At 39.6% G+C, this 461,373-nt stretch carries 414 protein-coding genes, 5 tRNA genes, 1 other RNA gene and 2 riboswitches (2 of these 422 cut by a window edge); of the genes, 188 read left to right on the top strand and 232 right to left on the bottom strand.

Annotated elements, in window-relative coordinates; translation table 11 throughout:
• The 3 genes from queF to xni form a co-directional block, all read left to right on the top strand.
• Positions 1-336 carry the end of an NADPH-dependent 7-cyano-7-deazaguanine reductase QueF gene (gene queF / locus AAZR93_RS12360; RefSeq protein WP_294106871.1) on the top strand. The gene continues 510 nt to the left of window position 1, outside the view, so only the last 336 of its 846 coding nucleotides appear in the window; its start codon lies beyond the left edge, outside the window; its stop codon occupies positions 334-336.
• Between the two features lie 128 nt (positions 337-464).
• Positions 465-1,832: a nucleotide 5'-monophosphate nucleosidase PpnN gene (ppnN, locus tag AAZR93_RS12355; protein ID WP_294106966.1), complete on the top strand. Its 1,368-nt coding sequence runs from the start codon at positions 465-467 to the stop codon at positions 1,830-1,832.
• 30 nt (positions 1,833-1,862) lie between these two features.
• On the top strand, positions 1,863-2,618 hold the full coding sequence (xni, locus tag AAZR93_RS12350; RefSeq protein WP_294106869.1) for a flap endonuclease Xni: 756 nt from the start codon (positions 1,863-1,865) through the stop codon (positions 2,616-2,618).
• A gap of 65 nt (positions 2,619-2,683) precedes the next feature.
• Here xni and rlmM read toward each other — a convergent pair whose 3' ends face one another.
• From rlmM to AAZR93_RS12335, 3 genes are read right to left on the bottom strand one after another with little or no spacing between them, the layout of a single operon-like run.
• Positions 2,684-3,787, bottom strand: a complete 1,104-nt coding sequence (gene rlmM / locus AAZR93_RS12345; RefSeq protein WP_294106867.1) for a 23S rRNA (cytidine(2498)-2'-O)-methyltransferase RlmM — start codon at positions 3,785-3,787, stop codon at positions 2,684-2,686.
• Positions 3,780-4,175 carry a DUF423 domain-containing protein gene (locus tag AAZR93_RS12340; RefSeq protein ID WP_434719960.1) on the bottom strand — a complete coding sequence of 132 codons (396 nt, stop codon included), beginning with the start codon at positions 4,173-4,175 and terminating at the stop codon, positions 3,780-3,782. The genes rlmM and AAZR93_RS12340 overlap by 8 nt, the downstream gene beginning before the upstream one ends.
• A gap of 27 nt (positions 4,176-4,202) precedes the next feature.
• On the bottom strand, positions 4,203-5,144 hold the full coding sequence (locus AAZR93_RS12335) for a transcriptional regulator GcvA (protein ID WP_294106863.1): 942 nt from the start codon (positions 5,142-5,144) through the stop codon (positions 4,203-4,205).
• A 667-nt stretch (positions 5,145-5,811) separates the two neighbouring features.
• Here AAZR93_RS12335 and csdA point away from each other — a divergent pair.
• A complete protein-coding gene (gene csdA, locus AAZR93_RS12330; protein ID WP_434719959.1) occupies positions 5,812-7,017 on the top strand; it encodes a cysteine desulfurase CsdA in 1,206 nt (401 codons plus the stop codon).
• 31 nt (positions 7,018-7,048) lie between these two features.
• Complete coding sequence (csdE, locus tag AAZR93_RS12325) at positions 7,049-7,507, top strand: cysteine desulfurase sulfur acceptor subunit CsdE (protein WP_294106859.1); 459 nt, start codon at positions 7,049-7,051, stop codon at positions 7,505-7,507.
• 47 nt (positions 7,508-7,554) lie between these two features.
• On the opposite strand, the gene tcdA is transcribed toward csdE, so the two are convergent.
• Positions 7,555-8,364: a tRNA cyclic N6-threonylcarbamoyladenosine(37) synthase TcdA gene (gene tcdA / locus AAZR93_RS12320; RefSeq protein ID WP_434719958.1), complete on the bottom strand. Its 810-nt coding sequence runs from the start codon at positions 8,362-8,364 to the stop codon at positions 7,555-7,557.
• Between the two features lie 30 nt (positions 8,365-8,394).
• A complete protein-coding gene (gene mltA / locus AAZR93_RS12315; RefSeq protein WP_434719957.1) occupies positions 8,395-9,489 on the bottom strand; it encodes a murein transglycosylase A in 1,095 nt (364 codons plus the stop codon).
• A 250-nt stretch (positions 9,490-9,739) separates the two neighbouring features.
• Here mltA and AAZR93_RS12310 point away from each other — a divergent pair.
• The 3 genes from AAZR93_RS12310 (at position 9,740) to AAZR93_RS12300 (ending at position 10,066) form a co-directional block, all read left to right on the top strand.
• A tRNA-Met gene (locus AAZR93_RS12310) sits at positions 9,740-9,816 on the top strand.
• Between the two features lie 67 nt (positions 9,817-9,883).
• Positions 9,884-9,960, top strand: a tRNA-Met gene (locus tag AAZR93_RS12305).
• A 29-nt stretch (positions 9,961-9,989) separates the two neighbouring features.
• Positions 9,990-10,066 (top strand) — tRNA-Met (locus tag AAZR93_RS12300).
• Positions 10,067-10,214: 148 nt separating this feature from the next.
• Here AAZR93_RS12300 and amiC read toward each other — a convergent pair.
• Positions 10,215-11,468, bottom strand: a complete 1,254-nt coding sequence (gene amiC, locus AAZR93_RS12295; RefSeq protein ID WP_294106852.1) for an N-acetylmuramoyl-L-alanine amidase AmiC — start codon at positions 11,466-11,468, stop codon at positions 10,215-10,217.
• Between the two features lie 248 nt (positions 11,469-11,716).
• On the opposite strand from amiC, the gene argA reads away from it, so the two are divergent.
• Positions 11,717-13,060 carry an amino-acid N-acetyltransferase gene (gene argA / locus AAZR93_RS12290; protein ID WP_294106850.1) on the top strand — a complete coding sequence of 448 codons (1,344 nt, stop codon included), beginning with the start codon at positions 11,717-11,719 and terminating at the stop codon, positions 13,058-13,060.
• Between the two features lie 109 nt (positions 13,061-13,169).
• On the opposite strand, the gene AAZR93_RS12285 is transcribed toward argA, so the two are convergent.
• The 13 genes from AAZR93_RS12285 to rppH all read right to left on the bottom strand — a co-directional run bounded on the left by AAZR93_RS12285 (position 13,170) and on the right by rppH (position 32,678).
• Complete coding sequence (locus AAZR93_RS12285) at positions 13,170-13,739, bottom strand: hypothetical protein (protein WP_294349767.1); 570 nt, start codon at positions 13,737-13,739, stop codon at positions 13,170-13,172.
• A gap of 162 nt (positions 13,740-13,901) precedes the next feature.
• Entirely contained in the window at positions 13,902-15,803 is a 1,902-nt protein-coding gene (gene recD, locus AAZR93_RS12280) for an exodeoxyribonuclease V subunit alpha (protein WP_434719995.1), read from the bottom strand.
• Between the two features lie 2 nt (positions 15,804-15,805).
• The gene (gene recB / locus AAZR93_RS12275) at positions 15,806-19,414 is read right to left on the bottom strand and encodes an exodeoxyribonuclease V subunit beta (protein WP_434719956.1); all 3,609 of its coding nucleotides are present in this window, start codon (positions 19,412-19,414) and stop codon (positions 15,806-15,808) included.
• A complete protein-coding gene (ptrA, locus tag AAZR93_RS12270) occupies positions 19,411-22,308 on the bottom strand; it encodes a pitrilysin (protein ID WP_434719955.1) in 2,898 nt (965 codons plus the stop codon). Before ptrA ends, recB begins: the two co-directional genes overlap by 4 nt.
• A 17-nt stretch (positions 22,309-22,325) precedes the next feature.
• Positions 22,326-25,700, bottom strand: coding sequence for an exodeoxyribonuclease V subunit gamma (gene recC, locus AAZR93_RS12265; RefSeq protein WP_434719954.1), 3,375 nt, complete (start codon positions 25,698-25,700; stop codon positions 22,326-22,328).
• 18 nt (positions 25,701-25,718) lie between these two features.
• Positions 25,719-26,063, bottom strand: coding sequence for a type IV pilus modification PilV family protein (locus AAZR93_RS12260; protein WP_336430505.1), 345 nt, complete (start codon positions 26,061-26,063; stop codon positions 25,719-25,721).
• Positions 26,060-26,503, bottom strand: coding sequence for a YgdB family protein (locus AAZR93_RS12255; protein ID WP_336430503.1), 444 nt, complete (start codon positions 26,501-26,503; stop codon positions 26,060-26,062). Before AAZR93_RS12255 ends, AAZR93_RS12260 begins: the two co-directional genes overlap by 4 nt.
• A complete protein-coding gene (locus tag AAZR93_RS12250; protein WP_434719953.1) occupies positions 26,500-27,108 on the bottom strand; it encodes a prepilin peptidase-dependent protein in 609 nt (202 codons plus the stop codon). The genes AAZR93_RS12255 and AAZR93_RS12250 overlap by 4 nt, the downstream gene beginning before the upstream one ends.
• The gene (locus tag AAZR93_RS12245; protein ID WP_434719952.1) at positions 27,102-27,587 is read right to left on the bottom strand and encodes a prepilin-type N-terminal cleavage/methylation domain-containing protein; all 486 of its coding nucleotides are present in this window, start codon (positions 27,585-27,587) and stop codon (positions 27,102-27,104) included. Before AAZR93_RS12245 ends, AAZR93_RS12250 begins: the two co-directional genes overlap by 7 nt.
• A gap of 409 nt (positions 27,588-27,996) precedes the next feature.
• The gene (locus AAZR93_RS12240) at positions 27,997-28,848 is read right to left on the bottom strand and encodes a thymidylate synthase (protein ID WP_434719951.1); all 852 of its coding nucleotides are present in this window, start codon (positions 28,846-28,848) and stop codon (positions 27,997-27,999) included.
• Positions 28,849-28,909: 61 nt separating this feature from the next.
• On the bottom strand, positions 28,910-29,809 hold the full coding sequence (gene lgt / locus AAZR93_RS12235; RefSeq protein WP_434719950.1) for a prolipoprotein diacylglyceryl transferase: 900 nt from the start codon (positions 29,807-29,809) through the stop codon (positions 28,910-28,912).
• Between the two features lie 84 nt (positions 29,810-29,893).
• Complete coding sequence (ptsP, locus tag AAZR93_RS12230; protein ID WP_434719949.1) at positions 29,894-32,140, bottom strand: phosphoenolpyruvate--protein phosphotransferase; 2,247 nt, start codon at positions 32,138-32,140, stop codon at positions 29,894-29,896.
• 4 nt (positions 32,141-32,144) lie between these two features.
• Positions 32,145-32,678 carry an RNA pyrophosphohydrolase gene (rppH, locus tag AAZR93_RS12225; RefSeq protein WP_294106815.1) on the bottom strand — a complete coding sequence of 178 codons (534 nt, stop codon included), beginning with the start codon at positions 32,676-32,678 and terminating at the stop codon, positions 32,145-32,147.
• A 114-nt stretch (positions 32,679-32,792) separates the two neighbouring features.
• Positions 32,793-32,890: riboswitch (TPP riboswitch) on the top strand.
• 59 nt (positions 32,891-32,949) lie between these two features.
• Between rppH and thiB the strand changes: the two genes are divergently transcribed.
• The 6 genes from thiB (at position 32,950) to rluA (ending at position 42,833) form a co-directional block, all read left to right on the top strand.
• A complete protein-coding gene (gene thiB, locus AAZR93_RS12220) occupies positions 32,950-33,954 on the top strand; it encodes a thiamine ABC transporter substrate binding subunit (protein WP_434719948.1) in 1,005 nt (334 codons plus the stop codon).
• Positions 33,930-35,534 carry a thiamine/thiamine pyrophosphate ABC transporter permease ThiP gene (thiP, locus tag AAZR93_RS12215; RefSeq protein WP_434719947.1) on the top strand — a complete coding sequence of 535 codons (1,605 nt, stop codon included), beginning with the start codon at positions 33,930-33,932 and terminating at the stop codon, positions 35,532-35,534. The genes thiB and thiP overlap by 25 nt, the downstream gene beginning before the upstream one ends.
• Positions 35,527-36,225 carry a thiamine ABC transporter ATP-binding protein ThiQ gene (gene thiQ, locus AAZR93_RS12210; RefSeq protein ID WP_434719946.1) on the top strand — a complete coding sequence of 233 codons (699 nt, stop codon included), beginning with the start codon at positions 35,527-35,529 and terminating at the stop codon, positions 36,223-36,225. The genes thiP and thiQ overlap by 8 nt, the downstream gene beginning before the upstream one ends.
• 75 nt (positions 36,226-36,300) lie before the next feature.
• On the top strand, positions 36,301-38,652 hold the full coding sequence (locus AAZR93_RS12205) for a DNA polymerase II (RefSeq protein WP_434719945.1): 2,352 nt from the start codon (positions 36,301-36,303) through the stop codon (positions 38,650-38,652).
• Positions 38,653-39,042: 390 nt separating this feature from the next.
• The gene (gene rapA, locus AAZR93_RS12200) at positions 39,043-41,949 is read left to right on the top strand and encodes an RNA polymerase-associated protein RapA (RefSeq protein WP_434719944.1); all 2,907 of its coding nucleotides are present in this window, start codon (positions 39,043-39,045) and stop codon (positions 41,947-41,949) included.
• 230 nt (positions 41,950-42,179) lie between these two features.
• Positions 42,180-42,833: a bifunctional tRNA pseudouridine(32) synthase/23S rRNA pseudouridine(746) synthase RluA gene (rluA, locus tag AAZR93_RS12195; protein ID WP_294106804.1), complete on the top strand. Its 654-nt coding sequence runs from the start codon at positions 42,180-42,182 to the stop codon at positions 42,831-42,833.
• 216 nt (positions 42,834-43,049) lie between these two features.
• Here the strand turns inward: rluA and djlA are convergent, their stop codons facing one another.
• On the bottom strand, positions 43,050-43,865 hold the full coding sequence (gene djlA / locus AAZR93_RS12190; RefSeq protein WP_294106802.1) for a co-chaperone DjlA: 816 nt from the start codon (positions 43,863-43,865) through the stop codon (positions 43,050-43,052).
• 222 nt (positions 43,866-44,087) lie between these two features.
• On the opposite strand from djlA, the gene lptD reads away from it, so the two are divergent.
• The 6 genes from lptD to apaH all read left to right on the top strand — a co-directional run bounded on the left by lptD (position 44,088) and on the right by apaH (position 50,830).
• Complete coding sequence (gene lptD, locus AAZR93_RS12185) at positions 44,088-46,436, top strand: LPS assembly protein LptD (RefSeq protein WP_336430539.1); 2,349 nt, start codon at positions 44,088-44,090, stop codon at positions 46,434-46,436.
• Positions 46,437-46,504: 68 nt separating this feature from the next.
• Positions 46,505-47,821 (top strand): peptidylprolyl isomerase SurA, encoded by a 1,317-nt coding sequence (gene surA / locus AAZR93_RS12180; RefSeq protein WP_434719943.1) that lies wholly within the window; start codon positions 46,505-46,507, stop codon positions 47,819-47,821.
• Positions 47,805-48,797, top strand: a complete 993-nt coding sequence (gene pdxA, locus AAZR93_RS12175; protein WP_336430492.1) for a 4-hydroxythreonine-4-phosphate dehydrogenase PdxA — start codon at positions 47,805-47,807, stop codon at positions 48,795-48,797. Before surA ends, pdxA begins: the two co-directional genes overlap by 17 nt.
• Positions 48,794-49,603 (top strand): 16S rRNA (adenine(1518)-N(6)/adenine(1519)-N(6))-dimethyltransferase RsmA, encoded by an 810-nt coding sequence (gene rsmA, locus AAZR93_RS12170; protein WP_294106796.1) that lies wholly within the window; start codon positions 48,794-48,796, stop codon positions 49,601-49,603. The genes pdxA and rsmA overlap by 4 nt, the downstream gene beginning before the upstream one ends.
• A 19-nt stretch (positions 49,604-49,622) precedes the next feature.
• Positions 49,623-50,000, top strand: a complete 378-nt coding sequence (gene apaG / locus AAZR93_RS12165) for a Co2+/Mg2+ efflux protein ApaG (RefSeq protein WP_294106794.1) — start codon at positions 49,623-49,625, stop codon at positions 49,998-50,000.
• A gap of 2 nt (positions 50,001-50,002) precedes the next feature.
• Positions 50,003-50,830 (top strand): bis(5'-nucleosyl)-tetraphosphatase (symmetrical) ApaH, encoded by an 828-nt coding sequence (gene apaH, locus AAZR93_RS12160; protein ID WP_294106793.1) that lies wholly within the window; start codon positions 50,003-50,005, stop codon positions 50,828-50,830.
• A gap of 111 nt (positions 50,831-50,941) precedes the next feature.
• On the opposite strand, the gene folA is transcribed toward apaH, so the two are convergent.
• The gene (folA, locus tag AAZR93_RS12155; RefSeq protein ID WP_294106791.1) at positions 50,942-51,436 is read right to left on the bottom strand and encodes a type 3 dihydrofolate reductase; all 495 of its coding nucleotides are present in this window, start codon (positions 51,434-51,436) and stop codon (positions 50,942-50,944) included.
• Positions 51,437-51,608: 172 nt separating this feature from the next.
• Here folA and AAZR93_RS12150 point away from each other — a divergent pair, with 172 nt between their 5' ends.
• Positions 51,609-52,223 (top strand): LysE family translocator, encoded by a 615-nt coding sequence (locus tag AAZR93_RS12150; protein WP_434719942.1) that lies wholly within the window; start codon positions 51,609-51,611, stop codon positions 52,221-52,223.
• 134 nt (positions 52,224-52,357) lie between these two features.
• Here the strand turns inward: AAZR93_RS12150 and ftsP are convergent, their stop codons facing one another.
• The 7 genes from ftsP to nudF all read right to left on the bottom strand — a co-directional run bounded on the left by ftsP (position 52,358) and on the right by nudF (position 61,732).
• Positions 52,358-53,764, bottom strand: coding sequence for a cell division protein FtsP (ftsP, locus tag AAZR93_RS12145; RefSeq protein WP_294106787.1), 1,407 nt, complete (start codon positions 53,762-53,764; stop codon positions 52,358-52,360).
• Positions 53,765-54,193: 429 nt separating this feature from the next.
• Positions 54,194-54,922 (bottom strand): 1-acylglycerol-3-phosphate O-acyltransferase, encoded by a 729-nt coding sequence (locus tag AAZR93_RS12140; protein WP_294106785.1) that lies wholly within the window; start codon positions 54,920-54,922, stop codon positions 54,194-54,196.
• Between the two features lie 159 nt (positions 54,923-55,081).
• Complete coding sequence (parC, locus tag AAZR93_RS12135) at positions 55,082-57,331, bottom strand: DNA topoisomerase IV subunit A (RefSeq protein WP_434719941.1); 2,250 nt, start codon at positions 57,329-57,331, stop codon at positions 55,082-55,084.
• 39 nt (positions 57,332-57,370) lie between these two features.
• Positions 57,371-59,266: a DNA topoisomerase IV subunit B gene (parE, locus tag AAZR93_RS12130; RefSeq protein ID WP_294106781.1), complete on the bottom strand. Its 1,896-nt coding sequence runs from the start codon at positions 59,264-59,266 to the stop codon at positions 57,371-57,373.
• 147 nt (positions 59,267-59,413) lie between these two features.
• Positions 59,414-59,995: an esterase YqiA gene (gene yqiA / locus AAZR93_RS12125; RefSeq protein WP_434719940.1), complete on the bottom strand. Its 582-nt coding sequence runs from the start codon at positions 59,993-59,995 to the stop codon at positions 59,414-59,416.
• A 7-nt stretch (positions 59,996-60,002) separates the two neighbouring features.
• Positions 60,003-60,842, bottom strand: coding sequence for a 3',5'-cyclic-AMP phosphodiesterase (gene cpdA, locus AAZR93_RS12120; protein ID WP_294106777.1), 840 nt, complete (start codon positions 60,840-60,842; stop codon positions 60,003-60,005).
• Positions 60,843-61,093: 251 nt separating this feature from the next.
• Positions 61,094-61,732 (bottom strand): ADP-ribose diphosphatase, encoded by a 639-nt coding sequence (nudF, locus tag AAZR93_RS12115; RefSeq protein WP_434719939.1) that lies wholly within the window; start codon positions 61,730-61,732, stop codon positions 61,094-61,096.
• Between the two features lie 330 nt (positions 61,733-62,062).
• Here nudF and tolC point away from each other — a divergent pair, with 330 nt between their 5' ends.
• From tolC to AAZR93_RS12100, 3 genes are all read left to right on the top strand, one after another.
• Positions 62,063-63,448, top strand: coding sequence for an outer membrane channel protein TolC (gene tolC / locus AAZR93_RS12110; protein ID WP_294106774.1), 1,386 nt, complete (start codon positions 62,063-62,065; stop codon positions 63,446-63,448).
• A 403-nt stretch (positions 63,449-63,851) separates the two neighbouring features.
• Positions 63,852-64,553 (top strand): DUF1190 family protein, encoded by a 702-nt coding sequence (locus tag AAZR93_RS12105; RefSeq protein WP_336430461.1) that lies wholly within the window; start codon positions 63,852-63,854, stop codon positions 64,551-64,553.
• A gap of 6 nt (positions 64,554-64,559) precedes the next feature.
• Complete coding sequence (locus AAZR93_RS12100) at positions 64,560-65,720, top strand: glutathionylspermidine synthase family protein (RefSeq protein WP_434719938.1); 1,161 nt, start codon at positions 64,560-64,562, stop codon at positions 65,718-65,720.
• 437 nt (positions 65,721-66,157) lie between these two features.
• On the opposite strand, the gene ygiD is transcribed toward AAZR93_RS12100, so the two are convergent.
• Positions 66,158-66,961: a 4,5-DOPA dioxygenase extradiol gene (gene ygiD / locus AAZR93_RS12095; protein ID WP_294106768.1), complete on the bottom strand. Its 804-nt coding sequence runs from the start codon at positions 66,959-66,961 to the stop codon at positions 66,158-66,160.
• Positions 66,962-67,126: 165 nt separating this feature from the next.
• Positions 67,127-67,780 carry a 3,4-dihydroxy-2-butanone-4-phosphate synthase gene (ribB, locus tag AAZR93_RS12090; RefSeq protein WP_294106766.1) on the bottom strand — a complete coding sequence of 218 codons (654 nt, stop codon included), beginning with the start codon at positions 67,778-67,780 and terminating at the stop codon, positions 67,127-67,129.
• A 156-nt stretch (positions 67,781-67,936) separates the two neighbouring features.
• Positions 67,937-68,088: riboswitch (FMN riboswitch) on the bottom strand.
• 226 nt (positions 68,089-68,314) lie between these two features.
• Between ribB and ubiK the strand changes: the two genes are divergently transcribed.
• A complete protein-coding gene (gene ubiK / locus AAZR93_RS12085; protein ID WP_294106764.1) occupies positions 68,315-68,584 on the top strand; it encodes a ubiquinone biosynthesis accessory factor UbiK in 270 nt (89 codons plus the stop codon).
• Between the two features lie 478 nt (positions 68,585-69,062).
• Positions 69,063-70,466 (top strand): cytochrome-c peroxidase, encoded by a 1,404-nt coding sequence (locus AAZR93_RS12080; protein ID WP_294106762.1) that lies wholly within the window; start codon positions 69,063-69,065, stop codon positions 70,464-70,466.
• A gap of 189 nt (positions 70,467-70,655) precedes the next feature.
• Here the strand turns inward: AAZR93_RS12080 and hldE are convergent, their stop codons facing one another.
• The 3 genes from hldE to AAZR93_RS12065 all read right to left on the bottom strand — a co-directional run bounded on the left by hldE (position 70,656) and on the right by AAZR93_RS12065 (position 76,019).
• Positions 70,656-72,083 (bottom strand): bifunctional D-glycero-beta-D-manno-heptose-7-phosphate kinase/D-glycero-beta-D-manno-heptose 1-phosphate adenylyltransferase HldE, encoded by a 1,428-nt coding sequence (hldE, locus tag AAZR93_RS12075; RefSeq protein ID WP_294106760.1) that lies wholly within the window; start codon positions 72,081-72,083, stop codon positions 70,656-70,658.
• 108 nt (positions 72,084-72,191) lie between these two features.
• On the bottom strand, positions 72,192-75,044 hold the full coding sequence (gene glnE, locus AAZR93_RS12070) for a bifunctional [glutamate--ammonia ligase]-adenylyl-L-tyrosine phosphorylase/[glutamate--ammonia-ligase] adenylyltransferase (protein WP_434719937.1): 2,853 nt from the start codon (positions 75,042-75,044) through the stop codon (positions 72,192-72,194).
• A 12-nt stretch (positions 75,045-75,056) separates the two neighbouring features.
• On the bottom strand, positions 75,057-76,019 hold the full coding sequence (locus AAZR93_RS12065) for an inorganic triphosphatase (protein ID WP_434719936.1): 963 nt from the start codon (positions 76,017-76,019) through the stop codon (positions 75,057-75,059).
• Positions 76,020-76,291: 272 nt separating this feature from the next.
• Here AAZR93_RS12065 and AAZR93_RS12060 point away from each other — a divergent pair, with 272 nt between their 5' ends.
• Both AAZR93_RS12060 and AAZR93_RS12055 read left to right on the top strand, forming a co-directional pair.
• Positions 76,292-76,909 (top strand): TIGR04211 family SH3 domain-containing protein, encoded by a 618-nt coding sequence (locus tag AAZR93_RS12060; RefSeq protein ID WP_294106754.1) that lies wholly within the window; start codon positions 76,292-76,294, stop codon positions 76,907-76,909.
• A 4-nt stretch (positions 76,910-76,913) separates the two neighbouring features.
• Positions 76,914-78,158, top strand: a complete 1,245-nt coding sequence (locus AAZR93_RS12055) for a multifunctional CCA addition/repair protein (RefSeq protein ID WP_294106752.1) — start codon at positions 76,914-76,916, stop codon at positions 78,156-78,158.
• Between the two features lie 40 nt (positions 78,159-78,198).
• Here AAZR93_RS12055 and folB read toward each other — a convergent pair whose 3' ends face one another.
• Positions 78,199-78,558 (bottom strand): bifunctional dihydroneopterin aldolase/7,8-dihydroneopterin epimerase, encoded by a 360-nt coding sequence (folB, locus tag AAZR93_RS12050; RefSeq protein WP_294106748.1) that lies wholly within the window; start codon positions 78,556-78,558, stop codon positions 78,199-78,201.
• A gap of 107 nt (positions 78,559-78,665) precedes the next feature.
• On the opposite strand from folB, the gene plsY reads away from it, so the two are divergent.
• Both plsY and AAZR93_RS12040 read left to right on the top strand, forming a co-directional pair.
• A complete protein-coding gene (gene plsY, locus AAZR93_RS12045) occupies positions 78,666-79,322 on the top strand; it encodes a glycerol-3-phosphate 1-O-acyltransferase PlsY (RefSeq protein WP_294106745.1) in 657 nt (218 codons plus the stop codon).
• Between the two features lie 415 nt (positions 79,323-79,737).
• Positions 79,738-81,270, top strand: a complete 1,533-nt coding sequence (locus AAZR93_RS12040; protein ID WP_434719935.1) for a methyl-accepting chemotaxis protein — start codon at positions 79,738-79,740, stop codon at positions 81,268-81,270.
• 83 nt (positions 81,271-81,353) lie between these two features.
• Here the strand turns inward: AAZR93_RS12040 and tsaD are convergent, their stop codons facing one another.
• The gene (gene tsaD, locus AAZR93_RS12035) at positions 81,354-82,373 is read right to left on the bottom strand and encodes a tRNA (adenosine(37)-N6)-threonylcarbamoyltransferase complex transferase subunit TsaD (RefSeq protein WP_294106741.1); all 1,020 of its coding nucleotides are present in this window, start codon (positions 82,371-82,373) and stop codon (positions 81,354-81,356) included.
• Positions 82,374-82,703: 330 nt separating this feature from the next.
• Between tsaD and rpsU the strand changes: the two genes are divergently transcribed.
• From rpsU to rpoD, 3 genes are all read left to right on the top strand, one after another.
• Positions 82,704-82,919, top strand: a complete 216-nt coding sequence (gene rpsU / locus AAZR93_RS12030) for a 30S ribosomal protein S21 (RefSeq protein ID WP_001144069.1) — start codon at positions 82,704-82,706, stop codon at positions 82,917-82,919.
• Positions 82,920-83,041: 122 nt separating this feature from the next.
• Positions 83,042-84,787 (top strand): DNA primase, encoded by a 1,746-nt coding sequence (gene dnaG, locus AAZR93_RS12025; RefSeq protein WP_434719934.1) that lies wholly within the window; start codon positions 83,042-83,044, stop codon positions 84,785-84,787.
• Between the two features lie 128 nt (positions 84,788-84,915).
• Positions 84,916-86,817, top strand: a complete 1,902-nt coding sequence (gene rpoD / locus AAZR93_RS12020; RefSeq protein ID WP_294349817.1) for an RNA polymerase sigma factor RpoD — start codon at positions 84,916-84,918, stop codon at positions 86,815-86,817.
• Between the two features lie 88 nt (positions 86,818-86,905).
• Here rpoD and AAZR93_RS12015 read toward each other — a convergent pair whose 3' ends face one another.
• From AAZR93_RS12015 to AAZR93_RS12005, 3 genes are all read right to left on the bottom strand, one after another.
• The gene (locus AAZR93_RS12015) at positions 86,906-88,366 is read right to left on the bottom strand and encodes an MFS transporter (RefSeq protein WP_434719933.1); all 1,461 of its coding nucleotides are present in this window, start codon (positions 88,364-88,366) and stop codon (positions 86,906-86,908) included.
• Between the two features lie 152 nt (positions 88,367-88,518).
• Complete coding sequence (locus AAZR93_RS12010; protein ID WP_434719932.1) at positions 88,519-88,917, bottom strand: hypothetical protein; 399 nt, start codon at positions 88,915-88,917, stop codon at positions 88,519-88,521.
• Positions 88,907-90,250 carry an MFS transporter gene (locus AAZR93_RS12005; protein WP_434719931.1) on the bottom strand — a complete coding sequence of 448 codons (1,344 nt, stop codon included), beginning with the start codon at positions 90,248-90,250 and terminating at the stop codon, positions 88,907-88,909. Before AAZR93_RS12005 ends, AAZR93_RS12010 begins: the two co-directional genes overlap by 11 nt.
• A gap of 97 nt (positions 90,251-90,347) precedes the next feature.
• On the opposite strand from AAZR93_RS12005, the gene AAZR93_RS12000 reads away from it, so the two are divergent.
• A complete protein-coding gene (locus tag AAZR93_RS12000; RefSeq protein ID WP_434719930.1) occupies positions 90,348-91,244 on the top strand; it encodes a LysR family transcriptional regulator in 897 nt (298 codons plus the stop codon).
• 50 nt (positions 91,245-91,294) lie between these two features.
• On the opposite strand, the gene AAZR93_RS11995 is transcribed toward AAZR93_RS12000, so the two are convergent.
• From AAZR93_RS11995 to hypF, 24 genes are all read right to left on the bottom strand, one after another.
• Positions 91,295-92,590, bottom strand: a complete 1,296-nt coding sequence (locus AAZR93_RS11995) for an MFS transporter (RefSeq protein ID WP_294106714.1) — start codon at positions 92,588-92,590, stop codon at positions 91,295-91,297.
• Positions 92,591-92,674: 84 nt separating this feature from the next.
• Positions 92,675-93,139, bottom strand: coding sequence for a RidA family protein (locus AAZR93_RS11990; RefSeq protein WP_434719929.1), 465 nt, complete (start codon positions 93,137-93,139; stop codon positions 92,675-92,677).
• Between the two features lie 9 nt (positions 93,140-93,148).
• Positions 93,149-94,309: a M20 family metallopeptidase gene (locus AAZR93_RS11985; RefSeq protein WP_294106711.1), complete on the bottom strand. Its 1,161-nt coding sequence runs from the start codon at positions 94,307-94,309 to the stop codon at positions 93,149-93,151.
• A gap of 15 nt (positions 94,310-94,324) precedes the next feature.
• A complete protein-coding gene (locus AAZR93_RS11980; RefSeq protein ID WP_434719928.1) occupies positions 94,325-95,392 on the bottom strand; it encodes an alanine racemase in 1,068 nt (355 codons plus the stop codon).
• A gap of 11 nt (positions 95,393-95,403) precedes the next feature.
• Positions 95,404-96,063 carry a helix-turn-helix transcriptional regulator gene (locus AAZR93_RS11975; RefSeq protein ID WP_294106707.1) on the bottom strand — a complete coding sequence of 220 codons (660 nt, stop codon included), beginning with the start codon at positions 96,061-96,063 and terminating at the stop codon, positions 95,404-95,406.
• Positions 96,064-96,605: 542 nt separating this feature from the next.
• Entirely contained in the window at positions 96,606-96,905 is a 300-nt protein-coding gene (locus tag AAZR93_RS11970; protein WP_434719927.1) for an HdeA/HdeB family chaperone, read from the bottom strand.
• A 182-nt stretch (positions 96,906-97,087) separates the two neighbouring features.
• Entirely contained in the window at positions 97,088-97,309 is a 222-nt protein-coding gene (locus AAZR93_RS11965) for a HEAT repeat domain-containing protein (protein ID WP_294106703.1), read from the bottom strand.
• Positions 97,310-97,515: 206 nt separating this feature from the next.
• Complete coding sequence (locus tag AAZR93_RS11960) at positions 97,516-98,106, bottom strand: ATP-binding cassette domain-containing protein (RefSeq protein ID WP_434719994.1); 591 nt, start codon at positions 98,104-98,106, stop codon at positions 97,516-97,518.
• Between the two features lie 14 nt (positions 98,107-98,120).
• Positions 98,121-98,897 carry an ATP-binding cassette domain-containing protein gene (locus AAZR93_RS11955; protein ID WP_294106701.1) on the bottom strand — a complete coding sequence of 259 codons (777 nt, stop codon included), beginning with the start codon at positions 98,895-98,897 and terminating at the stop codon, positions 98,121-98,123.
• On the bottom strand, positions 98,891-99,703 hold the full coding sequence (locus AAZR93_RS11950) for an ABC transporter permease (RefSeq protein ID WP_336430380.1): 813 nt from the start codon (positions 99,701-99,703) through the stop codon (positions 98,891-98,893). The genes AAZR93_RS11955 and AAZR93_RS11950 overlap by 7 nt, the downstream gene beginning before the upstream one ends.
• Positions 99,700-100,668: an ABC transporter permease gene (locus tag AAZR93_RS11945; protein ID WP_434719926.1), complete on the bottom strand. Its 969-nt coding sequence runs from the start codon at positions 100,666-100,668 to the stop codon at positions 99,700-99,702. Before AAZR93_RS11945 ends, AAZR93_RS11950 begins: the two co-directional genes overlap by 4 nt.
• Complete coding sequence (locus tag AAZR93_RS11940; RefSeq protein WP_434719925.1) at positions 100,668-102,254, bottom strand: ABC transporter substrate-binding protein; 1,587 nt, start codon at positions 102,252-102,254, stop codon at positions 100,668-100,670. Before AAZR93_RS11940 ends, AAZR93_RS11945 begins: the two co-directional genes overlap by 1 nt.
• A 39-nt stretch (positions 102,255-102,293) precedes the next feature.
• Positions 102,294-103,319 carry a hydrogenase expression/formation protein HypE gene (gene hypE / locus AAZR93_RS11935; RefSeq protein ID WP_434719993.1) on the bottom strand — a complete coding sequence of 342 codons (1,026 nt, stop codon included), beginning with the start codon at positions 103,317-103,319 and terminating at the stop codon, positions 102,294-102,296.
• Between the two features lie 8 nt (positions 103,320-103,327).
• Positions 103,328-104,446, bottom strand: coding sequence for a hydrogenase formation protein HypD (hypD, locus tag AAZR93_RS11930; protein ID WP_434719924.1), 1,119 nt, complete (start codon positions 104,444-104,446; stop codon positions 103,328-103,330).
• Positions 104,430-104,726 (bottom strand): hydrogenase maturation factor HybG, encoded by a 297-nt coding sequence (hybG, locus tag AAZR93_RS11925; RefSeq protein WP_336431506.1) that lies wholly within the window; start codon positions 104,724-104,726, stop codon positions 104,430-104,432. The genes hypD and hybG overlap by 17 nt, the downstream gene beginning before the upstream one ends.
• On the bottom strand, positions 104,717-105,799 hold the full coding sequence (gene hypB / locus AAZR93_RS11920) for a hydrogenase nickel incorporation protein HypB (RefSeq protein ID WP_434719923.1): 1,083 nt from the start codon (positions 105,797-105,799) through the stop codon (positions 104,717-104,719). Before hypB ends, hybG begins: the two co-directional genes overlap by 10 nt.
• Before the next feature lie 126 nt (positions 105,800-105,925).
• Positions 105,926-106,267: a hydrogenase maturation nickel metallochaperone HypA gene (gene hypA / locus AAZR93_RS11915; protein WP_294106693.1), complete on the bottom strand. Its 342-nt coding sequence runs from the start codon at positions 106,265-106,267 to the stop codon at positions 105,926-105,928.
• Positions 106,260-106,766, bottom strand: a complete 507-nt coding sequence (hybE, locus tag AAZR93_RS11910; protein WP_336430372.1) for a hydrogenase-2 assembly chaperone — start codon at positions 106,764-106,766, stop codon at positions 106,260-106,262. The genes hypA and hybE overlap by 8 nt, the downstream gene beginning before the upstream one ends.
• Positions 106,759-107,253, bottom strand: a complete 495-nt coding sequence (locus AAZR93_RS11905; RefSeq protein WP_336430369.1) for a HyaD/HybD family hydrogenase maturation endopeptidase — start codon at positions 107,251-107,253, stop codon at positions 106,759-106,761. Before AAZR93_RS11905 ends, hybE begins: the two co-directional genes overlap by 8 nt.
• A complete protein-coding gene (gene hybC, locus AAZR93_RS11900) occupies positions 107,253-108,956 on the bottom strand; it encodes a hydrogenase 2 large subunit (RefSeq protein ID WP_294106689.1) in 1,704 nt (567 codons plus the stop codon). The genes AAZR93_RS11905 and hybC overlap by 1 nt, the downstream gene beginning before the upstream one ends.
• Positions 108,953-110,140: a Ni/Fe-hydrogenase cytochrome b subunit gene (gene hybB, locus AAZR93_RS11895; RefSeq protein WP_336430366.1), complete on the bottom strand. Its 1,188-nt coding sequence runs from the start codon at positions 110,138-110,140 to the stop codon at positions 108,953-108,955. Before hybB ends, hybC begins: the two co-directional genes overlap by 4 nt.
• Complete coding sequence (gene hybA, locus AAZR93_RS11890) at positions 110,124-111,113, bottom strand: hydrogenase 2 operon protein HybA (protein WP_294106686.1); 990 nt, start codon at positions 111,111-111,113, stop codon at positions 110,124-110,126. The genes hybB and hybA overlap by 17 nt, the downstream gene beginning before the upstream one ends.
• 2 nt (positions 111,114-111,115) lie before the next feature.
• A complete protein-coding gene (hybO, locus tag AAZR93_RS11885; RefSeq protein WP_294106684.1) occupies positions 111,116-112,234 on the bottom strand; it encodes a hydrogenase 2 small subunit in 1,119 nt (372 codons plus the stop codon).
• A gap of 488 nt (positions 112,235-112,722) precedes the next feature.
• Complete coding sequence (gene hypF, locus AAZR93_RS11880) at positions 112,723-115,002, bottom strand: carbamoyltransferase HypF (protein WP_434719922.1); 2,280 nt, start codon at positions 115,000-115,002, stop codon at positions 112,723-112,725.
• Positions 115,003-115,216: 214 nt separating this feature from the next.
• Here hypF and AAZR93_RS11875 point away from each other — a divergent pair, with 214 nt between their 5' ends.
• Both AAZR93_RS11875 and AAZR93_RS11870 read left to right on the top strand, forming a co-directional pair.
• Positions 115,217-115,378, top strand: a complete 162-nt coding sequence (locus AAZR93_RS11875) for a hypothetical protein (RefSeq protein WP_434719921.1) — start codon at positions 115,217-115,219, stop codon at positions 115,376-115,378.
• Positions 115,379-115,431: 53 nt separating this feature from the next.
• Entirely contained in the window at positions 115,432-115,683 is a 252-nt protein-coding gene (locus AAZR93_RS11870) for a substrate-binding domain-containing protein (RefSeq protein ID WP_434719920.1), read from the top strand.
• A 157-nt stretch (positions 115,684-115,840) separates the two neighbouring features.
• On the opposite strand, the gene AAZR93_RS11865 is transcribed toward AAZR93_RS11870, so the two are convergent.
• From AAZR93_RS11865 to AAZR93_RS11840, 6 genes are all read right to left on the bottom strand, one after another.
• On the bottom strand, positions 115,841-116,386 hold the full coding sequence (locus tag AAZR93_RS11865) for a fimbrial protein (protein WP_336430359.1): 546 nt from the start codon (positions 116,384-116,386) through the stop codon (positions 115,841-115,843).
• 17 nt (positions 116,387-116,403) lie between these two features.
• Positions 116,404-117,438 carry a fimbrial protein gene (locus AAZR93_RS11860; protein WP_434719919.1) on the bottom strand — a complete coding sequence of 345 codons (1,035 nt, stop codon included), beginning with the start codon at positions 117,436-117,438 and terminating at the stop codon, positions 116,404-116,406.
• Positions 117,439-117,457: 19 nt separating this feature from the next.
• Positions 117,458-119,968, bottom strand: a complete 2,511-nt coding sequence (locus tag AAZR93_RS11855) for a fimbria/pilus outer membrane usher protein (protein ID WP_434719918.1) — start codon at positions 119,966-119,968, stop codon at positions 117,458-117,460.
• Positions 119,969-120,001: 33 nt separating this feature from the next.
• Positions 120,002-120,691: a fimbrial biogenesis chaperone gene (locus AAZR93_RS11850; RefSeq protein WP_434719917.1), complete on the bottom strand. Its 690-nt coding sequence runs from the start codon at positions 120,689-120,691 to the stop codon at positions 120,002-120,004.
• A gap of 57 nt (positions 120,692-120,748) precedes the next feature.
• On the bottom strand, positions 120,749-121,300 hold the full coding sequence (locus tag AAZR93_RS11845; protein WP_434719916.1) for a fimbrial protein: 552 nt from the start codon (positions 121,298-121,300) through the stop codon (positions 120,749-120,751).
• 1,373 nt (positions 121,301-122,673) lie between these two features.
• Positions 122,674-122,750, bottom strand: a tRNA-Ile gene (locus AAZR93_RS11840).
• 493 nt (positions 122,751-123,243) lie between these two features.
• Between AAZR93_RS11840 and AAZR93_RS11835 the strand changes: the two genes are divergently transcribed.
• Entirely contained in the window at positions 123,244-124,314 is a 1,071-nt protein-coding gene (locus tag AAZR93_RS11835) for an NAD(P)H-dependent amine dehydrogenase family protein (RefSeq protein ID WP_434719915.1), read from the top strand.
• Between the two features lie 60 nt (positions 124,315-124,374).
• On the opposite strand, the gene AAZR93_RS11830 is transcribed toward AAZR93_RS11835, so the two are convergent.
• Positions 124,375-124,971 carry a GNAT family N-acetyltransferase gene (locus tag AAZR93_RS11830; RefSeq protein ID WP_434719914.1) on the bottom strand — a complete coding sequence of 199 codons (597 nt, stop codon included), beginning with the start codon at positions 124,969-124,971 and terminating at the stop codon, positions 124,375-124,377.
• A 247-nt stretch (positions 124,972-125,218) separates the two neighbouring features.
• Between AAZR93_RS11830 and AAZR93_RS11825 the strand changes: the two genes are divergently transcribed.
• Positions 125,219-127,240 carry an FAD-dependent oxidoreductase gene (locus AAZR93_RS11825; RefSeq protein ID WP_434719913.1) on the top strand — a complete coding sequence of 674 codons (2,022 nt, stop codon included), beginning with the start codon at positions 125,219-125,221 and terminating at the stop codon, positions 127,238-127,240.
• A gap of 231 nt (positions 127,241-127,471) precedes the next feature.
• The gene (locus AAZR93_RS11820) at positions 127,472-127,921 is read left to right on the top strand and encodes a GNAT family N-acetyltransferase (protein ID WP_434719912.1); all 450 of its coding nucleotides are present in this window, start codon (positions 127,472-127,474) and stop codon (positions 127,919-127,921) included.
• Positions 127,922-128,035: 114 nt separating this feature from the next.
• On the opposite strand, the gene sstT is transcribed toward AAZR93_RS11820, so the two are convergent.
• Entirely contained in the window at positions 128,036-129,289 is a 1,254-nt protein-coding gene (gene sstT, locus AAZR93_RS11815; RefSeq protein WP_434719911.1) for a serine/threonine transporter SstT, read from the bottom strand.
• A 466-nt stretch (positions 129,290-129,755) separates the two neighbouring features.
• On the bottom strand, positions 129,756-130,715 hold the full coding sequence (locus AAZR93_RS11810) for a TerC family protein (RefSeq protein ID WP_294106621.1): 960 nt from the start codon (positions 130,713-130,715) through the stop codon (positions 129,756-129,758).
• A gap of 616 nt (positions 130,716-131,331) precedes the next feature.
• Between AAZR93_RS11810 and AAZR93_RS11805 the strand changes: the two genes are divergently transcribed.
• The 5 genes from AAZR93_RS11805 (at position 131,332) to AAZR93_RS11785 (ending at position 133,915) form a co-directional block, all read left to right on the top strand.
• On the top strand, positions 131,332-132,000 hold the full coding sequence (locus AAZR93_RS11805; RefSeq protein ID WP_434719910.1) for a DedA family protein: 669 nt from the start codon (positions 131,332-131,334) through the stop codon (positions 131,998-132,000).
• Positions 132,001-132,256: 256 nt separating this feature from the next.
• Positions 132,257-132,562, top strand: coding sequence for a DUF883 family protein (locus AAZR93_RS11800; RefSeq protein WP_294106616.1), 306 nt, complete (start codon positions 132,257-132,259; stop codon positions 132,560-132,562).
• Positions 132,563-132,574: 12 nt separating this feature from the next.
• Positions 132,575-132,991: a phage holin family protein gene (locus AAZR93_RS11795; RefSeq protein ID WP_434719909.1), complete on the top strand. Its 417-nt coding sequence runs from the start codon at positions 132,575-132,577 to the stop codon at positions 132,989-132,991.
• The gene (locus tag AAZR93_RS11790) at positions 132,978-133,277 is read left to right on the top strand and encodes a YqjK-like family protein (RefSeq protein WP_434719908.1); all 300 of its coding nucleotides are present in this window, start codon (positions 132,978-132,980) and stop codon (positions 133,275-133,277) included. The genes AAZR93_RS11795 and AAZR93_RS11790 overlap by 14 nt, the downstream gene beginning before the upstream one ends.
• Before the next feature lie 242 nt (positions 133,278-133,519).
• Positions 133,520-133,915 carry a DoxX family protein gene (locus tag AAZR93_RS11785; RefSeq protein ID WP_434719907.1) on the top strand — a complete coding sequence of 132 codons (396 nt, stop codon included), beginning with the start codon at positions 133,520-133,522 and terminating at the stop codon, positions 133,913-133,915.
• A gap of 93 nt (positions 133,916-134,008) precedes the next feature.
• Here the strand turns inward: AAZR93_RS11785 and AAZR93_RS11780 are convergent, their stop codons facing one another.
• The 7 genes from AAZR93_RS11780 to AAZR93_RS11750 form a co-directional block, all read right to left on the bottom strand.
• Positions 134,009-135,253, bottom strand: a complete 1,245-nt coding sequence (locus AAZR93_RS11780; RefSeq protein ID WP_434719906.1) for an MFS transporter — start codon at positions 135,251-135,253, stop codon at positions 134,009-134,011.
• 29 nt (positions 135,254-135,282) lie between these two features.
• A complete protein-coding gene (locus tag AAZR93_RS11775; RefSeq protein WP_434719905.1) occupies positions 135,283-138,381 on the bottom strand; it encodes a beta-galactosidase in 3,099 nt (1,032 codons plus the stop codon).
• A 169-nt stretch (positions 138,382-138,550) separates the two neighbouring features.
• On the bottom strand, positions 138,551-139,633 hold the full coding sequence (locus AAZR93_RS11770; RefSeq protein WP_434719904.1) for a LacI family DNA-binding transcriptional regulator: 1,083 nt from the start codon (positions 139,631-139,633) through the stop codon (positions 138,551-138,553).
• Between the two features lie 230 nt (positions 139,634-139,863).
• Positions 139,864-141,129, bottom strand: coding sequence for an MFS transporter (locus AAZR93_RS11765; RefSeq protein ID WP_434719903.1), 1,266 nt, complete (start codon positions 141,127-141,129; stop codon positions 139,864-139,866).
• A gap of 43 nt (positions 141,130-141,172) precedes the next feature.
• Complete coding sequence (locus AAZR93_RS11760) at positions 141,173-143,296, bottom strand: alpha-galactosidase (protein ID WP_434719902.1); 2,124 nt, start codon at positions 143,294-143,296, stop codon at positions 141,173-141,175.
• Between the two features lie 116 nt (positions 143,297-143,412).
• Entirely contained in the window at positions 143,413-144,408 is a 996-nt protein-coding gene (locus tag AAZR93_RS11755) for a substrate-binding domain-containing protein (RefSeq protein WP_294106597.1), read from the bottom strand.
• A 202-nt stretch (positions 144,409-144,610) separates the two neighbouring features.
• Complete coding sequence (locus AAZR93_RS11750) at positions 144,611-145,501, bottom strand: LysR family transcriptional regulator (protein ID WP_294106595.1); 891 nt, start codon at positions 145,499-145,501, stop codon at positions 144,611-144,613.
• 122 nt (positions 145,502-145,623) lie between these two features.
• On the opposite strand from AAZR93_RS11750, the gene AAZR93_RS11745 reads away from it, so the two are divergent.
• From AAZR93_RS11745 to dagF, 10 genes are all read left to right on the top strand, one after another.
• Entirely contained in the window at positions 145,624-146,325 is a 702-nt protein-coding gene (locus tag AAZR93_RS11745; RefSeq protein WP_434719901.1) for a pirin family protein, read from the top strand.
• Positions 146,326-146,527: 202 nt separating this feature from the next.
• A complete protein-coding gene (locus tag AAZR93_RS11740) occupies positions 146,528-148,465 on the top strand; it encodes a BglG family transcription antiterminator (RefSeq protein WP_434719900.1) in 1,938 nt (645 codons plus the stop codon).
• 484 nt (positions 148,466-148,949) lie between these two features.
• On the top strand, positions 148,950-149,288 hold the full coding sequence (locus AAZR93_RS11735; protein WP_294106590.1) for a transcriptional antiterminator: 339 nt from the start codon (positions 148,950-148,952) through the stop codon (positions 149,286-149,288).
• 18 nt (positions 149,289-149,306) lie between these two features.
• Positions 149,307-149,672, top strand: coding sequence for an SFCGS family glycine-rich protein (locus AAZR93_RS11730; RefSeq protein ID WP_294106588.1), 366 nt, complete (start codon positions 149,307-149,309; stop codon positions 149,670-149,672).
• Positions 149,672-149,968 carry a DUF4312 family protein gene (locus AAZR93_RS11725; protein ID WP_294106586.1) on the top strand — a complete coding sequence of 99 codons (297 nt, stop codon included), beginning with the start codon at positions 149,672-149,674 and terminating at the stop codon, positions 149,966-149,968. The genes AAZR93_RS11730 and AAZR93_RS11725 overlap by 1 nt, the downstream gene beginning before the upstream one ends.
• Positions 149,969-149,994: 26 nt before the next feature.
• Entirely contained in the window at positions 149,995-150,786 is a 792-nt protein-coding gene (locus AAZR93_RS11720) for a DUF4311 domain-containing protein (RefSeq protein WP_294106583.1), read from the top strand.
• Positions 150,787-150,788: 2 nt separating this feature from the next.
• Entirely contained in the window at positions 150,789-151,439 is a 651-nt protein-coding gene (locus AAZR93_RS11715) for a DUF4310 family protein (RefSeq protein ID WP_294106581.1), read from the top strand.
• Between the two features lie 371 nt (positions 151,440-151,810).
• On the top strand, positions 151,811-152,950 hold the full coding sequence (locus AAZR93_RS11710; protein ID WP_336430274.1) for an amidohydrolase/deacetylase family metallohydrolase: 1,140 nt from the start codon (positions 151,811-151,813) through the stop codon (positions 152,948-152,950).
• Complete coding sequence (locus AAZR93_RS11705; RefSeq protein WP_434719899.1) at positions 152,934-154,046, top strand: DgaE family pyridoxal phosphate-dependent ammonia lyase; 1,113 nt, start codon at positions 152,934-152,936, stop codon at positions 154,044-154,046. Before AAZR93_RS11710 ends, AAZR93_RS11705 begins: the two co-directional genes overlap by 17 nt.
• A 1-nt stretch (position 154,047) precedes the next feature.
• Positions 154,048-154,788, top strand: a complete 741-nt coding sequence (gene dagF / locus AAZR93_RS11700; protein ID WP_294106574.1) for a 2-dehydro-3-deoxy-phosphogluconate aldolase — start codon at positions 154,048-154,050, stop codon at positions 154,786-154,788.
• 472 nt (positions 154,789-155,260) lie between these two features.
• Here the strand turns inward: dagF and rnpB are convergent.
• An RNA gene (gene rnpB / locus AAZR93_RS11695) (RNase P RNA component class A) lies at positions 155,261-155,636 on the bottom strand.
• A gap of 94 nt (positions 155,637-155,730) precedes the next feature.
• Positions 155,731-156,603: a 16S rRNA (cytidine(1402)-2'-O)-methyltransferase gene (rsmI, locus tag AAZR93_RS11690; protein WP_294106572.1), complete on the bottom strand. Its 873-nt coding sequence runs from the start codon at positions 156,601-156,603 to the stop codon at positions 155,731-155,733.
• A 61-nt stretch (positions 156,604-156,664) separates the two neighbouring features.
• On the opposite strand from rsmI, the gene AAZR93_RS11685 reads away from it, so the two are divergent.
• From AAZR93_RS11685 to dolP, 4 genes are read left to right on the top strand one after another with little or no spacing between them, the layout of a single operon-like run.
• Positions 156,665-158,371 (top strand): penicillin-binding protein activator, encoded by a 1,707-nt coding sequence (locus AAZR93_RS11685; RefSeq protein WP_434719898.1) that lies wholly within the window; start codon positions 156,665-156,667, stop codon positions 158,369-158,371.
• A 48-nt stretch (positions 158,372-158,419) separates the two neighbouring features.
• Positions 158,420-158,800, top strand: coding sequence for a YraN family protein (locus AAZR93_RS11680; RefSeq protein ID WP_294106957.1), 381 nt, complete (start codon positions 158,420-158,422; stop codon positions 158,798-158,800).
• A 38-nt stretch (positions 158,801-158,838) separates the two neighbouring features.
• Entirely contained in the window at positions 158,839-159,429 is a 591-nt protein-coding gene (gene diaA / locus AAZR93_RS11675) for a DnaA initiator-associating protein DiaA (RefSeq protein ID WP_294106568.1), read from the top strand.
• Between the two features lie 9 nt (positions 159,430-159,438).
• On the top strand, positions 159,439-160,014 hold the full coding sequence (gene dolP / locus AAZR93_RS11670; RefSeq protein WP_294106565.1) for a division/outer membrane stress-associated lipid-binding lipoprotein: 576 nt from the start codon (positions 159,439-159,441) through the stop codon (positions 160,012-160,014).
• A gap of 63 nt (positions 160,015-160,077) precedes the next feature.
• Here the strand turns inward: dolP and mtgA are convergent, their stop codons facing one another.
• The 3 genes from mtgA to arcB form a co-directional block, all read right to left on the bottom strand.
• Complete coding sequence (mtgA, locus tag AAZR93_RS11665) at positions 160,078-160,800, bottom strand: monofunctional biosynthetic peptidoglycan transglycosylase (RefSeq protein WP_336430260.1); 723 nt, start codon at positions 160,798-160,800, stop codon at positions 160,078-160,080.
• 7 nt (positions 160,801-160,807) lie between these two features.
• Positions 160,808-161,458: an isoprenoid biosynthesis glyoxalase ElbB gene (gene elbB, locus AAZR93_RS11660; protein WP_434719897.1), complete on the bottom strand. Its 651-nt coding sequence runs from the start codon at positions 161,456-161,458 to the stop codon at positions 160,808-160,810.
• A gap of 233 nt (positions 161,459-161,691) precedes the next feature.
• Complete coding sequence (arcB, locus tag AAZR93_RS11655; RefSeq protein ID WP_294106562.1) at positions 161,692-164,037, bottom strand: aerobic respiration two-component sensor histidine kinase ArcB; 2,346 nt, start codon at positions 164,035-164,037, stop codon at positions 161,692-161,694.
• A 199-nt stretch (positions 164,038-164,236) separates the two neighbouring features.
• Here arcB and AAZR93_RS11650 point away from each other — a divergent pair, with 199 nt between their 5' ends.
• The gene (locus AAZR93_RS11650) at positions 164,237-165,643 is read left to right on the top strand and encodes an FAD-dependent oxidoreductase (protein ID WP_434719896.1); all 1,407 of its coding nucleotides are present in this window, start codon (positions 164,237-164,239) and stop codon (positions 165,641-165,643) included.
• A gap of 125 nt (positions 165,644-165,768) precedes the next feature.
• Here AAZR93_RS11650 and sspB read toward each other — a convergent pair whose 3' ends face one another.
• The 5 genes from sspB to zapE all read right to left on the bottom strand — a co-directional run bounded on the left by sspB (position 165,769) and on the right by zapE (position 169,767).
• Positions 165,769-166,275: a ClpXP protease specificity-enhancing factor gene (gene sspB, locus AAZR93_RS11645; RefSeq protein ID WP_294106556.1), complete on the bottom strand. Its 507-nt coding sequence runs from the start codon at positions 166,273-166,275 to the stop codon at positions 165,769-165,771.
• Between the two features lie 15 nt (positions 166,276-166,290).
• Positions 166,291-166,932 (bottom strand): stringent starvation protein SspA, encoded by a 642-nt coding sequence (gene sspA / locus AAZR93_RS11640; protein WP_294106551.1) that lies wholly within the window; start codon positions 166,930-166,932, stop codon positions 166,291-166,293.
• 585 nt (positions 166,933-167,517) lie between these two features.
• Positions 167,518-167,910 (bottom strand): 30S ribosomal protein S9, encoded by a 393-nt coding sequence (gene rpsI / locus AAZR93_RS11635; protein ID WP_294106548.1) that lies wholly within the window; start codon positions 167,908-167,910, stop codon positions 167,518-167,520.
• A 15-nt stretch (positions 167,911-167,925) separates the two neighbouring features.
• Entirely contained in the window at positions 167,926-168,354 is a 429-nt protein-coding gene (rplM, locus tag AAZR93_RS11630) for a 50S ribosomal protein L13 (RefSeq protein ID WP_294106545.1), read from the bottom strand.
• Between the two features lie 279 nt (positions 168,355-168,633).
• Positions 168,634-169,767, bottom strand: a complete 1,134-nt coding sequence (zapE, locus tag AAZR93_RS11625; protein WP_434719895.1) for a cell division protein ZapE — start codon at positions 169,765-169,767, stop codon at positions 168,634-168,636.
• Positions 169,768-170,167: 400 nt separating this feature from the next.
• Here zapE and zapG point away from each other — a divergent pair, with 400 nt between their 5' ends.
• The 3 genes from zapG to degS all read left to right on the top strand — a co-directional run bounded on the left by zapG (position 170,168) and on the right by degS (position 173,579).
• Positions 170,168-170,572, top strand: a complete 405-nt coding sequence (gene zapG / locus AAZR93_RS11620) for a Z-ring associated protein ZapG (protein ID WP_294106538.1) — start codon at positions 170,168-170,170, stop codon at positions 170,570-170,572.
• A gap of 383 nt (positions 170,573-170,955) precedes the next feature.
• Positions 170,956-172,350: a Do family serine endopeptidase gene (locus AAZR93_RS11615; RefSeq protein ID WP_294106955.1), complete on the top strand. Its 1,395-nt coding sequence runs from the start codon at positions 170,956-170,958 to the stop codon at positions 172,348-172,350.
• A gap of 164 nt (positions 172,351-172,514) precedes the next feature.
• Entirely contained in the window at positions 172,515-173,579 is a 1,065-nt protein-coding gene (degS, locus tag AAZR93_RS11610; protein ID WP_294106535.1) for an outer membrane-stress sensor serine endopeptidase DegS, read from the top strand.
• Positions 173,580-173,711: 132 nt separating this feature from the next.
• On the opposite strand, the gene murA is transcribed toward degS, so the two are convergent.
• The 7 genes from murA to mlaF all read right to left on the bottom strand — a co-directional run bounded on the left by murA (position 173,712) and on the right by mlaF (position 178,470).
• Positions 173,712-174,974 (bottom strand): UDP-N-acetylglucosamine 1-carboxyvinyltransferase, encoded by a 1,263-nt coding sequence (gene murA, locus AAZR93_RS11605; RefSeq protein WP_294106533.1) that lies wholly within the window; start codon positions 174,972-174,974, stop codon positions 173,712-173,714.
• A gap of 52 nt (positions 174,975-175,026) precedes the next feature.
• Positions 175,027-175,281: a BolA family iron metabolism protein IbaG gene (ibaG, locus tag AAZR93_RS11600; protein WP_336430241.1), complete on the bottom strand. Its 255-nt coding sequence runs from the start codon at positions 175,279-175,281 to the stop codon at positions 175,027-175,029.
• 138 nt (positions 175,282-175,419) lie between these two features.
• Positions 175,420-175,710 carry a lipid asymmetry maintenance protein MlaB gene (gene mlaB / locus AAZR93_RS11595; RefSeq protein ID WP_434719894.1) on the bottom strand — a complete coding sequence of 97 codons (291 nt, stop codon included), beginning with the start codon at positions 175,708-175,710 and terminating at the stop codon, positions 175,420-175,422.
• 1 nt (position 175,711) lies between these two features.
• Positions 175,712-176,341, bottom strand: coding sequence for a phospholipid-binding protein MlaC (mlaC, locus tag AAZR93_RS11590; RefSeq protein WP_294106524.1), 630 nt, complete (start codon positions 176,339-176,341; stop codon positions 175,712-175,714).
• Positions 176,342-176,376: 35 nt separating this feature from the next.
• Positions 176,377-176,874, bottom strand: a complete 498-nt coding sequence (gene mlaD / locus AAZR93_RS11585; protein WP_336430234.1) for an outer membrane lipid asymmetry maintenance protein MlaD — start codon at positions 176,872-176,874, stop codon at positions 176,377-176,379.
• Between the two features lie 3 nt (positions 176,875-176,877).
• Positions 176,878-177,660 carry a lipid asymmetry maintenance ABC transporter permease subunit MlaE gene (mlaE, locus tag AAZR93_RS11580; RefSeq protein ID WP_434719893.1) on the bottom strand — a complete coding sequence of 261 codons (783 nt, stop codon included), beginning with the start codon at positions 177,658-177,660 and terminating at the stop codon, positions 176,878-176,880.
• A 6-nt stretch (positions 177,661-177,666) separates the two neighbouring features.
• Positions 177,667-178,470 carry a phospholipid ABC transporter ATP-binding protein MlaF gene (gene mlaF / locus AAZR93_RS11575; protein ID WP_434719892.1) on the bottom strand — a complete coding sequence of 268 codons (804 nt, stop codon included), beginning with the start codon at positions 178,468-178,470 and terminating at the stop codon, positions 177,667-177,669.
• 547 nt (positions 178,471-179,017) lie between these two features.
• Here mlaF and kdsD point away from each other — a divergent pair.
• From kdsD to rnk, 11 genes are all read left to right on the top strand, one after another.
• Complete coding sequence (gene kdsD / locus AAZR93_RS11570; protein ID WP_434719891.1) at positions 179,018-179,986, top strand: arabinose-5-phosphate isomerase KdsD; 969 nt, start codon at positions 179,018-179,020, stop codon at positions 179,984-179,986.
• Between the two features lie 362 nt (positions 179,987-180,348).
• Positions 180,349-180,897: a 3-deoxy-manno-octulosonate-8-phosphatase KdsC gene (kdsC, locus tag AAZR93_RS11565; protein ID WP_434719890.1), complete on the top strand. Its 549-nt coding sequence runs from the start codon at positions 180,349-180,351 to the stop codon at positions 180,895-180,897.
• 16 nt (positions 180,898-180,913) lie between these two features.
• Positions 180,914-181,507 (top strand): LPS export ABC transporter periplasmic protein LptC, encoded by a 594-nt coding sequence (gene lptC, locus AAZR93_RS11560; RefSeq protein ID WP_434719889.1) that lies wholly within the window; start codon positions 180,914-180,916, stop codon positions 181,505-181,507.
• Complete coding sequence (gene lptA / locus AAZR93_RS11555; RefSeq protein WP_294106506.1) at positions 181,491-182,054, top strand: lipopolysaccharide ABC transporter substrate-binding protein LptA; 564 nt, start codon at positions 181,491-181,493, stop codon at positions 182,052-182,054. Before lptC ends, lptA begins: the two co-directional genes overlap by 17 nt.
• Positions 182,055-182,059: 5 nt before the next feature.
• Positions 182,060-182,785: an LPS export ABC transporter ATP-binding protein gene (lptB, locus tag AAZR93_RS11550; RefSeq protein WP_434719888.1), complete on the top strand. Its 726-nt coding sequence runs from the start codon at positions 182,060-182,062 to the stop codon at positions 182,783-182,785.
• A 95-nt stretch (positions 182,786-182,880) separates the two neighbouring features.
• Positions 182,881-184,323: an RNA polymerase factor sigma-54 gene (gene rpoN, locus AAZR93_RS11545; protein WP_434719887.1), complete on the top strand. Its 1,443-nt coding sequence runs from the start codon at positions 182,881-182,883 to the stop codon at positions 184,321-184,323.
• A 22-nt stretch (positions 184,324-184,345) separates the two neighbouring features.
• On the top strand, positions 184,346-184,633 hold the full coding sequence (hpf, locus tag AAZR93_RS11540) for a ribosome hibernation promoting factor (RefSeq protein ID WP_294106498.1): 288 nt from the start codon (positions 184,346-184,348) through the stop codon (positions 184,631-184,633).
• 104 nt (positions 184,634-184,737) lie between these two features.
• Positions 184,738-185,205, top strand: a complete 468-nt coding sequence (gene ptsN, locus AAZR93_RS11535; protein WP_294106495.1) for a PTS IIA-like nitrogen regulatory protein PtsN — start codon at positions 184,738-184,740, stop codon at positions 185,203-185,205.
• Positions 185,206-185,395: 190 nt separating this feature from the next.
• Positions 185,396-186,247: an RNase adapter RapZ gene (rapZ, locus tag AAZR93_RS11530; RefSeq protein ID WP_294106490.1), complete on the top strand. Its 852-nt coding sequence runs from the start codon at positions 185,396-185,398 to the stop codon at positions 186,245-186,247.
• On the top strand, positions 186,247-186,519 hold the full coding sequence (gene npr, locus AAZR93_RS11525; RefSeq protein ID WP_294106487.1) for a PTS phosphocarrier protein NPr: 273 nt from the start codon (positions 186,247-186,249) through the stop codon (positions 186,517-186,519). Before rapZ ends, npr begins: the two co-directional genes overlap by 1 nt.
• A gap of 190 nt (positions 186,520-186,709) precedes the next feature.
• On the top strand, positions 186,710-187,120 hold the full coding sequence (gene rnk, locus AAZR93_RS11520) for a nucleoside diphosphate kinase regulator (protein ID WP_294106482.1): 411 nt from the start codon (positions 186,710-186,712) through the stop codon (positions 187,118-187,120).
• Between the two features lie 154 nt (positions 187,121-187,274).
• On the opposite strand, the gene pmbA is transcribed toward rnk, so the two are convergent.
• Positions 187,275-188,615, bottom strand: coding sequence for a metalloprotease PmbA (gene pmbA / locus AAZR93_RS11515; RefSeq protein WP_294106479.1), 1,341 nt, complete (start codon positions 188,613-188,615; stop codon positions 187,275-187,277).
• A gap of 322 nt (positions 188,616-188,937) precedes the next feature.
• Between pmbA and yjgA the strand changes: the two genes are divergently transcribed.
• Positions 188,938-189,483 carry a ribosome biogenesis factor YjgA gene (yjgA, locus tag AAZR93_RS11510; RefSeq protein WP_294106477.1) on the top strand — a complete coding sequence of 182 codons (546 nt, stop codon included), beginning with the start codon at positions 188,938-188,940 and terminating at the stop codon, positions 189,481-189,483.
• A gap of 48 nt (positions 189,484-189,531) precedes the next feature.
• On the opposite strand, the gene AAZR93_RS11505 is transcribed toward yjgA, so the two are convergent.
• The 11 genes from AAZR93_RS11505 to AAZR93_RS11455 form a co-directional block, all read right to left on the bottom strand.
• Complete coding sequence (locus AAZR93_RS11505) at positions 189,532-190,125, bottom strand: RBBP9/YdeN family alpha/beta hydrolase (protein ID WP_434719886.1); 594 nt, start codon at positions 190,123-190,125, stop codon at positions 189,532-189,534.
• A 42-nt stretch (positions 190,126-190,167) separates the two neighbouring features.
• On the bottom strand, positions 190,168-190,473 hold the full coding sequence (locus tag AAZR93_RS11500) for a barstar family protein (RefSeq protein WP_336430209.1): 306 nt from the start codon (positions 190,471-190,473) through the stop codon (positions 190,168-190,170).
• 13 nt (positions 190,474-190,486) lie between these two features.
• A complete protein-coding gene (locus AAZR93_RS11495; RefSeq protein ID WP_294106470.1) occupies positions 190,487-190,969 on the bottom strand; it encodes a ribonuclease domain-containing protein in 483 nt (160 codons plus the stop codon).
• A gap of 360 nt (positions 190,970-191,329) precedes the next feature.
• A complete protein-coding gene (gene tldD / locus AAZR93_RS11490) occupies positions 191,330-192,775 on the bottom strand; it encodes a metalloprotease TldD (RefSeq protein WP_434719885.1) in 1,446 nt (481 codons plus the stop codon).
• Positions 192,776-192,780: 5 nt separating this feature from the next.
• Positions 192,781-193,641 carry a deaminated glutathione amidase gene (nit1, locus tag AAZR93_RS11485; RefSeq protein ID WP_294106467.1) on the bottom strand — a complete coding sequence of 287 codons (861 nt, stop codon included), beginning with the start codon at positions 193,639-193,641 and terminating at the stop codon, positions 192,781-192,783.
• Positions 193,641-197,432: an AsmA2 domain-containing protein YhdP gene (gene yhdP, locus AAZR93_RS11480; RefSeq protein ID WP_434719884.1), complete on the bottom strand. Its 3,792-nt coding sequence runs from the start codon at positions 197,430-197,432 to the stop codon at positions 193,641-193,643. The genes nit1 and yhdP overlap by 1 nt, the downstream gene beginning before the upstream one ends.
• 24 nt (positions 197,433-197,456) lie before the next feature.
• Positions 197,457-198,926, bottom strand: coding sequence for a ribonuclease G (rng, locus tag AAZR93_RS11475; protein WP_294106462.1), 1,470 nt, complete (start codon positions 198,924-198,926; stop codon positions 197,457-197,459).
• Between the two features lie 21 nt (positions 198,927-198,947).
• Complete coding sequence (locus AAZR93_RS11470; protein ID WP_294106460.1) at positions 198,948-199,511, bottom strand: Maf family protein; 564 nt, start codon at positions 199,509-199,511, stop codon at positions 198,948-198,950.
• 36 nt (positions 199,512-199,547) lie between these two features.
• A complete protein-coding gene (gene mreD / locus AAZR93_RS11465; RefSeq protein ID WP_294106459.1) occupies positions 199,548-200,036 on the bottom strand; it encodes a rod shape-determining protein MreD in 489 nt (162 codons plus the stop codon).
• A gap of 41 nt (positions 200,037-200,077) precedes the next feature.
• Positions 200,078-201,040: a rod shape-determining protein MreC gene (mreC, locus tag AAZR93_RS11460; protein ID WP_434719883.1), complete on the bottom strand. Its 963-nt coding sequence runs from the start codon at positions 201,038-201,040 to the stop codon at positions 200,078-200,080.
• Positions 201,041-201,127: 87 nt separating this feature from the next.
• Positions 201,128-202,171, bottom strand: coding sequence for a rod shape-determining protein (locus AAZR93_RS11455; protein WP_294106454.1), 1,044 nt, complete (start codon positions 202,169-202,171; stop codon positions 201,128-201,130).
• A gap of 622 nt (positions 202,172-202,793) precedes the next feature.
• Between AAZR93_RS11455 and acuI the strand changes: the two genes are divergently transcribed.
• The 4 genes from acuI (at position 202,794) to accC (ending at position 206,335) form a co-directional block, all read left to right on the top strand.
• Complete coding sequence (gene acuI, locus AAZR93_RS11450) at positions 202,794-203,777, top strand: acrylyl-CoA reductase (NADPH) (RefSeq protein ID WP_434719882.1); 984 nt, start codon at positions 202,794-202,796, stop codon at positions 203,775-203,777.
• 248 nt (positions 203,778-204,025) lie between these two features.
• Positions 204,026-204,490, top strand: a complete 465-nt coding sequence (aroQ, locus tag AAZR93_RS11445) for a type II 3-dehydroquinate dehydratase (RefSeq protein WP_294106953.1) — start codon at positions 204,026-204,028, stop codon at positions 204,488-204,490.
• A gap of 18 nt (positions 204,491-204,508) precedes the next feature.
• The gene (gene accB, locus AAZR93_RS11440; RefSeq protein WP_294106450.1) at positions 204,509-204,976 is read left to right on the top strand and encodes an acetyl-CoA carboxylase biotin carboxyl carrier protein; all 468 of its coding nucleotides are present in this window, start codon (positions 204,509-204,511) and stop codon (positions 204,974-204,976) included.
• Positions 204,977-204,988: 12 nt separating this feature from the next.
• Entirely contained in the window at positions 204,989-206,335 is a 1,347-nt protein-coding gene (accC, locus tag AAZR93_RS11435; RefSeq protein WP_434719881.1) for an acetyl-CoA carboxylase biotin carboxylase subunit, read from the top strand.
• Positions 206,336-206,460: 125 nt separating this feature from the next.
• On the opposite strand, the gene AAZR93_RS11430 is transcribed toward accC, so the two are convergent.
• From AAZR93_RS11430 to AAZR93_RS11415, 4 genes are read right to left on the bottom strand one after another with little or no spacing between them, the layout of a single operon-like run.
• Positions 206,461-207,711: an anaerobic sulfatase maturase gene (locus AAZR93_RS11430; RefSeq protein WP_434719880.1), complete on the bottom strand. Its 1,251-nt coding sequence runs from the start codon at positions 207,709-207,711 to the stop codon at positions 206,461-206,463.
• A 35-nt stretch (positions 207,712-207,746) separates the two neighbouring features.
• Positions 207,747-208,463 (bottom strand): GntR family transcriptional regulator, encoded by a 717-nt coding sequence (locus AAZR93_RS11425; RefSeq protein ID WP_294106444.1) that lies wholly within the window; start codon positions 208,461-208,463, stop codon positions 207,747-207,749.
• 52 nt (positions 208,464-208,515) lie between these two features.
• Positions 208,516-210,285, bottom strand: a complete 1,770-nt coding sequence (locus tag AAZR93_RS11420) for a sulfatase (protein ID WP_434719879.1) — start codon at positions 210,283-210,285, stop codon at positions 208,516-208,518.
• Between the two features lie 15 nt (positions 210,286-210,300).
• Complete coding sequence (locus tag AAZR93_RS11415; protein WP_434719878.1) at positions 210,301-211,722, bottom strand: PTS transporter subunit EIIC; 1,422 nt, start codon at positions 211,720-211,722, stop codon at positions 210,301-210,303.
• Between the two features lie 163 nt (positions 211,723-211,885).
• Between AAZR93_RS11415 and AAZR93_RS11410 the strand changes: the two genes are divergently transcribed.
• The 9 genes from AAZR93_RS11410 (at position 211,886) to AAZR93_RS11370 (ending at position 220,590) form a co-directional block, all read left to right on the top strand.
• Positions 211,886-212,242: a YidH family protein gene (locus tag AAZR93_RS11410; protein ID WP_294106435.1), complete on the top strand. Its 357-nt coding sequence runs from the start codon at positions 211,886-211,888 to the stop codon at positions 212,240-212,242.
• Positions 212,243-212,250: 8 nt separating this feature from the next.
• Positions 212,251-212,553: a DUF202 domain-containing protein gene (locus AAZR93_RS11405; RefSeq protein ID WP_434719877.1), complete on the top strand. Its 303-nt coding sequence runs from the start codon at positions 212,251-212,253 to the stop codon at positions 212,551-212,553.
• Between the two features lie 137 nt (positions 212,554-212,690).
• Positions 212,691-212,933 carry a DUF997 family protein gene (locus AAZR93_RS11400; RefSeq protein ID WP_434719876.1) on the top strand — a complete coding sequence of 81 codons (243 nt, stop codon included), beginning with the start codon at positions 212,691-212,693 and terminating at the stop codon, positions 212,931-212,933.
• The gene (gene panF / locus AAZR93_RS11395; protein ID WP_434719992.1) at positions 212,923-214,395 is read left to right on the top strand and encodes a sodium/pantothenate symporter; all 1,473 of its coding nucleotides are present in this window, start codon (positions 212,923-212,925) and stop codon (positions 214,393-214,395) included. Before AAZR93_RS11400 ends, panF begins: the two co-directional genes overlap by 11 nt.
• A gap of 194 nt (positions 214,396-214,589) precedes the next feature.
• Positions 214,590-215,474: a 50S ribosomal protein L11 methyltransferase gene (prmA, locus tag AAZR93_RS11390; protein WP_434719875.1), complete on the top strand. Its 885-nt coding sequence runs from the start codon at positions 214,590-214,592 to the stop codon at positions 215,472-215,474.
• Positions 215,475-215,792: 318 nt separating this feature from the next.
• Positions 215,793-216,770: a tRNA dihydrouridine synthase DusB gene (gene dusB / locus AAZR93_RS11385; protein ID WP_294106952.1), complete on the top strand. Its 978-nt coding sequence runs from the start codon at positions 215,793-215,795 to the stop codon at positions 216,768-216,770.
• Positions 216,771-216,784: 14 nt separating this feature from the next.
• Positions 216,785-217,081, top strand: a complete 297-nt coding sequence (gene fis / locus AAZR93_RS11380) for a DNA-binding transcriptional regulator Fis (RefSeq protein ID WP_004258438.1) — start codon at positions 216,785-216,787, stop codon at positions 217,079-217,081.
• Between the two features lie 224 nt (positions 217,082-217,305).
• Positions 217,306-219,468 carry a TonB-dependent receptor gene (locus tag AAZR93_RS11375; protein ID WP_434719874.1) on the top strand — a complete coding sequence of 721 codons (2,163 nt, stop codon included), beginning with the start codon at positions 217,306-217,308 and terminating at the stop codon, positions 219,466-219,468.
• 57 nt (positions 219,469-219,525) lie between these two features.
• Positions 219,526-220,590, top strand: a complete 1,065-nt coding sequence (locus AAZR93_RS11370; RefSeq protein WP_434719873.1) for a TonB family protein — start codon at positions 219,526-219,528, stop codon at positions 220,588-220,590.
• 103 nt (positions 220,591-220,693) lie between these two features.
• Here AAZR93_RS11370 and AAZR93_RS11365 read toward each other — a convergent pair whose 3' ends face one another.
• Positions 220,694-222,253 carry a methyl-accepting chemotaxis protein gene (locus AAZR93_RS11365; RefSeq protein ID WP_434719872.1) on the bottom strand — a complete coding sequence of 520 codons (1,560 nt, stop codon included), beginning with the start codon at positions 222,251-222,253 and terminating at the stop codon, positions 220,694-220,696.
• Positions 222,254-222,941: 688 nt separating this feature from the next.
• Here AAZR93_RS11365 and AAZR93_RS11360 point away from each other — a divergent pair.
• Genes AAZR93_RS11360 through AAZR93_RS11350 form a run of 3 tightly spaced genes read left to right on the top strand, consistent with a single transcriptional unit; the run spans position 222,942 to position 226,316 of the window.
• On the top strand, positions 222,942-223,973 hold the full coding sequence (locus AAZR93_RS11360) for a threonine aldolase family protein (protein WP_434719871.1): 1,032 nt from the start codon (positions 222,942-222,944) through the stop codon (positions 223,971-223,973).
• Positions 223,970-225,136 carry an MFS transporter gene (locus AAZR93_RS11355; protein ID WP_434719870.1) on the top strand — a complete coding sequence of 389 codons (1,167 nt, stop codon included), beginning with the start codon at positions 223,970-223,972 and terminating at the stop codon, positions 225,134-225,136. The genes AAZR93_RS11360 and AAZR93_RS11355 overlap by 4 nt, the downstream gene beginning before the upstream one ends.
• Positions 225,108-226,316 (top strand): ATP-grasp domain-containing protein, encoded by a 1,209-nt coding sequence (locus tag AAZR93_RS11350; protein ID WP_434719869.1) that lies wholly within the window; start codon positions 225,108-225,110, stop codon positions 226,314-226,316. The genes AAZR93_RS11355 and AAZR93_RS11350 overlap by 29 nt, the downstream gene beginning before the upstream one ends.
• Positions 226,317-226,384: 68 nt before the next feature.
• Here AAZR93_RS11350 and AAZR93_RS11345 read toward each other — a convergent pair whose 3' ends face one another.
• From AAZR93_RS11345 to AAZR93_RS11320, 6 genes are all read right to left on the bottom strand, one after another.
• The gene (locus AAZR93_RS11345; RefSeq protein WP_434719868.1) at positions 226,385-227,632 is read right to left on the bottom strand and encodes an aromatic amino acid transporter; all 1,248 of its coding nucleotides are present in this window, start codon (positions 227,630-227,632) and stop codon (positions 226,385-226,387) included.
• Positions 227,633-227,695: 63 nt separating this feature from the next.
• The gene (locus AAZR93_RS11340) at positions 227,696-229,099 is read right to left on the bottom strand and encodes a tryptophanase (protein ID WP_434719867.1); all 1,404 of its coding nucleotides are present in this window, start codon (positions 229,097-229,099) and stop codon (positions 227,696-227,698) included.
• 548 nt (positions 229,100-229,647) lie between these two features.
• Positions 229,648-230,304, bottom strand: a complete 657-nt coding sequence (locus AAZR93_RS11335; protein ID WP_434719866.1) for a DUF799 domain-containing protein — start codon at positions 230,302-230,304, stop codon at positions 229,648-229,650.
• Positions 230,301-230,657, bottom strand: coding sequence for a DUF4810 domain-containing protein (locus tag AAZR93_RS11330; RefSeq protein WP_434719865.1), 357 nt, complete (start codon positions 230,655-230,657; stop codon positions 230,301-230,303). The genes AAZR93_RS11335 and AAZR93_RS11330 overlap by 4 nt, the downstream gene beginning before the upstream one ends.
• A 6-nt stretch (positions 230,658-230,663) precedes the next feature.
• Positions 230,664-231,338, bottom strand: coding sequence for a CsgG/HfaB family protein (locus AAZR93_RS11325; protein ID WP_294106255.1), 675 nt, complete (start codon positions 231,336-231,338; stop codon positions 230,664-230,666).
• A 397-nt stretch (positions 231,339-231,735) separates the two neighbouring features.
• Positions 231,736-231,843, bottom strand: a complete 108-nt coding sequence (locus AAZR93_RS11320) for a hypothetical protein (protein ID WP_434719991.1) — start codon at positions 231,841-231,843, stop codon at positions 231,736-231,738.
• Positions 231,844-232,423: 580 nt separating this feature from the next.
• Between AAZR93_RS11320 and AAZR93_RS11315 the strand changes: the two genes are divergently transcribed.
• Positions 232,424-233,716 (top strand): MFS transporter, encoded by a 1,293-nt coding sequence (locus AAZR93_RS11315; protein WP_434719864.1) that lies wholly within the window; start codon positions 232,424-232,426, stop codon positions 233,714-233,716.
• A gap of 495 nt (positions 233,717-234,211) precedes the next feature.
• Positions 234,212-234,925, top strand: a complete 714-nt coding sequence (locus tag AAZR93_RS11310) for a UTRA domain-containing protein (protein WP_434719863.1) — start codon at positions 234,212-234,214, stop codon at positions 234,923-234,925.
• 201 nt (positions 234,926-235,126) lie between these two features.
• Here the strand turns inward: AAZR93_RS11310 and AAZR93_RS11305 are convergent, their stop codons facing one another.
• The 7 genes from AAZR93_RS11305 to hutU all read right to left on the bottom strand — a co-directional run bounded on the left by AAZR93_RS11305 (position 235,127) and on the right by hutU (position 244,444).
• Complete coding sequence (locus tag AAZR93_RS11305; protein WP_434719862.1) at positions 235,127-236,809, bottom strand: 4Fe-4S dicluster domain-containing protein; 1,683 nt, start codon at positions 236,807-236,809, stop codon at positions 235,127-235,129.
• A 9-nt stretch (positions 236,810-236,818) separates the two neighbouring features.
• Positions 236,819-237,769 carry an electron transfer flavoprotein subunit alpha/FixB family protein gene (locus tag AAZR93_RS11300; protein ID WP_434719861.1) on the bottom strand — a complete coding sequence of 317 codons (951 nt, stop codon included), beginning with the start codon at positions 237,767-237,769 and terminating at the stop codon, positions 236,819-236,821.
• Positions 237,770-237,784: 15 nt separating this feature from the next.
• On the bottom strand, positions 237,785-238,540 hold the full coding sequence (locus AAZR93_RS11295) for an electron transfer flavoprotein subunit beta/FixA family protein (RefSeq protein WP_434719860.1): 756 nt from the start codon (positions 238,538-238,540) through the stop codon (positions 237,785-237,787).
• A 157-nt stretch (positions 238,541-238,697) separates the two neighbouring features.
• Positions 238,698-240,137 (bottom strand): purine-cytosine permease family protein, encoded by a 1,440-nt coding sequence (locus AAZR93_RS11290; protein WP_294106238.1) that lies wholly within the window; start codon positions 240,135-240,137, stop codon positions 238,698-238,700.
• A 258-nt stretch (positions 240,138-240,395) separates the two neighbouring features.
• The gene (locus AAZR93_RS11285) at positions 240,396-241,535 is read right to left on the bottom strand and encodes an acyl-CoA dehydrogenase family protein (protein WP_434719859.1); all 1,140 of its coding nucleotides are present in this window, start codon (positions 241,533-241,535) and stop codon (positions 240,396-240,398) included.
• Positions 241,532-242,716 carry a CaiB/BaiF CoA transferase family protein gene (locus AAZR93_RS11280; RefSeq protein ID WP_434719858.1) on the bottom strand — a complete coding sequence of 395 codons (1,185 nt, stop codon included), beginning with the start codon at positions 242,714-242,716 and terminating at the stop codon, positions 241,532-241,534. The genes AAZR93_RS11285 and AAZR93_RS11280 overlap by 4 nt, the downstream gene beginning before the upstream one ends.
• Positions 242,717-242,776: 60 nt before the next feature.
• Positions 242,777-244,444 carry a urocanate hydratase gene (gene hutU / locus AAZR93_RS11275; protein WP_434719857.1) on the bottom strand — a complete coding sequence of 556 codons (1,668 nt, stop codon included), beginning with the start codon at positions 244,442-244,444 and terminating at the stop codon, positions 242,777-242,779.
• A 637-nt stretch (positions 244,445-245,081) separates the two neighbouring features.
• Here hutU and AAZR93_RS11270 point away from each other — a divergent pair.
• Entirely contained in the window at positions 245,082-246,098 is a 1,017-nt protein-coding gene (locus AAZR93_RS11270; RefSeq protein ID WP_434719856.1) for a hypothetical protein, read from the top strand.
• A gap of 188 nt (positions 246,099-246,286) precedes the next feature.
• Here AAZR93_RS11270 and livF read toward each other — a convergent pair whose 3' ends face one another.
• The 5 genes from livF to AAZR93_RS11245 form a co-directional block, all read right to left on the bottom strand.
• Positions 246,287-246,988: a high-affinity branched-chain amino acid ABC transporter ATP-binding protein LivF gene (gene livF, locus AAZR93_RS11265; RefSeq protein ID WP_294106227.1), complete on the bottom strand. Its 702-nt coding sequence runs from the start codon at positions 246,986-246,988 to the stop codon at positions 246,287-246,289.
• Positions 246,988-247,767: a high-affinity branched-chain amino acid ABC transporter ATP-binding protein LivG gene (gene livG, locus AAZR93_RS11260; protein ID WP_434719855.1), complete on the bottom strand. Its 780-nt coding sequence runs from the start codon at positions 247,765-247,767 to the stop codon at positions 246,988-246,990. The genes livF and livG overlap by 1 nt, the downstream gene beginning before the upstream one ends.
• Positions 247,764-249,035, bottom strand: a complete 1,272-nt coding sequence (locus AAZR93_RS11255) for a high-affinity branched-chain amino acid ABC transporter permease LivM (protein ID WP_434719854.1) — start codon at positions 249,033-249,035, stop codon at positions 247,764-247,766. The genes livG and AAZR93_RS11255 overlap by 4 nt, the downstream gene beginning before the upstream one ends.
• Complete coding sequence (gene livH, locus AAZR93_RS11250; protein ID WP_434719853.1) at positions 249,032-249,958, bottom strand: high-affinity branched-chain amino acid ABC transporter permease LivH; 927 nt, start codon at positions 249,956-249,958, stop codon at positions 249,032-249,034. Before livH ends, AAZR93_RS11255 begins: the two co-directional genes overlap by 4 nt.
• Positions 249,959-250,129: 171 nt before the next feature.
• A complete protein-coding gene (locus AAZR93_RS11245; RefSeq protein ID WP_294106219.1) occupies positions 250,130-251,239 on the bottom strand; it encodes a branched-chain amino acid ABC transporter substrate-binding protein in 1,110 nt (369 codons plus the stop codon).
• 380 nt (positions 251,240-251,619) lie between these two features.
• Here AAZR93_RS11245 and panM point away from each other — a divergent pair, with 380 nt between their 5' ends.
• Positions 251,620-252,030 carry an aspartate 1-decarboxylase autocleavage activator PanM gene (gene panM / locus AAZR93_RS11240; protein ID WP_434719852.1) on the top strand — a complete coding sequence of 137 codons (411 nt, stop codon included), beginning with the start codon at positions 251,620-251,622 and terminating at the stop codon, positions 252,028-252,030.
• Between the two features lies 1 nt (position 252,031).
• Complete coding sequence (locus AAZR93_RS11235; protein WP_294106214.1) at positions 252,032-252,418, top strand: VOC family protein; 387 nt, start codon at positions 252,032-252,034, stop codon at positions 252,416-252,418.
• Positions 252,419-252,551: 133 nt separating this feature from the next.
• Here the strand turns inward: AAZR93_RS11235 and rpoH are convergent, their stop codons facing one another.
• From rpoH to ftsY, 4 genes are all read right to left on the bottom strand, one after another.
• A complete protein-coding gene (gene rpoH, locus AAZR93_RS11230; protein WP_294106212.1) occupies positions 252,552-253,433 on the bottom strand; it encodes an RNA polymerase sigma factor RpoH in 882 nt (293 codons plus the stop codon).
• A gap of 204 nt (positions 253,434-253,637) precedes the next feature.
• Positions 253,638-254,615: a permease-like cell division protein FtsX gene (gene ftsX, locus AAZR93_RS11225; RefSeq protein WP_434719851.1), complete on the bottom strand. Its 978-nt coding sequence runs from the start codon at positions 254,613-254,615 to the stop codon at positions 253,638-253,640.
• Positions 254,608-255,273: a cell division ATP-binding protein FtsE gene (ftsE, locus tag AAZR93_RS11220; protein WP_294106209.1), complete on the bottom strand. Its 666-nt coding sequence runs from the start codon at positions 255,271-255,273 to the stop codon at positions 254,608-254,610. Before ftsE ends, ftsX begins: the two co-directional genes overlap by 8 nt.
• A 6-nt stretch (positions 255,274-255,279) precedes the next feature.
• Complete coding sequence (ftsY, locus tag AAZR93_RS11215) at positions 255,280-257,310, bottom strand: signal recognition particle-docking protein FtsY (RefSeq protein ID WP_434719850.1); 2,031 nt, start codon at positions 257,308-257,310, stop codon at positions 255,280-255,282.
• Positions 257,311-257,527: 217 nt separating this feature from the next.
• Here ftsY and rsmD point away from each other — a divergent pair, with 217 nt between their 5' ends.
• Entirely contained in the window at positions 257,528-258,109 is a 582-nt protein-coding gene (rsmD, locus tag AAZR93_RS11210) for a 16S rRNA (guanine(966)-N(2))-methyltransferase (protein WP_434719849.1), read from the top strand.
• Positions 258,110-258,119: 10 nt separating this feature from the next.
• Positions 258,120-258,407, top strand: coding sequence for a DUF1145 family protein (locus AAZR93_RS11205; protein WP_294109563.1), 288 nt, complete (start codon positions 258,120-258,122; stop codon positions 258,405-258,407).
• A 1-nt stretch (position 258,408) separates the two neighbouring features.
• On the opposite strand, the gene AAZR93_RS11200 is transcribed toward AAZR93_RS11205, so the two are convergent.
• Positions 258,409-258,765 (bottom strand): DUF2500 domain-containing protein, encoded by a 357-nt coding sequence (locus AAZR93_RS11200; protein ID WP_434719848.1) that lies wholly within the window; start codon positions 258,763-258,765, stop codon positions 258,409-258,411.
• Positions 258,766-258,876: 111 nt separating this feature from the next.
• Between AAZR93_RS11200 and AAZR93_RS11195 the strand changes: the two genes are divergently transcribed.
• Together AAZR93_RS11195 and AAZR93_RS11190 are read left to right on the top strand one after the other, a co-directional pair.
• Positions 258,877-259,506 (top strand): lysoplasmalogenase, encoded by a 630-nt coding sequence (locus tag AAZR93_RS11195; RefSeq protein WP_434719847.1) that lies wholly within the window; start codon positions 258,877-258,879, stop codon positions 259,504-259,506.
• A 139-nt stretch (positions 259,507-259,645) separates the two neighbouring features.
• Positions 259,646-262,078 (top strand): zinc/cadmium/mercury/lead-transporting ATPase, encoded by a 2,433-nt coding sequence (locus AAZR93_RS11190; RefSeq protein ID WP_434719846.1) that lies wholly within the window; start codon positions 259,646-259,648, stop codon positions 262,076-262,078.
• Between the two features lie 162 nt (positions 262,079-262,240).
• On the opposite strand, the gene tusA is transcribed toward AAZR93_RS11190, so the two are convergent.
• The gene (tusA, locus tag AAZR93_RS11185) at positions 262,241-262,495 is read right to left on the bottom strand and encodes a sulfurtransferase TusA (protein ID WP_434719845.1); all 255 of its coding nucleotides are present in this window, start codon (positions 262,493-262,495) and stop codon (positions 262,241-262,243) included.
• A gap of 182 nt (positions 262,496-262,677) precedes the next feature.
• Here tusA and AAZR93_RS11180 point away from each other — a divergent pair, with 182 nt between their 5' ends.
• From AAZR93_RS11180 to dhaL, 3 genes are all read left to right on the top strand, one after another.
• The gene (locus AAZR93_RS11180) at positions 262,678-263,346 is read left to right on the top strand and encodes a 7-cyano-7-deazaguanine/7-aminomethyl-7-deazaguanine transporter (protein ID WP_294109556.1); all 669 of its coding nucleotides are present in this window, start codon (positions 262,678-262,680) and stop codon (positions 263,344-263,346) included.
• 226 nt (positions 263,347-263,572) lie between these two features.
• A complete protein-coding gene (dhaK, locus tag AAZR93_RS11175; RefSeq protein WP_294109554.1) occupies positions 263,573-264,643 on the top strand; it encodes a dihydroxyacetone kinase subunit DhaK in 1,071 nt (356 codons plus the stop codon).
• Between the two features lie 63 nt (positions 264,644-264,706).
• Positions 264,707-265,330 carry a dihydroxyacetone kinase subunit DhaL gene (dhaL, locus tag AAZR93_RS11170; protein ID WP_294109553.1) on the top strand — a complete coding sequence of 208 codons (624 nt, stop codon included), beginning with the start codon at positions 264,707-264,709 and terminating at the stop codon, positions 265,328-265,330.
• Between the two features lie 217 nt (positions 265,331-265,547).
• Here the strand turns inward: dhaL and glpC are convergent, their stop codons facing one another.
• The 3 genes from glpC to glpA are packed head-to-tail and all read right to left on the bottom strand — an operon-like array spanning position 265,548 to position 269,678.
• Entirely contained in the window at positions 265,548-266,741 is a 1,194-nt protein-coding gene (gene glpC, locus AAZR93_RS11165) for an anaerobic glycerol-3-phosphate dehydrogenase subunit GlpC (RefSeq protein ID WP_336430970.1), read from the bottom strand.
• Positions 266,738-268,033, bottom strand: a complete 1,296-nt coding sequence (glpB, locus tag AAZR93_RS11160) for a glycerol-3-phosphate dehydrogenase subunit GlpB (protein ID WP_434719844.1) — start codon at positions 268,031-268,033, stop codon at positions 266,738-266,740. The genes glpC and glpB overlap by 4 nt, the downstream gene beginning before the upstream one ends.
• Positions 268,023-269,678, bottom strand: a complete 1,656-nt coding sequence (gene glpA / locus AAZR93_RS11155) for an anaerobic glycerol-3-phosphate dehydrogenase subunit A (protein ID WP_336430968.1) — start codon at positions 269,676-269,678, stop codon at positions 268,023-268,025. Before glpA ends, glpB begins: the two co-directional genes overlap by 11 nt.
• 433 nt (positions 269,679-270,111) lie before the next feature.
• On the opposite strand from glpA, the gene glpT reads away from it, so the two are divergent.
• Both glpT and glpQ read left to right on the top strand, forming a co-directional pair.
• Positions 270,112-271,461: a glycerol-3-phosphate transporter gene (glpT, locus tag AAZR93_RS11150; protein WP_434719843.1), complete on the top strand. Its 1,350-nt coding sequence runs from the start codon at positions 270,112-270,114 to the stop codon at positions 271,459-271,461.
• Positions 271,462-271,562: 101 nt separating this feature from the next.
• Positions 271,563-272,627 carry a glycerophosphodiester phosphodiesterase gene (glpQ, locus tag AAZR93_RS11145; RefSeq protein WP_434719842.1) on the top strand — a complete coding sequence of 355 codons (1,065 nt, stop codon included), beginning with the start codon at positions 271,563-271,565 and terminating at the stop codon, positions 272,625-272,627.
• A 100-nt stretch (positions 272,628-272,727) separates the two neighbouring features.
• Here the strand turns inward: glpQ and epmA are convergent, their stop codons facing one another.
• A complete protein-coding gene (gene epmA / locus AAZR93_RS11140; protein ID WP_434719841.1) occupies positions 272,728-273,705 on the bottom strand; it encodes an elongation factor P--(R)-beta-lysine ligase in 978 nt (325 codons plus the stop codon).
• A 779-nt stretch (positions 273,706-274,484) separates the two neighbouring features.
• Here epmA and frdA point away from each other — a divergent pair.
• From frdA to frdD, 4 genes are read left to right on the top strand one after another with little or no spacing between them, the layout of a single operon-like run.
• Positions 274,485-276,281 (top strand): fumarate reductase (quinol) flavoprotein subunit, encoded by a 1,797-nt coding sequence (gene frdA / locus AAZR93_RS11135; protein ID WP_336430967.1) that lies wholly within the window; start codon positions 274,485-274,487, stop codon positions 276,279-276,281.
• Positions 276,274-277,008 carry a succinate dehydrogenase/fumarate reductase iron-sulfur subunit gene (locus tag AAZR93_RS11130; RefSeq protein WP_294109525.1) on the top strand — a complete coding sequence of 245 codons (735 nt, stop codon included), beginning with the start codon at positions 276,274-276,276 and terminating at the stop codon, positions 277,006-277,008. The genes frdA and AAZR93_RS11130 overlap by 8 nt, the downstream gene beginning before the upstream one ends.
• Positions 277,009-277,022: 14 nt before the next feature.
• Positions 277,023-277,418, top strand: coding sequence for a fumarate reductase subunit FrdC (gene frdC, locus AAZR93_RS11125; RefSeq protein ID WP_294109516.1), 396 nt, complete (start codon positions 277,023-277,025; stop codon positions 277,416-277,418).
• A 12-nt stretch (positions 277,419-277,430) separates the two neighbouring features.
• A complete protein-coding gene (gene frdD, locus AAZR93_RS11120) occupies positions 277,431-277,787 on the top strand; it encodes a fumarate reductase subunit FrdD (RefSeq protein ID WP_294109567.1) in 357 nt (118 codons plus the stop codon).
• Positions 277,788-277,897: 110 nt separating this feature from the next.
• Here frdD and tetR read toward each other — a convergent pair whose 3' ends face one another.
• Positions 277,898-278,509 (bottom strand): tetracycline resistance transcriptional repressor TetR, encoded by a 612-nt coding sequence (gene tetR / locus AAZR93_RS11115; protein ID WP_434719840.1) that lies wholly within the window; start codon positions 278,507-278,509, stop codon positions 277,898-277,900.
• Positions 278,510-278,589: 80 nt separating this feature from the next.
• Between tetR and tet the strand changes: the two genes are divergently transcribed.
• On the top strand, positions 278,590-279,810 hold the full coding sequence (gene tet / locus AAZR93_RS11110; RefSeq protein WP_434719839.1) for a Tet(A)/Tet(B)/Tet(C) family tetracycline efflux MFS transporter: 1,221 nt from the start codon (positions 278,590-278,592) through the stop codon (positions 279,808-279,810).
• 103 nt (positions 279,811-279,913) lie between these two features.
• Positions 279,914-280,495 (top strand): TetR/AcrR family transcriptional regulator, encoded by a 582-nt coding sequence (locus tag AAZR93_RS11105; protein WP_434719838.1) that lies wholly within the window; start codon positions 279,914-279,916, stop codon positions 280,493-280,495.
• Between the two features lie 131 nt (positions 280,496-280,626).
• On the opposite strand, the gene AAZR93_RS11100 is transcribed toward AAZR93_RS11105, so the two are convergent.
• From AAZR93_RS11100 to AAZR93_RS11090, 3 genes are all read right to left on the bottom strand, one after another.
• Positions 280,627-281,634: an MFS transporter gene (locus tag AAZR93_RS11100; protein WP_434719837.1), complete on the bottom strand. Its 1,008-nt coding sequence runs from the start codon at positions 281,632-281,634 to the stop codon at positions 280,627-280,629.
• Positions 281,612-281,809, bottom strand: coding sequence for a hypothetical protein (locus AAZR93_RS11095; RefSeq protein WP_434719836.1), 198 nt, complete (start codon positions 281,807-281,809; stop codon positions 281,612-281,614). The genes AAZR93_RS11100 and AAZR93_RS11095 overlap by 23 nt, the downstream gene beginning before the upstream one ends.
• A gap of 67 nt (positions 281,810-281,876) precedes the next feature.
• Positions 281,877-282,653, bottom strand: coding sequence for a hypothetical protein (locus AAZR93_RS11090; RefSeq protein ID WP_434719835.1), 777 nt, complete (start codon positions 282,651-282,653; stop codon positions 281,877-281,879).
• A 237-nt stretch (positions 282,654-282,890) separates the two neighbouring features.
• Here AAZR93_RS11090 and AAZR93_RS11085 point away from each other — a divergent pair, with 237 nt between their 5' ends.
• On the top strand, positions 282,891-283,100 hold the full coding sequence (locus AAZR93_RS11085; protein WP_434719834.1) for a helix-turn-helix domain-containing protein: 210 nt from the start codon (positions 282,891-282,893) through the stop codon (positions 283,098-283,100).
• A gap of 79 nt (positions 283,101-283,179) precedes the next feature.
• Here the strand turns inward: AAZR93_RS11085 and sugE are convergent, their stop codons facing one another.
• Complete coding sequence (sugE, locus tag AAZR93_RS11080) at positions 283,180-283,494, bottom strand: quaternary ammonium compound efflux SMR transporter SugE (RefSeq protein ID WP_434719833.1); 315 nt, start codon at positions 283,492-283,494, stop codon at positions 283,180-283,182.
• 265 nt (positions 283,495-283,759) lie between these two features.
• On the opposite strand from sugE, the gene AAZR93_RS11075 reads away from it, so the two are divergent.
• The 3 genes from AAZR93_RS11075 (at position 283,760) to AAZR93_RS11065 (ending at position 287,729) form a co-directional block, all read left to right on the top strand.
• Entirely contained in the window at positions 283,760-284,668 is a 909-nt protein-coding gene (locus AAZR93_RS11075; protein WP_434719832.1) for an EamA family transporter, read from the top strand.
• 354 nt (positions 284,669-285,022) lie between these two features.
• Complete coding sequence (gene cstA, locus AAZR93_RS11070; RefSeq protein WP_294109447.1) at positions 285,023-287,116, top strand: pyruvate/proton symporter CstA; 2,094 nt, start codon at positions 285,023-285,025, stop codon at positions 287,114-287,116.
• Positions 287,117-287,531: 415 nt separating this feature from the next.
• A complete protein-coding gene (locus AAZR93_RS11065; protein ID WP_434719831.1) occupies positions 287,532-287,729 on the top strand; it encodes a YbdD/YjiX family protein in 198 nt (65 codons plus the stop codon).
• An 82-nt stretch (positions 287,730-287,811) separates the two neighbouring features.
• Here AAZR93_RS11065 and efp read toward each other — a convergent pair whose 3' ends face one another.
• Positions 287,812-288,378 carry an elongation factor P gene (gene efp / locus AAZR93_RS11060; protein ID WP_294109430.1) on the bottom strand — a complete coding sequence of 189 codons (567 nt, stop codon included), beginning with the start codon at positions 288,376-288,378 and terminating at the stop codon, positions 287,812-287,814.
• A gap of 43 nt (positions 288,379-288,421) precedes the next feature.
• On the opposite strand from efp, the gene epmB reads away from it, so the two are divergent.
• The gene (epmB, locus tag AAZR93_RS11055) at positions 288,422-289,450 is read left to right on the top strand and encodes an EF-P beta-lysylation protein EpmB (protein WP_434719830.1); all 1,029 of its coding nucleotides are present in this window, start codon (positions 288,422-288,424) and stop codon (positions 289,448-289,450) included.
• Positions 289,451-289,530: 80 nt separating this feature from the next.
• Here epmB and AAZR93_RS11050 read toward each other — a convergent pair whose 3' ends face one another.
• The 4 genes from AAZR93_RS11050 to AAZR93_RS11035 form a co-directional block, all read right to left on the bottom strand.
• A complete protein-coding gene (locus AAZR93_RS11050) occupies positions 289,531-289,875 on the bottom strand; it encodes a DUF4156 domain-containing protein (RefSeq protein WP_294109412.1) in 345 nt (114 codons plus the stop codon).
• Between the two features lie 474 nt (positions 289,876-290,349).
• Positions 290,350-291,993: a chaperonin GroEL gene (gene groL / locus AAZR93_RS11045; RefSeq protein WP_294109402.1), complete on the bottom strand. Its 1,644-nt coding sequence runs from the start codon at positions 291,991-291,993 to the stop codon at positions 290,350-290,352.
• A 51-nt stretch (positions 291,994-292,044) separates the two neighbouring features.
• Entirely contained in the window at positions 292,045-292,338 is a 294-nt protein-coding gene (locus AAZR93_RS11040) for a co-chaperone GroES (protein ID WP_294109395.1), read from the bottom strand.
• Between the two features lie 161 nt (positions 292,339-292,499).
• The gene (locus tag AAZR93_RS11035) at positions 292,500-293,033 is read right to left on the bottom strand and encodes an FxsA family protein (RefSeq protein WP_294109376.1); all 534 of its coding nucleotides are present in this window, start codon (positions 293,031-293,033) and stop codon (positions 292,500-292,502) included.
• A gap of 411 nt (positions 293,034-293,444) precedes the next feature.
• On the opposite strand from AAZR93_RS11035, the gene aspA reads away from it, so the two are divergent.
• Together aspA and AAZR93_RS11025 are read left to right on the top strand one after the other, a co-directional pair.
• Positions 293,445-294,869 (top strand): aspartate ammonia-lyase, encoded by a 1,425-nt coding sequence (aspA, locus tag AAZR93_RS11030; RefSeq protein ID WP_294109367.1) that lies wholly within the window; start codon positions 293,445-293,447, stop codon positions 294,867-294,869.
• Between the two features lie 144 nt (positions 294,870-295,013).
• Entirely contained in the window at positions 295,014-296,336 is a 1,323-nt protein-coding gene (locus tag AAZR93_RS11025) for an anaerobic C4-dicarboxylate transporter (RefSeq protein WP_294109359.1), read from the top strand.
• A gap of 118 nt (positions 296,337-296,454) precedes the next feature.
• Here AAZR93_RS11025 and AAZR93_RS11020 read toward each other — a convergent pair whose 3' ends face one another.
• Complete coding sequence (locus AAZR93_RS11020; protein ID WP_434719829.1) at positions 296,455-297,594, bottom strand: glycerate kinase; 1,140 nt, start codon at positions 297,592-297,594, stop codon at positions 296,455-296,457.
• Positions 297,595-298,301: 707 nt separating this feature from the next.
• On the opposite strand from AAZR93_RS11020, the gene AAZR93_RS11015 reads away from it, so the two are divergent.
• The 3 genes from AAZR93_RS11015 (at position 298,302) to AAZR93_RS11005 (ending at position 302,625) form a co-directional block, all read left to right on the top strand.
• Entirely contained in the window at positions 298,302-299,792 is a 1,491-nt protein-coding gene (locus tag AAZR93_RS11015) for an allantoin transporter (RefSeq protein WP_294109328.1), read from the top strand.
• Positions 299,793-299,898: 106 nt separating this feature from the next.
• Positions 299,899-301,260 (top strand): allantoinase AllB, encoded by a 1,362-nt coding sequence (allB, locus tag AAZR93_RS11010; protein WP_294109319.1) that lies wholly within the window; start codon positions 299,899-299,901, stop codon positions 301,258-301,260.
• Between the two features lie 69 nt (positions 301,261-301,329).
• Entirely contained in the window at positions 301,330-302,625 is a 1,296-nt protein-coding gene (locus AAZR93_RS11005) for a uracil/xanthine transporter (RefSeq protein ID WP_434719828.1), read from the top strand.
• 221 nt (positions 302,626-302,846) lie between these two features.
• On the opposite strand, the gene glxR is transcribed toward AAZR93_RS11005, so the two are convergent.
• The 5 genes from glxR to AAZR93_RS10980 all read right to left on the bottom strand — a co-directional run bounded on the left by glxR (position 302,847) and on the right by AAZR93_RS10980 (position 307,824).
• On the bottom strand, positions 302,847-303,728 hold the full coding sequence (gene glxR / locus AAZR93_RS11000) for a 2-hydroxy-3-oxopropionate reductase (RefSeq protein WP_434719827.1): 882 nt from the start codon (positions 303,726-303,728) through the stop codon (positions 302,847-302,849).
• A gap of 13 nt (positions 303,729-303,741) precedes the next feature.
• Positions 303,742-304,518: a hydroxypyruvate isomerase gene (gene hyi / locus AAZR93_RS10995; protein ID WP_434719826.1), complete on the bottom strand. Its 777-nt coding sequence runs from the start codon at positions 304,516-304,518 to the stop codon at positions 303,742-303,744.
• 12 nt (positions 304,519-304,530) lie between these two features.
• Positions 304,531-306,312: a glyoxylate carboligase gene (gene gcl / locus AAZR93_RS10990; protein WP_434719825.1), complete on the bottom strand. Its 1,782-nt coding sequence runs from the start codon at positions 306,310-306,312 to the stop codon at positions 304,531-304,533.
• Between the two features lie 145 nt (positions 306,313-306,457).
• Positions 306,458-307,264: an IclR family transcriptional regulator domain-containing protein gene (locus AAZR93_RS10985; RefSeq protein WP_294109282.1), complete on the bottom strand. Its 807-nt coding sequence runs from the start codon at positions 307,262-307,264 to the stop codon at positions 306,458-306,460.
• 74 nt (positions 307,265-307,338) lie between these two features.
• Positions 307,339-307,824 carry an ureidoglycolate lyase gene (locus tag AAZR93_RS10980; RefSeq protein WP_294109273.1) on the bottom strand — a complete coding sequence of 162 codons (486 nt, stop codon included), beginning with the start codon at positions 307,822-307,824 and terminating at the stop codon, positions 307,339-307,341.
• Positions 307,825-308,181: 357 nt separating this feature from the next.
• On the opposite strand from AAZR93_RS10980, the gene allS reads away from it, so the two are divergent.
• A complete protein-coding gene (allS, locus tag AAZR93_RS10975; protein WP_294109264.1) occupies positions 308,182-309,108 on the top strand; it encodes an HTH-type transcriptional activator AllS in 927 nt (308 codons plus the stop codon).
• A gap of 6 nt (positions 309,109-309,114) precedes the next feature.
• Here the strand turns inward: allS and AAZR93_RS10970 are convergent, their stop codons facing one another.
• Genes AAZR93_RS10970 through fdrA form a run of 4 tightly spaced genes read right to left on the bottom strand, consistent with a single transcriptional unit; the run spans position 309,115 to position 313,865 of the window.
• Entirely contained in the window at positions 309,115-310,017 is a 903-nt protein-coding gene (locus AAZR93_RS10970; protein WP_294109263.1) for a carbamate kinase, read from the bottom strand.
• A gap of 54 nt (positions 310,018-310,071) precedes the next feature.
• Positions 310,072-310,884, bottom strand: a complete 813-nt coding sequence (locus AAZR93_RS10965; RefSeq protein ID WP_294109258.1) for a DUF2877 domain-containing protein — start codon at positions 310,882-310,884, stop codon at positions 310,072-310,074.
• Positions 310,885-310,918: 34 nt separating this feature from the next.
• Positions 310,919-312,184, bottom strand: coding sequence for a DUF1116 domain-containing protein (locus tag AAZR93_RS10960; RefSeq protein WP_294109249.1), 1,266 nt, complete (start codon positions 312,182-312,184; stop codon positions 310,919-310,921).
• A 10-nt stretch (positions 312,185-312,194) separates the two neighbouring features.
• Positions 312,195-313,865: an acyl-CoA synthetase FdrA gene (gene fdrA, locus AAZR93_RS10955; protein ID WP_434719824.1), complete on the bottom strand. Its 1,671-nt coding sequence runs from the start codon at positions 313,863-313,865 to the stop codon at positions 312,195-312,197.
• Positions 313,866-314,224: 359 nt separating this feature from the next.
• Between fdrA and allD the strand changes: the two genes are divergently transcribed.
• The 8 genes from allD to AAZR93_RS10915 all read left to right on the top strand — a co-directional run bounded on the left by allD (position 314,225) and on the right by AAZR93_RS10915 (position 320,968).
• Positions 314,225-315,271, top strand: coding sequence for an ureidoglycolate dehydrogenase (allD, locus tag AAZR93_RS10950; RefSeq protein ID WP_294109236.1), 1,047 nt, complete (start codon positions 314,225-314,227; stop codon positions 315,269-315,271).
• Positions 315,272-315,527: 256 nt separating this feature from the next.
• Entirely contained in the window at positions 315,528-316,760 is a 1,233-nt protein-coding gene (allC, locus tag AAZR93_RS10945) for an allantoate deiminase (protein WP_434719823.1), read from the top strand.
• A 100-nt stretch (positions 316,761-316,860) separates the two neighbouring features.
• A complete protein-coding gene (gene allE, locus AAZR93_RS10940; protein ID WP_434719822.1) occupies positions 316,861-317,646 on the top strand; it encodes a (S)-ureidoglycine aminohydrolase in 786 nt (261 codons plus the stop codon).
• Positions 317,647-317,784: 138 nt separating this feature from the next.
• Positions 317,785-318,363, top strand: coding sequence for a 2-oxo-4-hydroxy-4-carboxy-5-ureidoimidazoline decarboxylase (gene uraD, locus AAZR93_RS10935; RefSeq protein WP_434719821.1), 579 nt, complete (start codon positions 317,785-317,787; stop codon positions 318,361-318,363).
• A 503-nt stretch (positions 318,364-318,866) separates the two neighbouring features.
• The gene (locus tag AAZR93_RS10930; protein ID WP_294109212.1) at positions 318,867-319,160 is read left to right on the top strand and encodes a helix-turn-helix domain-containing protein; all 294 of its coding nucleotides are present in this window, start codon (positions 318,867-318,869) and stop codon (positions 319,158-319,160) included.
• A gap of 386 nt (positions 319,161-319,546) precedes the next feature.
• Positions 319,547-320,119, top strand: coding sequence for a division control transcriptional repressor DicD (dicD, locus tag AAZR93_RS10925; RefSeq protein WP_434719990.1), 573 nt, complete (start codon positions 319,547-319,549; stop codon positions 320,117-320,119).
• Positions 320,120-320,244: 125 nt separating this feature from the next.
• Positions 320,245-320,320, top strand: a tRNA-Phe gene (locus AAZR93_RS10920).
• A gap of 330 nt (positions 320,321-320,650) precedes the next feature.
• Entirely contained in the window at positions 320,651-320,968 is a 318-nt protein-coding gene (locus AAZR93_RS10915) for an MGMT family protein (protein ID WP_294109572.1), read from the top strand.
• 185 nt (positions 320,969-321,153) lie between these two features.
• Here AAZR93_RS10915 and AAZR93_RS10910 read toward each other — a convergent pair whose 3' ends face one another.
• Both AAZR93_RS10910 and AAZR93_RS10905 read right to left on the bottom strand, forming a co-directional pair.
• Positions 321,154-321,489, bottom strand: a complete 336-nt coding sequence (locus AAZR93_RS10910) for a DUF1622 domain-containing protein (RefSeq protein WP_294109574.1) — start codon at positions 321,487-321,489, stop codon at positions 321,154-321,156.
• Between the two features lie 666 nt (positions 321,490-322,155).
• Positions 322,156-322,710: a tyrosine-type DNA invertase gene (locus AAZR93_RS10905; RefSeq protein WP_294109575.1), complete on the bottom strand. Its 555-nt coding sequence runs from the start codon at positions 322,708-322,710 to the stop codon at positions 322,156-322,158.
• 662 nt (positions 322,711-323,372) lie between these two features.
• On the opposite strand from AAZR93_RS10905, the gene AAZR93_RS10900 reads away from it, so the two are divergent.
• The 11 genes from AAZR93_RS10900 to AAZR93_RS10850 all read left to right on the top strand — a co-directional run bounded on the left by AAZR93_RS10900 (position 323,373) and on the right by AAZR93_RS10850 (position 332,004).
• Positions 323,373-323,897: a fimbrial protein gene (locus AAZR93_RS10900; protein ID WP_294109578.1), complete on the top strand. Its 525-nt coding sequence runs from the start codon at positions 323,373-323,375 to the stop codon at positions 323,895-323,897.
• A 77-nt stretch (positions 323,898-323,974) separates the two neighbouring features.
• The gene (locus tag AAZR93_RS10895; protein ID WP_336430972.1) at positions 323,975-324,508 is read left to right on the top strand and encodes a fimbrial protein; all 534 of its coding nucleotides are present in this window, start codon (positions 323,975-323,977) and stop codon (positions 324,506-324,508) included.
• Between the two features lie 20 nt (positions 324,509-324,528).
• Entirely contained in the window at positions 324,529-327,198 is a 2,670-nt protein-coding gene (locus AAZR93_RS10890) for an outer membrane usher protein (protein ID WP_434719820.1), read from the top strand.
• A 25-nt stretch (positions 327,199-327,223) separates the two neighbouring features.
• Positions 327,224-327,976 (top strand): fimbria/pilus periplasmic chaperone, encoded by a 753-nt coding sequence (locus AAZR93_RS10885; RefSeq protein ID WP_294109584.1) that lies wholly within the window; start codon positions 327,224-327,226, stop codon positions 327,974-327,976.
• A gap of 12 nt (positions 327,977-327,988) precedes the next feature.
• The gene (locus AAZR93_RS10880; protein WP_434719819.1) at positions 327,989-328,570 is read left to right on the top strand and encodes a fimbrial protein; all 582 of its coding nucleotides are present in this window, start codon (positions 327,989-327,991) and stop codon (positions 328,568-328,570) included.
• Complete coding sequence (locus tag AAZR93_RS10875; RefSeq protein WP_434719818.1) at positions 328,563-329,108, top strand: fimbrial protein; 546 nt, start codon at positions 328,563-328,565, stop codon at positions 329,106-329,108. The genes AAZR93_RS10880 and AAZR93_RS10875 overlap by 8 nt, the downstream gene beginning before the upstream one ends.
• A gap of 11 nt (positions 329,109-329,119) precedes the next feature.
• Positions 329,120-329,611, top strand: a complete 492-nt coding sequence (locus AAZR93_RS10870; protein ID WP_294109590.1) for a fimbrial protein — start codon at positions 329,120-329,122, stop codon at positions 329,609-329,611.
• Complete coding sequence (locus AAZR93_RS10865) at positions 329,611-330,141, top strand: fimbrial protein (RefSeq protein WP_294109592.1); 531 nt, start codon at positions 329,611-329,613, stop codon at positions 330,139-330,141. The genes AAZR93_RS10870 and AAZR93_RS10865 overlap by 1 nt, the downstream gene beginning before the upstream one ends.
• A gap of 21 nt (positions 330,142-330,162) precedes the next feature.
• A complete protein-coding gene (locus AAZR93_RS10860; protein ID WP_294109595.1) occupies positions 330,163-330,987 on the top strand; it encodes an MrpH family fimbial adhesin in 825 nt (274 codons plus the stop codon).
• Between the two features lie 17 nt (positions 330,988-331,004).
• Complete coding sequence (locus tag AAZR93_RS10855; protein ID WP_294109597.1) at positions 331,005-331,340, top strand: helix-turn-helix domain-containing protein; 336 nt, start codon at positions 331,005-331,007, stop codon at positions 331,338-331,340.
• Positions 331,341-331,596: 256 nt separating this feature from the next.
• Positions 331,597-332,004, top strand: a complete 408-nt coding sequence (locus tag AAZR93_RS10850) for a DUF2628 domain-containing protein (RefSeq protein WP_294109599.1) — start codon at positions 331,597-331,599, stop codon at positions 332,002-332,004.
• A gap of 396 nt (positions 332,005-332,400) precedes the next feature.
• Here AAZR93_RS10850 and AAZR93_RS10845 read toward each other — a convergent pair whose 3' ends face one another.
• From AAZR93_RS10845 to AAZR93_RS10760, 18 genes are all read right to left on the bottom strand, one after another.
• The gene (locus AAZR93_RS10845; RefSeq protein ID WP_294109602.1) at positions 332,401-333,114 is read right to left on the bottom strand and encodes a helix-turn-helix domain-containing protein; all 714 of its coding nucleotides are present in this window, start codon (positions 333,112-333,114) and stop codon (positions 332,401-332,403) included.
• 127 nt (positions 333,115-333,241) lie between these two features.
• On the bottom strand, positions 333,242-333,577 hold the full coding sequence (locus AAZR93_RS10840) for a tRNA-binding protein (protein WP_294109604.1): 336 nt from the start codon (positions 333,575-333,577) through the stop codon (positions 333,242-333,244).
• A 187-nt stretch (positions 333,578-333,764) separates the two neighbouring features.
• A complete protein-coding gene (locus AAZR93_RS10835) occupies positions 333,765-334,091 on the bottom strand; it encodes a DMT family transporter (protein ID WP_294109606.1) in 327 nt (108 codons plus the stop codon).
• A 23-nt stretch (positions 334,092-334,114) separates the two neighbouring features.
• Positions 334,115-334,534, bottom strand: a complete 420-nt coding sequence (locus AAZR93_RS10830; RefSeq protein ID WP_294109608.1) for a DMT family transporter — start codon at positions 334,532-334,534, stop codon at positions 334,115-334,117.
• A 63-nt stretch (positions 334,535-334,597) separates the two neighbouring features.
• On the bottom strand, positions 334,598-335,290 hold the full coding sequence (locus AAZR93_RS10825) for a hypothetical protein (protein ID WP_434719817.1): 693 nt from the start codon (positions 335,288-335,290) through the stop codon (positions 334,598-334,600).
• 14 nt (positions 335,291-335,304) lie between these two features.
• Positions 335,305-335,949 (bottom strand): phosphate propanoyltransferase, encoded by a 645-nt coding sequence (locus tag AAZR93_RS10820; protein ID WP_294109611.1) that lies wholly within the window; start codon positions 335,947-335,949, stop codon positions 335,305-335,307.
• Entirely contained in the window at positions 335,946-336,407 is a 462-nt protein-coding gene (locus tag AAZR93_RS10815; RefSeq protein WP_434719816.1) for a BMC domain-containing protein, read from the bottom strand. Before AAZR93_RS10815 ends, AAZR93_RS10820 begins: the two co-directional genes overlap by 4 nt.
• Before the next feature lie 13 nt (positions 336,408-336,420).
• The gene (gene cutD, locus AAZR93_RS10810) at positions 336,421-337,374 is read right to left on the bottom strand and encodes a choline TMA-lyase-activating enzyme (protein ID WP_294109700.1); all 954 of its coding nucleotides are present in this window, start codon (positions 337,372-337,374) and stop codon (positions 336,421-336,423) included.
• An 83-nt stretch (positions 337,375-337,457) separates the two neighbouring features.
• The gene (gene cutC / locus AAZR93_RS10805; RefSeq protein WP_434719815.1) at positions 337,458-340,889 is read right to left on the bottom strand and encodes a choline trimethylamine-lyase; all 3,432 of its coding nucleotides are present in this window, start codon (positions 340,887-340,889) and stop codon (positions 337,458-337,460) included.
• A gap of 66 nt (positions 340,890-340,955) precedes the next feature.
• The gene (locus tag AAZR93_RS10800; protein WP_336430976.1) at positions 340,956-342,086 is read right to left on the bottom strand and encodes a 1-propanol dehydrogenase PduQ; all 1,131 of its coding nucleotides are present in this window, start codon (positions 342,084-342,086) and stop codon (positions 340,956-340,958) included.
• Between the two features lie 6 nt (positions 342,087-342,092).
• Entirely contained in the window at positions 342,093-342,356 is a 264-nt protein-coding gene (locus tag AAZR93_RS10795; RefSeq protein WP_294109617.1) for a EutN/CcmL family microcompartment protein, read from the bottom strand.
• Between the two features lie 26 nt (positions 342,357-342,382).
• Positions 342,383-344,023: an acetaldehyde dehydrogenase (acetylating) gene (locus AAZR93_RS10790; RefSeq protein WP_434719814.1), complete on the bottom strand. Its 1,641-nt coding sequence runs from the start codon at positions 344,021-344,023 to the stop codon at positions 342,383-342,385.
• Between the two features lie 75 nt (positions 344,024-344,098).
• On the bottom strand, positions 344,099-344,377 hold the full coding sequence (locus tag AAZR93_RS10785; protein WP_006658501.1) for a BMC domain-containing protein: 279 nt from the start codon (positions 344,375-344,377) through the stop codon (positions 344,099-344,101).
• 14 nt (positions 344,378-344,391) lie between these two features.
• A complete protein-coding gene (locus AAZR93_RS10780) occupies positions 344,392-344,676 on the bottom strand; it encodes a BMC domain-containing protein (protein WP_294109640.1) in 285 nt (94 codons plus the stop codon).
• A 20-nt stretch (positions 344,677-344,696) separates the two neighbouring features.
• Positions 344,697-344,975, bottom strand: a complete 279-nt coding sequence (locus AAZR93_RS10775; RefSeq protein WP_294109642.1) for a BMC domain-containing protein — start codon at positions 344,973-344,975, stop codon at positions 344,697-344,699.
• 701 nt (positions 344,976-345,676) lie between these two features.
• Positions 345,677-346,195: a FidL-like protein gene (locus AAZR93_RS10770; RefSeq protein WP_294109644.1), complete on the bottom strand. Its 519-nt coding sequence runs from the start codon at positions 346,193-346,195 to the stop codon at positions 345,677-345,679.
• Entirely contained in the window at positions 346,192-347,034 is an 843-nt protein-coding gene (locus tag AAZR93_RS10765; RefSeq protein ID WP_336430977.1) for a transcriptional regulator, read from the bottom strand. Before AAZR93_RS10765 ends, AAZR93_RS10770 begins: the two co-directional genes overlap by 4 nt.
• A 42-nt stretch (positions 347,035-347,076) precedes the next feature.
• Positions 347,077-347,649 carry a TetR/AcrR family transcriptional regulator gene (locus tag AAZR93_RS10760; RefSeq protein WP_434719989.1) on the bottom strand — a complete coding sequence of 191 codons (573 nt, stop codon included), beginning with the start codon at positions 347,647-347,649 and terminating at the stop codon, positions 347,077-347,079.
• A gap of 324 nt (positions 347,650-347,973) precedes the next feature.
• Here AAZR93_RS10760 and AAZR93_RS10755 point away from each other — a divergent pair, with 324 nt between their 5' ends.
• Positions 347,974-348,531 (top strand): NADPH-dependent FMN reductase, encoded by a 558-nt coding sequence (locus AAZR93_RS10755; RefSeq protein ID WP_434719813.1) that lies wholly within the window; start codon positions 347,974-347,976, stop codon positions 348,529-348,531.
• Positions 348,532-348,598: 67 nt separating this feature from the next.
• Here AAZR93_RS10755 and potD read toward each other — a convergent pair whose 3' ends face one another.
• The 5 genes from potD to AAZR93_RS10730 form a co-directional block, all read right to left on the bottom strand.
• A complete protein-coding gene (gene potD / locus AAZR93_RS10750) occupies positions 348,599-349,648 on the bottom strand; it encodes a spermidine/putrescine ABC transporter substrate-binding protein PotD (RefSeq protein WP_434719812.1) in 1,050 nt (349 codons plus the stop codon).
• A 147-nt stretch (positions 349,649-349,795) separates the two neighbouring features.
• A complete protein-coding gene (gene potC, locus AAZR93_RS10745) occupies positions 349,796-350,587 on the bottom strand; it encodes a spermidine/putrescine ABC transporter permease PotC (protein WP_434719811.1) in 792 nt (263 codons plus the stop codon).
• Entirely contained in the window at positions 350,584-351,447 is an 864-nt protein-coding gene (gene potB, locus AAZR93_RS10740) for a spermidine/putrescine ABC transporter permease PotB (RefSeq protein ID WP_336430978.1), read from the bottom strand. Before potB ends, potC begins: the two co-directional genes overlap by 4 nt.
• Positions 351,434-352,543 (bottom strand): spermidine/putrescine ABC transporter ATP-binding protein PotA, encoded by a 1,110-nt coding sequence (potA, locus tag AAZR93_RS10735; protein WP_434719810.1) that lies wholly within the window; start codon positions 352,541-352,543, stop codon positions 351,434-351,436. Before potA ends, potB begins: the two co-directional genes overlap by 14 nt.
• Entirely contained in the window at positions 352,536-352,730 is a 195-nt protein-coding gene (locus tag AAZR93_RS10730; protein ID WP_434719809.1) for a hypothetical protein, read from the bottom strand. The genes potA and AAZR93_RS10730 overlap by 8 nt, the downstream gene beginning before the upstream one ends.
• 635 nt (positions 352,731-353,365) lie before the next feature.
• Here AAZR93_RS10730 and AAZR93_RS10725 point away from each other — a divergent pair.
• Positions 353,366-355,012 carry a fumarate hydratase gene (locus AAZR93_RS10725; RefSeq protein WP_294109657.1) on the top strand — a complete coding sequence of 549 codons (1,647 nt, stop codon included), beginning with the start codon at positions 353,366-353,368 and terminating at the stop codon, positions 355,010-355,012.
• Between the two features lie 121 nt (positions 355,013-355,133).
• On the opposite strand, the gene AAZR93_RS10720 is transcribed toward AAZR93_RS10725, so the two are convergent.
• From AAZR93_RS10720 to AAZR93_RS10695, 6 genes are all read right to left on the bottom strand, one after another.
• Entirely contained in the window at positions 355,134-356,099 is a 966-nt protein-coding gene (locus AAZR93_RS10720) for a fimbrial protein (RefSeq protein WP_434719808.1), read from the bottom strand.
• Between the two features lie 15 nt (positions 356,100-356,114).
• On the bottom strand, positions 356,115-356,666 hold the full coding sequence (locus tag AAZR93_RS10715; protein ID WP_294109660.1) for a fimbrial protein: 552 nt from the start codon (positions 356,664-356,666) through the stop codon (positions 356,115-356,117).
• 10 nt (positions 356,667-356,676) lie between these two features.
• Positions 356,677-357,405 (bottom strand): fimbrial biogenesis chaperone, encoded by a 729-nt coding sequence (locus AAZR93_RS10710; protein ID WP_294109662.1) that lies wholly within the window; start codon positions 357,403-357,405, stop codon positions 356,677-356,679.
• A gap of 12 nt (positions 357,406-357,417) precedes the next feature.
• Positions 357,418-359,913: a fimbria/pilus outer membrane usher protein gene (locus AAZR93_RS10705; protein WP_434719807.1), complete on the bottom strand. Its 2,496-nt coding sequence runs from the start codon at positions 359,911-359,913 to the stop codon at positions 357,418-357,420.
• A gap of 82 nt (positions 359,914-359,995) precedes the next feature.
• Positions 359,996-360,559 carry a fimbrial protein gene (locus AAZR93_RS10700; protein WP_434719806.1) on the bottom strand — a complete coding sequence of 188 codons (564 nt, stop codon included), beginning with the start codon at positions 360,557-360,559 and terminating at the stop codon, positions 359,996-359,998.
• 240 nt (positions 360,560-360,799) lie between these two features.
• On the bottom strand, positions 360,800-361,036 hold the full coding sequence (locus AAZR93_RS10695; protein ID WP_294109665.1) for a helix-turn-helix domain-containing protein: 237 nt from the start codon (positions 361,034-361,036) through the stop codon (positions 360,800-360,802).
• 1,541 nt (positions 361,037-362,577) lie between these two features.
• Here AAZR93_RS10695 and AAZR93_RS10690 point away from each other — a divergent pair.
• Genes AAZR93_RS10690 through AAZR93_RS10660 form a run of 7 tightly spaced genes read left to right on the top strand, consistent with a single transcriptional unit; the run spans position 362,578 to position 369,529 of the window.
• Positions 362,578-363,576 (top strand): 3-oxoacyl-[acyl-carrier-protein] synthase III C-terminal domain-containing protein, encoded by a 999-nt coding sequence (locus AAZR93_RS10690; protein WP_434719805.1) that lies wholly within the window; start codon positions 362,578-362,580, stop codon positions 363,574-363,576.
• A 46-nt stretch (positions 363,577-363,622) separates the two neighbouring features.
• Positions 363,623-364,630 (top strand): NAD-dependent epimerase/dehydratase family protein, encoded by a 1,008-nt coding sequence (locus AAZR93_RS10685; protein ID WP_434719804.1) that lies wholly within the window; start codon positions 363,623-363,625, stop codon positions 364,628-364,630.
• Positions 364,624-365,427, top strand: a complete 804-nt coding sequence (locus AAZR93_RS10680) for an MBL fold metallo-hydrolase (RefSeq protein WP_434719803.1) — start codon at positions 364,624-364,626, stop codon at positions 365,425-365,427. The genes AAZR93_RS10685 and AAZR93_RS10680 overlap by 7 nt, the downstream gene beginning before the upstream one ends.
• Positions 365,427-366,701 (top strand): F390 synthetase-related protein, encoded by a 1,275-nt coding sequence (locus AAZR93_RS10675; RefSeq protein ID WP_434719988.1) that lies wholly within the window; start codon positions 365,427-365,429, stop codon positions 366,699-366,701. The genes AAZR93_RS10680 and AAZR93_RS10675 overlap by 1 nt, the downstream gene beginning before the upstream one ends.
• Complete coding sequence (locus AAZR93_RS10670) at positions 366,698-367,309, top strand: phosphatase PAP2 family protein (RefSeq protein WP_434719802.1); 612 nt, start codon at positions 366,698-366,700, stop codon at positions 367,307-367,309. The genes AAZR93_RS10675 and AAZR93_RS10670 overlap by 4 nt, the downstream gene beginning before the upstream one ends.
• A complete protein-coding gene (locus AAZR93_RS10665; RefSeq protein WP_434719801.1) occupies positions 367,306-368,430 on the top strand; it encodes a sterol desaturase family protein in 1,125 nt (374 codons plus the stop codon). The genes AAZR93_RS10670 and AAZR93_RS10665 overlap by 4 nt, the downstream gene beginning before the upstream one ends.
• Entirely contained in the window at positions 368,420-369,529 is a 1,110-nt protein-coding gene (locus AAZR93_RS10660) for an acyl-CoA desaturase (RefSeq protein WP_434719800.1), read from the top strand. The genes AAZR93_RS10665 and AAZR93_RS10660 overlap by 11 nt, the downstream gene beginning before the upstream one ends.
• Positions 369,530-369,585: 56 nt before the next feature.
• On the opposite strand, the gene AAZR93_RS10655 is transcribed toward AAZR93_RS10660, so the two are convergent.
• Positions 369,586-370,905 (bottom strand): polysaccharide deacetylase family protein, encoded by a 1,320-nt coding sequence (locus AAZR93_RS10655; RefSeq protein WP_294109677.1) that lies wholly within the window; start codon positions 370,903-370,905, stop codon positions 369,586-369,588.
• Positions 370,906-371,091: 186 nt separating this feature from the next.
• Between AAZR93_RS10655 and AAZR93_RS10650 the strand changes: the two genes are divergently transcribed.
• From AAZR93_RS10650 to AAZR93_RS10630, 5 genes are all read left to right on the top strand, one after another.
• Positions 371,092-371,361 (top strand): DUF1778 domain-containing protein, encoded by a 270-nt coding sequence (locus AAZR93_RS10650; RefSeq protein ID WP_336430982.1) that lies wholly within the window; start codon positions 371,092-371,094, stop codon positions 371,359-371,361.
• Positions 371,358-371,837: a GNAT family N-acetyltransferase gene (locus AAZR93_RS10645; protein ID WP_434719799.1), complete on the top strand. Its 480-nt coding sequence runs from the start codon at positions 371,358-371,360 to the stop codon at positions 371,835-371,837. Before AAZR93_RS10650 ends, AAZR93_RS10645 begins: the two co-directional genes overlap by 4 nt.
• Before the next feature lie 485 nt (positions 371,838-372,322).
• Positions 372,323-373,435, top strand: coding sequence for a mandelate racemase/muconate lactonizing enzyme family protein (locus AAZR93_RS10640; RefSeq protein WP_294109680.1), 1,113 nt, complete (start codon positions 372,323-372,325; stop codon positions 373,433-373,435).
• A 200-nt stretch (positions 373,436-373,635) separates the two neighbouring features.
• Entirely contained in the window at positions 373,636-374,958 is a 1,323-nt protein-coding gene (locus AAZR93_RS10635; protein ID WP_294109681.1) for an MFS transporter, read from the top strand.
• 225 nt (positions 374,959-375,183) lie between these two features.
• Positions 375,184-375,918, top strand: a complete 735-nt coding sequence (locus AAZR93_RS10630; RefSeq protein WP_294109683.1) for a Crp/Fnr family transcriptional regulator — start codon at positions 375,184-375,186, stop codon at positions 375,916-375,918.
• Between the two features lie 35 nt (positions 375,919-375,953).
• Here the strand turns inward: AAZR93_RS10630 and exuR are convergent, their stop codons facing one another.
• The gene (gene exuR / locus AAZR93_RS10625; RefSeq protein ID WP_294109684.1) at positions 375,954-376,715 is read right to left on the bottom strand and encodes a transcriptional regulator ExuR; all 762 of its coding nucleotides are present in this window, start codon (positions 376,713-376,715) and stop codon (positions 375,954-375,956) included.
• 250 nt (positions 376,716-376,965) lie between these two features.
• On the opposite strand from exuR, the gene AAZR93_RS10620 reads away from it, so the two are divergent.
• The 7 genes from AAZR93_RS10620 (at position 376,966) to AAZR93_RS10590 (ending at position 383,286) form a co-directional block, all read left to right on the top strand.
• A complete protein-coding gene (locus AAZR93_RS10620; RefSeq protein WP_434719798.1) occupies positions 376,966-378,456 on the top strand; it encodes a UxaA family hydrolase in 1,491 nt (496 codons plus the stop codon).
• 135 nt (positions 378,457-378,591) lie between these two features.
• Positions 378,592-379,443: a MurR/RpiR family transcriptional regulator gene (locus tag AAZR93_RS10615; protein WP_294109688.1), complete on the top strand. Its 852-nt coding sequence runs from the start codon at positions 378,592-378,594 to the stop codon at positions 379,441-379,443.
• A 212-nt stretch (positions 379,444-379,655) separates the two neighbouring features.
• Positions 379,656-380,087, top strand: coding sequence for a PTS sugar transporter subunit IIA (locus AAZR93_RS10610; protein WP_434719797.1), 432 nt, complete (start codon positions 379,656-379,658; stop codon positions 380,085-380,087).
• 10 nt (positions 380,088-380,097) lie between these two features.
• Positions 380,098-380,571 carry a PTS system mannose/fructose/N-acetylgalactosamine-transporter subunit IIB gene (locus tag AAZR93_RS10605; protein WP_294109691.1) on the top strand — a complete coding sequence of 158 codons (474 nt, stop codon included), beginning with the start codon at positions 380,098-380,100 and terminating at the stop codon, positions 380,569-380,571.
• Positions 380,572-380,616: 45 nt separating this feature from the next.
• Positions 380,617-381,402 (top strand): PTS mannose/fructose/sorbose/N-acetylgalactosamine transporter subunit IIC, encoded by a 786-nt coding sequence (locus AAZR93_RS10600; RefSeq protein WP_434719796.1) that lies wholly within the window; start codon positions 380,617-380,619, stop codon positions 381,400-381,402.
• A complete protein-coding gene (locus tag AAZR93_RS10595; RefSeq protein WP_336430984.1) occupies positions 381,399-382,229 on the top strand; it encodes a PTS system mannose/fructose/sorbose family transporter subunit IID in 831 nt (276 codons plus the stop codon). The genes AAZR93_RS10600 and AAZR93_RS10595 overlap by 4 nt, the downstream gene beginning before the upstream one ends.
• 13 nt (positions 382,230-382,242) lie before the next feature.
• On the top strand, positions 382,243-383,286 hold the full coding sequence (locus AAZR93_RS10590; protein ID WP_434719795.1) for a tyrosine-protein phosphatase: 1,044 nt from the start codon (positions 382,243-382,245) through the stop codon (positions 383,284-383,286).
• A gap of 388 nt (positions 383,287-383,674) precedes the next feature.
• Here the strand turns inward: AAZR93_RS10590 and araD are convergent, their stop codons facing one another.
• On the bottom strand, positions 383,675-384,373 hold the full coding sequence (gene araD, locus AAZR93_RS10585) for an L-ribulose-5-phosphate 4-epimerase (protein WP_294109696.1): 699 nt from the start codon (positions 384,371-384,373) through the stop codon (positions 383,675-383,677).
• 455 nt (positions 384,374-384,828) lie between these two features.
• Between araD and AAZR93_RS10580 the strand changes: the two genes are divergently transcribed.
• The 7 genes from AAZR93_RS10580 to AAZR93_RS10550 all read left to right on the top strand — a co-directional run bounded on the left by AAZR93_RS10580 (position 384,829) and on the right by AAZR93_RS10550 (position 393,385).
• Entirely contained in the window at positions 384,829-385,641 is an 813-nt protein-coding gene (locus tag AAZR93_RS10580) for a DeoR/GlpR family DNA-binding transcription regulator (protein ID WP_336430985.1), read from the top strand.
• Between the two features lie 203 nt (positions 385,642-385,844).
• Complete coding sequence (locus tag AAZR93_RS10575) at positions 385,845-386,837, top strand: substrate-binding domain-containing protein (RefSeq protein WP_294109708.1); 993 nt, start codon at positions 385,845-385,847, stop codon at positions 386,835-386,837.
• Positions 386,838-387,468: 631 nt separating this feature from the next.
• The gene (locus AAZR93_RS10570; RefSeq protein WP_434719794.1) at positions 387,469-388,986 is read left to right on the top strand and encodes a sugar ABC transporter ATP-binding protein; all 1,518 of its coding nucleotides are present in this window, start codon (positions 387,469-387,471) and stop codon (positions 388,984-388,986) included.
• A complete protein-coding gene (locus AAZR93_RS10565) occupies positions 388,979-389,968 on the top strand; it encodes an ABC transporter permease (protein WP_294103918.1) in 990 nt (329 codons plus the stop codon). Before AAZR93_RS10570 ends, AAZR93_RS10565 begins: the two co-directional genes overlap by 8 nt.
• A 13-nt stretch (positions 389,969-389,981) precedes the next feature.
• Positions 389,982-391,016, top strand: coding sequence for an ABC transporter permease (locus AAZR93_RS10560; protein WP_294103920.1), 1,035 nt, complete (start codon positions 389,982-389,984; stop codon positions 391,014-391,016).
• Positions 391,017-391,035: 19 nt separating this feature from the next.
• The gene (locus AAZR93_RS10555; RefSeq protein ID WP_434719793.1) at positions 391,036-391,899 is read left to right on the top strand and encodes an L-ribulose-5-phosphate 3-epimerase; all 864 of its coding nucleotides are present in this window, start codon (positions 391,036-391,038) and stop codon (positions 391,897-391,899) included.
• Between the two features lie 13 nt (positions 391,900-391,912).
• Complete coding sequence (locus AAZR93_RS10550) at positions 391,913-393,385, top strand: FGGY-family carbohydrate kinase (protein WP_434719792.1); 1,473 nt, start codon at positions 391,913-391,915, stop codon at positions 393,383-393,385.
• Positions 393,386-393,472: 87 nt separating this feature from the next.
• Here the strand turns inward: AAZR93_RS10550 and AAZR93_RS10545 are convergent, their stop codons facing one another.
• Positions 393,473-394,819, bottom strand: a complete 1,347-nt coding sequence (locus AAZR93_RS10545; RefSeq protein WP_434719791.1) for a phosphoethanolamine transferase — start codon at positions 394,817-394,819, stop codon at positions 393,473-393,475.
• Between the two features lie 523 nt (positions 394,820-395,342).
• On the opposite strand from AAZR93_RS10545, the gene AAZR93_RS10540 reads away from it, so the two are divergent.
• Genes AAZR93_RS10540 through AAZR93_RS10525 form a run of 4 tightly spaced genes read left to right on the top strand, consistent with a single transcriptional unit; the run spans position 395,343 to position 399,364 of the window.
• On the top strand, positions 395,343-396,092 hold the full coding sequence (locus tag AAZR93_RS10540) for a sugar phosphate isomerase/epimerase family protein (protein ID WP_434719790.1): 750 nt from the start codon (positions 395,343-395,345) through the stop codon (positions 396,090-396,092).
• A 4-nt stretch (positions 396,093-396,096) separates the two neighbouring features.
• Positions 396,097-397,080, top strand: coding sequence for a sugar kinase (locus AAZR93_RS10535; protein WP_434719987.1), 984 nt, complete (start codon positions 396,097-396,099; stop codon positions 397,078-397,080).
• 14 nt (positions 397,081-397,094) lie between these two features.
• On the top strand, positions 397,095-398,375 hold the full coding sequence (locus AAZR93_RS10530; RefSeq protein ID WP_434719789.1) for an MFS transporter: 1,281 nt from the start codon (positions 397,095-397,097) through the stop codon (positions 398,373-398,375).
• Between the two features lie 11 nt (positions 398,376-398,386).
• Complete coding sequence (locus AAZR93_RS10525) at positions 398,387-399,364, top strand: NAD(P)-dependent oxidoreductase (RefSeq protein WP_434719986.1); 978 nt, start codon at positions 398,387-398,389, stop codon at positions 399,362-399,364.
• A gap of 110 nt (positions 399,365-399,474) precedes the next feature.
• Here AAZR93_RS10525 and AAZR93_RS10520 read toward each other — a convergent pair whose 3' ends face one another.
• Together AAZR93_RS10520 and dsdC are read right to left on the bottom strand one after the other, a co-directional pair.
• Complete coding sequence (locus AAZR93_RS10520; RefSeq protein ID WP_294103934.1) at positions 399,475-400,503, bottom strand: LacI family DNA-binding transcriptional regulator; 1,029 nt, start codon at positions 400,501-400,503, stop codon at positions 399,475-399,477.
• A 101-nt stretch (positions 400,504-400,604) separates the two neighbouring features.
• Positions 400,605-401,558 (bottom strand): DNA-binding transcriptional regulator DsdC, encoded by a 954-nt coding sequence (gene dsdC, locus AAZR93_RS10515; RefSeq protein ID WP_434719788.1) that lies wholly within the window; start codon positions 401,556-401,558, stop codon positions 400,605-400,607.
• Positions 401,559-401,777: 219 nt separating this feature from the next.
• Between dsdC and dsdX the strand changes: the two genes are divergently transcribed.
• Both dsdX and AAZR93_RS10505 read left to right on the top strand, forming a co-directional pair.
• Entirely contained in the window at positions 401,778-403,115 is a 1,338-nt protein-coding gene (gene dsdX / locus AAZR93_RS10510; RefSeq protein ID WP_434719787.1) for a D-serine transporter DsdX, read from the top strand.
• 12 nt (positions 403,116-403,127) lie between these two features.
• Positions 403,128-404,462 (top strand): D-serine ammonia-lyase, encoded by a 1,335-nt coding sequence (locus AAZR93_RS10505; protein ID WP_434719786.1) that lies wholly within the window; start codon positions 403,128-403,130, stop codon positions 404,460-404,462.
• Between the two features lie 214 nt (positions 404,463-404,676).
• On the opposite strand, the gene AAZR93_RS10500 is transcribed toward AAZR93_RS10505, so the two are convergent.
• From AAZR93_RS10500 to AAZR93_RS10475, 6 genes are read right to left on the bottom strand one after another with little or no spacing between them, the layout of a single operon-like run.
• A complete protein-coding gene (locus tag AAZR93_RS10500; protein ID WP_294103941.1) occupies positions 404,677-405,726 on the bottom strand; it encodes an osmoprotectant NAGGN system M42 family peptidase in 1,050 nt (349 codons plus the stop codon).
• Between the two features lie 7 nt (positions 405,727-405,733).
• Positions 405,734-406,504 (bottom strand): FadR/GntR family transcriptional regulator, encoded by a 771-nt coding sequence (locus AAZR93_RS10495; protein WP_294104420.1) that lies wholly within the window; start codon positions 406,502-406,504, stop codon positions 405,734-405,736.
• 45 nt (positions 406,505-406,549) lie between these two features.
• Positions 406,550-407,353 carry an ABC transporter ATP-binding protein gene (locus tag AAZR93_RS10490; RefSeq protein WP_434719785.1) on the bottom strand — a complete coding sequence of 268 codons (804 nt, stop codon included), beginning with the start codon at positions 407,351-407,353 and terminating at the stop codon, positions 406,550-406,552.
• Positions 407,353-409,152 (bottom strand): ABC transporter permease subunit, encoded by a 1,800-nt coding sequence (locus AAZR93_RS10485; protein ID WP_434719784.1) that lies wholly within the window; start codon positions 409,150-409,152, stop codon positions 407,353-407,355. The genes AAZR93_RS10490 and AAZR93_RS10485 overlap by 1 nt, the downstream gene beginning before the upstream one ends.
• Positions 409,149-410,096, bottom strand: coding sequence for an ABC transporter permease (locus tag AAZR93_RS10480; RefSeq protein ID WP_336429210.1), 948 nt, complete (start codon positions 410,094-410,096; stop codon positions 409,149-409,151). Before AAZR93_RS10480 ends, AAZR93_RS10485 begins: the two co-directional genes overlap by 4 nt.
• A gap of 60 nt (positions 410,097-410,156) precedes the next feature.
• Positions 410,157-411,716, bottom strand: a complete 1,560-nt coding sequence (locus tag AAZR93_RS10475; RefSeq protein ID WP_434719783.1) for an ABC transporter substrate-binding protein — start codon at positions 411,714-411,716, stop codon at positions 410,157-410,159.
• A gap of 206 nt (positions 411,717-411,922) precedes the next feature.
• Between AAZR93_RS10475 and AAZR93_RS10470 the strand changes: the two genes are divergently transcribed.
• The 4 genes from AAZR93_RS10470 (at position 411,923) to AAZR93_RS10455 (ending at position 417,462) form a co-directional block, all read left to right on the top strand.
• Entirely contained in the window at positions 411,923-412,576 is a 654-nt protein-coding gene (locus AAZR93_RS10470; protein WP_294103948.1) for a DUF1028 domain-containing protein, read from the top strand.
• Positions 412,577-413,545: 969 nt separating this feature from the next.
• The gene (locus tag AAZR93_RS10465) at positions 413,546-414,964 is read left to right on the top strand and encodes an NAD(P)/FAD-dependent oxidoreductase (protein ID WP_294103949.1); all 1,419 of its coding nucleotides are present in this window, start codon (positions 413,546-413,548) and stop codon (positions 414,962-414,964) included.
• Positions 414,965-415,127: 163 nt separating this feature from the next.
• The gene (locus tag AAZR93_RS10460; RefSeq protein WP_294103950.1) at positions 415,128-415,628 is read left to right on the top strand and encodes a RidA family protein; all 501 of its coding nucleotides are present in this window, start codon (positions 415,128-415,130) and stop codon (positions 415,626-415,628) included.
• A gap of 367 nt (positions 415,629-415,995) precedes the next feature.
• Positions 415,996-417,462 (top strand): hypothetical protein, encoded by a 1,467-nt coding sequence (locus AAZR93_RS10455; protein WP_434719782.1) that lies wholly within the window; start codon positions 415,996-415,998, stop codon positions 417,460-417,462.
• 127 nt (positions 417,463-417,589) lie between these two features.
• On the opposite strand, the gene AAZR93_RS10450 is transcribed toward AAZR93_RS10455, so the two are convergent.
• The 17 genes from AAZR93_RS10450 to AAZR93_RS10370 form a co-directional block, all read right to left on the bottom strand.
• Complete coding sequence (locus AAZR93_RS10450) at positions 417,590-418,348, bottom strand: iron ABC transporter ATP-binding protein (RefSeq protein ID WP_294103952.1); 759 nt, start codon at positions 418,346-418,348, stop codon at positions 417,590-417,592.
• A gap of 1 nt (position 418,349) precedes the next feature.
• Positions 418,350-419,333 carry an iron chelate uptake ABC transporter family permease subunit gene (locus tag AAZR93_RS10445; protein ID WP_294103953.1) on the bottom strand — a complete coding sequence of 328 codons (984 nt, stop codon included), beginning with the start codon at positions 419,331-419,333 and terminating at the stop codon, positions 418,350-418,352.
• Positions 419,320-420,282 carry an ABC transporter permease gene (locus AAZR93_RS10440; RefSeq protein ID WP_294103954.1) on the bottom strand — a complete coding sequence of 321 codons (963 nt, stop codon included), beginning with the start codon at positions 420,280-420,282 and terminating at the stop codon, positions 419,320-419,322. Before AAZR93_RS10440 ends, AAZR93_RS10445 begins: the two co-directional genes overlap by 14 nt.
• Positions 420,283-420,285: 3 nt before the next feature.
• Positions 420,286-421,254: a siderophore ABC transporter substrate-binding protein gene (locus AAZR93_RS10435; protein ID WP_294103955.1), complete on the bottom strand. Its 969-nt coding sequence runs from the start codon at positions 421,252-421,254 to the stop codon at positions 420,286-420,288.
• A gap of 336 nt (positions 421,255-421,590) precedes the next feature.
• A complete protein-coding gene (locus AAZR93_RS10430; protein WP_336429222.1) occupies positions 421,591-421,860 on the bottom strand; it encodes a helix-turn-helix domain-containing protein in 270 nt (89 codons plus the stop codon).
• A gap of 14 nt (positions 421,861-421,874) precedes the next feature.
• A complete protein-coding gene (locus tag AAZR93_RS10425; protein WP_434719781.1) occupies positions 421,875-422,699 on the bottom strand; it encodes an MrpH family fimbial adhesin in 825 nt (274 codons plus the stop codon).
• Positions 422,700-422,718: 19 nt separating this feature from the next.
• Positions 422,719-423,249 carry a fimbrial protein gene (locus AAZR93_RS10420; RefSeq protein ID WP_434719780.1) on the bottom strand — a complete coding sequence of 177 codons (531 nt, stop codon included), beginning with the start codon at positions 423,247-423,249 and terminating at the stop codon, positions 422,719-422,721.
• Entirely contained in the window at positions 423,249-423,737 is a 489-nt protein-coding gene (locus tag AAZR93_RS10415; RefSeq protein WP_434719779.1) for a fimbrial protein, read from the bottom strand. The genes AAZR93_RS10420 and AAZR93_RS10415 overlap by 1 nt, the downstream gene beginning before the upstream one ends.
• Positions 423,738-423,748: 11 nt before the next feature.
• Positions 423,749-424,294, bottom strand: coding sequence for a fimbrial protein (locus AAZR93_RS10410; protein ID WP_434719778.1), 546 nt, complete (start codon positions 424,292-424,294; stop codon positions 423,749-423,751).
• Positions 424,287-424,868, bottom strand: coding sequence for a fimbrial protein (locus tag AAZR93_RS10405; protein WP_434719777.1), 582 nt, complete (start codon positions 424,866-424,868; stop codon positions 424,287-424,289). Before AAZR93_RS10405 ends, AAZR93_RS10410 begins: the two co-directional genes overlap by 8 nt.
• 12 nt (positions 424,869-424,880) lie before the next feature.
• Positions 424,881-425,633: a fimbria/pilus periplasmic chaperone gene (locus AAZR93_RS10400; RefSeq protein WP_294103967.1), complete on the bottom strand. Its 753-nt coding sequence runs from the start codon at positions 425,631-425,633 to the stop codon at positions 424,881-424,883.
• Between the two features lie 13 nt (positions 425,634-425,646).
• The gene (locus AAZR93_RS10395) at positions 425,647-428,316 is read right to left on the bottom strand and encodes an outer membrane usher protein (RefSeq protein ID WP_434719776.1); all 2,670 of its coding nucleotides are present in this window, start codon (positions 428,314-428,316) and stop codon (positions 425,647-425,649) included.
• Between the two features lie 20 nt (positions 428,317-428,336).
• Positions 428,337-428,885: a fimbrial protein gene (locus AAZR93_RS10390; RefSeq protein ID WP_336429231.1), complete on the bottom strand. Its 549-nt coding sequence runs from the start codon at positions 428,883-428,885 to the stop codon at positions 428,337-428,339.
• Between the two features lie 79 nt (positions 428,886-428,964).
• Positions 428,965-429,486, bottom strand: coding sequence for a fimbrial protein (locus tag AAZR93_RS10385; RefSeq protein ID WP_294103974.1), 522 nt, complete (start codon positions 429,484-429,486; stop codon positions 428,965-428,967).
• 1,336 nt (positions 429,487-430,822) lie between these two features.
• On the bottom strand, positions 430,823-431,599 hold the full coding sequence (locus AAZR93_RS10380; RefSeq protein WP_434719775.1) for a dimethyl sulfoxide reductase anchor subunit family protein: 777 nt from the start codon (positions 431,597-431,599) through the stop codon (positions 430,823-430,825).
• Position 431,600: 1 nt separating this feature from the next.
• A complete protein-coding gene (locus tag AAZR93_RS10375; protein WP_294103978.1) occupies positions 431,601-432,218 on the bottom strand; it encodes a DMSO/selenate family reductase complex B subunit in 618 nt (205 codons plus the stop codon).
• A gap of 10 nt (positions 432,219-432,228) precedes the next feature.
• Positions 432,229-434,652, bottom strand: a complete 2,424-nt coding sequence (locus tag AAZR93_RS10370; RefSeq protein WP_434719774.1) for a DMSO/selenate family reductase complex A subunit — start codon at positions 434,650-434,652, stop codon at positions 432,229-432,231.
• A 1,170-nt stretch (positions 434,653-435,822) separates the two neighbouring features.
• Here AAZR93_RS10370 and AAZR93_RS10365 point away from each other — a divergent pair.
• The 8 genes from AAZR93_RS10365 to AAZR93_RS10330 all read left to right on the top strand — a co-directional run bounded on the left by AAZR93_RS10365 (position 435,823) and on the right by AAZR93_RS10330 (position 443,155).
• Positions 435,823-436,140: a helix-turn-helix domain-containing protein gene (locus AAZR93_RS10365; RefSeq protein WP_294103980.1), complete on the top strand. Its 318-nt coding sequence runs from the start codon at positions 435,823-435,825 to the stop codon at positions 436,138-436,140.
• A 106-nt stretch (positions 436,141-436,246) separates the two neighbouring features.
• The gene (locus AAZR93_RS10360; RefSeq protein ID WP_294103986.1) at positions 436,247-436,780 is read left to right on the top strand and encodes a fimbrial protein; all 534 of its coding nucleotides are present in this window, start codon (positions 436,247-436,249) and stop codon (positions 436,778-436,780) included.
• Positions 436,781-436,850: 70 nt separating this feature from the next.
• Positions 436,851-437,381 (top strand): fimbrial protein, encoded by a 531-nt coding sequence (locus AAZR93_RS10355; protein WP_336431533.1) that lies wholly within the window; start codon positions 436,851-436,853, stop codon positions 437,379-437,381.
• Positions 437,382-437,412: 31 nt separating this feature from the next.
• Positions 437,413-439,944: an outer membrane usher protein gene (locus AAZR93_RS10350; RefSeq protein WP_434719773.1), complete on the top strand. Its 2,532-nt coding sequence runs from the start codon at positions 437,413-437,415 to the stop codon at positions 439,942-439,944.
• 69 nt (positions 439,945-440,013) lie between these two features.
• Entirely contained in the window at positions 440,014-440,754 is a 741-nt protein-coding gene (locus AAZR93_RS10345) for a fimbria/pilus periplasmic chaperone (RefSeq protein WP_294103994.1), read from the top strand.
• A 33-nt stretch (positions 440,755-440,787) separates the two neighbouring features.
• Complete coding sequence (locus tag AAZR93_RS10340) at positions 440,788-441,414, top strand: fimbrial protein (RefSeq protein WP_434719772.1); 627 nt, start codon at positions 440,788-440,790, stop codon at positions 441,412-441,414.
• 18 nt (positions 441,415-441,432) lie between these two features.
• Positions 441,433-441,960, top strand: a complete 528-nt coding sequence (locus AAZR93_RS10335; protein ID WP_434719771.1) for a fimbrial protein — start codon at positions 441,433-441,435, stop codon at positions 441,958-441,960.
• Between the two features lie 112 nt (positions 441,961-442,072).
• On the top strand, positions 442,073-443,155 hold the full coding sequence (locus AAZR93_RS10330; RefSeq protein ID WP_434719770.1) for a hypothetical protein: 1,083 nt from the start codon (positions 442,073-442,075) through the stop codon (positions 443,153-443,155).
• Positions 443,156-443,330: 175 nt separating this feature from the next.
• Here AAZR93_RS10330 and narI read toward each other — a convergent pair whose 3' ends face one another.
• The 5 genes from narI to AAZR93_RS10305 all read right to left on the bottom strand — a co-directional run bounded on the left by narI (position 443,331) and on the right by AAZR93_RS10305 (position 451,493).
• Complete coding sequence (narI, locus tag AAZR93_RS10325; protein ID WP_434719769.1) at positions 443,331-444,008, bottom strand: respiratory nitrate reductase subunit gamma; 678 nt, start codon at positions 444,006-444,008, stop codon at positions 443,331-443,333.
• Positions 444,005-444,727, bottom strand: coding sequence for a nitrate reductase molybdenum cofactor assembly chaperone (gene narJ, locus AAZR93_RS10320; RefSeq protein WP_434719768.1), 723 nt, complete (start codon positions 444,725-444,727; stop codon positions 444,005-444,007). The genes narI and narJ overlap by 4 nt, the downstream gene beginning before the upstream one ends.
• Positions 444,724-446,265, bottom strand: a complete 1,542-nt coding sequence (gene narH, locus AAZR93_RS10315) for a nitrate reductase subunit beta (protein ID WP_336429244.1) — start codon at positions 446,263-446,265, stop codon at positions 444,724-444,726. Before narH ends, narJ begins: the two co-directional genes overlap by 4 nt.
• Complete coding sequence (locus AAZR93_RS10310; protein WP_434719767.1) at positions 446,265-450,026, bottom strand: nitrate reductase subunit alpha; 3,762 nt, start codon at positions 450,024-450,026, stop codon at positions 446,265-446,267. The genes narH and AAZR93_RS10310 overlap by 1 nt, the downstream gene beginning before the upstream one ends.
• A 69-nt stretch (positions 450,027-450,095) precedes the next feature.
• A complete protein-coding gene (locus tag AAZR93_RS10305; protein WP_294104005.1) occupies positions 450,096-451,493 on the bottom strand; it encodes a NarK family nitrate/nitrite MFS transporter in 1,398 nt (465 codons plus the stop codon).
• A gap of 376 nt (positions 451,494-451,869) precedes the next feature.
• On the opposite strand from AAZR93_RS10305, the gene narL reads away from it, so the two are divergent.
• On the top strand, positions 451,870-452,526 hold the full coding sequence (gene narL, locus AAZR93_RS10300; protein WP_294104007.1) for a two-component system response regulator NarL: 657 nt from the start codon (positions 451,870-451,872) through the stop codon (positions 452,524-452,526).
• Between the two features lie 62 nt (positions 452,527-452,588).
• Here the strand turns inward: narL and AAZR93_RS10295 are convergent, their stop codons facing one another.
• The 7 genes from AAZR93_RS10295 to AAZR93_RS10265 all read right to left on the bottom strand — a co-directional run.
• Entirely contained in the window at positions 452,589-453,743 is a 1,155-nt protein-coding gene (locus AAZR93_RS10295; protein WP_294104009.1) for a sugar diacid recognition domain-containing protein, read from the bottom strand.
• A 16-nt stretch (positions 453,744-453,759) separates the two neighbouring features.
• Positions 453,760-454,953 carry a glycerate kinase gene (locus AAZR93_RS10290; RefSeq protein WP_294104012.1) on the bottom strand — a complete coding sequence of 398 codons (1,194 nt, stop codon included), beginning with the start codon at positions 454,951-454,953 and terminating at the stop codon, positions 453,760-453,762.
• Positions 454,954-454,987: 34 nt separating this feature from the next.
• Complete coding sequence (locus tag AAZR93_RS10285; RefSeq protein ID WP_434719766.1) at positions 454,988-456,328, bottom strand: MFS transporter; 1,341 nt, start codon at positions 456,326-456,328, stop codon at positions 454,988-454,990.
• Between the two features lie 124 nt (positions 456,329-456,452).
• Positions 456,453-457,637 (bottom strand): thiolase family protein, encoded by a 1,185-nt coding sequence (locus tag AAZR93_RS10280; RefSeq protein WP_434719765.1) that lies wholly within the window; start codon positions 457,635-457,637, stop codon positions 456,453-456,455.
• Positions 457,638-457,646: 9 nt separating this feature from the next.
• Complete coding sequence (fabG, locus tag AAZR93_RS10275; RefSeq protein ID WP_434719764.1) at positions 457,647-458,384, bottom strand: 3-oxoacyl-ACP reductase FabG; 738 nt, start codon at positions 458,382-458,384, stop codon at positions 457,647-457,649.
• Between the two features lie 26 nt (positions 458,385-458,410).
• Positions 458,411-459,979, bottom strand: a complete 1,569-nt coding sequence (locus AAZR93_RS10270; protein WP_294104019.1) for an acyl CoA:acetate/3-ketoacid CoA transferase — start codon at positions 459,977-459,979, stop codon at positions 458,411-458,413.
• 84 nt (positions 459,980-460,063) lie between these two features.
• Positions 460,064-461,373 carry the 3' portion of a class I adenylate-forming enzyme family protein gene (locus AAZR93_RS10265; RefSeq protein ID WP_294104021.1) on the bottom strand. It continues 208 nt past the right edge of the window, so the window shows 1,310 of its 1,518 coding nt (coding positions 209-1,518); its start codon lies off the right edge, out of view; it ends in the stop codon at positions 460,064-460,066.

Here is a 461,373-nt window from a genome sequence, read left to right as displayed (position 1 = left end):
ACACAAAGTGAAATTGTTGAAGAAACATTAGTCAGCCATTTGTTAAAATCGAATTGTCTTATTACGAACCAGCCTGACTGGGGTTCAGTACAAATTCATTATCGTGGCCCAAAAATTAATCATGAAGCGTTATTACGCTATCTCATTTCATTTCGCCATCATAATGAGTTTCATGAACAATGTGTGGAACGTATTTTTAACGATATAACACAACTGTGTAAACCTGAAAAATTGAGTGTTTATGCACGCTATACACGCCGAGGTGGCCTTGATATCAACCCATGGCGTAGCAATGAGCAATTTAAACCACAAACAGGTCGCTTAGCACGGCAATAAGTACAAAATATAGTCAAAATGAATGTAGTTGAAATGTATTATTGGAAAATGCAGTTGAAAAAACAGCCGCTGAACCTATTTCAACACAATCCAACATCAAGATCCCTGCGGGGATAAAGGAGTGTTACTTGATTACTCATATTAGTCCATTAGGATCTATGGATCTACTATCTCAACTTGAAGTTGATATGTTAAAAAGAACGGCTAGCAGCCATTTATACCAGCTGTTTAGAAATTGCTCTTTAGCGGTTTTACACTCCGGCAGCTTAACCGATAGTAGTAAAGAGTTACTGGCAAAAAGCATTGATTTTGACATTAATGTATTGCGTCGTGAACGCGGTGTAAAACTTGAACTAATCAATCCACCGGAAGAAGCCTTTGTTGATGGCAAGATTATCCGCTCGTTACAAGCTAACTTATTTGCAGTACTGCGTGATATTCTTTTTGTCCATGCTCAAATTAGTAACGCAAAAGAACAATTTCATTTAGATATTGAAAACAGTGTTCATTTAACTAACATGATTTTCTCTATTTTACGCAATGCTCGCGCCTTACATATTGATGAAGAACCTAACATGATCGTATGTTGGGGTGGACACTCAATTAATGAAACTGAATATCTGTATGGCCGTAAAGTCGGTAATGAATTAGGTTTAAGGGAACTCAATATCTGTACTGGTTGCGGACCAGGTGCGATGGAAGCTCCGATGAAAGGTGCTGCGGTAGGCCATGCACAACAACAATATAAAAATAGCCGTTTTATCGGTTTAACTGAACCTTCGATTATTGCAGCTGAGCCACCTAATCCATTGGTTAATGAACTATTAATCATGCCTGACATCGAAAAACGTCTAGAGGCATTTGTCAGATTAGGCCATGGGATCATTATATTCCCAGGTGGTGTAGGTACAGCAGAAGAACTTCTCTATTTACTGGGTATCTTAATGGATCCTGAAAACAGTGAGCAAGTTCTCCCTCTCGTTCTGACCGGACCAAAAGAAAGTGCAGAATACTTTGCTGTACTTGATGATTTCGTTCGCCATACTTTAGGGGATGAAGCGAGTAAGCATTATCAGATCATTATTGATAATCCTCAAGAAGTCGCTAGAGTCATGAAAAAAAGTATGCCTCTAGTTAAAGATAACCGCCGCAGTACTGGTGATGCCTATAGTTTCAACTGGTCAATTAAAATTGATCATGCTTTACAGCATCCTTTTGAGCCTAGTCATGAAAATATGGCTTCTTTGAACTTACATCCGGGCCAGGCACCTGAAAAATTAGCCGCTGACCTACGCCGCGCATTCTCAGGCATTGTTGCGGGTAATGTGAAAGAATCAGGAATGAAAGCTATTGAAAAAAATGGTCCTTTTAAAATCCATGGTGATACTGACATCATGAGACGTATGGATATCTTATTACAAGGCTTCGTTAGTCAGCATCGTATGAAACTGCCGGGCGGAACTGCCTACGAACCTTGCTATGAAATTGTGAAATAAATTTAAGCAGCCAAGGACGGCCCGATACTTATGATCCATTTATTAATTATTGATGCATTAAATCTAATTCGTCGTATCCACGCGGTGCAAGGAAGCCCATGTGGAGATACCTGCTTATCTGCGATATCTCAACTCATCAATCATACTGAAGCAAGCCACGTTGTCGCTGTTTTTGATGAAGAAGGAAGGCATTCTAGCTGGCGCCATGAAAAATTACCTGATTACAAAGCAGGTCGCCAACCCATGCCTGAAGACTTGCAAAAAAACCTACCTTCACTGATAACACAATTTGAGGAAAAAGGGGTTCATTGTTGGCAATCTCAAGGTGATGAGGCCGATGACCTTGCCGCGACGTTGGCAAAACGTATCGCAAATGCAGGGCATATGGTGACGATTGTATCGACAGATAAAGGCTATTGCCAATTACTATCACCCAATATTCGGATCCGCGATTATTTTCAAAAACGATGGTTAGATGTTCCTTTTATTGAAAAAGAGTTTGGTGTAACGCCCGAACAACTTCCTGATTATTGGGGGCTTGCCGGTATTAGTAGTAGTAAAGTACCAGGAGTTGCAGGAATTGGTCCTAAAAGTACAACGATGCTATTACAGCAATACCAATCGATTGAAAATTTATACACGAATATCGATAATCTAGATGAAAAATGGCAAAAAAAATTAATTAACCAGCAAGAAATTGCACTAATTTGTCGTGATATTGCCACGTTAAAGACCGACATTATTATTCAAGGTAATTTGAACCAACTGCGCTATCAAGCCAAATAATTGCTATAAAAAAGGTCACTCTAAAGTGACCTTTTTTACTTTAACGTATTGAATACCATCAAATGCTAGTAATACTCACGAGCCATTGGATTCGCTGACCAGACACGCTGAACATGTACTGTAATCTCTTCGCGGTCATGGTATAGCTGTTTAGCTTGAATGCGCACGTTAATACTGTGCTCTTTTAGCTGAACCTGCATTTTATTTAAGATATGAGAGACTTCTTCATAACGTTTTTTCATTGGCAATTTTAAGTTAAAAATCGCTTCACGACACAGGCCTTCTTGCAGCCATTCAGTCATAAGCGCAGCAACCTTAGCGGGTTTTTCAACCATGTCACAAACAAGCCAAGTGATATTATTAGATATTGGACGGAACTTAAAACCATCAACTTGGTGATGAGTAACCTGCCCCGTATCCATTAAACTTTCAGCCATTGTTCCATTATCAACTGCATGTACCATCATGCTGCGCTTCACAAGCTGATAGGTCCAACCACCAGGACAAGCCCCTAAGTCTACCGCTTTCATTCCACTGGCTAAACGTTCTTCCCATTCATCATAAGGAATAAACACATGGAATGCTTCTTCAAGCTTCAGTGTTGAACGGCTAGGCGCATCTGATGGTAATTTTAACCGAGGGATACCCATGTAGAAACTAGAACTATTATTGGTATACGAATAGCCTGTATAGCAACAACCTGGTGCAATAAAAAACACATGAATAACCGGACGTTTAAAATTTTCTTGTGTAAGAAGTATTTTTTCTTTACGTAAAGCGTTACGCAAAGGCACCGTAAATTTACGGCAAAACTTCATTAATTCTTTGCATTCATTAGTATCAGCAACCTCAACGCGAAGATCGCCAGCTCGAGCAACTTGTTGGCTAAGTACATTCACAATTGGTGTAATACGGTCTTCTGGGGGTAAATCTTTGAGTAAATCCCCAACGACTATCATCTGACGAGCAAAAATAAGTTCACTAAAAGGTAAAGTACGTGCAAGTTTATCTGCATCTTCAGCTTGATAGCATTCAAAAATGACATAACCACTATTATCTTTTACTCGAGCAAAACCAAAGACTTCTTTTTGCCCAGCTTTATCTGTGATCTCTGCTGCGCACTCTTTTTCAAAGCCTGGGCGGCAATATAATGCAATTTTATTACTCATTGCGTGACGCCGATTTCCTTAGACGCATAGCGCCGATAACAACTAACAGCCAGCCAATAAGGAAACAAACTCCCCCTATAGGCGTAAAATAAGAAAAGTATTTTACCTGCAATAGGGCCATACAATAAAGGCTACCACTAAAAAGAAGTATGCCTACCGAGAAAAAAACACCAGACCAATAGAACCACAGTATAACTTTACGCAGTAAAATTGCACCGAGCACCATTAAAGCCACTGTGTGTAACATCTGATAACGTATACCGACTTCAATCCATTCCATCTGATGGACACTCATGATTGAAGATAGTGCATGGGAACCGATAGCTCCGAAAGCCACGGTAAAAAAACCACTAATTCCCGCAAAAATTAACATCAAACGACTATTCACAGTAACACCTTTTTATGAAATATTTGATTACTGATTAAGCGCCACATCTTGGTCACCCGTAATAAAACCTAATTTTTCTTGTTCACTTGCAGCCTGAGCGAGTACCCATTGACGAAATGCCGCTATTTTTCCTATATCAGCCTGACTTTCTTGACAGACAAGATAAAATGCATTTTTACTGACTAACACCTCGCTAAAGGGACAAACTAAACGCCCTGCATCAATTTCATTTCGTGCCATCACATTATTCGTTAATGCAATTCCTTGACCGTGCACTGCCGCTTGGATAACCATTGAGCTATGACTAAAAATAGGCCCTTTTTGTACATTAACAATATTTTGTAATTCTAATTGCCGAATATATGCTTGCCAATCCCGACGAGAAGAATCATGTAATAGCATATGATTAGCCAAATCCTCAGGATGCTTTAACTGAAGCTCTCCCGTTAATAACGAAGGAGAACAAACAGGCATCAAATATTCTGCATAGAGCCTATCTGTTCGAAGTCCTGACCAATTACCTTTACCGTAGAAAATAGCGACATCGACATCATCTGCCAATTTATCCTCTTCTCTATCTACCGCCTGAATTCGCACATCAATACCAGGATACGCTTGATTGAACCCCGCAAGGCGTGGTACCAACCATTGAATAGCAAAACTCGGTGATAAACTTACGGTTAATGCTCCCTTAGCGCTTCGCGCTTGTAATTTTCGAGTTGCTTCATTTAAAGAAGAAAAAATTTCTTTAATATCAAGATAATAACTTTGACCTTCTTCCGTTAATAATAACGAACGATTACGTCGACGGAATAATTTTAAGCCAAGAAAATCTTCTAAGCTTTTCATTTGGTGACTAACAGCAGCTTGGGTCACAAATAATTCTTCTGCCGCCTTAGTAAAACTTAAATGACGGGCTGCGGCATCAAAGACTCTCAGTGCATTAAGTGGCGGTAATCTTTTAGACATAATCACTTCTATTTGGCATATAGGTATCTATTAGTTTTTTTCATCCGAAGCATTATAAATTGTCCCTTGAGGATACGCCAGTAAATACCTATAGTATGCACACTTCCTAAGCCGGAACGAAAAGTTACAGAGTTTAGTTACTTTGGAACTTTTGGCTTTGTGGTTGTGATGTTGTGTTTGCAAGTTGTCTGGGGATGCCAGACGTTGTAGCTATTGCTACTGTTTATTTTCACTTCCTGTACATTTACCCTGTCTGTCCATAGTGATTTTATAGTGCACCGCCTAAGCGCGGTGCTTTTTTTTGCCTATTATAATATTTAGTAAAGCAAATAAATTAATAAATACAACAAACTATGAATAGCTACTAGTTTACCGAAAAAATATTCACTTGGATATTTAAGATAATTCTTGAAATTAGTCCGTAAACTAAGCTAAAAATCACTCATCGTTCAGAAAAGGGATTGCATTGTCATGCAAAACACTGAATCATCTTAAAATCAATTAAATTTCGTTGAAACAATTAATAGCAAATGTAACAAAACATTTCAACGAATAGATTAAAAAATGACTGGTTCAACTATCATCCTTCTTGATAAACCTAATAATTAATTTTTTAAATTTAGTCCGTCAAAATGAATCTCAAACTAGGTATAAAAGAATAAACACTATGGATCACTTCAATGCTACTCAATTTCGCCAAACCTTCCCTGCTATAGCTGCCAATATTACTTTTTTAGATAGTGCGGCAACCGCATTAAAACCTTTAGCTATGATTGAGGCATCAAATAATTACTATCGATTATCCGGTAGCTCGGTCCATCGAGGTCAATCAGCTGAATCATTAAAAATTACCAATGACTATGAGCAAGGGCGAATTAGAGTTGCAAAGTTAATCAATGCACCAAATGAAAAGTCAATTATTTGGACTCGCGGCACCACTGAATCCATAAATTTCATCACCCAAAGCTTTTTTAGAGAAAAATTACAACCTGATGATGAAATTATTGTAAGTGAAACAGAGCATCATTCGAATTTATTACCGTGGTTAATACTGGCAAAGCAGACTGGAGCTAAAATTGTTAAATGGCCAATTAATGACAGCCTAATATTAGATATAGACGCACTTAAATCAAAACTAAATACAAAAAGTAAGGTCGTCGCAATCACCCAAATGTCAAATGTAACGGGCTACCAACCTGACCTAAGCATAATCACTCAACTTGCCCATGCTGCGGGTGCACTTGTGGTCGTTGACGGTGCCCAAGGCATTGCTCATCTCCCAATTGATGTATCCGCTATTGATATTGATTTCTATGCATTTTCTGCCCACAAACTTTATGGTCCTACAGGCTTAGGTGTCTGCTATGGAAAGCCAAGTTTACTGTCACAAATGAGCCCTTGGCATGGAGGTGGCAAAATGCTAACTGACGTCACTTTTGATGATTTCACTCCAGCCCCTATCCCACAATGTTTTGAAGCTGGAACGCCTAATATAGCAGGGGTAATCGCATTTTCTGCTGTGTTAGAGTGGTTAAATAAGATAGACTTCGTTCAAGCAGAAATTTATTCTTGCTCACTGATCCAATATGCACATGAACAACTCTCGCAACTCGATAATTTGATTTGTTATAGCACGCCCAATTCACCCTTACTGTCTTTCAATTTTAAAGATATTCATCATAGTGATTTAGGGCTTCTCTTGACCGAACAAAATATTGCACTACGCTATGGGCAACATTGTGCTCAACCTTTAATGGATGCTTTAAATATTAGAGGCTGTTTACGCATTTCAGTAATGCCTTATAATAACAAGCAAGATATTGACCAATTTATTAAGGCAATCAAATTTGCCCTTTCAATACTAAATGATTAAATCGATATTAAATGATGAAGAAGGAAGCCTAATGACTTCGACTAAACATGAACTTGCTCCGCACCCTTTTGGTACTGAGATAGTTATTCCAGGAATAGTTGAACAATTCTCTACCCAAAAAGCATGGGAAGATAAGTACCGCTTGCTGATCCAACTAGCCAAACAGCTACCTGCATTAACCGATGAAGAGAAACAACAAACTCAAGAGGTTAAAGGCTGTGAAAACCGAGTATGGATTGGCGCGCTCTTAAATGATGATGAGACTTTCCATTTTTATGGTGATAGTGAAGGTCGTGTTGTTAAAGGCTTATTTGCAATTTTATTAGCAGCGATTGAGCTTAAAACCGCCCAACAAATCCTCGAAATCGATTTTACTGATATTTTAAATCAAACAGGATTATCTGGTCAATTAAGTGAATCTCGCCAAAATGGCATCCAATCCTTAATTACTGCGATTAGAAATATCGCCAATGAGATGACCCCGGCTTAAATAACTGAATGAGGCTATTAATATAATTTATTATTAGCCTCATTTAATCATTTCACCGTTCTTTGTGCTTTGGCGACCATTTTTTTAAGTACATGAGAAACAGCGATAAAACCAAAACTTGCGGTGACCATTGTTACTGCACCAAAACCAGATGCACAATCCATCCGTTTAGAGCCATCCGCCGTGCTTTTTGCCGCACAGACAGTTCCATCGCTTTGTGGATAGACTAATTGCTCTGTTGAGAACACACAATCAATTCCCAACTTACCTTTACTATTTTTAACGACATTAAAGTCAGACTTTAGACGTTCGCGTAATTTAGCGGCTAAAGGATCTTGAACCGTCTTAGCCAAATCAACAACTTGTATTTGAGTGGGATCGATTTGACCACCTGCGCCTCCAGTGGTGACAACTGGGACTTTAAAACGTCGGCAATAGGCTAACAACGCAGCTTTTGGCCTTACACTATCAATTGCATCAATAACATAATCAAACCCCGTACTGAGGTATTCAGACACATTATCGACAGTAATAAAATCATCGATTACATTCACAGTACATTCGGGATTAATCGCCAAAATACGTGCTTTCATTACATCTACTTTGGGTTGTCCCACAGTGGTGCTAAGTGCATGTAATTGACGATTAGTGTTTGTCACACAAACATCATCCATATCAATTAATGTGATTGAACCAATACCCGAACGCGCTAACGCCTCGGCAGCCCATACCCCAACACCACCAATACCAATAACACACACGTGAGAGCGAGCAAAAAGAAAAAGTGCTTGTTGCCCGTATAAGCGCCCAATTCCAGCAAAGCGCTGCATCCACGCATCAGAAAGCTGAGTTTGCATAATAACAAATGACCTTAATTAAAACGGCTACTACTTACTAGCACCAAAAAGCTGTTGATCCTTCTTCAGTACCCAAACTCGTCCATAATGATTATAAAACCCGGCCATTTTACCGGCTTCATGACCTGTTCCATGGTAGATATCGAAATGGTGTCCTTTAATTGCACCACCCACATCTAAGGCAATCATCATACGCATTTCATATTGCCCCGTAAATTTACCATTATTATCAAGTACGGGTATTTCAGCCAATAAAGCTGTACCCGCTGGAATTAATGATTTATCTGATGCCACAGAAGCTTTAGCTATCAAAGGTACCGCACTCGCGCCTCTGACAGGTACAAACGATTGAGGTTTAAAAAAGACAAATGACGTATTCTCTTCTAATAGTTGACGAACCTCTTCTTCGCTATGACTGTTTGTCCAATCATGAATAGCTTGCAATGACATTTTATTCAATGGCACTTCACCACGATCAACTAACACTTTACCTATACTTTTATATGCATGGCCATTTTTGCCTGCATAACCAAAGAAATTTAATGGGCTGCCATCACCAAAGTTCACATAACCACTCCCCTGCACTTCCATCATGAAGTTATCAACCGCAGAGTTACTGTAAGCTAAAATTAAATTATTACTAAGCGCCCCGTTATAAATTGCCGCTCTACTAGGTAAACGCTTTTTACCTTTAGGTGGCATTCCATATAATGGATGGCGAAATTCACCTTGAGGTGTACGTCGCGCTTCAATAACAGGTGTGTAATAGCCCGTAAACTGTACGTTGCCATAATTATCTGCACCTTCCATTTGAAAAGCCGCTAAATTGAAATTAACTAACTGGCTCGGGTCACCGCCTGCCATTAGCCAGTTCTCTATAGCATGATAAGTTTCATTATTATTTTGAAAAAGACGAGGTGAGGAATTTTTAATTTCAACAACTTGGCGATTAAAATCAGGGGTATTAATCGGGCGGCCTTGAGTATTTACTTGATTAACCTTTTGAAGATCACTAACCAAGTGACCATCTTTATATTGCTGCCCTTTATCAGTTGGGTGAGATTGGCATCCAACCAAAAAAGAAACACACATACCTGTGACTAACCATTTTTGCCATAATTTCATGATTTTCTGCCCGAACTAATCCAATATGAAGCGCACAATAGCAAACTCAAATTAAGAATGAAATGAGTAAACATATTTTAGCCCACTATTTCTGTTTTCTATTTATACCTTCCGTTGCCTACACTCCCATGGATTAAGATTAAAAAATAATCGTCAAGTATGTATTTTGTTCTACAATCCGTAATAAATGAAAAAAAACACGAAAAAACTTGCATCAGATCTCATCCCGAGTATAGTGCCCCATATCGGACGCGGGGTGGAGCAGTCTGGTAGCTCGTCGGGCTCATAACCCGAAGGTCGTCGGTTCAAATCCGGCCCCCGCAACCAAATTTGTTGTTTATCAACAAATGTAGTAAAATAAACCAGTTAGTACAAAGTAATAAAGTATTTCAGGCGCGGGATGGAGCAGTCTGGTAGCTCGTCGGGCTCATAACCCGAAGGTCGTCGGTTCAAATCCGGCTCCCGCAACCAAATTACCTGTAATATTTAACCTCTTCAGTCGCGGGGTGGAGCAGTCTGGTAGCTCGTCGGGCTCATAACCCGAAGGTCGTCGGTTCAAATCCGGCCCCCGCAACCAATATTTTTTCTATTTGTATCAATCCCAGTTAATTCAAAAATCCAAACTTATTCTAAAATTTAATATCTAAAACAAAAAAGGCGACTCACTATTTAGCTTGTCACCTATTTAAATTTAGTTATTAAACGCATATTACTTTCGCTAAACATTATCCATTTCTAATCGCCAACTCTCCACCATTACGAAAATATGCTTTTATACCTTGGAAAATTGATTCAGCCATTTGCTGTTGGAACTTAGCTGTTTTTAACTTTCGTTCTTCCTCTAAATTGCTAATAAATGCAGTTTCTACCAAAATTGATGGAATTTCAGGGGCTTTTAGTACCGCAAATCCTGCTTGATCAACTTTGTTTTTATGCAATTTATTCACTTTACCCATACGCTTAATCACTTCATCACCAAACTTCAAACTATCATTAATTGTCGCCGTTTGTACTAAATCAAGCATAGTATGGTCGAGATAAACATCTCCACTTTTGCTCACACCACCAATTAAGTCAGCTTCATTTTGTGTTTGAGCAAGGTAGCGCGCAGTATTACTTGTCGCACCTTTAGTCGATAGTGCAAATACCGAAGAACCATGAGCTGAGCGGTTAGTAAAAGCATCCGCATGAACAGAAATAAACAAATCTGCCTGCATTTTTCTCGCTTTCGCAACTCTAACTTTAAGCGGAATAAATACATCTTCATTACGTGTCATATAAGCACGCATTTTTGGATCTTTATCGATCAAGGCCTTAAGACGTCGGGCAATTTGTAATACCACATCTTTTTCACGAGTTTTATATTTTCCAATAGCGCCCGGATCTTCGCCACCATGACCTGGGTCTATCATGATAATAATAGGCCTGTCTTTACCTGCTGTACCTGGTTTTTTCGCCTGCGCAGGCATATTCTCTTCAAGATCGCCTTTATTATAATCTTCAAGAAGTGCTAATAAAGGATCATCACTAGTATCAACACCCTTTCCTGGATAAAAATCCATCACCAGTCGGTGCTTAAATTCAGAAACAGGTGCCATAGTAAAAAACTGAGGGCTAACTTTATTTTTGACTTCAAAAACAAGACGAACTGTTTTTGGATCAAATTGCCCTGCCCTTACTAATTTAAGGTAAGGATCTCTTGACTGAATTTGGCTGCCCATCTGCTTTAGTACGTTATTTAGCTGAACACCTTCTAAATCAACAACAATACGCTCAGGATTATTCAACACAAACTGACGGTATTTCAGAGGAATATTCGATTCGAGTGTCACTCGGGTATAACTCGATGCCGGCCAGATACGCACGGCAATGATGCTGCTATTCGCAGCAAAACCAAATGGGCTGACACTAAGCAACATAACGGCTGCCGCACCTTGTATAAGGCGGCGCTTTGATGGACTGTGATCTTGATGACTCATCAATAATTCCGAACCTAGAGCTGATAAATAAGACGATTTTAGAATAAATGCCAATATATTGGCTAGATGCAAGCACTCTAACTAATCATTAGCACTCTGTCATTAAGAATACACATTTAAATTTAGAGATATGTAAACCTCAAAAATATAATTGTTATTATTTTTATGCCATCTTTTACTTGATATTTACTGCCAAAAAGAATAAAAATACAGTAATTACGAATAAAAATTCACTCAAGAGGGTAATTATGAAAGAGCGCAGCACCGAATTGGTTGATGAATTTCGCCATTCGGTACCTTATATAAACGCCCACCGCGGCAAAACATTTATTATAATGCTTGGTGGTGAAGCGATTGCGCATGAAAATTTTCCAAGCATTGTTAATGATATAGGACTATTGCATAGCCTTGGCATTCGTATTGTCGTTGTTTATGGTGCTCGCCCACAAATTGAACAAATTTTATCAGAACACAACTATGATGCTATTTATCATAAGCATACTCGCGTAACCGATGCGAGTACTCTTGAATATGTTAAGCAAGCATCTGGTGCATTACAATTAGATATTACTGCGCGTTTATCAATGAGCTTAAGTAACACCCCCTTACAAGGCGCTCATATTAACGTGGTAAGTGGTAACTTTGTTATCGCACAACCTCTTGGTATCGATGACGGTGTTGACTATTACCACAGTGGTAGGATTCGCCGCATTGATGAAGATGCTATTAATAATCAGCTTAACAATGGTTCAATCGTTTTAATCGGCCCAGTTGCTGTATCAGTAACTGGGGAAAGTTTTAATTTAACCTCAGAAGAGGTTGCCACTCAACTGGCTGTAAAAATTAAAGCAGAGAAATTAATCGGTTTTTGTTCCTCACAAGGTGTAGCAGATAAAGACGGTAATATACTGTCTGAATTATTTCCTAATGAAGCTGAAAATCGTATTCAAGAGCTTGAATCTGATGGTGATTATTACTCAGGTACAGTTCGCTTCTTACGCGGAGCCGCTAAAGCCTGCCGTCGAGGAGTCCGTCGTAGCCACTTACTAAGCTATCAAGAAAATGGTTCATTGATTCAAGAATTATTCTCTCGTGACGGTATCGGCACTCAAATAGTTATGGAAAGTGCAGAACAAATCCGTAGAGCCAATATCAATGATATCGGTGGGATTTTAGAATTAATCAGACCATTAGAGCAGCAAGGTATCCTCGTGAGGCGTTCACGAGAACAACTCGAAATGGAAATTGATAAATTTACGATTATTGAACGTGATAATTTAGTGATTGCATGCGCAGCACTCTATCCATACCCAGAAGAAAAACTCGGTGAAATGGCATGTGTTGCTGTTCATCCTGATTATCGTAGTTCTGCTCGTGGCGAAGAACTATTACATCGAGTTGCCGTCCAAGCTAAACAATTTGGACTGGAGAGATTATTTGTACTAACGACCCGCAGCATTCATTGGTTTCAAGAAAGAGGTTTTGTTCCCGCAGAAATTGAGATGCTACCATTGAAAAAGCAGGCTTTATACAACTATCAACGCCGCTCTAAAATCTTAATGTTAGACTTAAAAAATCAAGCTGATAAATAATTAGACTCACCATTCTTCAAGCTGCAGTTTTACTTAATTTACTGCAGCTTGAATTACACTACGTTATTCAACGTGCCCTGTATTCCATAGCACTTTTAAGCGATTCCTACTAAGCGATTTGTACAATTCTCGCTTTTTGGCAAAGTGCAATAGTATCTAAATGTGGTTTAAGTACCGCTTCCATCTCCGCAAATGATGTACCATAAAAATAGAATGCGGTTTCTGTTGGACCATCCCATACACTATGAATGCTACCTATATCTTCAACTGCTTCATCAAGTGTATCAAACACTTCATTGATATCACCATTCTCATAAACTTCATCCGATAATTCAGTGCCGTTAAAATAAAGCGCTAAACCTTCGTCAGTACCAAAATCAATTTTAGTATCTTCACCATGAATAAATAAGCGGGAACCTTTTGGCGCTAACATTGAAGTAAAAAGCTGAATAATTAAACTAATGTTTTCATCATTAGCATCAGCTAAAGCCAACTCAATATCACATTCTTGCGCTTCACCATTATCTGATAATAAGGTTCCACCACCAGTAACATGAATATTCTTTTCCATACCTTTCATGACTTCATCAATTGCATCTTCTAAGTCAGCACGACGCTCTGGGTCAAGCCTAGCATTAAGCGTTACCGTCACTGCGGTCATTTCTTGTGGGTTATCCATATAATTACCTTCAACTCATTATTATTAAATTTTAAAAATCCGCTCAATATCATGAATAAGCAAATTAAAAGAATCGATTATCTTACTCTATATGATCCAAAATCCATGTAAGAAAAAACAAAGCTAATCCAAGGAGAATAGAGGCTAACTAACGCTACTTTATCAATAATCCTGTGACGTTGAATATGACGTATATAATTGTAAAGCAAGACCACTACGCCGTTTTGTCGGTGTCTCAATCGCTCTGCGTAATATTTTAGGACAGCAATAAAGAGATAATTCTTTTTTGGCGCGAGTCATAGCCGTATATACCAGCTCTCGAGTGATCACCGGAGAATATATCTTAGGTAAAACTAATGCAGTATGAGCAAATTCTGAACCTTGAGATTTATGTACTGTCATCACATAAGCCGTTTCATGTGATGGTAAGCGATTCGGTTGAATACCTCTTATAATGCCATCCGGAAATTGGAAATAGGCTCTAAGAGCACCTTCTTCATCAGGTAAAATAATACCTATATCACCATTAAATAATCCAAGCGGACTATCATTTCGGTTGATCATAATTGGCCGACCTGCATAGTGTTTATTAAACTTGTTAAACGGTCGAGTAATAAGCCCTTGTCTATGCAATAGTTTTTCGAGTTTATCATTAAGTCCGACAACGCCATAAGGTCCTTCTCTTAGCGCTGTGAGTAAACGATACTCACTAAATTTATTCAAAATATCTTCAGCTGTATTACCAGCTTTCACAGATAATAAATACTCTTGATAAAACTGAGATGCATCGAGCAATATTTGAACATAATCTTCTTGAGTATCTTGCACATAATTATGTACATCAGGTAATTGTTCATTGAGAAGCTTTAGCGCATGTTTAGCATTCCCTTCATTAACAGCAAAAGATAGCTGCCCAATTCCTGATTGCGCTGAAAAGCGATAACTTTTCCTTAATAAGCACAGGCTATCTCGAATAATAGGCCCTTCATTTGCACTAAAATCAGTCAAAGAATATCCAGTAAGATATGTCAGTTGTGATGCGCGTTCAGAGCTATATCCAACATTAGAAAAGCGACAGATATCTCCCAGTACAGCACCCGCCTCAACGGAGGCTAACTGATCTTTATCACCTAAAAAGATCAACCTCGCTTCCGGAGGTAGCGCTTCAATTAGTTTGCCCATCATCGGTAAATCAACCATTGAGGCCTCATCTATAATCAAAATATCTAGCGCTAAATGATTATCTCGATGATAGCGAAATTGCTGACTTTCAGGCTGTGCCCCTAATAAGCGATGTAGTGTTTTGGCTTGATTTGGTAAAATCTTACGTTCATCGTCAGTTAGAGGCATAAATTTCATCGCCTCGCCCAAGGATTGAGTTAATCTTGCTGCTGCTTTACCTGTTGGAGCAGCAAGTTCAATCCTAATATGCCCTTCATGTTTATTTTCTAACTTGATTAGTGCTGCTAAAATACGAGCAACCGTTGTTGTTTTACCCGTTCCTGGCCCACCAGAAATAACAGAAACTTTACTTGTTACCGCAACAGCCGCAGCAACTTTCTGCCAATCAATTTCATTACCTGAATCAATTTCATTACCTGAATCAATTTCAGGGAATAAATCATTTAAAATAGCCTTAACTTTATCGCTATCACTATGAGTCATAGAAGTTTGTGAAAAATATTCAGCAACGCATTGCTCATGCTGCCACATACGTTGAAAATATAAATAATCTCCAGACAAAACTAACGGTGTTATTTTATTATCTGCCGCTAAAGAGATAGGTTTTGCATCTTTAACTGATTGATAAATAGAATCTTCATCAGGATTTCCCATAGCATGCCAAAATTCAGCTGCAATTTCAGGATGACGCCCTGCGAATAATGAATTAGCGGACACATCAGATAGGGCTAAACAAACGTTACCCGCCATCGTTTCAGCACTTAACAAGGCGGCTAGCATTAATAGAATAGGGCTTTTATCATCAGCAATACTATAAGCAAATTGAACATCAAGTGGGGTAAATAAGTGCCCTTCAATACCTTTATTAAAGAGTTCTTTCATCATCACTGCCCCCTATCTTGTGCATCGCGAAACAGTTGGTCAAACTCATTGATAAAATCTAATAACGGGCGATGGAAAAAAATGCCATTCTTAGACTCGGCACTATCAATTCCTCTCAAGAATAAATAATAAACACCACCAAAATGCTGTTCATAATCATAGTCAGGGAGCCTCTGCTTGAGATAACGATGCAACGCTAATGAATACAACTGATATTGGAGGTCATATCGATGATCAATCATGGCTTCAGACATTGCCTCTGGCGTATAGCAAGATGCGTCCTCACCAAGGTAATTTGATTTATAATCAAGTAGATAAAACTTACCATTCCAAAAAAATGTTAAATCAATAAATCCCTTTAAGATCCCCTGAACCTTGTCAAAACTCAAAGGTGGACAATTCGCTGATAACAGATCGTATTTATGCGCTATTTGGTCAATATCTCTGGCATCTAATAAGGTTTCAATTGGTAAATAAAATTGCATTTCGTCAAGCTGGTCTTGAGGCTGTAAAGCAGATAAACATAATCCATCATTTGCCAGTGGTGCGTTGACGATTGCATCCAACCAAGTTTGCAGCATAGGAGCCCATTGGCAATCAAAACCAGAAGCTTCGAGCTGTTCAGTTAACCATTCTAAAGGCACTTCTTGAGAGAAATTAATTTCTTCCATTAAGCTATGTAAAAATGTACCCGGTGATGCCCCCTTTGGAAATTGATGTGCCGTTAACGCTATTTCATTAGTTTCTTGTTGCTCTACGTCAATACTGGCTTCAATATCCATTTTTGGAGCAAGTGAGCTTGCAAATTGTATCGCTGAAATAGTTTGTTCCGCTTCTGTATGACCTGCGTTATAACTTAAGCCTGAATAACTCGTAACTCGCCAATGATCATCAAAATAGCGAGAGACTTGTCTTGCCACTAATTTTTCATTTTCATTTTTATTTAGTGATAAGCGCTTAAACTCAGGCGAATTAATAATAGTGACATCAATAGTTTCATTACTTATTTCGTTCAACATACTTTTTAAGAGTGAACTATCTCCTGCTTGCCCTTTTTGCAATAAAAAACCAAGAGCAGATAGATGTAAATCAGTCTCACCACTTTTCTTACGATTACCTTTAATCAGTGGAGCAATACCCACACTACAATGGTAAATTGCTCGAGTCAGAGCGACATAAAGTAATCGTAAATCTTCTGCCAAACGCTCTTCATCTGCTAAAGCGACATTTTCATCAGTATCATCTAAGTCTAATCTTGTACCGTAATCATTCCTGTCGTGATAAAGCCCTTTTGACTGTGGTAAAAAATTACTAGCAAAAGGTAACCAAACAATTTTATATTCCAACCCTTTCGATTTATGAATTGTACTAATTTGTACAAGATGTTTATCACTTTCAAGACGCATTTGTTGTACATCAGATTGATGGTCAGGATGTGCAATTTGTTGTGCTAACCAACGCGTAAGTGTGTGCTCACCTTCAAGTTGAAGAGACATCTCCTGCAATAATTCTCCCATATGCATGATGTCCATCAAACGGCGTTCGCCTTCAAGCCCTGATAGTAAAGTTTCAGCAATATGGCGCTCCGCCATAACCACTCGTAGCATTGGAAGTATCCCTCGTTTATGCCAAATCGTTGCATAACGAGTAAATTCATCTACTAATTTTTCCCATGCTTTTTCGTTATTATTCAGTTCATCGATTTCTCTCGCATTCAACCCAAACATACCTGTTGCTAATGCACTACGTAGCACTCGCTCCTTTTCAGGAGTCATGACAGCTTGCAGTAACCAAAGCAGATCTCTGGCTTCCTGAGTAGAAAAAACGCTTTCTCTATTAGACTGAAACACGGAAGGTATATTTAATCGATTCAAGGCATCACGAATCAATACGGCCTCTCTACGGCTACGAACGAGTACTGTAATATCTGAGGCGGCCACAGGGGTTCTGTGATTTTCTTTATTCAAAAAATAAGTATTACCTTGCAATCCCCCCTGCAAATATTGAGCAATTTGTACGGCGCATTGCTGAGCAATTGCTTGCTCATATTCAGCAACGGAAACAGCTTCGGCATCTAATTGCCAAAAAGTTAATGCTTTAACATTGTTACCATCATTGACAAACTTCTTACCTAAATTGTTTGGTGCGAAATTAACAGGCTGAAAAGGAATTTGTTCAAAGATAAAGGGAGAATCACAATGGCTAAAAAGAAAATTAACTGCCTCAACCATATTCTGAGATGAGCGATAGTTTGTTTCTAACGTATAGTGAGCACTAACTTGTTTTTTAGCTTCAATGTAGGTAAAAATATCTGCGCCACGAAAAGCATAGATAGCCTGTTTTGGATCGCCAATAAATAGCAATGCACTGTTATCAACGTCTTGGTATATTCGCTGAAAAATACGATATTGCTGAGGATCTGTATCCTGAAATTCATCAATCATAGCAACAGGAAAACGTCGGCTAATTGCATCGGCAAGAAATTTTCCACTATCTTGTTTTAATGCATTATCTAACCGAGTGAGTAAATCATCAAATCCCATTTCTCCCCGACGATGCTTTTCATGAGCAATAGTTTGTCTTACTTGTGTAATAGCTAAGGGAATAACCAGATCTTTTATTGTAAGGGATTGCCCAAGCAGCCCTTCTATTTGCTCAAAAACAATATGTTCAGGACCTGAACCACTTTTTGATTTTTCATGTAAAACAGATTGAGAGAAACGAATTAAATCTTTAGGAAGTTGATAGTCCTCAGTGGCTTCCCCAGACCATTGGCTTATTTTCACCAACCAACTTGGTAGAAAACGAGAGCTATAGCTGCGTTTATCAACATCAGAATCAGTTATTAATTTTTCAAAATCAGCAACATTTGATATCCATGATGATTTAACGGACTCAATTAATGAAATAAGTCGAGAATGACGTTCTTCCAGCGTTTCTGACTGTTTTGGTTGATTTATAATTAATGGGATATCACCTTGTAAAAAGGTACAGATCTCCGCTAAAAGAGCTTCAGGACCATTCCATTGTGACTGCACGACCTTAGTTAATGAATAATCGAGAGGATAAAAATGGCGACGCCAAAAATCAGCACAAGCTTGTTTTTGAATAGGAAATTCATCCTTAATCATAGTTTGTTCAAATAACACCCCTGATTCAAAGGCATTATTAACAAGCATTCTCTGACAAAAACCATGAATAGTATAAATAGCCGCTTCATCCATCTGACGTTCAGCGGCTAGTAACCAGTTTGCTGCAAACTCTCTTTGTTCTTGTTCGGGTAATTGATTTAACAGCTCGATATATTCAGGTTTAGATTCAAAACCAACACCGTTTCTTAAACAAGCCAAACGCATTTCATGAATTCGTTCACGAATACGCCCTCGTAATTCATTAGTTGCAGCCTCTGTAAAGGTAACAACTAAGATTTCTTCGACACTAAGTGGCCTTGGAAAAGAGTTATCACCTCCAAGGTCTAACAAAAGACGCAGATAAAGTATCCCTATTGTATAAGTTTTGCCTGTACCAGCTGATGCTTCTATTAATCTTTGGCCTTGCAAAGGCAATGAAAAAGCATCTAGTAATTGGGAACTCATCTGCGTTTTACTCACTCAGCATCTTCCTTTATAGGCAAAATCTTTTGTAATTCTGTAGCATTAGGATAAAGCACCCAGTCTTTTAACTGCGCATACCCTGTTTTTGCATTTACGCCTTGACCAATAACCTGAGAGGTTAATGCTAAGCCTTGGTGTTTCATCACCGCTTTGTCGTAATAAGCAATAACTTGAGCTTGTGTAACACTACTTAGCGCAGCTAAAACTTTTTCACGGGTATCGAAACTAAAAATATTACGAGAAAAATCAGAAGAATAACGCCCAACTTCTTCATAGAAAGTTTGTGGAGGCTGATTCATTTCTGTAATCATCGATTGTTTATACTGCTCAAATTCATCAGCAGGTAGTTTCTTTAATTTATCTAACGCTAAAGCATAAAACTCTTGGTAACGAGTATTAAGATAATCTGGCGATTTCACATTACTTTGTAATAAGAAACCGATTCCCCATTGATCACCTAATCCAGCTTTAAAGGTAAATACAGCATAACCGAGCTGCTCGTTGGTTCGGAGTTGATCATAAAACCATGGTTGAATAATTTTAGATAAAATACCGGACAATACCGCACCTTCAATACGGTTATAACCATCAGGAATAAAGATCTCTGCTAACGCATTATCTGAACTATTCCCTTGTTTATGAAAATCGGCTAAATAGTTTTTATCAATGACAACAATATCTCCGCGCCACCAATTTTTACCCTTACTATTGAGTAAATCTTTCGCCTTTTTTATCGTCTCAATACTTTGCTGCTCGGTTAAATTACCCACTACGATAGCTTGCAAGGCCGCACTTTCTACAACTAAAGAACGATAATCAGTGATATCTTTCAACGAGATAGTATCAAGTACTGCTAACCTTTGTTCTTGCTCAAAATAAGGTACGCTATTAATACGTTGGAGCGGTTGCATTGCCAGTTCATAAGCTTTCGCGTTATTTGATACTTCTATTTGTTCTTTATACCAAGACTTCGCTTGAACCAGTTCTCTTTGCGTTGGTTCAAAAGTTAAATAGAGCTTCGTCATGGATAAAAATAACTCAGGTAGATGCTGCGTATAACCGCTAGCATTAAGCTGCAAACCACCACCTTGAGAAACGGATACAGACATGCCAGCAACAGATGCCTGATATTGCAACTCATCCATTTTCAATGAAGATATATATTGCAGTAATGCACTACTAACTTGAGATTTAGCGTCTTTATCACCCTCTTTAGTCCGCAGTGCTAATGTAATATTTGCTTTTGGTTCATCAGCAAAATATTGGCTTGGCATATACAGTACGCGAGTGTTGCCATCTTGATAGATAAATTCGGGATGCTTATAGGCTTTATCTGTTTTAATTAATGACAAATTATCAGCAATATACGGGTTCAATGTAGGCAATCTAAAATCCATTTTCGATTCTAATTGAGTCCACTGCGTAAATTGTTTAGCTGAAATTTTATCTACCTGGTAAGGAGCATCAACAAAGTATGCTTTCTTATTGCTCGGCTCTTGTGGGCTAATAAACCAAATTCTTGCTTCTTTTGCTGTTAGCTCGGCTAATCGTTGTTCAATCGCAGCAGGATCATATTTATCAGCAATATAATCAGAATCAAGTACATGATTAACTGGCATATCAATCATTTGATCAGATAGCCATTCGATATAATTCATATCTCTAACGATAGAGCCATAACGAAACGATAAATTAAGGACATTAGCAATTTCATCAAAATAACTTTTGTTTACGCCATCTTTTTTCAACAAATCAATATAAGCAAAAATTGCAGCTATGATTTGATCTCGCTCTTCTAGTCCTTTATCCGTTAAAGTGACATAAATGGAGAATGAGCCGTAGTTACGGTCAGCGTTTGGTGATGCAGATGCACTAATACCCTCAGCTAGACCTTGCGAAATAAGCCAATCGGCTAGTGTCCCAGGACTACGATTACCAATTAAATAACCGATATATTCATCACTTTTACTACGAAAATCAGCCATATTATTTTTGATACTGAACTCTATTTGAATCGCTTTTTGTGGCTGAGCAGGAACATAATGAATGAAAATACCTTTTTCTTTCTCAGTTACCGCAGGAATATCTATAGAGGGAACACTCGCATTAAAATTAGGAATACGCCCAAAAGTATCTTGTGCAATTTTAGCTAATGAATCAATAGATTGATCGCCATAGAGCACTCCATTCATTAAATTCGCAGAATAATAGCGTTTATAAAAGCTGACCAATTCATCTTGCAACTTGCTATTAGGCTTATCTTTTAATGTTTCTAAATTTCCGCCTGCAAAACGTGAGTTAGGATGTAAGGGATTCAACGTTTCAGAACGCACTTGCCATAGGCGCATTCCATCGCGAGAGCGTGCCATTGTCAGCTCTGCATTTACCGCATTACGTTCTCTATCTGCATTTACAGGGTCAAGTAAAGGTTCTGCTAATGCATCCGCTAGCCTATCTGTAGCTTGCTGCAATGCACTGTTTTCAACTTCAAAATAATATGCAGTACGATGTGATGCAGTGCTAGCATTGTGGCTACCACCATGTTTTTGTAAAAATTCGGAGAAACTACTTGGCTCTGGGTACTTTTTAGAGCCCATTAAGACCATATGCTCTAAATAATGAGCAAGACCTAATTGGTTATCTGGATTATCGATACTACCGACAGGTAACGAAACCGCAGCTAGCGATTTTGTGGCTTTAGGATCCGATACCAATAAAACTGTCATATCATTATTCAGTTTTATTGCCTTGTACTCTCTTGAGTCACTTTCACTTTTATTTATCGTTTCAGGAAGAACTTGCCAAAGTGGTTCAGCTGCAAGTGCATTCCCCCAAAAAAGCAGGGTAAATAAGAAGAATAAGTGAGCGATATTTTTGGATAGACGTAGCATCCTTTAATGCTCTCCCTTTATTTCAAGTATTCTGCCATTGGCAGTAGGAAGCGCTGAGAATTTCTCAGCAGTGTTTGAATCATTGTACTATCAATACTTCTACAAGCCCTCAACACATAATCATCTTCCATTTCGCCTCGCTTCATTGAGCTCCCTTGAAGACTTTGTAATAATGTTGATAATGCTTTTTGTTGCATTTCCTCTGAAGAAAAATCGTACTGTTTTGTTTTTTTATCAAAGCAAGCCGATATCCAGTTCCAGCCACTTTGGTTTAATAGTATTAATGGAGAGTTTTGACCTTCACAGTACCCCAAAACTAAATCTTCTAAGTAATGTAATGCTTCATTTTGTTCGATTTCAGAAAATTGCCAGATACTATTATCACGACCGAGAGCGACACTATTCCCTTTACCAACACGTAAGTTAAATAAAAGATGCTCTATCCATAACTGTACACCATCATTCGCGGTTAAATAGGCAGGACGATAACGCAGTAAACCATTTTCTTGTACATTCTTCAGAAGTCCACTTATTTTAATTCCATTAATTTCAATATCAATTTGATAATCAAACTGTTGAGCTTCATGCTCTTTTACTTTTTCAGCTAAAGGAATAACTTCGTCTAATTGTTGTTCCCAGAATAATTGGCCAAACTGCTTAGCAGGTAATTGACCAGAAGCTTTAAGCGCTTGATAAAAAGGGGTCGGATTTTCGTCTTTAACCAATAAATCTAAAATACGATCATTGATTTTATAACGTTGTAATCTTCCCAATATAAATGGTTCATCTTCAGGTAATTCAGTTTCTTCAATCGAAAAATGCACTTTAAGACGTTGCTGAAAAAATGCTCTGATTGGATGCCGATAAAAACGCAATAATTGTTCAAGAGATATTTCTGTTATTGGCTCTCGTTCATCAAGCGGGATACAAAATGGTTTTTCTTCTTTACTTGTTGTATTTGCTGCCGGTAACCATTCGTTCGCAAAACTTTGATAAGAAGTTTCAGGAATAAAGTTTTCTTTAGCAAAAGGAACTCTATTATGTTGAATAACCAAATGTTGTATTAATCGCTTAGCACTTTCATCAATATTGAGATGATTATCACCTACTAAGCAAAAACTCTGACTAATGTAATCAAGTAATTCAGTAACAAGAACTGATGGATTGCAAGGTTGATTATCACGAATAGACAAGCCGATATAGCTAATATATAGCTGTCTAGCGGCAGAGTTTAATGCCTCTAAAAATAAATAGCGGTCATCATCTCGGCGTTTTCTATCACCTCTGGCAGGCTTCTCCGACATTAAATCAAAGCCTAAAGGTGGAATACTGCGAGGATAAGCGCCATCGTTCATACCTAGCAGACAAACAACTTTAAATGGAACTGAACGCATTGGCATTAATGTACAAAAATTTACAGCTCCCGCAAGAAATCGCTGACTGATTTTTTCATCATCAAAACAAATTGAAAGTTCATCACGAATTAAGCCCAAAGGTACGGTTTCTTGATAACCAGAAATTAAAGCATTGTCGATAATTTTATGCCACTGCTCAGTCACTAGTGCCAATACAAGTTCAGTATCGCCATCAACCATAAAGCAACTGTCAATAAGTTGTCGGCAAACATCTTTCCATTGTTCAAGAGTACGCTCTTGCTCCAGTAAGGTACGCCAACCTTTTAATGTATCGACTAATAATGCTAGCTTTCCTGCTAATTGTGCGGCTAATCCGCTACATTCATCATAAGGTAAAATACCATTCCAAGGCCCATTTCGGCTATCCATAGCATAACCCAAGAGCATTCTACTTAAGCCAAACTCCCAAGTGTTCTGTCCAATCACTGGCAAGGCTAAAGACCGAACATTATCGTCATCAAGCCCCCAGCGGATACCTGATTCATTGACCCAACGGCGTAATAAGCTTAATTCACTTTCATCAATACCAAAGCGTGCAGAAAAAGCAGATACTTCAAGTAATGTGAGTACTTGCTCCGTTGAGAATCGGCTTTGTGGTAAATCAAGTAACATGATAAATGCCTGCAAGATGGGATGAGCTTGCAACGCTTTTCTATCTGAAATAGAAAATGGAATATAACGGGCAGAAGCAGTATTACCAAAAACCGCTTGAATATAAGGAGCATAGCTATCAATGTCAGCGACCATCACAATGATATCTCTTGGTGTTAAATCAGCATCTTGCTCAAATAGCGCTAGCAATCTATCTTGTAACACTTCAACTTCCCGTTGAGCGCTATGACATGAGTGAAACGTCACAGACTCATCCAAGTCGCTTATAGGTCGTTTGTCTTCACTGCTTTCAAAACTTTCTATCGTTTTACCTAACTGAGAGTGATCTTCTAGATCTAAAATATCCTGCTGTAAATTTGCTAAAATGCTATCCCGAGTTATGTCGACAAAAGCTGAAATTTCATTTGTACCTTCTACTTGAGAAATAAAGTAAAGGTTATCTCGCCCTAACTTTCCCCATGATGCGAGCAGAGGATTAATAACATCTTGCTCTCCATCTTCATTAAATAAATTTTGCGCATGTTCCTCGATTTTAAAACGAGAGACTTCATGTTTATCAAGATAATGGCGTAATTTTCGCTGTTTTAACTTCGACAAAAATGAATGACTTTGAATATCGCCCCAATAATAGCGACAGGGATTCGTAAACATGAGGTGTATATCTGTATGTTCTGCAATCGCATTTAAAGCTTGTAAATAAACAGGAGGTAATGAGGCAATACCACAAATAAAAATACGTTTAGGAAGAGCATGACCTAACGAAGGATTCGCTGATAGTTTTTCAATAAAACTTTGGTAAAGATTTGCACGATGCCAAGGTGACTGTTCTAACTTATTTGTATAATCAACAAGGCACTGCCATAATCTTTTCTGCCATAACTGATTCTGGCTTAACCCTTCAATTAATTCATTTTTTCGCCATTTCTCCACCCATTCCGGCCGATAAACTAAATATTGGTCAAATAAATCGGCAACTCTCCCCGCCAATTGATGTAACTTTCGTTTATCTGTATCTTGTTGAAGATAATGTCTTAAAGGTTCAAACTCATCTTCACCAATGACTTCAGGTAAAATAGTCATTAGCTTCCAAGTCATCGCTTGTTTGGTATAAGCACTTTCTTTAGGAATATCAGGTAATACACGACGAAACATATCCCAGATAAAAGTTGCAGGTAAAGGGTAATTGATATTTGCAGCTATCCCAAAGCGTTTAGCTAATTCAATTTGCAGCCACTGAGACATACCAGGACTTTGTACTAAAACAATTTCTTGTTCAAAAGGATGAGAAAGTGGTTCATTCTCCATTAAATGAGCAATCAACTCTTTTAATAGATCTAATTGATTAGAATGATAAACCTGAAACATATCCCTCTCCTATTGTATTCAATCAGCGACTATACAAAACCAACGATTTAAAGAAAACTGTTGTGTATCAATTATTAAGGCCATAATAGATTCAGTGCATTTATCCCCTTTTGATGATAACGTTTCTGCTACCTGCCAATTAGGATAAAGTTGTTCTGTATTTACAGATGTAATTTCTATAAAAGAAGCTTTTCGCTCCAATGCACTTTGTAACATCCTTATTGCCGTTGAACTTTGATATATCTGATTAAAATTCAATGTGATATATTGAGTATAGTTTAGCAGAGCTATCAGTAGGATAGCAAAAACAACCACGGCAATCATTGACTCAATTAAAGCAAAACCCTGTTGCTTTATTTTCACAGACAAAATCCTTTTTTCTCAACGATACAGTAATCAAGCCAACCTTTTTCACGTATTTTAATTTTCTGTGAACCTGAAATCGAAGTTACCCATCTATAAACTTTGATTTGCTCCCCTTGCTTGAAATCACTTTTACCTAATAAAACAAAATTGTTACCTTTCACATGCCTTAAACAACTGCTCCAACCCTGCGTTGTTTCTTTTTGGCACTCCCAATATGTTTTTCTAGACGTACTTAGCTTCCATGATTGTAGCAACCCCCACGAAAGTGCGGATTCTGCATGATTAAAAGCTTCAAGGTATTTAGTTTCATTATAGAGTTCATCCCGTGCCCGCTCTTGATAGTAATGTAATGCTTTAAGTAGTAATAAACCCATTGTCATTAATACAACAACCATGATTAACGCAACATTCCCTTTTTGTGCATTTTTCTTTGTCATTGCAAATTCCTAATCATAACAGCTGTTCGATAAGTAAATATTTTCTTAGGCAACAACTTGGTTTCCACGCTAATAATCATCTCAAGTAATGCATTTGCTTCATTCCAATGAAACTGTAATTGATTAACTGTTATTAGTTTTGCATCAAATAATGATTGCCAGCGAGTTCCATTACAATCATTCACATTACGGTTAGACTCTAATTTATTTCCATTTAACCTGTACCCAAAAAAATCTGAATCAATTTTTTTCGATTTACGATTAATCCATTTACCAGATAAATCTTGGTCATAGGCAAAAATAATACATGAATTAGGGTATCGACTTAAAAGTTTAGACTCAATTCTAATTGCTTTTCCTTGGCAAGATAGGCTACTGCAATATCCAATTCGCCTAAAATCTTTCTCCATATTGATAAGCACTTGTTTTACATCTTTATCAATCTGATATTGAAAATATGACTGATAAATTTGTTTGAACAATGTTGGAATAGTACTCATAACCGCAATACAAATAACACTGCTAATAGCCATTGCTACAAGCATTTCAATCAAAGAAAAGCCCAACTCTAAATTTGATCTTTTCACAGAAGAAAAGCTTAGCATCGTGGAATTCCCACCATTTTCTGTTTACTACACCCTCTCAATCGCCCAATTGCTGACAGGTAAATAATAATAGCTTCATTTTCATTTTGTAATTCGATGCTAAAAGCATGACTTGTTCCTTGCTTACCATAAAGGTCAATTGAAGTACGAGTTGTTTTTTTTATACCAATCCCTTCAAGTTTTGAATCGCTTAGTCTGCTAATTTCTTTTCCTGTAGCTACATTATTAACAACCAAATTCCAACGTCCTTGATCATTATTAACCTGCAAAACTCGATGTTGATTAAGGTATATTCCTTCCATCAAATTACTATAAATAAACCCTGCTACTTGTCTTGCGGCATCAATTAAGCGAAATCGCTGTAATTGTTGTTGCCAGTTATATAACGCAGGAAGTACGACTAAAGAACAAATAAATAAAACTACTAAAATTTCAATCAAAGTAAAACCATTTTGCCGGCTATTAACTTCAACTCTCATTGATTCCTTTACTCCCATATTTATGAATAATCAGCGTAGTGACGCCTTGATATTGACAAAAAAATATCATGCCACTAGCAATCACATTCGAATTTACGAAGCGCTTCCCAACAAAATAAAAATCTTGCAACCAACAGGTGCATGTTTGGGAAGCGCTTCGCAAAAAATAAGTTAAGGAAAATAAATTTATTAATTTTTTCTAGAAGAAATGAAAATATGAATTGAGTAACAAGCAGAGTTTAAATTTAAGCAAATTAAAAGCTTACTTATTCGTATTTTTCACTACTAATACCATGAAATAAAAGGAGAACCATATAAATACTGAAGGATGATGAGGTATTACAAAGAAGTAAAGCTGAGGGGTGCTGTAACAAATAACAACACCCAAGTTCTTTAAAAATTAGGTAACTTAGACTGTAAATGGATATTTAATTGCTTCGTGGCATTGATATCCGTCTAAAATGAAATCATCGGTACTCACCCATGTTTCAAGATCCTCTAACGTTTTAATTTGAGGATTAATCGTTAATGACGGTAATGCAAAAGGCTCACGTTTTAGTTGAACATCTCGCATCAAAGGTAATTGATTTTCATAAATATGTGCATTTACAATTTTATGATATGCCTTGCCTGCTTTATGTCCAGTAATTCGAGCCATTAATGCCAACAAAACGAAACATTGAACTTGATTAAAATTCAATCCAAGTGGCACATCACAACTACGTTGATATGACGTTAAATGTAAAGTGTCACCCAATAGTGAAAATGTATGGGTGTGCATACATGGACGTAAGCAGCCCATTTCAAATTCACCAGGATTATAAAATGTAATTATTTCCGCACGATCATCAATGCCATTTTTCAGGTTATTGACTACTTTTTTCAGCTGATCAACATATGAACCATCTGGACGTTGCCAAGAACGGCCTTGAACACCATATACACGTCCCATATCATCCTCACCTTTGCGATGAGAATTGTTTAACCATGCTTGGTTTTCATTTGCATTTGCATTCCAAGTATTACAACCGATTTCACGAAATTGAGCTGCATTATCATAACCACGCAAATAACCGATTAATTCTGCAATAGCCGCCTTATAAAAACTTTTACGGGTTGTAATAAGTGGGAATTGATTATTACCAACGTCATATTCAAGGTCTGCATTGATAACAGTTAAACAACGCACTCCGGTGCGCTTATTCTCAATCCACTGTCCTTCGTCAATAATACGTTGGCACAACTCAAGATATGGCTTCATAGTCGCTCTCTTGCTTTACGGGTTGATACTAAGCCAATAGCATCAACCTTAATTTATTAATTTACTTACTTTTCGCAGCCGTATTTTCAGGTTTATGTGCAGGAATATTTTTACCGTATTTATAAGCCCACAGAATCATCAATACGCCTGCTATTATCATTGGCACTGAAAGTATTTGCCCCATACTAATGCCACCAAATAAACCTAATTGGGCATCGGGTTGCCTAAAGAACTCAACAATAATACGAAATGCGCCATAACCTATGAGGAATAAACCAGACACACTTCCCATTGGACGAGGTTTACGCACAAATAAGTTAAGAATAAGGAACAACACTATGCCTTCTAAAGCCATCTCATAAAGTTGAGATGGATGCCTCGGTAGAACACCATATTGTTCTAAGATAGGCATTAAAGAAGGGTCTTGTATCGCAAGTTGAATATCTTCACTTCGTGAACGAGGAAACAGAAATGCCCAAGGTGTATCAAGAGTAACGCGCCCCCATAATTCCCCATTAATAAAGTTTCCGATACGCCCCATACCAAGCCCAAAAGGAATTAATGGCGCAACAAAATCAGCAACTTGTAAAAATCGACGTCGAGTACGATGAGCAAACCACATCATGGCGCAGATAACACCAATGAGCCCACCATGGAATGACATTCCACCATCCCAAACTTTAAATAAATAAAGAGGGTCATCAAGAAATACAGGTAAATTATAGAAGAAAACGTAACCTAAACGTCCACCAACAAACACACCGACGAAACCTATATAAAGTAGATTTTCAACTTCGTTTTTTGTCCATCCGCTATTAGGTTTATTAGCTCGACGACCGGCAAGCCATAGGGCAAAAACAAAACCTACGAGGTACATAAAACCATACCAATGAAGCGAGACTGGCCCTATTGAGAACATCACGGGATCAATTTCGGGTAATGCTAAATAGCTGATGCTCATCGTTCCCCACTTTAAATTGTTAAGCTAAAATCATAGCGCATCATAACACAGGGTTATCACATATAAATAACATAGAAAAACGGATTAAATTCCACCACGGACAAATCCACCGAGACCATTTTTCTCCATAAACTCACTTGTTTTTAGTCTAACGCTGTCACTTGTTTCTGCCCTCAGCAGGGCTAAAGCTAATTCAGACATAAGTTCTGGATCAAGTTGCCGAATTAAATATTTCATTCGAGGAACGCTTCTACCACTCATACTTAATGAACGATAACCTAAGGCAATCAATACCATTGCACTCAGTGGCTGACCGGCCATTTCACCGCATACACTGATTGGCATGTTAAGACGACGACACTCTTCATAAACCATTGCTAAAAAACGCACAACGGCGGGATGAAGATTATCATATAGCGTTGCTACATGCGTATTATTACGGTCAACAGCAAGTAAATATTGTGTAAAATCATTTGTACCTATCGATATGAAATCAACTCGTTTTTTTAATTCAGGCAATAAAAATAGTAATGATGGGACTTCAAGCATCACACCAACTTGTGGCATTTTAATAGGCTGATGAAGTAAATTACTTACTTCATCTCTAGCCCTATTTATCAAAATAATAGCTTCATCAACCTCATCAATACTGGTGATCATCGGTAATAAAATCCGTAAATTACCCACAGCATGATCAGCGCGCAACATCGCTCTTAATTGAATAAGAAATATTTCTGGTTGATCTAACATGATACGAATACCACGCCAACCTAGGCTCGGATTTTCTTCACTAATAGGCATATAAGGAAGTTGTTTATCAGCACCAATATCCAGCGTTCTTAGTACTACGGGCTTAGTTGGAAAGAGCTCAAGCACTTCTTGGTACATTTGCTTTTGTTCATCTTCTGATGGAAAACCATTATGCAGCATGAATGGAAGTTCAGTTCGATACAAACCAACACCATCAACACCCATATTGATTTGCTGCTCATAACGAGGACTCAATCCAGCATTAAGATAAATATTAACTTGGTCGCCATTTTTTAAAATAGCATCTTGCTCTAAAGTGCCTTCTGCTAAACGACTTAAAACATTTTCTTCTTCAATAATCTGCTGGTATTCCTGAGCAATTAAATTCTCAGGCTCAATAAATACTTCTCCACGATAACCATCTAGAATCAAAAGACGGTTATGCAGTAATGAGGGTTCAACATCAGCCCCCATAATGGCTGGGATCCCCATAGCACGAATAAGAATTGCCGAATGGGAATGTGTTGCACCATCGCGCACAATGACACCCGCTAATTGCTCAAACGGCAATTCGGCAAGCACACTGGCACTAAGTTCATCAGCAACTAATATAAAACGCTCAGGCCACTGATTTATTGGTGTTAACGAATCATCAAGATGAAAAAGTAAGCGTTGACCTAATGCTCTGAGATCAGTACCACGCTCTCGAAGATACAGATCACGTAAACGTGAAAATTGTTCAACATAATCCTCAATAACCGTTTTGACAGCCCATTCGGCTACCGCGCCTTGCTCAATAGATGTGAATAAATTCTTTTTAAGTTGAGGATCATTAAGCAAATGATTATACAAATCAAAAATGGCTGCACTTTCTTTTGATGAATTCGCCATAAAGCGTTTGCTAATACGACGACATTCCGCCGCTGCACTCTCAAGAGCGCTTATTAGCCTTTGTTTTTCATCATCTTTATTGATAGCACTGGCTTCACAAACACTATCAAAAGATGGTTGTGAATTATCTTGCCAGCCATACGCCATTGCAATTCCCTGAGAGACAGGAATCGCTTTTATTCGACTTTGCCTGTATTGACCAAAAACACCTTTTGCTTGAGCTTGCGATAAAATTACGGCGAGTTGCATAGATAACGTCACCATAAAAGACTCTTCGGTTTCGTTAAATAAACGTTTCTCTTTCTGCTGTACAACCAATACACCTAAGAGTTGGCGACGGTAAACGACAGGAACGCCAAGAAAAGCCTTAAGCTGGCCTTCCTTTAATTGGGGGAGATATTTATATTGAGGATGCTCACGGATATCCGCTAAATTGAGCATTTCAGATTGGCGGCCAACAGCACCAACTACACCTTCATCGAATCCAAGACGAATAGCAATCCCGCGGGGCTTTTTCAACCCACGGGTTGCCATTAAATAATAACATTGGCGAGGATGATCTGCTAAGTAGATAGAACACACATCGGTCCTCATCGCTTTGCAAGTTTCATTCACCAAAATTTCAAGTGCTTCGGTCAAACTTGTTGCCATAGCGACTTTTTCAACAATATCACGCAAACGCGTCAACATAGACTTACTTAGCTCCACGCCTACGGTTATTAAAAACAGGTCGTTGTGGTAATTTCTGTTCCTGTAAAGGCATTACAATTGGAGCAAATTCTTTCATTACGCGACGATAAACTTCACGTTTAAAAGAAACTACCTGCCTAACAGGATACCAATAACTGACCCATCGCCAGCCATCAAATTCTGGCGATTTACTGCGCTGCACGTTTATATCAGCTTCATTGCATTGTAATTGTAGTAAAAACCAACGCTGTTTTTGCCCGATACAAACAGGTTTTGTATCCCAACGCACCAAACGCTTGGGTAATTTGTAACGTAACCAGTTACGGGTAGATGCTAATAACCTAACATCTTTACGCTGTAGCCCGACTTCTTCGTATAATTCACGATACATTGCCTGTTCAGGAGACTCCCCAGGATTGATACCTCCTTGAGGGAATTGCCATGAATGCTGACCATAGCGGCGAGCCCATAAAACCTGCCCTTGCCGATTACAAATTACAATTCCTACATTCGGGCGGTAGCCATCATCATCGATCACTAGACTACCTCAATAACCAAATTTGAAAGATACCCCAATTGTTTCACACATACCCTAACTGGTAAACCTATATCAATACAGTTTGCAGATATGTCTGAAGTCACTACAATAGTAAGCGTCTCAACGGGGTGCCTAAATATATTTGGCTGAGAAATAACCCGTAGAACCTGATCCGGCTAATACCGGCGTAGGGATTTGAGCTACCGCCTGTAAACACAGCGCGGTTCCCCCTCAAATCCTGTGTATTTTTATTTTTAGCGCAGGAAAACAAATGTTTAAAAATAAGCTTTTTACCTATCTTATCGCTTTAAATGTACTGACTTTTGCACATTTATCATGGGCAGAGAAACCGACATTAACTATTTACACCTATGATTCATTTGCAGCTGAATGGGGCCCTGGACCTCAAATCAAAAAGAGTTTTGAAGCTCAATGTGATTGTGAATTAAAATTAGTCTCGCTAGGCGATGGTGTTTCTTTACTTAACCGCTTGCGAATGGAAGGTAAAAAAAGCAAAGCCGATATCATTTTAGGTTTAGATAACAACCTAATTGATTCTGCCGAAAAAACCGGATTATTTGCACCAGCAGACATAAGTACCGATGCCCTCAAGCTACCCATTGAATGGAATAACCCAATTTTTATTCCCTATGATTATGGCTACTTTGCATTTATTTATGACACCAATAAAATCAAACAACCGCCAAAAAGCATGAATGAATTATTAACAAGCAAAAATAACTGGAAAATTATTTATCAGGACCCCCGCACTAGCACTCCAGGATTAGGTTTAATGTTATGGATTGAAAAACTGTATGGCGATAAATCTGCTGATGCATGGAAAAACATGGCAGGGAAAACCCTTACCGTGACTAAAGGTTGGAGCGAAGCATACGGCCTATTCTTAAAGGGTGAAGGGGATTTTGTACTAAGCTATACCGCATCGCCTGGGTATCAAATGCTTAATGATAATAAAGATAATTATGCTGCTGCTTTATTTGATGAAGGGCATTATATGCAGATTGAAGTTGCGGCTAGACTTAAAAATAGTCCACAACCTGAGCTGGCTAAACAATTCCTAAAATTCATGTTAACACCTGAATTTCAAAACACCTTACCAACAACCAACTGGATGTATCCGGTAACTGATGTTCCATTACCGGATGTCTATAACCGGTTACCACTACCCAAAAAATCACTGCAATTTAGTGCGCAAGAAGTCGCCAAAGAACGTCAATCATGGACTCGTTTATGGCAAAGCGCCGTCAGTCGTTAATTAACTCATCACTGTTACCGGGAGTACTAGCTTCCGGTTTATTAGTGGCGGTTGCATCACTAGCCTTCGGTGCGCTATGGCACTTTGCACCCGAAATTGCCATTGATGAGATCATAAATGACAGCTATTTATGGCATGTGATTGGCTTTACCTTTTGGCAAGCCTTTTTATCTGCAATTTTCTCTGTACTCCCTGCTATTTTACTTGCAAGAGCTCTTTATCGAAGGCGATTTTTTGGTAGAACACTATTTATTCGCTTATGTGCCATGACATTGGTACTGCCTGTTCTTGTCGCTGTCTTTGGTATTCTCTCCATATATGGACAAACAGGCTGGCTAGCAAAACTATGCCAATTATTTGGTTTAGAATATACTTTTTCGCCTTATGGCTTAAAGGGCATTTTACTCGCTCACATTTTTTTTAATATGCCGTTAGCGACTCGAATGCTATTACAGTCATTAGAAAATATTGCTATCGAACAACGTCAAAGTGCAGCGCAATTAGGCTTTAATGAGTGGCAACAATTTACTATCTTAGAATGGCCTTATTTACGTAGGCAAATTCTACCTACTGCATCATTAATATTTATGTTGTGCTTTGCCAGCTTTGCAACAGTATTAGCCTTAGGCGGCGGTCCTGCGGCGACTACCATCGAATTGGCTATATATCAGTCTCTCAGTTACGACTTTGATCTTGGCCGAGCAACAATACTCGCTTTAATTCAGCTTTTTTTCTGTGTTGGCTTAATGTTTATATGCCAAAAAATAAACAATTTATTCTCTGTTGGCTTTAGTCACCAAACTCATTGGTACGATCCTGCTGATAATTTATTTCGCCGTCTCCGTGATGCTTTATTAATTATTGCTGCGATGTTGCTATTACTTCCACCACTTTTGGCCGTTATTTTTGATGGTTTAAACGGTCAGTTAATCTCTGTTTTTAGCCAATCAGCACTATGGCAAGCGACCTCAACATCATTAATTATTGCGCTTTGCGCTGGATTACTTTGTGTACTATTAACATTAATGCTGCTTTGGAGCAGCCGAGAGCTTCGATTACGCCAAGCTATTAGGATTGGTCAAGCCATAGAACTTAGTGGCTTAATTATCCTAGCTATGCCAGGTATTGTTCTTGCTACTGGTTTTTTCATCTTTTTTAATGAAACTATTGGGATACCAGAGTCTCCTTACGCATTGGTAATTATGACGAACGCCTTACTCGCTATTCCTTATGCCCTCAAAGTACTCGAAAACCCAATGAGAGATATTGCTGAGCGCTATAACCCGCTTTGCCAATCTTTGGCTATCAGTGGGTTTAAACGTTTTAGAATAATAGAGTTAAAAGCACTCAAGAAACCCATAGCACAAGCGTTAGCCTTTGCTTGTGTCATATCCATTGGCGATTTTGGCGTTGTCGCTCTATTTGGAAATGAGGATTTTCGTACACTTCCTTATTATCTTTATCAACAAATTGGGGCTTATCGTACTAACGATGGCGCAGTGACCGCAATGCTATTGTTATTATTGTGTTTTTGTTTATTTAGCTTGCTCGAACGTATCTCAGGAAAAAATAATGATTAAATTAACTAAACTGGATTACCAGTACGATAACCTGAATATGTATTTTGATTTTGCGGCCGAGGCTGGTGAAAGGATTGCCGTAATGGGGCCAAGTGGTGCAGGTAAAAGTACCTTATTAAGTCTGATTAGTGGTTTTCAATTTGCCCAAAATGGGACTATCCAATTAAATGGTTATGATCATAGCGCTACCCCACCAGCTAAGCGCCCTGTTTCGATGCTATTTCAAGAGAATAATTTATTTGCTCATTTAACTGTTAGGCAAAATATTGGACTTGGTCTGTACCCAAGCTTACGATTAAAAAAAGATCAAATTCAGCAAATTGAAGAGATGGCAGAACAAGTCAGCCTAAGCCCCCACCTTGATAGGCTTCCAGCCCAATTATCGGGAGGACAACGTCAACGAGCAGCCCTTGCACGTTGTCTGATTCGCAACCAACCTATTTTGTTGTTAGACGAACCGTTTTCAGCACTAGACCCTGCACTTCGTAACGAAATGCTCTCGCTACTAGACGAAATTTGTTCAGCAAAAGAAATCACATTAATAATGGTTTCACATAATATTGAAGATACGCTGAAAATAGCACCAAGAACCTTAGTTATTTCAGAGGGTAAAATTGCCTATGATGGTAGTACTACTCAGCTATTACAAGGAAATAACCCTGCATCCAAACTGCTTGGGGTCACACCTTAACCCAACAAAAAACACTGTATAAAAACCCACTAATGATGTATATTAAGACTGCCGATAATTTCAACGAGTAAGCTAATGCCTCAACCCATGTCCCCTGCTGAAAAAGGCTTTATTCTTAGCCGTCACTGGAGAGATACCCGTCAGGGTGTTGAGGTCAGCTATTGGTTACTTACCGATAATCGTCCCCGTAAAATCACAGTACCTTATCAGCAAGCTATTGGTTTTTTATCTGAATCTAAATTGCCTATTGTTCGCCACCTTTTAGATGAGCAACCCAATGTTTCTTATCGACTCATTGAGTTAGCGGATTTTCAACGTGAAAAAGTCTACGCCATTTATTGCCATCAATACCGGCAATTACAGAATCTTGAAAAAAATTGTCTGGAGCTAGGTGTTGAGTTACTTGAAACAGACATTCGCCCCTGTGAACGCTACCTCATGGAACGCTTCATAACAGCTCCTGTCTGGTTTTCGCGTAATTCACAAGGTGAATATCAACTAAAACCTTGCGATGAATACCGTCCCATCATTAAAGCCGTATCACTCGATATAGAAACTAGCCAATATGGTGAACTTTACTCAATCGGTTTATCGGGCTGCAATGATAGCGTGGTATTTATGTTAGGCCCTGATCAAGGCCCTTCATTAAATTCGGATCATCGTTTAGTTTACGTTGATAGCAGACCAAAACTACTCGATAAACTTAACGAATGGATGCAACAGTATGATCCCGATGCCATCATTGGCTGGAATTTAATTCAGTTCGACTTACAGGTTCTACAAAAACATGCACTACGCTATGGGATCCCACTATTATTTGGTCGTCAAGGACAAAAACTGGAATGGCGCGAACATGGCTTTAAACAAGGCGTTTTTTTTGCTTCCGCACAAGGACGTCTTATCATTGATGGAATTGATGCATTAAAAGCGGCGACATGGAACTTTTCGTCATTCAGTTTAGAGTTTGTAGCTCAACAATTACTGGGGGAAGGAAAAGCTATTGATACCCCTTATGACCGAATGGATGAAATTAACCGCCGCTTTGCAGATGATAAACCCGCACTCGCACACTACAATATTCAAGACTGTATCTTAGTTCATCGAATTTTTGAAAAAACAGATTTAATGGCATTCTTACAAGAACGCTCAAATGTAACGGGGCTTGCCACAGATAGAATGGGCGGTTCAGTGGCTGCTTTTTCACATTTATATATTCCACGATTGCATCGCCTTGGTTTTGTTGCACCTAATTTAACAGAACAAAAACAGCAGCTTAATCCGGGTGGTTTTGTAATGGACTCACAGCCTGGGCTGTATGATTCAGTTTTGGTTCTAGATTATAAAAGCCTTTACCCGTCGATAATTCGTACTTTTTTGATAGATCCGGCAGGAATGATCGAAGGACTCGCTCACCCAGACCAACAGCACTCTGTTTCAGGTTTTCGTAACGCATGGTTCTCACGTTCTGTACATTGTTTGCCCAGTATTGTTAGTCACATTTGGCAAGAAAGAGATAAAGCTAAAAAAGAACATAATGCCCCACTTTCTCAAGCACTAAAAATCATTATGAATGCATTTGCTGGAGTGCTTGGTGCTGAAGGTTGCCGTTTTTTTGACCCGCGCCTAACCGCTTCGATTACAATACGTGGACACGAGATAATGCGTATCACTAAACAGCTAATTGAATCTCAGGGTTATCAAGTGATCTACGGTGATACTGATTCCACTTTTGTCTGGTTACGAGAAGCCCATACAGAAGAACAAGCACAAAAAATTGGTTATAACCTACGTGATTACGTCAATGACTGGTGGGTAAAGCATTTACACGATGAATGGCAACTCGATGGTGTTTTGGAATTAGAGTATGAAACTCACTATCGACGTTTTTTAATGCCAACGATACGAGGTGCTGAAATGGGCAGTAAAAAGCGTTATGCAGGGCTCAGTAAAGACACCATGATATTTAAAGGGCTAGAAACCATTCGCTCAGACTGGACTCCACTGGCTCAGATTTTCCAAAAAGAACTTTATTCACGAATTTTTCATCGATTACCCTACCGCGAGTTTATTCTTGAATATGTCCAAGCAATTCGTTTAGGCCGTTATGATGATCGCTTAGTTTATCGTAAGCGCTTACGCCGAAAACTGTCGGATTATCAACGCAATGTACCACCACATGTAAGAGCAGCACGACAGGCCGATGAGTATAATTTGAAACTACAGCGACCGCAGCAGTATCAAAATGGGGGCTGGATAAGCTATATTATTACGCAAGCAGGACCAGAACCACTTGAAATTGTCACTGCCCGCCCTGATTATGAACATTATATAGCCAAGCAAATCAAACCAATTGCGGATGCCATTTTACCATTCTTACAAGATGACTTTGACGCGATATCAACCGGACAAATTACACTTTTATTTTAAATGTTTAATGCCTTTATTTTAAACCCACAACGCTTTTATTTTAAGCAATTGACAGTATTCTTTATAACATTGACGTTTTTTAACAGGTGACGATAGGCCTCGCTTGAATTAATATAACGCCCCTTTGATATCTCGCACTTCACTACTACACAGTTTAACGAGAGAATCAACTATACTACCGAAATTCAATGCTTGTGCATGTTGACTCTATACAGCTTGGATTATAGAGAATAAATAATTGTCCACAGGACACTGGCTATTTTTTAACGTTCGAATTATCCCTTGTTTTACTAACATCGGATTTATCAACACAGGGCGAAGACATTAGTAAAAATTGTCTTAAAAAAATCTAAAAATAAACTATCAAAATTATGGAATTAAGTTAAACCTATGCCATTTACCCTTGGTCAACGCTGGATAAGCGACACAGAAAGCGAACTTGGATTAGGCGCCGTTGTGGCTATTGATGCCCGTATGGTGACTTTGCTCTTCCCTGCAAGTGGAGAAAATAGACTCTACTCACGCAATGACGCTCCAATTACTCGAGTCATGTTCAACGAAGGTGACACCATTACCAGCCATGAAGGCTGGCAGCTTCAAATTGAAAGTATTGAAGAAGATAACGGTTTGCTGACTTATAAAGGTACTCGTTTAGATACCCAAGAAGCTGACATTAGCCTAAGAGAAGTTTTTCTCGACAGTAAACTGACCTTCAATAAACCGCAAGACCGACTATTTGCGGGTCAAATTGATAGAATGGATCGCTTTGCATTACGTTTTCGCGCACGTAAATTCTATAGTGAACAAGTTAAGCACCAATCTACTGGTTTAAGAGGTATTCGTGCCAGTTTGATCCCACATCAACTTCATATTGCTAATGAAGTTGGCAAGCGCCACCATCCACGCGTATTACTTGCGGATGAAGTTGGTTTAGGTAAAACCATCGAAGCAGGTATGATAATTCACCAGCAATTGATGGCAGGTCGTGCTGAGCGTATCTTAGTCATCGTACCTGATAGCTTGCAGCACCAGTGGTTAGTTGAAATGCTACGCCGCTTTAACCTACGTTTTTCACTGTTTGATGATAGCCGTTATAGCGAAGCACAACACGATAGCGATAACCCATTTGAAACTGAGCAGTTAGTTTTATGCTCCCTTGATTTTGTTCGTCGCAACAAACAACGCTTTGATCAACTAGTTGAAGCCGGTTGGGATATGATGGTTGTCGATGAGGCGCATCACTTACAGTGGAGCGAGACCGCACCTAGTCGTGAATACCAAGTCATTGAAACATTAGCAGAACATGTTCCCTCGATTCTTCTATTAACCGCAACCCCAGAACAACTTGGCCAAGAAAGCCACTTTGCACGCTTGCGTTTGCTTGATCCTAGCCGTTTTCATGACTATGAAGAATTTATTGCAGAACAAGATAATTACCGCCCAGTTGCTGATGCAGTATCATTACTCCTTTCTGGCGATAAACTGACGAATGAACAGCAAAATCTTCTCAATGAATTAATTAAAGAGCAAGATATTGAACCTTTACTAAAAGCCGCAAACATTGAAGGTGAAGACGGCATTGCTGCACGTCAAGAGCTTACCAATATGTTGATGGATAGACACGGAACTAGCCGACTACTATTTAGAAACACACGTAATGGTGTTAAAGGTTTTCCTCGCCGTGAATTACATTCGCTAAAAATGCCACTTCCGACCCAATATCAAACTGCAATTAAAGTTGCAGGTATTATGGGGTCGAAAAAAGATCTGGAGACACGCGCCAAAGAAATGCTATACCCCGAGCAAATTTATCAAGAATTTGAAGGGGAAAATGCAACTTGGTGGAACTTTGATCCACGCGTTGAATGGCTCATGGGCTTCCTCACGGCAAATCGTCATGAAAAAGTATTAGTTATTTGTGCCAAAGCCGCGACAGCATTACAACTTGAGCAAATATTACGTGAACGTGAAGCAATTCGTGCCGCAGTATTCCATGAAGGTTTATCGTTATTAGAACGTGATCGAGCGGCAGCTTACTTTGCATCGCAAGAAGAAGGCGCACAGGTATTATTGTGCTCTGAAATTGGATCTGAAGGCCGTAACTTCCAGTTCGCTAACCAGCTAGTCATGTTTGACCTGCCTTTCAATCCAGACTTATTAGAACAACGTATTGGTCGTTTAGACCGGATTGGACAAAATCGCGATATCACCATCAATGTACCTTACTTAGAAAATACCGCACAATTGGTTCTACTACGTTGGTTCCACGAAGGATTAGATGCTTTTGAGCATACTTGTCCAACTGGCCGTGCTATTTATGATAAGTACTATCAACAATTATTGCAGTTTATGGCTGAACCTACAGCGATGGATGGTTTTGATGAATTTATTAAAACCTGCCGTGAAGAGCATGACTCGCTAAAATTACAGCTTGAGCAAGGTCGTGATCGCTTGCTTGAAATGCATTCAAATGGTGGTGAATCGGGTAATCGCCTTGCAGAAGAGATTGGTGCAGGTGACAACGATACTGAATTAGTTAATTTTGCCCTTAATCTTTTTGATATCGTTGGTATTAACCAAGAAGATAAAAGTGATAATTTAATTATCTTAACACCTTCTGACCACATGCTAGTTCCTGATTTCCCTGGACTACCACAAGATGGCTGCACTATTACCTTTGACCGAGAGCAGGCCCTTTCTCGCGAAGATACACAGTTTATCAGTTGGGAACATCCGATTATTCGCAATGGTCTTGATTTAGTATTATCGGGTGATACTGGTAGCTGTGCTGTTTCATTATTGAAAAATAAAGCATTACCTGTCGGTACGTTACTCACTGAGTTGGTGTATGTAGTTGAAGCTCAAGCACCTAAAAACTTGCAAATTAGCCGTTTTTTACCTGCAACACCAGTGCGATTGCTGATTGACTTAAAAGGTAATAATTTATCTTCTCAAGTTGAATTTGAAAGCTTTAACCGTCAGCTAAATTCCATTAATCGTCATATGGCAAGTAAATTAGTCAATGCGGTTCAAAATGAAGTGCATTCCGTTTTGCGCCTCTCAGAGCCAATGATTGAACAAGAAGCAAAAGTGATTATTGCACAAGCTAAAGAAGTTGCGGATAAAGCGCTAACACTTGAGCTCTCTCGCCTAGAAGCACTCAAAGCGGTGAATCCAAATATCCGCGATGAAGAGCTAGAGATTATTGAAGAAGAGCGCCAACTGTTAATGACTAATATTGAGCAAGCGACATGGCGACTTGATGCGATTCGTTTAGTTGTAGTCACGCACCAATAAAGTAATGAAGGTCGAGTGTCATATGTTTATGTAATTCGGCGACTAACCTAAAGATCTACAACTCGAAATCAGTAGTATTTTATTTATATTATTAAAAGGATATTACCCTAAATAATTCGAGTTGTAGGTAGGCGGCAAACGAAGACGTCTTGGGGAGCATACACAAGTATGTGACCCAAGGGGCTGAGTGAAGCCAACACCCCTACAACTTGAAGTATGACGGGTATTTTATGATGTTACCTTATGATCCACCGACCGATCCTTGGCTCTATGTCCTCTACCAGGACGACCACATCATCGTTGTCAACAAACCAAGCGATCTACTCTCTGTGCCAGGTAAAGCGCCTGAGCACTTTGACAGTATTATGAGCCGAGTACAGCGTGATTATCCGACTGCTGAATCTGTTCATCGCTTAGACATGGCTACGAGCGGTGTCATGGTCGTTGCACTTCATAAAGCGGCTGAGCGGGAACTTAAGCGTCAATTTAGAGAAAGGGAACCCAAAAAGCACTATATCGCTAGGGTGTGGGGCCATTTAGAAAAAGAAGAAGGATTGATTGATTTACCGTTGATTTGCGACTGGCCAAATAGACCAAAGCAAAAAGTGTGTTTCGAAACAGGAAAATCAGCGCAAACGGAATATCAAGTATTAGAATATGAAGAACAAGCTACTCGCGTAAGATTATCACCAATTACAGGCCGTTCACATCAGCTACGTGTTCACATGTTAGCGTTGGGACATCCTATCTTAGGGGATAGATTTTATGCTCACGATGAAGCTAAAGCATTAGCTCCTCGTTTACAGCTTCACGCACAAGCGCTTTATATCACTCATCCTGATTATGGCACGCCGATGCATTTTAGCTGCGAGCCCGATTTTTAATTCCATTCAATCGATTGATTATGCACTATATAATCAAAGCCGTAGCTAGATACTACGGCTTGATGAGCATTATTTATATCAATATATTTTTCGTAACCATACACACCAAAAACACCCCGTATTATCGCTCGGCTACTCAGGGAGCCTGAAAAATATGTGCCCCGAATAACCGAGTGAAGCCAACAACGCTTCGGCACGAAATATGATGGGTATGAATTATTTGAAGCCACGCTCTTTCTTCACAAGATCATAAGCTGCTTGAATTGATTGCGCTTTTTGCTTAGCTATTTCCATCATTTCCGGTGGTAAACCTTTTGCGACTAATTTATCTGGATGATGTTCAGTCATCAGCTTACGGTAGGCGCGTTTAATTTTTGTTGGATCGTCACTCGGAGACACGCCAAGCACTTTACAAGCATCTTCAAGGGTAGGTCCACTTGATTGCTGATAATAGCCACCTGATTGCTGCTGCGAATAACCCTGACCAAATTGACGGCCACTTTGGATCATATCGAGGAACTGTTCAAACTGAACTTTTGAAATACCCAATTCTTCGGCAATAATAAACAGCACTTTTCTTTCATTCGGATGCAAGTTGCCATCCGCGAAAGCAGCTTGCAATTGAATTTCCAGAAACATCTGAATCAAGTCAAATCGACCGTAACATGCCATACGTAATTGCTTGAGGACATCTCTCAATGGAAAGTCTGGTGATTTACCTTCCCTAAAAGCCTGTTGAGCAGCTTTTCGTGTCTCACCATGAAGTTGCATTCTATCCATTAAATTTGTAGCGAGCTGTATATCAGTCTCGGTTACACGCCCTTTTGACTTGGTTAAATGACCAAGAATTTGAAAGGTGCTCGCAAAGAAAATAATCTGCCTGTCACGCTTATTCATGCCACCCGAAAATTTACGTTGTGCGGATGCTTTATCAAATCCGTGCCCAATAATTAAACCAACTAAAGCGCCCCAAAACCCTAAACCAGAGACGATTGCCAGTATGACACCAATAATTTTGCCCCAATAGTGCATATATCCCTCAATTCTTCAATGCTCAGAATGCAATTTTGCATTATCATACTATTCATTTTGCTGTTATGCATAACAACTATGTTCATAAACTATGTTCATAACGACTATGTTCTAACTACCCACACGTAAAGTTTATGATTATACTGGCGCAAAGTAATTGGCTAAGTTAGTCTTTGAGCGTTTGCCGACTATGCCTACTCTGACGGAACCGCATATTTAATGATGAAGAAAAGTTACCCAACAATACTTGCCACCATGGTGTGGGCGGCAATTTATAGTCAGCAAGCCTATGCTGACCTCGCTGAGCAATGCATGCTGGGCGTGCCGGTTTATACTAAACCAATTATTAAAGGCGATCCCAACACCTTGCCTATTCAAATAACAGCAGAAGATGTTCAAGGTGAATATCCAAACTTTGTTGAATATAAAGGCGATGTTGATATACAACAGGGAAATCAGACATTAACCGCTGATAACGTTAAGCTCACACAAACTCAAGCAACAGGTGCTGAACCTGTTCGTGAAGTCACTGCGACGGGTAATGTTCATTATGATGACCCGCAAATTATCCTAAAAGGCCCTTCAGCTTGGTCTAATTTGGATAATAAAAATACTGATGTAAATGATGGTAACTACATGATGGTAGGCCGTCAGGGTCGCGGTGACGCAAAAAAAATGAAAATGCGTGGAGAAAACCGCTATTCCATCATGGAAAACGGGACTTTCACCACCTGCTTACCGGGAACCAATAGTTGGAGCATCAAAGGTTCTGAAGTCATTATCGACCGTGAAGAAGAAGTTGCAGAAATTTGGCATGCACGTTTCCGTGTAGGTGATGTACCGATTTTTTATAGCCCATACATGCAATTGCCAATTGGAAATAAACGCCGCTCAGGTTTCTTAATTCCAACAGGAAGTTATTCCTCTAATGATGGATTAGAGTTTTCTCTGCCTTATTATTGGAATATTGCACCTAACTACGATGCCACTATCACACCACAGTTTATGACTCACCGAGGTGTTAAACTCAATAATGAATTCCGTTATTTAGTTGCGCCGGGGACAGGAACGGTTGCATTCGACTTCATCAACCATGATCGTGCCTATATTAAAGATAAAGAAAGTAACAAACGTGATGCTCGAGATAGTAATGACCGTTGGCTATTTTATTGGAATCATTCAGGTACCTATAACCAGCATTGGAACTTCAATGCTGACTACACCAAAGTGAGTGATCCTCAATACTTTACTGATTTTAGTTCTCAGTATGGTAATACCACTGACGGCTATGCGACACAAAAATTCAGTACAGGCTATTCGGATACTAACTGGAATGCTAAATTAACTCATAAACAATTCCAAATTTTTGTTGATGACCCTAACCGACGTGCTTATAAAGCCGAGCCACAGCTGGATTTAAACTTTTATAAAAATAACTTAGGGGCATTTGATGTTCATACCTATGCACAAGCAGCGCGCTTTACGAGCGTAGGTAAAAATAACCCTGATGCGACGCGTTTACATCTTGAACCCGAGGTAAATTTACCTTTATCAAATGGTTGGGCGAATATGAACAATAGCTTCAAATTGTTCGCCACGCATTATGACCAAGATATTCCTAGCACTAATAAAGATAGCAACTTAGAAAAAAATATCACTCGTGTCCTACCAATGTTTAAAAGTGACGCGAAAGTTGTTTTCGAAAGAGATCTTTACCAAGGCAGTGATTACGTACAAACATTAGAGCCTCGCGTTCAATATTTGTATATTCCGTATAAAGATCAAGACAACATCAATAACTTCGACTCCTCATTATTACAGTCGGATTATAGCGGTTTATTCCGTGATAGAATTTATAGTGGTCTTGACCGTATTGCATCAGCAAATCAGTTTACAACTGGTGTAACAACCCGCCTGTATGATGATGCACTTGCGGAACGTTTTAATTTCTCTGTTGGGCAAATTTACTACTTCGAGCGCCCTCGCGCTGGTGATACTAACCGCCCAATTGATGATAAAAGTAATACGGGTTCACTACTGTGGGCCACTGACACAATGTGGCGTATTGACGAAAACTGGGGCATTCGTGGTGGATTGCAATATGACCGCCGCCTAGGTAATGTCACTATGGGTAATGCGGTAACTGAATATCGTTTCGATGCAGATCGCTTAATTCAATTGAATTATCGTTTTGTGGATCGTGATTATATTCAAGCTACCGTACTCAAAAAAGACACACTACCTGAGTACCAGCAAGGTATTTCACAAATTGGTACAGTTGTTAGTTGGCCGTTAAGTGAGCGTTGGGGCTTTGTTGGTTCATATTATTACGATACAAAACAACAACAATCTGCAAGTCAGCTTGTTGGACTGCAATACAACACATGCTGTTGGGCAGTCAATCTTGGCTATGAACGTAAAATTGTAGGTTGGCAAAATGATAAGCTCAACAGTGAATATGATAATAAATGGTCAATCAATGTTGAACTTAGAGGCCTAAATAACAATCATAGTTTAGGTAGTCAGGAAATGTTAAGTAAAGGTATTATGCCTTATCAACGTGCTTTCTGATAAAAGACAATTTGAATATCACGATTACCCCGCTTTTGCGGAATCAAAATCAATTTTATAGGACCATTATGAAGAATTGGAGAACGCTTATCCTGGGGCTGATGTTCACAAGCTCTGCTACTTTAGCTGCGCCACAGCAAATGGATAAAGTGGCTGCGGTCGTCAATAACGGAGTTGTGCTGGAAAGCGACGTCCAGAATATGATCAACACGGTTAAATTGAACGCACGCGGTGCTGGCCAACAAGTTCCTGATGATCAAGCTCTTCGTCATCAAATCGTTGAACGTCTGGTGATGGATAACATCATGTTGCAAATGGCAAGCCAAATGCAAATCAACATCCCAGAAGAAGCGGTTAATGCGACGATTGCAGATATTGCGCGCCAAAACAACATCACCGTTGAGCAAATGCAAAAACGCTTAGTAGCTGATGGCATCAATATGGCTCAGTATCGTAGTGAAATTCGTAAAGAGATGCTGATTTCAGAAGTTCGTAATAACGAAGTTCGTCGCCGTGTGACCATTTTGCCACAAGAAGTTGATTCTCTTGCTGAACAAATGAATTCACAAGCCAACTACGAACAAGGCATGAATCTAAGCCATATCTTGATTCCATTACCTGAAAACCCAACCCAAGAACAGCTACAAAAAGCGGAAGCTTTAGTGAATAAAATTTTAGCTGAACTGAAAAAAGGCGGTGACTTCGGTAAGCTCGCTATTGCTTATTCAGCAGACCCACAAGCGCTCAAAGGCGGCAATATGGGTTGGTCACGTTTACAAGAACTCCCAGTTGTATTCGCTGAACAACTGAAAAATGCTAAAAAATCTGACATTGTAGGCCCTATCCGTTCTGGTGTGGGGTATCACATATTGCGTGTTAATGACATCAGCGGTGGTAATCAACCCATTTCAGTCACTGAAGTGAAAGCTCGCCATATCTTGATTAAATCATCACCAATTATGGATGATACGCAAGCAAGACAAAAACTGGTGCAAATTTCACAAGATATCCGTAGTGGAAAAATTTCATTTGAAGATGCAGCGAAAGAAAACTCAGAAGATCCAGGTAGTGCACTGAAAGGTGGTGAGTTAGGTTGGAATATGCCTGATGTTTACGACCCAGCATTTCGTGATGCACTGATGAAACTGAATAAAGGTGAGCTAAGCCAACCTGTTCCTTCAAACTTTGGCTGGCATTTAATTCAGTTAGAAGATACGCGTAATGTTGATAAAACAGATGCAGCGAAAAAAGATCAAGCCTATCGTTTACTGTTCAATCGCAAGTTTAATGAAGAAGCACAAACTTGGATGCAAGAGCAAAGAGCCTCTGCTTATGTAAACGTCATCGATGGTCGTGATAGCCAGAAAGATGAAAAAACTAATTAAGCCAATTGTTATAACCCCCGGTGAACCCGCCGGGGTCGGTCCTGACTTACTCATTCATCTCGCTCAAATGCAGTGGGATGTTGAGTTAGTCGCTTGTGCTGACCCAGATTTACTTCTCACTAGAGCTAAACTTCTTAACTTACCTTTAGTACTAAAAAATTATTCCGCGAATATATGCTCAGAGCCACAAGCCCCCGGAAGTTTATCGATTGTTCCTGTTCGCTTAAACGCTACAGTCACGCCCGGTATCTTAGATGTACAAAACGGTGACTATGTCGTTCAAACATTAGCAAGAGCTGCTGATGGCTGTTTAAACGGTGAGTTCTCCGCCATTGTGACAGGTCCAGTACATAAAGGAATAATCAATGATGCAGGTATTCCTTTTAGTGGTCATACTGAGTTTTTCGCACAAAGAAGTCACTGCGACCGTGTCGTTATGATGCTTGCCACGCAAGAACTACGTGTTGCATTAGCCACAACACACCTCCCATTAAAAGAGGTGTCTGACGCTATCAGCGAGCAAAGCTTGCAAGAAGTTATTACAATTTTGCATCATGATTTACAATCCAAATTTGGCATTAAAAATCCCAATATCTATGTTTGCGGCCTCAATCCTCATGCAGGAGAAGGCGGCCACATGGGCACAGAAGAAATTGATACCATCATACCCGCACTCGAAAACTTGAGAAAAAAAGGAATAAACCTCATAGGTCCACTTCCTGCTGATACATTATTTCAGCCCAAGTATTTAAATGACGCTGATGCCGTACTGGCGATGTATCACGATCAAGGCCTTCCTGTGCTAAAATACCAAGGTTTCGGCAGAGCGGTGAATATCACCCTAGGCCTGCCGTTTATCCGTACTTCTGTCGACCACGGCACAGCGCTAGAATTAGCAGGTACGGGTCATGCCGATGCGGGAAGTTTTATCACCGCATTGAAGTTAGCTATCCAGATGACACATAAGAATTCATGAATAATAGAGTCCACCAAGGGCACTTTGCCCGTAAACGTTTTGGTCAAAACTTTTTAACTGACCAATTTATTATCGACAGTATTGTAGATGCAATGAATCCGCAACACGGCCAGTCTGTTGTCGAAATTGGCCCCGGCCTAGGCGCATTAACAGAGCCTGTTGGTAGCCGAATGGATAAAATGACGGTCATTGAAATTGACCGTGATCTTGCCGCCCGTTTACACGTACACCCACAGCTTAAAGATAAGCTAACGATCATCCAGCAAGATGCGATGAAAGTCGATTTTAGCGAGTTAGCTAAAGAAGCTGGGCAACCACTGCGTGTATTTGGCAATCTGCCGTACAATATTTCCACACCATTAATGTTTCATTTATTCACTTTTACCGACTCCATTGCCGATATGAGTTTCATGTTACAAAAAGAAGTGGTGAATAGATTAGTTGCAGGTCCAGGTAGCAAGGCATTTGGTCGTCTGAGCGTAATGGCTCAATATTATTGCCATGTAATGCCTGTCTTGGAAGTACCACCAACTGCTTTTACACCCGCACCGAAAGTAGATTCAGCCATCGTTAAGCTTATTCCACATCGTGAAATTCCATATCCTGTTAAGGATATTAAATTTTTAAGCCGTGTTACAACGCAGGCATTCAATCAGCGCCGTAAAACAATCCGTAATAGCTTAGGTGATATATTCACAGTTGAAGAGCTCACTATGCTAGGTATTGATCCAGGCACTCGCGCTGAAAATATCTCTGTTGAAGCTTATTGTAAAATGGCAAATTATCTTTCTAATCGTTCAGTATAGAATATTGAAGGAGGGCACTATGCTTAATGAACCGAATGTGAGCATCAAAGTTCAAAGTGTCTATATAGAGAGTCAATCTCAGCCGGAAGTTGCCCGTTATGTTTTTGCGTATACCATTTGCATCCGCAACTTAGGCCGAGAAACAATACAACTGATGAGCCGTTACTGGCTCATTACTAATAGTGATGGCCATAAAACTGAAGTTCAAGGTGAAGGCGTTATCGGTGAACAACCGATTATCCATCCTGGGACTGAATATCGTTATACTAGTGGTGCTGTGCTTGAAACACCAATGGGTACAATGGAAGGTTATTACGTCATGATTAGCGGTCGGGGTGATAATTTTCATGTCGATATCCCTGCTTTCCGCCTCGCTATACCAACGCTGATTAATTAATTATGTCTACATATATTATTGGTGATATTCACGGTTGCTATCGTGAACTACGCGATTTACTTGAAAGTGTTAATTTCGATCCACAACAAGATACAGTATGGTTAACAGGCGACTTAGTTGCCCGTGGACCGGAATCTCTTCAAGTATTGCGCTATGTTAAAAGTCTGGGTACATCTGCTCGCATAGTCCTTGGCAATCATGATCTTCACCTATTGGGGATCTTCTGTAAAATTAGTCGTAATAAACCCAAAGATAATCTTGATGAATTATTAAATGCACCAGATATCGATGAGTTGATTAATTGGTTACGCCGCCAACCTCTGTTACAGATTGATGAAGAGAAAAAAATAGTCATGACCCATGCAGGTATTACACCTCAATGGGACATAGACACGGCACGTATGTGCGCAAGGGAAGTTGAGGCTGTATTATCCAGTGACGCTTACCCACTCTTTATTGACTCTATGTATGGCGACATGCCAAACAATTGGTCAGACAGCCTTATGGGCTTAGCACGTTTGCGTTTTAGTACTAATGCATTAACGCGTATGCGTTACTGCTTTCCAAACGGACAGCTTGATATGGTCTGTAAAGAAACACCAGATAGAGCCCCCTCTCCACTTAAACCGTGGTTTGCACTACCGAGTAAGATCCCTGAAGATTACGCGATCTTTTTTGGTCATTGGGCTTCGCTAGAAGGAAAATTCGCACCTGAGCATATCTATCCAATGGATACAGGCTGTTGCTGGGGAAGCGATTTAACCTTATTTCACTGGGAAACCAAACAGTTTCACAGACAACAATCATATCAAAAACGTCGTAAAGAATAAGTTAACTCGCTAATATTTAAATGTAATCAGTAAATATTGAGTTAAAAAGCAATAAAAAATGGAGCTAAATGCTCCATTTTTATATTCAATAATTAACTGATCAAATTAATACTAAACTCTTTTATTCAATATCTCAAAACAAACGCCATGCGTATTGTTTTCATCAGCTTCATGAAATTCCGTGAATTCTGAGTCCCACTCATCAGGTTCATAAATAGGAAAATGAGTATCACCGATAACTTCCGCATCTACATGTGTCAGATAAAGTTTGTTTGCGAGTGGAAGAAATTGTTGATATACCTTACCACCACCGATAACCATCACTTCGTCGGCGCCTTCAACGGCCTGAGCAGCTGCGAGAGCTTCTTCAACCGATGTTACCCAAATAACACTGCTATCCGCACCAGGTTGGCTACTTAATACAATATTAACACGCTGTGGTAATGGACGACCAATTGACTCATAAGTAACACGCCCCATGATCACTGGTTTATTTAAAGTATTACGTTTAAACCAAGCCAGATCGCCAGGTAAATTCCAAGGCATTGCTTTTTCCATGCCGATAACCTGATCGATCGCCAATGCTGCGATTAAGCTAATATTCATCTAATCACCTTAGAAGCTAAATATAAAAATTGTGCACACTATACGGAAACAGAATTGCTACGTCGACTAAATTTAAACTTCCTTAAACAAGAACCAATAACTTATACTCGGACAATAAAATTTAATAGTCAGAATAACATTAAAAAACAAATCATAACAAAGAGATCGTAAAATGTACGAAACCACTATCATGATTGCCACTATTGCAACCCTTGGCATGCTTTCTCCAGGCCCTGATTTTTTCTTGATCATTAAAAATGCAGCTCGCTATCAGCGTTCTGCCGCACTAATGACAGCACTAGGTATTATCGTTGCGATTGCATTACACATGACTTACTGCGTCGCAGGGCTCGCCGTATTAATAACCACAACACCTTGGCTATTTAATATTTTAAAATATGCAGGTGCTGTCTATTTAATTTGGATTGGCATTAAAAGTTTACTACCTCAATCAGGTCAGCATGTTGACTTAAATAATACTCAACATGAAATAGTCTCATTTAAGAAAGCCTTTATGCAGGGATTTCTATGTAATGTATTGAATCCTAAAGCTACACTGTTTTTTCTGGCAATTTTTACGCAGGTATTAAGCGTTGACTCAACCCTAAATGAAAAACTTTGGTTTGCCTTTATTATTTGGGGCTTGGGTGCTATCTATTGGCCAATACTGGTATTTCTTATCCAAAGCGCACCAGTTCGCAGAGGTTTATCTAAAGTACAAAAATATGTCGATAGAGTACTGGGCGTAATTTTAATTGCATTCGGAATTCGTGTCGCCCTGAGCTAATGACGATATTTAGCTAATCAAAAGTAACCACTAGCAGTAAGCTCGCGACTAGATCATTTGATCGCTAATTAACCAGAATTAAAACGAATAAAAGCAGGCATAGTGCCTGCTTTTATTTTGCAATACGCATATTGTTACTCTTGGGGTGTCACAACAAGTTGACCCACTGATCCTAAATCCGCTTTTTCCAAGTTTTGACTATAGAATAAAAATGGAAAATGATTATAAGATGGCTGCATCATTTGAACCAATAATTCAGTTCGTCCATCAACCCAAACCGTGTCTTTCCAACCAAAATCTTCCGGTTGAGTTGGCTGGCCATTACGATTAATCACTTTAAAACGTACGCCTTCAATATGAAATGCTTGAGGTACACTACTCGTCACAGTCCAACGCTCCCAGCTACCTTGACGGCTGGTGATATCCACTCGGTTGGTGTCAATCGTCACATTATTAATACCATATGGCTCATCAAGACGAATATCACGATTAGTAATCGACGATGTAACCTGCGTTTTATCATCCACAAGCTGCGTAGGTAAACCATCTGTGACTAATGACATTAAACCCGTTGCTTTAATCGTTAAAACATTCGTTGAAATTAATGAAGACGATGGTTCAAACAGCCCTTTGACTCTATCCATAAAGGTTGCCGACTCACCAGCCGTGATTGTTAGCTCTTGCGTTTTTGCCATATCAATCAATACTTCTCTACGCTCCCCTGGCGCGAGAGGTAATTCTTGAATATTTACTGGAGCCGTCAAAAATCCTTGGTCTGACGCTATCATCGCAAACGGCCTACCATCACTGATTTTCATCACATAGCGTCTAGAATTTGAGGCATTAAGTAACCTTAAACGGATCCAACCACGGGAAACTTCAAGGTAGGGATCTTGAACACCATTGACTAATAATGAATCACCAATAAAGCCATTTTCATCAGCCTGATATTCAGGCACACCAAAGTTATCTAATCGTTTATCTTGAATAATGATAGGAAAATCATCAACGCCATAATGTTTTGGTAAGCGTAAATTTTTACTCGATTCATCGTCAACTATCCACATACCAAGTAGACCATTATGAATCTGCTCTCCCATCTTTCCTTGGGTGTTCGCATGATACCAAAGTGTGGCTGCATTTTGACGAATAGGGATCACCGGCGACCAATCCGCATTTGGTGAAATCAGTCTTGCCGCACCACCAACTTGCGTCCCCGTGATTTGTAAACCACTGATCGTCATTGATACAGCATCAGGCAACCTATTACTGTAAATCAGTTTTAGATCATCGCCATCTTTTACTCTAATTGTTGGTCCAGGTGATGACCCATTAACTCCCCATACATCAGCAGAATACTTGCCATCAAAAGACCAATGTATTTTCTGTAATGTTAAAAATAGAGGCTGACCTGAGCGAGATTCTAATAATGGTGGAACCGGAAGTAGGGTTGTTCCATTAGCACTAGCATTACTAGGCACATAAGACATACACAAAGCCACCCCTGCAATAAGAAGGGACTGACACCGACTGAATGACATAAATTCTCCGCTAAACAAAAATTCCAGCGCTTATTATTATTAGATATTTTAAATTACAAGCCATTTATATGGCTAATTTTAGGTTAGCGCCAGCAATATCACGCCTTAGACGCAATGATTTTATACTGAAATAAAATTTGGTGTCATGATATCGCGAAAAAAGATTAAACTCTAAAAATATCTTTGCAAATAATTAAAATTTAACTAATTGGAATATAAATAATAAGGGTATTTAGGTAAAACAATTGAGGCTGACAAGCGGAAAAATTGAAGTTGTCCCAATAAACAGACAAAAAACATGATCCCAACCATTAAAATGGTCGTTTAGAAATGTTTATTATTTAACGAGCTAGGCTCTTAATAAGTAAAGTTGCAGATGGAAAGCAAAACAAAACTCACCCACCAACAACTTTAAATACGATTGCTATCTTATTGCTTATTCAACTCAGCAACTTCCCTATCTAGCTCTTTTATCTTAGCTTCCATCAAGCGATGACAATATTCGGATAATTCCCTCACTTGCTCGCGAGTGTATTTTGACGTATCTATTGGATCGAGCATTTCAACAATCACATAACCATTATTCCAACGATTAAGTTTAATCTTTCCTTCTGTGCTAGAAACACAAACAGGAACAATAGGCACACCTGCTGCTATTGCTGCATGAAAGGCACCCGTTTTAAATGGCAGCAAGCCACGACCACGGCTACGCGTTCCTTCAGGAAACATCCAAACTGATATTTTACGTTTAATAATTTGGTCTGAAACCTGTGAAATCGTATTATGCGCCTTTGATCGGTTTCCTCGGTCAATAAGGATATTGCCCGTGATCCAATATAAAAAACCAAAAAACGGAATAAATAATAGACTACGCTTACCTACCGTTACCGTTCTTGGTTGAACCCCATTAGACATGGTTACCATATCGTAATTATTTTGGTGATTACCAATATAAATACTGGGCCCATAATTTTTCGCCGCTGGAGGTATACGGTCTACCAGTTTAATGCCTAACACTTTATGCAGTTTTCCAAACAAATGTGAAAAGGTCATCACATGTTTTGGATTACGAGGGCTAAGTAAACAATAAATTCCGCCAACAACACAGACCAATATTGTATATATCAAAACCAAAATCGCTCGAATAAGCGCTAACATACTCTTCCTCAAATCGTTAAAACTCCCTCAAAGCTATTTAACCAACACAGATACATTGTGAACGTATTTTACGCCCCGAATCACCTATTTTAATATTCATCGGGGTAGTTTTAATCACCGCATGTCGCTGTTTAAACAACTTTAGGGATATTATTAATTTTAGTCTACAGAATCAATCTCGATCCGCTCGATATTATGAAGCCCGCGTGGTAGAGATGTTCCTTTACGTCCACGCTCTGAACGATATTTCTGTAAATCTTCTGGCTTAAATTTCAGTTTTCGCTTGCCATAATAAAGCGTCATCGAACCTTGACTAGGTAAAACCATCAGCCAAGTCAATAGATCTTCGCCACTTGCAGCCTGAGAACCCGTAATATTGATTATCTTATTACCTTTACCCTTTGAAAGCTGCGGCAAATCGGCAACTGGGAATATCAACATACGCCCAGCTTTAGTAATTGCCAACAAGAGATCTTCTTGTTCGTTATGCAGCTCAATAGGTGAGAGAACTTTTGCATTTTCAGGTAATGATATTAAAGCCTTACCGGTTTTATTTTTAGTCACCAAATCGCTAAAGGTACAGATAAAACCGTAACCCGCATCGGATGCCATTAAATATTTTTGCTCTTCAGGCGCCATTAGAACATGCTCAATAGACGCGCCTGGTGGCAATGTAAGTTTACCTGTTAAAGGCTCGCCTTGGCTACGTGCTGACGGTAATTCCAACGGGTCAATCGCGTAGCTACGCCCTGTAGTATCAAGGAACACTGCAGCTTGATTAGTTTTTCCTCGGGCCGCCTCTTTAAAGCCATCCCCTGCTTTATAACTCAGGTTAGTAGGCTCAATATCATGCCCTTTTGCACTACGCACCCAGCCCATATCAGATAACACGACAGTAATTGGCTCTGAAGGTAGGATTTCGTGCTCACTCATCGCTTTCGCTTCTTCACGCTCGTGCAATGGTGAACGTCGGTCATCACCATATATTTTTGCATCAGCCTGAATTTCTTTTTTGATAAGTGTATTCAGTTTACGTTCGGAACCTAAAATACTTTGTAGTTCATCGCGTTCTTTCGCGAGTTCATCTTGCTCACCACGAATTTTCATTTCTTCGAGTTTAGCTAAATGACGGAGTTTTATCTCAAGGATCGCTTCAGCCTGTGTATCCGAAATATTAAAACGCGACATTAAAACAGGCTTCGGTTCATCTTCTGCACGAATGATTTCAATGACTTCATCAATATTGAGATAAGCAATTAATAAACCATCTAAAATATGCAGGCGTCTTAAGACTTTTTCTAATCGATGGCTTAAACGATTTCGAACGGTTTGGCGCCGATAAACTATCCATTCGTTCAGGATCTCAACCAATCCTTTTACTGATGGTCGATGATCTAAACCAATCATATTCAGATTGACGCGATAACTTCTTTCTAAATCGGTCGTTGCAAACAAGTGAGTCATCACTTGCTCTAAGTCAACGCGATTACTTCGAGGAACAATCACTAAACGTGTTGGGTTCTCATGATTAGATTCATCACGTAAATCCTCCACCATAGGTAATTTTTTCGAACGAATTTGGCTTGCGATTTGTTCTAAGATTTTAGCGCCGGAAACCTGATGAGGTAATGCGGTAATAACTGCATTACCATCCTCTTTTTCCCAAATTGCGCGCATACGCACAGAGCCTTTCCCCGTTTGATATATCTTTCGAAGATCATGAGGAGAAGAAATAATCTCCGCTTCGGTTGGGTAATCAGGCCCTGGAACAAACGTCATAACATCATCAAGCGTTAAGGTTGGTTTTTCCAGCAAAGCAATAACGGCATTAGCGACTTCTCGCGCATTGTGTGGTGGAATATCTGTCGCCATTCCCACCGCAATACCCGTCGTACCATTAAGTAGAATATTTGGTAAACGCGCTGGCAACATTTTAGGCTCATTTAATGTGCCATCAAAGTTAGGCACCCAATCAACCGTGCCATGAGCAAGTTCACTCAACAACGTTTCTGCATATTTAGATAAGCGAGATTCGGTATAACGCATGGCAGCAAATGATTTAGGATCATCCGGTGCCCCCCAGTTACCTTGCCCATCAACTAATGGATAACGATAAGAGAATGGCTGAGCCATCAAAACCATAGCTTCATAGCAGGCACTATCACCATGAGGGTGATATTTACCTAATACGTCCCCGACGGTTCTCGCCGATTTTTTATATTTTGCCGCATTGCTCAGTCCGAGTTCAGACATCGCATACACGATACGACGCTGGACAGGTTTTAGTCCATCGCCAATAAAGGGTAACGCCCTATCCATGATGACGTACATCGAATAGTTCAGATAGGCGCTCTCAGTAAAGGCGTGGAGCGGTAAGCGCTCTACGCCATCATGAGTAATTTCACTCATTGAATACGTTCCTTACTCTTTCTCATCACATGGAGGATGTTAAACATCAATTTCTGCCATATCGCCTTTTTCTTGCAACCAATTACGGCGGTCTTCAGAACGTTTTTTCGCCAAAAGCATATCCATAACAGCAAGAGTTTCTGGATAATTTTCATCATCGATGACTAGCTGAACAAGGCGACGCGTATTTGGATCTAGCGTCGTTTCACGTAGCTGAAGTGGGTTCATTTCCCCCAAGCCTTTAAAACGTTGTACGTTTGGTTTGCCTCTTTTACGGCTTAACTTGTCAAGAATTGCATTTTTTTCGCTTTCATCTAAAGCGTAGTGTGTCTCTTTACCCAAGTCGATACGATATAACGGAGGCATTGCCATATAGACATGCCCTGCTTTCACTAACGCAAGGAAATGGCGCACAAATAATGCACACAGTAGTGTCGCAATATGTAATCCATCGGAGTCTGCATCCGCAAGAATACAGACTTTACCGTAGCGAAGCTGGCTAAGATCTTCACTATCAGGGTCCATACCAATGGCTACTGAGATATCATGGACCTCTTGTGAGGCTAATACCTCATCAGAAGAGACTTCCCAAGTGTTTAAAATTTTACCGCGCAACGGCATAATAGCTTGATATTCACGATCACGAGCCTGTTTAGCAGAGCCACCAGCAGAGTCCCCTTCCACAAGAAACAACTCTGTCATGCTTAAATCTTGCGAACTACAATCCGCTAATTTGCCCGGTAAAGCTGGACCGCTAGTTAATTTCTTACGAACCACTTTTTTCGCAGCACGCATACGGCGTTGTGCGCTGGATATCGCCATTTCAGCTAACTGTTCTGCAACTTGAACGTTTTGATTCAACCACAAACTAAAAGCATCTTTGAGAACACCGGAAACAAAGGCCGCACACTGGCGAGAAGAGAGACGCTCTTTCGTTTGCCCAGCAAATTGCGGGTCTTGCATTTTAACTGAAAGAACGTAAGCGCAGCGTTCCCAAATATCATCCGCCGATAATTTAACGCCCCGAGGTAAGATATTGCGAAACTCACAAAACTCACGCATCGCATCAAGTAGGCCTTGGCGCAAACCATTAACGTGAGTTCCCCCTTGAGCAGTTGGGATTAAATTAACATAACTTTCAGTAAGTAATTCGCCACCTTCTGGTAGCCATAACAATGCCCATTGAGCGGCTTCCGTTTCACTAGAAAAATCACCTGTAAACGGTTTTTCTGGCAATGTTTCTAGTCCATCGACTGATTCCATTAAATAATCAGTCAATCCATCCGTATAGCACCAGCTTTGCTCTGTATTATTGAGCTGATCCTTAAACGTAATTTTCACGCCAGGGCATAAAACTGCTTTTGCTTTTAGGTTGTGCATTAAACGCGAAACTGAAAATTTAGGACTATCAAAATAGCTAACATCTGGCCAAAAACGCACGCTAGTACCTGTGTTACGTTTGCCACAGGTCCCAATAACATGCAGTTCTTCTACTTTGTCGCCATTTTCAAAAGCAATTTGATGAATTTGTCCATCACGGCGTACTTTAACTTCAATACGTTTTGATAATGCATTTACAACAGAGATACCAACCCCATGTAATCCACCTGAAAACTGGTAATTTTTGTTTGAAAACTTACCACCGGCATGAAGCTGGCTTAAAATAAGCTCAACAGCAGAAACTTTCATTTCGGGGTGAATATCAACAGGCATGCCACGCCCGTCATCAATAACTTCTAATGATTGGTCGGGATATAAAATAACCTCGATGTGCCCCGCATGACCTGCTAAGGCTTCATCAACACTGTTATCAATTACTTCTTGTGCCAAATGATTCGGTCGACTGGTGTCCGTATACATACCAGGACGACGACGAACAGGCTCCAAACCACTGAGAACTTCAATGTCCTCTGCGTTATAACTAGATTGAGTCATATTGTCATTCTGCGGTAATAGGTGATTAGTTGAATTATACTCGCCATACACAAAGTTGCATGTATCTTGAATCATTAGGTCTATATATGTTAAACAATTCAACTAGTAAGTTACTGTTGATAATAACAGTGTATATGCGTTTTGACACTATTTCTCTGCTAAATCCAGAAAATGTATCATTTGAGGGAAGTAAGCTTCAAAACCAACAAATGCATGATTACCGCCAGATTCAACTGTTTGTTTACTCTTAGAAAGATAGGCAACAGCTTCACGATAATCGAGTACTTCATCACCCATCTGCTGTAATAACCAAATCAAATTAGGCGATCTTAGCTGCTCAATATGCAGGGACTTTAACTCATCTATGTGCTTAGATTCCAGTAGATATTTTTCTTGTGTATAAGGATTCGTGTTCTCCCCTAAATAATCTTGCAGTAGATCAAAAGGGCGAACGGCTGGATTAACTAAGACGGCGGGCAGTTGATAACGCTCAGAAAACCAAATAGAAAAATATCCCCCAAGGGACGAACCCACTAAACCTATTTTCTCATGCTGATACTGCATAATAATATCATTTAAGACAGCTTCAGCTTGCTTTGGGTAATTGGGTAATTGCGGCACAATCATATTGATATGTGGATAATTTTTTTCAACCCATTGTTTTAGGCTACTCGCCTTAACCGACTGAGGTGAACTATTAAAACCATGTATATAAAGTAGTGTCGACATAAGCTAATTAGTAACCATCTGAATTTAAGTCAGGGTTAAACTCTCTTGTCTCTAAACGATGAACAACGGTATTAACCTGCCTTTTACCTTGCGCATCTACTGTCAATTCAAGATAGCGCCAACCCGGCGCAACAGTATCCAATGCAAAATTAGTACAATGTGGCTTAAACTGCACACAAGTAGATGGCGTAGCCAACAAGCGAATACCATGCCAATATTCATCCATCTCTTGGTGAATATGCCCACACAGCATTGCTTTAACATTTGAATATTTTTTTAAATAATCAGCTAAAGTATGTGAATTTCGCAGACTATGTTGATCAAGCCATGTGCAGCCGGAAGATAGCGGGTGATGATGCAACATGATAATCGTTGTACGTTCTGGCTCATTATCTAAACAACACTTCATCCACTCCAATTGCTGTTCAGATAACTCACCGTGTGCAACATCTTGTAGTTGGCTATCAAGCATCAAAATCTGCCATTCTTTATCAATCAAAATTTGCTTTGCACTCGATATACCTGCCACTCTTAAGGATTCAACCATTGCTGGTGGATAATCATGATTGCCGGGTAACCAAACGCAAGGCGCAGATATTCTTTCAATACCCGTCGCAAAATGTTGATAAGCTTTCGGAGATTGATCTTGGACTAAGTCCCCTGTTGCCACAATGAGGTCAATAGGTAGATTTTGTTCTATAATAGCATCAAGTACCGCTTGATAACTTCGGTAAGTGTTAATCCCTAAAAGGGTATTTTCCGTATCAGCAAAAAGATGCGTATCAGTAACCTGTAAAATTCTCACGACTTTCGAGTTCTTTGCAGTCACTTCAAGCTGGCTGTCCAAAAGTATTCCTTTTCCTTAAATATTATTTATACCCTAACTTATTCTATTCACTATAACTATTCTAAATAATTTAAGTTGTAAGAAGGCGGCAAATGAAGCTATCCCAAGGAGCACACATCAGTATGTAACTTGGGTTGCTAAAAGCAGCCAACGAACTTACAGCTTAAAGTATGACGAGTAATTTGAAGTATGACGAGTAATTAGTTAAATATCTGCCAATTAGCACACACTTCCCTAAGATTAATTGTTATTTAAAACAGATTCATCCATTTTTCATAAAGTTTTTGATAATTGAGCTGTAACCACTGAATTGCGATTACCGTTGCTGCGTTATCAATCGTACCATTTTCAACCCACTTATAAGCTTGCTCACGGCTGACCACATGTACTCGAATATCTTCATTTTCAGTCTTCAAGCCATGAATACCGTTAGCTTTCGTACTATCTACCTCACCGATATAAACATGCATACGCTCGGTAGTGCCGCCTGGACTAGAAAGATAGCTAAGCGCTTTTTCAGCGCGCCCTATTGTTAAACCGGCTTCTTCAATAGATTCACGGCGAATGACATCTTCTGCTGATTCATTCAGTTCAATCATACCGGCCACTGCTTCAAGTAGCCAAGGTGTCTCGCTCGTCTCGATGGCAGGCAAACGAATTTGCTCAATTAAAACAACACTATCAGTTTTAGGGTCATAGGGTAAAACAACGCCTGCGTGCCCGCGTTCGAAAACTTCCCGTGTTATCTCATTACTCCATGAACCTTCAAATAATCGATGGCGAAAACGATATTCAGTCATTTGAAAAAAACCATTAAATAATTTACGCTTAGATATTATCTCAATATCTTTTTTACCATATTTAACAGGTGATTCTGTTTTATCTACCATCATGTTCTCCTGAGATCTTAATTTCCTGATTAAGGAAAAATTGTGGATTAAAACAGTTTTTGAGGTTTTTTAACCTCAAATGAGGTAATGTTTAAACTATTAAGACAAAATGGCACAAAAGGCTACCGTTATCATAAGCGATCCTCTGTTACAATGAGCGCCATTATTCATATATATGAGCAACAATAAGCCTATTTATTATTGTCTCTAAAACTGTTGATATTATAGGAGTAATAATTAACTCCTATAATATCAGTAGCAACTATCAAACATCATGATAGATTTAGACAACAGGCTCAACATAATTTGCTGTTTAATCAAGGAATCCAAATGAAGAAACTGCTTCCCCTCTTTATTGCAATGAGTTTTGTGGGTCTCAGTGCCAATAGCTATTCAGAAGATTTACTACAGGTTTACCAAAAATCGAAAGAAAGTAACCCTGAGCTCAGAAAAACATTAGCAGAACGTAACCAAGCTTTTGAGAAAATTAATGAAGCGCGTAGCCCATTATTACCGCAATTAGGCTTAGGTGCTGGTGCTACCTATGGTAGCGGCTATCGTGATGCAAGAAATACAGAAAGTAATGGTCTAAATGCATCATTAAAATTATCTCAAACCGTTTTTGATATGTCTAAATGGCGTCAACTGACCCTGCAAGAAAAAACAGCAGGCATTTCTGATGTAACTTATCAAACTGGTCAACAACAACTTATTTTAGATACAGCAACCGCGTATTTTAACGTGTTGAAAGCTATTGATGCTTTATCTTATATTGAAGCAAATAAAGAAGCTGTTTATCGCCAATTAGACCAAACAACTCAACGCTTTAATGTCGGTTTAGCAGCAATTACTGACGTGCAAAACGCCCGTGCTAACTATGATAGCGTTATCGCTCAAGAAGTTGCTGGCCGTAATGACTTAGAAAATGCGGTAGAAAAATTACGCCAAGTCAGTGGTGTTTATTACGTACAACTTGCATCACTGAATATCGATCGTTTTAAAACAACTGATCCTGATAACGTTGATGTGATTTTGAAAGAAGCAGAAGAGCGTAACCTTAGTTTGCTCAGTGCGCGTTTAGCGCAAGATGTTTCGCGTGAAAATATTCGTTTAGCTGAAACAGGCCATATGCCAACGGTAAGTCTTGATGCTTCAACGAGTGTCACCAATACGAATAACCACGGTAGCGGCTACGACAACTTATCTAATAGCGCACGAAACAGTTATAACGGTCAAAATAGTATCGGCTTAACCTTGAGTGTACCTATTTACTCAGGCGGCGCGACTAGTTCACAAGTTGAACAAGCACAGTACGGTTTCCAAGGTGCAAGTGAGCAACTTGAAAGCATTTATCGTAATGTTATTCAGCTCGTCCGTTCATCTTATAACAACATTTCATCATCTATCAGTAGCATCAACGCCTATAAACAGGTGGTTGTTTCTGCTCAGAGCTCTTTAGATGCAATGGAAGCCAGTTATCAAGTGGGAACCCGTACGATTGTTGATGTATTAACAGCGACGACTGCGCTTTATCAAGCAAAACAAAGCCTATCTAACGCACGTTATGACTACATGATTAACCAACTGAATATTGAATTTGCTCGCGGTACATTGAACGAAGAAGATATTGCTCGTCTCAATGCAAGCTTAGGCAAAGAAATTTCAACTGCGCCAAATAGTATTATTCGTAATATTGATGCGCCAAAAATTCAATAATCTTGAATTAATGAAAAATAACCCGCTAAATTTGCGGGTTATTTTTTATCTGAAATCCATCACATACTATCTAATACGATAAAAATGCGGTAAAAATCATGTTTTAACGATATTAGATCCGTTACCTTAGTTTTCAACCACTCTTTTTATAAAATTCAGCCAATTCCCAACTAGCTAATCATCTCGACACATCAAAACTCAGCATTGATTAATTAACTGATTTAAAACAAAAATAATAAATTCATTAGCCGAGTTATGAGAATTAAACACTAAAAAATGGCATAAATTTATAAAAATGATAACTTCGCCCTATTTATACTATATTTCTGCTTTAATTTTCAGCGTATTTCACCTATCCTAGAGTGAGGAAATTAACATCTTACTTTTATTCAGGGCAATTACCATGACCATGAAGCGCACCAAAAATATTAATCAAAACGCCTTCCGTAAGTCTTGGCGTTCATATCGTTTAGCGCCTGTCGCTGTAGCGGTCAGTGCTGTATTTATGCTTTCAGCCTGTGAAGAAAGCGACGAAACAGTATCTCTGTATACTAACGCTCAAGATTGTAGCCAAGCAAATCCATCGCAAGCTGAGCAATGTACAATTGCTTATAATAATGCTTTGCAAGAAGCAGCAAAAACCGCGCCTAAATATGCAACTCAAGCAGACTGTATTGCTGAGTTTGGTGAATCAATGTGTACCCAAGCACCCGCTCAAGCAGGTATTGCAGGAACTAGCTCAACAAATGGCGAGCAAACTGCACAAGCTCAAAGTGGCGGCGGCAGCATGTGGATGCCATTAATGATGGGCTACATGATGGGTCGTATGATGGGCGGTGGCGCTGCATCTCAACCACTATTTAGTTCCAAAAACCCAGCGAGCCCAGCCAATGGTAAATTTGTTGACTCAACAGGTAAAAGCTATGGTTCTGCAACTGCCGGTGGCCGTTCAATCAGTGTACCAAAAACAGCTATGGCACCTAAACCGCCAACAACTTCAACAGTCACTCGTGGTGGGTTTGGTGATAGCGTGAATAAGCAAGCAATGGCTCAACGTTCTTCTTCATCTTCAAAATCAACCTCTTCCCGTTCAATGGGTGGTTGATAAGTAATGAAACGCGTCCCTATTGTTGAGCGCCCTAATTGGCGTGAAAAAGCGTCTGAGTTTGGTTTTGAATTTCACACTATGTATGGCGAACCATACTGGTCTGAAGATGCCTACTATCAATTCACCACCGCTCAAATTGAAGAGCTTGAAGATGCAACCACTGAGTTGCATCAAATGTGCTTGAAAGTTGTTGAGCGCGTGGTTGAAAGCGATGAACTACTTGCTCGTTTTCAAATTCCTAAGCATTGCTGGGAGTTCGTACGTAGCTCTTGGAAAAGTGAGCAACCATCACTGTACTCAAGACTTGATCTCGCCTATGACGGTGTAAATCCACCTAAATTGCTTGAGAACAATGCAGATACGCCAACCTCTTTGTATGAATCTGCATTTTTTCAATGGATCTGGTTAGAAGATCAAATTGAAGCCGGAAAACTGCCTGAAAACGCCGATCAATTTAACAGTATTCAAGAACAGTTGATCGAACGCTTTACTCAGTTAAAAGATCAATACGGTTTTCGTCTTCTGCATATGTCTTGTTGCCGTGATACGGATGAAGACAGAGGCACCGTACAATACTTGCAAGATTGTGCTAATGAAGCAGGCGTCGCGACTGAATTTTTATATATTGATGAAATTGGTCTTGGCGAAAAAGGTGAGTTCTCCGATACACAAGATCAGGTTATCAGTAACCTGTTCAAGTTATATCCTTGGGAATTTATGCTAAGAGAAATTTTCTCAACCAAATTGCAAGATGCTGGCGTTCGCTGGTTAGAACCTGCATGGAAGAGTATTATTTCCAATAAAGCGCTATTACCGATGCTATGGGAAATGTTCCCAGATCACCCTAACCTGCTAGCAGCTTATTTCGCTGATGGTAGTAAACCTGAACTCGATAGTTATGTCATTAAGCCACTTTTTTCTCGTGAAGGGGCGAATATCAAAATTATCGAACACGGCAAAGAAATTGCAGCTGTCGATGGTCCATATGGTGAAGAAGGTATGATTATTCAGCAATTCCATCCACTTCCTCAATTTGAAGGTAGTTACACTTTAGTCGGAAGCTGGCTCGTGAATGATCAAGCCGCAGGGATCTGTATTCGTGAAGATAAAGAATTGATCACTCAAGATTTATCGCGTTTTTACCCACACACGATCATCGACTAAGACTCAAGCAATAAATATCTCTAGCCCAAAAAACAGAATAGATCTGTATTTGGGCTTTTTTATGCACTTTTTATATGAATTTCACCCATTTTGCTATGCCACTTCTAAATCATTTAACTTTCGAACTAGCACTACGCAAATCCATCTTAAAGAAACTTTTTCTTACTTTTTAGATTTTGTATCCAAAGAGATAAGAGCACTCTCTCAATAATTCAAGTTTCGAGTTAACCCGATATGAATTTACCTTAAAGAAAGTTTTCTTGTTTTTTTAGACTTTCCATCTAAAAAGTTCGAAGTGTTCCCTAAATAATTCGAGTTACAGGTAGGCGGCAAGCGAAGCTATCCCGATGAGCATACATAAGTATGTGATTCGGGTAGCTTTGTGTAGCCAACACCCCTGTAGCTCGAAGTATGACGGGAACTATATCAACAAAGAACTAGCCGATAACAACAGACATCATACTCAACGACCCCGAAACCACCCCCTCGATAGGAACTGAAATAGGCTCACTGCCATCCCAAGTCCCTAAGATTGGTAGAATCGGTAAAAAATGCTCTGGCGATGGATTAGACAACTTACCATCTTCACGATCTAAAGCTTTGCTCAATGGATGTGGTTTTTCATGGCTATTCAAATTATCATAAACAAACCGTTCAAATGTAAGTGCCCAAGGATAAGGTTCGGCAGCTGAATTTTGCCAATTCATCGCTCTTAAATTATGCACCACATTACCACTCCCCATAATTAGCACGCCTTCATCTCTTAGACTTGAGAGCTTTTGACCTAACTCATGGTGCCAAGCTGCGGGCTTCGAGCCATCAATACTCAATTGCACAACTGGGATGTCCGCTTGCGGATACATACGGACTAAAATTTCCCACGTTCCATGATCTAAACCCCATTCAGTTTTATCTAAAAAAATATCTTGTGGAGCTAATATCTCTGCTACTCGCTTAGCCAGTTCAGGAGAGCCTGGCGCAGGATACTGAATTTGATAGAGCTCATCAGGAAAGCCACCAAAATCATGAATTGTTTTAGGTTTTTGCATTGCCGTAATAGCAGTTCCATTGGTATACCAGTGCGCCGAAATCACCAAAATAGCGTTTGGTCTTGGTAACGTTTTGCCCAATTCTTCCCATGCTTTGGTGTATGGATTATCTGCAACCGCATTCATTGGGCTGCCGTGACCAATAAAAACAGCAGGCATTCTATTTGTGTGTTCAGAGGTATTGATTGACATGATAATTAAACTCCACTCAAAAGTGATTCTATTATCAGCATACGCTTTTTAGCGTGAAACACAGTGGGGTAATTATGAGTATGATCATCAAAAAAATTGAAAAGGCCACAAAGGTGTGCAACTTCGTGGCCTAGCGCTATATGCTTAACGTATTAATTGACTAACTTATCCTGCTTTTTTAGCTAGTTGCTCACGGTAATTAACGAGATCTTCAATCGTCACAACCGTTAAACCGTGCTCTCTTCCGAAAGCAACAACTTCAGGTGTGCGAGCCATTGAACCATCTTCATTCGTCAATTCACACAAGACACCCGCCGGTTTGAAACCTGCCATTGTTGCCAAATCAATTGATGCTTCCGTATGACCGCGGCGCGCCAACACACCACCTTCACGTCCACGTAATGGAAATACGTGTCCAGGGCGGTTAATATCTGCCGGCACTGCATTGTCTGCGATAGCGGTATGGATAGTCGTGGTACGATCCGCCGCAGAAACGCCCGTTGTAACCCCTTTCGCAGCTTCAATCGTGACAGTAAATGCAGTTTGGTTTTGGCTAGTGTTATTTTCCACCATCATAGGGATATCAAGTTGTTTGCGACGTTCTTCGGTAATACATAAGCAAACAATCCCGCTGCTATAGCGAATAGTAAATGCCATTTGTTCCGTCGTCATTGTTTCGGCAGCAAAAATAAGGTCGCCTTCGTTCTCACGATCTTCATCATCAAGAACAAGAATACCCTTACCTTGGCGTAGTGCTTCTATAGCATTTTCAACACGTTCGTTCGGGTTACCGAATTCTGAAAGTAGCGTCTGATTCATGGTAAAAACCTCTTAAAAATGTAAATTATTTAGTTACCAGAATCAGGGCAGTCTTAGGAGTACGAGAAATGATGAATAGATAAATGAGCCATCGCCATTTATAAATTCAGGTATGCAGAACAATATTGTGCTAAATAGCACAAACATGCAGATACAGTTAATTCTCTCCCATCCGGACTATAACCGTCGGCTCCAGATTTACACTGGATCTGCTGACCTTTACCACCAAAATGATAAAGCGCTCGCGGGCTTCATGCTCGATGCATGTTACCGCCGGTGGGGACTTACACCCCGCCCTGAGATAAACGCAATTAATATAGCGCCAATATTTCGACTGTGCAACGATGAAAATCAATATTGGAGAATCACTCACATTTTTCGTCAATAAAAATGAATGACTTAGTCGATAATGAGCGAAACCAACACTACCTCAACCAGAACTATGATGCGTAAAGGGAATAAAGAGGTTTATTGATTGCCCTGCAAGTATTAAACTACTGAAAACCTTTTTACTAAAAATTTAAGGACCCGCGAATGCTCGATCCGAAAAAACTTGAACAAGTTGCACGTCAAATCCAAGGCGCTTTACCACAAGGTGTCCGTGATTTAGGTGAAGACTTTGATAAAAAACTACGCTCACTATTACAATCACAACTTGGCAAACTTGATTTAGTCAGTAGAGAAGAATTCGATATTCAGACTCAAGTTTTATTGCGTACTCGTGAAAAACTCATGCAAATGGAACAGCGCGTTAGTGCACTGGAAGCACGTTTTAATGACGATAACGTGACCGAAGAAAAGTAAGCTCATTAATTGACGGGTAAAGTGATTTCAATTAATGAGTCACTTTATTTGAAAAATTCAAATAGATATTTAGCTATAAAACTATTTAAGCTATATTCATATGTATTTGAGGGTTTATAAAATATAAAGAAAAATATTTTTTCTCTTTTTAATTATCTTAAAAAATAACGTCTATATTGAGATTACATTTCGTGCCGTAATTCCCATTAAGCCTCAGATAATAAAAACACTAAAAAACAAATAATAATCAATTTGTTAGCTGTAATTTAAAATATCTCTTTATTATCTATTTAATCCTTATAATGTGTATTCACAATATTATTTTTTTAATCAATAGGTAAAAGCTATTTTATCAATCGATTAAACCAATGGCTATCTTTGATAAAAATCAAATCTAATTATATTAATTTATCCATTATAGGGTGTTGTCTATAAATTAATTAAAAATAATTAACCGCAATATCTCAAGGATAGTGTAATGAAAAAACTTACTCGTATTACGGTTGCCATCGTATTTTTGCTTTTATTTGGTTATTTCGGATTATCGGGCTATGTCTGGTATCATGATAATCAACGAAAGCTTAATAACGACATTCCCGCTTCAACGCTAGCGGAAAATACTCAAATCCTAAATTTTTTTAATGAAAAAGGATGTGATTACTGCCATACCCCGTCAACTGAATTACCCGCCTATGCATCGTTCCCAATCGCTAAGCAATTAATGGATTATGATATTCAACTTGGCTATAAATCCTTTAATCTTGAAACTGCTCGCGCAGCACTAATATCTGGGACAGCGGTTCCACAAAGTGAGCTAAATAAAATTGAATGGGTTATGCAAAATCATACAATGCCCCCTACTCGCTATGTCGCTCTTCACTGGGCAAGCAGTGTAAGTGATGAGGAACGCGCTAATTTACTTAGCTGGATAGCAAACCAGCGCAAACAGTATTATGCAAGTGCGGATACGGCAAAAGAGCACCTTAATGAACCCATTCAGCCCATTCCACAATCAATCGAAGTAGACGAACAAAAAGTTGCTCTTGGCTTTCGTCTTTATCATGACTCACGCTTATCAGGAGACAGCACAATATCCTGCGCGCACTGCCATGCATTGAATGCAGGGGGAGTTGATGGTCGTAAAACATCCATTGGTGTTGGTGGCGCAGTAGGACCAATCAATGCACCAACCGTCTTTAATTCCACATTTAATGTTGAACAATTTTGGGATGGAAGAGCTCCAACCTTACAAGTACAAGCCGGTGGCCCACCATTAAATCCAATTGAGATGGCATCTAAATCTTGGGATGAAATCATAAGTAAATTAGATAAAGATACCGTTTTAAAACAAGATTTTAATATCGTTTATCCTGAAGGATTTACGGGAGATACCATCACTGATGCGATTGCTGAATTTGAAAAAACATTAATTACGCCGAACTCCCCATTTGATAACTGGCTACGGGGTGATGAAAATGCGTTAACTGCTCAACAAAAACAAGGTTATCAGCTATTTAAGGAAAATAAATGTGCAACATGCCATGGTGGCGTGATCCTTGGCGGTCGCTCTTTTGAACCTCTCGGTCTGAAAAAAGACTTTGAATTTGGTGAATTACACCCGGCAGATATTGGTCGTATGAATGTGACCTCAGATGAGCGGGACAAGCTTCGCCAAAAAGTCCCTACTTTGCGTAATATTGCCTTAACAGCACCTTACTTTCACCGTGGTGATGTCGCCACAATGGATGAAGCTGTCAAATTAATGCTACGTTATCAAGTTGGTACTGAACTGCCTCAAAAAGATGTCGATGACATTGTGTCCTTCCTTGAGAGCCTAACGGGTGTATACACCCCGTATGTGCAACAAAGTAAAGCACACTAGCCTTTGATACTCATTAAATAATGTATAGCACCACAAACCATCAGCGTGGTGCTATTTTTTAAATTGTCATTAGTCATTTCTATCATCGTCTTTTCCATGGCGTAATTTTGGTTACACGCAAAAAAAAGCCCAATTTTGGCATCACACCAAGATTAGGCTCTATTAACAACCATCATTAATCCAAATTAATTAGCTTGTTTTCATGATGTTTTTAATAATATTTGTGGTGGAAATACCATCTTCAAAATTAAGTACCATAACCTCACCACCTGCTGCCCAAACCTCTACACTACCCGCGATATCTTCTGGGCGGTAATCACCACCTTTGACTAAAATATCAGGCAAAATTTCAGCAATTAAACGTTGCGGGGTATCTTCTTCAAACGGTACAACCCAATCGACGGCACCGAGAGCACCAAGCACAATCATACGCTGCTCTAATGGGTTAACCGGACGCGTTTCACCTTTCAAACGACGGGTTGAAGCATCACTGTTAACCGCCACAATTAACCTATCACCGAGCTTACGGGCATTGGCTAAATAAGAAACATGACCAGCGTGAAGAATATCAAAGCAGCCATTTGTCATAACTACGCGCTCACCACGCTGCCTAGCATTTGCAACCGCGAGCTTTAATTGATTTTCATCCATCACACCAAAACCGTTATCCGCTCGACCTCTGATGGCATTTTCAAGCTCAATAGGTGAAACCGTTGAAGTACCGAGTTTACCCACCACAACACCCGCTGCCGCATTGGCTAATGCGCAGGCCTCATGCAATGGGCGGCCTGAAGCGATTGATGCCGCTAATACGCCAATAACCGTATCGCCAGCACCAGTTACATCAAAGACTTCTTGTGCTTCTGTTGGCAGGTGTAAAGGCGCTTCGTCACGACGAATTAGACTCATGCCTTGTTCAGAGCGAGTAATTAACAATGCGGTCAAATCTAAAGATTCAAGCAATTGCATGCCTTTTTCTTCCACATCTTGATTATCTTTACAGCGACCCACAATTGCCTCGAACTCAGTCATATTAGGCGTCAATAATGTGGCACCGCGGTAGCGCTCAAAATTATTTCCTTTCGGATCAATCAAGACAGGCACACCCGCTTTATTCGCTAACGCTATCATTTTTTCAACTTGCGTTAGTGCGCCTTTCGCATAATCAGAAAGCACTAGTGCGCCAATATGCGGTAACGCTTGTTCAATGCGCTCTAACATTGGCTGAGCGTCTACGTTTTCAAAACCTTCTTCAAAATCCAATCGAATTAATTGTTGGTTACGCGATAAAACACGCAATTTAGTAATGGTTGGATGAGTAGGAATAGCTACAAAGTCACAACGAACTTTGACTGTATTTAAGGTCTCAGTCAGTGCTTTCGCCGCATCATCAATGCCAGTCAGCCCAACAAGGCGTGAATTTGCACCTAATGAAGCAATATTCATCGCTACGTTTGCCGCGCCGCCAGGACGCTCTTCAACCATTGTCACTTTAACAACCGGAACAGGAGCTTCTGGTGAGATCCGATTAGTCGGCCCATGCCAATAACGGTCTAACATGACATCACCAACAACTAGTACACCTGCTTGTTTATAATCAGGAAGTGTTACTTTCATCCCGTACTCCAGTTTTAAAAGAAATCTGATAATGAATAGCGCCAATATTAGCATATTGGATAATATCAGCTACAACTCAAATTGTTTAGGATATTAACCCGTCATACCTCAAGATATTGGCCCTAAATAGCGAGCCCAACTCTCAAGCACTAATTTTCTTTCATTTGAAAAACGGCCAATATCTACACGACTAGGAAGCGATTGCAACGATAAATGGTGAAGCTCATCACGTAGAGTGACATAGGCATGCGTTAATGCATCCGCTTCATCTTGAGGCATCAAATCATTTTTCGCCATTAACTCAAAAATACGTACATTATCTGACCACTTTGTTAAGACATCCTTCTTTGATGCAAAACGTAATACCAAATATTGTGCGATAAACTCAATATCCGTAATGCCGCCTGGGTCCGCTTTTAAATCAAATAAACTCTGTTCATGGCTGCCTAAATGCTGATGCATTTTCAAGCGCATATCACGCACTTGTTGGCGTAATACATCGGGGTCACGCACGGTACAAAGTGTTTCATGACGAATTTGATTAAATTTTTGCTGTAGCTGCGTATCCCCAAATACCATCCGCGCACGGATCAAAGCTTGATGCTCCCACGTCCATGCTTCATTTTGTTGATATTCGCCAAAAGATTGGATAGTACTCACCAACATACCTGACTCGCCAGAAGGTCTTAAACGTGCATCAACCTCATATAAAACACCCGAAGTCGTTCTAGTACTAAAAAGATGAATTATTCGTTGCGCGACACGTAAATAAAACTGCCATGCATCGATAGAGCGTTCCCCGTTAGTCACGACGTTTATTGGGCAATCAAAAATGAAAACTAAATCAAGATCAGAACTATAACCCAGCTCCCATCCCCCAAGTTTCCCATAACCTAATACCGCAAAACCATATTGTTTTTCATCTTGTTGCAATAAATGAGTTGGTTCGCCATAGCGTTTTGCCATTTTCTGCCATGCTTGATGCACAACAGCATCAATAATAGCTTCTGCCAAATAAGTCAGATGATCGCTTACTTTCATCACAGGTAAAACGCCAGAAATATCTTCTGCTGCAATGCGCAAAAGTTGAGCCTGCTTAAATTGACGTAATGCCTCGAGCTGCTGTTCTTCATCATCTTCTGGCACACGCATTAAATATTGACGCAATTCATCACGATAAGATGTTAAAGGTAAAGGTTGATATAAAGATTGAGGATCAAGAAGTTCATCGAGTAATAATGGATGCTGAGCCAATTGTTCGGCTATCATTGGTGAAGCCGCACATAAGCGGATCACATGAGTTAGCACCTCATCAAACTCAAGCATCAGTTCAAGGTAAGTGGTTCTACTAACAATACTGAGTAGCAATGGAGTCATCCGCTCAATGACCTGCCCTGCATCATCTCTCTCACCCACTTTGGCGAGCAATTTTGGCATTAATTCATCAAGCACATCACGACCTCTCGGGCCTATTGTGCGTTTATTCAAATCATGACGAAACATCAAAATGGCATGAATAATTTTTTGTGCAATCTCTTCATCTGCTGACGGCAAATATGTTGCAAGTTCTTCTTTAGATAATTCACTTTGCCAAAGGGTGATATAAATTTCATCACAAGTATTGGTATCGTCGGCTTCATCATCTTGACCGATTTGCTCAGTAAAAATATGATGCACTGCGGCCATTTTTTGCGTCAAAGCTTGATAAAATGCGTGCCAATCGGTAAAACCCATTCCCCACGCAATTCGAGTTTGATTCAAATTATCGTCTGGTAAGGTTTGTGTTTGTTGATCGTCAATACTTTGCAGCAAATTTTCAACACGACGCAAGAAAATGTAGCTATCTTCTAAGATAACTACCTGTTCATCGGGTAAAAGAGTTAAATCACGAATAGCTTGTAATGTAGCAAATAAAGATTGGGATTGTAAAACAGGTTCTCGGCCACCCCGTATCAACTGAAATACTTGAGAAATAAATTCAACTTCACGGATACCACCTGCGCCTAATTTAATATTATTCACTAAACCACGGCGTCTGACTTCCCGTTCAATCATATTTTTCATATTACGCAAAGATTGAATAACACTGAAATCAATATATCGACGGTAAACAAAAGGGCGTAATAACTTACGTAAGCTATCCGCATAATGCAGGCTATCAGGCCCCATAATGCATGCTTTAACCATCGCATAACGTTCCCAGTCCCTCCCCTGCTCTTGGTAGTAATCTTCAAGTGCAGAAAAGCTGAACACCAGTGGCCCGCTATCACCAAACGGTCGCAAGCGCATATCGACTCGATAAACAAAGCCCTGAGCAGTCACTTGATCTAACACACGAATAAGTTTTTGACCTAATCGCGTAAAAAACTGTGCATTATCAAGTTCTTTACGTCCCCCTCGCGTCACTCCATTTTCTGGATAAGCAAAGATCAAATCAATGTCAGATGAAAAATTAAGTTCTCGCCCACCCAATTTACCCATTCCAAGAACGAGTAAAATTTGCGGATAACCTTCACTATCACAAGGTGTACCCCACGATTGGCAGCACTCGTGATACAACCAGTCTCTAGCCGCGACGATTAAAGCTTCGGCGAGTTCACTAAGCTGTTGAATTGTCTCTTTTTGCGAACATGTTTCTAATGTTTGCATCCAGGCAATACGCACCAATACTTGATGACGAAAAGTGCGTAATACCTGCATTAGATGTTCTTCATTCGAAACAGATAATACATCCTCTTTCAACCAATCGGCATAATGTTGCCACTCATCTGCTTGAGGTGGTTGAACACGAATTTGTAGCAAAAAACGTGAATGAGCCAGTACCTGTTTAAGCGCAAAATCACTAAACGATAAAAAGTGAAGTTCTTGCTCACTGAGCGGCAGTAACTCGCTCGCTTGTTCTGTTAACTGACTTAAAATACGTTGACTATTATTTTGCAGCAACTGAGGAAAAGGATGCATTTCATCAATACCTTATGGAACATCTGAATAAGTTAAGGCGATCAACCATTGTATAAATGCTAATTTACATTTTAGCCAAGGACTACTATAGCAAAAGGTATCGGCACTCATACTTTCATCAGCCACATTTAAGCGCAGTTGCTCAAGGGGAGTGTCATGAATAAAGTGCGGAGCTGAATTTTGATAATGAATTAAAAAAGCCTGAACAAAACGTAAAAACTCTTCTAACCCTTGCCTTGCATGATTACCATCCGCTAACCAATAAGTTTCATGCTGTTGGCACAGCAACTGCATGCGTGTTAATGACTGTTCTAATGGTTGTTGTTCATAATCAAACACTGCGTCAGGCGGAGTTAATGGCGCAACTTCGGGAGAAAGCAGCGAATAACCACGAGCCGCTTTACTGATTGAAGAAAGATGCAGGCCATCAATATCTGCCAACTTTTTAGCTAAATTAAGCACATCGGCGACAAAACCTTTTTTCAGTTCTAGTTCAAACTCTTGTATAGGAAGATCTTTCGAACCGGCAGATATAGTGCCTTGGTCAAAAACAATTTCAATTTCACTGTCTTCAAAAGTAGTTAACCACTTTTCACGTACAAAATTAGTGCTAAATAAAATCTCTAGTTGTGTTTGTAACGCTTGAATATCTGTGTCTTCTGGCCAGATCTCAGCCGGAAAAGCGGCCAGATCAAGCTCAGGGGAATCTATATCAACATTATATTCAGGACGCTGATGCAACCCACTAATAACTTGACCGGCTGTCTTAATGGTCATTTCATAGTGTCCATCATAGCCACGAATTCGCAGCCCCATATCCCATTGACGTAATTGCCTTTCTTTCGTATCAAAATAAATATTTGTCAATTTACTGGGTTCGATATGCTGATGAGAAAGTGCCGATACACACTGGCGAACAGCATCAATAGCAGAACTCTTTGCATCTAATTTGAGTTCAACTTCTATATGGCTCATATATTTCCTTATTTGACAATTTCACTGCCTTCATATTACCCCAATCAGAGTTGCCTGAGAAAACAAACTGCACAGAAACCAAAAATTCTACACTTTCACCTTCTTGTAGAGGGTTATATTGATATCCGTACTAAAAAATGTCTTATTTAGTGAGTTAAGATAGTTCTCATTCTTTACAAACATTTAGTGTTAAGCATTTGCACACGCACACTTAACTCATTAGTATTTGAATAATATAAAATCCATTCACCTAAAAAAAGATACTAAACACCATGCGAAAAATTCCATTATTATTAATTTCAATCATGGGGCTAGGCCTATCAGTTAGCGCTCACGCAGCAGAAAAGCGTTATGTATCAGATGAGTTATCAACTTATGTCCATAGTGGCCCAGGGACTAAATATCGCATTGTTGGTACGCTCAATGCTGGAGAACCTGTTGAACTTATCTCAACAGATGACAAATTTGCTCAAGTCAAAGATGAAAAAGGGAGAACAGTTTGGCTTCCTATTGAGCAATTAAATAATACGCCGAGTATGAAAATACGTATTCCAGAACTTGAAGCTGAAAATCAAAAACTTCGTCAACAATTAGATAATATCGATAATACTTGGAATACGCGTACTGCCAATATGCAGCAAAGCGTTGCCGATAACGATAGCATCGTTAAACAGTTAAAAGCTGAAAATGAAAAATTAAAAAACGAGTTAATTAAAGCAGGCAAAAAGCTCGAAATTGTCGAAGTTAACCTTGATGACCGTCGTCGCGAACTGATCTTACAGTGGTTTATGTATGGCGGTGGCGTTGCAGGTGTTGGCCTTATTTTTGGTTTGATTTTACCTCATATTATTCCACGTCGTAAAAAACGTCATGACCGTTGGATGAATTAAGATAATGAAAGTTTATCTCGTTGGTGGTGCAGTACGAGACCAACTACTTGGGTTGCCTATTTCAGATAGAGATTATGTGGTGGTCGGCACCACACCTGAAGCTATGTTAGCGCAAGGGTTTCAGCAAGTCGGAAAAGATTTTCCTGTTTTTTTGCACCCAAAAACGCATGAAGAGTATGCGTTAGCAAGAACAGAGCGGAAAATTGGCACAGGTTATACCGGATTTAGTTGCTATAGCGCACCAGATGTCACTATTGAAGATGATTTATTACGTCGAGATCTGACAATTAATGCGATTGCGCAAGACGACTCAGGTGAACTTGTTGATCCCTATCATGGCGTTGATGATTTAAACAATCGTCTACTACGCCACGTTTCAGCGGCTTTTGCCGAAGATCCATTACGTGTATTACGCGTCGCTCGCTTTGCAGCACGTTACCAAGAACAAGGGTTTAGCATTGCGCCAGAAACTATGGCGTTAATGCAATCGATCACTATTTCAGGTGAGTTATCGTACTTAACTGCCGAACGAGTCTGGACAGAAACACAAAAGGCATTAATGTCGAACTCACCTCAAGTGTACTTTGATGTTTTACGCCAATGTGGTGCTCTTGCGGTCCTTTTTCCTGAAATAGATAACCTGTTTGGCGTTCCTGCGCCGGAAAAATGGCATCCTGAGATTGACACAGGAATTCATACACTGATGGTGATGAAAATAGTGGCAAGTTTATCTCAAGATATCGATATCCGTTTTGCCGCGCTATGCCATGACGTGGGTAAAGCGCTAACGCCTAAAAATATCTGGCCGAGCCATCCAAATCACGGTGAAGCAGGTATCCCGCTAATCGAGCAACTTTGCGAAAGGTTAAAAGTGCCTACCAATGCGCGTGATCTTGCCCGCCTTAGCGCGCGCTATCATGATAAAGTCCATGTTATCGATAAGCTGAGCGCGGTTAACTTAATTCAGTTGTTTGATGGCTTAGATAGTTGGCGAAAACCTGAACGCGTGTTGCAATTAAGTATCATCAGTGAGGCCGATGCTCGAGGAAGAAAAGGCCTTGAGCAACAAGCTTACCCACAAGCTGAGTTTCTACGCCAAGCCTTTAACGTTGCACAAAGTGTCAATGTAAAACCGATTGTTGAGCAAGGTTTCCAAGGTCCGCAGATTAGAGATGAATTAACGCGTCAGCGAATTGAAAAAGTTGCAAACTGGCAGCAACAGCAGCAAATATTAAAAATGAAGCTATAGCGCTTGGCGATACTGGCGGTAGAATGCCGCCAGTCATTTTTTAAGCCGTTTTCGTGCCTCTTTCGATTATAACCCCAACTTGAAGTGCCCGAGCGACAGCACCCGGTTTGGCGACTTTAATTCGAACCCAAGGACATTGAAATTGATTAAGCAAAAGTTGAGCAACTTCTTCAGCAACTCGTTCTACTAGTCCGAATTTATTTTTCCCAACATGATTAATTATCGCATTGCTAACTTGCGCATAATCTAGACAGTATTCTACATTATCGCTCATTGACGCGCGTTTATTATCCCATCCCATTTCGATATCGAGCACTAGCTTTTGTTCAATATCTTGTTCCCAGTCATATACACCAATGGTGGTAATGATTGATAATTGTTCAATAAATACGATATCCATCACGTCATTTTCTCGTTTCTATGCTGAATTGATACCACTTCTGGAAAAATATGCGTATTATCCAAGACTGAAGTGAATATATGGCCTTAACCGTTTTGGAGTTAGCTATGAGTGCAACCGCGCTTGGCATGATAATCTTCGCCTACCTTTGTGGATCAGTTTCCAGTGCGATACTGATCTGCCGTTTAGCAAGACTACCTGATCCGAGTCAACACGGCTCAGGAAATCCTGGTGCAACTAACGTATTACGTGTCGGTGGTAAAGCTGCCGCTGCCGCAGTACTTATTTGCGACGTGTTAAAAGGGATGATACCTGTTTGGCTAGCTTACTATTTAAATGTGCAACCATTCTATCTTGGCTTTGTCGCAATTGCAGCCTGCCTAGGCCATATTTATCCGGTTTTCTTTCATTTTAAAGGTGGTAAGGGCGTTGCAACAGCATTCGGCTCAATCGCTGCCATTGGCTGGGATCTCTCAGGCTTGATTGCGGGGACTTGGCTACTAACGGTTCTTCTTAGCGGTTATTCATCACTGGGAGCCATCGTAAGCGCACTGCTAGCCCCTTTCTATGTTTGGTGGTTCAAACCAGAGTTCACCTTCCCTGTGGCGATGCTTTCTTGTTTAGTTCTCGTACGTCACCACGCCAATATACAGCGTTTATGGCGCGGACAAGAAAGTCGTATTTGGCAAAAATTGAAAAATAAAAAGCAAAAAACAAACAAAGAAATTGCTCAAGAAGTCAAAGATCAGGAACAAGACGATTAATTCTCGGAATTGGGCTGAGCTTTCAGCCTAATTTTTAACGCCTATTGCCCATGTTATTCTCCCATCCTTTTTCCTCTCTACAAAAAGTCATGAAGAACAAAAGTGATATATCTACCCTTAAAACTGTATGAACAGCAGATCGTGCTATCGCACCTATTTATCATAGGTAGCGCACATTTTTAAAAAAAAGTTAAATAATTGCAAATTTATTACTAATGAATATTTACAAGCTGTCGACTATATAGAAGCAAAATAAAACCATACCCTAAATAATTCGAGTTACAGATAGTCGGAAAATGAATGTTCCTGATGAATTTTACGTCAATCTCTGACCATGAAGTCCAAAGGACGTCCTTTAGCGAGAACCGACACTCTGTTACTTCAAAAATGGTGGGTATAACATAATGGTAATAACATGAGCAGAACTCTTTATATCACTCAAAACGAACATATCTTAGATGAAGATATAACATTAATGACGACAAGTGACTTACAAGGAAACATAGTCCATGCCAATGATTTCTTTGTTCAAGTTAGTGGTTATGAATTAAACGAATTACTCCATAAACCTCACAATATTATTCGCCATCCTGATATGCCAAAAGAAGCATTTGCTGATATGTGGTCAACTTTAAAAAAAGGAGAACCATGGACTGGCATCGTCAAAAACAGACGTAAAAATGGTGACCATTATTGGGTAAGAGCAAACATCATTCCCATGGAAAGGCAGGGTGTAATTACAGGCTATATGTCAATTCGAATCCGCGCTACTCGCCAAGAAATCGCCGCCGTAGAACCTCTTTATGCCGCCATGTGTGACAATAGATGCAGTAAAAAAATCTACAAAGGTATTGTACTGGCCAAAAATAGATTATTTCATTGTTCAACCATATCCACTCGTTGGCGAATTCGCTTGTTAATGGCTTTATTGTTTATTGTGTGGATTTCGATGGCAGCAGCCATTGGGATGCGCGAGATGCCCTTAATCACCTCGAGCATTTGTACATTCTTGACGCTAATAATCGGTAGTTTGGCTATTGAACGAACAATCGCAAAACCTATCGAAAATATCACAGCACAAGCACTCAATGTGGCAAAAGGTGAACGCAATAGTATTGACCATATGAATCGTGTAGATGAAATAGGCCTACTTTTACGTGCAATTGGTCAACTTGGCTTAATTTGTCGTTGGCTAATCAATGATGTTTCTGAACAGGTCGATAATGTACGTAAAGGCAGCGAATCCATTGTCAGTGATTGCGGTAAACTCGATAGCCATACACTAAAAACGGTAGGTTATATGCAGCAAACGGTCGCCACCATGAATCAAATGACGGTATCCGTTAAAATGAATGCTGATAATACAACTCAGGTAGATAAGCTTTCAAATCAAACCAGTGAAACCGCTCTCAGCGGTGGCGCTATCATGGAAGAAGTCGTCAATACCATGGATGATATTGTACATAGCACCAGTAAAATAAACTCGATTACGGATGTGATTAAAGATATTGCTTTTCAAACCAATATACTGGCTCTTAATGCTGCTGTAGAGGCCGCACGAGCCGGAGAACAAGGGAGAGGCTTTGCTGTCGTCGCCAAAGAAGTTCGCAGCCTTGCTAGCCGAAGTGCCAGTGCGGTTAACGATATTCGAGAACTGATTACCGATTGCGAAAAGAAAGTTAACTCAGGAAAGGTACAAGTCAATACCGCAGGCAGCACAATGAAAGATATTGTGAATCAAGTGCAAAATGTTACCCAGCTAATTACCCATATTAGTCATGCGACTTCTGAACAAGCCGTAGGATTATCAGACATTACACAAGCCGTTAGTGAGTTGGAATCCATTACTCAGCAAAGTACGATGTTAGTAGAGCAAAGTACTCAGACATCCAATATGGTCAAAAATCGTGCTATTCGCCTTGAAGATGCAGTGACGATTTTACATTAATCACACATTCAATTTTTGTAACTAAAAATTTGTCATTAAAAAAGAGCTGATTTCAGCTCTTTTATTCAAAAATGAATTACGTCTTATTTTTCGAGAGGAGGAAGTTCAGCGAGAGGCCAACGTGGGCGCACGGTCACCGCAAGTCCTGTCGTTGAACCGCCTTTAAGACGGATCAAACCGGCCAATGCAATCATTGCGCCATTATCAGTACAAAACTCAGGGCGTGCATAGAAAACTTCGCCTCCACGTTGTTTAAGTACAGTTTCCATTTTTGCACGTAAAGCACGATTTGCACTTACGCCGCCAGCCATCACCAAGCGCTTGAATCCCGTTTGTTCAAGTGCACGCTTACATTTAATTGCTAATGTATCAACGACAGCGTCTTCAAATGCTCTCGCAATATCAGCGCGTGTTTGCGGGTCATCGGCATTATTACGAATGGTATTTGCGGCAAATGTTTTTAATCCTGAAAAACTAAAATCAAGACCTGGTCTGTCTGTCATTGGTCGTGGGAATACAAATCGCCCTTCTACACCTTGTTGCGCCATACGCGACAACACTGGCCCGCCAGGATAATCTAATCCAAGAAGTTTGGCCGTTTTATCAAAAGCTTCACCGGCAGCATCATCAATCGATTCGCCCAGTAACTCATATTCACCAATTCCAGTCACACTAATAAGCTGGGTATGACCACCTGAAACGAGTAGTGCAACAAAAGGAAATTCTGGCGTTTTATCTTCAAGCATTGGCGCCAATAAATGACCTTCCATATGATGAACTGCCACCGCAGGCACATTCCATGCAAATGCTAAAGAACGCCCAACAGTTGCGCCAACCATCAATGCACCGACAAGTCCAGGACCTGCGGTATAAGCCACCGCATCGATATCAGCACGCGTTAAATTGGCTTCTTTAAGTGCAGCTTGGATTAACGGCACTGTTTTACGAATATGATCGCGAGAAGCCAATTCAGGAACAACACCACCGTAGTCTGCGTGGACTTTAATTTGGCTGTATAATTGATTAGCTAACAGACCTAGTTTATCATCATAGATTGCGATCCCGGTTTCATCGCAAGAAGTTTCAATACCTAAAACGCGCATGACACTACCCTTGTATATTACATCTGTTCGAGTTTATCATTAAATTTGGACTATCGTGTAATTAATGTTGGCATAAAGGCTGACTTTCCCTGTTGTATAGTCTATAATCAACACCCTGTAATAAAAATTTCGTGTGGCTAATTCTCATTATTATTTGGTTTTGCTTGTTTTTTCAACGAAACAGCAGAAAAACAGATAATCTTGCGTGATTCAATTTTATACGGCACTTTACAAACCCGTACTCATTGAAGTAAAATTCCGCACCATTTTAAATGAAGGCTGGTGAACCAATACCAGCAACAAACCGATTTCTATTGAGGTGAGAGGCACATGCCGGTAATTAAAGTACGTGAAAACGAGCCATTCGACGTTGCACTACGTCGTTTCAAACGTTCTTGTGAAAAAGCAGGAGTTTTAGCAGAAGTTCGTCGTCGTGAATTCTATGAAAAACCAACGACTGAGCGTAAACGCGCTAAAGCATCTGCAGTTAAGCGTCATGCTAAGAAACTGGCTCGCGAAAACGCACGCCGTACTCGCCTGTATTAGTATCTCTCGGTCGCGATACTAATCGCAACCATTACAGGCAGTATTAGTAAGCAGTTAAAGGCCGTGCTTTCCGAAAGGAAGCGCGGCTTATTATCGTTCATCAACAGGCGAAAAAGAGGCTTATGGCTGGACGAATTCCGCGTTCATTTATCAATGACTTGTTAGCAAGAACAGATATCATTGATTTAATCGATGCAAAAGTCCCGTTAAAAAAACAGGGTAAAAACCATCACGCTTGCTGTCCGTTCCACAATGAAAAAACACCATCATTTACTGTTAATGGTGAAAGACAATTTTATTATTGTTTTGGTTGTGGTGCTCATGGTAATGCCATCGATTTCTTAATGAATTACGACAAACTTGATTTTGTCGAAGCAATAGAAGAGTTGTCATCATCACACGGTCTTGATGTTCCATACGAAACAGGAACAGGAGCAAGCCAAATTGAACTACATCAACGACAAAATCTTTATCAGTTGATGGAGAAAATTAATCAGTTTTACTGCGCTGCCTTAAATCATCCAACGGCAAATAAAGCCAAAGATTATTTAAGCCAACGTGGTTTAAGTGCAGATATTATTGCGCATTTTTCCATAGGTTTTGCCCCTCCGGGCTGGGATAATTTGCTCAAAAAATTTGCAGTTAATCCCGAAAGCCGTCAGCAACTTGATGCTGCTGGTATGTTAGTGACTAATGATAAAGGCCGCACATATGATCGTTTTAGAGAACGAGTCATGTTCCCAATCAGGGATAGACGTGGTCGTGTTATCGCTTTTGGTGGTCGTGTATTAGGTGACGCATTACCTAAATACTTAAACTCACCAGAAACTGACATATTTCATAAAGGCCGCCAATTATTTGGTCTATATGAAGCAACAAAAAATAGTAATGAACTAACAAAGTTACTTGTCGTCGAAGGCTATATGGACGTTGTGGCACTTGCTCAGTATGACATCCGCTATGCGGTCGCCTCACTAGGCACTTCAACAACGTCAGAACATATCCAATTATTATATCGCTCAACGGACACTGTAATTTGCTGTTATGACGGAGACCGAGCAGGAAGAGAAGCTGCATGGCGCGCCCTTGAAACGGCACTTCCTTATCTAAGTGATGGTCGCCAACTACGTTTTATGTTTTTACCTGATGGCGAAGACCCTGATACATTGGTACGTAAAGAAGGTAAAGAGGCTTTTGAGCAACGAATGCAAAATGCCCATACCTTATCAACGTTCTTATTTGATTCACTGGTTCCTCAGGTTGATTTAACCATACCTGAAGGGAGAGCAAAATTTAGTAAACTTGCTATCCCATTGATAAAGCAGATACCAGGTGAAACTCTGCGCCTTTATATGGCTCAAGAATTAGGAAATTTTATTGGTATACCGGATATTTCTCAAGTTCTTGCTATGATTGATAGAGAGACTACTGAGCAACCAAACTATCAGGCGCCAACATTAAAACCAACGACAATGCGAATATTAATCGCACTGTTGGTACAAAATCCGAACCTTTCGGAACTTGTTCCCTCATTAGAGGGAATAGCCCATATACAAATGCCGGGGCTTTCACTATTTCAGGAATTGGTTGATGTTTGCCGTTCCAACCCCGGAATGACCACAGGGCAACTGCTAGAGCGCTATCGCGATAATAAATATGCATCACAGCTTGAAAAACTAGCAACTTGGAACGATATAGAGATAGAGGAGATAGCGGAAAATACATTTATAGATGCGCTAAACCATCTATTTAATAGCGCACTCGATGAACGTTTCAACTATCTAATAGCAAAAGAACGAACACAAAAACTGACCTCGGAAGAGCGTAAAGAAGTCAGCTTGATAACGCTTTCTCGAATGAAAACGTAAATATAACCCAGAATTAGTATACTAAACGGCTTAAGTGCCGCATAAAACAAGGCTGATGCCTTAAATGCTACGAAATATAAAGGGCGTAGCAAACAATAAAAATTCCCTTTGTATGTTCTTGTTGGCCGATAGTTTCGCCGACCGACACCAATCTAAATACTCAGAAGTGTGGATACCGTCTTATGGAGCAAAACCCGCAGTCGCAGCTAAAGTTACTCGTAACCAAGGGTAAAGAGCAAGGTTATTTAACCTATGCTGAGGTCAACGACCATCTGCCGGAAGATATCGTCGATTCAGATCAAATTGAAGATATCATCCAGATGATTAATGACATGGGCATCCAGGTCATGGAAGAAGCACCTGATGCTGATGATTTAATTTTGGCTGAAAATACTTCCGATACTGATGAAGATGCAGCAGAAGCTGCTGCACAAGTGTTGTCCAGTGTTGAAAGTGAAATTGGCCGTACAACTGACCCTGTACGCATGTATATGCGTGAAATGGGTACAGTCGAACTCCTCACCCGTGAAGGTGAAATCGACATCGCAAAACGTATTGAAGATGGTATCAATCAGGTTCAGTGTTCTGTCGCTGAATACCCTGAGGCCATCACTTATCTACTTGAACAATACGACCGTGTTGAGGCAGGAGAAAGCCGTTTATCAGATTTGATTACAGGCTTTGTCGACCCAAATGCTGAAGAGGATTTCGCTCCGACCGCAACACATGTTGGCTCTGAATTACCAAAAGAAGAGCTTGACAAAGATGATAATGAAGATGAAGACGAGGAAGATGAGGAAGATAGCGAAGATGATAACAGCATCGATCCTGAATTAGCTCGTCAAAAGTTCTCTGATCTTCGTATTCAATATGAAAAAACACGTCAACATATCAAGCAATATGGCCGTAGTGATGCAAAAACAGCCGCAGCTATTCAAGAGTTGTCTGATGTTTTCAAAGAGTTCCGTTTAGTACCTAAGCAGTTTGACTATTTGGTCAACAATATGCGTGAAATGATGGATAGAGTGCGTTTGCAAGAACGTACCATCATGAAATTCTGTGTTGAACAATGCAAAATGCCTAAGAAAAATTTCATCACGTTATTTAGTGGTAATGAAACCAGCGAGACTTGGTTGACTGCTGCCAAAGCAATGAACAAGCCGTGGTCCGAAAAACTGCTAGAAGTTGAAGAAGAAATTTTACGTTGCTTACAGAGACTACGCCAAGTTGAAGAAGAAACGGGTCTAACGATTGAACAAGTCAAAGATATCAACCGTCGCATGTCTATCGGTGAAGCGAAAGCGCGCCGTGCGAAAAAAGAGATGGTTGAAGCAAACTTACGTCTGGTTATTTCGATTGCGAAAAAATACACCAACCGTGGCTTACAGTTCCTTGACTTGATTCAAGAAGGTAATATCGGCTTGATGAAAGCGGTTGATAAATTTGAATACCGCCGTGGTTATAAGTTCTCAACTTATGCAACTTGGTGGATACGTCAGGCTATCACTCGCTCCATTGCGGATCAGGCTCGCACAATTCGTATTCCGGTTCATATGATTGAAACTATCAATAAATTGAACCGTATCTCTCGCCAAATGCTGCAAGAAATGGGCCGTGAGCCATCGCCAGAGGAACTGGCTGAGCGCATGTTAATGCCTGAAGATAAAATTCGTAAAGTGCTGAAAATTGCTAAAGAACCTATCTCCATGGAAACACCAATTGGTGATGATGAAGATTCACACTTAGGCGATTTCATTGAAGATACGACTTTAGAATTACCTTTAGACTCTGCTACGTCAGAAAGCTTACGTTCAGCGACTCATGAAGTATTAGCAGGTTTAACTGCTCGTGAAGCGAAAGTGCTACGTATGCGCTTTGGTATCGATATGAACACTGACCACACCCTTGAGGAAGTGGGTAAACAGTTCGACGTTACCCGTGAACGTATTCGTCAGATTGAAGCGAAAGCATTGCGTAAATTGCGTCACCCAAGCCGCTCAGAAGTTCTGCGTAGCTTCCTTGACGAATAATTAATTCGCAAATTTACTCGTTGATATAAACACCTGCTTCGGCAGGTGTTTTTTTATTTACCATACTAAATCATAATGACTAACTGTATTATTGAACTATTTTGCGCCTTATCATTAAACTTAAGCTCGCCAAAATCACCACCGCCCCCCCCAACATCGCCACATTAAAACCCGAGGTAAAAGCACTATGAATGGTATTTTCAATTAGTATAGATGAAGTGATTGGTACGCCATTAATCATTTGCTCAAGCTCTTTCTCTGTAAATACGGCCGCTAATTGATTGTCGTTCAGTAGCCTATCCACCGCACGATGAGTCATCAATGTACCGAGTAATGCAATACCAAGTGTCATCCCTGTCTGCCTGAGCGCATTCATCACCGCAGAAGCAATGCCTGAGTAAGCTTTTTCTACGCTAGCCATTACAAGCGAGCTAATCGCTGGTGTTGCCATGCCCATTCCCGCCCCCAAGATAAAGAGCATTAGAGCTATAGGAATATAAGGCGTATCAAAATTAACCTGAGTTAACATCATTGACGCTATTGCTATTAAAACAAAGCCCATCATCATCAAATTTCTGACACTAAAAAATTTCGATAGCTTACCAAAGGAAAATGAAAAAAGTGCCATGGCAATAAACTCTGGCGCCATTCTAAGGCCCGCTTCCAACGCTCCCCACCCCTGTCCTTTTTGTAAGAAAAGTGCAATAAAAAAAACATTGCTGTAAGTCGCAAAACCTAGTGAAAATGAAGCCATATTGTATTGAAAGAAAAAGGTATTCTGCTTAAATAAAAATATGGGTAACAGTGGCTTAGCCACTTTTCCTTCAATAAAAATGAAACATAGTGATGCAATGACACCAAGCGTTAAACCACTTAATGTTAAATAATTTCCCCAGCCTTTATCTCCAGCTTCAATTAAAGCAAAAGTGATCCCTCCCAGTGCAAAGATGCTAAGTATTTGACCTATCGGATCAAAAGCGGCTTTATCAGGATCACTACTTTCCTTAATACCTAACCAACCTACAAGCAATGTAATACATCCTATCGGTATATTAATCAAAAATAGAGTTGTCCAATCCAAAGTATCGACTAAAAAGCCACCGAGTATCGGCCCTATAATTAATGACAGCGCACTCACTGCTGACCAAATACCAATAATTTTTATCCTTTCTATATCATTGGTGAAAGCTTGGGTAATAATTGATAATGCCCCCGGAATTAATGCTGCCGCCGCAATACCTTGAATTATCCGCCCACCTATAAGCGTAGATGACGTAGTTGAAAATGCGCATATTGCAGAACCGAGTGTAAAAATGGCAACACCAATCAACCACACTTTTTTTCTCCCATAGCGGTCGCTAATAGGACCCACAGATAAAATCAGCGCTGATAAGCACAATGCATACGAATCAATAATCCATTGCAATAATGACATATTCGCATTCAAATCTTGCCCTATTGCAGGTAAAGCGACATTCACAATGCTGATATCTAAGGTCGCCATAAAAGTACCCAGACAAACTGCAAAGATCAAAAAAATACGTTTCATATTATGTTGTCCATCTTAGTAGATGAATGGCATAATAATACTCGACCGACCGACGGTCAATCTCAGATGAGAATAAATATCATTTATTTTATCAGGAAAATAAAAACGGCTCATAAAAGCCGTTTATCGTTTATTGATAGATATTCTTTAGCTTATTTATTTAAAACTGGTGTTTCATGTAAATAAACCCAATCACATCGTTCAGATTCAACTTTAATACAGACAACCGATGTGCGAAGGGTATTGGTATTGTCAGTTTGTTGCTGCTCCTGATATTGAATCCAGCAATAGTTTTCAAGCTCATATAGAGGAGTGATATTTTGTAGCGTGATTTTTAGCGTTGGCTTTCCTCCTCTATTTTGGCTAAATAATGCGGTGACTTCAGCCAATCCAATACGCATACCGCTTATAGTGACCATCTTAAAATCATTATCGAAGCTCTCTAAAAGCTGATTTAAGCTTTCTTCTTTATTATTTCCGGTGAAAACATCTTCAATCAAAATATGTAAGTCAATCACACTTTGTAGTGCTTTATTCATTTTAGCGTTCATTGTTTTTTCCTCTTAAAACTGAAATTAATGATAATAGGCCGAGTATCGACGCGATAAAAAAGGTGTATTGATAGCGCATTAATTCAGTTGATGCTGAAGAAAGACTAAAAATGGATATCAAGACCACAGTGCCCACACTAAATGCGACTTGTCGGTTAATGTTCCAAAGAACACTGCCTTGTAATAAATCTTTATCAGCAAAATCGATTAATGAGCTTATTTGAGCGGTATTTGCACTGATCCCCCCACCCATTCCCATTAATAAATAGGCAAGAATAAGGGTGCTTAAATCTGTGGAACTCGACACTAGAAATAAAAGAAATATACCGACACTGTGTAAAAGAATACCAATAACAAATAGGCTTTTCTTTCCCATACGATGGTAAAGATATCCACCACTTATCATCGATACCAGCGCTCCAGCAGCATATATCAACATGAATAACCCTGTCTCGCCGGCATTAAAACCAAGATTTATCTGTAAATTAAAAATATTCAGCAAATTTACCCCAGTAAAAATACCGGGCACGGCGTAATAAACAATAAAAGCATTTCGCAAATTATAATTTTTTAACAATTGAAGATTAAGAATAGGCGCTTGGCATTTTTTGGCATATTGAATATAAAAAAACAGCATAGCACCCGAAAAAACAAAACTACTCAACGCCAAAATAAGACTGTGGTAGTCATTATAAAAAGAAAATGATAATAACAAACTTAATAAACTTAAGCTGACGATCAGCAAACCAAACATATCTGGTTTTTCTCTTTCTTGTCGTTCGCTATTTTTAATCCATCCCCACGCGAAAGAAGCCGCTAATAATGAAAAAGGCAAATTAGAATAAAAAACCCAACGCCACGATAATGAATCAATAATAATCCCACCAAGTGCAGGTGAAAAAGCTGGTGCTATTAGTGCGACTGTCATAATCATAGTGGAAATACGATGACGCTCATTTCCTGGGAATAATGCAAAAACTAATGCCTGTCCAACAGGTATTAGTAATCCCCCCGCCATTCCTTGAATAAAACGCCAGAAAATCAAACTATATATAGAATCACTCATACCGCAAAGCCAAACACTGATAGAAAATAGCAGCATTGAGTAACACATTAGTTTTTGATTACCGAGCCGACCCGCTAACCATAAGCTTATCGGCATAATCAGCACTAAACCCAAAATATACGCATTTGATACCCAAGCAACCATTGACTGGCTAGTTGAAAACGCCCCAGCAATGTCAGGCAGTGCAATAGCTGACATAAAAATATTAATACAATCAATAAAGAAGCCGATCAGAAACACTGTTGCGATTTTATATCGATAAGACATAACTACCTCCGGCGCAAAGAATAGGGTTTAGCCCTTTCTTTGTCGATGCAAGAGAAGTAAAATCATTGTTTAATATAAGCAAACAATTGAACAGATTATGCAAAAAAATCTCAAGCAGATAATGAGTTTTCTACAGGTCGTAGATTCGGGGTCATTTACCAAAGCAGCTGATATATTAGGTTTGAGCCGTTCAATGGTCAGTATTGATATTAAACAGTTAGAAACAGAGCTTAATGTGAGTTTATTGACGCGCAATACTCGTAATATTGCACTGACAGAGGTAGGAAAATACTTTTACGATGATTTCAAACGTATTCAGCTGCAAATTGATGAAGCTTTTGAAAGAAGCCAAAATTTAGGCACTAGTGTGACTGGTTTATTACGCTTTTCATCGACTAATGAATTTGGACAACGATTTATCTTGCCATTACTTCCGCAATTTTGCCGTCTTTATCCTAAGTTACGTCTACAATATTCATTTAATTCATCCCTTGATGACTTAGTCACTGAGAAACTAGATTTAGCAATAAGACTTGGTAACTTAAAAAACTCATCGCTTAAAACGCGTAAAATTGGCGATTATTCTATTTATCTCGTTGCAACACCTCAATTTATTGAAAAACATTCAATCAACAGTATTACTGATTTAGCTGATATTCCGTGGATCACTCACAGCTTATTAAATTGGCAAGATACACAATACTTTTTACAAAATAATAAAGGTGAAAAAATCCCTTTACCCATAATTAAAAGTCAGTATGAATCTAATTCTGCTGCCGTTATTCATCAAATGGTATTGTCTTCTTTAGGTGTTGCAATTTGCCCCGCTTGGTTAATTGGGGAAGATATTAAGCATAAACGGTTGACTCATTTATTCCCTGAACTCCACTTGCCTTCACAAAATATTCAATTGCTTTATCCAAATACCGTCGCATTACCTGCTAAAACACGTGCATTTATTGATTTTTTGGTTAGCCATCTTGCCATTAAATAAAACAGCCACCTAAACAAGATGGCTGTTTTAAAAAATATAGAGCTATACCACTAAATAGATTGCAACTTCATTTCTGCTGGATCTTTAATTGGCTCATTAACAAAGAAAAAATAAACCAGTGATGCTAGAAATGCGACAACAGCACAAACAACTAGTGCCAATGTAAATGAATGCGTTTTATCAACAATCATACCTGTAATAATAGGAGCAAAAGATCCACCAATGAATCCGCCAAAATTCTGAATACCACTCACCGAGGTAATCAAGCGTGAAGGTACTGATACTAAAATCAATCCCCAAGCCGAGGTACCTGCAAAGTGGATTGAGAATAATGCTAAACTAATACAAGCAACAGCTGACGCAGTACTTTCAGTATATGCTGCCGGCAATGTAAACATTGCTGCAAAAAGAAGCCCTAAACAAATCATCCATTTACGACTTTTCATTTTATCGGCACCGCGCTTAACAACCCAGTCAGCTACAACACCGTTAACTAACATTCCTAATGCACCGAACAAGAAAGGAATAGCCGCCACCCAACCTGTTTTTTCTAGACTCAATCCTCGAGAATTTTCAAGATAAGCAGGTAGCCATGTTAGATATAACCAAACCATATAACCAACACCATTAAAACCAATAATCATGCCCCATAAAGAACGCTGCTTAAATAAGGATGCCCATTCTTTAAATGTCACTTTATTTGTTGATGACGGTGGAGCACCATCATTTAAATAATTCAGCTCTTCTTCAGTTAAATCTAATTGTTCACGATTACGATAAAAAATAAACCAAAGAATAGAAAGGATAATCCCGCTAATACCAATAATAATAAACATGGTACGCCAACCAAATGCAAGCATCAAAGCAATAAGCAATGGAGGTGCTAATGCTTGTGCCAGCGTTGAGGACATGTTTACAATACCCATTGGTAATCCACGTTCACGAATATTGTACCAATCATTAACGACTTTTACGCCTGTTGGTAAATGTGGTGCTTCACCAACTCCTAAAACTACGCGAGCAATAACCAAGTGGGTAAATGAAGATAAAAAGCCCGTCACTGTCTGCGCAAGTGACCATAAAAATAAACCAAAGCCATAGATTTTTTTAACCCCAAAACGCTCCATTACCATACCTATCGGTAATTGACAAAGCGCATAACCGAAAGAGAAAACGGATAACAATAACCCCATTTGGGTTGCACTAAAACCAAGTTCTTTACTAATAGTAGAATTAGCTATTGAAAGTGAGGCTCTATCAAGAAAGTTAATAATGCCTGCTATCAATAAGAATGTCAGCGCAATAAATTGCCAACGCTTTAATCTTTTACTCGCGTGTAGTGACATAGTTAAGTACCTTTAAGACGTAATCGGACCCTGCGGAATTTAATAACATTCCGCAGATTTATATTTTTAATATATTTTCTTTTATTATTCAGGTTTAATTTTTATTATGAGTTCAATTTCAACTGGTGTATCAAAAGGTAAAGTATTGGTTCCTATTGCTGAACGCGCATGCTTTCCTTTTTCACCTAATATTTCGATTAAAAAATCAGATGCTCCATTCATCACATAGGGTTGATCTTTAAATTCAGTCGTACTTTGAACAAAGCCAAGTAACTTAATACATTCATCAATTCTATCTAAATCACCTAAATAATCTTTCAGTGAGGAGAATATATTAATAATGCATTGTTTGGCAGCTTCATGCCCTTGTTCTAGTGTGAGCTCTTTTCCTAACGAACCTTTATAAATTAAATTCCCATTTTTTTTACAATCGTGGCCTGATGTATAAATTAAATCACCACATTGTTTAATTGAAACATAAGAAAACTTAGGTTTCCCTGGCATTGCTAATATAATCCCTTTTTCTTTTAATTTTTGTTCAATAATCATTAACACATCCTATTTATTTAATATATCTTTTGCTAAGTCATAATATATTTCAGCTGCAAGATATAACTCTTTAATTTCAACAAATTCATCTTTAATATGAGCCTGAGCCAAACCACCCGGCCCCATAATCAATGTTGGGATATTACTCGTTACCGAAAAAAATGGTGCTTCACAAGTAGCTTCAAATATTTGTGGTTGCGCATCTCGTTTTGTAAATCGACTTACTGCATCAAGGGCTAATACTGTTAATTCATGATCTTTTGAAATATCAGATGCAGGTATAAATAAATAATTATCGAGTTCGTATTCAATTAATTCTTGCTCATTATAATCAGCAATTGCTTGGTGAATTTTTTGTTCTATTTCCTGCTGATTTTCGCCAGGTATTAACCTCCTATCAATCTCTATATCGCAATGTTGTGGAACAATATTTGGTGCAGTTCCCCCTTTAATTGTAGTAATAATCATTGAAGCATTACCTAATAATGGATGTTCAATCTCTTCAACTAAATAGCGATGATGTTCCAATGCTGGTAGTATTTTAGCCATTTTAGCAATGGCGCTATCTGGATAACGTGTTTTAGCTGCATGCCCTGCAGTACCTTTTGTACTTAAGTTATAACGACTGACACCTTTATGAGCAATACACACATCGAGTGAGGTTGGCTCACCAATTATTGCATAGTCGGCTGTAATTCCATCTTTAATATAGTGCAGCATGCCGAGATTAATTCGTTCTTCATCAACATTAAAAATTAATGTTAATTCACCCGAAAATTGATCTTTATTACGCGTTAATAACGTAGCAGCATACATCATTGCTGCTACCCCTGACTTCATATCAGCAGCTCCACGACCAAACACTTTGCCGTCTTTAATTACGGGGTCAAACGGCTCACTACTCCAGCCACAGCCACAAGGAACTACATCAATATGACCATTAAATAAAAGATGCTTTCCTTTACCTGTTCCCTTTAAATGCGCAATAACATTCGGTCGACCTGGTGCAACCTCTTGGAGTTCAACCTCTATATTTTCCCGCTTAAAGTAAGTATAAATAAACTCAGCAACTTGTTGTTCTTCACCTGGTGGGTTTTCAGATTTGTTTCTAATTAAGGCACAAAGAAGCTCTAGCAACTCATTTTGTTGCTTATTGTTTAATTGATACATTTTACTCTCCGATAATTAATATCGTGCGTTTGGTATTATAATATGATCTAATTCGTTATTATTTAATGCATAAATTTTATTAGTTAAATTTGGAATTACACAGCTATGATTTGGAATAATATTTAATATATCACCAATTTTTAATTCTATTGTCTCTGGATCGTAACGAAGATATCCATGCTCTTCATTAAGCTTAACAAGCTTAATATTAGGTTCCTCAACAATGTAGCCATATCCAGCTTCAGCAGATTGATCTGATGTTAATGTTTTCGTTCCTGCATCTACTGTTGCATATCCTTTAATAGGAATACTCACAACTGATGTTCTAATCGTTAAAGCACAATCTTTGGGAGTATAAATACCCGCATATATTGCATTCATATCACCAAAAATAAAATTACCTGCTCGAGACTCTGTTATGCCTTTTAATTCTTCAGCATAAAAAGATGATAATGTTGAACCTCCAGATGTTCTTTGTATATCAATACCTATTGCTCTCAGTCTTTGTGCACATAATAATAATAAATCAGCTTCTGCTTTAGCGGCTTTACGTATTTCTGGTTCTGTTGTATATTGATAAATTGTACCTGCATAAGTAAATACACCAATAATATTCAAGCCCGTATATTTTTTAATTTTTAATGCAAAACTCTCTAAATCTTCCAGCTGAATACCTTCACGATGCGCACCGTAGTCAATGGCAATATAAATATCAATAATAAGGTTTTCGTTCGTTGCAGCGTTAGATAGTTGTTCCGCTCCTTGTAAGCTATCAACTATTGTTCTTATATTGGCTAATTTAGCTAACTGTACAAATTGCTGGCATTTTTCTACTCCGACCATTGGATACGCCAAAAGAATATTATTAATTCCCCCTTTAGCCATTACAGTCGCTTCCTGTAATGTGGCACAAGTAATGCCTTTTGCGCCACATTCAATTTCAAACTTTGCTAATTCAATAGATTTATGTGTTTTAACATGAGGCCAATGTTCAATACCTTGTAGTGTTAATTTATTTGTCATTCCTCGGACATTTTTTTCTAGTTGCTGTAAATCTAAAGCAACATAAGGTGTTATTGGCATAAATTCCTCTTTTATTCATTATCATTGTCTTCCCCCTTTAATTCAGCTAAATATGTGTAAAGGGTATATTTAGATATATTCAAAAATTCACAAATTTTCTCACCCGATTTTTTTATTAAAAAAGCACCTCTGATATCAAAAAATTTAATAGCATCCATTTTATCTTTTTTAGTCATGTTAATGACGGGAACTTTTATCACTTGAATACATTCTTGAATAAGATGATCCAAAATTTCATTTACATCAGTTACGAAAACTTCTTTTACTGTGTCTTGCTCAATGCTATTTCGCTGAGTAATCCCTTGAATTGCCTTTTCTGCAGCAATAAACTCAGAAATATCTTGATTAATACATAAAGCACCTACTACTTTTCCTTCATCGTTACGCAAGTAAATCGATGTTGAGCGTAACATTTTGCCATCTTTAGTTTGGGTAAAATAATTATATTTATCCCCATCAACATCAGTACCACGCAAAACTTCAAGACCTAAATTACTGCTAGGGTCACCCACTTTACGTTTTGTCACATGGCCATTAATAATGGCAACAATACTACTTTCGAGCCCTTTACTGTGGTCATGCAACACCACCTCACAACTCTCACCAAATTGGCCTGCAACACCTTTCATTACAGCCAAAAACATTTCAAAATTGTCCTGAATAATCTTCATATTATACCAAACTTTTTTTTAGACTAACTGAATATTAGTTAGATTATTATAGGAGCTCAATCAAGACTTGACCATTTTGTGATCTATATCTTAATTATAGCTAACAAAAATTCTGCTTTACTTAAAAACAATGAAATCTAGCATTTTCAGTATAAATGCTAATTATATGATGATGAAAGAGTTTTTAAGGAAATTACTTTATTGTGAAATTAAAGAAGCGAATAGTTAATAACCAAACTTTTTGTTAGCTAACGCCTGAGCATATAGAATTTGAACTAAAGGATTAAAACTGTTTTTTCACTATTTTGAAAAAGCAGCTAAAAGTACATTGATTGGAAAGGATAAAGATTTTGAGGAAGAACAAAAAATATAGCAAACTAACTGGAAAAATTTAAGTTACAGACTCTCAAGAGCCAATAAAGTAAAACAAAAATTCTTATCATAAATAATCAGTCTTTGTATTATGCCCTACTATCTAGTGTTTGCTTTTGTACTAAACAAAAGCAAACATCTATTAAATTTACTTTAAAAATAATGCTTACTTATTTTTTTGACGCTAAATAATCTTGTAATGTGCCTTCAGGCTTTTTCTTACAGAATGCCACAATCTGAGGGGCTTCTGTGATACTTTGTTCAGTTAATGCGACATAATCACCGCCTTTAAACTGCGTTTCCTGATTAGTGACCCAGAGTGCTACAGGTGCCCAACTTTGTGGGTTCAAATTAATAAATTCCTGACAGGTCATTTTTTCAGGTGTGACACTACTCGTGTCAGCGGCCATAGCACTAAAAGAGAATGCTGCGGTCACAGCCAAAATACTAGAAATAAAAATTTTCTTCATTGAAAACCTCTTGTGTGAATCAATAATAAATAATTATCTGGCTGTTTATTTTTATCACAATATTATTAAGTTTAATATACTCTTTTTTTGATGATTAAAATAAAGCAAAACAATTTAACTCACTTTAAGATATTCAAATAAAGTCATTAACTCCCAATAATAAAAAACAATTTAAATAGGTATTATTTTTTAATAAAATACGATGATAGTTTACTTAATGATTTAATTGAAGATACAGCTACTTCTCTGTTCGGATCTTTACATAATTCAATCAATCGACTCACTGCATCTTGTTGCTCTAGCGTTGCCTCATAATCACCTAACGCTGATATTGCTTCGATCTTCACATCGTCATTACCCCGAAATGTCAATTCAAGTAGCGTTTTAATTATTTCTTCTTGCATATAATCACTTATTAATATCAATCTAGTAAAGACACAATATTATATTATATTAAGGGTAACATTTATGTATATTATGATATATAAACAGGGTGTTTATAATTAACTTACACTTAAAAGGTCTAACATTTGAAACATTCACCACACCTGATTATTTTAAGTGCATACTTAGTTTGGGTATAGAATAATGTTACAACCCTTTTATTACTCTAATTAGTTGTTATTACTGATGTACAGACTTTTTCGAGTAAAGATTTATTGTGGCTAAAAATAATCATCGCAAGGGGTCTCTCTTTGGATAATTTAATTAATTGCTGCCAAATATCCTGCTGCAAGTGTGAATCTAATTGCGCAGTCACTTCATCGGCAATTAATATTTTAGTTCGCGGATCAAGTGCTCTTAATAGCGCAATACGTGCGAGTTCACCACCAGAAAGCTCATTAGGACGTCTTTCTAGCCATTCAGATTTAATTGAAAATAATGCAAGCCATTGTGCATCGGGTTTCCATGCATCATGTAAACTATCGCCGACTTTACGGTAAGGATTAAAGCTCTTCTCAGGATGCTGGGGAACCAGCTGTATCGGACAATAGCCATGCTGAGCTAATGGTTTACCTTCAAATAGAATAGTCCCTTGGGAAAGCGGCTGCCATTGCGCTAGAACACGCCCTAATGTGGTTTTACCAAATCCACTAGGGGCAGAAATACCGAGCCGCTCATTATTCGATAATGAAATACAAAGGTTATCCCAAAGCCGGTGACCACCTTGTTCAATACATAAATTCTGAACCTCTAGCATGTTATTCGTTTTCATTATTTCATTGCCATAAACTGATGTTCAGGCAATGCATTCCATAGAGATTGCAGCCATTTTCCCCCACCGCCTTGCTTTAATTTTTGGCTACTTAAAATATCTTCTAAAGTGCCATTGCGTAGCAAAGCAATGCGATCCGCAAAACGAACAGCCATGGCTAAGTCGTGAGTAACCCACAAAATACCTCGTCCTTCACGGCACAGTGATTTCATATTTTCCAGAAGCAAAATAGCATGTTCATCATCTAACCAAGACGATATTTCATCCGCTAAAATATATTGTGCTTTTGATAATGTGGCACTAGATGCCAAAACACGCTTCGCCATTCCTCCAGATAATTTACTTGGATAGCTATTCACTAAATTTGCTTGCAAATTATACTGTTGCAAGTGCTGAGCCACATCATGCATTTTGATATGTTGTCCACTGAGCACTGCTGCACGCTCTAATTGAGGACCTATAGGGATGAGTGGATTTAATGCACTGACACCTTGCGGCACATAACACAAGGAGTTACCTCGATATAGTGGTTTCGTTTTTTCTGTTAATGCATTGCCATTCAACTCGATATTTCCATGACAACGCATATTATCAGGCAGTAATCCTAAAGCACTTTGTAAGAGGATACTTTTACCTTCGCCACTCCCTCCCACCAGCGCCACCATTTCACCGGGTAAGACATCCAATGAGATATCATTCAATAGAGGAGACCAACGCTTTTTGCTGAACCAGCCAAATTGTGCGACATCAACAGTCACATTATCAAACCTCAACATGCTCCCCCCCTTAACCACAGTTGTTGGGATGCCTTTGCAAACTGATCGAATAACAGCACTAAACCTATCAAAGCTAAACCGGGGAAGACCACCAGCCACCATGCGCCAGTGCTGAGGTAACGTAGTGCATCTGACAACAAAATACCTAACGAAGGCTCATGGGGCGATAAACCGAATCCAAGGAAACTTAAAGCGGCACTATGCAATACTGCATGTGGAAACATTAATAAAGTTCCTACCATCCATTGAGGCAAAATAGTGGGTAAGTAATGGTATCGGCAACGGTAAAAAGCACTATTTCCAATCCGTTTTGATAACATAATGTAGTCTGTTTGCTGCACACGAAGTAATTCCGAACGCAAAATTAACGTCAGTTTTGGCCAATGCGTCAATGCTACAGCCCAAATCACACCTACTTTCCCGCCACCTAAAGTGAAGCAAATTAAAACTAATAACAATAAATGTGGTAAAGCGAGCAAAGCATCAATAACCCCACGTACGAGGTAATCAGTGGTTTTATTTAATGATGATAGCGCAGCCATGACAAGTGCGATAAAACCACTGGAGATTGCGGCAGTTAACCCTATTTGTAAACTGGTTGCCAGTCCTTGAAAAGTTCTATCAAATAAATCGCGCCCTAAATTATCAGTACCAAAAAAGTGCGCAAAAGAAGGCGCTTGCCGACGGTCGAGTAAATTCATTTCAATATCAGTGTGTAACAAATTGAATGCATACAACGCCAATATGACAAGCAGCAACAGTGAAATAAATAATCGAATTAACGCGCGATTAGGATTATAGGTCATGATGCTCGGATCACTCCCTTATTCACTTTCCTCAAAATGATATCGGCGGCAGTATTACTGAAAAAAATCACCGCAGCGCAGAGTAAAACGATCCCCATTAAAAGTGGGATATCGCCTCGTAATCCCGCATCAATTGTGGCTTGCCCTAAACCGGGATAAGCAAATACTTTTTCAGCCAAAAGCGCCCCGCTGAGTAATTCCCCTACTGAGGCAAATTGTAAACAAATAGCAGGAGTAATTGCATGTTTTAAAACATGAAAACGCATCATTGCCCAGCCTTTATCTCCCTGAGCTTGCGCATAATGAATAAATTCACTGTTCATCACATCAGCAATTTTTGCACGTGTATGCAATGCAATCGTTCCCACCCCTAGCATCCCCAAAGCCATAACGGGTAAAACAAGGTGATGCAGTTTCTGTGAAAAAGTTGCGGTTTGCTCATCCAAACCTATCGGCCAAGCGCAGCAAATGGGCGCCCACTGTAATGACACAGCAAACAGTGATAAAAGCAATAAACCAATCCAAAAAACAGGGATAGAAGCTAATAAATAACAAAATAGTGAAATGAGTTTATCGGGCCAGCGATTTAAATGACGTCCGGCGATCACCCCCAACCCGAACCCCACTACGCCTGAAAATACCCATGCGCAGAACAATAATGTTAATGATGGCACTAACCTGTCGGAGATTACCTGTATAACAGGGGTGTTATACAGCATGGAGTATCCCATATCCCCTTGTAATATTTGCGAAAACCAACGCCAGAACTGCATCCACAATGGCTGATCAAGCCCCCAGCGAGCCGCAATCAGCGGATATTGCTCTGGGGGAACATGCATTAAATCATTACCAATATAGGCTTTGATCGGATCGATTGGCGAATAACTCAGCAGGATAAAAATACCTGCCGCAGTTACCGTCAATAAACAGATAAATCGAAAAAAAAGCCCAATTGCTGACCGCATTACTGACAGGTCCAAGCCCATTCATCAACATTATTTAATACAGACCAAGAACCGTGAATTTCTGGCGCACTCTTGCCAAGTTCAACACAATTATTCTGTAAATAAATATGCTGAACATTCATGAGCCAAGCCCATGCCGCATCACCTTGAATACCAGTACCGGTTTTACCGTCCCAATCTACTTTTTGCCACAAAGGTATCGCTGCGGTTTGGTCTGGTTGACGAAGCGCTTCTTCGATTAACTCATCGACAGCTGGATTTTTATAATAGCCTGCATTGTAGAAACCTACACCCGCCGCTTTACTGCTGTAGTTATGGACTAATTCCATTGGATCAAGGCTGCCCCAACCAAACAAGGTTGGATTTGAATGCATATAGCGCTCTACCGTTTCCCAACTACCTGATTTTAAATCCATCTCAATACCGATAGGTTTTAAACTAGCGCGAATAGCTTGAGCTAAATCTCGACGTGTGGTGTCACCGCTGGCATACCATAGGGTCAGTTTTGCCACTTTGCCGTTTTTCTCTCTCAGGCCATCTTTATTCATTTTCCAGCCAGCGTCTTCCAAAATTGCTTTGGCTTTTTCAAGATCACCATCTTTAAAACTCGATTTAGGGTTATTCCATGGAAGCCCCTCAACCCCAGTATAAGCAGGAATAGCAAAGCCTTCTAATACCGATTTAGCTAATAGCTTACGGTCAAGTGCATAGTTAATTGCCTTACGAATCGCGACATCTGAAGTAATATCGTTACCGATAGCGTTACCTTGTGCATCCTTTTCCCCCGCAGGAGGAATTGGGAAAGAAATCCCCCGATTTTCAACACTATAGCGCTCTGTTAGCTTCATATTAGCAACTTGACCTACACTGGTTGCTGCCACAGCAGGAATACGCACGATATCTAGTTGACCGCTAAGTGCCGCAGAAAATGCTGCGTCTTCATCAAGAAAAACAAATACCATTTTATCAAAACTATTTTTTGGCCCTGCATAGTACGGATTACGTTCTACAATTAGCTGTTGACCCGGTTGGAACGCCACTAAGCGATAAGGACCTGCACCGATAGGATTGTGCGCATAGGTTTTTGCATCATATTTATCAGCTGAAACAATACCTAACGAACCCAATACATTGATAAAGGTACTTTGTGGGGATGATAGAGTCATTTTTACCGTAAGAGAGTCAATCACTTCCGCTTTTGCGAAATTACCCATATCCACTTTACCGCCACTTGCTGCCGCATTGTTGTAAGTAAAAACAACATCTTTTGCGCCAAGCGGCGAACCATCAGAGAATTTTAAGCCATCTTTCAAGGTTAAAATCCACTCTTTACCATCATCATTATGTTTATAGCTTTCTAGCATATAGCTATGCCAAGACAAATCTGCATTTTGCTTTAATAGCGGACTATGAAGAAGTAAATAACTGCCATGACTCCAGCCCAACATTGGGTCAAAACCTTCTGTCGGTTCTGCGCCTATCGCTAAGCGTAAAGTTTGGCTATTTTGTAGATCGGCAGCCTGAGCTTGTAATGAAAGTCCTAAAAAGCAGGCCGCCTGCATCGCAACAATCAGTTTTTTTATCATAAATCCTTCTATAGTCCGTTTTAGTGCTTGTTTGAGTATCTAGCAAATACGAGGTAATGGTTCGCTATGCGGTAAATCCAACAGCCTTGATGCCCCAAAGATACCCACTAATTTGACTTGTTTGTTCTCAGTGACGCTGCCAATAACCGCTGCATTTACACCAAGCGGATGTTGCTGTAATGCGGCTAACACTTGTTTTTCAACTTCAGGTTTCACCACAATCACTAATTTGCCTTCATTCGCAAAATTAAGCGGTTCTAAACCTAACAATTCACATACACCACGAACCGCAGAAGATACGGGTAAATCCGCTTCTGTTATCGAGATACCGCAACCACTAGCATCAGCAAATTCATGTAAAATTGCGGTAACACCGCCACGCGTTGCATCCCGTAACGCCTTCACGCCCTCAATAGCACGCAGAGGTTCAATTAATGGAGCCAATACGGCACAATCGCTACTGAGTTCAGCTTCAAGTCCCAATTGTTCCCGTAAATTCAAAATGGTTGCCCCATGATCCCCTAAAGTCCCACTGACAATCACACTATCTCCCGGCTGAATTTGCTGCGTGCCCCACTGAATATTTGTCGGGATCACACCGATCCCTGCGGTATTGATAAAAACTTTATCTGCTGCGCCGCGTTGAACCACTTTTGTATCGCCAGTGACAATTTCAACGCCAGCTGCTGCTGCCGTTGCCGCCATTGATTCCACAATGGTATGCAAATCAGATAACGGAAATCCCTCTTCTAAAATAAAGCCACAAGAGAGGTATTTAGGGATAGCACCACTGACCGCGACGTCATTCACCGTACCGCATACAGCTAATTTACCAATATTTCCACCCGGAAAAAAAATAGGATCGATAACATAACTGTCAGTACTAAATGCGAGGCGATCTCCAAGGGCACTTAATTCAGGTAGAGATAAACGCGCCTGATCTTCCCGCTCATTCAAAGCACGGTTAGCGAAAGCCTGTAAAAATAGTTGTTCGATTAATTGCTGCATCGCCTGACCACCGCTTCCATGAGCCATGGTCACTACATCATTGGCAGTAAAGTTCATTTTATGGTTCATTGTTGTGGCTCCCGACGATATTGATAATACGCCGCACAAGCGCCTTCAGAAGAGACCATTAAGGCGCCGAATGCAGTCTGTGGCGTACAGCGTTTACCAAATAAAGCACAATCGATAGGTTTACATCGCCCAGTTAATACATCACCACAACGCGCTTGTGGATCATCAGCGACTTGGTACGGCTGAACGTGAAAACGACTCTCTGCATCAAAAGATTGATAATCCGCGGTTAATTGCACACCGGAACCGGCGATTTCGCCCAACCCACGCCATTCGCTGGATGCTTTCAATTCAAAAACATCGGCCAAAGCTTCCAATGCAAGGTGATTACCGTCTTCAGTCACAATACGTTTATATTGATTTTCAACCACACATCGACCATCTGCAATTTGATCCACCAACATGGCAAGAGCTTGCAAGATATCTAACGGCTCGAAACCTGTCACCACTAGTGGTTTATGAAACTCTTCGGTAATAAACGCATAAGGATGCGAGCCAATTACCATGCTGACGTGCCCCGGCGCCAGAAAACCATCAATACGCACATCTGGCTGCTCTAACAAACTACGAAGGGTGGGAATAATAGTAATATGTTGGCAAAATACGGAGAAATTTTTGAGGTTACGACGGCGAGCTTGCTGCAATGTAAGTGCCGTACTCGGCATTGTGGTTTCAAAACCGAGTCCAAAGAAAACCACTTCTCGATTAGGATTTTTTTCCGCAAGAGATAGCGCATCTAGTGGAGAATAGACAATTCGGACATCAGCCCCTAGACGTTTAGCATCCAATAATGAGCCATTTTTTCCGGGAACACGCATCGCATCCCCATAGGTACAAAAGATGACTTCAGGGTGCTTAGCAATATCGATACAACCATCAATACGCCCCATCGGCAGTACACAGACCGGACAGCCCGGTCCATGCACAAATTCAATCTCAGGGGGTAATAGTTGGTCAATGCCAAATTTAAAAATGGCATGGGTATGACCGCCACACACTTCCATTAGCTGTAATGGGCGTTGTTTCGCACGTGGTATTTGTGCAACACGCTGATTGATATGATTCAGTAGTACTTTAGCTAAGGCCGGATCACGAAACTCATCGACATACTGCATCTGCGGCTCCAGCGTTTAGCCCACTAAAATCATCGACTTCATGCTCTAACTGACTCATGGCCATTAAGGCATCTAGTGTGGATTGCGCTTCTTCTTCATTGATCACGCTCATCGCAAACCCTACATGCACCAATACCCACTGCCCCAATAAATCAGCAGTATCACCCTCGCAGATTAACCCGATATTCACTTCACGTTTAACACCACAAACGTCAACTTGTGCCAATTGATGAATATCTTCACCTACTGCAACAACTTTTCCTGGAATACCTAAGCACATAGCTGTTGCTCCAACCAAGCCAGCCATGCATCCATGCCTTCTCCCGTTGTGGCTGAGAGTTTGATCACTTGAATATCAGGGTTTACTCGTTTTGCATTAGCGATACAAGCATCAACATCAAAATGCAGGTAAGGCAGTAAATCGATTTTATTTAAAATCATGATATTTGCGGCAGCGAACATATGCGGATATTTAAGCGGCTTATCTTCCCCTTCAGTGACAGATAACACAGCAACTTTATGACGTTCACCTAAGTCAAAACTGGCAGGACAAACTAAATTACCCACATTTTCAATAAATAAAAGACTGTTATCTTCTAGATTTAAGCGAGCCGCCGCATCGTGCACCATTTGTGCGTCTAAATGGCAACCTTTACCGGTATTTACTTGGATAGCGGGCACACCCGTTTCACGAATACGCTGCGCATCATTAGTGGTTTGTTGGTCTCCCTCAACAACCGCACAATTGATTTTGTCACGTAAACGTAACAGCGTTTCAGTTAGCAAGGTAGTTTTCCCTGAACCGGGACTCGAAACTAGATTTAGCGCTAAAATATTTTTTTCGACGAATGCTTCGCGGTTATGCTCTGCAAGGTGGTTATTTTTGCCTAACACATCCATTTCAATTTGCAGCATGCGTTTTTGGCTCATACCAGGGGCATGAGTTCCGGCTTCACCGTGACCATAATCGAGATCATGATGTTCACCTGCGGGTATAAATGTTTTTTCTACATTTTCATAAACATGTTTATGTTTGTGCTTATGTTTTTGTTTCTTTGCTTTTTCATCAATTGAAGTCGGTTCATACTGATGATAATGGTTATGGACATCACCTTGATGATAATAGTGGTGATGAATAATCACGGTTTGACCCTCTTTTTCATGGTCATGGTCGTGATTATGGTTTTCATGATTATGGTCATGATGATCGTGATGGTGGTGGTCATGGCTATGTTCATGATGATCATGGTCATGACTGTGTTCGTGATGATCGTGGTGGTGATCGTGATGATGATTATGCTCATCACCTTCTATTCGACGCTCGCCTGTTGCACATCCACAAGTACTGCACATAAGATTCGCTCCCAACTACGTTTTCTAAAATTAGAGTAGTCCAATATCAAAAAAAAGGGTTGATTAACCTCAAAATTAGGCTAGATAGTTTCACTAAGATAAACCTGAAATGCCATTGGCGCTGAACTACTCCACTTCGAGCTCTTTGATTTTTAAACTGTCTCCACCTTCCACTTTAAGGTTTAGACCTTGGCATTTAGGACAAACAGAATGGTGCTCACTAACTTCAACACTTTCACAGCAATCCCAACACCAAGCTTGCGCGGGTCGATAAATAATATGTAACTGACTTCCCTGTGCAACCGTACCGCGACACGCGATATCAAAACAGAAACGAAACGAACTTTCTTCGACACAAGAAAGCGTTCCAATTTCTAGCCACACCCCCGTGACCTTGCTCACGCCATGTTGTTTGGCTTGCTGCTCAATAATCTCAAGGGTGCTTTGGCACAGAGAAACTTCATGCATCACTATTTCTCATATGGCGGGTAAATAAGTCTCTACGTGCTGGTGAGGTTGGTATATTGGAGTCAACTATCGGTAATGACAGCAAGATACGGCGACAATCATCCACAAGATGAAGCCCTTGCTCTGCACTTAAAGTTCTATCCAACGGTGACATCAATGAACAAGCAAGGTATTGCGTGAGGCCTTCTAATTCCCCCACCGTATAGGTCATTTCTCCATAGGGTAGTATTAACCCTAATTTTTCACCTATAGCACGGTGAGGCCAATATTGGTTTGGCCCCGGCAAAATCATAGCACTAAGCATCCAAGGGGTTATGACAACGCCAACCCATTGATTTTCAAATAAAGCAAATTCACTCGCATAGATTCCCATTGTAGGATGAAGAAATGAAAGATCATGCATAGACTGCTTCGAGACTCGCTCAAATGCTGCTTGAACGAGTTCCTGAGGGTTATTTTCATAACCCTTGATTTCATTACTGCTAATTTCATCAGGCATGTAAACGCTCTTCTTTCGCTACAATGTCTAGACCTTCACTGCGTAGTATCTCAATCACTTTCTGTAATGCAGGTTCCAGCGCAGCTTGACCAATTGCAGTCAAACCAATACGTGGCTCCAACGAGTCAGGCACAATGCCGACTAACGATAATTTTTGTGGAAATTCATCAGTGAGATGTAATGCGGATAACACATCAGATAAACCAAGCTGATGAGGCGAAATCTTACGGGTAAAGAGTGCGGGAACTTCGGCGTCCCGCAACACTAAAATACTGCCGGGTTTCTGACTAGACAGCACCACATCGGCGATGATCAGATGGTCACGATCAGCCATGGGCCCAATGAGCTCCATGCCTGCCGTTCCGCCATCTAAAACTTCAACACATTCAGGTAAATGGTAACGCTGCTCAAGTGCTTCAACGATCCGAACACCGATCCCTTCATCACTGAGCAAAATGTTACCCACACCAAGGACTAAAATACGCATTACAGCACCTTAACCTTAGTCACTTCAGACCCTTCAGTATCGACAATATGTACAGCACAAGACATACATGGGTCGAATGAATGGATAGTTCTCACCACTTCAAGTGGTTTTGATGGATCGGCAATCGGTGTACCGACTAGCGCTTGTTCATAAGGACCCGGTTCATCATTAAAATTACGAGGGCCAGAATTCCATGTTGAAGGAACAACAGCTTGGTAGTTCTCAATAACACCGTCTTTAATCACCACCCAATGAGACAACAAGCCGCGCGGAACTTCACCAAAACCAACGCCTTTGATAGTCATATTTTCAGGGAAAACAGGTTTAACGAAAGTCGTGAAATCACCTTTACCAATATTATCCACCAGTGCTTGCCACTGAATTGATAACGTATCGTTTAAAACGCAACAACGCACACTACGACCAATAATACGGCCAAGGGTTGAATGAAGTTGGTCGATTTCAATGCTATTGCCCGTGAGCGTTTTATACAGATTAACCACATCATTAAAATGTTTTTCTGTCGGCTCATGCTTCGCTGCCAATTTACATAACAGGTCGGCTAATGGCCCCACTTCTACCGTTTTATCATAAAATGTCGGCGCTTTTACCCACGAGTATTTACCGTCTTCATCCCATCCGGTGTAATCTGGATTAGTCTTTCCTTCCCACGGTGCTAACGGCTCATCTTCTTTATACCAAGCGTGCTTACCACTTTCTTTAATACCGTTAATCAGATACTCATCCATGTGGCTAGTAATCGGACGATAAGTACTAAAATCACTATTTTCTAAATAGCCACCCGGTAATAAGAAGCTGCCATTTTTACCATCCATCGGTAATTCAGGCATACACATGTAGTTTTTCGCGCCTTGTCCGACTTCAAGCCATTCAGGATAACCCGATGCAATTACCGCAGCGTCAATCTTATAAACTTGCTCGATGAAATCGCCTAAACGGTCAATAAAGGATTTCACATACATCAAACGCTCAAGGTTTAATACCCCAATACCATCAAGATTAATTGGGTTCGCCACCCCACCTACCGCCAAGTTTTGAATGTGTGGCGTTTTTCCACCTAACAATGCAACGATACGGTTTGCATCGCGTTGGCATTCCAAAGCTTGTAAATAGTGAGCTACAGCGATTAAATTCACTTCCGGTGACAGTTTCATCGCTGGGTGTCCCCAGTAACCGTTGGCAAAAATACCTAATTGGCCACTGGCGACTAAACTTTTAATCTTTTCTTGTACGCGAGTAAATTCTTCAGGGCTATTAAGCGACCAAGTTGATACACCTTTTAATATATCCGCTGCTTTATTAGGGTCGGCTTTAAGCGCCGATGTAATATCCACCCAATCTAACGCTGATAATTGATAGAAATGTACAATATGATCTTGAATCGTATGTGCCGCTAGGATCATGTTACGGATATACTGCGCATTCACAGGCACATCAAGATTAAGTGCGTTTTCAATGGTACGCACTGAAACAATACCGTGCACCGTGGTACACACGCCACAAATGCGCTGCATAATCATCCAAGCATCGCGAGGATCTTTCCCTTTAACGATCTCTTCCATTCCGCGCCACATGGTGCCAGAAGCCCAAGCTTTAGTGACTTTTCCATCTTCAATTTCGCAATCAATGCGTAAGTGACCTTCGATACGAGTGACCGGATCAATTGTTATACGTTGGCTCATGCTTTACCTCGGGCCTGAGAAGGATTCAAATTAGATTTTTTTAATGCAGGGATAATTGGTAATAGACGTATTAGCAAGATATAGGCGCATATCTCGATAGCCACAAAACCAATTGAAATTAATAGTTCCGCTGCGGTTGGAAAGTACTCATAACCGCCACCTGGGTTGAACGCCACTAATGAATAGCTCATTCGCCACATTGCCGCACCGATCATCATGCTAAGACCGCTGATATACAGCCATCTGGAATCATTACGTAATGCAGGTAAACGGAAAATAATTAACGGAAAGACCAGCAATGCGATTTCAATCCAAAACATCATTGAATAAAAATCAAATGCCATAATGTAATGAATTTTTTGGTGATAAATCAGCTCGCCAAAACGACAAGCCAAAAACAGCACCAAAAACACTTGAAGGATCCGCGTTAAGCGGACAAACAATGGACGCTCATCAGCCCCTTGCCCTTTCAGTGCAGCTTGCATCAAAGAACCTTCAAAAATAAGTATTGAGAAGCCCATGATGAACGCAGTCAACAATGACAATAGCGGCAACATTTCATAACTTTGCCAAATAGGATGAACTTTATAACCTGCCGCAATCATTAATGAACCCATCGAGGATTGGTGCATCATCGGTAGCAAAGCACCAAACGCAATAATAATAAACATCACTTTATTGAGGCGTTTTAATGATACTTTCCAACCAAATCGTTCACACAGTGCAGGCGCAAATTCCAATGCCATGATACCGATGTAAATAGTCATACATACCGCAGTTTCAAATAGCACTGAATTAGTATTAAAGAATCCAGGAATATAAAAATAAGGCAGATTCCAATAACGGCCGACGTCAATCGCAATCGACAAGCCACCAAGGGAGTAACCAAATAAACTAGCCAGTAATGCAGGGCGCACTAACGGGTGATATTCACCTTTGTTGCACACATACACCGCCCAAGCTAACGCCCAACCGCCACAGGCAAAACCAGTTCCGATCAACAAGTCAAACGCAATCCAGATCCCCCAAGGATATCCACCGTTCAAATCTGACACAGAGCCCAGTCCAAAAACCAGCCGTTTAATGATGAAAAAGACACACAATAAAATAAATGGCCCAAAGACAATCACAGGCCAACTGACTAAACGCCCGCCAAGAGGCTGTTCTTTATGATGCGTCGTCATGATGATCGTCCTCTTCATTATCTTTTTTCTTAGTATTGCGATGCACCAAGAAACTTAAACCGGCTAATGCTGCCAATGGCAGAACCATCCCTTTGTACAACGTATGTTGGACATGCTCAGACCGCGCCCCTGTGGATAATTGCTCCAACTCAGGCAATCCAAGATGTTGATATGGCACGCCAGATAACACCATAACTTGTGTACCGCCCGCTTCATATTCACCATAAATATGAGATTCATATTTAGGCACAGCCATGACATTCGGGTCATTACTATTAAGCGTTTGGCGTGGATAGCCATATTGCTCACCCGCTTTTAGCGTCAAACGTTTTTGCGCCTCAGCGAGAAGTTCTTCGCGAGTACCAAAAATTACCGCACCAGTTGGACAAACTTCAACACAGCCCGGCAAGCCGCCTTTATCTAAACGTTCTACACCTTTTTGGTTACACAATTCACATTTGTGAATAGCACCAAATTTATCGTCATAAGCATATTTTGGAATATTGAACGGACAGCCCACCATGCAGTAGCGGCAACCCGTACAAATACTGGCATCATAATGAACAATACCGGTTTTAGGATCTTTTTTGAGCGCTGAAACTGGACAGACAGAAACACAGTTAGGGTCAACGCAATGCATACATTGTTTTTTAATGTAGGCATATCCGTCTTTTTCCTGATCTTTATTTACCCCTGTTCCACTGCTCCATACCTGAATAATATTATTGGTATAAGGTGTTAATTTATCGTTGTTAGACCACGTTTTTTCCCCAACAGGGTTCGGTACAGGATTGTTAATTTCCTGACATTTAGTCACGCAAGCCTGACAACCGACACACAAAGTCGAGTCGTATAACATACCGAGGGAATTAGGTATTGGTGGCCTGTTTTCTGCTCCAGCGCAATAGGCTGAAGTGCTGCCAGCCAACAACGCTCCCCCTGCCGATATTTTAAGGAAATTTCGTCTATTCACGGTTATTCCCCCCGTGAGTCTGTATCGTTATGACGTTTTTGACGCCCTAATTCACGTACAGCCATCACACTAACACCCGCAACTAATCCTACAACACCGCCAATTAAGCCCACTGCGGTCGCTGAAACATTGCCACCTTCACGAATATTCACATCGGGTTTATCAACACGCGGGGTTGGGTTTTCAACATTGGCGAGTTGGTGAATCGCTTTATGGAAACCGACATTTTCCTCATTACAGCCGTAACATGGATGCCCAATTGCTACTGGCCAAACACCACCAACATCGCAAAATTGCAAGGTTGAACAGTTACCGTAAGTTTCGGGTCCTTTACAACCTAAGTGATACAAACACCAGCCTTCACGGTGTCCATCATCACCAAATTCTTTAGCAAAACGGCCTGCATCAAAGTGTGGACGGCGCTCACAATGCTCATGAATCAAACGTCCATAGGCAAACATTGGACGATTTTTACTATCCAATTTTGGCGGACGATTATAGGTAATCAAATGCGCGACGGTGGCGAGGAAATTATGTGGATTCGGTGGGCATCCAGGAATGTTAATCACAGTTTTATCTTTTAATACTTCACTTAAACCTACCGCACCGGTTGGATTACTACCTGCGGCAGCAACGCCGCCCCATGAAGCACAAGAACCAATTGCAATAATTGCACCTGCATGTTCTGCGACTTCACGAATATGCTCAACAATTGGCTTACCTGCTACCATACAATAAATACCGTTATCTTTTAATGGGATAGAACCATCAACAACCAGTACGTATTTACCTTTGTATTTCTCAACTGCGTTATGTTTATTTTGTTCAACTTGCTCACCAAAAGCCGCCGATAATACCTCATGGTATTCAAGCGAAATGGTATCAAGAATTAAATTTTCGAGAGTTGGGTGAGTTGCACATAATAATGATTCTGTACAGCCAGTACATTCTTGAGCACCAATCCAAATAACCGGTGGACGCTCAGGATTACCCACTGATTCAGCGATTTGGGCAGCAGCCTTGCTACTTAATCCCATTGTTGCTGCTAGCGCTGTACATAATTTCATAAAATCACGGCGATTAATGCCATGAGGAGAAAAAATAGAGTTATCTCCAGCCATTCTTTTTTCCTATTATAGGTAACTTATTCGACATTGCCTGATGTATAAATATAAGAAGAGATCCTAGTCCTCTCTATTATTAATCACTTGATCTTTATCAACAGGAAATAAGATAGGCGTTATTTTTTATATGTTTTGCTAATAAAATCGATTCAGCATCAATGTACTATCTAATAGATATTAAATTAACAAAATAGAATTTATTATTCAGTATTGGGTTATTCATCGCAAAAATAAATCATTATAAATGCTTACTTATCAATTAAATAAATTAACTCGATCAATTTTGAAATTATAATTAAGCTAAATTAGCGTATTAATTAACCTGCAACCTTTAATTCAATAAATACAAAGTAAATAAGAATCAATATCAAAAAAAAATGAAACAAGAGTTATTCATTTGATTATTATCACTCCATCTTGTCTATACATATAAATGCAATTTTTTAATCCACTAATTTACGCTAATATTAGTTATATTCATTCCTCTATTTATTTTTTAATATTGCCGCCGCAATAGCAACCTGTCCTAATGCTAATCCACCATCTCCCATTGGTAATTGACGCGCATACATCACTTCCAGTGGCTGAAGTTTTTCAATTAATAAATTTCTGAATAATTGATTATGCATTACGCCTCCAGATAGAACGACACGTTTAATACCATGCTGATGAGCAGCTTGTTTCGCCAAACTTGCAAAACCTTCGGCTAATCCCACATGAAATGCATGCGCTTTGTCTATCGCAGGCGCTTGATAATCAATCCACTGATGCCAAAATGTTGCTAAATCAAGATATTGACCGATTAAAGGCAAAGTCACTGGGTGATGATTCCGTTGGCAATGAGAAGCCAATGCTTCAAGTTGGCAAGCTGCCTCCCCCTCCCAACTGATTTCTTTGGTACAAATACCTAATGTTGCCGCAACAGCATCAAATAACCGTCCCGCTGACGATGCAGTCGGTGCATTGATTCCACGCTCAATAGCTTTTTGTAATGCGACCCATGGGTGAGGCGATAACACAGTAGCAATATTTTCATTTTGCCAGTCAGGAACAAAACGCTGTAAATGTGCCAATAAATTACGCCAAGGCTGACGAGATGCCAGAGAACCACCGGGCATAGCAACTGGCGGTAAGCCACCTAGCCACTGACTACTTTTATAATCAACCAACAAACATTCACCACCCCAGAGGCGATTATCATCGCCATAACCTAATCCATCTAAGGCTAAACCGATAACAGGCTTTTCATCTAAGGGAATACCATGTTCAACCATAGCCGCCGCGATATGGGCATGATGATGTTGTACTTGAATAAACGGTATTTGAAGCTGTTCGGATAATTGTTTTGCGTACCGATGACTAACATAATTCGGGTGCATATCACCAACAATTATTGACGGCGTAAAGCGATAAATTGATTCAAATAATTTTATTGTTCGCTGATATTGTTGATAAATATCGATATCATCCAAATCACCGAAGTGTTGACTCAGCACTGCACTTTTATCTCGTAACAAGCAAAAAGTATTTTTGAGATCAGCTCCTAATCCTAGTATTGAAGGCGAATGTTCAAAACCTGCGGGTAAATCAATCGCATCTGGCACATAGCCCCGCGCGCGGCGCATCATTTCAGCCTGTCCATCATGATAGCGAACCAGTGAATCATCAGCACGCTGCACAATGTCACGATTATGCATTAGCCACACATCCGCAATATTGACTAAATCTGCTAATGCCTCTTCATTGGTTAATACCGGTGGTTTTCCCGATGCATTTCCTGAAGTCATCACAAGCGGGCGATCAACTACTGCCATCAATAAATGTTGTAGTGGGTTCGCGGGCAACATAATGCCAAGCTCTTGCAGCCCGGGTGCAATATCATCATTCAAAACACCTTCAAAACGATGTTTAATCAAAACAATTGGCGATGCCGCACTTTGCAATAGAGCGCGTAAGCCATCACTAACATCAATACCTTGTTTTGCCAACCATGCCAATGATGGGATCATTACTGCAAATGGCTTCGTTGGCCGATGTTTACGCAAACGTAATTGTTTTATCGCCTGATCATTCGTGGCATCACAAGCTAGATGAAAGCCACCCAGTCCTTTTATTGCAACAATATTTCCTTGTAACAACTGTGCTACTGCCTGCTCTAATGCATTATTTTTAATAGCGAGAATATGACCTGTTTTATCACAAAGCTGAATTTCAGGACCACAAACAGGGCAGGCATTTGGTTGTGCATGAAAGCGCCTATCGGCAGGTGATTCATACTCTTGTAAACACTCAGGGCACAGAGGAAAATCAGCCATGGCGGTATTGGGCCTATCATAAGGCATCTGACGGATAATAGTAAAACGAGGGCCACAATGAGTACAATTGGTAAATGGATAACCAAATCGGCGGTTTTCAGACTCAAATAATTCACGTCGACAAGACTCACAAGTAGCCGCATCGGGGATCACTTGCGTATCCATTCGACCCGCGCCGCTATGTCGAATCGAAAATTTGTCAGGGAGTTCAGTCCATTCAAAAGGTTGCGGTTGAATACTTTCAATATGAGCTAACGGTGGGCAATATTGATATAGCAATTGCGTAAACTCGGCAATATCAGCACTAGCAAGTAACCGTACCAGTACGCCTTCCCCATCATTGCACACATCCCCATTGAGATGACACTGATGCGCAAGCTGCCACACATAAGGCCGAAACCCAACCCCCTGTACTTTGCCTTTAATCCTAATTTGTATCCCGTTTTTCACTCGTGCACCCTCTTAATACCTAAGTTATTATTTTAGGCGCTAATCAAAGGTATTACCCGCTATCGAGATCAAAAAAGGGGAAGATAGGTAGTAAAGTTCAGAAAAGACTCAGCAAATAAATATTGAGATGATAAAACCTATTTTATGATTCAATATCATATATTCAGCTCTATAGTGTTATATAATATTTTATACAACACTATAGGGTATTCTAATGAAAACAAATTTTAAACAAACAACACAAAACTTATTGGCACTATTACTGTTTTCTTGTGCTATATCCGCACATGCTGACCGCGAATTTACCGACCAATTAGGTCGCCAAATCACTGTGCCAGACATCCTAATATTGCCGACAACATACGCCATAGAATAAGGCATTTAGTCGGTGGTCACAGCAATGATAATATCAAAATACCCGTAGGTAATATGGCATCTAAATGGATTGTAACGACTGGTAAAGCAGATATTTTTATTGGCTATCAACATTATAAAAAGCGGATTGAACAAGAACAAGGTTTGTCGGTAATCGATATACCTGCTGATTTTAATGTTACCGCCACTTATACGATGGCATTATTAAATAAATCAGCCAATGCATTTATGTCATACCTAACCCATAGCAGAAAATATATTTTTGGCGCATGGATTTATGAGGCTAACTACTCAAATTTTCGATAAAAATAAAAATTAATAAACTTATTATCGGTGTAAGTACGACTTACAGAAATAGCTTCATGCTTTATATTTTTATTAATAACTTTATTATTATCAATCTTTATCTTACCCATAAAATAACAATGTATATCAATTCTCTACCGTTGAGATTGATTTAGTATCATTCATAGGTAAATGTAAAATCTACCTTACCGTTAGCACTACCCTCAGTAACAAACTCATTGCTGTAACGTATATAACGAGCAAAAAAAGGAAAAAGATAAGTTTCATCCTTTTCTACATACGTTGTCATGAGTACTTTCTGCCCAATAATCACTGGATTTTCATTTTGATCCAGAATCTGAATTCCCGCACCTTTTGATACCGATGCATCTTGTGTCAACATCAAAATATCATTATTCCCAATAACGACTTGCCCATCAAAACGGATAGATACATTTAGGTTTGGATCACAATCTTTTAGTTCAATGGAAAAAGGAACTGGCGCTGTTGTACTACCAGTATATGGAAAAACCAGACGACTGTTATACTGTTCACCTTCACCTGTCAGTGCAATTTTATTTGTATAACTACTTATTTTGCAGGTTCCTTCTTTAATATTACCTTGTAAATTAATCCTAACTGAACTATCGGCACTCACTGGGTTGTTTACCAGAGAAGCCGTGAATATTATAAAAAATAATGTAGATAACTTTTTATTATTCATCCTCTTCTCCTACTGTTTTATTGATATGAAAACGTCAGCGTGACAGAGGCATTTACATCACCCGGCGCCACCGCCTCATCCGTCTTCAAATATTTAAATTGTAAAGCGATTGGCACTGCTTGATTATCAGCCGTCGTTACCTGCCCAACTGGAAACTGGTTTAGAGTTCCTTTATCTGCACTTTTGGGACCTAAAGACTGACGTTGATTATTATAAAAAACCTGATAGGCCACACCTTTTGCTGTGGTCGTTGCAGTAGGAGATGATAATGAAATAACGTTACTTTCATTGGCGGTATTATTATTGTCGCTGATAGTAACAAACGGGATAACATCTTTATCGCAGCTTAAATTTAACGTTGCTGTATTACCAGGTTCAATGTTTTGTCCAATCGCCAGTCCGGAAAAATCTTGACGAGTTAATGTCCCCATCTGTAGTGTCTGATCACCCGTCTGTATACGACAGGAGCGGGCATTAATGGTCATTACCACCGCAGCAGTACGAATAGTTGCCGTTTCTATCAGGGCTTTATTATTATAACATTTCACTTTGGCTATATCCTGTGCCGGTAGTGTAAATTTACCTGCATTGAGTACTCCTGGAAGCCGAATATAAGCAAGTCGGATATTAGCCCCTGGTTGTGGGTAACTAGGAAGGCCGCCAGGGAAAGGGAATACTTGCGTTTCCCCAGATGCCAAAAGCGGTGTCCAGCTTCCGGATGCTCCGCCATCTTTCCCCCCCATAATCCAGCCAATCCCGGTCTGAGTCGTATTAAAAACATCATATGATACCGATTCAAAAATAGTGTTATATCCACTAGCTGCCTGAACTGCAGATATTGTCTCTAAATCTATTCCAGGACCGTATGAACAAAACATAGACTGATTTTTTTGTATATCCCACCTTCCCGTGAGTGAACCTCCGATATTTACTGAGTTCTCGGGTGCAGAGTAAACAATCGGTTGAATATCAAGCAATAAATCATAAGCTGCGGCTGAAGACACGGAGGAATAGCACATAGATATAAACAGAACTGAGATATTCGTTTTCATTATTTTCTCCATAATAGTATTACAGGCATTCTGCATTTATCTGTTTAACTGGTTTATTGTTTTGTATCTCAGGGAGCACATACTTAGCACGGCACTGCTGATTGCCATCCGTACCCCACTTCACCTGTAATTCCCCAGATTCTGGCATACCGCTCATATACACAATCCCATTATCCCCAACAATCCCAGTAATATTGGAATAAGTATCAGTATTATCAGTAACTAATACTGCCATCGAACCAAACGGAATTTTTTGTTCCTTATTGTTCAATGTGATTAATACTCTGACACCTTTTCTAATATCAAAATCGGCCAATACAACAGCACCCTTTGTTGGAATAACTGTTTTGCTATTTCCTATTATTTCTATTTCATCATTCAGAGTGTCGACATTCAACGCAATATCATTACGTGAATATGGTGATATGTATGGAATTACAGCATAGCCACGCCAGTCAGTTGACACGCCAGTCAGATTTTTCACTTTGATATTATCTGCACCTGGAGCTCTGACCACAGCCAGTGTTTCACCAAATGGTTGGGATAATGTGATACCGTATGGATGAGCAACTACCCCCCCCTGAAGACCATAATTAATTCGCTGATAATGTGAGGAATAACCGTAACCGGCATTAATATTGCCATAAGCACCTCGGTAAGCGATATCCGCATTTCCGCTAGCTCCCTGACCTTTGGTGGCATAACTTTGACTTACATTATAATTTAACTGATTATTTTCGAGCGCATTTCCGCTAAAACCTGCCTGGAAGTTATTTCGTCCTTCACGAGAAAAACTCATATTTGAGGTCAGATAACTGTTGCTGTCTGGATACCAGTTAGATAGCGGAATATTCACGCTAAATGCTAGTTGATGATCTGTTTCCGAGTATGGCATTTTATTATAGTTATAATTCAAGCTATAAGAGATGTTGCTGACACTTATGTTATAGCCCACGCTGAAATTGCTCTCAGTTCCAGAACGCCCCCAGTAATCCTGCTGATAAGCACTAAAATAAAGACTGCCAAAATTATCCAAAGATTGGTTTAAGTTTGCTTGTAAACGGGAGCGTCTATTGTACTGAATCTGATTATTGTTATTTGCTTCACTAAAGGTATAAAACTCTTTAGTTGAATAACGGTAACCAGCCAGCGTCAGCAATGTTCCGCTTTCAGTCATACTCTTAGAATATTGAAAACGATAGGACTGGCCACTATTTTTATCTTTCTGATCTTTATAGCGAGTAACAGCATGAGTCACGTCAGCTGAAACCGCGCCAATCTCTCCTAAACTGAGCCCAAGACCAGCCGAGACGGAATTATACTTCTTCGAAAAAAGTTGCCCGCCATAAATCGTAATATCATATGGCAAACCGTACATTGCAGTTGTCTGAATAAACTCTGGACGATGAGTATTCGTATTATTTCTTAGATTATATTTACCGCTACTGACGGAATATTTCAGACTCCCCTCTCGCTGCATAACAGCCAACGAAGAAAATGGCACGACAAATGTCCGTTTATTGCCGTTAGCCTCTTCGACTGTCACATCCAGATTTCCACTGTAAGACGTCGGATATAAATCATTAATTTCAAATGCGCCTGGTGGAACATATGTTTGATAAATAACATTATTATTTTGTCGGATAGTCACTTGTGCATTGCTATTAGCAATGCCTCGAACAACAGGAGCAAATCCTTTCAGACTATCAGGCAGCATTCCCTCATCAGATTCTAATAAAATACCTGTATAAGCAAAACTATCGAAAATATTACCAGAGCTGTTCACTTCACCGACAGAAAATTGTGATTTAACCGATATAATCTGATGACTCATATAAGTTTGAATACTATTCCATTTTCTATCATAGTTATTTCGATTGTATGTGGAATAATTTCGTAACCGCCATCCAAATAAATTAATGCCACTGCGCAGGTTAAGAAACTGATCACTAGTATGTTCTTTCTTATCATAATCTTGCTGTGCTTCTGACCCGGTAAAATTGTAATTCAGCATGGCAGTAGGGATCCCTTGATCCCATAACTCGGGGCTGATACTACCCCGTGCATTTTTATTTATATAAATCTGAGGAATACTAATATCCAACCGTTGAAGCGAGAAATTAAATTTACTATCCGCATTAGGAATAATACGATTGATTACAACAGCTTCATCATCCGGTAGTGAAACAGCTCCAGTTTCCTTTGTTAAATCCACGCCCCACTCAGTAAGTTGTTTTTTCAAAAATACTGGATAAATTGAGTTATCAGATTTATTCAACATAAAGGAAACGGAGGCACGCTCCACGGGTTGTCCATTGATGTAAATATCAATAATATAACTACCAGGGCGCTGACCGCTAGGATGAGAAAAGACTTCAAGATCTTCAATATTGGCAACAGGTTGCCCCTCTCCGTAGCTCAATGCCTGAGGATCAAAGTAGTCAGCAGCTAAAACATATTTAGCCGAAATAATGGGTGACATGACCGAAATGATACAATATAAATATATTTTATTTTTACTGTATTGCATTATTATAACCCTGCCTTATTAAACCAAATCAAATTAATTGACTAGATTTTCAGTTACACCACCATAACTGTTAATTGCACTCCAGCTTATTTTCCTAGTCGTCGTATTATCTGGGATAATAAAATTAATTAGGCTTTCAGGTGCAATCATCCCTGGTTTATCAATTTCATGACTACCTACAGCCAATTTTGCCAAGGTCACATAATAAGGTGTCGGGTTTTTCACTGTCAGTTGATTTCCAGAAATAGAAAATGTCAGATTTTTGAATGCCATATCAAACGCATCCTGCGATAAACCATCAGGAGTATAAAATAACTTAATACGAGTATTGATAGATATTGACAATGTATCTTTCGCACTCGGATTGGAAGAAGGAATTGCTTTCACATTCAACCAAAAAACAGACTGTTTATTTTTCGGTAAGCTTCCTCTGTCTTCCATATAAATAATTCGTAATGTATTAGATTGTTTTGCATCCAGGCGAAAAAGCGGTGGAGTGGTAATAAAAAGGGGATTATTTTCAGGTGCGTCAGAATTTTCACTGCCGACCCAGGACTGAATCAAATAAGGTTGATCATCAGGATTGTTAACGGTTAGCGTCGCATCTTTTTTATTTGCGTGATAAATAACACGGGTAGACTCAAGAACCACACTAGCCTGTGCAACCTGTACAACACCCAAAATAATTAACATCAGTAAGGTAATTTTTATTCTATTTAACATACTACACCTTGTATAATAATAGCTGAGTCCCATTTGATAGAGAGCTCAGCTCAAACCTTATAAATAATTTATATTAAATGTTGCTGTTGCGGTGATTTTGTCTGCCTGCAGAGGACCACTGTTCTGAATACGTTTAAAAGAGGCATAAATCTTAGCGCTGCCTACATCATTAGTTAACGTTACGGGAACCATTGTTGATGCAGGAACGATTTGTGATGCATGAGCATCATCTTTAAATAAAGCGATACCAATATCAGAAGTCGAAATCGGGTTAGCGCCAGTTACCTTATAGGTAAGACCATCCGATGTGGTATTGGCAGCCACAAATTCCAAATTGATATCTTTATTTTGCACAGGGCAATCCGTTAATGAAATATTAACCATTTTGCTGGTGGTCAAATCCCCAACATTTGCCAGTGCTTTTATGTTATAGATCCCCAAATTAATTTCGCTATTATTCGGACCATTATCAATTTGGATATCACACGTTGTCGCAATAAACTCACCAGTAAAATTAATAGTCCCATCGGCGGAAAAACCCGAGGCGGATAACATCAGCAGTGATACTGCTGTAGGTATACAAAATAATTTACATTTTATTAATGACATAGCAGTCTCTCTAATATTTGTTTTACATGAAATATTAATACTCGATTATTGAGTACAACGAATGTGTACTGTGTAATAGTAGTAGTTAGTTTTTATTTAGCAATATATGGTGAAGTGCTATCTATATAAATAAATAAAGTATGATATTAATCAATTATAAATTAAGAAAAATCCGAATAAATTAACAGATATTAAAAACAATAGATAAAAAAACAACAGGTAATAAATATTTTAAACAAAAAGCATATACAACATTTATTCAGTTATTATAGTAATATGTATTGCTTTTAATCAAAAAAATAGATGCAAAATCCATTTCTGAAAACTTAATTTAGTCATATAAAGATAGTTAGTATGCTCCCCTAAAAATAACTCAAGAAAATATAAGGGGTAAGTAAAAAAATTAAATAATAAGTGGCTTAATAAACTCTTAAGCATAATAGCCCTATTGTTATTATGGTAAATAATATAACTATTGGTCTTTACATCATAAATTACAGGATGAGAACCTTGTGGGATGTGCGAAGGTTTCATTTGGATACCGAAAGCCATCATATGCTTAAATTCCATTTTTTGCATTTAATATCAATCAACTACAAGACAAAAACAATGCAAAGTGAAAGTTGCCATATCCATGGATATCATACTGACACAGCACTGCCACATAAAATATAAATAATTTGAGTTTTAATAGTAAAAAGTATAGCTTTAAAAATTCAATAATTATGTAGGCATAATAAATAATAATAGAATATCTAAAAAAGATAATTTAACTTAAACTAAAATATTAAGAATTAGTAATAATACTTATTTGGGGTTCCTTGCATTGTCTTTATGCCTAAAATATAGCAACCAATCAAAGTATCATCAGATTCTCTCTATATTATCTTTATATTTCTAACACTAGCTTTTTATGCTCTCTTTTAATTTGAGTTAAAATTCAATCCCTATCCATAATTTTATTTTCTCTTAAAATAAAATTTACAATTTGACTAAGCCCCACATTGGCACTTAATCATCGCCCCCTAAATAACACTATAGTGACCAAAGGATTCAATATCAATTTTAATACCTAGATATAGATGTATATATATCAGACCACCAAAATCATGCCAATTTCGCTTTCTTAATAGTTAAGAACTTCTTTGGATGTTTTTACGCTTTTACCTTTATTATCATAGAAACATGACCTAACTATATGATACCAATTATGATACTAAATATAGTTAACTTATCTGAGAAATCCGTTAGGTTTTCCTAAGAAACAAACTTAATATAAAAAACTCTATTCTGTTTTGTCGCCATTGGCTTTTAGATACAAAAAAACCACTTCTTTCAAAGTGGCTTAATGCGCTGATTTAACAGCTAAAATTTGGTGGCCCCTGCTGGACTTGAACCAGCGACCAATCGATTATGAGTCGACTGCTCTAACCAACTGAGCTAAGGGGCCAAAGTGGGAGCGATTATACGTGCAGTTTTATCCTAGGTCTAGTGTTTCAGAACTGTATGGCGATTTTGTGTGCAAAATCATGGCTGGACTTATAATTCAACGCGATACCATTGATCGTAACTATAGTTTTTAACTAAATTATCTTCCTTTACTAAAACTCATCATACTTGCCCATAATACTCAGCCGCTCACGCTTTTATATTCATCACTAACTTATCTGCAACTATTCACATTGCAGATCACAGCATACAAAGATAGTTCAAAGTACCTAGGTCAACCTGTGACCTAGGCTGCTGAATCCAATAAGCACTCGTGTAACTATGAATACATCGAATTGATACCTAATTAATTCAAAGGGCATATTGGTCACACCAAAAATCACAGGAAACTATGCAGCTTTGATAATTAAACAATAATGACACCTATGAAAATTGAAGTATAAAGGTATCTAGTTATATAATTTATAAGCAATTTACATCGAGGATAACATACCATGAAAAAAATACGTGCGGTTCAATATGGTTGTGGAAAAATGGGGAAATTCCTTATTCGTTACCTACAAGAACATGGTGCTGAGGTGGTGGCAGCTTTTGATATCAATGAAGCCGTTATAGGCAAAGATATTGGCGAAATCGCAGGAACAGCGCCAACGGGTGTTAAAATACAATCATTACAAGAGGCAGATAAAGCACTTGCAACGTTAAAGCCCGATGTCGGTATTATTGCAACACTCAGTACAATGGCAGATTTAGAAGAAGCGTTTTCTTTATTTGCACGCCATGGTGTCAATGCTATTTCAACAGGTGAAGAAGCCCTATATCCTTGGAACTCATCTCCTGAAATCACCCAAAAACTCGATAAATTAGCAAAACAAAATAACTGTACACTAGCTGGTAGTGGCTATCCTGATATGTTTTGGGGAGTCTTAATCGACACCTTAGCAGGATCAATGCATAAACTAGTTAAAATCAAAGGATCTAGCTGCTATAACGTCGAAGATTATGGTATCGCATTAGCAATAGGCCACGGTGCAGGTCTGAGTGTGGATGATTTTAATGCACAAATTGGTAACTACAACGACTTACCTTATGCGGTTATCTCTCAAAAAATTGAGAGTGGAGAGTATGCCCCACCTTATATGTGGACACAAAATGGTTGGCTATGTAGTCGCCTTGGTCTCACTATTACTAACCAAACCCAACGTTGTATTCCACAAATTGCGCTACAAGATATCTATTCTGACACATTAAAAATGACAGTAAAAAAAGGTGATGTTCTTGGCTTATCTGCCGTCGTAATTACTGAAACAGCAGAGGGCGTCACCCTTGAAACTGAATGTATAGGAAAAATTTTAACGGCTGATGAATGTGATAAAAATAGCTGGCAGCTCATTGGTGAGCCAGATACTTCCATTGAAGTGAATAATCCAGCTACAGTAGAGCTTACCTGTGCAAATTTGGTGAACCGTATACCTGCGCTGATTAATAGCCCTTCAGGCTATACAACAACAGAGAAAATGCCGAATAACGTCTATATGACTAAACCGATGCACGAATATTTATAAACTTATCTAGCCCACAATTTAGTGGGCTATTTTATTTGAATATGATGACTAACATAGCGATTAACGTGGTTTTGCCATTTGCCATGTGAGATGACGCTTCACTGCCGCCCATTCAGAGTCGATGATGCTATAAATACAAGTATCTCGCAGCTCTCCAGTACGTGTAAAAGCATGCCGCCTTAATATACCATCCAATTTTGCCCCTAAGCGTTCAATCGCTGTACGACTTTGGTGATTTAAAAAGTTAGTCCGAAATTCAACTGCAACACAATCTAACTCTTCAAAGGCATATTGTAATAACAAGTATTTTGCCTCTGTATTAATCGGTGATCGCTGCACTTCAACGCCATACCATGTTCCGCCAATCTCAACTCGTCTGATGCCCTTTTCGATACGAAAAAAACCGGTCATTCCAACCGCTTTTTCCGTTCTTTTATCAATAACAACCAGAGGTAGCATCTCTTTATTATGAAAACGCTCAAGACGACTATCAACATCAATAGCAATATTTTCAGGTTCAGGCACCGAGGTATACCATAATTTATGTAGGCCATCTCTTTGGATCATTTCTGCAAATGCACGATCATATTGATGAGATAACAATTCCAGCCGGACATGCTCGCCTTCTAAGATTACTGCTTGGCAAATCTCTTTCATGGTATATTCCTGAATGAAAAAATGTGATTTGTGTTGAAATCTAATGGCTTATTACGTTTTTCATTAGTTTTAAACTGTTTTGATGACATTAATTTGAAACGCATACCAGTATTTAGACTTAATCGAGTATTTTCAACAAAACATATGATAAAAATCACAAATTATTAACATTATTCTTAATTCATCACCCTATTAGGCTAAAGTTAACTCATCTGACCTGTTACTAGAGCCCCTAATGGGAGCAATTATGAGCAATTTTAAACATTTATTTACCCCACTAAATTTGGGGCATACGGTACTGAAGAATCGGATTCTAATGGGCTCTATGCACACGGGGCTTGAAGAACATCCTCAAGGTAGTGAGCGGCTTGCCCATTTTTACCGCTTACGTGCTGAAAATGGTGTTAGCCTCATCATCACTGGGGGAATTGCCCCTAATAAAGAAGGCGCACTCACCGCCCATAGTGCTATTTTGAATGATGAAATGCAGCTCCCATTTCATCAAGAAATAACCCAAGCCGTACATCAAGCAGACGGTAAGATAGCGCTACAGATCTTACATGCTGGCCGTTATGGTTTACATCCCTCCTTAGTTGCACCAAGTGCTATTCAGGCTGAAATTAACCCTTTTGTGCCTAAAGCACTTTCTAGTGATGAGATAACCCAAACTATTTGTGATTTTGTCACCACGGCTAAACTCGCTAAACAAGCAGGCTATGATGGTGTTGAAATTATGGGTTCTGAGGGATACTTCATTAACCAATTTATCACTGAGCGCACTAATCATAGAACGGATGAATGGGGTGGGAGTTATACCAATCGAATACGCTTACCTTTAGAAATCGTAACGCAAATTCGCCAAGCTGTTGGTGAAAACTTCATCATTATTTATCGTCTTTCTATGCTGGATTTAGTAGAAGGAGGATCAACTTGGGAAGAGATTGAATATCTTGCTAAACAAATAGAAAAAGCGGGCGCTAGTATGATCAATACGGGTATTGGTTGGCATGAAGCACGAGTGCCGACCATTGCAACCCAAGTACCTCGCAGTGCATTTAGCTGGGTGACTGAAAAACTAATGGGTAAAGTGTCCATCCCATTAATTACCACCAATCGCATTAACGACCCTTTCGTTGCCGAGCAAATTATTGCTGATGGTCAAGCCGATATGGTCTCAATGGCACGCCCTTTTCTAGCTGATGAAGCTTTTGTACGCAAAGCAGCAGAAAATAGAGCAGATGAAATTAATACCTGTATTGGCTGTAACCAAGCTTGCCTCGACCAAATATTTAATGGAAAACTCGCCAGTTGCCTAGTGAATCCACAAGCGGTTAGAGAAATTGACTATCCGAATGAAAAAGCAAACCTAGCAAAATCCGTTGCCATTGTCGGTGCAGGCCCTGCGGGTCTTTCTTGCGCTATTTATGCAGCTAAACGTGGGCACAAAGTCACGCTATTTGAAAAATCTAACCAAATTGGTGGACAATTTAATCTTGCCAAACAAATTCCAGGCAAAGAAGAGTTTCACGAAACTATCCGTTATTTTTGCCGCCAGCTAGAAATACTCAAAGTTGATGTCCACCTTGAACACGAAGTGAATGCTGCGAGCCTACTGGGTTTTGATGAAGTCATTATTGCGACTGGTGTTATGCCTCGCGCCATCAAACTTGACGGCATCGAGCACCCTAAAGTCATGACCTATATTGATGTTCTCGCTAAACAACACCCCGTTGGCAACAATGTGGCAATTATAGGTGCAGGTGGAATTGGCTTTGATATCGCCGAATTGCTGACTCAAAAAGGACAAAGTAGCAGTTTAGATACTCAACTATTTAATCAAGAGTGGAATATTGATACCAATATTAGTGCCACTGGCGGTATATTTCCCCCCAAAAAAGAACGCGAGAGCTCAGCTCGCCACCTTTATTTATTACAGCGTAAAAATACCAAAGTTGGCGCAGGTCTTGGAAAAACAACAGGATGGGTTCATCGTCTATCATTAATGAAACGCGGCGTTCAAATGCTCAATGCCGTTGAATATATGCGAGTTGATGATGAAGGTTTACATATTCGCCATCAAGATAAAATACAGTGCCTACCCGTTGATAATGTCATTCTTTGTACAGGGCAAGAGCCTTATCGGCCATTGAAAGATCAACTCGCCAAACGCGGTATTAATGCATATGTGATTGGTGGTGCAGATGTCGCAGCTGAGCTTGATGCACGCAGAGCAATAGAACAAGGCATGCAAATAGCTTATCAGCTCTGACATGTTTACCTATTGCTACGCATAGTTATTAGCGATGCAGATAAAGAAACTGTACTTGTGAAGGTTTCAACTTGACTTAAAGTTAACTTGAAGTTGTATCATTGCAGCCTGTAGAGATTTAATCGTTCGAATAGATTTTGAAGATAGTGCAAAATGATTTGTGTTGCTTCTAATTTAGATTGTCGATTCTCTTAATTTATTATGTCCAATGCTTTTGAGAATAGTAATTATATGATTAATATAAAGGGCATAAATCAAGGCAATTTATTTGATGTGTGTGAATTAACATCTAATTCAGATGGCGTTGCCACTGTACTAGAAGACTATATCTGTTGTAATGCAACATCAATTGCAGAAGCGAGTTACTTCCCAAACTTTCACCCTAAGTCATTATATTATAACGATACTTTAATCGGCTTTTTTATGTATAAAACAGATATTAACAATCTAAAAGAAGTTATGCTTTGTAGATATATGCTTGATTATAAATTTATTGGAAGAGGTTTAGGGAAAAAATCATTTAATGCGATACTAAATTTTTTTAGTTCAGAAGGAATTAAATCAGTCACACTAGGGCTTGATGAAAAAAATATAGTAGCAAAAAATTTATATCAGTCATTTGGTTTTGAATTCACAGGAAAAATTGTGGATACCGAAAATATTTATCATTTAGCTTTATAGCTCAATATAAACCCCTATTGAAAATGATGAGAGTACCAATAAATTACACAAAACCCGCTTTTAAAGGCGGGTTTATTAATTCAAGATATTTATTTGTAATATCAATTAGCAATATTAATCACGATGAGATAACTGGGCTTCTGAATCAGCCAAACGCTCATCTTCCGCCAAACAGACTGCCGCAGTGAATAAGACATCCGTTGATGAATTCAGCGCTGTTTCTGCTGAATCTTGCAGTACGCCAATCATTACACCTACTGCGACTACTTGCATGGCAATTTCGTTTGAAATTCCAAACATATTACACGCCAATGGAATAAGCAGTAATGACCCACCCGCTACACCCGACGCGCCACAAGCACAAACCGCAGCGACTACACTTAATAACAATGCAGTTGGGATATCAACAGGAATATTAAGAGTATTTACGGCAGCCAATGTCAGCACAGTAATGGTCACCGCTGCACCCGCCATATTAATGGTTGCGCCAAGCGGAATAGAGACAGAATAAGTATCTTCATGCAAATTCATACGGCGACACATGCCCATATTTACAGGAATATTAGCCGCAGAGCTTCGAGTAAAGAATGCTGTCACACCACTTTCACGTAAGCAAGCAAATACTAATGGGAACGGATTGCGTCTCATTTTCCAATAGACAATCAGCGGGTTAACAATGAATGCCACTACCAACATACAACCAATGAGAACAGCAAGAACGTGGAAGTAACCTTTTAAGGTTTCAAAACCGGTTATTGCTATTGTAGAAGATACGAGGCCAAAAATACCTAAAGGTGCAAGCCTTATCACAACGCGAACCAATTGCGTAACTGCGTTCGATAAGTCATGGATCACGTTCTTAGTCGTTTCATTTGCATGACGTAAAGCAATACCAAGCCCAACTGCCCATGCCAAAATCCCAATATAGTTACCTTTAATTAGTGCATCAACAGGGTTAGCGAACACATTAATTAATAGCCCTTTCAATACCTCAGCAATATTTCCTGGGGGATTTAACTGTGTATCACCAACCGCTAACACTAAGCTCGATGGGAAAAGGAATGAGCCAATAACCGCCACAACAGCCGCAAAAAAAGTACCTAAAATATAAAGCACTAAAATTGGACGAATATTCGTTTTTTGACCTTGTCGGTGATTAGCAATTGAAGACATCACTAATACCCAAACTAATATTGGTGCAACAGCTTTTAATGCGCTTACAAATAAATCGCCCAACAGCGCAACGTTCTTAGCCGCTGATGGCCATAACCATGCCAGTAACATACCAGCAATAAGGGCAACAAGAATTTGTTTAACCAAACTGCCATGAGTAATTACTCGCCATAACCCTGCTTTGTTTGTTTCCATAGTAGACCTATATTATTTATCTTTTATTATGAATTAGATGTGTTTGCTAAGAAGTTAATATTCATGGTCAATTTTTGTTTGAATTCAACATATTTTAATTAAATCCGTACAGTAATGCTTATTGATTCAGAAGAGCTAAGTAAGCATTGCTTTTATGGATATAAATTCATTATTCATTAGATTTATGGCTTTCCATAGCGAATAAATCGTTACAAAAATAAGCATGAAACATCAACTGCCTTTGCGCCAGTATAAGGAATAATAATCGCCTGAAAAGGCTATTATCCAAAATATACACAATGATTTAATTTGTTTAACAAATATTTTACACAACTGTGATCGCAATAGAGTTTTGTTTCTTATAGTAGAATGACGTAATAGAAAATGAATGATATTTTTCAGCGAGTTAAAACAAAAAAAGCACCCTACGTTACCGTTAGGGTGCTTAATCTTAAAAACAATTTTATTAACGATTAGATTCGTTGCGTTTATTCACAATGGTATTGATAACCAATGTCAGTACTAAAATTGCAGCAATCGTGCCTAAAGAGATTGCCGTTGGAATATGATAAATATCCATCAACAACATTTTCACACCGATAAAGCTTAAAATTACCGCTAAACCATACTTCAACATCGTGAATTTCTCTGCAACGCCAGCCAGCAAGAAGTACATTGCACGTAAACCTAAAATGGCAAATAAGTTAGAGGTTAAAACAATGAATGGGTCAGTTGTGACGGCAAAAATAGCCGGTATGCTGTCTACAGCAAAAATAACGTCACTGATTTCAACCAATATCAAAACTAAAATTAATGGCGTCGCAATTAATACGCCATTTTGTTTAATAAAAAACTTTTCACCATGAAGTTCGTCAGTCATACGCAAGTGTGAACGAACCCATCGGACTAACGGCTTATCATTAATGGGTGAATCATCTTCTTTTGAAAACGCCATTTTAAGCCCAGTAAAGAGTAAAAATAGCCCGAAGATATATAAAATCCAACTAAATTGCATGACCAACCAACTGCCTGCGAAAATCATAATAGTACGCAGGACAATCGCACCTAACACACCGTAAACCAGTACACGCCTTTGCAAAGTCGCAGGAATAGCAAAATAACTAAAGAGCATTAACCAAACAAATACGTTATCAACTGCCAATGCTTTTTCTAATAAATAACCGGTGAGGAAAGCCATGGTTTGGCTATCTGCAAACTCACGACCAACAGTGTCATTGAAATACCACCACAAACCACCCGCAAAAATAAGCGATAACGTAACCCAGACAATACTCCAGCTAGCTGCCTGTTTCATCGACATCGCTTGACCTTTATGCTTTCCTTGCCAAAAAAGATCAACAAGCAGCATAGCTAAAATAATGACCGCAAAACTACCCCATAATATTGGGTTACCTACAGAGTTCATTTCCTTTCCCTTTAATACAAAAAAAACGGCTGATATCCAGAAGACATCAGCCGCTTAAAATGCTTTAACCTCAAGAAATTATCTTTTGGTTGTAAACAATGTGCAAACCTCGCCTTCTGGCAAGGTCTCACTTACAACACAAATAACCTGATGGTTAGAATGTGGTGCTCGGCTACCGGGCGCAATGTGTGCACCGTAATGACGATAAACCGACAAGAAAGAAGTTACTCCCCTTTGCTGCCAGTGAAGATAATGTAAATAGTCTTAAAATGCAATAAGTACAAAGTAACAATTCAAAAAATATTTGGATCGATAAATAGCAAATTAAGTGATTTTTTCCGACTTTTTCGGACAAACTATAGCTCTAAACGTATTTTTTAGGTACTTTACGTTTAACCAAAAAAGAGAGAGAAATTGTAAAAAACACCCGAAACTTAAATGAATACTAAAAATAAGCTTAAAATTTACTGTTTAGTTATTTTCTGTTTTGTTAAAGTGGGCGTGCTTTAAAACTAACAGCCTGCGGAAACGCGAGTTTCACTCAGGTATCCACTTAATCCATTTCTCCCTGCCCAACAACAAGTTTGTTGCTGTTATTGCCGTTTAGGAAACATTAATGGAATTAGTTAAAGAACTTTTTTTTGCCCTTTGGCACCAAGATTATGTCACTCTATCTAACCCGTCTTTAGTATGGGCTATTTATTTTATGCTGTTCTCTATTCTCTTTCTTGAAAATGGAGTTCTTCCGGCCGCATTTTTACCCGGAGATAGCTTATTGATTTTAGTTGGTGTTTTGATTGCTAAAGGTACGTTGAGCTACCCGCTAACTATTGTAATATTAACCGCAGGCGCAAGTTTAGGCTGTTGGGTCGGTTATATACAGGGGCGATGGCTTGGAAATACAAAATTAGTTAAAGGCTGGCTCTCACACCTCCCCGAACACTACCACCAGCGCGCCTATAGTTTATTCCACCGCCATGGCCTTGCCGCTCTCCTAATAGGTCGTTTTTTAGCGTTCGTTAGAACCTTGCTGCCAACTATTGCTGGCCTCGCAGGATTGAAAAATGGTCGTTTTCAAATATTCAACTGGCTCAGTGGCTTATTATGGGTATTGATTTTAACCACAATCGGTTATGGATTCGGCAAAAGTCCAATTTTCTTACAATATGAACATCGCATAATGAATGTACTGATGTTGATCCCTGTTGGACTGTTGATTATTGGCCTTGTCGGCAGTATTGCTGTTGTGGTTAAGAAAAAACTTTCCGGTAAGAAAGCTGGCTAATTCTCTTGTGGGGGCCGATTTTAACGCTCCCACACCTTTATTTTACATACTTTTACCTTGTCTTATTTAACCTACTATCACTTCTCCCACTCCCTATATTTAACTATTTGATTACATACTTTATTTTCTAATTGTAAATTTTTTTATTTTTTTAGATTTTAAACATGAAATCAGGATATACCCCATTGCACTTAGCAAAAAAATGACTATTGTTAATAGAGTTAAGATATTTTTTCTATTGATAGGAGGTTCTAATATGTCATCAAATCATTCATCTGAAGATCTACGCGTTGAACTAAGATCGCTGGCCGACTCTCTCGAAGCAATGTTAAACGACACTGGAAACAAATCGAAAGAAGAAATTGAAAGCCTAAAATCCAAAGCACAGGATGCGCTCTATTCATCAAGAGCAAAGCTTAGCCAAGCGAGCGAACGCATCACTGAACAGACGAAAGAGATTGCGGGCCGTGCTGATAACTATGTCCGTGAAAATCCATGGACGGGTATTGGTATTGGTGCAGCAGTCGGTGTTGTTCTTGGCGTTCTTCTCGCTAAACGTTAATAACGAATTGTTATGAAACAAACGGAACAACAACCGCAACGTCAGGGCCCCGGTAAAGGGGTCCTTGACTCACTACAAAGAATTGCGAGTATCGGCGTTAAAATGGTCGAAACTCGCATTCAGCTCATCGCTGTCGAATTAGAAGAAGAAAAAGTTAACCTTATCCAATTAATGTTATTGGCTGGGATCACTCTTCTTTTTACGGCATTTGGTCTAATGTGCCTTATTGGCCTTATTTTCTGGTCTGTTGACCCCATTTACCGTTATCAAGCTCTCGCTATTACCACGGGTAGCCTCATTCTACTCGCTATTATTTTTGCCATATGGACGCTAAAAAAAGCCAAGCAATCCACGCTACTAGGCTCCACACGTGAACAACTAAGTCATGACTCCAAGGCATTAACAGGAGCAGATGATGAGCAAAAGTAAAAATCAGTTATTAGCACAAAGAAAGCAACGATTAGTGAAGGAAATAGAGCAACAGCGACTTGACCTAGCGATAAGTTCACGTGATTGGTTACAGGCTACCGCCCCTTATGATCGCGCTTGGCAAACGATGGTCACCTTTAAGCCTATATTTATTGCTGTCACTGGGCTTATTTCTATTTATACCCTCAAACGCCCAAAACAATTTTTTTCATTAGGAAAAAAAGCAATCGCAACATGGAGCCTCGTAAGAACAGTGCAAGGTGCCATAAAAGCAAGTAACAAATAACACTTAATCATTTTAATTCAATTAGTTATAGAAAGCCTTTTAAAAAAGGCTTTTTTTACGCCTCATCTCATTCAATTTTTTTGTACTTCATTGTTAATAACCTTTGCTTTTTATTGAATAACCTATTCGCTATTATAGCTTCATCAAATAATTCTCACCTTTTTGTGCTGAAAATTACCGTATAACGCGACTTATATCGCAATTAACTTATATTTAAAACTTGTTTTGTCTGGAGAGTTTCGATGAAAAATTTAGAAAGTAGTGCGATATTACTTGCTCGTATTATGATGCCAATTCTGTTTATTATGGCAGGTTACGGTAAATTAGGTGATGCCTATGCAGGCACACAAGCTTATATGCAAGCGATGGGCGTGCCTGGCTTTTTACTGCCGCTCACTATTTTGCTTGAACTCGGTGGTGGTATTGCCGTTCTTTTAGGTTTATTAACCCGTACAACGGCTCTGTTCACTGCCGGTTTCACGGTGTTAACTGCTTTATTATTCCACTCAGATTTTAGTGTGGGCGCAAACAGTACTATGTTCATGAAAAACTTTACTATCGCGGGCGGTTATCTGCTATTAGCAGTGACAGGTCCAGGCAAGTTTAGTCTCGATTTCTTACTTGGTAAGAAATGGTAACCCAAAAATCAGTACCCTCATAATTACCTTATTGATTTGTATTCATTTGTTTTTATTTACACCTCCCTCGGGAGGTGTTTTTTTGTATATTATTTAACTACTTGGCGATTTAGCATATCTCGCCTTCGCAGGTGATGTTAATGTAAAAAATGAAATAATAGTGAAGGTCAAAGCAATACACCCTAAAATAAGATAGGTTCCTTGAAAGCCAACACTTTCATATAACTGCCCCGTAAAAACAGACATAACCATAATTGACAACTGTTTAAAGAAACAAAAACAAACTAAGTAGATAGTCGCTGAAAACCGAACCTCGAATACTGTTGTAATATATTTAAAGCAACCCACAATCAAGAATGGCACTTCAAACATATGTAACGTTTTGAGAATAACCACTTCAACGGCAGATGAGGCAATTGATGATCCTAAAATACGAATTGCCATAATCATACCTGCAATTAACAAACCATTTTTTGCCCCAATACGATTAATAATTGTGGGCGCAAAAAACATAATAGTCGCATTTAATAATTCACCTAAAGTTGTGACATAACCAAATACACGAATACCTTGATTTCGATTATCAAAAAAACCGACGAAAAAACTCGCAAATTGCTGATCAAAAACATCATATGTACAAGAAACACCAATGACAAACAGACTGAGAAACCATAGTTTTGGGTCTTTAAATAATAAGAAGATGAGTTTTAGGGTAACTGGCTTTTTATTTGCACCCAGTTCATCAGCCACCTGAGCACTGCTATTTGCTTCAGGCTTAGCAAAATAAAGTAATATGGCCAACAAAATGGCACAAACTGACCCCATCCAAAAAACAAATTGGTCATTAATCGTCATCATGATACCGGCTATCGAGGCGCAAATAGCCCAGCCAATACAACCAAATAACCGAGCTCTACCAAACTCAAAAGAGCTCCTACGGCTAACTTTTTCAATATAAGCTTCTATAACGGGGGCTCCGCCGTTATAGATAAACCCCAAATAAATCCCCCCGACGGCAGAGGCTAAATAGATATTTATTTTGAGTAATGGGCCAAAGACATAAATGAAAAATGGGCCAAACATCACCAACATGCCGGTAATGATCCACATTAAATTTTTCTTCAAACCCAATTTATCTGACATCACGCCAAATACGGGCTGAAAAATTAGCGAGCACAAAGAAATACTGGCAAAAATTATGCCTGTTTCCGCTTTCGTCACCTGATTAACATCCGCTAACCAAATGGGGAAAAATGGGAAATAAGCCCCCATAATAAAAAAGTAGAAAAAGAAGAAGCTACCAAATAACCAGAAATTCTTATTTTTTAAATAATACATAATATAGAGTCCTTTTAGGTAGCGACGAATCAGCCCTGATGATGCCAATCAATACAATATTGATAGTGACTTTCTGATAACAAGTATTGTGGGCTAACACTCGGGCTCCATGAATCATCGCCACCAATTCCCATATGCCAGCCATCTAAGTTAATCCAACATCCTTGTTCAGGTTGTAACAAATGTCGGTGTGATGTTTCCGTTAGCTGCCGTTGGCTATACTGACTAACACCAAAATGGAATTGTCCAAAGAATTGATGTTCACCAATTGATAATTGACGAGTATCGCAACGCAAGCCATTCTCTGAAGGGAAAATATAATCGGTATGCAACTCTTCAAGGGGAAGTGTCCATGAGCCAAATAATGCGGCACTTTTTCTATCTGGATAGTTTTCAAATGGCCCTTTACCCAACCATGAAACAGAAACTGGTGTCGATGCCAAACAGCACGTAAGGCCTATTCTCGCCGGTTGTGTGTGCCCTGCGGCAATATCAACGCTGATATCAATAGACATATTGTCATTAGCCGTTAATCTATAGTTTTTATGGCTAATAAACAGGCAATGACCAAATGCTTTATAATGATGCGTCGTACGCACCAAAACACCATCACTCAAATGATCAACACAAAAATGACCAACTGATGCTGTCAGTTGGTAGTGTCCTTCACGCTTCCAGCGTTCCACCCATGCATTAGGATCGATACGGTCAACTTCACTAATACCAATATCATTATCAAGCGGCGCACGAGTAAAATTATCACTAAGCGGTGATAGCAGCCCAGCACGCTCATTTTTCCACCATTGAACCAGCTCTGCGGTGCGGCGATTAAATACCCAGCAAGAGTTATCAATCATAATGCTGACATTATCATCTTGTTCTTCAATCAACGCTGATTGCACGGACTTGATTGTCGGAAGTGTTGCTAACTGGGATAATAGCGGCCATTGTTGCCATGCAGTTTTTAAGTTCGCCTGCGACCACGCTGTTGCTCGTGGCTGAACAACCTCAACCGTTAGCCATAGTTCTCCCACACCACTGATTTGCGGATATTCGCCAATTGTAATGATTTGCTCACTCTGCGGAGCCATATCAAGCACTATTTCCCCCGAATTCACAGTTTCGCCATTCCATTCAAAGCGCCAGCGTAATAATTCGTTATCTGTATGACGGAAAAGGAAATCACTACTAATTTTAAGTTCGACTGGATTTTTGCTTTTCAGCTCAAAATTGAAAAATTGCTGAGCATGTTTGGCTTCATGTAATGCAGGATGGGGAGTTCTATCTGGGAAAACTAAGCCATTTAAACAAAATTGGCGGTCATTAGGCGTATCATTAAAATCACCACCGTAAGCATAATAGCTAACGTCATCATCATATTTGGTGAGTGCTTGATCAACCCAATCCCAAACAAAACCGCCCTGTAAGCGAGGATACTGACGAAATGCAGCCCAATAATCCGCAAAACCACCCAAACTATTTCCCATGGCATGCGCATATTCACACAATATCAATGGTCTTGATTCATTAGGCATGCCAATCCATTTTTTAATCGCCCATTTAGGAACCACAGGAAATGGTTGGTCTTGTTCTACGCGAGAATACATTGGACAAATAATATCAGTAGCCGGCGTATTCGCCCCCCCTCCCTCATACTGGACAGGACGGCTCGGGTCATACTGTTTTACCCACTGATACATCGCATTATGGTTACTGCCATAACCCGATTCATTTCCTAATGACCAAATAATAATTGAAGAGTGATTGCGATGGTTCATAACCAAACGCGTTATTCTAGCCATCATGGCATTTAACCACTGAGGATCATCAGAAATACGATTCATTGGCGTCATACCGTGGGTTTCAATATTCGCTTCATCGACGACATACAAGCCAAAACGATCGCAAAGTTTATACCACAGCGCATTATTCGGGTAATGAGAACAACGAACCGCATTAAAATTATTCTGCTTCATCAACAAAATATCTTTGCGCATCGTCGCTTCATCCATTACTTGGCCATTTTCAGGATGATGCTCATGTCGATTAGTTCCACGAATTAATAAAGGCTGGCCATTCACACGCAATAATCCATCAGAAATAGTTACACTACGCATTCCCACATCACAAGCTTCGTATTCAATCGCCTGATTATTATTATCCAATAGAGTGAGAACTAAACGATAAAGCTCAGGAACTTCGGCGCTCCATAACAGTGGGTTATTCACCGTCAAAGATAGTGTGACGCGGTCGTCATAACATCCCCGCTCATCAACCGTATCGCTACCTAAATAGGATTGCTGTGACGTTATCAGCGTGTCCTGATACCAAAGCTCAGCTCGTACTTGTAATGACGCTAAAGTGGCTACAGCGCTCTTTACAAATGTAGTCGCGACGACCTCTCCCATCGTGAATCGCTCACTAAGATGAGTCTGTACACCATAGTCAGAAATATAACTCGAGCTTCTGTGTTGCAAAGTAACATCACGGAAAATACCGCTCATGCGCCACATATCCTGATCTTCAAGATAAGTACCATCACACCAACGCAATACCATAACCGCCACGCGGTTTTCACCCACTTTCAAATATTGACTTAAATCGAACTCTGCGGGTAAACGGCTATCTTGGGAATAACCGACCCAACATCCGTTACACCAAAGGTAAAAGGCTGAGTTAACGCCATCAAAAACAATATGTTGATATCCCTGTTGCAAAGCACTCTCATCCAAATCAAATGTGAGCGAATAACATCCTGTGGGATTTTCAATAGGGACAAAAGGTGGAGCCACTGGTATCGGATAAGTCACGTTAGTATAAATAGGATTGTCATATCCCATTAATTGCCAGTTTGAAGGAACATGAATATTATCTGCATCAGTCAAATCATGATTAACCCACTCTACGGGCACTGCTTCAGGGGCAGTAAAATAACTAAACTTCCAAATTCCATTCAATAATTTAATACTTTTTGAGGGCTTATCTTTTCTAGCCTCATCATGCTCTTGCCAGCTATGAAGCTGCGTATGGGAAGCTAACCGATTGAACTCGATAGTGGCAGGATTCTCCCAATCACGACGAGCAAGTATTTGCGCCAAACTGAGATGTTGAAAATATTGTACTGTCATGATGACCTCTATATTAATAATGTTATACGCTCACATTATTAATTAAATTGTCACAGACACTGAAATTGTAAAGCCAATAATCTAAAAATAAGGTAACCGCTCACAGTTTGAGAACAGTTTATTGTGATTTAAGTGATATGGTTAAAATTTTAGCGCGAGCAGGTTCAGCTTAAGCATTGGTTAATTTATTAGCAATATTACGTAATTGCTGTGCTAGTTTATAGGAATTCAACTCATGGTTGAGCTGGAATATAGAGGTTGTTTGTCGAATAACCAACTCCGTAGGTAAAACCGATTGGATTGGCGCAATATTACTTTTCGCTAATAAATTGATCATAAACTCAGCAGCTTTACGGCCTAATAAATCAAAATCTTGCCTAATAGTAGTTAAGGGTGGGTAAAAATAAGCGCTATCGTCAGTATCATCATAGCCAATAAGCGAAATTTGATTGGGGACATCAATTCCTGACTCATGTAACGCACGTAAAACACCAAGTGCCATTTGATCATTAGCAACTAAAATAGCACTAGGCTTTTTTGGATAAGCCACTAATCGGCAGCCAAGCTGGTAACCTGACTCGGCACTCCAATCTCCTCGCAATAACGAGAATGGTTGAATATCTTCTGCATTTAAAACTTTCATCCAACCTTGCAACCTAAGTTGGGAAGAAATTGAGGATTCAGGGCCTTGAATTAGCGCTATCGATTTATGCCCTAACTCAACTAAGTGACGAGCACCTTGCACTCCACCTTCAAACGAATTAGTCATGATAGAACGTAATGGGCTTACAGGGTCAATATCAAGAAAGACAACAAATGTATTGCAACATAATTCATTAATTTCAATTGCCTGCTCATTATTTAGAGGAATATTAATAATAATGCCATCAACTCGCTGAGCTAATAATTCATTAACCGCTTTTTTTACAGCAGCGGCCTCAAGCTCTTGAGTCATTGAAATAACCACACTATAGCCTAATTCATTAGCTTGCTTTTTAATCGCAGAAGCAATTTTGGACGGTGCATGAAGTGCAAGATCGGTAGTTGCGAGACCCAGCGTATATATTTGTTTACCGGCTAATTTTTGAGCGACCTGATTTGGAATGTAGTTAAGTGTTTCCATCGCTGAAAATACATTTAGCCGTGTTTTCTCCGCCACCGCAGAAGAATTATTGATCACACGCGAAACCGTCTGGTAAGAAACACCGGCTAGTGCAGCTACATCATTTAGCGTGGTCAATTTCTGCGACATTTCTCTAATTTCTCCTAAGTCAGATTTTAGCCAAGTATATCTTAAAATCCCCACAATGTAGAAAGAGGTTGTTGTAATGCAATCCAATTCGTCCCTTGAGATATTTGTTACGATCCCCTCAACCCCTCGTCTTTGGTTAAAATTCGATAACATCATCATATACAGGACAATCACTGAAACAAGGCAAACAGATAAAGCAACTCAATGAACAATAAATACTTTCACCTTAATTACATCGCTAGAGCCTTATTATCCTTATTCTCCACAGCCGATTTTCCTGACAATGTTAGTGCCGAAATTAATGTAATACTCAGTGCAATTCCGCCAAGGATCATATAAGTATTTTGGAAACCAATTCTGTCATACATATTACCCGCAAAAGCAGAGAGGAAAATGGCAGACACTTGCTTTGAAAATTGAAAGCCAACAAGATAAATCGTTGCTGACAAACGGGTATCAAAAACACCTGTGATATATTTAAAAGCCCCCACTAAAAGAAACGGGACTTCCAACGCGTGCAGCATTTTTAGTGCAATAACTTCAGCCGCTGTCGTCGCAAAAGAGGAACCAATAATTCTAGCCGACATCACCATACCCGCAATCAACAAGGTATTTTTAGCGCCAATACGGTTAATAATCCATGGCGAACAAAACATAATAATGGCATTACAAATTTCTCCCGCAGTTGTCGCAAAACCAAAAGCACGAGTCCCTGCTTCTGGTGTAGTGAAAAAAGATTTGAAGAAAGTCGCGAACTGTTGATCGAATACGTCATATACACAAGCTACACCGACCACATACAAAATAAACATCCACATTTTACGCTGACGAAATAACCTTATAGCGCTCTTAAAATCCACAGCAGAACGGTTAGCACCTAAAGAGTCCATCACCTGAGCGGTTTGATTAGTTTGCGGTTTAGCAATTGCCACAAGAACCACTAGCAACAATGCGGCAGCCGATCCCATCCAAAACACCCATTCGGGATTAATGCTAAAAAGCATACCCGCCGTTGTCGCACATAACGCCCAACCGAGGCAGCCAAAAGTCCGTGCTTTACCATACTCAAATCCAGAGTTACGGCTAATCCGTTCAACATAGGCTTCCATTGCTCCCGCACCAGCAGAGAAAACAAAACCAATATAAGCCCCACCACTCGAGGCACCCAGCCAGATATTCGTTTTTAATAAAGGTGCAAAAACATAAAGGAAAAAGGGTGCAATCAGCACCAGTAAAATAGTCACGATCCACATCAGGTGCTTTTTCAGTCCCAACTTATCAGAAACTAAGCCTAATACTGGCTGAAAGCAGATAGCGAAAAGAGATAGACTCGAAAAAACAATACCCGTTTCCGTTTTATTCAGACCGATAACATCCGACAACCAAATCGGTAGGAATGGAAAGCAGGTAGCCATAATGAAAAAGTAGAGGAAAAAGAACATCCCAAAAATCCAAAAATTGGGATTTCGTTTATAATTGCTGGCGCTAATGGACATTTTATCTTCCTTATTTAGGGCTACTTTACGCAGCCCAATATAATTACACCCGTTGCAGACCAATCAAAATGGCACTTTCAGGATCAAGAATTGGCAAACTCAGCCCTGCCTGTTGTAACCACTCACCACTCACCGTTTGTGACGTCGTCATCCATTCCGGCAACTTACGCATGGTATGCCCACCTTCGCCAGTGATTTGAATGTTCGGATGATCAAGCAGTGTCAGTTGATAACGAGCGCTTGGCTCCAAACCAGATATTCTTAGCGGTGCCATCAAACTATAATCTGGCATCGCCAGTTGGCTGACGAGGAATATAGCCTGACATTTGTCCTGACTAACCACACCATGAGCGAGAGTCGTCGCATCCGGCATATCCACTCGCCACTGCACACCGTGGTGAATAACATCTCGCCATTGCTTATGCAGTGCGGTGTATTTTCGATAACCCTCTCGTTCCTGTTGGTCGGCGCTCACAGGATCGATCTCTAAGCCCATATGACCAAACAACGCAGTTAAGCCACGAAATGTGATACTGTGCTGACGAAAAGTGGCGTGACAATAGCGATTACCAATATGCGATCCCATTACCTCCGGCGGGAAAAAATAACTCATACCGCGCTGGATAATATTGCGCTCCAAAGCATCATTATTATCAGAAGCCCAAAAGCGATGGCTACGCTTCAATACTTCATAGTCAATCCGCCCACCACCCGAGGCGCAAGATTCAAACTCAATATGAGGGAAACGTGCTACTAGCGTATCCAGTAAGCGATAAAACTGACGAGTTTGTGCATCTGCCGCAGCTTTACCGTTATATCCCGGTTGAACCAATTCACGGTTCATATCCCACTTCACGTAATCCACTAAATGTTCACCTAGAAGCCAACTCATTCGCTCCAGCAAATAATCGAAAACCTGCGGAATATTCAGATTAAGGACATACTGATGACGTCCAGTTAATGTCTCATAACCGGGCATTGCCAATACCCAATCAGGATGTGAACGATATAAATCTGAGTCTGGGTTAATCATTTCTGGCTCAACCCAAATACCAAATTCCATTCCAAGCGACTTAACGTGTTCAATAACAGGCATCAGACCATTAGGATATTTTTTTTCATCGAGATACCAGTCACCAAGTGCTGCCCAATCGTCATTTCGTCCTTTAAACCAACCATCATCAATAATAAAACGCTCAACACCCAGTTGTGCCGCTTCATCCGCCATCTGCATAATGTATTGTGGGTCGTGATCAAAATAGATACCTTCCCAAGTATTGAGATGTACAGGGCGTGGCTTATTGTCGGGAAAATGAATGATTTGCTCGCGTAGGTAACGATGAAACTGCTGGCTCATGCCGTTCAACCCTTGCGCCGAATAGCTCCCGTAGAGATTTGGTGTCCATAATGTTTCACCTTCCGCCAACGCTATTTCCCCCGGCAGATAAAGCGCCTCCGCTTGAAGATAACGTCGCCCATCAGTTTTCACTTCAGCGCGCAGACGATGGTTGCCACTCCACCCCAAATGTACGCCCCACACTTCACCCTGCATTTCGCTAAAAGTCTGACTACCGGTGATCATTGCGGGAAAATGTTCATGGGATGTTCTCCCACGACGGTTCTCTAACACAAAACTATCGTGTTCAAGGATCAGGCGATGAGGCTGAAATTCACGGATCCAACGGCCATGAAAAGCCATGACTTCTCGCGCTCGCTCGGCGACAGGTAACGTCACGGCAAAGCGATCTACCTGCCAAGGCTGTTCACGTAAATTAGTTAAGCCATGGCGAACATTCAGTACCCCACTGCTATCGAGTTGAATTTCACTACACAAGCGTAAGCCCGCGTGTTTATCCTCACTAAAAATGGTTAAATTTTGTTCATTCTGCTCCACCTTAATTGTCGTAAATATCGGTGAAGCATCCAATCCCTGACGATGACCTTCAATTCCTGGCGCACCAAACAAACCATGCCCCAATTCAGCCATCAGGGTGACGGGAGAATCAACATCCAGACGACCATTAGCAACCGGACGAGTTAAGCAAGCCGCATCTTGCGAGGAAAAGTGACTTAGATGAGGTCCCCAATAAATGATTTCTGCAAATGGATGGGTTTTGATCACCACATCGGTCACTGCACTTTGTAAGCGTAAAATAAAATCAGACATAAGACATCTCCATAATAGGGAATGCCTTACTATTGATCCGAAACGTTTCGGATAACAACCAAAACGTTTCGGATCTGTGATCTGCTTAAAAAACTATCATGATTAGAAAAAGATCATTAACCCGTTTTGATTGGTGAGAATTCAGGCTGCCAGAGTACCTGCAAAGATGTTAAATCATCCCCAGCAATGAGTCGCCGTACCATATCAGCAATCTGGTAACCAACACCCTGGCGGGTAGATTGGATCACTGATGCCACGGGTATCTCGATGATACTGTCTTGTGGTAATCCATCATAAACCACCAGCGAGACAGCATTTTCTCCCGTCAAACGGCCAAGTTGGCTAAGCGCCATCGCTGCACCATCACCATGAATGTTGCAATCAGTGAGAATAGCGGTGGGAGGTTCAGGTAAGCGTAACAATTCCAGTGTCGCCTGAAAACCACCTCGTCGAGTTGGTGGCACGCGGCGCAATAAGCTATCAGACAGACCTGCTTCCTGCAAAGCATCCAAATAACCATTACGTCGCTGCGTGATAAATGCTTGGTGGTTATTTTCCCCCAATAGCGCAATACGTTGATGCCCTTCATGAATTAAATAGCGGGTAGCCTCATAGGTGCCCGCATAGTTATCAAAATCAAACCAAGCATAAGGCTGTGATAATTGACTACGACCAAGTGCCAAAAAAGGAAAACCAGAGCAGAGCAATTGCTTCAAACGAGGGTCATCATCCAACGTGTGTGCGACAATTAACGCATCAACCCGACGACTTTGTACCATCCGTATATAGCCATGATTGTCCGCATCTTCATCATCCGCGATCAACAATAAATCAATTTCATACCGCGCCAATTCGTGACTAAGTTCCCCGACCATATCGAGAAACACATTACTCGCCAAAGGCGCGACATTGACTGGAAAAACCAAGCCAACAGCGTCTATCTTTCCCATTTTCAAACGACGGGCAAATGTATTGGGGCGGTAATCTCTACGTTTTGCTTCCGCCTCCACGCGAAGTCGTGTCTCCTGCGATACGTCGTCATAACCGTTTAATGCACGGCTGACGGTTGTTACCGAAATCCCAAGTTCTTTAGCAATGGCTTTCAATGACATATATTTTCCGAACTTTAATAAGGATGTTGGTAGTCAGCTTTCTCTTTTATCACACCACAGCCGCTAGGCGGCCTCTAAATTCATAACTTAGCAAAAACAACTTGAATTATTTTGAAGTGATAACTCAAGTGAGTTAAAAACATCAATTTTAAGAGAAAAAATCAACCACAGTGAATAATTTATTATAATAAATATCAATAAGTTACCTAAATAACTTCGGGATCTCGCGCAGGCACCAAGATTTAGCCTCACCCATATTATCGCGTCGCCACGCCATAATAATATTCGTTTCGTGGGTATATTCTGCCCCCACAACTCTTAAACGACCTTCACGAATATCCTGTTCAACCATTGGATATGGCATGGTTGCCACCCCAAGCCCAGCAAGCAACGCGGCACGCTTATCTTCAATCGATGAAACCGTCAGCCTTTGTTGCTTATCCAGCAATTGTACGGTGATCACCGGACGTTCACGGGCAGTATCTGCCATTGCAATACCGCGATATTTAACACGCGTCGCATCGGATAACGGCTCTGCTTCTTGATGAATCGGATGGGATGGGCTAGCCACATAAATATGTTGAATGCTGTAGAGCGATTTAGAATTAATTTCTGATGAGGTACGAAAATGCATATCTGGCGCAATAACAATATCCGCCTTACCGTTTTCAAGACGCTCCCAAGCACCAGCAAGTACCTCAGTAATCAATGAGAGTTGAGTCTCTGATTTTGCTGCCAATTTTTCAACCAATGGAAATAATGAATAAGCAGGTACTAATGCCTCACAAACAATCGTGAGATGCGTTTCCCACCCCTTTGCTAAAGCTTCGGCATCTGAAGTGAGTTTATCAGCAGCTTCCAATAATATCCTACCTCTGTCCAACAACATTCTGCCAACATTGGTAAATTTGGTTCTATGTCCTGAACGATCAAATAAAATTACATCAAGTTCTTCTTCTAACTTTTGCATGGTATAGCTTAACGCAGAAGGGACTCGACCTAACTCTTCTGCGGCGGCTGCAAAGCTTCCACGACGATCGATTGCATCCATCACCCTTAATGATTCAAGCGTTAATGCTCTCTCTTTGCTCATGATGTATCTCTTTCAGGAAATTTGAATAAGGGAAACAGATTAACTGGCTAACAATTCAACGTCCAGCTATTTATGATATCAGGATACTATCGGTGTATTTATTTGAATGAGGGTTAACCATTATGATGACACTAAGACCCGTTAATCATTGCGGAAAAGCAGACTATGGTTGGCTACAAGCTCGCTACGCCTTCTCTTTTGGGCACTATTTTGATCCTGATTTTATGGGCTTCAAAACACTTCGAGTGCTTAATCAAGAAATTATCGCGCCACATAACTCATTTCAAGCCCGAACTTATCCACATGTTGATATTTTAAATATTATACTTCAAGGCCATGCTGAATATCGGGATAACTTAGGTAATGTCATTCGTGCTGATGAAGGTGAATGTGTCCGACTTTCACCACGACCAGATCTAAGTTATACGGAAGAAAATGTCTGCCCACAAACACCACTAACACGCTTACAACTGTGGCTAAATGCTTGCCCACAACAAGAATACCGCCCACACCAAAAGATTGCGCTGACAGACAAAAAGAATCAATTAATCGCTTCCCCTGATGGCGAAAATGACAGCATTCAATTACGTCAACAAGTTTGGATCAGCCAAATCTGCTTAGACTCAGCTGACGCAACTACGGTCGTTCTCAGAGGTAAAAATGCCTATTTGCAGTCTATTCATGGTGATGCAAACATTCACTCACATGATGGAAGCGACATTAGCATGAATTGTAATGATGGTGTTTTTATTCAACAAGATACCAAATTAGTGATTAGCGCCAAAAAAGCATTTCGCGGCTTATTGATTGATATTGGTGAATAATAAAAAAATCAGCTTAGTTTATGAAAGATGTACAAAGCCTTAATCCATTAAATACAATTTTAATCATGAAATCCCTTAAATTTGCGAACAAATTCGCAAATTTAAGCATTTACATACCCTATATATTGATAAGCTTGTGGTAGAGTCCTAGAGGCTGTTGATCTTTGAGGATCAATTATTATTGGAATTAAAAGGTATTTTCGTGGCTCTATTCACTCAACAACGACACAATCAAATTTTTGCTCGGATCCTCAATGAGGTTGTGCCTCAAGATGAGCTGGCAAAGCATTTTTCGGTATCAACACGAACCATCCGCTCAGATATAAATGAAATCAATGAATTAATTCAAAGCTACAGTGCGCATATTGTTTATGAGCGTGGTCATGGTTATCGTTTGAAGATTGATGACGAGACGCTGTTTGAGAGTTTTACCAAACAAAATGAAGAAGAAAATGGTATTCCTCGCACCAGCAAAGAGCGTATTGACGCACTATTGCTAAAACTTTTGATGTTATCGCTTCCCGTTAAACTCGATGATATTGCCGAAGAATGGTTCATCAGCCGCGGAACTCTGCAACAAGATATGGGTGCCGTTAGAGAGCACTTGCAAAGATACCAAATCATCTTAGAAAGTATTCCGCATCAAGGAATTCGGCTCAATGGCAGTGAATGGGCGATTCGAGCCTGCATAACAGAAACACTTTTGCGCCGATTCGCTCAACAAATCAATCATGATTTATCGACTTTTTACCCTGAGTGCTTAGACAATCTGGATTTAACCTACATTGATAAAGTGCTGCATAACAGTATGAATCGATTTGATATTCGTCTGAGCAACGAAGGGCATCTTTACCTTGTTTTCAATTGTGCAGTGACTATTTTGCGCATTACTCGTGGTCATGAGCTAACCACGATAGTCAAAAATAATGAAAGTGAGGATGTGATCCGCAAATCCTGTGATGAAATATCTAAGGGATTAATCTATTTTTTAGGTAGCGATCTTTCTAGCCCTGAGCTCAGTTATTTGCATGATCAAATCATTGCCCAACGCATTAGTCACCATGATACCGCGTTACTAAAAAATGGTAGCCACAGTGAGTTATCTGAATATATTTTGAATTACATTAATGACCTGTATAACTACGACTTACGCAATGATGAAAAACTAAAAAAAGATCTGAATACACATTTAGCCGCACTAATCACGCGATTGCAGTATCATATTTCGACACCTAATCCACTGTTATCTGATATAAAACAATATTATCCCTTTGCCTATGATGTGACCCTCAGCGCCCTCACCAGTGCCAGTAAAAAATTGTTGCCACATCCAATTAGTGAAGATGAACTGGGATATTTAGCAGTACATATTGGTGTGAGTCTTGAGCGAAATTATGGTGCAGGTTCTATTCGCCAAACAGAAGTTTTAGTTGTCACTGATTCAGGTAATTCGACATTTCGTGTCGTGGAATCAAAAATTATACGTGAATTTCCGCAACTAAAATTTAGTCGCAGCCTTACACTGCAAGAATATGAATCTCTTAGCGAAATTGAAGAAGATTTTGTTATTACTACCGTTCGTATTTCTGAAAAAAATAAACCCGTCATCAAGATCGCACCTTTTCCGACCCCTTATCAATTAGAACAAGTTGGTCGCTTGGCAATGGTTGATCAAACTCGTCCCTATATTATCGAACATTTCTTTGATGAACGTTATTTCATGGTAATCAATGAAAAGATCAGCCAAGAAACCTTATTTCAAACCGTTTGCCAGAAATTACAACAAGATGGCTATGTGACCGCCGATTTTTATCCTTCATTACAAGAACGTGAGTCCATTGTCTCTACACTACTCGGTGAAGGCATTGCGCTTCCCCACTCTTTAGGGCTGCTCGCGAATAAAACCGTAGTTGTGACGATTGTGGTACCCAAAGGCATTGAATGGAACAAAGAAACTAAAGAAAATGCTTATGTCATTTTTCTACTTGCTATCAGTAAATCTGACTATGAAGAAGCCATGGCAATTTATGATTTATTCGTCACCTTCGTCAAAGAAAAAACCACTCGCCGCTTAGTTACAGTCAAAAATTTCAATGAATTTCAAGTAATTGCCAAAGATAGTTTGGCGCGTATCCTCTAATTTATCGGCAACTTCCACTTCCAAATGGAAATCGAGCAGTTGCCGTCTTTTACGTGATCGTAACCACAACTCCATCATTTAGTTTTTAGCCTAATCTTCACCGTTTAACGCTAAAACCACTCAAGTGGAAACGACTACTACTAAAAAACAGCCACTTCCCATTTATCATTTCCACTTTATGTGAAATTAATTCCTCCACTTTCCAACGATATTTTAAAAAACGTAACAATTTGAATTTAAATAACTTATTACTGTTATATAAATAAGATATCTTTTTTTAATTATTCATAAAAAGATAATTTTTCCATTTAATTTCCAATTTGACCATAAAATAGACATATTCCACTTATATACACTTCCAACTTATTTCCACTTCCAAGTGGAAATTTACTACCTGCAAAAACACAGCAGAACCGATTAAGGTATTAGTCATCAAGGAACAGAGTAGTTCAACTAGCAACATTACTTTGGATTTTAAATAGTTATGAGTGGATCAGTTGTCGTTTTCAAAATGTTAGAAGATAACCTCAATGTCGATGAGGTGACACAAAAACTGCTGGCAGTGATTACTGACTGGCTCAATCAGGAAGAGTGCTATACCACGGATGTGCAACAACAAATGTTGGAGTCTCATCTTCGCGCCATGGTGGATAGAGCAAAAACCAAAGAAGCTTTACCGGAAGTCGATATCAGTCTATTTGATGAAATATCTAAATATTCTATTGAGTTAGCTAAAAAGGTTGTCAACACGCTGCCAGGGCTGGCACCAGAAGAGGCATATTTGCTCTCTGTTCACTTCGAAGTTATCCGTTCTAATGATTAATTTTTAGGGAATATGATTATGAAACAAATTGTTATTGTTATTGGAGATCGTTTAGGCAAAGGACAAAAAGTCGCGGTTGGCGTAGAAACTGCTGGCGGAAAAGCCATTGTTGTTCCCGGTGTTGCCGCTGATATGAAACTCGGTGATGTCATGAATGCAGAGCAAGCTGACCTTGGTATTTCTTTTTGTGGTAGCGGCGGTGCAGGCGCAATTACAGCTCAAACTAAATATGGTTATAAAGCACGTTATGGAATGCGCTCTATTGAAGAAGGTGAAACCGCCATTGCAGATGGTTGCAATGTACTTGGTTTCGGTTTTATGGATAAAGAAGAGTTAGGCGAGCGTCTTGTAAAAGCATTTAATAAAAAATACGGCAACGTTTAATGAAAAAATCTATCGAAACGGTTGTACGGGTCACAGGGCAAGGCGACAGCAAACAAAAAGCAATAGCTGACGCCTTAAATTCAATTCAAAAAACCGTACTAAAAAATAGCACTGATATCATTCTACGGATTGAACCGAAGGATGTTGAAGTGATTAGTGCTCACTCGAAATCGCGGACAGAAAAATTTCTTTTTATCTTTTTGCCACGTAAACGCGAACATTTTCGTGTTGTGCTCGACGTTTCGCTGGATGTTACCTTACTTTCTGTCAACGAAATACCATTTACAGAACAATAATAGCAATCAGGTCTGGAGTTAATTCCATGAGTGAAACTGCATCTTTTTTAGAAATATTGGGCATGTCCCTCATTATCGGTGGCCTCTGCGGCTTTGGTTTAGGCGCAGGCGCGGCGCGTATGTTCCACGCACCAACCATACAAGGGATGGGGGCATTCCGTACATTAGGCGAATTAAACGCCTGTGAAGGTGACCCTGCGTCACACTTCTCTTTCGGCTTAGGGTTTTTCTTTAACGCATGGGCATCATCTGTTGCAGCAGGTGCGTTCACACAAGATGTTGACCACCGTATCATTCCTAACTGGGGTGCGGCTGCACTACTTACTAAAAATCGTAACGTAGCAGAAACACTACATAATCCGAAAAAAATGGCAATTGCCTGCGGTATTATCGGTGCATTTGTCGTCGCGTTCTTAAATACAACCGCATCTGCGGTACCTGCCGCACTGCAAACAACAGCAATTAATGTTTTAGTCCCAGCAGCTAACTTGCTCGTGAATACTGTCATGCCAGTTATCTTCTGGTTAGCAGCCATGGATGCCGGTCGTCGCTCTGGTTTCTGGGCAACACTTTTCGGTGGTTGTGCACAACTCATCATGGGTAACGCAATCCCAGGTTTAGTCTTAGGTATCCTAATCGGTAAAGGTGTTGATGATAATGGTTGGAATCGTATCACTCGTACCATGATGATAGCCGTTGTACTGCTATTCGTTCTCAGTGGATTCTTCCGTGAATTCGACCTGAAGATGATCACATCATTTAATTTAGATAAACCTGTGTGGCTTGAATACATCCACGGACTGCTGAGCGGGAAATAATCATGACAACTGAAATTAATAGACAAGATTTTTGGTACGCAGAATGGTCCTTCCCTATTTTTGTTGGGTTGTTATCTTCCGGGATCTTTGCGGGTACACACATGTATGTAGTCTACGGGTTCGGCGCATTTAACGAAGTGGCATTCGTTGCCATGTTACGTGCAGGACTCGATACGGGTGTTTACGGTGCAGTGGCTGCATTCGGTGCGAGCTTTCTTTTCGCTCGGATTATCGAAGGGTCGCTTGTCGGTATCTTAGATATTGGCGGTGCGCTACAAACCGGTATTGGCCTCGGCGTTCCAGCACTATTCCTTGCAGCAGGTTGGGATATTTTAGTCACTAACTTTTGGCTCGCTTTAATTACAGGTTTAGTGCTTGGTGTCTTAATAGGCTTAATAATTGTATTTGCACGTAAATTTACCATTGCTCAAGCCAACTCAACTTTTGGTGCTGATGTCATGATGGGAGCGGGTAATACATCAGGACGTTTCTTAGGTCCTTTAATTATCCTTGCAGCAATGGCGGCATCTATCCCAATCGGTATTGGCTCTTTGATTGGCGCATTAATTTTCTATATCTGGCAAAAACCCGTTGCTGGTGGTGCAATTTTAGGTGCGATGTTGTTTGGATATTTCTTCCCACTCGTTGCCTAAGCAGCAATCAAGCATTCTCGAATCATGTGCAATGCATGTGATTCGAGAAAACGGCTTACATTACTTAGAACAGACTCTAAATAATTCAAAGTGCAGCTAGGCAGCAAACGAAGATATCCCGATGAGCATACATAAGTATGTGATTCAGGTAGCCAAGAGCAAGCCACAACGTTGCAGCTTACATTACGTTAGAACAGATATGACTTAAGGCAGACTCTAAATAATTCAAAGTGCAGCTAGGCGGCAAACGAAGATATCCCGATGAGCATACATAAGTATGTGATTCGGGTAACTGAGAGTAGCCAACAACGCTGCGGTTTGAATTATGACGAGTATGACAATATGAGTATGACAATATAAAGAAGGTAACCATGTACACTTTAATCATCAAACAGGGCAAACGTATCGATGGCACAATTATCGATATACTTATTAAAGATGGGAAAATTGAAGCTGCTGGCCCTGAATTGGCCTGCAACCAACAAGCAGACAAAATAATTGACCTTAAAGGGGAAATCTATGTCAGCGCAGGGTGGATTGACTCACACGCTCATTGTTTTACTGAGTCACCTATTTACTTCGATGAGCCTGACCTAGCAGGCGCTGCTGGTGGTGTTACCTCTCTGGTTGATGCGGGAAGTGTTGGAGCAGATGACATTGACAAATTTTATCAACTGACGCAAAAAGCTAAAACTAATGTGTTTTCATTACTGAATATTTCACGCATTGGTATCATCGCGCAAAATGAATTATCTGATATGAACAATATCGATGATGAATGTTTTCAGCAGGCTATTGAGCGCCATAATGGTTTTGTCGTGGGTTTAAAAGCTCGCATGAGTAAAAGCGTTGTCGGTGAAAACGGAATTGCCCCGCTAATTAAAGCTAAAGAAATGCAAAAAAAACACCATCTACCTTTGATGGTGCATATCGGCAATAATCCCCCTGATATTGATGAAGTTGCTAATCTATTAACCCGTGGCGATATCATTACCCACTGTTTTAACGGCAAACCAAACAAAATTTTAGATGATTCAGGCTATCTAAAGCCTTCTATAGCGCGTGCTCTAGCCCGTGGCGTTATTTTAGATGTAGGCCATGGTGCTGAAAGTTTTAGTTTTAAAGTTGCAGAGCAAGCAATGCGTATCGGCACCTACCCTGACATTATCAGTTCAGATATTTATCACCGAAATCGAGTTAACGGTCCGGTTTACAGTCTTGCCTTTGTGATGACAAAATTTTTGTGCATGGGTTTCAGTGCCGAACAAGTTTTACGCTGCGTAACAGAAAAAGCGGCCGATTTACTCGCACTTCCCGCCAAAGGCTATTTAAGACCTGGCTTTGACGCCGATATCACATTATTTGAACTTAAAGAAGAACCTACAGAACTCACTGATGCCGAAGGTGAACACCGCGTCGGAACTCATCGTTTTGTTCCCGTAGCAGCGATTGTTGGTGGAAAACATATCATTCATGCAGAAGGCGAATCTGAATATGCAATCAATTTATGATAAATATCAGTTAAAACATGTCATTAACGCTTCTGGCCGTATGACTATGTTAGGTGTTTCAACACCAACTCCTGAAGTGGTTGAACGAGTTGCTTATGGGTTAAATCATTACTTTGAAATTAAAGATTTGGTCAATAAAACCGGTGCCTATATCGCCCAATTATTAAATGTTGAAGATGCCGTCGTGGTTTCTTGTGCTTCCGCTGGAATAGCACAAGCGGTTGCCGCAGTTATTGTGCAAGATGATGATGATTTATTATTAAATTTGCACTCATCAAACAAACAAGTTGCTCGTGAAATTATTATGCCCAAGGGCCATAACGTTAACTTTGGTGCTCCAGTAGATACCATGGTGGCCTTGGGGGGAGGTAAAGTCGTAGAAGCTGGTTTTGCCAATGAATGCAGCGCAGCGCAGCTAGCCGCTAAAATCACACCACAAACTGCCGCTATTTTGTATATCAAATCACATCATACTGTACAAAAAAGTATGTTAACGGTCAGCGAAGCGGCCAAAGTTGCACATGAACATCAATTACCGTTGATTGTTGATGCTGCCGCAGAAGAAGATTTAACCACCTACTATCAAGCTGGTGGTGACCTCGTAATTTACAGTGGTGCCAAAGCTATTGAAGGCCCAACAAGTGGTTTAGTCATTGGTAAAAAACCTTATGTTGAATGGGTTAAACGTCAAAGCCAAGGTATTGGACGAGCCATGAAAGTGGGTAAAGAAGGTATTCTTGGTCTGACACTCGCTATTGAACAATATCTAACCGCGACCAAAGAAACCGGTGCTGAAATGGTTGCTCGCATGAATAAATTTATCAATGAGTTAAATGCGATACCTGCAATTTCAGCTCAAATTGTCTGGGATGCGGCAGGCCGTGACATTGCTCGGGCAGAAATCAGCTTTGATGAGAAAGCGATTGGTAAATCGACTTATCAGATAATGGCTGAATTAAAACAAGGGGATACTGCTATTTACTTTCGTGAGTATAAAGCCAATGAAGGAAAAGTCGAGGCCGATATTCGTAGCGTCAGCAATGAACAACTCGATGTTATCTCACAGCAGATCCGTATGTTAGTAGAAGGAATTTAACATGAAATTGTCACCGAATTTTTACCATGACCGCGTATGTTTGAACGTACTGGCAGGTAGTCATCAAAACGCAAAAGATATCTATGAAGCGGCAGAAAGTTTTGTCGTCGTCGGTGTGTTATCAAAAAACTACCCTGATCTTGAAAGTGCGATTGCCGATATGCGCATTTATGCAGAAGAAACTCACAATGCATTATCCGTTGGTCTTGGTGCTGGCGATCCAAAGCAATCTACAATGGTTTCGTTAATTTCAAAAGAAGTTCAGCCACAGCACGTGAACCAAGTTTTCACTGGCGCACCGATCAGCCGTGCATTACTCGGTCAAAATGAAACATTTGTAAATGCTTTAATTTCACCTACTGGTACCATTGGTATGGTAAAAATTTCAACAGGTCCGTTAAGTTCTCAGTCACCTGACGGCATCGTACCTATTGAAACTGCCATCATGATGTTAAAAGACATGGGCGCAGATTCAGTTAAGTTTTTCAATATGGAAGGCTTAACTTATATAGAAGAATACAAGGCTATTGCTAAAGCTTGTGCACAGTTTGATTTTTCTCTTGAGCCAACCGGCGGTATCGATTTAGACAATTTTGCCGAAATTTTACAAATTGCCCTCGATGCTGGCGTAAAGAAAATCATCCCACACATCTATAGTTCAATCATCGATAAAGACACTGGCAATACCCGTCCAGAAGATGTACGTCAGTTATTACAGATGGTAAAACAAGCTGTTAACTGATGCGTAATAAGCTGTAAAATAAAAAATATAAGCGAGAAATGACAAAACAACAAATTGCCCCACTCATCTTCGTATGCAGTGGGGCTTTTTTTACATCATCAATATATTAAATTTTGATTTTTGAATTTTGAATTTTGAATTTTAAATTATAGAGATCTAGACAACTCTAAATAGTTCGACTTATAGGTAGGCGGCAAGCGAGGATATCTCGGGGAACATACACAAGTATGTGACCTGAGTAGCCGAGAGCTGCCAACACCCCTATGCCAACACCCCTATAAGGTGAAATATGACGAGTAATAGGCAACACGAAATAAACTAGAGTAACAATTTGATTAAAAAATGATTTTTTATAAATAATTCGAGGTGTGCCAAGGCGGCAAAGCGAGGATATCCCTAGGAGCATACACAAGTATGTGACTAGGGTGGCCGAATGCAGCCAACGCAGTCACAACTTGAAGTATGAATAAAAAATTGGAGTTGGCCGGTAAGCCGGGTTCTGTCGTGGACAACCATTCCTCTAGGCCAGCACTTACGCACTGGCTCCAGCAACCTACCCGAGTTCAATGCGGGCCGCACCATATGAACCCCTATTTGGTCTTGCTCCGGGTGGAGTTTACCATGCCACGAACTGTTACCAGCCGCGCGGTGCGCTCTTACCGCACCCTTTCACCCTTACCTGATCCTGTAAACAGGCCATCGGCGGTTTGCTCTCTGTTGCACTTGTCGTAGGCTCGCGCCTCCCAGACGTTATCTGGCACCCTGCCCTATGGAGCCCGGACTTTCCTCCCCTCTATCCGTCTCCCCCGAAAGGACTACGATAAAGCAGCGGTTGTCTAGCCAACTCCGCAGCGGATTATAGGCACTTTGCCTTCGCTTGTACAGACTCTAGCGTGCTCAATTTATACCAAACCGCTTACCTGTTTATCTATTGAGCAAAAATTACGCTTCGTCTTGCTGCTCTAACATCAATTTATACAATTTATTTTTCTTCAAACCATAAATTTCTGCTGTGATAGCGGCTGCTTTTTTAGGGGGTAACTCTTTTTGTAGCAAATTCAAAGTGCGGATCACATCTGGCGTGATTTCTGTATCATCATCTTGTTGTTTATAACCTTCAACAATCAGTACCATTTCACCACGATGACGATTACTATCTTCTTTCACCCAAGCAAGCAATTCACCAACTGGACGGCCTTCAATTGACTCCCAGGTTTTGGTAATTTCCCGAGCTAAAACAACATGTCTATTTGGTCCCCAGACTTCCACCATATCTGCTAAACTATCTAACAAACGATGGGTTGATTCATAAAAAATCAATGTCCGTGTTTCTTGCTCGAGAGCCTGTAAAACATCTTTGCGGCCTTTTGTCTTTGCCGGTAAAAAACCTTCATAACAAAAACGGTCTGAAGGTAAACCTGCGGCTGACAGCGCAGTAATCGCAGCGCAAGCGCCAGGCAATGGAACAACTCGAATGCCAGCTTCACGGCAACGATTGACTAAATGATAACCTGGATCATTAATTAAAGGTGTACCTGCATCAGAGACTAATGCGATACTATCACCTTGTTGAAGCCTGCTAATTAATTGATCTGCCTTTTGCTGTTCATTATGATCATGCAAAGCAAACATACGTGCATTAATCGCAAAATTCTGTAATAGAATTCCCGAGTGCCGTGTGTCTTCTGCAGCAATAAGGTCAACATGTTTAAGAACATCCAACGCGCGTTGCGTGATATCCCCCATATTTCCTATTGGGGTTGGCACAATATACAGCGTGGATGCCATAACCACTGCTTGATTAGGTTGGTTCATTGTTTCATCCGAATAGCCGGTTTAAAATTAAGCAATTGAAAAATACACCATTGGATACTGTATGCGTCCTTCAATTTTTTTGCATTTGAAAAAAGGGTTAATCTGCACTGCAATGCTATTTACTTTTGCGTTGTCAGGCTGCCAACTCATCTCGGATCAGTTCACGCCGACAAAACCAAAAACACCTGAACAGAGTGCTTCAGACATTAGCCATTATCAGTCTATCATTGATGCTGCGCAAGGTAAGCCATCAATGGAAGCATTGCGCGCTTATATTGCTCAAGAGCCTTTACTGACTAATTCTGTGGAACGTCAGACAAACATCAATAGTTTGTGGTTGATGTTAACACAAATGACACCAGAACAGATTCAAGGAATTGGTGCGGAAGAGTACATTTTAACAGGCTGGGTCGATCTACTCGATATTTATCAAAATAACCAAGACTCTCCTGATGCCCTAACAATGGGTTTTAATGATTGGAAAACACGCTACCCTGCAAACCCTGCGGCAACCACACCACCGAGTCAATTAGTGCAAGCCATGCAACCACGCGTCGGCGGTGCACCAAAAATTGCACTCTTCCTACCTATGAGTGGGCAAGGGCAAGTTTTTGGTCAAGCGATAATGCAAGGATTTATGGATGCACAAAAAGGCCTTCCTCAAGCCGCCATTTCATCGGCTAGCGTTCAGTCATCACCTGTACAAAATAGCGATAATGATATCCTAGACCAAATCTATGCGGAAGTCGCCGCAACGACAGGTGAACCAAAAACCAATACAGATTCAGATATCGTGACCTCTGCATTACGTATCGACAGCGCGCCAACAAATACCCAAAGTGTTAAAGTATTCGATACCACTGGCAAACAGATGCCACAGCTACTTGAACAAGCAAAAAATGAAGGCTTTAACCTTGTTGTTGGTCCGTTACTGAAATCAGATGTGCAAACTATTGCGCAAATGGGGGCACCAATCAGCGTGTTAGCCCTCAATGAGCTCGATACAAATCAATTACAACCACGCCCTAACCTTTGCTATTTCTCACTTTCACCTGAAGATGAAGCAAAAAATGCAGCCGCACATATCAAAGCTGATGGCAAACAAATGCCTTTAGTTCTCGTGCCTGCAAATCCTTTTGGTGAAAGGATTGCAAAAGCCTTTGCAGAAGAATGGCAAGCCAAAGGTGGTTCAACCGTCTTAACACAATCTTTTGGCTCAGTAGCTTCATTAAAAGAGTCCATTAACCGAGGTGCGGGTATTCGCATGACGGGGACACCAGTCAACGTAAATAGCCAAACAATCTCACAACCCGTAGAAAGTGCAACAGGTGCTATTGATGCCGTCTATATCGTGGCAACTCGAGATGAGCTCACACTAGTTAAACCTATGATTGAAATGGCAATCAGTACACGTCAACGCCCTGCTCTTTATGCTAGTTCCCGTAGTAACCAAGCAAGTTCAGGCGCTGATTATCGTTTTGAAATGGATGGCGTTAAATTCAGTGAAATTCCATTACTTGCCGGTGCTAATAACAATCTGCGTAAACAAGCTCAACAAAAGTTAAACAATGATTATTCTCTGTTTCGCTTATATGCCATGGGTATTGATGCTTGGTCTTTAGCTAACAATTACGACAAACTACAACAAAACAAGCAATTCCGAGTACAAGGTGCATCAGGTACTTTAAGCATTACCGATAATTGTGTTGTTTATCGTGAATTGCCTTGGTTGCAATTTAAGCAAGGTCAAGTCAAGCTAGCACAATAAATAATGCAAGCAATCTGGATGATTGCCATTTTTTCAGACAAGGATGTCATGCAAACTATCAAAAAGTCATTATCATGGTTAACTGGCAGATACTATGAAAATCGAGTTCTCGCCTTCTTAAAGCAACAGGGGTTAACCTTTGTCGAACGTAATGCCCGAAATCGTGCCGGCGAAATCGACCTTATCATGCGAAATGAAACAGGCTGGATCTTCGTCGAAGTTCGTTATCGCAAAAATTGTGATTACGGTGACGCGCTTTTATCAGTAAACTGGCATAAACGCAGAAAATTATTAGCTGCAACAAAGTATTGGCTCGCCCAAAGACAAGAAAGTTTCGAGACTAGCGCATGTCGTTTTGATATCTGTGCAATTACGGGCAACCAATTTGAATGGATACAAAATGCCTTTAACGATAGTAACCATAGTTAGGGTTTGTAAATCCTAGTTTATCTCATAGGAAATAAGAAGTGCTAGATAGAATAAAAGTTTGTTTTACTGAGAGTATTCAAACTCAGATAGCAGCTGCTGAAGCGCTGCCTGATGCGATTTCTCGAGCAGCAATGATGATGGTTCAATCGTTACTTAATGGCAACAAAATTTTGTGTTGTGGTAATGGCGCATCAGCCGCAACGGCACAACGTTTTGCTACTAGCATGATACACCGATTTGAAACTGAACGTCCAAGCCTCCCTGCACTAGCACTTAACACAGATAACGCGTTACTCACTGCCATTTCAGGTAGCAAGCAACCCGCTGAAGTTTACGCGAAGCAAGTAAGAGCGTTAGGACAGCATGGTGATGTTTTAATGGCAATTTCAACACATGGTAATAGTGCTGATATAATTAAAGCTGTTGAAGCTGCCGTTACTCGTGATATGACCATTGTGGCACTTACCGGCTATGACGGCGGAGAGCTCGCCGGATTATTAGGTCCACAAGATGTTGAGATCCGGATACCTTCACAACGTAGTGTTCGAATTCAAGAAGTTCATCTTCTTACTGTAAATTGTCTTAGCGATCTGATAGACAATACTCTTTTCCCTCATCAGGATGATTAAGGAGACAAAATGCGATTAATACCTATTTTTGCCATAGTTTTCAGTACTGTTCTTTTACAAGGCTGTATTGGTGCAGCGGTTGTAGGCTCTGCTGCTGTTGCGACTAAAAGTGCCACAGACCCTCGCAGTGTTGGCCAACAGGTTGATGATGGCACCTTAGAAGCGCGTATTAGTGGCCAACTCAATAAAGATAAAGATATCACGGGTAAGGCGCGTATTATTGCAACTGCCTATAAAGGTAATGTTCTACTCACAGGTCAAAGTCCTGATATGGCTTGGGCTGAGCGCGCAAAACAAATCGCCTCAAATGTTGAGGGAACAACCTCAGTTTACAACGAAGTACGTAGTGGCTCGCCGGTCGATTTAGGTACCGCGTCAAAAGACACTTGGTTGACCACCAAAGTAAAATCTAAAATTCTCGCGAGTGATGGTGTTAAATCCGGTAGCGTAAAAGTGATTACTGAAAATGGTGAAGTTTTCTTATTAGGTGTTTTAACAAGACAAGAAGCCGATGCTGCTGCAAAAATAGCCAGTGAAACTGATGGTGTTCGTCGAGTCACAACCGCTTTTACTTATCTCAATTAATCATAAACGATAATATATCGGTATAAAAATAAAAGCCATGAGCTAAAAATCATGGCTTTTATTTCAATCTGGTCGGATTTGATTGTTTTTAAGATAATTCTTACCGCCTAATAAGTGCATCTGGTTAAGTATCCATGCCTGCCGCTTTAAAACATATGAAGATGGCGATTTTACGCTGTATCTGTGTGGATTTGGTAGAACTGCCGCTAATAGTGCAGCTTCATCCATTGTGAGCTTACTAGCCGGCTTTTTAAAGAATTTTTTTGAAGCCTCTTCCACCCCAAAAACTCCATCACCAAACTCAACAATATTAAGATAAACCGTTAATATTCTTGTTTTAGACCACATAAGCTCCATTACTGGCGTCATTGCTGTTTCAAAGCCTTTCCTTATCCAGCTTCTCCCATCCCATAACCATAGGTTTTTAACCGTCTGTTGTGAGATAGTTGACGCCCCTCTAACTGTTTGTTTTTTGCTCTTATTGTGCTCATACGCGCGCTCAATCGCATTTAAATCAAAACCCCAATGATGAGGGAAATTTTGATCTTCGGCGGCAATTACAGCTAAATAAAGGTAAGGTGAAATGTGACTTTCATCAACCCAATCAGAATGAGAAACATAAGAAAAATTAAAGTTTAGCCATGCAGATACTTGCCGCTCAACCATCACAGCAGAAAATGGCACTGGCACATATTTAAAAGCAATAACAGTGCCAAGCCAGATGATAAGTAATGAGACTGTGACTTTCTTTAACCAGTACCACAATCGAGAAACAATAATCACCATTTAATCATCACGCCATTTCCAATACTTTCTCAACGAGTTTACTAATCCCTGTATTAGCCTCTGCAATTGATTGTGCAAGCATATAGGCAGGCGTTGTAACAACTTTGTTAGCTTCATCAACCACAATGTTATCAACGGTACATTCAATGTGCTTCCCGCCCATTTTAATTATCTGAGCAATCGTTTCACTGTCATTACCAATTGTTAGTTCAACTGATGTATTTAACATTCTAGGAAGCATCACAGGAGCAATACACATCAGCCCTAGCGGTTTTTTCTGTTGATGCATTTGTTGTACTAAACTTAATAGATCTTTATTAATTTCACATTCACTTCCTTTCACAGCGAAATCACATAAGTTTTTTGCGACACCAAAACCACCAGGAATAATAAGGGCATCTAGCTTAGAGGCATCCGCAGAAGACAAAGCCGCTATTTTCCCACGTGTAATACGTGCTGATTCTTCCATTTGATTACGTTTTTCTGTTTTTAACTCACCACTAATATGATTAATAACAGTTGATTGAGCTTCATCAGGCGCGAAAAAATGAATTTCTACATTACTTTTACTCAAAGCAAGCATTGTTAACACAGTTTCATGGATCTCACTTCCATCAAAAACACCGCATCCACTTAAAATAACCGCAATTGATTTCATATCTTCCTCCATTTGTAGTAAATTATCTCTTAGCCGCTTAAGCGAGCAAACATCAATCTTCATCACAGATTTTAATGATACTTGTAACAGATTCGCAAAATTTTGGTATCTTGATGTTATTCTGTTAAGCGACGAAAATGATTTAATGATTTGCTAAGAATGAAAACCACAAGCAGATCAACGATTTCCCTGGTGTTGGCGCAGAAATTCGCGCACCCCAACTTCGGTTGGGGTTATTTTTTTGTACGTCCATCAACCCAGTTTCTCAAAGTTTCTATATCTGATCGCCAATCCTGCTTTAATTCATCAATCCACTCTTGTACGTTATCCCACCATGCTGGTAAATCAGGTGATTGTATTTGCTGCGCTATTTTCTGTAAATTCTTGAGACCAATAGACCCTGCCGCGCCTTTTATTTTATGTCCTTCCTCAACAATACCTTTTTGGTCTTTCGCAATCATATTCGAATCAAGAATAGCCAAATACCCCGGCAGCATTTTTTCAAACACGTCCAATCCGTCATAAATTAATTTAGGCCCAACAAGATCAAGATATTGCTCAAGCATATCGCAATCTAAGATGGCATCATGAATATCAGCGCTCATAACATTGTCAGGCTCGTTTTCATCTTGAGTTGTATTTTCACCCCAGAATTGCTCAATAATCTGAGTTAATGCAGGTACTGATAATGGCTTACTAAGAACCCCATCCATGCCAGCATCAAAATATTCTTTTTTATCTTTCAACACATTGGCAGTCAGTGCAATAAGTGGCGGTAAATCGTCTTTGTGATATTGCTGTTTAAGTTTGCGTGAAATATCTAAACCAGTCATGTCTGGTAATTGAATATCAAGTAACAGTAGGTCGTATTCTCCCGGTGAGAACATCGCTAACGCATCCTTACCGTTCATCGCGACATCAACGGTATTACCTAGCTTCTCAAGTACAGAACAGGCTACAACCACATTAAGCTCGATATCCTCGACTAATAAAATATGCAACGCGGGTAATGGGTAATCATCGTCACTGTCGAGTTGTTCCACAATGTCTTCTTCAACCACGGGAGCAATTATTGACAATGTGAATGTAGAACCTTGTCCTACCTGACTTTCAACTAGAATATCTCCGCCCATATTTTGAGCTAACCGACGCGATACGGAAAGACCAATCCCTGTTCCAGTTGCGGATCTACCGCCTGCCGAATCTTTCACTTGGTAATACATGGCAAAGATTTTATCTAGCTCATCTTGAGGAATACCAATACCGCTATCTTGCACCCTGAAAAATAGTTTATCGTCCGCTTCACGCCAGATACTCAGTTTAACTTCACCCTGCTGAGTAAATTTGACCGCATTACCAATGAGGTTCCATAATACTTGGCGTAGCCTTGTGCCATCTGTCAGGATTTTTTTAGGTAACGCGGGAGCCACATCCATGACAAATTTAAGCCCTTTAGGCTGAACCAATAACCCACTTAGATTTTCTAAATCAGTAACAAACTCAGACAATGTGATAGGCTGATTATCGAGCTGAACTTTACGGCGCTCAATTTTATCCATTTCAATCACGTCATTAAAAATATTACCTAACGTAATAGCACTGACATGAATAGTTTTTAAATAACTCGATTGCTCTGCACTGAGTTCTGTATCCAATAAAATCCGACTTAATCCTACAATGCCATTAAGCGGCGTACGAAGCTCGTGGCTGATCGTTGAAATAAAGGTAGTCTTATCCCTACTCGCATTCTCTAATGCTTCCTGATAGCGCTTACGCTCGGTTATATCGCGCCCAAAGCCCATTAACCCATGTCGTTTTCCTACACGGTCATAAAAAGGGACTTTACGTAATTCAAAGCACGCTTTACGTCCATCTGGATAGACAAGCCATTGCTCATAAGTTAATGACACATTATGACGGAATACTTTTTCGTCGGTTTCCATTACCTTAGAGGCAATTTCAGCGTCATAAATATCTAAAGGTGTTAACCCCACGAGATGTTTTTCACTTTTGCCCGTGAGAAGTTCCATGGCACGATTACAGCCAGAAAATTCATTATTCTCATTACGGTAGTAAACAAGGTCAGGGGAAGCATCAAGAAATGAACGAAGTAAAACCGATTGCTGTTCGAGCTCAATCTTTGTTTGCTCACGGTACGTCATTTCTTGTTTTAATTGTTCAAGTAATTCTAGATGCGCTTTTTCTACTTTTTCTCGCTCTTCAATCTCTAAATTGAGTTGTTCGATATTTCCTTGCAGTTGTATATTTAGTTCAGCATCACGTATTCTCATGACTTCCAATTTATCAACCATACGAGATAAACGTTGGCGTGATTCTTCGAGCTGCTCAACCACAATGGACAAAAAATAGACTGCTAATGGCGTGATTATCAACCCAAAGAAAATAGATCCGACCATATCAAGACTATCAACCTGCCCCCGCAGTACGATAGTGACTGCCATTTGCATGATCATGGCAAGTACAACTAATGCCGATGCAAGTAACAAAGAAAATCGAACCAGGCCGAGCTTCATCATCAGGTCAACATAATACTGCGCAAGACCTCGAAGTACTTTCATAACCACCCCTTTATAACCACTACTGAGTTAAATTCTATTTAAATCATATATCAAACCAGACATTTTCGGATGTTTATTAATACGAAATATCGATCCGGCTCATTCAATCTTTATTTTTTAACCTTGATAAATGACAATAGGCTTTTGTTCGTACGACTTACCGATAATATAAGAGTATGCAAGCATAGTAAGGAATAGAATGAAGCTACCACCGTTCAACCTACAACGTGTTGATCCTCCGAAAAAAGCACTTAATATTCGAAAAATAGAATTTATCGAAATTTATGAGCCGATCAACGCTATTGAGGTACAAGCACAGGCAAAACGCTGTCTTTCTTGTGGCAGCCCTTACTGTGAATGGAAGTGTCCACTTCATAATCCTATACCTAGTTGGCTAAAACTAGCGGCTGAAGGTCGTATAATTGAAGCTGCGGAACTTTCCCATCATACGAATAGCTTACCTGAAGTATGCGGCCGAGTTTGCCCGCAAGATAGGTTATGTGAAGCAGCGTGTGTGCTCAATGATGACTTTGGTGCCGTAACAATTGGTCATATCGAACGCTATATCAATGATACCGCGTTTGAACTCGGCTGGCGGCCTGACGTTTCGCATATAAAACGAACTAATAAACGTGTCGCTATTGTTGGAGCTGGTCCCGCAGGTCTTGCTTGTGCTGATGTACTTACCCGTAATGGCGTCAATACGACTGTATTTGATAGCCATCCCGAAATTGGCGGATTACTCACGTTTGGTATCCCTGAATTTAAACTCGAAAAACACGTTATGATTCACAGACGGGAAATTTTCACCGAAATGGGGATTGAGTTTTGTTTAAATACTGAAGTCGGCAAAGATATTTGTTTTGATAAACTTGTTCATGACTATGACGCCATATTTATAGGGACTGGAGTTTATCAAGCCATTTGCGGACAAATCCCCAATGAGGACGCTCAGGGCGTACATGACGCACTGCCTTTTTTAATGGCAAACACACGCCAATTAATGGGGTGCAACGAAATACCTCAAGCACCCTATATTAATCTACAAGGCAAACGAGTTGTTGTCTTAGGTGGTGGTGATACGGCAATGGATTGCGCTCGTAGCGCTATTCGTCAAGGCGCCCAGCACGTTTCTTGCATTTATCGCCGTGATAAAAATAGCCTACCAGGTTCCCCTCGAGAAGTCGCTAATGCACATGAAGAAGGCGTACAATTTTATTTTAATTCGCAAGTGACGCATATTGAAATCGACCAACACGCGCAAGTCAGTGGTATTAATGTAGTTCGCACTCAATTGGGTGGTAATATCAATGACCAACATATAATCAATGTTATTGATAATTCAGATTTTTTCATTGCAGCTGATGCGATTATTATGGCTTTTGGCTTTATGCCCCACCCTATGCCTTGGCTAAAAAATCAAACAGTACAATTTGATACTCAGGGACACATTATCGCCAGTCGTAACACAACCTTTCCTTATCAAACAACACATCAAAAGATATTTGCAGGAGGCGATGCTATTCGAGGATCAGATTTAGTAGTCACTGCAATTGCTGATGGACGAAATGCCGCAGAAGGGATTTTACTTTTTTTAGGGATTTAACTGCCATTTGTGTCTTATTGCTGAAAATAAAAAAACAGAGGCAAGATACCTCTGTTTTTATCAAGTACACAATGTGACTCGCTACCTATTTAAGCTTTATTAACAACGTGTTATTTAATAAAACGTTATTTAACAACTCGAAGTGCAGGACGACCTTTTGGCGGACGTGGTGGCTCATCATCAGGTGAAACGTGTTCATTTTCTTGTGCTTCATTTGTCATTTCAGTGTCATGAACCAAAGAAATTTTATCTGTCAATTCATCTTCAAATATTTCAGATACAGATGATAATTCAGTTTCGTAAGCCGCTTCAGGTTCAAACATCATACCCGCGCCATTTTCACGTGCATAAACAGCCATTATGGCCGCCATTGGTACATAAACCTGGCGTGGAATTCCCCCAAAGCGCGCATTAAAACTGACATTTTCGTTGGTAATTTCAAAGTTACCCACTGCACGAGGAGCAACGTTTAATACAATTTGTCCATCACGGGCAAATTCCATCGGAACGTTAATATCAGGTACGGTGACATCAACCACCAAATGCGGAGTCATATCGTTATCGAGCAACCACTGATAGTGCGCACGTAACAGATAAGGGCGACGTGGTGTCATTGGTGTCATTTCAGTCATTGTGTCTTATCTCACTTATCGGGTCATAGGGCGCATTTCACGCTCTAATTCAGTCAAGGAAGCTAAGAATGCATCACGTGCGAATACCTTTTGCATGTACACCTGTAGATGCTTATTGCTCGGTTTAGGGTCGATTTGAATGCCTAATACAGGTAAACGCCACAGCAACGGTGCTAAATAGCAATCGACTAAACTAAACTCATCACTCATAAAGAATGCTTTTTCAGCAAATACAGGAGAAACTGCAAGCAGTTCTTCAGCTAATTGATTACGAGCACTAGCAGCTTCCTGCGCGTTACCCTTCTCAATTTTATACATCAATGAATACCAGTCATTTTCAATGCGGTTCATTAGCTGACGGCTAGTACCACGCGCAACTGGGTAAACTGGCATTAATGGTGGATGAGGAAAACGCTCATCAAGGTATTCCATGATAATGAGTGGGTCATACAGAGTGAGATCGCGGTCAACAAGTGTCGGAACGCTCTGGTACGGGTTCAAATCGATAAGATCTTGAGGCAGATGACCTGGTTCGACATTTTCAACTTCAACGCTAACACCTTTCTCAGCCAGTACAATACGGACTTGATGACAAAAGATATCGGTTGGGCTTGAGAATAATGTCATTACCGAACGTTTATTAGGAGCAACAGCCATTAAAACCTCCAAATTACAAAAATGGACGAAACAGTAATTAAATTATTTAATTACCCATTACCCATTTTAAAATCCCCTGCACTATACTTTCAATTATCCATAACAAAAGTCAGCGCAACCCTCTCGCAATAATAAAGCGAGAAATAATGAAATAAAAAAACAGGCACATATTCTAACAGATCTTGAACAACTTAGGGGGACAATAGTGGAAAAAGCATAACTTAATTTTAATAATGAAGAATACAACTAGCAATCACAACAGATAAAACCAAAAATAAATAAAAAACAAGCACAAAAACCCTGAAGTCAACTCCATAGATATTGTTTATTTTTATAAATAAAGCGTTAAAATCACACTGAGAAAATTATTTTAAATTTTAAAATAAATAAGTACGCTCAGAATTTAAAATAATTATCTTTTATATTCATCAAAAATTCATAGGTGAGATGATTTAAACTCGCTATCAACAATCAATTAGCTCAATTCATTACTACTTATACTAGATATGTATTTACTTGATATAAATAAAAAACCCGCCAAAAAGGCGGGCTTTATCATCAATTTCATGCCCAATGGGCAATAAATTAACGTTTAGAGAACTGTGGACGACGACGTGCTTTACGCAGACCCACTTTCTTACGTTCAACAGAACGCGCATCACGAGTAACAAAACCAGCTTTACGCAGATCAGAACGAAGAGTCTCATCATAAGACATCAGTGCACGAGTAATACCGTGACGGATTGCGCCTGCTTGACCAGAAATACCACCACCTTTAACAGTGATGTATAGGTCAAATTTTTCTAACATTTCAACCAATTCTAACGGCTGACGAACTACCATGCGCGCAGTTTCGCGACCAAAGTATTGTTCTAGAGTACGTTGATTGATTGTGATGTTACCGCTACCCGGCTTAATAAAGACACGAGCAGATGAGCTTTTGCGGCGACCAGTGCCGTAGTATTGATTTTCAGCCATTGCTTATAATCCCGATTAAATGTCAAGAACTTGCGGTTGTTGTGCCGCGTGGTTGTGCTCATTACCTGCGTAAACTTTCAGTTTACGGTACATTGCACGACCCAGAGGCCCTTTTGGCAACATGCCTTTAACCGCGATTTCAATCACACGCTCAGGACTGCGAGCAATCATTTCTTCGAAAGTCGCTTGCTTAAGTCCACCTACATGGCCTGTATGGCGATAGTAGATTTTATCTTCGCGTTTATTGCCGGTAACAGCAACTTTTTCCGCATTCAGAACGATGATGTAATCACCAGTATCTACGTGCGGCGTGTATTCCGCTTTATGCTTACCGCGTAAACGGCTAGCAATTTCTGTTGCAAGACGGCCTAAAGTTTTGCCATCTGCATCAACAACGTACCAGTCACGTTTTACGGTCTCTGGTTTAGCTGTAAAAGTTTTCATTAAAACTTACCCAATATTAAAGTTACATGTTGGTGAACACTCATGTTCATAAGCTTTCCGAGGTTCACGCGACGCTTGTCCAGCAAACCTACCCCTTCGAGCAGCCTAGCTGGCATTAATGCATTATTTTTTGGGAAATAAAAAACAATGCTGTAACGTGGGGTCGCAAGATTATAGAGAACTCAGCGACAAAAATCGACCCCAAATGCATTTTATTTTACGTTTAAAACAATAATTCATGTTATTTCAATTTTAACTGCCTGTATTTCCGGCCTAAAGCTAGGCGAGGTGAGGTATTTTTAGGTATTCCTCACTTTGCATTTCTTGTAAACGAGAAAGACAACGCTGATATTCAAACGCCAATAGTTGACCTTGATAAAGCGATTCCATTGGCGCTTGAGCATTGATAATTAATTTAACCTTACGCTCATAAAACTCATCGATTAATGCAATAAATCGGCGAGATGAGTTCTCTTCACTCGTGCCCATAATCGGAACATCATATAAAAGTACCGTGTGATAACAATTCGACAGGTAAATGTAATCATTTGGACTGCGAGGTTCTTCGCACAAAGTTTTGAAGCTGATAGCCAGTACGCCTTCAGTCGCATTAATTGCCTGCATTTTACGATGATTCACTTCGAGTATTGGATTCGGTTTACCCAATTTCCCTGCTAACTTAACGAATACCTCATTAAGATGCTGGCGAGTTTCATTATTTATTGGTGATAAGAACAGGTGAGCTTGAGTTAATGTACGCAGACGATAATCAATACCAGCATCCACATTCATAACATCACAATATTGTTTAATTTGTTCAATTGCAGGTAAAAAACGCGCGCGCTGAAGACCATTACGATACAGGTCATCAGGGATGATATTTGAAGTCGCGACCAAAGAAATCCCTCGCGCAAATAGCCCTTCAAGAAGAGTACCCAAAATCATCGCATCGGTAATATCTGAAACAAAAAACTCATCAAAACACAGAATATCTGTCTGTTTTTTAAATTCATCAGCAATAATATCTAATGGATTCTCTTGGCCTTGTAGAGCCATTAAATCTTCCTGCACTTTCTTCATAAATCGATGAAAATGCAAACGTAATTTCCTATCACCAGGCAAGCTTTCATAAAACATATCCATCAGCCAGGTCTTACCACGCCCCACCCCACCCCACATATATAGGCCTTGTACAGGATCACAGGTTTTAGCTTGATTTTTACCGAGTAAACGTCCAAAACGTTGTTTGATATTTAACGGTTTATCATTATGTGTGCACTGCGGCGATCGGTTGATTAGTTGCTGATAGATTTTATCTAAGCGCTCTACAGCTTGCTTTTGTACTTCATCCGGCTGGTAATTCCCATCCGCCAGAGCCTGTTGATAACGAATTGTAGGAGTCATCGAGGACATTAACTGAATAATCCTTAAAAATTTTTTCGGCTTTTTTACCGTTATATGATATACACTGACCTTACTATAAACAGGGTCAGTTATCATTTAACTTGCGGTTAACGAATAAATATAGAGTAAGGAAATTTACCTTAACATTCCACTCTTTCATTATTAACTGATGTATTCCTGCCCTCTATTAAGTTGTATAGCATCCGTTACATTGATGACATTAATTTGTGCTCTAAGTCACATACTTTATATATGATACTCAATGAGATAGCTTTACTTGAAGCCTACATGCAACTTTGATTTATCTGAGGTATAGTTTTAAGGTATAATTTCAAGATATAGTGTTAAGGTATCATTAGGGTAGCTAAACTTAATATCTGCGAACATTGAAGTAAATTAAGGAGTTAGCATGACTTGGGAGTATGCACTAATAGGATTAGTTGTTGGTTTTATTATCGGCGCATTGGTTGTTCGTTATGGCAATCCAAAACTTCGTCAACAAAAAACAGCGCAAGCTGAGTTAGACAAGAAAAGCACTGAACTAGAAGAATACCGTAAAGAACTCGTCGGCCATTTTGCTCGCAGCGCAGAGTTACTCGATAATATGGCACGGGATTACCGCCAGCTGTATAAGCATATGGCGCAAAGCTCTTCTGAACTAATGCCTGATATGCCGGCACAAGATAACCCATTTAATTACCGTTTAACGGAATCGGAAGCGGATAATGATCAAGCTCCTGTTAAAATGCCACCAAGGGATTATTCTGAGGGCGCATCGGGTTTATTTCGTCCAGTAGAAGAAAAAGAAAAATAATATCCATTTCAAATCACCAGTAAGGTTGTTAAACCAACGCTTACTGGTAATTTTGATAAAAACACCTCAATTCAACCCAATCACCCGAGCCTTATTCTATAAATTCATCAATAAACAACATTGAACAAAATATCCTTTCGTCTTAAATATTTTGATTTATTTCAATACTGTATAGAAGTTAAAGTTTCACTTAAATAACATGTAAATAGATGTAAAAGAATGGATAGAGCCTATCTGTTCAGGGAACTTTTGCGCATAATCTGTGGTCATAGTCATCAGTAAAATTAAATATGATACCAGCCAATGTCTCGGCTCCTAGTGGCAATAACTTAGTTGCATACACTATTTATTAATATTCTATTCTTGAGAGAATCTACGGAATGATGAAAAGAAAAAATTTCTTTCTTACTGCTGTTGCAATGAGCCTAGGGCTAAGCCTGTCAACGATCCCTGCGATCAGTAGCGCGGCATTACCTGCGACATTACCCGCAACTGCACAAAGCCAAAATATGCCAAGTTTGGCACCTATGCTTGAAAAAGTACTGCCTGCTGTCGTCAATATTCATGTTTCTGGTACTCGCGTACAGAATCAACAAATTCCTGAAGAACTTAAATTCTTCTTTGGCCCGAATGCACCACAGCAACAACAAAGCGTTCGCCCATTTGAAGGTCTCGGTTCTGGGGTTATTATTGATGCACAACAAGGTTACATTTTAACCAACAATCACGTTATTGATGGTGCAGATAAAATTCAAATTCAGCTCAACGATGGGCGTGAAATTGATGTAAAACTTATCGGTAAAGATTCACAAACAGATATCGCATTACTGAAAATTTCAAATGCAAAAGATATTAAAAATCTAACTGCAGTCAGCATGGCGGATTCAGACAAACTGCGTGTTGGTGATTTTGCTGTCGCTGTAGGTAATCCATTTGGATTAGGCCAAACAGCAACATCAGGGATTATTTCTGCTTTAGGTCGTAGCGGATTAAATCTGGAAGGCCTTGAAAACTTTATTCAAACAGATGCATCAATCAACCGTGGTAACTCAGGCGGTGCGTTGGTTAACTTAAATGGTGAATTAATTGGTATTAATACTGCTATTTTAGCCCCAGGTGGCGGCAATATCGGTATTGGTTTCGCCATTCCAAGTAACATGGCTAAAAACCTGAGTGAACAATTAATTAAGCACGGAGAAGTTAAACGCGGCATTCTCGGTATTAAAGGGGCTGAAATGACCTCTGATATCGCAAAAGCCTTTAACATTGATGCTCAACGCGGTGCATTTGTAAGTGAAGTATTGCCAAAATCTTCAGCGGCAAAAGCAGGTATTAAATCAGGTGACGTTTTAGTTTCTGTTGATGGTAAACGGATCAATAGTTTCGCTGAATTAAGAGCTAAAATTGGTACTAGCGAAGTCGGTAAAGAAATCACACTTGGCCTAATCCGTTCAGGTAAGCCAATGGATGTTAAAGTGGTTTTAGTTAACGACGAAGGTGAAACGACCAAAGCAGAAAAACTAAGTGAATCACTACTTGGGGCGACAATTTCGAATGCTACCGTCAGTAACACCAAAGGTGTTCAAGTTGATAGCGTTGCGCCGAAATCCCCCGCAGCTGCAATTGGCTTAGTCAAAGGCGATTTAATTTTTGGTGTGAATGATTCACGTGTTGAAACTATCGACCAATTTCGCAAGATCATCGACGCAAAACCGCCGGTACTTGCCATGAAAGTTTTACGTGATGGTGAAACCTTATATTTGTTGATGAGAAACTAATTCGTCAAAAATCGTTCTGAAACCAATAAAACAGGTACAGTATCTCTCTGCTGTACCTGTTTTTTTATGTTATGCTCAAGACACTTACCTAAAATAGCTTAATATTCGATATTCTAAAGTAAAAGACGAATATGTTTAGCAAACACATATGATTAAAAACTGATATGGTTAAAAAACTATTATTGTCAGCCATGCTAGGACTACTCGCCGCCTTGATTATCATCGTTGCGGTACCTTCATTGCGCCCTCAAGGCCTAGAAGACTTACTTTATGGTAAGACCAATAGTGAACCTATCAGTTATAATAAAGCCGTGCGCCGTGCTGCCCCTGCTGTTGTCTACGTCTACAGTAGCTCTAAAGGCAGTTTTTCCCAATCAGGTCGCGAACTCAAATCTCTCGGTTCTGGAGTCATTATGGGCCCCAACGGCTATATCATCACCAATAAACACGTGGTGGATAATCCAGACCAAATCTTAGTGGCTCTACAAGATGGCGCTATTTTTGATGCACTTCTTGTTGGGTCAGATACCTTGACAGATCTTGCTGTTCTGAAAATTGAAGCTGAAAATCTGCCTGTTATCCCAATTAATACCCAACGAATTACCCATGTAGGTGATGTCGTTCTCGCTATTGGTAATCCTTATAATATTGGCCAGACAGTGACTCAAGGGATCATTAGTGCGACTGGCCGTGTTGGCCTTAGCTCCACTCGCAGACAAAATTTTCTACAAACAGATGCTTCAATTAACTCAGGAAATTCAGGTGGCGCATTAATTAATACAGAAGGTGAATTAGTCGGCATTAACACGCTATCGTTTACAGCAGGGCAAGGCGTAAACTCGGAAGGTTTAAGCTTTGCTATCCCTACCGCCCTCGCCACTAAAATTATGGAAAAACTTATCCGTGATGGTCGCGTTATTCGTGGCTATATTGGTATCACAGCTCGTGAATTACCTCAAATCAGGTCTAATAATAACAATATCAGTCAAATACAAGGCTTACGTGTTTTCCAAGTCTCACCGAATGGCCCTGCCGACAAATCTGGTATTGTCCAAGGCGACATTATTCTTTCTGTAGATGGAAAACCAGCTATCTCTGCCGCTGAAACAATGGATCTTGTTGCCGAAATACGCCCAGGCAGCAAAGTATCAGTTCAAGTGTTACGTGAAGGGGACATCAAAAATATTGATGTCGTTATTGAAGAGATCCCTGACGGACAAGCGGGTTAATATTCAATTAAAAAAGGTTGTTCAACTTACTGATTGAACAACCTTTTTATCTATTCTTACTGTGCGACCACATTATCATATCGTGTTATATCACAACAAAATAATACAACTCAGTTCGCGATACAGATTCAATTAGTCTTCGGAATGCACACGTTGAATATCTGCACCTAAACCACGCAGTTTGTCTTCAATATGTTCATATCCACGATCAATATGATAAATACGATCTACTGTTGTTGTGCCTTCAGCAATACAACCCGCAATCACTAAACTTGCAGATGCACGTAAGTCTGTCGCCATCACTTGCGCACTTGTCAGCTTTTCAACACCATGGCAAAGCACAGTATTACTTTCAATTTCAGCGTGAGCACCCATGCGGATAAGTTCAGGAATATGCATGAAACGATTTTCAAAAATAGTTTCCGTTATCATACCTGCACCTTCAGCAACTAAATTCAACAAGCTAAATTGCGCTTGCATGTCTGTCGGAAAACCCGGATGTGGCGCAGTACGTAAAGTAACAGCTTTAGGGCGTTTACCTTCCATATCTAAACTAATCCAATCTTCACCTGTTTCTATCTTAGCGCCGGCCTCTCGCAATTTAGCCAAAACAGCGTCTAAGGTATCAGGGCAAGCATTACGACAAATTACTTTTCCTTTTGATACTGCTGCAGCAATTAAGAACGTGCCTGTTTCAATACGATCAGGCAATACACGGTAAGTACCGCCGCCTAAACGCTCAACACCTTCAATCACGATACGATCTGTGCCCGCACCTGTAATTTTTGCACCTAGCGTATTTAAGAAATTAGCAGTGTCTTCAATTTCAGGTTCGCGAGCCGCGTTCTCAATCGTCGTAGTACCTTCAGCAAGCGTTGCTGCTGTCATGATAGTTACAGTAGCACCTACGCTCACTTTGTCCATCACAATACAAGCGCCTTTTAAACGCCCATTAACCGTTGCTTTAACATAACCATCTTCAAGTACGATGTTAGCACCAAGCTGCTCTAAGCCTGAGATATGTAGATCAACAGGACGCGCACCGATAGCGCAGCCCCCCGGTAAAGAAACTTCACCGTGACCAAAACGTGCAACCAATGGCGCTAATGCCCAAATCGAAGCACGCATGGTTTTCACTAGATCATAAGGCGCACAAGTATTTGTTACGTTACGTGCATCAACATACACGGAGCCATTACGCTCAACTTTAGTGCCTAGCTGATTAAGTAATTTAATCGTTGTATCGATGTCTCTAAGATGAGGAACATTCTGTATTTCTACAGGTTCTTCCGCTAATAACGCAGCGAACAGGATTGGTAGTGCCGCATTTTTTGCGCCAGATATGGTCACCTCACCTTCAAGCCGAGTTGGCCCTTTAACTAAAAACTTATCCATTCAAGTATTCTCGTGTGTCGAATTTTATATACTGTTCGCTTGATTTTTAAGATCAAAAACCATTTAACTTGCGATCACGTTCCCATTGAGCTGGCGTATAAGCTTTGATTGAAAGCGCATGAATGCGATTATCTGCAATATATTCCATCAAGGGTGCATAGACAGCTTGCTGTTGTTTAACACGGCTCATGCCGTCGAACATAGCACCAATGGCAATAACCTGAAAATGGCTACCATCGCCAGTGACGATAGCATCATCTAAAGATAACTTATCCATCAGTACTTGCTTAATTTCGTTGATTTCCATAATGACTCAATTTTATGATTATTCGTGACAGGGTTATATAGACATCTATCCTAAAGCATCCCGCTGAACTCTTAAACCAAAGAAAACGCCTCTGACGCATAAATATACGCAGAGGCGCTATTTTTTACATAAATTGACTTAATTTAAAAGCAAAGCTTTGACACCGTAAAGTTCAATCAATGTATTTAAGTTATCGCTAACGCCAACAATATTTACACTTTGTGATTTCTCGACAATTTCACCTTTAAGGCGAACGAGCATCGCAAGTCCAGTGGAATCCACATGCACTAAGCCAGAAACATCAATTTTTTCAATGCTATTTAGCAATGGTTGCCTTTTATCCCAAAATGAGAGTAATGAATCTCTATCGAGTGTCCCCGATAAAAACAAAGTTGTCTCAGTTTGCTCCCATGCTAATCGCTGACTCATACTACTTGCTCTCTTCTAAAGTAATCGGTGTTTTAGCGCTAATTTCTAGCTGTTTGGTCAAGCCATCAATACCTTGCTTACGAAGGATATCACCCCACTCATTTTGTTTGGTCGTGATCATACTGATGCCTTCGGCAATCATGTCATATGCTTGCCAGTAACCGGTTTTACTATTTTTACGCCATTGGAAATCAAGACGAACAGGTGGGCGACCATTGTTATCGGTGATCGTCACACGGATAGCAACGATATTTTTATCACCAAGTGGCTGTTCTGGCGCAATCTCATAAGTTTGACCATGGTACATGGCAAGTGCTTGGCCATATCCTTGCTCTAGATAATTTTCAAAAGCATTGAAATAAGCATCTCGCTGTGCAGGCGTAGCGCCTTTATAGTACGTCCCTAACACTAAAGCGCCCGCATATTTTATTTGCACATAAGGCAGTAACTCTTCACGAACAATCGTCCTTAAATAGTCAGGATCTTGCTTAATTTTAGCTTGCTCTACTTTTAAGCGAGTAAAAGTTTTATCGGCAGCTTCATCCATTAATTTATAAGGGTTCGTTTGATCAATTGCCATTGCAAAAGGCGCAATAACCAACATTGCAACCATCATTAAACGTTTAAACATAATTCATTCCTTTAGTGTCCATAGGGAACATCAAATCAATGTGATGCAGGTTCTGAGCCTTGGCTATCGCCACTTTTATACAAAAACTGTCCGATTAAATCTTCTAACACCATTGCAGGTTTAGTATCTTCTAGACGACCGCCATCTTTTAAGGTGGCAATACCTAATTCTTCGCCTGAAGGGCCAATATTCATCGCAATATATTGTTCGCCCAATAAGCCTGATGTTCTAATCGAAAGTGAGCTCGAATCAGGAATATTGTCGTACTCACGTAACAAATCAATTTTGACATCAGGCACATAGTTGTCTTTATTTAACACAATACTCGAAACTCGACCAACGACGACACCCCCAACTTTCACAGGAGACCCTTCTTTTAGCCCACCAATATTTTCAAAAGAAGCCGATACTTGATAAGTCGGTTGGCTACCAATCGATTTCAGATCAGCGACTTTTAAACATAAAAAGATAATTGCGGCTATCGCCAGCAACATAAAACAACCTACCCATATTTCACTTTTTTTACTTTGCATGACTTAGTTCCCGAACATCAGAGCTGTAAGTATGAAATCTAATCCTAGAACCGATAATGATGCATGAACAACCGTTCTTGTGGTTGCTTGGCTAATCCCCTCAGAGGTCGGCACCGCATCATAACCATTAAATAGTGCTATCCAAGTGACTGTAAACGCGAAAACTAAGCTTTTGATAACACAGTTGACCAAATCTAATCGCCAATCAATAGAAGACTGCATTGAAGCCCAAAAATAGCCTTCATCAATACCTTTCCAATCCACACCAACTAATGCGCCACCTAATATCCCAACCGCAACAAATATTAAGGACAACAATGGCATACTTATGAAACCTGCCCAAAACCTTGGTGCAATAACACGCCTTAAGGGATCAACTGCCATCATTTCAAGACTGGAGAGCTGTTCAGTCGCTTTCATCAATCCAATTTCTGCGGTCAACGCTGAACCCGCTCGCCCTGCAAACAGTAAAGCAGTCACCACTGGGCCCAGTTCACGTAATAGCGATAACGCTACCATCATACCAAGGCTCGCTTCTGCGCTAAATGTTGTGAGCACCAAGTAACCTTGTAGGCCTAAAACCATGCCGATAAACAATCCAGAAACAGCGATAATCAACAAAGATTGTACGCCGACAGCATAGAGTTGCTTCATCAACAACGGCCACTGCTTTTTTATCTCAGGCTTGCCAAACAGTGAACGGAATAACATATAACCAGCTCGGCCAAAAGCTGAAAAAATATCAATCCATCGATGTCCGAAGGCAGCAATCGCCTTTATTATCATTTTATTTTACCCTAATAAATCAGCCAGATAATCATTGGCGGGAAAACGGAATGGAACAGGACCATCTGCGATACCATCCAAGAATTGCCTCACTCGAGGATCTTGGTTATTACGTAACTCATCTCCCGTCCCCTTCGCAATAACGTGTTGCTGGGCCACAATATAGGCTTCATCAGCAATACTCAGTACCTCAGGAACATCATGGGAAACGACAACACAGGTCACACCTAAAGCTTGGTTTAATTCATCAATAAGTTTAACTAAAATGCCCATCGTAATTGGATCTTGCCCAACAAATGGCTCATCGAACATGATCAAATCAGGGTCGAGTGCAATAGCTCTCGCTAGAGCCGCACGACGCGCCATCCCACCTGATAATTCAGAAGGCATCAATTTTGCAGCGCCACGTAAACCCACAGCTTCTAATTTCATCATTACGGTTGTGTGAATCAATGATTCCGGTAAATCAGTATGCTCACGCAATGGAAAAGCGACATTATTAAATACATCCATATCCGTAAAAAGTGCGCCTGATTGAAAAAGCATGCTCATTTTTTTACGTGACTGATAAAGCTTCGAGCGTGATAACGCAGGAATGTTATCGCCATCAAACCATATTTCGCCCTTGCTTGGACGTAGCTGGCCACCTATAAGACGCAGCAATGTGGTTTTGCCAATTCCTGATGGCCCCATGATTGCCGTAATTTTACCACGCGGTACCGATAGGTTAATATTTTCAAATATTTGCCTATTACCACGAGTAAACGACATATCTCGTACTTCAATTAAGTTGTCTGTTTGTGCTTGCATTTATCTGATAACTCGTCGTATCGCGTTTAATTTTATCTTTCGTAAGTTTGAATCTTACAGAAAAACAAACCGAAAATCGTCTAATATCACGCCTAAATTTAACTTATAGTTGGTGTTCGTTTATACCCTAGTCGTTTTAACTAGGTTTTATATATTATCTTGATTTCTCGTACCGTATTATAACGTTTGGAATATACTTTTTAATATTACAACCGTATTTTATATAAATGAAAGAGACAAAGCACCGTTAAACACCTTCATTATTAACTTATATTTATAAGTAAAAACAACAGATAGCGTTTATTGTCACTCATTTGGTTATTTATTGAGAATACGCGAATTTATCAAAGGATTTTTGGTTCTAGGTGCTAATAAAATAACATTTATCTGATTAACAGCCTCTTTAACTCACAATAAAATAACGTTTAAGCTCGAAAATATCATTAAAGATAGCTTAGCAGACAAAATACTTACTGATACTAAGTATTCGTTATACAATCCTATTTTGCTCATCCGATTAATTAAAAAGCTACCCATGGAACTAGAAATGTCAAACTTCGATTTTCAGCAAGTAGGTAAAAATGTTCTCCATATCGAACGCGAAGGCCTTAACAACCTCGAACAATATATCAATAATGATTTTGACCGTGCTTGTCAGCAAATATTTGCCTGCCAAGGAAAAGTTGTTGTTATGGGAATGGGGAAATCGGGACACATAGGTAGAAAAATTGCAGCAACATTTGCCAGTACAGGAACACCGTCATTTTTTGTTCATCCGGGAGAGGCGAGCCATGGCGATCTCGGCATGATAACAAATAAAGATATTGTATTAGCGATATCTAACTCCGGCGAGTCTGGTGAAATTCTGGCCTTACTGCCAGTCTTAAAACGTATTAAAGTTCCCTTGATTTGCATGACCAATAACCCTGAAAGTAATATGGGTAAATATGCAGATGTTCACCTGTGCATTAAGGTGTTACAAGAGGCTTGTCCACTCGGATTGGCACCAACGACAAGCACCACTGCGACACTCGTCATGGGTGATGCTTTAGCGATAGCCTTACTCACCGCTCGTGGTTTTACGGCTGATGATTTCGCGCTTTCTCATCCAGGTGGCGCACTCGGACGCAAACTTTTACTTCTCGTTCGTGATTTAATGAGTACGGGTGAAGATATACCTTACATTGCAAAAACAGCAACTCTACGCGAAGCACTCGTTGAAATTACGCGTAAAAAATTAGGTATGACGGTTATTTGCGATGACAATATGAATATTGAAGGCATTTTTACTGATGGAGATTTACGCCGTATCTTTGATATGGGCGTTGACCTAAATAATGCTAAAATTGCTGACTTGATGACCCCTGGTGGTATTAAAATCGCCCCAAGCATGCTAGCCGTTGAAGCGCTAAATCTGATGCAATCCAAACATGTTACCTCTTTATTGGTTGCTGAAAACAATAAATTGGTCGGTGTACTGCATATGCATGACCTACTCCAAGCTGGAGTTGTGTAATTAGCATAATGACATTAAGCCTAATATAAATATTTATTGTATTGCTCTATTCATGATAACTGAGTGCAGCCAACAACGCTGTAATGCAAAAATTAGCCATATACTCTAAATAATTTGTGTTACAGCTAGGCGGCAAGCAAAGATATCCCAAGGAGCATACAAAAGTATATGACTTGGGTAGCTGAGTGCAGCCAACAACGCTGTAATGCAAAAATTAGCCATATACTCTAAATAATTTGTATTACAGCTAGGCGGCAAGCAAAGATATCCCAAGGAGCATACAAAAGTATGTGACTTGGGTAGCTGAGTGCAGCCAACAACGCTGTAATGCAAAGTATGACGAGTATTAAAAGGGAAGAATAATGAAAGACACCTGCTACGGCCCTATCGCTAACGTAGTGATAGAAAAAGCAGCAAAAATTAAACTGCTTATTTGTGACGTTGATGGCGTAATGTCTGACGGCTTGATTTATATGGGTAATAACGGTGAAGAGCTCAAGGCATTCAATGTGCGCGATGGCTATGGTATTCGCTGTTTGCTAACCTGTGGGATTGAAGTTGCTATTATTACCGGTAGACAAGCTAAACTTCTTGAAAATAGAGCTAAAACATTGGGTATTACATATCTTTACCAAGGACAGAGCGATAAGCTTTTGGCGTATCACGAACTGTTAGATACACTACAATTAACTCAAGAAGAAATAGCCTACATTGGTGATGACTTGATTGATTGGCCTGTAATGGCAAAAGTCGGTCTATCCGTCGCTGTAGCAGATGCTCATCCGTTATTACTGCCCAAAGCTGACTATGTCACTCAAATTAGTGGTGGTAAAGGGGCCGTTCGAGAACTATGTGACCTCATTCTTCTTTCACAAAATAAATTGGAAGAAGCTAAAGGCTTATCGATTTAAAGAATAGATATCATTTATGAGCAATTCGAAGAAGTGGTTAATTATTATTCTATCGCTGATTGTCCTTGGGCTTATCGGTTGGAATTTATCCGGTAACGACTCGGTAAACATGACAGGTAGTGAAATAAATGATGGTCAACCTAATTATCAGACTGATGATTCAGTCACTTTCGTCTATAATCCGACCGGTGATTTATCTTATAAACTTGTCGCTGATAAAATTGACAACTACACAGAAAGCAAAATTACGTGGTTTTCCAAGCCTGTGTTGACAACCTATAATGACGCAGGCATACCAACGTGGACAATTAGCTCATTCAAAGCACGTTTAACCAAAGATAATGTGCTCTATCTTTATAGTGATGTTCAGGTCAATAGCTTAACGAAAGAATCACAGTTACAACGAATTACAACTGAAAGTGCAGTTGTCAATTTGACAACACAAGACGTTTCATCTGACGATAAAGTCACCATTATTGGACAAGGACTCAATTCTACCGGTTTAAAAATGAAGGGAAATCTTCGTACCAAAACTGCAGAATTAATCGAAGATGTGAAAACTCATTATGTGTTACAACCAGAAGAGCAACAAAATGAAACAAGCCACTAAGCAGTATTTTATTCAAGGAGCTATTGCCAGTGCAATTTTGGCTCTTAGCCTACCCGCTATGGCGCTTAAAAGTGACACTCAGCAGCCAATGACGATTAATTCGGTTAAGCAATCCCTTGATCTAGAAAAAAACATCACGACTTTTACTGATGACGTTGTGATCAAGCAAGGTTCTATCGACATAAAAGCCAATAAAGTTGTCGTCACTCGTCCAAGCAGTGACTCTGATAAAATTGTGATTGAAGCCTTCGGTACTCCTGTCACTTTTTATCAATTACAAGATGATGGCAAACCAATTAAAGGTCATGCAGCAAAAGCGCGATATGAAGTTGATAAACAACTCGTTACCCTAACAGGCAACGCTTATCTTGAGCAGTTAGATAGCAATATCAAAGGCGATAAAATCACTTACGTCGTCCCAACGCAGCAAATGGAAGCATTCAGTGATAAAGGCAAACGTGTAACAACCGTAATATTGCCAGCACAATTACAAGAGAAAGCCCCAGCAGCGGCAAGTTCATCAGCAAATACGACTAAGAGTAAATAATCGTTATGGCAACACTAACCGCAGAGAATCTGGCTAAATCCTATAAAAAGCGCAAGGTTGTTGAAGATGTTAGCCTTGAGGTTAAATCCGGCGAAATTGTAGGTCTACTTGGACCAAACGGTGCCGGTAAAACAACCACCTTTTACATGGTGGTCGGTATTGTTCAGCGGGATGCTGGTAAAATTTTAATTGATGGTGAAGATATCAGCTTACTGCCACTGCACGAACGTGCTCGTCGCGGCATTGGTTATCTTCCTCAAGAAGCGTCTATTTTCCGCCGCCTCAGTGTTTATGATAACCTAATGGCAGTATTAGAAATTTGCCATGACCTAAACACACAGCAGCGTAAAGAAAGAGCTGAAGAGCTCATGGAAGAGTTCAGTATTACTCACCTTCGAGACAGCATGGGTCAATCACTGTCTGGCGGTGAACGCCGCCGAGTAGAAATTGCCCGCGCACTCGCAGCTAATCCGAAATTTATTCTATTGGATGAACCTTTTGCTGGTGTTGACCCTATTTCAGTATTAGATATCAAGAAAATAATCCAACATTTACGTGACTATGGCCTTGGTGTTTTGATAACTGACCATAATGTCCGTGAAACTCTCGATGTGTGTGAAAGAGCTTATATTGTCAGTCAAGGCCACTTAATTGCCCATGGTACACCGGCAATGATCCTTGAAAATGAACAAGTTAAGCGCGTATATTTAGGTGAAGGTTTCCGGTTATAAATAGCTAAAGCTTATCTTACGATAGGATTTTGCTAAGATAGAAATCAGCTAAATGTTAAAACGATTGAAATTAAAACGGAGAGCAAAACACATTCATGAAGCAAAGTTTGCAGCTCAGAGTCAGTCAACAACTCGCGATGACCCCCCAATTGCAGCAGGCTATTCGTCTGTTACAATTGTCTACACTTGAGTTACAACAAGAAATTCAACTGGCACTTGAAACGAATCCTTTGCTTGAACAAGATGAATTAGATGAGCTCGCACCGAATGACAATCAAGAACACATCACTGATAGCAGTGAAATAGATACAAAAGAAGCATTAGAAAAAAATGATATGCCTGATGAGCTACCGCTGGATGCAGATTGGGATGAAATCTACAGCGCTGGAACCCCTTCAGGCACTAGCAGTGACTATAGCTTTGATGAACTACCCGTTTATCAAGGTGAAACTACTCAAACATTACAAGATTATCTCATCTGGCAAGCTGGACTCACACCGTTTACTGATACTGATCGTGCAATTGCGACTTCAATAATTGATTGCATTGATGATTCGGGCTATCTCACCACTACGGTAGCGGATATCCATGAAGGAATTGATAATCCTGAAATTAGCGTAGAAGAAGTTATTGCGGTTCTAAAACGCATTCAACATTTCGACCCTTTAGGTGTCGCAGCGCAAGACTTGAAAGAGTGTTTACTCATTCAGCTTTCGCTCTACCCAAAAGAAACTCAAGGATTATCAGAAGCCAAACAGATTATTAGCAATCATATTGAGTTACTGGCAAACCGCGATTTCCGCCAGTTAAGTAAATTGACGCGTCTAAAAGAAGATGCGCTCAAAACTGCGATAGACCTAATATTAACCTTGAATCCAAAACCTGGGCAATCCATCAATACTGGAGAATCAGAATACGTCATTCCAGATGTTCTGGTGAAAAAAAATAATGGGCACTGGCAAGTTGAGTTAAATACAGATAGCATCCCTAAACTAAGCATTAATCATCACTATGCTTCATTAATAAATGATAATGTAAGTGAAGGTGACTCACAGTATATTCGCAGTCATCTACAAGATGCGAAATGGTTGATAAAAAGTCTTGAAAGTCGTCATGAGACACTACTCAAAGTAGCAACCTGTATTGTTGAGCAACAACAAGAATTTTTTGAGCTCGGTGACGAATATATGAAACCCATGATATTGGCAGACATTGCTTATCAGGTAGACATGCATGAATCAACAATCTCAAGAGTAACAACTCAAAAGTATCTCCATAGTCCTAGAGGTATTTTTGAGTTGAAGTATTTTTTCTCCAGCCACGTAAGCACGGACACCGGAGGAGAAGCTTCCTCAACGGCAATTCGAGCTTTGGTGAAAAAACTGGTTGCTGCTGAAAATCCAGCAAAACCATTGAGCGATAGTAAATTGACGAGTATGCTTGCCGAACAAGGTATTCAAGTTGCTCGTCGTACTGTTGCTAAGTATCGTGAATCGTTATCTATTCCGCCGTCAAATCAGCGTAAACAACTGGTTTAATTGATAAAATAAGGAAGGTTGTATGGAATTTCAGATTACTGGACACAATATTGAACTGACCCCAGCATTGCGCGAAATTGTTGAGAAAAAACTCAAAAAACTAGAGCAATTGTTTGATCGTATTAACAATATTCAAGTCGTCCTGAAAGTTGAAAAAGTTCAGCAAATTGCTGAAGCGACCCTGCAAGTTAATGGTGCCGAGCTTCATGCATCAGCGGAAGAAAACGACATGTATGCAGCAATTGACTTACTGGTTGACAAACTGTCACGCCAATTAACTAAACACAAAGAAAAACTGAGACAACACTAATACATTGATAGGGTCTAGGCCATTGTTACGGTCTAGCCGATGAATGTTCCAAACCAGATGGTGGTATACACCATCTGGTTTTGTAGTCCTAAGTGAATAATAAAATGAATAGTGATATAGAAATCCAATTAAGCGTTGTTTTATCATCAGCCTGCACACGTAATAACTTAGTGTGTACAAGTAAGAAAAGAGCATTAGAAATTATTAGCGAATTGGCTGCCGCTGAGTTGGGATTACCGGAAAACACGGTATTTGAAGCATTATTAACCAGAGAAAAAGTCGGTACTACAGGTATTGGTGGCGGAATTGCCATTCCGCATGGCAAACTTAATGAAAGTGAAAATGCACGCGCTGTTGGCGTCTTTTTACATTTAGAAGAGCCTATCGCTTTTGATGCGATTGATAATCAGCCCGTTGATCTACTTTTCGCATTACTTGTTCCATCAGATCAGTGTAAAACACATTTACATACACTGTCGCTTATCGCTAAAAAGCTTGCAGATAAAACCCTGTGTAAACGCTTGCGCTCTGCACAAAGTGATAATGAGCTGTATAGTATAATTACTGAGTAAGTTATAAGTTTACGCCTTATCGTGATATCGTAATGAAATTATTATGGTTTATACTGTTAAAAAAGAGTCGATACGACGATAGATTAAATAGTTAAATTTACTCAATAACGTATGATCATTAAGCGGATAGATCATTAAATTATCGATCATCAAAAAAACAGTTCATCAAGAAACAGAAGGGAGTGTACTCATGGTGCTGATGATTGTCAGCGGCCGTTCCGGTTCGGGAAAATCCGTGGCCTTACGTGCGCTGGAAGATATGGGTTTCTACTGTGTGGATAACCTACCGGTTGTATTACTACCGGAACTGGCTAATTCACTCGCTGAACGTAATATTTCAGCGGCGGTGAGCATTGACGTGCGTAATATGCCTGATAACCCAGAGATTTTCGAAGAAGCGATTGATAAATTACCACCAACCTTCTCTCCACAGCTATTGTTTCTGGATGCAGATCGTAACACGCTTATTCGCCGTTATAGTGATACCCGTCGATTACATCCTCTTTCAAGCAAAAATTTATCACTCGAAAGTGCGATTGATGAAGAAAATGAGCTACTAGAACCGCTACGCTCAAGAGCTGATTTGGTCATTGATACCTCAGAGATGTCAGTTCATGAACTCGCTGAGATGCTTAGAACGCGTTTAATGGGCAAACGTGAACGAGAGCTCACCATGGTGTTTGAATCATTTGGTTTCAAACATGGTATACCGATTGATGCAGATTATGTTTTTGATGTACGATTTCTGCCCAATCCACATTGGGACCCGAAACTACGCCCAATGACTGGTTTAGATCGCCCCGTTGCGGCCTTCTTAGATAGGCACACTGAAGTCCATAATTTTATTTACCAAACACGCAGTTACCTCGAGTTATGGCTACCAATGTTAGAAACGAATAATCGTAGCTATTTAACTGTCGCTATCGGTTGTACGGGAGGAAAACATCGCTCCGTCTATGTTGCAGAGCAGTTAGCTGATTACTTTCGCTCTAGAGGTAAAAACGTCCAGTCACGTCATAGAACACTAGAAAAACGCAAGTAATGACCGTAAAAGCGACAATAACGCTCAAAAACCGGCTCGGTATGCATGCAAGACCTGCTATGTTACTTTATGATTTGGTTAAACAATTTAACTCAAGGGTTATTTTGCGTAATAATAGCCAAATTGAGGCTGAGGCCGATAGCGTTATTGCGATGTTGATGTTAGACTCGGAACAAGGTAGTAAAATTGATATAGAGGTTAGCGGCCCAGATGAAGATCAGGCATTATCCGCAATAATTAACCTATTCAATAGTGGTTTTGATGAAGAGTAATTGAATCAAAAAATGACTAATGAATTTATCAATATGCGTGATTTTACAGGTACAGGCCTGAGATCGTGATCATGATCTCTTCCCTTTAAAGCTTATAGCGCCTAATATTTTAAACAACTTAATTTATAGCGACACCCCCTACCTTTTGGGTGGGGGGTGTTTGCTTTGTAGGTCTCTATTGGAGTGTGGTATGACAAAGCCAACAATTATTATCAATGATTTAGATGCAGAACGCTTAGATGCGCTAATGGAACAACCCGCTTATGCAGATACGCCTGTTGCAGATGCGCTGAATGAAGAACTTGACCGTGCTGATATTGTTACCCCACAGGAAATGCCTGCGGATGTCGTCACAATGAACAGTACCGTCCGTTTCCTTGACCTAATCAGTAATGAGGAACGTACTCGTACACTGGTTTATCCAGCATCATTGAAAGATAGTGCGGAGCAACTATCAGTGATGGCACCAATCGGCGCAGCGCTGTTAGGTCTGCGCGTTAACGATGAAATTAGTTGGGCACTACCAAATGGTGTTGCAACTCGCGTTAGAGTATTAGAGATTATTTATCAGCCAGAAGCGGCTGGTGAATTCCATCGCTAAAGCCTTGGGCTTATAAAAATAGAAAAGACTTAATAAAAAAAGTTTCAACCAAGAAACTCCAATAAGTTTTCTAGATGTTTCAGGCACTCAATGAGTGCCTTTTTTTATTGCAATTTTTTAGCTAAAAAATATTATGAAGAATAACAAAGAGAATCTATTCCCCTGCAATACTCATCTGTGAAAGTAACACCGAGCCACATTGAATATTACTGCGAGTTTCAATATCGTCGGCAATAGTCACCATATTTGCCCACATATCCTTGAGATTACCAGCGATTGTAATTTCACTGACAGGATATTGGATTTCGCCGTTTTCAACCCAAAAACCTGATGCGCCACGAGAATAATCACCCGTGATACCACTCACACCCTGTCCCATCAGTTCAGTGACAACTAGCCCTGTTCCCATCTGCTTTAACAATGCATCGAAAGAATGCCCTTGCCCAGCGATACGCCAGTTATGAATACCACCCGCATGACCAGTACTTTGTAGACCGAGTTTTCGAGCTGAGTAACTCGTCATTAGCCAAGTTTGCAATACACCGTTTTCAATAATATTGCGCTCAGTAGTGCGAACACCTTCACTGTCAAAAGGTGAAGAGGCTAAGCCGCCCATCAAATGAGGCTGCTCGTTAATTGTTAACCAGCTTGGCAAAATTTGTTTACCTAAGCTATCAAGCAAAAAAGAGGATTTACGGTAAATACTGCTGCCGCTAATCGCACCAACTAAATGACCAAATAATCCTGTCGCCACTTCAGAGGCAAAAATAACTGGCGCCTTCATGGTAGGCAGCTTTCTTGGCGCTAAACGCGACAATGTACGGCGTGCGCATTCTTGTCCCACCCATTCAGGGGATTTAAGTGCATTAAGGCTACGACCGATGGTATAAGCATAATCACGCTCCATCGCACCTTCATGCTCTGCAATAACACAACTGGACATAGAATAACGACTAGAACTATAGCTTTGCAGCATCCCATGGGAGTTACCAAAGACTCTGACCCCATAATGACCGTTAAAGCTACCACCTTCCGTATTAATAATACGAGGATCAGCATTCAATGCCGCCATTTCTGCTCGCGAAGCCAATTTTATAGCATCTTCAGGTGATACTTCAGTCGCTTGGAATAGATTCAAATCCGGAGCTTCAAACGCTAATAATGATTTATCTGCTACTCCCGCACAGGGATCTTGTGAGGTATAACATGCAATATCAATCGCAGCCTGTACAGTACGCTCAATTGCATCATGGCTTAGATCCGTTGAAGAGGCACTTCCTTTGCGTTGTTGATGATAAACGGTGATCCCTAAAGCACCATCACTATTAAACTCAACATTTTCGACTTCACCTTGGCGAGTACTGACACTAATTCCGGTACTTTTGTTTACTGCAACTTCTGCCGCATCACAACGACTTTTGGCAAATTCCAATGCGTGGGCGACAGCTTCTTCTAATTTTTTACGTTGTTCGTTGACTTGATCAGTTACACTCATGCATTTAATCCAATAATATTGAGGAAAAAAGCCATTTTCTACACTGATAAGTAAATGTCAGGTAGTCATTAGGGCATTTTCCCAGTTACAATAGGTTTAATATAGCCCAATAAATTCAAATTATAGATAAACAGTAAGTAGAGCTATCTCAATGAACATATAATAATATATGATCTAAGTTATCCCCCACGGCCTACACTCATGTAATTTGAACTATCATGAATATAAGAATGTTAACATTCGTGACTCAGTAGGTCATGTAAATTACACGCAATCGCTCATGTAAATTACATGACCACGTTTTGTAAAAAGGAAAATCAATATGGCCACACAGCCTGAAGACTGGCTGGATGATATCCCAGCGCCGCAAGAAGAAGAGGATGATGAAATTATTTGGGTCAGCAAAAGCGAAATTAAACGCGATGCTGAGATCCTCAAAAAACTGGGAGCCGAGCTTGTTGATTTAAGCAAAAACGAGCTTGAGCGTATTCCATTAGATACCCAATTACTTGATTCAATTGAAATAGCTCAAAGGATCACCCGTGAAGGTCGTCGCCGTCAATTACAGTTTATTGGTAAATTACTGCGCTCTCGTGATGTAGATCCAATTACTGAAGCACTTGATAAACTTAAGAATCGCCATAATCAGCAAGCTGTTTATCTTCATAAACTAGAAGATTTACGTATGCGTTTAATCGAAAATGGCGATAACGTGATAGAAGAAGTCGTCGCATTGTTCCCGCATACGGATAGGCAGCAACTTAGGGTGCTAGTACGTAATGCAAAAAAAGAGCGTGAAGGTAATAAGCCCCCTAAAGCTTTCCGTCAAATATTCCAATATTTGAAAGAGCTATCTGAAAGCGCTTAATTGATTTTCCCCTATGCCAAAATATTGACGTAGGGGAGTTTCTTGATATTAAAATCGATTTTTTATCACCGAGAGAATCGTAGGAAACTCAACATACCCTTCTCTATCTAAAAAATGACCAGCCTGCTCTTCCATAATGATATGAGTTTGTAGCGACTCTGCGAGTACTTTCGATGATTGCGGAGAAACAATCTCATCATTAGTTGAAATGATTGAGACTCGCTCATCTGCAATGCCAATTAATGCGGCATAATTTAATTTGTTAGGTGTATGAGATTTTAACTCTGGCAATGTTTCCAGCTCACTATCAAAGCCTGAAACTAAGATATAGCCACCGACTTTTTTACCTTGTACGGCTAACTGCTCTAAAAATCGCAATACTGTTACACAACCAAGACTGTGCCCAATCAATATCGTATTTTTATCAACATCAATAGGTAAATCAATCAAGTGCTGCTGCCATTTTTGGGGATCAGGCGATAATGGTTCTGGCATTTCAGGCACATTCACGACTGCCCCCAATGACTCTAATTCAGCTTTAAGCCAAGGGAACCAGTTTTTAGCGGGGGATGCGGTATAGCCATGCACAATAACAAATTTTTTATTGTTAAATTGCCCAATGTTAGATGTGATACTGCCCATAGAAAGGTTCCGTTCAAAATAAATGAATTACATATAACTGTATCATAGGTCTTGAGCGGATTTATTAGAGTTTTTTGTTATATCTAAGGCAAAAATAAATTCATTTTCCCACATATCTTGTGCGTCATTCATCACGTCAATAATATTCGAGAATTCAATTCGCTGTATTGAAGTCATATGCGCAAAAACGATGGTGACGGGCAATTCAATACCCGCAGAAACCATATCCCACAAAGCATCAAGATTGTGTCCGAACCAAGCTGGCAGCGAAAACTGTTGTTGAAATTGAGCATAAAAATCTTCAATACTTTTAATCTCATTAAAATCAAAAACAACTTTATGGTTCATTGCTGATGACCTTCTAGTTCACTTGCTGGAAGCTTTTGTAATGATCTAATGTGACAAAAATCATCCCATCAGAGGAATACATCAGGCGATCTGCACCTCGATGACCACAACGGTAGTTAATATCCGCCTCAAACCATTGACGATTAGGTGAAATCGGCAAACGCTTTTCACGATTTAAAAATTTATCACCACCAATCGCTTTACCCGGTAACACCTCGCAAAGATTGCCTTTTTTAGCATCCCAACCCGCTAATCTTGCATCTTTTTTCGTCACATAAAAATCAGGCAATTTTTGATGTTTCTGCACATAGCTAACCACATTACGTTGCTGTGTTAGCGCATCAATTTCTTGTGCATTTTCATTACGTATCGACTGCTCAGGCGGAGAAATAGGCCTTTCGACCTGTTCTTTGTCATGAAGATCGTCACCTTTAAAATAAAGGCTAATAGCAATTAAAATAGCCATGAGGATCATGGAAATAATTCGTTTATTCATCTATCCCCTTCATTCTTCAATTTGTAGCTGTGTTAGCTACGCTCACTCACCCTAGTCACCTACTTTTGTAGGCTCCTAGGGGCTCTTTCACTTGCTGGCCTTGCTACAATTTGAATTATTTTGGGGATAATATCGATGCCTTCATTCTTCAATTTGTAGCCGTGTTAGCTACGCTCACTCACCCTAGTCACCTACTTTTGTAGGCTCCTAGGGGCTCTTTCACTTGCTGGCCTTGCTACAATTTGAGTTATTTTGGGGATAATATCGATGCCTTCATTCTTCAATTTGTAGCTGTGTTAGCTACACTCACTCACCCTAGTCACCTACTTTTGTAGGCTTCTAGGGATATTGTATGGAGAGCTATGCCGTACCACCCACTGTCAATTTGTCGAGTTTCAAGGTTGGTTGACCAACACCAACAGGTACACTTTGACCTTCTTTACCGCAAACACCAACGCCTTGGTCTAAAGCTAAATCATTACCGACCATGGAAATTTGCTGCATTGCTTCAACCCCAGAACCAATCAAGGTTGCACCTTTTACTGGTGAGGTGATTTTTCCGTTTTCAATCAAATACGCTTCAGATGTTGAGAACACAAATTTACCTGACGTAATATCGACCTGACCACCACCAAAGTTTGGTGCATAAATCCCTTTTTCGACACTGGCAATTATTTCTTCCGGTGTTGAAGAACCCGCCAACATATAGGTATTTGTCATACGAGGCATCGGTAAATGGGCATAAGACTCACGACGTGCATTACCTGTTGGTGCAACACCCATTAATCGTGCATTCAGTTTATCCTGAATATAATTACGCAAAATACCATTTTCTATTAGGACGTTATATTGGCCAGGTACACCTTCATCGTCGACCGCCAATGAACCACGACGCCCCACAATAGTACCGTCATCTACAACAGTACAAAGTGATGATGCAACCTGCTCGCCCATTTGGCCAGAGAACACCGACGTACCGCGACGATTAAAATCACCTTCAAGTCCGTGCCCTACTGCTTCATGTAACAATACACCTGGCCAACCCGCACCTAAAACGACAGGCATCATACCGGCAGGTGCTGCAATAGCCGATAAATTAACTAATGCCATACGCACGGCTTCACGTGCATATTGCTCAGCAATAATTTGACCTTGATGAGTTTCTAAAAAGTATTCATATCCATAACGACCACCGCCGCCACTCGCACCACGTTCACGCTTACCATCATGCTCAACTAATACACTGACCGATAAACGAACTAATGGGCGAATATCAGCAGCTAAAGTACCATCAATGGCTGCGACCAATATTTGCTCATACACACCGGTTAAACTGGCATTAACTTCAATGACTCGAGGATCTTCTGCTCTTGCGATTTGATCAACACGGTGCAGCAAGTCAATTTTCTGCTCACGAGATAAACTATTTAACGGGTCAGCTTGTGAATATAATTGTTTATATTCAACATTCGTGAGAACTTTCGATTTACCCGAACCGAGCTCACTAACAATACTGCGCGCTGCTGTTGCACTCTGTGTTAGTGCGAGCAGTGAAATTTGATCGGCATAAGCAAAACCGGTTTTTTCGCCGCTAACCGCTCTCACACCTACACCTTGGTCAATGTTATAAGAACCATCTTTGATGATCCTATCTTCAAGCACCCACGACTCATGGAAACTTGACTGAAAAAATAAATCAGCGTAATCAAGATGGCGCTCAGATAGCAGGCCTAAAATGTCATATAGATTTTCTTGCCCAAGACGATTGGCGGTCAGCAAATGGTCGCTGACAGAAGCTAAACTCATATTTATTACTCTTTAGTTGTCGTGTCTTTTTTAATTAATGATGTCAGTTGCGGTCTAAAGCGGTTATGTTTCACCACTTTTATTTGCTCACGCATGACACTCAAACTGTCGGTTTTAATATTCAATACGATGGACGCAACCGCATCCACATTCTTTTTAATCACTTTGCCCCAACCATCAACAGCCATGGTGTGCCCCCAAGTACGGCGAGTACCGCCATGTACTCCAACTTGGGCAGGCGCTAAAACATAGCATTGGTTTTCAATCGCTCTGGCACGTAATAAAGGTTCCCAATGGGCTTGCCCTGTATAGCGTGTAAATGCAGCAGGTACAGAAATAATTTCAGCGCCTTGTTCACGTAATGCTTGAAATAAGCCGGGGAAACGTAAATCATAACAAATTGTCATACCTAAGCGCCCAACAGGGGTATCAACAACCGTGATGTGTTCACCACGTTGATAAATGACCGATTCGTTATAGGTACCTTGTTCATCTTCAAGATTCACATCAAACATATGAATTTTATCATAACGCGCTTTGATGTTACCTTCTGAATCAAATAATAGGCTAGTGCTCGTAATGCGCTCAGGATCTTCACGGCTAATCATTGGCATCGAACCTATTAAAATCCATAGGTTATAACGTTTCGCCATCGCGCTGATCGCATCTTGTAATGGGCCTTTACCTTCCACTTCTGCCTTTTTACGGTAAGTGGCTGCATCTGCAAATAACAGTGCATTTTCAGGCGTTAATACCAATTCAACCGATTCTGGCAGCTGTTTGATCTGTTGTTCTATCTGCGCCAAATTGTGTTTAGTATTATTTCCGCTACATAACTGCAAAAGTGCAACGTTGCCATTTTTCATTACTCTTGAGTCTCCTTTAGTTGACGTAATACTTCATCAATTTTTGGCTCGTCCATACTACCGGTAACACGGTACCGAATAACGGAGATTTTACTCCATAGCGGCCCGAGCACTTTAGACGCCGCAAATACGGCTGCTCCTGCAAATGGATTAATCACAAATGCAGTTGCTACACCTACTGTAGCAGAAATTTCAGGTGTAATGACCGCCTCTAAATTAATTTGACGTTTAACTAAATCAATTTCACCGTTTAATGCAATATCTGCCACTAATCCATCAAGGTATAAATTTTTTGATGAGAGAATACCATTATGAATAGAAGCATTCCCTTTAATCGAATCAAAATCAAAATCATCACTGAAAGTATCGCGAAAATCTAATCGAAGTTTACGCAATAAAGCATCAAAACTGACTAAGCGTAAAATTTGCCCCGCACGACCGCCGCCCATTTGCGCAATAGCGCCTTTACCCAGATTAGCGGATAACTTACCATTTAAAGTCGCTAAATCAGGTGACCAAGGCACATTTTTCCAATTCAAATCAAACTCAATAGTATAAGGCGATTCAATAATCGGCACTAAAATACCGAGATAAGCTGCGGTTTCATCAAATGCCTCTCCCGTTAAAGAGCCTGCTATTTCAGTTTCATTAACTTTGCCACCACGCCATAAAGCATCTAGTTTTAGCTGCGCAGCACTATTGTTAAGTGTCCCACCCGTTAACTTCAATACATCCCCTTGAGGTTGCAAATTGGCTTTAATTTCACCCAATTTTTGCCCGCCAACCCAGCAATCTCGACAATGAATATTAATCGCAGGCCAACGGCTGAAATTAAATTCTGAAGGTTGTGTTGGGTCATTCTGCGAATCAGAAAAAGAAGAGGGGTTGTAATACAGATAATCAACCGTTAAAACCCAAGGCAGATGCGCAAAAATTTGCAGCTGTCCTTTTAGATTTTCACTTTCGACACTCACCAGTTGCTCACTGGTCCACAAGTTGTATGAAAAACTGACATCTTTCCATGTCTGGCCAGCTAAATAAAGGGATGGAGCCTTCACTTGTACAATTTCAGGTAACCCAACTTTAGCGACACCATCACCCACATTAGAAGACAAAAATGAGCTACCCAGCTTTTCCCAATTCACATCTGTTATTGCAGGTAAATCGACTAAAATAATCGCTGTTTTAGGTAAATCAAGGGTCTTGCCATTCCACTTAGCGATATGCGCTTTTTGCAGTTTTAACAGGTCGCTATTTAGCAGCCATTCAGTATTAAAACCAAGACGTTGGCCAATATCCCCGCTCACAACGAGCTGTTCCGTTGTTCCCTTAGCCTGTACATTTATTTGGCCAAGCTGCTGTAAAAGTGCACTATCAAGTGCGGGTAGTTGGCTTTTTAACTGTTTCAGTCCTGCGGTAATCTCAATGTCTAATGCCGGTTTTGCTTTTATTGAATCTGGTAAAGTTATCTTAATATGACTTTTCCAATCACTGGTTCCAGAAACTTTCTGTTTAATCTCATTCGGGATCATCGCCAATTTATTCAAAGCCCAATTACCCGTTAAATTAACATCAACTTGATAATCTTTGCTTCCCGCCAATGTTGAAAAATCAACAGAAATTGGCTGACCAAACCATTGCGCTTGAATTTGATCGCTCGTCAAATCGCCATTATTAAATCGAAAACTTCCCGTTAATGCCGATAGTTTGCTATCAATAGGTTGGATGTATAAATCATTTTTATTGAGATTGACCTGCCCTTTCGCGACAACATCTTTGCCCTCCGAAAGTGGAATAGACAACTCGAGATTGCCATTGACCACACCACCGATTTGTAGCTCTTCTAGCGTATCTCCAATCGAATGCTTCATTGGCGTATGCGTGAAATACTGCTGAATTTGCGATCCCGTGCCACTGATACCCGCATCGATAAATAACATTTCATCATGATAATTACGAATAACGGCATCTAAATTTGTTGCTGTCGCATTGCCTAACTTAACGCTATCAGTATGCATCGCAAGACTTGCACGTTTAAAATCAAGGTCAAGGTCTAAATTTAATAGCGCAGGCCATTGATCATCATATTCAAAAGTTGCCTCTCTCAGTGGCACAAAGACCTGAAACTGACCATCGTTATTATCATAAGGGAAATGTGCTGGATCTCCTTTATATACCAACGTTGCGTTATCTACATGACCCGCAATAATGGCTTTTGTCAGATAATCAGCAACATCTTGCCCCATTAATTTTTGTGGAAAATAACGCCACGCATCACCTGCGTCCTCTAAGCGTATTCCAGCAAGAATAGCGAGATCGGCATAAGGATCTTTTTTCGCTTGCGCATAGGTAAATTCACCATTTACCCACAAAGATTTAGCTTGGACATCCAGTGACTGGCTCCATAATTTAAATTCACTGTCGTTATTCAACCAATTTAACTGGCCTGTAGCACGGCTTATTTCAAAAGGAGCTTTAAATTCATCCTGATAATCAACATCACTATTGAGTAATGAAAAAGAAAGATTTCCGCCGTCCGTTCCGCCATTCAATACGCCACTAAAGTGATTAACAGAAGGTAATTGCTTCCATTTTTTCCAGCTAACATCCTGCCAATCCATACTTATTTGTGTATGCTCAACAGTGTCCTGCGTTACATCTAGGGAGAACTCAGTGACGACACCTGTTGGCTGACGGTGTTGCCAATCTTGTACCATGTCAGGGGTGACAAACGAAAATGTAGGCAACACTTCACTAAGGCGCTCAAGTTCAATATTTTTAGCGCGAATTCGCCAATGGTCCTTATTTTGATATTTTTTTGATGAAGGCAAATAAAGAACAGAAACACTACCTTGAGGCCAAATGTATTCATTGGTTTTTAACGTATCAAGCTCTGGAATATTAAATAACCATCCATTACCTTGACGCTTCATTCGGACTAATAAATCATTAACTTGCAAGTTTTGCGTTAACTCATCACTTCCCCAATTAGCTTCGCCCTGACGTAATTGAACAAGACCATTATCGATGCGGCTATTTTTAATCGTCACCCAAGAAGAAAGACTGAAATTAGCATCTCGCAAACTGGTATTTTCACGCAACCAACGGCTTAACCAAGGTTGCATATCAATATTATCGGCCTGTAAATAGAAAATACCGTCACTCAAAGTACCATTTTTATCAGATACATCGAGTTTGATTTGTAAGTAGCTACGCTGCTTATTAAGCGTTTCAAGGCTAACGAATCCTTGAGCACGATGACGTTCATTTTGATTGAGCCAAGAAAGCTCAGGTAAAATCAGCGTCATTTTTTGTTCAGAGGGGGTAAGAAAAGTGAATTGGCTATTTTTTAAGACGAAGTGATCAAATTGATGTAAAAACAGATCTTCAATGCCATCAAAGGATTGATCGTTAGTTGACCCATCTAAACTAAATGGCGTTTTATGATCAACATTGAGTTGATAAAATGTCAGATCGCGAAAACGCCAGCGCAGTGAAAACAGTGAATGCCAAATATCCAATTCAACTGTAATTTTACTGATGCTCGCATCTGTCGTTTCACTTTTAAGAGCAACATCCGACAAGGTAAATACAGGGCCAAAATATTGCCAAGCCCCATCAATATTACCGATTTGTAATGCAATATCTGCACGTTTTTCAATATAAGAAACAATATCTTGCCGATAGCTATTAATGTTTGGTAAGAAAAAGCGTAGCCCCGTCAACACTAACGCGCAAAGCAACAATACAACAGCTGTCGTTACTAATACAACGCGTGGCAGTCGTTTCACCGATTTCTCCTATGCACGAATGTGCTACATCATCACGACATCAAAACGTTCCTGACTATACAAAGGTTCAGTCTGAACTTTAACTTGTTTACCCACGAAAATCTCAACCTCAGCTAAAGCATGTGACTCATCACCTTTGAGTACATCAACAACTGATTGGGCAGCGTAAACTAAGAATCTATCGGCATCGATAGTACGGTGAACCCTAACTATCTCACGTAAAATTTCATAACACACGGTTTCAACCGATTTTACCGTTCCTCGGCCTTGGCAAGTCGGGCAATCGTCACACAGGACATGTTCAAGACTTTCTCTGGTACGTTTACGGGTCATTTCCACTAAACCAAGCTGCGAAAAATGACTGATCGTTGTTTTCACTTTATCTTTGCTTAAAGCTTGCTCTAATGAAGCTAAAACGCGTCGACGATGTTCAGCATCTGTCATATCGATAAAATCAATAATAATAATCCCACCTAAATTTCTCAGGCGCAATTGTCTCGCAATAGATTGAGTCGCTTCAATGTTAGTATTAAAAATGGTCTCTTCAAGATTACGATGACCAACAAAAGCCCCCGTATTGATATCAATGGTGGTCATTGCTTCTGTCTGATCGATAATCAGGTAACCACCTGATTTTAATTCAACTTTTCTTTCCATTGCCCGTTGAATTTCATTTTCAACATCAAAAAGGTCAAAAATAGGTTGATTGCCTTGGTAAAGCTCAAGCTTTGCCGTCATTTCAGGCACATACTCTTCAACAAACTCTTGGAGTTGAGTATAGGTCAAACGGGAGTCAACACGAATTCTATCGAGTGATGCCCCAGCAAAATCACGAATAATTCGATATGCGAGAGAAAGCTCGCCATAAATTTTTGTCCGCGTGACATTACGCTTTTTACGCTCAATGACTTTAGCCCATAAACGTTTTAAAAATGCAGCATCTTGCTTAACTTCTTCTTCACCGACACCTTCTGCCGCAGTACGAATGATAAACCCACCGTTTTCATCACAGTACTGAGCCACACAAGACTTTAAACGCTCCCGCTCAGTCTCACTATCAATACGCTGAGAAACGCCAACATGGGACGCCCCAGGCATAAAAACTAAATAACGAGAAGGTAATGTAATATCTGTAGTTAATCGCGCACCTTTAGTACCCAGAGGGTCTTTCACCACTTGTACAATCAGGTCTTGACCTTGTTTAACTAATTCCGCGATATCTCTGACATGAAAGTTTTTTCGCTCATCACCCGCAATACATTCAGTATGTGGCATGATGTCGGAAGCGTGCAAAAAAGCGGCTTTATCCAGACCAATATCAACAAAGGCCGCCTGCATACCCGGCAACACACGACTCACACGGCCTTTGTAAATATTCCCTACTAGTCCTCTTTTTGCTTCTCGCTCAACATGTATTTCTTGTAAAATTCCACCATCGATATAAGCAACGCGCGTTTCAGATGGTGTAATGTTTACTAATAGCTCTGCAGTCATAAGTTTCCCTTACCATCAACCTTACGCTAAAAATTGCTGTATTAATTCATCTGTTTCGACCAACGGTAAACCAACAACAGCATGGTAGCTACCATTAATGCGACGAATAAAACGCCCACCAATGCCTTGTATACCATAAGCGCCGGCTTTATCCATTGGTTCGCCTGATTGGATATAATCATGTATTTCTGACAAAGATAACTCGCGGAATGTCACATCTGTCACAATCAGTGAATTTAACGTCAAACGACTGTCCGATAATGCAATCGCCGTCATCACCTGATGTGTATGTCCGGATAATGTACGCAGTATTTCTTCGGCATGTGCGGCATCACGCGGCTTTTCTAATATTTCTCCGTTTAGGACAACAATTGTATCAGCACCTAAAACGGGTCTATCTTGTGGTGCAATCGCGACACCTGCCAACGATTTTTCTCTTGCTAAACGTTGTACATATTCTTGCGGTTGTTCTCCTTGCTGCCATTTTTCTTCCACTTCAGGACGTAAAATTTCAAAATGGTAGTCAAGTAATTGCACCAGTTCCCGTCTTCTCGGTGAACCTGATGCCAAATAAATCAGACTCATAAGCAATATTTCCAATGCTTGCCGACAGCTAAAGTCTTAACACACTGAGAACTGACGACGAATTTTTCGTAATAACAAAAATAACCATGGCCACAGAATACCATTCACTGGACTATTCCAGAATACTTGTGGATGGAATAATACCTGTGAAGATAGAAATTCAGCCCAAAAGACTGATAAATCTTGAATTACGGTAAGAAAGGCGATGACTAAGGCTTGCTGCCAAAGTGCCATATTTCTTAATAATTGATGCTTATACGAGACGAGGTAGCAAATAATGCTAAATGAAAGGCCATGAACCCCTAATGCCGAGCCTTGAATAGAATCGACAATCACACCTAAAACAAAGCTGGTTCCGACGCTAACACGATGAGGTAACGCCATCACCCAATAAATCAGGATTAATAATAGCCATGTGGGACGATAGAAAGCTAATTGTTCAGGCCAAGGCATCACTTGCAGGATCAATGCAATAAAAAAAGATAACCAAATAATGCCACGACCATTGCCACGGTATTCATCCATTTAGTTAATTCTCCTACCCATAACCATATTGTTTACCCTTATTATGGCTGTGGTTCCGGCGATGGTGGTAATGGTGGCCCTTGTATTTCGCTCGGATTAGGTAGCACTTGAGGAAGAACTTTCATCAAACGCTCATTTGCCGCACGATAAACTTCAGACGGTGGCATTGGAACCGCAGGTTCACTCCCATTACCCCATAATAATAATAAATAACGTAGTCGTTGAAGCTCTGCACTTGGCCTTGCACTGATTATTGTATAAGCCCGTTGAGTATCATGCTTTACCGCTGACACAACAGCAACAGGATAACCTTCAGGAAAACGACCACCAAGACCGGAAGTCACAAGCACATCGCCCACGCGAATATCCGTATTTTCAGGTAATGGCTCTAATAAAAGGTCATCTGCACATCCAGAACCCGCAGCAATCACACGAACATCATTGCGTAAAACTTGCACGGGTAACGCATGAGCCGTATCGCAAATCAATAAAACCCGGCTATTAAAATAGCTCACACCAACGACTTGGCCAACAACGCCTTTATCACTAATTACGGGCTGCCCTTCATACACACCTTCATTACTGCCTTTATCAATGACAACTTGGTCACGATAAGGTGTATTGGCACCTGAAATGACTTGGGTCACCATCATGTGCTCATCTTGACGAAGTGGCGAACCTAACAACTCTCTCAAACGGGAATTTTCTTGTTTTAATTGTTCGAGAAGCAGGTTATCCGCTTTTTTGAGTAATAGTTCCTGACTCAACGCTTTATTTTCAAATTGAAGTTGTGAACGTGAAGAAAAGCTCTCAGAAACATTATCAAGAAATTGGCGCGGTCCGTTCGCTAAAAAATAGAACGGGCTGACTGCCGTGTCTAAATAGTTACGGATTTTATTGAAAGGCTCAAAACGATGGTCAATCACCACCAGCACTAATGCAATTATGACTGCAAAAAAGATGCGTAACTGTAGGGATGAGCCTCGCCTAAAAATTGGCTTCATGAGTGGCAGAGTTTCGCTAATGTCAGAGAATCAAAAAAGTCAAAGCAGCGGCTGGAGCAATTTTCCCCAGCCGGCCTATGGCGTTATTTAGTCTTCGCTAAACAGGTCACCACCGTGCATATCAATCATCTCTAACGCTTTACCACCACCACGGGCGACACAAGTCAGAGGATCTTCTGCAACGATTACTGGGATGCCCGTCTCTTCCATTAATAAACGATCTAAGTTACGAAGCAGTGCACCACCACCTGTTAATACCATTCCGCGCTCTGAGATATCAGACGCTAATTCAGGTGGACACTGTTCTAGCGCTAGCATTACGGCACTAACAATACCAGTTAGTGGTTCTTGCAACGCTTCTAGAATTTCATTTGAATTCATTTTAAAGCCGCGTGGAACCCCTTCCGCTAGGTTACGGCCACGAACTTCAATTTCAAGAACTTCATCTGTCGGAAATGCAGAACCGATACCGTGTTTGATCCGCTCAGCCGTCGCTTCACCAATCAAAGAACCGTAGTTACGACGGACATAATTGATAATAGCCTCGTCAAAACGGTCACCACCAATACGTACTGAAGAAGAGTACACGACACCATTTAATGAAATAACAGCTACTTCAGTAGTACCACCACCGATATCCACAACCATTGAACCTGTTGCTTCTGAAACAGGTAAGCCTGCCCCAATAGCGGCAGCCATTGGCTCTTCAATTAAGAAGACTTCACGAGCACCTGCACTTAATGCAGATTCACGAATAGCTTTACGTTCAACTTGCGTCGCGCCGACAGGTACGCAGACCAGTACGCGAGGGCTTGGACGCAGAAAACTATTACTGTGCACTTGCTTGATGAAATGCTGTAACATTTTTTCTGTCAGATAAAAGTCAGCGATAACCCCATCTTTCATCGGTCTGATTGCTGAAATATTACCCGGTGTACGTCCCAGCATCTGTTTAGCTTCACCACCAACCGCAGCCACGCTTTTTGACGAGCCTGAGCGATCTTGACGAATAGCAACAACAGAGGGTTCATTTAATTTTACGCCTTGTCCTTTGACATAGATGAGGGTGTTGGCTGTACCCAAGTCAATCGACAAATCATTAGAAAACATGCCACGAAATTTTTTAAACATAACGAAAGGGTTATCCTGCAAGCTGGGGACGAATATAAACCCGTCTACTCTACCAACCACTCGAAGCAGCCTCAAGGCGTTAATGAGGTGTTTCTCTAAATATGGTTAATTCATCTGTGGGTTACACACTTTAACTGTACATGCTTCTTTTCCAAACGAAGCAGATAAAAACTTCAAAAATAGTTATTAATTCAAGCCATACTCATCATTGCGTAAAATTACGCATATTTTGAATTAAACAACCCTTTTTTAGCTGTTATATGCTCCATCCTTTTTCATTCAATCAATGTGACAAGTTATTCTATCTACAAGTTCAAATAATAATAAGATATTTTAATTATTGCTACGTACTGGCTCATTTTATAATGAAACAGCTGTACCCAACGATGGTTCGCTCTATATTATCAACTAGAAATAATCCATATTTATATCAGTATGCAAAATGAATTCGTCACAGTGCGATATTCTGCATGATAAATGCCTATTTATGCCAGAAAAAAAATGCATTTTTACAAATTAATTACATAAACTAGCGCCTAAATACCGTACTGATACCAATAAAAGCAATTTTGATATGATAAGTTAATCGAATACATAGTTAATCACTTATTAGGAGTGAACAATGAAAGCCCTCGTCCTCCAGCAACAAGCGGAAAAAATTGTCCCTGAAATTTTAGCATTATCGACAGATAAACTACCATCAGGTGACGTCATCGTTGATATTCACTGGTCAACACTTAACTACAAAGATGCCCTTGCTATCAATGGCAAAGCTGGCGTCGTCCGCAATTATCCAATGGTACCTGGTATCGATTTTTCTGGCGTCATCCATCACAGCGAAGATCCTCGATTTCACGTAGGTCAGCATGTCTTACTGACTGGATGGGGAGTTGGTGAAACACATTGGGGTGGCCTTGCAACCCAAGCAAGAGTCCCAGCCGATTATTTAACCCCTTTACCTGAAACACTTTCCTTGCGAAAAGCAATGATTATTGGTACCGCTGGTTTCACGGCAATGCTTTGCGTTAATGCATTAGAAGAGGCTGGTATTACACCCGATAAAGGCGAAATTGTCGTAAGTGGGGCAAGTGGTGGAGTCGGCAGCGTTGCTATTCAACTATTAACTGCACTTGGCTATGATGTGGTGGCGATTTCTGGTCGTGAAGAAAATAGCGATTACTTACGCAGTATCGGCGCTAAAAAAATCTTACCTCGCAGCGACTATACTCATCCGGCAAAACCTTTAGGAAAACAGCTTTGGGCGGGTGCCATTGATACAGTTGGTGGCGATCTTCTTGCCAATTTACTGGCACAAATTAGCTATAATGGCGCCGTTTCAGCCTGCGGTTTAGCAGGTGGATTTACCTTACCCACCACAGTGATGCCATTTATTTTACGTAATGTGCGCTTACAAGGTGTCGATTCAGTGTATTACCCAGCGGCGAAGCGTTCAAAAGTATGGGAGCGCTTGGCACAGCTACTGCCTGAATCATTCTACGAACAAATCAGTTCTGAAATTACATTAGAACAATCAGTAGAATATGCAAAAAAACTCTTAAATAATCAGGTAACAGGGCGTACCCTTGTTAATCTTCGCGCTGAATAACGCGATTTGTGCGGTTCCATATTTATTTTGCATCATTAAGTAAAAGTATGGATTACCGCACAATTTATAAAATAATTTCGGGTAATTTCTCTGATAAGACCAGTATTTTGCTGCTATATGCTACGAAATAATTATAATGCGTTCTTTGTCAGCCAAAAATCTATTTATTTTCATGATAAGAGATGACAAACCGCCTACATCAGGTTATGTTGTCGGACTATTGGCGTATCGTCGGAGTTAGCAGCACAATGACAGAAGATATTCACATTTTGCTTCTTAATGGACCAAACCTAAACCTGCTAGGAACGAGAGAACCTGATAAGTACGGTACTCAAACGCTTACAGGTATTGTGTCCAAGCTAACACTAGAAGCTGAAAAGTTAGGTGTAAAATTAAGTCATTTTCAATCAAATGCAGAACATGAACTGATTGATACAATTCATGCTGCACGAGGTAATACTGATTTTATTCTAATTAATCCAGCGGCATTCACGCATACTAGCGTTGCCTTACGTGATGCATTACTGGCAGTGGCACTCCCGTTTATCGAGATCCACCTATCTAATGTGCATGCAAGAGAACCATTTCGCCAACATTCTTATTTATCCGACCAAGCTGTCGGTGTAATTTGTGGTCTTGGTGCTGATGGTTACAGTTTTGCTTTACAGGCAGCGGTTAACCGTCTGCATCTAATTAATTCAATTAAAATATAAGAGTACGGAATCATATCCATGGATATTCGTAAAATTAAAAAGCTGATCGAACTAGTCGAAGAGTCTGGCATTTCTGAACTGGAAATTTCTGAAGGTGAAGAGTCAGTACGTATCAGCCGCTTAGCACCAGCGTCTCAAATGATGCCGGCACCTCAACAATTTTATTCCGCTCCTGCTGCGCCACAACCTGCACTTGCTAACGCAGTTGCTGTTGTTCAAGAAGCCGCTTCAGTAGCACCTGCTGTTGTTTCTGGTCACCAAGTTCGTTCCCCAATGGTTGGAACCTTCTACCGCGCACCAAGCCCAGAAGCAAAATCTTTTGTTGAAGTTGGTCAAACAGTTAGCGTAGGTGATCCTCTTTGTATCGTTGAAGCGATGAAGATGATGAACCAAATTGAAGCAGATAAAGCCGGCGTTGTTAAAGCCATTCTGTTGCAAAACGGTGATGCAGTAGAATTTGACGAGCCATTGGTTGTTATCGAATAACGAGGCGTTTCCATGCTGGAAAAAATTGTTATCGCTAACCGTGGAGAGATTGCACTGCGCATTCTACGTGCCTGTAAAGAACTCGGCATTAAGACTGTCGCTGTTCACTCCACGGCAGATAGAGATCTAAAACACGTATTGCTGGCGGATGAGACTATTTGTATTGGTCCTGCCGCATCAGCAAAAAGCTACCTAAATATCCCTGCAATTATTTCTGCGGCGGAGATTTCAGGTGCTCAAGCAATTCACCCAGGATATGGTTTCCTGTCTGAAAATGCTGATTTTGCAGAACAAGTTGAACAATCAGGATTTATTTTTATCGGTCCAAAAGCTGAAACCATCCGCCTAATGGGTGATAAAGTTTCAGCAATTAAAGCGATGAAAATTGCCGGCGTCCCTTGTGTTCCAGGCTCTGATGGCCCACTAGGTAATGATGCTGAAAAAAATAAAGCTATTGGCAAACGCATTGGTTACCCAGTAATCATTAAAGCGTCTGGCGGTGGCGGTGGTCGCGGTATGCGTGTTGTTCGTAATGAAAAAGATTTGGAATCATCAATAAATCTGACTCGTGCAGAAGCAAAAGCCGCATTCAATAATGACATGGTTTACATGGAGAAATACCTTGAAAATCCACGTCATATTGAAATCCAAGTGATGGCTGATGGTCAAGGACATGCTATTTATTTAGCAGAACGTGACTGTTCAATGCAACGTCGTCACCAAAAAGTCGTTGAAGAAGCACCAGCACCGGGCATTACTCCTGAAATTCGCCGTAATATCGGTGAGCGCTGTGCTAACGCTTGTATCGAAATCGGTTATCGTGGTGCAGGTACGTTTGAATTCCTGTTCGAAAACGGTGAATTTTATTTCATTGAAATGAATACCCGTATTCAAGTTGAACATCCAGTGACAGAAATGATCACCGGTATTGACTTGATTAAAGAACAGTTGCGTATTGCTTCAGGTATGCCTTTATCTGTGAAGCAGGAAGAAATTGTTGTGCACGGTCATGCTGTTGAGTGTCGTATCAACGCAGAAGACCCGCATACCTTCCTGCCTAGTCCAGGTACAATCACACGTTTCCACTCTCCAGGTGGTTTTGGTGTGCGTTGGGAGTCACATATTTACGCAGGCTACACCGTACCTCCGTATTATGACTCAATGATTGGTAAACTTATTACTTTCGGTGAGACCCGTGAAATTGCCATTTCTCGAATGAAAAATGCGCTAAATGAACTGATCATCGATGGCATTAAGACCAATATTGAACTGCACCAAATGATCATGAATGATGAGAATTTCCAAAAAGGTGGTACTAACATCCACTATTTGGAGAAAAAGCTGGGTATTCAGGATTAATTTACTGAATCTCTGATATTTTAGTCATCGTCAATCGATACCGGAAAGTTCTACTTTCCGGTATTTTTTTATCTCTTATTAAGAAGTTATGACTAGCTGTCTTTTATCAGATTCGACAGAGAAAACTAATTTACCTGTCTGATAGGAATATTATTAGTGACTACATGGGATTGATGAAATAAATGCAAATTGTCCATTATGGATGCAGGTGATCGATAATATTTCAGTTCATTCGCCATAAATCGCATATAAGGGTCAATATGAGAGAAAATAGCCTTATATCCCTCACATAAATGATTATGCCATTTATTTTCTACTTTTAATGTTCGATGTTTCGGACAACCACCATGACAAGCAAATTTAAATTCACACTGCTGACATGCGGTAGAAAGATTTAATTTTTGCTGCCCAAAACGCTGCTGCTGTTTACTATAAACTAATTTATTAAGTGGCTTAGTTAATAAATTACCTAATTTAAATTCAGGATAAACAAAATGGTCGCAACTATAAATATCCCCATTTTGTTCTGCAACTAATCCATAACCACAGGAAGGCTGCATCACACAAAAACTAGGCATATCCCCAGACCACGCGGCAAGTGAATTATCAAATAACTGCACAAAAACTTTACCGACATCTTTTTTAACCCATAGATCAAACACTTTTTTAATAAAGTCACCGTACTGCTTGCCGGTAATTGACCATGGCGTTAATTGTTTACTTCCCGCTTCTTGTGGGTAGCTTAAGTGTTGTACTGGCATGTTTTGCATTTCATGCTCAACAACTGGGATAAATTGAACATGATTAACATTTAAAACTTCAGTAATAAACCGATAAATTTCTTCCGGGTATTTTGCTGTTTCATTATTAATAACCGTTAAAATATTAAAATCAATTTGATGCTCTTTTAATAAATTAATCGCATTAATAACTTTATTAAATACTGAATTACCAGAATTTGATTTACGATAAATATCATGAAGCCAATCGGGGCCATCGAGTGAAATCCCCACTAAAAATTGGTGTTCTTTTAAAAACGCAGCCCATTCAGAATTCAATAAAACCCCATTAGTTTGCAGGCTATTATAAATCTGTTTACCATTGCTATAACGTTTTTGATAATGAATAACTCGCTTAAAGAAGTCCAACCCCGCCATGGTTGGCTCTCCCCCTTGCCAAGTAAAATCAATTTCATTCGCTGGGGATAATGCAATATATTGACGTATATATTCACGTAATACATTATCGTCCATGCATTTTAGTTTTTGATTCCCGAATCCCTGTTGATGCTCTTTTTCAAGATAAAAGCAGTAATCACATTTTAAATTACATTGATAGCTAGTTGGCTTTGCCATAATGTGAAACGCTTTTTTCATAATGACCTTCTTAAGTGATGAAATATAGCTGAATGCTAGCTTCCATTTACTTTATATTCATAATAATCACTAAGATAACTACCTTCCATATACAAAATAGCTTCATTAGCTTTGTTATAATCGATGCGGCGACGCGAAAATACTGGAGTTTTTTCATCGATATTAAGCAACTTCATTTCCTGTTTTGTCGGAATAACTGCAGATAATTTCTCAGTATAATGATTTGAGTTCAGCCCTTGAGACTCTAAGAATAAATAAATGGATTCTTCTAAGTCATGTTCAGTGACGCTTTCAATACAAGGTGAAAAGTAGAAGCAATTGTACTGAATATTTAATTTACCTTTGGCAATAATTCGTTCAACACGGATCAGCTCTGTACCTTGAGCTAAATTCATTATTTCGCAAATTTCAGCATTTGGTGCTATTTTGATTATCGAAATAATTTTACGTTTAACTCGAAGTGTTGGCGCACCCAAAATTTGAGTATGAATAGTCGCATAAGCCTTTTTCGAATTACGAATAACTAACGTACCTACCCCACGAGAACGTTTGACATAACCCTCTTTTTCTAGCTCAGAAAGGGCTCTTCGCGCCGTGATCCGACTAATACCAAACATTTCCTGAAATTCAGCCTCTGTTGGAAAGGTATCATTTTTACGATATTCACCCTTGTTCAGTTTATCGACTAAAATATCATAAACTTGTGCATATAAAGGTTTCGAATGCGCACTGTGATCCAATTGTTTTTTCATATAACCATAATCGCTATTACCCAGTTTAAGCCAACCGGGTAATAGCTCATTATTATTTCAATCTCATTTCCAGAGCTACCCGGTACATTAGCTCATTATGGTTTTCTGTAGGGAAATTATCAATAATGAAAGCAATTAACTGCTCTTGGCTCAGAGACTTATTTAATTGATTTAGTAGCTTCTCTCTAATGTCCCCCAGTTTTCGGGTGTCGATATATTGTAATAAGGACATCACCCCATACTTCACATCTTGCGCTAATTCATAGCTATCAAGCGCTGTTGCTGCTGCGCCAATATATAGGTGTTCAAGCGCTATTTGTTCCATGTTAACCGCATCGTTCTTAGATAACCCATATCGTGCAAATAACTCTAATGGCGCATCATTCGCTATCATCATCAAACGAATGTTCTCTAATAAGCGACATTCGGTTTCAAATTCTACAATCGGTGATATCTGCTGAGGATCAAGTTTCACGTTATATAAACGGTGACCAAAGCGATCGGAATCAGTTGTCATCACACTCGTTGCGGGAATTTTAAGCACTGCGCAGCCTTGTGTGAAATCAAACCCTTCATGTAATTGAGTTCCTTGTAGCTCTTTTGGCGTAAAGCGTCGATTAATGCGCGTCGGCATCAATGTGTAATCATTGAGGCCTTCTGTCCCCTGTACAACTGGCGAACGCATATATACAAACTCACCATCAGTGATATTAATTTGGCAACCATGATAGCCAAATAGAGCATATTCACGAATCGGAGAGTCATTTTCTAGCCCTGAGATTAAACTTTTACCCTGCATGTTTGGCGGTATTGGTGCATTAAAATAATCTAATAATGTCGCTGGAATATCAATGGATTGAGCTAACATTTTCCTAGACTCATTCACCGAAGTAATTTCTGGATGGTATATAAAAAATGGCGTATTCGCGATTTCATTATAAAGGGGCATAATATTTTTCCCCCACCACTCATGTTCACCAAGCAAAAAGCCATGATCCGTATTAACAATCAACATGGTATCTTGCCAAAGATTATATTTATCAAAGACATCTAATACTTGGCCAACATACTCATCCACCATAGTGACAAGTGCTTGATAAAAGCCGCGGATCACTTTCTGTCGTGATTCATCTTCGGTCACTAAGTAATAAGGAGGCCATCCGTCAAAATCTTGATTTGATAATCCATACATTTGCAAATATTTTTCAGGCACATAAAACGGCTCATGTGGATCAAAACATTCAAGTTGTAAAAACCAATTATCAGCATCCTGATTTGTTTCTATAAATTCAATACCATGATTAATCGTTTTCACTAACGGATGATCTTTTTCATCTTGCATATATTGCTGATTAATCAAGTGCTGTGTACGGCTCGCTATTTTGCGTTGCTTATTTTCTTCAGTCTCACCAGATTCATAATGAACAATAGGTTTATTGACTACCCCCTTCCAATTATCGCCTTCCTGCCCACGAATAAATTCATAGGTTGAAAAACGTGAGTGATAAGTTGCCCCACCATCTCGCCAATAATGCTTATGGTCGGTGACTAAATGTGTATGAATACCTCGTTTTTTTAAAATTTCAGGCATTGATTCATCAAACGGTTCAATAGGTCCCCAACTACGATGTAGGAAATTATATCGCCCTGTATGTAATTCTCTTCTCGCAGGCATGCATGGCATACTACCCACATAGAAATTATCAAATTTAAGAGAGCGCTTTCTTAACCGCTCAAAATTAGGTGTTATCGTTGACTGGCAACCATAGGCAGACAACATATGTTTATTCAACGAGTCAAACATTAACATCACAGCTTTCATCATCAATTCCTTTTCTTATTCATACTTTCTGATGCGCCCAACAAAGTAAGTGAGCAAAAACGCAATACTGCACCCAACCAACCAACTCAGGATATATTCAAGATATTTGCCATCAGCAATCAACGGCAAAGCGGAGAGACCAGCTGCACCGACTCCATTAGCCGTGACATCGAGTAGCACTATCATCATTCCACCAAAACCTGCGCCAATAGATCCTGTAATAAAGGCAAACCCAGCAGGGATATTGACACCAAAAATAGTTGGCTCTCCGACGGCTAAAATACTGGTCGGTATTGCACCTTTTGCGACACGTTTCATCACGGGGTCTTTGGTTAATAAAAGTACCGCTATAGCCGCGCCAACCATGCCTGAATTACTCATGATCTGAATGGCAAATAACTGAGAATGACCTGTAGCTTGAATTAGCTCGAGATGAATTGGAATTAACCCTTGATGTAACCCCAATGAAATCAGGAAAGGGAATAATGATGAAAGTAAGAAACCGGCCGCTAAGCCGCCATGTTCCAGTACTCCTGATAACGATCCTAAAATGACATTGGACACAATACCTGCAACAGGCATGATGCCAAAAAGCAATAATCCCGTCATAATAATAATAGTTATTGTAGGTGTCGCAATAACGTCTATCATACTTGGAATAAATCGACGTAATCGACGTTCTAGCCAACAACATATCCACACAGCAAAAATAACCCCGATCAAGCCACCCTGCCCCGGCGTTAATCCAATGACTGCAACTTGAGGTGCGATAGTTATAGCGCCGATAATCCCACCAAGGATTTCGGTTCCTTTAAACTCTTTCGCTGCAAAAATACCCGTGAATACCGCCAGCAAACTAAATAAGCCACTCGCGATAATGCCCATTATTGTACTAATTTCCAGCAAGCCTTTTTGTTGCAAAATAACTTGAGCCGCTGATAAATTAGCCGTTGCCTGTATCCCCTGAGTTAGCGCCTCTGCACTAGCAGAGTTCACAATAATATTATTGATACCCATTAATGTTCCGGCTGCAATTAAACCGGGCAATAGCGGAATGAATATATTCGCAATCACACGCAAAATAGCTTTTACTGGCGTTTTTTTCTTCGCTTTATTTCGAGCAATTTCAGCTTTTTGAATGACCCCATTTTCACTATCTGAGCTAAATGTTTCTGATTCAAGTTGTTCACCCTTTGCTAATTGCTGATTAATAGCATCAGCAATATTATTACATTTTCCTGGTCCTACAATGACTTGTAATGTTTCATCACTAATAACACCGAGTACCCCGGGCAATGCTTTTAAGCCAGCAACGTCAGCCTGACTTTCATCTTTTAATGTCATTCTAACGCGAGTCATACAGTTAGTGACATGGACGAAGTTTTCAGAACCGCCTGATAACTGAATAATTTTTTTTGATATTGTATCGAGATCCATAGAGCCTCTCTTGCGGCATGTTTAAGTAAGATCGATTGTTATATTGTTATAACATTTAGATTAATATATCATCAGACCAATAAAGCCCACACTGTCGTCATTGTTTTGTGATTTCCTTCTCAATATTAATTTCAAGAGATGAGCCAAAAACTACGGACCCCATATGAATATAGAAAAAAAGAACTGGAAAAATATTGGAAAAACACCGGATTACCGATTTTCATTAGCTAATGAGAGAACCTTTTTAGCCTGGATCCGCACTGCGCTTGCGTTTTTAGCAGGAGCAATCGCGATAGAGCAGTTGCTGCACGATATATCGTTAGGATGGGTAAAATTTACATTAACGCTTTTACTCGCCTTTGCCGGGGGGATCACCGCTGTCATGGCGCTCTGTAGATGGAAGCAAAACGAAATCGCTATGCGTCAAGACAAGCCATTGCAGTACACCTCTTTTTTAATATTGGTGGCTATGTTCATTGTTATCTCTGCCATTATTTCTGTTTTATACATTTTACTATAGAGATCATTATGCGAGATTCTGGACTGCAATCAGAACGAACACAGCAGGCATGGAGCCGTACCTTGCTTCTACTCGCACTGAATATACTGTTATTTTTACGTATAGGATTGATCGAGGCTTCATGGTTGATGCTATCTGGAGCCGTACTAGGCGCAGTACTTTTTGTTTTAATATCACTAAAAAGACACTTAAGCCCAAACTATCACAATATTGGTTTAAAAATAGACAATAGCTTATTTCTTGTCTTAGCTTCCACCAGCATTGCGGCAATGTCGCTCATACTAATTTTAAAAGTACTCGAAATAAAATAAGTCGTTATTGCCGTTTTATTCCTCAACCTCATTAAAGATCGTCTTGATCTTCGCGAATATTTAGGATTTTTTACACTCTCACGCCAGATTATCGTACAATCCCTGATTATTTTTTTAGAAATGAGGAGGAAAAACGTATGGATAAACGTTTTCTTCAGTCAAACAAGGAAGCTCGCTGGGCGCTCTATCTTACCATTGCCTATCTCATAGGCTGGCTCATCTGCGCCTATCTACCAGACAATAATATTGGCGTCACAGGACTCCCGTTGTGGTTCGAATGGTCATGCCTGATTCTACCTATCATTTTTATTCTCTTATGCATCATGATGGTAAAACTCATTTTTAAAGACATTTCTCTGGAGGAGAATGATGCAGACTGAAGTTCTCCTGCCATTAATCGGCTACCTTGCACTTGTATTTCTACTGTCTGTTTACGCTTATAGAAAGCGTACCAAAGGGGAGTTTCTCAACGAATACTTCTTAGGTAATCGTTCTATGGGTGGTTTTGTGCTCGCCATGACGATCACGGCAACCTATATCAGTGCAAGCTCCTTTATCGGTGGCCCCGGCGCAGCGTATAAATATGGTCTAGGCTGGGTTTTACTCGCGATGATCCAATTACCCGCTATTTGGCTGTCCCTCGGTGTACTTGGGAAGAAATTTGCTATTTTAGCGCGTCGATACAATGCCGTTACTCTTAACGATATGCTTTACGCCCGCTATCAGAGTCGCTTTATCGTTTGGTTTGCCAGTATTAGCTTGTTAATCGCGTTTTTTGGTGCCATGACGGTTCAGTTTATCGGTGGCGCGCGATTATTAGAAACCGCAGCAGGGATCCCCTATACCTACGGCTTATTGATTTTTGGGGTTTCTATCGCACTGTATACTTCTATCGGTGGCTTCCGTGCCAGCGTCTTAAATGATGCCTTACAAGGTGTTGTGATGCTATTAGGTACGGTTATTTTGCTTGTTGCCGTTATCTATCATGCAGGCGGACTTCCAGCCGCTATCGATAAAATTCAAGCGATTGACCCTAAACTTGTCACTCCGCAAGGCGCTGATGACATACTTAGTGGACCATTCCTTGCCTCATTTTGGATTTTGGTTTGCTTTGGGGTAATTGGCCTGCCGCACACCGCAGTGCGCTGTATCTCTTATAAAGACAGCAAAGCCGTTCATCGAGGCATCATTCTAGGTACGATAGTAATGGCAATTTTAATGTTTGGTATGCACTTTGCTGGCGCATTAGGCCGCGCAATTTTGCCTGACCTCACGATACCAGACCAAGTCATTCCAACACTGATGGTTCAAGTATTACCGCCGTTTGCAGCAGGTATTTTCTTAGCGGCCCCTATGGCAGCTATCATGTCGACAATCAATGCTCAGCTATTGCAATCATCAGCCACGATTGTGAAAGATATTTACCTCAATGCAGTACCAGAACAAATAAAAAATGAGAAAAAATTAGCACGTATTTCGAGTTTCTCCACACTCATTTTAGGTGCGTTATTACTGGTTGCGGCATGGAATCCGCCACAAATGATCATTTGGTTAAATTTGCTGGCTTTTGGTGGGCTTGAAGCTGTTTTTCTTTGGCCATTAGTTTTAGGTCTATATTGGGAAAAGGCCAATGGAACAGGTGCCATCAGCGCCATGGTTATCGGTGGCGTTAGCTATGCTCTACTCGCCAGTTTTAAAATCGAAATTATGGGCTTCCATGCCATTGTACCGTCACTTATTTTTAGCCTGTTTGCCTTTTTCATTGGTAATCTTTTTGGCAAGAATCCAGTACAATTGCCAAAAAATGAACAACCTATACATTCTGAAAAGATCGGTATATGACCAAAGTCACAAATCGATGTATGACAAATATACTAAACAAAATTTAATGCTCTAAATAATTCAAATTGTGGTTAGGCGGCGAAGAAGCTAATCCAACGGAACATACACCAGTGTATAACCCAAGTAGCCGAGAGCAGCCAACAACACTATAACTCGAAGTATGACGAGCATACTAAACAAGAGAATGAACAAACATGCCTTGGATCCAAATAAAACTTAACTCAAACGCTAAACAAGCAGAAGCACTAGGCGACGAACTTATCGAAAGTGGCGCAGTCTCTGTCACTTTCCAAGATAGCCACGATGTGCCTGTCTTTGAACCTCTGCCAGGGGAAACTCGGTTATGGGGAGACACTGACGTTATTGGTTTATATGACGCAGAAACCGATATGAATACAGTTATTGCTCAATTAGAAAATAGCCCTCTTCTGGCCGCTGGCTTCCCCCATAAAATAGAACAAATAGAAGATAAAGACTGGGAAAGAGAATGGATGGATAACTTTCATCCAATGCGTTTTGGTCAACGTTTATGGATCTGCCCAAGTTGGCGTGAAGTACCCGATCCAACTGCAGTTAATGTAATGCTTGATCCAGGCTTAGCCTTTGGTACAGGAACGCATCCAACTACCTCTTTATGCCTTGAATGGTTAGACGGCATTGATCTTGAAGGTAAAACTGTTATCGATTTTGGCTGCGGATCTGGCATTCTCGCGATTGCAGCCCTAAAACTAGGTGCCGCCCACGCCATCGGGATCGACATTGATCCACAAGCCATTACAGCAAGCCGTGATAATGCACAGCGTAATAATGTATCAGACCGTTTATCTTTGTATCTCGCCAAAGACCAACCAGAAGCGCTGCAAGCCGATGTCGTCGTGGCTAACATCCTTGCAGGCCCATTACGCGAACTCGCGCCTATGATTAGCGTATTGCCATGTGCGGGTGGTTTACTCGGACTTTCAGGCGTGCTTGCAACACAGGCCGAAGGTGTTGCCGACGCTTATCGTGCCGATTTTGAAATTGACCCTATAGCAGAAAAAGATGAATGGTGCCGCATCACTGGTGTCAAGCATTTTTAATAGAAATATTATGCTGATTAAAGAATAATTTCTTTGAAATTCAAATCAGAATAGATTATCTTATAGCTCAAATATTGCTCAATAGCTGGCGATAATCTGTTCTGCACTAGATTTGAATCGAGTAACTGTAATTTTAATAAATTGTGATGAATTAACTGTAATCAATTGTTAAATATAGCTAATTTAACCTTCTTGAAAAAATCAAGATAAAAATTTTAGTGATAAATGACCGTTTGCTCAAAGTTTGTCCTTTCAAATCTTGTAAAAAATGCGTAATATACGCGCCCTTGCAGTCACAGTATGGCCCCCATTTTAGTTATGCGTATCGGACAATATCAGTTGAGAAACTGTCTTATTGCTGCCCCCATGGCAGGTATCACAGATAAGCCTTTTAGGTCGCTCTGTTATGACATGGGTGCTGGAATGACAGTATCAGAAATGCTTTCTTCTAATCCTCAGGTGTGGAAGACAGACAAATCTAGACTAAGAATGGTTCATCGCGATGAACTTGGGGTTCGTTCCGTTCAAATAGCTGGCAATGATCCCGATGAAATGGCCGCCGCGGCTCAAATTAATATTGAGAGTGGTGCTCAAATCATTGATATCAATATGGGCTGTCCAGCTAAAAAAGTGAATCGAAAGCTTGCAGGCTCTGCACTGTTGCGTTATCCAGATATCGTTAAATCGATTCTAGAAACCGTGGTCAAAGCAGTAGATGTGCCTGTGACACTTAAAATTCGCACAGGCTGGTCGCCTGAAGAACGAAACTGTATAGAAATTGCCAAATTGGCCGAAGATTGTGGTATTCAAGCTATTACCATTCACGGCAGAACTAAAGCCTGCTTGTTTAATGGTGAAGCTGAGTATGACAATATTCGGGCAGTTAAGCAGACTGTTACCATTCCGGTTATTGCCAATGGCGACATTACTGACCCGCTAAAAGCCAGAGCTGTCTTAGACTACACAGGGGCTGATGCCTTGATGGTAGGCAGAGCTGCTCAGGGAAGACCTTGGATCTTTCGGGAAATCCAACATTATCTGGACACAGGTGAGATATTGCCACCGATGCCAATGGCAGAGGTACAACGCATAATGCTAGCGCATGTACAGGAATTGCACGACTTTTACGGTCAAGGCAAAGGAGCCCGTATAGCGCGCAAACATGTTTCTTGGTACTTACGAGAGCATGCACCTGATGACCAGTTTAGGCGCTCATTCAACGCCATTGAGGATGCCAGCGAACAGCTGGAGGTGTTGGAAGCATTTTTTGAAAATTTTTGCGTAAATAAAAGATAAGAGCTGACTGAACTATGTTCGAACAACGCGTAAATTCTGACGTACTAACTGTTGCTACTGTAAATTCACAAGATCAAGTAACTCAAAAACCGTTACGTGACTCAGTTAAGCAAGCACTGAAGAACTATTTTGCTCAATTAAATAATCAAGATGTTAATGATTTATATGAGCTTGTATTGGCTGAGGTAGAACAGCCTTTGTTGGACATGGTTATGCAATATACCCGTGGAAACCAGACCCGTGCTGCCCTAATGATGGGTATCAACCGCGGTACACTGCGTAAGAAATTGAAAAAATACGGCATGAATTAATCCTAGTCGATTAATGCAGTGTTTTTAGAAGCACTTTCTGTTTTTCAGGAAGTGCTTTTTTGTGACCATATCCTCAACCCTTCCCTATCTAAAATATCCTAACTCTCTAATTTTTCAATACATTAAATAATTCAAATTGTGTTGATATCGATCTGACATTGCATATAATACAAATGATTATTATTTTCATTATCATTGTTATTTGCGAGGGATTATTTACACTAATGAAACGAGCAACTCTAACCCAACAAAAAAAAGCTCATGTTAAAATCAATTTAATCTGCTGTGCTGTCCTTTGTGCATTACCTTCCATAACGAGTGCTACAACCGAAAAAAAGAATAATGCCCCTTCAAATTATGAAGATACTATCGAACTAAAAGATAGCTATGCGCGCCCTGATTATGTTGAAATTGAACGCCTTCGCGATACAAAACAAATTATTGTTATCCCAAAAGAAGAAATCCAGCAGCATGGAAATCGCACTATTTCAGATGTCCTTAAATCGGTACCTGGAATTAGTGTCGATACCACAGGGCAAGGCGATATCGATATTCGTGGTCAAGGTTCTGAAACTGCACAACGCAATTTACAAGTTCTCTTAGATGGCGCGCCAATTACGACGCTATCTAACCATCCTTATACAACAAATTATGATGTCATCCCTGTCGAGCAACTTGAACGCATCGAAATCATTCCAGGTGGCGGTAGTGTGCTTTACGGCTCAGGAACTGCAGGAGGGGTGATTAATATCACATCAAACCTCAGAAGCATGAAAAACCCCAAAAGCACAGTTTTATCTGAGTGGAACTCGGAAGGAAATCGATTAAGTGGAAGCCTTGGAACTAAAGTCGGTGATAATTTTGCATTGCTAGGTACAGCCAGTAAGTTAAACAGAGACTTATATTATAAGGATACTTATCGTAATTCTGAATATTATTCGCTAGGGGGAAGATGGGATATTACCCCTAGCCAAAGCCTTTTATTACGCGGTAGTCATCTCACCGAGAGCTCACAATATATCAAAACGTTAACAGCTCGTAATATTAAAAAATATGGTAAAGATTACGTTCCGCCAGATAAAACGGTCACTGCGGGTGTAGACGAAAATGGTAAACTAATTAAGAAAACGATTAATGGTTACTTAACCGGTGATAGAGAAATTGATAGCTACAATCTGAGTTATCAAAATCAACTAACTGAAAAACTATTTTTTAACAGTGATGTGTTCTATACCGATGGTTTTTATACTAATAATGCTAATTGGGAACAAAAAGTTAACCAAGACAGTCGCGGTGCAAAATTTAAGCTTGATATCGGTTATTTAAGTGATAGTAATCTCCTTTTAGGTATTGATTATTCAAAACAAAATGCCTCAATTGGCTATATCGGCAGCTATAAGCAAGATGATAAAGGAAAATACTATGGCGTACCTTTTCACTTTGATTACGGTCGAAAATCGACGGCACTTTATGCTCTCAATAGCTTAAAATTAGAACAATTTGTTTTCACTCAAGGCGTAAGACGTGAACTCACTGAATGGTCTTTTGATAAGGGCGGCACCGTAAACGGCTCTGGAACCTCAAATCGCTGGAACACTGCTGCCGAGCTTTCCGTCGCCTATCTTTATCGTGATACAGGTCGAATTTATGGTAGATACGAACGAGGTTACACCTTACCTGATGGCGTCCAAATTAGTGACCAATCTGTAGTTAATGGTGAAAAACTCTATTCCATTACCAAGGCCAAAGATGAAAAATACGATCTATTTGAAGTAGGCTTACGCGATAAACTCGCCTTTAGTACCGTTAACATGACCTTTTGGATGTCAAATACCAATAATCAAATTAACCGAATCTATTTAAAAGGCATCAATGATGCTTACACTATGAATCTGCTACAAACAAGACGTTGGGGAGCTGATATTGATTTTCAACAAACCTTCGGTTCGTTCACATTTCAAGAGTCTTATGCGTGGCTAAAAGGCCATTCTGACTATAACAGCCAAGGACGTCATTTCTTAGAGGAAAATGGTAAAAATACCATTGACTACACCAAAAGTGGCTTAATGAAAGTGCCTGAACACTCAGTCACACTTAAAGCAAAATATGACTTCACCGAGCAGCTGTCTGGTGATATTCAATACACCTATTACGGTTCCTATAATAATTTCCTTTCAGATGCCAATAAAGAAGATGAAGGTATCGTGAAATCACGTGATCTTGTTGATATTAGTGTGCGCTATGCACCAATCGATCATATTGAAGTGTACGGTGGCATTACTAATTTAATGGATAAAAAATACTACGATTATGTGACCTCAGGTTATGGCTCACTCATCCCAGGAAATGAGCGCTCATATTTTGCTGGTATCAAAGCGACCTATTGATTTCGAATTTAATCATTATTGGCTAATGCAAAGAATATATTGAAGGGAACAATTACTGTGACATTTAGCTATTTTCAGCGTTATAACATTGCCCTCGTGATATCGCTTGGCATTCATCTAGCCATTGTTGCCTTCATCGCCCTACAAACAGGTAGGGCACTTCCATTAGTTGAAGGCGCCAATGTTATTACTCTTTCTCTTGGTGGACCAGCCAGCTCAGGTGAAGGTCTGGGTTATGTTAAAAACAGACAATCTGAAGCGAGTATTAACCCACTAGATCAGGAAGGCGCGGCGGCTCCATCCTCAAAAATCTCACCCCCAACAACTGCTGAAAATTCGCTACCAAAGGCATCACAACCTGAAAATAGACAAATTCACAGTACAGCGGAAGATGTAAATACGCTCGAAAATAAACAACCACCTAAAGAGGATTCATTAGATTCCCATTATGTCATACCTAAAAAATCGATTGAAAAACCACTCAAAACAACATTATCACGTTCAGAAGCCAAACCAACGACAAATGTAAACACGTCGAGAACAATGCTAGATAAGCAGGCTAAATCGTCAGAAAAACAAATAAATAAAAATGACAAATGGCTACCCAATACAGCTCAAAAAACGAGTGAGAATACCGTCAATGAAGTACAGAAAAGCCATTCAAAAACACCCGAAAAAGAGAACATCAGTACGAAGGTAAATACCGATTCTACCGAATCAACGGGTGCAGGTGATTCCGTTGATAACATATCCACAACAGGCATTGGCAGTGGTAAAGAAGACCTTACTGGTAACGCTCAATTTATCGCAAATGGTGATGGAAGCTATACAGCGCTTGGCTCTGGAGGTATTAGCTATAAAATTTTAAATGATGCAGAACCTAAATATCCAAAAGAAGCGCGAACACTCGGATACTCTAAAATTGTTAAGGTTCAAATTCGGCTGCTTGTAGGATTAGATGGGCGTATAGCCTCGGTAGAAGTATTAAATGACAACATTCCAGACCTTGGTTTTAGGGAAGAGGCAATCGCAGCTATTAAAACTATGTCATTCGAACCTATTATTTATAAAGAACATCCTATCAAAATGTATTTTAAAAAAACGGTAGTTTTCCAATATTAATATTTTTGAATAACAAGAGGCTAGGCTTTGGCTAGCAATTAATTATGTTAAATTGCAAATCCAAAGTCTAGACGCAGTAAATAGCTAAGACAGCATGATTTCGCTATGCAACGGTATCTGCTGATAAATGAAACTTCTGTACTGATTGCTGTAGATCTTTGGTCTGATGCTCTAAAGAACTTGCCGCTGTCGCGACTTGCTCAACTAAAGAAGCATTCTGCTGAGTGACACTATCCATCTGAGTGATGGCGACCCCCACCTGTGCAATACCTTTACTTTGCTCTTCAGATGCGACAGTAATTCGCTTCATCACAACAGAAACCTGATCAATATCTTGTAAAATATTTTCCATTGTTGCGCCCATTTCATTGACCAAATTTGTCCCCTTCTCAACGCAAGATGTTGAGTTTGCGATCAATTGTTCAATTTCCATTGCGGCATCTGCACTATGGCTAGCAAGCTTACGCACTTCCGCTGCTACCACCATAAACCCACGCCCATGTACACCGGCTCGCGCGGCTTCAATTGATGCATTCAGCGCCAAAATATTTGTTTGAAAACTAATATCGTTGATCATGCTGATGATATCGGAAATTTTTCTGCCACTCAGTGCAATTTCGTCCATTGTTGCCACAACTGACTCAACAAGCGAATTACCTTGATTTGCCGTCACAAAAGCAGCCGCGGCCAATTTATTTGCTTGATAAGTACTGTCCATATTTAATTGCACAGTCGCAGTAATTTGTTCCATGCTCGCTGCGGTTTCCTCTAAAGCCGCTGCCTGCTCCTCTGTGCGTGAAGAAAGATCGCTATTACCATTGGAGATCTCTGTAGCACCTCGATAAATATTTTCACTTCCAAGGCGGATCGTCATAACAGCTTCACGTAAATTATTCTGCATCTCATCTAATAATGGAAATAATCTGCCCGCACAATTTCGGCCAAATGGCTTAATTGTTTGGCTCAAATCTCCTTGTGCTATTTGAGCAAAATATTGACGAATGGTATCCAATGGCTTCTGTAACATGCTAACCAAAAAACGATCTGTAAAGATCAAAATTAACACCCCAAGAATTGCGGCAACAACAATCACTACACGAGTAATATCCATAAGATTATCAACAGTGCCACGAGTATGATCGATAACATCATCAGCAGATTGATTAAATTGTTGAATCGCAGCACCAAAAGCACGACTTAATACAGGAGTTACATTATGGGAATGGGAAATATACTTATCATTATCATTTTCCATTGAGAGCGCTAATTGAGGCGTGATCCCTTCATCTAAAAGCGCTTGCCAAGTATTAATAACACTATCCGATATTGCTTTATCCATAGGGCCGGGAGAAATTGACTTCATTTCAGCTAAATATGTGCCCATATTGACCATCGCTTCTTTAACTAAAGCATAGTCAGGCTCTTTTCCTGCATTTTTGGTTTCCATCGCACGAGTCAATCGTGTAACAAAACGAAAATACTGATCATTTCCTTGGCTTAATACTGCCATTTGTTTGACTAACTGACGGTCAATATTATTACCATCAGCAATTCGGCTAAGTGCCCAGCCGCTATATAGGCTCATTCCAGCTAATATTAAACATAAGATTCCTAACAACACGAGCATGACGGAGCGAATCGAATAATCTCGAAGTTTCTGCATAAAATTCCTCTTTTGGTAAGATAAAATGACATTATTTAAGTTTATCGGCTGAAAAATGAGAAATTTTAATTATTTACAGAAGACTATATAGCTCGTTATTACCAAAACTATTTTATCAATAAGTATTATTTATTAATTTAATTAAAATGTTGCATATAGGCTGAGCTCCCTTTGAAAGATCAAGGTTAATCCATCAAAACATCTTACTTTTACTAATCAATCGATATCACAAAGTAACTTTTACAAATAGGATATTACGTATTAATTAAGACAATTTGATTGCACTGAAAAGATGCCGAGGGCCTTTCCCGTATGTTGACGAGTAGCCTGATAATAGGCCTATAAAATACAATGGTATTAATTATAAACTTATAGTCATAAAATTATAGATATTGATGAGCAAATTAATAGTTAACTAATAATTTATTATCTTAAAAATTAAAAAACAACAATTTAATATTAACTATAATAAAAACAGAAACAAATAGAAAAATGCTGAGCTTAAAAAATTAACATGATTTAAATCACACTCAAAATCATTCAATCACCAAATTTCTTGATATTCACAAATAACAATTATAAAGTCGCTCAGCTTAGCCATTATATAAACTTAAAAACATGAGATATGACTACACATAATATAATTAAAAAAACATTTTATAATAAATAATAAAGGGTTGAAATAATCATGATAGACCTAAGAAGTGATACTTTAACAAAATTAAAATACAAAGATTTAGATAGTATTAATTACAACCAAATTGGAGATGATTGTTATAATGAAGATTGTTACGTAAAAAAACTGGAGCATCATATCGCCAATCTCTTTAATAAAGAAGACGCTATATTTATGCCGTCAGGCACAATGAGTAACCAAATAGGGTTAAAAGTCCTTTCTAATCCAGGAGATGAAGTTATTACGGAAGTTGGCTATCACATTTGTTTTTTTGAGTCATCACAAATCTCAGCGTTAAATGGACTCGTTATTAATAATGTTCGTACTAAAAATGGCATCCTTAGTGCAGACGATGTTATTGATGCTATAAATTATAAGGCTAGATGGTCGAATTTATATTCAACGCCAAAAATAATATCAATCGAAAGCAGCATTAGCACTTATGGCGGAATGATTTTTCCACTTGAAGAAATAAAAAAGCTAAGGCATTTATGCAATGAAAATAATATGTTTTTATTTCTCGATGGGGCTAGAGTATTAAACACATGCATATCAATAGGTATATCGCCACAAAAATATGTTGAAAATATAGATATGCTTAATATCTGCTTATCAAAAGGAATAGGTGCGCCCTTTGGCTCCCTTCTTGTCGGAAAGAAAAAAGATATCACTACAGCCAAAAAATATCGAAAATGGTATGGCGGTGCATTACACCAATCGGGATTGATGGCAGCGATTGCCTTGAATAAATTAAAAGATTATGAAATTAATTTAAAAATAGACCATGACAATGCAAAGTGTTTAGCCTCAATAACATCTAAATATTTCCAATTAGCCTATCCTGTTGAAACTAATATTGTCATGTTAAAGACAAATAATGCCGAAAATCTCGTGGATATTTTAAAAAATCATGACGTATTAAGTACTGCATGGACATCAAACATAGTTAGATTTGTCACAAGTTCTAATGTAAATAAAAACATGATAGCTCAATTAGATAAAATCTATAATTCAATCGTTAAAAAATATAAAGAGTTTTCATGATACATAAAATAATCACATCCCGATTTCTATCGGGCATATCATTCTACAGTTTTTTGCCTTTTTTTTCTTTATATCTTTTGAACTATAAAAACATTTCAGAAGAGAAGACTGCAATCATTATATTTATATTTTTATTTATTAGCCGAGCGTGTTCATTATTTACCCCCTATATAATAAATTTACTAGGATATAAAAAAACATTAATAACAACCTACTTTCTTGCTTCTGTATCTATTTTAAGCATTTATTTCACATCTAGTTATATTTTTCTCATATTCGTTTCAGCTGCGATTGGCGCAGGATTTTCCATAGCAAACGTTTGTGCCAGCCTATTTATGGCTGAAAATAATAACCACTCTGACAGGATAAAGAATTTTTCATTATTGAATGTTATTGTTAATATATCATCAGCATTAGGTGGTATTATCGGGGAATGGTCTTATAATGAATCTTATTCAGGCATTATTATATTACCATCAGCAATAATGTTTTTATCATCTATTTATGCCTTCACCTTAACTGAAGGGGAAATATCAAAAAAAGATGATGAAAATAATACAACACCTTCTTCAACACTAAAAGCATGGTACTTATTTGTAGGTTATAGCTCAATTCCATTTTTTATGTTAGGCCTAATTTTTAGAAACTTAGCTTATCATTTCGAGTCAAATTACGCCGAAAACATTCATTACATTTCAGTTTCTCATTTATTTGCATTAAATGCTGCTATTATTATTTTTTCACAAGTAAAAGTAACCCATTATTTAGCTAAAAAGAAATCAAGCGTACAAGAAACGATGTATAAACTCAGTTTAGCATTAATCTCTACTCTACTTCTATTTTTTGATTTTAAATCTACTATGAGCATGTATTTATTAATTATTCTATTCACATTAAGCGAACTAATTTGGAGCCCTTACAACAACAGCTTGGCTATCGAAAAATGCCCATTTCGAAATAAAAAAATATCATTATCTATTTGTATCTTCTGCTGGGGACTAGCCGAATCTCTCGGCGCCTATATCGGAATAATATCAACCCCTGAACAATTACATATAACCATACCATTAATAACATTTTCAATATTACTTATTTTACTCTCCATAGAGTATTACTTATATAACAGGAAGCGTAATGAAAACGATAATTTTTCTAGAATGTAATATCTCCGGCACAGGTGTTCGTGCAATAAAAATAGCGCAAGAAAATGGTTATAGAGCGGTACTATTTACCAAGGAATATGATTTTTACCATACCATCGCTGACAACCCATTACTGCATGCCGACCTTGTTGTAGAACTTAATACCGACTGCATTGCAACAATTATCAATGCTGCAATAGACTATAACCCCAATGGAATTGTCGCATTTGATGACTACCGATTAATCAATGCCGCAGCAGCATCCCATGCCCTCGGTTTACCCTCACCAAATATGAAGTCGCTTATTTTATGTCGATACAAAAACAAAACGCGACAAATATTATTTGACCCAAATGATGATTTTAAATATCGCGTTTTCGATATTAAAGATAAGATTGATATTTCTGAAATGAAATTTCCGCTGGTTGTAAAACCTTGTGATGACAGCGGTAGTAGTAAAGTAACAATATGCCATAGCCTAGAGGAAGTTAATATTGCAGTTGAAGAAATTATCGCATTCAGAACAAACCAACGAGGCTATAAACTATCCTCTAGCTATCTTATTGAAGAGTTTATTGATGGAAATGAGTATAGTGCAGAAGCATATTGGTGTGCAGCTACCTCACAATGGGAAATATTAGGATTTACTAAAAAGCACACCACCGAAGGAAAATATTCTGTCGAAATAGGTCATGACTTCCCCTATAAATTTGATTCAAACTCTAAAATCAAAAAAACCATTATAGATTGGCTTAATAAAATTGGATTATCCCATACGGTTGCACATGTTGAATTTAAATTAGATAAAAAATCAATCATGCTGATAGAGATAAATCCGAGGGTCGCAGGCGGTATGATTGATAAGCTTTGCTCAATTTCAACTGGATTTGATTTGGTTCATTGTTACTTATCTCTGTTTGTTAACGACATGGAATACAGGCCAAAATTTATAAATAAAGTACAATATGCATCAATAAGATTTTTAACCTCAAAACGTATCGGGATAATTGATAAGATCATTCCAAAATTTATATTAAATAAGCCGTTATTATTTAAATTCGTTCCCACACCAATAAAAATTAAGCAACTTAAAGATAGTTATAGCCGGCTAGGTTATGTCATTACTATTGAAAATTTACTAATACAGGCAGCAGCGGAAGCAGACGAGATTATAAAAAATATTGAGATCATTTATGATTAAAACAATAAAAAAGGCACAGTAAACCCGCACTGTGCCTTTACAGTTATTTTTATAACAAGGTTTGAAAATTAACGGTATATCGGTAATAAATTAAACTGTGCAAGTAATTGACAAATAATTCCAAATACCCCAAAAGCAATCACTGCATAGATCAACCCTTTTCCACCCCATACTTTAAATTTTGCATCAGGGAATCGTTCTCTTACTTTCAAGGCCATGACTGCTGGACATATAACCGCCCAGATACAGGCAGCCATTCCTGCATAAGCAATTGCGATAAGAAAACCATTAGGAAATAGCATGCAAAGGACAAGTGGAGGTAAGAAACACAATAATGCTGTTTTCATTCTTCCTGATGAATTATCGTTAAAGTTCAACGATGATAAGATGTAGTCGAATAAACCGATTGCCACACCCAAGAATGAACAAAACACGGCACTAATTGAGAACCAAAGTAAGAATGTTGCTATGTGCTTACTATTAAGAACGGCATAAAGGGATTCTATAAATGCATCTAAGTTACCGCCTTTATTAATAATATTTAGAAATTCAGGTCTTGGGAGATTTCCCATGGTGCCTAATATCCATAAAAAATACAGGATTAGTGCCAATACACATCCAATAATACAACTCTTAACGACCTTTCTCTCATTCTCATGATAAAGCTTATAAAGACTACAAACATTACCATGGTAACCAAAAGAGGTAATCGCATAGGGAATAACAATAAAGACAAATGGAAGTAGTGAAGCTTGTCCGCCTTCAACTGGCGATGTTAATAATAAATCTGTTTTTACAATAAAAAACAACCCTGAGAATGCAAGAATAAATAACACTATCTTAATAAATAAAAATAATGAAGTTAATCTACTCGCACCAATACCACTCCACCAAATACTAGCACCTAATATTAATGTAAAACAAACAAATATAAGTCTTAGATTAATATCATACCCATAAATTGTTGCTGCCTCTTTGATAACTGAACCTGCCGCAGAAATATAAGCATATATCAATATATACAATACAAATATTAATGCCATATTTGCAAGATAACAGGCCCATTTAGGTAATAGTTCTTTTGATATAAAAAAGTAATTTGTTCCTGAACCATATTTTGATATACATTCTAAAATATAAATCCCTGAGTGAAACATAAAAAAGCAAACAATTAATAGGATTACAACTGAGTTAATAAACCAAGCTCCTGCCATAATAGTTGGCAAGCTAAACATCCCTGCCCCTATCATTGCACCGCCTAGCACAAAACCCCCTACCATAATGGAGGGTTCTTTCTTGGCTGCCAAATTGTTCATGCTATATACCTTAAGAATAAGGATAAGACTCCCGCATTGCACGGGAGCCCGAAGAACTACTTATTATTTAATAGGTTTTAATCTCGCAGTAAAGTGTCTCAATACTGGTGGCTCATATTCAAAATCAAGTCCTTTCAGTGTCGCGAACTTATCTTTAAGACCAATCAGAGCATCTGCAATGTAATCCATGTGGTCATTGGTATAAACACGTCTTGCGATAGTGAGTCGCATGAATTCCATGTCTGCGTATTTTTGTTTACCTGTTTCAGGATCGCGACCTAATAAGAACGAACCAATTTCAACAGCACGAACACCTGATTCTAAATACAATGCATTAATGACGGCTTGTGCAGGGAATTGATCACCTGGGATTTGTGGCACTAATTTTTTGCAGTCAACAAACACAGCGTGACCACCGGTAGGATATTGAATTGGAATACCACCTTCACGCAAACGGTCGCCCAAGTATTTAACTTGACCAATACGATAGTGCAAATAATCTTCCCCAGCACCTTCTTCTAATCCTTGAACCATTGCAGCCATATCACGACCCGCTAGGCCGCCATAAGTTACAAACCCTTCCATAGGCACACAACGCTGTCTTGCTAGTGTGAATATTTCTTCGTTATTTTTAATCGCGACTAAACCACCGATATTTAATAATGGGTCTTTTTTCGCTGACATAGTCAATGCATCAGCATATTTGTACATATCAAAAATAACTTCTTTAATTGTAGAATTTTTATATTTTGGATCGCGTTCTTTAATAAAGTATGCGTTTTCACAAAAACGCGCAGAGTCCATAACAACGAAAATATTATGTTGTTTTGCTATTTCATAAACTTCTTTCAAATTAGACATTGAAACTGGCTGGCCACCCGCACTATTACAAGTCACAGTAGAAATAATAGCGACAACGTTTTCTGCACCATGTTTAGCAATATTATCTTTTAATTTCTGAATATCGAAGTCGCCTTTCCAATCATCATAAGTTTCTGAGTCATAGGCTTTTTCAGTTACAATATTAATTGCTTTACATCCGTTTAATTCAACGTGTGCAGCGGTAGTATCAAAATGAAAGTTAGAAATAAATACCGGCTTTTTCGCGCCGCCTTGGTCTTTCTTAACTTTCAGCAATACTGGGAACAACATATTTTCCGCACCACGACCTTGGTGAGCGGGAATAACATAGTCATAACCAAACATTTCTTTAACTTTATCTTTTAAGTCATAATAATTACGAGAACCTGCATACGCTTCATCACCCGTAATCATCGCAGCCCACTGACGGTCACTCATTGCGTTCGTGCCTGAGTCAGTTAAAAGGTCAATATAGACTGCGCTGCTTGGTAATAAAAATGGGTTATATCCTGCTTCTTTTAATGCAGCTTCACGCTCTTCTCTTGAAGGAATACGGATATTTTCTACCATTTTAATACGGAATGGTTCTACGATTCTTTTAGCCATGATAATACCTTTAATTTTTCATTAAATAATAAAAATAACAATTTGAACTTATAAAAATAAGTTAGCAAATTTTTGACAGGAAAAAATTAGAGGATTATTTGTTTGGGAAAAAGAAAGCGAGGGAAATATCAATGTTGAACCATTTCTTCATATAGAAGAAACTCCTTGATATTAGTAATTCATTTAAAAGAAACATACTATGACTCCTATCAGTAAGGAATTAGTACAACCATTGCCATTGTTTATATAACAGTTATGAAATTAATTTAATAACTATTGTCATGTAATTAGTCATGCATCACATTATTATGGTTTTCGGCTATAACAGTTTGACTCATATCACAGTCTCTATTGTTTATTTGAAATTCATAAGAAAACTATTTTTTAACTTAATTATTTTCATTGATATAATTATTTAATATTAAAAACAAATAACTAATCATTTAATTTTTCAGGTTAATTTGACTTAATGAAAACAAAACAAAACTCAAATTAAATAAAAATAAAGCCTCCATAGAGACTTTATTTTTTACGATATCATTTAACAATTATTGTGCATCTTTTCCATATTTAGGCGACCTTGGACCATACAAGATCCCATTAGGCTTGCCAGCAGATAATAATCGGGCACTTGTTATGCCAGCAATACCGTAGCTCTTATCTGTCATCGTATCCGCAATCTGGTTAACAACGGCGGAGACAAGTACACCTATAATACCTGATGATGATGAATTGTTTTCAGTACTTGAAGCCGTTGCAGAGCCGCTCCACAGCAATGTCCCTGAACGAGCATCGACAAGTTTGGCATTTGCAGTGACCCGAGTATCACTCGCAATAACCTGATAGCTTGTTCCATATTCGGTAATATCTAAATACAGTACAGCATCAGCACCAAAAATTTCATGCAATTTTTTTGGTGGAACCGCTTGTATATCGCCTGCATTTGCCATGCCGTTTTGCTTAAACGTTTCTTCAACTACAGCAACAGGGAAAACATAATAGCCTGCTTCTGCTAATGGCAGTGTTGTTTGAGCTAATAGACCATGACTTGCTTGTACTTCAGGTGTGCTATTTTGAGGTAATAACACCAATATACTTTTAGGCTTACTTTGATTAAACGCACTGTAATCAACTTTAGTTGGCTGTGCGCAGCCAGTTAATAACCACGTCATAATCAAAGCACTGACTATCAATACGCGTTTCATTTTATTTTCCCTTTATTTTTCATTAGAAAATCCATGTAAGCTGCAGATTCTGGATATAACGCTTTTTCTGTATTGAATTCAGTCATTGCTAAATCAATGGCACCAGTAGTCGAATATAATAACCCCATATGTGCATGTAATCCTGGCGCAACAGCAAGCCCTTTAGCTTTACTTATCTCAATATTTTTCTTCAATGATTCAATTTGCTCGGATGGACTTGTTTCTGTTTGTTGATAATATTGATACACCGTTGTTTGATAACCATCCCAGTTATACAAAGGTTTCGGTTCTTTAGCACAACCATTTAATAAAATAGCCCCTGCAACAATTAGCAGTAATTTTGTTTTCATCATATTCCCTTATTTCGCTGGCTGCCATGCACCGCTTTCAACACCAGAAACTAAATTATTCACCGCTTCTCTAATTGCTAAGTCTAAAACTTTACCATTTAATGTAGAGTCATAACTTGCAGTTCCACCGAAACCAATAACTTCTCTATTTGATAATTCATATTCACCTGCACCTTGTGAGGAGAATACAACTTCAGATGTTTGTACATTAACAACATTTAAATTAACTTTTGCATAAGCTATTTGTGATTTACCACGACCTAAAATGCCAAATAATTGACGATCGCCAACTTCTTTACGGCCAAACTCAGTAACATCACCAGTGATGACATAAGTCGCACCTTTAAGTTGTTGCGTTTGACCTTTAATACCCGCTTCTTCTTTTAATTCCTGCATATTGGCGCGATCTAAAACATTAAATCGACCTGTTTGTTGTAAATGCGTCATTAAAATTGTTTTTGATTGATTACCTAAACGGTCAACCCCATCAGAAAAAATACCATTCATATAACTAGAACGATTATCAAATTTCCCGATTGATATTGGGCTTTTAGGACCTGAATAATTAGTCTTATATGAAGCCACTTTTTCGACTTCGAGTGAACGAGAAGATTCTTTAGCGCAACCACTAAGTAATGCACCTGCAATAAAAACAGATACTATACTGATTTTTGATATATTCATTTAGCATTCTCAATTAAATTTATTTATTTTAACTAATAACTTAGTACAAACATATTTTGCATCAAATACAAATTAGGATCTAGCTAAGTTTACTCATTTCCATTGTAATTAAGAAATACAGCCAATTTTCAATTACTGGTTCCCATTATTTAATCGCACAATAACCAAGGTTTACTAATTATTTAACAAAGTGTTTTCATTTACAATGACCAATAGTATTTAAATTAATCGTTAAAATAAAAACAATTTGAAAAATAATTTTAAAAAAATAATATTAAATTACTTCGATTCCACTTAGGAGAGAAAGTTAAATTTTAAATTAACCATAATGAAAACATAAAACACTTTATATTCAAAAGGAATATATAATGCTTTATTAGTTTAATCCATATATTAATTACTGACTAAATAGTTTCTCTGTATATATTTTATATACTAAACTTCTTTGCCCGTTATCAAAATATCGGTCAACATGACATTTTCGTTCTTTCGTATCACAGAAAATACCGTTCTAGAACATTATTTTAGTTTTATCAAAATCACCTTCTTTCTGAATACGAGCCGCTTATTTTTTGCTTAAGTATTTTTTATATCAGCTCAATCGATACCCCCTTCTTGTCACTAACACACAAAGACTTGCCACACAGCACATTTTTCTGGAGACTTAAGCTCAGAAACTGTTTTAGCCATGCTTAAGACTAGTAACAATACAGCTGCGACCCAACTACCAGCAATAATCTATTTTTCATATGAATACCTAAAATTAAAGGGTAAATATCAAAATATGTTCACACAAAAGTTAGACTTCAAATCATCATATACAATCAATAATTCATTGAAGCTTAAAAATAAGTGAACTAAATTTCCTCAGAATATTTTCTCGTCCCCCCGAGCTTTAACATAAAGCATATCAGATTTAATGCATACAATATCCATTTACTGCATCATTTTAACTTTTCATTAACATAAGTGATTGTACTTTTCTCAATTAAAGTTAAGTGTAGAACATGCCATTTTGAACCTATTAAAAAAACACCGCCTGCAGTTTAAAAAGGTATTAAACGCTCACGATAAGAGAACGATTTATGACAATACAAACTATCGCTGTAAAATCATTTAGATCAACAAAAACAACATCAAAAGTACTATTAATTTGCTGGATGAGTATTTTATTTGAAGGCTACGACGTTGGTGTTATGGGCGCTGTACTCCCAACACTTGCTGAGTATAAACAGTGGAGTCTCTCTCCTTTAGAGTTGGGTGTATTAAGTAGCTATGCCCTAGTTGGCATGTTCTTCGGCGCCTTCATTATTGGTACATTAAGTGAATTATATGGCAGACGCCGCATGTTACTCGCCTGTGTCGCTTTATTTTCTTTAACGATGATTGGCGCGGCATTAGCACCAACGCCTTGGGTTTTTGGGTTAATGCGTTTCATCGGCGGTATTGGTTTAGGCGGTGTTATTCCAGTCGCCGCAGCGCTGACAATCGAGTATTCTCCCGCAGAGAAACGCTCGTTCAATTATGGCATCATGTATTCAGGTTATTCATTAGGTATTTTAAGCGCCGCGTTAGTCGCTATGTGGTTATTAGAGCAATTTGGCTGGAGAAGTGTTATTGCTTTTGGTGCATTACCATTATTACTCATCTGGCCAATGGCACGTATTTTGCCTGAATCTTTAGAGTATTTATCCCATAAAGGTTTGCATACCCAAGCCGAACAATTAGCCCATAAATTAGAAATTAACTATCAGGCATCACCAGAACAACAGCAACAAAAATCACAAAGTGTAAAAGAAATTATAGCAGTGGTATTTGCTAAAAAGCATTTACGGGCAACCGCCTGTTTTTGGATAGCATTATTCTGTGGCATGTTGTTAGTCTATGGATTAAATACTTGGCTACCATCAATTATGAGAAAAGAAGGCTATAACCTAGGTTCAAGTCTGACATTTTTAATCGTGTTTAGCTTAGCTTCTGCATTAGGTGGATTATTCCTAGGAAAAATTGCAGATAGATATGGTGTGCGTAATTCTGTCGCATTTTTCTTTTTACTCGGCGCAATAGGTGTTGGTTGCTTAGCCTTTAAACAAAATATCTATATGAACTATGTATTAGTTGCTTTTGCTGGTGTCGGCAGTATTTCTGCGGCCTTAATACTGACCGGCTATATTGCAAATTACTATCCATCAAATGCAAGAGCTTCTGCAACGGGCTGGGCATTAAGTTTTTCGCGTATAGGAGCCATGACCGGTCCAATATTTGGCGCTTATATTGCAAGTTTAGGTATCGCCACGAGCTGGAACTTTATCGCATTTTCTGTTGTTGCCGTTATTGCAGCAACAGCGGTAATTTTATTACCCAAAAAACGCCAATAAATTTATACAAAAAAACATTACTAAAATAGGATAGCTTTAATACTATCCTATTTTTTTCCATCATATTATTTCAGTATCGATTTCACTTGATAATAAATGTGACTATACTTAAAGAAATTAACGTTTAAAGGTTCTTGTTTTTCCTTTAAATATTAATATTTAGATCGTATTTAACTAATCACATCGAATTAAAATAACTAGATAATACTGAGTACCTACCCATCATCGCCAATTTACTAAGTAAAATTAACATTATAATAATAAATAAAGGTATATAGTACAAATAGGAATTCCATTAGAATAAACGACTCAACACATTTTCAAACTATTTGAAAATAAAACAAATAAGTAAAAATAAACTTTCTTGTGATAAATACAATTACCTACTAGTAAAGAAAATGATTACTGATAAACTTGCGGTCAGTATAGATGACAACCCAAAAATGCCACTAAATCTTTTTAACACGCTTTTTAACGTAATGTTGAATAAAAACGATGACTTCACAACCTGCATACAAACAAATTCAGTCTTACATTTTACGTAGTATTGATCTTGGTATTTTTAAACCTGAAACCCAGATCCCTACAGAACTTGAGCTTTGTGCACAATTCAATGTCAGTCGCATGACTGTTAATAAAGCTATTTCAGAATTAGGCCAAAAAGGAATTTTAAATCGAATTGCAGGAAAAGGTACATTTGTCGCAACACAAAAGCATGAACTACCTGTCACTAAAGCTTTTGATATTTTTGATGAAATATCAATGAGTGGTAATAAATATAGTGGTCAACAATTACAACTTAAAGTTATTTCTGCGACAACTGAAATCGCTTTGCAGCTCGGTATTATCGAAGGTAGCGACGTTGGCTACTGTAAAGTACTTCATTTCGAAAATGATATCCCATTAATGCTTGAAGAACGCTTTGTAAACCATTCTATTGCTCCTGATTTTGTAAAACAGCAGTTTGGCAATAACGAAACACCGAGCGGTTTTTTACAACGCCATTTTCCCGTAAGTGAAATGGAACATACAATAGAAGCAACATTGGCGACCAAAGCAATAGCTCAGTCACTGTCAATCAAAGAAAGCTCTCCTTGCTTGCAACTTAGCCGCAGAACTTGGACAGGTACAACATTAATTAGCTATGTAAATATGATTACAGCAGGCTCTCGTTATAAGCTAAAACTCCATTCTCGCATTGAAAATTAACTAAAAAAATGGGGCATATTCGCCCCAAACCGACTAATAAATACAAAACACATCAAGCACATTAATCCCAGAAATACGTTAAATTACATTCAGCTAGTTGAAAATCGCCCCTAATGAATAACGATATCATTTGAACCAACTTGAATAACTAACAGTCTAGTAATTTCAGATATCATGGGTAAACATCACAACAAATAAATTTTACATTCCTTGATAAATAGGACCTTCCCCACCTTGTGGCGCGGTCCAAGTAATATTTCTCGAAGGATCTTTAATATCGCAAGCCTTACAATGCAGACAGTTTTGGGCGTTTATCTGTAATTTATCTTGTTCTTTTTCGCTAATAATTTCATACACTCCCGCAGGACAATAACGCGTTTCCGGTGCCCCATACTTTGTTAAATTCACCTTAATTGGAACCGTGAGATCTTTTAATTTCAAATGACAAGGTTGTTGTTCTTCATGATGAGTATTTGATAAAAACACTGATGAAGATCGATCGAAGGTCAGCGTGCCATCGGGTTTTGGATAGACAATCGGCTGGCAATTTTTTGCTTCTTTGAGGCTTTCATGATCCTCGTGTTTTAATTTAAGCGTCCAAGGCGCACGCCCTTTTAAAAGTAATTGTTCCGCACCAAATAACATCGAGCCGATAACCAATCCTTTTTTCATATAAGGCTTAAAATTACGTGTTTGGTATAACTCATCATAAAGCCAGCTTTGTTCAAATTTATTCTTAAACTGAATTTTAAATAACTCGTCATTCACTAATTCATGGCTTAGGGGATCAAATAATGCCTCAGCGGCTAACGAACCACTTTTAACCGCACAGTGACTTCCTTTAATACGAGCAGCATTAAGAAATCCCGCGTCATCCCCAATTAACGCGCCACCTGGAAAGGTTAATTCTGGCAATGCTGATAACCCACCCGCTACCATCGTTCTAGCGCCATAGCTCAATCGTTCTCCACCCTCTAAAAAAGCACTAAATGAAGGATGTGTTTTTAAACGCTGAAATTCTTCAAAAGGCGATAAATACGGATTTTCATAATTCAGCCCAACAACTAATCCGATCGCTACTAAGTTGTCACCATAATGATAAGCAAAACCACCACCATAGGTTTGATTATCGAGAGGCCAACCAACCGAATGAACAACTAACCCAGGTTGATGTTGCTCTTTTGGGATCTGCCAAATTTCTTTTAACCCTAGTCCGTAAGTTTGTTTTCCACTATTTTCAGCTAAATCAAAATGGTCAATAAGCTGCTTACCTAATTGCCCACGGCAACCTTCAGCAAAAAAGGTCATTTTCGCGATTAGATTCATACCTGGTTGATAAGCCGCGGTAAGATTTCCTGCTTTATCCAACCCCATGTCACCTGTTGTAATACCAATTACTTGACCTGATTCACCAAATAAAATTTGTGTCGCGACAAAACCAGCAAAAATATCAACACCAAGCCCTTCAGCTTCTGCCGCTAAAGCAGCGCAAATCTGCCCAAGGCTGCCAATTAAATTACCGCTATTTTTTAAGCAAGTAGGCAGTAATGATAACGGTAAATTGCTTGCTTTATGTTCTTTTAGCCAGAGAAATCGATCGCTGCTCACTGGTGTTAAATCAGCAGTTACTTTCTGCTGCCAGTCAGGTAATAATTCATTTAAAGCACGAGGATCAATAACTGCACCTGATAAAATATGCGCGCCTATTTCAGCTCCTTTATCAATTAAACACACCGAGAGCGCGATTTCCCGCTCAATGGCGAGCTGTTTTAAACGAATTGCTGCAGATAATCCTGCGGGTCCACCACCGACAATCAAGACATCAAATTCCATCGATTCCCGCTCAGGCGTCACATTTATATTTACGCTATTGTCGATAGTCATGAGCCCCTCCTACGCTAACGCTTGATCAAATTCAGGTAAAATTTCAAATAGATCGCCGACAATACCGTAATCTGCGACTTGGAAAATAGGTGCTTCAGGATCACTATTGATGGCAACGATCACTTTACTTTCTTTCATTCCCGCCACATGTTGTATCGCCCCTGAAATACCGACGGCGATATATAAATCTGGAGCAACAATTTTCCCTGTTTGTCCGACTTGATAATCATTCGGTACATAACCTGCATCAACCGCAGCTCTTGAAGCGCCAACTGCTGCGCCCAATTTGTCAGCAATAGCTTCCAATAATACAAAGTTTTCCCCAGAACTAAGCCCACGCCCACCGGATATCACTATTTTTGCAGAGCTTAACTCAGCACGGGCAACCTGCGTTAAAGACTGGCTTTTTAACTGTGAAAGTTGGCTGATATCATTCACGATAACCGTTTCAATTGGCGCGCTATCTTGTATTTCCGTCACTCCTGAAAACGCAGAACTCCGCACAGTGATAACGACTTGATTGCCATTATTTTGTACTGTCGCTAATGCATTACCTGCATAAATAGGTCGAATAAAAGTTTCAGCATCGATAACTTGAGTAATATCTGATATCTGAGAAACACCTAAGGTTGCCGCTACGCGTGGCGCTATATTTTTGCCAAATGTGGTCGCAGGAAATAACAAATGGCTATAATTCTGCGCAACGGCAACAATCGCACGCGTCATGGGTTCTGCAAGCTGAGATTCCAATACCGCCGCTTCAATGGTGATAACTTTCTCAACACCATTAATTACACTACCCAGTTCAGCCACCGCTGCTGTTTGGTTACCTACAACCAGAAGATGTAAGCTACCCCCTATTGAGAGGATTTCACGTGCCGCAGTGATGCTATGATAAGTTGATGATTTAATTGTTTGATTATCATGTTCAACAATAACTAAGACTGATAACTGACTCATGGTAAGGCTCCTTGATTAAATCACTTCTTTCGCTTTAAGCTCACTGACCAATGCTGTTGCATTATTCAATAAAGTGCACTGCCCGCTGCGCTTTTTAGGTTCAGAAACATTGATAGTCTTAACTTGGCCCAAAGGTGAGAAATCCATCTCGACGATATTCATGATTTCTAATGGCTTTTTCTTGGCTTTCATAATATTAGGCAATGTTGCATAGCGTGGTACATTGAGGCGTAAATCGGTTGTAACAATGGCTGGAAGTGGCATAGAAAGCGTTTCTAGCCCACCGTCAATTTCACGAGTAACATGAATTAAGTCATCTTCAATAATAATTTGTGATGCAAAAGTTCCTTGAGGGTATTCAAGTAGCGCTGACAGCATTTGTCCTGTTTGATTGCAATCATCATCAATTGCTTGTTTGCCTAGCAAAATAAGATCTGGCTGCTCACGAATAACTACTTGTTGTAATAAGCGAGCAATATCCAACGGCTCTAATATCATATCCGCAGGCCTTTGCAGCAAAATAGCGCTATCTGCGCCGAGTGCCATTGCACTACGTAAGATCTCTTGAGAACTTATCTCGCCAATAGAAACCACTACCACTTCACTCGCTTTTCCAGCTTCTTTCAAACGTACCGCTTCTTCCACTGCGATTTCATCGAATGGATTAATAGCCATTTTGACATTAGTAAGCTCTACTCCAGAACCGTCTGCTTTCACTCTAATTTTTACGTTGTGGTCAATAACTCGCTTCACTGCGACTAAGATTTTCATAACGGCTCCTATCACTATTTATCTGAATAACTTTCAATTTCTTTGAACATATTTTTGAGTTGAAGGAAGCCTTAGCAGTGATTAATTCACTGCTATTGCTCTCTTATTTTTTATTTAGATCTACGCTTTAAGACTATGGCTCAGCACTTAAAAACGCTTATTTCTCCGTGGGCAATATCAACCTATCGGCAACGGATGTTGGCCATTTTTTGATTGCGACATAATAAATAACACTGGTCGCCACTAAGCCAATAATCCATGAAATATCAACACCACCTAATGCCTCCACGAGTGGACCGGTATAGAATCCCGTTGAGATAAAAGGTAATTGAATTAATACACCAATAACGTATGTGGTGATCCCAACTTTGTTCCAACGACCATAACGCCCTTCTGGATTAGCGAGTTCAGGTACATCGTAGCGCCCTTTAGTCACCCAATAGTAATCGACTAAATTAATTGCACTCCAAGGCGTAAAGAAAGCCAGTAAGAACAATAAAAATGCAGAGAATAATTTTAGAAATGAATGCTGCCCAGCAAGGCCTAAAAGGGTTGAGAAACTCACCATTAAGATAATAAAAAACAGTCGTTGACCACGGGTTATTTGGTTTTTCCCACGAAAACCACACCAAATTGCCGCCATAGACATGAAGCTACCATAAGCATTCAACGCCGTTATGGTGACCTTTCCAAAGAAAATACTGATATACAATAATGCGGCAATTAGACCTGTGCTACCTAAACCGACAATATAAGAAACTTCATTGCCCGCAAATTTGTTGCCAGCTAATGCCGCTGCGAATACGCCCAAGATCATTGAAGCTTGCGTGCCAATAACAGTGCCTGAACCGACAGCTAAAAACGCTTTGATTGTCGGTGTTTTGGTCGGTAAATAACGTGAATAGTCTGCGACATAAGGCCCAAAGGCAATTTGCCAAGAAGCCGATAACGACATCGCTAATAAGAAATTAGTCCAATCAAAATGACGATTATCCAATAAAACAGAAACATCATTCATATAGAACAAACGGAAAAATAAGTAAAAGAAAGCAATAACACCAATTACACTCGCGGCCTTCCCTAATATATGAATGATCCGATAACCGCAGATGGTTATACCAATAATTACCGCACCGAATATTAATATTCCCATCCAATCGCTAATATGTAATAGCTGACCAACCGCTTGACCTGCTAATACAGTACCACTTGCCGAAAATCCGACATACATCATACAAACTAATAGGATAGGAATAACAGCGCCATACACACCAAATTGAACACGGCTGGATATCATTTGCGGTAAGCCAAGTTTCGGCCCTTGAACAGCATGTAAAGCCATCACCGCACCACCTAATAACTGGCCGATAAATAAGCCTATTAGCGACCAGAACACATCACCACCGAGCACAACAGCAAGCGCCCCAGTCACAATTGCGGTTATCTGTAAATTAGCACCAAACCAAAGCGTGAATTGACTCGATAACGTACCATGACGTTCTGATTCAGGGATATAGTCGATAGAGCGAGCTTCAATTAATGGAACGTTTTCCTGTTTGCTTTTCTTTTCTACGTTTATTTCGTTTGAAACTGTCATGGTAACTCCTCTTTAAGCAAGGGCTGGCCTAAAGAATGAATCAATTAGTCATAATGCGTATTTGTCGAATACCGTCATTAAATATTATTTAGGGCGATGTTTTATCTTTTGTCTACCCGTCATTAATAATTGAAATACATTCTTAAACCTGATTGTTGTTGTGTTTTAATTCCATGATCCTGTGACTAGCTAATTTTGCTTAATAATCGGTAGTCGCCTGTCCCGCCTACCGAGGTCTAACTTTTCTCTTTTAAATTATCAAACCGCATCTAGAACAGCGCGAGAAATAATGATTTTTTGAATTTCTGAGGTACCTTCAAAAATACGTAAAATTCTAGCGTCACGTACATAGCGCTCTAAAGGTAAATCGCGAATGTAGCCATAACCGCCATGAAGTTGTAATGCCGCATCAGTAACAAACCCTGCACACTCCGCCGCAAACAGTTTTGCCGTGGCCGATTGTAAACTAAAGCGATTGCCTGAATCACGCAACTGCGCCGCATGCCAAGTCAGCATTCTTGCTGCTTCGAGTTGTGTATGCATATCAGCAATTCGCCATTGAGTTCCTTGATAGGCAGCCAACGGTTTTTTACCAATTTGACGTTCCTTAACCCAACCTAATGCGCTTTCCATGGCTGCTCGCGCAATCCCCAATGAGGTTGCCGCAACTTCAACACGACCTTTATCCAAAACTTCCATTGCCGTATGAAAACCTTTATTTTCTTCACCTAAAAGACCCGATTCAGGTAGCCAGCAGTTAATCGCTAACTCATAAATAGTGCTTCCTCGTAACCCCATGGTTTTTTCCGGTTGCGAAAATGCCACTCCTTCCGTCCCTTTTGGGATCATGAAAGCACTGATGCCTCGAGCCCCAGCCTCAGGATCTGTTTTGGCATACAACACAATAAAATCCGCTTCTTTCGCATTGGTAATATAATGCTTATTACCTTTAATACGCCAACCGCCATTTTCACGAGTTGCCATCGTTCGCATATCTGCCGGATTCGAACCTGCCGCAGGCTCTGTCAGGCCAAAAGCACCTAAAACTTCACCACTTGCCGCTTTCGGCAACCAATGCGCTTTTTGCTGCTCGGTCCCACCAATTAAAATCGAATCAGTCGCAAGAAAATGCGCCGTTAATGCAGATGATGTTGAAGCACAAGCCGCAGCAACGCCTTCGACCACTCGGCTCATTGCTACACTCCCAATACCAAAACCACCATATTGTTCCGGTAAATTAATTCCCCAACATCCCATTTCACCAAGGGCAGCTAAGCTCTCGGCACAAAAAGTTTCTGTTTCATCATAACGTTGTGCATTAGGCTGTAAAATATCGCGACACACTTTTTCAACTGCATCGACAATGGCTTGTTCTGTCTCATTAATTTCAAAGCTCATCGTATTGTCTCCACGCTTTTTGTTGTCGTTTTTATCGGTTTATAAATATCATTAGCTTCACCTAATACAGGTGCTCGTTGAGTCGAATGCGGCTTATACCCATTAAAGAAAACTGGCTGAGAAACCAAAGGTGTGCCGCCATCGTTTAGATGTGTCAGAACTTGGCGAACCTTTGCGTGTTCACTCTGGGTTGCTTGCTGTAAGTTATGAATAGGTGAGGCTGGAACCCCTGCATTAAGCAATAGGTCGCACACATCTTCAACACTTCGTTGCCCAGTCCAACATTCAATTTCTTGTCTCAGTTCTGCCTGATAAATCGTTCGCGTCGGGTCGTCAAGATAGCGAGGGTCACTCGACAAATCCGGTTTTCCTATACATTGGCAAAAACGTTGAAATAGCTTTTCACTCGCAATCGCAATTACCACTAAACCATCATCGGCCTGATAAGTATCAAATGGCGTCGATACAGGGTGGCGATTACCCACTAAGCTTGGGGCTTTATCATTGGCAAATAAGTTTGAAAGCCCAGTAAGTTGCATACTTAGCAATACATCAACCATCGCAACATCAATATATTGTGCACTTTCCCCATGACGTTCCCTCGCAAATAGCGCACTGCTGATCGCCCATGAAGCAAACATACCTGCGCAAACATCACCAATAGATTCACCACTACGCGTTGGCCCCGTTTGTGGAAAACCTGTCACGCTCATCAAGCCAGACATGGCTTGAGCAACAATGTCATAAGCAGGGTAACTTGCTAACGGACTATCCTGACCAAAACCAGAAATACTGGCGTAGACTAACTTGGGGTTATGCTGTTTTAAGCTGTCAAAATCAATGCCAAGCCGTGCTGTAACACCTGGACGAAAATTTTCAACCACCACATCACTGTCTTTTACTAATTGAAAAAGAATGGCGCGATCGGCATCTGATTTTAGATCTAACTCAATACTGCGCTTCCCTCTGTTGATCAGACCGTAATAAACGCTCTCGCCATCAATAAAAGGTCCTAAATGACGACTATCATCACCTTGATTTGGCACTTCAATTTTAATCACTTCAGCACCAAGATCTGCCATCATGCCTGTACAATAAGGGCCGGCAAGTACGCGGCTTAAATCAATGACTTTAATCCCAGCAAGGGGCCCTGTCCTTTTTTGAGTTGACGCAGTATTCATACTGAATTCCTTATATCTTCAGGAAATTTGCCGCCCCAAAAAATGGTTTGGCAATCGACATTACTTCACCATTGGCAAATTAAGGCCTTGCTCTTTCGCACATTTAATTGCGATGTCATAACCTGCGTCAGCATGGCGCATCACCCCTGTTGCAGGATCATTATGTAGCACTCGTGCTAATCGTTTATCTGCCGCATCAGTTCCATCACAGACAATCACCACTCCGGCATGCTGTGAAAAGCCCATTCCCACACCTCCGCCATGGTGTAAGCTAACCCATGTTGCGCCACCTGCGGTATTCAATAAGGCATTCAATAATGGCCAGTCAGAGACAGCATCTGAGCCATCTTTCATTGATTCGGTTTCACGATGAGGACTTGCTACTGAACCGGAGTCCAAGTGATCACGCCCGATCACAATTGGTCCTTTAAGCTCGCCAGTTTTAACCATTTCATTAAATGCGCGACCGAGTCTTTCCCTATCTTTAAGCCCTACCCAGCAAATACGTGCAGGTAAGCCTTGGAATGCGATGCGCTCTCGCGCCATATCTAACCAATTATGTAGATGTTTATCATCCGGCAGCAGCTCTTTCACTTTTTGATCTGTTTTATAGATATCTTCAGGATCACCCGATAATGCCACCCAACGGAATGGACCAATACCTTCACAAAAAAGAGGTCGGATATAGGCCGGAACGAAACCTGGAAAATCAAATGCGTTACTTACACCTTCATCTTTTGCCATTTGGCGAATATTGTTGCCATAGTCAAAAGCAGCTGATCCACGTTTTTGCATTTGCAGCATGGCTTCTACCTGTACCGCCATACTTTTTTTCGCCGCTTTAGTTACTTCAGCGGGTGCGGTTTGTTGTTTCTCACGCCATTGAGCGAGTGTCCAACCTTGAGGTAAATAACCATGTATTGGGTCATGAGCACTTGTTTGGTCTGTAACCGAATCTGGCGTGATATTACGTTTCACCATTTCGCTATAAATATCTGCTGCATTACCAAGTAAACCAACAGAAACAGGAACGCCATTCGCTTTCGCTTCTTCGATATATTGCAAAGCTTCATCTAGAGAAGTCGCTTTTTTATCGACATAACGAGTTCTCAAACGAAAATCAATCCGGCTCTCATCACATTCAACCGCTATCATGCTAAAACCTGCCATTGTTGCAGCTAATGGCTGCGCACCGCCCATACCACCAAGCCCACCAGTTAAAATCCAACGACCCGCAGGATTGCCATTAAAATGTTGTTTAGCTAAAGAAATAAAGGTTTCATAAGTTCCTTGGACAATGCCTTGAGAGCCGATGTAAATCCATGAGCCTGCTGTCATCTGCCCATACATCATCAAACCTTTACGGTCTAATTCATTAAAATGATCCCAATTAGCCCAATGAGGTACGATATTGGAATTGGCGATCAATACGCGTGGCGCATCAACATGAGTTGGGAAAACACCGACAGGTTTACCTGACTGAACTAACAATGTTTGGTCATCTTCAAGTGTCGTGAGCACTTCTAGAATTTTGTCATAACATTCCCAATCACGCGCGGCACGGCCTATCCCACCATAAACGACTAAGCTTTGAGGATGTTCTGCCACATCAGGATCTAAGTTATTTTGTAACATGCGATACACCGCTTCTGTTAGCCAACTTTTGCAGGTTTTTTCACTACCTCGTGGGGCACGAATAACACGAGTTGGATCTGTACGGTTTAACATGAGTCTATTCCCTATCGCTTAATTGATTTAACTTTAACTTAACAACTTACAGTAAAATCATGAGTGAACTCATTTTTCTTAATTTTCAAACTGAGCCATTAAATTAATTATTTACATATAATTCATCTGGTTACTGAAATTCATTGTTAGCTTACCGCTATCAATCCATCACAATCATTCATTTCTCATTTAAATATATATACATTTAATTCACAAAGTATATACATTTAAATTTGAATTCTTACACCAAGTTTGTAGGTTGAATACAAGGGGAGGTTATACAACAACAACTAGATAGCTGTTTCTACTCGATAATATGTATATACATTTGATTTCATGCATAGAAACAAAGAAATAGCGAAAATGCGAGAGGCTTCACATTACGAATACATCAAGCTAAGGTTATCTCTCTAGATAGCCCTCTCTTCCATTTATGACCCAATCAAAAATAATAATAAATTTTAGTGAATATTTATTTCATTACTTTTTGCAATATTTAATAATGAAAAAAAATTAAAATCACTCATTAAAAAATAATAAATTAAAGAGAGTGATAACTATAGAAAATAATAAAATTCATTGGTTAATTTAAATAATCAAAAAAATAATCACAAAAATAAGATAAAGGAATAAAAAAGTGAAAATAAATAAACTACTACAACCCACTCAGGATTTTAAAAACCAAAGTAACTTTTTAAAAAATGAAAGTAAATTAGTGAAAATCAATAAAGTTACTTCGCAGAATATAGTAAAGTCACCTTTGTTAAAAAATAAGTCTCACTCTAAAATAAGTAACCTCAATGAAATATTTAATCCACCAGCCAGTTATTTTGATAAAATACCTAAATCAACAGGCCAACTAAGTAGAACAATTCCCCCTCAAGACTATTTATCAAATTTATTTAAATCAAAATGTTATAATTATAATAAATTAGAAGAAAGCAACAGTTTAGATTTTAAATTATATAATATAAGTGACAGACCTATAACAGCTTTTATTGCTAACATAAATGAATTAGCAATAAAATATACTGATGATAATAATCAGGCACCACAATTAATATCACATTATGATTTTTATCATAAATTATCAAGTAATGCACCAACGCTATATAACATAGTAGATGATATTTACAAAGAAAATATAAAAAATGAGATTAGTAAATTACTTATTAAAAGCTCAGAATATAAAGCCATAAGTCTTCCAGGGAAAGATAATAATGAAATAAGCCTTCGTAAGTTATCATCATCAAATTCACTTTGTGCTGAGAATGGATTTAAAGGATTAATAAATATTTCATCATTATTAAAAATGGATGTAGAAAATATTATCAAAAAATATAGTTCATTTGAAAATAACGAAAAATTACAAGCAATGCCAATTAAAGAATTAGTCAAATATTTATCATTAAAAGACCCTAATAATGGTTCTTTATTATTATTAATGAATAAGTTAGAAGACATTACAGAATCTGTTTTTCATGTTTTAAGTAAACAAACCTTTAATTTAATTAACTTAAAATCAGAAAAAGACTGTTCTAACATAGAGATCAAATCATCAAGAATAAGCCTAGTCACGCTATACAAAAATGGAACAAATTTTGTTGTTAAAACGATCAAAGACCCTGTATCTATTCATATAGAAGCGCATTAGGATTGCAGACAATTAAAGCGAAGCTAACACCCCCTACAACTCGAGGGATAGCCAATATTCACTACTCTAAATCATTCGAATTGTAGGTAGGCAGCAAGTAAGGATATCTCGGGAAGCATACACAAGTATGTGACCCGAGTAGCCGAAGCGAAGCCAACACCCCTACAACTCGAAGGATGACGCGTATTTTAGCCGCCGAGATAAGCGCTTCGCACCGCCTCATTAGCCAACAAAGCCTTACCACTATCTTCTAACACAATATGCCCATTTTCCAACACATAGCCCCTATCTGCGAGCTTCAGCGCTTGATTTGCGTTTTGCTCTACAAGGAAGATAGTCATGCCTTCTTCACGTAGTTGTTGAATTGTGTCAAATATCTGCATAATGATAATCGGCGCAAGCCCTAATGAAGGCTCATCCAAAAGAAGAAGTTCTGGCTGACTCATCAGCGCTCGGCCTATGGCAAGCATCTGCTGCTCGCCACCAGACATCGTGCCTGAACGCTGACTACGGCGCTCATAGAGCCTTGGAAAAAGTTTATAAACTTTTTCGATACGTTCTTGGTATTGCGAGCGGGTAGCAAAAAAGCCGCCCATCGCCAAGTTTTCGTCCACCGTCATACGTGAAAAAACACGACGGCCTTCTGGCACCAAGGCAATATCTTCACGCATAATTTTCGCTGTTGGCAATTGCGTAATATCAACACCACGATAAACTACTTGCCCTTCAGAAGCGCGAGGATCGCCACAAAGTGTACTCAGTAATGTCGTTTTTCCTGCTCCATTGGCACCTATCAGAGTGACAATTTCACCTTTTTGGATATTCAAGCTAATTTCATGTAATGCTTGTATTTTTCCATAATGGGTAGAAACTTTTTTAAATTCTAACATCAGTAAGCTTCTCCCAAATAGGCTTTAATAACATCTGGGTGTTGACGAATTTCATTCGGCGTACCGTTGGTTAATGGCGTACCTTGGTTTACCACATAAATTCTATCTGAAATCCCCATGACTAACTTCATATCATGTTCTATCAATAAAATTGAAACATTATGATGAGTACGTAGCTCTGCAATTAGCTCATCCAGATCATTGGTTTCTTTAGGATTTAACCCAGCAGCAGGTTCATCTAGCATTAAGATTTCTGGTCGCGTTACCATGCAGCGTGCTATTTCAAGACGTCTCTGTTGTCCATAAGCCAGATTTCCAGCTTGTCGATTAGCAAATTGCAGCAAATCAACCCGCTCAAGCCATTTAATGGCATTATCTACCGCGTCTGATTCTGCGCGACGAAATGCTGGCGTTTTCAATAAGCCAGAAAAAATACCGCTTTTCAAATGTTGATGTTGAGCAACAAGCAGATTTTCAATTACGGTCATTTCTTTAAACAAACGAACGTGTTGAAAAGTTCGAATAACGCCAAGACGAGCAATCGCCTGTCCAGGTAAGCCTTCTAAATGTTTATCACGATAAACAATAGTGCCACTAGTTGGCTTATAGAAACCAGTTAGGCAGTTAAAAATGGTGGTTTTTCCCGCACCATTTGGACCAATCAAAGAAACAATTTCCCCTTGATTTAACGTCAGCTCCACATTATTTACTGCTAGCAAGCCACCAAAACGCATAGTGAGGCCACTAACTTGCAACAAAGGCGTTGTTGATATGCTCATGCGATATCGCCCTCCTGCGCTTTCTGCAACTTCATCTGGCGACGTTTCATTGGCAATAGACCCTGTGGTCGCCAAATCATCATCAGTACCATCAATGCGCCAAGCAATAACATGCTGTATTCATTAAGGTCACGCATCATCTCCCTTGATACAACTAAGATGATTGCCGCTAAAATTACTGACATTTGTGAGCCCATACCACCAAGTACCACAATCGCTAATACAAATGCGGATTCAACAAATGTGAATGACTCCGGACTGATAAACCCCTGACGTGCAGCAAACAACGTACCCGCGAAACCCGCAAATGCAGCACTGATAGTAAATGCGGTTAATTTAATCCGTGTAGGGCTTAGCCCTAATGAGCGACAGGCAATTTCATCTTCGCGTAGCGCTTCCCAAGCACGGCCTAATGGCATACGCAATAATCGATTGATTACGAACAAGGTTAAAATAACGAGTAATAACGCAACAAAATAGAGGAAAATAATCCGATCACCCGGATTGTAATCTAAACCAAAAAAGTGATGGAATGTGTCCCAACCATCTTTAGCACTACGACTAAATTCGAGACCAAAGAATGTAGGTTTTGGTAGTTGGCTAAGACCATTTGGTCCGCCAGTAATTTCAGTATTATTCAACAGTAAAATACGTACAATTTCACCAAAACCTAATGTGACAATTGCGAGGTAATCCCCCCGCAACCTTAATACTGGGAAGCCGAGTAATAACCCCGCTAATGCCGCAGTTAAGCCCGCAATTGGCAAACTTTCCCAAAAGCCAAAACCATAATAATGATTTAACAAGCCAAAGGTGTATGCACCGATAGCATAAAATCCCGCATAGCCTAATACTAGTAGCCCTGAAAGGCCAACCACCACATTCAAGCCTAAACCTAACATCACATAAATTAACGTGAGTGTGGCAATATCTACACTTCCACGCGACACGATAAATGGCCATATAATGGCAGCAATAATAATGATAATGGCAAGAATTTTTTGTTTCGGCGTTGATCCATCGAAATCAGGTATCGCCCACGATTTTTTCGGCACACCTTGCCAAACTTTTGCCAGCGATGGGCGAACCAGTTGATAAATAAAGATGATCCCAATCCCAACAAAGATCCAATTCCAACGAACTGAATCGCCTGCGGTGACCACTAGCTTTGTACCATCAAGAGTAAGTCTTAGCCCTAACATAAAAACGGCTAAAACAAAAAAAGTCACAGATGCCACAATGGCATTAATCCAATTTTCTTTTCTCATACCTTTTCGACCTCCGGACGTCCCAGAATGCCGGTTGGCATGATTAGCAATACACCTATTAGTAAACCAAATGACACGACATCTTTATATTCAGTGCTAAAATATGCAGATGTCATCGCCTCAGCGACGCCTAGAATCAATCCACCAAGCATTGCTCCCGGAATACTACCGATACCGCCGAGTACCGCTGCCGTAAAGGCTTTCATTCCTGCCATGAAACCAATATAAGGATTGATAACACCGTAAAATTGTCCGAGTAACACACCGGCAACTGCCGCCATTGCGGCACCAATCACAAAAGTCAGTGAAATAACGCGGTCAGTATTAATTCCTAATAAACTCGCCATTTTTAAGTCTTCGGCACAAGCGCGACAAGCTCTCCCCATGCGCGAATAACGAATAAATACCGTCAATGCTAGCATTGCTAATAAGGTGACGACCCAAATCGTCAATTGCATTTTAGTGATGATCGCTTCGAAACCATCGCTTTCTCCAATGATCCACTGGCCAGTGATCAAACTTGGCAACGCAAGATCTCGTGAACCTTGGGAAAGGCTGACATAGTTTTGCAGAAAAATAGACATCCCGATCGCGGAGATCAAGGCAATTAGACGTTTAGAATGACGCACAGGTCGATAAGCAACGCGCTCAATACTCCAACCGTAAGCGCTCGAAACGACAATAGCGGCAACAAATGCTGCGGCAACCAATATCCAGCCGATATCGATACCTAGCATCATTAAACCGGCTATTGCAATGAACGAGACATAACTCCCAATCATATACACTTCGCCATGAGCAAAGTTAATCATGCCAATAATGCCATACACCATGGTATAGCCAATGGCTATCAGCGCATAGGTACTACCTAATGTTAATCCATTAAGAAATTGCTGAATAAAATAAAGAATTTGATCTGACATAGGACTATCCTTTCAAACTACTGTCCCTCAAGGAGAGCTAAAGCTGGAAGTCAGCAAGGCTAACCTCCAGCTAATTTTAACTAAAACAACCCATTCTCTGCCCTAAATAATTCAAATTGCATAAAGGCCATCAATAACGCCCAACCTATACAACTTAAAATATGAAAGACATTATTTCACCGCAGTAGACGTCCCATCTTTGTGCCATTTAAACACACCAAATTCGAAGCCTTTCAGGTCACCATTAGGCTGCCAGCTTAATGTGCCCATGACTGTATCAACCGGATTTGCTTTCAGATCTTTAGCTAAATCTTCAGGCTCAGCGCTACCGGTACGTTGCATTGCCGTTGTTAAACTTTGGATAGCCGCATAAGTAGTCCAAACGAATGGGCCCGTTGGATCTTCTTTTTTCGCTTTCAGTGCATCCACAATCGGTTGGTTAGTTGGAACTTGATCATAACGCTTAGGTAAAGTGACTAGCATCCCTTCAGAGGCGTCTCCTGCAATATTAGATAAAGACGAGTTACCTACGCCTTCTGGTCCCATAAAGCCGATATTGAGGCCTGATTGCTTCGCTTGACGTAAAATTTGGCCCATTTCAGGGTAATACCCACCAAAGTAAACAAAATCAACATTCTCTTTTTTCAATTTTGCGACTAACGCTGAGAAATCTTTATCTCCTGCGGTGACACCTTCAAACAGCACTTCTTTTACACCCGCTTTATTTAAACTTTCGCGAACTGAACGAGCTAGACCTTCACCGTACTGCTGCTTGTCATGGACAACCGCAATACGCTTTGGCTTAATTTCATCTAAAATATATTTAACTGCGGTAGGACCTTGGTCTGAATCTAACCCTGTTGTACGCAATACCATTTGGTAGCCACGTGTGGTTAAATCAGCATTTGTTGCCGCTGGCGTGATCATAATAATGCCTTCATCTTCATAAATATCAGATGCAGGCTGAGTTGATGATGAACACAAATGGCCAATGACATAACGAATCCCATCATTAATCACTTTATTTGCAACAGCAACGGCTTGTTTTGGGTCGCAAGCATCATCATATTCAACAGCAACTAGAGTATCGCCATTGATACCGCCTTTTGCATTAATGTCTGCAATCGCTTGACGCGCACCTGTAAATTCCATGTCACCATATTGTGCAACGGGACCAGACATTGCCCCAACAACAGCAATCTTAATTTCCTTTGCCCATCCGCTTGAACTAAATGCCATTGCTATGCAGCCAGCCAATAATGCTTTATTCATCTTCTTCATGTTATTGTCCCTATCTCGATGGTTCTGAGTGTTTGTGTTTGATTTATAGTCGTTTATTATAGTTGACAGGATCAATGCCTGATATTTCAAAATACAGCAAATAAGGCTATATATTTCAGACCATTAAACAAGATAATTATGCTAAAAAGCAAATGGATATGGTAGATTATTAAGTTATATGCAGAATAAAAAACTGATGTTATAAAATGGTTTTTTTGTAAATACTAGTGTTATATTCTGGTTAAATTTAAATTAATCCGAGCTAAACTCGGAAGATCAAGCTAGACAAAATTTTTCTCTCTAAAATTAAAAAATCAGTTATGGATCACTCCGACAACAGAAATGACTGAAAAACAGACAAGGAAACAGATAAATACATCATGAGACTCACGATTATTCCTTTGGTTAATCCTACTGAACATCAGTACCAAGACTTATATAAGATCTGGATAGACCAGACACAACCACAACTGATCCAAGCACTCAAATCAGATCAACAATTTTTTGCAGCTCGCTTTAATGACCGATTGCTCGCTGCGGCTAAAGTCAGTATCAATAGATCTCAAGGTACTATCAGTGATTTTTGTGTACGTGAAGTCACTCGTCGTCGGGGAGTTGGCCTATACTTGCTACAAGAAATTTGCCGCCAACAACCTGAAGTTAAACATTGGTACTTCAATTTCAATGGGTTAGAAGTGCAACAAAAAATCATTATAGAAAAATTTCTAAACGCCTGTGGTTTTAGTGCCACAGTAAAAGATGGCGAATGGGATATGAAAATAGGTGAATAACATGAAATTAAAGAAAATTCATCATGTTGCAATTATTGCGTCGAATTACCAAATCAGTAAAGATTTTTACTGCCGTATTCTTGGATTGAATTTACTCGCAGAATACTACCGCCCAGAAAATGATTCATGGAAAGCAGATTTAGCTTTTGGTGATAATTATCAAATCGAACTATTTAGTTTTCCTAATCCGCCAGCAAGACCTAGTTACCCTGAAGCTATGGGGCTACGGCATCTTGCATTTAGTGTTGATGAATTAGATAAATGGATAACCTATTTAAGTCAGCATGGCGTTATCTGTGAAGCAATAAGAATCGATCCCTATACACAAAAACGATTTACTTTTTTCGCGGACCCAGATGGGTTGCCATTAGAATTATACTGTGATTAGTGTAAAGAATGATTTGAATAAAGCGTGATTAAAACAAGAGGAATAAAGGCAGGAAATAAAATTAAGTCACTATCTGCATCTATTACACTGCAAAATAATAATAAATGCAGATAGTGATAAGAAGAAATAAAAATTACATTTCGTCTTCGTCTTCGTCGTCTTCCATCGCTAAACGCAATTTTTTCATCGCATTTTTTTCAAGTTGGCGCACACGCTCAGCAGATACACCATATTTATCAGCAAGCTCTTGAAGCGTTGTTTTATTATCGTCATCTAACCAACGAGCGCGGATGATATCCTGACTACGTTCATCGAGGGACTCCAATGCATCAGATAAACGATCAGTTGCATGACTTTCCCAATTATCATCTTCAATTGAGCCAGCAAAATCAGACGATTTATCCTGTAAAAAAAGAACTGGTGCAACAGGGCCACCAAAATCGCTACTGTCATCATCATCAGACATATCAAATGCCATGTCCTGCGCTGACATACGTGATTCCATTTCGCGGACATCTTTGGTGCTCACCCCTAATTCTTGAGCAACCATATCCACTTCGTCCTGATTAAACCAACCAAGACGTTTTTTATTTTTTCTTAAATTAAAGAATAATTTACGCTGCGATTTTGTCGTGGCAACTTTAACAATACGCCAGTTACGTAGAACGTATTCATGAATTTCTGCTTTGATCCAATGAACAGCAAAAGAGACCAAGCGGACACCAACTTCAGGATTAAAGCGACGAACGGCTTTCATCAGGCCGATGTTACCTTCCTGAATTAAATCAGCTTGCGGTAAACCATACCCTGCATAGCCTCGTGCAACATGAATAACAAAACGCAAATGAGATAAGATCAATTGCTTTGCGGCATCCAGATCACCATGGTAATGCAGCCGTTCAGCAAGTTCCTTCTCTTCCTCAGCGGTGAGCATAGGGTACGCATTGGCAGCTCGCATATAAGCTTCAATACTCCCTTGCGGAACAAGCGCTAATGATTGCATATCTTTGGTCATGCAGATCCTCTATAAAATAAATAAAAAAAATTAATTTGAATTCGATGTGGTGAATAATCAGTTTATCAGCTTCGTTACATTAAATAAATTATAGGCAAGATTTATCAACAACGGGTCAATGTAGGACAAAAATTATCGTTTGAAGTTCCTTAATGGCGAAATTTTCATCGACACCCTTATATTAAGTGCCGATGAAATACGCAATTATTCAGGAGTGAAATGACGTAGATGTTGAATAGTCGCTAACCAAGCGGCGACCCAGCCAACAATGGCTGATAACAACAAAATAAGTAACGTTTCTTCCCACAACAGCCCTTCGATACGAAATTGGGTCCCAAATACACTGGCTACTTGCGCAACAACACCGGAGAGTTGCCACACCAATAATGATGTCATTATCAGTGAGATAATGGCACCGAGTGCCCCTAACACAATACCGCCATTTAAAAATGGGCGCATAATAAAACCATCAGTTGCCCCAATCAATTTCATGACATTAATGGTATCTCTGCGGGCAAAAATATTCAAACGGACACTATTACCTATCACTAAGAACAACGATACTATCATCAAAATGCCAATCACAGAGGCAACCTGCCCAACTAGCCTCGTCAGCGCTGCAAGTCGAGAAAACCAACTGTCGTCCATGCGCACTTCTTCGATACCGCCAACTTGGCTAACTCTATCGCGTAAAGTGGCTAAAACATCGGACCCCTCAAAATCAATTTTTGGCGTGATAATCGCAACAGCAGGTAATGGATTTTCTTCAAGCATATCCAAAGCAGTACTAAAACCAGACCAACTACGAAACTCACTCATGGCTTGATCGCGAGACAGATAATTAACGTGTTCAATACCATCAAGGGCTTGTAATTGATTAACCACATTTTGACCACCTTGCTCATCAAGAGATTTATCAAGATAAACAGTTAGTTGTGGTGCAGGATACCACTGTGATGCGGCTTGGGAAACATTCTTCCAAACAACATAGCAAAGGCTAGGTAGTGCTAATGAAATAGCAATAACCATAATGGTTAAAAAGGTTGCTAGTGGCTGTCTTAGCATATCAGCTAACGCATTTAGCCATGAATAACGCCACTGTTCACGCCATCCCCCTTTAAGTGCCTTGCTTTTCGACTTCATGGTGCGTTCTGGCTTGCCTTTACGGACATTCCTAGCCATGTTGACCTCCAAGCATCCGACCTTCACTTAAAGTAAGCACACGATAGTTACGACGCTCAATCAGTGCAACATCATGGGTTGCCATTAAAACAGTCACACCAACGCGGTTAAATTCTTCAAATAAACGCATGATCCCCTCAGAAAGTTCTCCATCAAGGTTACCCGTTGGCTCATCCGCAAGTAGCATCGTCGGTTTATTCACAACCGCGCGAGCGATACCAATACGCTGCTGTTCACCGCCCGATAATTGAATAGGCAAGTTTTTTGCTTTATCCAATAATCCAACTTTGTCTAATGCAGCTGAGACACGTCGACGAATATCTTCAGTACTTGCCCCAGAAATAATCAGCGGCATAGCAACATTGTCATAAACTGTTCGGTCAAATAGCAGGTGATGATCTTGAAAAATCATCCCAATTTGTCGACGTAAAAAGGGGATCTCCCTATTTTTCAAACGACTGATATCATGACCATTAAACAAGATATGACCCGCACTTGGGCGCTCAATACCACAAATGAGTTTAAGTAATGTACTTTTACCTGCGCCTGAGTGACCCGTTAAAAATGCCATTTCTCCGGCTTGTAGATGAAAATCTACCCCTTGAAGAGCTTGGCGGCCACCGCGATAAGCTTTACTAACGTGTTCAAAGCGGATCATCGAAAATTATTCCTCTCGGGCAAATAGAGCCTCGATAAAGTCATCTGCTTTAAATGGACGTAAATCTTCAATGCCTTCACCAATACCGATATAACGAATAGGAATACCGAATTGATCTGCAATAGAGAAAATTACCCCACCTTTTGCTGTGCCATCGAGTTTCGTCAATGTTATACCAGTCAGACCTACCGCTTCATTAAAAAGTTTCGCCTGACTAATCGCATTTTGTCCAGTACTTGCATCTAGTGTTAGCATAATTTCATGAGGGGCGTCTTGGTCCAGTTTTTTCATCACTCGGACTATTTTTTTCAGCTCTTCCATTAAATGTGCTTTATTTTGTAAACGCCCTGCGGTATCTGCAATCAGAATATCAGCACCTTTAGCTTGAGCTGATTGGATCCCATCAAAAATGACAGAGGCAGGATCAGCACCCGTGTGTTGTGCAACAACAGGAATTTTGTTGCGCTCCCCCCAAACTTGTAGCTGTTCTACCGCAGCGGCACGGAAAGTATCTCCCGCAGCTAACATGACGGTTTTACCTTCGGATTGGAATTGACGAGCCATTTTGCCAATGGTAGTTGTTTTCCCAACTCCATTAACCCCAACCATAAGAATAACATAAGGTTTTTTATCTTCGATAACTAGTGGTTTATCTGCACCCGCTAAAATATCAGACATTTCCTCACGTAATTTACTGTATAAAGCGTCCGCATCTTTGAGTTCTTTACGGCTTGCATGTGCCGTTAAATTATCGATAATTTTCCGTGTTGTTTCCACACCCACATCGGCAATGAGTAATTGTTCTTCTAATTCCTCAAAGAGGTCATCATCAATTTTTTTGCCGCTAAATAAGCTAAAAAAACCAGAGCCTAAATTTTGACGTGTTTTTAATAATCCGCTTTTTAATCGCGCAAAAAAACCTTCTTTTTTAGGTTTTTCTTGTTCGATTATAGGTGCATTCTCAGCATCTTGTTGAGCTTGACGCTCAGCTTCTTCCTCAGCAAGGCGTGCGGCTTCTGCGGCTTGACGCTCTTGTTCCGCTTGTTCTTTTGCAGCCTGAGCTGCGGCAGCTTCAATAGCCGCTAAGTCAGCTAGACGTTGACGCTCAGCTTCTTCCTCGGCAAGACGCGCAGCTTCTGCGGCTTGACGCTCTTGTTCTGCTTGTTCTTTTGCAGCCTGAGCTGCGGCAGCTTCAATAGCAGCTAGGCGTTGACGCTCAGCTTCTTCCTCGGCAAGGCGCGCAGCTTCTACGGCTTGGCGCTCTTGTTCCGCTTGTTCTTTTGCAGCCTGAGCTGCGGTAGCTTCAATAGCCGCTAAGTCAGCTAGGCGTTGACGCTCAGCAGCTTCCTCAGCAACACGCACAGCTTCTGCGGCTTGACGCTCTTGTTCTGCTTGTTCTTTTGCAGCTTGGCGCTCCTGTTCGGCTTTTTCTTCTGCGGCCTGTTGTTCCGCAGCCACAATAGCAGCGGCCTCTATTGCTTGGTGCTCTTGCTCCGCTTTATCTTCAGCGGCTTGAATAGCGGCTAATTCAGCTTGGCGTTGGCGCTCCGCTTCTTCTTGCGCAGCATTAATCGCAGCAAGCTCAGCTTGGCGTTGACGCTCAGCTTCCTCCTCTGCAATACGCACAGCTTCTTCTTCAAGTCTTTCTCGCTCTGCTTTTTCTTGTGCAATACGCGCATCTTGTACTGCTTGGCGCTCAAGCTCCGCTTGCTCTTCAGCAGCTTGAATTGCAGCTAATGCTATTTTTCGCTGTTGTTCTGCTTGTTCTGTCGCAGCATCAATAGCGGCTTGTTGTGCTTGATATTGGCGTTCAGCTTCATCTTCTGCCGCTTTAATGGCTTCTTGTTCTGCTTGGCGTTGACGTTCAGCTTCTGCATTAGCCTCTGCTATTGCAGCATCTTCTGCACTTTGTTGAAGGTCAACTTCATTTTCAATCTCAACTTTTTGTTGTTGCTCAGCTTGCTGCTGGGTTTCATTTTCACCTTTACGGCCAAAACCCAACCACGAAAATAAGCCTTTTTTCTTGTCTTTAGCCATTTGCCACTGCACTCCTCGCGGTAAAAACATGGCGCGTAATAATAAAATCGCAATAAAATTACATCCAGTCTATCATTTCATGGCGCAGCAACACATATCTGAACGAAAAATCATGGCAATTTAATCTGAATTTTTATGTTAAAACTATGAAAATGACGCGCTACAATATAAACAATCAATTTTTAACGCATAAATAAGCTAAGCAATAATACATATTATGGCAAAAAAACCACAAACAACATCTTTAGGACAAATTCGTATCATTGGCGGTAAATGGCGTGGGCGAAAACTGCCTGTCCGTGATAGTGAGGGCTTACGTCCCACCACTGATAGAATCAAAGAAACCTTATTTAACTGGTTAATGCCTGTTGTTCAAGACGCCCGTTGTCTTGACTGTTACGCAGGAAGTGGCTCATTAGGGTTTGAAGCACTTTCTCGATTTGCTAATAGCGTAACTTTTATTGAATTAGATAAACAGAATGCCCAACTGCTGAGTGACAATAAAATGCGTTTACAGGCTGATAACGCCACGGTTATCAATAACAGTAGCCTGACTATTTTAAATCAAATGGGAACGCCTTTTGACCTTGTCTTTATTGATCCTCCTTTTCGTAAAGGCTTGCTCAATGAAACTATCCAATTATTAGAAAATAATCAGTGGCTAGCAGATGAAAGCTGGATCTACATTGAGTCAGAGGCGGAGTCACCACTTACTGACATCCCTGCGAATTGGCAACTACATCGCGAAAAAATTGCCGGGCAAGTAGCTTACCGCCTTTTCATTCGAAATCGACTTTAAGGAAAAAAGTATGTTTATTAATATAGGTCGCCTACTGATGGTCTGTGTCTGGGGTTTTATGCTGTTTAACTTGATCCACCCATTCCCCAAACCCTTAAAGTATTTTATGGATATCGCTATGATTTTCATGGTAATTATGCATGCATTACAAACTATGTTTATTAAAGCATCTTTACCTAAAAATGAAAAACTTTCAGGTCTGGTACAAGTTCGTATTTTTTTCTTCGGTGTTTTTGAGCTACTTGTAATGCAAAAGAAAATGAAAGCCGCTCTCGATAAAGCAAAAAATAAACACTAAATCAGGATAATTCAGGTTCATAGCGGATAAATCGAGTGCCCTGTAACGTCAATTTCCCCTTAGAACCTTGCTCTACGGCGTGATACTGAGTTTCATTGACAATTGTTTTGATAATCTCGCCACTTGATTGCGATTTAAAATAAATTTCATAACGAAAAGTTTCAGGAGAAACCACATCACGTTCACGAGAACGCATGTTCGGGTAGGGGTAGTCTTTTTTCTCGCTGACCTCTACTAAGTAACTAATAGGTAACGAATTATTATTAATTTCATTTTGTTTTCGTTGATCGAAAAAACGCTTAGTGGCAAATACGGCAATAATGACTAAAACGATGATTAATAAAATAGGTTTATTCATAAAATGTGCATTTAGCTTAAAAAAAACATGACTATAGTTTATCTTATTTATAGAGAGTGACGAAATACTCTGACCGTTACTTCATTCATTTGAAATTATAAGGATGTGTATATGATTAGTTGGCCATTTCTTGCAGTGCTCTTTTCAGGCTGGCTGTATGTCGATGCGGCTTATCGTGGTCCTGGCTGGCAACGTTGGCTATTTCGCCCCATTACACTCTTACTTTTATTACTTTGGGGATGGAGCTCCGACGACTTAAATATTCAAAACTATCTAATCTTAGCCGGTTTGCTAGTTTCGTTAGTCGCTGATCTTTCTCGGATGTTTTCTAGTGAGCGCTTACTTACATCTGTTGCACTGATGTTTTTAAGTTATCTAATTTACGCCATTAGTTTTGGTATGCAGTTAAACTTTGGTTTGTTCCTACCTTGGTTAGCGGTGCCATTAATTATTGCAGCTGTCACTTTAGTGTTGATTTGGGGTAAACTTGAACACCTTCAAGCTATTGTTTTTGCATCATTAGTCATGTGTATGATTATGGCTTGGGTTGCTGGCGATCAATATTTTGGTCTGGGTCGCGAATATAATTTTTCTATTATGGTTGGCGCCTCAATGCTATTTCTGTCTAATTGCATTTGGTTAATCGCCCATTTTCGCTTCCCATTTAAAGCATCTAAAGCTGTTGTGGCGGCATTCTATTTCATTGGACAATTCTTTATTGTTCGTGCGATTTATTTATAAGCCTTATCGCCAATTGATAAAATTCTCAAATAGCATTTTTTATCAATTGGTGACCTTCATTTTATTTGACTCTGGAGTAGACTCCAAAGTGTAGACTCACTAATAATAATTGAAAACGTTGTTAGATAGGGGGTCGCTTATGCACTCACATTCACAAAAAGACACACATGCTCATACTAGTTCATGCTGCTCAACTAACAGTAGCTGCTCAACTAACAGTAGCTGCTCATCAGCTGTCACCGAAAATAGTAAAAAGGTGAGCAATGACTCACATACCCACGTTCACAGTGATGTAGAGAGCCATCCCGATGATGATGAGGAATCTCATCAACGAGGCAAACACAACGCTCAACATGAGCACGATGGCCATGATCATGCCGCTCATAAACACGGTGACCATAATCACCAGCACGGTAGCAGCTGTGGCTTGCCTATTGATAAAATAAACGATGTCGCGCCAATTCAAACAGCTCAGAAACGTTTTAGCTGGATAATCCGCGGAATGGATTGCCCAAGTTGTGCGAGTAAAATTGAAACTGCGGTCACTCAAATAAAAGACGTCAAGCAAGCCAAAGTCTTGTTCGCAACAGAAAAGTTAGTTGTCGACGCCGATAGTGATATCAGTATGGCTGTTCGCGCAACAGTGGAAACCGCCGGCTATGAACTACTTGATGTTGGCAGCAATAACGCAGCATCAATTCAACCACCACCGAGTTTACTCAGTGAAGCAAAACCCGTTATTATTTTAGCAATTTTAGTGGGTATCAGCTGGGGTATTGAGTCTTTCAACCCTCAGTTAGGTAATATTGCCTTTATTTTAGCAACCTTATTTGGGTTATACCCTATCGCCCGAAAATCCTTACTTTCTATTCGTACGGGCTCACCTTTTGCGATTGAAACCTTAATGACAGTTGCTGCTGTCGGTGCCATTTTTATACAGGCAACCGAAGAAGCCGCCATGGTTATTTTGCTATTCATGTTAGGTGAAATGCTAGAGGCCTATTCCGCTGGCCGAGCCCGACGTGGCGTTAGCGCACTAATGGCACTCGTTCCTGAAGATGCCATATTAATTAAAGATGGGCAAAAAACTACCGTTCCAGTAGCTCAATTACGTCCTGGAGATGTGATCGAAATTGCGCCAGGTGGTAGATTGCCAACAGACGCAGTATTGGTCTCTGAATTTGCCAGTTTTGATGAAAGTGCTTTAACCGGTGAATCTGTTCCTGTCGAACGCACTGTTGGTGAGAAAGTCGCTGCTGGCTGTTTATCAGTGGATAGAGCAGTACAGATGAAAGTGGTTTCAGAACAAGGGCAAAATGCAATCGACCGTATTTTGCAATTAATTGAAGAAGCCGAAGAGCGCCGTGCACCTATTGAACGTTTTATCGACCGTTTTAGCCGGATTTACACGCCAATAATCATGTTGATTTCTGCATTGGTTATTATTATTCCGCCAATATTCTTTGATGCGGCATGGGAAACGTGGATTTACCGTGGTTTAACCTTACTATTAATTGGTTGTCCTTGTGCGCTCGTGATATCAACACCTGCGGCTATCACGTCGGCACTTGCCACAGCGACACGTCGCGGTGCTTTAATTAAAGGTGGCGCAGCACTTGAGCAACTAGGCACTATCACAACAATTGCATTGGATAAAACGGGAACATTAACCGAAGGGAAACCTCATGTAACCAATTTGGTACCAGTTGATGGCATAACCGAAGCAGAATTAGTGCAAATCACCGCTTCCGTTGAAATTGGTTCTCATCATCCTCTGGCAAAAGCAGTCGTTAACAAAGCTCAGGAGCTTTCACTGCAAGTAACTGAGGCACAAGATCGTAAAGCACTCGCAGGAAAAGGCGTTGAAGGTTTCCTGAATAATAAGCATGTACTGGTTAGTGCACCAAATAGACTCGAAATACCACTAGATAAAGTTTGGCAAGCAAAGGTTGAGGAACTTGAGGCTCAGGGTAAAACAGTTGTTGTGACCCTTGAAAACAATCGAGTTATTGGATTAACGGCACTGCAAGATACATTACGTAGTGATGCGGTTGATGCAATGAATATGCTTAAAAAATTGAATGTAAATGCCGTCATGCTAACGGGTGATAACCCACGAGCTGCTGCCGCAATTGCAGGTCAATTAGGTATGGAATATCGCGCAGGTTTATTACCTGAAGATAAAGTCAGCGCAGTAATAGAGCTTAACCGTAACCATAGCACCATGATGGTCGGTGATGGCATCAACGATGCGCCAGCGATGAAAGCCTCTAGTATTGGTGTTGCAATGGGAGGGGGTACTGACGTGGCGTTAGAAACTGCTGATGCAGCGCTTACCCATAACCGTCTAACAGGCTTACCTGAAATTATTGCACTTTCACGCGCAACCCGAAAAATTATCCGTGAAAATATTACAATTGCATTAGGCTTAAAAGGTGTGTTCTTAGTCACTACCTTACTTGGCATGACGGGCTTGTGGGTTGCCGTACTGGCTGACTCCGGCGCGACTGCTTTAGTGACTGCTAACGCTGTTCGGCTGCTGCGAGTTAAGTTACCGCAAGTAAAAAAATAGCGCTTATTGTTTAAATACTCAACTGCCACTATTTACAGATAAATAGTGGCAGTTCTTATTACGCGTCACTTTAAAAATTAGTTTTAAAACAATGAATTAAGCATAAATTTCATTGTAATTAATGAGGACTAATTTTTCTACTTTCACGTTTCACGCAAAAAATTACAAACCACTCGATTTTTTGCGCAACAAATAACGATAAGGTGTTTTTTCAGCTTCAACTGCTAACAATTCATGTTCCATAAAACGACAAAAACCGGGAATATCTCGTGTTGTTGCCGGATCGTCAGCAATGATAAGCAAAGTCTCCCCCTCCCCCATATTCCGCACTGTTTTACGCACTAACATTACAGGTTCAGGGCAACGAAGGCCTAATGTATCAAGGGTTTTGGTTGCATTAGAAAATAAATCAGACATAAAAAATACTTTTTTAAATAAATAATAAATTGATTATATAATAAAAACTACCAGACTGGTCGAACAGTTTTGCTTTTGTTGCGCAGCAAGCGTATGATGCGCTCTTCCCAATTTTTGGTCATAATAAAAAACTGGGTCTTTTATGGGTTCCCTCACCCCATCAGTCACTAAAAAGGTACAATATGTTTGCATTTACTCCGCAGCAAAAAGCCACTGCGTTAATTTGGCTATCGTTGTTTCATATTTTAATTATTTCATCTAGTAACTATCTGGTGCAATTACCGATCAATATTTTCGGTTTTCATACCACATGGGGCGCTTTCACTTTTCCATTTATTTTTCTCGCAACGGATTTAACGGTGCGGATCTATGGTGCTCCCCTTGCTCGTCGCATCATTAGTTCTGTCATGCTACCCGCCTTACTAATTTCTTATGTGATTTCAGCCCTATTTTTTCAGGGTGAATGGCAAGGTTTCGCCTCCATAACAACATTTAATTTATTTGTTGCGCGTATCGCAGCCGCCAGTTTTATGGCCTATGTGCTGGGACAAATTTTAGATGTCAGTGTATTTAACCGTCTACGCCAAAATAAGCGTTGGTATGTAGCACCAGCTTGCGCCATGTTTTTTGGTAACCTAATTGATACTATCGCCTTCTTCTTTATTGCGTTTTATCGTAGTAGCGACCCTTTTATGGCCGCCAATTGGGTTGAAATTGCGTTAGTTGACTATGTATTTAAGCTGTTAATCTGTATGCTATTTTTCCTACCTGCTTACGGTGTACTGCTTAATTTCATTTTAAAATCCTTCTTTAATGACGCAAGCAAAAAACAGTTAGCCAATCAGCACTAAATCTCTTTTTAGAAGGGGAACTTTCCCCTTCTATTTCTTCACAATAATTCCCGATCTAACTCTCATTTTATTGGTTTACTTAATCCAATAAAAACCGAGCTATGCTAGTCTGATTGCATAATCGAAACGTCCCACGCCATTAACAACCAAATTCGAATCAAAAAGAACATAATCGAACACAAAAAACAGAGTTAAGCATCGCCCTCTATCTTCTGGAGTCTGTAAGATGAAAAAACTGATTAACCGTGTTGAAGATATCATTAGTGAAGTCAATCAAGGCCTCGTTGCTGCCCATCCTGAATTACGACTAAATATCGACCCAACTTATCTCGTTCACCGAGATGCACCCTTAAATGGCAAAGTTGGCCTACTATCTGGAGGCGGTAGCGGTCATGAACCTATGCACAGTGGCTATATTGGGCAAGGCATGCTAGATGGCGCTTGTCCTGGTGAAATATTTACCTCACCAACACCCGATCAAATGATGGAATGTGCCATGGCCATTGATGGGGGAGAAGGTGTTTTAATGATCATTAAAAACTACACTGGCGATATACTCAATTTTGAAACTGCCACCGAATTACTACACGATGCGGGTACTAAAATTGCGGTTGTTTTAGTTGATGATGATGTGGCGGTTAAAGATAGCCTCTATACCGCAGGACGCAGAGGTGTCGCCAATACAGTACTAATGGAAAAAATACTCGGAGCAGCGGCTTGCAAAGGTTATTCTCTCGATAAACTCGTCGAGCTTGGACATAAAACTAACAATAATGGCTATAGCTTAGGTATTGCACTACATGCCTGTACCGTTCCCGCAGCGAGAAAACCATCTTTCGAGCTTCCTGATAATGAAATGGAATTCGGAGTTGGCATCCATGGAGAACCGGGGATCGAACGCCGCCGTTTCACTCATTTAAATGATACGGTCGATCAGATGTTCGAAACTTTGATCGAAAATGGTCATTATGAGAGAACTGTTCGACAGTGGGATCGTGAAAATGGTCAATGGCAAGATAATCACCAAGTCAAAGAACCACTTCAAAAAGGCGATCGAGTAATTGCTTTAGTTAATAACCTCGGTGCTACACCACTTTCTGAGCTTTACGCGGTTTATCATCGTCTACAAACTTGCTGCACTGAATTTGGGCTTACAATTGAACGCAATTTAATTGGTTCTTACTGCACTGCTCTCGATATGCAAGGGGTATCTATTACGCTACTAAAAGTAGATGACGAAGCCTTACTGTTATGGGACGCGCCAGTTAATACGCCAGCATTACGTTGGAAATGCTAATTTTTAACGTATTTCTATCCTTCGCATAAAGATAAATGGCAGCAAAATAGGAAGTATCAATTGATGAATTTAACTCAAAAGCAAATTTATGACTGGCTCATACAATGCTCACAAACGTTTGCCCGTGAACAAGATTATTTAACTGAACTCGACACGACTATTGGTGACGGTGACCATGGGCTCAATATGAACCGCGGCTTTCAAAAAGTTGCCGAAAAACTACCGACTGTCGCAGATAAGGACATTGCAACAATACTAAAAACAACGGGTATGACGCTACTTTCAAGTGTCGGTGGTGCCAGTGGCCCATTATTTGGTACTTTTTTTATTAAAGCAGCACAAAGTGCAGCAAATAAAGAGAGTCTAACGGTGGCTGATTTAGCAGAGTTAATCAAAATAGGTACGGAAGGTATTGTTTCACGTGGCAGAGCTGAGCCTAACGATAAAACAATGTGTGATGTATGGTGGCCGATTAGTGAGGCACTAACGCTAGCCTCATCACAACCTTTGGATAAGGCTATCACCGCCGCAGTGGCAGCAGCAAAACAGGGTGTTGAATCCACTATTAATATGCAAGCCAGAAAAGGTCGAGCAAGTTACTTAGGCGAGCGTAGTATTGGGCACCCAGATCCCGGCGGTACCTCAGTATTATTAATGATGGAAACGCTACAAAAGGTCATCAAATAACGCTCTCAATCGGCAATAATCTTTTTATTGCCGATTTTCTTATGATTCATCGATTCAGTTTATATTTATCAATCGAAGCATAACGCAGATCATCCTCTAAATAATTCGAATTGTGGCTAGGCGGCAAGTGAAACTAATCCCTAGGAGCATACAAAAGTATGTGACTAGGGTTAGTAAACGCAGCCAACAACGCCACAAATCGAAGTATAACGAGGATTTAGAGCGCGCGGGCCAAAAGCGTAATAGGATGCTCACACTTCTTGCTCGTCGACATCTCAATCTGCCACTTACAGGTCTCACAATCCGTGATAACCATATCTGCGCCACTTTCTTCTATTTGGCGGAATAGGCCTGCTCCAATACCTTGAGAAACCTCATAGTTTTCTTTTTTGAAACCGTAAGTTCCTGCAATACCGCAACATTGGGAATCTAATACAATTAATTCCACGCCGGGCACGCGTTTGATTAGCTCAAGTGTATAGGAGGTCCAACCCATTTTTTCCATATGACAAGGAGTGTGGTAGGCCACTTTCAGTGGGGTATGTTTCAGTTTTAATTCACGACCTTGCTCTAACAAACGATAAATATAACGCGTCGCAAGTTCAATGTTATCGCGCATTTCAGAGGTATCTACATCCAATACATGCGTATATTCATCGCGGATAGTAAAGGTACAAGTTGAAGATGTTGCGACAACAGGGATATGCTTTTCAAGAATGGTTTCTTGCAATGATTCTAAATTAACATTGGCTTGGCGTTTAGCCTGCTTCATAAAGCCATTGGCAATTAGCGCGACACCACAACATTTTTCACGTTTAAGAAGTTGAACACCGATATTCATCCCGTTAAAAACTTTGATGAGGTCTTTACCTAGTTGAGGATGGTTGTAATTCACAAAGCATCCATGAAAATAGGCAACTTGATCTTCAAATTTTTGTTGTTCAGCAGCTTGTTTCGCGTACCAGCGGCGAAAAGTTCCAAATGAATATTTTGGCAATTCGCGGCGGTGATCTATTTTTAAGGCTTTATCAAGCAGTTGGCGTACAGGTTTTAAACCTGTAATGGTATTTACCACAGGTGCAAACGGTGTTGATAAGGTGCCCATTAAATCAGTATGACTCAAGATGGCATCACGTAATTTTGGTTTTTGCTGACTGTAAGTATTACGAGCGCGCGCAATAATGTCGCCTATTTTCACATCTGATGGGCATGCAACTTCACAACGTTTACAGTTAGTACAATACTTGAGCGCTTCATCGTACAACATTGGGTCTTTTAAGCGTAAACGCTCACCATCAGGGCCGGCTTGCTTAGGACCTGGGTAAAGCGGATTAACCTTAGCAACCGGACAATAAGTCGTACAGACTGTACATTTAATGCAGCTTTCAAAACTACCGTCCTGAATACTCATTGTGCCACCTCCGCTTGCTTCGCTTTACTTTTTTCAAACTCATTCACAATTTCATTTGCCACATACAAAGCACTAATCATCGATACACCTGCCCCGCAGCCTTGTGTCAGTGGATCAAATCCACCCAGTACCGCGCCTGCGACATAAAGGTTTTCAATAGCATCACCATTTTTGTGTCCACGTAATTGACTATCTGTTTGCACGCCAAAAGCCATATAAGGCTGAGAGGCAAAAAATTCTTTATTGGTCCATTGCGCACGTTCTGAAATTTCACACAAGTCTAAATTCATGAGTGGCTCATAGACACGGTCAAATTTTGCCACCAGACCATTATTGAAAAAGCTTCCTGTAGCCAAAACAAACTGCGCCGCCTTCAATGAAATATCACCATGATTACGAGTTTGTATCGATTCAATTCGTGAACCAACATAATTTACCGATGTCACTTTATCGCCCGGCATAACGATCCCACCCTGACGGCGAAATTGACGTAATAACGTTTCATGCAAACGAATACCTAACAAAGACGGTGGCAACGTTGGCAATAAATATAATGACTTACCTAAACGTTTTTGTAACTCCAGCATTGGTTCTTCACTATCAAGACCGATACATGCAGGCATAAAAATAGTATCAGCATCGGCCACGAGCGGAGCGATTTCTTCGACTATCTGTGCCATGTTTTCAGGTCTATCTAACCAACGCGCAATATTAATCGCTCTAAACTCACTTGGGTTTTCTCTTAACCGATCAAGTAAAGGCAAATGCACATAATGAGAGCTTGATTGTAGCCCTTCGCGTTGTAATTGATCCGCCACCATTTGTGGTTGGAAATCGAGAAAGCCTTCAATGCCCACAACCGCAATTTTGCCCACGTCCATTTTCTGATGTAACGCTGCGGTAGGAACTGATTCAGGGCTCAACCATGTCATGCGTTTATGACCTAATGGCGTAATGCGGTAATGATTTTCTTCACAGGAACCTTTTAATCGCATACCACTTTGTTGCAATATTGTTTGTGCCATATGCGCAAGTTCAGCTACTTTGGATGAGCCAATAAGACTATAAGGATGCATAGGTGCTTGTTGTCCCAAAGCATCAAGCATCAACAGTGGTTTTTCAGCGACTTGCCCATCAGGCAAATGCGTGAGTAAATCTAACGATCCAGATGAAAAATGAAGCGCATTTTGTCCTGCACTGACAATGGCACAAGAGAGTCCAGACTGAGTTAGACGAATACCACAGATAAGGCCAGCTAAACCGCCGCCCATCACAACCACATCATATTTCATTGTCAGTCTCCTTCTGTGCCACCTTGCTCAAGGTCGCCTCATTCATGCCACATAGCCCGTGATACACCCAGCTGGTAAATTCACTTTCACGCAGTGCATCTCCCCAAGCAATCGGCCTAACCCCTTTCCAACGCTCATTTAAAAAATGGCCGAGCTGTTGCTCTGTTTCATGTGGTGTAGTGACATTAAAACGATTGAGTAAACCAGCGGCACGACACGCACATAGCTCACCTTGACAAGTCCCCATTCCCACTCGAGTACGACGTCTTAAATCAAGTAAGTTATTCACAGTGAGAGAATCAACTGCATAGCGAACTTCGCCAGCAGTGACCGCTTCACATTCGCAAACTAAACTTTTATCTAATCGATTAGCACTTAAAATCGCCGCTGCGCGATCGCCATGACGATAAACCGCAGACCCCCGAATCGGTGCCGGTATTGAAACCACGTTGCGAAGCGCTTCTTCCGCACTGTGCTGTGAACCGGGTAGAGGCGCATCCGCAGTAGTACATTTCGCACTGTGACCGAGTTTTTCACAAACTTTATCTGTAGCCCATTCAGCCATTAAACGATAAGTCATTAACTTACCGCCAGTGATAGTGACAAAGCCTTCAAGACCATCACGTTTAGCGTGATCTAATAACACAATACCGCGACTAACATTACGTCCCGATGGGTCGTCATCACTTGCAACTAAAGGACGTACACCTGCGTATGCACGTAAAATGCGCGTTGTCGCAAGTGCAGGTGACAACATTGAACCTTCTCGAATAAGGATATCGACCTCTTCGGGAGTCACATACATGTTATCTATTTGATCGTATTCAATATGTGTTGATGTCGTCCCGATTAACGAAATGGTATCACCGGGAACTAAAATGTCAGCATCCGCAGGTTTACGACAACGGTTAATCACCATATTATTTAAGCGATGCCCTAAAATCAGCAATGCCCCTTTTGCTGGGAACATTTTAATTTTTAAGTCACCATATTCAGCAATTTTCTGTCCCCAAATACCGCCCGCATTAACGACAATTTCAGCATAAATATCATATTGATTTTTAGTTTTATGATCATACACCGTCACCCCACGAACCTTATCACCTTCACGGATCAGGCCAATAACTTCATGGTAAGTCAAAACTTTCGCACCATGCTCGCGTGCATCTAACATATTGGCGGCGGTTAAACGAAATGGGTCAACGGTGCCATCAGGTACTCTAACAGCGCCTATTAAATGAGGATTTACTGAAGGTTCAAGGCGGATAGCCTCCGCAGGATCAATCGCATTTGCATCAATGCCGGCAGCTTGGCAGGCGACAATAAATTGTTTTTGATATTCAAGGCTATCTTCAGGCAATGTAATAAATAAGCCATCAGTTCGCTCAATACAATGATGAGCAATGCGTTTGAGTATTTTATTTTCCTCAATACACTCTCTCGCTGACTCGCTGTCAGTAACGGCATAACGGGCGCCACTGTGCAATAAGCCATGGTTACGGCCAGTCGCACCGGTCGCGATATCATGTCGTTCAAGTAAAACAGTTCTTAAACCTCGGCGAGCGCAGTCTCGAGCGACACCAGCACCTGTTGCGCCACCACCGATAATGATGACATCCGTTTCAGTCACAGATGAGCCATTCATGTCGCATTCCTCACATTAATAAACATTCGATAACCAATAAGTATAGTTTCTATTTTTATAGTCTATTATTTAATATAGACCAGAAACGTGCTTAATGTTTGATAAGGAACAAAAGCGAAAGCGATTAGTACAATTTCGAGGCGAAAAAGAACAGATACGTGATAAACATCACAAAAAATATAACATTTCCAGTTCCATTCCATTCACAAATGTCATTAACTATGCAACTTCATAAACAAAACCAATAAATGTGCGTTAGATTACAGATAAAATGTTTTTTAATGACTACAATTTAGCGCAATTAAGAAAATAAAAGCGCTTAAATAAATTCGATTGTTTTCGTTTCTGTCACTTCATCAATAATAAACACTCAACATTTTTCAACGCTGAAAAATGAAGGTGAATAAATATAAGCATGCCATCGGAGGCGTATATGTTCAGTATTTTTAAACCAGCACCTCATATAGAGAGGCTGCCAGCGGATAAGATAGACCCTGTTTATCGCAAACTCCGTTGGCAAATCTTTATGGGAATTTTCTTTGGTTACGCAGCTTACTATCTTGTTAGAAAAAACTTTGCGTTGGCAATGCCGTACCTTGTCGAGCAAGGCTTTTCTAAAGGGGATCTAGGTTTTGCATTATCAGGGATTTCAATTGCCTACGGCTTTTCAAAATTCATTATGGGATCGTTCTCTGACCGTGCGAACCCTCGATACTTCTTACCAGCAGGTTTGATACTCGCCTCTATCGTCATGCTTATCATGGGCTTTGTACCATGGGCAACTTCAAGCATCATGATCATGTTCGTTCTACTATTTTTCTGTGGTTGGTTCCAAGGTATGGGTTGGCCTCCTTGTGGTCGTACCATGGTTCACTGGTGGTCACAAAAAGAACGTGGTGGTATCGTTTCTGTTTGGAACTGTGCGCATAACGTAGGCGGTGGTTTACCTCCATTACTGTTCCTACTGGGTATGGCATGGTTTAACGATTGGAAAGCAGCACTTTATATGCCTGCTTTTGCTGCTATTTTAGTTGCACTTATCGCTTTTGCATTAATGCGTGATACACCGCAATCAATGGGTTTGCCACCAATTGAAGAATACAAAAACGATTATCCAACAGATTATAAAGAGTCTGATGAAGAAGAATTAACCGCGAAAGCTATCTTCATGAAGTATGTATTCCCTAACAAACTTTTGTGGATGATTGCGATTGCTAACGTGTTCGTATACTTACTACGCTACGGTGTTCTAGACTGGTCACCAACCTACCTACGTGAAGTTAAACACTTTACGATGGACAAATCTTCATGGGCTTACTTCATGTATGAATATGCAGGTATCCCAGGAACATTACTCTGTGGTTGGATGTCAGATAAAGTTTTCCGCGGTAACCGCGGGGCAACTGGTGTGTTCTTCATGATCCTTGTCACCATCGCCACTATCGTGTTCTGGATGAACCCTCCGGGCAATCCTGGCATTGATATGGCATGTATGTTGATTATCGGTTTCTTAATCTACGGTCCGGTCATGTTGATTGGTCTACATGCTCTTGAACTTGCACCGAAAAAAGCGGCAGGTACCGCCGCCGGCTTTACGGGCCTATTTGGCTACCTCGGTGGCTCAGTTGCAGCAAGTGCGATTGTTGGTTATACCGTCGACTACTTCGGTTGGGACGGTGGCTTCGCAGTCATGATTGGTGGTTCAGCCCTTGCTGTTGTTCTGCTGTTCATCGTTATGATTAGTGAAAGCAAACACAAACGTGAATTAGCAAAAATGCAATAAGCATTCATAAAATGTTCATGCTAACTCGCTAAACTCGTGGGCTATATCAAAATGATGTAGCCCATTTTTTTTATCTAAAAAAGTGCCAAGGAGATATAATCATGAGCTTCCCATTGAAAACATTGGTGGCTAGTATGGTTTTAGTAATGTCAGTTTCTGCTGCAGCACAGGCTGCCGGTAAAGTGGTAATTGCGCATCGAGGTGCAAGCGGTTATCTACCAGAACATACCCTGCCTGCTAAAGCGATGGCTTATGCACAAGGCGCAGATTTTCTTGAACAAGATTTAGTCATGACGAAAGATAACGAACTAGTGGTGTTGCATGACCATTATCTCGATCGCGTCACTGATGTCGCTGAGCGTTTTCCAAACCGCGCTCGTAGCGATGGGCGTTATTACGCCATTGACTTTACACTCCCTGAAATTAAATCCCTCAAATTCACCGAAGGGTTTGATATTGTCGACGGTAAACAAGTACAGAGTTACCCTAACCGCTTCCCTATGGGAAAATCAGATTTTCGTGTTCACACATTCCAAGAGGAAATTGAGTTTATTCAAGGACTGAATAAATCAACAGGGAAAAATATCGGTATTTACCCTGAAATTAAAGCACCGTGGTTCCACCAACAAGAAGGTAAGGACATTACCAAGAAAACACTAGAAGTGCTCAAAGAATATGGCTATACCGATAAAGCCTCTAATGTTTATCTCCAATGTTTTGATGCCAATGAACTTAAACGTATTAAAAATACATTGATGCCTGAAATGGGTATGAATTTAAAATTAGTTCAGTTGATTGCATACACTGACTGGAATGAAACTCAAGAACAAAAACCAGACGGTACTTGGGTAAATTATAACTACGATTGGATGCTAAAACCGGGCTCTATGAAAGAAATCGCCACTTATGCAGATGGCATCGGCCCTGACTACCATATGTTAGTTAGTGAAGAATCAACCCCTGAGAATATTAAGTTAACCGGAATGGTGAAAGATGCCCATGCTAATAAAATGGAAGTTCACCCTTTCACTATCCGTGTTGATAAATTGCCTAAATACGCCAAAGATGGGCAACAGCTTTTTGAGATAATCTACAACCAAGCTGATGTTGATGGTGCATTTACAGACTTCCCTGATTTAGGCGTTCAATTCTTAAAACAACAATAAGCGTTATTTGCTTTTTGTTTCAATAAAAACAAAGATTGCAGCACTTGGCTGCAATCTTTTGTATGACACTGCCAATTATCTTGGCTAACGTAAAATCGCGTTATGCCGTTGTCACAGGGAAAGCAATAACATCACTAATTTTTGCCGCATTTAACGCAATCATAATTAATCTATCAACCCCAACAGCAATACCCGAACAATCAGGTAAGCCATGCGTTAAAGCAGATAAAAGATGTTCATCAATAGGCTGAATAGGTAATCCAAGTGCAGCGCGTTTACGATTGTCTTGCTCGAATCGTTGACGCTGTTCACTTGCATCCGTCAATTCATGGAAACCGTTAGCAAGCTCCATACCTTTATAATACACCTCAAAACGCTCAGCAACACGATGGTCCTCAGTACTAATAACGGCCAATGATGCTTGCGTTGCTGGAAAGTGGTACACCACTACGGGCTTGTCTTTACCGATGTGAGGCTCAACTCCCATCACAAATAACAACTGTAATAGTGCATCTTTATCTGTTTCTTGTTCTGCGATATTGCTCAAATCTAAGCGTGCAGCCACTTCTCTTAATTCGCTTTTTTCCGCGGATAAAGGATCAATATCTAAATGGCGCAAAAAAGCTTGTTGATAAGATAATAACTCCGCGCTTTCACAATCAAGTACCTGCTGTAAAAGGTCATCGACCTCATTAATTAAGCGATACATATCAAAGTGGGGGCGATACCACTCAAGCATGGTGAATTCAGGATTATGATGCCTGCCTGCTTCTTCATTACGAAAACTGCGGCACAGTTGATATATCGGTCCACTACCTGCGGCAAGTAACCGCTTCATGTGGTATTCAGGACTCGTCATCAAATATAGGTTAATTCCCTGCGCAGCACCTGGCCCGACAAAGCGGGTTTCAAAGGGCACAAGATGAACGTCAGTGACTGTTGCCTGACTCATTGCGGGTGTTTCAACCTCAAGTACACAGCGATCAGCAAAAAAGCGTCTGATCTCGGCAATAATTTTTGCGCGCTGTAACAAGTTAGCGATGGGGGCGGTTGGCTGCCAATTCGCTATTTCACTCATTAAGATAACTCCAAAATAAACTTAGTCGTGCAGTGTACTCACCTCACCCTTAACACACAATGCATTCGTGTCGCTAAAGCGCTCTATTTGAGTATTGGTGGCAAAACACCATTCGATGAGAAAAGATGGCGTGATTATCCCCTGCTTTACACGATTAGGCAAAAAACCTTTTCTTCAAATCTAAATTTCAAATTAGAAAAGACCAAATTCATGATTATTTCTTATATTATGTGAACTAAATGTTAATTAAAAAGTGAAACGATTCGCTTTCTCAAAACATTTAAAATAAGTCACTTACAAATAAAAGTTATTATAGAGATAAATAGTGAGACAGCTCCCAATTTGATATTCATTATGAATTAAAATTCCTATTGATAATTACAGCATGATTATCTTAAAATGAATAAAACTTGACTCATTTACTTGGTTTTAAAATCTATATTTTCCAATAAAAATAATGATAATCATTTGATATTCCTTTTTATTAGCATCTAACAAACTAAAAATGCCATTGATGTAAAAACAATTTATAAAAAGCCGATCCACATCACACTTTATGGGTATAATTGCCTAAAACCCCCCTCTATATCAAATTTATGTTTCGCTATTCTCGCTATAATTCACAGCACGATAAGTCATTATTAGCTATTATATTATTTACTATTAAAAAAGAGATATTTTGCAGTTTAGCTTAGTGTGAAACTCAAAATTGAATAGCTAAGTATCAAAAGTATTTAACAGAATTTATCAATTTTACACTTGAACAATGGAGAAGCGCAGTGCAAACCTTCAATGCCGATTTAGCGATTATCGGGGCCGGGGGCGCAGGCTTACGTGCAGCGATTGCTGCCGCTGAAGCAAATCCCAATATCAAGATTGCTCTGATCTCAAAAGTTTACCCAATGCGTAGCCATACCGTGGCAGCAGAGGGAGGATCAGCCGCAGTCACTCAGGCTCATGACTCCTATGACTATCATTTTAATGATACCGTTGCAGGTGGTGACTGGCTTTGTGAGCAAGACGTTGTCGACTATTTCGTCGAACATTGCCCAACAGAGATGATCCAATTAGAACAGTGGGGCTGCCCGTGGAGCCGTAAACCAGATGGTTCAGTTAACGTTCGCCGTTTCGGTGGAATGAAAATTGAGCGTACTTGGTTTGCTGCCGACAAAACTGGCTTCCATATGCTCCATACTCTTTATCAGACATCATTAAAATATCCTCAAATTCAACGTTTTGATGAACATTTTGTTTTAGACATTATTGTTGATGAAGGCCAAGCTCGTGGTCTTGTTGCAATTAATATGATGGAAGGCACAAAAGTACAAATTCGTGCTAACTCGATCATTATGGCAACAGGCGGAGCAGGACGTGTTTATCGTTACAACACCAATGGCGGTATTGTAACAGGTGATGGTATGGGTATCGCATTCCGTCATGGCGTTCCTTTACGCGATATGGAATTTGTTCAATATCACCCAACAGGCCTTCCAGGCTCTGGTATCTTGATGACTGAAGGTTGCCGTGGTGAAGGTGGTATTCTTGTCAATAAAGATGGCTATCGCTATCTGCAAGATTACGGAATGGGTCCAGAAACACCACTGGGTAAACCTGAAAATAAATACATGGAACTGGGTCCGCGTGACAAAGTTTCTCAAGCATTCTGGCACGAATGGCGTGCAGGTCGCACCATCAGCACTCACCGTGGTGATGTTGTTTATCTGGATCTTCGCCATCTTGGTGCAGAAAAATTACATGAACGTCTGCCATTTATCTGTGAACTTGCAAAAGCGTACGTTGGTGTTGACCCAGTAAATGAGCCAATTCCTGTCCGCCCAACGGCTCACTATACAATGGGTGGTATCGAAACAGATCAAAATACAGAAACACGCATTAAAGGCCTATTTGCTGTCGGCGAATGTTCTTCTGTAGGCTTGCATGGTGCGAACCGTTTAGGTTCTAACTCACTAGCAGAATTAGTGGTATTTGGTCGCCTTGCGGGTGAACAAGCTGCTAAACATGCGGCTGAAGCAACACCTGCTAATGCAAACGCAATTGAAGCTCGCACTCGTGATATCGAAGATAATCTCACCAAGCTGATGAACCAAAAAGGAACTGAAAGCTGGTCGAAAATCCGTGATGAAATGGGCGAATCAATGGAAGAAGGTTGCGGTATCTACCGTACCCCTGAATTGATGCAAAAAACAGTCGATAAGATTGCAGAGCTGAAAGAACGCTTTAAAAATGTCGAAATCACTGACCATAGTAGCGTGTTCAATACCGATTTACTTTACACCATCGAACTTGGCTTTGGTTTAGATGTTGCTGAATGTATGGCTCATTCTGCATTAAATCGTAAAGAATCTCGTGGTGCTCACCAACGTCTAGACGAAGGCTGCACTGAACGTGATGATGTGAACTTCCTTAAACACACATTAGCATTCTTTAACCCTGAAGGTACTCCAAATCTTGAGTACAGTGATGTGAAAATCACCAAATCACAACCAGCTAAACGTGTTTATGGTGCCGAAGCTGAAGCTCAAGATAAGGCAAATAAGGAGAAAGCTAATGGATGATATGAAACACTTAAAAATGGAGATCATGCGTTACAATCCAGAAGTGGATAGCGCACCCCATTTAGTCGCGTATGACGTCCCTTACGATGAGCAAACTTCTTTATTAGATGCTTTAGGCTATATCAAAGATAATTTGGCGCCTGACCTTTCTTATCGTTGGTCTTGCCGTATGGCTATCTGTGGCTCTTGCGGCATGATGGTTGACAAAGTACCTAAACTGGCTTGTAAAACTTTCCTACGTGAATATCCACAAGGAATGAAAATAGAGCCATTAGGTAATTTCCCAATTGAGCGTGATCTGGTTGTCGATATGACACACTTTATTGAGCGCTTAGAGGCCATCAAACCTTACATCATTGGTAATGACCGTAAAGTTTCTGAAGGTCCAAATATACAGACACCGGCACAGATGGCGAAATACCATCAGTTCTCGGGTTGTATCAACTGTGGTCTGTGCTATGCCGCTTGCCCACAATTTGGTCTAAACCCAGAGTTCATCGGCCCTGCCGCGATTACCTTAGCAGAACGCTACAATCTCGATAACCGTGACCATGGCGCGAAAGAGCGTATGCCATTATTAAATGGTGATAACGGTGTCTGGAGCTGTACGTTTGTAGGTTACTGCTCTGAAGTCTGTCCTAAGCATGTCGACCCAGCAGCCGCTATTCAGCAGGGTAAAGTGGCTAGTGCGCAAGACTTTGTTATCGCCATGCTGAAGCCTCGATAAGGAGAATTGAAGTCATGACAACTAAACGTAAACCCTATGTCAGAGAAATGAAGGGCGATTGGTGGCAAAACCTCGGTTTCTACCGCTTTTATATCATGCGTGAGAGCACCTCTGTTCTTCAGGTCTGGTTTAGCCTTCTCGTTCTGTACGGGGTATTTGCGCTGAAAAATGGTCCAGAGTCTTGGGCTGGATTTGTCGGTTTTTTAAGTAACCCGATTATACTTATCATTAACGTAATCACATTGGCTGCAACGCTACTGCATACCACTACGTGGTTTAAATTAGCACCAAAAGCTGTTTCGGTTATTGTTAAAGATAAAAAGATGCCAGATGAACCTGTTGTTAAAGGCTTCTGGGCACTAACGATAGTAGTTACTGCGGCTATCTTAGCTATTGCGTTATTATTTTAATCTAAGGAGAATCTGATGAATCTAACGCCTAAACGTTCCGATGAACCGATTTTCTGGGGATTATTTGGTGCAGGTGGTATGTGGAGCGCCGTTATCGGCCCTGCAATTATTATTCTTTTGGGTATCTTGATCCCATTAGGTGTTGCACCAGAAATGCTAAGCTATGAACGCATTCTTGCCTTCAGCCAAAGCTTTATCGGACGTATTTTCTTATTACTGATGATTGTTCTACCAGTATGGTGTGGTATGCACCGTATTCACCATACATTGCACGATTTTAAAGTGCATGTCCCAGCAACTAAATGGGTTTTCTATGGTGGTTCAGCAATTATTAGTGTTATTGCTCTTATCGGTATCTTTACTCTGTAATTGCAAAGCTCGCTAAAAGACATACCCCATCGGTTATTCACCGCTGGGGTATTTTTTTGTTATTTTGATAAATTAATTCATTGCGATTCAAATTAATAAAACGATATTGATTACTTATTAAGTGTAATCTCAAGCCCCTGAATGAGAGCATTTAGACCAAATAAAAATGCCTGTATCCCATCGTCATTATCCATAATCTCAATTGCATCAGCCAGCAAAGGAGGCATGGACTCATCGACCGAAGTGTTTCGTTCTTTCACTGCCTCTGCATGTTCTTGCTGCTCTAAGACTGAGCCTAATGTAAAATGCCCAATAGCACTTATCGCATACAACCCAGATTTTAACGTAAAGCCACTATCAACCATAAACTGTAACTGTGCTTCTACCACAGAATATTGTTCCGGGCTTGGGCGTGTCCCTAAATGAACCTTTGCACCATCCCTATAACTTAATAATGCACGACGAAAGCTAAGCGCATTATTTCGCATAAATACCTGCCAAGTCTCATCCGAGCTTGGTAAGAAATGATCATGATGCCGCTTCAACATCTCCACAGCCAATGCATCTAATAATGTGCGTTTATTCTTAACATGCCAATATAAGGTTGGCTGTTCAATACCCAGCTTCTGGGCCAACTTGCGCGTTGTTAAGCCATCCATCCCTACTTCATTAAGCAAGTCGAGCGCTACTGCAATAATGGTTTCTTTATCAAGTCTAGCCATGACTTTCCCCTATTTATTTATTGACACTCTATCATTGATAGGGATATATTCCAACTCTATCAATGATAGAGATGATTATAATGAATAAATCTGCGAGTATTGCTCTAATAATTACAGCCCTAGATGCAATAGGTATCGGGCTAATCATGCCAGTATTACCGACTTTACTGCGTGAATATGTGGCAAATGAAACTTTGGCTAACCATTACGGTATCCTTTTAGCGTTATACGCTGTTATGCAAGTTATTTTTGCTCCAATATTGGGAAAATGGTCAGATAAATTTGGTCGTAGGCCAGTACTATTGCTTTCTTTAATCGGCGCTACGCTTGATTACACATTATTGGCATTATCAAGCTCGTTATGGATGCTGTATCTTGGTCGAACTATTGCAGGAATTACTGGTGCGACAGGTGCTGTAGCAGCTTCTATCATTGCTGATGCTACAACTGTAAAAGATAGAACAACATGGTTTGGCCGCCTAGGTGCTGCATTTGGTGTAGGGTTAATCGCAGGTCCCGCTATAGGTGGATTCGCAGGACAATATTCCCCTCATCTCCCATTTTTAATTGCTGCTATTTTAAACATATGTGTTTTTGTTGCTGTGTTTATTTTTTTTAAAGGAAAAAAAATAAACCTCGATTTAGAACAACAAAATATTCACGATACCAATGAAAGTTCCCCCATAAAAACACCTTTTTCTACTCTAATTAAACCGATTATATTATTGCTATTTATTTTTTTTATCGCCCAATTAATCGGACAAATACCAGCAACAATTTGGGTATTATTTACAGAAAGTCGTTTTCAATGGAATAGCATTGAAGTTGGTCTTTCTCTTGCTGGCTTAGGTATTATGCATGCTTTATTTCAAGCTTTTATTGCAGGATTTCTAACACGAAAATTTAATGAAAAGATCACTATAATCATTGGATTCATTTCTGATGGTATCGCATTTATTTTACTGTCATTAATCACTCAAGGGTGGATGATTTATCCAACACTAATTTTGCTAGCTGGAGGTGGAATTGCGCTTCCCGCCTTACAAGGACTTGTATCAACCCAAGTTAATCAAGGCAGCCAAGGTAAGCTACAAGGTATTTTAGTCAGTTTAACCAACTTAACGGGGATTATTGGTCCACTATTATTTAGTTTTATTTTTGGAAAAACATTAGCTCTATGGGATGGTTGGCTGTGGTTAATAGGTTCAATACTCTACGTTGGTCTGATCATTATTTATGCTCTTTATAGTAAAAATACCGTAAAGACTCAGCGGCAATGGCTAATAAACCAAACCCACTAATTTGAATCAATTTTCAGATATATCACTCAGGTGTTATGATAGTTTCTAATTACCTTATTTTATTCACTGAGTTGTACTAATAACGATATTAAGAGCCGAAGACATGACAATACAATCCAAGAAACCAAGAACAAAACCTGCAGAAGAACGACTGGATGATCTTATGAATTCGGCTGAAAAACTTTTTTTATCAAAAGGTTTTGTAAATACAACAGTGAGTGAAATTGTGTTGTCAGCAGATGTTGCAAAAGGGACTTTCTATCATTATTTTCAATCAAAAAATGATATTATGGAAGGACTTCGTACCCGTTATATGGATTGGTATTTAGGTAATATCGAAAATTATCTCATAAAACAAGAAACAGCCTCATCTAAATTAAAATCTTGGTGTGAAAATAGCGTTAAATACTATGTTGAAAAACAGCAAATCCACAATATGCTTTTTCATGATGAATATCATGGTCGCGCAAATAACCACGAAGAAAGGGCTGTCTGGCAAATAAAAGAAATTTTAGCGCTTGGTGAAAAAAACAAAGAGTGGCATCCGCTCCCCCTTAATTTAATGGCGACAATGATTTACCATTCCATGCATGCAGCTGTTGATAATTTATCCACTAGCGACGAATATGATCAATACAATTTAGGGGATTTACTATACCAACGCTTTATAAAATTTTTAAGTTAATTTATTTCGAAAGTAGAACCATTAGAGTTATTCTAATAGTATTAGCTAATTAAAATAGCAATAAAGTACACCTTAAATTTAAGATAAACACCCCCAAAAAATCATTTAATTATTTGAGGGTGTTAAACCTACTAATTTAATTCTAGTGATTTAGACTTCGGAAGCCAATAAGAAATAAAAAAAGCCAAACCACATATAGCAATAAACCCACCGACGAAAGCCAAGTTAAAATCACTTAAATAATTAACCATCAATGGTGTTATTCCACCAAGAAATGCAGCTGAACAATTATAACCAATTCCCAATATAGTCACTTGCCCATTTGAATAGTCCGCTAATACAGCAGATAAATTACATAATATCATTGAGGAATAAATAGTCATTAGTAACTGAGAAAGAAGAATGAAAAACAAAATATCACTATTTAATACAAAATAAAGTGGAGCTGAGAATAAAATCATACCCATCACTCCAGCTTTAAAAACTTTTATTGATGAACTATATTTATCTGTCCACCACCCACAAAATGTCATAAATATTAATAATAAACCAGATAAAGATATAGCATATATATTTTTATATTCACCTATCTTTAAGTATTCGAGTATCAAAGAAGTGGAAATATTTTGTGCATAAAAAATAACAGTACCAGGAATAGTCAGTAAAATAACATGAAACACTAAATACCAATTAATTTTATATAATTTATTACTCATAGTTGGTTGACTAGGTAGTTTACTTCTAAACCAAAAACTTACGGCTATATTAATCACACCTAAAAATAAAGGAATTCGCCAACCTATAGACTGCATAGTTTCTTCATCAAGATTACTTTGAAGTGTAAGAACTAACCCTAATGATATAATGATACCAAGAACAGAACTACCAACCGCCATTGATGAAACCCGTCCACGTTCATTATTTTTTGCACTATTAAGTAAATAAATCACTAAAGAAGGAAATTCCCCCGCAAAGCTAAAAGAAAGTGCTAATTGTAAAATAAGAATAACCAATGGAGTATATGTGCCTAATAACTGAATAGGTAAAAGGGCCATGCACAACGTTGCTGTACCTGTTATTAAGCTCGTTAAAACTAATGCCGATTTTTTACCTGCATTATCTGCATAACGACCTATCACATACCCACCTATTGGTCGAATTAAAAATCGTAATGCAAATCATTTCTGTTGCCTGTACATATCCCAATCGTTCTAACTCAGCACTTAAATATATAGAAATAGCAGCGAAAACTGCAATATCGTAATATTCAAGTGTATTTCCTAATGCAGCACCAAATCTTAACTTCCATTTCATAACATTTCCTTGTTATATTCCATTTCACTTTTTTAATTTAAATTAAATAAAAAATATCAATAGATATCTATGGATAACTAACTAAAGTTTCCAAGCAAGCTAGCGTAATGCCATTTTCTTTTAAAGCATTAAATAAACTGCTTGAAGATGCATGAGGGCAATTAAGTTTTTCTTTAATACGTAGAATGCGTTTGTGTTCACAGGCTTCTGAACATCCTTGAATATAACTAATTTCTTTAACCTTACAATGAGATAATAATAACCGAATAGTTATGATCTCTTTACGAGTGAATCGAATATTACCGAAACGCATATATTGATGGATATCTAATGGTTCAACCTCCTGTAACTCTTGATTTCCAATTGATTCTATTGGCAAAACTATATTTTCTCTTTGTGGCAATATAACACTATCATCCTTTTTCCATGTACTATGTGCATAATCCGATACTATAGGCCGGCATTTATAAATTGCTATCATGTCTTTTATTGATAGTTTTTTCTTTGAATTTATTGATGTTATTTCATAAACACCTCCATACTTAGTACAAAAATCTACTTTTAAAGCATTTTTATTTGATTTAGCCAAAGTGTTTTTATAAGAATTTGAATAATTAGCCCAATACTGAATTCCTGATGAAAGTCTTTCACTAATTATTTTATCTAAATCATCATCCCAATACATTAGCAACCATTCATAATTATTAGAAATTATACTAATTTCTTTATTTAAAATATCAATTCTAGAAAAAGAAAGATCAATATCATTCCAATCAAAATAATTAGAGAATAAACTCGATAAATTAGCACAAGATTTTTCTAAAAACTTGCTTTTAACATCCATAAGATTAACCTTAACATTGATTGTTTTTAAGTGACCACTTAAATTAATTAAGCATAAAAGTTCAAATCAATATATTTTTATCACATCAAAATAAACATTAAAAGGTTAGTTTAATATAACTATTAAAAAATAAACTTACCGTTTACATTAATAAGTAAAATTCAGTTAAAAATGTGAAAGTTAATTTCACATTAATTATAGAACATATTTAATTAACTATTAATTATTGGAGAACATATGAAACCCGATTGGCATCCTGCGGATATCATTGCCGCAATAAGAAAAAAAGGCTCAACTTTGTCAGCGATATCTCGATCTGCAGGTTTAAATTCAGCCACACTTAGTAATGCCCTTTCAAGGCGCTGGCCTAAAGGAGAAAGAATTATTGCAGAATTTTTAGAGATAAATCCAGCTGAAATATGGCCATCACGTTATATAAAAAAATAAATTTTGAATTATGATGATAAATAATATTAAGCTAAATATAAACGGGCATTAAAGCTGCCCGTTTATTAATTTTAAATGATTAACTCGATACTTTCAGTCCAATTAGGCCCACGACTATTAAGCCTAAACTCAGCAAACGAAATATATTCGCTGACTCGCCCAAGAAAATAATACCGACAATTGCGGTACCAACTGCACCAATTCCTGTCCAGATTGCATAAGCTGTTCCAGCTGGCAAATCACGCATTGCATAGGCTAACAGTCCCATACTTGCAATAATGGCAACAATAGTAATGATACTTGGTGTGAGTCGAGTGAAACCGTGGGTATATTTTAATCCAATCGCCCAAACGATTTCTAATAGACCAGCGAATAAGAGGATGATCCAGGCCATTGCCAATTCTCCTGTAAACTACTCAGGGTCGTCCCCATTATTTGAACGCGATTCAGGTCGTCCTGAACACGATTGATTTGAGTATTGATTATAAACGTTCGTGTTCTAAGACTCAAGCCATGCAAAATAACATATAAGTCCAAATCAGTGACGGTAATTAACCTATTTATACTTTATTTTATCATCTAGCACAGTTGTCATCGCACTCTTGTATCACCAAGGGTAAAGTAGAAAGCATAATGTCGATTATTATTGAGAAAATAGCATGAGTTTCAAAGATATATTACTCGCCCTTTGCGTGGTGATTATTTGGGGCGTTAACTTTGTCATTATCAAACTTGGGGTCACCGCCTTACCACCACTATTACTTGGTGCCTTACGTTTTGCTTTTGTCGCATTTCCTGCAATTTTTATTTTTAAACGACCTAAAATTCCCTTTAAATTGCTGTTGTTATATGGGCTAACTATCAGCTTTGGGCAGTTTGCATTTCTTTTTAGTGCCATTAGAGTCGGAATGCCAGCTGGAATCACCTCTGTCATTCTTCAGTCCCAAGCCTTTTTTACTCTACTATTAGGGGCTATGATTTTAAAAGAATCCCTTCAAGCCACTCATTTTATTGGTATGTTTATTGCTATTACGGGACTCACTGTTTTAGCCAATGGAGCCACCTCTGGCGGGCTAGATGATATTCCATTCCTTGGGCTAATGTTTACATTAATTGCCGGATTATCATGGGCATGTGGAAATATCACCAATAGAATTATTATGCAAAACCAAGGTGAAAATAAGTGTAGTGCTCTCTCTCTTGTTAGTTGGAGTGCTCTAATTCCAATTATTCCATTTTTGCTGTGCTCATGGATTTTTGAAGGTGAAGAGGCAATCGTTGAAGGGCTATCCTCTTTCAATTGGTCAATATTTGGCGTGATCCTATATCTTGCCTACTTATCAACTTTTATTGGCTATGGGCTATGGGGTGTACTGCTAGGACGTTACGAAGCATGGCGAGTTGCTCCCTTCTCGCTTCTCGTTCCCGTTTTTGGATTGAGTAGTAGTGCATTATTCCTTGGTGAACATATCAATAGCATACAAATTGCTGGCCTCATCTTGATTATGTTAGGTCTTATTATGACGCTTTTTGGTAAAAAAATAATCCAACGCTTAAGACAGGCTTAAATCTACATATTGAAATACCGGAAGTTTTATCTTCCGGTTTCTTTTTATGAATACCAAATATTCCCGCATTTTTAATCAAAGAAACAAAAGATCGAATTAGATTTAAATATTGAAATAATTAATATTTTCAGACTTTAACCTTATACCCATTTGTTTTCATAGTCACAATCCGAATAAAATCCAATAATTTACCCTTATTTAGTGATATGAACTGCAATTATTAAATTTACTTACAAGTTTCAACTTGGTGTCTCGTTTTAGCTACTTTTCCTTTCCTCTAAGTATGGTTATACCTTTCACAGTTTTACTTAAATTAATAATAAAAAACCAATAAATTAATAGACGGGGATAGCTATGGGTAAACAATTGATATGGATTGCTCTCGCTCTGCTTGGCGCTTTTTCGCTAGGTTATGTAGCCTTAAATCGTGGTGAACAGATAAACGCACTGTGGATTGTTGTTGCCGCAGTCTGCGTTTATCTTATCGCATATCGTTATTATGGTATTTTTATTGCCAAGAAAGTGCTTCAAGTTGACGAAACGCGCATGACACCTGCAATTCGTCATAATGATGGGCTTGATTACGTTCCAACAGATAAAAAAGTTTTATTTGGTCACCATTTTGCCGCAATCGCCGGTGCAGGCCCTTTAGTCGGCCCTGTGCTTGCTGCGCAGATGGGTTATCTCCCCGGCATGTTATGGCTGCTTGCTGGTGTTGTGCTTGCGGGTGCGGTTCAAGATTTTATGGTGTTATTTGTATCAACACGCCGTGATGGCCGTTCTTTAGGCGAGTTAGTTAAAGAGGAAATGGGCAATACCGCGGGAATTCTCGCACTCATCGCCTGTTTTATGATTATGGTCATCATTCTAGCCGTTCTCGCCATGATTGTTGTAAAAGCTTTAACTCATAGCCCTTGGGGAACTTATACAGTTGCATTTACTATCCCTCTCGCTATTTTTATGGGAATTTATACACGTTATATTCGTCCCGGACGTATTGGCGAAGTTTCCATAATCGGTTTAGTCTTTTTAATCTTCGCAATTATCTCTGGAGGCTGGATAGCCGAAAGCGAAACATGGGCTCCTTACTTTGATTATACAGGTGTACAACTAACGTGGATGCTAGTTGGCTATGGCTTTGTTGCTGCTGTTTTACCTGTATGGCTATTGCTTGCACCGCGAGACTATCTTTCTACCTTCTTAAAAATCGGTACAATTATTGGTCTTGCTATTGGTATTTTAATTTTAAATCCTAGCCTGCAAATGCCCGCATTAACTAAATATATTGATGGTACAGGCCCTGTTTGGGCGGGCGACCTTTTCCCATTCTTATTTATCACCATTGCTTGTGGCGCAGTTTCTGGTTTCCATGCATTAATAGCATCAGGCACCACACCGAAAATGCTCGCTAATGAAAATCAAGCCTGCTTTATCGGTTATGGTGGCATGTTAATGGAGTCATTTGTCGCTATCATGGCATTGGTCGCAGCTTGTGTGATTGACCCTGGTGTTTATTTTGCTATGAATAGTCCAATGGCAATGCTTGCACCTGCTGGAACACAAGATGTCGTGGTATCAGCTGCTCAAGTTGTTAGTAGTTGGGGTTTTCAAATCACACCTGATCAATTACATCAAATAGCCAATGATGTCGGAGAAAGCAGTATTATTTCTCGCGCAGGAGGAGCACCAACACTCGCTGTCGGTATGGCTTACATTCTACACGGTGCATTAGGCGGGTTGATGAACGTGGCATTCTGGTATCACTTTGCCATTTTATTTGAAGCCTTATTTATTCTTACCGCTGTTGATGCAGGTACCCGTGCTGCGCGCTTTATGTTACAAGATTTGCTGGGTGTTATTTCCCCGTCCTTGAAACGAACCGATTCGCTACCTGCTAATCTAATGGCAACCGCATTATGTGTACTTGCTTGGGGCTATTTCCTTCATCAAGGTGTCGTTGACCCACTTGGCGGTATCAATACCTTATGGCCGCTGTTTGGTATTGCCAACCAAATGCTCGCAGGTATGGCATTAATGCTATGTGCAGTTGTGCTATTCAAAATGAAGCGTCAAAGATATGCGTGGGTAGCCTTGGTACCAACATCTTGGTTATTGATTTGTACCATGACTGCTGGCTGGCAAAAAACCTTCAGCGAAGATGCTCGTGTTGGCTTCTTAGCTGTAGCAAATAAATTCCAAGCAATGATTGATAGCGGTAATATTCCTGTGCAGTATACTGAATCACAATTGAATCAGTTAATATTCAATAACCGATTAGATGCAGGCTTAACCATATTCTTTATGATTGTCGTCGTCTTCTTAGCGCTATTCTCAATACGTACCGCGCTAAAAGCATTGAAGTCTGATGAACCAACTGCTAATGAGGTTCCTTATGAGCCAATGCCAGCAAACTATAAAGATATCGTGGCCAATACACGCCATCATTAAGTTGGTTATCAATAATTAAATTGTATGCGACAAAAAAGTCGATATCTAAAATAATTCGTGCTGCAGCTAGGCGGCAAATGAAGTTATCCTTAGGAGCAACATAAGTATGTGACTAAGGTAGCTGAGCGAAGCCAACAACGCTACAACACAACATATGGCAGGGTCATCCTCTAAATAGTTTGTGTTGCAGCTAGGCGGTAAGCGAGGATATCCTTAGAATCATACACAAGTATGTGACTAAGGTAGCTGAGCGAAGCCAACAACGCTACGACACATGACAGAGATATCCTCTAAATAGTTTGTGTTGTAGCTAGGCGGCAAACGAGGATATCCTTAGGAGCATACACAAGTATGTGACTAAGGTAGCTGAGCGAAGCCAACAACGCTACAACACAAAATATGACGAGGATACAAAATGTTTGGAGCACTGGGTAATGCAGCACGCTATCTAGGCCAAGCGGCAAAAATGATGGTCGGTATCCCTGATTATGATAACTATGTTGCACATATGCAGGTAACTCATCCCGATCAAACACCGATGACCTACGAAGAGTTTTTCAAAGAACGGCAAGATGCGCGCTATGGCGGTAAGGGTGGGCCCAAATGTTGTTAATGCTCACTAGTTGAATTTTAAACATAAAAAAGCCGTGATATTGAAGCCACGGCTTTTTGTCTTTCAATTCGATCGTGAAAAATTATTTTACGCGTGAAACGTATTCACCTGAACGCGTATCAACTTTGATAATTTCACCGATTTGAACAAATAGAGGAACCTTAACTACTGCGCCTGTGCTCAGCGTTGCTGGTTTACCACCTGTACCTGCTGTATCACCCTTCAGACCTGGATCTGTATCTGTGATTTCTAATTCAACAAAGTTTGGTGGTGTCACTGAAATTGGACGACCATCCCACAGTGTTAAAATACATTCAGCTTGATCAACTAACCATTTAGCGTTATCGCCAACGGTTTTTTCATCTGCCGCTAACTGTTCGAAAGTCTCGTTATTCATGAAATGCCAGAACTCACCATCGTTATAAAGGTAAGTTAAGTTCATATCCATGACATCCGCACCTTCTGCAGAATCAGTAGATTTAAATGTTTTTTCCAACAATTTGTTAGAAATCAGTTTACGAAGACGCACACGTGCGAACGCTTGACCTTTACCCGGTTTAACAAATTCACTTTCAAGAACGACACAAGGCTCACCATCTAACATGATTTTAAGACCTGAGCGGAATTCATTGGTACTATAAGTAGCCATGGAGATCCTCTAATTTATAAACTAAAAATGGCATAGCCAAAAAATGGTCGATATTATAACTCAAAATACCCCATCCAGAGAAGTCTGGATACAACAACTTGCCGAAGCAATCACGGATCCTGATGAATTGCTGCAAATATTAAACTTGGAAAGCCACCAACCATCGAAAGAAGGTCATAGTGCACGTCAGTTATTTCCACTACGTGTTCCTCATCCTTTTGTCTCTAGAATGAAAAAAGGCGATCCATTAGACCCTCTACTATTGCAAGTATTAACCGCAAAAGCAGAGTTCGATGTACATCCCGGCTTTTCTGTTGATCCACTGGAAGAGCAAGATAATGCGATCCCAAGTTTACTGCATAAATACCACAATCGCGCATTAATGCTGGTTAAAGGTGGCTGTGCAGTAAACTGCCGCTACTGTTTTCGCAGGCATTTTCCTTATGGAGATAATAAGGGAAATAAAAATAACTGGTTAGTGGCGATGGATTATATAAAAAATCACGCTGAACTCAATGAAATCATCTTCTCAGGTGGTGATCCTTTGATGGCAAAAGACAGTGAGCTCGATTGGCTGATTAGCCAACTTGAATCTATTGAGCATATTAAGCGCCTTAGAATTCACTCTCGTTTGCCGGTTGTTATCCCTGAACGTATCACTGATGCCTTGTGTGATAGGCTGGCAAACTCACGCCTACAAGTCATTATGGTGACTCACGTTAATCATGCCAACGAAATTGATGCAGACTTTAGTGCTGCGATGCAAAAGCTTAAAAACGCAAAAGTCACTTTATTAAACCAAAGCGTCTTACTACGCCAAGTTAATGATAATGTCACCGCGCTAGCTAATCTAAGTAATGCCTTATTTGATGCCGGAATTTTACCCTACTACTTACATGTGCTGGATAAAGTACAAGGCGCTGCGCACTTTCTCGTGAGCGATCAAGAAGCTAGGCAGCTTATCCAACAGCTACTTAGTCGAGTTTCGGGATATCTAGTACCCAAGCTTGCGCGGGAAATTGGAGGAGAGCCAAGTAAAACACTACTCGACCTCAATTTAAGGCAAAATTAAAATTGAAAAACGCCCGAATTACTGAAAACTATTGAGTAATCCAAAATCAAATAGTTTCAATCGGGCGTTATTAATTCATTTTAAGGGCACTTATAAACTTGACCAATCATTTTACTGTCTACGGGTATGAAACTAGAAAGAATGGTTTCACTCGGGCTAGTTGCGCCAAAAATCACATTACCACCCATTGCTGCTGCTTTATTACGTAAATCGTTAGCAGCACTGCGCATAGCGCTAGATTCATTATTCACACCACTCAACCAGTTGCTTTGAGTCCCTGCGACCTGACCAAGAAGCTGGCAATCACTTCCAGGTTGATTTTCAACAAAACGAACTTGTGAGCCTGCTGAAGATAAATTAGTGGTTGTCGTACAACCTGCTAACAGCAGCAATGCAGCAGCACCAAGCAATACTTTAATTCGCATGTTTTCCCTCATTATTCATTATGTTTTTGCAGCTGGTTTGAAAATGCCTTTAGTTAATATCGTCCAATCATTTGTTTTATAACTCTATTTTATGAAATACTTAGATTTTCATCTACATTTCTAAACAGCGATAGAGTCAAAATTCACACCCTATTGGGCGATAAAATTCGAATGTCGTTAACGCGCTAACTAAAAGTAATCAATATTCACGTTTTCATATACCATCAGTCGAATAGAGTTTACCACAAAACCACCAATACACCCTGTTCTGTTCTTTACTTATTTAGACCATTTTTTACCTTACGCTAAATATAACCTGATGCACTACCTTTGCGCAAAAATAATTGCAAAGCACAATTGTTAGCAATAAAAAAACCGGCATCGCTAGGTAAACTAACAATGCCGGTCTTATTAGGCTTCACCATCTCTAGTGTCATCCACTAGAGCGATTGGAGCATAATGCAGCCAAATGGCTTACATCATACCGCCCATTCCACCCATTCCGCCCATACCGCCTGCACCTAAATCAGATGCATCTGATTTTGGCAGATCAGTAACCATAGCTTCTGTAGTGATCATCAGGCCTGCGATAGAACCTGCAAATTGCAGCGCTGAACGTGCAACTTTAGTTGGGTCCAAAATACCCATAGCAATCATATCGCCATAAGTATCAGTTGCCGCGTTGTAACCTTCGTTGCCTTTAGAAGCTTTAACGTTGTTAACAACCACAGACGCTTCAGCACCTGCGTTAGTTACGATTTGACGCATTGGTGATTCCATTGCACGTAATGCAACACGGATACCAACGGTTTGATCTTCGTTATCGCCTTTCATGCCTTCAAGCTTAGCAGCAACACGAACCAGTGCAGTACCACCACCAGCAACAACGCCTTCTTCTACTGCTGCGCGAGTTGCATGCAGAGCATCATCAACACGAGCACGTTTTTCTTTCATTTCAACTTCAGTTGCTGCACCGACTTTAATGACTGCAACGCCGCCAGCTAATTTAGCCACACGCTCTTGCAGTTTTTCACGGTCATAATCTGAGGTTGATTCTTCGATCTGTTGACGGATTTGAGCAACACGTCCTGCAATAGTCGCTTCATCACCAACACCATCGATGATAATAGTGGTATCTTTATTAATAACGATACGTTTTGCTTGACCCAAATCTTCTAATGTTGCTTTTTCAAGCTCCATACCGATTTCTTCAGAGATCACAGTCGCGTTAGTCAATACAGCGATATCTTGCAGCATTGCTTTACGACGATCACCAAAACCAGGGGCTTTAACTGCGGCTACTTTCACGATGCCACGCATAGTATTAACAACCAAAGTTGCCAACGCTTCGCCTTCAACATCTTCTGCAACAATCAGAAGTGGTTTGCTTGCTTTCGCAACGCCTTCTAATACTGGCAATAATTCACGAATGTTAGAGATTTTTTTATCAACTAACAGGATGAATGGGTTTTCCAGCTCAACTGCGCCTGTTTCAGGTTTGTTGATGAAATAAGGAGACAGGTAACCGCGATCGAACTGCATACCTTCAACAACATCCAGCTCATCTTCCAGACCAGTACCTTCTTCAACAGTGATAACGCCTTCTTTGCCGACTTTATCCATTGCTTCTGCGATTAATTTACCAACGGTTTCGTCAGAGTTCGCAGAAATAGTACCAACCTGTGCGATTGATTTAGTATCTGAACATGGAACAGAAAGCGCTTTAAGCTCTTCAACTGCTGCAATAACGGCTTTATCGATACCGCGTTTCAAATCCATCGGGTTCATACCCGCAGCAACCGCTTTCAAGCCTTCAGTGATGATAGCTTGAGCAAGAACTGTTGCAGTTGTTGTACCGTCACCCGCTGCATCGTTAGCTTTAGATGCAACTTCTTTCAGCATCTGAGCACCCATGTTTTCGAATTTATCTTCTAATTCAATTTCACGTGCAACAGAAACACCATCTTTAGTGATAACAGGTGAGCCAAAAGATTTATCTAAAACTACGTTGCGGCCTTTAGGACCTAAAGTTACTTTTACTGCATCAGCAAGAATATTCACACCACGAAGCATTTTCGTACGTGCATCACTACCAAATTTAACGTCTTTAGCTGCCATTATCTCTTTCCTTCAAATTCTTTTCGTTAGTTGAGAAGTTTTAAGTGAAAATTACGCTTCAACAATCGCCAGAATATCGCTTTCTGACATGATCAACACTTCTTGATTGTCGATTTTTTCAGCTTTCACGCCATAACCGTCGTTAAAAATCACGATATCGCCAACTTTAACATCCAGTGCTTTAATTTCACCATTTTCAAGGATGCGACCGTGGCCTACTGCAAGGACTTCACCACGAGTAGATTTACCCGCTGCAGTTCCCGTTAAAACAATTCCACCCGCAGATTTTGATTCAACTTCTTTACGTTTAACGATGACACGGTCATGCAATGGACGAATTTTCATTAATAGTTCTCCTGTAAACAAAGTCCACACTAGGTAACGGACGATACCAGTATGTCTCAAATAAACTAGTACCCTGTTTGAACAGATTGGGGCTAGCGGAAGAGACTTCAAGGGGGGAGATAAAAATTTTTTGTTTTTATCTCCCCTATAAATAAAGAAAATTAATTCTTCGAGCGAGGGTCTTTATCTGAATCTGTCGATTTATTCGAACCATCGATAGTATCTGAATTATCAATAGTATAAGAAGCATCATCCTGCTTACGTTGAAATTCACCTTCAAAAACATCACCATTTTGTGGATGGCTTCTACCTGGATTATTAAAGCCATTTCCAGGCTGATAAAAACGAATATGTGGGATCAACCGCATGACGAATAATTTTTGAACAGGGGGTAGCAGTAATAGCAGACCAATAAAGTCAGTAAAAAAGCCTGGCACAATTAATAAAAAGCCCGCTAATACTAGCGCAACACTTTTAATCATTTCAGCCGCAGGACTTTCACCAGAAACTAATTTTTGCTGAATCTGCATAACATTTTTCATACCTTGATTCTTCACCAAGGAAACCCCTAAACAAGAGGTAAGAACAACCAAAAGGAGTGTCATTAACACGCCAACTTCAGTAGCAACTCGGACAAATATGACTGACTCAATGTAAATGAGAAGACATATCAATATTAGTGGTAACCAGCGCACAAGTTCTCCTTTATTTCAATAAGCTATCAACTATTTAATGCCTCTAGGGAAACCTTTGTGAACTGCATCTAAGAGACAACGTTCAATATTCGCTTTTTTCTTTAGTATAGCCATAATAATTGGGATGAATATAACGTATTTCAACTGTTGGTTTTTTTTAGTTAGTAGCACTTATCTGTGACTCAGATCACACATCGTGAAATCTGTTTCATAAATCAAACTATATAGTGATCTAGGTTCAAGGCATTATCTGTGTAAAAGCATATGATCTACCCATAAATCAGTAGAACATAATGCTGACAACGGAGTAATAGGTGTTAACCACCTGCAAAGTTTTGTTTCACGGTATATATATTTTTTTTAGAAGCGCATAAAACGGACAGTAACTGTAATCTAATTAAGAAGGTTCTCATGTCAAACAATTTTCGTATCGAAGAAGACCTGTTAGGTAAGAAAGAAGTTCCAGCAGATGCCTATTATGGTGTTCATACTCTACGTGCGATTGAAAACTTTTATATAAGTGACCGCACCATCAATGATGTCCCAGAGTTTATCCGTGGCATGGTTATGGTAAAAAAAGCCGCCGCTTTAGCTAATAAAGAGCAACACACTATTCCGCGTAGTATTGCGGAAACTATCATCAAAGCATGTGATGTGATTTTGAACGATGGTAAATGTATGGACCAGTTCCCTGTTGACGTATTCCAAGGTGGTGCGGGTACATCACTCAACATGAATACCAACGAAGTTCTGGCAAACATTGGTCTTGAACTAATGGGTCATAAGAAAGGGGAATATGAGTTCCTAAACCCAAATGACCATTTGAATAAAAGCCAATCTACCAACGATGCATACCCTACCGGGTTCCGTATCGCAGTGTACAACTCTGTATTAAAATTAATTGAATCTGTTACTTACCTGAAAAAAGGTTTCGAAAGAAAAGCAGAAGAATACAAAGACATTCTGAAAATGGGTCGTACCCAGTTGCAGGATGCTGTTCCAATGACTGTTGGTCAAGAATTCCATGCTTTTGCAACTCTTTTAAAAGAAGAAGAGAAAAACTTAAAACGCAGCATCGATTTACTGCTTGAAGTTAACTTAGGTGCAACGGCTATCGGTACTGGTCTGAATACTGCTCCTGGTTATCAAAAACTTGCAGTTGAGAAATTAGCTGAGGTTACAGGCCTAGCTTGTGTTCCAGCAGAAGACCTCATCGAAGCAACATCTGACTGTGGTGCTTACATTACCGTTCATGCGGCATTGAAACGTCTTGCAGTTAAATTGTCTAAAATCTGTAATGACTTACGTTTGTTGTCTTCAGGTCCACGTACTGGATTGAAAGAAATTAATCTGCCAGAATTACAAGCAGGTTCTTCAATCATGCCAGCAAAAGTTAACCCTGTTATTCCAGAAGTTGTGAACCAAGCTTGCTTTAAAGTTATGGGTAACGATATTTGCGTAATGATGGCAGCAGAAGCTGGTCAGTTGCAGTTAAACGTTATGGAACCAGCAATTGGTCAAGCAATGTTTGAATCAATTTCGCTGCTAAATAACGCTTGTCGCAACCTCGTCGAAAAATGCGTCGATGGCATCACAGTGAATAAAGAAATCTGTGAAGCATTCGTGTTTAACTCTATCGGTATCGTCACTTACTTAAACCCATTCATCGGTCACCATAATGGTGATATCGTGGGTAAAATTTGTGCTGAAACAGGTAAAAGTGTCCGCGAAGTCGTACTTGAGCGTGGTCTACTGACTGAAGCTGAATTGGATGATATTTTCTCTGTTGAGAACTTAAAACACCCAGCTTACAAAGCAAAAAGATTTGATGACTAAAAATAGATGCAAATCATAAATAATACTTAAAAATAAAGGCACGCCTCTCATTAGAAAGCGTGCCTTTTTTGATTAATGCACATACAAAAAATTAACATAATATTTTCATAATTTTAATTTTCATTTTATCGAGGAGTAAGCACTATGTTAGCCGTAGAATTTATTATTGTTCTGCTGGCCATTTTTTTGGGGGCCCGTCTTGGTGGGATAGGTATCGGCTTTGCCGGTGGCCTAGGTGTTTTGGTACTCGCAGCTATTGGCGTGAAACCGGGCACAATTCCATTTGACGTAATCTCTATTATCATGGCTGTTATCGCTGCCATCTCTGCAATGCAAATTGCAGGTGGTCTCGATTATTTGGTTGCTCAAACAGAAAAATTATTACGTCGTAATCCAAAATACATCACGATCCTAGCCCCTATCGTGACTTATTTTCTGACGCTATTTGCAGGTACAGGTAATATTTCATTAGCAACACTACCTGTTATTGCTGAAGTTGCGAAAGAGCAAGGTGTGAAACCATGTCGTCCACTATCTACCGCCGTAGTTGCAGCGCAGATAGGTATCACTGCATCACCAATTTCTGCAGCAGTTGTCTATATGGCCTCTGTTATGGAAAATCCAGCAATGATGGGTGCAGGTAACACTGTCAGCTACATCACGCTATTAGGGATTTTATTGCCATCAACATTCCTTGCGATTATTTTGATGTCATTCATCATCTCTTGGACTTTCAACTCTAAACTTTCTGATGACCCAATCTATCAAAAACGTTTAGCTGAAGGTTTAGTTGAACTACGTGGTAGTCAAGTAAAAGAAATCAAAGACGGTGCTAAAGCCTCTGTTCTACTATTTCTATTAGGTGTTGTGAGTGTCGTTGCTTATGCAATCATTAACAGCCCAAGTTTAGGGATCGTTGAAACACCGTTGATGAATACGACGAATGCCATTTTGATCATCATGTTAACTGTTGCAACACTGATCACTGTACTGTGCCGTGTCAATACGGATGCTATCCTCAACTCAAGTACATTTAAAGCAGGTATGAGTGCATGTATCTGTATCTTAGGTGTGGCTTGGTTAGGTGATACTTTCGTACAACATAACTTAGACTGGATCAAAGCAACTGCGGGTGACCTAATCCACGAACACTCTTGGATGTTAGCAGTTATTTTCTTCTTCTGTTCAGCTCTTCTTTATTCACAAGCTGCAACTGCTAAAGCACTGATGCCAATGGCATTAGCACTGCATGTTAGCCCACTGACTGCCATCGCTTCTTTTGCAGCGGTATCAGGCCTGTTCATTCTGCCAACTTACCCAACACTTGTTGCGGCGGTTCAAATGGATGATACCGGGACAACACGTATTGGTCGCTTAGTCTTTAACCACCCATTCTTTATACCAGGTACTATCGCCGTTGCATTAGCCGTTACATTCGGCTTCCTATTTGGCGGTATGATGCTGTAGTTGTGGTAAAAAAAACGAATTAATATCATAAAAAACCCGTGGTAGCAGTTTTAAACTGAATACCACGGGTTTTTCTTTATTGGTTAATGCAACCCATCTATGGTTCTTATTTCTTGGTTTATAGCTGTTGCCCTATCTTAAGTACTGTAGCGACGTTATACGCGGTTTGCTGTAAGTTAATCTCACCTTGTGTTAATGCTTCGTCCAATTTAGATAGGCGAGGTAAGATACTAAAAAACGCATCAATCCCTTCTTGATGTAATCCTTCCACACCATCACCTAAAACACCACTAAGTGCTATCACGGGAACATGATGTTTTGCAGCTACTTTAGCAATACCTATTGGCGCTTTACCGCCAGCGGTTTGCCCATCCATGCTTCCTTCCCCTACAATCACTAATGAGGTATCCACGATTTCCTGTTCTAATTTGACCGCCTCAATAACAATATCAATCCCAGGCTTTAATTGTGCATTCATAAATGCCGCTGCAGCAACAGAGATACCCCCAGCGGCACCACCGCCGGCTAGATGACGATAGTTTTGGCCTTTAACCTGCTCAATAACATCAGCAAGTCGATTTAATCCTTTTTCAAGTTCAACGACCATTTCAGGTGTTGCTCCTTTTTGTGGGCCAAACACCGCAGCCGCACCACGAGTACCGACTAATGGATTATCCACATCACAAGCCACACTCATTGAGCAGTCCAATAGACGAGAGTCTAGCCCCGAAATATCAATCTTTGCGATTTGATTTAAGACCTTACCGCCAGTACCCAGTACATTTTGTTTATCATCATAAAAAACTGCGCCAAGAGCTTGTAGCATGCCGACCCCACCATCCACTGTCGCACTACCACCAATACCTAAAATAATCTGAGAAACACCTTTATCAAGCGCATCTTGAATCAATTGCCCAGTACCATAACTACTCGTCAGCATTGGATTTCGTTGTTCGGGAGCCACTAACATTAATCCGCTAGCTTGAGCCATTTCGATAACGGCGGTTTTCCTAGCCGCTAATAAACCATAATATGCCATTGTTGGCTCACCAAGAGGGCCTTTAACCTTTATGGTGACTCGTTCGCCCCCTACTGCTGCGATAAATGCATCAACTGTGCCTTCGCCACCATCGGCAATAGGTAAACAGACATATTGTGCATCTGGAAATACCATTTTAAATCCTTTCATAACGGCTTTTGCTGCAACTTCTGCACACATGCTTTCTTTGAAAGAATCGGGAGCTATGATAATTTTCATAATATGATCACCTATCGAAAACTGAGTCATTTTTTAATAATAGCACTCTCATGAGTAATTATTATCTCTTATTAGCTAAATGTATTAGATTATTTATCGCTATTTTAGGAAATTAAAAACCTCATCTTAAGATCTAAGTCTTTATTTTTAATCATCATGGTAACTTAAACGAAAGCTTAACTATCTAATTAACGCTATTGTATCAGAAGAATCACAATTTAAAAGATTAAATGGAAAAATTTTCCAATTAAAATTAATCATAAATAACAACGCGTTAAAAACATAAACTCAAGAAATATTCTATTAAATCAAACGAAATAGCGTTAAATCACTAAAAAATGAGTTAATGTTAATTTAATTCACAATAAAATCATTTAAATAACTTATGAAGTTAAAATAAAACCACAAATTAAAATTGTAACTATATGTTTTTTATTAACTTTAAAACATAATAGTGCTCTAGATCTATTTTTTGGAAAATTTTCTTAAAAATACATTGCCTATCAGAGTTAAGGGTGGCTATATTAAACCCAAGAAATAATTAAAAACTGCTAGTAATAATAATAAAATAAAGTTAACTAATAACTATATATAAAAAATAAGATTGTTTAAAATTTTGAAATAATAACTTTGGTATTTTATTAAAAATTCGATTAGTTAAATCTCTCGCTTTCATATTTAAATTATATGCGTGAAAGGACACATATATGAACCGATCAAACGAAAAAGAGATTTATCGTGAACGTGGTTACACTGATGACCTATTACCTAAAGATCCCGAGCAAAGAACATGGAAAGCATTTAATTATTTTACTCTCTGGATGGGATCTGTACACAACGTTCCAAATTACCTAATGGTGGGCGGCTTTTTCATTTTAGGTCTCTCAACCATGAATATCATGTTTGCTATTGTACTTAGCTCCATTTGTATTGCATTTATCATGGTAATGAATGGTGCTGCCGGCTCTAAATATGGTATTCCATTTCCCATGCTACTTCGTGCATCTTATGGTATCAAAGGCTCACTTTTCCCAGGAATATTAAGAGGATGTGTTGCAGCGATTATGTGGTTTGGCTTGCAATGTTTTACCGGTTCACTGGCCTTATTAATTCTCATTGGTAAAATTTGGCCTGAATTTTTAAACATCGGTAATGGCGAAACCTATATGGGTGTGACGATTCCTGCTTTCATGGTGTTTATTATTTTTTGGGCCATGAATGTCGCTATCGGACTCGGTGGCGGTAAAGTACTCAATAAACTGACTGCAATCTTAAATCCTTGTATCTACATACTATTTGGTGGTATGGCAATCTGGTCAATCTCTTTAGTAGGTATTCAACCTATTCTTGACTATATTCCAAACGGAATTAGCGAAGCGCCAAGTAAAGTCTTTTTCTTTTTCATCGTAATTAATAGCGTGGTCGCGGTCTGGGCTGCACCTGCGGTAAATGCCTCAGACTTCACGCAATATTCATCTAGTTTCAAGAAACAAGCCTTTGGACAAACCGCCGGTTTACTTGTTGCCTACTTACTCTTTGCTATCAGCAGTGTGTGTATATTAGCAGGCGCTAGTATTCACTACGGTGTAGATACATGGAACGTTCTCGACATTGTGCAAAAATGGGATAGTTTATACGCGTCACTATTTGCTGTTATTGTCATATTGATGGCCACGATTTCAACAAATGCGGCAGGTAACATTATCCCAGCAGGCTATCAAATTGCATCATTGTATCCATCAAAATTAACTTATCGTCACGGTGTTATCATCGCCAGTATTATCAGTGTATTAATCATGCCTTGGAAATTAATTGAAAATCAGGACAGCATTTATACTTTCTTAGATATTATCGGCGGTATTTTAGGTCCTGTAGTCGGTGTCATGTTATCCCACTATTTTATTGTGATGCGTACGAAAATTAATTTAGATGTGCTGTATACAAAGGCGGGTGATTATAAATTCTATGAACACGGATTTAATATTACGGCATTCGTTGTCACTGTTATTGCCGTTATTTTCTCTCTCGGTGGAAAAATCATCCCCATACTTGAACCTGTATCGCGAGTATCTTGGTTCGCAGGCGTGATATTAGCTTTCGTTCTCTACTCTTTATTTAAAAAAGACACAACAAAAGCAATACAAAAAGAAGCTTTATTAAATGCGGATTCTGATATTGCAATAAAGAACCCTGCATAGTTTGGAATAAAGAACCTATTCAGCTCATTAATTTTTAATATATCGAATAATACGCTGAACAGTAATGTTAATAAAATGAAAGAATAATCTTATCTAAGGAATACCTATGTCATACGATTTAATCATTAAAAACGGCACTGTCATTCTTGAAAACGAAGCAACAATTACTGATATTGCGATAAAAGATGGCAAAATATCTGCCATTGGCGCAGGTTTATCCGGTGCTAAAGAAGAAATAAATGCAGTCGGTTTAATTGTATCTCCAGGTATGGTTGATCCTCACGCACATATATCAGAGCCTGGCAGAACGCATTGGGAAGGCTACCAAACCGGAACGCGTTCAGCAGCAAAAGGCGGTATAACAACAATTATCGAGATGCCTTTAAACCAATTACCCGCAACGGTTGACCGTGAAAGTATTGAAATTAAATTTGATGCCGCTTCCGGTAAATTATCCGTTGATGCCGCACAACTCGGGGGATTGGTTTCTTATAATCTAGGGAAATTACACGAACTTGATGATGTAGGCGTTGTCGGCTTCAAATGCTTTATTGCAACCTGTGGTGATAAAACAATTGATAATGACTTCCGTGAAGTTAATGACTTTCAATTCTTACGTGGCGCTGAAATTATTAGCGAGTTTGGTTCTCCCGTACTCATTCACTGCGAAAATGCAGCAATCTGTGACGCATTAGGCCTTGAAGCTGAGGCTGAAGGACGGATAACTGCACATGATTATGTTGCCTCTCGCCCTGTATATACTGAAATTGAAGCTATTCGCCGCGTGCTTTATCTCGCCAAAGTTGCGAATTGCCCAGTCCATATCTGCCATATTAGTAGTCCTGAAGGTGTCGATGAAGTCACCAAAGCGCGTAATGAAGGTCAAAAGGTAACCGCTGAATCTTGCCCGCACTATTTTGCCCTTACAACTGATGACTTTGCCAAAATTGGTAATACCGCTAAATGTTCGCCACCTATCCGAGATGCACAGAATCAAAAAGGAATGTGGGAGAAATTATTCAAAGGTGAAATAGATTGTTTAGGCTCTGATCACTCCCCATGTCCACCAGAAATGAAAGAGGGTCATGTATTTAAATCATGGGGTGGTATTGCTGGAATGCAAAACTGTGTAGATATTATGTATGATGAAGCCGTTCAGAAACGTGGGATGAGCCTACCTTTGTTTGCCCAAATAATGGCAACTAATGCCGCGAAAATATTTGGCTTAAAACATAAAGGGTCTATTACCATCGGTAAAGATGCTGACTTTGTTTTCATCAAACCTAACTCAGCTTATGAATTAAAATCTGAAGATTTGGAATACCGTCATAAAATTAGCCCATACATTGGTCGAGAAATTGGCGCTCAAATTGCTCGTACCATTTTACGTGGTGAAACCATCTATGAGTTAAAAACAGGTGTGCGTAAAAACCCAATTGGTAAATTTATATTGAAGCACCAGCAGTAATGTTGTATTGAACGATACAGCACACGCTTAATTGAGTGTGCTGTATTGTCATTTAAATAGGAAGTGATTATGTTTAGTTTGAACAAAGATAACTGTCTGTCTGGCCTGCAATGGTTCTTTTTTATTTTTTGCAATACTGTTGTTATTCCACCTACATTACAATCTGCATTTCATCTGTCTGATGCAACAACACTAACAATTACTCAATATGCCTTCCTTGCAACATCAGTTGCTTGCTTGATTCAAGCTATTGCAGGTCATAAACGGTCAATTATGGAAGGCCCAGCCGGTTTATGGTGGGGAACTATTCTTTCAGTGACGTTTGCCGAGTCGGCTCAAGGCACACCTCTTGAAGTGATTGGTGGAAGCTTCGCGGTTGGTATTGCTATAGCAGGGATTATTACAGTTATAATTGGTATTAGTGGTGCAGGGAAATATCTCGCTTTACTATTTTCACCCGGTGTCATGGCTGTATTCATGTTTTTATTAGGTGCGAATTTAATCACTATATTCCTAAAAGGCATGCTTGGTCTCCCATTCAGTGCAACAACAGATATTGTGCACATTAACTTTGAAACGTTCCTGCTTGCTTTATTTATTATGGCAGTCATCATTGCGATTATTGTACTTCTTCCTCGAAATATTAATAAATATGCAGTACTTATCGGGTCAATTCTTGGTTGGTTTTTATTCTTAATTTTATTCAGATCAGAATCCACCGTTTCAAATAGTATTAATTGGCAACTTTTCCCATTGGGTAAAATTGAAACCATCAATTATGGTATTGTCGTGACCTGCATTATTGCTTCATTACTCAATACCTCAAATACCTTTGGCGCCATCAAAGGGACTGATATGTTCAATGCTGAGACCCCTTCAACACCAGCAATGTACAAAAGAAGTTTTATTACTTCCGGTACTATGACATTTATTTGTTCACCTTTAGGTATTGTGCCTTTTGCGCCTTTCGTTTCTTCTATCGGACTCATTACACAAACAAATGATTTCAGCAAAAAACCTTTTGTGATCGGCTCTATTTTCTTTTTGATTATCAGCTTGGTTCCTATTTTATCCAGTCTGTTTTCTTCGTTTCCTTTAGTCATCAGTAGTACCGTTATGATGGTGACTTACTTGCCTTTACTTTGGTCTTCTTTGCTCTTTATTCGCATACTTGAGCTCAATCCAAGAAATATTTATCGCATTGCACTACCTTTATTTATTGGTATATTTTTAATGAGTGTTCCACCAACATATATGCAAGATATTCCATTAATGATAAGACCTATTGTCACTAATGGCTTATTAATGGGAATTATTATCTCAATAATTCTTGAAAATATATTCAAATGGGATGCTGTAAAATAAAACTTAACTAAGTTAATTTAATATAAAAGCGGAGCCTTAATTTATAGGCTCCGTTTTTTTAAAAAAAATTTGTCTCTAACTTATTTTTTTCACATAAAAAATTTAATTATTACCCATAAAAAAAGCCCCACATACGTGGGGCAAATAAACGACTAGTTAAACTGTTTTACTACTTGTAACTACTTATTACTATTTTTAGAACATACTACGACTTCGGTAACTTAATCACTGAGCTTATGATTTGCCATAATTTCAATAGCTTTCACTAATGCCGAATGATCATTGTTTTCACCACCATGTGCAGCACATAGATTGAAAAGCTCTTGGCAAGTCGCCGTATTAGGCAAACTCATTGACAGTGCCTTAGCGCCTTGTAGAGCGAGATTTAAATCTTTTTGATGTAACGAAATACGAAAACCTGGGTCAAATGTACGCTTAACCATGCGTTCACCATGAACTTCTAAGATCCTTGAAGAAGCAAATCCCCCCATCAACGCTTCACGTACTCGTGCTGGGTCTGCACCCGCTTTAGAAGCAAATACAAGTGCTTCTGCTACCGCTTCAATGGTTAGTGCAACGATAATTTGATTAGCAACTTTGCATGTTTGTCCATCACCATTACCGCCCACTAAACTAATATTCTTACCCATCAGTTCAAACAATGGTTTCACTTTGGAAAATGAAGCCTCTTCGCCCCCCACCATGATGCTGAGTGTGCCCTGTTGAGCGCCAACTTCACCACCGGATACCGGTGCATCAAGATATTGTCCACCAAGTTCATTAATTTTTTTCGCATACTCTTTGGTTTCTATCGGTGAAATAGAACTCATATCTACAATAATTTTGCCTTTTAAGTTGGCAAAACCACAGCCATTCTCACCAAATAGAACTTCAGCAACCTGCGGAGTATCCGGCACCATAATAAATATGACATCTGAGTTTTCTGTCACTTCTTTCGGATTACTATAGGCTTTAGCACCGCTTTCTATTAAAGAAGCTGGAAGATTACCTCGAGTATTAACCGCTAATTCATGACCACCTTTAATCAAGTTCGCCGCCATTGGCGCACCCATAATACCTAAACCCACAAAGCCTAATTTCATGATCTACCCCTCATTATGAATATTGCTTTAACCAATCCAAACCCTGCTCTGTGGTTGTGGCCGGTTTATATTCACAGCCAATCCACCCTTGATAGCCCATAGCTTCAAGTTGCTCAAACAGATAGGTATAATTTATTTCCCCGGTTCCCGGTTCATGACGCCCTGGGTTATCCGCTAACTGGATATGTGAAATATGATTAAATAACTGCTTTATTGTTTCAGTTAATTCACCTTCCATACGCTGCATGTGGTAAATATCATATTGAAAATAAATATTTGGATGATTAACACGTTTAATTAATTCTTTCACTTGAAAAGAACGGTTTAAATAGAAACCCGGAATATCAAAAGTATTCACCGCTTCGACAAGTAAACGAATATTTTCTTTAGACAGTAATTCAGCCGCAAAACGTAAGTTTTGTACCAACGTGATAAGCGTTTCGGCTTCAGAAAGCGCAGGATCTTTACGGCCAACTAGACAATTAATTTGTTTACAGTCTAATACCTTTGCGTATTCGATAGCCTGCTTAACACCTTGCTGAAACTCTTCTTGTCTTTGAGGTAAGCACGCAATTCCACGCTCTCCACCATCCCAATCACCAGCAGGAAGATTAAAGAGAACTTGAGTTAACGTATTATCATCAAGTTCTTTTTTAATCGCTTGCGCTGGAAAATCATAAGGAAACATATATTCCACAGCACTAAAGCCATTCTTAGCGGCGAGCTTAAAACGCTGCATAAAATCAACTTCAGTAAATAACATCGATAAATTAGCTGCAAACTTTGTCATCAGCTTATTTCCTTATTTATATTGATAGAATGCCGTTGCCGTTGGTGCATCCGCTTCAGAAGTTGCCACTTCTTCAAATTCAGTCACGTTATCCAATTCAGTTCCCATTGAAATATTCGTCACACGCTCAAGAATGATTTCAACCACAACAGGAACACTGAACTCTTTCATTAATTTTTCAGCTTGCTTAAAGGCTGGCGCAATATCTTCAGGTTTAAATACGCGAATGGCTTTACAACCAAGACCTTCAACAACTTTAACGTGGTCAACGCCATACTCGCCGATAACATCACAGTTAATATTTTCAAAAGCGAGTTGAACACAATAATCCATATCAAAACCGCGTTGTGATTGACGAATTAAGCCTAAATAAGCGTTATTCACTACCACATGGATATATGGCAATTTAAATTGGGCACCGACAGCAAGCTCTTCAATCATAAATTGGAAGTCATAATCGCCAGAAACAGCGACTACTTTACGTTTAGGATCTGCAACACAAACCCCCAGAGCGGCAGGTAAAGTCCAGCCTAATGGGCCAGCTTGGCCACAGTTAATCCAATGGCGAGGCTTAAATACATGTAGCATTTGTGCGGCAGCAATTTGTGACAGACCAATCGTGGTGACATAACAAACATCACGACCAAATGCTTTATTCATCTCTTCATAAACGCGCTGTGGTTTGACTGGTGTATTATCAAAATGTGTTTTACGTAATAAGGTACGCTTACGCTCTTGGCACTGCGCAACCCACTTGCTGTAATCTGGCAATATTCCCGCTTTTTTACGGGCTTTAGCGCGTTCAACTAATAAGTCTAATGCTAATTTAGCATCAGAAACTATCCCTAAATCAGGACAGAAAATACGACCAATTTGTGTTGGTTCAATATCAATATGGACTGTTTTACGGTTTCCAACGTATTTATCCGTTGAACCGGTATGACGATTTGCCCAGCGATTACCAATACCTAGCAGAAAGTCTGATTCTAATAATGTGGCATTACCGTAACGATGAGATGTTTGCAAACCAACCATACCAGCCATTAACTCGTGGTCATCTGGAATTGAACCCCATCCCATCAATGTTGGAATAACAGGCGCATTACAAATCTCAGCTAATTCTTGCAGTTTGTCTGATGCATCTGCATTGATAACCCCACCACCCGCGATAATTAATGGTTTTTTAGCGGCGAATAGCATATCTAATGCTTTATCTACCTGAGCCACCGTTGCGGCAGGCTTATAGCTCGGTAATGGCTCATAAGTATCAGGATCAAACTCAATTTCAGCCACTTGAACATCAAATGGGAGATCAATCAGAACCGGTCCCGGACGTCCTGAACGCATTAAATGAAAAGCTTGCTGTAATACACGCGGCACCAATGCAGGCTCAAGGACAGTGGTCGCCATTTTCGTGACAGGTTTTGCAATTGATGCAATATCTACTGCTTGGAAATCTTCTTTATGTAACCGTGCCCTTGGTGCTTGACCCGTAATGCATAAAATAGGAATTGAGTCGGCTGATGCAGAGTAAAGCCCCGTGATCATATCAGTGCCTGCGGGACCCGAAGTCCCTAAACACATCCCAATATTACCCGGATTTGCTCTTGTATAGCCTTCTGCCATATGAGAGGCCCCTTCAACATGGCGTGCCAAATAATGCTGAATACCACCATGTTTGCGCATTGCACTATAGAAAGGATTTATTGCAGCACCTGGTACGCCAAAAGCGGTTGTAACGCCTTCTTTTTCCAGTACATACATTGCTGCATCAACTGCACGCATCTTAGCCATACTAACTCCTTTTATTGGAAAATTTTTCCAACTTGATTTTATGTCTAAAAAAACCGTTTAAAAAAAACGGGTTATTTATCTATTTGTATTAGCGGATGCTAGCCACCCGCTATTCAATCATTCTTATTCGTGCCAATTTATTACTTTACTGGCGCTCACCTAATGCAGCACTGATATCGGCTGCAACATCACGCACTAGCTCACCCAATTCAGTAAAACGCTCTTCAGTCACCCGAGAGCTTGGTCCCGAGATAGAAACTGCTGCAATCAATGAATTATTACGATCAAATATTGGCGCTGCCAAACAATTAAGACCTAATGCATGTTCTTCATTATCAATGACATAACCAAGTTTTTGGTAATGTTCAAGCGCTTTCTTTAAAATGTTAATACTGGTTATCGTTTTTGGTGTGAATTCTTGTAAGCCTGAACGAATAACAAGTTCTAACATCTCTTCCTCATCTAAAGGGAAAAGAAGTGCTTTACCCGCACCAGAAGCATGTAGAGGCAAACGGCTACCAAGTGGCGCGCACATTCTAACTAACGCATGACATTCACACTGCCTAATTAAAACTGCATCTAAATTGTTGCGAATAGCAAGATTTGCCGTTTCACCCGATAACAACATCAATCTGCGCATAAAAGGACCTGCCACAGAAACAACATCGCGATCATTCATGTAGGTCGCGCCAACAGTGAATGATTGTAGACCAATGTGCCACCAACCCAGTTGAGGGTCTTGAAAAATAAACTCTGATTGTTCAAGGACTTTCAGTAAACGAAACGTCGTTGATAATGGTAGACCCAACTGCTCCGAGAGTACTGAAACCGATGAACTTCCACCTGAGTTAGCCAAAAACTGAAGAATATCAAGCCCACGCTCAAGTGCTTGAGCACCCTTTGGTGTACTTTTATCTGTTTGTGGTCTTCCTTTTTTACGTGGTTCAGTCATTTATTTTTACCTTTTATGTTTACTATCGGCGGGCACTAGCATTATCAATTAGCCATTATCGCCCAATAGATTAGTTAAGGAAAAACGATTTGACAAGGTTCAGGTAGATTCTTAATGACACAATTATCTGCGCCACCTCGGTCTACAGTTAAGAAATCAGTTTTTTCCTTAAAGGCAAAAATGGGGTGATGCCATACATCACGATGATAATTAACTCCTTGTTTTCCATTCGTAATAAATGCACGTAATGTTTTAGCAGGGATATCATCGCCGGGTTCTGCCACAATGACGACAAAGCGTTCGCCATTCATTGGGATAAAAGCCTGTGTTGATAGTGGATGTTTCTCAAGCAACGTGATATCCATCGGTATATTACAAGGATCTGAGCGACTAATACTCATCAATACCGGCTTACTATCCGTGATTTCAACTTTTCCAAGGTCATGATAACGCTCTGTTGACCCCTCATTAATATGAAAAAAATCAGACCCTTCAACTTGGATGACGTCGCCATAAGGAGCAAACGCTTCCGGTGTCAGATCAGATAGAACAAGTTTCATTGTTTTCTCCTAACACGCTAAAAATTTTGAGCCACTACTGTATTCATGCCACTGTTACATTAGTGGATAAACACACCATCATTAACAAATATAATCATCGATATAATAAAACCAGTGTATCAGGTTGTTTTTATTTTAACACAGTTTATTGGAAAAATTTTCCAATAAACTGTGTGCATCACATTTTTATAATTTGAAAGATATATAATCTCTTAATATTCAGTAAGATAATAATTTCTAACAATTGAGTGTGATTTATACTTATCGCTTTCAATTATCATCAGAAATGTTCTCTTTCCAGTGCAAACTAAGACGGATCTGCACAACTTCATTTTTCCTGTGCCCGAGGAATAAAAAATGCTAGATCAAGAAACCATGACAACCTTTATCACCGTTGCTCAGTGTCAAAGTTTTTCTCAAGCAGCTAAACAACTCCACAAAAGTACGGCTACTATTAGCTATCGAATCAAAATGTTAGAGGAGCATGTTGGCGTACAACTGTTTATGAGAACCACACGAACAGTTAACCTAACCGCAGCAGGTGAATTTCTGCTCGAACAGTGCCGCCAGTGGCATCACTGGTTAAGTAATATGCCAAGCCAATTACAGTTGATTAATGAAGGTGTCGAACCAGAAATTACAATTTCTATCAATAATTTGCTTTATCAAGCTGATGCCGTTTCTGACCTCATTCAATATCTCACTGAGCGCTTTCCATTTACTCGTATCAATATTACTCGCCATGTTTACATGGGGGTATGGGATTCACTGTTAAGCAATAAAAGTGATATTGCTATTGGTGTCCCTGGTTCTGAATCACTTGATAGTAGCGTCAACACCTTGTTTTTAGGTAAAATCGAGTGGATCTTTGCTGTTGCCAAGCATCACCCCTTAGCAGATGTCGACGGCATTTTGAGTGATGAACAACTCCGTTGTCATCCCACAATTAATGTTGAAGACACCTCACAAATATTATCTAAACGAACGGCATGGCTGTTATCGGGCCAACGGGAAATCAAAGTCCCCGATATGAGTACCAAAGTACTTTGCCATCTAAAGGGAACTGGCATTGGTTTTTTGCCTGCATCAATATGTGAACCTTATATTACAAGCGGTCAATTAATGGCTAAATCAATAAAAAGACCAAGGCGCCCTTCTCCACTTTCTTTAGCATGGAATAGCAGCCACAAAGGTGAAGTATTAAAAACAGTGATTAAACTATTCAAATTACAGAACCCAATCATTAACAATTTATTGAGCGCCATTGACCCAGCTACAAAATAGTCATGATTATGGTGTGATTTTTGTCCCCATCTCACCGCTAAGGATGGCTTCTATTTGATTAAGCGCACCAATATAAGCAGGTTTACCTGAACGCTTCACAAAACGGCTCACTGCGATAAGTTTCGGTCCCATTGAGCCATCATCTATTGCCATAGGTGCAACATCGGCAACCGTTGCTGTTCTAATTACACTCTGCTTTGGCGTTCCCCAATGGCGATACACCGCATCAGCATCTGTCAAAATAATTAAATGGTCGGCATTAATTGCTTCTGCCAATAATGCTGACGATAAATCTTTATCAATAACGGCTTCACTACCTTGATAACCTTTCCCTTGTTGAATAACCGGCACACCGCCACCACCATTACAAATAACAATATGATGTTTATCTAATAGATATTTTATTGCATCGATTTCAAGAATTGATTTTGGCTCAGGGGACGGGACAACACGACGGTAATATTGGCCGTCGGCTTTGATAGTCCAACCTAATTTTGCCTCTAAATCTGCTTTTTCAGTTTCATTATAAACAGGGCCAATATACTTAGTTGGATTTTGATAAGCGGGATCATTCGCATCCACACTTACTCGCGTCAATATGGTGGTTATTGGTTGTAGAGGGTGATGTCGACCTAATTCTTGCGTCAACATATACCCTATCATACCCTGACTTTCTGCCACTAAAATATCAAGGGGATAGGCTGGCACTTCTGGATAGGCCAAATTTTGTAACGCCAATAAGCCGACTTGTGGGCCGTTACCATGCACGATAACAACACGATATTTTTGAGCCAATTTACCTAATACATCTGCAATTGAAGCAATTGCATGATATTGATTGTCAGCAGAAAGGACTTCACCGCGCTTTAATAACGCATTCCCCCCTAAGGCAACAACTATCGTTTCCATGTTTATCCTTATATTTTAATGACGTCATCAATGAGTTATTTTTGAAAAATTGAATTAATGATGGGTTTCCATTCCAGCCAGCCACACACCAATTAAGGTATCCGCGCCAGAAAAGTGCCCCACTTGAAGTAATAAACGCACCGCCTGTGACAATTTCATCGGCTGCGTCAATGCGGTTGCTAATGTTTGCAATGGTGTAGAAAATATTCCCTGAGAAGCAAACTGCAAATAATTCACGCTAATCAGGGTGGTCAATAGTTCTAATGAAGGTGTATCTTGAAAAAAAGGCGGTGATTTATGGCTATCAGTACGCTCATCTAAAAAACTGACTAATAGCATCCCAATTAAAATATCGTCGTAACTTGGCGTTAATCCGGGCCCTTTACCAACAACCGATTGCCAGTTAATACTATCTCCACGGCGCCAACGCTGAAAATTAGCACTAAGCACCTGAAGCTCTCTGGGAACCGTTCCATTAGTGACTTGAGATAACATGCCATGCAGTCCACTTTTTGCTTTGGACTGCCTTAAAATATCCCATAAGGACACCATCACCGAACTCGAAAGCTTCTGTGGCAAAATTTTCAATGAAACCCGATTTTCAGGGGCTTGCAATTGCCAATTACGCCCAATAATCACATCTTTTTGATATTCAATACATTCACTTTCATCTTCAAATATCACCTGAAAATCTCGTTCGGATACCATCCACCCCATTGGACTCAAACCACGTCCGTGACGATGTAAAGTCAATAGATCACCTGAAGGAGTCAAAAAATTGAGTGCGTGATTAAAGCGTCCAATGCCACGCAATATCCCAGTATCCTTTGGCAAATGTTCGCTAACTGACAACGCTTGCATTATCATTTTTCAATCTCCTTCAGCGTGATAAGTTGATGATTTATTCGGTAATACCCAGCTTTTTGGACAGTGCAATAATAGCTTTTTCAAAACAGGCAATTGGCGCTCTCACCGTTCCAGCCCCAATTTGGCCAACCCCTGCATCTTTATGTGCAATACCCGTATTAATCAGTGGTGTAATACCCGTTTCAACCACGCGGCGCGCATCTAAACCAATACATGCGCCTTGGAAATCCCAAGTTGGAATTTGCAGCATCATATTGTGCTCTAAATAGATTTCAGCCATCTCATCGGAAACATCCAGCGCAGCGCTCATGCCGCCACTCGCGCCAACAAAACGTGTCACACCCGGCGCGGCAACCATTGCGGCACCTCCGATGCCGAATGCTTCGGTAATTGCACTGTCACCAATGTCCGGATTCGCATCCGCTTGGCTATAGCCTGAGAAAAACAATCCTTCTGGCGTGTTGACGGGAGCCGTAAACCACTCATCACCCATCCCACTGATCTTGACCCCAAAATTCTTACCATTGCGCGTTAAAACAGTCACAATTGTGCCCTGTTTTATTTCTGCGCCTGCATCCATAGCTGATTTACAGTAAGCCATCGCTAAATTCAGAAAAAATTGATCTGTAATACTTAAAAAATGCAGCACACTTTGCAGCTCATCTTTGTCGATATCTAGCGAACTCATAATCGGCGCTAGCTGTCTTAGCAGCAATGCAGAGGTTGCGATATTGCGTTGGTGAAACTCATCACCCATGGTGATGCCTTGAGCCATCATCGCGGTTAAATCAATGCCATCGTCCAAAGTCTGCAATGTTTTTTTCAACACTGGCGCTAATGAATCACGCATCCAACGTAAACGTGTTTGCACATCTTCGCCGTATGCACCAAATCGCATCACCTTGCCTATACCTTCATTCATATTGCAGTAGGCATAGTTACCATGAGTCATATTCTTTACAACCAACATTGGCATATTGGCAGAGGTGATCCCCCCCATTGGCCCAACGGCTTTCACGTTATGACAAGGAACAAACTCAATCTCATCGTTATTTAACATCTTGAGTGCTTGTTCTTCTGTATCAGCCCATTGCTCGAATAGACAAGCCCCAATACAAGCTCCTCGAACTGGACCACTCATTTCATCCCAAGTGACAGGCGGCCCCGCATGTAACAGCTTTTTACCTTTTTGTAAGGCCGGAACCACGACTTTTGCCGGTTCAACACTTTGCCAGAAAGGACGAGCGGCACGAATACGTTCAATTACTGCGGCGTTTGCTTCTTCAATCGTTGAGTACATATCCAAACCCTTATTTCAATTTTTTCAGAATATTAGCTAGTTTTTGATTACCACCAGCAATAGGCGCCCATTGATAATGAACAACGGGGATCTCATTGGCTTGCAAGTCGTCTGCAAAGCTGCGAACCCCAGCATTAATTACAGAGACGCTTTGCAATATTTCATGTTCTTGTTGTGGAAAAGCGGGAATTGAAGGTGAGATAACAGCACAGGCAAGAGTCACCGCTTCAGGAAGTGAATTCATCACCGCAATACCTGCCTCTTCTAAATAGGTAATTTGCGCTGAGCGTACCTGAGGGTCTTGTTCTGTTCCCGTTACGGTTGCAATAACCGCAATAGGGGCATTAGTAGGTCGCTTCTCTTTTAGTGATATAATTTCTTTTGCTAATGTCTGAGCAGAATCAATCTGCGCACCATAACCAATCACCACATCAAGCAATAACACCCCAATCTCGGTTTTTTGTGCCAAACTCGCAATTTGCTGATTACGCGTTGATGGGTCAATCATGGGATGAGGCTTACCTTGCGTATAAAAATCATCACCTAAATCAATAATTTTATGACCACCCTCATTTAGCATCATACCTTGATAGTGCGCTGCATCGGTTTGTAAGCCTAACTTAGTCGCGAGTAGCATCGCACATTCTGCTGCCAGAGTTCCCCCCGCATACAATCCAGCAATTTTTTTACCGCGACCTTGAGGTTGAATTTTAGCTGCCGCTTGTACACGCCCTAACATTGCAGCGATACGCGCCGTTTCATCCAATGTTTCCGTAAAATAGAGGTTACCATCTTGTCGAACCTCTGGAATGGTTCCCAGAAAAAGGGCAACAACAGGCTTACCTTGAGCCCTAAGCTTTTCAATAACATTGGCACGAATCTCTTTTGCCGGTGGCTTAGAAACAAAAGCAATCACATCACTGTTTGAGTCTGTTGCTAACAAATCAATTGCCGTCATCGCACTGATGCCGCCAATCTCTGCGGTCAAATCACGGCCGCCTAAACCAATTGCATGAGTGATCCCTTGACCCGCAAGGGTAATTTGAGAGATAAGCTCTTGAATACCCGTTCCTGAAGCGCCAATAATCCCGATGTTGCCCTGTGGCGCGACATTAGAAAAAGCCAAGGGAGCGCCAGCTAAATAGGCGGTTCCACAATCGGGTCCCATCACAATTAAGCCTAGTTTACTTGCCTTGATTTTTAAATTTCGTTCGTCCTCAGGTGTCACGTTATCTGAAAACATCATCACATTGCAGCCATCATCTAAAGCTTGATTGGCAAGCTCTGCGGCAAATTCGCCTGCAATAGAAATGAGAACAATATTTGCATCCGGCAATTTGCTTTTCGCCATCCGCCAGCTACGCGCACGTTGAAGTTTTTTTCCTTTTTGTTGCTGTCCTTGGGCTATTTCTTTTAGCGATCCTTCAAGGGCAATCACGATTTCATCTACAATTGCGCTATCTTCCGATTCAGTTTTAATGGCAACACAAATATCATTCGGAGTGGCTTCATCAAATGATGAATGCCAAAAACCAGTAGCCTCTAGCAATGATTTATTTGCAGGCGTTCCCATCATGACTGATATTTCAGATACATTTGGAGATTCACTTAATTTTCGAGATATCAGCATAAGACTCACTGAATCTTGGAAACTCCCTTTTTTTATGAAGGCATGGACCATAATAATATCCTTAAGACAACATTTTATTAGGCGGAATTTTATTTACTTAATATTCGATAAAAAAGTAAATACATATTTATATTGAAAAACAAAATTACAAATTAAAGAGAAAAATAAGTTGAGAATGGTCACATTTTATATATTGTTAGAAATTACTTTAAAATAAGCATGGCATTGAAAGAAAACATCTCAATTAAATGACTATTTAAGACATTCTAATAATTGTATGTTGATTTATGGAATTTTTAATAAAATCAGATAAAAATAACCTAGATCACATTTATTCCAAATTTAGTTGATACATTGATGCTAGCACCGAGTTTTATTAAACTTCGAAAACACTAAAGGGTTATTTAAGTATGAAAGTTTCTAAAGAAAAACTCCACCAGCTTATCGCTAATAAAATTCATGCCGCAGGTTTATCTGAAGAACATGCAAGTATTGTTTCTGACGTGTTAGTTCATGCTGATGCCAAAGGAATTCACTCCCACGGAGCAGTACGTGTTGAATATTATTCAGAACGCATTTCTAAAGGCGGAACCAATAATTCACCTAATTTTACTTTCGAAAAAACCGGCCCTTGCAGCGCAGTTTTTGATGGTGACAATGGCGCAGGCCATGTTGCCGCAAAACTCAGTATGGATGAAGCCATTAAAATGGCAGAAGAAAACGGTATCGCCGTCGTGGGCATTCGCCGCATCGGTCATAGTGGCGCGTTATCCTACTTTGTTCAGCAAGCCTCAAATGCAGGCATGATCGGTATCTCAGTCTGTCAATCCGACCCAATGGTGGTCCCTTATGGGGGCGCTGAGCCATACTACGGTACTAATCCAATTGCATTTTCTGCTCCCGGTGAAACCGATAATATCACTTTTGATATGGCCACCACGGTTCAAGCATGGGGTAAAGTACTCGATGCTCGCTCTAAAAATGCAAAAATACCTGACACTTGGGCAGTAGATAAAGACGGTAATCCAACCACTGACCCATTTGCAGTTACAGGTTTAGTACCAATTGCAGGCCCTAAAGGTTATGGCCTAATGATGATGGTCGATATTTTATCCGGCGTTCTATTAGGGCTACCTTTTGGTAAGCATGTGAGCTCCATGTACCATGATTTAACACAAGGAAGAGAGCTCGGGCAATTACATATTGTTATAAATCCAGCCTATTTCACTAATCCTGTGATGTTCCGTCAACATATTAGCCAAGTGATGCAAGAATTGAATGCCGTTAAACCTGCACCTGGTTTTGAAAAAGTACTTTATCCAGGGCAGAACAGCTTAAATAGAGAAAAACAAAGCGAAGCTAATGGTATCGAGATTGTAGACGAAATTTATAATTATTTAATTTCTGATGATATTTACCAAAAGTCTTACAACAATAAATCTCCCTTTGCTAGCTAACTAAAAAATAGGGATAAATTAATTAGTCGGTATCTCTTCTGCAAATATTTAATTTCAAGATTTAGCTTAAGATAATATCGGTATTCCTTTCCCTGATCACTGGCATCCGGTAATTAGGGAAAGACATTTCAAATAATAACGTACCGCAAAACCTATTAATTACTTTAGCTTATGAGAACAAATATTGCTGTTTAGTGACAACACTAGCTGTCTGTTACTACAGCACACAGTATAAAAATCACTAACTGGTGAGTTTATGAAGAACTTTACACATGAAGTTCAAGAAACTTCAAATTGGTTATCCAAGCATGGTGCTGTTAAAAATAATGGCATGACACGCCTGCTTTATACGCCTGAATGGATTAGCGCCCAAAAAGCATTAAAAAATGCCTTTGAACATTCAGGATTAAATGCATATTACGATGATATCGGTAATTTATTTGGCCAAATTAAAGGCAGTAAATATCCCGATCAAGTCATACTCTCAGGCTCGCATATTGATACCGTCGTCAACGGCGGAAACCTTGATGGCCAATTTGGTATTGAAGCCGCTTATATTGCCTTAGACTATTTGCAAAAAACCTATGGACAACCATTACGAACGTTAGAGGTTGTTTCCCTAGCAGAGGAAGAAGGTAGCCGGTTTCCCTATGCCTATTGGGGGAGTAAAAACGTAGTAGGCATCGCTAAATCTGAGGATGTAAAATCAATTTCAGATGCTGAAGGAATTAATTTTGTTGATGCCATGACAACTGCGGGCTTCCAATTTCGTCCCGCTCATCAACCTATTCGTAATGATATCAAAACATTTGTCGAACTACATATTGAGCAAGGTAATGTTCTTGAGCGAGAGCAAACTACAATTGGAGTTGTTAATAATATTGTTGGACAACGACGCTACAGTATTACGTTAAAAGGTGAAGCAAACCATGCAGGCACCACACCGATGGGATATCGCAAAGATACTATCTGTGCATTTAGTCGTATCTGTTTTGAATCAACTGAAAAAGCAAAACAATATGGCGATCCGTTAGTACTTACTTTTGGCCGTGTAGTGCCGCACCCCAATACCGTTAACGTCGTTCCCGGACAAACTGATTTCACCCTTGATTGTCGTCATACCGACAAACAAATATTAGTCCAATTCACTGAAATTATTGAAAACGATATTCAGCGTATTTGCCAAGAAATGGGGATTACGGCTGAGATAAATTTGTGGATGGATGAAAGCCCAATCCCCATGAATAATGAACTGGTTGAGTTTGTTAAGACTATTTGTGAAGAAAATAAATATAGCTACAAAGTCATGCATAGTGGAGCAGGCCATGACTCACAAATTTTTGCACCACACATTCCTACCGTCATGATGTTTGTACCGAGTATTAATGGTATCAGCCATAATCCAGCAGAAGCGACGAAGCTCGCCGACCTCGCTGAAGGGGTAAAATTACTCACAGAAGTTTTATATAAACTGGCATATATTGAATAGCAATATTCAATATATTCAAAAATTTATTTTCTAATTTGACTGAAATGTCATGAATAATTAAATAAGATAATAAAAAACAATTTCTATAGGAGAGTATGGTATGGGTTATTTAAATAATCAAATTGGCTATCCAAATGATATTTTAGCATCACGCGCCATTATCAAAAAAGATAATTACGCCATCATTCCACCTAATGGTGTTGTCTGCAATATCATCCCGGGATTTACCGACTGTAATGTCACTATCTTATCAACACCTAAATTAGGTGCAAGTTTTGTTGATTATCTTGTGACTCTCAATAACGAAGGCGGTAACTTAGTCGGATTTGGCGGCGGTAAGATTGAGTGCATTGTTTATGTCATCGACGGTGAAATTACCGCTTATTCAGATAAAGAAGAACATGCATTAACTCAAGGTGGCTATTTATATTGTCCCGCAGGCGTTACTTTACGCTTTAAAAATAATAATAAAGGCCAAGCCTCTAAATTATTTTTATACAAACGAGTTTATGAACCTACAGCAGGTCATAAAGCTCATATCGTATGTGGTAATACCAATAAATTACCTAAAATTGATTACGAAGGCATGCATAATGTACACCTTCAAGATTTACTGCCGAAAGATCTCGGTTTTGATATGAACATTCATATTCTTACGTTCCAGCCAGGCGCAAGCCACGGCTATATTGAAACTCACTACCAAGAACATGGGGCGCTGATTTTAACTGGCCAAGGTATGTATAACCTAGATAATGACTGGGTTCCGGTGAAAGAAGGCGACTATATCTTTATGGCATCTTATGCACTTCAGGCCGGTTACGCGGTTGGCGATAAAGAATTTAGTTATATTTACTCAAAAGATTGTAATCGAGATATTGAGCTCTGATTGATTATTTTATCAAAGTTAGATAAAAGGCATTTTATAAAAAATGCCTTTCCTTTACGTATTTAATATCTAAATATTTAAATTTCATTCTTAATTTAAGTTTATTAATATTTCATCTTTAACATGAAAGGATTCCCTATGCTATTAATTAAAAAATTCATTCTTCCATTAACGTTACTCTTAACGTCAAATTATGCTTTCTCCAATCAAACTTATACTATTGATGAACTCAATAGTATGTCAGCGGATAACTATGAAAAATCTCTTTCCGCTATTTTTGAAGATACCACCTGGCCTATCGTTGAAGCCGCAAAACAACGACCATTTACAGGCTTTGTTGATATGTATATCGATATTGTCAACGTAGTTGAAAATGCAGGAACCGATAAACAGTTAGAGCTGATTCAGTCTCATCCTGAACTTGCTTGTAAGACTTTGCGTAATAACGACATTGCATTGCTATCTCAAGGAGAACAATCAAGTGCAGGGTTAAATGAATGTACTGAAACTGAGGCGAAAGAATTAGCACAACTTAACGAAACTTATCGCCAAAAATTTGGTTTTCCTTTTTTATTAGCTGTAAAAAATGCGACGAAGGAACAAATATTCGCCTCAGCTAGAGCGAGAATGCAAAATAAAAAAGAAACAGAACTTAATATTGCTATGCAACAAGAATATAAGATAGTTTTATTTCGTCTTTTAGATCAAGTTAAATAAAATATCAATTTATGTTTCCAATAGTAAAAAAAATGATAAATTAAGATAGAATTGTTTATTCACAAGTACTACGAATAAAAAGTTTCATTTGAAACATATATATTAATACTCTCAGTGTTAGTGTAACAAACAATTTCTATCTCACTAAAATAATGCCCAATATAAGATATCTACCCCAACAGTACTTGTGAAATTTAATATTATACAATGAATCTCAAACAAACAAATTCAGCATAAAACACCATTGAAAATAAAAACAAAGGCTTTATAATCCGCAAAAAACCACTTTGTCACTCTTATCCTGCGTAGTTGAAATAGGTAGTATCTATTGAAATACCAATATCCATTAGTCATAAATATTGGAAATGACATGATTAACCTTGTTTAATACGCGTCAGAAACACCTCATATATATTTATATATATTTCACTGGGAATGATTTTATGTTGAATTCCATATTTAAATAATATTATTCTCCTACATCAATATTATCTGGAGTAGGAATGACAAATAATCTACAACTTGAAGATGCAGAAGTGTCTATTTACATTGGCCAATTTTTAAAACTCCGTAGAAAAAAAGTTGGCCTTACTGGAGCACAACTCGCCTCTCGACTCAGCATTAGTCAGCAACAAGTTTCTCGCTATGAACGGGGCATAAATGCACTTACCATACAAGGCCTTTTAGATATTTTACAGGCTCTGGACTTAAGAAAGCATGATATTGACGAGTTTGTTAAGAATATTTTTAGTTTTTATTTCGTTAATTTCAATACAGAAGCTAAGTTGATTCATTAATGTTCAAATATAAATAAAACATTATTGATTAATTTAGGCTCGGGGGGATTACCCCCCTCCCTTCCCATTTCCCATTTCCCATTTCCCATAATAAAAAATATCAAAATCTAATGACTATAGTTCTTTAATTCACTCATCTAAGGCCACATTAAAATATTAGCGTATGCTTTTTTTTCAAATAAGTGTTTTCAATCCTTAAATATCAATAAATTATATACCTACTTTACTACCCGTTTTCCGACACCCTCTTCAATTATCTCAGTAAACAGTACAATACGTATTCACGCTTAGTTTTTCCGTTCATAAAGCAAACCGCTATAATTAGATATTGAACATTGCTATGATGAATCAAACTGGGAAATATTCTGATGGAGATGATAATGCCTATCCAGCGTGAAACGATCTTAAGCCATGCCTTAAACCAACTGGAAAAACAAGGTTTATCCGCATCAACGGAAAACCTACTAAATGAAATTGAGCCTGATTTCGCGACCATTCGCCAGTTTTGGCCAGATGATGAAGCCCTTATCTATGATTGTTTGCGTTTTCATGGGCAACAGATTGAAACATGGCAACGCCAAACGCTCCTTGATGAATCGCTGAGTCCTCAACAGAAGCTAACAGAACGTTACCAACAACTGAGTGAAAAGGTCAGCGAAGAGCGTTTCCCTGGCTGTCTGTTTATCTCAGCTTGCAGCTATTACCCTGACTCAGACCACCCTATTCATCAACTAAGTCGCTTACAAAAAGATAATTCATTTCGCTTCACAAAAGAGTTATTAGATGAGCTTGATATTGAAGATTCAGAATTAGTCGCTAACCAGATGGAGTTAGTTTTAGAAGGCTGCCTTAACCGCCTTTTGGTTCAGCACGACATAAAAGATGTGCAGATTGCTCAACATCTTTCTGAAGATATTTTAGCCATTGCATTATGCCGTAAAAAAGGCGCATTGAGCTAAAAATCATCGTCAGCGCGTTAAACGGTCAAGTTTTGTCGAAAAAGAAAACACTCAGTCAGTAATTAAGGTTTTTTATTAAAAATCCATTGACGTAAACAGCCTAATACGGTTTAATGCGCCCCGTTGCCCGGATAGCTCAGTCGGTAGAGCAGGGGATTGAAAATCCCCGTGTCCTTGGTTCGATTCCGAGTCCGGGCACCACTTATTCAAAGAACCCGCCGAAAGGCGGGTTTTTGCTTATGGCTTCTACTAAAATAAATACTCTCCCAAAATTTCAGTTCAATTCGTTCCTATCTTCATCAACTTCATTGCTCAACTAGACTTTCAGGTATAATTAGTTCCTATAAAGTGTGTGCCCATTTTTTCTCTCAGGAAGCTTACTAAGTCTCTAACTGATGCTAAATCCGAGATGAAACGCTAAAATCAAAAAATACAATTAGTTCTATTCATTAAATCATCTAGATACAGAAAACATGCTTATTTTACATCTATATGTTTTAATGAATATCCACCGCCATGAAGATATTGACTATGAACAATACTCCGTCTTTTCAAGATATTATTTATAGCCTTATAGGTGCCATCCCTAAAGGTAGAGTAGTGACTTATGGAACCCTTGCAAAAATGGCAGGTTACCCAAGTTATGTACGACAAGTATGCCAGGTGATAAGAAAAGTTCCTACGGGCAGCACTTTACCCTGCCATCGTATAATTAATGGTCAGGGGAAATTATCTGTTACAGGTGAACATTATATGCGACATAAGAAAGCACTCATGGGTGAAGGTATCATTTTTGGCCCAAATGATAAGATAAAATTGAAACAATATTTATGGGAGGGATTTGATTAGTTATTTTAAACATCCCTCATACCACCTTTATTCTTCAGTCATTATCTTAGGCACTTAGAGTTTACTAGCCGCCTTTATTTTTATTTACCCCCACATAAAAAATAGGCGATTACATCTAAACAACATAAAAAACCTGAATGTCATTTTGAATACTCTAAGTACCTCTGCAATTTTAACGTCTCAGCTTATTTTTCAAAATGAGGCTTATGTTCAAGTTCTTTCGCCAAGAAATAATTTAAGAAGGTTCGGATCACTGCAATAATTGCCAATTTAATGAGGCTATCTAAATCTGGGTCTACTGTTGTAACCAAAATATCAGCCGCTAATTGAAATTCCAATGCCGTTGCAAGCCAGTCACCAAACCGATAACGTGCCGCTCTCCCCCCTTTTAATTGGACTAAAATAATTAGTGCTTTAACTAATCCAATAACGACGCAAATGACCGAGATAGTTTCTAATAGTAACTGAAAAACATGAACACTTGAGACCAGTAATTCACGTAAAAAGGCTAAGTCGAACATTGAATACCTCAATGATAAGTTTCAAATTTGTTTATTTTAAATATCAAGTATGACCAACATACAACGCCTTAAGGTAGGATTAAAGCAATAAATAACAGTAAGTTTCATGAAGAAATGCATTATCAGTGACCAACTAAGTGATTACCCCAAAAAGACCCTACGGTGGGTAGTGCAAAGCCAAATGCAGATTCAACCTTTATCGTAACCTATGATTAGCTTTTTTGAGTTTATTTTGTGATTTTACAAGGACGTAAATTCCCATAGTTAAATTTATCATCGTTTATTAAAATATTTTACTTCTATAAATTAAAAACAAGTACAATTCATTATTTTTATAATTTATCTCATTTATTAACCACATTGATAAATCTAACAACATTATAATTTTAAGTAATGAAAATCACTAAAAACAGTTAAAGTAGTTAAAATGAAAACTAATATAGCTTCCCCAGCGAAACAATAAAAACACCAAAACTTTAATTTTGTATAACATTTTAAAATAGAAAAAAACTTTCAAAAACCCGCATCTTGAGTATTAACAACAAGAGTAAAATTCAAAATTAAAAAATACACTTACAACATCATTCAATGATAGATAAAAAACAAATTAGTTTAATAAAATTAAAATTACTTTTCAATTCGACTATTTTATCAAATATAAAAATATTATGACTCCCAAATATTATAGAATCGTTTAACATTACTTGCTGTATAAATAACTGTATGTGAAATATTTCTATGACCTAAATAATCTTGAATGAGACGAGTATCGCGCCCTAAATCAGCTAATGCATAACCACATGCATGCCTTAGCATATGTGGATGTGCCTCTATAGATACATCCGCTTTTTTACCATAGGAACGAATAAGTCCATACACTTGTTGTCGCGAAATTCCGCCACCTTTTTGAGAAAGAAAAACTAAAGAAGAATCTGCATCGCGCCACTGACTTCTAATATGTAGCCACTCATTTAATGCATTATATTCACTCGAGATTAAAGGCTGTGTTGTCGATAAGCCGCCTTTTAATCGCCTAACATAAATAACTCTTGAATTAAGGTCAATATCTTTCAAAGATAAATTACATAATTCACTAACACGAAACCCATGAATAAAACACATTAATAACATGCAATAATCACGTTCTGAATATCGACCTTTTTTAGCCTCATCTAATATTGCATTAATTTCAAAGCGAGTTAGAAATTTACGTTGTTTCATATTTTTCATTTCCTATAATAAGAGTACACAAGATAAAACTAATATATCAAATCTTAGAAAATGATAAACAAATGATTACTTTATACACAGAGAAATACCATTATTTAGTATTAGATAACACTAAAAGTTTTAGATAGATTTGATTATATATCTTCATTGAACTCAATTTAAAATACGTAAAATACAATATGCAGGTGTTTTTTTACTATTTAAATTAACACTTTGCATCAAACTGTTCGTATTATTGTTCGATTACAAGTTTAAGTCAAATATCGCTACTCTAAATCTGCGTTTAACAATAACCAATTGATAATTAAGTAATTATTCAATAATCATTTTCAGTGTAAAAAATGATTTATAGAATAAAAAGTATTACTACCTAGTAACACACTCCAGACAAATAAAAAACAAAATAAAATACTATTTATATACTGCAAAAAAGATATAAAAACCATCAGATTAACATTCACGCAATGAAAAACCAAACTGGTCAATTTGATGCATATTGTTCGGTTTTTTGTTCATTAAAGATATTTTTAAAGAACGTCAATATTGTACCAAATTAAGATGAAACAAAGGAAAGCACTAATAATAAAACAGTGGTAAGCGTGCTGTTTTATTTAAATATTTAATGTCTTATTTATTTAATGGAAATGTACAAAATGAATCTTAATAAACTTGCTTTAATTTTAGGTCTAGGACTCTCTATTACTGCAGGCGCAGCTAATGCCGCCGACCAAGGACACGGAACTGTCACATTTGAAGGTTCTATCATTGATGCACCATGTTCAATCACACCTGAAACCTCTGAGCAAACAGTTCCTATGGGACAAATTTCTACTGCCGAATTAAAAGATGGTGGTCGTAGTAACTCCCGTGATTTTAAAATCGCATTAGAAAACTGTACGACTGAAACATTAAAAACAGTAACAACAACCTTTACTGGCGCAAGCAGCACAATCGCTGACGGTTCTTTAGCCATTGATGGTAAAGCACAAAATGCCGCTATTGTTATTACTAACGCAGGTGGTAAGCAAATTAAATTAGGCACAGCCTCTGATGCACAAACACTGCGTGACGGTAATAATGACTTAAACTTTGCAGCTTATCTGCAAGGTGATAGCAAAACAGCAGCAACCCCTGGTGCATTTAAAGCTATCGCAACATTCGCTTTAGCTTACCAATAATAAAAAGGCCTAAACACGGATGTATGGCCTAATTAAATTTACATCATTTAATTATATTGTTTTAACACGGAGTATTTATGAATCACTTTGGCATTTTTGTCATGGTGTTTTCAGGAATAATGGTTATACCTGCAATGGCATCTCATGCAGAGCAGGGAAACGGATATGTCTCAGTAGAAGGCTCTATTATTGATAGCCCTTGCGCTATTGATGCCGGAAGTCGTGATCAGACTATTGAATTAATGACGATCCCCGTTAGTCAAATGATACATGATAGAGAAGGGCCAATTCGCCCTTTCTCTATCCGTTTGATTAACTGCACCCTGACACCATTAACACCCGGAAAACCTGATTGGCAATCTTTTGAAATAACTTTTGATGGTTCACTAGACGGTGACAATTTTCAATTATTCGGTAAAGCCAGAGGTGTTTCATTAAAAATTATTGATGCTTTCGGGAATCATGCACTTCCCGGAAAACCTTTACCTGCTCGTGCAATAGAGCCTGGCACGATGACACTTAATTATGGTATGCGCTTAGTCAGTAATAACCAACGTCTAAAAGCAGGAAATTATAAAACAACAATCCAATTTAAAATGGATTATTACTGAGTTATTGCGAAGGGACTATTATGACTCTGCTATTAAATAAGAAAAATAAAGTCTTCACTGACTCAGCGCGTTATATTTTTAATCCTTTGGCATTAATGGTTATTATTGCCATTACGCAAAATCAATATACCTTTGCGAATACCAATATTGAATTCAATACAGATATTCTAGATGTTCACGATCGTAGTAATATTGATTTAAGTGAATTCACTCATGCGGGCTATATTATGCCCGGCACTTATCCTTTTTACATCAGTCTTAATACTAATACGCTTCCTTCGGTTTATGATATTGCCTATATCACATCCGCAAGTAATCCTCAGGAAACCGTTCCTTGTTTATCACCAGAGGTCATGTCACAACTTGCATTGCAAGATGAATGGCAAAAAAAACTACAATGGTGGAACAATGGCCAGTGTCTAAAAGTAGACTCACTGCCCGGAATGACGGCAAGTGGATCTCTAGCATCAGAAACCATTGTTATCACTATTCCACAAGCCTATCTTGAGTTCACTTCAGATAACTGGGATCCCCCTGCTCGTTGGGATAACGGTGTCGCTGGCGCACTATTTGATTACAACTTAAATACACAGCTCACGGACCCTAAAAATAGCAAATCTAGCCGTCAAATTAGTGGTAATGGGGTCGCGGGGATGAATCTTGGTGTATGGCGTTTTCGTGCAAATTGGCAAGCTAATTATAATGATACATCAGGCCAATCCACTGAACGTCACTGGGATTGGAGTCAATATTACGCTTATCGTGCCATTACATCATTAAGCGCCAAACTCACTTTGGGTGAGGAATATCTGCGTTCAGGTATTTTTGAGTCTTTTCGTTATCTTGGTGCAAGTTTGATGTCAGATGACAACATGCTACCACCCAATTTGCGAGGTTATGCACCCGAGGTCAGTGGTGTAGCAAAAACAAATGCCAAAGTCACAGTTAGCCAACAAGGTCGTGTGTTGTATGAAACGCAAGTGGCTCCTGGGCCTTTTCGCATTCAAGATTTAAATGATGCGGTTAACGGTAAACTTGACGTCAGAGTCGAAGAACAAGATGGCTCCACTCAAGAATTTCAAATTGATACCGCAACAATCCCTTATTTGACCCGCCCAGGCCGCGTACAGTTCAAACTTGCAGGAGGGCGTCCAAGTAATATACGCCACCATACTGAAGGCCCAGGATTCGCATTAGGTGAGTTTTCGTGGGGGATATCTAATGGTTGGTCACTATATGGCGGTGCGCTCGGTGCTGGTGATTACAATGCGCTTTCGGTGGGGGTCGGTCGTGACTTAATGATGTTTGGTGCAATCTCATTTGATGTCACTGAATCGCGAGCCAAGCTGCCTCTAGATAATAAAACCTATACAGGTGGTTCCTATCGCTTAAGTTATTCCAAACGCTTTGAGCAATATGACAGCCAAATCACTTTTGCAGGATATCGCTTTTCTGAACGTGATTTCATGAGCATGAACCAATATCTTGATCGCCGTTATCGCAGCTCTGTTCAAGAAAATACAAAAGAACTTTATACCATCATGTTGAACAAGCAGTTCACTGATATTGGGCTGAGTGCTTATTTAAATTATAGCCATGAAACCTATTGGAATAGGCCTAATACCAAGCGCTATAACTTGTCGTTATCTAAATACTTTGATTTGGGAAAATTTAAAAATATTAATGCCAGTTTATCTGCTTTTCGCAATCAATATGAAGGCAAAAAGAATGATGATGGCGTTTACTTAAACTTTTCCATGCCATGGGGTGATGCCGCAACTATCAGTTATAACAGCATTATCAACCGGACCGGTAACTCACATACGGTAAGTTATTATGACCGATTAGATGATAAAAATAGTTATCGCTTAGGGACCGGACTGAGCTCTCGAGGCAGAGCGACAGGAAACGGCTATTTCCTCCATTATGGTGATTCCGCCACGGTAACCACTAATGCCAGTTATGTTGCCGGAGACTACGCCTCAGCCGCACTTTCTTTACAAGGTGGAGCAACCATAACCCCATATGGTGCAGCACTGCATCGCATCAATATGCCTGGCGCAAGCCGGATCATGGTTGATACCGAAGGTGTTGCTGATGTCCCTATCAAAGGTTTTGGCGCCAACGTGAAAACCAATCGATATGGTAAAGCCGTTATTTCAGATATCAACGATTACTATCGCACCAGTACCAGCGTTGATCTGAATAAGCTTCCCGATAATGTCGAAGCCACCAAGTCTGTTAAACAATTAACTGTTACCGAAGGGGCGATTGCTTATCGTAAATTCGATGTGCTTTCGGGTCTGAAAACCATGGTAAGACTTGCACTTGCAGATGGAAGCTACCCACCGTTTGGCGCATCAGTCCTCAACAGTAAAAAATATGAAGTTGGGATCGTTAATGATAACGGCTCTGTTTATCTTTCTGGCGTAAATCCAAATGAAATACTTAATGTCACTTGGAATGGTGAAACGCAATGCCAGATACAAATTCCGGCACAAATTGAAACAACAGAATTTAATTCATTATTACTCCCTTGCGGGGCTCAACCAACCACAGTGAATGTGCCTCCAGTGACGACGCAAACGGCAACTGACAATCTTGCCCCTAAACAGGCAATAGAGCCAAAGCAACGCTGGTTATTATCGCGACCAGATATTACTTACACCACTGATGATGCTTCACTATAAAGTTTATGGAAAAAAGTTGATATTTATGAACATAAAAAAAAGTGCCTTGATTACCACAATAATCAGTTTATCTACACTTGCGAGCAGTGGCGCTAATGCTGCCATTGCCCTTGATAGAACTCGCGTCATCTTTAATGGCACAGAAAAAACCATTAGTTTAAACGTCACAAACCAGAACGTTGACCTCCCCTATCTAGCCCAAGGCTGGATAGAAAACGTGCAAGGTGAAAAAGTGGAATCCCCACTGACTGTATTACCCCCAGTGCAACGCATTGAAGCTGGTGAAAAAAGCCAAGTCAAAATTCAATCACTGCCTGACATCAGCAAATTACCGCAAGATAGGGAAAGCGTGTTCTATTTTAATTTGCGTGAAATTCCGCCAAAAAGCTCACAACCAAACGTTTTGCAAATTGCGCTTCAAACACGCATCAAATTATTTTATCGACCAAAAGCACTTTATGCCTCGCGAACAGATTTGGATTCGCCATGGCAAGAAAAACTCACTATCACCCGTAAAGGTGATGGTTATGAACTGAATAATCCTACCCCTTACTACATCACGATTGTAGATGCGGCAAAAGATCTCAACGGCAATACGATCGCTAATTTTGAGCCTGTGATGATTGATCCTCGAAGTAGCCAGCTACTCAAAGGCAACACAAGTTCATTGGGCACTGCGCCTGTGCTGACTTATATCAATGACTATGGTGGTAGGCCTAAGCTGACATTTAGCTGCAATGGGGTCAATTGTACTGTGGCCTCAGCCTCAGACAATTAAGAGGAGGCTGGTATGAAAAGGACACATCTATATTGCACAGCTGTGCTCTGCACAATACTGCCGTCAATAGTACTCGCGATAGATAGCTGGGAAGTCGAGGGGCTACACGGACAAATTCGTGTTAATGGGCAGCTCACTGAAGCGCCCTGTACGCTCGATATGGCGTCGAAATGGCAGGAAGTTTCGCTTGGTGATGTTCCTGCATATCGGCTACGAAAACCGGGAGATCAAGCGGAACCGGTACCCTTCACCCTACTGTTTCGTAACTGTATTCGGACACAGAGTGTGATTTATGACCAAAGAACGGACACCCCGACATGGGATGCGATGCAACCCGTTGCGACAGTGTCATTCGTGGCGCAAGCCGATAATTATTATCCGCAAATGTTAGCGGTTAAAGGTGTGACAGGGTTAGCGCTAAAAGTCACAGATAAACAAAGGAATGACATTCGCTTAGGTGCTCGAGGCAAACCACAATTTCTCGAATATCCACAAGGAACACTAACTTATTACGTTACCCCCGTGAGAACCCCCGAGAAATTAAGTGAAGGCCAATTCAGAGCCGTAATGGATTTTAGGGTGAATTATGACTGATTTGAAAAAATGGCCACATACAAAAAAATTATGTTTAGTCACAATAATATGGGCCTCAACAGCCAATGCCAACTTACCTGAGTCACGCATATTACCCTCAAGCAATGCGCGTGCGACTCCGGGGATTGTGTATGTGAACATTAGAGGCATCGTACTTGCACCGCCTCCTTGTGTCATCAATGACGGCAATATGATTGATATTAATTTCGGTGAAGTCATGTCAACACGTATTGATGGGACAGCATACAAAATGCCTGTCAATTACAACATTAAATGCGAAAAAATGCCCAGTAAAGCCATGAAAATGTCAGTACAAGGCAATAGAGCCAAGTTCGACAACAACTCATTATCAACAAATATTGAAGGGTTAGGCATCGCTATTATGCGTAATGACAGCAAACTCCCAGTTGGTCAAACCGTCAATTTCACTTACCCGAATGCACCACAATTTTCGGTAGTACCTGTAAGAGATATGACTCAAACCTTAACGGGTGGCTATTTTGAAGCCATTGCTACCCTACTCATCGAGTATCAGTGAGAGGCGCGCTTATGTTTCAATCAACACTAAATAATACCCTCATTATTAGTTTGATAATGTTGGTATCAAGCAATATTTCATCAGCAAATAACATGAAACTACATGGTATTTTGCTTGAGCCGCCTGCATGTAAAATTCAAGACGATAACGTCATTGATATCTTCTTTGGTAAAAATGTTGGGATACATCGAATCGATGGCATCAATTATACCCAAGAAATTGACTATAAATTGGTGTGCGTTGATAACATCAAAGGTTGGGTTCTCGGCCTTTCTGTCATTGGGCCTCAAAGTAATTTTGATAGCGCTGCATTACAAACGAATGTGAATAATTTAGCAATTCGTTTAACTCAAGATGGCAAGCCCTTTGAAATTAATAAGCGTATAACAATTACACCAACCCGCCCTCCGTTACTCAAGGCAGTACCCATAAAACGCCCGGGAAGTGACTTACCTGAAGGCGCTTTTTCAGTGACGGCAACATTGTTAGCGGAGTATCAATAATGAACAAGTTCATTACAAAATGCTTATTCATGATACTGCTAGCCTATCATGGTTTAGCGCAGGCCATTCCGGATAATTTATATTTCCACGGCATATTAGTATCAGAACCTTGCGTAATTAAGCCTGGGGATGAATCCATTCGTTTAGATTTTGGTAACGTACCCGATAAAAATATCTATGCCTACGGAAGAACGGTCAGCGAAGCATTTTCTATCAATCTAGCTGAATGTGATACCAGTATTGGCAAGTCCGTCAATGTCACCTTTTCAGGAACACCAAGTCTAGTATTACCGGGCTACCTTGCACTGCAAGACAATAGTCGCGCAGATGGATTTGCCATCGGTATTGAAGATGAAACAGGGACTTTTTTGCCCATCAATACCAAAGGGGAGAAGTTACCGCTATCAGATGGCTCAACGCAGCTGAAATTTAAAGCCTATTTAAAAGGTGAACCTGATGCGATTGCTCAGCAAAAAATTAAGCGAGGTCCTTTTAATGCAATTGCGACTTTCAAATTAGATTACGAATAACAAATAAGGTACTTAGCTAACATGAAATGGTTATCGTATATATTTTTCACCAGTATGGCAGCAATCTCTTTACCCGCGAGTGCTGCAATTTTCTCTTATATTACAGAGGCTACTGGCTCTTCCAGTAATGCACAATATACCTACGTCATTGAGCGCTGGGATGAAGAAAATGATGGAACACCCAGCCCCTGTGCGAGCTGGCCAAGATGTTATATCAATATTAATCATAAACATACCGCATCAGGTAATCCCGGAAGCGTGGCTCGGTCATTAGTCGATGTCAGTGGCTTAAGAACTATGCAAGAAGTGCGTGCGGCAGTCATAAGAAGCACCGGTTTTCCCATTAATGGAAGAACTAACCATGTTGGAGATCCGTTGGCTAAAAACCAAGAGTGTGTCGGATTGTTTTATCAAAACATAAGCAGTGGATTAGTTGAATCATCAGGTCGTCTACTACCAGGTTCATTATGTGGGATTGCGCCACCACCTGTTGGCGCTTGCCGAATTTCAGAATCGAGTGTCGATATTAACTACGGTAATATTGATGAAGTTAGTCTACCTAATGCTATAGAATCCTCTTCTTTTACAGTTACTTGCAATATTCAAATGGATGTACTTGTCATCGCATCAGGTATGGATAACGGAAAAGTCAGGCTACGTGATGACGGCAGTTTAAAAGCCAGTTTATTTCTCAATAATACTGTTCCAGGCCAAACAGGTGTCTCGGTTCGAGTACCTGCAGGTGGAGGCGTCAAAGTAGGGATCACCTCCAAACTAGAAACTAATGGGCGTGTTAAAGCGGGGCCTTTTCAAGGGGCTGGTTCACTTATTTTAACGGTGCCATAAATAATTAGGTTATCACTATGTCAATACGAAACGATAGTAACAGAATACATTACTATATAGGTCAGCGCATTTTGAGAAAACGCAAAGAACTCGGCTATACCGGTTCACAATTAGCGAAATTATTGAATATAAGCCAGCAACAGTTTTCTCGTTATGAGAGAGGAAAAAATAGAATTAACCTACTTAGCTTATTCAAAATAGCCGTTGCGTTGAAAACACCGATGAATTGGTTTATAGAGGACATTAGTAATCAGCTTGATACTATTTTAGAAGAAGAACCCATAAACGCTAAATATAATTTTATACAGTCTTACGACTCAGTCCAATTAGCGAATGAGATAAAGCGGCTATAATATATCATGGTATTTATAGCTTAATAGGCGTTGTCAATTTAAAAATGGCAGCGCCTATTATAATTATGACATCTTGAAATAATATTCAAAATACAGACAACTGTAGTGTGATATTAAAAATTAACATTCCCACAAATAATCAATCAGATAAGTATTTTCTTTTTCATATTATTAGGAATATTTACGGCTGTGTTAGATAACATAAGACTGTATGATTAACCTAGCTATCTATCTGATGATTTCAACAGGGATTAAAATGGAACAAAAACAATACTCACCAAAATGGCAGAAGCGTTTTGCCTTTTTTGATAAATACGGCTCACCAAGCACACCCGAATTTAAAGCTGCATTAAAAGCGGAGTCATTTGGTGGAAGAATCCTTATCAATATGAATATATTCGCTTTTTTCTTTGGTATTATTTATTTTTTAATTTTAGGTTTATGGAAAAAAGGCCTTGTACTGCTCGGTGTTTCTATCGGTATCGGTATTATTGTTGGTACGATTGATATGCTACTTGGCGATGTTTTCCCTAATGGCGTTTACACCGGATTATCAGTAGGGATATCAGCGCTCTGGGCTATGATTGCAAATTATGCTTATTATCTAAAAGAAACCAAAGGGCTGGATAGCTGGAATCCATTTGAAGGCATTAGAATGGTTTAAATTTCATGACCATACTTAGTATGTAGTAATTTTTATGAAAAGGCGCCTATTGCTGTTCATCTTATTTTCAATAAGCGCCTTTTTAATCAAAATCAGAAAGGTCATCAATGGAAAATACCTAATATCAGTCGTTAGTTTAAACTCAAATAAATTGACATAAATAAGACATAAATATTAATAATAACCAAATAGTACAAGAGGACAAAATTAACCACTCCAGTAAAATTAAAAAATCATTTAAAATCAAAGTGTTAACTTTAAAATAAATATAATAAAATAGCTTAAATCTATTTAAATAATATTTTACTGACCTAAAAAATTAAATATATAAAATTTCAACTATTTAATTTTATATATTTAGTTAACTCATTATATTTTAAACTAAAATTAAATTAGCTACTGTGGTTTAGTGCTTATATTTAATAGCCGAGCACGGTAATCCGTTGGGCTTTTACCATAATATTGACGGAATGCATGACTAAATGCAGAATGAGACTCATAACCAATGGAAAATGCTGTTTGTTCAATGGAAAGATTTGCTAATAGTAAACGCCCAGCGGCCTCCATTCTCTTTTGTAATAATAATTGCATCAGTGTTAATTGAGTTTCGGCTTTGACTTTCCGCTGTAATGTACTGATAGACATATAAAAAGCACTAGCAATATCTTGGCAGCTAAGAGGTAAATGTAACCGGGAATTAATCCATTTAATTAGTTCATCAATCCATCGGTTATCAGTTTTTAATTGTGCAAATAATAATTGTGCAACAGTAAAACTTTGCTCTGGAGGTTGAGGAAAACGATGTAACCAGCTTAAAAGGCCATTTGCAGCAGGCGTTAATGTAAATTGGCTTATCTTTTCATTCAATGCCCATTGTGCTGTCGCGGGCATTTCAAGTACATAGTTCTGATTACCAATTCGGCCACTAAAAGCATGACTAACACTTGGCGGGATCACCATCCCACTACCCATACTTAATAAGAAATGCTGCCTATCCATATTGATTTCCATTTCACCTGATAATGCACATACAACTTGCCAATGCTCATCATGTTGATGAGAAATGACTTCGTCTGAGTACTGACGGAAATGAAGTTCAGGTAATTGCAACGGAATACTCCTAATCAATATAAGCTAGAAGTATAACCTTTTTATATGTGAAAGGCAGTAACACAAAGTTTAGAAGTTCTTCCTCACCCCAATATAAAAACATAATTATAAATAATTCAAATTACTATCAAGCGAGAAGTGCCCCATTGGGAAGTGGTAAATTAAACTCTGCTAATACAATTGCCCCTGATTCATCGGGAGCACCTGTAATGAGTACTTCAGATTTAATGCCAGCTATCCGCTTTGCTTCAAAATTACAAACGCATAATACGCACTTACCTACCAAATATTCCGGTGTATAATTAACCGTAACTTGAGCACTAGAACGCTTAACACCCAGCTCACCAAGATCAACATCTATAATATAAGCGGGCTTTTTAGCTTTACTATTTACTTGCACGCTTATAATTGTCCCCACCCGCATCTCCACACGCGTGAAATCATCCCATCCAATAGTTTGCATAAAATCGACTCCTAAACATCATCATTATTAATGATTAATTTAGCATAGAAATAATTAAAACTATTGTCGCCAAACATGCATTTTATATTGTGAAACAGTCAATATATTAATATTTAACATTGGAAAATAATGCCCTCAAAAATTGAAGGCAATTATATTAAAAATAATAAGAAAGAGAGATAGCTTTTTACATGGTAGAAAAAACATTCATAATAATACCACCTGAGATAATCAGGCCCATTGCAAACACTGCTGGAAAATCAGGTTTCTGCTTGTATAAAATCATTGAAACTAAAGTGACGCCAACAATCCCAAACCCACACCACAGTGAATAAGCGACCCCTACTGGGATATAACCCATTGCACGGGTTAATGCAAAATAGCAGACACAATAGGCAATAATAACTAATATCGATGGCGCTAATTTACTAAAACTATTGGTTTTTTTAATCATCGACGTACCTGTTATTTCAGAGCCGATAGATAATGCTAGCCATAAAAATCCTGTAAACATAGTATTTCCCTCAACATTTATAATTAATGAGCTGCTTTATTGTTAATTGGTAGTGAAGATTCTGCTGTCGATTCTTTAACTTCATCCGTTTCTTCAGCGCCCATTTTGGAAAATAGATTCATAATAACAATCCCACTCGCAATAACTGCCATACCAATCATGGCTGCGGTATCAGGATGTTGGCCATAAAATACCATTCCCAGTGTTGAAACCATCAAAATACCGGTGCCTGACCATGTTGCATACGCTAATCCAACTGGAATATTTTTAACCGCCCGCGAAAGGGAGTAATAGCAAATAACATATAGAACAATAATTAAAGCTAATAATAATGATTTAGTCGTTCCCTCACTATTATCAAACATTTTTAATGTTGATGTTGCTGATGTTTCAGAAATAATAACCGCTAGCATCCAAAGCCATGATTTTGCTTTAGGGGACATGGGTAACGCTCCTATTATTAATATTTTTATATTTAAATACAATGAGGTTTAATTTAAATAAATTTATTTATTTAATGATTTCAAATAATCTATCGCTGAATCTGTGAGTTTGTTCCTCTTCAAACAATATATGCCAGGGTTATCCATTACCTCTTTTAAAGTAATGTAACGTTCCCGATTGGTATTTTTTATATTAGATTTTTTATTTTGTTCACATCTAGTTATTAGCAATTTCTCTTCAATATTATTAAATGAATCAAACTGGACACCTAATAATATTGCTTTCTTGATATTATCTTTAATAAGATTGTTGTATTGTTCATTCTTATTCAAACCTAAAATTTGATTTAACTCACTCTCAGGGCAACAATGATATTTTAATGCCATTATCGGTATATCCTGCGATAGCCCCTGCAAAACTAATTGACTCTCTTCACTGATAAACAACCCATTAGCGACTTCACCTACTGCTTTCGTACCAATAAAAGGTAGGAAAATACAATGATACTGGTGAAGGGCTTCAATATTAATAGTCTCTTTTGTTATTATGTTACCAAGAGATGCCCATTGTGCTATGTTTTCATGAGTCGACATCATATCGGTTGCATAAACAGTAAAGGAAACAGAAGTCATCTGCATTAACCGTTGATATATTGCCTGCTCATGACTTTGTGCAGGAGATAACACAACAAGTACCTGTTTTTTCAACCGCGATAAAATTTGTGCAACGATCTGTTCAATTAACTTTTCGTTCATCTTGCACCTTCTTGTTAGCTAACAACAAAGACACTATCATTGTTACGCAAACCAGCCGCATTAGCTTCATCAGTATCAATATGAAATTCAAGAGAAAATCGCTCATCGACTCGAACAACAACCTCATCGAAAGTCAAACTGCGTTCCCCTTCAGTACGAATATGCACTTTTTGGCCATTTGCCACATTCAATGCTCTAGCATCCATCATATTCATGTGGATATGGCGTTGAGCACAAATCACTTGTTCTTCCAGATTAACATGCCCTGCCGGCCCGATTAATAACGCACTTCCCGAGGTATTTAAATCTCCCGACTCACGCACTGGCGCTTTGATCCCTAAAACAAAACAATCGGCTTTTGACACTTCAAGCTGACTTTTGGGACGTACAGGCCCGAGTACTCTCACTTTGCTAATCGAGCCTTTCGGCCCAACGACAATGACACATTCTTTTGCCGCAAATTGCCCCGGCTGCTTTAGCTCTTTAAAAGGTGTTAATTGATAACCTTGGCCAAATAATATCTCGACATCCGCTTGCGAAAGATGAACATGGCGATTAGAAATGCCCACAGGAATAGCAATATCAGCATCCATTCCAACCACCGAATTGTGCGCTGAAAGACGAGAGAGAATTTTCCCCATCAATTGCTGATTAATCATGATTTCTTACCTTTGTTCAGTCCACTTTTCTGCTCTTTACTGATGCTGTCAATTTTCACATCAACGATGCTCGCCGCCGTTTTTTCCTTAACCAATAATTGTTTTTCAACGGCAATCTCTTTCGGCTTTTCTATTTTTGCCATGTCACAAGCTAGCTCAGTACTTTTGTCTAACTCACCTTGGCTATTTTTTACCGCTAATAGCTTGGTGATAACACTAGGATCAGGTCGTGCGATCACCAGGGAACCTACTAATAATTGGCTATCAGCTATCACACTAATGCCATGGTCAATGGCTGTGTGAACAGCACTAATTTCACCTTGAAAATAAATAGAAATCAGCCCAGAACCTATTTTTCGATAACCGACGACTTCTACACTCGCGGCTTTACATGCTGCATCTGCGGCTTTTATTGCAGATACCAATCCTTTAGTTTCAATCACACCTAAACTTTTCATTTGTCTCTCCTACTTAGTGACGAACAAGTCGAATATCGAAATCAAACGTTTTAAAGAAAGCGTCTAATTTGTCTAACTCTTCAGCGCTATAAGTCGGGTCTGTCTTCATGGGATAAATCATGTCGAGTTTGTCGTATTTACCACGACCTAATTGATGATATGGGAGGATATCCACTCGACTCACATTGCCCCGTTTTGACAACTCCATCGCATATTTGATAGCGCCGGTAATAGCATCGAATGAATCGTTGTAACCACGAACTAGAGGCATTCGGACAACAATATTTGCCCCTAATTCCACCAGCCTTTCGAGATTACGGCGTACGTTTTCATTACCAATACCAAATAAATTTTTGTGCTGATGAGTATCAATATGTTTAATATCGAATAAAAATAGGTCGACAACTTGCGCTAACTTTTCATAGTTCGCTAATGAGGTTGTTCCTTGTGTTTCCACAGCAGTGTTGATCATCATTTTTTTGCATTCACGCAATAGCTCAACCGCAAAATCAGTTTGTAGGCTCATTTCGCCACCACCGATCGTCACACCGCCACCCGAAGAAATATAAAAATCATAATCTTGCATGATGATTTCCATCATTTCTGCTACCGTGACATCTTTTCCCATAATGTCTAAAGCATCACCGATACAAACCTCTTCACACTTACGGCAACCAATGCAATCAATGCCCCTATTCACCCGATGAACCTGTTCCCCTTGTTCATTGTTTGTCATGTAATGAATACCGACAGGGCATACATCCACACATTTGCCACAACTGACACACTTATCATGGGAAAACATCACTTGAAATTGGCTACTAAGTCCTTCTGGGTTGGAACACCAAGGACAACGAATGTTGCACCCTTTAAGAAAGATCAGAGTACGAATACCATCACCGTCATAAATAGAGTATTTTTGGATATTAAATATCCGCCCTCTAATGTCCGCCGCTGCTGTATTCATCATCACGCCTCCAAATTACAATCAAAATTTATTGTTTTTATTATGAAAAGGCAGATGAATCTCCTTCATCTGCCAATCTAAAGTTAGAACTTCTCAATTACCGTACGGCTAATAATTTCGTCCTGAACTTCTTTACATAATTCAACGAAGTAAGCGCTATACCCGGCAACACGAACGATTAAGTCACGATATTTTTCAGGCTCTTTCTGTGCTTGTTTCAACATTTCATTATCAACGTAGCTAAACTGCATTTGACCATTGCCGAGAATCGATGCGGTTCTCAGTAAGGTAATCAGCCCATTGCGACCTTCTGGTGTATCTAACAAACCTTTCAGGAACTTGAAGTTATGCACCATACCGATATTCATGGTTTCAACATTCATTTTGCTGATAGATTTGATAATTGCCGTTGGACCTTGTTTATCCGCTCCTTGCGTTGGACTAATACCGTCAGATAAAGGCATCCACGCTAAACGACCATTCGGTGTCGCCGCAGTTAACTCGCCAATTGGCGTATTATTCGAGATAGATAATGTCCCATGGCTCAATGTTGAATAAAGCATCTTGTATTGACGGCATTCGCGCTCCGTCCACTCGGTAATATCCAGCGCATACTGGTCAACATAATTGTCATCATTACCAAATTTAGGCGCATTTAAGCAGTCACGACGCAATTCTTCATAGCCTTCAAAGTTTGCCAATAGACCATCACGAACTTGTTCAAGGGTATATCGACCATCTTCATAAACTAGCTTGCGAATAGCGGCGATAGAGTCAACATAAGTTGCTAGACCAGAGAAAATTAAGCCTGGACCGTGATTGACCATCGCACCACCAGCCGCAACGTCTTTACCTTGCTCCATGCAACCTTCAACAAAGAGAGACATTAATGGTTTTGGCGCAACATCACGGTGGACACGTTGGCTAATCACCGTACCGATGGCAGATAAGCGAACGATGTGTGAGATTTGTGCTTTTACTGCTCGGTCAAAATCTTCAAAGGTTTTTAGGTCACGTAAATCGCCGGTATCAAGGCCTTGATAGCTGTCAAATAGCACCATACGACCGCGGTTTAATACAAACTCAATTGCAATTGGCCATTGGGTGTAACCCGTTGAAGTCCATTGATAAATACGGCCTGATTTTTGTGGTTCAACGCAGCCCATCAAGCAATAGTCTCGAGCATCTTCAAAATCAAAACCTTTACGCAACATCATTTTGATGTGTGAATCATCGAAATGGCAGGCAGGGAAGCCCATTCCTGCTTTAACCACATCGACAATTTTTTCCATGTATTTCTGTGGTGATTGGTTATGGATACGGCAAGCCAGTGATGGCTGATACACTTTAACGAAGCGTACTGCATCCATAATCAAGTAAGTCAGCTCATTACAGGCATCGCCACCAGAGCGTTTTTGTCCACCAACAGTTAAATTAATAAATGGTTGATATCCCGCAAAATATTTCGCCCCTAGCTCGCTTGACATCCACATTAACTCAGCACATTTAATGATAAATGCTTGCATCATCTCCAATGCTTGATCTTGTGTTAAACGACCTGTTTTGATGTCGTTTTCATACATTGGGAAGCAATATTGGTCTACGCGCCCTAAAGATAAACCGGTTTGATTTTCTTCGATTTCAAACAGTGATTCGATAGTCCAAATACTTTGCAGTGCTTCTTGTAACGTAGTCGGTGGATTTGCAGGTACGTTTTGGTTAACTTCAGCAATCGTCAGTAACTCTTCGCGACGTTTCTGATCCGTTTCTTTAGCCGCTAATTCGCGAGCACGTTCAGCGATACGATGTGCATAAGCCACCACACCTTCACAGGTTTCAATTGACGCTTTGTAATAATAAATACGGTCAATATCTTCTGGATTTTCCATATTCAATTGGGCAAGCTTGGCCTGAGCATCAGCCTTAATCCCATTCATGCCCTTAGTGAATAACAGCACGTCATAACCTGGGCAAGTATCACCGCCACCATTGATTTGGTGATAAGACAAGTCACTGACAAAAGTTTCACCGCTGAATTCCCACACACCCGCTTCACGATATTGCGCTTCGCAAATTTCATCTAATGAGCGATTTTCCCAAAAAGGTGCAATATCTTCGCGGATCGTACGTTTATCTTCTTCTGAAATGTAGAATGGGTCCTGTGGACGTGTGCCCATCGTATCGAGTTCTTCGACAACCCAACGCCATGCAATATCCGGTGAGAATGCACCCGCACGCGGCTTACCGCATGGATGTCCAACAATCAATTCTTCATCTTGGATAAGAATAGGTGCCGTTTCACAAGCGCGGCGGAATGCTTTCGCACGTAATAAAATGGTTGGTAAACCCGGATTATTTTTAGCAACTTCAGTAAACGTCAGTGCGCGATAAATTGAAACGCTTGGACGTGCTTCTAAGTAATTATTGCGTAAACGCTGTAAACGCGGCGTAAGGCCTTCCATGACTTTAAATTCGTGATTAGCTTGCTCAGCAGGAGCAATATATCCCGCTTGAGGTGCACCATACTGCGGCTGACTACTGGCTTGGCCGCTGTATAAACGCACTTTGAAATTAGCCGTTAATGTCGATAAGTTTTCATGAGCAGACAGCAACATTGCCGATAATTCATTGATGCACAGGCGAGGATCATTAAGGTAAATACCTTGAGACATCCCATCAAACATTGGGTAGCCATCAATAGATTTTGTCGAACGAACCTCAGATAATTCAGCTAATTTCAACCATAGACTTTCAACAATTTCATAAGCTTGCGATTGCGTTAAGCGTCCTTGTTCAATATCACGCTGATAGAATGGATAAACGGCTTTATCAAAGCCCATTGGGTTGACCGCATAGCTGCCATTTTCTAAATGCAAAATCAGTTGTAATAAATAGAAAGCTTGGCAAGCTTCTTTGAACGTTTGAGCCGGTTTTGCAGGCACATTACGTAAAATCTCGGCGCTATCTTGTAGCTCTGCGCGACGATATTGATTACCTTCTGCGGCGGCCATGTTATCAGCTTTAGCCGCTAATGATTGTGCAAAACAGATAGCCGCATCACATGCATAAATAGCAGAGCGGCAATTATTTGCCTCATCAATACTATTACGGCTAACAGCGCTACCAATGTTACGCACTCGGTCTTCTAATTTGCCCTTAAGAGCCACAAAACCCACATTTAAAACGGTTAAATAATCAGGTGCAGCGATGGCGCTATCACCAGCAAGAAATTGATAAATACTGTTACTGTGAATTTCACTTTCCGTATGGAAAATCGCACCGCGTGGGGTTGATGATTGGCTACCAATAATCAGTTCATCTTGTGCGATAAATGCCGGAAAATTACGCATAAATTCATAAAAACGCTGAGCAGGTTTAATCGCCTGCGGGACACCGGTCAACTGATTGCCCAGTGCTTCAAGAATATTGGCACGTTCAGTAATGATTGAGCTATTGCGGGCACTTAAACGGTCAGCCAGCATTTTCACGCGTGGGGTCAAAGCATATTTGGCCATGTTAGCCTCTCCTGATGTTCGTTATGTTCTTTCTAGTTTGTGTTCATCATATAAAAGCGTTAATCGTCAAAAAGACTGTTTATACAGCGCTTCTAGTTGCATCGAATTCACTTCACGTGGGTTAGTCGGTGTGCAACTATCACGCAGCGCCTGCCCAACCATTTCCGCTAAGCGGGTATTAAAATCTATTTCATTGACACCCGTTGCCTGAATGCCTTTTGGCATATTCATCTCATCTTTCAGTACGTTAATCGCCACTATCAGGCTTTCAACACCTTCACGAACGGTTGATGATGGCAAATTCAAGTTTTTTGCTAATCTCGCGTAGCGTTTAGCAGCTTCATTACTGCATTGCCCATTAATATCTGCATTAAAAGCAACCACTTGTGCCATTAAAATGGCATTAGCACGGCCATGGGGAATGTGAAATACGCCGCCTAATGCATGTGCCAAACTGTGGGTAATACCTAAAGATGCATTGGTAAAAGCCATTCCTGCGATACAAGACGCGTTATGCATTTTTTCTCGAGCAAGCAAATTACTGCCTTCGCGATAACAATCAATCAGATGTCCAAAGACCAATTGAACCGCTTTTTCTGCCAGTGCATCTGAAAAGTCAGATGCGGTACGAGAGACATAAGCCTCTAAAGCGTGGCATAACACATCCATTCCAGTATCCGCAGTAATCGAAGCGGGTACTGACTTCACTAATGCAGGGTCAAGAATGGCAACGTCTGGCAACATAAATTCATCAACCAAAACCAATTTTTCTGACTTTGATTTAATCACTGAAAATGACGTTACTTCAGAGCCAGTACCACTGGTTGTTGGGATCGCAATAAACTGTGGCTTTGCTCTATTCAAATCTTTTTGTGTATGCCAAAGGGAGTAAATAACAGCTTTTGCAGCATCGATAACAGACCCACCACCGAGTGCGATAACTAAATCTGGATACTGCATATCCATGATTTTCATCCCTTTCACAATGGCAGCAATGTCCGGGTCTGGTGCAACATCATCATAAATAGAAAAGGTGACGCCGCTATCTTGCAACCGACGGGTGACTTCATCGGCCAAACCAAACTTCACCATCGCTTTATCCGTCACGATAAATGCGTGCCTAGCACTGACTTGAGAGATAAAATCCAGCGCATTCGCACCAAATTGAACTTTGGGTTTAATCAAAAACTGATTCATGCTGCTTTACTCCCTGTTATCCCGATAAACCTTCTCAACAATGGCAACCACTGACATGGCTTTGTATCTATCTTTATTCAAAGCGAAGTAAGCTTCCGCTAAGACAATGTCATTAATTCCGGCACCGACACTGTCAACCGCGACATACGTTTTGTCTTTCAACGGCTCAAGGTCATCACCCAGTACAGAGATCATCAGTAAGTTACTACCGCTGAGCTCTTGGCATTTTTGCGTTGCGACAACATGTCCGATTACCTTTGCAAGGATCATGGTTTATACCGCCTTATTTCAATGAGTTACTTACTGAGACGTCCAAGAACTGCCTTAATAATTTGCTCGACATTCTCTTCAGTGATGTCACTTTGTGCGACGGTAGTTTCGGCTCTAGGGGCAGTATTCATTGCGCTACCGAATCTATCATCACCATGATTGCTGGCAGGTGAATAGGCGCAGGTTGTCGCAACGGATGAGTTAAAAAACCGCTCATCATCCAAAATACTCACAGGTGACTGGCTAACATTCACCGCTACCACTGATGAAGCTGAGCAACTCGGCGCTTGAGTCGGCTGTTTAAGATCGTCAATGGAACGTACCCCATAACCTACTTTACGAATATTTAGCAGGTTCATCGGTCCAACGTTGTCAGAACTTGAACCACCACCGATAGCACCACAACCGAGCGTCAATGCCGGAGTCAGATTAGTGGTTGCACCAATGCCACCCAATGATGCAGGGGTATTGATCAAAATTCGGTTAACCGGTTTTTCAAGCGAGAACTGACGGATGACATCTTCGTTTTGCGTATGGATCACTAAGGTATGACCTAGGCCTTCGTTAGTGAGTAAATCAACCACACGGTGACAAGCTGATTTCCAATCTTCTTCGATATACATGCCTAAAATTGGGCATAGTTTTTCGCGGGAATACGGATTTTTGGGTGAAACGGTATCTTGTAGTGCAATCAATACACGGGTATTAGCAGGAATAGTGAAACCTGCACGTTGGCTAAGATAAAGAGCATCCTTTCCAACAACTTCTGGATTAATGGTACCATTACCTCGCAATAGCATTGATGCCATGCGCTTAGCTTCATCATCATTCATAAAGTAAGCGCCTTGTGCTAACAGCTCACGGTGCACTTCGTTATAAATACAGCGTTCAACAATGATGGATTGCTCAGATGCGCAAATAACGCCATTATCAAACGTTTTACTGGTAATAATGTCGCTAACTGCTTTTTTGATATCAGCACTGCGTTCGATGAAAGCTGGGCCATTACCCGGTCCACCACTGATAGTTGGTGTACCTGATGCATAGGCAGCGCGTACCATTGCTTCACCGCCTGTCGCCAAAATTAATGAAACATCTTTGCTATGCATTAATTCTTTGGTGGCATCTAATGTCAGCATAGTAACGCCATCGACGATACCTTCAGGCGCACCAGCCTCTAAAGCCGCTTTTTTAACAATTTCCAATGTACGAAAACTACAAGCCTTCGCATTTGGATGTGGGGAAAAGACGATTGCATTACCTGCCTTTAAGGCAATCAATGTTTTATAGATAATGGTCGATGTCGGGTTCGTTGATGGCACAAGTGCCGTAATGACCCCTAATGGAACGCCCACTTCCATGACTTTATTGATTTTGTCATCACTAATGATGCCAACGGTTTTTAGATCTTTTATGTGTTCATAGACACGCAGTGAAGCGAATGTATTTTTCAGGACCTTATCTTGCCATTTCCCAAAACCAGTCTCTTCATTTGCCATTTTCGCTAACTCTTCAGCGTGAAGCGCCGATTCAATAGCGATGTGTTTAACGATACTGTCGATTTTTTCCTGCGAAAAAGTAGCAAAAATATTCTGCGCCTGCTTCGCGTTTCTAACTAGCTCTCTTGCCAGTTGTCTGGATTGCAAATCTTTATCTAATGCAACCATGTCTTCCCCCGTACCGGAGTCAAAAATTAACTAAATAAATTTGTTGTCTAGAATGACGATGTTTCAGCCCACAACTTAGGCTTTGTGCTGCTGTGCAATTTTGCCGATATCGTTATGTGGTCTTGCAATAACGCGTGAAGTCACCACTGTGCCAACACGTTTTGCTGCCTCAACACCTGATTCCACTGCCGCATTTACCGCGCCAACATCACCTTTTACCATCGCCGTAACTAGCCCAGAACCCACGTTTTCATAACCGATTAACTCAACGTTTGCCGCTTTACACATGGCATCCGCAGCTTCAATGCACGCTACCAGACCTTTAGTTTCGATTAGACCAAGTGCTTCTTTCATCAGTAATTTCCTTTTTATTCCGTGACTTTATATTGGGCGACGATTTTTTGAATATCGCTATGAGGACGTGCAATAACCAAAGAAGTCACCACGGTGCCGATGCGCGATGCTGATTCAACACCTGATTCAACTGCTGCTTTTACCGCACCAACATCGCCCTTCACCATTGCAGTAACTAAACCTGACCCAACATTTTCATAACCAATCAGCACGACATTTGCGGCTTTACACATAGAATCAGCCGCTTCAATGCAAGCTACTAACCCTTGAGTTTCGATAAGACCTAATGCGTCACCCATATATTTTTCTCCGGAAAAAATTATGCTTTGTGTTTAATGACAATTTTGCTGATGTCGTTGTGCGGACGAGCAATAACTAAAGAAGTCACCACTTCACCAACACGTTGAGCAGATTCAACACCGGAATCAACAGCCGCTTTAACTGCACCAACATCGCCTTTTACCATCGCGGTCACCAGACCAGATCCGACATTTTCGTAGCCGATTAGCTCAACATTCGCGGCTTTGCACATTGCATCAGCTGCTTCAATACAAGCCACCAGACCTTTAGTTTCAATAAGACCTAATGCATCACCCATTGTTATTTCCTCCGAGAAACCGTTTTACGGTTTCTTGTGCTAAAGAGTTCGAGAAAGAGTTCGAGATAACTCAAGCCAATGTGCTTGCGTGGTGATTCCATTTGAACGCAGCGCTTGGCTTCAAACTCACTATAGCCCTCGAAAATTAAAACAAAATATAAATCCACATATGGACATTAATTAGATTAATACTCTAAAAATTAAATAATTAATTTACCAATTCACATAACAATGCTGATAATTCTAATAATTCACGTATCTGTATTGTCGAGAGAAATAACAAAAGTGTAGATTTAGGGATAACAGGAGGGATTGTTAACAGGATATTATTGAACTGAAAAAAGACCGTAATTTGAGCGATGATAACTGCGGTAGCGGTCACTGACTTATAAGGTTCTCTTGCTATCGCTTTTGTACAAAATGAAATATTTAAAGTGCATATTTTCATCATCACGTAAGTGGTTAACAGCTTAAATTTATAAATAAACTGCTTATTAAGAATGTCGAAAATACGCTAAATGATTGGTCATTAAGAATGCCGAAAATACACTAAATAATTGGTCATTAAGAATGCCGAAAGAAGCCAACAACGCCACAAATTGAAGTATGAAGAGTATTGGGGAGCATACATGAGTATGTGACTCAAATAGCCGAGAGAAGCCAACAACGTCACAAATTAAAGTATGAAGAGTATAAATAGGCTAATCGAACTTGCTACCTTGCTTTAAGGTGCAGATATAGAGAGGAGAATTCAGAGAGCTAAGCAATATCGTTTTATCATTCAGCTTTTGTGCATTTAAAAATAGCCCATCATGGCTGTTTGACATTTCTCGCATAAAGTAATCAAAGATAACATTAGGAGATTCATCTATCGACGAGGCACTTGATTCCCATTGGCTAATATTATAATGCCTTTCTGTGGGTGACACCCGTTTAGTTGTATAATTAAATTTCACATAGCGCTGCAAATAAAGCCAACCCGCCTTGGAATCGGTATATCCTTCAACAACAATAGCCCCTTGCCCATTTGCACTAAAACTAAAGTGAATATTTGCATTAACGTTTTCATCAATCATATTTTCAAAACGCATAATGCCTTTCGTTGAACAAGACATCATTCCATCATTTTTATTTGAAAGTATCACTGACTGCGTATAAATAGCCACGATAATAAACAACAAGCCACTTATTAAGCACAGTACTTTCCCTGTTATTTTCATGATGGTTTCCAAGAATAATAAAAATAGTTATCACAGTAGCTAAATGGATTATCTTCATTCACCGCACAGTGCGCTAAAAATACCCTTCCTAGGCCATTGGTTTGTAATTTATCACCATAAAAGAAAACAAATTTTTCCTTTTCAACACACTTTAAATTTAAGTTATTACGTACGGTATCAAAATTTTGCACGTACTTGAGAGCAACCGTGCCATTAATCATCTTTTCATTCGATAGCGCATCACATTGGCTATGCTCTAATACAGTCAAATTAATAGGTTGTGATGGTTTATCTGTAAAATAAGCCATAATAGCCAACAATAAGGAGCATAAAAGAAAAGCACCGCTGGCTAAATACCAGCAAATTTCTTTTTTTTCTTTGGTTAATGGAACCGTTCTTTTTTGAGGTGTAATTTGCAATGGTATAGGTTCAGTATTTGGCGATGAAACAACAGTGGCCTCACCTATCTCACTTAAATTATTGATCAGTCTCGTTGAATTAAAAGCTGTATCATCAATAACCTCAACCAATATCTCCGGATTAAATTCTAAGCGTCCTCTTGCCACAGTCACAATAATGTTTTCGATACCGTACTGGCGGAATGCTTTTCTCAATAAGCTTAAATATTGATTCAAATTACTATTAGATGACACTAACCCATTATCATCCCAAACTGCTTTTAAAACATCATCACGGGAAATAACACCACGATTTTGTATAAAATAAAATAACAATGCATTTGCAGTAATCGATAGCTGAGTGCTCACCTCACCTTCTTTCAAAGATAAAGTGCCATCAGCTGAATCATAAATAATTAAGGCATTTATTTTATATTTCACTGCCGCCTCATTCTATTTTTAGATTAATTTTTATTTTGAGTATTAATCAATTTTTTCAAATGAAATCTGGGTTAATCGACTGACAATTGCATCACGCTCTTGTTTTGATAAAGTTTGCCCCTCAGTAAGAGCAGAAAGCCACAATCCATCCGCCGCATAGCGAACTAATGCACCTAAATAACTATTATCAAACTCATCGCCTTTTTCTAAATGCCCGAGTACCCAATCTCGCCAACATTTACGCAATACAGGCTCAGTAGGCATCGCTAATGATAATAATGCGAGCTGAAAACTTTCATCAGATTCTTTTAACTCACCAATATAATGCAGATAAGCCCGAGAAAACCGACCATAACAATTTGAATCATTCACCATAATAATATTAATGCGCTCATCCATAATCTCTAATAATTGAATGAATAAAGCATGAATAAGCTCCTGCTTACTGGGAAAGTGATGCAATAGGCCACCTTTGCTCACTCCCGCCTCACGTGCCACCGCATTAAGAGAAAGGGAACCAATACCTTCTCTACCGGCAATAATTCGTGCCGCCTTGAGCAACTCCTCTTGTCGTTTTATGGGATCTTTTTTTCTATGCTGCACCGAATTATTCATGACACGAATGATACCGACCAGTCGGTATGTTTCATGTTGACTCAAATCAAGTAACCCTAATTTGATAAAGGTTAAATCTAAATACTGTAATTTGCCTCACAATATTTATTAATAATTTCCGTTAACCACCTAATTAGTTTAAAAATTAAAATAAAGTTTATGAGAAAAAAGACTTTTAGGTATAAATAAAATGAAACTTAATTTAACTTAGTTTTGCAGATAAATGAATTATGATGTTTAATAATTAGAGTGAAATATAATCCTTATTAAATATAGTATGTATTAAACATCTGTATTTAACTCACGAAAAAAGAGGTTTCCATCATGTCTAATCAATATAATATTGGTGTTATTGTCGGTAGTTTACGTGCAGATTCATACAATTTAAAAGTTGCTAAAGCCATCACCAAATTATTTCCAACCAACTACTCTTTTAAATTCATTAATATTAGTGAGTTACCTCTATATAACCAAGAAGCTGATCAACAAGTTCCAACTGTTGTCGCCAATTTCAAAGCTCAAATCAAATCCTGTGATGGCATCATTTTTGCCACACCTGAATATAACCGCTCAATTCCCGGTGTATTAAAAAATGCTATCGACCAAGGCTCTCGCCCATGGGGAGATAATTCGTGGAATGGTATTCCTGCGGGCGTATTAGGCGTATCTATTGGTAACATTAGTACAGCTATCGCGCAACAGCATTTGCGTAATAGCCTTGCCTTCTTAAACATGCCAACGATGAATCAACCTGAATGTTTCTTGAAATGGTATGACGACATGGTAGATGCACAAGGCAACATATCACCAAAAAGCAAAGATTTCCTTCAACCTTGGGCTGATACTTTTGCAAAATTTGTAAGCCACAATGTAGCCAAATAAATAATTTACCATTCAAGTGTTAAGCGCATCGCTATGAGGATGCGCTTAAATTCTGAACATAGACGAATTAACGTCCTGCTTTTAATTTTTGGAAATACTCTTCATAAATAATATTGGTATTACCAACATCACTTTGCCATTCACCTTTTTGTAGCACAGCTTCACTAGGATACAGTGATGGGTCATTAGCTATTTCAGCAGGTAACAGTTTCTTCGCGGCCAAATTTGGTGTTGGGTAACCAATAGACTGTGCAACTTGTGCAGCAATTTCAGGACGTAGCAGGAAATTAATCAGCTGATGTGCCCCTTCAACGTTTTTCGCATTAGATGGAATTGCTAAACTGTCCATCCAAAAAATACCGCCTTCTTTTGGCCAAACGACTTCAATTGGTAAACCCGCTTGTCTTGCTACAAAAGCAGAACCATTCCACAGCATACCGACATCCACTTCGCCCTCAATAAAAGGCGTCGCTGGATTATCTGAGTTGAAGGCTAAAATATTTGGGCGCAGTTTTTGCAACTCTTTATAAGCTTCTTCAATTTGTTTCGGATCCGTCGTGTTACCCGAATAACCCAATTTAGTTAACGCAACTTGGAAGACTTCTCGCGCATCATCCATCATTAGCAAACTATTTTTATATTCAGGTTTCCAAAAATCGGCCCAGGATGTAACCGAACCCGGATCAACTGCCTCACCATTGATACCAATACCTGTAGCACCCCAAATATAAGGTACTGAATAATCATTTTGCGGATCAAACTCTTTATGGATGAGATTTGGGTCAAGATTCTTAAAGTTACTAAGCTTATCTTTATCAATTTTTTGCAGCATCCCCTCTTTACTCATTTTAGAAATAAAATAAGTCGACGGAACCACCAAATCATAAGCCCCTTCTTTATAGGTTTTGAGTTTGGTATACATACTTTCGTTTGATTCATAGGTAGAGTAAATCACTTTGATGCCAGTTTCTTTCGTGAATTGCTCTAATAAACCGGGGGGAACATACTCTGTCCAGTTATAGAAATACAGTACGTTTTTATTATCGTCAGCGGCAGTTGCCGTGCCAATGCTTGCAGCCATTACACCTGCGGCCAGCAGATAGGACCATTTTTTCATTCCTGAGTTTCCCTCAACACAGTGCTTTCTTATATCTTATAGGCCCAATTGGAGCCCACCCTCTCGCCTAATGGCAGTGAAAAATAATGTCGTATTGCATCGATGACTCTTGCATTTATAACGACATCAACTATTTATCGTATTAATCTATTTAGTATTTGTGCGTTTTGAATACTTATCTCTCATTACCCACTGACTGAGACAAACAAGAAGTAGTGACATCAGCAGCAGTACTGTCGCCAGAGCATTTACCTCAGGAGAAACACCCACTTTCACCATAGAGTATATTTTCAGCGGCAAAATTTCATAACTTGGTCCGGTGACAAAGGAAGAAACAACCACATCATCCATCGACAACGTGAAACTCAATAACCAGCCCGCCACAACCGCAGGCATTGCTAGAGGTAAAATTATTTTACGTAAAATAGTAAATTCTCCCGCACCTAAATCTCGTGCGGCTTCTAGCATTTTCACATCGAAATCTTTCAATCTCGCATAAACAGTCACCACCACAAAAGGCAGACAAAAAGTAATATGAGAAAACAATAATGACCAAAAACCAAGGGAAACCCCAAGGATCATAAATAAAACTAACAACGATATTGCCATCACGATATCTGGGGACATCATGACGACAAAAAGCATTCCACCAACAAAAGGTTTTCCTCTGAAGCGATAACGGAATAAAGCAACAGCAGTTAATGTGCCGATAATTGTCGCAAACGTCGCTGAAAGTATCGCCATCGTTAACGAATGCCCAGCCGCTTCTAATAAACTATCGTTATTGCTTAATAGTTCATACCATTTGGTTGAAAACCCTTGCCACTGAATGCCAAAGCGAGACTCATTGAACGAATTAACAATCAGAATAATGATTGGGATATAAAGATAAGCGTAAATAATGGCCATGAAGCCACCGCGAAAAGTACGTCCGATCATTCTTCATAGGCCTTTTTATTCAAAAGCTTAGCAGCCCGATAATACACATACAGCAATAATCCCATCATCAGTGTGAGGAAAATACTGGTTGCTGCCCCAAATGGCCAATCTCGAATATTAAGGAATTGACTTTTAATCACATTACCAATTAAAAGATTCTTAGCACCGCCCATTAAATCAGCGACATAGAACAATCCCATCGCGGGTAATAACACTAACAAGCACCCTGCAATAATACCCGGCATGGTTAATGGAATGATGATTTTAATGAAGGTTTGGAATTTGTTAGCACCCAAATCTCTTGCCGCTTCCAAATATGATTTATCCAGTTTTTCAATGCTGGAATAGAGCGGCATCACCATAAATGGCAACAGAATATAAATCAGCCCTAAAATAACAGCTTCTGGTGTGTACATCAGCCTGATAGGCTTTTCTATGATGCCAATCCACAACAAAAAATCATTCAAATAACCTTTGGTGCTCAAAAAAACTTTTAGACCATAAATTCGGATCAATGAGTTGGTCCAAAATGGCACAATGAGCAAAAATAACATTAACGGCTGTATGCGCTTAGGTAATCTTGCCAACATAAAGGCAAATGGATAACCAATAACCAAACAAAAGAAGGTGGCAATTAAAGCCATATTCAGCGAGTGCAACATCACTTCAGCGTACATGGGATCGGATAGGCGAATATAATTATCCCACGTAAAAACTAAGTCGACTAAGTTAGCATCACTACGGGTCAGAAAACTGGTGCCAATAATCATCAAATTAGGCAAAAACACAAATAACACCAGCCAAGCAACCACACCGATGATGATGACATTCTGCAAAATTTTATGTTTACGAATGATCATCCAGAACTACCTCCCAGCTTTCTACCCAAGTTACTGCAACTTTTTGGTTAAGAGAGTGGTCAACATCTGGGTCATCTTCATTGAAGAATTCGCTCACCATAATAATTTTGCCATCGTCCATTTCAACCACGGAATCTAAAGTCATTCCTTTATAGTTACGTTCACGCACATAACCTATAAGGCCAGGATGATTTTCTGCATCGTTGACTTCTTCAACACGTAGATCTTCAGGGCGTAATAGCACATTGACGTGTTGCCCTTCTTGAACGGAAAGAGAGGTGAAAATATCACATTCATGCCCCTCAACGTTGGCTCGAATACGATTATCATCAATACGGTATAAAACATTCGCATCAAAAATATTAATTTCGCCAATAAATTGAGCAACAAATAAATTTTTAGGTTCCTCATAAATCTCACGAGGCGTACCATCTTGCTCAATTTTACCTTCTCGCATCACAATAATGCGGTCAGACATTGCCAACGCTTCTTCTTGATCGTGAGTCACAAAAACAAAGGTGATCCCCAGTTTTCGCTGAAGTGCTTTTAGCTCATTCTGCATTTGTTTACGCAGTTTATAATCTAAAGCAGATAAAGATTCATCCAACAATAAGATTTTAGGTCGATTAACCACTGCACGCGCAATAGCAACCCGCTGTTGCTGCCCGCCTGATAATTGGTTAGGTCGACGTGTTGCAAATTCGTCAAGTTGTACCATACGTAATGCTTGATCAACCCGCTGTTGAATATCAGCTGTTGGCGTTTTTTGCATACGCAAACCGAATGCAACGTTATCAAAAACGGTCATATGGGGAAATAATGCATAGCTTTGAAATACAGTATTGACGAAACGCTGCTCCGCCGGGATATCTGTAATATCTTGCCCATCAAGGATAATTTGACCATCATCCACATCTTCAAGGCCGGCTATCAGGCGTAAAACTGTCGTTTTACCACAACCAGAAGGGCCTAGAATGGTTAAAAATTCACCATTATGAATAGTTAGATCAAGTTCAGAAATAATTTTTTTGCCGTCAAAACCTTTACTTAAAGATTTTAATTCGACAAGTGGTGTCAGAGAGGTTGTCTCAGTCATTTATAATACACTCTATCCCGAAGAATAATGCAGATAGAACCGCCACCGTTAAAGACTGTATAAGCTTGTCGGATCTTCCCCAGCAAAGCCCAAACCAGTAGCGCCATTTAAAGCTCATTAAGCCAAGCATGATAAACACTGTTTCTGCAAATTGAAAGCCATTTTCAGCATTTCGTTTGGCTTTCATTATGAATTGCCAACAAATAAAATACCTTTTTGATAAAAACAACCAATATAGCAGCATAAGTTATTGGCTTGTCATTATCCGTTAGTTTTCATGACGTATTCAATTTAAATAATAATATTTAATATCATTAAATTCATCACATTAGGCTATAAAATAAAAAACATCATTAATTCCAATTTAAATAATTATTATTTACCTGATAAGTAAATTCCCGTTATTTATGAATCCAGTTTATTCCTAAGGATATTAAAATGATAAATTTAAATAACCAAATAAGTTATTTATAAGTCCATTTCATAATTAAACGCTAAAAACAGTAGGAATTTAATAACATTTACAACAAATAATTAAAATAACAGTTAATTATATTATAATGTGACTTATCTCAAACTTTGACGCCCTCCTTTTTTTTATCCCCATAAGTTTAACCAGCATCATATTATTCCCTGCATCTCTTTGAATATAATGGTCAAATTGATATCATTTTAAATACTATTTTTTTATTTTTCGCTTCATTATGCCTCCTATAAGTATTCACTTTGCACCTCAAGAGTGAATTATATTAAGAATAAACATAAGCCTACCGGCGATTATTTTTTGGATATTCCACTGAAATTAATATGTGAGTGAACAAAATGGCTAATAAAGACTTTTTCTACCAAGAACCTTATCCTTTATCTGCGGATAAAACTGAATACTATCAAGTATCAGATAAATATGTTTCAACAGAACAATTTTTAGGTAAGCAAATCCTCAAAGTTGAGCCTGAAGCTCTAACGGTACTGGCTCAACAAGCTATTTACGATTCTCAATTTTTCCTAAGAGCCGCACACCAAAAACAAGTTGCTGCCATATTGCACGATCCCGAAGCTAGTGAGAACGATAAATATGTTGCACTACAGTTATTACGTAATGCGGAAATTTCGGCTAAAGGTATTTTACCCAACTGCCAAGATACAGGAACTGCGACTATTTTAGCGAAGAAAGGCCAGCAAGTATGGACTGATTGTAACGATGAAGCGTACTTGTCACGTGGTGTATACAATGTTTTCACACAAGAAAATTTACGTTACTCACAAAATGCCGCCTTAGATATGTATAACGAAGTCAATACAGGGACCAATTTACCTGCTCAAATTGATATTTTTGCCACTGAAGGCGACGAATACCATTTCCTATTCGTTAACAAAGGTGCAGGTTCTGCCAACAAATCAGCGCTATTTCAAGAAACTAAAACAATTTTGGAACCCGCAAAACTCAAAGCTTTCTTAATTGAAAAAATGAAATCTTTGGGGACTACAGCATGCCCGCCTTACCATATTGCATTTGTAATAGGGGGAACATCCGCAGAAGCAACATTGAAAGCCACTAAATTAGCCTCAACTAAATATTATGACAACCTGCCAACTACAGGTAATGAGTATGGGCGAGCATTCCGCGATGTGGAACTTGAAGATGCTCTCTTGGAAGCATCCCGTCACTTTGGTTTTGGTGCCCAATTTGGGGGGAAATATTTTGCACATGATGTAAGAATTATCCGCTTACCTCGTCACGGTGGCTCTTGCCCAATTGGTTTGGCTATTTCATGTTCCTCTGACCGCAATATCAAAGCAAAAATAAATAAAGAAGGCTTATGGATTGAGAAAATGGAACACAATCCAGCTCAGTATATTCCTGAGTCTATGCGCCAACAACAAGAAGGCTCCGTTGTGCATATTGACCTCAATAGGCCAATGAAAGATATCCTAGCCGAACTCAGTAAACACCCAGTATCGACACGTGTTTCACTCAGTGGCCCCCTTATTATTGGACGTGATATCGCCCATGCTAAACTAAAAGAACGCTTAGATAATGGCGAAGAATTACCACAGTATTTTAAAGATCATATGGTGTATTACGCGGGCCCTGCAAAAAAACCTGAAGATATGGTTTCAGGTTCTTTAGGCCCAACAACAGGTAATCGAATGGACCCCTATGTCGATTTATTTCAGTCCCATGGCGGTAGTATGCTAATGCTAGCCAAAGGAAATCGTACCCAATCGGTAACGGATGCCTGTAAAAAACATGGGGGCTTCTATTTAGGTAGTATTGGGGGTTCCGCCGCAATTTTAGCGCAAGAATATGTCAAAAGTTTAAATTGCCTTGAATACCCAGAACTTGGGATGGAAGCTATTTGGAAAATGGAAGTTGAAGGACTCCCTGCCTTTATATTAGTTGATGACAAAGGTAATAACTTCTTTGAACAAGTTCAGGATGAAAGCTGTAAGAAATGTATTAAGTAGCATACATAACTAAATAGGATTTGCCACAAGGAGCAAGGGAATGCTCTGATTTCTACAAGTAATATGCTTTATTCAAAAAAAGCAGGCAATGCCTGCTTTTAAGACTCATACTAAATGTATGTTAATAATAGTTTATTCGGACAATTGTTGAGGCTGTAAAAGGTCCGGTTTTCACCGCTGATACCTTTTTAACAGACGCACTATAGCTACGAGTCACAGAAGTACTACCTAAAGGTAAATTACCAAAGAATTGAAAGTAATTAAATTTCACTTGATTACTTTTATCATCTAGGATTGTTAAATTAGTACCATTATTTAAATTAATCGCATAATCGCCATTAAGTGTATCCGTAGTTTCAAAATTAACATTCATTGAAAAATTATCTAAACACCCTCGTTTTACCGCTTGTATCTGAAAATCTTTTTTAAATTCTTTACCCTGATTAAGATCGGTAATCATCAGCTGCCCAAAATCAATTTGCTGCGACTCAGGGAAAACCTTAATGTCAGCGCCACACTTTAAAAAACGAATCCCTTGTAATCCAGAGATAGAATATCGCAGATTTTTAGCACCTGGCGTTGTATTAATCCCACCGCTTCCATCAAATTGGAAAACCGTAAACTGATTATCGCCCGTATAATTCCCCGATGGCGGTACCACGCCAGTCACTTTTATATATAAAGAGAAAGTTACGGTGACAGTCACATTCTGACCTTTACGTATTGGCGCCGTGCCAAGATTAACACGCTGTTGGTTTTCCTCTAATTGTTGCCCTTGGTAGTTAGCCCCAAGTAATAATCCAGTTCCTAAACGTTGAGATGTCGGATTAAAATACATATGAACAACGTCAACCATATTACCAAGAACATTATCGCAATACACCGTGACTGTCATAGGATCAGATTGCCAAATCACAGAACCCGCTTTCATGTCCGATGGAATAGCTAATTGCCCAACAGGTACAGCTGGTTTTATAACATCACCAGTACCTGCTTCAACACAGTCTAATGCAAATGTTTTAGGACTAATAAATGCCAAAACAAATAAAAAATAAAAACCATATTGTTTTATAAATTTGTGTATCATGATTTATACACCTTATTAAAGATAAGTAATATTTAAGGTAATCTGCGTTTTAATATTACCCACTGTTAATTCATTTTTAGCGAGATAGCTTTCCAACATTGAGTAAACGGTAATTTGCTGATTATCATCAAAATAAATCGGATAGTTTCGATATTCACCATTTGGAATAATATTGCCATTTTTATCAGTTAATCGAAGCCCGTACCCATTCAATATTGTTTTACCACCGAATAAATTTCGGTCTGTGCTGCCCGTTGGCTCTGAAATAAACATAATACGCACAACAGGTTCTCTATCATCTCGCCCACGACTTGGAAAAATGCAATCATCAAATTTTAATTTGACCTCTTGCTTAGGACTTCTATCGCCTATTTCATTAAAATAATTTAAAGAAATTGGCCCAAATTCAATATTTTGATCCATTGACGAAAAGCTAATCTTACAAGGTAGAGAAACAACATTTCCTGTAAAATTAAGATCTCCTCGCATCATGCTACTGTCTGCATAAGCATTGCCACAAAGCAGTGATAACATAAAAAGGCACATTGAAGCAGAGCAATTTCTCATCTCTAAAATCCTATTTGCTGTCTTTATCTAGCTGACATGAAGAGGCTGCACATTGGTATGTCAGCATTTTCATTCCACCGTAATCATCCATATAACCGGTATAAAGTTGACCGAAACCCGCAGTGGGTACTGTCACGCTTTCTTTTGATAATGGCGCTATCATCACACTGTCAAATCCAGTAAAATTTTGTTTGTTGTTATTACTTAAATAACCCAAAGTGACATAATATTTAGTTGGGTTTTCAATCAGTAATTGATTTCCTGAATGTGTATATTTCAATTCTTTAGCCCAAACCTTGTCACTATTATTTTCAATTTGAGCTGGGCGATAAAACATTTTCAAACGGCTTTGAATAGCAATTTGAACAACATTTTCTTTATCTGCAACCGGGGGAATTTCACGTACGTTTAAATAAAATAAAGATTCTCTGTCCTGAGGGAGTTGGTCAATCCCTTCAGTTTGCACTATTTTTATTTGATTTTTGGCATTTGGCTCAACACGTTGCATTGGCGGTAATACCGTAAAAGGTTCTGCAATTTTATTTCCTTTTTCATCTTCCATCCATGATTGAGCTAAATATGGCATGGTTTTACTTTGGTTATTAATAACCAAACTAATGGACTTATCTTTGCCCGGAAAAATAATTCGAGTACGGTCAATGTTAATTGCAGCGGAAGCATACTGCATACCGATAAAAATTAATGACAAACTTAAAATAACGTTATTTATTTTACGCATAAAAACTTTCCTTTAATGGCAGGGAATCAAAATTTTGCCTTGATTTTGTTCAGGTATATTAGATAGATCTAAACTGCACTGGTTAGCACCACCTGCCCATTTAATAATATAATGTTCTTGAGGGTTAATACCCGTTAAATACACAATTCCATTATCAGCAATGATACCCACTTCTCTACCACTGCTGACTTCAATAATACTTGTTCCAAGTGGTGGATATTTTCCACTACTTAAACGAATTACTGCTAAAATACGTTTACCTTGGTTAGCCTTTATCTTTTGATAACCAATCGAACCTTCAGTTAGTGTTTTTCCAATAATATTTTCATTCACGTCAACATCATCAGGCAACGTATTCATATCAATATAAACATCTGAATTAGAAAAACTATTTAATGTTGTTGCCACGCCAATACCAAAACGGTTCGTCACTGATTGACCATTATCAATAGAGATCCCAGCAACATTATCGCTATCTATCATAATTCGTGGTTCATTATTTGTACCATTACGATGAAGCGCTGCACCATATTTAGTCGCCGTCATTGAGCCATACCAACTTCCGCCCAATGCACGGTATGAATTTACATTTTCAGTTGCATTAACATTTAATACACCATAGGCCGTTGAACGCTGGTAACTACCACTAATATTCGGTTCTAAGTCGCCTAACTCGCGTTTATCACCACCAACCCTCATACTCCAATAATTGTTATCAACGTTTTCACTATAATATGCAACAGATTGTCCGAAACTATGATCGCCATCCGCATATTGGGCGTCATAACTCACTGAAGCACCACTTTCTAGTGGGATTGAAAATGATAAATAAATTTGGTTGTCATCCGTTTCTTGATACTTAATTTTATTTAATGACAATGTGCCTGATATATTTCTAATATTTCCAATATCAAATAATTTACTTAAACTCATACCAAAATTAGTCGTTGATTCACTATTCCAAAATTGATGATGAGATGCATTCAAATACAAGGTCAAATCTAACGGGCTGATATATTGATTAAACGATGCTGTATAAACGTTTTTATCACGTCTGAAATCAAGAAGGCCATTGGCTGCATCAATATACTGCGGCATCGTTAAAAATTCTTTCTCTGAGAATTTATAACCTGCAAACGTCACTTGTGAATTCGTTGATTCAAAACGCTTAGAATAATTTAGTCGATAACTGTTACCTGAATAAGAACCAAAATTATCTAAGTTGGCATGAGTTCTCGTGATATCAAACGAAATGGCACCAAACAAATTCATATTTTGGCCAATTCCCATATTCACGGCTTGGTAATTAGCATTATCAATAGTCGCAATTAAACCACCAAATAGAGAAGTGTTACTCAATATCCCATAAGAAATTTCACCCGCTATAAACCGTGGATCTGTTTTTTGCGAACGACCAAATGGACTTGACTCCCCCATGGACAACTTATACAAAAATTGGCCTTGTCGTGTTAGAAATGGTAACGATGCTGCCGTAATTTGATAACTCGTTTTAGAGCCATCTTCTTCTTCCACAGTGACATCTAATGTTCCCTGTACTGCTTCCGTAATATCCTGAATATTAAAAGGACCTGGAGCCACTCGAGTCTGTTTAATAACACGACCATTTTGCGAAACAATAACGGTAGCATTGGTTTTTGCTATACCAGTGACTTGTGGTGCATAACCACGTAAAGATGGTGGAAGCATCCGGTTATCACTAAAGAAAGAAGCACCAATAAAACGGAAACTATCAAATAAATCTGTCCTTAAATAAGATTCACCAAGAAGTACCTTGGCACCAATTTCAGGTAAAGCACGATAAGCATAAATTTGAGTCCAATCAAAACGCTCATTCACTTTGCCCTGTGAACGATTATATTGATATTGATAATCTGCACGTAAACGCCAAGCGCCGAAGTTAGCGCCGGTAGTTCCGTTACTACTCGCACTATAAGTTTCACTCGTATTTTTAGGCGCTGAATAATTCATAAATAAATTATAATCTAGGAATGCACCCGTAATACCATTTTCCCACTGAGAAGGTGGAACCCAATAAGGGTCATCATATTCCAACCAAGCTTGTGGAATCGAAAATAAAATATTTTGATTTGCTTTATCAAAGCGATAATCTATATCGGAATTCTTAGATAATTCAACACACTGATTATCAGTTTGTAAAAAAAGATCTTCTCGTACTTTCTTTTTTAATGCAAACAGATCAACCATCTCTGGCGTAATACAGAGTACTGAATTATCTTTACTCTCTTCAATAAATTGAATTAAATACTGTCCTGATAATTTCCGACCATTTAATGTAATATCTGTTAGGTATTCACCTGCTGGAATAAAGTCCGGATTTGAAAACTGACTTAGATCAATATTATCTCGGTCTTTTGCATCAATAACATTCATATTAAACTCTACCGCATTTGACACCCCAGAAAATGAGAGTGCAAATGCAATAGAAAATAATATTTTGTTTATTTTGAATTGAGGCAATAAAGACATGAGTATTCCTGTCAAAAATATAGCACTATAAAAATGCAGAAAATAACAGGCAAATAAATGCCTGTTATATATAAATATATATTTATAGGTAGTTTAATGCATAAGTTGCTTGAGAAATAATGCTACCAGTTTCTACTTTACTTCCGTTCGCTTCAACACGAGCATTAAAAGTCAGTTTATTTGGACCATCTGTTAATGGTATTTCAACGCTAGTATCACCTACTTTCATCATTGCGCCATCAGCGTTAATTAAACGAACACCAACACCTTTAGAAGTACCAGTATTTGCTAACAGATCTTTTTTAGCTGTATCTGGCGTCCCAGTGAATGTTACTTTAACTTTACTTACAGCAGGGAAAAGTACAACATCGCTAGCATCTTTAACTTCACCTAAGTCACAGTTTTCTAAAGCAATAGTATACTGAACTTGTTGGCTGTATTTGTTGCCAGTTTCAAGTACTTTATTTGCAACTTGACCAAGGTCAACGTTAACAGTGCCATCACCTGGTAGTGAACAAGGCGCGTTAATCACTTTACCAGTGAAGTTAATAACACCGCTTCCTTGATCAACAGTTGCTGCATTTGCGATGCCAGCTGCGAATGAAGATACGATAATTGTAGCTAATGCAATTTTAGTTAATTTCATTTATATTTTCCTATAATAAAAGACGACACATGTACAATCACTTAACGATTAAATAATTATTAAGTTGATATTATTTTGCTGAGGAAGCATTTAATTAAATATAGCCAAGCATAATCACTAGGCATAGTGATTACTTGAAAATCAATATTTATTAATTCCTGATAAAATCTTATTTAAATAAACAATCAAGCATTTAATGAAGGTTTAAAATAAGACCACTCCTAATTATGATTATTAAATTTAAAAGCTCTCTTTACCTATAAAAACATCATCAATAAAAAAGCAAATTAGATTTGTTTCTAACGCATCGGCAAGAACGTGTAAGTTTTCAATATTAATATTACACTCGCCTCTTTCATAACGAGATATTTGTTGCTGACTAACACCAACAAGGTTCGCTAATTCTATACCAGAAAGACCTAAATTCTTTCGTCTCTTTCTAATTTCTCTACCGACTATCCAATTTACATTTATCATTTTTGATAACCTAAGATAAATTAAAATGTAACACTGCAAAACCATTTTAATAGAAGCTAAAAATTTAGTGCACCAATAATATTCTTATTCTCATTTCATGAAGCTAAATCAAAAAACCATAATTTAACGTCAACTCAGAATTTGAGTTAATTATAGTTTTCAATATTTAAAAGTAAAACAGTTTAAAACGATCGATACCATAGATTGAATTAGATAAAACCTATCAAAAATTGCACATTGAGATATAATGACTAAACCAAATGACTTCACTCATAATTAGTGTGATGGAGATCTCTTATTTCCAAGTAAAATGTCACGGCAATACATTGATTTTAATAGAGTTAAAATATATACCATTTAGAATGGTAATATGTATAAATAATATAAACACAGCAATAAATATCCTAAATTAGTATTTATTAAAATATAAATTAATAACCATTGATTTAAAAGGGATTTAATTAATAATTAACAATTAAATCCCCTTGAATTAACAATATTTATTTTATAATGATAATACCACTCATGGTGGTTTTTTAGCTCAATTAATAGATTGCAAAATTAAAATGCAGATCATTTAATTTACTCAGCAGGCGAGTGCGGAATATAAGAAATAATAAATTAACGAAATTCAATCGTACTCACCATGTGAGTATTGTGATTATAAGACTAATGTCTCATTTTATCGATGAAGTAGTAAAATAATACCTTTTGACGGGATAATAGCTTATTTACAAAACAACAAATGCGTTACTTAACAATGGGTTACTTTTATTTCTAATTGTAACAAAACACGATCTAATATGAATGAAAAAAAAGTCAAAAACAAATGGTTACACTTTAAACGAGAAATAATATGACGCAGAACTAATGAAAAACGAGTAATGACAGTATTTTTAGTTGAAAATCGGGTTCAAGAATCAGAAAAAAATGATATTTTTTTTCTTATATACAACTTAATCAAAAATTCTACGCTAAAAAAATAGAGCTAATGCCAAGAATAGTGCCCTTTACTAAAGCTAATTCGAAGCATTTACATCAAATACGAGGATATAACACATCAGTATTAGACTATCTTTTTTGGACTTTCCGTATTATATAGGGTTTTAAATTTAAATATAAGTGTTTAATAATACAGTACGCATACCTAACTAGCATTTTATCTATACACAATCAATTAGAGCCCAAAGCCAAACAATAATGGAAGATCTATTGCCAATTTTCATACCTATATTTGCATTTACCTTCTGAAGAAAAAACCATAACAAAAATCCCACCATCTTCCACTAAATATTTATAGATATAGAGTGATTTATTTTGTGTCTTTAAAAAAAACCTTACAAAAAAAAAGATAACTATTTGATAGTTAATAAAATAAATGAAGAACAAGCAGTCTAAGACGAATTACACGTCTTCATTAAAACAACCAAAAAAATACGCTGCAAATTAGTAAGTTAATGAAGACTCATTAAATCCTATATATTAACCTGCTATTCTCTGATATTTATTCAGACCATCTATGTTAGATAGGCTAGCCTTATATGTCCGGTAATAGGTCAATTGCACCACTAAAAATTATTGCTTCAGGCGCTGTTGTTCCTGAAAACCAAATATATTCATCCATGTTGGATGAAAAATTAAACAAAACCAAAGGATTTGTTGAAAAGCACTCAGGTATTGAATATCGGTTCCACGCCGATAATCATGACTCGCAAGCTAAATTAGCAGCCGATGCTATCCACCAAGCCTTGGAGTCCAAGCAAATCAATGCGACAAGTGTTGATGTACTTATTAATGCCTCTGCAATCCCCGTGCAAGCCTTACCTTGCTCTGCGGCTCATATCCTTGCAGCATCTCATTTAAATGAAGGTATTGCGTGTTTTGATGTGAACGCAAGTTGCGTCAGTTTTATCACTGCACTGCAAGTGGCAGCGGGTCTCTTAGCAACCAGTCAATATCAACGTATTGCCATTGTGTCTGCTGATCTCGCTTCTCGTGGTATCGATTGGCAAGACAAAGAATCTTCTTTAATTTTTGGCGATGGCGCAGCTTGTGTAATAGTAGAAAGGGGCGATGGAAAAAGCGGCATTGTGTCATACACCCATATGACGCACACCCAAGGCATCGATTTTTGTGAAATTCGTGCCGGTGGGACGCGATGTAATCCACGTTCAGGCATGACTGATGATGATTTTTTATTTCATATGCAAGGTAAAAAATTATTTCGTATGGCCTCGTCATTGATCGAGGATTTTATGCAAAGAGTCTTTACGGAATCTGGCTTACAACTCAATCAGATTGGTACTGTCGTGCCTCATCAAGCCAGCCATTTATCTTTAGAACATATGCGTCAACGCGTAGGCGTTAGCACGGAGCAACTCATCGATATTTATCGTCATCGTGGAAATCAGGTCGCAGCGTCAATTCCTTCAGCATTACATGAAGCAATTATCAGTGGCCGTTTTTATGAAAGATCAAGCGTTATGCTAATTGGAACAGCCGCTGGTCTCGCACTGTGCGCCATGGTACTTATCCCATAAAAGAACTTATTTTATTAAGAACCTATTTGATAAAGGTAGCTATTTCATGAAGATACTTGTGACCGGTGCAACTAGTGGACTCGGGCGAAATGCTGTTGAATATCTCTTAGCCCAAGGGATGGAGGTTATTGCCTGCGGGCGCAACCCACAAGCTGGCGAGCAGTTAACTCAACTAGGGGCACAATTCCATGCTATTGAACTGGCGAGTTTATCGGTAGTCGATGCAAAAACACTCATGACCGATTGTGACGCAGTATGGCATTGCGCTGCATTATCATCCCCTTGGGGAAGACGTGAAGATTTTGAAAATATCAATTATCACGCCACTCAGGTGCTTGCGGATGCCGCAGGCGAAATGCAAATTGCACACTTTATTCATATATCAACCCCTGCGATTTATTTTAACTTTACCCACCAGCAACATATTGTTGAATCAACGGAAAATCGGCAATTTGCCAATCACTATGCACGCACAAAATATTTAGCCGAAATCGCAATTAAACAGCGTGTATTTCGTTATCCATCAACCCGATATATTATTTTACGCCCACGTGGATTATTTGGCCCTCATGACAGAGTGCTACTGCCACGTTTATTAGCGCAAATCAAAGAACGCAGTGGTAAATTAATTCTGCCCGCGGGGGGGAAACATCCGTTTGACCTGACTTATGTCGGTAATGTGGTTCACGCAATGCAACTCGCGACAATAAAAGAAAACTTACTGAGTGGCGCCATCTATAACATTACCAATCAGCAGCCATTACCGCTTAAACAAACGTTACAACGGCTATTTGACCAGTTAGAGATAAACTGTCAAATTCGTTCTGCGCCTTATCCGCTGTTGTACACTGTTGCCACCATTATGGAAGGGGTCGCCAATCTAACGGGCAAAGAGCCTTTATTGACTCGATATAGCTTAGGCGCCGCTTATTTCACTATGACCCTTGATAACCAAAAAGCACAACAAGAATTAGGTTACTATCCTTTATATAGCATGGAACAGGCTATTCACTTGACGGCACAATGGCTCAAACAACAGGAAAGCACATGTTAACCATTCATCAGTATGAAGTTGGTTTTTGTACCCATCCCGGTTGTGTCGCATTAAAAGGCGCTAGCTTCAAAGCCTGTAAGTTTCCGGCAAGAGCCTGGTTAATTGAAGATGAAGAGCAGCGCTGGTTATTTGATACCGGCTACGCCAACCATTTTTACGATCACACACGCCACGGCATCATGCGGTTATATCGGGCGGTGACTCCCGTCTACTTTGAAAGTAAAGATGCCCTTGTTAATCAGCTTGCTAATGATGGCATCAATACCACTGATATTAATGGCATTATTCTCTCCCATTTCCATGGCGACCATATTGCAGGACTGCGGGATTTCCCTGATGTTTCAGTTATTTGTTCTGGTCATGGCTGGGCAAAAACGCGAGGCTTAACCGGTTTTTCGGCACTTAAAAATGCGTTTGTTCGCGGGTTAATTCCAGAGGATTTCGAACAGAGAACCGTTTTTTATGAAGGGTTCGATCAAGTTAGCTTACCCGCTGAGCTACAAATTCTAGGTCAAGGCTATACAATAAATTCACAAAGAACATTACTCGTTGTCCCCTTACCCGGGCATGCCGCAGGGCATATTGGTCTTTGTGTTTTAACTGAAGCGGGTTGGATACTGCTTGCCGGTGATGCCGCATGGTCACCCACCAATTACCGTGAACTACGTGGCCCGATGGCGATTGCCAATATCATCATGGATGATACGCAAGCTTATTATCAAACCTTAAATAAGCTGCATGAAATTGATAAGCAAAATATTGCGATTCATTTATGCCATGAGGGAGATTTAATTTGATTTTACCCATGCTATGGCATTATTGGCGCGCCCAACGTTTGCGTTTTAACCATAGAGCCGAACTTGAAGCCTATCAACAACGTAAACTGGCTAATTTTATGCAAAAAACATTAGCCCATAGCCCTTATTTTCAGCCATTTATTGGTAAAGCTCTCAATGAATTCCCACTCATGAATAAGCAAATCATGATGGAAAACTTTGACACCATGAACACCGCCGGATTATCAAGCCTGACTTTACTCGCTTGTGCGCAACAAAGTGAACAATCTCGTGATTTCGAGCCAAAAATTGGTAAATACAGTGTCGGGTTATCATCCGGTACATCCGGTCGCCGTGGCTTATTTGTTGTCAGCCCACAGGAACAGAATATATGGTCGGGCAGTATGCTAGCGAAAATGCTGCCCAATGGATTATTTAATGGTGAACGTGTGGCACTCTTTTTACGCGCCAATAATAATTTATATGAAAGTGTCAATAACCGTTGGATTTCATTACGTTTCTATGACCTTTTCGCAGATTTCGAATCGCAATTACAAGCGCTCGAAAGCTACCAACCATCAATTATTGTTGCCCCTGCACAAGTACTTTGCGCCATTGCGGATGCTATCACGATGAAGCAAATAAGCCTTGATGTTCAAAAAGTGATTTCTGTGGCAGAAGTTCTACAACAGCACGATAAACAAAAATTACAACGTTGTTTCCCAACGGTTGGTGAAGTTTATCAAGCAACGGAAGGTTTTCTAGGCTGTACCTGCTCACACGGCACACTGCACCTAAATGAAGCCTTCTTATATATTGAACCTAATTGGCTTGATGATAAGCGATTTACGCCTATCATCACCGATTTTACGCGAAAAACGCAGCCTATTGTGCGTTACCAACTTGATGATGTTCTAGTAATAAAAGACACGCCTTGCCCTTGTGGAGACCCTCAATTAGCCATTGAACATATTGAAGGTCGCTGTGATGATTTACTGCAATTACAGGGTTTGAACGGCAACATAGTCACCCTTTTTGCCGATCCTTGCGCCCGAATTATCGTCAATAACCTACCGGTTACTGCGGATTTTAGATTAACTCAACAAGGCAGCCACCTTTGTTTACAAGGGGAGTGTAGTGACGCTGAGCTAGAACATTGCCGAATACAGCTTGAACACTATTTTTCAAGCCAGCACGTAGATATTAAAGCTCTCAGTTGGACAACCATTGCGAAGGAGATTATCCAACCTTTAGCGACTAAAAAGCGTCGGATCACGCGCGAGGTAACCGAATGAAGATGAAGGAAATACTTCAGCGACTATTGTGCTGTTTAATTGGTTGGGGAACTGTTGGCGTTGTCTATAGTTATACAGGACAAGCATCCCCTACAGCGACGTTATTAACACCCAGTTTTATTGATAACCTATTCAGCTTTTCAGTGAATGCAATTTGGTTTTATCTCTCTTTCTTTATTTTTATTCCACTTGGCTACTTATTATGTCAATCAGAAAATGTACGACCCTTAATGGTCGCCATGCAGTTATGTGCACTAATTTCAGGTTGTGTTTATCTTCTCTTTCCAACCACGATGGTTTATGCCAATTTTGCGGATGTTTCTTTAGCGAATCGCGCGTTATCGGCACTAATTGGTATCGATAGTCCACAAAATTTATTACCTTCTCTACATGTCTCATTGACTCTTGTTGTACTCGTTGCATTATGGTCAAAACAACAAAAATATCGGACGGCTTTCTATTTATTATGGGCCATTGCGATCTGTTTATCGGTATTGGTGCTAAAACGTCATTTGTTTATTGATGTAGTGACAGGTGCTGTCACCGCTTTTAGCGCGTTATGGATTGTGCGCATTGCACAATACCGCCTATGGAGAAAATCTTCATGAATGAATTAACATTTCCGATTGTCTTTATGCTGTTTGTGGTGATTGCGGAAGGGGTTGTGATTGCCAAAACTCAAAAAGGCACGGTCAGTTGGCAAGAGCTAGTCTTCAACTTAAACTCTGGGCATATCATGCTTTGGTTATTTCGTGGACTCGAAATTTTTTGCTATGGCTTTGTTGTGACACATTATTCCTTTAATTTAGTGGAAAGCTGGCCTACAGCACTGGTTTGGATCTTTACGATACTTGCGTGGGATTTTGGTTTTTACTGGCTACACCGCTTACACCATAAATATCGTTTGTTATGGGCGGTGCATGTAGTTCATCATCAAGGGGAGCATTACAACCTATCCCTTGGGGTACGCAACTCATGGTACTCCTCGCTGACCTCAATCCCTTTCTTTATGTTACTTGCTTTGATGGGTATCCCCCTTGAGATTTTTTTAACGGTTTCCATTTTGCACTATACGATTCAATTCTTTAACCATAGCGCCCTTATCCCACGTCTCGGCTGGTTAGAAGCCGTTATGGTGACACCACAACATCATCGCGTACACCACGTTAAAGAAGGACATTACTCAAATCGCAATTTTGCAGGTAGCTTTATTTTTTGGGACAAACTATTTGGCACATTTGCTAAGTTACCCGAAACAGAGCATCACTTTGGTATTAAAGGTGCTCCGCCATCGGAAAATCCGTTTATCGATAGCAACTTGCCTTTTTGGCGGATTTTCAGACGAAAAGTAGCTCCGTCGCACAAGCCTGCGCCGTTATATCGCGTTAATCAATTGGCATTGGTTATCGGTACCTTGCTACTATTTACCTTGGTAATCGGTTATGTCTATCTCTATGGGTATGGCTACCAAGGCACCACTACCCAACAAGTGATTTTATTTGTTCTTTTAGCGCTGGGTACCGTAGCACTATCGGCTATCTCTGACGGCAGAAAAATCGGCTTATGGAGTTGGTTTTCTATCGCTACTTTACTATTAGTCTGCTTATTGTTTGTTTGGCAATGGGTCAATGCATTTTGGATCATTGCCGCCGGTGGGCTATGGCTACATAGCCTACTTATGTTATTCGGTATAGGTAGACAACCAATAAAGGTGCTAGATGCCGTCTAAACCCTTAAGACCTTTAGGTTATCAGCATCGTCATGATCAAGCGTTTAGCCGCGCTTTAACTAACGCGGCGACCCAATATCTGAAAGATAATTCAGATCATCGATTCGCTGATCTGCGATTTTATTTAAAAAGCTTAACGCTACTCTTTTGTTGCCTAGGCAGCTACAGCATGGCGCTGTTTATGGGTGAAGCAGAACCATGGATATTCTTTGTTTTTTATCCTCTGTTTATCTGTTTCGCCCTATTGCTTGCAATCAACCTTGTACATGACGCATCCCATAATGCGATTTTTAAAAATGCCAAAGCCAATTATTGGCTTAACTTCTGGGTCACTATTCCACTCGGCTTAGACCCTGAATGTTGGCGAGTTAGACATATTATTTTCCACCATGCCCATACCAATATTCGCGGTTATGATTTAGATATTGAAGAAAATTATATACTGAGGCAGACCCCTTATCAGCGTTGGTATCCTTTCATGCGTGCTCAGCACTTGTATTGGCCGCTAGTGGCTGCGATGACCTTTCCTGCGCTGATTTGGTTTTTTGATTGGATGGATAGATTCCAGTTTACGCGAGTCGCACCTCATTTACGCCATCAAGGTAAACAAGGTTTATTTTCATTTCTATTAGCTAAGTTATTGCACCTGTTAGTCGCAATTATTATTCCTGCTTATGTATTGATGGGAACAAGTATTGGCATCGGCACTTTGCTACTCACCTACCTACTTAGCCAAATGTTTGCTTCTTTAATATTCGTCGTATTGATACTTGGCACCCATTGGGCAAAAGCGACATTTTATACCGCACCAAAAGAAGGCAATATGCCTCATGGATTTTATACTCACACATTTTCAACAACTTATGATTGGAAAACTAAGCCACAATGGCTGACTTATTGGCTAGGAGGCTTAAACTTACATCTCACACATCACCTATTCCCAAATTGGAATCACCGTCATTACCCCGCCCTTGCTAAAATCATTGAGCAAACAGCCAAGCAGTTTTCCATGGATTATCATTGTATCGATGCAAAGGAATTGTTTATCTATCAACAACGTTTTTTAAAAGAGATGGGCTCAGGTAAACAGGTGGATTAGTGTTGAGTTTTACTGACTAAATCATAAAGCTCAACACCATTAGATAAATTCAGGTATTAATTATCTACAATAACATTTTGATTAAATACACTTTTCTCGCTATTGCCGACCATTTGTGCGAATTTACTAATCGGGTCAGTGCTATAGGCGTACAATCTTTTTAAGGTAAATGGATTATCGCCTAAGCGAACTTTTCCTTGGATCGTCGTCACAGCAATATGTATTCCAGCATCTCTTGCAGCATCTACGGCAGATTGATTATAAGCACCAAATGGATAAGCCAAATAACGCTGCTCTGGCTCAAATTTCTGCAAAATGTCCATTGAATGCCTAAAGTCCAACATAATAGTGTGTTCTTTTCGGCTAAAAACAACGGGCGTACCACGTATATCTAAACGATGAAGAAAATGGGTATGTGACTGTATATTAAATACATCTTGGCTTTCTTTGATTTCTTTTTTCGTCATAAACTGCAATGTATCGGCTGACCAATTCTGCGGTTTTGTTTTAATACGAGAGGAAATTACAAACAGTGTTGCTTGTTGTTTATTATGTCGCAAAATAGGTAATGCATACCGATGAACCGATTTGAGGCCATCATCGAAAGTCAATACTACCGCTTTACCTGGCAAATTGGCTGATTTATTTAAATAATCTTCTAAATCTGCTAACGATAATGTTTGAAAACCTTCTGTTTTCAAATAATTCATTTGATCACGAAATGCTTCGACTGAAGTGGTCGTTGATGTCTCTCTAAAATGCTTATTTTCACTATTTTTAAGAATATGATGGTAAGTTAAGACTGGGATCCCTTTATCAAGAGAAACATCATCTAAACGAATATAGCCAAGCCTATCCCCTAAACGGATAGTTAACCACCCTGTTTTTTCACCCTTTTTATCTGTTTTGATCATACGAACTAAAACGGGATAACGTAGATTTTCTCGCAACGTGGCGATTTGTTTGCCATTTTTTTTCGTTGAATTATATACCGCGGTTTTTTGGGTAGTGATCAGATTGTCATAAATCGGATTCTGTAAATCATTCAGCCTATCAGCTTCTGGCACATAGCGAGGCTTCTTCGTTGATAATTGTGCTGTTTTAACAAAAGCATAATCATTACCAAACTGCATTGCGCAATAATCACCCGCAGGGTTAAAAGCATAAAAACCATGGTCAGGGTTTAAATCAGCAACGGGACGCATTTCACCTGCAACAGAGGCAAAAATAGTTTCTGTCGTGTTAGTTTGAACCAATTTAGGTGGGATATCCGCCAACTTCCAATTTTCAGTACTGTTTTCAAGTTCAGTAGCAAAAGCTGATGGAAAATAACTCGTAAATAAGACAAAAAACAGCATGAATAATCGGTTATACATTTTTTATCCGCGATAATTGCGATATTGTTGTACATATTCTACCTCTTCAATCGATTGAACCCCATACCCCAGATAAAATTTTAATCATAAAAGTATTCCCATTTACATTAGCTATAGCGTGTTGACAATAGATACACACTAAATTATTGTATATCCAATGTACACACAAAATTAGGAATTATGAATATGCGTAATGCGGCAATAAATCTTCGGGCGCATCCAGAACAACGTGACTTAATCGATGAAGCTGCCAGTATCCTTGGTAAGAATAGATCTGATTTTATGCTTGAAGTCGCTTGCGAGCGAGCCCAAGCAGTATTACTCGATCAAATTTTTTTCCAGTTAGATAATGATAAATTTCAGCAATTTAGCGCATTACTTGATGCCCCTGTAAATAGTAATTCAGGTCTTGAACGTTTAATGTCAATAGAAACACCATGGAAGGAAGATAAATGATTCCGCAACTATCAGCCCCTCAACCATTATCTTCATCTCATCGACTCGACGACTTCTTTTGCGGGGAATCCTCATTAGATGATTGGCTGAAACGTCGAGCGCTATCTAACCATTTAAACGGAGCTAGTCGGACCTTCGTGACTATCGATCCATCTCAATATGTTTTGGGATATTACGCCTTAGCAACTGGAGCAATATCACACAATGAAGCGACTGGCAGTATTCGTCGAAATATGCCAGAGCCAATTCCTGTTATTGTACTCGGCAGATTAGCTATCGACCGACGAGTTCAAGGCAGAAAGGTAGGCGCTTCTTTATTACAAGATGCTGTAGTTCGAGTTAGAGCGGTAGCTGAAAATGCGGGGGTCCGTGCATTACTTGTTCATGCTCTTAATGATAAAGCAAAACAATTTTACGAATATTATGGTTTTACAACATCCCCTATTAGCCCTATGACATTGATGCTTAAATTATAATTTTTTTGATATTAAAAATAACTAAACACTAATGACTACTAATTTAATTTAAGTTTTAAATATTGGATAGGCTTTTATGTTTGGTATTATTTCCGAAGTAATCTATATGATAGTCTACCATTTAAACGATAAAGATAAGAAAACCAATAAATAAATAAACTGGCCATAAGTTAATATATATCATAGGGTTATACTTAATTGATAACTATAACACTCTCCAATCAAGTAATCACCAAATAGCCATCAACTCATTGAATCATAAACAGACTAACCCCCCAAGTTATCATACCAATTCAATTAAAATTGCCTGCTTGGTATAACCACTACCTCAATTTTTCATGAGCTATCATACAAAATAAAGAGATCTAGCTCATAGTTATCAGTAAAAAGTGACTTCCAAACCGAATCTGTAAATCATTTGACAGTTAATTACGATCCCCGCTGCTAGATTGGCTCTCAACCAGTTTTAACACCAGGGAATTACCATGAAAATAAAAGAAATCAGTACCTTTATCATGCATGTACCAGTCACTAATGATCTTATCGGCGATTCAACTCACAGCATCACACATTGGGGAATGCCGGGTGTGATGATCAAAACTGAGTGTGGTTTAGTCGGTTACGGCCACACGGGAACACATGCTGACATCACCACCGACCGTTTAATTACGACGATCATGGAAGATGTCTTTGGCCCAATGCTAATAGGCGAAGATCCTACTGAAGTTCGCTATCTGCATAGAAAACTGTCTCGTAGCTCAACCAATATCTGGGTTGGCCGTGGCGGTTTAATGCAAATGGCATTATCTGCTATCGATATTGCACTGTGGGATCTGAAAGCGAAAGCCGCAGATCAGCCATTATGGCAATTGTTTGGCGGTTCTAAGCACAACAAAGTAAACGCCTATAACACCGACTGTGGCTGGCTAGTTCGCAGCCAAGACGATCTTGTCGATGATTGTAAAAAAATGATCTTTGAAGAAGGTTTCAAAGCCATCAAAATGAAAATTGGCAAACCTGATCCGCGCGAAGATTTACAGCGTATTGAAGCCGTTCGCAATGCTATCGGTGACGACATTGACTTAATGGTTGATGCAAACGGTAAATGGGATATCAGTATTGCTAAACAATATGGTCATCGTTTAAATGATTTCAATATTAAGTGGTTTGAAGAACCACTATGGCATGATGATGTGTCTAGCCATAAACAACTCGCCGCCTATATGGATACGCCAATTGCACTTGGTGAATTACTGTATCACAATGATTCATTTAAAGAATTTGTGCTTGCAGGCGCGGTAGATTATTTACAACCCGATGCAACTCGTTGTGGTGGTTTAACCGCAGTGTGGGAAATTGCTGATTTAGGTTTAGCTTTTAATTTACCTGTCACACCACACCATGGCGATATGATGCAAGCGCAATTGCATTTAGTTATGGCGCATCCAGCTTGCTCATTATTGGAATTTATTCCTTGGACACTAGATTGTTTCGTCGACCCTGTCGCCGTTGTTGATGGTGTTTATACCACCCCGACAGCACCGGGAGCAGGTACAACATTAAAACCAGAAGCATTAGCTAAATTTAACGTTAAATAATGATAATTCCCTTTTCCTTTATTAAATAATTATTCTCCGAGGAAAAGGGAAAATAAATAAAAATAGAATTATTCATTTTAATTGACGTCTTCAATAAATTTTACTCTATACTCCGCCTATATTTGGGGGAGAGTTGGATTCGTCATAATTAATTAATGGATAGATAGCATCATTACCTTATAACAATACTGGGGTGAACCATGTCCACCAATACTGTCACCAATACTGAACATTTATCATCGGCTACCAGCAAAGCTATTCGAAAAATAATACCGATGGTGGTATTAATGTTCATACTCGCTTATTTAGACCGTTCAAATATCGGATTTGCTAAACAAGCGTTTCAATCATCAACAGGTTTAAGCGATGCCGCTTATGCATTCGGTGCAGGTATCTTCTTTATCGGCTACGCACTCTTTGAAGTTCCAAGTAATATTTTATTATATCGAATAGGTGCTCGAGTTTGGTTGTCACGTATTATGGTGACTTGGGGTCTCATTTCAGCTGCCATGATGTTTGCTCACGATGAAACGACTTTTATTGTGTTGCGTTTCTTACTCGGGGTAAGTGAAGCTGGTTTCTTCCCAGGCGTTATTTTATATCTCACCTTTTGGTTTCCACAAAATATCCGTGCCCGTGTCACCGGTTACTTCTTATTTGGCGCACCTCTAGCCTTTATTATTGGTGGGCCACTATCCGGTTCATTATTGGCATTGGATGGTACATCCTACGCGTTCGGATTACATGGCTGGCAATTGATGTTCGTTGTTGAAGGTTTATTAGCATCCATTGTCGGTGTTTGGGTATTTTTCTACCTTGATGATCGCCCAGAAAAAGCAAAATGGCTTTCTGACGATGAAAAAAAGGCACTTTCAACGAAACTAGCTCAAGAAGAAGATGCAAAAAAAGGCCACAGTCCAAAGGGTGCATTGAGCGCACTGCTGGATATTCGCGTACTTTATCTGTGCTTAATTTGGTTTACTGTCCAAGTTTGTGGCTATGGAATTTACTTTTTCCTACCAACACAAATCGCCACCTTATTGGGTACTAAAGTCGGATTATTAGTAGGTTTTGTTACCGCAATTCCACCTCTGTGTGCCGCCATCGCTGTTTACTATGTTCCTCGTCTTTCAGAGCGCTTAAAAGAACGACGTAAAGTGGCTTCAGTTACCTTTATGTTAGGTGCCGCAGGCATCGCAGTATCAGGGTTATTTGATAGCATCCCAATTATTGCTATCATTGCTCTTTGTGTTGCAGCAGCGGGTCACTTAGCGATGCAACCACTGTATTGGACCTTCCCATCCGCATATTTAGGGGGAACTGCCGCCGCTTCAGGTATCGCGCTTATAAACTCAGTCGGTAATCTAGGTGGATTTGTTGCACCTAATCTGAGAGTTTGGGCTGATACAACATTTGAATCTGCGCGTGCGGGGTTATATTTCATCGCCTTAGTGGCCTTTATTGGCGGACTTTTAATTCTGACATTAAAAAGATTCGGGATTGAAAAGAAATTTGAATATTAAGTTTTATTAAATTAATTAATCTCCCAAGCAATTTTATATTGCTTGGGAGATTTCTATTTATCACTTTTTATCGATTCAAAAATCATCACGCTTAAAATTATGTTGATAATATAAAATGTTATTTTTATTTTCTGTAAATCAATATCAAATAGATAAGTTCAACATTGAACATAACCCCACCTAATGTCATGATAAGAACAGCCTATTCATGCAGGGAGCATTCAAGTGAACATATCCGTACAAAATAGTAATATTGCTCTAACTCATGAGAATATTCTTGATGTATTACAAACAAATAGCTGGTTTAGTAATTTACCCAGTTATTTAATTGATATCCTGATGCAATGTGCAACGCTACGTTTTTATAATGACAGTGAAATGGTTCACTACCAAGGCGATCCCGCTCGTGGATTATATGCCGTTATCCAAGGCTCGGTTAAAGTCAGTTCAATTTCGACTGATGGACGTGAATGTGTCTTTCGCTACTTATCGCCAGGCAATTGGTTTGGTGAAATAGCAATGTTAGATAAATCAGCACGCACCCATGATGCTAAAGCGATTAGCCCGACTATCTTGCTAACGATTACCCCTAAAGATTTGACACTTATCTTAGAAAAATATCCTGTCTTTTATCAATCATTAAATATCCTACTCTGCAAAGTTATTCGTAATGCATTTACCATTATTAACGACTCTGCGCTACTTTCTGTTTCTGCTCGTTTAGCAAAACGCTTACTCAGCCTTGCGGAGGGTTATGGCGAACCCCATGAAAAAGGTACTCAACTAAGTTTGTATCTCACGCAAGATGATTTAGCTACAATCATCAATACCACGCGACAGACCATTAACAAACGTCTTGTAGCATGGGAAAAGTTAGGTTGGATAGATGCAAAATACGGAAAAATTGTGCTCGTCAACCTTCCCGCCTTAAAGCAAATTTCAGAAGATGATGAAGACTAATCTATTTTTATAATTAATATGCGCCCTTTTCCACGTTAATCATGACTATCAACAATCGGACTATCAGCAAAAATATAGCGATCCATATTAAATTCAAAATCATCACTAGTTGCATTAAATAGCATCTTCTTAGTGTTTTCTAAATGCAACCACATTGCTTGTCGAGCGCCTTTAGGGTCTCGATGCGCCAATGCTTGAAGAATTTTATCGTGTTCATCACACCAACTCTCAATAGAACGATTATCAATGTGCTCATGCAGTTTTATCCAATAAGGATTACGTAAACGTTGGCTCCACATCTGTTCAACAATCACTACCATCGCACTATTGTGTGTCGATGCCGCCACCTGCATATGAAACTTTAAATCCCACTGAGAATCACGAAATCGGTCCTCTTTTCGGGCATTTTTTTGAATCTCAACCAATTTCAAAATATCTTCTTTTGTGGCTTGAGTCGCGGCAAATTCAGCAATGTGACTTTCAATCAATTGTCTTGCTTGCAGTAATTCAAAAGGACCGCAATGGCTAAACTCAAGTCCATTCTCTGCTTTGACTGAGTTATTGGACAGGTTACTGATGACATGTATACCAGAACCTTTTCTAACATCCACATAGCCTTCGACTTCTAGCATGATGATCGCTTCACGGATCACGGTGCGGCTGACATTCATTTCGTCAGATAACAAACGCTCCGCAGGTAGTTTGGTGCCTACAGGATATTCATTATTTTCAATCCGTTCCTTAACTAACGCTGCAATTTGCTGATACAGACGCTGTTCATTCTCTGGTGAGCTCATTCATTTCCCCTTTCACGTTGCTATCGATGATAGCCAGCACACAATAGCTCAATTATAACGAATTTTATCATCCATGGGTTAAATAACCACAGACCCATAAATAAATTCACCTAAAATTGGTATAATAACTTTTAAAGATATAAACCATGACATATAATGTGTGAAAACTAACCACTAAAATTGAAATCACTTAACCCTGAATAGCACTTTTTTCCTCAAATCTGATTTAAAGCTAGGGATTAAAAACATAATGAAAGATATTATTAAAATACACCCAAATGACAATGTCGCAGTAACACTCATTGATAGGCTAGCAGGTGATAGTATTTCTATTGATGATCAAACCATTACGCTAAAAAATGCAGTTGATCGCGGACATAAAATCGCACTAACCGCCATTGAAGCAGGCGGAAATATTCTCAAATATGGCGCACCAATTGGCCATGCAACAACCGCAATTACCGTCGGTGAACATGTGCATACCCATAACGTGGCTACCAATTTAAGCGCATTAAGTGAGTATGAGTATCACCCTGCACATAATACTCTTTCGGCAACGCGAATTGATCCAGACGTGCAACTTTATCGTCGTCAAAATGGCGATGTGGCGATTCGCAATGAAATCTGGGTGATCCCAACCGTCGGTTGCGTCAATGCGCTCGCCAGAAAAATGATCGACCAATTCAACAAACAGCATTGTGATGAATTAGGTATTGATGGTGTTTATTTATATAACCACACCTTAGGCTGTTCTCAATTAGGGGACGACCACTTAACCACACGCACCATTTTACAAGATTTAGTGAAACACCCGAATGCAGGTGGCGTATTAGTGATTGGCCTAGGCTGTGAGAATAATCAAGTCGCCGCCTTTAAAGAAACCCTCGGTGAACATGACAACGAACGCGTAAAATTCATGGTATGTCAGCAACTTGATGATGAAATTCAAGTAGGTATAGAACACTTAAACACGCTTTATCAAGTCGTTAAGCAGGACAAACGCGTTACAGGCAAGCTCAGTGAGGTCAAATTTGGCCTTGAATGTGGGGGGTCAGACGGATTATCGGGTATTACCGCTAATCCACTACTGGGTTGTTTCTCTGATTTTCTGGTTAGCCATAACGGCACCACCGTATTAACCGAAGTCCCTGAGATGTTTGGTGCAGAACAAATTTTAATGAATCACTGCCATGATGAAAATACATTCAAAAAAACAGTCAACATGGTGAATGATTTCAAACAATATTTTATTGAACATGACCAACCTATTTATGAAAATCCATCACCGGGCAATAAAGCGGGTGGCATTTCAACTTTAGAAGAAAAATCATTAGGTTGTACCCAAAAAGCAGGTACCAGTCAGGTGATGGATGTCTTAAAATATGGCGAGCGGTTAGCCGTTAACGGGTTCAATCTACTCAGTGCTCCCGGAAATGATGCGATAGCAACCAGTGCATTGGGCGCAGCTGGTTGTCATATGGTGTTATTCACCACAGGCCGAGGAACCCCTTATGGTGGATTTGTCCCAACGCTTAAAATAGCGACCAACAATGAACTTGCGGCGAAAAAACCACATTGGATTGATTTCAATGCTGGCGCACTATTAACAGGTAAAAGCATGGACCAGTTATTAAATGACTTTATTCAGCATGTCGTGAAAATTGTTAATGGTGAACAAGCCAAAAATGAAATTAATGATTTTCGTGAATTAGCTATTTTTAAAATGGGCGTGACACTTTAATACGCGACTTGCTGATAGCACTAAATATATGAGTGCTATCAGCGCAAACAGATAAAAGTCATCGTATCGCTATTTTTGATATATGGTAGGATTACCGTTGGTATGACTATTTTCAACTTATTAGCAGGGTATACGATGATAGATCTAAAACTTCGAGAATCTAGAGATAGCCTCTCAACCAAAGAAAAACAAGTCGCCGAGTACATTATTGCTAATAAGAGAGACATTCAGAGCATGAGTATCCAATCTCTTGCGCAAGAAAATAAAGTCAGTACGACCACAATTTTACGCTTATGTCACAAACTGGGTTACCAAGGCTTTAGTGAATTAAAAATAGATTTAATTTCCTCTATTAATCACAAATCGTATGGCACCTTTCTTCAAGAAGATATCGATATTAATGATCCGATGGAAACGATTAACTACAAAGTTAGTCAAATTGAAAAATCATCCATTGAAGAAACCTGCGCACTCGTTAATTTAAATGTATTTGCGCAAGCCAATGAACTAATTCGTAAAGGTCAAAAAATTGTTATTTATGGTGCAGGAAGCAGCGGCTTAGTGGCAAAGGAATTTGAATATCAGCTAATCAAAATCAAAAAAGATGTTAACTGCCACCTTGATTACAGCATCCAATTTAGTATCGTTAATACGTTAAATGAAAATGACCTCGTTATTGTTATTTCACATTCGGGTGAAAATCATGAGTGCATTAAGCTATTAACCCTAGCTCGGGAACTTAACGTCCCCACAATAGCTATCACCAAAATGGGACAAAGCTCTGTATCTTCGCTTGCTGAAATTATCTTACACACCACCTCAACTGAAAATATTTCTCGTATTATTCCTATACGCTCTAAAATTTCACAGTTAACCGTAATCAACATGCTAATAACTAATTTATTTGTTGGTCAATATGATGAGCGAATTTCCAAGCAGATAAGCACCAGAGCAGAGCGTTTTTCTCGCCTAAATAGTAATAACTAACGATCCCCTGCATTCATTAAAAATATTTCATTTCCCTTTTTCTTCACTGGCTGCTGTTGCAGCCTCGATCTTGCTCACAAAAATGATCCTTTTTCACGACTAAGACTATTCATTGTTATTTTTTGTGATATTGTTACTTCGAATCAATAATAATATAGTAATTTTATTACTAATAAAAATAACGAAAAACAAATAGCGATAAAGGGGAAAAAATGAGATCTGAAATTCCTATCATATTGGCAAGCCATGGGCCTTTCGCTCAAGGGCTACTTGAATGTGCTGAAATGTTAATTGGTGAACAAGAAAATATTGCCGTCATATCCATCAAAAAAGAAAGCAATATTAACCAAGTTAGAGAACAATTTTTCGACACATACCAAAAAATAAACCAAGGAAACGGCGTTTTAATTTTAGTCGATTTATTGGGCGGTTCACCTTGTAATTTAGCCAGTGAATTAGTGTTAACACAAAATGATGTCGCCTTGTACTGCGGTATCAATGTGCCAACATTACTCGAAATTTTAGGTAACCGCGATTTATCACTGAATGAACTTCATCAAATCATTATTGAAGTATTCCCTGATAGCTGCGTCAAAGTCGGGGAAAATCTAAAACCAACAGAACAATTCGACAGTGAATTATAGAGGATCATTTATGCCAATTAATGTAGCTCGAATAGACGATAGATTGATCCACGGCCAAGTTATTACCACTTGGGTTAAAAATTTTGACATTGAACAAATCATTATTGTGAATGACAAAGTCGCAGATGACAAAGTTCAACAGTCTGTACTCACCATGGCGGCACCACCGGATCTAAAAGTGGTGGTTTTTGCAGTTGATAAGTTTATCGATGTCCTGAAAAAAACCGAAATAAAACGACGCACTATGTTGCTATTTACCAATAGCGTCGATGTGAATAAGTTGGTTGAAAATGGCTTACAACTTCAAAAACTCAATGTGGGTGGCATGCGGATGCAAGAAGGACGCCGCAATTTATCTCGTGCAGTTGCTGTCACGCCCGAAGAAGAACAAGCATTCCAATCGATTATTAATCATAACATTGCAGTTGAAATTCAAATGGTTCCAAAAGATTCCATTGTTGAATTGAAAACATTGCTCAATTAATTCATTTGCTGAGGCTTATTTTTATCAATAAGCGGGGAGTTTATTATGTTAGTTGAAGCAATTCTAATCGCAATATGGGCTGGAATATGTTCTTTAGATGATGTCGGTCCGCAAATGTTAAGACGCCCACTGCTCACGGGAACCGTAGCCGGGATCATCATGGGTGACATGGTTCAAGGGCTGGCTATAAGTGCCACTTTAGAGTTGATGTGGATGGGGATTGGCAACGTCGGGGCATATTCTGCTCCTGATATTATTGCCGGCTCAATTATTGGTGTGGCGCTGGGTATTGCATCAAATGGCGGTATTGCCGCAGGGATTGCACTCGCCGTTCCGGTTTCTATACTTTGCCAACAATTACTCATTATTTGGCGTTCATTTGCCAGTTTTTTAAATGTGTGGGCAAGTAAATCGATTCTAGATGGTAATTATAGTGGCCTAACTAAGGTTCATTATTTTTCAACACCACTATGGTTTCTTATCCGTGCGATTCCTTGTTTTATTGCCGTTTATTTCGGTAGTGAACTCGTTAATAGCATTCTAAATGCTGTACCTGAAAGTATTCTCACAGGGATGGGTGTTGCTTCTAAATTAATTCCTGCGGTCGGTATTTGCATATTATTACTGATGTTACTAAAAGGCAGAATGTGGTTTTTCTTTTTGCTCGGTTTCATGCTTACCACTTACCTAAAACTACCGATTATTCCTATTACATTTATTGCTCTCGCATTTGCCGTCCTCTATGACATGGCATTTACCAATAGCACGCGTCAAACACCAGAAGAACAACCAGCTTCCCATAAAAATGAAGAAGAGGAATATGACCTATGAACGACGTCACCACTCCTGAAAATAAAAAACTCACTAAAAAAGAGTTAAACGGCATATTTTGGCGAATTCAAACAATGTCATTTTCATATAACTATGAAAAGCTGCAAACAATTGGCTTTGCGCATTGTATGGTGCCCGTGCTTGATAAACTTTACGAAAAAGCAGATCAAGAAACTCGAATTAAAGCCATGCAAAGACACTTTGAATTCTTTAATACGCAAATCAATGCGGGTGCATTAATTCTTGGTGTAACCGCAGCATTAGAAGAAAAAACAACTGAAGAAGAAAAAGATGCAGTTGTATCTGTTAAAGCTGGACTCATGGGGCCATTTGCAGGCCTCGGTGATAGTTTATTAAAATTCACCTGGTTACCGATATGCGGCAGTATTGGTGCTGCATTTGCACTGCAAGGCAATATTATTGGCCCAATATTAATGTTTATTTTATTCAATATCGTCAATATCGGCTCTAAATATTTCTTTATTCACTACGGTTATAACAAAGGTGTTGATTTAATCGAGCAATCGAAAAAATCTAATATCATTCAACGAATTACCAATATAGCTAACGTCGTCGGGGTCATGGTCCTCGGGTCTTTAATCGCCACAACAGTCAAGTTAACGACACCTCTGACAATTTCAGTTGGTGAGCAAACAATTAAAGTCCAAGAGATGTTTGACAAAGTTATTCCTAATTTACTCACTCTGTTGTTTGCCTTAGGAATATTTTTTCTTGTTCGCAAGTTGCAAGGTAAACATACCGTTGCGCTGATTATTGCCATGATGGTTCTTGGTGTTATCTGCTCAATGTTCGGCATTTTAGGATGAAAAAGGGAAATATATGGAAATCGTCGTAAATAGAATTAATGAGTCAACACTTGAACTGAAATTTGATGAAATACCTAAAGGTAAACTCGCCCTCTATTGGACGGATAAACCTAGTAATGAAATTACCCCTAATAATTTCATTACTGATTGCATCGAAAATAACCTAACAGTGCAAGATCCATTAGCGGCTAAACAACGTGTTTATTTTATTCTACAACAAGATGAGTCTCGCACGCTTTTTGCTGAAAGAACGCTACCTGTTGATGGAATGAATAATTTTCGTGACTTTGGCGGCTATACCACCAAGGACAATAGACAGGTAAAATGGGGTGTTTTATACCGTTCAAATCATCTATTTAACCTTAGTGATAAAGCGATTAGCTACCTATCTCATTTAGGTATAAAAAGCATTATTGATTACCGCACGCAAAATGAAATTAATAAATCGCCCAATTGCCACATCGGCGAAAAAAATACTTATCATCTGGATGCAACGGCACAAACAGCTGAATTAGCAGCACAATTTGCTGCCGCGCCGAGCAATGAAGATAAAGCCTTAATTGAAGGGATACTCAATAATATCCCAAAAGAATTAATCAATGGTGAAGGGCAGCAAATATTAGAGCAATACCGCCAATTTGTTGTCAGTGATAAATCTAAACTAGCCTTTCGCCATATGATAAACGTTTTACTTGAGCCCAATAATAGCCCAAGCCTTCAGCATTGCCGGGGAGGAAAAGATAGAACAGGTTACGGAGCATTATTGGTTCTTGCTATGCTTGGTGTACCAAAAGCAACTATTATACAAGACTATATGTTAACCCATCATAATCGCTTGGCGCGTAATGAAATTAAGATGGCGGCTTATCGAGAAATCACACAAGACCAAAATGTTCTCGATTATTTACTTTCACTAATTGATACAAAAGAGATATTTATTATTGAAGTATTTAATGCAATGGAAGAGATATCTGGAACAGTAGAAAATTATATTAAAAATGAACTTCATTTTACTGAGGCTGATTTTAATAAGCTCAAAGAAATTTATTTAATATAATCTCATATAAATACATATTTAAAAAATAGGTTTAATCCATAAAACCGACGACCTTTTATTGTTTAAATAATGGAAATAGCCACATTAATTATACTTCGTGGCTATTTCCATTTCTAATATAAAAAATCACGTACATCCTAACTAACTCAAATAATAGAAAATACAAACTAAATAGTGAAAATTGGCTAGTTATACTCCAACAATCGTCACCCTAATAACAAGGTTTTCTATTTAATCTTTTAATCCAAAATTTACCCTAAATAATTCGGGTTGTCGGTAGGCGACAAGCGAGGATAGCTCGGGGAGCATACATCAGTATGTGACCCGAGTAGCCGAGAGCAGTCAACACCCCGACAGCGCGAAGTATGACGGGTAAAAAAGGGGAAGATTATTTTTGCCCGTAGTATGCGTCAGCCCCATGCTTGCGCAAATAATGCTTATCGAGCAACTCTCGCTGCATGGCATCAACTTGTGGCACTAACTGGCGCGTATGCAAATTCATATACGCAATCTCTTCGAGAACTACGGCATTATGCACTGCGTTGTCTGGCGTTGTTCCCCATGCAAAAGGGCCATGGCTATGAACTAAAACTGCTGGAACATCTTTTGCAGAAATACCTTTTTGCACAAAGGTTTCAATAATGACGTTACCTGTTTCTCTCTCATAGTCTGATGCGATTTCGTTTTCAGTCATTTTTCGAGTGCAGGGAATTTCACCATAAAAATAATCTGCGTGGGTGGTACCTAACGCACTCAATGGCAAGCCAGCTTGCGCCCAAATGGTAGCATGACGTGAGTGAGTATGCACTATCCCGCCGATTTCAGGAAAAGCTTGATACAGGGCCAGATGAGTATCGGTATCCGATGATGGACGATATTTTCCTTCTACGACCTCCCCCGTACTCAATGAAACCACCACCATATCTTCAGCTTTCATCGTTTCATACTCAACCCCTGACGGTTTAATCACCATCAAGCCGCTTTCTCTGTCCACACCGCTGACGTTACCCCATGTAAAGGTCACTAAGTTATGTTTTGGTAATGCAAGGTTTGCATCAAAGACTTGCTGTTTGAGTTTTTCGAGCATGCCAGCCCCCTAATTTTATAAATTACCTTAAGTATCAATAGAAAAGAACAATAACTTGTCTGTCTTTTGCTGATTGATAACCCATCTCTTAGTATTAAGGTAAACAGATTTAGACGATTTAAAAAGCATGCGTATTTACAAAAAATTAACAAACCCCCTTAACTCGGTCATATTCGGGCGCAAATGGTCATGAAAAGTCAATTTCAAGGTCTATTACAACGCCTGAATATGACCGATTTTTTTTATGCTTAGATGAGATGGTCATATTAAAACGCCGTTTAAGTGATTTTAATCACAAAATAAAATGTAAATAATGAATCAATCATTATTTATTAGTGACTTCAATCACTATAAAAATCTTTCTTTTTTCTACGCGAGTATTACTTGAATCTAATCACGACAAAAAAAAAGTGGCTCTGGCAGAATAAATATCGTGGAAAGAATAGGAGCTGAAAATGTTACAAGCCGAACGCCATAAACTAATTTGTTCCCATGTATACCAAAATGGTTCGGCGTTAGTGCGTGAATTATCTCAATTATGTCTAGTTTCACAAGAAACGATCCGCCGCGATTTAACTGCGCTTGAACGTAAAAATAAAATTATTCGTAGCTTCGGTGGTGCAGTTGCTATTGACCAAGAAGAAACAACCGTCCTCAATGTTCTGCCCTCTTCGGTCAAACTCAGTCAAATGGTTGATGGTGCAGAGTCGTTTCGCAAAAGAACCGAAGAACACCCTGATGCAAAAATGAAAATATCTAAAGCTGCGCTTAAACTGATTCAACCCGGCGACTGCATTATGTTAGATAACAGCAGCACTTGTTGGTTTTTAGCCAGACAAATACCAGATATTGATATTACAGTAGTGACTAATTCAGTGAAGATCATCCAAGCATTAGCTTGTCGTGACAGAGTTAGAGTTATTGGCATTGGAGGCGAATATTCAGAACGTCATGACGACTTTCACGGCCCAATTGCAGAAAGTATTATTCGTAGTTTTCAGATAAAAACGTTGTTTTTATCCTGCCAAGGATTCAACATTGAAAGTGGTATCCGTGATGGCAGCGAAATAAATTCAAAACTTAAAAACATCATGTTGCAAGTATCAGAAAATAAAGTCTTACTGGCCGATAATAGTAAATTAGATAAATATGCCTTTAGCCAAGTCTGTACTTTTGATGATATTGACGTATTAATCACAAATAAACTTAATAATGATAATTTCAAATCACAGTTCCCCAACTTAAATATCGTTGAGTGTGACAGATGATTTATATAAATAAACTTTAATAATAATTTAAGTCAGTAAAAATAATATTAATAAATCCTGTTGCTGTTTAAAACAGTGCAATGATATCGGCTATCTGCAATATCAACGTACGCTAATTATATCTATCCGATTATACACAACACCATGCTGATGAAATTTATCTCATTAATATTTCATCAACTTTAAGGAATACAACGATGAATATGAAAAAATTAGTCCTACCTTGTTTAATGAGTGCGGCACTGTTTTCAAATGTTGCCATGGCTGATACACAAAAAGCACAGAAGCCCTTTACCATGGGCGTTGTGGTCAAAGTGGGTGGTATTCCTTGGTTTAATGTTATGGAACAAGGTATTACCGAAGAAGGCAAAAAATTAGGTGTAAATGCTTTCCAAGTTGGACCAACCACCGCTGACCCTGCTGAACAAGTTCGTGCTATCGAAGACTTAATTGCCAAAAAAGTCGATGTCATTGGTGTGGTTCCTAATGATGCTAAAGTCCTTGAACCTGTTCTCAAACGCGCTAAAGATGCGGGTATCAAAGTTATTACTCACGAATCACCAAACCAACAAAATGCCGATTGGGATTTCGAATTACTCGATACCCAAAGTATGGGTGCTAACCATATGAAAGATATGGCTGCTTGCATGGGTGAAGAAGGTAAATACGCCATGTTTGTAGGCAGTTTAACTGTGCCATTAGTCAATGAATGGGCTGATGCTGCCATTGCCTACCAAAAGGCAAACTATCCAAAAATGCAAATGGTTGATGACCGCTTTGGTGTTGCCGAATCTGTAGATGATTCAATGCGTACCGCCAATGATCTGCTATCAAAACATAAAGACTTAAAAGGCATTATGTCATTTGGTTCCCAAGGTCCAATCGGTGCCGGTCGTGCTATCGATAAACGCCGTAAAAATGATACTACCTGCGTGTTCGGTACATTCACGCCAGGCCAAGGCATTAAATTACTCGAAAAAGGCGCCATTGACGGCGGCTATATTTCCAATCCGAAAGTGGCAGGACAAGTGTTTGTTCAAGTCGCCACCGCCATGATGAATGGTGAAGAAATCAAAGATGGCGTGTCTATCGGTGATATGGGGCAAATCAAAGTCAGCGGAAATACGATTCTGAGTGATAACCCAGTTGAATTGAATATCGAAAACACCAAAAAACTGGTTGATGTCGGACTGTAACCGCTACGACTCAATTAATACTTAAAATAAAAATAAACGCATAAAAATACATATTCAAAGTATGACATTTTTTAGTTCGATATATGACAAGTTCTAGTTCTGAATATGAAAGATGCGGGTTCTAAATATGAAAAATACGAGTTCTAAATAATTCGAACTGTAGCTAGGCGACAAATGAGTTACCCCCAAGGAGCATACACAAGTATGTGACTTGGGTTAACGAATGCAGTCAACAACACTACAGCTCGAAGTATGAAGAACTCTGTAGTTAGGCGGCAAATGAGTTACCCCCAAGGAACATACACAAGTATGTGACTTGGGTTAACGAATGCAGTCAACAACACTACAGCTCGAAGTATGAAGAACTCTGTAGTTAGGCGACAAATGAGTTACCCCCAAGGAACATACACAAGTATGTGACTTGGGTTAACGAATGCAGTCAACAACACTACAGCTCGAAGTATGAAGAACTCTGTAGTTAGGCGGCAAATGAGTTACCCCCAAGGAACATACACAAGTATGTGACTTGGGTTAACGAATGCAGTCAACAACACTACAGCTCGAAGTATGAAGAACTTTGTAAAGCTAGAAATATAACGAACTCGCCAACACCAGCTTAGGGAATGCAAGTATGACAACCACCTCCAAAGCCGACAAATCAGCCCCCCTTATCACTTTGCATAACCTCTCCAAAAGTTTTGGTGGGCACCGTGCATTGCGCAATATCGATTTGACGCTCAATAAAGGTGAGGTGCACTGTTTAGCAGGCACCAATGGGTGCGGTAAAAGCACATTAATTAAAACCATCAGCGGTGTTTATGCACCGGATGATGGTAGCCAAATTGAAATTGATGGAAAAAGTTATAATCGGTTAACACCAGATAAAGCACGTGAACTGGGCGTTCAAGTGATCTACCAAGATCTATCACTTTTTCCTAACTTAACGGTTGCTGAAAATATTGCGTTTGAGCTTAATCTCAAAGGCTATTTTGGTTGGTTTCGTAAAAAGCTGCTCCGTGAAAAAGCACTGCAAATTCTAAATGAGCTCTCTTTTACTATTAATCCCGATACACCCGTGCAATTTCTGCCTATCGCACAGCGCCAACAAGTTGCTATTTGTCGTGCTCTCGTTGCTGATGCACGATTGGTTATCATGGATGAGCCCACAGCCTCATTAACTCGTACTGAAGTCAATCAACTGTTATCAACCGTTAATTATCTAAAAGATAAAGGTATTACTGTCGTTTTTGTGAGCCATCGATTGGAAGAAGTAAAAGAAATATCTGATCGCATTACCGTTATTCGTGATGGGGAAAAAGTCGGAACTTGGCCTGCTGAAGGTTTAACTACCCGAAAAATCACCGAATTAATGACAGGATTAGACATTGTTCACGAACGTAAGCCACCCAATAATGCCGAAGACCGCCGCACAGTGCTTGAGTTAAAAAATCTAAGCCGTGCAGGACAATACAATAATATTTCATTGCAATTAAAACGCGGTGAAGTACTTGGCCTTTGTGGCTTACTAGGTGCCGGTCGTACTGAGCTCGCGTTGTCGCTTTTTGGTATTACTCACCCTGATAGTGGTGAATTATTTATTGAAGATAAACCTGTCACTTTAAAAAACAACACTCACGCTATTAAGCAGGGTATCGGTTATGTTTCAGAAGATAGGCTGACACTCGGCGCCATTTTACCCCAATCCATTGCTGACAATATGGTTCTGTCTATTTTAGATCGGTTAAAAACCCCTTTTCATTTAATTGATGAACAAAAATGCCAAGCAATTGTTCAAGAATGGATCGCCGACTTAGATATTAAAGTTACTGACCCTAATAATGCACTTTCGACATTATCAGGGGGTAATCAGCAAAAGGTAGTGTTAGCTAAATGGATCTTAACTCGCCCTAAAGTATTGATTTTAGACTCCCCAACGGTTGGCGTTGATATTGGTGCCAAAGACAGTATTTATAAGCTTATCCATCGTTTATCCGGTGTCGGTATTTCAATTTTATTAATTACAGATGAAGCCTCTGAAGCCTATTACAACTGTGACCGGATTTTACATATGAAACAAGGGTCTATCGTCAATGAAATTATGGTGGATACCATGAATGAGCAACAATTAGAGGTAATCATCAATGGCTAATTGGAAAAAGCTTCGACCACAATCTGTCGAAGGTTGGTTAACCTGGGTCATTCTTATCATGGTGATTTTCTTTACAGTAATGAGCCCACAATTTCTGACCATTCAAAACTTACTCGATTTAAGTGAAAGCTATGCAGTAACGGGTATTTTTGCGCTTGGGCTTTTCGTTGTGTTAGTAACGGGCGGAATTGATATTTCTTTCGCAGCTGTCGCCTCTGTTGTGCAATATGCGATTGCCACTTGGCTGCTACAAGGTTTCATTGCCAGCCCGACATTAAGTATTACGCTTGCCATCTTAATTGGTATTACCTTTGGCTTAATTAATGCCATTTTAATTTATTCGCTAAATGTTGTTTCCATCATCATCACCATCAGTATGCAGTCATTACTATTCGGTATGTTGATGTGGCTGACCAACGGCCACAGTATTTATGACTTACCTGATTGGTGGGTCGATCCTGTGACTATCCTACCGTTTGAGGTCGATGGTGAATCCTATCAAATTGGGCTTCCGCTTGTAGTCATGCTAGGCATCGCATTTCTTACTTGGATCTTGATGAACAAAACCCATATTGGGCGCCAACTTTATGCCGTTGGTGGTAGCCAAGAGTCCGCATCCCGTATTGGTATCCGTGTTTCGGTTATCTACCTTTTTGCTTATGGTTACCTCGGTGCGATGGCGGCTATCGGCGGAATGCTACAAACCTACCGTATGAGTGAAGTGGTGCCAAGTGCATTGGTGGGGGGAGAACTTGATGTTCTCGCCGCAGCGGTACTGGGCGGTGCAAGTTTATCGGGCGGGCGTGGAACAGTCATCGGTACTTTGATGGGCGTTTTTCTTATCGGTATTTTGAAAAATGGCCTTAACTTGATTGGTGTCTCTAACTACTTCGTCAATATTGTTATCGGTATGGTTATTCTGATTGCCATCTGTATTACTCACTACAAAAAACGTAAAGAGACGGACGTAGGTTTTGTTTAACAGGAATATCACCATGAAAAAACAACCTCTTTTTAAAATTGATGGCGCGGTTATCGGACTGCTTTCAATCTTGTTACTGGCAGTCGCGGCTTTTAGTATTGCCATGCCGGGGCACTTTTTAACGCAAAACACATTTTTAAGTATCACATTCCAATTACCTGAGCTGGGTTTACTCACGTTCGCCATGTTTGTTCCAATGTTAAGCGGTGGATTGAATCTCGCCATTATCAGTACCGCTAACTTAACAGGTCTATTTATGGCTTGGGTCTTTATCAATTACTTACCCGTTGATGCAGGCACAGGCACCCAATTAATGTGGCTAGGCTTTGCTCTCATTGGTGCCACTGTGATTGCCGTAATTATTGGTTGCTTAACTGGGTTGATGATCTCTCATATTGGTGCTCACCCGATTTTAGTCACCCTCGGCACCATGACTATCATTAGCGGAATAGGTGTTTATCTCACAAAAGGGGCGGCTTTGAGTGGCATGCCACCTATCGTCAGAGCTATCGGTTCAGATACGTTATTCGGTATGCCAATCGCCATGATCATTTTTATCGTTACCGCGATAATTTTAGCGCTCTTTTTAGGCTGCACTCGCTTAGGTAAAAATATCTATATGAGTGGCAGTAATATCAATGCAACGTGGTTCAGTGGCATACGTACTGACCGAGTCATGATTGCCATCTATACCATTTCCAGTTTGCTGTGTGTCCTTGCCGGTTTGATCATGATGGCACGCTTTAACTCTGCTCGTATGGGTTACGGTGACTCCTATTTATTGCTGACTATTTTAGCAATCGTACTCGGTGGAACCAATCCTTTTGGCGGTGTAGGTAAAGTCAGTCGTGTTTTTTGCGCGCTACTTGTTTTGCAAGTCATCGCAACTGGCTTAAGCCTGTTAGGCGTTAGCTTACACTTCAATCTTGCGGTCTGGGGGATCACATTAATACTGGCGCTTGCCTTCAAATTTTTCAAAGAAAAATGGAGCGCAAAACGTGCGATGAATCGCAACCAGCGTCTAAATAAAGCATCACCACAAACTTAAATTTCACAGGGAAAACATCATGCGCAAACACCCAATGGGTATCTATGAAAAGGCCTTACCAAAAGAGAGTCGTTGGTCTGAAAAGTTAGCAATTGCTAAGGCGGCGGGTTTTGATTTTGTCGAAATGTCGATTGATGAAACTGACGAACGACTTGCAAGATTAGATTGGACTCAAGCACAACGTTTAGAATTGGTGGATGCAATCCAAAAATCCGGCGTTCGCATCCCAACCATGTGTTTGTCAGGCCATCGTCGTTTTCCCTTTGGTAGCCATGATGTTAATACCCGAAAAGCCGCCCATGAATTAATGGAAAAAGCCATAAAGTTGGCTCAAGACTTAGGCATTCGCACCATTCAATTAGCCGGATATGATGTCTATTACGAACAACAAGATGCCGAAACCATTCAACGTTTCGAAGATGCGATGCAATGGGTTGCTGAAATTGCTGCGGCCTCGCAGGTAATGTGCGCAGTCGAAATTATGGATACGCCATTTATGAACTCAATCACTAAATGGCAAGCCTTATCCGACAAAATACGTTCTCCATGGTTTAAAGTGTATCCCGATGTCGGTAACTTAACTGCATGGGGAAGTGATGTCGAAAATGAATTAGTCAACGGAATTGAACATATCGTCGCACTACATTTGAAAGATACCTATGCGGTGACTGAAACCTGCGAAGGTCAATTCCGTGACGTCCCTTTTGGTGAAGGATGTGTAGATTTTGTCAATTTATTCAAAATCTTAAAACGCTTGAATTACCGTGGTACTTTCTTAATTGAGATGTGGACAGAAAAAGCGGATGAGCCACTCATTGAAATCATCAAAGCGCGCCATTGGATAGAAGACAAAATGCAGCAAGCTGGCTGGTATAACGCCTAAAAAGGAGCATGTGATGAATACATTTTTTATGGGGGTCGATCTTGGTGGTACAGTAATTAAAGCTGGGATCTATACGCCTGAAGGACAAGAAATTATTGTTGCAGAGCATGCCTTTCCCACTGAAAGCCCAGAAGCGGGTTTTAGTGAGCGCAATATGGATGTTTTGTGGCAAGCCACTTGCGGTGTTATACAAGAAGCCATTAATAACAGCCAGTTGAATGCATCACAAATTTCAGGTGTCAGTTTCTCATCCCACGGTAAGGGATTATATTTACTCGATGAACAAGGCAGACCGGTCAGAAATGGGATTGTGTCTTCCGATTCTCGCGCCCAATCTATCGTCGACGCATGGCACAAAGACGGTACAGCAGAGAAAGCCTATCCTCTTAGCTTACAGCAATTATGGCCCTCTCACCCTGTTGCTCTGCTGCGTTGGCTCAAAGAACATGAGCCCGATAACTACCGAGACACTCGCCATATATTGATGGTTCATGACTATATTCGCTATCGATTAACCGACCAAATAGCCTGTGAAGAAACCAATATTTCCGGTAGCCAACTGTATAACCCAGCAAAATCGGCTTATGACCCGAAATTATGCCAACTTTTTGGCATTGATGAAGTGACCGATAAACTCGCGCCTGTCATTAATTCGGCCGAACAAGCGGGTAGTGTCACCAAGCAAGCGGCTAAAGAGAGTGGATTAACCGAAGGAACCCCCGTTTTCGGTGGTTTTTTTGATGTTGTTGGTGCAGCGCTCTCTTCAGGTGTGAGTCAAAAAGACAAATTAAGTGCGGTTGCGGGCACTTGGACTATCTCTACTCGCGTATTTGATGAAATCGTCCCATCCGATTACCCTTATGTTTGGAGTAAATATTGCATTCCAGGCACCTATTTTGTACATGAAGGTAGTCCAACATCCGCAAGCAACCTTGCGTGGTTTACTCGTCATTTCTTTAATCAACGTTTTCAAGATTATGATGTGTTAAATCAATGTGTAGCAGAGGGTGCCACTAGGCAAAATGATATTCTATTTTTTCCTTGGCTCTATGGTTCAAATTATCACAGCAATTTACAAGGTGGATTACTCGGTTTAAGTTCTCATCATACAGATGCCGACATTATTTACGCTATTTATCAAGGTATTGTATTCTCACACTTATTGCACCAAGACAGAATTGTTGGCCTTGATAACAGCACTCAATCCATTCGATTTACGGGTGGTCCAACCCAGTCGCCCCTATGGATGCAAATGTTTTGCGATGCCAGTAATCTCCCCTTGGATGTCGTCAATGTACAGCAATCAGGTTGCCAAGCCGCCGCCTTATGTGCCGCAGTCGGCACCGGATATTACTCAGGTTTTGATATCGCGATTGCCGCAAGCACACCTAAAATCACCACTTATCAACCTAATGCCGTTGCACACCAGCAATTACGCAAGAAGTTTGCTCGCTTTAAAGCAGTCGCAGATGCATTAAGTCAGTAATGTTTATATTTGGGTCAACATGTTAAAAAGGCTGAGTTCATCAACATGAAACTCAGCCTTTTCTATCGATATCTTGCCATGGCTGAATTAGTTATCTGCCACAACCTCAATACCTACATTTTTGGGAGACAAAACAGTGTCTTGTTTAAGCGAATCGTACTTCACGAACTCATCTCTTGGAAAAACAAAAACATCAATATCTTTTTCGGGTCTGATTTTATCAGACACAATACTTTTTTCTGGAGCAGTTAAATTGGTTTCAACCCCCAACCAAGAGGCGAAATAATCAAACAAATTCCATTCACTTAGAGTCTCATCAAAGAACTCACGTTGAGTATCATCTGAATTAATAATAACCAGTGGTATTTGATAAGCTCCTTTAACCAGCTGCCCATGACGAATATAGAGGCTACCTTCTTTAATGAACCCTTTATAATCAGCCTCAAGTGCTGCCACATGCTGTTTATTAGCTTTCACTAACCCTTGCCCATGATCGGCAAAATATAAAATAGAGAACGGGTGTTCTCCATTTTTATTATTCTCTTGAAGTGAGCTATAAACTTCTCCGATAAAATCATCACTGAGCTTAATTGCTGAAACATAACAATTCACCAAGCTACCCCAACCGGTATCAAATTGTTCTGGATTCATACTGTAGTTATTTTTCACTAAATCACAGGAACCTTTTGGCCAGCCATCGTGATGAGGCCCCCACATATGAATAAAAATAACTTTTTCTTTATCTTTGTTATTATTAAGTGCAGCTTTAAATGCAGGTAACATTTTAAAATCATTAGTTAATTTATTGACACTATCATCAACAATAAATTTTTCTTGAACAAATAAATTATCAAACCCTACTTTATTATCCCTAACCGGTAAAAAATAGTTCGCTTTCAAAAAGTAATTAGTAAAACCGATTTCATCATCACCAAAACTCCCATTATTACCAATATAATATGTTTCATAACCTGATTTATTAGCTAAATCGACAATAGAATTATTATTGTAATACGGCTTTTCATGATGTTCTGTAATCGTATTTAAATCATTTTTAGCCAAAGCTCGCGTCAAGGTCGGTACAGTATTAGAAGCTGCACTGATAAAATTATTAAAAAATCGACCATTAACAGAAGATAGAAAAGGTGTATTTTCTAATGGATAACCATAAGCATGCATATAATTCTTATTGGTACTTTCACCGATAATCACAACTTTAATATTATATTTTGAATTATTTTTCTTAGTTATTTTTATATCATCAGCAACATTTACACCATAACAGATATCCGCATTACTTTTTGCAGCTTTAATCAGCTCTGGAGAACATGCCTTCTTATATGCTACCGAATTCTCATTAGCCTTTCCCTGGGCATATGAGGCCACAACTAAAAAAAGAGCACTATAGAGTGCGGTAATTTTGATTAACTTCATACTCAACTCCCTCATCTTTATGACATTATTATTCTTTATTAATAGGTTAAAGATTCTTTAATGGTGTATAACTAACGTTCAAATCGTCATAGCAATAAAATATCAAGAATAAATATTTCAATTTCATATAAATATATTGAAATAAAATTTCATTAAAAGACGTAAATGAAGAAATTGAGACACTGATAACAATAATTTATTATCGATTTTTCATTGTAATCTCACTGTTTTTAACAAATAAAATATAAAATAAGTTACAAATATTGTTTATAAACAAATAGTTAAAGTGCAATCCAAATTAATAATATTCGGTTTTAGTTATTAAAAACAATAAATACTGCAATTCATCGATTACATTTAGTTGTGATGCAGATCGGTTATTCAATCTTTAGTTAATATTGATTAGTGATACAGCTCTGATTTTCATCTCTCGCCTCTAGAAATCAAAATGGAACCGGTTCCATAATGGGTTATTAGCAAGAATTAGGGTCTTACCCTTTCATATTTGTCGTAGAGGAAAGTCATGAATAAAGAAGTGATTGTTGTAACCGCGGCTTATGGTGCGCAAACTGTAGCACAGTTAGGCGGGCAGCTAGCCTTATTAGAAACTATCAAGGCAGGGAAAGCTGATGGTGTTGAAATTCGCCAAGAGCTACTCCTCACAAGTGACAAATTAACGACCATCAACAACGCCCTCAAGGCAAAACAGCTCACCGCAGTATATTCGGTGCCTGATACGTTATTTCAAAATAGCACCCCTATCAGTAGCCAGAAAATGAAAACCTATTTAGAAGATGCCAAGCAACTCGATGCACGACTATTAAAACTCTCCTTAGGCGAGCTACCTGATAATTATGATTTAACAGAAATCATTAATTTACTAAATAGCTACCCTATTCAGTTAGTGATTGAAAATGACCAAACTGAAGTAGGTGGTCACATCGAACCTCTTCAACGTTTTTTTGCAGAAGTAACAGCCAAAAAAATGCCCATAAAAATGGCTTTTGATATGGCGAATTGGGCTTGGCAAGGTGAGGATGCACTCAGTGCGGCTCAGTATTTCGCCCCTTTAGTCGCTTATATTCATGTCAAAGCATGCCAATCCAAAGCTGGAAAAATTGTTGCCGTTTCCCTTGATGACAGTGATGGTTCATGGAAACCCGTGTTGCAAGCGCTGCCAACGAATGTGCCACGAGGTATTGAATTTCCATTAGTTAGCGATGATCTGTGTGCCATCACCGAACACTATGTTTCTCTATTAAAGGCTATCTAACATGATGAACAATAATAAATTAGATGTTGTCACTTTAGGCGAAGCCATGATGATGTTTGTCGCGACAAAAGCCGGTGAATTACATGATGTTGAGAATTTTGTACGCCGAGCCGCAGGTGCAGAACTCAATGTCGCGATAGGTTTATCGCGTATTGGTCTACGCAGTGGTTGGGTTAGTCGCCTTGGTAATGACTCATTCGGTCGCTTTATTCAATCCACCTTAGAAAAAGAAAATGTCGATTACGAATGTGTACTCATTGACGCAGAGCATCCTACGGGCTTTCAGTTGAAATCTAAAGCCGAAAATGGAACCGATCCCACTGTGGAGTATTTCCGCAAAGGCTCTGCGGCAAGTCACTTAGATCTCACTGATTTTAACGAGGACTATTTTATATCGGCTCGCCATTTGCATTTAAGCGGTGTTGCCGCAGCACTTTCATCCACCAGCTATCAACTTTCATTATATGCCGCTAAATGGATGAGAAATGCAGGAAAAACACTGTCATTTGACCCAAACTTGCGTCCTTCCCTGTGGAAAAGCGAAGCTGAAATGGTCGAGCAATTAAACCAACTTGCATTCCACGCTAATTGGGTCCTACCGGGATTAAAAGAGGGCAAAATTTTAACCGGTTATGATAAACCAGAAGATATTGCAGATTTTTATTTATCACAAGGTGTTGATGTCGTTGTGATTAAAACCGGTGAGCAAGGCGCTTATTATAAAACCTCAGAAAATCAAAAAGGTATCGTTCCTGCCCTACGAGTAAAACATGTCATTGATACCGTAGGCGCTGGCGATGGTTTTGCTGTCGGCGTGATCAGTGCGCTACTTGAAGGCGAATCACTTCAACAAGCCGTTGAGAGGGGTAATTTTGTCGGAGCCAGAGCAATCCAAGTGATTGGCGACAGCGAAGGACTACCAACTAAAGCGCAGTTACAGCAAGAAATGTCACTGTTATCCCCATCAACTTCTCCAGTCTTTGGCTAAGAAAGGAATTGATTATGACAACGAAAAAACCGGCTGCATCACGTTGGCTGTACATCATGCCAATTGTGTTCATCACATACAGCTTAGCTTACTTAGATAGAGCCAATTATAGTTTTGCCGCCGCAGCAGGGATCAACGCAGATTTAGGGATCAGCAAAGGAATGTCTTCCCTACTCGGTTCCTTGTTTTTTTTAGGCTATTTTTTCTTCCAAATTCCCGGGGCAATTTATGCCGAAAAACGCAGTGTTAGAAAGCTTATTTTTGCCTGTATTTTCTTATGGGGATTATTTGCTAGCCTAACAGGGGTGGTCAGTAACATCCCGATGTTGGTCATTATTCGCTTTAGTTTGGGCGTCGTTGAAGCCGCCGTCATGCCCGCAATGCTTATTTACATTAGTAATTGGTTTACCCAATCTGAGCGTTCACGCGCCAATACCTTTTTGATTTTAGGTAATCCCGTTACTGTATTGTGGATGTCCGTGTTATCTGGCTACTTAATCCAAGCGCTTGGCTGGCGCCAAATGTTTATCATTGAAGGTGTTCCCGCTATTTTATGGGCATTCTTCTGGTGGAAAACTGCACGTGATAAACCGAGTCAAGTTAGCTGGTTAAGCCAACAAGAAAAAGACGATCTCGAAAAAATCCTCAGTGATGAACAAAAAAATATCAAACCCGTTCGTAATTACCGTGAAGCCTTTAAATCACGCAATGTTGTGTTACTGTGCGCGCAATATTTCTGCTGGAGTATTGGGGTATATGGCTTTGTATTATGGTTACCGTCTATTATTCGTGGTGCGTCAGATTTAAATATGGTCGAAACGGGTTGGCTCTCTGCGGTTCCTTACCTTGCTGCGACTGTATCAATGGTTTTAGTCTCTTGGGCGTCTGACAAGATGAATAACCGCAAACTATTTGTTTGGCCAATGCTGTTAATTGGCGCCATCTGTTTCTTAGGTTCCTTCCTACTGGGCAGCTCTAACTTCTGGCTTTCTTACACTTTATTAGTCATTGCTGGTGCCGCGATGTATGCCCCTTATGGCCCGTTCTTTGCTATTATTCCTGAAATGTTACCGAAGAATGTTGCCGGCGGTGCAATGGCGTTAATCAATAGTATGGGCGCTTTAGGATCGTTCTTTGGCTCTTGGTTTGTCGGTTATCTCAATGGTGCAACGGGCAGCCCAAGTGCATCTTATATGTTTATGGGACTCGCACTGTTGGCATCCGTTTTCTTCACTATTATTGTCAAACCAAATCAAGAAAAAAATAGCGATTCCGTCATCGCTAAACATGCTTAAGGGAGATTATGATGAAAAAAAATATCGTTCTATATAAAACAATACCTGCTGACCAACTTAAGCGCTTACAACAACATTTTAATGTCACAATTTTTGATTCCGTCAATCAGAGCAACCATGCTGATTTTCGGCGAGCCCTTGTAAATGCCGAAGGAATTATCGGCGCAAGTACCCCGATTACTGCCGATGATTTAGCAATCGCCACCAAACTAAAAGCAGCCTCAACGATTTCAGTCGGGGTTGACCAATTTGATGTTTCTGCCATGACAGCGCGTGGTATCCCATTAATGCATACCCCCAGTGTGCTCACTGAAACCACCGCAGATACTATTTTCACACTGGTTTTATGCAGTGCACGACGCATTATTGAAATGGCGGAAATGGTTAAAGCGGGTCAATGGACCAAAAGTATTGGTGAAAATCATTATGGCTGGAATGTGAGTGGAAAAACCATTGGTATCCTCGGCATGGGACGTATAGGTTATGCAGTTGCAAAGCGCGCCCATGCAGGTTTTGGCATGTCAGTGCTCTATTATAACACCTACGACCATCCAGAAGCGGAGAGTCAGCTTAATGCACGCCGTTGTGATTTAGATACACTACTCGCTCAATCTGATTTTGTTTGCGTGGTATTACCTTTATTACCTTCAACCGAAAAATTGATTGGCAAAAAAGAACTACAAAAAATGAAGCCAAGTGCGTTCTTAATTAATGGCTCTAGAGGAAAAATTGTTGATGAGGCCGCGTTAATCGATGCCTTAGAAACGGGCGTGATCCGCGGTGCAGGCCTTGATGTTTTCGAGGTTGAGCCTTTGCCAATTGATTCAAAATTACTGACTTTGCCGAATGTTGTTGCATTACCTCACATTGGTTCTGCGACTCATGAAACCCGTTACGCAATGGTTGAATGCGCCGTTGATAACCTAATCGCCGCACTCAATGGCAATCTGACTCATAACTGCGCCAATCCAGAAGTCATTAAAAAGTAAGTAAAAATTCACTTACTGAATAGCTTAAATATAACGAATAAATAAGCCCAAGAAACCGATCTTAAATCTGTCTCTTGGGCCAATAAACGTCGCATTACACGGTGATATCATTAAAGTGTTGTCGAATTACGGACAATCAGTTCGCCATTAAAGAGGTGCTGAGCGGGTGGTTTTTCTGGATTTTCCAGTTTTTCGAGCAAACATTCAACGGCTTTATGTCCCATCAGAGCAGTCGGCTGAGAAATCGACGTTATTCCCTGTCCTGCAAAAGATGCCCACTCTAAGTTATCAAAACTGAGAAAACCGATATCGGCGCCCCAATGCAAACCTTGCTGATTCAATGCATAGGCTATTTGCAATGTCAGCACACCATTCGCCGCCACAATGGCTTTACGCATCCCTCGGTGATTAGCACAGAACTCAGTAATAATCGCAGATAAACTTTCTGGTGCGGGTAATGAAATTTCGTGAAATATCCCTTTAATTTGCGGATTATTTGCTAAAACCTGTTGGAATGTTTGCAAACGTTCTTCGCGCGCACTGTTGTAGACGATAGGTTCGGTCACAAAACAAATAGCTTCGAAACCTTGTTCTATCAGATGGTTAAAAGCCATATTTGCAGAGGCTGGGTTATCTAACCCAACCATGTCACAGGGGAAATTATCAATTTTTCTATCAAGTAAAACAAACGGCAATGTAGTGGATTGTAATACGTCAATAAATTGCTCATTGACCCCTGCCGAGTTAATAATTAAGCCATCAACCCGATAACCTTTTAATAGCTGTATAAATTGGCATTCCAACTCAATGCTATTATTGGCATTGCACACTACCGTCATAAAACCTTGTTTGATAGATTCCGCCTCAACGCCTTTTAACACCTCAACTGAGAACGGGTTACCAATATCCGCAATAATCAGCCCTATCAACCCAGTCCGCCCATGCTTTAGACTGCGAGCCATTTGATTAGGACGATAATTGAGTTCGAGGATAGCGGCTTCAATACGTTGACGTAAGTTATCTGACAATAAATGAGATTCGCCATTTAAATAACGGGAAATGCTTGTTTTGCCTGTCTGCGCTTTGGCAGCCACATCTTTTATGGTCGCAACTTTTGTTGATTTGGGTGCAATAGCCACAGATTATGTCCATAAAAAGAAAATACTATAATCACAACATGTTACCTAAATTCAGGCAATTTTGCCCGTAAAAAGCGCGATTACATGAATAATATCGTATTTTAACCCACTTGATTTTTTAACCACTGGATAAAAATATCAGCTTTCGGATTACGTTTTTCATTCAATGTCGCGAAATAATAGCGCTGTTGACATTGTAATGCCGTATCCCCAAAAGGCATTATTAACTCATTGCTTGCTAAGCGCTTTTTAACTAGCTGCTTACGACCCATGGCAACACCTGCATGATTGATGGCAGCAATAATGGCAAGATCAGAGCGATCAAAACATAAATTTCTACGATGGGAAATAATTGATAATCCTGAATATTCACTCCATGCCCGCCACTCATCATAGTCGGAATTATTACTCCAAGCTTGCCTGTCATGCAGTAAAGTACAATTTTTCAACTGATGCTGGTTATTCAATAAATCATGTTGTTGCGCATATTTTGGACTACAAACGGGCACTATCGACTCTTGCATTAAGTCTTCACAATAAAGATTACTGTGAACGGTATCATCGTAATAAATAGCCAGATCAATACCATATCCTCGGAAATTTACCTCATCGTTTCCCGTCAGTAAATTCAATTGAATGGACGGATATTGATAAGCAAAATCAGCAATTTTCGGCACTAACCAACACTGAGCAATAGAAGGTCGTGAATAAACCGTCAGCTCACCTGATATTTCCTGATTTTTAATATCAATAATTTCCTGATTAATATCATCAAGGTTTTTACGTAATGCCCAATAAATTCGCTCACCATCCAGTGTTAGCTCAATACGTCGATGAAAACGCGCAAATAACTTGAAACCTAGCTCAGATTCTAATGTATTTATACGATGACTGACGGCGCTAGGGGTTAATGATAATTCCTGCGCAGCAAGTGCAAAAGAACTATGCCTCGCCGCGGCTTCAAATGTATGAAGGCGCGATAATTGATGGCTAGATAAACGTTTATTCCATTGAATAAAACCAGATTGTTCAAAATGGCTTGGGGTCATCGACATATTTTTTACTCTATCATCATATAAACGCACAATATTAAGTGAGAATAACCTATTTAAGATGAATTCATATGGTGCAAAGTACAGTCAACTTGATTTATATGATGGATATCACCCATTTGAATCAATCTATTTCATCTAAACGCTGAGTTTCATCGTTTGTCACCTCTGAATATTTATTATCCAATAGATGAACAACAACAATACAATCAGGGGTAGGATATGGACTCAACAATTTGGATGCTAGCAACCTTAGTTATCAGCATCTTACTGATCATAATCTCAATAATTAAATTTAAGTTTCATCCCTTTTTAGCCCTTTTACTCGCCAGCTTTTTTGTCGGCATTTCCATGAAAATGAATCCACTCGAAATGGTGAATGCGATTGAAAATGGAATTGGCGGCACACTCGGATTTTTAGCAGCAATTATCGGTCTCGGTACTATTCTTGGTAAAATGATGGAGATTTCCGGTGCGGCGGAGCGCATTGGCGTCACCTTACAAAAATGCCGTTGGTTAACTCCCGACGTCACCATGGTATTAATTGGCTTAATTTGTGGTATCACACTATTTGTTGAAGTTGGTGTTGTTCTATTAATTCCACTGGCTTTCTCTATTGCTAAAAAGACCAATACCTCTTTATTCAAGCTCGCTATTCCATTATGTACCGCTCTGATGGCAGTGCATTGTATCGTGCCGCCACATCCAGCAGCTCTGTTTGTCACCAACGAACTAGGCGCTGATATCGGCACGGTTATTGTCGCAGGGCTTGCCGTTGGTTTAGTCGCGTCATTAATCGGTGGCCCTCTATTTCTTAAAATAGTTGGTGCTCGCTTACCCTTTAAAACTGTACCTGAAGCATTTTCAGATATGGAAGTTCGCGAAGAAAAAGATTTACCCTCTTTAAGTGCAACATTATTTACCGTTTTACTCCCTATTGTTCTGATGCTAATTAAAACAGCAGCAGACTTAAATATGAGTAAAGATAATTCGTTATATACGTTCTTGCAATTTATCGGTAACCCAATTACCGCCATGTTTATTGCCGCATTCGTCGCTTATTACATGCTAGGTATTCGCCGTAATATGGGCATGAGCGTGCTACTAAGTAAAACAGAAGAAAGCTTTAGCTCAATAGCCAACATTTTGCTGATTATTGGTGCGGGTGGCGCATTTAATGGCATTTTAAAAGGCAGTGGATTGAGTGATTCTTTAGCCCTCGTTCTGTCTGGCATCGATATGCACCCAATCTTACTTGCTTGGTTGGTTGCTATTATTCTGCACGCCGCTGTCGGTTCTGCCACTGTAGCAATGATGGGTGCGACAGCGATTGTTGCACCATTGATGCCAATGTACCCAGAAATAAGCCCTGAAATTATGACGTTAGCGATTGGTTCAGGCGCTATTGGTTGTACCATCGTGACAGACTCTCTGTTTTGGCTAGTAAAACAATACTGTAATGCCACACTAGCCGAGACATTCCGTTTTTATAGTGTCGCCACCCTTATTGCCTCATTTGTGGCACTCGGCGGCACGTTCTTACTTTCATTTGTGATTTAGAAGAGATTGAATATGACGACGATAAACATGGATAAGTTAATTACTGACTACCCTTTAGTTCAGGACTTAATCGATTTAAAACAAGTCACTTGGTTTAACCCTAAAGTGACAACGACAGAAGCCGGCTTACCTTATGTAGGTTTAACACTGAAGGACGTTGAAGATGCGCAAGCTCGTCTTGCTCGCTTTGCACCTTATTTAATGAAAGCCTTCCCTGAAACTCAAGAGACTCAAGGAATTATTGAATCTGAAGTTGTGGCCATTGATGCAATGAAAGCCGCACTTGAAAAACGCTATAACACGCCAATCACCGGGAAAATTTTACTTAAAAAAGATAGCCATTTACCTATCTCTGGCTCAATAAAAGCACGAGGTGGAATTTATGAAGTTCTCACTCATGCCGAAAAACTGGCTTTAAAAGCAGGATTGTTATCGACAACGGATAACTATGATATTTTATTTTCTGATAAATTCCGTCAATTCTTTAGTCAATACAGTATCGCAGTCGGCTCAACGGGTAACTTAGGCATGTCGATTGGTATCATGAGCGCGAAATTAGGCTTTAGTGTCAGCGTGCACATGTCATCAGATGCGAGGCAATGGAAAAAAGATAAATTACGTGCCCATGGTGTTAATGTTGTTGAATATGAGCAAGATTACAGTATTGCAGTCGAAGAAGGCCGTAAAGAAGCCGAAAAAAATGCCAATTGTTTCTTTATTGATGATGAAAATTCAACCACCTTATTTTTAGGCTATGCAGTTGCGGGCTTACGCCTCAAAACACAGTTTGCAGAGCAAGGTATTGTGGTTGATAACAATCATCCACTTTTCGTTTATTTACCTTGTGGTGTCGGCGGCGGCCCTGGCGGTGTAGCTTTTGGTCTAAAACTGGCATTTGGTGATGCCGTCCACTGTTTATTTGCAGAACCGACTCATTCCCCATGTATGCTATTAGGTGTTCATACTGGCCTGCACGATGCCATTTGTGTACAAGAAATTGGCATTGATAACGTCACCGCTGCCGATGGTCTAGCGGTAGGCCGTGCATCAGGCTTTGTTGGCCGTGCCATGGAACGTTTGATTGATGGCTACTACACCATCGATGACACCGAAATGTATAATTTATTAGGATTACTCAATCAGACAGAATCACTCAAATTAGAGCCCTCTGCACTCGCAGGTATGCCTGGTGCTATTCATGTCACCCAGCATAGCGATTATCTGCAATCTAAATCACTGACTGCTGAAAAAATGGCAAATGCAACACATTTAGTTTGGGCTACAGGGGGTGGAATGGTGCCGCAGGCTGAAATGCAACAATATTTAGCCCAAGCAAAACTGGACTAATTGATAAATTGTCACGAATATAAAGATGATTAGCTTAGTGCCCTTTCTTCTTGATTCACTAGAGAAGAAGGAGGACGGTGGAATTATTGAATAAAAAAAGTGTTAAATAGTTAATATAGGAACAAAAGGCCTTAACTTCCTCGATAAAACTCACATTATCTCTGCACAGCCCCCTTAAATGGGGGCACTGTATAGAGATAATGTCTTTTAAAGTTTATTGTCCCGGTAGGGGTACCAAATCGCTTTCAATATAATGTCGTACTAATGTCGCGAGCGCCATGAGTGAATCAATATGAGTTCTTTCCCAACCGTGTGAGCTGTCTAAAGCAAAACAAGCAAGTGCAGCACGGATATCCCACCCTGCATCAATGGCTGCTGCACTATCAGAACGATAATGTTTAAAAGTATCTCTAACATGAGGAATGTCATGTTGTTGGCACAATTTTAGTAAATGACGCGTTATCGCTAAATCAAAAGGCCCCGTTCTATCTCTAAAGGCTAAAGTCAGTGAATCATCACGCGTGGTTTGATCAGGCCCTGAAACAGAATTATCAATCGCTAATAATTCTTGAACTTCATCACCAAAACCATGAGTACCGCCAATCCCCACCTCTTCAGAGATAGTAAACATCAACTGGCAAGAAACCGCAGGTACCACTTTATCGTCAATCAATGATTTTAATGCTGCTAACATCACGGCACAGCCCGCTTTATCGTCTAAATGGCGAGAAACAATAAAACCGTTATCCATAAACTCAGGCTGAGCATCAACGGCAACCATATCCCCCACATTCAAACCATGCGTTTTTAAATCAGTTTCATTATAACAAAGTGCATCTAAGCGAATTTCCAAGTTATCCCAATCTGCTATTTGCGTATCAACCTCAGTATTAAAACGGTGTCCTGAAGCTTTTAGGGGTAAAATAGTACCGCGATATTGATGGTCATCACTAAAAACAGTAACTCTCGCTCCTTCAGCAAAGCGCGCTGCCCATGTTCCCGTGTTACGTAGAGCTAAACGCCCATTAGGCTTGAGCTGAGTCACCATCGCACCAAGCGTATCTAAATGCGCAGCAAGTGCACGTTTTGGCACACTTTCCCCTAATGTGACATGCAATACACCTCGGCGAGTGTATTGTGGTGTAAAACCTAGTTCAGTAAGCCATTGATGGGTTTGAGCCACCGCCAGTTCGGTCATACCAACTGGACTCGGTGTCAGTAAAAGTGTTTTCAATACTGAGGTCAGATATGCTTTATCTATCATTCGTTATTTACCTATCTTCACTTAAAAAACGTTCTTGTAATGTAGCTTGCAATGCCAGCATGGCTTGCTCTGCGTAGTCCATATGTGCTTCCATAATCGTTTTTACTTTTAATGCATCTTTTCTACGCAGGGCATCTATCAATTGGTATTGGTAATCAATACCTTGACGACGTTCCACCGGTTCAGGTTTCAAATAAATATCTTTGCAAACCGCTAAATCCTTTAATAAACGTTGAAGAAAATGGCAAATAAAGACCAAGAGCACATTGTCAGAATAGCTAGCAACAACGGCGTGAAAATCTAGCTCTGCCATTCGTTGTTTCCAACGTTCTTCTTCATCGGCTGGCTCATGATCATAGATAGCGATAGTGTCATATAATTTCTGAATCCCAGCACTATCAATATTTTCAATTGCGCTTATAGCAACCATAGGCTCTAATAATTTACGCAGCGTATAAATATCTTTGATTGAAACATCTCGCGTAAATAAGAAATTAGATAGTAAACTCATTGCCCGAGATTCAGTCATTGAATCAATAAATGCCCCGCCACCTGGTCCCGTTTTGGTTTTAATTAATCCTTGAACTTCCAGAGATTTCAACGCCTCCCTAACGGTACTTTTACTTGCGCTGTATCGCTCAATCAAATCTTTTTCTTGTGGCAATCTATCACCGGGAATGAGGTTATCCGCCATAATAGTTTCTTTAATCGCATTCACAATTTCATCAGTACGTTTTATTCGAACTGTTTCTGTTATCAGCGGCTTATCTATATTCATGTTGTATTCCGACAGTGTAAAATAGAAAACGTTGTTAGCCTCGCATCATACGGATGAGTCCATCGTTATTCGTGGCGCACTGGCTAATAAATTTTGGGTATAACTGTGTTCAGGACGAGCAAAAAGGCTATTAGTATCACGACATTCTAACAAATCACCGAGATAGAGTACGGCAACTCGGTCAGCAATGGATTCCACCACGGCTAAATCATGACTAATAAACAAATATGACAACGAAAACTGTTGTTTAAGATCCTGTAATAGCAGAAGCACTTGGGCTTGCACAGAAACATCAAGTGCACTCACGGGTTCATCAAGAACTAGAATCCGTGCTTCGGCCGCTAACGCCCGAGCAATCGCTAAGCGCTGAGCCTGCCCACCAGAAAATTCATGAGGATAATAACTTAACGAATCTATCGGCATATTAACGGCATTCAGTAATTCTTCGAGCCGCCTTTGCCGTTGCGCCTTATTCATATGTTTTAAATATTTCAGCGGAATAGACAAAGTTTCACCAATCGTTTTACGTGGATTTAGTGAAGCTACGGGATCTTGAAATACGTACTGAACTGCTTGCCCAAAAGCACGGGCTCCCTGCTTTTGCCATTCACGTTGGGTCTGGCCTAAAATAGTCATGTCACCCGATGTCGCTTTTTCTAAACCCACTAAAATACGTGCTAATGTGCTCTTACCTGAGCCGCTTTCACCCACTACCGCCAGCGTTTCACCTTCATAGAGCTCTAATGAAATATTTTTTAATGCATGAACTTCTCGGCGATTAGGATGAAATAATCCGGCTGGATGACCAAATGTTTTGACCAATTGATTAACTTCAATAACTTTGTTCATCAAGCCCCCTTAATCGGTTTGGGTTTATGATTGTAAATCTCTGCCACGTGCTCAAGAAATGCCTTTCCTTCCCCAAGTTTTGGCACGCTAGCAATTAAACGCTGCGTATAAGGATGTTGCGGCTGTTGCAACACCGTTTGAGTTTGTCCTGTTTCGACAATCGAGCCTTGCTGCATGACGGCCACACGATCACAAATCTGATTAATCACAGCAAAATCATGGGTAATAAATAACAAGGCGACTCCCCGTTCACGGCGTAAGGTATTTAATAACTCTAAAATTCTAGCCTGTACGGTCACATCCAGTGCCGTTGTGGGCTCATCAGCAATAATCAGCACCGGATCATTGGCGAGTGCCATCGCAATACCAACGCGTTGACGTTGGCCGCCAGATAACTCATGGGGATAAGCATGATAACGCTGAGCGGCATCTGGAATGCCAACACTTTCAAGTAATTCGATAGACTTAGTTTTTGCGGTTTGGTTAGAAATGGTTTGATGTGCAGTTATCGCTTCTTGTAATTGGACGCCCACAGTAAATTGTGGATGCAATGTTGTTAGTGGGTCCTGGAAAATATAAGAAACGCGAGCCCCACGCCGCTGCTGTAAGCTTGATAATGGTAGTGATAGCATTTCTTCACCACTGACATAAACGCCCCCAGAAGTTACCACGGCTGGCGGTGATGCTAGTAACCCCATGATTGACAATGCAGTCACGCTTTTGCCTGAACCACTTTCACCAATCAACCCTAAACACTCACCGGGCTCGACCATAAAGCTAATATTATTCACTGTTGGTCGCAGTTCATCTCCTTGACGAAATGCAATACTGAGCTCTTTGACTTCAAGCACTGCTGGACTGTTTGATGTTTGCGGTGGAATAACGGTGCGCTGCGTTTGAGTCATGGGTTGTGAACGTTGCAATGCACCAGATTTTAATCGTGGATCTAAAATGTCACGGATACCGTCGCCTAATAGATTAAAACTAATCACAATAAGAAAAATCATCACACCAGGCACTAAAGCAACATGAGGTGCCACAAACATTTGAGCTCGGCCTTGTCCTAACATTGATCCTAAATCGGCATTCGGTGGCTGAGTGCCTAGCCCTAAGAATGACAAACCCGCCGTTTCTAATATCATCCAGCCTATCGTTGTCGACATAGTCACAACGATAATCGGTAGCACATTGGGCAAAACCTCAGTTAATAGCACCTGAAAATGGTTTTTCCCTGAAAGTCTCGCCGCCTGAATAAAATCTCGGTCTCGCAACCCTACGGTTAATCCACGGATATTACGCGCAAAAAAAGGAATATTGACTAAGGCAATCGCATACAAAGCATTTAATAAACCAGGACCCAAGACAGCTACAATCGCCAATGCTAATAAGATATATGGAAATGCCATCAACATATCAATACAACGCATTAATAATGTATCAGTTCGATTGCCTACATAGCCTGCGATTAAACCGATAAGCGTACCAAAAACGGCCGCAATTAAAGTGGCAGAAATTCCGACCATTAAGGAAACTCGAGTTCCCCACAATAACCGCGATAAAATATCACGACCAAGGTGATCAGTGCCTAAAACATGCCCTGAGGAAAATACCGGTAGTAATCGGTTCACTAAATCCGTTTGGTCTGGGTTAGCTAAGGGTAGCCAAGGTGCTAATAACGCACAAAACATGATAACAAGTAAAATAGCGAGTCCTATGGAGGCTAAACGATTCGCTAATAACAGCGCTCCAATTGACTGGCGCTGGCGATGTTGAATAACCGGTGTCATTAATGAGCTCATGATTTCAACCTCGGATCTAGCAATGCTTGCATCAAATCAGCAAACATATTAATAAATACATAGGAAGCCGCGGCAATTAATACCCCACCTTGAACTAAGAACAAATCACGAGTTGCAACCGCCTTCACTAGCATTGCTCCGAGCCCCGGCCACTGAAATACGGTTTCAATATAGACCGCGCCACCAAATACAAATCCGGCTTGAATACCAATAACGGGGATCACCGACACTAGCGCCATGCGAAATGCATGACGAAAAATCACTTTGCGCTCACTCAACCCTTTTGCTCTGGCAGTACGAATAAAATCAAGGCGTAAAACTTCCAACATTGCCGTTCGTGTAAGCCGTGCAATAACCCCTGTTGCGACTAAAGAAAGCGTTATGACTGGTAACACAAGATGATGCAATAAGTCACCTAAGCCACCCCCCTGCCAAATTGAGTACATACCCGACGCAGGAAACCATTGTAATTGCACCGAAAAAGCCATAATCATCAACAAACCAATCCAAAATGAAGGCATTGAGATACCAAGTAACACTGCTAAAGTGATAAATCTATCACTCCAACTAAATTGGCGAGTAGCGGAAATAATTCCTGCCAATAAACCTAAAATTGAGCTAAGTAATAACGCACATCCACCAAGGATCAGAGTGGCAGAAAAGCGCTCCAACACTTCATCAGCAACGGGGCGATTCAATACAAATGAACGACCAAAATCCCCAGACAGCAAATTTTTCATCCAAATAAAATATTGCTGATAGAGCGGTTTATCCAAACCGAGCTCTGTTTTTACCCTAGCCACATTTTCTGGCGTTGCCCAAGGCCCAAGTAATGCTTGAGCCGGATCCCCAGGGATCATCGCCATAATAAGAAAGACAATTAATGTGAGACCAATCAAGATAGGAATGGTCGCAAGAATACGTTTTAAACAATATAACCACATAGGCTTTTCCCCTGAAAATCAACTCACGACCGCGATACCTTTGAGACTTCAACCTATCGATTAGTCTTTGCGTACATCTTTGAGTAATAAATTAAAATTTGGCTGTAGCTTAAAGTGGCTAATCCTCTCGCTAGCAACTGCATTTTGTTTCCAGTTGGCAACAAATAACCAAGGGGCATCACGATGAACTATTTTTTGCACCTGACGATATAACTGAGCGCGCTCAGCCAGATCGTTACTCACTCGTGCTTTGTCCAATAACGCATCTAATTCTTTATTGCTGTAATAACCTGAATTAAAACCGCCTTTATCAGGCCATGAACCTGAATGAAGGGTCAGAAATGGTAGCGTATCAGGGTCATTAGTCATCCAAGCCATTTCAGCCATATGGGCTTGTTGAAGCCCTGAATTAACCTTCGATAAATAGGTATTCCACTCAAAAGTTTGAATTTCAACAACTAATCCCACAGCTTTTAAATCTGCCTGAATAGCCGTTGCCATCGGGATTGGGTCTAACATGCCAGAACCCCCCTCCGTGACATAGAAAACAATTTTTTGCCCTTCTGCACCCGCAGCTTTGATCAATGCTCGCGCTTTTTCTGGATCATAAGGATATGCCGTTGTTTCTTCATCAAATGCCCAGTCAAAAGCAGATGGAATTGGCCCCTCAGACACATCCGCAGATCCTTGAAGGATATATTTAACAATATTGTCTTTGTTCACAGCAAAGTTGACCGCTTGCCTAACGCGAACATCATCAAACGGGGGCAATGACGTATTTAACATGCCATACCAGACATGGGGACCTGTGGCTTCATATAACCGAAAACGCTTATCTCCTGCAAATAATGGAACATTATCCGCAGGTACTTCAACCATGGCATCTATTCCCCCTGAGAGCATTTCTGCGATACGAGTATTCGCATCGGTAATCGGTCTAAAAACCACATAATTCAAGCTAGGGCGAGTGTCCCAATAATTCTCATTCGCGGCGACAACGACACGTTGATTTGCTATCCACTCAGTAAATTTAAAGGGACCAGTTCCGCTTGGGTGACGACTAAAATTTTTATCATATTGCTTCACTGCACTCGGCGAGACAATCAAGCCAGCAGGGGTGGCTAAGTTTGATAAAAAAGGAGCAAATGGTTCTTTAAGCTGAAATACCACCGTCTGGTTATTTGGTGTTTCAATTTTATCTATCGCAGAAAAGAAAAATGACAATGGAAAAGGCCCTGTATGGTAATACGGGTGCGTACTATCAAGCATGCGCTCAAAGGTAAACTTCACTGCCTGAGCATTAAAATCACTGCCATCGTGGAATTTGACATTTTCACGTAATTTAAAGGTGTATATTTTCCCATCGTCACTTACCGTCCATGATTGTGCGAGAGATGGCTCCAAAGACAATGAACCATCACCATTACGCACAAGTCCTTCGTAAATATTCACCAGTATTCGAGAGTCATTTGCCGCCGTTGCCACTTGAGGATCTAGCGATTGAGGCTCTGCAACCTGACCCAACAATAAAACATCACTATATTTTACTGCCCATGTTGATGTTGAAAAGGCAAAGAGAAGCAAAATACTGGCTACCCAACTGCACGAACGCATTCTCATATTGATTTTCCCTGGTGTACTTTTCGCTGTGTGTTTTTATTTTCATGCTTTTTATGATGTTAAATTTATTGTTTGAAATTTATCGCATGAAATGTGTCTATTTTGTTAATTATCATTTCGATTTTTCTATTTATGATGATAAATTAACTTTCATGCAATAATTTATAATGATAAATTTGATCAATGTCTAATTTATAGGGTGTAAAATGACTTTTTCTATTGTGGCTCGCTGCCCAAAAACAGGAAAAATTGGTGCAGTAACCGCGACAGGAGGGCCTGCTGTTGGCGCCTTAGTGTTACATGGTGCAAGCCAATTAGGTGCAATAGCAACGCAAGCAATGACCAATCCAATGGCTGGAATAAACGGAATTGAGCGATTACAAGAAAAACTATCCGCCCAAGCATGCCTTGATACTCAATTAAGCCATGACACTAACCCCGCGATACGACAACTAATAGTAGTAGATGCACAAGGAGGAAGTGCAAATTGGACGGGGCAAGAATGTCTACCTTGGTGTGGTAGTTTGTCCGAGGCAAATTTAGCCATTGCAGGGAATATGTTAGCAAGTGAACAAGTTTTATTCGCACTTTATGCAACTTACCAACAAAACCCGCACTTAGATTTTGCCGATAGACTCTTGCTTGCTATGCAGGCAGGTGCAGATGAAGGCGGGGATTATCGCGGTATTCGATCCGCAGCATTAAAAATCTGGCACAACCGTAAATATGCGGATATTGATATTCGAGCAGATTGGTCTGAGCAGCCCATATCCCATTTAACGACTATTATTCATCGTGTACGTTCTCAGGATTATGCCAATTTCTTTGCACAAATTCCGACTGGGAATGAAACCAACTAAGTCAAATATAATAAATGGTCTGTATCACTTGCTTAATTAATCATCTTTAATGATTTACATTATTAAGTTAAATAAAATTTTCAACTTAACGATTAATACATTTAAAATACAACCTCACATTAAACCCAAGGATTAAATTGAGCATTTATCATGCAAAATAGTCGTTTTAACAGAATCAATGACTCTTAATTTTTATTGTTAAAAACCCATCAACACTAAGGATAAATAACCCTATCCTTTATATTTTTATTATTTAAATAACATTATCGATTCAGCTAATTATAAAAACTCAAATTAACGACTACAATTCGCCTTTTTGTGCCATTTTTGACCACTATTTAATTTTTTCACTAATCCGCACTAAATAGAAAAATAAACAAATAGAATGATGGTAAGAACAGTGAACTAATATAGTAACAAAATAAATGAGGTTTATTATTTTAATCAAACAAAATCAACATGTTATTTATTTACATTAAATTAAAACAGATAAATGCTCGTATTTTAAACAGTATTTTTACAGCTGGAGTATAATTTAAATTAAATGACTACTTACCCATCAATTTTCAATAAATAGCTTAATCATTTCTAAAATAACAAATTTAATTAACTATTCCTTCCTAAGTGACTTAATTTAAATTTAGCATATTCTTCTGAGGACAAATATTAGCCATCCTAATAAACTTAATGAAATATCAGCTGATACTTTGTCAAAAATAACACAAATAACTGTACACATTTAATTACAGTCGCAATTTAAAAAATATATTTACTTAATGAATGAAATTTCTTAATTGCCTGCAAACCCTTTACAGCACTGACCAAATCAATTTACCCAGACATTCATTTGACTCACTTTTATTAACAAATGCTAACCTCACTTAACAATTGCTAAATATATGATAATATAATAATCGCATTTTGAAATTATTTACTATATAAAAACTAAGATTATTATTGAGGTTATAGATGAAAATCTCGAGAAGAAAACTATTATTAGGGGTTGGTGCTGCTGGCGTATTAGCAGGGGGCGCTACAGTTATTCCAATGGTACGCCGAGAAGGTCGCTTTGAATCGACCCCATCTCGCTTACCAGCGGTAGCAGGAACAGAAGGTGCATTACCAAAAACAGCTGATGCAGTTGTTATTGGTGCGGGCCTCCAAGGGATAATGACTGCCATTAATCTTACCGAAAGAGGAATGAGCGTTGTTATCTGTGAAAAAGGCGTTGTCGGCGGTGAGCAATCAGGTCGTGCATATAGCCAAATAATTAGTTACAAAACAGCTCCAGCTATTTTTCCATTACACCACTATGGAAAAATTCAATGGACAGGAATGAATGAAAAAATCGGTGCTGATACAAGCTACCGTACTCAAGGTCGCGTAGAAGTCCCTTCTAGCGAAGAAGACCTTGAAATCTCTAAAGCGTGGATCAAAAACGCTGCGGAAAATCCAGGTTTCGATACACCATTACGTACCCGAATGATTGAAGGCGAAGAGCTAGCTAAACGCCTAGTGAACGCGCAAACGCCGTGGAAAATAGGTGGTTTTGAAGAGGATTCAGGTAGTCTTGACCCTGAAACTGTGACACCTGCGATGGCTAACTATGCAAAATCAATTGGTATTAAGATCTACACCAATTGTGCCGTTAGAGGCATCGAAACTGCGGGCGGCAAAATCTCTGATGTTGTGACTGAAAAAGGTTCAATCAAAACGTCAAACGTGGTGCTAGCAGGTGGTATCTGGTCTCGCCTGTTTATGGGTAATTTAGGTGTCGATGTACCGACACTGAATGTGTACCTGTCACAGCAACGTATTAGTGGCGTTGCAGGCGCACCAAAAGGTAACGTACATCTGCCAAACGGAATTCACTTCCGTGAACAAGCGGATGGGACTTATGCGGTTGCACCACGTATATTCACTAGCTCAGTCGTGAAAGATAGTTTCTTACTAGGCCCTAGATTCATGCACCTGCTACAAGGTGGTGAGCTGCCATTAGAATTCTCTATCGGTAAAGATCTATTTAATTCCTTTATGATGGCAACTTCATGGAATTTAGACGAAAAAACGCCATTCGAAGAATTCCGTACAGCAACAAACACACCAAACAATGAACATCTTGATGCGGTTCTTGAAAGATTGAGAAATGAATTCCCTGTCTTTAAAGAGTCTAAAGTTGTTGAACGTTGGGGTGGTACAGTTGCACCGACTGATGATGAAATTCCAATTATTTCAACAATCGAGCAATACCCAGGCCTCGTTATCAATACCGCAACAGGTTGGGGCATGACAGAAAGCCCAGCAGCAGGTCGATTAACAGCGGAATTGCTTATGGGTGAAAAACCGTTTATCGACCCTACGCCATACAAGCTTTCTCGTTTTAATTAATAAAATGACGCGGTTTTTACTGGGTTTCTGTTAAATTTTACAAGTAAACCATACGGCTACTCAAAATGATTCAAGTTGTCGCTAGTTGGTAAATAAAATCAGCAATGCGGCAGCTTGAAATATGAAGAGTAACACTTTGATAATGTTAAGGAGCTACATATATATGCGCTATAAAACTTTATTACTTTCTCTGCCTTTGATCTTAGGTGTAGCAAGTGCGAATGCAGCAGAAGATGTTAAACGCGTACCTGTAAAAGGATTTCCTATCTCTGAATCAGTAGAAATCAGCGCTAACAGCAACATCATTTTCCTAAGTGGAAAAGTGCCTTCAAAAATCACTAAAGATGCACCTGAAGGCGTTTTAGCGTCTTACGGTAATACCGAAGCACAAACAATCAACGTATTGAAACAAATTCAAGCAACCCTAGCAGATATGGGCTTGACGATGAATGACGTTGTTAAAATGCAAGTTTTCTTAGTCGGTGGCGACGAAACTAAAGGCGCAATGGACTTTGCTGGCTTTATGGCAGGTTACAACAAGTTCTATGAAGCTGAAAAAGTCACTAACCTACCGGCTCGCTCTACTTTCCAAGTCGCTAAACTGGCGAATCCAGCTTGGCGTGTAGAGATTGAAGTCACTGCTGTACGCACACCTAAAAAATAAGTTTTTAATGGGGGCCCAACTTGTTGAGCCTCCATTTTAGCTGTACAACTCAAAACGGTTCGCTTTATTAATTATTGATAGGATTTTTTATATTCAAGAATAAAGGTGCCGTTTTTTTCAATCTACGTTTATTCTTTATGCTTTTAGCATCCTGCATTTAAAGCCTCAATGAAGGCTTCCGGCTCTCCCGCTTATCGTTAACATACTCAAAATTAATTAACTTTACTGCACAAGTATTTCATTCGAAACTGATAGCCTTGCGCTTACTCGGTATACTGATAAAAGTTCATCAGTCAAATCATTATGTTTGATAGAATGCGCTTAATAAAAACTAAGTTAACAATAAGAAGAGAATAAAAGGAACGGTATGATTAAAGAGTCTCTCAGGGTCCACGGCAAAAGACAGTTTGAAATTAAACAAAAGGTCTTGTTTCCACGCAAATCTAAAGAGATCCGCTATCAGGTTGAAACCTTTTTCTTTCTGCCCTCTTCTTTGCAAATTAATCCTGACCTGTATACGGCATCGAGCTTTCAACGCAGTCTAAAAAACTATATCCGGCTACGCCCTCCAATCGTTAAAATATCCTCTTTATCCGCAGAAAATGGGCTATTAGATGAATTAAAGAAATGGATGGATAACCTAGATCCCCTGACACCACCATCATTAGACGAATATGAAAATCGCTTAAAACGCTATGCATTGACCTATAAAAGAACCATTCGTCTGAATATAAAAATGGTAAATCAAAATCAACAACGTCAATCTCCCGAATATATTACGGGTTTATTAACCGACATTGAAAACTGCCTCAATCACTATCGCGCACTTACGGCTCAAGCCAAACATATCGAAGAACTTATTCACTCTAATGCATTTTCTTATTGTGATGAATTCATGTCCTATTACACCATGAATTATCTACATACTTTATTAAGTGATAAACACATTCCTCTACGAGAAGAAATTCGGCACTTTTGGTATCAAGAGCTACGTTACTTACAGAAACAGTATCCTGACAGTTTTCCTCATGATGAAACTGATGCGGAATTGGTTACCTACCGCCGGAGTTTATTAAAGAAATACATTAACCGTTATCTTTATTTAGAGATTCGACATAAACGTGGTGTACCATTATTACTGCATTCTATATATGGTATTGCAGCAGCTATTTCGATGATATTTGCCACCCTTATTGCCTTTCTCTGGCAAGGAAAATATGGTGCGCTAAGTGCAAACCTGTTTCTTGCTATGGTGGTTGGTTATATCTTTAAAGATCGTCTGAAAGAGATAGGAAGAGAGCAACTTTACCGTTTATTTCAAAGATGGATACCAGATCGTCAACTGCGTATTTATCGTGAAGGTGTCAAAGCGCCAGTCGGTGTCTGTAAAGAGTCATTTCGCTTTCTTAATGAAAATACACTTTCTCCTGATATTCGGGAAATGCGTCAAAAATCGCATTGGGTAAATCTCGTTAATGTTCAAAGAGTAGAAGATATTTTGTATTACCGAAAAGATGTACTTTTACACAATCGACCCACTGTATTTGAGCAAACACAGTCATCAATTGTCGATATCACACGCTTTAATATTTCTGATTTTCTGAAATATATCGATATTAGCTATGAAGAATTAACTGTAAACGATGATGAACCCGCCATCATGGGTGAAAAAGTTTACCATATTTATATTTGTCGACGCGTTACGATGAATAAAAAGACTTACAACGAGTTAGCCAGACTGGTCGTCAATGCAGATGGTGTTAAACGATTAGAAGTACTACAACCCTTACAGGTGCTCAATACCAACGAAAATATTGAGATTCCACCTCAGTGATAAATTAGATTAGCATTTCATTGAATTTAAAATCTTTGAGTTTCAACGTCATTATTATCTCAACACTTCGTGCTATAGCAGAGCTGTCTTCAACACGGCGTAAGTAGCACGAAGTATAATGAGAATATTAATAATAAAGAGCAATATGTTGACCATCAATCTCTTTAATATCAACGGGCGTATCAAATATATCTTCAATAATTTCTGATTTCATTATCTCTGCCGGAGAACCGTGATATGACAGTTTTCCGGCACTCAATGCGACAATATAATCTGAATAAACCGAGGCAAAATTAATATCGTGGATCACCAATATAATGGTTTTTCCAAGTTCATCAGCAGCGCGACGTAATAACTTCATCATAATAACCGCATGCTTCATATCGAGGTTATTCAGAGGTTCATCAAGCAATACATACTCAGTATCTTGGCAAAGTACCATTGCCACATAAGCACGTTGACGCTGCCCACCGGATAATTCATCTAAATAGCGGTAACGCAAATCAGATAAATTCAAAAAAGAGAGTGATTCATCAATTTTTTGTTTATCTTCAAGATTTAAACGACCTTTGGTGTAAGGGTAACGCCCAAAACCAACAAGCTCTTCAACAGTTAATCGACTCGCGAATTGATTCTCTTGACGCAAAACAGATAAACAAGTTGCGAGTTTATCACTTGGTGTCGTTGAGACATCTAAGTCGTTGACTTTGACATAGCCCCCTTCATCAGCTGTTAATAAGCGGCCAATAATAGACAATAATGTCGATTTACCTGCGCCATTGGGTCCGATGATCGAGGTAATACCGCTATTTTTAATTGTTGTTGTGACGTTATCTAAGACTTTAGTATCCTGATAACTTTTCGATATCTGACTAATTTCAATCATACTAAAACCTTCTTAACACCATATAAATAAAGAATATTCCACCAACAAACTCAATAACAACAGATAAAGTTCCTGCCATATTAAGCCCGTATTCAAGCACCAATTGCCCACCGACTAGGGCAATAATGCCTAATAGGAAAGAAACTGGCAGCAAATAACGGTGTTGGCTGCTACCACTGATAAAGTATGCAAGATTCGCCACCATCAAGCCTAAAAATGTCAATGGCCCAACTAAGGCTGTGGAAATCGCCACTAAAATAGAGATCAATAATAAAATTACCGTAACTTGTTGTCGGTAATTAATCCCTAAATTAACGGCATTTGCCTGCCCAAGACCAATAACATCAAAGCAATAGCGCATCCGCCATAATAAAAGCCCCACCACGACGGTGATTAGCAGTGTAAACAAAATTAGCTCGGGAGTGCCTTTGGTAAAGGTGGCAAACATACGGCCTTGTAAAATGGAGAACTCATTTGGGTCCATTAAGCGCTGTAAAAGTGTGGCAACACTGCGAAATAAGGTACCCAAAATGATACCAACCATTAGCACTAGGTTGATGTTCATTTTTACCGAAACAAATAACCAGCGGTAGAGTAATACAGAGAACAAAACCAGTAATGTCGATTCCAGTAGGAACTTACCGATATTCAACATCCATGACGCAGGAAAGCTATCGGTATAAAAAATAAAAATAGTCTGCAATAAGATAAATAATGCCTCGAGCCCCATAATTGACGGGGTGAGTATCTTATTATTCGCAATCGTTTGAAAAAGGACAGTGGACACGCCAGAAGCAAAAGCGACCACAATCATCGTCAGCACAATATAACCGCGATGCGGTAGGATATAAGCTAAGTTATTACCAAGATTGATCGTCATATAAAATATGATGGCAACTATTGATAGTGCCAACAAAATCCATATTCGCTGTAACGGAGTCACGCCTTTTTTAACTAACGCTATTGATGAATTAACTTTTTGCATAACGTTGCTGCTTCAACAGTAAATATAAGAAAATAACGGCGCCTACAGCACCTAAAATCACACTGGCAGGAATTTCAAATGGGTAACGGATCAAGCGTCCAATGATATCGCAGAGCAAGACTAACCCGCCTCCAGCCAGACAAATCCATGGGATAGTTTTGCGAATATTATCACCCATGATAAGACTAACGAGGTTGGGTATGATTAACCCAAGGAAAGGTAAAGCCCCAACGACAACCACCACTACACCACTAATTAGCGCAATGATAGATAAACCGATTGTCATAACTTTGCGATAATTTAGCCCAACATTAATCGAAAATTCACGTCCCATACCTGCAACCGTAAAGCTATCGGCAATCCAACATGCCACTAAGGTCAAGATGCCAACTAACCATAATAATTCATATCTCCCCTGTAGAATGCTGGAAAAATCACCGCTCATCCAAGCACCTAAAGACTGTAATAAATCAAAATAGTAAGCCGTGAATATGGTTAATGCGCTAATCACCGCACCTAACATGATCCCGACAAGAGGCACAATTAAAGCGGATTTTAAGATAACGCGACGCAATAAAATCATAAACAGCATCGTACCAAGTAGAGCAAATCCACTGGCAACAACCATTTTAGTCATGATCCCTGCGGCTGGAAATAACACCATAACCACCAGCAAACCTAAACTGGCTGATTGAGTGGTACCGGCAAGAGAAGGTTCAACAAAGCGATTTTGGGTGAGAAGTTGCATGATAAGTCCAGCAACACTCATAGCGCTACCAGCTAAAATCAAGGATACAGTTCTAGGAATTCGGCTAATAAAAAAGATGTCTTGCATCTCAGGATCGGTGAAAAGCGAAACGGGTGATACATCACCCGCCCCAATAAATAAGCTTAATACCGCCAATACTAATAACGCGATAATTCCACATAAAAAATAAAGCGATTTCATGGGTTAATTTGACTTGTTCTTCTCTAATGCGTTATTCACATCATCCATTAATTTGGAATAAGTTTGGATACCACCAGCAATATAAACCGCAGATGAATCAAGGTAAGCTATTTGACCTTTATTCCATGCTGCTGTTTTTCTCACTAATGCATTATCAAGAACTTCAGCCGCAGGCTGTGCATCAGAACGCGCAATTGCACTGTCACGGTCAATAACAAACAACCAATCAGGGTTTAATTTAACCAGAAGCTCTGCATTCACGATGTTACCGTGTCTACCGGTGTCTTCTTCAAAAACATAGGCTGGCTCGAAACCAAGCTCATCAAAAATAAAGCCAAAACGTGAACCTGGGCCATAAGCCGAGATTTTGCCGCCACTGATCAAAATCACCATGGCTTTGCCTTGAGTTGGGGCTTTAGTTTTGATATCTGCAATTTTGCCTTTGAAGTCTGTGATCAATTTATCGGCTTCTTTTTCTTTACCGAAAATCAGACCAAGTTCAGTTGTGCGTTCCGTTAGGCTATCAATAAAACGTTTATTATCAATATCCATCGAAATAGTTGGTGCAACACCACTAAGTTTATCATATGAATCACGAGCACGGCTTCCACCTAAAATTAAATCCGGTTTTGCATTACTCAGGGTTTCATAAGCAGGTTCAAAAAGTGTGCCGCCGTTAATATAGTCGGCGCTATTATATTTAGCTAAAAACTCAGGAAAACGAACGTTAGTTTGAGGAACACCGGCAACTGGAGCACCAAGTGCATCCATGATATCCAGCGTTTCCATATTCATGACGATAACTTTTTGAGGATGGCGAGGAATTTCTGTTTTACCTTGAGCGTGCTCAACAGTGATAACTTGTTTCTCAGCAGCTTGGGAAGTCTCTGTTGTTTCTTTTGAATTATCACAACCGGCTAAAACTAAAACCGATAATAAGGCTATTCCTGAAACTAATGATTTTGCAAACATCTAATTTCCTCCATCTTTATTTAAAAGTACTGACAATAAAAAGACTCGTAACTTGAAGATGGCCGTATCTTACACGTCATTAAGCACAAATGATATTAGTTTGCATTTGCATTTAATGAATAAATGTAAGAAACCACGAATGGGTCAATTAAAACATGGAATAACGTTTTTTATTCGTGTGATTAATTCGATATAAAACAAATGAAAGGGGGTATAGCGAAGCCTTTGATTACCATAAAAATAAATAGGTTGAGTTTTCTACCATGCCGGACTATTTATTATTTTTCGTCACTGTGTAAGAAAAATGGCTGTATCTCAACCTATTTATCATCAACATCAAATATTCCCTAAATTTCCATCATTGGATATTTGGGAACTAATATCTTCTAGAAACCAATCAATAGGCGTCTTCATTAAAAAAGAGAGCTTAAATAAGTGGAATAGATCAATTTTGATCTTTCCTCTTTCATAACGCGATATTTGCTGTTGGCTAACACCTAGCAATTGTGCTAGTTGAAAGCCTGTATAACCCAGCTCACGCCTCTTTTCTAAAATCCTTTGACCAACCATATAATGGATTTTTTCACTACCATTTTCTGAATACATATTTTCACCATTTATTAAGGCATAGTTAAAATTAAAGAAGCAGATCCACTAAACGGACCAGGAGCAACTCGACCATTGACATCTAATCTTGCTTTAAGCTGAACTGAAGTTACTCCATTTTTAGGAACTGATAGCTTTATCCCGCTTTCACCAGGAACATCGCTACTTCCTAACAACAACCTTGCGTTCAAACTATCATCACTGCGTAATTTAACTCGACCGTTATTCATACCAGACGCTATCAGCAATACATCCATTTCTAAATTACAAGTCACACTTACCGTCACATCTTTAGTCGCATTGTGTAAACTTGCTTCATCTACAGGGCCAAAATCAATCACAAGGCTCGCGTTTTCGATTTTACAAGCACCAACAGGTGGTGGCGCTATTCCGCACAATGATCCGGGGATCATTTTTCCTACTTCAGTGAAAGTACTTCCATCTGTTGGCTGAAAAAATAGCCCAACACATTCTTGGTTTTGATTCAAAGCAACCCCAACGTGTGACGTCGTTTTACTTAAAGGTAAGGGATTTTTTGCTAAGAATGCGGCCCTAACTTCTTTCATGGTTTTTAACCCTGAGACATTCACACCAACACCGGGAACCCCCGCGCCTGGTGTACCTGCAATAGTATGCTTATGATTTATGGTTACATAACAAGTCGTATAAGGACACTCATTTGGTCTGTCATCTGTATACTCATCCCAGCGCCCAATCGTAAATTCATATTTCGCATTATCTGGAGAGCCCGAAGATGCTGTAATATAAGAAAAAATCGATGCAGAGGCACCGAATGATGCCATCATTACCCCAACGAATAGATATAAAAACCATTTCATATAATTCATAGCCTTTTAGTTATTCGTAATCTAATTTAAACGTAGCCACTGCACTAAATGGGCCTCGTTTAATATTTAGATTACTAATTGCGTCAGGTTCACCTTTGATGAACGCTTTAAAATTCAGTAAAGTAGAACCATCCTGCAATGCGATTTTTGTACCTTCTTGATCAATCGGTAGATGTGTTCCATCCGCATATTCAATACCAACAGCAAAACCTGAAGCCGTGCTGGTATTCGCTATGGCTAAATAACCGGGTAAAGCCATATTTGGCGTACCCGAGAACGTCACTTTTACTGATTTACCAATACTGGTATCACACTCAGAAAGCTTAATTTCAAAATCTTGACTGACTGTACGACCATAGGCATACAGGTTTTTATCTGGAGTCGGTCCGAAAGTTAACGAAACTTTTTCATCGCCAGGTTTAATCGTGCAAGGCTCTTCAACTAAGGTTCCGTGTAAATATAAATTATTCGGGATCGCCAGCGCGCAGCTTCCATAGGGCAATAATATTGCTGCTATGGCTAACTTTATAAGCCTATTCATTACTGATACTCCGCTAACAAGGTCGCCGTCACTGAAAAAGCCCCTTCTGGCAACGTTGTACCCGGTTTTTTCACTGGTACTGCTTTCAATACAGGGGGATTGGCGTAAGTGATTTTAATTGGCTTATCAATATCAAACGCTTGGCCATTTTGAGTAATTCGGATACCCAAATTCGTGATATTGGTTTGCAATGTAGCGTCATCATATGTACTTTTGGGGCCTCGTAACGAAAGCATTAGCTCCCATCCCTTATTATTAGGCTCGCAATGTAAGTCATAGCCAATTTCTTGGGTATAATTGATACCGTCAACTTTATGCAATCCAACGTTATTACCAAAAGAAATATCAATAACGTTATCATTTTCAATTGTGCAAGGCGGTGGAACCAATAACGTCCCTTGTAACTTTAAGTTGTTTGCCAATGACATACTGATTGGTATCAGTACTAAGCCAATTAACAGTGGGAATCTTTTAATTATTTTATTCATTTTTATTCTCCTTACTGATAATCGAGCATAATGGTTGCGACGGCTTCAAAAGGACCGCCCTGTAGGGTTTTCGTCAAATCTCTCACAGGCACAACATAAAATTGAGGGGCATTTGGATACGTAAATTTAACTTTCTCATTGAGATTAAGTTTTTGATTATTATATCGAAGTGCAATTCCTAATCCTTCGATATTGGTCTCTAAAGATTTAGTATCAAATAACGCCCCATTCCCCTGCACTGACATAGTCATGGCTTGTGTCGGCATTTTTTCACAAGAAATTCCATAATTAACTTTTTGCTCATAAGCTGAGCCGTCGATACGGGTACTCATCACTTCGCCAAAATTAACCACAATTAGATTGTCGTTATTCACCTTGCAAGGTGGTGGTGCAAGAACAACCCCTTTAATTTCAACATAGACAATCCCCGGCGTTGCACGTGTCCCCGATTGCGGCAAAATACGAGACTCCGGTAATCCTGCATAAGATGCTGACGTGAATAAAATTCCAGCAAGGCATGATGCTAATAAATGTCGTCGCTTATTTAAATCAGTCATAGTCCACCTTAAAGTCCATTACTGCGCTGAAACTTCCTTCTGTCAGTTTTTCGGGGGTTCGAACAGGCGTCACAAAATAAGTCAGTGATCCATTTGGCGAATCAAGTAACTGAGGGCGACCTCGGCTTCCTAGTCGAATATCTTCTCTTTGTTCATCCGTGATTTCTAAAGCCACCCCAGAAACACCATTAACAGTCAACATTTCAGGAAAATACTTATCTCCAACCGCAACAAAAGAGACTGTCACTATCGGTTGCATTGCATCCCAAGTAGGTGAATCCGTTCTAAAATCGGTCACCTTACTTTGCGTTCTAATGCAGTTAAGAAATTCCAATCTAAATGGAATAGATTTTGCTCTATCGCCTGGTTTACGTAATAAATATGACGGTATTTCCCCCAGAGAAACAATCTGACGCTCTGAAGTCGCTACATTCAGACCGCATGGTGCTTCTGTCATTTCACCGTAAACAGTTAATTTTCCATGTAAGGCATCGACCTCCCAGCTACTGATACCAGATGCCAATACTGGGGCGAGACTGAATATAATGGAGCTGAACAGGAGAGTCCTTTTCATGTCTTTTCTCCGTTAATTATCTGTCGCGGATGCAACAGTACAGTTGGAACCATTGCAGCTAAACGTCAACTTAGGCCTTCCACCGTAATCATTGATATAAGTCAGAACAGGCGCTGAGCCTAAAGCACTTGCACTTCCTTTAAGGGTACTGCTACTTTTCGGTGCTATCATGAGCGGTTCAAATTGCCCTACGGTATTACCACCGACTTTAGAGCTTGCATCAACAATAGTGATGTAATAGCCCGTTGGGTTATTGATTTCATAAGCATCACTTTTACGAGTTAACGTCACTTTTTCCTGCCATGGATTTGTAAGCTCTGTTCGAGTCGCATACAGCGCTTTTGGACGATAAAACAATTTAATTCGTGTCTGTAACGCAATTTGAAGAACATTCGGCTCAGTACTGCGCGGTGGAATTTCCCGTAGGTTAAAGAAAAAAACGCTTTCTCTATCCTGTGGTAATTTACTCACATCAGGTAGTGATTGGATTTTTACTTGGCTTTTTTCGCCCGCTTCAACACGTTGAACGGGAGGTAAAACAGTGAGAGGACTCTCAATTTTTTCGCCATTAATATCCTCAAGCCAACCTTGAGCCAGATAAGGTAATTCTTGGTTCTCATTCTTAATGTTCAAACTGATCGTTTTTTCTGCGCCATTAAAGATGACGCGAGTTCTATCAAGAGCAATTGCCGCAATGGCTTGACCGCATAACACGGTTGATAACGCGATTGTTGTCGTAAAAAACGCAATTTTTTTAATATTCATAGATACCAACTCGTTAAAAATCTAATAATTCGGATAACTCAGCATTATCTGTGCTGTGATTAATATCTGGCGGTTTCAATAACCAGCGCTGTTTAGGAGATACTCCTTGCTTGATAGGAACCGGCTGACTCACAGAGGTATTTGTCACACTTGGATTTCCTGAACATGGCAATAACAATGAATTGAATTCAACATTTTCAATATTTTCAGGCACTTGTATTTGGCACTGAGAAATACCATCCCAATGAACATCCAATATTTCATTTGGCTGAATTCCAGATAAGTACACTGAGCCGTTATCATTAACGATCCCGAGTTCTCTATCTTTTTTATTCCTAACCGTTGCACCAAATGGAGGATGGCTGCCATCAAAAAGCGCGAGTCTCACCATAGTTTTTAGTCCCGCTAAAACATCAAATTCACGATAGGCAATTGCACCTTCAGTCAGTGTCACTTGATGAATTGAACGCACGGTTTCAACATTGTCAGGGAGCTGATTGATATCTATTGCAGCACTTGTACGGTAGTAATCATTCACATCAGCAACGACAGCTTTACCAAAGATGTTGGTATTAGTATTTGCACCAAAGCCTTTAATCGGCACACCTCTTACACCGTCAGTATCAACCATGATCCGACTAGCGCCCGGGGTGTTAATTCTATGCAATGCAGCACCATAACCTGTCGCTGTCATACCACCTTGCAGTGATAATGCAGCAGAGGTGGTTTCACCATTTATATAACTAGTGCTTGCTGTTACCGTTGCAGCATCAGCATAATGAGTGTAATAACCATCGACCGTCCCTTTCCCTCGAGAACTCAGCCCTGTACCCACCCGATAATTGCTTCGATCATCAATACGGTCGTAATAGTTAACTGAATGCGAGTTACCATCTCTCGTCACCATATTGTTATAGCTAACTGTCGCCATATCAGCCCATGGCATCGAAATATTCATATATATGCCATCGTCATTTCGACTATCTTCAAATTTATTCCGAAACGCGGTTAGACTTAAGCTGATGTTTTTGAAGCGACCAATATCAAAGTATCTCGCAATAGAGACGTTATAACGTTTGGTATTTGGCCGACTCCAATAAGTTTCGTGGCTATAATTCAAATAGGTTGTTAAATCGATTTCAGAGAAATATTTATTAAACGTGATGGTGTACAGCTCTTTACTATTTTCTAGCGCAGTTGCTCTAAAACGACGGTCAAGATATTGACTCATTGTCATATAGTTACGCTCAGAGAATCGGTAACCTGCGAAGGTTATTTGGCTGTCATAATCTTCAAAACGTTTGGAATAACTTAAACGGTATGAACCGCCTGTATAAATTTTGTCATCAACACGTAATTTGGCCCGAGATTCTGTTACATCAAAGGAAATCGCACCAAATGCGAGAAGATCTCGTCCAATACCCATTGATACTGCGTTATAATCACCCGCACCTAGCAGACCACCAAAGAGTGACCAACCGTTAGATATCCCCCAAGAGAATTCACCAAGTCCGAATCCTTGTCCCTCAGTTTTATGATCCATGTTACTTGGGCGACCGCCTGCAAATTTAAACAGCAAACTTCCAGGACGAGTTAAATAAGGAATTGATGCGGTATTCATTTGAAATTCTTGTACAGAACCATCTTGCTCTTCGACTCTGACATCGAGCTTACCATTCACTGCATCACTTAAATCTTGAATACGGAAAGGTCCCGGCGCAACTTGAGTCTCATAGAGTACTCGGCCTTGTTGAGTAATTGTGACCTTCGCATTTGTTTTCGCAACACCCGTAACTTCAGGCGCATAGCCACGAAGATTTGGAGGAAGCATGCGGTCATCAGAGACTAAACTCGCCCCTAAATAACGAAATGAATCAAAAATACCTGAACGCAAATATTGTTCACCCATGGTGAGCTGAGCATTCAGCGATTTAATTGCACGATAGGCGTAATATTGGCTCCAATCCCAATTACGTTGGGTCGATTTGCCATTAGTATGACTATAGTTTGATTGCCAATTTGCACGGGCACGCCATGCACCTAAGTTGAAACCGGTGACGCCGTTACCTGATACTTGTTGCGAATTTGGCGCCTCTGTTGGGTTAAATACGTTAGCATTAACGTTATAGTCAAAGAATAATCCTGCAACGCCATCTTCCCAACGCGATGGGGGATCCCAGTTCGCCGCGGTATATTCTAAATAAGCTTGTGGTACCGTAATTGCAATTGTTTCTTTTGCAAGTGAACCACTCACCGTCATACCAGGGATCGATTCAACGTTTAAACATTGGCCATCATTGGTGTAATTGACCTTTCTTTGCCATTCACTACGTAGTGCAATATGTTCAATAAGCTCTGGAGTCAAGCAAGGTACAGTAACGGTGTCATCACCATTAACAGCCATATATTCGATATCATAAATAGTCGAAAGTACGTTACCATTTAAGCTGATATAGAATGGATAAGTGCGCGGCATGATATAACCCGCACGCGAGAATTCACTTAAAGATATATTTTGACGATCTTGAAGATCCAAAATATCGGTATTAAACTCAACACCTTGATTCGCAATAGCCAAATTAACGTGAGAAATTGCAAATAAAACCATCATTGCAACAGGCGTTAAAAATTTATTTACTGAGTTAGGAGATACTTTATTTTTACTTTTAGATAACAGAGCCATAATAATCCCTTAGTGTTAACTCAGTAGTAATCCAATTTAAAGCGAACAGTGGCTTGATAATTACCTGGCTTTAAATGTTTTCTGTTTGAAACTACGCGAACACCATAATTTAAGATCATATCGCCAGTCGTTATTGGCCTAGATGCCATAGGCTGTCCCGGTATTGCTGCATTTCCATCAGAGTCAGTGATTTTCATTGCTAACCCATTAGCATGTCCGAATACATTGAATTGCTCTCTATCAGCAGGGCCATCAAACGTAATACTAAAGGCTTGCCAATTGGGTTTTCCAGGCGTTACTGGCGTTAGAACACAGTTTATTAGGCGTATAGAAAAGTGACTTTCAGGGCTTTCCCTATCATGTATTATCTGACTAACAGGTACTGTTGTTAGGCTAACTGATTGGTCACGGCTACCTGCATCAATCGCACAAGGTGTTTCAATGATAGAGCCACCTAAAGTGACATACCCTTGCGGCTGCTGTGCTCGAGACATTTGACCTTGCGCACAAACAACTGAGGCAAACATCATTCCTGAAAGCACAATGACAATCCTGCCAAAGTGATTCATAGCTACTCCGTTTCAACATAATGACTGATTGATACTCATTGAGGTTTAAGCCCATACATCCTTGTACGGGCCATACCAACTATTGGTAGTTCAAAGCAAATGTTGCGATAGCTTCAAATTTACCAGGGACTGCTGCATTTGCCGCGTCACCTTGCAGGTAAGCTGAGAAACGTAACAGGTTGCCACCAGCTGTTAATGTTTGCTCAGCAGATTTATCACCAAGTTTGATTTGCGTACCACCAGCATCAGTAATAACGATAGCTGCGTTTTTCGCAGTACCATTGATTGCTAGTGCACCAGTAGAAAATGAGCTTGGAGCACCTGTAAAGGTTGCTTGAACTGTTTTCAGCGTAGAAATATCACAGCCTTCCAGTTCGATATTGAAGTTACGAGGAGTACTGCGACCACCACCATTAAGTTCCGCAGTAGCGATTGCACCAATTTCAACAGTTTGTTTCTCAGATGTTGGTGGAATAGAACATGGCGCATCGATGATTGAACCGTTAAAAGTTACTACACCGCCACCTTGGTTTGCAGCAGCAGATCCTGCAGCAACAGCCAGACCAAAACCTAATACTAAAGCGAGTTTATTCAGTTTCATTTTATACATTTCCATTAAATAAAAAGACGACACAAATTAAAATAACAAGTTATTATTAATTTGATTATTTTAATTTCTTCTTAAACTATAAATTGGTTAATTGATTCATTAGAATTGAAGAAAATAATTAATCGAATTATTAGAATCCATCTATAAGTCGATAAATTAAATACTCCTTCAATGCGTTGCCATTATTATATTTCAGTATGTTTATGTCAAATTATGCAAATTCCACAACTTTAAAATTGTAAGTTAGTGATATTTATAAACTAACCAATTATTACTCAATAATATTTACTCCGTGTTGGGATAATTTAAAGATTAGTGCAATATAAAATGACAAATAATTAGCAAAAGAAAATAAAATATACAAAATAATTATTAATAAAGTTTTTTATACTCATAAAACGCGTTTGTTTTAGTGAAAAAAATGCACTTTATGAATATTAAAATGAAAGGTAAGTATAATTATCTATATGCAATTTAATTCTAAAACAATATTAATGGGATATATCTTAAAATACAAAATAAATCATTTCACGATATTTCACCATTAATAAACTGTTACACGTATAATTTGTATGTATTTAAAATTAAATTTCAAATGATAATTAACCACAGAAATCATTATGCTTTAAAATAAAATTTACAAGGTTATTCAATAAGATAAGAAAAATTGAAGGTGATTTTATTTGAAAAAAAACATAAGCTAAAATTTAATAAAATTAATTTAAATAAAAATTAACACAAATAAATCAATAAAAACAAAGTAACTATAAAAATTTTTAGTGGTTTTAAAAAAAATTAAAAATAATGATTAACCATTTTAAATGTCATTTCATCCTGTATCAAAATGTAAAAAATCGTAATTATCCGTTCAATATTTTAAATAAATAGAAAATAAGATATTAAAAAAAACATCAACTATAAAATTATCAAGAATATTCTTAACTAGATAATTAAAGTAAAAAAATTTACCAAGCCCATTACCATAAGTGTATTGAAACTCAATTAGATTAATAGATAAACGACTCCAACATAAATGCAATCACATTAACCTTTAATTTGCTATAACATTAAAAAAATCAAACCACTGCTAATAGTTTAATGAGATTAAATATTTATATAGTAACATTTAATTTTATTGACTTAAGTCAATAAAAATATCTTTCCGGTATGAATATTTAATTTACATCAAATAACATTAACATCAGGATATACAAAACATATAGATTTTAATCATGATATCGATGACCAAATACTTTATCACCTCACGAATAAAAAATGCCCCATAATCAATATAATTATGGGGCACTTATCAATACAAACTAAAAAATTACATTGTGATTTGCCATAAATTATAAAAAGCAACACGACCAGCTAATTCCGCCAATAACACAGCGCCGGCACAGGTTGCCAAAGTCGCTTTTGGTGCTCTTTCTTTGAATACCATCGCCGCAAAAGCAAACAAAGCGAGTGCTAGAACCACAAGCTGAAATCCCCAAAAACTGGATTGTTCAGCACTCAACAATGGCCCTGTTTCGCCTAAGAAGGCTTGATAACCTGCTCGACTCACGAATATCGCTAGCGCTCCAACTGTAAACGCAAGAGTCCCTAATTGGCGAGCCCCAATGAATACCGCTAACGCACCACCACCAACAAGAAAGGTCATCCACATTTGCAACGTTGTAAAACTTGTAAACCAATTTGCGACTGTAGGTATGTTATACACTTGAGGGATCGACCAAGTGAATGCCAGACCAAAAATAACCGCACCAAGATTACTAAGCTCACGTAACAACTTATTTTTAACTAATAGCGTAAACAGCAATGTGGCGGCCCCAAAAGCAACAAATACGCCACTTAAGAAGGCTTCATTACTCATTGGTGAACGGCCAACACCCAATAGCATGTTAAAGAATCGCAAAGGTTGCCCTACATGCAATCCACCAATCACTAAACCAATAATCACCACGATAAATGCTAAAATATTAGCATTACATAATTGCTTATCATCGATGTTACCCATTTTTTTACTTAGATAAGCTAGTAAGTACAAACCCGCTGCGGACTGACCTAATACCGTAAAAAAAACAAGAGGGAGCTCGTGCATCTTATACCTCCGCAGGGTTTTGTAATTTGCCACTCTTATCGCCATAAGGTTTGGCATCTTTATGTGGTTTAATCACAATATTAGGCTGTGTCAAACTTGAGTCTGGCATCGGTGCAACACTACTAATATTGCCATGGCGCTCACGTAGTACGGTAATATCATCGAAATCTAAGGCACGTTGTGGGCAAGACTCAACACAAACAGGCTTCATTCCCTTTGCCACTCGCTCATAGCAACCATCGCATTTGCTCATCAGTTTTTTCTTTTCATCATACTGAGGCGCCCCGTATGGACAGCGTAATTCACAATAGCGGCAGCCTACGCAGATAGATTGATCGACGACAACCAGCCCATCTTCTTCACGCTTATGCATCGCGCCGGTTGGGCAACCTTCAACACAGGTTGGGCTAGAGCAATGATTACATGAAATAGAAAGATAATAGTTGTAGATATTTTGCTGCCAAATTCCATCTTGTTGCTGCCAACTACCACCACCAAATTCATAAACACGCCGAAATTTCGGACCTAATTCAAGATCTTTTTCGTCCTTACAACTCACCTGACACGTTTTACAACCCGTGCATTTAGTTGAGTCGAAATAAAAACCATATTGCTTCATGAGTCACTCCTTATGCACGTTTCACGTCAACAAGATTGGTATGTTGAGGGTTGCCTTTCACTAATGTAGAAGGCTGTTGAGTGGTTAATGTATTAATACATCCCCCCACATCAATTCCTTCATCATTTGTCTCACGCCAAGCACCTTGCGGTACGGCAATCACACCAGGCAATACACGAGCAGTAACTCTTGCTTTAATATGGATACGGCCTCGGTCATTAAAAATTTCGGTCATATCACCATCTTGAATATCTCTAGCTTGAGCATCTATTGGGTTAATCCAGTACTGATGCGGAATAGCTTCACGTAACATGGCAACGTTATAATAAGAAGAGTGAACATGTCCTTTATCGTGATATCCCGTCATTTGGAGCGGATATTTCTGTTTAGCCTCTTTATTTTCAACGCCTTCAGTATTGGCACAATATTCTGGAACCGCAGGAATACGCTGATCTGCCGGATACTCCCACTCCTTTGCTATCTTCGCCAATCTTTCAGAATAGATTTCAATCTTACCGGATGGTGTCGATAATGGCTGAGTCTCTGGGGAATCACGGAATGATTTCAAGGCGATGTAATCACTACTATTTGCCAATTTACGATCGACAATTCCCATATTATTGGTTTCTTCAAACGTCGGTAAATGAGGATTTTTTTCACGCATTTGGTTATAGCAGTATTCAATCCACTGCTCATGGGTACGACCTTCGGTGAATTGCGCTTTGATACCTAGTTTTTCGGCAATATCAGCAAGGACATCATACGACTGGCGACATTCCCATAATGGTGTAATGGCATTTTGCAATCGAATAGCATAGTGGTATGCACCACTTGCATAAGAATTATTGATTAAGTCATTAGATTCGACACTCGTGACATCAGGCAAAATCAAATCCGCATATTTTGTCGATGGTGTCATATGGTTATCCCAAATAAGAATAAACTCACATAAAGATTCATCAGTTAAAATATCGTGCGTTTTATTCAAATCGGAATGTTGATTTCCGGTGACATTACTTGCGTAGTGCCATAGAAATTTCACATTCGTTTCAAGTTTATCTTTACCAATAACGGTTGAGTTCGTCGCCGTCATCTCAGTGCCACGCCAAATAGCATCCGTCCACATAAAACACGGAATTTTTGTTTTCACCGGATTTGGGATTGCAAACCCAGGAACCGAATAGGCAACGTTTCCCCCCCATCCCCCAGCGTTTGTGCCTGCACGACCAATATGGCCTGTTACAATTGGCAGCATCATCACTGCTCTTGCAGCTTGTTCACCTGAAGCCGTTCTTTGTAAACCCCAACCTTGTGAGATCCAAGCCGCTTTGGCATTACCTAGCTCACGGGCTAATTGAATAATACGTGTCGGTGAAATACCGGTAATTTGGCTTGCCCACTCGGGCGTTTTTTCAATGCCATCTTCGCCATTACCTAAAATATAATCTTTATATGCACTGTTCTCAGGTGCAGACTCAGGTAAAGTTTGATTATCCCAACCCACACAATATTGAGCGAGAAATGCCTCATCAGTGAGTTGTTCTTTAATTAAAGTATGAATAATTGCGGCAACCAGTGCACCATCAGTTCCCGGATAAATAGGTATCCATTCTGCACCTAAGGTTGTGACACTATCTGTTCGACGTGGATCAATAATAATAACTCTGGCTTTACTTTTTTCTAGCGCTTGCAAAGTTTCATAAAATTGCCCTCCGCCAGACATGCGAGTTTCGGCAATATTATGGCCAAACATAACCACTAAATCGCTGTTTGCTATTTCAGATAACAAGGAATCATCGAGTTTTCCATAAACATAAGGGATCACACCATTAATCTGTGCGGTTGAATAAGTGCCATGTTGATCAAGAAACCCACCCAATTGACTTAATAGCCGCTTGCAAGCATTTCGCCCCTGCAAATTTGCACCAGTCGATCCTGAGCCATATTGATAATAAATCGCTTCATTACCGTATTTATCAATAGTTGTCCTCAGTTTTTCTGCAACAATTGAGGTAGCTTCATCCCAACTGATACGTTTGAACTGGCCATCGCCTCGTTGACCTGTACGTAATAAAGGATATTTTATTCTATCGGGGTTATAAGTATTCCAACGAACAGAACGTCCACGTAAACAAGGACGTATTTGGTGTAATCCAAACTGAGAATCGTCATACATAGTTTCATTTGAAATACGAGTAATCACATCATTTTTCACATGAACCTTTAAAGGACAACGACTTCCGCAGTTCACTAAGCAGGCGCTGTATTTGATCGTTTCATTTATTTCATCAGGTTGAATCTTTGGCTCTGAAGCTGCTTGAGCCGTAAATGGAAGTGTAATCGAACTCGCAATAGCCGCTGTGGTTGCCACTGACGCCGAGGTTTGTATAAACTGCCGCCGGCTAAACTGTTGTTTTTTGATGTTGTTTATCATTACATTGCTCACCTTTTAATTATTATAAAAATCATGTTATTAATTTTTTATAGTCATTAGATAGTAGGCAAGCATTTGTTATCGTTATTTGATATGTATCAACTCATTCCTTATTAGAAATATTTAAAGGTAACTAACTGTAAAATAAACATATTATTTACATTGAATTATTATTAAATGATAATTAATCAATGTTTTATTTATAAACCAATTCATATGATATAAATAGAAAAAATATTTACCATTCAAAAAGCAAACTAAAATAATGTCTAATTAATATAATTAACCATATAATAGTGTGTAAGCTATTACCCATATATCAAAAGTGTAAATTTCTTATATTTTTCAAAAGGATAGTACTGTTTTTGCCATTTAAGAAATATAGGCTATAAAATTTTTGCTTACTTAGAAGGACTTGTAAATATAAATCACAAGCCTATTCATTAAACGACATCACCGCTTAACAACAATATAGAGATGTCGTTTTAATGTGGGCAGATAAACCATAGATTGATTTCAACTTCTCATCAGCAACCAATCATATTTAGATATTCAATACAGATTATTTTTTCTCAAATACTCTTATATATTACGTCTTATTTTCCTTTAAATTAAAATAAAGATGAATTTGTCATCGCATATTTATTGATATAAATTACCAAATCATCATTTTCAACTTGTTTTGTATAGAAGTAACTCCAAATAAGAGTGCAAATTATGCAATTGATTTATAATGATTTATACTTAGCAAAGATCATTCACCCTCGAAAAAAACACCACACAAGAGTAAAATACATCGTTTTAGTACTGGATTTTGTTACAACTTGAATGAAAATATTACAATTTATTAATTAAAGTTAAAAAAATTGTTTTTTGATGCGAATCAAGTTTTAAAAACTACAGCCATACATCTATTATTGAGTGGTCTAAATTTTTAGATAATTCTCAATTTTAGTTATCAACATGATTTCATTGAATTAATCATCATGTGTAAACATTGTAAAAATAGTGAATACTCTCTAAATCAGTAATTCTCGCTATTTGATTTTAAATTTTCACTCTTTATAATTGTCGGCAGTTGAGCAGGTAAACTCAGAAACAAAAAATATTATTAAATTTATATATAAAATTTTTAGTTATATAAATCTTACTATTTATAGGAATATAAAAATGATTGGGGATAACACCCAGAATAATCTATTTTCTTTTTATTGCGGATTAGTAATAAAAAAGCTAAGAAAAGAGAGAGGTATTTCAGGGTTTAAATTAGCCAAACAACTGAATATTTCACAGCAGCAAATGTCACGTTATGAAAGAGGTGTTAATAGGTTAAGTATAGATACATTATTTAGTATATTAACAATTCTTGATGTGTCTTTTGAAAAATTATTAAGATTATTGATGACCGAAATAAGAAGTAGTAATTCAAATGACGCATTAGTTTTGAAAGAAAAAATATCTTTATTAGATTCAATTTACTTTTATTAAAACCAACCATTAATAAAATAAAACCAACCGATTAAATAAATTAATTTAATTGGCATATTTGCATCGCTATAAATATAGCAACCAAAATTAACTCAATGAGGAATGTATGAAAAAGATTATTTTAGCAACTTTAGTTTCAGGTGTAATGAGTGCATCAGCTTTAGCAGTAGACGCGGGTAGTGGTACAGTGACATTCTCTGGTTCAATTATTGAAGCACCATGTTCTATCGCACCAGGTGAAGAAAATCAAGAAGTTGAATTAGGCCAAGTATCTAATACAACTTTAGATAATGGTGGCGAATCATCAGCTCAACCTTTCCAAATTAAATTAGAAGGTTGTAATTTAAAAGGTGATAACCAAGTCTCTGTAACTTTTAAAGGAACTGAAGCTGGAACAAGTACTGGTTTTCTACAAATCACCGGTGATGCCGCCGGCGCAGCTGTAAAAATCATGAATGCATCTGGTTCTCAAATTAAAGTTAACTCTGCGGCTAAACAAAATTATGTTGAAGGAAATAATACATTAAAATTCCAAGCATCATTAATTGGTCTTGAATTGCTTGATGCTAACGACAAAACTATTCCTGTAACTCCAGGTAAATTCCAAGCAGTAACTAACTTTACATTAGCTTATAACTAATAAATATTAATAATATGCTATTGCACTGCAAGTTAATAATACTTGCAGTGCATATTATGATGGCCACAATATGAAAATAAATAAAAAAGGAATTAACTTTCTTTTATTACTTTTTTTATTAGTGCCCTACTCTCAATATATTTATTCAAAAGATTCAATGTATTTAACCATGCAAGGTAGCATTATGGATACTGCGTGTGCTATTGATACAGGATCTTATGAGCAATCTATTGATATGGGTACTTTACCTATTTCATTATTACGAAATCAAGGCCAAGGACAGGAACAACCTTTTTTTATTACTTTAATTGGTTGCAAATTAACCTCTTATACCGGTGAACCTTGGAAAACATTTGAAATATCTTTTGATGGTTTAGCTAATGGAGATTGGTTCGCTACATCAGGAACAGCACGCGGTGTCGCACTTTCATTAGCCGATACAAATGGAATAGCTATTTTGCCAGGGAAAAAACTTGCCCAACAAAATATTCAAACTGGAAAACATATTTTAGGTTACCAGTTAAGGCTTGTTTCAGATAGAACACCATTGCGTGTAGGCAAATATCAAACATCAATTCGTTTCAAACTTGATTACTACTAATAATAATTAATTGCTTTTAGGGATGTTTTTTATGTCTTCGTTATCTATTTATACCCCGCAACTAAAATGGTTGAGTATTATCATTGGATTAACACTCAGCGGTATTTTACCTGCTGCCAGTGCGACTGATCATATTGAATTTAATACTGACGTTTTAGATTTAGAAGACAAAAATAACATTGACTTAAACCAGTTCTCTCGTGCTGGCTATGTTATGCCAGGTATCTATAACTTTACGCTCAAAGTTAATAGCGAACAAATATCTGAAATTAAGGTGCCTTATTACACCCCAAAAAATGATCCAGAAGGTAGCGAAGCTTGTTTGTCACCAGAACTGGTCAATAAACTTGGGCTAACTTCAGAGTCATTAAATAAACTAACATGGTGGCATGAAGGCCAGTGTCTTAATCAAGAAAGCTTACCCGGATTATTAATAAGAGGTGATTTAGCCACCTCGTCACTCTATATTAATATTCCTCAAGCTTATATGGAATATACATCACCCAATTGGGATCCACCCTCTCGTTGGGATAATGGTATTTCAGCATTGCTCATTGATTATAATATCAATGCCAATACCACTCATTCCTACAATGATGGACCCGATTCATCTTCATTAAATAGTAATGGGGTAGCCGGTATAAACTTAGGCGCTTGGCGGTTTAGAGCTGATTGGCAAAGCCATTATAGCCATACAACAGGCACCCAAGGTAGTAGTCAAACTGACTTCACTTGGAACCGTTTCTATGCCTATCGAGCCTTATCAACATTAAAGGCAAAATTAGTGCTGGGTGAGGATTATTTAACCTCAAATATTTTTGATGGGTTCCGCTTTATCGGTGCCAGTATTCAATCAGAATTGAGCATGATGCCGCCAAATTTACGAGGCTATGCTCCCGAAATTACAGGGATCGCAAAAACTAACGCTACCGTTATCGTGAAGCAACAAGGGCGTGTACTCTATGAGACGCAAGTTGCACCTGGTCCTTTTCGTATTCAAGATTTAAGTGATGCGATTACTGGAACTCTGGATGTTACTGTTAAAGAACAAGATGGCTCCGTCCAAGAATTTCAAGTTGATACAGCCAACTTACCTTATTTAACAAGGCCGGGACAGATTCAGTATAAATTTGCTTTAGGTCAACCAACAAATATAGACCGCCAGAGTGAAGGCGAGAATTTCATCGCTGGGGAATTTTCTTGGGGTGTTAACAACGGCTGGTCTTTAATTGGTGGCAGCTTAAATAGCCAAAACTATAATGCATTATCCATTGGGCTTGGTCGTGATTTACTCGCTTTTGGTGCAATTTCATTTGATGTCACACAATCTATTGCCCGTTTACCCGTCGAAAGTACGTTAAGTGGTGGCTCATATCGAATTAACTATTCTAAGCGATTTGAAGAATTCGATAGCCAAATACAATTTGCAGGTTATCGCTTTTCTGAACGAAATTATATGAGTATGAGTGACTTTCTTAACGCTAAAAAAACAGGTGAACGCTATTACGGTAGTAAAGAGCTCTATACCATCTCAATGAATAAGAATTTTCAAGATTTAGGACTATCACTATATTTAAATTATAACCATCAGACTTATTGGGATAGGCCAGATAATGACTACTACAGCTTAATGCTGTCGAAATATATGGATATTGGTTCAATAAAAAATGTGAGTGTTAGTTTATCGGCAAATCGTAATTTTTATAATGGCATTAAAGATGACAGCGCTTATGTGTCATTGTCTTTCCCATTAAGTAATGGTGCTAACGTTGGTTATTCAATGAATACAAATCGTTATGACACTGTAAATCGAGTTTCATATTATGACCGATTAGACGATAGAACAAACTATCAAATAAGTGCAGGCGCAAATCGTAAAGGTGGTTCAGCGAGCGCCTTTGTTTCTCATCAAGGGGATGTTGCACGTTGGTCAGCAAATGCAAGCCACACCAATAACCAATACAGTGCGTTTGGCTTATCCTCTTCCGGTGGTTTTACATTAACAACGGAAGGCGCAGCAGCTCACCGCGTAAGTAATTTAGGTGGTGCTCGTTTACTGCTTGATACAGATGGGGTTCCAAACATACCAATTAGAGGTGTTGGCTCTCCAGTAACATCGAATCGATTTGGGAAAGCAGTGATCTCGGATGTTAGTAGTTACTATCGCAGCAAAGCGCAAATAGATTTAAATAAATTACCGGATGATATTGATGCGCAACAATCAGTTGTTCAAGCAACATTAACCGAAGGTGCGGTTGGTTACCGTCCATTCTCGGTAATTTCAGGTCAAAAAGTAATGACCATAATAACGTTAAATGATGGTACTCACCCACCATTAGGTGCTCAGGTAACTAATCATAAAAAGCAAAATGTCGCAATTGTAGGAGATGCTGGTAACACTTATATCAGTGGTGTTCATCCTTCAGCAACCATGAATATAACGTGGGGGAAAAATATGTCGTGCGAAATCACTTTCCCTGCGGAATTAAACAATAGAGAAGTACTCGATAATTTATTGCTACCTTGTAGCCCGACAATTAACAATACGCAAAATGATGAGTGATTAATTCACTCGTCCTTTTAAACAAAAATCATTTTATTTAAATAAGTAAAGAGTAAAGGTAATAACCAAATGAAAATCAAACACACACTAATCAGTAGTCTTTTAGGATTACTGGGACTAATTCAAATAGCTGAGGCGGCTGTATCATTAGATAGAACAAGGATCATCTTTGATGGCGAAAATAAATCTATCTCTTTAAACATTACTAATAATAATAAGCAACTGCCTTATCTTGCACAAGGCTGGATTGAAAATGAAGAAAGTAAAAAAATAACATCACCACTGATTGTATTACCCCCTGTTCAACGATTAGAACCAGGAAAATCAAGCCAAATGAAAATAGAATCTCTACCGGCAATAAAAAACTTGCCACAAGATAGAGAATCTTTGTTTTACTTTAATATGCGAGAAATACCACCTAAAAGTGATAAACCAAATACATTACAAATCGCATTACAAACAAAAATAAAATTATTTTATCGCCCGGAAACTATTACACCACAAAAAAATAGTGCGCCATGGCAAGAAAAATTACAACTTGAGAAAAAGGGGGATACCATTTTTATTAAAAACCCAACCCCTTATTATGTGACTATTATTAATGCGGGTGCTAATGCAACTACTGATGCGAAAGCCTTTAACCCTATCATGATTGCACCATTTGGTGAGGAAAATATTGGCATGACAAATAGTCAATTAGGCAATACCCCCGTAATTACTTATATCAATGATTATGGTGGACGCCCACAATTAACCTTTAGCTGTCAAAATACAGTTTGCTCTGTTGCACAAGATTCATTAACAAAATAATAAGCCAATTTGAAGCTAAATGGAGACGCATTCATGACCTCAAGAGCACATCATCGACTTTATCAAGGATGTATAGCAAGCCTATTTTGCTTAGCGGCAGTATTACCTGCAATTGCAGATAATAACGACCATATATTTAGGCCCACAGATGGCTGGGAAGTTGATGGTCAACATGGCGTTATTCATGTTTCGGGGGCTTTAACTGAAAACCCTTGCCGATTAGCTATGGACTCCAGCAATCAATCTGTATCTCTTGGTAATATTTCTTTTGCAAATCTAAACCAGTCTACAGGCTGGGGGCGTCAAGTTCCATTTCAAATAGAATTGATCGACTGCTTAGAAGTTCATACTGAATTACAAAATCTCCAAACTGGTAACACTGTTTGGAGCACCACCCAACCTGCGGTAAAGGTGAGGTTTATAGCACCAACAGCGCCTCAATATACGGATATTGTTCGTGTTAATGGCGCACAAGGGTTAGGACTACAAGTGATGAATGTTGCAGGCAAAGCACTCCCTATTGGAAAAGATAGCAACCCCATGTTAATTGCTTCTGGGCAAAACCGTTTAACTTATTATGTCACTGCTGTCAGAACTTCTGGCCCACTAATTCCCGGCGCTTTCTCAGCATTAATTGCCTTTGAAATGCTGTATGACTAATACAGAAAGGTAAAAATTATGACAATTAAAATTAAAGAAAAAAAAATATTTCATCACCTTGCTAGGTGCATTTTATCAACTATTTTTTTATTCTACAGTGGTCTTGGTTTCGCTGAAGTCTTTAATCTTAGTATTAAAATTGATGTTATTCAAAAAAGCTGTGATGTTTATGGTGATTTAGGGCCTAACCTTCCTATTGAAATTAATTTTGATGAAATAAATCTCAATGGATTTACCAGTGAAAACTATGCTCGAAATATTAATTACAATTTAGATTGTGGTGATAAATCTTCAAGTAATCCGAGTTTAAAATTAATATTTGAAAGTAGTAGCTCAGATTTTGATACTACTTTAGTAGAGACATCAAACCCTAATTTAGGTTTAAAAATACTAGCGGATAATACATTGTTATCACCTAATCAGCCTCGTAACTTTATGTACTCTAAAAAGCCCTCACTCAGCGTACTTCCTGTATTAAATATAGGAAAAGAGATAGAACTAGGCCCATTTAGCTCAACGGGTATTCTTAAGGTTGAATATCAATAATATTTTTCAATATAAATATTACTGAGCGTATCCACCATATATAAATAAAAATATCTAATATCATTTTATATAAAAAATGAAATTCAGATATTCAATTGTTTTTGAGGTTTTTATGAAGATATTTTTCTGTTTTTTAAGCTCATTTTTTTTATTTTTTTCATTACCAGCAAACGCAGTACAATGGATATATGGCGATAGCGGTTATGGGGACTTTCCATTAGCAACTCAATTTAATCGAATATCTTGGAGTACCGTAGGTTCAATTTACCAAATAGGTGGTCTCTCTAGTGAAACTTATAGCACTTATAATGCAAATACTTATGGTTGTAGTGGGCCAAATAATTGGTGTTCCGTTGGCGTAAAATTTGCCCAAATTGGATTTTCTGGCGGAGTTATTCAATTTGACTCAAGTGGAACACTACCGATAGGAACTACCTCCGGTAATAAATGTTACATCACATCAGCAACAAGTATTGTAGGTACCTCTGGTGGTTTTGGTAGTGACATCCATCAATATAAAGAGTTTAGAAATACGAACTTTGCTATTAATGATACCGGTTGGATAGCCGTTGATGGTGCGTGCAGTAATTTGACACCTAGCTCACCTTCTATTTCTCAATTATCTATTATAGTGCCAGAAATATCGGGTTATATACCAATGCTTGTGAGTGGCGCAACTTTAGCACCGAGAGAATCATCGCTTATCTCGGGTAGAGATGTATCCGTTATACAACGTGGCTTTACATCTACAGCAAATATTAAGCCTATATCAAGAATTATCGCTTGTAGTGAACCTACATACTCAAAAACAACATGTAGTACTTCCCATTATGTTTTCTTTCCAAATTCAATCGGCCCCAATGTTCCTGATGTAAGTTGTGATGTGAGTGTCCCGAAAGAAATAACAATTAGTGATGTTTCTACTAATGACTTTATTGGAAAAAAAGGAAGTGACACTATTTATGCTCAATGTTCTTTACCTGCAACACTTTCGTTCCAGATGTCGAATAATGGAATAGTAAAAGTTGGGCCTTTTAATGTGACTACACTGATTGATAACAAATCATCACCAAAAATTACTATCCCAGAAAATGGAAAAAACATTAATATTAGTGCTGAAATAAAAGGAAATAACAAAACGGTTGAGGCTGGTAGCTATGAAGATACCGTTGTTATTGTTATGACTATTTCATAAAAATTCAGTATGAATAAACGAAATCAAGAATGTATTGAGAATAATGAAATCGCCATAAAAAACCCCATTTTGAGAAAAATGGGGAGCTACATTAGCAATATTTGTTGTTTACACAAGAACTCGGTTACAAACGAATTTATATAGGCTCCATGCTTTTCAATATGGAGCCTAATAATTAATGACGATTTCTCACTAATTGATAGCGACGGGTAAGATATTCAACAGGGGCGCTCCAAATATGCACAAGACGGCAGAATGGAAACACCAAAAATAGCGTCATGCCCAACACCAAATGCAATTTGAATACCAGTGCAACACCGTCAAGATAATGCGATGCACCCCATTGGAATGTCACGACAGATTGTGCCCATCCCACTAATTTCAACATTTCACTACCATCCATGTGCTGAGCAGAGAATGGAATAGTGAGTAACCCCAAACAGACCTGTACCACCAGCAAAGTTAAGATCATAATATCGCCGAATGATGATGTGGCTCTGATACGAGGGTTAGTTAGGCGGCGTTTAAGTAACATCGCACCACCAATCAATACCATCAGCCCACAAGCACCGCCGCCAATCATCGCCATTAATTGCTTAATATGCATTGGTAAAAAGGACTCATACATCCAGTGTGGTGTTAACATTCCCAAAAAATGCCCTACAAATACACCAATAATACCGATATGAAACAGGTTCGATGCTAAACGCATATTCTTTTTATCAAGCATTTGGCTTGAGCCAGCCCGCCAACTGTATTGGCCATAGTCATAACGCAACCAACTACCAACAATGAAAACGGTTCCTGCAATATAAGGGTAAATATCAAAGAAGAACTGGTTGATAAAATTCATTTTTGGACTCCCGAATGATAAACCGTATCAAGGTTCAAATATTGAGGAACAACCGCATTGGCAAAGCGTTGTTGATGAGCAGTTACTTCGCTGTCACAGGTTTTTTCATCCGCAAAAAACTTCACTTGCTCCTCTTCCCAAACCGCATCTAACGCCTGTGGAGTATCGTCCCGCGCTTCTGCGGCAACTTGCTCACTCAGGTGGTTGGTTTCAAGCGCACTATTTGAAATTTCCAGTAATAGCTCAAATAACACATCAAAGCGACTTTCACGCTGTATTAACCGCTCGCCAAGTAATGCCAAAATAGGCGCGATATCATTTAAACCTTCACGGCTTTGTTCCAGTGGAAGTGCCGTTAAATATTCTAAATAAATGGGTAAATGATCTGGCAATTCACGACAATCAATCTGCAATCCTTGTTGTTGATATTGCGCCATTAAGTCGACCATTGCCTGCCCTCTATCACGCGACTCACCATGGACATGTTCAAACAACAGTAATGATGTCGCTCGCCCCCTATCGAACAGTTCGCAGTACTGTGCTTGCATCTCTAGAAGGTCTTCATTTAAATACTCACGCACAAACATCATAAGCTGAACCGCGCTAGTCACGGGTAGCTCATCCGCTTGTTCTAAGGCAACAATCAGTTCATCACGATGTTGCCAAAGTGTCTCGGATGGATATTCAAGCAGGCGGGAAATCACTTTCAATGACATCATAATGTCTTCTCCTGTGATGTTTTTGGCGTCACATCGAGTGCATCAATACGACGGCTATTGAATAAATTCGCCTTTGTATCACTACCATGACAACCGTCACCAAAACTAAAACCACAGGCTTTCGCTTCAGGAAATGCCTCACGGGCTAATTCGCGGTGGCTAGATGGAATAACAAAGCGGTCTTCATAATTCGCGATTGCCAAGTAACGATACATTTCTTGCGCTTGCGCTTCCGTCAAACCAACTTGCTCTAATGCGCTGGTATCACACTGGTTTTCAACGGTTTCTGCGCGTTTATAATGGCGCATCGCTAACATTCGCTTTAATGCCAACAACACTGGCTCAACATCCCCTGCGGTCAATAAATTTGCGAGGTATTGCACCGGAATACGCAAGCTTTCAACATCCGGTAAAACCCCTTTATTGGCTAACATGCCTGAATCCGCAACCGACTGGATAGGTGACAGTGGCGGAACATACCAAACCATTGGCAAAGTGCGGTATTCAGGATGTAATGGCAGTGCTAGTTTCCACTCCATCGCCATTTTATAAACTGGTGATTTCTGCGCTGCATCAATCACGCTCAGTGGAATGCCTTGTTTTTGAGCTTCTTCGATAACCAGTGGATCATGTGGGTCAAGGAACACATCGAGCTGACTTTGGTATAGATCAGTTTCCTTTTCCACACTTGCCGCTGACTCAATTTTGTCTGCGTCATACAGCAGCACGCCGAGATAACGAATGCGTCCAACACAAGTTTCAGAACATACCGTTGGCATTCCTGACTCAATACGTGGATAACAGAAAATACATTTCTCTGATTTACCGCTTTTCCAGTTAAAATAGATTTTTTTATACGGACAACCGGTTAAGCACATGCGCCAGCCACGACATTTGTCTTGATCAATAAGCACAATACCGTCTTCAGAGCGTTTATATATCGCCCCACTTGGGCACGTTGCTACACAAGCTGGATTTAAACAGTGCTCACAAAGACGTGGCAAATACATCATGAATGTATTTTCAAATTGCCCGTACATCTCTTTTTGGATATTCGCAAAGTTAGTGTCCTGAGCACGTTTAACAAACTCGCCGCCCAAATCATCTTCCCAGTTTGGCCCCATGTTCACATTGGTCATGCGCTGACCTGTGATCAGTGAACGCGGACGAGCTGTAGGCACATGCTTGCCTTCTTTAGCATTTTTGAGATGACTGTAGTCATAATCAAAAGGCTCATAATAATCATCTAATGCAGGCACATCTGGGTTAGCAAAAATTTTCGATAACAGCCCCACTTTGTTACCCATACGTGGGACTAATTTACCTTTAATATTACGGATCCAGCCGCCTTTCCATTTTTCCTGATCTTCCCAATTATGGGGATACCCAATACCCGGTTTAGTTTCGACGTTATTAAACCATGCGTATTCAACCCCTTCGCGACTGGTCCACACGTTTTTACAGGTCACGGAGCAGGTATGGCAACCAATGCATTTATCAAGATTCAAGACCATGCCAACTTGAGAACGAATTTTCATTATGCTTTCTCCTTACCGCTCAGTGTTTGCTGATAGCCATCTTGTTCGCCATCGAGCCAATCCACCTGCTTCATTTTGCGAACCACCACAAATTCATCGCGATTCGATCCCACGGTACCGTAATAATTGAAGCTATAAGCCAAGTGCGCATAGCCGCCAATCATATGAGTTGGTTTAGGACACACTCGTGTAACCGAGTTATGGATCCCACCGCGCTGTAAGGTAATTTCAGAACCTGGCAAATTGATCAAACGTTCTTGTGCGTGATACATCATGATCATGCCATCAGGGATACGTTGGCTGACGATCGCTTTTGCCGTTAACGCACCGTTACTGTTAAAGGCTTCAATCCAATCGTTATCTTCAACGCCTAACTGACGCGCATCCTCTTCACTCAGCCATACCACTGGACCACCACGTCCAAGGGTTAACATCAATAAGTTATCGCTATACGTTGAGTGAATACCCCATTTCTGATGAGGCGTTAAAAAATTCAATGCTTTTTCAGGGAAACCATTTGGTTTTTTACCCATTAATGGCTGCGCCGCACGCGTATCAATCGGTGGGCGATAGACCACCAAACTTTCCCCAAAGGCTCTCATCCATTCATGATCTTGATATAACTGCTGACGACCACTCAATGTGCGCCATGGGATCATTTCATGCACGTTGGTATAACAGGCGTTATAAGAAACATGTTCATCTTCTAGACCTGACCATGTTGGGCTAGAGATAATTTTGCGCGGCTGCGCGACAATATCGCGGAAACGAATTTTTTCATCTTCTTTATTGCGCGCAAGATGGGTATGGTCACGTCCGGTTATTTTACTGAGCGCATCCCAAGCTTTAACTGCCACTTGCCCGTTAGTTTCGGGGGCTAAAGTCAAAATAACTTCTGCGGCATCAATCGCAGTTTCAATTTTTGGTCGGCCTTCATTCGCGCCGCTAGGTTGAGTTTTATTCAGTTTTTTCAGGAAGTCGATTTCATCCTGCGTATTCCAATTAATCCCTTTGCCACCATTTCCTAACTTGTCCATTAAAGGGCCAAGCGAGGTGAAACGTGCATAAGTGGCCGGATAATCACGTTCAACGGCAATAATATGCGGCGCTGTTTTTCCAGGGATCAATTCACACTGATCTTTTTTCCAATCACGTACATCAAAAGGTTGCGCCATTTCAGCCGCGCTATCGTGTTGAATCGGTAAAGTCACCACATCGGTTTCTTTCCCTAAATGGCCGACACTCACCTCAGAAAAGGCTTTCGCGATCCCTTTATAGATTTCCCAGTCACTTTTCGATTCCCAAGCAGGGTCAACAGCAGCAGATAACGGATGAATAAACGGATGCATATCCGAGGTATTCATATCATCTTTTTCATACCATGTTGCAGTTGGTAAAATGACATCAGAAAAAAGGCAAGTACTGGACATCCTAAAGTCTAATGTCACCACTAAATCCACTTTGCCTTCTGCTGCTTTATCTGCCCATTCAACCTCTTCCGGCTTCACGCCACCTTGTTTCCCAAGGTCAGAGCCTTGAATACCATGGTCAGTGCCTAGCATATATTTCAATAGATATTCATGCCCTTTCCCTGCGGAACCCAACAGATTAGAGCGCCAAATAAATAAGTTTCGTGGGAAATTTTGAGGGTTATCCGGCTGTTCTGCGGCAAAGCGGATATTGCCTTCTTTCAACTGCTTAACGGTATAGTCAACAGGCGACATCCCTTCACTTTCAGCCTGTTTTGCAATATTGAGTGGATTAACCCCCAATTGCGGTGCAGAAGGTAACCAACCCATGCGTTCGGCACGCACATTCATATCAACCAAACTACCCGTAAAGGCTTTTTTATCCGCTAACGGTGACAATAGCTCTTCCGTACTGACGGTTTCATAACGCCATTGACTTGAATGGTTATAGAAAAATGATGTGCTATTCATATGACGAGGTGGGCGCTGCCAATCAAGTGCAAAAGCCAGTGGTGACCATCCTGTTTGTGGACGCAGTTTTTCTTGTCCCACGTAATGCGACCAACCACCGCCACTTTGCCCAACGCAGCCACAGAAAACTAACATATTGATAATGGCGCGATAAGTCATATCCATGTGATACCAGTGATTAATACCGGCGCCCACGATCACCATCGAACGACCATGGGTTTTCTCGGCGGTATCTGCAAATTCACGAGCGATACGAATAATATTTTGGCGGCTCACTCCTGTGATTTTTTCAGCCCAAGCCGGCGAGTATGCTTTCATTTCGTCGTAATCAACGGCGCAGTTTTCATCACCAAAACCACGGTCAATACCATAGTTCGCCAACATCAAGTCATACACGCTAGTGATTAGTGACTCACTACCGTCAGCCAATTGAATACGTTTCACCGGCAATTTATGCAGTAAAATTTCGTTTAATTCTACATTTTGAAAATGCTCACTTTCCAAACCACCAAAATAAGGAAAACCGACGTCAACCAGTTCATCACGTGTCTGTGCAAGGCTTAATTGCATTTTGATTTCGTGAGCATCTTGTCCTGCTCGCGGTTCTAAATTCCACTTTTGGCTCGCATCCCAACGAAAGCCCATCGACCCTTGAGGGGCACATAAGCTGCCTGTTTCCTCATCAATAGCGACCGTTTTCCATTCAGCATTTTTTTCCTCGCCCAGCGAATCGATTAAATCTGCCGCACGTAGCATGCGCCCAGCGATATAAGTGCCATCCTCGCGTTTATCCAACATCACCAACATCGGCATATCGGTATAAGTACGCACATATTCGCGAAAATATTCTGCTTCACGTTTCACGTGGAACTCATTGAGGATCACGTGGCCCATTGCCATCGCCATCGCGCTGTCAGTCCCTTGTTTTGGGTTCAGCCAATGGTCGCAAAGTTTAGCAATTTCAGCATAATCAGGGGTAACAGCAACTGTTTTGGTGCCTTTATAGCGCACTTCGGTGAAGAAATGAGCATCAGGTGTACGAGTCTGCGGTACGTTAGAACCCCAAGCAATAATGTAAGATGAGTTATACCAATCGGCAGATTCAGGAACGTCTGTTTGCTCACCCCATGTCATCGGCGAAGCTGGCGGTAAATCACAATACCAATCATAAAAACTCAGGCACGCGCCACCAATTAATGATAAATAGCGGGCACCGGAAGCATAGGAAACCATCGACATCGCTGGGATAGGAGAGAAACCCACGATACGGTCAGGACCAAACTCTTTAATCGTAGCGACGTTGGCCGCCGCAATCAGTTCATTCACTTCTTGCCAACTTGAGCGCACAAAACCACCGCGACCACGGGCTTGTTTGTAGCTCTGCGCTTTTTGTGGATCGTTGATAATAGAAAGCCATGCTGCAACGGGATCGCCTTGCTCGGCTTTGGCTTCTCGCCACAGTTTTAATAAGCGTTTACGCATCATTGGGTATTTCACCCGATTCGCGCTGTATAAATACCATGAATAGCTCGCCCCACGAGGGCAACCTCTAGGTTCATGATCGGGCAAATCAGGGCGGGTACGAGGGTAATCAGTCTGCTGCGTTTCCCATGTCACCAAACCATTTTTGACATAAATTTTCCAACTACATGAACCCGTACAGTTCACACCATGGGTTGATCGCACAACTTTATCATGCTGCCAACGGCTACGATAACCATCTTCCCAATCACGATTTACATCGAGATCTTGGCCGTGACCGCCTGAAAATGTGTCACCAAGCTGTTTAAAATAACGAAATCTGTCTAGAAACTTACTCATTCGGATTGCCTCCAAAGAGACGGCGATTAACGCCGTACATTGCTTAAAATGGATCTTTATTGATTGTTATTATTTGTGTTTACGTCCGTACACCAGCCACGTGATAAACACACAAGAGATATAGAACACAAAGAAAACTTTCATCGCATCAGCAGGTGAGCCTGTCAGAGTTAACGAGGTACCAAATGCTTTAGGAATAAAAAAGCCACCAATTGCACCAATCGCGGAGATAAAACCTAATGCTGCGGCACTTTCGGTCACCGCTTCTTTTTGTGCTTCTTGCTCTGTAGCACCTTGAGACATCACTCTGTCGACTGTTAACTTACGAAAAACAACTGCGATCATCTGGAAAGTCGAGCCACTGCCTAGTCCTGCGGTTAAGAACAACACCATGAACACACCATAGAATGCGGCGAATGAACCGCCTTGCCCCTGCTCAGGTAAAGTAAAAAACAGCAACCCAGAGAAAATCGACATCACCACAAAATTTACTACCGTCACTTTGACGCCACCAAAACGGTCAGACAGCATGCCGCCAACAGGACGTGCAAGTGCGCCGAGGAATGGGCCAAAGAATGCGAATTTTAAAATAATGACATCGGGGAATTGTGTTTTGGATAACATCGCAAACCCCGCAGAGAAGCCGATAAAAGAGCCGAATGTGGCTAGATATAAAAAGCTCAATATCCATAAGTGACCACGTTTTAAGACAGGAAGTTGCGCTTTAAGAGAGGCTTTATTTGTGGCTAAGTCATTCATTCCAAACCAAGCCATCACGGTAAAAAACAGTAAAAATGGCACCCAGATCCAAGCCGCATTTTCTAGCCACAATACGGAACCATCAGGTTGAACCGTGCCAGTTCCGCCCATAAAGGTGAATACGCCAACACCAACAATAAAGGGAGCGACCAACTGCATCACACTAACGCCTAAATTACCTAGGCCACCATTTAAACCGAGTGCGCCACCTTGGCGTGCTTTAGGAAAGAAAAAGCTAATATTTGCCATGCTTGAAGCAAAATTTGCCCCGGCAAAACCGCACAAAAGAGAGATAATGACAAAAGTTTGATATGACGTAGTCGGATTTTGCACCGCATAACCCAACCAAATACAGGGGATCACTAAAAAAACGGTACTAATAGCTGTCCAACGACGGCCACCAAAGATAGGAATAACAAACGAATATGGCACACGTAATAACGCACCTGAAACAGAAGGAAGTGCCGTTAATAAAAATAACTGGTCAGTCGTAAAATTAAATCCAACTTTATTTAAATTTACCGCGACTGCACTAAATAACATCCATACACAGAAAGCTAATAATAAACTCGGAATTGAAATCCAAAGATTCCGACTCGCTATTTTCTGTCCTGTCTGTTGCCAAAACTGTGTATCTTCAGGACGCCAATCCTGAATAACAGTATTGGATTGCTTTGTTGATAAATTTAAATTATCTCTTTGAGACATAAACCACCCCAATAAATATCATTCTCTGGGGGCAGTTTGTGGCGAATTAGCGACCATGAAGCTGATCTAAATCAAGAGACTTTCAGTTGGAATTTTAGCTATAACACAGCTCACCCCATAGAGAGGTATTAGGAGTATATCGATTTAATTCATTGAATATTAAATCTAAATAACAATTCAAAATAAGAGTAACCGTTCTTGTTTTTTCATTATTTATTCACTCAGCTATTTAGGGGTAATACCGAAGTAGCATATTTAATTAGACCTAATCCATTAACAATATAGCCACAAGGATAAATAGAGTGAATGACAAAATTTATTTATCAAAAAATTAACTCGAGTTGTTAAAACAAATAATGCGCTGGAGTCATCATTAATGGAAAATATCAATATCCCCATCGGTCAATCGACTATTTTGCTCATTGACGATCATCCTATGCTCAGAAATGGTATCAAGCAGCTCATCAGCTTAGAACCTACTCTTAAAGTCATTGGTGAAGCCGAAGATGGCGTAATGGGGATTAAAATTGCAGAAGAACACGATCCTGATCTTATCCTACTTGACCTTAATATGCCGGGAATGAATGGTTTCGAAACATTGAGTAATCTAAGAAAACGCGAACTTTCTGGTCGTATTATTTTGTTTACTGTATCAAATTATCGTGATGATTTAGTCAACGCCTTAAAACAAGGCGCTGATGGCTATTTACTCAAAGATATGGAACCTGAAAAATTTCTTATGGCACTTAAAGAAGCCGCCAGTGGAAAGATGGTGATTAGCCCAACACTCGCTTCGGTACTTGCCGAATCTCTCAGAGAGAGCCGTAATCACCATGACAATCATCCTCCCGTATTAACGCCAAGAGAATCTGCAATTCTAGATTTAATCGCACAAGGATTAGCCAATAAGATGATTGCCAATAAATTACAAATAACAGAAAGCACCGTCAAAGTGCACGTAAAACACCTACTCAAAAAATTAAATTTAAAATCACGCGTTGAAGCCGCAATTTGGGTATTGCAGCAAAAATAGTATTTGAGTAACCCTCCCACCATATTATTTCATTCAGTAATGGTGGGTAAAAACACCGTATTTTACGTCAGAGCATCTAGCCAAGGCTGTTGTTTAGGATATCGGCGTCTATAGCCATAAATCGCAACGGAAAGCTGAATTAAATCCGTAAATTTAGTCGGGTCAAGACCCGTTTGTTTTTTTATTTGCTGTAAGCGATAACTTAATGTATTTCGATGAATACCAAGCTGTAATGCGGTGCTACCAACTTCACCATTTTGCAATAAAAATAACTCTAAAGTTTCAATGAGTATTTCACCTGAGTCGTGTAACAAGATTTTTTTACAGATATTCAAGAAAAAATTAAACAAATAACTATTTTCTAATTCATTAAACAAACACAATGAAGCCATCTCTTTAAATAAAAAAACTTGTTTTTCTGGTAATGTCACACGCCCTACATCAATCACCGAGCGGGCAAAATGCACAGCATCCCGTACATGCTCTTCACTATCCGCTTGTACGCCAACACCAATGTAATACTGACTTAATTGGCTATCTAAGATGAAATGCAAACTAGGAATAAACGACTCTTGCTTGTATTGCTCTGAGGGAAAAAGCATCAATATTTCACGGCTATTAAGCAGCAAAACATCGCTATTTTCCATTGAAGAAAGCTCAGTAATAATAGAATCTAAAATTTCAGGACGATATTGAATCGCTTCGATGTTAATAATAACGGGGATGGTAGGTAATAAAAATGCAAACCCTGAATTATGTAATTTTAATAATGCGCTTCGCCCTTGAACAGGCGTATCACTCTCAATAAATTGGACAAATAACATATCTCGTAAGCGATGCTGCCAATTAATACTTCTGCGCTCAACTTCTTGTTGTATCAATAATTCTGCGGTAAGAATAGCAAGCTCCGCATAGCGTTGGATTACAACGGGATCGCCACTAACACCTATCACTAGCTCAACATTATCTGCCACAATTATAGGATGATTGATCCCCGGCGCTACATTGGAATAAGCGCGAGCTTCATTTTCGTTATAAATGGTGATCCGCTTGCCACAGCGAATGACTTCAACCGCCGCTTCATGTGTCTCACCAATACGCTTTTTCTCACCGGAGGCGATAATAACACCCTGACTATTAATTACATTGACGTTGTGATGGATAATTCCCATAGCACGCGTGACAATATCATTGGCTAATTTGTCCGTCAGTAGCATCTTATCGCCTCATCATTTAATGTTTCACTATCTTATTAGTATCCAACAATACCTTACTCGATAGCGCTTTACCTGATAAGACAGTACGTAATAGATTTTCTGCTGTATCAGATAAATACCGTGCTCCATTAGTCATCGCTTGTTCCAGTGTTATAGGCCCCGGACAAAGTGACCACATCGCAGTAATACCATGTTGATATAACAGGCGACTATCGTCACTGTATCCACCACATAATGCAATAGTGGGCACGCCGTAATGATTTGCCATACGTGCAACCCCCACAGGTGCTTTACCATTTGCACTCTGACTATCTAGCCGCCCTTCTCCGACAATCACTAAATCAGCCTGTTGAATATAGGACTCTGCACCAAGCAAATCTAAGACTAAATCGATCCCTTTTTCGAGTCGAGCAGACACAAACCATTTTAAGCCCGCACCGAGTCCACCAGCCGCACCACTGCCAGCCTCCAACGAAAAATCTTTCCCCGTTGTTTTGAACATCAATGCTGCAAAATGCGTCATACCCGCTTCGAGTTTATCTAACGTCGCTTTATCCGCCCCTTTTTGCGGACCATAAATGTAAGTGGCGCCATTGTCTCCTAACAATGGATTTTCGACATCACAAGAGACGCTAAATTCAACAGAATCTAATCGTGAGTCTAGTTCCTCGATGCTGATTTCCTTAATATTAATCAGATCTTCACCACAAATAGGATGAGTCATTACTTGCTGATCACGACCATAGAATTGAGCGCCTAAAGCTTGTGCAAAACCGACTCCACCATCATTAGTTGCACTTCCTCCTATTCCCATAATAATACGGGTACAACCAAGATTGAGTGCGTGTAAAACCATTTCACCCAAACCATAAGTTGATGCTTTTTCTACTTGGCGATGTTCACTTTTAACTAACTCTAAGCCGCAGCATTGAGCCATTTCAATAAATGCCGTTTTACCGTCTAAAACGAGGAGTCTAGCATCAACTAAACTACCATAAGGCCCAGTACAACTGAATGTATGAGGTATCACTCCAGATAAAATGAAGCTATGTTCTAGTGAATCAAGCAAACCTTCCCCACCGTCTGAAATAGGCAGCAACGTCACATCCAGATCCGTGGTAACACGCTTGAAACCCTCGGCAACAGCCTGGCAAGCTAACTGGGCTGAACAACTTCCTTTAAAGGAATCAAGTGCGATAACAATTTTCATGCAGACTTTCCTATTATAAATGGCAGTGAGATCTCTATTTAGTTTGCTCCGATGCAGATAAATCAGCCTGCTCATGCGTATTCATTCCACCCGTTTTTACGCGAAAGGCAAGCAGAGTCCCGACGACCAATAAACCAACACCAAACCATAAACCTGAGGTGGCAGTTCCAGTATAGTCTTCGAAAAAACCAAGAATAAACGGTCCAAGAAAACCACCAAACAGCCCTAAACAGTTCAATAAAGCTAAACTTCCGGCCAGCATACTTCCGCTCATATAGGTTGGAGGCAAAGAGAAAATAATCGATTGAACAACAAAGAACATCAGTGCGGTTAAACAAAAACCAATCATCCCGACAATCGGACCACCGAGTGCACCGATAGTTAAGCCCACGGCCATGATGGCATAACCTGAAATTAAAATACGCGATGACCGACGAGGTGTATTAGCTCTTCTTGCAATAAAAATACCGCCAATGGCTGCGGAAATCCAAGGAATGGCTGTTAATAAACCAATTTGTATTGGCGTTAATTTTCCATATTCACCAATAATAGTGGGTAAAAAATAACTCAAGCCATAAACCGAGAATTGGTGGGTAAAATAAATAGCCACAATCATCATGAAAGCTTTATTTTTAAACGCAGCTTTTAATGAAAACTTGCTATTATTCACACTAGTCGTATTTTTATCCTGCTCATGCTTATACTTAATATAATTCCTATCTTCATCATCTAACCATTTTGCATCCTCTGGCTTATTCGGTAAGACAAACCACACCACGAATGCTAAAACCACCGCAGGTAAGCCTTCAATAATGAACATCCATTGCCAACCATGGAAACCTAACATGCCATCCATACTCAGCAATAAGCCACTTAATGGCGCACCAATGATGTTAGCAAGACAGACACCGAGTAAAAATAACCCCGTCGCTTTAGCCCGCTCTTCTTGGCTAAACCAGTAAGTCATATACAAAATAACGCCTGGATATAGGCCAGCTTCAGCAGCACCAAGTAATAAACGTAGAATATAAAAAGAGGTAGGGCCGGTTACGAATGCCATCGCGGCAGAGAGTAAACCCCAAGTGATCATGATCCGCGTGATCCAAAAACGCGCACCTACTTTTTCCATGATCAAATTACTTGGGATCTCAAGAATCGAATAAGTCAGGAAGAAAAGCCCTGCACCAATACCAAATGCGGTGGCTGATAATCCTAAATCAATTGACATGGCGGTCTTTGCCATACCAATATTTGTACGGTCAATAAAGCTAATAATGTAAGCCAATATCAGTAGCGGCATTAAATTACGATATATTTTTGAATTTGTTTTTTTGCCCTGTACTGCATAATCTAACTTTGCATTTGTTGAAAACATAGCTAAGATCCTCATGTTGCAAGTAAAACAGGTATGGCTCTTCTTCATATGTGACCAATACCTGTTGTTATTACGTTAGCAACAGCCCGACGCCCCACGTCGGGCTTTTTGCTTTTCGTATTTTTTATTCTTTTTCAAACAACATTGATATTCCTTGTCCACCACCGATACACATCGTCACTAACCCTGTAGAGACCTGACGGCGTTCCATTTCATACATTAATTTGACCGGTAAAATTGCACCGCTTGCGCCCACAGGATGCCCTAATGCAATGGCACCTCCGTTAACATTCACTCGTGAACTGTCTAATGACAAATCATTCATTACTGCAATCGCTTGTGCGGCAAACGCTTCATTCAGCTCAATTAAATCAATATCGTTCACATTCATATTGAGTTTTTTCATCAAGCGATGAGTTGCAGGCGCAGGCCCAAATCCCATAATGGCAGCATCACAACCGGCAACAGACCAATCGACAATACGCATTCTTGGCTTCAATCCTCGTTTCTCAGCCTCTTCACGACGCATCATAACAAGCGCGGCTGCACCATCATTAATACCTGACGAATTCGCCGCCGTAATAACACCGTCTTGCTTAAAAGCCGGACGAAGTTTGGCGAATTTTTCTCTTGGTGTATCACGAGGGTGTTCATCTGTATCAAAAATGCGACTACCTTTGCGCCCCTCTTGAACTTCAAGAGGTAGAATTTGTTCCGTAAAATAACCTGCTTGAATTGCTTTTAACGCTTTTTGCTGGCTATCCCATGCAAAATCATCCATCGCTTCTCGTGTAATATTAAATTGTTCGGCGACATTTTCGGCGGTCATACCATTATGATAAGGGCCTTCAGGCCATGTCAGAATAGATGTTAAACCATCTTCAAGCACATCATTACCCATGCGGTAACCGTAACGCGCCTTGCGCAAATAATAAGGCAGCTGTGTCATATTTTCTGTACCACAAGCCACCACCACATTCGATTGCCCGGTTTGCAGTAACATCATGCCATCAGCCAGTGCCTGTAACCCTGAACCACACTGACGATTTACTGAATATGCCGTTGTTTCTTTTGGCAAACCTGCGCGTAATTGGCAAATACGTGCAATGAAACCGCTTTCTGCAATTTGCCCCACATTACCGACAATCACCTCATCAACATCCGCAGGGTCAATACCAGCTCTTTTGACCGCTTCACGGATCACTTCAGCGCCAAGATCATGTTGATGCGTATTCGCAAAACTGCCACCCATCGTACCAATCGCGGTTCTAACACCACTGACAATCACAATATCATTTGCTTGTTTCATAATTTCCTCCTAGAGCACCATTCCGCCGCCAACATTGATCACTTCACCATTGATATACCGCGCTCTTTCAGAAGCCAAAAACGCAACACATTGACCAACATCGCGAGGATCTCCGGCAAAACCTGCTGGAATTTTGCTGATCATGATGTCCCAGACTTTTTCAGGCACACCGCGCGTCATCACCGTATCAATGAATCCTGGGCAAATCGCATTCACAGTCACCCCTTTGCGAGCCAACTCACGGCAAGCCGTTTTGGTCAATCCAATAACACCGGCTTTAGATGCGGCATAGTTAGCTTGCCCGACATTACCAAGCCAACTTGCGGATGAAATATTGACAATACGGCCGCTACCTTGCTCTCGCATCAATTTGGCTGCTTCTTGCATGCAGTTAAATGTGCCTTTTAGATTAATATCGATGACCAAATCCCAATCATCATCGCTGAGCTTGTGTAGCATGCCATCACGGTTAATTCCTGCGTTGTTAACCAATACATCAATTCGCCCAAACTGTGCTTGGGTTTGTGCAAACAGCGCATTCACTTGGTCGCGCTTTGAAATATCACAAGGAATGAAAGTGACTGCATAACCTTTTAACTGTAATTCTTTAGCACTTTCGGCACCCGAAGATGTCGCTAAATCAGAAATAACCACTTTAGCGCCTTCCTCGGCCAATACCTCAGCAATAGAAAAACCAATTCCTCTTGCCGAACCTGTTACGATTGCAACTTTATCTTTAACTAACATGGATAAATTCCTCTTTTATATTAAAACTATAAATACGATGCGAGATTGAAGGTGCCTTCTTCAAATAATGAAGAGGACATCACTTTTAAATTTGGGGAAATTTCAGGTACAAAATCCATGTGTGCAAGAATGTCGCGCTCAAGATCAATACCCGGTGCAATTTCAACTAATACGGGTACTTTTTCACCTAATGTGAAAACGGCACGTTCAGTCACGAAATGCATTGTTTGGTTAATCTGCCGAGCAATATCAGCATTCCATGAAATCTGTCTGACATTACTGACGAGTTTTTTGATATCACCTTCACGCAATATAGTGAGTTGCCCATTTTCACAACGAATATCTAAACCTTTTGCGGTAAAGGTAGAGCAGAAAATAACGTGGCGTGCATTTTGGGTAATATCGATAAACCCGCCTGCTCCTGGGCAAATATTACCGAGAAGTGTGGCATTAACATGCCCATAGATGTCCATTTCACCTGCGCCCATATAAGTGACATCAACCCCTGTGCCGTTGTAGTACAACATTTGGTCTTGATGACTGATCATGGCGGACAAATTACGACCAATACCAAAATCAATTCCACCCGCTTGTACGCCTCCCCAAATACCTGACTCGACGGTAATATCAATACGTTGATTCACGTTCTCTTCTTGAATAATCGCGCCAATCACATCATTTGGAATTCCAGTTCCTAAATTAATTACGCAATTTTCAGTTAAATAGCGGCACGCAATGCGACCAATTAATTTTCGAATATCTAAGGGTAATGGTGCCACTTGCTGGGCGGGGGTACGGATATCTCCGCAAAGTGTTGGGTCAAAGAACCAGCTTGATGATTGACGATGATCTTCTTCGGGGTTATCACAGATAACAATATGATCAATAAAACTTGCCGGTACCGTCACACGCTTAGGATGCAATGTCCCGTCTTCAACACAATATTTAACCTGAGCAATCACCTTTGCACCAAATCGTTTAGCTGCCAGTACTGCATGCAAAACCTCCAACGACATAGCTTCCTCATCTGTCGTCAAATTGCCTTTTGAGTCTGCATGAGTTCCTCGAATAATAACAACGTCTAGCGGAATCTCGGGATACCATAACCATGGCTCACCTTTAAAATTGACTTTCTCGACCAAAGGAGGCAATGCCAGTGTCTTAGCATTCATTCTGCCACCTTCAAGATCAGGATCGATAAACGTGCCTAATCCCACCTTAGATAATCGTCCCGGTAGACCCGCAGCCATTGCGCCATACAAATGCACCATTTGCCCTTGAGGCAAACAATAAGCTTCAACTTGATTGTCATTAATCATTTGCATCCACCGAGGAGCTAACCCCCAATGCGAACCAATAATGCGTTTTACCATGCCTTGATGAGCAAAATGTTGATTGCCCCGAATACGATTACATTGCCCTGCGGCATGAACTAAAGTTAATTGTTTAGGCGAACCCTGAGATAAAAACCGCTGCTCAATAGCCGATAAAATAGATTCCGCTGCACTAGTTAATGTCATTCCAACCGTACAAACCGTATCACCGTCATTAATTAATTCAGCGGCATCATATTTAGATATAAATTTATTTTTCATTATAAAACCCCATCCAAAGGCTAATTATTTCATAGCCTTTTAATTGGTATAATTAAGTTAACATTAGTTATTTAAAGTGTAATATTAGTTATTTAAATCGTAATATCTTTTTTTCAAATCTTTTTTACTTATTTTACCATTCCATGTTCGAGGAAAGTCTCGAGTAAACATAATTCTGACCGGTACTTTATAGGTTGGCACTCTATCTTTTAGCCATTCAATAATTTCTTTGCTTGTTAAACAAAACTGACTTTCCGGAATAATAAACGCAATCGGCTCTTCACCATAAATTGCACTTTCTATTGGAATAACGGCAACTTCATTAACACCGGGGTAATTTGAAATTAAGTCTTCAATTTCTATTGAATATATTTTCTCACCACCACGGTTAATCATATCTTTAATACGGTCTTGTATATAAAGATAACCATCATCATCCACATAACCAATATCACCCGTAAAAAACCAACCCGCTTTAAATGCAGTCTCATTGGCGGGGCTATCAGGCCAATATCGGTTAATAACAACATCCCCTTTAACCCAGATATTGCCAGTACTATTTGCCGGTTTATCTTCACCGATATCATTACGGATAGCTATTTTTAGTCCCGGTACTGGTAAACCTGAACTGGCTTTTTTATTTCCTGAACGGATATCATCTAAATATACTGTCGCAGGTGATGATGTTTCAGTTAATCCATAAATAGAATGAATTGATGTTTCTGAAAATATATATGAAAGCTCTTTTATTGTACCTTCATTTAAATGTCCAGCACCACAAGCAATCATACGTAAAGAATGAAATCGTTCTAAATTAATACTTTTATTTTCTTTTATTTTTTTAATTAACAATATAAATACGGTTGGTGAACCATGTAAAAAAGTAATTTTTTCTTTTGCAATAGTAGAAATAATATCTTTAGCATTAAATTTTCGATGTAAATAAACCGTTCCACCTATATGAATAAAAAGTGCTAATATGGCTGATAACCCCGTTATATGATAAATAGGAACTGAAAGTATCGTTTTGTCTATTGCAGATAATTTTAATGTTTCTTGATAAGCATATATCGCTGAAAGTATATTTTTATGCGTTATCACTGCACCTTTCGGTGTACCTGTTGTGCCCGAGGTAAAAATAATAACTGCTGGGTCATCTTCATTAACATGATTTGTAAATTCAATTTCATCCGACAATATTAATGATTGCCATTGAGAAAGACTTATTCCCCGAGTATTAAACTGAGATAACCAAGGCTGGCAGCTGTCATCCCAAAAAATTGCATCAGCATTTATGCAAGATAAATGACCTTTCCCTTCAAACTCTTTCATTTTAGTACTGAGTGGAATCACTTGAATACCGAGCCCAACCGCAGCATAAAACAACTGACAAA

Source organism: Providencia sp. Je.9.19, assembly GCF_051129765.1.
Taxonomy (GTDB): domain Bacteria; phylum Pseudomonadota; class Gammaproteobacteria; order Enterobacterales; family Enterobacteriaceae; genus Providencia.
This window is presented reverse-complemented; position numbering and strand designations above follow the sequence as displayed.

Coding starts and splice junctions, on each gene's coding strand:
- xni (WP_294106869.1), top strand. CDS start 1,863: ATGATCCATTTATTAATTATTGATGCATTAAATCTAATTCGTCGTATC.
- rlmM (WP_294106867.1), bottom strand. CDS start 3,787: ATGAGTAATAAAATTGCATTATATTGCCGCCCAGGCTTTGAAAAAGAG.
- AAZR93_RS12335 (WP_294106863.1), bottom strand. CDS start 5,144: ATGTCTAAAAGATTACCGCCACTTAATGCACTGAGAGTCTTTGATGCC.
- csdA (WP_434719959.1), top strand. CDS start 5,812: ATGGATCACTTCAATGCTACTCAATTTCGCCAAACCTTCCCTGCTATA.
- csdE (WP_294106859.1), top strand. CDS start 7,049: ATGACTTCGACTAAACATGAACTTGCTCCGCACCCTTTTGGTACTGAG.
- tcdA (WP_434719958.1), bottom strand. CDS start 8,364: ATGCAAACTCAGCTTTCTGATGCGTGGATGCAGCGCTTTGCTGGAATT.
- mltA (WP_434719957.1), bottom strand. CDS start 9,489: ATGAAATTATGGCAAAAATGGTTAGTCACAGGTATGTGTGTTTCTTTT.
- amiC (WP_294106852.1), bottom strand. CDS start 11,468: ATGAGTCATCAAGATCACAGTCCATCAAAGCGCCGCCTTATACAAGGT.
- argA (WP_294106850.1), top strand. CDS start 11,717: ATGAAAGAGCGCAGCACCGAATTGGTTGATGAATTTCGCCATTCGGTA.
- AAZR93_RS12285 (WP_294349767.1), bottom strand. CDS start 13,739: ATGGATAACCCACAAGAAATGACCGCAGTGACGGTAACGCTTAATGCT.
- recD (WP_434719995.1), bottom strand. CDS start 15,803: ATGAAAGAACTCTTTAATAAAGGTATTGAAGGGCACTTATTTACCCCA.
- ptrA (WP_434719955.1), bottom strand. CDS start 22,308: ATGCTACGTCTATCCAAAAATATCGCTCACTTATTCTTCTTATTTACC.
- recC (WP_434719954.1), bottom strand. CDS start 25,700: ATGTTTCAGGTTTATCATTCTAATCAATTAGATCTATTAAAAGAGTTG.
- AAZR93_RS12255 (WP_336430503.1), bottom strand. CDS start 26,503: ATGACAAAGAAAAATGCACAAAAAGGGAATGTTGCGTTAATCATGGTT.
- AAZR93_RS12250 (WP_434719953.1), bottom strand. CDS start 27,108: ATGCTAAGCTTTTCTTCTGTGAAAAGATCAAATTTAGAGTTGGGCTTT.
- AAZR93_RS12245 (WP_434719952.1), bottom strand. CDS start 27,587: ATGAGAGTTGAAGTTAATAGCCGGCAAAATGGTTTTACTTTGATTGAA.
- AAZR93_RS12240 (WP_434719951.1), bottom strand. CDS start 28,848: ATGAAGCCATATCTTGAGTTGTGCCAACGTATTATTGACGAAGGACAG.
- lgt (WP_434719950.1), bottom strand. CDS start 29,809: ATGAGCATCAGCTATTTAGCATTACCCGAAATTGATCCCGTGATGTTC.
- ptsP (WP_434719949.1), bottom strand. CDS start 32,140: ATGTTGACGCGTTTGCGTGATATTGTTGAAAAAGTCGCTATGGCAACA.
- thiB (WP_434719948.1), top strand. CDS start 32,950: ATGTTTAAAAATAAGCTTTTTACCTATCTTATCGCTTTAAATGTACTG.
- thiP (WP_434719947.1), top strand. CDS start 33,930: ATGGCAAAGCGCCGTCAGTCGTTAATTAACTCATCACTGTTACCGGGA.
- thiQ (WP_434719946.1), top strand. CDS start 35,527: ATGATTAAATTAACTAAACTGGATTACCAGTACGATAACCTGAATATG.
- AAZR93_RS12205 (WP_434719945.1), top strand. CDS start 36,301: ATGCCTCAACCCATGTCCCCTGCTGAAAAAGGCTTTATTCTTAGCCGT.
- rapA (WP_434719944.1), top strand. CDS start 39,043: ATGCCATTTACCCTTGGTCAACGCTGGATAAGCGACACAGAAAGCGAA.
- rluA (WP_294106804.1), top strand. CDS start 42,180: ATGATGTTACCTTATGATCCACCGACCGATCCTTGGCTCTATGTCCTC.
- djlA (WP_294106802.1), bottom strand. CDS start 43,865: ATGCACTATTGGGGCAAAATTATTGGTGTCATACTGGCAATCGTCTCT.
- lptD (WP_336430539.1), top strand. CDS start 44,088: ATGAAGAAAAGTTACCCAACAATACTTGCCACCATGGTGTGGGCGGCA.
- surA (WP_434719943.1), top strand. CDS start 46,505: ATGAAGAATTGGAGAACGCTTATCCTGGGGCTGATGTTCACAAGCTCT.
- pdxA (WP_336430492.1), top strand. CDS start 47,805: ATGAAAAAACTAATTAAGCCAATTGTTATAACCCCCGGTGAACCCGCC.
- rsmA (WP_294106796.1), top strand. CDS start 48,794: ATGAATAATAGAGTCCACCAAGGGCACTTTGCCCGTAAACGTTTTGGT.
- apaG (WP_294106794.1), top strand. CDS start 49,623: ATGCTTAATGAACCGAATGTGAGCATCAAAGTTCAAAGTGTCTATATA.
- apaH (WP_294106793.1), top strand. CDS start 50,003: ATGTCTACATATATTATTGGTGATATTCACGGTTGCTATCGTGAACTA.
- folA (WP_294106791.1), bottom strand. CDS start 51,436: ATGAATATTAGCTTAATCGCAGCATTGGCGATCGATCAGGTTATCGGC.
- AAZR93_RS12150 (WP_434719942.1), top strand. CDS start 51,609: ATGTACGAAACCACTATCATGATTGCCACTATTGCAACCCTTGGCATG.
- ftsP (WP_294106787.1), bottom strand. CDS start 53,764: ATGTCATTCAGTCGGTGTCAGTCCCTTCTTATTGCAGGGGTGGCTTTG.
- AAZR93_RS12140 (WP_294106785.1), bottom strand. CDS start 54,922: ATGTTAGCGCTTATTCGAGCGATTTTGGTTTTGATATATACAATATTG.
- parC (WP_434719941.1), bottom strand. CDS start 57,331: ATGAGTGAAATTACTCATGATGGCGTAGAGCGCTTACCGCTCCACGCC.
- parE (WP_294106781.1), bottom strand. CDS start 59,266: ATGACTCAATCTAGTTATAACGCAGAGGACATTGAAGTTCTCAGTGGT.
- yqiA (WP_434719940.1), bottom strand. CDS start 59,995: ATGTCGACACTACTTTATATACATGGTTTTAATAGTTCACCTCAGTCG.
- nudF (WP_434719939.1), bottom strand. CDS start 61,732: ATGGTAGATAAAACAGAATCACCTGTTAAATATGGTAAAAAAGATATT.
- tolC (WP_294106774.1), top strand. CDS start 62,063: ATGAAGAAACTGCTTCCCCTCTTTATTGCAATGAGTTTTGTGGGTCTC.
- AAZR93_RS12105 (WP_336430461.1), top strand. CDS start 63,852: ATGACCATGAAGCGCACCAAAAATATTAATCAAAACGCCTTCCGTAAG.
- AAZR93_RS12100 (WP_434719938.1), top strand. CDS start 64,560: ATGAAACGCGTCCCTATTGTTGAGCGCCCTAATTGGCGTGAAAAAGCG.
- ygiD (WP_294106768.1), bottom strand. CDS start 66,961: ATGTCAATCAATACCTCTGAACACACAAATAGAATGCCTGCTGTTTTT.
- ribB (WP_294106766.1), bottom strand. CDS start 67,780: ATGAATCAGACGCTACTTTCAGAATTCGGTAACCCGAACGAACGTGTT.
- ubiK (WP_294106764.1), top strand. CDS start 68,315: ATGCTCGATCCGAAAAAACTTGAACAAGTTGCACGTCAAATCCAAGGC.
- AAZR93_RS12080 (WP_294106762.1), top strand. CDS start 69,063: ATGAAAAAACTTACTCGTATTACGGTTGCCATCGTATTTTTGCTTTTA.
- hldE (WP_294106760.1), bottom strand. CDS start 72,083: ATGAAAGTAACACTTCCTGATTATAAACAAGCAGGTGTACTAGTTGTT.
- glnE (WP_434719937.1), bottom strand. CDS start 75,044: ATGCATCCTTTTCCTCAGTTGCTGCAAAATAATAGTCAACGTATTTTA.
- AAZR93_RS12065 (WP_434719936.1), bottom strand. CDS start 76,019: ATGAGCCATATAGAAGTTGAACTCAAATTAGATGCAAAGAGTTCTGCT.
- AAZR93_RS12060 (WP_294106754.1), top strand. CDS start 76,292: ATGCGAAAAATTCCATTATTATTAATTTCAATCATGGGGCTAGGCCTA.
- AAZR93_RS12055 (WP_294106752.1), top strand. CDS start 76,914: ATGAAAGTTTATCTCGTTGGTGGTGCAGTACGAGACCAACTACTTGGG.
- folB (WP_294106748.1), bottom strand. CDS start 78,558: ATGGATATCGTATTTATTGAACAATTATCAATCATTACCACCATTGGT.
- plsY (WP_294106745.1), top strand. CDS start 78,666: ATGAGTGCAACCGCGCTTGGCATGATAATCTTCGCCTACCTTTGTGGA.
- AAZR93_RS12040 (WP_434719935.1), top strand. CDS start 79,738: ATGAGCAGAACTCTTTATATCACTCAAAACGAACATATCTTAGATGAA.
- tsaD (WP_294106741.1), bottom strand. CDS start 82,373: ATGCGCGTTTTAGGTATTGAAACTTCTTGCGATGAAACCGGGATCGCA.
- rpsU (WP_001144069.1), top strand. CDS start 82,704: ATGCCGGTAATTAAAGTACGTGAAAACGAGCCATTCGACGTTGCACTA.
- dnaG (WP_434719934.1), top strand. CDS start 83,042: ATGGCTGGACGAATTCCGCGTTCATTTATCAATGACTTGTTAGCAAGA.
- AAZR93_RS12015 (WP_434719933.1), bottom strand. CDS start 88,366: ATGAAACGTATTTTTTTGATCTTTGCAGTTTGTCTGGGTACTTTTATG.
- AAZR93_RS12010 (WP_434719932.1), bottom strand. CDS start 88,917: ATGAACGCTAAAATGAATAAAGCACTACAAAGTGTGATTGACTTACAT.
- AAZR93_RS12005 (WP_434719931.1), bottom strand. CDS start 90,250: ATGTCTTATCGATATAAAATCGCAACAGTGTTTCTGATCGGCTTCTTT.
- AAZR93_RS12000 (WP_434719930.1), top strand. CDS start 90,348: ATGCAAAAAAATCTCAAGCAGATAATGAGTTTTCTACAGGTCGTAGAT.
- AAZR93_RS11995 (WP_294106714.1), bottom strand. CDS start 92,590: ATGTCACTACACGCGAGTAAAAGATTAAAGCGTTGGCAATTTATTGCG.
- AAZR93_RS11990 (WP_434719929.1), bottom strand. CDS start 93,139: ATGATTATTGAACAAAAATTAAAAGAAAAAGGGATTATATTAGCAATG.
- AAZR93_RS11985 (WP_294106711.1), bottom strand. CDS start 94,309: ATGTATCAATTAAACAATAAGCAACAAAATGAGTTGCTAGAGCTTCTT.
- AAZR93_RS11980 (WP_434719928.1), bottom strand. CDS start 95,392: ATGCCAATAACACCTTATGTTGCTTTAGATTTACAGCAACTAGAAAAA.
- AAZR93_RS11975 (WP_294106707.1), bottom strand. CDS start 96,063: ATGAAGATTATTCAGGACAATTTTGAAATGTTTTTGGCTGTAATGAAA.
- AAZR93_RS11970 (WP_434719927.1), bottom strand. CDS start 96,905: ATGAAGAAAATTTTTATTTCTAGTATTTTGGCTGTGACCGCAGCATTC.
- AAZR93_RS11965 (WP_294106703.1), bottom strand. CDS start 97,309: ATGCAAGAAGAAATAATTAAAACGCTACTTGAATTGACATTTCGGGGT.
- AAZR93_RS11960 (WP_434719994.1), bottom strand. CDS start 98,106: ATGCTAGAGGTTCAGAATTTATGTATTGAACAAGGTGGTCACCGGCTT.
- AAZR93_RS11955 (WP_294106701.1), bottom strand. CDS start 98,897: ATGTTGAGGTTTGATAATGTGACTGTTGATGTCGCACAATTTGGCTGG.
- AAZR93_RS11950 (WP_336430380.1), bottom strand. CDS start 99,703: ATGACCTATAATCCTAATCGCGCGTTAATTCGATTATTTATTTCACTG.
- AAZR93_RS11945 (WP_434719926.1), bottom strand. CDS start 100,668: ATGCGGTCAGCAATTGGGCTTTTTTTTCGATTTATCTGTTTATTGACG.
- AAZR93_RS11940 (WP_434719925.1), bottom strand. CDS start 102,254: ATGATAAAAAAACTGATTGTTGCGATGCAGGCGGCCTGCTTTTTAGGA.
- hypE (WP_434719993.1), bottom strand. CDS start 103,319: ATGAACTTTACTGCCAATGATGTAGTGACCATGGCTCATGGAAGCGGT.
- hypD (WP_434719924.1), bottom strand. CDS start 104,446: ATGCAGTATGTCGATGAGTTTCGTGATCCGGCCTTAGCTAAAGTACTA.
- hybG (WP_336431506.1), bottom strand. CDS start 104,726: ATGTGCTTAGGTATTCCAGGAAAAGTTGTTGCAGTAGGTGAAGATATT.
- hypB (WP_434719923.1), bottom strand. CDS start 105,799: ATGTGCAGTACTTGTGGATGTGCAACAGGCGAGCGTCGAATAGAAGGT.
- hypA (WP_294106693.1), bottom strand. CDS start 106,267: ATGCATGAAGTTTCTCTGTGCCAAAGCACCCTTGAGATTATTGAGCAG.
- hybE (WP_336430372.1), bottom strand. CDS start 106,766: ATGCCTGATGAAATTAGCAGTAATGAAATCAAGGGTTATGAAAATAAC.
- AAZR93_RS11905 (WP_336430369.1), bottom strand. CDS start 107,253: ATGCGTATTTTAGTCCTTGGTGTGGGTAACATTTTGCTCAGTGATGAA.
- hybC (WP_294106689.1), bottom strand. CDS start 108,956: ATGAGCCAACGTATAACAATTGATCCGGTCACTCGTATCGAAGGTCAC.
- hybB (WP_336430366.1), bottom strand. CDS start 110,140: ATGACGACGCATCATAAAGAACAGCCTCTTGGCGGGCGTTTAGTCAGT.
- hybO (WP_294106684.1), bottom strand. CDS start 112,234: ATGGCTGGAGATAACTCTATTTTTTCTCCTCATGGCATTAATCGCCGT.
- AAZR93_RS11875 (WP_434719921.1), top strand. CDS start 115,217: ATGAAAACAAATTTTAAACAAACAACACAAAACTTATTGGCACTATTA.
- AAZR93_RS11870 (WP_434719920.1), top strand. CDS start 115,432: ATGGCATCTAAATGGATTGTAACGACTGGTAAAGCAGATATTTTTATT.
- AAZR93_RS11865 (WP_336430359.1), bottom strand. CDS start 116,386: ATGAATAATAAAAAGTTATCTACATTATTTTTTATAATATTCACGGCT.
- AAZR93_RS11860 (WP_434719919.1), bottom strand. CDS start 117,438: ATGAAAACGAATATCTCAGTTCTGTTTATATCTATGTGCTATTCCTCC.
- AAZR93_RS11855 (WP_434719918.1), bottom strand. CDS start 119,968: ATGCAATACAGTAAAAATAAAATATATTTATATTGTATCATTTCGGTC.
- AAZR93_RS11850 (WP_434719917.1), bottom strand. CDS start 120,691: ATGTTAAATAGAATAAAAATTACCTTACTGATGTTAATTATTTTGGGT.
- AAZR93_RS11845 (WP_434719916.1), bottom strand. CDS start 121,300: ATGTCATTAATAAAATGTAAATTATTTTGTATACCTACAGCAGTATCA.
- AAZR93_RS11835 (WP_434719915.1), top strand. CDS start 123,244: ATGAAAAAAATACGTGCGGTTCAATATGGTTGTGGAAAAATGGGGAAA.
- AAZR93_RS11830 (WP_434719914.1), bottom strand. CDS start 124,971: ATGAAAGAGATTTGCCAAGCAGTAATCTTAGAAGGCGAGCATGTCCGG.
- AAZR93_RS11825 (WP_434719913.1), top strand. CDS start 125,219: ATGAGCAATTTTAAACATTTATTTACCCCACTAAATTTGGGGCATACG.
- AAZR93_RS11820 (WP_434719912.1), top strand. CDS start 127,472: ATGATTAATATAAAGGGCATAAATCAAGGCAATTTATTTGATGTGTGT.
- sstT (WP_434719911.1), bottom strand. CDS start 129,289: ATGGAAACAAACAAAGCAGGGTTATGGCGAGTAATTACTCATGGCAGT.
- AAZR93_RS11810 (WP_294106621.1), bottom strand. CDS start 130,715: ATGAACTCTGTAGGTAACCCAATATTATGGGGTAGTTTTGCGGTCATT.
- AAZR93_RS11805 (WP_434719910.1), top strand. CDS start 131,332: ATGGAATTAGTTAAAGAACTTTTTTTTGCCCTTTGGCACCAAGATTAT.
- AAZR93_RS11800 (WP_294106616.1), top strand. CDS start 132,257: ATGTCATCAAATCATTCATCTGAAGATCTACGCGTTGAACTAAGATCG.
- AAZR93_RS11795 (WP_434719909.1), top strand. CDS start 132,575: ATGAAACAAACGGAACAACAACCGCAACGTCAGGGCCCCGGTAAAGGG.
- AAZR93_RS11790 (WP_434719908.1), top strand. CDS start 132,978: ATGAGCAAAAGTAAAAATCAGTTATTAGCACAAAGAAAGCAACGATTA.
- AAZR93_RS11785 (WP_434719907.1), top strand. CDS start 133,520: ATGAAAAATTTAGAAAGTAGTGCGATATTACTTGCTCGTATTATGATG.
- AAZR93_RS11780 (WP_434719906.1), bottom strand. CDS start 135,253: ATGTATTATTTAAAAAATAAGAATTTCTGGTTATTTGGTAGCTTCTTC.
- AAZR93_RS11775 (WP_434719905.1), bottom strand. CDS start 138,381: ATGACAGTACAATATTTTCAACATCTCAGTTTGGCGCAAATACTTGCT.
- AAZR93_RS11770 (WP_434719904.1), bottom strand. CDS start 139,633: ATGTCGCAGAAATTGACCACGCTAAATGATGTAGCTGCACTAGCCGGT.
- AAZR93_RS11765 (WP_434719903.1), bottom strand. CDS start 141,129: ATGTCCATTAGCGCCAGCAATTATAAACGAAATCCCAATTTTTGGATT.
- AAZR93_RS11760 (WP_434719902.1), bottom strand. CDS start 143,296: ATGTCTGATTTTATTTTACGCTTACAAAGTGCAGTGACCGATGTGGTG.
- AAZR93_RS11755 (WP_294106597.1), bottom strand. CDS start 144,408: ATGTCATTGAAAGCCATTGCTAAAGAACTTGGGATTTCGGTAACAACC.
- AAZR93_RS11750 (WP_294106595.1), bottom strand. CDS start 145,501: ATGAGCAAAGAGAGAGCATTAACGCTTGAATCATTAAGGGTGATGGAT.
- AAZR93_RS11745 (WP_434719901.1), top strand. CDS start 145,624: ATGATGACACTAAGACCCGTTAATCATTGCGGAAAAGCAGACTATGGT.
- AAZR93_RS11735 (WP_294106590.1), top strand. CDS start 148,950: ATGAGTGGATCAGTTGTCGTTTTCAAAATGTTAGAAGATAACCTCAAT.
- AAZR93_RS11730 (WP_294106588.1), top strand. CDS start 149,307: ATGAAACAAATTGTTATTGTTATTGGAGATCGTTTAGGCAAAGGACAA.
- AAZR93_RS11725 (WP_294106586.1), top strand. CDS start 149,672: ATGAAAAAATCTATCGAAACGGTTGTACGGGTCACAGGGCAAGGCGAC.
- AAZR93_RS11720 (WP_294106583.1), top strand. CDS start 149,995: ATGAGTGAAACTGCATCTTTTTTAGAAATATTGGGCATGTCCCTCATT.
- AAZR93_RS11715 (WP_294106581.1), top strand. CDS start 150,789: ATGACAACTGAAATTAATAGACAAGATTTTTGGTACGCAGAATGGTCC.
- AAZR93_RS11710 (WP_336430274.1), top strand. CDS start 151,811: ATGTACACTTTAATCATCAAACAGGGCAAACGTATCGATGGCACAATT.
- AAZR93_RS11705 (WP_434719899.1), top strand. CDS start 152,934: ATGCAATCAATTTATGATAAATATCAGTTAAAACATGTCATTAACGCT.
- dagF (WP_294106574.1), top strand. CDS start 154,048: ATGAAATTGTCACCGAATTTTTACCATGACCGCGTATGTTTGAACGTA.
- rsmI (WP_294106572.1), bottom strand. CDS start 156,603: ATGAACCAACCTAATCAAGCAGTGGTTATGGCATCCACGCTGTATATT.
- AAZR93_RS11685 (WP_434719898.1), top strand. CDS start 156,665: ATGCGTCCTTCAATTTTTTTGCATTTGAAAAAAGGGTTAATCTGCACT.
- AAZR93_RS11680 (WP_294106957.1), top strand. CDS start 158,420: ATGCAAACTATCAAAAAGTCATTATCATGGTTAACTGGCAGATACTAT.
- dolP (WP_294106565.1), top strand. CDS start 159,439: ATGCGATTAATACCTATTTTTGCCATAGTTTTCAGTACTGTTCTTTTA.
- mtgA (WP_336430260.1), bottom strand. CDS start 160,800: ATGGTGATTATTGTTTCTCGATTGTGGTACTGGTTAAAGAAAGTCACA.
- elbB (WP_434719897.1), bottom strand. CDS start 161,458: ATGAAATCAATTGCGGTTATTTTAAGTGGATGCGGTGTTTTTGATGGA.
- arcB (WP_294106562.1), bottom strand. CDS start 164,037: ATGAAAGTACTTCGAGGTCTTGCGCAGTATTATGTTGACCTGATGATG.
- AAZR93_RS11650 (WP_434719896.1), top strand. CDS start 164,237: ATGAAGCTACCACCGTTCAACCTACAACGTGTTGATCCTCCGAAAAAA.
- sspB (WP_294106556.1), bottom strand. CDS start 166,275: ATGACTGAAATGACACCAATGACACCACGTCGCCCTTATCTGTTACGT.
- sspA (WP_294106551.1), bottom strand. CDS start 166,932: ATGGCTGTTGCTCCTAATAAACGTTCGGTAATGACATTATTCTCAAGC.
- rpsI (WP_294106548.1), bottom strand. CDS start 167,910: ATGGCTGAAAATCAATACTACGGCACTGGTCGCCGCAAAAGCTCATCT.
- rplM (WP_294106545.1), bottom strand. CDS start 168,354: ATGAAAACTTTTACAGCTAAACCAGAGACCGTAAAACGTGACTGGTAC.
- zapE (WP_434719895.1), bottom strand. CDS start 169,767: ATGTCCTCGATGACTCCTACAATTCGTTATCAACAGGCTCTGGCGGAT.
- zapG (WP_294106538.1), top strand. CDS start 170,168: ATGACTTGGGAGTATGCACTAATAGGATTAGTTGTTGGTTTTATTATC.
- AAZR93_RS11615 (WP_294106955.1), top strand. CDS start 170,956: ATGAAAAGAAAAAATTTCTTTCTTACTGCTGTTGCAATGAGCCTAGGG.
- degS (WP_294106535.1), top strand. CDS start 172,515: ATGGTTAAAAAACTATTATTGTCAGCCATGCTAGGACTACTCGCCGCC.
- murA (WP_294106533.1), bottom strand. CDS start 174,974: ATGGATAAGTTTTTAGTTAAAGGGCCAACTCGGCTTGAAGGTGAGGTG.
- ibaG (WP_336430241.1), bottom strand. CDS start 175,281: ATGGAAATCAACGAAATTAAGCAAGTACTGATGGATAAGTTATCTTTA.
- mlaB (WP_434719894.1), bottom strand. CDS start 175,710: ATGAGTCAGCGATTAGCATGGGAGCAAACTGAGACAACTTTGTTTTTA.
- mlaC (WP_294106524.1), bottom strand. CDS start 176,341: ATGTTTAAACGTTTAATGATGGTTGCAATGTTGGTTATTGCGCCTTTT.
- mlaD (WP_336430234.1), bottom strand. CDS start 176,874: ATGCAAAGTAAAAAAAGTGAAATATGGGTAGGTTGTTTTATGTTGCTG.
- mlaE (WP_434719893.1), bottom strand. CDS start 177,660: ATGATAATAAAGGCGATTGCTGCCTTCGGACATCGATGGATTGATATT.
- mlaF (WP_434719892.1), bottom strand. CDS start 178,470: ATGCAAGCACAAACAGACAACTTAATTGAAGTACGAGATATGTCGTTT.
- kdsD (WP_434719891.1), top strand. CDS start 179,018: ATGTCAAACTTCGATTTTCAGCAAGTAGGTAAAAATGTTCTCCATATC.
- kdsC (WP_434719890.1), top strand. CDS start 180,349: ATGAAAGACACCTGCTACGGCCCTATCGCTAACGTAGTGATAGAAAAA.
- lptC (WP_434719889.1), top strand. CDS start 180,914: ATGAGCAATTCGAAGAAGTGGTTAATTATTATTCTATCGCTGATTGTC.
- lptA (WP_294106506.1), top strand. CDS start 181,491: ATGAAACAAGCCACTAAGCAGTATTTTATTCAAGGAGCTATTGCCAGT.
- lptB (WP_434719888.1), top strand. CDS start 182,060: ATGGCAACACTAACCGCAGAGAATCTGGCTAAATCCTATAAAAAGCGC.
- rpoN (WP_434719887.1), top strand. CDS start 182,881: ATGAAGCAAAGTTTGCAGCTCAGAGTCAGTCAACAACTCGCGATGACC.
- hpf (WP_294106498.1), top strand. CDS start 184,346: ATGGAATTTCAGATTACTGGACACAATATTGAACTGACCCCAGCATTG.
- ptsN (WP_294106495.1), top strand. CDS start 184,738: ATGAATAGTGATATAGAAATCCAATTAAGCGTTGTTTTATCATCAGCC.
- rapZ (WP_294106490.1), top strand. CDS start 185,396: ATGGTGCTGATGATTGTCAGCGGCCGTTCCGGTTCGGGAAAATCCGTG.
- npr (WP_294106487.1), top strand. CDS start 186,247: ATGACCGTAAAAGCGACAATAACGCTCAAAAACCGGCTCGGTATGCAT.
- rnk (WP_294106482.1), top strand. CDS start 186,710: ATGACAAAGCCAACAATTATTATCAATGATTTAGATGCAGAACGCTTA.
- pmbA (WP_294106479.1), bottom strand. CDS start 188,615: ATGAGTGTAACTGATCAAGTCAACGAACAACGTAAAAAATTAGAAGAA.
- yjgA (WP_294106477.1), top strand. CDS start 188,938: ATGGCCACACAGCCTGAAGACTGGCTGGATGATATCCCAGCGCCGCAA.
- AAZR93_RS11505 (WP_434719886.1), bottom strand. CDS start 190,125: ATGGGCAGTATCACATCTAACATTGGGCAATTTAACAATAAAAAATTT.
- AAZR93_RS11500 (WP_336430209.1), bottom strand. CDS start 190,473: ATGAACCATAAAGTTGTTTTTGATTTTAATGAGATTAAAAGTATTGAA.
- AAZR93_RS11495 (WP_294106470.1), bottom strand. CDS start 190,969: ATGAATAAACGAATTATTTCCATGATCCTCATGGCTATTTTAATTGCT.
- tldD (WP_434719885.1), bottom strand. CDS start 192,775: ATGAGTTTAGCTTCTGTCAGCGACCATTTGCTGACCGCCAATCGTCTT.
- nit1 (WP_294106467.1), bottom strand. CDS start 193,641: ATGAAAAATGGCAACGTTGCACTTTTGCAGTTATGTAGCGGAAATAAT.
- rng (WP_294106462.1), bottom strand. CDS start 198,926: ATGACTGCAGAGCTATTAGTAAACATTACACCATCTGAAACGCGCGTT.
- AAZR93_RS11470 (WP_294106460.1), bottom strand. CDS start 199,511: ATGAGTCTGATTTATTTGGCATCAGGTTCACCGAGAAGACGGGAACTG.
- mreD (WP_294106459.1), bottom strand. CDS start 200,036: ATGGATGAATACCGTGGCAATGGTCGTGGCATTATTTGGTTATCTTTT.
- mreC (WP_434719883.1), bottom strand. CDS start 201,040: ATGAAGCCAATTTTTAGGCGAGGCTCATCCCTACAGTTACGCATCTTT.
- AAZR93_RS11455 (WP_294106454.1), bottom strand. CDS start 202,171: ATGTTTAAAAAATTTCGTGGCATGTTTTCTAATGATTTGTCGATTGAC.
- acuI (WP_434719882.1), top strand. CDS start 202,794: ATGAAAGCCCTCGTCCTCCAGCAACAAGCGGAAAAAATTGTCCCTGAA.
- aroQ (WP_294106953.1), top strand. CDS start 204,026: ATGACAGAAGATATTCACATTTTGCTTCTTAATGGACCAAACCTAAAC.
- accB (WP_294106450.1), top strand. CDS start 204,509: ATGGATATTCGTAAAATTAAAAAGCTGATCGAACTAGTCGAAGAGTCT.
- accC (WP_434719881.1), top strand. CDS start 204,989: ATGCTGGAAAAAATTGTTATCGCTAACCGTGGAGAGATTGCACTGCGC.
- AAZR93_RS11430 (WP_434719880.1), bottom strand. CDS start 207,711: ATGAAAAAAGCGTTTCACATTATGGCAAAGCCAACTAGCTATCAATGT.
- AAZR93_RS11425 (WP_294106444.1), bottom strand. CDS start 208,463: ATGAAAAAACAATTGGATCACAGTGCGCATTCGAAACCTTTATATGCA.
- AAZR93_RS11420 (WP_434719879.1), bottom strand. CDS start 210,285: ATGAAAGCTGTGATGTTAATGTTTGACTCGTTGAATAAACATATGTTG.
- AAZR93_RS11415 (WP_434719878.1), bottom strand. CDS start 211,722: ATGGATCTCGATACAATATCAAAAAAAATTATTCAGTTATCAGGCGGT.
- AAZR93_RS11410 (WP_294106435.1), top strand. CDS start 211,886: ATGAATATAGAAAAAAAGAACTGGAAAAATATTGGAAAAACACCGGAT.
- AAZR93_RS11405 (WP_434719877.1), top strand. CDS start 212,251: ATGCGAGATTCTGGACTGCAATCAGAACGAACACAGCAGGCATGGAGC.
- AAZR93_RS11400 (WP_434719876.1), top strand. CDS start 212,691: ATGGATAAACGTTTTCTTCAGTCAAACAAGGAAGCTCGCTGGGCGCTC.
- panF (WP_434719992.1), top strand. CDS start 212,923: ATGCAGACTGAAGTTCTCCTGCCATTAATCGGCTACCTTGCACTTGTA.
- prmA (WP_434719875.1), top strand. CDS start 214,590: ATGCCTTGGATCCAAATAAAACTTAACTCAAACGCTAAACAAGCAGAA.
- dusB (WP_294106952.1), top strand. CDS start 215,793: ATGCGTATCGGACAATATCAGTTGAGAAACTGTCTTATTGCTGCCCCC.
- fis (WP_004258438.1), top strand. CDS start 216,785: ATGTTCGAACAACGCGTAAATTCTGACGTACTAACTGTTGCTACTGTA.
- AAZR93_RS11375 (WP_434719874.1), top strand. CDS start 217,306: ATGAAACGAGCAACTCTAACCCAACAAAAAAAAGCTCATGTTAAAATC.
- AAZR93_RS11365 (WP_434719872.1), bottom strand. CDS start 222,253: ATGCAGAAACTTCGAGATTATTCGATTCGCTCCGTCATGCTCGTGTTG.
- AAZR93_RS11360 (WP_434719871.1), top strand. CDS start 222,942: ATGATAGACCTAAGAAGTGATACTTTAACAAAATTAAAATACAAAGAT.
- AAZR93_RS11355 (WP_434719870.1), top strand. CDS start 223,970: ATGATACATAAAATAATCACATCCCGATTTCTATCGGGCATATCATTC.
- AAZR93_RS11350 (WP_434719869.1), top strand. CDS start 225,108: ATGAAAACGATAATTTTTCTAGAATGTAATATCTCCGGCACAGGTGTT.
- AAZR93_RS11345 (WP_434719868.1), bottom strand. CDS start 227,632: ATGAACAATTTGGCAGCCAAGAAAGAACCCTCCATTATGGTAGGGGGT.
- AAZR93_RS11340 (WP_434719867.1), bottom strand. CDS start 229,099: ATGGCTAAAAGAATCGTAGAACCATTCCGTATTAAAATGGTAGAAAAT.
- AAZR93_RS11335 (WP_434719866.1), bottom strand. CDS start 230,304: ATGAAACGCGTATTGATAGTCAGTGCTTTGATTATGACGTGGTTATTA.
- AAZR93_RS11330 (WP_434719865.1), bottom strand. CDS start 230,657: ATGATGAAAACAAAATTACTGCTAATTGTTGCAGGGGCTATTTTATTA.
- AAZR93_RS11325 (WP_294106255.1), bottom strand. CDS start 231,338: ATGAATATATCAAAAATCAGTATAGTATCTGTTTTTATTGCAGGTGCA.
- AAZR93_RS11315 (WP_434719864.1), top strand. CDS start 232,424: ATGACAATACAAACTATCGCTGTAAAATCATTTAGATCAACAAAAACA.
- AAZR93_RS11310 (WP_434719863.1), top strand. CDS start 234,212: ATGACTTCACAACCTGCATACAAACAAATTCAGTCTTACATTTTACGT.
- AAZR93_RS11305 (WP_434719862.1), bottom strand. CDS start 236,809: ATGACTATCGACAATAGCGTAAATATAAATGTGACGCCTGAGCGGGAA.
- AAZR93_RS11300 (WP_434719861.1), bottom strand. CDS start 237,769: ATGAGTCAGTTATCAGTCTTAGTTATTGTTGAACATGATAATCAAACA.
- AAZR93_RS11295 (WP_434719860.1), bottom strand. CDS start 238,540: ATGAAAATCTTAGTCGCAGTGAAGCGAGTTATTGACCACAACGTAAAA.
- AAZR93_RS11290 (WP_294106238.1), bottom strand. CDS start 240,137: ATGACAGTTTCAAACGAAATAAACGTAGAAAAGAAAAGCAAACAGGAA.
- AAZR93_RS11285 (WP_434719859.1), bottom strand. CDS start 241,535: ATGAGCTTTGAAATTAATGAGACAGAACAAGCCATTGTCGATGCAGTT.
- AAZR93_RS11280 (WP_434719858.1), bottom strand. CDS start 242,716: ATGAATACTGCGTCAACTCAAAAAAGGACAGGGCCCCTTGCTGGGATT.
- hutU (WP_434719857.1), bottom strand. CDS start 244,444: ATGTTAAACCGTACAGATCCAACTCGTGTTATTCGTGCCCCACGAGGT.
- livF (WP_294106227.1), bottom strand. CDS start 246,988: ATGTTAGAATTTAAAAAAGTTTCTACCCATTATGGAAAAATACAAGCA.
- livG (WP_434719855.1), bottom strand. CDS start 247,767: ATGAGCATATCAACAACGCCTTTGTTGCAAGTTAGTGGCCTCACTATG.
- AAZR93_RS11255 (WP_434719854.1), bottom strand. CDS start 249,035: ATGAGAAAAGAAAATTGGATTAATGCCATTGTGGCATCTGTGACTTTT.
- livH (WP_434719853.1), bottom strand. CDS start 249,958: ATGTCAGATCAAATTCTTTATTTTATTCAGCAATTTCTTAATGGATTA.
- AAZR93_RS11245 (WP_294106219.1), bottom strand. CDS start 251,239: ATGAAGAAGATGAATAAAGCATTATTGGCTGGCTGCATAGCAATGGCA.
- panM (WP_434719852.1), top strand. CDS start 251,620: ATGAGACTCACGATTATTCCTTTGGTTAATCCTACTGAACATCAGTAC.
- AAZR93_RS11235 (WP_294106214.1), top strand. CDS start 252,032: ATGAAATTAAAGAAAATTCATCATGTTGCAATTATTGCGTCGAATTAC.
- rpoH (WP_294106212.1), bottom strand. CDS start 253,433: ATGACCAAAGATATGCAATCATTAGCGCTTGTTCCGCAAGGGAGTATT.
- ftsX (WP_434719851.1), bottom strand. CDS start 254,615: ATGGCTAGGAATGTCCGTAAAGGCAAGCCAGAACGCACCATGAAGTCG.
- ftsE (WP_294106209.1), bottom strand. CDS start 255,273: ATGATCCGCTTTGAACACGTTAGTAAAGCTTATCGCGGTGGCCGCCAA.
- ftsY (WP_434719850.1), bottom strand. CDS start 257,310: ATGGCTAAAGACAAGAAAAAAGGCTTATTTTCGTGGTTGGGTTTTGGC.
- rsmD (WP_434719849.1), top strand. CDS start 257,528: ATGGCAAAAAAACCACAAACAACATCTTTAGGACAAATTCGTATCATT.
- AAZR93_RS11205 (WP_294109563.1), top strand. CDS start 258,120: ATGTTTATTAATATAGGTCGCCTACTGATGGTCTGTGTCTGGGGTTTT.
- AAZR93_RS11200 (WP_434719848.1), bottom strand. CDS start 258,765: ATGAATAAACCTATTTTATTAATCATCGTTTTAGTCATTATTGCCGTA.
- AAZR93_RS11195 (WP_434719847.1), top strand. CDS start 258,877: ATGATTAGTTGGCCATTTCTTGCAGTGCTCTTTTCAGGCTGGCTGTAT.
- AAZR93_RS11190 (WP_434719846.1), top strand. CDS start 259,646: ATGCACTCACATTCACAAAAAGACACACATGCTCATACTAGTTCATGC.
- tusA (WP_434719845.1), bottom strand. CDS start 262,495: ATGTCTGATTTATTTTCTAATGCAACCAAAACCCTTGATACATTAGGC.
- AAZR93_RS11180 (WP_294109556.1), top strand. CDS start 262,678: ATGTTTGCATTTACTCCGCAGCAAAAAGCCACTGCGTTAATTTGGCTA.
- dhaK (WP_294109554.1), top strand. CDS start 263,573: ATGAAAAAACTGATTAACCGTGTTGAAGATATCATTAGTGAAGTCAAT.
- dhaL (WP_294109553.1), top strand. CDS start 264,707: ATGAATTTAACTCAAAAGCAAATTTATGACTGGCTCATACAATGCTCA.
- glpC (WP_336430970.1), bottom strand. CDS start 266,741: ATGAGTATTCAGGACGGTAGTTTTGAAAGCTGCATTAAATGTACAGTC.
- glpB (WP_434719844.1), bottom strand. CDS start 268,033: ATGAAATATGATGTGGTTGTGATGGGCGGCGGTTTAGCTGGCCTTATC.
- glpA (WP_336430968.1), bottom strand. CDS start 269,678: ATGAATGGCTCATCTGTGACTGAAACGGATGTCATCATTATCGGTGGT.
- glpT (WP_434719843.1), top strand. CDS start 270,112: ATGTTCAGTATTTTTAAACCAGCACCTCATATAGAGAGGCTGCCAGCG.
- glpQ (WP_434719842.1), top strand. CDS start 271,563: ATGAGCTTCCCATTGAAAACATTGGTGGCTAGTATGGTTTTAGTAATG.
- epmA (WP_434719841.1), bottom strand. CDS start 273,705: ATGAGTGAAATAGCGAATTGGCAGCCAACCGCCCCCATCGCTAACTTG.
- AAZR93_RS11130 (WP_294109525.1), top strand. CDS start 276,274: ATGGATGATATGAAACACTTAAAAATGGAGATCATGCGTTACAATCCA.
- frdC (WP_294109516.1), top strand. CDS start 277,023: ATGACAACTAAACGTAAACCCTATGTCAGAGAAATGAAGGGCGATTGG.
- tetR (WP_434719840.1), bottom strand. CDS start 278,509: ATGGCTAGACTTGATAAAGAAACCATTATTGCAGTAGCGCTCGACTTG.
- tet (WP_434719839.1), top strand. CDS start 278,590: ATGAATAAATCTGCGAGTATTGCTCTAATAATTACAGCCCTAGATGCA.
- AAZR93_RS11105 (WP_434719838.1), top strand. CDS start 279,914: ATGACAATACAATCCAAGAAACCAAGAACAAAACCTGCAGAAGAACGA.
- AAZR93_RS11095 (WP_434719836.1), bottom strand. CDS start 281,809: ATGAAATGGAAGTTAAGATTTGGTGCTGCATTAGGAAATACACTTGAA.
- AAZR93_RS11090 (WP_434719835.1), bottom strand. CDS start 282,653: ATGGATGTTAAAAGCAAGTTTTTAGAAAAATCTTGTGCTAATTTATCG.
- AAZR93_RS11085 (WP_434719834.1), top strand. CDS start 282,891: ATGAAACCCGATTGGCATCCTGCGGATATCATTGCCGCAATAAGAAAA.
- sugE (WP_434719833.1), bottom strand. CDS start 283,494: ATGGCCTGGATCATCCTCTTATTCGCTGGTCTATTAGAAATCGTTTGG.
- AAZR93_RS11075 (WP_434719832.1), top strand. CDS start 283,760: ATGAGTTTCAAAGATATATTACTCGCCCTTTGCGTGGTGATTATTTGG.
- cstA (WP_294109447.1), top strand. CDS start 285,023: ATGGGTAAACAATTGATATGGATTGCTCTCGCTCTGCTTGGCGCTTTT.
- AAZR93_RS11065 (WP_434719831.1), top strand. CDS start 287,532: ATGTTTGGAGCACTGGGTAATGCAGCACGCTATCTAGGCCAAGCGGCA.
- efp (WP_294109430.1), bottom strand. CDS start 288,378: ATGGCTACTTATAGTACCAATGAATTCCGCTCAGGTCTTAAAATCATG.
- epmB (WP_434719830.1), top strand. CDS start 288,422: ATGGTCGATATTATAACTCAAAATACCCCATCCAGAGAAGTCTGGATA.
- AAZR93_RS11050 (WP_294109412.1), bottom strand. CDS start 289,875: ATGCGAATTAAAGTATTGCTTGGTGCTGCTGCATTGCTGCTGTTAGCA.
- groL (WP_294109402.1), bottom strand. CDS start 291,993: ATGGCAGCTAAAGACGTTAAATTTGGTAGTGATGCACGTACGAAAATG.
- AAZR93_RS11040 (WP_294109395.1), bottom strand. CDS start 292,338: ATGAAAATTCGTCCATTGCATGACCGTGTCATCGTTAAACGTAAAGAA.
- aspA (WP_294109367.1), top strand. CDS start 293,445: ATGTCAAACAATTTTCGTATCGAAGAAGACCTGTTAGGTAAGAAAGAA.
- AAZR93_RS11025 (WP_294109359.1), top strand. CDS start 295,014: ATGTTAGCCGTAGAATTTATTATTGTTCTGCTGGCCATTTTTTTGGGG.
- AAZR93_RS11020 (WP_434719829.1), bottom strand. CDS start 297,594: ATGAAAATTATCATAGCTCCCGATTCTTTCAAAGAAAGCATGTGTGCA.
- AAZR93_RS11015 (WP_294109328.1), top strand. CDS start 298,302: ATGAACCGATCAAACGAAAAAGAGATTTATCGTGAACGTGGTTACACT.
- allB (WP_294109319.1), top strand. CDS start 299,899: ATGTCATACGATTTAATCATTAAAAACGGCACTGTCATTCTTGAAAAC.
- AAZR93_RS11005 (WP_434719828.1), top strand. CDS start 301,330: ATGTTTAGTTTGAACAAAGATAACTGTCTGTCTGGCCTGCAATGGTTC.
- glxR (WP_434719827.1), bottom strand. CDS start 303,728: ATGAAATTAGGCTTTGTGGGTTTAGGTATTATGGGTGCGCCAATGGCG.
- hyi (WP_434719826.1), bottom strand. CDS start 304,518: ATGACAAAGTTTGCAGCTAATTTATCGATGTTATTTACTGAAGTTGAT.
- gcl (WP_434719825.1), bottom strand. CDS start 306,312: ATGGCTAAGATGCGTGCAGTTGATGCAGCAATGTATGTACTGGAAAAA.
- AAZR93_RS10985 (WP_294109282.1), bottom strand. CDS start 307,264: ATGACTGAACCACGTAAAAAAGGAAGACCACAAACAGATAAAAGTACA.
- AAZR93_RS10980 (WP_294109273.1), bottom strand. CDS start 307,824: ATGAAACTTGTTCTATCTGATCTGACACCGGAAGCGTTTGCTCCTTAT.
- allS (WP_294109264.1), top strand. CDS start 308,182: ATGCTAGATCAAGAAACCATGACAACCTTTATCACCGTTGCTCAGTGT.
- AAZR93_RS10970 (WP_294109263.1), bottom strand. CDS start 310,017: ATGGAAACGATAGTTGTTGCCTTAGGGGGGAATGCGTTATTAAAGCGC.
- AAZR93_RS10965 (WP_294109258.1), bottom strand. CDS start 310,884: ATGATAATGCAAGCGTTGTCAGTTAGCGAACATTTGCCAAAGGATACT.
- AAZR93_RS10960 (WP_294109249.1), bottom strand. CDS start 312,184: ATGTACTCAACGATTGAAGAAGCAAACGCCGCAGTAATTGAACGTATT.
- fdrA (WP_434719824.1), bottom strand. CDS start 313,865: ATGGTCCATGCCTTCATAAAAAAAGGGAGTTTCCAAGATTCAGTGAGT.
- allD (WP_294109236.1), top strand. CDS start 314,225: ATGAAAGTTTCTAAAGAAAAACTCCACCAGCTTATCGCTAATAAAATT.
- allC (WP_434719823.1), top strand. CDS start 315,528: ATGAAGAACTTTACACATGAAGTTCAAGAAACTTCAAATTGGTTATCC.
- allE (WP_434719822.1), top strand. CDS start 316,861: ATGGGTTATTTAAATAATCAAATTGGCTATCCAAATGATATTTTAGCA.
- uraD (WP_434719821.1), top strand. CDS start 317,785: ATGCTATTAATTAAAAAATTCATTCTTCCATTAACGTTACTCTTAACG.
- AAZR93_RS10930 (WP_294109212.1), top strand. CDS start 318,867: ATGACAAATAATCTACAACTTGAAGATGCAGAAGTGTCTATTTACATT.
- AAZR93_RS10915 (WP_294109572.1), top strand. CDS start 320,651: ATGAACAATACTCCGTCTTTTCAAGATATTATTTATAGCCTTATAGGT.
- AAZR93_RS10910 (WP_294109574.1), bottom strand. CDS start 321,489: ATGTTCGACTTAGCCTTTTTACGTGAATTACTGGTCTCAAGTGTTCAT.
- AAZR93_RS10905 (WP_294109575.1), bottom strand. CDS start 322,710: ATGAAACAACGTAAATTTCTAACTCGCTTTGAAATTAATGCAATATTA.
- AAZR93_RS10900 (WP_294109578.1), top strand. CDS start 323,373: ATGAATCTTAATAAACTTGCTTTAATTTTAGGTCTAGGACTCTCTATT.
- AAZR93_RS10895 (WP_336430972.1), top strand. CDS start 323,975: ATGAATCACTTTGGCATTTTTGTCATGGTGTTTTCAGGAATAATGGTT.
- AAZR93_RS10890 (WP_434719820.1), top strand. CDS start 324,529: ATGACTCTGCTATTAAATAAGAAAAATAAAGTCTTCACTGACTCAGCG.
- AAZR93_RS10885 (WP_294109584.1), top strand. CDS start 327,224: ATGAACATAAAAAAAAGTGCCTTGATTACCACAATAATCAGTTTATCT.
- AAZR93_RS10880 (WP_434719819.1), top strand. CDS start 327,989: ATGAAAAGGACACATCTATATTGCACAGCTGTGCTCTGCACAATACTG.
- AAZR93_RS10875 (WP_434719818.1), top strand. CDS start 328,563: ATGACTGATTTGAAAAAATGGCCACATACAAAAAAATTATGTTTAGTC.
- AAZR93_RS10870 (WP_294109590.1), top strand. CDS start 329,120: ATGTTTCAATCAACACTAAATAATACCCTCATTATTAGTTTGATAATG.
- AAZR93_RS10865 (WP_294109592.1), top strand. CDS start 329,611: ATGAACAAGTTCATTACAAAATGCTTATTCATGATACTGCTAGCCTAT.
- AAZR93_RS10860 (WP_294109595.1), top strand. CDS start 330,163: ATGAAATGGTTATCGTATATATTTTTCACCAGTATGGCAGCAATCTCT.
- AAZR93_RS10855 (WP_294109597.1), top strand. CDS start 331,005: ATGTCAATACGAAACGATAGTAACAGAATACATTACTATATAGGTCAG.
- AAZR93_RS10850 (WP_294109599.1), top strand. CDS start 331,597: ATGGAACAAAAACAATACTCACCAAAATGGCAGAAGCGTTTTGCCTTT.
- AAZR93_RS10840 (WP_294109604.1), bottom strand. CDS start 333,577: ATGCAAACTATTGGATGGGATGATTTCACGCGTGTGGAGATGCGGGTG.
- AAZR93_RS10835 (WP_294109606.1), bottom strand. CDS start 334,091: ATGTTTACAGGATTTTTATGGCTAGCATTATCTATCGGCTCTGAAATA.
- AAZR93_RS10830 (WP_294109608.1), bottom strand. CDS start 334,534: ATGTCCCCTAAAGCAAAATCATGGCTTTGGATGCTAGCGGTTATTATT.
- AAZR93_RS10825 (WP_434719817.1), bottom strand. CDS start 335,290: ATGAACGAAAAGTTAATTGAACAGATCGTTGCACAAATTTTATCGCGG.
- AAZR93_RS10820 (WP_294109611.1), bottom strand. CDS start 335,949: ATGATTAATCAGCAATTGATGGGGAAAATTCTCTCTCGTCTTTCAGCG.
- AAZR93_RS10815 (WP_434719816.1), bottom strand. CDS start 336,407: ATGAAAAGTTTAGGTGTGATTGAAACTAAAGGATTGGTATCTGCAATA.
- cutD (WP_294109700.1), bottom strand. CDS start 337,374: ATGAATACAGCAGCGGCGGACATTAGAGGGCGGATATTTAATATCCAA.
- cutC (WP_434719815.1), bottom strand. CDS start 340,889: ATGGCCAAATATGCTTTGACCCCACGCGTGAAAATGCTGGCTGACCGT.
- AAZR93_RS10800 (WP_336430976.1), bottom strand. CDS start 342,086: ATGAATCAGTTTTTGATTAAACCCAAAGTTCAATTTGGTGCGAATGCG.
- AAZR93_RS10795 (WP_294109617.1), bottom strand. CDS start 342,356: ATGATCCTTGCAAAGGTAATCGGACATGTTGTCGCAACGCAAAAATGC.
- AAZR93_RS10790 (WP_434719814.1), bottom strand. CDS start 344,023: ATGGTTGCATTAGATAAAGATTTGCAATCCAGACAACTGGCAAGAGAG.
- AAZR93_RS10785 (WP_006658501.1), bottom strand. CDS start 344,377: ATGAAAGAAGCACTTGGTCTAATCGAAACTAAAGGTCTGGTAGCGTGC.
- AAZR93_RS10780 (WP_294109640.1), bottom strand. CDS start 344,676: ATGGGTGACGCATTAGGTCTTATCGAAACTCAAGGGTTAGTAGCTTGC.
- AAZR93_RS10775 (WP_294109642.1), bottom strand. CDS start 344,975: ATGGGTGATGCATTAGGTCTTATTGAAACTAAAGGTCTGGTGGCTTGT.
- AAZR93_RS10770 (WP_294109644.1), bottom strand. CDS start 346,195: ATGAAAATAACAGGGAAAGTACTGTGCTTAATAAGTGGCTTGTTGTTT.
- AAZR93_RS10760 (WP_434719989.1), bottom strand. CDS start 347,649: ATGAATAATTCGGTGCAGCATAGAAAAAAAGATCCCATAAAACGACAA.
- AAZR93_RS10755 (WP_434719813.1), top strand. CDS start 347,974: ATGTCTAATCAATATAATATTGGTGTTATTGTCGGTAGTTTACGTGCA.
- potD (WP_434719812.1), bottom strand. CDS start 349,648: ATGAAAAAATGGTCCTATCTGCTGGCCGCAGGTGTAATGGCTGCAAGC.
- potC (WP_434719811.1), bottom strand. CDS start 350,587: ATGATCGGACGTACTTTTCGCGGTGGCTTCATGGCCATTATTTACGCT.
- potB (WP_336430978.1), bottom strand. CDS start 351,447: ATGATCATTCGTAAACATAAAATTTTGCAGAATGTCATCATCATCGGT.
- potA (WP_434719810.1), bottom strand. CDS start 352,543: ATGACTGAGACAACCTCTCTGACACCACTTGTCGAATTAAAATCTTTA.
- AAZR93_RS10730 (WP_434719809.1), bottom strand. CDS start 352,730: ATGAAAGCCAAACGAAATGCTGAAAATGGCTTTCAATTTGCAGAAACA.
- AAZR93_RS10725 (WP_294109657.1), top strand. CDS start 353,366: ATGGCTAATAAAGACTTTTTCTACCAAGAACCTTATCCTTTATCTGCG.
- AAZR93_RS10720 (WP_434719808.1), bottom strand. CDS start 356,099: ATGATACACAAATTTATAAAACAATATGGTTTTTATTTTTTATTTGTT.
- AAZR93_RS10715 (WP_294109660.1), bottom strand. CDS start 356,666: ATGAGAAATTGCTCTGCTTCAATGTGCCTTTTTATGTTATCACTGCTT.
- AAZR93_RS10710 (WP_294109662.1), bottom strand. CDS start 357,405: ATGCGTAAAATAAATAACGTTATTTTAAGTTTGTCATTAATTTTTATC.
- AAZR93_RS10705 (WP_434719807.1), bottom strand. CDS start 359,913: ATGTCTTTATTGCCTCAATTCAAAATAAACAAAATATTATTTTCTATT.
- AAZR93_RS10700 (WP_434719806.1), bottom strand. CDS start 360,559: ATGAAATTAACTAAAATTGCATTAGCTACAATTATCGTATCTTCATTC.
- AAZR93_RS10695 (WP_294109665.1), bottom strand. CDS start 361,036: ATGATAAATGTAAATTGGATAGTCGGTAGAGAAATTAGAAAGAGACGA.
- AAZR93_RS10690 (WP_434719805.1), top strand. CDS start 362,578: ATGTCCGGTAATAGGTCAATTGCACCACTAAAAATTATTGCTTCAGGC.
- AAZR93_RS10685 (WP_434719804.1), top strand. CDS start 363,623: ATGAAGATACTTGTGACCGGTGCAACTAGTGGACTCGGGCGAAATGCT.
- AAZR93_RS10680 (WP_434719803.1), top strand. CDS start 364,624: ATGTTAACCATTCATCAGTATGAAGTTGGTTTTTGTACCCATCCCGGT.
- AAZR93_RS10670 (WP_434719802.1), top strand. CDS start 366,698: ATGAAGATGAAGGAAATACTTCAGCGACTATTGTGCTGTTTAATTGGT.
- AAZR93_RS10665 (WP_434719801.1), top strand. CDS start 367,306: ATGAATGAATTAACATTTCCGATTGTCTTTATGCTGTTTGTGGTGATT.
- AAZR93_RS10660 (WP_434719800.1), top strand. CDS start 368,420: ATGCCGTCTAAACCCTTAAGACCTTTAGGTTATCAGCATCGTCATGAT.
- AAZR93_RS10655 (WP_294109677.1), bottom strand. CDS start 370,905: ATGTATAACCGATTATTCATGCTGTTTTTTGTCTTATTTACGAGTTAT.
- AAZR93_RS10650 (WP_336430982.1), top strand. CDS start 371,092: ATGCGTAATGCGGCAATAAATCTTCGGGCGCATCCAGAACAACGTGAC.
- AAZR93_RS10645 (WP_434719799.1), top strand. CDS start 371,358: ATGATTCCGCAACTATCAGCCCCTCAACCATTATCTTCATCTCATCGA.
- AAZR93_RS10640 (WP_294109680.1), top strand. CDS start 372,323: ATGAAAATAAAAGAAATCAGTACCTTTATCATGCATGTACCAGTCACT.
- AAZR93_RS10635 (WP_294109681.1), top strand. CDS start 373,636: ATGTCCACCAATACTGTCACCAATACTGAACATTTATCATCGGCTACC.
- exuR (WP_294109684.1), bottom strand. CDS start 376,715: ATGAGCTCACCAGAGAATGAACAGCGTCTGTATCAGCAAATTGCAGCG.
- AAZR93_RS10620 (WP_434719798.1), top strand. CDS start 376,966: ATGAAAGATATTATTAAAATACACCCAAATGACAATGTCGCAGTAACA.
- AAZR93_RS10615 (WP_294109688.1), top strand. CDS start 378,592: ATGATAGATCTAAAACTTCGAGAATCTAGAGATAGCCTCTCAACCAAA.
- AAZR93_RS10610 (WP_434719797.1), top strand. CDS start 379,656: ATGAGATCTGAAATTCCTATCATATTGGCAAGCCATGGGCCTTTCGCT.
- AAZR93_RS10605 (WP_294109691.1), top strand. CDS start 380,098: ATGCCAATTAATGTAGCTCGAATAGACGATAGATTGATCCACGGCCAA.
- AAZR93_RS10600 (WP_434719796.1), top strand. CDS start 380,617: ATGTTAGTTGAAGCAATTCTAATCGCAATATGGGCTGGAATATGTTCT.
- AAZR93_RS10595 (WP_336430984.1), top strand. CDS start 381,399: ATGAACGACGTCACCACTCCTGAAAATAAAAAACTCACTAAAAAAGAG.
- AAZR93_RS10590 (WP_434719795.1), top strand. CDS start 382,243: ATGGAAATCGTCGTAAATAGAATTAATGAGTCAACACTTGAACTGAAA.
- araD (WP_294109696.1), bottom strand. CDS start 384,373: ATGCTCGAAAAACTCAAACAGCAAGTCTTTGATGCAAACCTTGCATTA.
- AAZR93_RS10580 (WP_336430985.1), top strand. CDS start 384,829: ATGTTACAAGCCGAACGCCATAAACTAATTTGTTCCCATGTATACCAA.
- AAZR93_RS10575 (WP_294109708.1), top strand. CDS start 385,845: ATGAAAAAATTAGTCCTACCTTGTTTAATGAGTGCGGCACTGTTTTCA.
- AAZR93_RS10570 (WP_434719794.1), top strand. CDS start 387,469: ATGACAACCACCTCCAAAGCCGACAAATCAGCCCCCCTTATCACTTTG.
- AAZR93_RS10565 (WP_294103918.1), top strand. CDS start 388,979: ATGGCTAATTGGAAAAAGCTTCGACCACAATCTGTCGAAGGTTGGTTA.
- AAZR93_RS10560 (WP_294103920.1), top strand. CDS start 389,982: ATGAAAAAACAACCTCTTTTTAAAATTGATGGCGCGGTTATCGGACTG.
- AAZR93_RS10555 (WP_434719793.1), top strand. CDS start 391,036: ATGCGCAAACACCCAATGGGTATCTATGAAAAGGCCTTACCAAAAGAG.
- AAZR93_RS10550 (WP_434719792.1), top strand. CDS start 391,913: ATGAATACATTTTTTATGGGGGTCGATCTTGGTGGTACAGTAATTAAA.
- AAZR93_RS10545 (WP_434719791.1), bottom strand. CDS start 394,819: ATGAAGTTAATCAAAATTACCGCACTCTATAGTGCTCTTTTTTTAGTT.
- AAZR93_RS10540 (WP_434719790.1), top strand. CDS start 395,343: ATGAATAAAGAAGTGATTGTTGTAACCGCGGCTTATGGTGCGCAAACT.
- AAZR93_RS10535 (WP_434719987.1), top strand. CDS start 396,097: ATGAACAATAATAAATTAGATGTTGTCACTTTAGGCGAAGCCATGATG.
- AAZR93_RS10530 (WP_434719789.1), top strand. CDS start 397,095: ATGACAACGAAAAAACCGGCTGCATCACGTTGGCTGTACATCATGCCA.
- AAZR93_RS10525 (WP_434719986.1), top strand. CDS start 398,387: ATGAAAAAAAATATCGTTCTATATAAAACAATACCTGCTGACCAACTT.
- dsdC (WP_434719788.1), bottom strand. CDS start 401,558: ATGTCGATGACCCCAAGCCATTTTGAACAATCTGGTTTTATTCAATGG.
- dsdX (WP_434719787.1), top strand. CDS start 401,778: ATGGACTCAACAATTTGGATGCTAGCAACCTTAGTTATCAGCATCTTA.
- AAZR93_RS10505 (WP_434719786.1), top strand. CDS start 403,128: ATGACGACGATAAACATGGATAAGTTAATTACTGACTACCCTTTAGTT.
- AAZR93_RS10500 (WP_294103941.1), bottom strand. CDS start 405,726: ATGATAGATAAAGCATATCTGACCTCAGTATTGAAAACACTTTTACTG.
- AAZR93_RS10495 (WP_294104420.1), bottom strand. CDS start 406,504: ATGAATATAGATAAGCCGCTGATAACAGAAACAGTTCGAATAAAACGT.
- AAZR93_RS10490 (WP_434719785.1), bottom strand. CDS start 407,353: ATGAACAAAGTTATTGAAGTTAATCAATTGGTCAAAACATTTGGTCAT.
- AAZR93_RS10485 (WP_434719784.1), bottom strand. CDS start 409,152: ATGAGCTCATTAATGACACCGGTTATTCAACATCGCCAGCGCCAGTCA.
- AAZR93_RS10480 (WP_336429210.1), bottom strand. CDS start 410,096: ATGTGGTTATATTGTTTAAAACGTATTCTTGCGACCATTCCTATCTTG.
- AAZR93_RS10475 (WP_434719783.1), bottom strand. CDS start 411,716: ATGAGAATGCGTTCGTGCAGTTGGGTAGCCAGTATTTTGCTTCTCTTT.
- AAZR93_RS10470 (WP_294103948.1), top strand. CDS start 411,923: ATGACTTTTTCTATTGTGGCTCGCTGCCCAAAAACAGGAAAAATTGGT.
- AAZR93_RS10465 (WP_294103949.1), top strand. CDS start 413,546: ATGAAAATCTCGAGAAGAAAACTATTATTAGGGGTTGGTGCTGCTGGC.
- AAZR93_RS10460 (WP_294103950.1), top strand. CDS start 415,128: ATGCGCTATAAAACTTTATTACTTTCTCTGCCTTTGATCTTAGGTGTA.
- AAZR93_RS10455 (WP_434719782.1), top strand. CDS start 415,996: ATGATTAAAGAGTCTCTCAGGGTCCACGGCAAAAGACAGTTTGAAATT.
- AAZR93_RS10450 (WP_294103952.1), bottom strand. CDS start 418,348: ATGATTGAAATTAGTCAGATATCGAAAAGTTATCAGGATACTAAAGTC.
- AAZR93_RS10445 (WP_294103953.1), bottom strand. CDS start 419,333: ATGCAAAAAGTTAATTCATCAATAGCGTTAGTTAAAAAAGGCGTGACT.
- AAZR93_RS10440 (WP_294103954.1), bottom strand. CDS start 420,282: ATGAAATCGCTTTATTTTTTATGTGGAATTATCGCGTTATTAGTATTG.
- AAZR93_RS10435 (WP_294103955.1), bottom strand. CDS start 421,254: ATGTTTGCAAAATCATTAGTTTCAGGAATAGCCTTATTATCGGTTTTA.
- AAZR93_RS10430 (WP_336429222.1), bottom strand. CDS start 421,860: ATGTATTCAGAAAATGGTAGTGAAAAAATCCATTATATGGTTGGTCAA.
- AAZR93_RS10425 (WP_434719781.1), bottom strand. CDS start 422,699: ATGAAATGGTTTTTATATCTATTCGTTGGGGTAATGATGGCATCATTC.
- AAZR93_RS10420 (WP_434719780.1), bottom strand. CDS start 423,249: ATGAATAGGCTTATAAAGTTAGCCATAGCAGCAATATTATTGCCCTAT.
- AAZR93_RS10415 (WP_434719779.1), bottom strand. CDS start 423,737: ATGAATAAAATAATTAAAAGATTCCCACTGTTAATTGGCTTAGTACTG.
- AAZR93_RS10410 (WP_434719778.1), bottom strand. CDS start 424,294: ATGACTGATTTAAATAAGCGACGACATTTATTAGCATCATGCCTTGCT.
- AAZR93_RS10405 (WP_434719777.1), bottom strand. CDS start 424,868: ATGAAAAGGACTCTCCTGTTCAGCTCCATTATATTCAGTCTCGCCCCA.
- AAZR93_RS10400 (WP_294103967.1), bottom strand. CDS start 425,633: ATGAATATTAAAAAAATTGCGTTTTTTACGACAACAATCGCGTTATCA.
- AAZR93_RS10395 (WP_434719776.1), bottom strand. CDS start 428,316: ATGGCTCTGTTATCTAAAAGTAAAAATAAAGTATCTCCTAACTCAGTA.
- AAZR93_RS10390 (WP_336429231.1), bottom strand. CDS start 428,885: ATGAATCACTTTGGCAGGATTGTCATTGTGCTTTCAGGAATGATGTTT.
- AAZR93_RS10385 (WP_294103974.1), bottom strand. CDS start 429,486: ATGAAACTGAATAAACTCGCTTTAGTATTAGGTTTTGGTCTGGCTGTT.
- AAZR93_RS10380 (WP_434719775.1), bottom strand. CDS start 431,599: ATGCACGAGCTCCCTCTTGTTTTTTTTACGGTATTAGGTCAGTCCGCA.
- AAZR93_RS10375 (WP_294103978.1), bottom strand. CDS start 432,218: ATGAAGCAATATGGTTTTTATTTCGACTCAACTAAATGCACGGGTTGT.
- AAZR93_RS10370 (WP_434719774.1), bottom strand. CDS start 434,652: ATGATAAACAACATCAAAAAACAACAGTTTAGCCGGCGGCAGTTTATA.
- AAZR93_RS10365 (WP_294103980.1), top strand. CDS start 435,823: ATGATTGGGGATAACACCCAGAATAATCTATTTTCTTTTTATTGCGGA.
- AAZR93_RS10360 (WP_294103986.1), top strand. CDS start 436,247: ATGAAAAAGATTATTTTAGCAACTTTAGTTTCAGGTGTAATGAGTGCA.
- AAZR93_RS10355 (WP_336431533.1), top strand. CDS start 436,851: ATGAAAATAAATAAAAAAGGAATTAACTTTCTTTTATTACTTTTTTTA.
- AAZR93_RS10350 (WP_434719773.1), top strand. CDS start 437,413: ATGTCTTCGTTATCTATTTATACCCCGCAACTAAAATGGTTGAGTATT.
- AAZR93_RS10345 (WP_294103994.1), top strand. CDS start 440,014: ATGAAAATCAAACACACACTAATCAGTAGTCTTTTAGGATTACTGGGA.
- AAZR93_RS10340 (WP_434719772.1), top strand. CDS start 440,788: ATGACCTCAAGAGCACATCATCGACTTTATCAAGGATGTATAGCAAGC.
- AAZR93_RS10335 (WP_434719771.1), top strand. CDS start 441,433: ATGACAATTAAAATTAAAGAAAAAAAAATATTTCATCACCTTGCTAGG.
- AAZR93_RS10330 (WP_434719770.1), top strand. CDS start 442,073: ATGAAGATATTTTTCTGTTTTTTAAGCTCATTTTTTTTATTTTTTTCA.
- narI (WP_434719769.1), bottom strand. CDS start 444,008: ATGAATTTTATCAACCAGTTCTTCTTTGATATTTACCCTTATATTGCA.
- narJ (WP_434719768.1), bottom strand. CDS start 444,727: ATGATGTCATTGAAAGTGATTTCCCGCCTGCTTGAATATCCATCCGAG.
- narH (WP_336429244.1), bottom strand. CDS start 446,265: ATGAAAATTCGTTCTCAAGTTGGCATGGTCTTGAATCTTGATAAATGC.
- AAZR93_RS10310 (WP_434719767.1), bottom strand. CDS start 450,026: ATGAGTAAGTTTCTAGACAGATTTCGTTATTTTAAACAGCTTGGTGAC.
- AAZR93_RS10305 (WP_294104005.1), bottom strand. CDS start 451,493: ATGTCTCAAAGAGATAATTTAAATTTATCAACAAAGCAATCCAATACT.
- narL (WP_294104007.1), top strand. CDS start 451,870: ATGGAAAATATCAATATCCCCATCGGTCAATCGACTATTTTGCTCATT.
- AAZR93_RS10295 (WP_294104009.1), bottom strand. CDS start 453,743: ATGCTACTGACGGACAAATTAGCCAATGATATTGTCACGCGTGCTATG.
- AAZR93_RS10290 (WP_294104012.1), bottom strand. CDS start 454,953: ATGAAAATTGTTATCGCACTTGATTCCTTTAAAGGAAGTTGTTCAGCC.
- AAZR93_RS10285 (WP_434719766.1), bottom strand. CDS start 456,328: ATGTTTTCAACAAATGCAAAGTTAGATTATGCAGTACAGGGCAAAAAA.
- AAZR93_RS10280 (WP_434719765.1), bottom strand. CDS start 457,637: ATGAAACAAGCAAATGATATTGTGATTGTCAGTGGTGTTAGAACCGCG.
- fabG (WP_434719764.1), bottom strand. CDS start 458,384: ATGTTAGTTAAAGATAAAGTTGCAATCGTAACAGGTTCGGCAAGAGGA.
- AAZR93_RS10270 (WP_294104019.1), bottom strand. CDS start 459,979: ATGAAAAATAAATTTATATCTAAATATGATGCCGCTGAATTAATTAAT.